This is a genomic window from Vibrio sp. ABH4_348 (assembly GCF_056159765.1).
In genome coordinates this window covers 1-458,567 of record NZ_JBSWVW010000002.1, presented here as the reverse complement: position 1 = coordinate 458,567, position 458,567 = coordinate 1, and the positions used below count along the sequence as shown (strand labels likewise).

458 protein-coding genes, 1 pseudogene and 1 riboswitch (1 of these 460 running past the window's edge) are annotated in these 458,567 nt (G+C 43.6%); of the genes and pseudogenes, 237 read left to right on the top strand and 222 right to left on the bottom strand.

Features of this window, described 5'->3' with window-relative positions; translation table 11 throughout:
- A protein-coding gene (locus tag ACXAFJ_RS15850; protein WP_475324758.1) for an MATE family efflux transporter crosses the window boundary here: on the bottom strand, positions 1-52 show its start. It extends 1,295 nt beyond the left edge of the window; 52 of the gene's 1,347 nt are visible here — the first part of the coding sequence; its start codon is at positions 50-52; its stop codon lies off the left edge, out of view.
- A 362-nt stretch (positions 53-414) separates the two neighbouring features.
- Between ACXAFJ_RS15850 and ACXAFJ_RS15845 the strand changes: the two genes are divergently transcribed.
- Positions 415-1,368, top strand: coding sequence for a GGDEF domain-containing protein (locus ACXAFJ_RS15845; protein ID WP_475324756.1), 954 nt, complete (start codon positions 415-417; stop codon positions 1,366-1,368).
- A gap of 54 nt (positions 1,369-1,422) precedes the next feature.
- Here ACXAFJ_RS15845 and ACXAFJ_RS15840 read toward each other — a convergent pair whose 3' ends face one another.
- The 6 genes from ACXAFJ_RS15840 to ACXAFJ_RS15815 form a co-directional block, all read right to left on the bottom strand.
- On the bottom strand, positions 1,423-2,325 hold the full coding sequence (locus tag ACXAFJ_RS15840) for a siderophore ABC transporter substrate-binding protein (protein ID WP_475324754.1): 903 nt from the start codon (positions 2,323-2,325) through the stop codon (positions 1,423-1,425).
- A gap of 9 nt (positions 2,326-2,334) precedes the next feature.
- Positions 2,335-4,287, bottom strand: a complete 1,953-nt coding sequence (locus ACXAFJ_RS15835) for a TonB-dependent receptor domain-containing protein (protein WP_475324753.1) — start codon at positions 4,285-4,287, stop codon at positions 2,335-2,337.
- Between the two features lie 207 nt (positions 4,288-4,494).
- A complete protein-coding gene (locus tag ACXAFJ_RS15830; RefSeq protein WP_475324751.1) occupies positions 4,495-5,850 on the bottom strand; it encodes a HAMP domain-containing sensor histidine kinase in 1,356 nt (451 codons plus the stop codon).
- Positions 5,847-6,596: a response regulator transcription factor gene (locus tag ACXAFJ_RS15825; RefSeq protein WP_475324749.1), complete on the bottom strand. Its 750-nt coding sequence runs from the start codon at positions 6,594-6,596 to the stop codon at positions 5,847-5,849. The genes ACXAFJ_RS15830 and ACXAFJ_RS15825 overlap by 4 nt, the downstream gene beginning before the upstream one ends.
- 145 nt (positions 6,597-6,741) lie before the next feature.
- The gene (locus tag ACXAFJ_RS15820; RefSeq protein ID WP_475324748.1) at positions 6,742-7,356 is read right to left on the bottom strand and encodes an HAD family hydrolase; all 615 of its coding nucleotides are present in this window, start codon (positions 7,354-7,356) and stop codon (positions 6,742-6,744) included.
- 65 nt (positions 7,357-7,421) lie between these two features.
- The gene (locus ACXAFJ_RS15815) at positions 7,422-7,781 is read right to left on the bottom strand and encodes a glutaredoxin family protein (protein ID WP_475324747.1); all 360 of its coding nucleotides are present in this window, start codon (positions 7,779-7,781) and stop codon (positions 7,422-7,424) included.
- A 261-nt stretch (positions 7,782-8,042) separates the two neighbouring features.
- On the opposite strand from ACXAFJ_RS15815, the gene ACXAFJ_RS15810 reads away from it, so the two are divergent.
- Entirely contained in the window at positions 8,043-8,462 is a 420-nt protein-coding gene (locus ACXAFJ_RS15810; protein ID WP_475324745.1) for a GNAT family N-acetyltransferase, read from the top strand.
- Between the two features lie 162 nt (positions 8,463-8,624).
- Positions 8,625-9,071: an IS200/IS605 family transposase gene (tnpA, locus tag ACXAFJ_RS15805; RefSeq protein WP_475322979.1), complete on the top strand. Its 447-nt coding sequence runs from the start codon at positions 8,625-8,627 to the stop codon at positions 9,069-9,071.
- Between the two features lie 92 nt (positions 9,072-9,163).
- Here the strand turns inward: tnpA (ACXAFJ_RS15805) and ACXAFJ_RS15800 are convergent, their stop codons facing one another.
- Entirely contained in the window at positions 9,164-10,861 is a 1,698-nt protein-coding gene (locus tag ACXAFJ_RS15800; protein ID WP_475324743.1) for a phospho-sugar mutase, read from the bottom strand.
- A gap of 547 nt (positions 10,862-11,408) precedes the next feature.
- On the opposite strand from ACXAFJ_RS15800, the gene coxB reads away from it, so the two are divergent.
- Genes coxB through ACXAFJ_RS15780 form a run of 4 tightly spaced genes read left to right on the top strand, consistent with a single transcriptional unit; the run spans position 11,409 to position 15,761 of the window.
- Positions 11,409-12,554, top strand: coding sequence for a cytochrome c oxidase subunit II (gene coxB / locus ACXAFJ_RS15795; protein WP_475325767.1), 1,146 nt, complete (start codon positions 11,409-11,411; stop codon positions 12,552-12,554).
- Positions 12,554-14,224, top strand: a complete 1,671-nt coding sequence (ctaD, locus tag ACXAFJ_RS15790; RefSeq protein ID WP_475324742.1) for a cytochrome c oxidase subunit I — start codon at positions 12,554-12,556, stop codon at positions 14,222-14,224. The genes coxB and ctaD overlap by 1 nt, the downstream gene beginning before the upstream one ends.
- Positions 14,221-14,883: a cytochrome c oxidase assembly protein gene (locus tag ACXAFJ_RS15785; protein WP_475324741.1), complete on the top strand. Its 663-nt coding sequence runs from the start codon at positions 14,221-14,223 to the stop codon at positions 14,881-14,883. The genes ctaD and ACXAFJ_RS15785 overlap by 4 nt, the downstream gene beginning before the upstream one ends.
- Positions 14,880-15,761: a cytochrome c oxidase subunit 3 gene (locus tag ACXAFJ_RS15780; RefSeq protein WP_475324739.1), complete on the top strand. Its 882-nt coding sequence runs from the start codon at positions 14,880-14,882 to the stop codon at positions 15,759-15,761. The genes ACXAFJ_RS15785 and ACXAFJ_RS15780 overlap by 4 nt, the downstream gene beginning before the upstream one ends.
- Positions 15,762-15,814: 53 nt before the next feature.
- Here ACXAFJ_RS15780 and ACXAFJ_RS15775 read toward each other — a convergent pair whose 3' ends face one another.
- Positions 15,815-16,036 (bottom strand): DUF2909 domain-containing protein, encoded by a 222-nt coding sequence (locus tag ACXAFJ_RS15775; RefSeq protein ID WP_475324738.1) that lies wholly within the window; start codon positions 16,034-16,036, stop codon positions 15,815-15,817.
- Between ACXAFJ_RS15775 and ACXAFJ_RS15770 the strand changes: the two genes are divergently transcribed.
- The 8 genes from ACXAFJ_RS15770 to ACXAFJ_RS15735 all read left to right on the top strand — a co-directional run bounded on the left by ACXAFJ_RS15770 (position 16,035) and on the right by ACXAFJ_RS15735 (position 22,645).
- The gene (locus ACXAFJ_RS15770) at positions 16,035-16,850 is read left to right on the top strand and encodes an SURF1 family protein (RefSeq protein WP_475324737.1); all 816 of its coding nucleotides are present in this window, start codon (positions 16,035-16,037) and stop codon (positions 16,848-16,850) included. The genes ACXAFJ_RS15775 and ACXAFJ_RS15770 overlap by 2 nt on opposite strands.
- A 37-nt stretch (positions 16,851-16,887) precedes the next feature.
- Positions 16,888-17,445, top strand: a complete 558-nt coding sequence (locus ACXAFJ_RS15765) for a hypothetical protein (RefSeq protein ID WP_475324736.1) — start codon at positions 16,888-16,890, stop codon at positions 17,443-17,445.
- 38 nt (positions 17,446-17,483) lie between these two features.
- Positions 17,484-18,518 carry a COX15/CtaA family protein gene (locus tag ACXAFJ_RS15760; protein WP_475324734.1) on the top strand — a complete coding sequence of 345 codons (1,035 nt, stop codon included), beginning with the start codon at positions 17,484-17,486 and terminating at the stop codon, positions 18,516-18,518.
- Positions 18,515-19,438: a heme o synthase gene (cyoE, locus tag ACXAFJ_RS15755; RefSeq protein ID WP_475324733.1), complete on the top strand. Its 924-nt coding sequence runs from the start codon at positions 18,515-18,517 to the stop codon at positions 19,436-19,438. Before ACXAFJ_RS15760 ends, cyoE (ACXAFJ_RS15755) begins: the two co-directional genes overlap by 4 nt.
- Before the next feature lie 165 nt (positions 19,439-19,603).
- Positions 19,604-20,380 carry a hypothetical protein gene (locus tag ACXAFJ_RS15750; RefSeq protein WP_475324732.1) on the top strand — a complete coding sequence of 259 codons (777 nt, stop codon included), beginning with the start codon at positions 19,604-19,606 and terminating at the stop codon, positions 20,378-20,380.
- 2 nt (positions 20,381-20,382) lie between these two features.
- Complete coding sequence (locus tag ACXAFJ_RS15745) at positions 20,383-21,114, top strand: SDR family NAD(P)-dependent oxidoreductase (RefSeq protein WP_475324730.1); 732 nt, start codon at positions 20,383-20,385, stop codon at positions 21,112-21,114.
- A 2-nt stretch (positions 21,115-21,116) separates the two neighbouring features.
- Positions 21,117-21,689 carry a hypothetical protein gene (locus ACXAFJ_RS15740; RefSeq protein WP_475324729.1) on the top strand — a complete coding sequence of 191 codons (573 nt, stop codon included), beginning with the start codon at positions 21,117-21,119 and terminating at the stop codon, positions 21,687-21,689.
- A gap of 8 nt (positions 21,690-21,697) precedes the next feature.
- Complete coding sequence (locus ACXAFJ_RS15735; RefSeq protein ID WP_475324728.1) at positions 21,698-22,645, top strand: helix-turn-helix transcriptional regulator; 948 nt, start codon at positions 21,698-21,700, stop codon at positions 22,643-22,645.
- Between the two features lie 69 nt (positions 22,646-22,714).
- Here the strand turns inward: ACXAFJ_RS15735 and ACXAFJ_RS15730 are convergent, their stop codons facing one another.
- Complete coding sequence (locus tag ACXAFJ_RS15730) at positions 22,715-23,770, bottom strand: alkene reductase (protein ID WP_475324726.1); 1,056 nt, start codon at positions 23,768-23,770, stop codon at positions 22,715-22,717.
- A gap of 126 nt (positions 23,771-23,896) precedes the next feature.
- Here ACXAFJ_RS15730 and ACXAFJ_RS15725 point away from each other — a divergent pair, with 126 nt between their 5' ends.
- The gene (locus tag ACXAFJ_RS15725) at positions 23,897-24,481 is read left to right on the top strand and encodes a TetR/AcrR family transcriptional regulator (RefSeq protein ID WP_475324725.1); all 585 of its coding nucleotides are present in this window, start codon (positions 23,897-23,899) and stop codon (positions 24,479-24,481) included.
- A gap of 57 nt (positions 24,482-24,538) precedes the next feature.
- Here ACXAFJ_RS15725 and ACXAFJ_RS15720 read toward each other — a convergent pair whose 3' ends face one another.
- Positions 24,539-26,590: a prolyl oligopeptidase family serine peptidase gene (locus tag ACXAFJ_RS15720; protein WP_475324724.1), complete on the bottom strand. Its 2,052-nt coding sequence runs from the start codon at positions 26,588-26,590 to the stop codon at positions 24,539-24,541.
- A 339-nt stretch (positions 26,591-26,929) separates the two neighbouring features.
- Here ACXAFJ_RS15720 and ACXAFJ_RS15715 point away from each other — a divergent pair, with 339 nt between their 5' ends.
- Positions 26,930-27,610: a DNA alkylation repair protein gene (locus ACXAFJ_RS15715; protein WP_475324722.1), complete on the top strand. Its 681-nt coding sequence runs from the start codon at positions 26,930-26,932 to the stop codon at positions 27,608-27,610.
- A gap of 416 nt (positions 27,611-28,026) precedes the next feature.
- Here ACXAFJ_RS15715 and ACXAFJ_RS15710 read toward each other — a convergent pair whose 3' ends face one another.
- Together ACXAFJ_RS15710 and ACXAFJ_RS15705 are read right to left on the bottom strand one after the other, a co-directional pair.
- Entirely contained in the window at positions 28,027-29,199 is a 1,173-nt protein-coding gene (locus ACXAFJ_RS15710; protein ID WP_475324721.1) for a DUF418 domain-containing protein, read from the bottom strand.
- Between the two features lie 131 nt (positions 29,200-29,330).
- The gene (locus ACXAFJ_RS15705; protein ID WP_475324720.1) at positions 29,331-30,242 is read right to left on the bottom strand and encodes a LysR family transcriptional regulator; all 912 of its coding nucleotides are present in this window, start codon (positions 30,240-30,242) and stop codon (positions 29,331-29,333) included.
- 146 nt (positions 30,243-30,388) lie between these two features.
- Between ACXAFJ_RS15705 and ACXAFJ_RS15700 the strand changes: the two genes are divergently transcribed.
- On the top strand, positions 30,389-31,033 hold the full coding sequence (locus ACXAFJ_RS15700) for an NAD(P)-dependent oxidoreductase (RefSeq protein WP_475324718.1): 645 nt from the start codon (positions 30,389-30,391) through the stop codon (positions 31,031-31,033).
- Between the two features lie 89 nt (positions 31,034-31,122).
- Here the strand turns inward: ACXAFJ_RS15700 and ACXAFJ_RS15695 are convergent, their stop codons facing one another.
- Complete coding sequence (locus ACXAFJ_RS15695; protein WP_475324717.1) at positions 31,123-31,803, bottom strand: hypothetical protein; 681 nt, start codon at positions 31,801-31,803, stop codon at positions 31,123-31,125.
- 461 nt (positions 31,804-32,264) lie between these two features.
- Between ACXAFJ_RS15695 and aroG the strand changes: the two genes are divergently transcribed.
- The 4 genes from aroG to ACXAFJ_RS15675 all read left to right on the top strand — a co-directional run bounded on the left by aroG (position 32,265) and on the right by ACXAFJ_RS15675 (position 37,275).
- On the top strand, positions 32,265-33,314 hold the full coding sequence (aroG, locus tag ACXAFJ_RS15690) for a 3-deoxy-7-phosphoheptulonate synthase AroG (RefSeq protein WP_475324715.1): 1,050 nt from the start codon (positions 32,265-32,267) through the stop codon (positions 33,312-33,314).
- 232 nt (positions 33,315-33,546) lie between these two features.
- A complete protein-coding gene (locus tag ACXAFJ_RS15685; protein ID WP_475324713.1) occupies positions 33,547-33,897 on the top strand; it encodes a helix-turn-helix domain-containing protein in 351 nt (116 codons plus the stop codon).
- Positions 33,898-34,221: 324 nt separating this feature from the next.
- Entirely contained in the window at positions 34,222-36,957 is a 2,736-nt protein-coding gene (locus ACXAFJ_RS15680; protein ID WP_475324712.1) for a polysaccharide lyase family 8 super-sandwich domain-containing protein, read from the top strand.
- A gap of 87 nt (positions 36,958-37,044) precedes the next feature.
- A complete protein-coding gene (locus ACXAFJ_RS15675; RefSeq protein ID WP_475324711.1) occupies positions 37,045-37,275 on the top strand; it encodes a DUF3820 family protein in 231 nt (76 codons plus the stop codon).
- Positions 37,276-37,294: 19 nt separating this feature from the next.
- Here ACXAFJ_RS15675 and ACXAFJ_RS15670 read toward each other — a convergent pair whose 3' ends face one another.
- On the bottom strand, positions 37,295-38,257 hold the full coding sequence (locus ACXAFJ_RS15670) for an integron integrase (protein ID WP_475324710.1): 963 nt from the start codon (positions 38,255-38,257) through the stop codon (positions 37,295-37,297).
- A 238-nt stretch (positions 38,258-38,495) separates the two neighbouring features.
- Between ACXAFJ_RS15670 and ACXAFJ_RS15665 the strand changes: the two genes are divergently transcribed.
- From ACXAFJ_RS15665 to ACXAFJ_RS15640, 6 genes are all read left to right on the top strand, one after another.
- Positions 38,496-38,888, top strand: coding sequence for a hypothetical protein (locus tag ACXAFJ_RS15665; RefSeq protein WP_475324708.1), 393 nt, complete (start codon positions 38,496-38,498; stop codon positions 38,886-38,888).
- 154 nt (positions 38,889-39,042) lie between these two features.
- Positions 39,043-39,603 carry an NADAR family protein gene (locus ACXAFJ_RS15660; RefSeq protein ID WP_475324707.1) on the top strand — a complete coding sequence of 187 codons (561 nt, stop codon included), beginning with the start codon at positions 39,043-39,045 and terminating at the stop codon, positions 39,601-39,603.
- 405 nt (positions 39,604-40,008) lie between these two features.
- Positions 40,009-40,371 (top strand): hypothetical protein, encoded by a 363-nt coding sequence (locus tag ACXAFJ_RS15655; RefSeq protein ID WP_475324706.1) that lies wholly within the window; start codon positions 40,009-40,011, stop codon positions 40,369-40,371.
- A 410-nt stretch (positions 40,372-40,781) separates the two neighbouring features.
- Positions 40,782-41,543, top strand: coding sequence for a DUF4145 domain-containing protein (locus ACXAFJ_RS15650; RefSeq protein WP_140299845.1), 762 nt, complete (start codon positions 40,782-40,784; stop codon positions 41,541-41,543).
- 442 nt (positions 41,544-41,985) lie between these two features.
- Positions 41,986-42,417: a hypothetical protein gene (locus ACXAFJ_RS15645; protein WP_475324704.1), complete on the top strand. Its 432-nt coding sequence runs from the start codon at positions 41,986-41,988 to the stop codon at positions 42,415-42,417.
- A 116-nt stretch (positions 42,418-42,533) separates the two neighbouring features.
- On the top strand, positions 42,534-42,806 hold the full coding sequence (locus ACXAFJ_RS15640; RefSeq protein ID WP_475324703.1) for a hypothetical protein: 273 nt from the start codon (positions 42,534-42,536) through the stop codon (positions 42,804-42,806).
- Positions 42,807-43,134: 328 nt separating this feature from the next.
- Here the strand turns inward: ACXAFJ_RS15640 and ACXAFJ_RS15635 are convergent, their stop codons facing one another.
- A complete protein-coding gene (locus ACXAFJ_RS15635) occupies positions 43,135-44,094 on the bottom strand; it encodes an IS30 family transposase (protein ID WP_475324701.1) in 960 nt (319 codons plus the stop codon).
- A gap of 211 nt (positions 44,095-44,305) precedes the next feature.
- Here ACXAFJ_RS15635 and ACXAFJ_RS15630 point away from each other — a divergent pair, with 211 nt between their 5' ends.
- From ACXAFJ_RS15630 to ACXAFJ_RS15545, 18 genes are all read left to right on the top strand, one after another.
- Entirely contained in the window at positions 44,306-44,608 is a 303-nt protein-coding gene (locus ACXAFJ_RS15630; RefSeq protein ID WP_475324700.1) for an immunity protein Tsi6 family protein, read from the top strand.
- Positions 44,609-44,732: 124 nt separating this feature from the next.
- Positions 44,733-45,113 (top strand): SMI1/KNR4 family protein, encoded by a 381-nt coding sequence (locus ACXAFJ_RS15625; protein ID WP_475324699.1) that lies wholly within the window; start codon positions 44,733-44,735, stop codon positions 45,111-45,113.
- Between the two features lie 168 nt (positions 45,114-45,281).
- Positions 45,282-45,539, top strand: a complete 258-nt coding sequence (locus tag ACXAFJ_RS15620; protein ID WP_005448240.1) for a type II toxin-antitoxin system Phd/YefM family antitoxin — start codon at positions 45,282-45,284, stop codon at positions 45,537-45,539.
- Entirely contained in the window at positions 45,527-45,829 is a 303-nt protein-coding gene (locus ACXAFJ_RS15615) for a type II toxin-antitoxin system RelE/ParE family toxin (RefSeq protein ID WP_025796191.1), read from the top strand. Before ACXAFJ_RS15620 ends, ACXAFJ_RS15615 begins: the two co-directional genes overlap by 13 nt.
- 129 nt (positions 45,830-45,958) lie before the next feature.
- Positions 45,959-46,471, top strand: coding sequence for a GNAT family N-acetyltransferase (locus ACXAFJ_RS15610; RefSeq protein WP_475324697.1), 513 nt, complete (start codon positions 45,959-45,961; stop codon positions 46,469-46,471).
- A gap of 191 nt (positions 46,472-46,662) precedes the next feature.
- On the top strand, positions 46,663-47,229 hold the full coding sequence (locus tag ACXAFJ_RS15605) for a hypothetical protein (protein ID WP_475324696.1): 567 nt from the start codon (positions 46,663-46,665) through the stop codon (positions 47,227-47,229).
- Positions 47,230-47,364: 135 nt separating this feature from the next.
- On the top strand, positions 47,365-47,952 hold the full coding sequence (locus ACXAFJ_RS15600) for a class I SAM-dependent methyltransferase (RefSeq protein WP_475324694.1): 588 nt from the start codon (positions 47,365-47,367) through the stop codon (positions 47,950-47,952).
- Positions 47,953-48,150: 198 nt separating this feature from the next.
- Positions 48,151-48,519 carry a VOC family protein gene (locus ACXAFJ_RS15595; RefSeq protein ID WP_475324693.1) on the top strand — a complete coding sequence of 123 codons (369 nt, stop codon included), beginning with the start codon at positions 48,151-48,153 and terminating at the stop codon, positions 48,517-48,519.
- A gap of 108 nt (positions 48,520-48,627) precedes the next feature.
- A complete protein-coding gene (locus ACXAFJ_RS15590; RefSeq protein WP_475324692.1) occupies positions 48,628-49,161 on the top strand; it encodes a GNAT family N-acetyltransferase in 534 nt (177 codons plus the stop codon).
- A gap of 82 nt (positions 49,162-49,243) precedes the next feature.
- Positions 49,244-49,582 carry a nucleotide pyrophosphohydrolase gene (locus ACXAFJ_RS15585; RefSeq protein ID WP_475324690.1) on the top strand — a complete coding sequence of 113 codons (339 nt, stop codon included), beginning with the start codon at positions 49,244-49,246 and terminating at the stop codon, positions 49,580-49,582.
- Between the two features lie 519 nt (positions 49,583-50,101).
- A complete protein-coding gene (locus ACXAFJ_RS15580) occupies positions 50,102-50,773 on the top strand; it encodes a penicillin-insensitive murein endopeptidase (protein WP_475324689.1) in 672 nt (223 codons plus the stop codon).
- A gap of 106 nt (positions 50,774-50,879) precedes the next feature.
- Entirely contained in the window at positions 50,880-51,119 is a 240-nt protein-coding gene (locus tag ACXAFJ_RS15575; RefSeq protein WP_475324688.1) for a hypothetical protein, read from the top strand.
- A gap of 232 nt (positions 51,120-51,351) precedes the next feature.
- The gene (locus ACXAFJ_RS15570; protein ID WP_475324686.1) at positions 51,352-51,786 is read left to right on the top strand and encodes a helix-turn-helix domain-containing protein; all 435 of its coding nucleotides are present in this window, start codon (positions 51,352-51,354) and stop codon (positions 51,784-51,786) included.
- Positions 51,787-51,859: 73 nt separating this feature from the next.
- The gene (locus ACXAFJ_RS15565) at positions 51,860-52,273 is read left to right on the top strand and encodes a VOC family protein (RefSeq protein ID WP_475324685.1); all 414 of its coding nucleotides are present in this window, start codon (positions 51,860-51,862) and stop codon (positions 52,271-52,273) included.
- 254 nt (positions 52,274-52,527) lie between these two features.
- Positions 52,528-53,241, top strand: a complete 714-nt coding sequence (locus tag ACXAFJ_RS15560) for a substrate-binding periplasmic protein (RefSeq protein ID WP_475325766.1) — start codon at positions 52,528-52,530, stop codon at positions 53,239-53,241.
- A gap of 112 nt (positions 53,242-53,353) precedes the next feature.
- Complete coding sequence (locus ACXAFJ_RS15555) at positions 53,354-53,830, top strand: hypothetical protein (RefSeq protein WP_475324683.1); 477 nt, start codon at positions 53,354-53,356, stop codon at positions 53,828-53,830.
- Complete coding sequence (locus tag ACXAFJ_RS15550; protein WP_475324682.1) at positions 53,820-54,110, top strand: transcriptional regulator; 291 nt, start codon at positions 53,820-53,822, stop codon at positions 54,108-54,110. The genes ACXAFJ_RS15555 and ACXAFJ_RS15550 overlap by 11 nt, the downstream gene beginning before the upstream one ends.
- Positions 54,111-54,314: 204 nt before the next feature.
- Complete coding sequence (locus ACXAFJ_RS15545) at positions 54,315-56,183, top strand: methyl-accepting chemotaxis protein (RefSeq protein WP_475324681.1); 1,869 nt, start codon at positions 54,315-54,317, stop codon at positions 56,181-56,183.
- A gap of 71 nt (positions 56,184-56,254) precedes the next feature.
- Here ACXAFJ_RS15545 and ACXAFJ_RS15540 read toward each other — a convergent pair whose 3' ends face one another.
- From ACXAFJ_RS15540 to ACXAFJ_RS15530, 3 genes are all read right to left on the bottom strand, one after another.
- Positions 56,255-56,893, bottom strand: a complete 639-nt coding sequence (locus ACXAFJ_RS15540; RefSeq protein ID WP_475324679.1) for a YdcF family protein — start codon at positions 56,891-56,893, stop codon at positions 56,255-56,257.
- Positions 56,894-57,015: 122 nt separating this feature from the next.
- The gene (locus tag ACXAFJ_RS15535; protein WP_475325764.1) at positions 57,016-57,486 is read right to left on the bottom strand and encodes a Dps family protein; all 471 of its coding nucleotides are present in this window, start codon (positions 57,484-57,486) and stop codon (positions 57,016-57,018) included.
- A gap of 127 nt (positions 57,487-57,613) precedes the next feature.
- Positions 57,614-58,525 (bottom strand): LysR family transcriptional regulator, encoded by a 912-nt coding sequence (locus ACXAFJ_RS15530; protein ID WP_475324678.1) that lies wholly within the window; start codon positions 58,523-58,525, stop codon positions 57,614-57,616.
- Positions 58,526-58,634: 109 nt separating this feature from the next.
- On the opposite strand from ACXAFJ_RS15530, the gene ACXAFJ_RS15525 reads away from it, so the two are divergent.
- From ACXAFJ_RS15525 to ACXAFJ_RS15510, 4 genes are all read left to right on the top strand, one after another.
- The gene (locus tag ACXAFJ_RS15525) at positions 58,635-59,123 is read left to right on the top strand and encodes an N-acetyltransferase family protein (RefSeq protein WP_475324677.1); all 489 of its coding nucleotides are present in this window, start codon (positions 58,635-58,637) and stop codon (positions 59,121-59,123) included.
- 16 nt (positions 59,124-59,139) lie between these two features.
- On the top strand, positions 59,140-59,874 hold the full coding sequence (locus ACXAFJ_RS15520; RefSeq protein WP_475324676.1) for a carbon-nitrogen hydrolase family protein: 735 nt from the start codon (positions 59,140-59,142) through the stop codon (positions 59,872-59,874).
- A gap of 103 nt (positions 59,875-59,977) precedes the next feature.
- Positions 59,978-60,496 carry a GrpB family protein gene (locus ACXAFJ_RS15515; protein WP_475324674.1) on the top strand — a complete coding sequence of 173 codons (519 nt, stop codon included), beginning with the start codon at positions 59,978-59,980 and terminating at the stop codon, positions 60,494-60,496.
- A gap of 85 nt (positions 60,497-60,581) precedes the next feature.
- Positions 60,582-61,085, top strand: coding sequence for a hypothetical protein (locus ACXAFJ_RS15510; protein WP_475324673.1), 504 nt, complete (start codon positions 60,582-60,584; stop codon positions 61,083-61,085).
- Here the strand turns inward: ACXAFJ_RS15510 and ACXAFJ_RS15505 are convergent.
- The 3 genes from ACXAFJ_RS15505 to ACXAFJ_RS15495 form a co-directional block, all read right to left on the bottom strand.
- On the bottom strand, positions 61,069-62,031 hold the full coding sequence (locus ACXAFJ_RS15505; RefSeq protein ID WP_475324672.1) for a DMT family transporter: 963 nt from the start codon (positions 62,029-62,031) through the stop codon (positions 61,069-61,071). The genes ACXAFJ_RS15510 and ACXAFJ_RS15505 overlap by 17 nt on opposite strands.
- Before the next feature lie 190 nt (positions 62,032-62,221).
- A complete protein-coding gene (locus ACXAFJ_RS15500; RefSeq protein ID WP_475324670.1) occupies positions 62,222-62,554 on the bottom strand; it encodes a hypothetical protein in 333 nt (110 codons plus the stop codon).
- Positions 62,555-62,834: 280 nt separating this feature from the next.
- Entirely contained in the window at positions 62,835-64,334 is a 1,500-nt protein-coding gene (locus tag ACXAFJ_RS15495; protein WP_475324669.1) for a PTS transporter subunit EIIC, read from the bottom strand.
- Positions 64,335-65,013: 679 nt separating this feature from the next.
- On the opposite strand from ACXAFJ_RS15495, the gene ACXAFJ_RS15490 reads away from it, so the two are divergent.
- From ACXAFJ_RS15490 to ACXAFJ_RS15470, 5 genes are all read left to right on the top strand, one after another.
- On the top strand, positions 65,014-66,180 hold the full coding sequence (locus tag ACXAFJ_RS15490; protein WP_475324668.1) for a GGDEF domain-containing protein: 1,167 nt from the start codon (positions 65,014-65,016) through the stop codon (positions 66,178-66,180).
- Between the two features lie 35 nt (positions 66,181-66,215).
- The gene (locus tag ACXAFJ_RS15485; protein WP_475324666.1) at positions 66,216-66,581 is read left to right on the top strand and encodes an MmcQ/YjbR family DNA-binding protein; all 366 of its coding nucleotides are present in this window, start codon (positions 66,216-66,218) and stop codon (positions 66,579-66,581) included.
- A gap of 66 nt (positions 66,582-66,647) precedes the next feature.
- Positions 66,648-67,028: a nuclear transport factor 2 family protein gene (locus tag ACXAFJ_RS15480; protein WP_475324665.1), complete on the top strand. Its 381-nt coding sequence runs from the start codon at positions 66,648-66,650 to the stop codon at positions 67,026-67,028.
- A 38-nt stretch (positions 67,029-67,066) separates the two neighbouring features.
- Positions 67,067-67,537, top strand: coding sequence for a DM13 domain-containing protein (locus ACXAFJ_RS15475; RefSeq protein WP_475324664.1), 471 nt, complete (start codon positions 67,067-67,069; stop codon positions 67,535-67,537).
- A gap of 151 nt (positions 67,538-67,688) precedes the next feature.
- Complete coding sequence (locus tag ACXAFJ_RS15470; RefSeq protein ID WP_475324663.1) at positions 67,689-68,543, top strand: AraC family transcriptional regulator; 855 nt, start codon at positions 67,689-67,691, stop codon at positions 68,541-68,543.
- Positions 68,544-68,599: 56 nt separating this feature from the next.
- On the opposite strand, the gene ACXAFJ_RS15465 is transcribed toward ACXAFJ_RS15470, so the two are convergent.
- Together ACXAFJ_RS15465 and ACXAFJ_RS15460 are read right to left on the bottom strand one after the other, a co-directional pair.
- Positions 68,600-69,049, bottom strand: coding sequence for a DUF411 domain-containing protein (locus ACXAFJ_RS15465; protein WP_475324661.1), 450 nt, complete (start codon positions 69,047-69,049; stop codon positions 68,600-68,602).
- On the bottom strand, positions 69,046-69,639 hold the full coding sequence (locus ACXAFJ_RS15460; protein ID WP_475324660.1) for a hypothetical protein: 594 nt from the start codon (positions 69,637-69,639) through the stop codon (positions 69,046-69,048). The genes ACXAFJ_RS15465 and ACXAFJ_RS15460 overlap by 4 nt, the downstream gene beginning before the upstream one ends.
- Before the next feature lie 761 nt (positions 69,640-70,400).
- On the opposite strand from ACXAFJ_RS15460, the gene ACXAFJ_RS15455 reads away from it, so the two are divergent.
- Both ACXAFJ_RS15455 and ACXAFJ_RS15450 read left to right on the top strand, forming a co-directional pair.
- Positions 70,401-70,727 carry a DOPA 4,5-dioxygenase family protein gene (locus ACXAFJ_RS15455; protein ID WP_475324659.1) on the top strand — a complete coding sequence of 109 codons (327 nt, stop codon included), beginning with the start codon at positions 70,401-70,403 and terminating at the stop codon, positions 70,725-70,727.
- 121 nt (positions 70,728-70,848) lie between these two features.
- Positions 70,849-71,754 carry an alpha/beta fold hydrolase gene (locus tag ACXAFJ_RS15450; RefSeq protein ID WP_475324657.1) on the top strand — a complete coding sequence of 302 codons (906 nt, stop codon included), beginning with the start codon at positions 70,849-70,851 and terminating at the stop codon, positions 71,752-71,754.
- 56 nt (positions 71,755-71,810) lie between these two features.
- Here ACXAFJ_RS15450 and ACXAFJ_RS15445 read toward each other — a convergent pair whose 3' ends face one another.
- From ACXAFJ_RS15445 to ACXAFJ_RS15405, 9 genes are all read right to left on the bottom strand, one after another.
- Positions 71,811-72,380, bottom strand: coding sequence for an outer membrane beta-barrel protein (locus ACXAFJ_RS15445; RefSeq protein ID WP_475325763.1), 570 nt, complete (start codon positions 72,378-72,380; stop codon positions 71,811-71,813).
- Between the two features lie 242 nt (positions 72,381-72,622).
- A complete protein-coding gene (locus ACXAFJ_RS15440) occupies positions 72,623-73,237 on the bottom strand; it encodes an outer membrane beta-barrel protein (RefSeq protein ID WP_475324656.1) in 615 nt (204 codons plus the stop codon).
- A gap of 165 nt (positions 73,238-73,402) precedes the next feature.
- On the bottom strand, positions 73,403-74,983 hold the full coding sequence (locus ACXAFJ_RS15435; RefSeq protein WP_475324655.1) for a methyl-accepting chemotaxis protein: 1,581 nt from the start codon (positions 74,981-74,983) through the stop codon (positions 73,403-73,405).
- A 244-nt stretch (positions 74,984-75,227) separates the two neighbouring features.
- Positions 75,228-76,199, bottom strand: a complete 972-nt coding sequence (locus tag ACXAFJ_RS15430; RefSeq protein WP_475325762.1) for a FecCD family ABC transporter permease — start codon at positions 76,197-76,199, stop codon at positions 75,228-75,230.
- 38 nt (positions 76,200-76,237) lie between these two features.
- Positions 76,238-77,188, bottom strand: coding sequence for an ABC transporter substrate-binding protein (locus ACXAFJ_RS15425; RefSeq protein WP_475324653.1), 951 nt, complete (start codon positions 77,186-77,188; stop codon positions 76,238-76,240).
- 37 nt (positions 77,189-77,225) lie between these two features.
- Positions 77,226-77,990, bottom strand: a complete 765-nt coding sequence (locus ACXAFJ_RS15420) for an ABC transporter ATP-binding protein (protein ID WP_475324652.1) — start codon at positions 77,988-77,990, stop codon at positions 77,226-77,228.
- 195 nt (positions 77,991-78,185) lie between these two features.
- Positions 78,186-78,659: an HPP family protein gene (locus ACXAFJ_RS15415; protein WP_475324650.1), complete on the bottom strand. Its 474-nt coding sequence runs from the start codon at positions 78,657-78,659 to the stop codon at positions 78,186-78,188.
- Positions 78,660-78,822: 163 nt separating this feature from the next.
- A complete protein-coding gene (locus ACXAFJ_RS15410; protein ID WP_475324649.1) occupies positions 78,823-81,498 on the bottom strand; it encodes a glycoside hydrolase family 2 protein in 2,676 nt (891 codons plus the stop codon).
- A 16-nt stretch (positions 81,499-81,514) separates the two neighbouring features.
- Complete coding sequence (locus ACXAFJ_RS15405) at positions 81,515-84,829, bottom strand: DUF5107 domain-containing protein (RefSeq protein ID WP_475324647.1); 3,315 nt, start codon at positions 84,827-84,829, stop codon at positions 81,515-81,517.
- A 107-nt stretch (positions 84,830-84,936) separates the two neighbouring features.
- Here ACXAFJ_RS15405 and ACXAFJ_RS15400 point away from each other — a divergent pair, with 107 nt between their 5' ends.
- Complete coding sequence (locus ACXAFJ_RS15400) at positions 84,937-86,097, top strand: ROK family protein (RefSeq protein WP_475324646.1); 1,161 nt, start codon at positions 84,937-84,939, stop codon at positions 86,095-86,097.
- Between the two features lie 143 nt (positions 86,098-86,240).
- On the top strand, positions 86,241-86,792 hold the full coding sequence (locus ACXAFJ_RS15395; RefSeq protein WP_475324645.1) for a TetR/AcrR family transcriptional regulator: 552 nt from the start codon (positions 86,241-86,243) through the stop codon (positions 86,790-86,792).
- Positions 86,793-86,866: 74 nt separating this feature from the next.
- Here ACXAFJ_RS15395 and ACXAFJ_RS15390 read toward each other — a convergent pair whose 3' ends face one another.
- On the bottom strand, positions 86,867-87,244 hold the full coding sequence (locus ACXAFJ_RS15390) for a DoxX family protein (protein WP_475324643.1): 378 nt from the start codon (positions 87,242-87,244) through the stop codon (positions 86,867-86,869).
- 109 nt (positions 87,245-87,353) lie between these two features.
- Here ACXAFJ_RS15390 and ACXAFJ_RS15385 point away from each other — a divergent pair, with 109 nt between their 5' ends.
- The 3 genes from ACXAFJ_RS15385 (at position 87,354) to ACXAFJ_RS15375 (ending at position 90,112) form a co-directional block, all read left to right on the top strand.
- Positions 87,354-88,229: a LysR family transcriptional regulator gene (locus tag ACXAFJ_RS15385; RefSeq protein ID WP_475324642.1), complete on the top strand. Its 876-nt coding sequence runs from the start codon at positions 87,354-87,356 to the stop codon at positions 88,227-88,229.
- Positions 88,230-88,381: 152 nt separating this feature from the next.
- Positions 88,382-89,581 carry a zinc metallochaperone GTPase ZigA gene (gene zigA, locus ACXAFJ_RS15380; RefSeq protein ID WP_475325760.1) on the top strand — a complete coding sequence of 400 codons (1,200 nt, stop codon included), beginning with the start codon at positions 88,382-88,384 and terminating at the stop codon, positions 89,579-89,581.
- 120 nt (positions 89,582-89,701) lie between these two features.
- Positions 89,702-90,112, top strand: a complete 411-nt coding sequence (locus tag ACXAFJ_RS15375) for a TraR/DksA family transcriptional regulator (protein ID WP_475324640.1) — start codon at positions 89,702-89,704, stop codon at positions 90,110-90,112.
- 45 nt (positions 90,113-90,157) lie between these two features.
- Here ACXAFJ_RS15375 and ACXAFJ_RS15370 read toward each other — a convergent pair whose 3' ends face one another.
- Positions 90,158-91,504 carry a peptidoglycan DD-metalloendopeptidase family protein gene (locus tag ACXAFJ_RS15370; protein WP_475324639.1) on the bottom strand — a complete coding sequence of 449 codons (1,347 nt, stop codon included), beginning with the start codon at positions 91,502-91,504 and terminating at the stop codon, positions 90,158-90,160.
- A gap of 90 nt (positions 91,505-91,594) precedes the next feature.
- Here ACXAFJ_RS15370 and ACXAFJ_RS15365 point away from each other — a divergent pair, with 90 nt between their 5' ends.
- On the top strand, positions 91,595-92,464 hold the full coding sequence (locus ACXAFJ_RS15365; protein WP_475324637.1) for an aspartoacylase: 870 nt from the start codon (positions 91,595-91,597) through the stop codon (positions 92,462-92,464).
- A 71-nt stretch (positions 92,465-92,535) separates the two neighbouring features.
- Here ACXAFJ_RS15365 and ACXAFJ_RS15360 read toward each other — a convergent pair whose 3' ends face one another.
- The 4 genes from ACXAFJ_RS15360 to ACXAFJ_RS15345 all read right to left on the bottom strand — a co-directional run bounded on the left by ACXAFJ_RS15360 (position 92,536) and on the right by ACXAFJ_RS15345 (position 97,806).
- Entirely contained in the window at positions 92,536-93,534 is a 999-nt protein-coding gene (locus tag ACXAFJ_RS15360) for a CobW family GTP-binding protein (protein ID WP_475324636.1), read from the bottom strand.
- 141 nt (positions 93,535-93,675) lie between these two features.
- A complete protein-coding gene (locus ACXAFJ_RS15355) occupies positions 93,676-95,010 on the bottom strand; it encodes a dihydroorotase (protein WP_475324634.1) in 1,335 nt (444 codons plus the stop codon).
- A gap of 257 nt (positions 95,011-95,267) precedes the next feature.
- The gene (locus ACXAFJ_RS15350) at positions 95,268-96,947 is read right to left on the bottom strand and encodes an amidohydrolase (protein WP_475324633.1); all 1,680 of its coding nucleotides are present in this window, start codon (positions 96,945-96,947) and stop codon (positions 95,268-95,270) included.
- Positions 96,948-97,278: 331 nt separating this feature from the next.
- Positions 97,279-97,806, bottom strand: coding sequence for a methylated-DNA--[protein]-cysteine S-methyltransferase (locus tag ACXAFJ_RS15345; RefSeq protein ID WP_475324631.1), 528 nt, complete (start codon positions 97,804-97,806; stop codon positions 97,279-97,281).
- 310 nt (positions 97,807-98,116) lie between these two features.
- On the opposite strand from ACXAFJ_RS15345, the gene ACXAFJ_RS15340 reads away from it, so the two are divergent.
- The 7 genes from ACXAFJ_RS15340 (at position 98,117) to ACXAFJ_RS15310 (ending at position 106,611) form a co-directional block, all read left to right on the top strand.
- A complete protein-coding gene (locus tag ACXAFJ_RS15340; RefSeq protein WP_475324630.1) occupies positions 98,117-98,839 on the top strand; it encodes an ABC transporter ATP-binding protein in 723 nt (240 codons plus the stop codon).
- Complete coding sequence (locus tag ACXAFJ_RS15335; RefSeq protein ID WP_475324628.1) at positions 98,839-101,379, top strand: ABC transporter permease; 2,541 nt, start codon at positions 98,839-98,841, stop codon at positions 101,377-101,379. The genes ACXAFJ_RS15340 and ACXAFJ_RS15335 overlap by 1 nt, the downstream gene beginning before the upstream one ends.
- 137 nt (positions 101,380-101,516) lie before the next feature.
- Complete coding sequence (locus ACXAFJ_RS15330; protein ID WP_475324627.1) at positions 101,517-102,728, top strand: type 1 glutamine amidotransferase domain-containing protein; 1,212 nt, start codon at positions 101,517-101,519, stop codon at positions 102,726-102,728.
- A gap of 434 nt (positions 102,729-103,162) precedes the next feature.
- On the top strand, positions 103,163-103,846 hold the full coding sequence (locus ACXAFJ_RS15325; protein ID WP_475324625.1) for a response regulator transcription factor: 684 nt from the start codon (positions 103,163-103,165) through the stop codon (positions 103,844-103,846).
- Complete coding sequence (locus tag ACXAFJ_RS15320; RefSeq protein ID WP_475324624.1) at positions 103,839-105,149, top strand: sensor histidine kinase; 1,311 nt, start codon at positions 103,839-103,841, stop codon at positions 105,147-105,149. The genes ACXAFJ_RS15325 and ACXAFJ_RS15320 overlap by 8 nt, the downstream gene beginning before the upstream one ends.
- Positions 105,150-105,170: 21 nt before the next feature.
- Positions 105,171-105,431, top strand: coding sequence for a hypothetical protein (locus tag ACXAFJ_RS15315; protein WP_475324623.1), 261 nt, complete (start codon positions 105,171-105,173; stop codon positions 105,429-105,431).
- 373 nt (positions 105,432-105,804) lie between these two features.
- Complete coding sequence (locus ACXAFJ_RS15310; protein WP_475324621.1) at positions 105,805-106,611, top strand: siderophore-interacting protein; 807 nt, start codon at positions 105,805-105,807, stop codon at positions 106,609-106,611.
- A gap of 101 nt (positions 106,612-106,712) precedes the next feature.
- Here the strand turns inward: ACXAFJ_RS15310 and ACXAFJ_RS15305 are convergent, their stop codons facing one another.
- The 9 genes from ACXAFJ_RS15305 to cyoA form a co-directional block, all read right to left on the bottom strand.
- Entirely contained in the window at positions 106,713-106,862 is a 150-nt protein-coding gene (locus ACXAFJ_RS15305) for a hypothetical protein (protein ID WP_475324620.1), read from the bottom strand.
- 130 nt (positions 106,863-106,992) lie between these two features.
- Positions 106,993-107,514: a hypothetical protein gene (locus ACXAFJ_RS15300; protein ID WP_475324619.1), complete on the bottom strand. Its 522-nt coding sequence runs from the start codon at positions 107,512-107,514 to the stop codon at positions 106,993-106,995.
- A gap of 31 nt (positions 107,515-107,545) precedes the next feature.
- A complete protein-coding gene (locus ACXAFJ_RS15295; protein WP_475324617.1) occupies positions 107,546-108,058 on the bottom strand; it encodes a copper chaperone PCu(A)C in 513 nt (170 codons plus the stop codon).
- Positions 108,055-108,687, bottom strand: a complete 633-nt coding sequence (locus ACXAFJ_RS15290; RefSeq protein WP_475324616.1) for an SCO family protein — start codon at positions 108,685-108,687, stop codon at positions 108,055-108,057. The genes ACXAFJ_RS15295 and ACXAFJ_RS15290 overlap by 4 nt, the downstream gene beginning before the upstream one ends.
- Positions 108,684-109,601: a heme o synthase gene (cyoE, locus tag ACXAFJ_RS15285; RefSeq protein WP_475324615.1), complete on the bottom strand. Its 918-nt coding sequence runs from the start codon at positions 109,599-109,601 to the stop codon at positions 108,684-108,686. Before cyoE (ACXAFJ_RS15285) ends, ACXAFJ_RS15290 begins: the two co-directional genes overlap by 4 nt.
- Before the next feature lie 12 nt (positions 109,602-109,613).
- Positions 109,614-109,946, bottom strand: coding sequence for a cytochrome o ubiquinol oxidase subunit IV (gene cyoD / locus ACXAFJ_RS15280; protein WP_475324613.1), 333 nt, complete (start codon positions 109,944-109,946; stop codon positions 109,614-109,616).
- On the bottom strand, positions 109,946-110,554 hold the full coding sequence (cyoC, locus tag ACXAFJ_RS15275) for a cytochrome o ubiquinol oxidase subunit III (protein WP_475324612.1): 609 nt from the start codon (positions 110,552-110,554) through the stop codon (positions 109,946-109,948). The genes cyoD and cyoC overlap by 1 nt, the downstream gene beginning before the upstream one ends.
- Positions 110,555-110,570: 16 nt before the next feature.
- Entirely contained in the window at positions 110,571-112,631 is a 2,061-nt protein-coding gene (cyoB, locus tag ACXAFJ_RS15270) for a cytochrome o ubiquinol oxidase subunit I (protein ID WP_475324611.1), read from the bottom strand.
- Positions 112,621-113,505 carry a ubiquinol oxidase subunit II gene (gene cyoA / locus ACXAFJ_RS15265; RefSeq protein WP_475324609.1) on the bottom strand — a complete coding sequence of 295 codons (885 nt, stop codon included), beginning with the start codon at positions 113,503-113,505 and terminating at the stop codon, positions 112,621-112,623. Before cyoA ends, cyoB begins: the two co-directional genes overlap by 11 nt.
- A gap of 868 nt (positions 113,506-114,373) precedes the next feature.
- Here cyoA and ACXAFJ_RS15260 point away from each other — a divergent pair.
- From ACXAFJ_RS15260 to ACXAFJ_RS15245, 4 genes are all read left to right on the top strand, one after another.
- Complete coding sequence (locus tag ACXAFJ_RS15260; protein ID WP_475324608.1) at positions 114,374-116,119, top strand: ATP-binding protein; 1,746 nt, start codon at positions 114,374-114,376, stop codon at positions 116,117-116,119.
- Between the two features lie 28 nt (positions 116,120-116,147).
- Positions 116,148-117,509 (top strand): sigma-54-dependent transcriptional regulator, encoded by a 1,362-nt coding sequence (locus ACXAFJ_RS15255; protein WP_475324606.1) that lies wholly within the window; start codon positions 116,148-116,150, stop codon positions 117,507-117,509.
- Between the two features lie 304 nt (positions 117,510-117,813).
- Positions 117,814-119,256, top strand: a complete 1,443-nt coding sequence (locus ACXAFJ_RS15250) for an SLC13 family permease (RefSeq protein ID WP_475324605.1) — start codon at positions 117,814-117,816, stop codon at positions 119,254-119,256.
- A gap of 149 nt (positions 119,257-119,405) precedes the next feature.
- Positions 119,406-121,106 (top strand): NAD-dependent malic enzyme, encoded by a 1,701-nt coding sequence (locus tag ACXAFJ_RS15245; RefSeq protein ID WP_475325759.1) that lies wholly within the window; start codon positions 119,406-119,408, stop codon positions 121,104-121,106.
- Positions 121,107-121,199: 93 nt separating this feature from the next.
- Here ACXAFJ_RS15245 and ACXAFJ_RS15240 read toward each other — a convergent pair whose 3' ends face one another.
- Entirely contained in the window at positions 121,200-122,396 is a 1,197-nt protein-coding gene (locus ACXAFJ_RS15240) for a CobW family GTP-binding protein (protein ID WP_475324604.1), read from the bottom strand.
- Between the two features lie 223 nt (positions 122,397-122,619).
- Here ACXAFJ_RS15240 and ACXAFJ_RS15235 point away from each other — a divergent pair, with 223 nt between their 5' ends.
- Together ACXAFJ_RS15235 and ACXAFJ_RS15230 are read left to right on the top strand one after the other, a co-directional pair.
- On the top strand, positions 122,620-122,958 hold the full coding sequence (locus tag ACXAFJ_RS15235) for a zinc ribbon domain-containing protein (RefSeq protein WP_475324602.1): 339 nt from the start codon (positions 122,620-122,622) through the stop codon (positions 122,956-122,958).
- 192 nt (positions 122,959-123,150) lie between these two features.
- Complete coding sequence (locus ACXAFJ_RS15230) at positions 123,151-123,786, top strand: DsbA family protein (protein WP_475324601.1); 636 nt, start codon at positions 123,151-123,153, stop codon at positions 123,784-123,786.
- Here ACXAFJ_RS15230 and ACXAFJ_RS15225 read toward each other — a convergent pair.
- On the bottom strand, positions 123,783-124,676 hold the full coding sequence (locus ACXAFJ_RS15225; protein WP_475324600.1) for a helix-turn-helix domain-containing protein: 894 nt from the start codon (positions 124,674-124,676) through the stop codon (positions 123,783-123,785). The two genes, ACXAFJ_RS15230 and ACXAFJ_RS15225, sit on opposite strands and share 4 nt — an antisense overlap.
- Positions 124,677-124,853: 177 nt before the next feature.
- On the opposite strand from ACXAFJ_RS15225, the gene ACXAFJ_RS15220 reads away from it, so the two are divergent.
- Complete coding sequence (locus ACXAFJ_RS15220) at positions 124,854-125,438, top strand: NAD(P)H-dependent oxidoreductase (RefSeq protein WP_475324599.1); 585 nt, start codon at positions 124,854-124,856, stop codon at positions 125,436-125,438.
- Between the two features lie 55 nt (positions 125,439-125,493).
- Here the strand turns inward: ACXAFJ_RS15220 and ACXAFJ_RS15215 are convergent, their stop codons facing one another.
- The gene (locus tag ACXAFJ_RS15215) at positions 125,494-125,814 is read right to left on the bottom strand and encodes a hypothetical protein (protein WP_475324597.1); all 321 of its coding nucleotides are present in this window, start codon (positions 125,812-125,814) and stop codon (positions 125,494-125,496) included.
- Between the two features lie 422 nt (positions 125,815-126,236).
- Between ACXAFJ_RS15215 and ACXAFJ_RS15210 the strand changes: the two genes are divergently transcribed.
- The 6 genes from ACXAFJ_RS15210 to ACXAFJ_RS15185 all read left to right on the top strand — a co-directional run bounded on the left by ACXAFJ_RS15210 (position 126,237) and on the right by ACXAFJ_RS15185 (position 130,411).
- Positions 126,237-126,644 (top strand): GFA family protein, encoded by a 408-nt coding sequence (locus ACXAFJ_RS15210; protein ID WP_475324596.1) that lies wholly within the window; start codon positions 126,237-126,239, stop codon positions 126,642-126,644.
- 67 nt (positions 126,645-126,711) lie between these two features.
- On the top strand, positions 126,712-127,590 hold the full coding sequence (locus tag ACXAFJ_RS15205) for a helix-turn-helix transcriptional regulator (RefSeq protein ID WP_475324595.1): 879 nt from the start codon (positions 126,712-126,714) through the stop codon (positions 127,588-127,590).
- A 60-nt stretch (positions 127,591-127,650) separates the two neighbouring features.
- Positions 127,651-128,208, top strand: coding sequence for a YbhB/YbcL family Raf kinase inhibitor-like protein (locus tag ACXAFJ_RS15200; RefSeq protein WP_475324593.1), 558 nt, complete (start codon positions 127,651-127,653; stop codon positions 128,206-128,208).
- Positions 128,209-128,322: 114 nt separating this feature from the next.
- Complete coding sequence (locus ACXAFJ_RS15195) at positions 128,323-128,703, top strand: NUDIX hydrolase (RefSeq protein WP_475324592.1); 381 nt, start codon at positions 128,323-128,325, stop codon at positions 128,701-128,703.
- 44 nt (positions 128,704-128,747) lie between these two features.
- Positions 128,748-129,650, top strand: coding sequence for an alpha/beta hydrolase (locus ACXAFJ_RS15190; protein WP_475324591.1), 903 nt, complete (start codon positions 128,748-128,750; stop codon positions 129,648-129,650).
- 170 nt (positions 129,651-129,820) lie between these two features.
- Entirely contained in the window at positions 129,821-130,411 is a 591-nt protein-coding gene (locus tag ACXAFJ_RS15185) for a hypothetical protein (RefSeq protein ID WP_475324589.1), read from the top strand.
- A gap of 60 nt (positions 130,412-130,471) precedes the next feature.
- Here ACXAFJ_RS15185 and ACXAFJ_RS15180 read toward each other — a convergent pair whose 3' ends face one another.
- Entirely contained in the window at positions 130,472-131,029 is a 558-nt protein-coding gene (locus ACXAFJ_RS15180) for a helix-turn-helix domain-containing protein (RefSeq protein ID WP_475324588.1), read from the bottom strand.
- A 146-nt stretch (positions 131,030-131,175) separates the two neighbouring features.
- On the opposite strand from ACXAFJ_RS15180, the gene ACXAFJ_RS15175 reads away from it, so the two are divergent.
- The 4 genes from ACXAFJ_RS15175 to ACXAFJ_RS15160 all read left to right on the top strand — a co-directional run bounded on the left by ACXAFJ_RS15175 (position 131,176) and on the right by ACXAFJ_RS15160 (position 134,023).
- Entirely contained in the window at positions 131,176-131,913 is a 738-nt protein-coding gene (locus tag ACXAFJ_RS15175; RefSeq protein WP_475324586.1) for an SDR family NAD(P)-dependent oxidoreductase, read from the top strand.
- 131 nt (positions 131,914-132,044) lie between these two features.
- The gene (locus ACXAFJ_RS15170) at positions 132,045-132,350 is read left to right on the top strand and encodes a GNAT family N-acetyltransferase (RefSeq protein ID WP_475324585.1); all 306 of its coding nucleotides are present in this window, start codon (positions 132,045-132,047) and stop codon (positions 132,348-132,350) included.
- A 233-nt stretch (positions 132,351-132,583) separates the two neighbouring features.
- Positions 132,584-133,171, top strand: coding sequence for a flavodoxin family protein (locus ACXAFJ_RS15165; protein ID WP_475324583.1), 588 nt, complete (start codon positions 132,584-132,586; stop codon positions 133,169-133,171).
- A gap of 15 nt (positions 133,172-133,186) precedes the next feature.
- Positions 133,187-134,023: an arylamine N-acetyltransferase family protein gene (locus ACXAFJ_RS15160; RefSeq protein WP_475324582.1), complete on the top strand. Its 837-nt coding sequence runs from the start codon at positions 133,187-133,189 to the stop codon at positions 134,021-134,023.
- Between the two features lie 5 nt (positions 134,024-134,028).
- Here ACXAFJ_RS15160 and ACXAFJ_RS15155 read toward each other — a convergent pair whose 3' ends face one another.
- A complete protein-coding gene (locus tag ACXAFJ_RS15155) occupies positions 134,029-134,796 on the bottom strand; it encodes a PilZ domain-containing protein (protein WP_475324581.1) in 768 nt (255 codons plus the stop codon).
- A 173-nt stretch (positions 134,797-134,969) separates the two neighbouring features.
- Here ACXAFJ_RS15155 and ACXAFJ_RS15150 point away from each other — a divergent pair, with 173 nt between their 5' ends.
- From ACXAFJ_RS15150 to ribB, 3 genes are all read left to right on the top strand, one after another.
- Positions 134,970-135,128 (top strand): hypothetical protein, encoded by a 159-nt coding sequence (locus ACXAFJ_RS15150; RefSeq protein ID WP_475324580.1) that lies wholly within the window; start codon positions 134,970-134,972, stop codon positions 135,126-135,128.
- A 63-nt stretch (positions 135,129-135,191) separates the two neighbouring features.
- Positions 135,192-135,653 carry a hypothetical protein gene (locus ACXAFJ_RS15145; protein WP_475324578.1) on the top strand — a complete coding sequence of 154 codons (462 nt, stop codon included), beginning with the start codon at positions 135,192-135,194 and terminating at the stop codon, positions 135,651-135,653.
- Positions 135,654-135,756: 103 nt separating this feature from the next.
- A riboswitch (FMN riboswitch) is annotated at positions 135,757-135,935 on the top strand.
- A 97-nt stretch (positions 135,936-136,032) separates the two neighbouring features.
- A complete protein-coding gene (gene ribB, locus ACXAFJ_RS15140) occupies positions 136,033-136,686 on the top strand; it encodes a 3,4-dihydroxy-2-butanone-4-phosphate synthase (protein ID WP_475324577.1) in 654 nt (217 codons plus the stop codon).
- Between the two features lie 139 nt (positions 136,687-136,825).
- Here the strand turns inward: ribB and ACXAFJ_RS15135 are convergent, their stop codons facing one another.
- Entirely contained in the window at positions 136,826-137,389 is a 564-nt protein-coding gene (locus tag ACXAFJ_RS15135; protein WP_475324576.1) for a hypothetical protein, read from the bottom strand.
- Positions 137,390-137,529: 140 nt separating this feature from the next.
- Between ACXAFJ_RS15135 and ACXAFJ_RS15130 the strand changes: the two genes are divergently transcribed.
- The 5 genes from ACXAFJ_RS15130 (at position 137,530) to ACXAFJ_RS15110 (ending at position 142,388) form a co-directional block, all read left to right on the top strand.
- Positions 137,530-138,777, top strand: coding sequence for a sensor histidine kinase (locus ACXAFJ_RS15130; protein ID WP_475324574.1), 1,248 nt, complete (start codon positions 137,530-137,532; stop codon positions 138,775-138,777).
- A 26-nt stretch (positions 138,778-138,803) separates the two neighbouring features.
- Complete coding sequence (locus tag ACXAFJ_RS15125) at positions 138,804-139,436, top strand: response regulator transcription factor (protein WP_475324573.1); 633 nt, start codon at positions 138,804-138,806, stop codon at positions 139,434-139,436.
- Between the two features lie 317 nt (positions 139,437-139,753).
- The gene (locus tag ACXAFJ_RS15120) at positions 139,754-140,539 is read left to right on the top strand and encodes an SDR family NAD(P)-dependent oxidoreductase (protein WP_475324572.1); all 786 of its coding nucleotides are present in this window, start codon (positions 139,754-139,756) and stop codon (positions 140,537-140,539) included.
- Between the two features lie 40 nt (positions 140,540-140,579).
- The gene (locus ACXAFJ_RS15115) at positions 140,580-141,578 is read left to right on the top strand and encodes an AraC family transcriptional regulator (RefSeq protein ID WP_475324570.1); all 999 of its coding nucleotides are present in this window, start codon (positions 140,580-140,582) and stop codon (positions 141,576-141,578) included.
- 402 nt (positions 141,579-141,980) lie between these two features.
- Positions 141,981-142,388 (top strand): GNAT family N-acetyltransferase, encoded by a 408-nt coding sequence (locus ACXAFJ_RS15110; RefSeq protein WP_475324569.1) that lies wholly within the window; start codon positions 141,981-141,983, stop codon positions 142,386-142,388.
- Positions 142,389-142,537: 149 nt separating this feature from the next.
- Here ACXAFJ_RS15110 and ACXAFJ_RS15105 read toward each other — a convergent pair whose 3' ends face one another.
- Entirely contained in the window at positions 142,538-143,233 is a 696-nt protein-coding gene (locus ACXAFJ_RS15105; protein WP_475324567.1) for a pirin family protein, read from the bottom strand.
- A 39-nt stretch (positions 143,234-143,272) separates the two neighbouring features.
- Positions 143,273-143,716 (bottom strand): DoxX family protein, encoded by a 444-nt coding sequence (locus ACXAFJ_RS15100; protein WP_475324566.1) that lies wholly within the window; start codon positions 143,714-143,716, stop codon positions 143,273-143,275.
- A gap of 284 nt (positions 143,717-144,000) precedes the next feature.
- Between ACXAFJ_RS15100 and ACXAFJ_RS15095 the strand changes: the two genes are divergently transcribed.
- Positions 144,001-144,639 (top strand): helix-turn-helix domain-containing protein, encoded by a 639-nt coding sequence (locus ACXAFJ_RS15095; RefSeq protein WP_475324565.1) that lies wholly within the window; start codon positions 144,001-144,003, stop codon positions 144,637-144,639.
- On the opposite strand, the gene ACXAFJ_RS15090 is transcribed toward ACXAFJ_RS15095, so the two are convergent.
- The 4 genes from ACXAFJ_RS15090 to ACXAFJ_RS15075 form a co-directional block, all read right to left on the bottom strand.
- Entirely contained in the window at positions 144,636-145,031 is a 396-nt protein-coding gene (locus tag ACXAFJ_RS15090) for a VOC family protein (RefSeq protein WP_475324563.1), read from the bottom strand. The genes ACXAFJ_RS15095 and ACXAFJ_RS15090 overlap by 4 nt on opposite strands.
- A 389-nt stretch (positions 145,032-145,420) precedes the next feature.
- Positions 145,421-146,362, bottom strand: a complete 942-nt coding sequence (locus ACXAFJ_RS15085) for a GGDEF domain-containing protein (protein WP_475324562.1) — start codon at positions 146,360-146,362, stop codon at positions 145,421-145,423.
- 174 nt (positions 146,363-146,536) lie between these two features.
- Positions 146,537-147,439 carry an RNA polymerase sigma factor gene (locus ACXAFJ_RS15080; protein WP_475324561.1) on the bottom strand — a complete coding sequence of 301 codons (903 nt, stop codon included), beginning with the start codon at positions 147,437-147,439 and terminating at the stop codon, positions 146,537-146,539.
- A gap of 132 nt (positions 147,440-147,571) precedes the next feature.
- Positions 147,572-148,048 (bottom strand): YybH family protein, encoded by a 477-nt coding sequence (locus ACXAFJ_RS15075; RefSeq protein ID WP_475324559.1) that lies wholly within the window; start codon positions 148,046-148,048, stop codon positions 147,572-147,574.
- Between the two features lie 224 nt (positions 148,049-148,272).
- Between ACXAFJ_RS15075 and ACXAFJ_RS15070 the strand changes: the two genes are divergently transcribed.
- Genes ACXAFJ_RS15070 through ACXAFJ_RS15060 form a run of 3 tightly spaced genes read left to right on the top strand, consistent with a single transcriptional unit; the run spans position 148,273 to position 150,850 of the window.
- Entirely contained in the window at positions 148,273-148,725 is a 453-nt protein-coding gene (locus ACXAFJ_RS15070) for a GNAT family N-acetyltransferase (protein ID WP_475324558.1), read from the top strand.
- Positions 148,726-148,746: 21 nt separating this feature from the next.
- Positions 148,747-149,433, top strand: a complete 687-nt coding sequence (locus tag ACXAFJ_RS15065; protein ID WP_475324557.1) for a response regulator transcription factor — start codon at positions 148,747-148,749, stop codon at positions 149,431-149,433.
- Entirely contained in the window at positions 149,423-150,850 is a 1,428-nt protein-coding gene (locus ACXAFJ_RS15060; protein WP_475324555.1) for a sensor histidine kinase, read from the top strand. Before ACXAFJ_RS15065 ends, ACXAFJ_RS15060 begins: the two co-directional genes overlap by 11 nt.
- On the opposite strand, the gene ACXAFJ_RS15055 is transcribed toward ACXAFJ_RS15060, so the two are convergent.
- Together ACXAFJ_RS15055 and ACXAFJ_RS15050 are read right to left on the bottom strand one after the other, a co-directional pair.
- Entirely contained in the window at positions 150,784-152,004 is a 1,221-nt protein-coding gene (locus tag ACXAFJ_RS15055) for an alpha/beta hydrolase (protein ID WP_475324554.1), read from the bottom strand. The two genes, ACXAFJ_RS15060 and ACXAFJ_RS15055, sit on opposite strands and share 67 nt — an antisense overlap.
- 163 nt (positions 152,005-152,167) lie before the next feature.
- Positions 152,168-152,911 carry an SDR family NAD(P)-dependent oxidoreductase gene (locus ACXAFJ_RS15050; RefSeq protein WP_475324552.1) on the bottom strand — a complete coding sequence of 248 codons (744 nt, stop codon included), beginning with the start codon at positions 152,909-152,911 and terminating at the stop codon, positions 152,168-152,170.
- 106 nt (positions 152,912-153,017) lie between these two features.
- Here ACXAFJ_RS15050 and ACXAFJ_RS15045 point away from each other — a divergent pair, with 106 nt between their 5' ends.
- A complete protein-coding gene (locus ACXAFJ_RS15045; RefSeq protein WP_475324551.1) occupies positions 153,018-153,440 on the top strand; it encodes a hypothetical protein in 423 nt (140 codons plus the stop codon).
- Positions 153,441-153,456: 16 nt separating this feature from the next.
- Here ACXAFJ_RS15045 and ACXAFJ_RS15040 read toward each other — a convergent pair whose 3' ends face one another.
- Positions 153,457-155,292 carry a diguanylate cyclase gene (locus tag ACXAFJ_RS15040; RefSeq protein WP_475324549.1) on the bottom strand — a complete coding sequence of 612 codons (1,836 nt, stop codon included), beginning with the start codon at positions 155,290-155,292 and terminating at the stop codon, positions 153,457-153,459.
- A gap of 135 nt (positions 155,293-155,427) precedes the next feature.
- Here ACXAFJ_RS15040 and ACXAFJ_RS15035 point away from each other — a divergent pair, with 135 nt between their 5' ends.
- Positions 155,428-157,167, top strand: a complete 1,740-nt coding sequence (locus ACXAFJ_RS15035; RefSeq protein WP_475324548.1) for an FAD-binding protein — start codon at positions 155,428-155,430, stop codon at positions 157,165-157,167.
- Positions 157,168-157,228: 61 nt separating this feature from the next.
- Here ACXAFJ_RS15035 and ACXAFJ_RS15030 read toward each other — a convergent pair whose 3' ends face one another.
- Together ACXAFJ_RS15030 and ACXAFJ_RS15025 are read right to left on the bottom strand one after the other, a co-directional pair.
- Positions 157,229-158,947 carry an ABC-F family ATP-binding cassette domain-containing protein gene (locus ACXAFJ_RS15030; RefSeq protein WP_475324546.1) on the bottom strand — a complete coding sequence of 573 codons (1,719 nt, stop codon included), beginning with the start codon at positions 158,945-158,947 and terminating at the stop codon, positions 157,229-157,231.
- Between the two features lie 439 nt (positions 158,948-159,386).
- A complete protein-coding gene (locus ACXAFJ_RS15025) occupies positions 159,387-160,013 on the bottom strand; it encodes a LysE family translocator (RefSeq protein WP_475324545.1) in 627 nt (208 codons plus the stop codon).
- A gap of 175 nt (positions 160,014-160,188) precedes the next feature.
- On the opposite strand from ACXAFJ_RS15025, the gene ACXAFJ_RS15020 reads away from it, so the two are divergent.
- From ACXAFJ_RS15020 to ACXAFJ_RS15010, 3 genes are all read left to right on the top strand, one after another.
- Complete coding sequence (locus ACXAFJ_RS15020; RefSeq protein ID WP_475324543.1) at positions 160,189-161,091, top strand: LysR family transcriptional regulator; 903 nt, start codon at positions 160,189-160,191, stop codon at positions 161,089-161,091.
- Between the two features lie 77 nt (positions 161,092-161,168).
- Positions 161,169-162,098: a DUF7916 family protein gene (locus ACXAFJ_RS15015; protein WP_475324541.1), complete on the top strand. Its 930-nt coding sequence runs from the start codon at positions 161,169-161,171 to the stop codon at positions 162,096-162,098.
- A gap of 19 nt (positions 162,099-162,117) precedes the next feature.
- Positions 162,118-162,405 (top strand): TfoX/Sxy family DNA transformation protein, encoded by a 288-nt coding sequence (locus tag ACXAFJ_RS15010; protein WP_475324539.1) that lies wholly within the window; start codon positions 162,118-162,120, stop codon positions 162,403-162,405.
- A 73-nt stretch (positions 162,406-162,478) separates the two neighbouring features.
- Here ACXAFJ_RS15010 and ACXAFJ_RS15005 read toward each other — a convergent pair whose 3' ends face one another.
- From ACXAFJ_RS15005 to ACXAFJ_RS14990, 4 genes are all read right to left on the bottom strand, one after another.
- On the bottom strand, positions 162,479-163,510 hold the full coding sequence (locus ACXAFJ_RS15005; protein WP_475324537.1) for a methionine synthase: 1,032 nt from the start codon (positions 163,508-163,510) through the stop codon (positions 162,479-162,481).
- 307 nt (positions 163,511-163,817) lie between these two features.
- Entirely contained in the window at positions 163,818-164,804 is a 987-nt protein-coding gene (locus ACXAFJ_RS15000; RefSeq protein WP_475324536.1) for a DUF1852 domain-containing protein, read from the bottom strand.
- A gap of 335 nt (positions 164,805-165,139) precedes the next feature.
- The gene (locus ACXAFJ_RS14995) at positions 165,140-165,721 is read right to left on the bottom strand and encodes a hypothetical protein (protein ID WP_475324535.1); all 582 of its coding nucleotides are present in this window, start codon (positions 165,719-165,721) and stop codon (positions 165,140-165,142) included.
- A gap of 271 nt (positions 165,722-165,992) precedes the next feature.
- Positions 165,993-166,892 carry a DMT family transporter gene (locus ACXAFJ_RS14990; RefSeq protein WP_475324533.1) on the bottom strand — a complete coding sequence of 300 codons (900 nt, stop codon included), beginning with the start codon at positions 166,890-166,892 and terminating at the stop codon, positions 165,993-165,995.
- 90 nt (positions 166,893-166,982) lie between these two features.
- On the opposite strand from ACXAFJ_RS14990, the gene ACXAFJ_RS14985 reads away from it, so the two are divergent.
- The 4 genes from ACXAFJ_RS14985 (at position 166,983) to ACXAFJ_RS14970 (ending at position 168,964) form a co-directional block, all read left to right on the top strand.
- Positions 166,983-167,528 carry a 2-thiouracil desulfurase family protein gene (locus tag ACXAFJ_RS14985; protein ID WP_475324532.1) on the top strand — a complete coding sequence of 182 codons (546 nt, stop codon included), beginning with the start codon at positions 166,983-166,985 and terminating at the stop codon, positions 167,526-167,528.
- 40 nt (positions 167,529-167,568) lie between these two features.
- Positions 167,569-167,985, top strand: a complete 417-nt coding sequence (locus ACXAFJ_RS14980) for a VOC family protein (protein WP_475324531.1) — start codon at positions 167,569-167,571, stop codon at positions 167,983-167,985.
- 226 nt (positions 167,986-168,211) lie between these two features.
- Complete coding sequence (locus ACXAFJ_RS14975) at positions 168,212-168,637, top strand: VOC family protein (protein ID WP_475324529.1); 426 nt, start codon at positions 168,212-168,214, stop codon at positions 168,635-168,637.
- Between the two features lie 90 nt (positions 168,638-168,727).
- The gene (locus ACXAFJ_RS14970) at positions 168,728-168,964 is read left to right on the top strand and encodes a DUF1059 domain-containing protein (protein ID WP_475324528.1); all 237 of its coding nucleotides are present in this window, start codon (positions 168,728-168,730) and stop codon (positions 168,962-168,964) included.
- Between the two features lie 26 nt (positions 168,965-168,990).
- Here ACXAFJ_RS14970 and ACXAFJ_RS14965 read toward each other — a convergent pair whose 3' ends face one another.
- A complete protein-coding gene (locus ACXAFJ_RS14965; protein WP_475324527.1) occupies positions 168,991-169,797 on the bottom strand; it encodes an EAL domain-containing protein in 807 nt (268 codons plus the stop codon).
- A 216-nt stretch (positions 169,798-170,013) separates the two neighbouring features.
- On the opposite strand from ACXAFJ_RS14965, the gene ACXAFJ_RS14960 reads away from it, so the two are divergent.
- Positions 170,014-170,847 (top strand): pyridoxamine 5'-phosphate oxidase family protein, encoded by an 834-nt coding sequence (locus tag ACXAFJ_RS14960; protein ID WP_475324525.1) that lies wholly within the window; start codon positions 170,014-170,016, stop codon positions 170,845-170,847.
- A gap of 15 nt (positions 170,848-170,862) precedes the next feature.
- Here ACXAFJ_RS14960 and ACXAFJ_RS14955 read toward each other — a convergent pair whose 3' ends face one another.
- Positions 170,863-171,765 (bottom strand): LysR family transcriptional regulator, encoded by a 903-nt coding sequence (locus tag ACXAFJ_RS14955; RefSeq protein WP_475324523.1) that lies wholly within the window; start codon positions 171,763-171,765, stop codon positions 170,863-170,865.
- Positions 171,766-171,876: 111 nt separating this feature from the next.
- On the opposite strand from ACXAFJ_RS14955, the gene ACXAFJ_RS14950 reads away from it, so the two are divergent.
- The 4 genes from ACXAFJ_RS14950 to ACXAFJ_RS14935 all read left to right on the top strand — a co-directional run bounded on the left by ACXAFJ_RS14950 (position 171,877) and on the right by ACXAFJ_RS14935 (position 176,021).
- Positions 171,877-172,617, top strand: coding sequence for an NAD(P)-dependent oxidoreductase (locus ACXAFJ_RS14950; RefSeq protein WP_475324522.1), 741 nt, complete (start codon positions 171,877-171,879; stop codon positions 172,615-172,617).
- 314 nt (positions 172,618-172,931) lie between these two features.
- Positions 172,932-174,386 (top strand): DUF3360 family protein, encoded by a 1,455-nt coding sequence (locus tag ACXAFJ_RS14945; protein WP_475324520.1) that lies wholly within the window; start codon positions 172,932-172,934, stop codon positions 174,384-174,386.
- 156 nt (positions 174,387-174,542) lie between these two features.
- A complete protein-coding gene (locus ACXAFJ_RS14940; protein WP_475324519.1) occupies positions 174,543-175,361 on the top strand; it encodes an arylamine N-acetyltransferase family protein in 819 nt (272 codons plus the stop codon).
- A 69-nt stretch (positions 175,362-175,430) separates the two neighbouring features.
- The gene (locus tag ACXAFJ_RS14935) at positions 175,431-176,021 is read left to right on the top strand and encodes a Crp/Fnr family transcriptional regulator (RefSeq protein ID WP_475324518.1); all 591 of its coding nucleotides are present in this window, start codon (positions 175,431-175,433) and stop codon (positions 176,019-176,021) included.
- A gap of 4 nt (positions 176,022-176,025) precedes the next feature.
- On the opposite strand, the gene ACXAFJ_RS14930 is transcribed toward ACXAFJ_RS14935, so the two are convergent.
- Entirely contained in the window at positions 176,026-176,442 is a 417-nt protein-coding gene (locus ACXAFJ_RS14930) for an MAPEG family protein (RefSeq protein WP_475324516.1), read from the bottom strand.
- Positions 176,443-176,567: 125 nt separating this feature from the next.
- Positions 176,568-177,803 carry an MFS transporter gene (locus tag ACXAFJ_RS14925; protein WP_475324514.1) on the bottom strand — a complete coding sequence of 412 codons (1,236 nt, stop codon included), beginning with the start codon at positions 177,801-177,803 and terminating at the stop codon, positions 176,568-176,570.
- Positions 177,804-177,918: 115 nt separating this feature from the next.
- On the opposite strand from ACXAFJ_RS14925, the gene ACXAFJ_RS14920 reads away from it, so the two are divergent.
- The gene (locus ACXAFJ_RS14920) at positions 177,919-178,710 is read left to right on the top strand and encodes a helix-turn-helix domain-containing protein (protein ID WP_475324513.1); all 792 of its coding nucleotides are present in this window, start codon (positions 177,919-177,921) and stop codon (positions 178,708-178,710) included.
- Positions 178,711-178,712: 2 nt separating this feature from the next.
- Here ACXAFJ_RS14920 and ACXAFJ_RS14915 read toward each other — a convergent pair whose 3' ends face one another.
- The 3 genes from ACXAFJ_RS14915 to ACXAFJ_RS14905 form a co-directional block, all read right to left on the bottom strand.
- On the bottom strand, positions 178,713-179,291 hold the full coding sequence (locus tag ACXAFJ_RS14915) for an FMN-dependent NADH-azoreductase (protein ID WP_475324511.1): 579 nt from the start codon (positions 179,289-179,291) through the stop codon (positions 178,713-178,715).
- A gap of 130 nt (positions 179,292-179,421) precedes the next feature.
- Entirely contained in the window at positions 179,422-180,597 is a 1,176-nt protein-coding gene (locus ACXAFJ_RS14910) for a GGDEF domain-containing protein (RefSeq protein ID WP_475324510.1), read from the bottom strand.
- 153 nt (positions 180,598-180,750) lie between these two features.
- Positions 180,751-181,425, bottom strand: a complete 675-nt coding sequence (locus tag ACXAFJ_RS14905) for an EAL domain-containing protein (RefSeq protein ID WP_475324509.1) — start codon at positions 181,423-181,425, stop codon at positions 180,751-180,753.
- A gap of 410 nt (positions 181,426-181,835) precedes the next feature.
- Here ACXAFJ_RS14905 and ACXAFJ_RS14900 point away from each other — a divergent pair, with 410 nt between their 5' ends.
- Complete coding sequence (locus ACXAFJ_RS14900; protein WP_475324507.1) at positions 181,836-182,705, top strand: hypothetical protein; 870 nt, start codon at positions 181,836-181,838, stop codon at positions 182,703-182,705.
- A 52-nt stretch (positions 182,706-182,757) separates the two neighbouring features.
- Here the strand turns inward: ACXAFJ_RS14900 and ACXAFJ_RS14895 are convergent, their stop codons facing one another.
- On the bottom strand, positions 182,758-183,339 hold the full coding sequence (locus ACXAFJ_RS14895) for an ATP-dependent Clp protease proteolytic subunit (protein ID WP_475324505.1): 582 nt from the start codon (positions 183,337-183,339) through the stop codon (positions 182,758-182,760).
- A gap of 153 nt (positions 183,340-183,492) precedes the next feature.
- Here ACXAFJ_RS14895 and ACXAFJ_RS14890 point away from each other — a divergent pair, with 153 nt between their 5' ends.
- Positions 183,493-184,068 (top strand): DUF6151 family protein, encoded by a 576-nt coding sequence (locus tag ACXAFJ_RS14890; protein ID WP_475324504.1) that lies wholly within the window; start codon positions 183,493-183,495, stop codon positions 184,066-184,068.
- Between the two features lie 18 nt (positions 184,069-184,086).
- On the opposite strand, the gene ACXAFJ_RS14885 is transcribed toward ACXAFJ_RS14890, so the two are convergent.
- The 3 genes from ACXAFJ_RS14885 to ACXAFJ_RS14875 form a co-directional block, all read right to left on the bottom strand.
- Positions 184,087-184,770, bottom strand: coding sequence for an SDR family oxidoreductase (locus ACXAFJ_RS14885; RefSeq protein ID WP_475324503.1), 684 nt, complete (start codon positions 184,768-184,770; stop codon positions 184,087-184,089).
- 57 nt (positions 184,771-184,827) lie between these two features.
- Positions 184,828-185,112 (bottom strand): putative quinol monooxygenase, encoded by a 285-nt coding sequence (locus ACXAFJ_RS14880; RefSeq protein WP_475324501.1) that lies wholly within the window; start codon positions 185,110-185,112, stop codon positions 184,828-184,830.
- A 190-nt stretch (positions 185,113-185,302) separates the two neighbouring features.
- Positions 185,303-185,506: a hypothetical protein gene (locus tag ACXAFJ_RS14875; RefSeq protein WP_475324500.1), complete on the bottom strand. Its 204-nt coding sequence runs from the start codon at positions 185,504-185,506 to the stop codon at positions 185,303-185,305.
- Between the two features lie 288 nt (positions 185,507-185,794).
- Between ACXAFJ_RS14875 and ACXAFJ_RS14870 the strand changes: the two genes are divergently transcribed.
- From ACXAFJ_RS14870 to ACXAFJ_RS14860, 3 genes are all read left to right on the top strand, one after another.
- Positions 185,795-187,159, top strand: a complete 1,365-nt coding sequence (locus ACXAFJ_RS14870) for an AlkA N-terminal domain-containing protein (RefSeq protein ID WP_475324499.1) — start codon at positions 185,795-185,797, stop codon at positions 187,157-187,159.
- On the top strand, positions 187,156-187,647 hold the full coding sequence (locus ACXAFJ_RS14865; protein ID WP_475324497.1) for a methylated-DNA--[protein]-cysteine S-methyltransferase: 492 nt from the start codon (positions 187,156-187,158) through the stop codon (positions 187,645-187,647). Before ACXAFJ_RS14870 ends, ACXAFJ_RS14865 begins: the two co-directional genes overlap by 4 nt.
- A 242-nt stretch (positions 187,648-187,889) precedes the next feature.
- Positions 187,890-188,264: a hypothetical protein gene (locus tag ACXAFJ_RS14860; RefSeq protein WP_475324496.1), complete on the top strand. Its 375-nt coding sequence runs from the start codon at positions 187,890-187,892 to the stop codon at positions 188,262-188,264.
- On the opposite strand, the gene nhaD is transcribed toward ACXAFJ_RS14860, so the two are convergent.
- Positions 188,259-189,695, bottom strand: coding sequence for a sodium:proton antiporter NhaD (gene nhaD, locus ACXAFJ_RS14855; RefSeq protein ID WP_475324494.1), 1,437 nt, complete (start codon positions 189,693-189,695; stop codon positions 188,259-188,261). The two genes, ACXAFJ_RS14860 and nhaD, sit on opposite strands and share 6 nt — an antisense overlap.
- 266 nt (positions 189,696-189,961) lie before the next feature.
- On the opposite strand from nhaD, the gene ACXAFJ_RS14850 reads away from it, so the two are divergent.
- Positions 189,962-190,270, top strand: a complete 309-nt coding sequence (locus ACXAFJ_RS14850; protein ID WP_475324493.1) for a DUF2834 domain-containing protein — start codon at positions 189,962-189,964, stop codon at positions 190,268-190,270.
- A gap of 46 nt (positions 190,271-190,316) precedes the next feature.
- On the opposite strand, the gene ACXAFJ_RS14845 is transcribed toward ACXAFJ_RS14850, so the two are convergent.
- A complete protein-coding gene (locus tag ACXAFJ_RS14845) occupies positions 190,317-190,877 on the bottom strand; it encodes a fasciclin domain-containing protein (protein ID WP_475324491.1) in 561 nt (186 codons plus the stop codon).
- A gap of 242 nt (positions 190,878-191,119) precedes the next feature.
- Here ACXAFJ_RS14845 and ACXAFJ_RS14840 point away from each other — a divergent pair, with 242 nt between their 5' ends.
- The gene (locus ACXAFJ_RS14840; RefSeq protein ID WP_475324490.1) at positions 191,120-191,425 is read left to right on the top strand and encodes a DUF6482 family protein; all 306 of its coding nucleotides are present in this window, start codon (positions 191,120-191,122) and stop codon (positions 191,423-191,425) included.
- A gap of 16 nt (positions 191,426-191,441) precedes the next feature.
- Here ACXAFJ_RS14840 and ACXAFJ_RS14835 read toward each other — a convergent pair whose 3' ends face one another.
- The 4 genes from ACXAFJ_RS14835 to ACXAFJ_RS14820 all read right to left on the bottom strand — a co-directional run bounded on the left by ACXAFJ_RS14835 (position 191,442) and on the right by ACXAFJ_RS14820 (position 194,249).
- A complete protein-coding gene (locus ACXAFJ_RS14835) occupies positions 191,442-192,095 on the bottom strand; it encodes a glutathione S-transferase family protein (RefSeq protein WP_475324489.1) in 654 nt (217 codons plus the stop codon).
- A 239-nt stretch (positions 192,096-192,334) separates the two neighbouring features.
- Positions 192,335-192,964: a LysE family translocator gene (locus ACXAFJ_RS14830; protein WP_475324487.1), complete on the bottom strand. Its 630-nt coding sequence runs from the start codon at positions 192,962-192,964 to the stop codon at positions 192,335-192,337.
- A gap of 119 nt (positions 192,965-193,083) precedes the next feature.
- A complete protein-coding gene (locus ACXAFJ_RS14825) occupies positions 193,084-193,884 on the bottom strand; it encodes an alpha/beta fold hydrolase (protein ID WP_475324486.1) in 801 nt (266 codons plus the stop codon).
- A 68-nt stretch (positions 193,885-193,952) separates the two neighbouring features.
- Complete coding sequence (locus ACXAFJ_RS14820; RefSeq protein ID WP_475324485.1) at positions 193,953-194,249, bottom strand: hypothetical protein; 297 nt, start codon at positions 194,247-194,249, stop codon at positions 193,953-193,955.
- A gap of 89 nt (positions 194,250-194,338) precedes the next feature.
- On the opposite strand from ACXAFJ_RS14820, the gene ACXAFJ_RS14815 reads away from it, so the two are divergent.
- Positions 194,339-195,424, top strand: coding sequence for an endonuclease/exonuclease/phosphatase family protein (locus ACXAFJ_RS14815; RefSeq protein ID WP_475324483.1), 1,086 nt, complete (start codon positions 194,339-194,341; stop codon positions 195,422-195,424).
- On the opposite strand, the gene ACXAFJ_RS14810 is transcribed toward ACXAFJ_RS14815, so the two are convergent.
- The gene (locus ACXAFJ_RS14810; protein WP_475324482.1) at positions 195,421-196,512 is read right to left on the bottom strand and encodes a serine hydrolase domain-containing protein; all 1,092 of its coding nucleotides are present in this window, start codon (positions 196,510-196,512) and stop codon (positions 195,421-195,423) included. The genes ACXAFJ_RS14815 and ACXAFJ_RS14810 overlap by 4 nt on opposite strands.
- Positions 196,513-196,722: 210 nt before the next feature.
- On the opposite strand from ACXAFJ_RS14810, the gene ACXAFJ_RS14805 reads away from it, so the two are divergent.
- Complete coding sequence (locus ACXAFJ_RS14805; RefSeq protein WP_475324481.1) at positions 196,723-196,944, top strand: hypothetical protein; 222 nt, start codon at positions 196,723-196,725, stop codon at positions 196,942-196,944.
- Positions 196,945-196,948: 4 nt separating this feature from the next.
- Here the strand turns inward: ACXAFJ_RS14805 and ACXAFJ_RS14800 are convergent, their stop codons facing one another.
- From ACXAFJ_RS14800 to ACXAFJ_RS14790, 3 genes are all read right to left on the bottom strand, one after another.
- The gene (locus tag ACXAFJ_RS14800) at positions 196,949-197,968 is read right to left on the bottom strand and encodes a S41 family peptidase (protein ID WP_475324479.1); all 1,020 of its coding nucleotides are present in this window, start codon (positions 197,966-197,968) and stop codon (positions 196,949-196,951) included.
- A gap of 4 nt (positions 197,969-197,972) precedes the next feature.
- Positions 197,973-198,347 carry a GFA family protein gene (locus tag ACXAFJ_RS14795; protein ID WP_475324478.1) on the bottom strand — a complete coding sequence of 125 codons (375 nt, stop codon included), beginning with the start codon at positions 198,345-198,347 and terminating at the stop codon, positions 197,973-197,975.
- Positions 198,348-198,426: 79 nt separating this feature from the next.
- Positions 198,427-199,344: a LysR family transcriptional regulator gene (locus ACXAFJ_RS14790; protein ID WP_475324477.1), complete on the bottom strand. Its 918-nt coding sequence runs from the start codon at positions 199,342-199,344 to the stop codon at positions 198,427-198,429.
- A 158-nt stretch (positions 199,345-199,502) separates the two neighbouring features.
- Between ACXAFJ_RS14790 and ACXAFJ_RS14785 the strand changes: the two genes are divergently transcribed.
- Together ACXAFJ_RS14785 and ACXAFJ_RS14780 are read left to right on the top strand one after the other, a co-directional pair.
- A complete protein-coding gene (locus ACXAFJ_RS14785; protein ID WP_475324476.1) occupies positions 199,503-200,444 on the top strand; it encodes an NADP-dependent oxidoreductase in 942 nt (313 codons plus the stop codon).
- Positions 200,445-200,640: 196 nt separating this feature from the next.
- Positions 200,641-201,873: an alpha/beta hydrolase family protein gene (locus ACXAFJ_RS14780; protein ID WP_475324474.1), complete on the top strand. Its 1,233-nt coding sequence runs from the start codon at positions 200,641-200,643 to the stop codon at positions 201,871-201,873.
- A gap of 27 nt (positions 201,874-201,900) precedes the next feature.
- On the opposite strand, the gene ACXAFJ_RS14775 is transcribed toward ACXAFJ_RS14780, so the two are convergent.
- The 4 genes from ACXAFJ_RS14775 to ACXAFJ_RS14760 form a co-directional block, all read right to left on the bottom strand.
- Positions 201,901-202,701, bottom strand: coding sequence for a hypothetical protein (locus ACXAFJ_RS14775; protein WP_475324473.1), 801 nt, complete (start codon positions 202,699-202,701; stop codon positions 201,901-201,903).
- Between the two features lie 36 nt (positions 202,702-202,737).
- The gene (locus tag ACXAFJ_RS14770) at positions 202,738-204,297 is read right to left on the bottom strand and encodes a methyltransferase regulatory domain-containing protein (RefSeq protein ID WP_475324472.1); all 1,560 of its coding nucleotides are present in this window, start codon (positions 204,295-204,297) and stop codon (positions 202,738-202,740) included.
- 74 nt (positions 204,298-204,371) lie between these two features.
- Positions 204,372-209,405, bottom strand: a complete 5,034-nt coding sequence (locus tag ACXAFJ_RS14765; protein WP_475324470.1) for a beta strand repeat-containing protein — start codon at positions 209,403-209,405, stop codon at positions 204,372-204,374.
- A 111-nt stretch (positions 209,406-209,516) separates the two neighbouring features.
- The gene (locus ACXAFJ_RS14760) at positions 209,517-210,032 is read right to left on the bottom strand and encodes an invasion associated locus B family protein (RefSeq protein ID WP_475324469.1); all 516 of its coding nucleotides are present in this window, start codon (positions 210,030-210,032) and stop codon (positions 209,517-209,519) included.
- Positions 210,033-210,476: 444 nt separating this feature from the next.
- Between ACXAFJ_RS14760 and ACXAFJ_RS14755 the strand changes: the two genes are divergently transcribed.
- Positions 210,477-210,902: a hypothetical protein gene (locus tag ACXAFJ_RS14755; RefSeq protein WP_475325758.1), complete on the top strand. Its 426-nt coding sequence runs from the start codon at positions 210,477-210,479 to the stop codon at positions 210,900-210,902.
- A gap of 87 nt (positions 210,903-210,989) precedes the next feature.
- On the opposite strand, the gene ACXAFJ_RS14750 is transcribed toward ACXAFJ_RS14755, so the two are convergent.
- From ACXAFJ_RS14750 to lldD, 8 genes are all read right to left on the bottom strand, one after another.
- Positions 210,990-211,457: an ASCH domain-containing protein gene (locus ACXAFJ_RS14750; protein WP_475324468.1), complete on the bottom strand. Its 468-nt coding sequence runs from the start codon at positions 211,455-211,457 to the stop codon at positions 210,990-210,992.
- Between the two features lie 73 nt (positions 211,458-211,530).
- The gene (locus ACXAFJ_RS14745) at positions 211,531-212,331 is read right to left on the bottom strand and encodes a Cof-type HAD-IIB family hydrolase (protein ID WP_475324466.1); all 801 of its coding nucleotides are present in this window, start codon (positions 212,329-212,331) and stop codon (positions 211,531-211,533) included.
- A 34-nt stretch (positions 212,332-212,365) separates the two neighbouring features.
- A complete protein-coding gene (locus tag ACXAFJ_RS14740) occupies positions 212,366-213,202 on the bottom strand; it encodes a PhzF family phenazine biosynthesis protein (RefSeq protein WP_475325756.1) in 837 nt (278 codons plus the stop codon).
- A 120-nt stretch (positions 213,203-213,322) separates the two neighbouring features.
- Positions 213,323-213,478 (bottom strand): DUF3012 domain-containing protein, encoded by a 156-nt coding sequence (locus tag ACXAFJ_RS14735; protein ID WP_475324465.1) that lies wholly within the window; start codon positions 213,476-213,478, stop codon positions 213,323-213,325.
- Positions 213,479-213,516: 38 nt separating this feature from the next.
- The gene (locus ACXAFJ_RS14730; RefSeq protein WP_475324463.1) at positions 213,517-214,140 is read right to left on the bottom strand and encodes an esterase/lipase family protein; all 624 of its coding nucleotides are present in this window, start codon (positions 214,138-214,140) and stop codon (positions 213,517-213,519) included.
- 46 nt (positions 214,141-214,186) lie between these two features.
- Positions 214,187-214,831, bottom strand: a complete 645-nt coding sequence (locus ACXAFJ_RS14725; protein WP_475324461.1) for an HD domain-containing protein — start codon at positions 214,829-214,831, stop codon at positions 214,187-214,189.
- An 81-nt stretch (positions 214,832-214,912) separates the two neighbouring features.
- Positions 214,913-215,773 carry an SDR family oxidoreductase gene (locus ACXAFJ_RS14720; protein WP_475324460.1) on the bottom strand — a complete coding sequence of 287 codons (861 nt, stop codon included), beginning with the start codon at positions 215,771-215,773 and terminating at the stop codon, positions 214,913-214,915.
- A gap of 93 nt (positions 215,774-215,866) precedes the next feature.
- Entirely contained in the window at positions 215,867-217,000 is a 1,134-nt protein-coding gene (lldD, locus tag ACXAFJ_RS14715) for an FMN-dependent L-lactate dehydrogenase LldD (protein ID WP_475324459.1), read from the bottom strand.
- 275 nt (positions 217,001-217,275) lie between these two features.
- On the opposite strand from lldD, the gene ACXAFJ_RS14710 reads away from it, so the two are divergent.
- The 5 genes from ACXAFJ_RS14710 to ACXAFJ_RS14690 all read left to right on the top strand — a co-directional run bounded on the left by ACXAFJ_RS14710 (position 217,276) and on the right by ACXAFJ_RS14690 (position 223,543).
- Positions 217,276-217,878 (top strand): Crp/Fnr family transcriptional regulator, encoded by a 603-nt coding sequence (locus ACXAFJ_RS14710; RefSeq protein WP_475324457.1) that lies wholly within the window; start codon positions 217,276-217,278, stop codon positions 217,876-217,878.
- A 99-nt stretch (positions 217,879-217,977) separates the two neighbouring features.
- Positions 217,978-218,718 carry an SDR family oxidoreductase gene (locus ACXAFJ_RS14705; protein ID WP_475324456.1) on the top strand — a complete coding sequence of 247 codons (741 nt, stop codon included), beginning with the start codon at positions 217,978-217,980 and terminating at the stop codon, positions 218,716-218,718.
- Positions 218,719-218,863: 145 nt separating this feature from the next.
- Positions 218,864-221,074 (top strand): hypothetical protein, encoded by a 2,211-nt coding sequence (locus tag ACXAFJ_RS14700; protein WP_475324455.1) that lies wholly within the window; start codon positions 218,864-218,866, stop codon positions 221,072-221,074.
- A gap of 37 nt (positions 221,075-221,111) precedes the next feature.
- Complete coding sequence (locus tag ACXAFJ_RS14695; protein WP_475324453.1) at positions 221,112-222,173, top strand: hypothetical protein; 1,062 nt, start codon at positions 221,112-221,114, stop codon at positions 222,171-222,173.
- 161 nt (positions 222,174-222,334) lie between these two features.
- Positions 222,335-223,543, top strand: a complete 1,209-nt coding sequence (locus tag ACXAFJ_RS14690) for a M20/M25/M40 family metallo-hydrolase (protein WP_475324452.1) — start codon at positions 222,335-222,337, stop codon at positions 223,541-223,543.
- 92 nt (positions 223,544-223,635) lie between these two features.
- Here the strand turns inward: ACXAFJ_RS14690 and ACXAFJ_RS14685 are convergent, their stop codons facing one another.
- The 8 genes from ACXAFJ_RS14685 to ACXAFJ_RS14650 form a co-directional block, all read right to left on the bottom strand.
- On the bottom strand, positions 223,636-223,914 hold the full coding sequence (locus ACXAFJ_RS14685; RefSeq protein ID WP_475324451.1) for a YciI family protein: 279 nt from the start codon (positions 223,912-223,914) through the stop codon (positions 223,636-223,638).
- 75 nt (positions 223,915-223,989) lie between these two features.
- Complete coding sequence (locus tag ACXAFJ_RS14680) at positions 223,990-224,340, bottom strand: putative quinol monooxygenase (RefSeq protein ID WP_475324449.1); 351 nt, start codon at positions 224,338-224,340, stop codon at positions 223,990-223,992.
- A gap of 58 nt (positions 224,341-224,398) precedes the next feature.
- Positions 224,399-225,589 (bottom strand): DEAD/DEAH box helicase, encoded by a 1,191-nt coding sequence (locus ACXAFJ_RS14675; RefSeq protein ID WP_475324448.1) that lies wholly within the window; start codon positions 225,587-225,589, stop codon positions 224,399-224,401.
- Positions 225,590-225,698: 109 nt separating this feature from the next.
- On the bottom strand, positions 225,699-226,928 hold the full coding sequence (locus ACXAFJ_RS14670) for an MFS transporter (protein ID WP_475324447.1): 1,230 nt from the start codon (positions 226,926-226,928) through the stop codon (positions 225,699-225,701).
- A complete protein-coding gene (locus ACXAFJ_RS14665) occupies positions 226,929-227,678 on the bottom strand; it encodes an ABC transporter ATP-binding protein (RefSeq protein WP_475324445.1) in 750 nt (249 codons plus the stop codon).
- Positions 227,672-228,721: a FecCD family ABC transporter permease gene (locus ACXAFJ_RS14660; RefSeq protein WP_475324444.1), complete on the bottom strand. Its 1,050-nt coding sequence runs from the start codon at positions 228,719-228,721 to the stop codon at positions 227,672-227,674. Before ACXAFJ_RS14660 ends, ACXAFJ_RS14665 begins: the two co-directional genes overlap by 7 nt.
- A complete protein-coding gene (locus ACXAFJ_RS14655; RefSeq protein ID WP_475324443.1) occupies positions 228,714-229,832 on the bottom strand; it encodes an ABC transporter substrate-binding protein in 1,119 nt (372 codons plus the stop codon). The genes ACXAFJ_RS14660 and ACXAFJ_RS14655 overlap by 8 nt, the downstream gene beginning before the upstream one ends.
- 244 nt (positions 229,833-230,076) lie before the next feature.
- Entirely contained in the window at positions 230,077-230,454 is a 378-nt protein-coding gene (locus ACXAFJ_RS14650; RefSeq protein ID WP_475324441.1) for a nuclear transport factor 2 family protein, read from the bottom strand.
- 253 nt (positions 230,455-230,707) lie between these two features.
- On the opposite strand from ACXAFJ_RS14650, the gene ACXAFJ_RS14645 reads away from it, so the two are divergent.
- The 3 genes from ACXAFJ_RS14645 to ACXAFJ_RS14635 all read left to right on the top strand — a co-directional run bounded on the left by ACXAFJ_RS14645 (position 230,708) and on the right by ACXAFJ_RS14635 (position 233,442).
- Complete coding sequence (locus ACXAFJ_RS14645; protein ID WP_475324440.1) at positions 230,708-232,324, top strand: ATP-binding protein; 1,617 nt, start codon at positions 230,708-230,710, stop codon at positions 232,322-232,324.
- On the top strand, positions 232,321-233,025 hold the full coding sequence (locus ACXAFJ_RS14640; protein ID WP_475324439.1) for a response regulator: 705 nt from the start codon (positions 232,321-232,323) through the stop codon (positions 233,023-233,025). The genes ACXAFJ_RS14645 and ACXAFJ_RS14640 overlap by 4 nt, the downstream gene beginning before the upstream one ends.
- A 225-nt stretch (positions 233,026-233,250) precedes the next feature.
- On the top strand, positions 233,251-233,442 hold the full coding sequence (locus ACXAFJ_RS14635; protein ID WP_475324437.1) for a hypothetical protein: 192 nt from the start codon (positions 233,251-233,253) through the stop codon (positions 233,440-233,442).
- A 25-nt stretch (positions 233,443-233,467) separates the two neighbouring features.
- On the opposite strand, the gene ACXAFJ_RS14630 is transcribed toward ACXAFJ_RS14635, so the two are convergent.
- The 4 genes from ACXAFJ_RS14630 to ACXAFJ_RS14615 all read right to left on the bottom strand — a co-directional run bounded on the left by ACXAFJ_RS14630 (position 233,468) and on the right by ACXAFJ_RS14615 (position 237,141).
- The gene (locus ACXAFJ_RS14630; RefSeq protein ID WP_475324436.1) at positions 233,468-234,160 is read right to left on the bottom strand and encodes a LytR/AlgR family response regulator transcription factor; all 693 of its coding nucleotides are present in this window, start codon (positions 234,158-234,160) and stop codon (positions 233,468-233,470) included.
- A gap of 1 nt (position 234,161) precedes the next feature.
- Complete coding sequence (locus tag ACXAFJ_RS14625) at positions 234,162-235,211, bottom strand: sensor histidine kinase (protein WP_475324435.1); 1,050 nt, start codon at positions 235,209-235,211, stop codon at positions 234,162-234,164.
- Positions 235,212-235,216: 5 nt separating this feature from the next.
- Positions 235,217-235,864, bottom strand: coding sequence for a hypothetical protein (locus tag ACXAFJ_RS14620; protein ID WP_475324433.1), 648 nt, complete (start codon positions 235,862-235,864; stop codon positions 235,217-235,219).
- A gap of 380 nt (positions 235,865-236,244) precedes the next feature.
- Positions 236,245-237,141, bottom strand: a complete 897-nt coding sequence (locus ACXAFJ_RS14615) for a response regulator (RefSeq protein ID WP_475324432.1) — start codon at positions 237,139-237,141, stop codon at positions 236,245-236,247.
- 89 nt (positions 237,142-237,230) lie between these two features.
- Here ACXAFJ_RS14615 and ACXAFJ_RS14610 point away from each other — a divergent pair, with 89 nt between their 5' ends.
- Positions 237,231-238,031, top strand: a complete 801-nt coding sequence (locus ACXAFJ_RS14610) for a chromosome partitioning protein ParA (protein WP_475324431.1) — start codon at positions 237,231-237,233, stop codon at positions 238,029-238,031.
- Positions 238,032-238,124: 93 nt separating this feature from the next.
- Positions 238,125-238,679, top strand: a complete 555-nt coding sequence (locus ACXAFJ_RS14605) for a GNAT family N-acetyltransferase (RefSeq protein WP_475324429.1) — start codon at positions 238,125-238,127, stop codon at positions 238,677-238,679.
- Here ACXAFJ_RS14605 and ACXAFJ_RS14600 read toward each other — a convergent pair.
- The 19 genes from ACXAFJ_RS14600 to ACXAFJ_RS14510 all read right to left on the bottom strand — a co-directional run bounded on the left by ACXAFJ_RS14600 (position 238,676) and on the right by ACXAFJ_RS14510 (position 254,206).
- A complete protein-coding gene (locus ACXAFJ_RS14600; protein ID WP_475324428.1) occupies positions 238,676-238,894 on the bottom strand; it encodes a DUF6500 family protein in 219 nt (72 codons plus the stop codon). The genes ACXAFJ_RS14605 and ACXAFJ_RS14600 overlap by 4 nt on opposite strands.
- A gap of 120 nt (positions 238,895-239,014) precedes the next feature.
- Positions 239,015-239,293: a hypothetical protein gene (locus ACXAFJ_RS14595; protein WP_475324426.1), complete on the bottom strand. Its 279-nt coding sequence runs from the start codon at positions 239,291-239,293 to the stop codon at positions 239,015-239,017.
- Positions 239,294-239,789: 496 nt separating this feature from the next.
- Positions 239,790-240,719: a class A beta-lactamase, subclass A2 gene (gene bla / locus ACXAFJ_RS14590; RefSeq protein WP_475324425.1), complete on the bottom strand. Its 930-nt coding sequence runs from the start codon at positions 240,717-240,719 to the stop codon at positions 239,790-239,792.
- Positions 240,720-240,868: 149 nt separating this feature from the next.
- Positions 240,869-241,288, bottom strand: a complete 420-nt coding sequence (locus tag ACXAFJ_RS14585) for a hypothetical protein (RefSeq protein ID WP_475324424.1) — start codon at positions 241,286-241,288, stop codon at positions 240,869-240,871.
- A 232-nt stretch (positions 241,289-241,520) separates the two neighbouring features.
- A complete protein-coding gene (gene fhuB, locus ACXAFJ_RS14580; protein WP_475324423.1) occupies positions 241,521-243,500 on the bottom strand; it encodes a Fe(3+)-hydroxamate ABC transporter permease FhuB in 1,980 nt (659 codons plus the stop codon).
- On the bottom strand, positions 243,501-244,412 hold the full coding sequence (locus ACXAFJ_RS14575; RefSeq protein WP_475324422.1) for an ABC transporter substrate-binding protein: 912 nt from the start codon (positions 244,410-244,412) through the stop codon (positions 243,501-243,503). It abuts the gene before it with no gap.
- Complete coding sequence (locus ACXAFJ_RS14570) at positions 244,406-245,173, bottom strand: ABC transporter ATP-binding protein (protein ID WP_475324421.1); 768 nt, start codon at positions 245,171-245,173, stop codon at positions 244,406-244,408. Before ACXAFJ_RS14570 ends, ACXAFJ_RS14575 begins: the two co-directional genes overlap by 7 nt.
- Positions 245,174-245,184: 11 nt before the next feature.
- The gene (locus tag ACXAFJ_RS14565; RefSeq protein WP_475324419.1) at positions 245,185-245,898 is read right to left on the bottom strand and encodes a siderophore ferric iron reductase; all 714 of its coding nucleotides are present in this window, start codon (positions 245,896-245,898) and stop codon (positions 245,185-245,187) included.
- 78 nt (positions 245,899-245,976) lie between these two features.
- Positions 245,977-248,151, bottom strand: a complete 2,175-nt coding sequence (locus ACXAFJ_RS14560; RefSeq protein ID WP_475324418.1) for a TonB-dependent siderophore receptor — start codon at positions 248,149-248,151, stop codon at positions 245,977-245,979.
- Positions 248,152-248,375: 224 nt separating this feature from the next.
- Positions 248,376-249,308, bottom strand: a complete 933-nt coding sequence (locus tag ACXAFJ_RS14555; protein ID WP_475324416.1) for a GyrI-like domain-containing protein — start codon at positions 249,306-249,308, stop codon at positions 248,376-248,378.
- A gap of 59 nt (positions 249,309-249,367) precedes the next feature.
- The gene (locus tag ACXAFJ_RS14550) at positions 249,368-249,982 is read right to left on the bottom strand and encodes a LysE family translocator (RefSeq protein ID WP_475324415.1); all 615 of its coding nucleotides are present in this window, start codon (positions 249,980-249,982) and stop codon (positions 249,368-249,370) included.
- A gap of 47 nt (positions 249,983-250,029) precedes the next feature.
- The gene (locus ACXAFJ_RS14545; RefSeq protein WP_475324414.1) at positions 250,030-250,182 is read right to left on the bottom strand and encodes a hypothetical protein; all 153 of its coding nucleotides are present in this window, start codon (positions 250,180-250,182) and stop codon (positions 250,030-250,032) included.
- Between the two features lie 694 nt (positions 250,183-250,876).
- Complete coding sequence (locus ACXAFJ_RS14540) at positions 250,877-251,470, bottom strand: Crp/Fnr family transcriptional regulator (protein ID WP_475324412.1); 594 nt, start codon at positions 251,468-251,470, stop codon at positions 250,877-250,879.
- 81 nt (positions 251,471-251,551) lie between these two features.
- The gene (locus ACXAFJ_RS14535) at positions 251,552-251,935 is read right to left on the bottom strand and encodes a hypothetical protein (protein WP_475324411.1); all 384 of its coding nucleotides are present in this window, start codon (positions 251,933-251,935) and stop codon (positions 251,552-251,554) included.
- Positions 251,936-251,976: 41 nt separating this feature from the next.
- Positions 251,977-252,384 carry a GFA family protein gene (locus ACXAFJ_RS14530; protein WP_475324410.1) on the bottom strand — a complete coding sequence of 136 codons (408 nt, stop codon included), beginning with the start codon at positions 252,382-252,384 and terminating at the stop codon, positions 251,977-251,979.
- A 92-nt stretch (positions 252,385-252,476) separates the two neighbouring features.
- Positions 252,477-252,848 carry a nuclear transport factor 2 family protein gene (locus tag ACXAFJ_RS14525; protein ID WP_475324408.1) on the bottom strand — a complete coding sequence of 124 codons (372 nt, stop codon included), beginning with the start codon at positions 252,846-252,848 and terminating at the stop codon, positions 252,477-252,479.
- 16 nt (positions 252,849-252,864) lie between these two features.
- Complete coding sequence (locus ACXAFJ_RS14520) at positions 252,865-253,443, bottom strand: pyridoxine/pyridoxamine 5'-phosphate oxidase (protein WP_475324407.1); 579 nt, start codon at positions 253,441-253,443, stop codon at positions 252,865-252,867.
- Positions 253,444-253,669: 226 nt separating this feature from the next.
- A complete protein-coding gene (locus ACXAFJ_RS14515) occupies positions 253,670-253,912 on the bottom strand; it encodes a hypothetical protein (RefSeq protein WP_475324406.1) in 243 nt (80 codons plus the stop codon).
- A 120-nt stretch (positions 253,913-254,032) separates the two neighbouring features.
- Complete coding sequence (locus ACXAFJ_RS14510) at positions 254,033-254,206, bottom strand: hypothetical protein (protein ID WP_475324404.1); 174 nt, start codon at positions 254,204-254,206, stop codon at positions 254,033-254,035.
- Between the two features lie 390 nt (positions 254,207-254,596).
- Here ACXAFJ_RS14510 and ACXAFJ_RS14505 point away from each other — a divergent pair, with 390 nt between their 5' ends.
- The 3 genes and pseudogenes from ACXAFJ_RS14505 to ACXAFJ_RS14495 all read left to right on the top strand — a co-directional run bounded on the left by ACXAFJ_RS14505 (position 254,597) and on the right by ACXAFJ_RS14495 (position 256,462).
- Entirely contained in the window at positions 254,597-254,881 is a 285-nt protein-coding gene (locus ACXAFJ_RS14505) for a type II toxin-antitoxin system TacA family antitoxin (protein ID WP_475324403.1), read from the top strand.
- On the top strand, positions 254,878-255,177 hold the full coding sequence (locus tag ACXAFJ_RS14500) for a type II toxin-antitoxin system RelE/ParE family toxin (RefSeq protein WP_475324402.1): 300 nt from the start codon (positions 254,878-254,880) through the stop codon (positions 255,175-255,177). The genes ACXAFJ_RS14505 and ACXAFJ_RS14500 overlap by 4 nt, the downstream gene beginning before the upstream one ends.
- Positions 255,178-255,495: 318 nt before the next feature.
- A pseudogene (locus ACXAFJ_RS14495) lies at positions 255,496-256,462 on the top strand (IS110 family RNA-guided transposase).
- Positions 256,463-256,489: 27 nt separating this feature from the next.
- Here ACXAFJ_RS14495 and ACXAFJ_RS14490 read toward each other — a convergent pair.
- The 3 genes from ACXAFJ_RS14490 to ACXAFJ_RS14480 all read right to left on the bottom strand — a co-directional run bounded on the left by ACXAFJ_RS14490 (position 256,490) and on the right by ACXAFJ_RS14480 (position 258,277).
- Positions 256,490-256,981: a hypothetical protein gene (locus ACXAFJ_RS14490; protein WP_475324400.1), complete on the bottom strand. Its 492-nt coding sequence runs from the start codon at positions 256,979-256,981 to the stop codon at positions 256,490-256,492.
- A 74-nt stretch (positions 256,982-257,055) separates the two neighbouring features.
- A complete protein-coding gene (locus tag ACXAFJ_RS14485) occupies positions 257,056-257,895 on the bottom strand; it encodes a DUF397 domain-containing protein (RefSeq protein WP_475324399.1) in 840 nt (279 codons plus the stop codon).
- 82 nt (positions 257,896-257,977) lie between these two features.
- Positions 257,978-258,277 carry a DUF7957 family protein gene (locus ACXAFJ_RS14480; RefSeq protein ID WP_475324398.1) on the bottom strand — a complete coding sequence of 100 codons (300 nt, stop codon included), beginning with the start codon at positions 258,275-258,277 and terminating at the stop codon, positions 257,978-257,980.
- A 604-nt stretch (positions 258,278-258,881) separates the two neighbouring features.
- Between ACXAFJ_RS14480 and tnpA (ACXAFJ_RS14475) the strand changes: the two genes are divergently transcribed.
- Entirely contained in the window at positions 258,882-259,319 is a 438-nt protein-coding gene (tnpA, locus tag ACXAFJ_RS14475) for an IS200/IS605 family transposase (RefSeq protein WP_475324396.1), read from the top strand.
- A gap of 356 nt (positions 259,320-259,675) precedes the next feature.
- On the opposite strand, the gene ACXAFJ_RS14470 is transcribed toward tnpA (ACXAFJ_RS14475), so the two are convergent.
- Together ACXAFJ_RS14470 and ACXAFJ_RS14465 are read right to left on the bottom strand one after the other, a co-directional pair.
- Positions 259,676-259,897, bottom strand: coding sequence for a hypothetical protein (locus ACXAFJ_RS14470; protein ID WP_475324395.1), 222 nt, complete (start codon positions 259,895-259,897; stop codon positions 259,676-259,678).
- Between the two features lie 1,052 nt (positions 259,898-260,949).
- Positions 260,950-261,855 carry a methyl-accepting chemotaxis protein gene (locus ACXAFJ_RS14465; RefSeq protein WP_475324393.1) on the bottom strand — a complete coding sequence of 302 codons (906 nt, stop codon included), beginning with the start codon at positions 261,853-261,855 and terminating at the stop codon, positions 260,950-260,952.
- A 284-nt stretch (positions 261,856-262,139) separates the two neighbouring features.
- Here ACXAFJ_RS14465 and ACXAFJ_RS14460 point away from each other — a divergent pair, with 284 nt between their 5' ends.
- Both ACXAFJ_RS14460 and ACXAFJ_RS14455 read left to right on the top strand, forming a co-directional pair.
- Positions 262,140-262,559, top strand: coding sequence for a BLUF domain-containing protein (locus ACXAFJ_RS14460; protein ID WP_475324392.1), 420 nt, complete (start codon positions 262,140-262,142; stop codon positions 262,557-262,559).
- On the top strand, positions 262,556-263,380 hold the full coding sequence (locus ACXAFJ_RS14455) for a GGDEF domain-containing protein (protein WP_475324390.1): 825 nt from the start codon (positions 262,556-262,558) through the stop codon (positions 263,378-263,380). The genes ACXAFJ_RS14460 and ACXAFJ_RS14455 overlap by 4 nt, the downstream gene beginning before the upstream one ends.
- A 10-nt stretch (positions 263,381-263,390) precedes the next feature.
- Here ACXAFJ_RS14455 and ACXAFJ_RS14450 read toward each other — a convergent pair whose 3' ends face one another.
- From ACXAFJ_RS14450 to ACXAFJ_RS14425, 6 genes are all read right to left on the bottom strand, one after another.
- Complete coding sequence (locus ACXAFJ_RS14450; RefSeq protein ID WP_475324389.1) at positions 263,391-264,389, bottom strand: LacI family DNA-binding transcriptional regulator; 999 nt, start codon at positions 264,387-264,389, stop codon at positions 263,391-263,393.
- 125 nt (positions 264,390-264,514) lie between these two features.
- Positions 264,515-266,212 (bottom strand): glycoside hydrolase family 9 protein, encoded by a 1,698-nt coding sequence (locus tag ACXAFJ_RS14445; RefSeq protein WP_475324387.1) that lies wholly within the window; start codon positions 266,210-266,212, stop codon positions 264,515-264,517.
- Positions 266,213-266,321: 109 nt separating this feature from the next.
- Positions 266,322-268,223 (bottom strand): dipeptide ABC transporter ATP-binding protein, encoded by a 1,902-nt coding sequence (locus tag ACXAFJ_RS14440; RefSeq protein ID WP_475324386.1) that lies wholly within the window; start codon positions 268,221-268,223, stop codon positions 266,322-266,324.
- On the bottom strand, positions 268,216-269,175 hold the full coding sequence (locus tag ACXAFJ_RS14435) for an ABC transporter permease (protein WP_475324384.1): 960 nt from the start codon (positions 269,173-269,175) through the stop codon (positions 268,216-268,218). Before ACXAFJ_RS14435 ends, ACXAFJ_RS14440 begins: the two co-directional genes overlap by 8 nt.
- Positions 269,172-270,155, bottom strand: coding sequence for an ABC transporter permease (locus tag ACXAFJ_RS14430; protein WP_475324383.1), 984 nt, complete (start codon positions 270,153-270,155; stop codon positions 269,172-269,174). Before ACXAFJ_RS14430 ends, ACXAFJ_RS14435 begins: the two co-directional genes overlap by 4 nt.
- A 93-nt stretch (positions 270,156-270,248) precedes the next feature.
- On the bottom strand, positions 270,249-271,916 hold the full coding sequence (locus tag ACXAFJ_RS14425; RefSeq protein ID WP_475324381.1) for an ABC transporter substrate-binding protein: 1,668 nt from the start codon (positions 271,914-271,916) through the stop codon (positions 270,249-270,251).
- Positions 271,917-272,427: 511 nt separating this feature from the next.
- Between ACXAFJ_RS14425 and ACXAFJ_RS14420 the strand changes: the two genes are divergently transcribed.
- Positions 272,428-273,735: a hypothetical protein gene (locus ACXAFJ_RS14420; protein WP_475324380.1), complete on the top strand. Its 1,308-nt coding sequence runs from the start codon at positions 272,428-272,430 to the stop codon at positions 273,733-273,735.
- A 33-nt stretch (positions 273,736-273,768) separates the two neighbouring features.
- Here ACXAFJ_RS14420 and ACXAFJ_RS14415 read toward each other — a convergent pair.
- Both ACXAFJ_RS14415 and ACXAFJ_RS14410 read right to left on the bottom strand, forming a co-directional pair.
- A protein-coding gene (locus ACXAFJ_RS14415) for an IS3 family transposase (RefSeq protein ID WP_475321218.1) occupies positions 273,769-274,973 on the bottom strand; the annotation gives its coding sequence in 2 pieces (ribosomal slippage) (positions 273,769-274,586 and positions 274,586-274,973; 1,206 coding nt in all).
- Positions 274,974-275,190: 217 nt separating this feature from the next.
- Complete coding sequence (locus ACXAFJ_RS14410; protein WP_475324379.1) at positions 275,191-275,700, bottom strand: hypothetical protein; 510 nt, start codon at positions 275,698-275,700, stop codon at positions 275,191-275,193.
- Positions 275,701-275,885: 185 nt separating this feature from the next.
- Between ACXAFJ_RS14410 and ACXAFJ_RS14405 the strand changes: the two genes are divergently transcribed.
- Positions 275,886-276,359 carry a hypothetical protein gene (locus tag ACXAFJ_RS14405; RefSeq protein WP_475324378.1) on the top strand — a complete coding sequence of 158 codons (474 nt, stop codon included), beginning with the start codon at positions 275,886-275,888 and terminating at the stop codon, positions 276,357-276,359.
- Between the two features lie 59 nt (positions 276,360-276,418).
- On the opposite strand, the gene ACXAFJ_RS14400 is transcribed toward ACXAFJ_RS14405, so the two are convergent.
- Complete coding sequence (locus tag ACXAFJ_RS14400) at positions 276,419-276,904, bottom strand: GNAT family N-acetyltransferase (protein WP_475324376.1); 486 nt, start codon at positions 276,902-276,904, stop codon at positions 276,419-276,421.
- Positions 276,905-277,053: 149 nt separating this feature from the next.
- Positions 277,054-278,253, bottom strand: a complete 1,200-nt coding sequence (locus ACXAFJ_RS14395; RefSeq protein WP_475324375.1) for an EAL and HDOD domain-containing protein — start codon at positions 278,251-278,253, stop codon at positions 277,054-277,056.
- 405 nt (positions 278,254-278,658) lie between these two features.
- On the opposite strand from ACXAFJ_RS14395, the gene ACXAFJ_RS14390 reads away from it, so the two are divergent.
- The 4 genes from ACXAFJ_RS14390 (at position 278,659) to ACXAFJ_RS14375 (ending at position 282,895) form a co-directional block, all read left to right on the top strand.
- Positions 278,659-279,645, top strand: coding sequence for a helix-turn-helix domain-containing protein (locus ACXAFJ_RS14390; protein WP_475324374.1), 987 nt, complete (start codon positions 278,659-278,661; stop codon positions 279,643-279,645).
- Positions 279,646-279,883: 238 nt separating this feature from the next.
- Complete coding sequence (locus tag ACXAFJ_RS14385; RefSeq protein ID WP_475324372.1) at positions 279,884-281,029, top strand: hypothetical protein; 1,146 nt, start codon at positions 279,884-279,886, stop codon at positions 281,027-281,029.
- A 64-nt stretch (positions 281,030-281,093) separates the two neighbouring features.
- Entirely contained in the window at positions 281,094-282,545 is a 1,452-nt protein-coding gene (locus ACXAFJ_RS14380; protein WP_475324371.1) for a hypothetical protein, read from the top strand.
- 2 nt (positions 282,546-282,547) lie between these two features.
- A complete protein-coding gene (locus ACXAFJ_RS14375; protein WP_475324369.1) occupies positions 282,548-282,895 on the top strand; it encodes a hypothetical protein in 348 nt (115 codons plus the stop codon).
- 38 nt (positions 282,896-282,933) lie between these two features.
- On the opposite strand, the gene ACXAFJ_RS14370 is transcribed toward ACXAFJ_RS14375, so the two are convergent.
- Positions 282,934-283,596, bottom strand: a complete 663-nt coding sequence (locus ACXAFJ_RS14370; RefSeq protein WP_475324368.1) for a response regulator — start codon at positions 283,594-283,596, stop codon at positions 282,934-282,936.
- A complete protein-coding gene (locus ACXAFJ_RS14365; protein ID WP_475324366.1) occupies positions 283,593-285,134 on the bottom strand; it encodes an ATP-binding protein in 1,542 nt (513 codons plus the stop codon). Before ACXAFJ_RS14365 ends, ACXAFJ_RS14370 begins: the two co-directional genes overlap by 4 nt.
- Positions 285,135-285,505: 371 nt before the next feature.
- On the opposite strand from ACXAFJ_RS14365, the gene ACXAFJ_RS14360 reads away from it, so the two are divergent.
- The 3 genes from ACXAFJ_RS14360 to rnb all read left to right on the top strand — a co-directional run bounded on the left by ACXAFJ_RS14360 (position 285,506) and on the right by rnb (position 289,749).
- Positions 285,506-286,912, top strand: coding sequence for a DASS family sodium-coupled anion symporter (locus ACXAFJ_RS14360; RefSeq protein ID WP_475324365.1), 1,407 nt, complete (start codon positions 285,506-285,508; stop codon positions 286,910-286,912).
- A 311-nt stretch (positions 286,913-287,223) separates the two neighbouring features.
- Entirely contained in the window at positions 287,224-287,625 is a 402-nt protein-coding gene (locus ACXAFJ_RS14355) for a phosphate-starvation-inducible protein PsiE (protein WP_475324364.1), read from the top strand.
- Between the two features lie 114 nt (positions 287,626-287,739).
- Positions 287,740-289,749: an exoribonuclease II gene (gene rnb, locus ACXAFJ_RS14350; protein WP_475324362.1), complete on the top strand. Its 2,010-nt coding sequence runs from the start codon at positions 287,740-287,742 to the stop codon at positions 289,747-289,749.
- A 128-nt stretch (positions 289,750-289,877) separates the two neighbouring features.
- Here rnb and ACXAFJ_RS14345 read toward each other — a convergent pair whose 3' ends face one another.
- The gene (locus ACXAFJ_RS14345) at positions 289,878-290,255 is read right to left on the bottom strand and encodes a DUF3024 domain-containing protein (protein WP_475324361.1); all 378 of its coding nucleotides are present in this window, start codon (positions 290,253-290,255) and stop codon (positions 289,878-289,880) included.
- A gap of 170 nt (positions 290,256-290,425) precedes the next feature.
- Here ACXAFJ_RS14345 and ACXAFJ_RS14340 point away from each other — a divergent pair, with 170 nt between their 5' ends.
- Positions 290,426-291,235, top strand: a complete 810-nt coding sequence (locus tag ACXAFJ_RS14340; RefSeq protein ID WP_475325754.1) for a phosphate ABC transporter substrate-binding protein — start codon at positions 290,426-290,428, stop codon at positions 291,233-291,235.
- A gap of 75 nt (positions 291,236-291,310) precedes the next feature.
- Here ACXAFJ_RS14340 and ACXAFJ_RS14335 read toward each other — a convergent pair whose 3' ends face one another.
- Positions 291,311-291,988: a MaoC family dehydratase gene (locus ACXAFJ_RS14335; RefSeq protein WP_475324359.1), complete on the bottom strand. Its 678-nt coding sequence runs from the start codon at positions 291,986-291,988 to the stop codon at positions 291,311-291,313.
- Positions 291,989-292,553: 565 nt separating this feature from the next.
- Here ACXAFJ_RS14335 and ACXAFJ_RS14330 point away from each other — a divergent pair.
- The 7 genes from ACXAFJ_RS14330 (at position 292,554) to ACXAFJ_RS14300 (ending at position 299,419) form a co-directional block, all read left to right on the top strand.
- On the top strand, positions 292,554-293,699 hold the full coding sequence (locus tag ACXAFJ_RS14330; RefSeq protein WP_475324358.1) for an HDOD domain-containing protein: 1,146 nt from the start codon (positions 292,554-292,556) through the stop codon (positions 293,697-293,699).
- 14 nt (positions 293,700-293,713) lie between these two features.
- Entirely contained in the window at positions 293,714-294,079 is a 366-nt protein-coding gene (locus ACXAFJ_RS14325) for a response regulator (protein ID WP_475324357.1), read from the top strand.
- Positions 294,076-294,666 (top strand): chemotaxis protein CheC, encoded by a 591-nt coding sequence (locus ACXAFJ_RS14320; protein WP_475324355.1) that lies wholly within the window; start codon positions 294,076-294,078, stop codon positions 294,664-294,666. Before ACXAFJ_RS14325 ends, ACXAFJ_RS14320 begins: the two co-directional genes overlap by 4 nt.
- A 4-nt stretch (positions 294,667-294,670) precedes the next feature.
- Positions 294,671-295,966, top strand: coding sequence for a sensor histidine kinase (locus ACXAFJ_RS14315; protein ID WP_475324353.1), 1,296 nt, complete (start codon positions 294,671-294,673; stop codon positions 295,964-295,966).
- Positions 295,967-296,071: 105 nt separating this feature from the next.
- Positions 296,072-297,685 (top strand): EAL domain-containing response regulator, encoded by a 1,614-nt coding sequence (locus tag ACXAFJ_RS14310; RefSeq protein ID WP_475324351.1) that lies wholly within the window; start codon positions 296,072-296,074, stop codon positions 297,683-297,685.
- Positions 297,686-297,698: 13 nt separating this feature from the next.
- Entirely contained in the window at positions 297,699-299,048 is a 1,350-nt protein-coding gene (gene nosR / locus ACXAFJ_RS14305; RefSeq protein WP_475324349.1) for a response regulator c-di-GMP phosphodiesterase, NosR family, read from the top strand.
- A gap of 8 nt (positions 299,049-299,056) precedes the next feature.
- Positions 299,057-299,419, top strand: coding sequence for a hypothetical protein (locus ACXAFJ_RS14300; RefSeq protein ID WP_475324348.1), 363 nt, complete (start codon positions 299,057-299,059; stop codon positions 299,417-299,419).
- Here the strand turns inward: ACXAFJ_RS14300 and ACXAFJ_RS14295 are convergent.
- From ACXAFJ_RS14295 to ACXAFJ_RS14275, 5 genes are all read right to left on the bottom strand, one after another.
- Positions 299,394-301,052: a sensor histidine kinase gene (locus tag ACXAFJ_RS14295; protein WP_475324346.1), complete on the bottom strand. Its 1,659-nt coding sequence runs from the start codon at positions 301,050-301,052 to the stop codon at positions 299,394-299,396. The genes ACXAFJ_RS14300 and ACXAFJ_RS14295 overlap by 26 nt on opposite strands.
- A 7-nt stretch (positions 301,053-301,059) precedes the next feature.
- Positions 301,060-301,890, bottom strand: a complete 831-nt coding sequence (locus ACXAFJ_RS14290) for a phosphate/phosphite/phosphonate ABC transporter substrate-binding protein (RefSeq protein WP_475324345.1) — start codon at positions 301,888-301,890, stop codon at positions 301,060-301,062.
- 182 nt (positions 301,891-302,072) lie between these two features.
- Entirely contained in the window at positions 302,073-302,864 is a 792-nt protein-coding gene (locus ACXAFJ_RS14285; protein ID WP_475324343.1) for a heme ABC transporter ATP-binding protein, read from the bottom strand.
- Positions 302,861-303,895 (bottom strand): FecCD family ABC transporter permease, encoded by a 1,035-nt coding sequence (locus tag ACXAFJ_RS14280; RefSeq protein ID WP_475324342.1) that lies wholly within the window; start codon positions 303,893-303,895, stop codon positions 302,861-302,863. Before ACXAFJ_RS14280 ends, ACXAFJ_RS14285 begins: the two co-directional genes overlap by 4 nt.
- Before the next feature lie 7 nt (positions 303,896-303,902).
- Positions 303,903-304,751 carry a heme/hemin ABC transporter substrate-binding protein gene (locus ACXAFJ_RS14275; RefSeq protein ID WP_475324341.1) on the bottom strand — a complete coding sequence of 283 codons (849 nt, stop codon included), beginning with the start codon at positions 304,749-304,751 and terminating at the stop codon, positions 303,903-303,905.
- A gap of 329 nt (positions 304,752-305,080) precedes the next feature.
- Here ACXAFJ_RS14275 and hutX point away from each other — a divergent pair, with 329 nt between their 5' ends.
- The gene (gene hutX / locus ACXAFJ_RS14270) at positions 305,081-305,596 is read left to right on the top strand and encodes a heme utilization cystosolic carrier protein HutX (RefSeq protein WP_475324339.1); all 516 of its coding nucleotides are present in this window, start codon (positions 305,081-305,083) and stop codon (positions 305,594-305,596) included.
- Positions 305,597-306,130 carry a heme utilization protein HutZ gene (gene hutZ, locus ACXAFJ_RS14265; protein WP_475324338.1) on the top strand — a complete coding sequence of 178 codons (534 nt, stop codon included), beginning with the start codon at positions 305,597-305,599 and terminating at the stop codon, positions 306,128-306,130.
- On the opposite strand, the gene ACXAFJ_RS14260 is transcribed toward hutZ, so the two are convergent.
- From ACXAFJ_RS14260 to ACXAFJ_RS14250, 3 genes are all read right to left on the bottom strand, one after another.
- Positions 306,127-306,378, bottom strand: coding sequence for a hypothetical protein (locus ACXAFJ_RS14260; protein ID WP_475324336.1), 252 nt, complete (start codon positions 306,376-306,378; stop codon positions 306,127-306,129). The genes hutZ and ACXAFJ_RS14260 overlap by 4 nt on opposite strands.
- A gap of 72 nt (positions 306,379-306,450) precedes the next feature.
- Complete coding sequence (locus ACXAFJ_RS14255; RefSeq protein WP_475324334.1) at positions 306,451-306,933, bottom strand: acyl-CoA thioesterase; 483 nt, start codon at positions 306,931-306,933, stop codon at positions 306,451-306,453.
- A gap of 114 nt (positions 306,934-307,047) precedes the next feature.
- Entirely contained in the window at positions 307,048-308,484 is a 1,437-nt protein-coding gene (locus ACXAFJ_RS14250) for a glyceraldehyde-3-phosphate dehydrogenase (RefSeq protein ID WP_475324333.1), read from the bottom strand.
- 688 nt (positions 308,485-309,172) lie between these two features.
- On the opposite strand from ACXAFJ_RS14250, the gene ACXAFJ_RS14245 reads away from it, so the two are divergent.
- On the top strand, positions 309,173-311,806 hold the full coding sequence (locus ACXAFJ_RS14245) for an ATP-binding protein (protein WP_475324331.1): 2,634 nt from the start codon (positions 309,173-309,175) through the stop codon (positions 311,804-311,806).
- A gap of 60 nt (positions 311,807-311,866) precedes the next feature.
- Here ACXAFJ_RS14245 and ACXAFJ_RS14240 read toward each other — a convergent pair whose 3' ends face one another.
- From ACXAFJ_RS14240 to ACXAFJ_RS14225, 4 genes are all read right to left on the bottom strand, one after another.
- The gene (locus tag ACXAFJ_RS14240; protein ID WP_475324330.1) at positions 311,867-312,328 is read right to left on the bottom strand and encodes a dCMP deaminase family protein; all 462 of its coding nucleotides are present in this window, start codon (positions 312,326-312,328) and stop codon (positions 311,867-311,869) included.
- A gap of 289 nt (positions 312,329-312,617) precedes the next feature.
- Positions 312,618-313,883, bottom strand: a complete 1,266-nt coding sequence (yjeH, locus tag ACXAFJ_RS14235; RefSeq protein ID WP_475324328.1) for an L-methionine/branched-chain amino acid transporter — start codon at positions 313,881-313,883, stop codon at positions 312,618-312,620.
- A 12-nt stretch (positions 313,884-313,895) separates the two neighbouring features.
- On the bottom strand, positions 313,896-314,444 hold the full coding sequence (locus ACXAFJ_RS14230) for a GNAT family N-acetyltransferase (protein ID WP_475324327.1): 549 nt from the start codon (positions 314,442-314,444) through the stop codon (positions 313,896-313,898).
- A gap of 275 nt (positions 314,445-314,719) precedes the next feature.
- Complete coding sequence (locus ACXAFJ_RS14225; protein ID WP_475324325.1) at positions 314,720-315,469, bottom strand: substrate-binding periplasmic protein; 750 nt, start codon at positions 315,467-315,469, stop codon at positions 314,720-314,722.
- A 638-nt stretch (positions 315,470-316,107) separates the two neighbouring features.
- On the opposite strand from ACXAFJ_RS14225, the gene ACXAFJ_RS14220 reads away from it, so the two are divergent.
- From ACXAFJ_RS14220 to ACXAFJ_RS14195, 6 genes are all read left to right on the top strand, one after another.
- A complete protein-coding gene (locus ACXAFJ_RS14220) occupies positions 316,108-316,563 on the top strand; it encodes an Lrp/AsnC family transcriptional regulator (RefSeq protein ID WP_475324324.1) in 456 nt (151 codons plus the stop codon).
- 12 nt (positions 316,564-316,575) lie between these two features.
- The gene (locus ACXAFJ_RS14215; RefSeq protein WP_475324323.1) at positions 316,576-317,511 is read left to right on the top strand and encodes a LysR family transcriptional regulator; all 936 of its coding nucleotides are present in this window, start codon (positions 316,576-316,578) and stop codon (positions 317,509-317,511) included.
- Positions 317,512-317,573: 62 nt separating this feature from the next.
- On the top strand, positions 317,574-318,188 hold the full coding sequence (locus ACXAFJ_RS14210; protein ID WP_475324321.1) for a LysE family translocator: 615 nt from the start codon (positions 317,574-317,576) through the stop codon (positions 318,186-318,188).
- Positions 318,189-318,224: 36 nt separating this feature from the next.
- Complete coding sequence (locus ACXAFJ_RS14205) at positions 318,225-319,205, top strand: Gfo/Idh/MocA family protein (RefSeq protein WP_475324320.1); 981 nt, start codon at positions 318,225-318,227, stop codon at positions 319,203-319,205.
- A 29-nt stretch (positions 319,206-319,234) separates the two neighbouring features.
- Positions 319,235-319,633 carry an OsmC family protein gene (locus ACXAFJ_RS14200; protein WP_475324319.1) on the top strand — a complete coding sequence of 133 codons (399 nt, stop codon included), beginning with the start codon at positions 319,235-319,237 and terminating at the stop codon, positions 319,631-319,633.
- Positions 319,634-319,779: 146 nt separating this feature from the next.
- Positions 319,780-320,553, top strand: coding sequence for a sulfite exporter TauE/SafE family protein (locus ACXAFJ_RS14195; RefSeq protein WP_475324317.1), 774 nt, complete (start codon positions 319,780-319,782; stop codon positions 320,551-320,553).
- A gap of 189 nt (positions 320,554-320,742) precedes the next feature.
- Here ACXAFJ_RS14195 and ACXAFJ_RS14190 read toward each other — a convergent pair whose 3' ends face one another.
- On the bottom strand, positions 320,743-322,872 hold the full coding sequence (locus ACXAFJ_RS14190) for a TonB-dependent siderophore receptor (protein WP_475324316.1): 2,130 nt from the start codon (positions 322,870-322,872) through the stop codon (positions 320,743-320,745).
- 189 nt (positions 322,873-323,061) lie between these two features.
- Here ACXAFJ_RS14190 and ACXAFJ_RS14185 point away from each other — a divergent pair, with 189 nt between their 5' ends.
- Positions 323,062-323,919, top strand: coding sequence for an AraC family transcriptional regulator (locus ACXAFJ_RS14185; RefSeq protein ID WP_475324314.1), 858 nt, complete (start codon positions 323,062-323,064; stop codon positions 323,917-323,919).
- A 76-nt stretch (positions 323,920-323,995) separates the two neighbouring features.
- Here the strand turns inward: ACXAFJ_RS14185 and ACXAFJ_RS14180 are convergent, their stop codons facing one another.
- The 5 genes from ACXAFJ_RS14180 to ACXAFJ_RS14160 all read right to left on the bottom strand — a co-directional run bounded on the left by ACXAFJ_RS14180 (position 323,996) and on the right by ACXAFJ_RS14160 (position 328,165).
- A complete protein-coding gene (locus tag ACXAFJ_RS14180) occupies positions 323,996-324,970 on the bottom strand; it encodes a TAXI family TRAP transporter solute-binding subunit (RefSeq protein ID WP_475324313.1) in 975 nt (324 codons plus the stop codon).
- Between the two features lie 36 nt (positions 324,971-325,006).
- Positions 325,007-325,891, bottom strand: coding sequence for a beta-keto acid cleavage family enzyme (locus tag ACXAFJ_RS14175; protein WP_475324312.1), 885 nt, complete (start codon positions 325,889-325,891; stop codon positions 325,007-325,009).
- Positions 325,881-327,221, bottom strand: a complete 1,341-nt coding sequence (locus ACXAFJ_RS14170) for an aspartate aminotransferase family protein (protein WP_475324310.1) — start codon at positions 327,219-327,221, stop codon at positions 325,881-325,883. The genes ACXAFJ_RS14175 and ACXAFJ_RS14170 overlap by 11 nt, the downstream gene beginning before the upstream one ends.
- A gap of 158 nt (positions 327,222-327,379) precedes the next feature.
- Positions 327,380-327,592 carry a hypothetical protein gene (locus tag ACXAFJ_RS14165; protein ID WP_475324309.1) on the bottom strand — a complete coding sequence of 71 codons (213 nt, stop codon included), beginning with the start codon at positions 327,590-327,592 and terminating at the stop codon, positions 327,380-327,382.
- Positions 327,593-327,742: 150 nt separating this feature from the next.
- On the bottom strand, positions 327,743-328,165 hold the full coding sequence (locus ACXAFJ_RS14160) for a gamma-glutamylcyclotransferase family protein (protein WP_475324307.1): 423 nt from the start codon (positions 328,163-328,165) through the stop codon (positions 327,743-327,745).
- Between the two features lie 197 nt (positions 328,166-328,362).
- On the opposite strand from ACXAFJ_RS14160, the gene ACXAFJ_RS14155 reads away from it, so the two are divergent.
- Complete coding sequence (locus ACXAFJ_RS14155) at positions 328,363-328,881, top strand: retropepsin-like aspartic protease family protein (RefSeq protein ID WP_475324306.1); 519 nt, start codon at positions 328,363-328,365, stop codon at positions 328,879-328,881.
- A gap of 39 nt (positions 328,882-328,920) precedes the next feature.
- Here ACXAFJ_RS14155 and yegD read toward each other — a convergent pair whose 3' ends face one another.
- Positions 328,921-330,273 (bottom strand): molecular chaperone, encoded by a 1,353-nt coding sequence (gene yegD / locus ACXAFJ_RS14150; RefSeq protein ID WP_475324305.1) that lies wholly within the window; start codon positions 330,271-330,273, stop codon positions 328,921-328,923.
- A 139-nt stretch (positions 330,274-330,412) separates the two neighbouring features.
- Positions 330,413-331,006, bottom strand: a complete 594-nt coding sequence (locus tag ACXAFJ_RS14145; RefSeq protein ID WP_475324304.1) for an EF-hand domain-containing protein — start codon at positions 331,004-331,006, stop codon at positions 330,413-330,415.
- A gap of 205 nt (positions 331,007-331,211) precedes the next feature.
- Between ACXAFJ_RS14145 and ACXAFJ_RS14140 the strand changes: the two genes are divergently transcribed.
- Positions 331,212-332,840 (top strand): methyl-accepting chemotaxis protein, encoded by a 1,629-nt coding sequence (locus ACXAFJ_RS14140; RefSeq protein ID WP_475324302.1) that lies wholly within the window; start codon positions 331,212-331,214, stop codon positions 332,838-332,840.
- A 101-nt stretch (positions 332,841-332,941) separates the two neighbouring features.
- Here ACXAFJ_RS14140 and ACXAFJ_RS14135 read toward each other — a convergent pair whose 3' ends face one another.
- The 3 genes from ACXAFJ_RS14135 to ACXAFJ_RS14125 all read right to left on the bottom strand — a co-directional run bounded on the left by ACXAFJ_RS14135 (position 332,942) and on the right by ACXAFJ_RS14125 (position 335,787).
- The gene (locus ACXAFJ_RS14135; protein ID WP_475324301.1) at positions 332,942-333,778 is read right to left on the bottom strand and encodes an MBL fold metallo-hydrolase; all 837 of its coding nucleotides are present in this window, start codon (positions 333,776-333,778) and stop codon (positions 332,942-332,944) included.
- Between the two features lie 160 nt (positions 333,779-333,938).
- The gene (locus ACXAFJ_RS14130) at positions 333,939-334,553 is read right to left on the bottom strand and encodes a TetR/AcrR family transcriptional regulator (protein ID WP_475324299.1); all 615 of its coding nucleotides are present in this window, start codon (positions 334,551-334,553) and stop codon (positions 333,939-333,941) included.
- Positions 334,554-334,641: 88 nt separating this feature from the next.
- A complete protein-coding gene (locus tag ACXAFJ_RS14125; protein ID WP_475324298.1) occupies positions 334,642-335,787 on the bottom strand; it encodes a GGDEF domain-containing protein in 1,146 nt (381 codons plus the stop codon).
- Positions 335,788-336,002: 215 nt separating this feature from the next.
- On the opposite strand from ACXAFJ_RS14125, the gene ACXAFJ_RS14120 reads away from it, so the two are divergent.
- Positions 336,003-336,359, top strand: coding sequence for a YibL family ribosome-associated protein (locus ACXAFJ_RS14120; RefSeq protein WP_475324296.1), 357 nt, complete (start codon positions 336,003-336,005; stop codon positions 336,357-336,359).
- 115 nt (positions 336,360-336,474) lie between these two features.
- Here the strand turns inward: ACXAFJ_RS14120 and ACXAFJ_RS14115 are convergent, their stop codons facing one another.
- Positions 336,475-337,107, bottom strand: a complete 633-nt coding sequence (locus ACXAFJ_RS14115; RefSeq protein WP_475324295.1) for a LysE family translocator — start codon at positions 337,105-337,107, stop codon at positions 336,475-336,477.
- 388 nt (positions 337,108-337,495) lie between these two features.
- Here ACXAFJ_RS14115 and ACXAFJ_RS14110 point away from each other — a divergent pair, with 388 nt between their 5' ends.
- Together ACXAFJ_RS14110 and ACXAFJ_RS14105 are read left to right on the top strand one after the other, a co-directional pair.
- A complete protein-coding gene (locus tag ACXAFJ_RS14110) occupies positions 337,496-338,113 on the top strand; it encodes an NAD(P)H-dependent oxidoreductase (protein ID WP_475324294.1) in 618 nt (205 codons plus the stop codon).
- A complete protein-coding gene (locus ACXAFJ_RS14105) occupies positions 338,110-340,026 on the top strand; it encodes a monovalent cation:proton antiporter-2 (CPA2) family protein (RefSeq protein ID WP_475324292.1) in 1,917 nt (638 codons plus the stop codon). The genes ACXAFJ_RS14110 and ACXAFJ_RS14105 overlap by 4 nt, the downstream gene beginning before the upstream one ends.
- Positions 340,027-340,070: 44 nt before the next feature.
- Here ACXAFJ_RS14105 and ACXAFJ_RS14100 read toward each other — a convergent pair whose 3' ends face one another.
- Positions 340,071-340,310: a hypothetical protein gene (locus tag ACXAFJ_RS14100; protein WP_475324291.1), complete on the bottom strand. Its 240-nt coding sequence runs from the start codon at positions 340,308-340,310 to the stop codon at positions 340,071-340,073.
- 290 nt (positions 340,311-340,600) lie between these two features.
- Here ACXAFJ_RS14100 and ACXAFJ_RS14095 point away from each other — a divergent pair, with 290 nt between their 5' ends.
- Entirely contained in the window at positions 340,601-341,977 is a 1,377-nt protein-coding gene (locus ACXAFJ_RS14095; protein ID WP_475324290.1) for a GH1 family beta-glucosidase, read from the top strand.
- A 56-nt stretch (positions 341,978-342,033) separates the two neighbouring features.
- On the opposite strand, the gene ACXAFJ_RS14090 is transcribed toward ACXAFJ_RS14095, so the two are convergent.
- Positions 342,034-342,696, bottom strand: coding sequence for a hypothetical protein (locus tag ACXAFJ_RS14090; RefSeq protein ID WP_475324288.1), 663 nt, complete (start codon positions 342,694-342,696; stop codon positions 342,034-342,036).
- 163 nt (positions 342,697-342,859) lie between these two features.
- The gene (locus ACXAFJ_RS14085; protein WP_475324287.1) at positions 342,860-343,210 is read right to left on the bottom strand and encodes a MerR family transcriptional regulator; all 351 of its coding nucleotides are present in this window, start codon (positions 343,208-343,210) and stop codon (positions 342,860-342,862) included.
- Positions 343,211-343,289: 79 nt separating this feature from the next.
- Here ACXAFJ_RS14085 and ACXAFJ_RS14080 point away from each other — a divergent pair, with 79 nt between their 5' ends.
- The 3 genes from ACXAFJ_RS14080 to ACXAFJ_RS14070 all read left to right on the top strand — a co-directional run bounded on the left by ACXAFJ_RS14080 (position 343,290) and on the right by ACXAFJ_RS14070 (position 349,984).
- Entirely contained in the window at positions 343,290-344,138 is an 849-nt protein-coding gene (locus ACXAFJ_RS14080) for an aminotransferase class IV (protein ID WP_475324286.1), read from the top strand.
- 265 nt (positions 344,139-344,403) lie between these two features.
- Positions 344,404-348,795 (top strand): PAS domain S-box protein, encoded by a 4,392-nt coding sequence (locus tag ACXAFJ_RS14075; RefSeq protein WP_475324284.1) that lies wholly within the window; start codon positions 344,404-344,406, stop codon positions 348,793-348,795.
- A 28-nt stretch (positions 348,796-348,823) separates the two neighbouring features.
- On the top strand, positions 348,824-349,984 hold the full coding sequence (locus ACXAFJ_RS14070; protein ID WP_475324283.1) for a response regulator: 1,161 nt from the start codon (positions 348,824-348,826) through the stop codon (positions 349,982-349,984).
- A 13-nt stretch (positions 349,985-349,997) separates the two neighbouring features.
- Here the strand turns inward: ACXAFJ_RS14070 and ACXAFJ_RS14065 are convergent, their stop codons facing one another.
- A complete protein-coding gene (locus ACXAFJ_RS14065; protein WP_475324281.1) occupies positions 349,998-350,843 on the bottom strand; it encodes an AraC family transcriptional regulator in 846 nt (281 codons plus the stop codon).
- Positions 350,844-350,964: 121 nt separating this feature from the next.
- On the opposite strand from ACXAFJ_RS14065, the gene fabF reads away from it, so the two are divergent.
- On the top strand, positions 350,965-352,200 hold the full coding sequence (gene fabF / locus ACXAFJ_RS14060; RefSeq protein WP_475324280.1) for a beta-ketoacyl-ACP synthase II: 1,236 nt from the start codon (positions 350,965-350,967) through the stop codon (positions 352,198-352,200).
- On the opposite strand, the gene ACXAFJ_RS14055 is transcribed toward fabF, so the two are convergent.
- Positions 352,197-353,651 (bottom strand): FAD-binding domain-containing protein, encoded by a 1,455-nt coding sequence (locus ACXAFJ_RS14055; RefSeq protein ID WP_475324278.1) that lies wholly within the window; start codon positions 353,649-353,651, stop codon positions 352,197-352,199. The two genes, fabF and ACXAFJ_RS14055, sit on opposite strands and share 4 nt — an antisense overlap.
- Before the next feature lie 32 nt (positions 353,652-353,683).
- Complete coding sequence (locus ACXAFJ_RS14050) at positions 353,684-353,911, bottom strand: TIGR03643 family protein (protein WP_475325752.1); 228 nt, start codon at positions 353,909-353,911, stop codon at positions 353,684-353,686.
- 175 nt (positions 353,912-354,086) lie between these two features.
- On the opposite strand from ACXAFJ_RS14050, the gene ACXAFJ_RS14045 reads away from it, so the two are divergent.
- Positions 354,087-355,436 (top strand): DASH family cryptochrome, encoded by a 1,350-nt coding sequence (locus ACXAFJ_RS14045; RefSeq protein ID WP_475324277.1) that lies wholly within the window; start codon positions 354,087-354,089, stop codon positions 355,434-355,436.
- A gap of 62 nt (positions 355,437-355,498) precedes the next feature.
- Entirely contained in the window at positions 355,499-355,654 is a 156-nt protein-coding gene (locus ACXAFJ_RS14040) for a DUF2256 domain-containing protein (RefSeq protein WP_475324275.1), read from the top strand.
- Positions 355,655-355,697: 43 nt separating this feature from the next.
- Here ACXAFJ_RS14040 and ACXAFJ_RS14035 read toward each other — a convergent pair whose 3' ends face one another.
- Together ACXAFJ_RS14035 and ACXAFJ_RS14030 are read right to left on the bottom strand one after the other, a co-directional pair.
- Positions 355,698-355,955: a hypothetical protein gene (locus ACXAFJ_RS14035; protein ID WP_475324274.1), complete on the bottom strand. Its 258-nt coding sequence runs from the start codon at positions 355,953-355,955 to the stop codon at positions 355,698-355,700.
- Entirely contained in the window at positions 355,939-356,406 is a 468-nt protein-coding gene (locus tag ACXAFJ_RS14030) for a GFA family protein (RefSeq protein ID WP_475324272.1), read from the bottom strand. The genes ACXAFJ_RS14035 and ACXAFJ_RS14030 overlap by 17 nt, the downstream gene beginning before the upstream one ends.
- A 283-nt stretch (positions 356,407-356,689) precedes the next feature.
- Here ACXAFJ_RS14030 and ACXAFJ_RS14025 point away from each other — a divergent pair, with 283 nt between their 5' ends.
- On the top strand, positions 356,690-357,415 hold the full coding sequence (locus ACXAFJ_RS14025) for a TrmH family RNA methyltransferase (RefSeq protein WP_475324271.1): 726 nt from the start codon (positions 356,690-356,692) through the stop codon (positions 357,413-357,415).
- Positions 357,416-357,442: 27 nt separating this feature from the next.
- On the opposite strand, the gene ACXAFJ_RS14020 is transcribed toward ACXAFJ_RS14025, so the two are convergent.
- The 6 genes from ACXAFJ_RS14020 to ACXAFJ_RS13995 form a co-directional block, all read right to left on the bottom strand.
- A complete protein-coding gene (locus ACXAFJ_RS14020) occupies positions 357,443-358,018 on the bottom strand; it encodes an O-methyltransferase (protein ID WP_475324270.1) in 576 nt (191 codons plus the stop codon).
- Between the two features lie 241 nt (positions 358,019-358,259).
- Positions 358,260-359,480 carry an alanine racemase gene (alr, locus tag ACXAFJ_RS14015; RefSeq protein WP_475324268.1) on the bottom strand — a complete coding sequence of 407 codons (1,221 nt, stop codon included), beginning with the start codon at positions 359,478-359,480 and terminating at the stop codon, positions 358,260-358,262.
- Between the two features lie 31 nt (positions 359,481-359,511).
- Entirely contained in the window at positions 359,512-361,143 is a 1,632-nt protein-coding gene (locus ACXAFJ_RS14010; RefSeq protein ID WP_475324267.1) for a methyl-accepting chemotaxis protein, read from the bottom strand.
- 260 nt (positions 361,144-361,403) lie between these two features.
- Positions 361,404-361,931, bottom strand: coding sequence for a thioesterase family protein (locus tag ACXAFJ_RS14005; RefSeq protein ID WP_475324265.1), 528 nt, complete (start codon positions 361,929-361,931; stop codon positions 361,404-361,406).
- Between the two features lie 125 nt (positions 361,932-362,056).
- A complete protein-coding gene (locus ACXAFJ_RS14000; RefSeq protein WP_475324264.1) occupies positions 362,057-363,076 on the bottom strand; it encodes a DUF3179 domain-containing (seleno)protein in 1,020 nt (339 codons plus the stop codon).
- A gap of 304 nt (positions 363,077-363,380) precedes the next feature.
- Positions 363,381-364,259, bottom strand: a complete 879-nt coding sequence (locus ACXAFJ_RS13995) for a LysR family transcriptional regulator (RefSeq protein ID WP_475324262.1) — start codon at positions 364,257-364,259, stop codon at positions 363,381-363,383.
- A 447-nt stretch (positions 364,260-364,706) separates the two neighbouring features.
- On the opposite strand from ACXAFJ_RS13995, the gene ACXAFJ_RS13990 reads away from it, so the two are divergent.
- The 10 genes from ACXAFJ_RS13990 (at position 364,707) to ACXAFJ_RS13945 (ending at position 378,854) form a co-directional block, all read left to right on the top strand.
- Positions 364,707-365,243: a shikimate kinase gene (locus tag ACXAFJ_RS13990; protein WP_475324261.1), complete on the top strand. Its 537-nt coding sequence runs from the start codon at positions 364,707-364,709 to the stop codon at positions 365,241-365,243.
- A gap of 239 nt (positions 365,244-365,482) precedes the next feature.
- The gene (locus tag ACXAFJ_RS13985; protein ID WP_475324259.1) at positions 365,483-366,463 is read left to right on the top strand and encodes an ABC transporter substrate-binding protein; all 981 of its coding nucleotides are present in this window, start codon (positions 365,483-365,485) and stop codon (positions 366,461-366,463) included.
- A 9-nt stretch (positions 366,464-366,472) separates the two neighbouring features.
- Positions 366,473-367,753 carry a diguanylate cyclase domain-containing protein gene (locus ACXAFJ_RS13980; RefSeq protein ID WP_475324257.1) on the top strand — a complete coding sequence of 427 codons (1,281 nt, stop codon included), beginning with the start codon at positions 366,473-366,475 and terminating at the stop codon, positions 367,751-367,753.
- 35 nt (positions 367,754-367,788) lie between these two features.
- On the top strand, positions 367,789-368,286 hold the full coding sequence (locus tag ACXAFJ_RS13975) for an STAS domain-containing protein (protein WP_475324256.1): 498 nt from the start codon (positions 367,789-367,791) through the stop codon (positions 368,284-368,286).
- Positions 368,287-368,709: an ATP-binding protein gene (locus tag ACXAFJ_RS13970; protein ID WP_475324254.1), complete on the top strand. Its 423-nt coding sequence runs from the start codon at positions 368,287-368,289 to the stop codon at positions 368,707-368,709. It abuts the gene before it with no gap.
- 48 nt (positions 368,710-368,757) lie between these two features.
- On the top strand, positions 368,758-370,371 hold the full coding sequence (locus ACXAFJ_RS13965; RefSeq protein WP_475324253.1) for a putative bifunctional diguanylate cyclase/phosphodiesterase: 1,614 nt from the start codon (positions 368,758-368,760) through the stop codon (positions 370,369-370,371).
- Positions 370,371-371,657, top strand: a complete 1,287-nt coding sequence (locus tag ACXAFJ_RS13960) for a sensor domain-containing diguanylate cyclase (RefSeq protein WP_475324252.1) — start codon at positions 370,371-370,373, stop codon at positions 371,655-371,657. Before ACXAFJ_RS13965 ends, ACXAFJ_RS13960 begins: the two co-directional genes overlap by 1 nt.
- An 11-nt stretch (positions 371,658-371,668) precedes the next feature.
- Positions 371,669-372,874: an EAL domain-containing response regulator gene (locus tag ACXAFJ_RS13955; RefSeq protein ID WP_475324250.1), complete on the top strand. Its 1,206-nt coding sequence runs from the start codon at positions 371,669-371,671 to the stop codon at positions 372,872-372,874.
- Positions 372,874-377,670, top strand: a complete 4,797-nt coding sequence (locus tag ACXAFJ_RS13950; RefSeq protein WP_475324249.1) for a PAS domain S-box protein — start codon at positions 372,874-372,876, stop codon at positions 377,668-377,670. Before ACXAFJ_RS13955 ends, ACXAFJ_RS13950 begins: the two co-directional genes overlap by 1 nt.
- 32 nt (positions 377,671-377,702) lie before the next feature.
- Positions 377,703-378,854, top strand: coding sequence for a response regulator (locus tag ACXAFJ_RS13945; protein WP_475324247.1), 1,152 nt, complete (start codon positions 377,703-377,705; stop codon positions 378,852-378,854).
- 49 nt (positions 378,855-378,903) lie between these two features.
- Here the strand turns inward: ACXAFJ_RS13945 and ACXAFJ_RS13940 are convergent, their stop codons facing one another.
- The 7 genes from ACXAFJ_RS13940 to ACXAFJ_RS13910 all read right to left on the bottom strand — a co-directional run bounded on the left by ACXAFJ_RS13940 (position 378,904) and on the right by ACXAFJ_RS13910 (position 386,782).
- A complete protein-coding gene (locus ACXAFJ_RS13940; protein ID WP_475324246.1) occupies positions 378,904-379,677 on the bottom strand; it encodes an alpha/beta fold hydrolase in 774 nt (257 codons plus the stop codon).
- A 4-nt stretch (positions 379,678-379,681) separates the two neighbouring features.
- Positions 379,682-379,831 (bottom strand): hypothetical protein, encoded by a 150-nt coding sequence (locus ACXAFJ_RS13935; RefSeq protein ID WP_475324245.1) that lies wholly within the window; start codon positions 379,829-379,831, stop codon positions 379,682-379,684.
- 386 nt (positions 379,832-380,217) lie between these two features.
- A complete protein-coding gene (gene gnd / locus ACXAFJ_RS13930) occupies positions 380,218-381,666 on the bottom strand; it encodes a decarboxylating NADP(+)-dependent phosphogluconate dehydrogenase (protein WP_475324244.1) in 1,449 nt (482 codons plus the stop codon).
- A 41-nt stretch (positions 381,667-381,707) separates the two neighbouring features.
- Positions 381,708-382,424 carry a 6-phosphogluconolactonase gene (gene pgl / locus ACXAFJ_RS13925; RefSeq protein ID WP_475324242.1) on the bottom strand — a complete coding sequence of 239 codons (717 nt, stop codon included), beginning with the start codon at positions 382,422-382,424 and terminating at the stop codon, positions 381,708-381,710.
- On the bottom strand, positions 382,421-383,923 hold the full coding sequence (gene zwf, locus ACXAFJ_RS13920; RefSeq protein ID WP_475324241.1) for a glucose-6-phosphate dehydrogenase: 1,503 nt from the start codon (positions 383,921-383,923) through the stop codon (positions 382,421-382,423). Before zwf ends, pgl begins: the two co-directional genes overlap by 4 nt.
- An 838-nt stretch (positions 383,924-384,761) precedes the next feature.
- The gene (locus ACXAFJ_RS13915) at positions 384,762-385,682 is read right to left on the bottom strand and encodes a pseudouridine-5'-phosphate glycosidase (RefSeq protein ID WP_475324239.1); all 921 of its coding nucleotides are present in this window, start codon (positions 385,680-385,682) and stop codon (positions 384,762-384,764) included.
- Positions 385,679-386,782, bottom strand: coding sequence for a PfkB family carbohydrate kinase (locus tag ACXAFJ_RS13910; protein WP_475324238.1), 1,104 nt, complete (start codon positions 386,780-386,782; stop codon positions 385,679-385,681). Before ACXAFJ_RS13910 ends, ACXAFJ_RS13915 begins: the two co-directional genes overlap by 4 nt.
- 336 nt (positions 386,783-387,118) lie before the next feature.
- On the opposite strand from ACXAFJ_RS13910, the gene ACXAFJ_RS13905 reads away from it, so the two are divergent.
- Complete coding sequence (locus tag ACXAFJ_RS13905) at positions 387,119-387,829, top strand: polysaccharide deacetylase family protein (protein ID WP_475324236.1); 711 nt, start codon at positions 387,119-387,121, stop codon at positions 387,827-387,829.
- 7 nt (positions 387,830-387,836) lie between these two features.
- On the opposite strand, the gene ACXAFJ_RS13900 is transcribed toward ACXAFJ_RS13905, so the two are convergent.
- Positions 387,837-388,178 (bottom strand): winged helix-turn-helix transcriptional regulator, encoded by a 342-nt coding sequence (locus ACXAFJ_RS13900; RefSeq protein WP_475324235.1) that lies wholly within the window; start codon positions 388,176-388,178, stop codon positions 387,837-387,839.
- An 89-nt stretch (positions 388,179-388,267) separates the two neighbouring features.
- On the opposite strand from ACXAFJ_RS13900, the gene ACXAFJ_RS13895 reads away from it, so the two are divergent.
- Positions 388,268-388,555: a YciI family protein gene (locus ACXAFJ_RS13895; protein WP_475324234.1), complete on the top strand. Its 288-nt coding sequence runs from the start codon at positions 388,268-388,270 to the stop codon at positions 388,553-388,555.
- A gap of 45 nt (positions 388,556-388,600) precedes the next feature.
- Here the strand turns inward: ACXAFJ_RS13895 and ACXAFJ_RS13890 are convergent, their stop codons facing one another.
- Positions 388,601-388,840 carry an RNA recognition motif domain-containing protein gene (locus tag ACXAFJ_RS13890; protein WP_475324232.1) on the bottom strand — a complete coding sequence of 80 codons (240 nt, stop codon included), beginning with the start codon at positions 388,838-388,840 and terminating at the stop codon, positions 388,601-388,603.
- Between the two features lie 174 nt (positions 388,841-389,014).
- Here ACXAFJ_RS13890 and ACXAFJ_RS13885 point away from each other — a divergent pair, with 174 nt between their 5' ends.
- Together ACXAFJ_RS13885 and ACXAFJ_RS13880 are read left to right on the top strand one after the other, a co-directional pair.
- Positions 389,015-389,746: a siderophore ferric iron reductase gene (locus tag ACXAFJ_RS13885; RefSeq protein WP_475324231.1), complete on the top strand. Its 732-nt coding sequence runs from the start codon at positions 389,015-389,017 to the stop codon at positions 389,744-389,746.
- A gap of 12 nt (positions 389,747-389,758) precedes the next feature.
- Entirely contained in the window at positions 389,759-390,250 is a 492-nt protein-coding gene (locus ACXAFJ_RS13880; RefSeq protein ID WP_475324230.1) for an N-acetyltransferase family protein, read from the top strand.
- A gap of 65 nt (positions 390,251-390,315) precedes the next feature.
- On the opposite strand, the gene ACXAFJ_RS13875 is transcribed toward ACXAFJ_RS13880, so the two are convergent.
- The 5 genes from ACXAFJ_RS13875 to ACXAFJ_RS13855 all read right to left on the bottom strand — a co-directional run bounded on the left by ACXAFJ_RS13875 (position 390,316) and on the right by ACXAFJ_RS13855 (position 397,982).
- Complete coding sequence (locus ACXAFJ_RS13875) at positions 390,316-391,686, bottom strand: NtaA/DmoA family FMN-dependent monooxygenase (protein ID WP_475324228.1); 1,371 nt, start codon at positions 391,684-391,686, stop codon at positions 390,316-390,318.
- Positions 391,687-391,788: 102 nt separating this feature from the next.
- Positions 391,789-393,723 carry a putative bifunctional diguanylate cyclase/phosphodiesterase gene (locus ACXAFJ_RS13870; protein WP_475324227.1) on the bottom strand — a complete coding sequence of 645 codons (1,935 nt, stop codon included), beginning with the start codon at positions 393,721-393,723 and terminating at the stop codon, positions 391,789-391,791.
- Between the two features lie 185 nt (positions 393,724-393,908).
- Positions 393,909-396,794 carry an HD domain-containing phosphohydrolase gene (locus ACXAFJ_RS13865; RefSeq protein WP_475324225.1) on the bottom strand — a complete coding sequence of 962 codons (2,886 nt, stop codon included), beginning with the start codon at positions 396,792-396,794 and terminating at the stop codon, positions 393,909-393,911.
- Between the two features lie 138 nt (positions 396,795-396,932).
- Positions 396,933-397,535: a hypothetical protein gene (locus tag ACXAFJ_RS13860; protein ID WP_475324224.1), complete on the bottom strand. Its 603-nt coding sequence runs from the start codon at positions 397,533-397,535 to the stop codon at positions 396,933-396,935.
- 150 nt (positions 397,536-397,685) lie between these two features.
- Positions 397,686-397,982, bottom strand: coding sequence for a DUF406 family protein (locus ACXAFJ_RS13855; RefSeq protein WP_475324223.1), 297 nt, complete (start codon positions 397,980-397,982; stop codon positions 397,686-397,688).
- Between the two features lie 586 nt (positions 397,983-398,568).
- Here ACXAFJ_RS13855 and ACXAFJ_RS13850 point away from each other — a divergent pair.
- The 4 genes from ACXAFJ_RS13850 (at position 398,569) to ACXAFJ_RS13835 (ending at position 402,343) form a co-directional block, all read left to right on the top strand.
- Positions 398,569-399,030: a TetR/AcrR family transcriptional regulator gene (locus ACXAFJ_RS13850; RefSeq protein WP_475324221.1), complete on the top strand. Its 462-nt coding sequence runs from the start codon at positions 398,569-398,571 to the stop codon at positions 399,028-399,030.
- 237 nt (positions 399,031-399,267) lie between these two features.
- On the top strand, positions 399,268-400,272 hold the full coding sequence (locus tag ACXAFJ_RS13845; protein ID WP_475324220.1) for a response regulator: 1,005 nt from the start codon (positions 399,268-399,270) through the stop codon (positions 400,270-400,272).
- Positions 400,272-400,730, top strand: coding sequence for a PAS domain-containing protein (locus ACXAFJ_RS13840; RefSeq protein ID WP_475324219.1), 459 nt, complete (start codon positions 400,272-400,274; stop codon positions 400,728-400,730). The genes ACXAFJ_RS13845 and ACXAFJ_RS13840 overlap by 1 nt, the downstream gene beginning before the upstream one ends.
- Positions 400,731-400,801: 71 nt before the next feature.
- On the top strand, positions 400,802-402,343 hold the full coding sequence (locus tag ACXAFJ_RS13835) for an NAD(P)H-hydrate dehydratase (protein ID WP_475324217.1): 1,542 nt from the start codon (positions 400,802-400,804) through the stop codon (positions 402,341-402,343).
- A gap of 103 nt (positions 402,344-402,446) precedes the next feature.
- Here the strand turns inward: ACXAFJ_RS13835 and ACXAFJ_RS13830 are convergent, their stop codons facing one another.
- Together ACXAFJ_RS13830 and ACXAFJ_RS13825 are read right to left on the bottom strand one after the other, a co-directional pair.
- Positions 402,447-403,535, bottom strand: a complete 1,089-nt coding sequence (locus ACXAFJ_RS13830; RefSeq protein ID WP_475324216.1) for a TRAP transporter substrate-binding protein — start codon at positions 403,533-403,535, stop codon at positions 402,447-402,449.
- A 149-nt stretch (positions 403,536-403,684) separates the two neighbouring features.
- Positions 403,685-405,106, bottom strand: coding sequence for an aminotransferase-like domain-containing protein (locus ACXAFJ_RS13825; RefSeq protein WP_475324214.1), 1,422 nt, complete (start codon positions 405,104-405,106; stop codon positions 403,685-403,687).
- A gap of 97 nt (positions 405,107-405,203) precedes the next feature.
- Between ACXAFJ_RS13825 and ACXAFJ_RS13820 the strand changes: the two genes are divergently transcribed.
- Positions 405,204-406,106, top strand: a complete 903-nt coding sequence (locus ACXAFJ_RS13820) for an EamA family transporter (protein ID WP_475324213.1) — start codon at positions 405,204-405,206, stop codon at positions 406,104-406,106.
- A gap of 95 nt (positions 406,107-406,201) precedes the next feature.
- Here the strand turns inward: ACXAFJ_RS13820 and ACXAFJ_RS13815 are convergent, their stop codons facing one another.
- Positions 406,202-407,200: a 2-hydroxyacid dehydrogenase gene (locus tag ACXAFJ_RS13815; protein ID WP_475324211.1), complete on the bottom strand. Its 999-nt coding sequence runs from the start codon at positions 407,198-407,200 to the stop codon at positions 406,202-406,204.
- 63 nt (positions 407,201-407,263) lie between these two features.
- Here ACXAFJ_RS13815 and ACXAFJ_RS13810 point away from each other — a divergent pair, with 63 nt between their 5' ends.
- A complete protein-coding gene (locus ACXAFJ_RS13810; protein WP_475324210.1) occupies positions 407,264-407,926 on the top strand; it encodes an SOS response-associated peptidase in 663 nt (220 codons plus the stop codon).
- Between the two features lie 36 nt (positions 407,927-407,962).
- Here ACXAFJ_RS13810 and manA read toward each other — a convergent pair whose 3' ends face one another.
- Entirely contained in the window at positions 407,963-409,168 is a 1,206-nt protein-coding gene (gene manA, locus ACXAFJ_RS13805; RefSeq protein WP_475324208.1) for a mannose-6-phosphate isomerase, class I, read from the bottom strand.
- A 51-nt stretch (positions 409,169-409,219) separates the two neighbouring features.
- Here manA and ACXAFJ_RS13800 point away from each other — a divergent pair, with 51 nt between their 5' ends.
- From ACXAFJ_RS13800 to ACXAFJ_RS13790, 3 genes are all read left to right on the top strand, one after another.
- Complete coding sequence (locus ACXAFJ_RS13800; RefSeq protein WP_475324207.1) at positions 409,220-409,702, top strand: GNAT family N-acetyltransferase; 483 nt, start codon at positions 409,220-409,222, stop codon at positions 409,700-409,702.
- A gap of 268 nt (positions 409,703-409,970) precedes the next feature.
- On the top strand, positions 409,971-411,605 hold the full coding sequence (locus ACXAFJ_RS13795) for a methyl-accepting chemotaxis protein (RefSeq protein WP_475324205.1): 1,635 nt from the start codon (positions 409,971-409,973) through the stop codon (positions 411,603-411,605).
- A gap of 106 nt (positions 411,606-411,711) precedes the next feature.
- Complete coding sequence (locus tag ACXAFJ_RS13790; RefSeq protein WP_475324204.1) at positions 411,712-412,260, top strand: NUDIX hydrolase; 549 nt, start codon at positions 411,712-411,714, stop codon at positions 412,258-412,260.
- A gap of 68 nt (positions 412,261-412,328) precedes the next feature.
- Here ACXAFJ_RS13790 and ACXAFJ_RS13785 read toward each other — a convergent pair whose 3' ends face one another.
- The gene (locus ACXAFJ_RS13785; RefSeq protein WP_475324203.1) at positions 412,329-412,649 is read right to left on the bottom strand and encodes a heavy metal-binding domain-containing protein; all 321 of its coding nucleotides are present in this window, start codon (positions 412,647-412,649) and stop codon (positions 412,329-412,331) included.
- Between the two features lie 318 nt (positions 412,650-412,967).
- On the opposite strand from ACXAFJ_RS13785, the gene ACXAFJ_RS13780 reads away from it, so the two are divergent.
- The 4 genes from ACXAFJ_RS13780 (at position 412,968) to ACXAFJ_RS13765 (ending at position 418,602) form a co-directional block, all read left to right on the top strand.
- Positions 412,968-414,785, top strand: a complete 1,818-nt coding sequence (locus ACXAFJ_RS13780; RefSeq protein WP_475324201.1) for an extracellular solute-binding protein — start codon at positions 412,968-412,970, stop codon at positions 414,783-414,785.
- A 76-nt stretch (positions 414,786-414,861) separates the two neighbouring features.
- Positions 414,862-415,956 carry a microcin C ABC transporter permease YejB gene (locus ACXAFJ_RS13775; protein ID WP_475324200.1) on the top strand — a complete coding sequence of 365 codons (1,095 nt, stop codon included), beginning with the start codon at positions 414,862-414,864 and terminating at the stop codon, positions 415,954-415,956.
- A gap of 16 nt (positions 415,957-415,972) precedes the next feature.
- Complete coding sequence (locus ACXAFJ_RS13770) at positions 415,973-417,013, top strand: ABC transporter permease (protein ID WP_475324199.1); 1,041 nt, start codon at positions 415,973-415,975, stop codon at positions 417,011-417,013.
- Positions 417,010-418,602 (top strand): ABC transporter ATP-binding protein, encoded by a 1,593-nt coding sequence (locus ACXAFJ_RS13765; RefSeq protein ID WP_475324197.1) that lies wholly within the window; start codon positions 417,010-417,012, stop codon positions 418,600-418,602. The genes ACXAFJ_RS13770 and ACXAFJ_RS13765 overlap by 4 nt, the downstream gene beginning before the upstream one ends.
- 28 nt (positions 418,603-418,630) lie before the next feature.
- On the opposite strand, the gene ACXAFJ_RS13760 is transcribed toward ACXAFJ_RS13765, so the two are convergent.
- The 4 genes from ACXAFJ_RS13760 to ACXAFJ_RS13745 form a co-directional block, all read right to left on the bottom strand.
- On the bottom strand, positions 418,631-419,965 hold the full coding sequence (locus ACXAFJ_RS13760) for a GGDEF domain-containing protein (RefSeq protein WP_475324196.1): 1,335 nt from the start codon (positions 419,963-419,965) through the stop codon (positions 418,631-418,633).
- Positions 419,966-420,199: 234 nt separating this feature from the next.
- Entirely contained in the window at positions 420,200-421,975 is a 1,776-nt protein-coding gene (locus ACXAFJ_RS13755) for an EAL domain-containing protein (protein WP_475324194.1), read from the bottom strand.
- A 180-nt stretch (positions 421,976-422,155) separates the two neighbouring features.
- Positions 422,156-422,563, bottom strand: a complete 408-nt coding sequence (locus ACXAFJ_RS13750; protein ID WP_475324193.1) for a PPC domain-containing DNA-binding protein — start codon at positions 422,561-422,563, stop codon at positions 422,156-422,158.
- Positions 422,564-422,585: 22 nt separating this feature from the next.
- A complete protein-coding gene (locus ACXAFJ_RS13745) occupies positions 422,586-423,176 on the bottom strand; it encodes a TetR/AcrR family transcriptional regulator (protein WP_475324191.1) in 591 nt (196 codons plus the stop codon).
- A gap of 81 nt (positions 423,177-423,257) precedes the next feature.
- Here ACXAFJ_RS13745 and ACXAFJ_RS13740 point away from each other — a divergent pair, with 81 nt between their 5' ends.
- From ACXAFJ_RS13740 to vctC, 5 genes are all read left to right on the top strand, one after another.
- A complete protein-coding gene (locus ACXAFJ_RS13740; protein WP_475324190.1) occupies positions 423,258-423,869 on the top strand; it encodes a glutathione S-transferase in 612 nt (203 codons plus the stop codon).
- Positions 423,870-424,067: 198 nt separating this feature from the next.
- Complete coding sequence (locus ACXAFJ_RS13735) at positions 424,068-424,991, top strand: siderophore ABC transporter substrate-binding protein (protein ID WP_475324188.1); 924 nt, start codon at positions 424,068-424,070, stop codon at positions 424,989-424,991.
- A 64-nt stretch (positions 424,992-425,055) separates the two neighbouring features.
- On the top strand, positions 425,056-425,991 hold the full coding sequence (locus ACXAFJ_RS13730; RefSeq protein WP_475324187.1) for an ABC transporter permease: 936 nt from the start codon (positions 425,056-425,058) through the stop codon (positions 425,989-425,991).
- The gene (locus ACXAFJ_RS13725; RefSeq protein ID WP_475324185.1) at positions 425,984-426,934 is read left to right on the top strand and encodes an iron chelate uptake ABC transporter family permease subunit; all 951 of its coding nucleotides are present in this window, start codon (positions 425,984-425,986) and stop codon (positions 426,932-426,934) included. Before ACXAFJ_RS13730 ends, ACXAFJ_RS13725 begins: the two co-directional genes overlap by 8 nt.
- A gap of 2 nt (positions 426,935-426,936) precedes the next feature.
- Positions 426,937-427,692 (top strand): iron chelate ABC transporter ATP-binding protein VctC, encoded by a 756-nt coding sequence (gene vctC, locus ACXAFJ_RS13720; RefSeq protein WP_475324184.1) that lies wholly within the window; start codon positions 426,937-426,939, stop codon positions 427,690-427,692.
- A gap of 49 nt (positions 427,693-427,741) precedes the next feature.
- Here the strand turns inward: vctC and cueR are convergent, their stop codons facing one another.
- The gene (gene cueR / locus ACXAFJ_RS13715) at positions 427,742-428,134 is read right to left on the bottom strand and encodes a Cu(I)-responsive transcriptional regulator (RefSeq protein WP_475324183.1); all 393 of its coding nucleotides are present in this window, start codon (positions 428,132-428,134) and stop codon (positions 427,742-427,744) included.
- A gap of 287 nt (positions 428,135-428,421) precedes the next feature.
- On the opposite strand from cueR, the gene ACXAFJ_RS13710 reads away from it, so the two are divergent.
- The 5 genes from ACXAFJ_RS13710 to ACXAFJ_RS13690 all read left to right on the top strand — a co-directional run bounded on the left by ACXAFJ_RS13710 (position 428,422) and on the right by ACXAFJ_RS13690 (position 436,172).
- Positions 428,422-429,618 (top strand): acetate kinase, encoded by a 1,197-nt coding sequence (locus ACXAFJ_RS13710; RefSeq protein ID WP_475325751.1) that lies wholly within the window; start codon positions 428,422-428,424, stop codon positions 429,616-429,618.
- 295 nt (positions 429,619-429,913) lie between these two features.
- Complete coding sequence (gene fabG / locus ACXAFJ_RS13705; protein WP_475324181.1) at positions 429,914-430,648, top strand: 3-oxoacyl-[acyl-carrier-protein] reductase; 735 nt, start codon at positions 429,914-429,916, stop codon at positions 430,646-430,648.
- Between the two features lie 245 nt (positions 430,649-430,893).
- A complete protein-coding gene (locus ACXAFJ_RS13700) occupies positions 430,894-431,871 on the top strand; it encodes an L-threonylcarbamoyladenylate synthase (RefSeq protein ID WP_475324180.1) in 978 nt (325 codons plus the stop codon).
- 301 nt (positions 431,872-432,172) lie between these two features.
- Positions 432,173-433,699 carry a methyl-accepting chemotaxis protein gene (locus ACXAFJ_RS13695; RefSeq protein WP_475324179.1) on the top strand — a complete coding sequence of 509 codons (1,527 nt, stop codon included), beginning with the start codon at positions 432,173-432,175 and terminating at the stop codon, positions 433,697-433,699.
- 160 nt (positions 433,700-433,859) lie between these two features.
- Positions 433,860-436,172, top strand: a complete 2,313-nt coding sequence (locus ACXAFJ_RS13690) for a methyl-accepting chemotaxis protein (protein ID WP_475324178.1) — start codon at positions 433,860-433,862, stop codon at positions 436,170-436,172.
- A gap of 132 nt (positions 436,173-436,304) precedes the next feature.
- On the opposite strand, the gene ACXAFJ_RS13685 is transcribed toward ACXAFJ_RS13690, so the two are convergent.
- The gene (locus ACXAFJ_RS13685; protein WP_475324176.1) at positions 436,305-436,529 is read right to left on the bottom strand and encodes a hypothetical protein; all 225 of its coding nucleotides are present in this window, start codon (positions 436,527-436,529) and stop codon (positions 436,305-436,307) included.
- A gap of 77 nt (positions 436,530-436,606) precedes the next feature.
- The gene (locus tag ACXAFJ_RS13680) at positions 436,607-438,025 is read right to left on the bottom strand and encodes an aminotransferase-like domain-containing protein (RefSeq protein ID WP_475324175.1); all 1,419 of its coding nucleotides are present in this window, start codon (positions 438,023-438,025) and stop codon (positions 436,607-436,609) included.
- Between the two features lie 212 nt (positions 438,026-438,237).
- Here ACXAFJ_RS13680 and ACXAFJ_RS13675 point away from each other — a divergent pair, with 212 nt between their 5' ends.
- Entirely contained in the window at positions 438,238-438,582 is a 345-nt protein-coding gene (locus ACXAFJ_RS13675; RefSeq protein ID WP_475324174.1) for a HopJ type III effector protein, read from the top strand.
- A gap of 55 nt (positions 438,583-438,637) precedes the next feature.
- Here ACXAFJ_RS13675 and ACXAFJ_RS13670 read toward each other — a convergent pair whose 3' ends face one another.
- A complete protein-coding gene (locus tag ACXAFJ_RS13670; RefSeq protein WP_475324173.1) occupies positions 438,638-438,808 on the bottom strand; it encodes a DUF1289 domain-containing protein in 171 nt (56 codons plus the stop codon).
- Between the two features lie 146 nt (positions 438,809-438,954).
- Between ACXAFJ_RS13670 and ACXAFJ_RS13665 the strand changes: the two genes are divergently transcribed.
- From ACXAFJ_RS13665 to phaC, 5 genes are all read left to right on the top strand, one after another.
- A complete protein-coding gene (locus ACXAFJ_RS13665; protein WP_475324171.1) occupies positions 438,955-439,563 on the top strand; it encodes an acyl carrier protein phosphodiesterase in 609 nt (202 codons plus the stop codon).
- A 696-nt stretch (positions 439,564-440,259) separates the two neighbouring features.
- On the top strand, positions 440,260-441,000 hold the full coding sequence (locus ACXAFJ_RS13660; protein ID WP_475324170.1) for an SDR family oxidoreductase: 741 nt from the start codon (positions 440,260-440,262) through the stop codon (positions 440,998-441,000).
- A 10-nt stretch (positions 441,001-441,010) separates the two neighbouring features.
- On the top strand, positions 441,011-442,219 hold the full coding sequence (locus ACXAFJ_RS13655; protein WP_475324169.1) for an acetyl-CoA C-acetyltransferase: 1,209 nt from the start codon (positions 441,011-441,013) through the stop codon (positions 442,217-442,219).
- A 33-nt stretch (positions 442,220-442,252) separates the two neighbouring features.
- Entirely contained in the window at positions 442,253-442,600 is a 348-nt protein-coding gene (locus ACXAFJ_RS13650) for a phasin family protein (protein ID WP_475324167.1), read from the top strand.
- A 62-nt stretch (positions 442,601-442,662) separates the two neighbouring features.
- Positions 442,663-444,474, top strand: coding sequence for a class I poly(R)-hydroxyalkanoic acid synthase (gene phaC, locus ACXAFJ_RS13645; RefSeq protein WP_475324166.1), 1,812 nt, complete (start codon positions 442,663-442,665; stop codon positions 444,472-444,474).
- 114 nt (positions 444,475-444,588) lie between these two features.
- Here the strand turns inward: phaC and ACXAFJ_RS13640 are convergent, their stop codons facing one another.
- The 4 genes from ACXAFJ_RS13640 to ACXAFJ_RS13625 form a co-directional block, all read right to left on the bottom strand.
- On the bottom strand, positions 444,589-444,972 hold the full coding sequence (locus tag ACXAFJ_RS13640) for a rhodanese-like domain-containing protein (RefSeq protein WP_475324165.1): 384 nt from the start codon (positions 444,970-444,972) through the stop codon (positions 444,589-444,591).
- A gap of 97 nt (positions 444,973-445,069) precedes the next feature.
- Positions 445,070-445,390: a hypothetical protein gene (locus ACXAFJ_RS13635; protein ID WP_475324164.1), complete on the bottom strand. Its 321-nt coding sequence runs from the start codon at positions 445,388-445,390 to the stop codon at positions 445,070-445,072.
- Between the two features lie 32 nt (positions 445,391-445,422).
- Positions 445,423-446,343: a hypothetical protein gene (locus tag ACXAFJ_RS13630; RefSeq protein WP_475324162.1), complete on the bottom strand. Its 921-nt coding sequence runs from the start codon at positions 446,341-446,343 to the stop codon at positions 445,423-445,425.
- A 147-nt stretch (positions 446,344-446,490) separates the two neighbouring features.
- Entirely contained in the window at positions 446,491-447,147 is a 657-nt protein-coding gene (locus ACXAFJ_RS13625) for a LysE family translocator (protein ID WP_475324161.1), read from the bottom strand.
- 108 nt (positions 447,148-447,255) lie between these two features.
- Between ACXAFJ_RS13625 and ACXAFJ_RS13620 the strand changes: the two genes are divergently transcribed.
- The 3 genes from ACXAFJ_RS13620 (at position 447,256) to ACXAFJ_RS13610 (ending at position 448,628) form a co-directional block, all read left to right on the top strand.
- Positions 447,256-447,864 carry a LysE family translocator gene (locus tag ACXAFJ_RS13620; RefSeq protein WP_475324160.1) on the top strand — a complete coding sequence of 203 codons (609 nt, stop codon included), beginning with the start codon at positions 447,256-447,258 and terminating at the stop codon, positions 447,862-447,864.
- Positions 447,865-448,311 carry a GNAT family N-acetyltransferase gene (locus ACXAFJ_RS13615; protein ID WP_475324158.1) on the top strand — a complete coding sequence of 149 codons (447 nt, stop codon included), beginning with the start codon at positions 447,865-447,867 and terminating at the stop codon, positions 448,309-448,311.
- Between the two features lie 101 nt (positions 448,312-448,412).
- Entirely contained in the window at positions 448,413-448,628 is a 216-nt protein-coding gene (locus ACXAFJ_RS13610) for a hypothetical protein (protein ID WP_475324157.1), read from the top strand.
- A 15-nt stretch (positions 448,629-448,643) separates the two neighbouring features.
- Here the strand turns inward: ACXAFJ_RS13610 and ACXAFJ_RS13605 are convergent, their stop codons facing one another.
- On the bottom strand, positions 448,644-449,456 hold the full coding sequence (locus ACXAFJ_RS13605; protein ID WP_475324155.1) for an alpha/beta fold hydrolase: 813 nt from the start codon (positions 449,454-449,456) through the stop codon (positions 448,644-448,646).
- Positions 449,457-449,635: 179 nt separating this feature from the next.
- On the opposite strand from ACXAFJ_RS13605, the gene ACXAFJ_RS13600 reads away from it, so the two are divergent.
- From ACXAFJ_RS13600 to ACXAFJ_RS13560, 9 genes are all read left to right on the top strand, one after another.
- Positions 449,636-450,847: a winged helix-turn-helix domain-containing protein gene (locus ACXAFJ_RS13600; RefSeq protein WP_475324154.1), complete on the top strand. Its 1,212-nt coding sequence runs from the start codon at positions 449,636-449,638 to the stop codon at positions 450,845-450,847.
- Positions 450,848-451,117: 270 nt separating this feature from the next.
- Positions 451,118-451,930: a hypothetical protein gene (locus ACXAFJ_RS13595; RefSeq protein ID WP_475324152.1), complete on the top strand. Its 813-nt coding sequence runs from the start codon at positions 451,118-451,120 to the stop codon at positions 451,928-451,930.
- 120 nt (positions 451,931-452,050) lie between these two features.
- Positions 452,051-452,941, top strand: a complete 891-nt coding sequence (gene yhfZ, locus ACXAFJ_RS13590) for a GntR family transcriptional regulator YhfZ (RefSeq protein ID WP_475324151.1) — start codon at positions 452,051-452,053, stop codon at positions 452,939-452,941.
- A gap of 32 nt (positions 452,942-452,973) precedes the next feature.
- Positions 452,974-453,342: a PRD domain-containing protein gene (locus ACXAFJ_RS13585; protein WP_475324150.1), complete on the top strand. Its 369-nt coding sequence runs from the start codon at positions 452,974-452,976 to the stop codon at positions 453,340-453,342.
- A gap of 11 nt (positions 453,343-453,353) precedes the next feature.
- Positions 453,354-454,235, top strand: a complete 882-nt coding sequence (locus tag ACXAFJ_RS13580; protein ID WP_475324148.1) for a phosphotriesterase family protein — start codon at positions 453,354-453,356, stop codon at positions 454,233-454,235.
- Between the two features lie 7 nt (positions 454,236-454,242).
- The gene (locus tag ACXAFJ_RS13575; RefSeq protein ID WP_475324147.1) at positions 454,243-454,611 is read left to right on the top strand and encodes a DUF2620 domain-containing protein; all 369 of its coding nucleotides are present in this window, start codon (positions 454,243-454,245) and stop codon (positions 454,609-454,611) included.
- A gap of 18 nt (positions 454,612-454,629) precedes the next feature.
- The gene (locus ACXAFJ_RS13570) at positions 454,630-455,931 is read left to right on the top strand and encodes a YhfT family protein (protein WP_475324146.1); all 1,302 of its coding nucleotides are present in this window, start codon (positions 454,630-454,632) and stop codon (positions 455,929-455,931) included.
- Positions 455,932-455,993: 62 nt separating this feature from the next.
- A complete protein-coding gene (locus ACXAFJ_RS13565) occupies positions 455,994-457,169 on the top strand; it encodes an alanine racemase (RefSeq protein WP_475324144.1) in 1,176 nt (391 codons plus the stop codon).
- Between the two features lies 1 nt (position 457,170).
- Positions 457,171-458,397 carry a phosphopentomutase gene (locus ACXAFJ_RS13560; protein ID WP_475324143.1) on the top strand — a complete coding sequence of 409 codons (1,227 nt, stop codon included), beginning with the start codon at positions 457,171-457,173 and terminating at the stop codon, positions 458,395-458,397.
- Positions 458,398-458,567 lie beyond the last annotated feature (170 nt).

Here is a 458,567-nt window from a genome sequence, read left to right as displayed (position 1 = left end):
GTTGTTTGGCCAGTGATGATTCACTGGAACTAGATATCGTTGTATCTGTCATGCAAATTGCTCGATAGGCGTTACGCCGTTTGTTTGGGAAGAATCCTGTTCATAACCATGTCGTAGACTCTATGAACAGATAGCACAAAAAACCATCTAGTGTAGATTCACTCTAGCTGAAGAAATCAACATGGATTTGAGTGAAGGGGGTTGTGCGTAAACTCAATATTGGGTCGATTATCATTATTTCAAGCGGTCACCAGTTTACTAAGCGAATTCGTAGTGGATACGGCTTCAATTTGACTGAAATTCTATTACTAGCAGGCAATATTTCAGACTGGCACTTGATAAAACCTCTTCTAAAATTAGAGGGTAAATGTGTCTCCCTGATGAATTTATCACAATATCTGGCTAGAGGTTTCAATGAAAGAACCGAAGTTTCCTGAGAACGAATCTTCACGACTAGCAAGTCTAAAGTCATTGCACATACTGGATACTGAGCCAGAAGAACGGTTTGACCGAATAACTCGTTTGGCAAAGCGGCTATTTGATGTACCCATCGCATTAGTCAGTTTAGTTGACGAAAATCGCCAGTGGTTCAAATCGTGTTACGGGTTGTCGGTACGCGAAACACCAAGGAACATATCGTTTTGTGGCCACGCCATATTGGATGACAAACCCTTTATAATTGAGGATGCCGAAGCAGATGAAAGATTCGCAGATAATCCGCTGGTGCTTGATGAGCCTCATATACGTTTTTACGGCGGCATTCCGTTGACCTATAGCGATGGCACTCGGCTGGGTACTCTGTGCATTATAGACAAACGGCCGCGCAAGTTAGATGAAGAGCAACTGGCCGACTTTATCGATCTCGCGAAAATGGCAGAAAGGGAGCTGTCGTCGACCTATGATGCTTCTCTCGATGAACTGACCCAAATCTCCAACCGTCGAGGGTTTGTCACCTTGGCCAATAAATCTTTGCATTACTGTCGTTTTGGCCACTTCCCTTATTCTGTTGCCTTCATGGACTTGAATGGCTTTAAAGCGATCAACGATACCTATGGGCATATCGAGGGCGACATGGCACTGCAAACCTTCGCTGAGCTATTGAGAAGCAGCTTTCGCGATTCTGACGTATTTGCCCGGATTGGTGGCGACGAGTTTGTTGTCTTTATGTCTGGTGCATCAGCCAAAGTTGGTGAAATTGCCATCAAGCGCTTCCGAGATGTCGTGAACAAATATAACCATTCAAGTGGCAAGCCCTACGAGCTGGCTTTCAGCTGCGGTTTGGTGTCTGAGCCACCTAACTCTGAGAAGAACATTGACCAACTGTTAGCTGAAGCTGACAAACAGATGTACAAGAGCAAAGGGAACTAATTTTATGAAAAGAGCCGCTTATAGCGGCTCTTAGTTTGAGACGGACAAAGGCTACTAATTTAGTACTTTCGCTACGTCATCGAGCATAATGTGTGTAGCGCGAATACCACTAGCCGAGATGTACCATGCTGGCGTTGTAAGAAAAGAAATCTTCTTGTTTTTAAACGCGTTAGTATTATTTATCAGGTCGTTGTCAAAGTCAGCAGCATTATTGTCTTTACCAATACCTATGGCTTTATCTCTATCTAAAACCAATAGGTAGTCTGGATTTACATCTGAGATGTACTCAAAGCTAATAGCGTTGCCGTGGCGAGTAACCGTGCTGCCTTTACTTGCATCAGTAAATCCAAGCTCTCTATAGATAGCGCTATAACGACTTTTTTCACCGAAAACAGTTAGGTTTCCACCACTTGTCATGACTGTCAGCGCTTTTGCGTTTGTCGATTGAGCAAGGTGTTTTATTGAATCCAGTCGAGTTTGTACCTTGGCGATTTCAGCTTCAACTTCATCCTGTTTAGAAAAAATCTTGCCTATCATTCGCCACCCTTTCTGAGTCGTATTCCAGAAATCTAAACTGTCGGCCATAAACACAACCGTAGGAGCAATCTTTTGTAGTTCTTTATATACAGGTGACGTACGGTTACTCGCAATGATCAAGTCAGGTTTTAGGTTAAAGATTGTTTCGTAGTCTGGCTCAAACAAAGAGCCCACTGCCGCGTACTTATCTTCCTGAAATTTGCTCAAATAATCAGGCATTGGCGCCTTGACGACTCCAATAGGCTCAATGTTCAGCTCTTCAAGAATATCCAACGTATCCATGCCCAATACGATGACACGTTGAGGGTTAACTGGAACAGTACTTTTTCCAAGTGCGTGTTCCACTTCAATGGTTTTGGCTGACACAGAAGTGGCTAGCAAACAGAGAACCGTGAGGGCTCTGGAGATTAGTTTTTTCATTGTCTTTCCTTAGAATTGGTAATTTACGTCAAAGCGGAAGTCACGGCCTGGGTTGTCAAAACCTTGAGCTACGGTTTCGTATCCCTTGTAACTTGAGTAAGTCGCATGGTCTCTATAGTGCTCGTCAAAGATGTTTTTGACAGCAAAGCCCAAAGAAACGTTTTGGTGATCTTCTGGTATCCAGCGAACACTAGCATCATGAATGTTGTAGCTTGGTTTGGTAGGGAAGAAGCTGTCAGCGGAAGCCAATTCAAGCTTTTCAACAAAGGTACTGTGCCAAGCTAGGGTTAGCGTTTCACCAAGTAAGTAGTTAACGTCAAATGTCCACTTATTGCCCGTTGAAGTGCCTAGTTCAAAGTTACCGTCATTTAATGGTTTGTCATCCAGCTCTGGAGTGGAATTGGTGTAGCCCAATAGAACTGATAAAACTTCATCTTGATAGCCGAACTTGGCAGAGAATCCGGAATTTTTGTATTCATCACGATTTGCGTAGGTCTTTTTTCCGCCAATACGTTCTTGAAGAACAACATCATCTATCTTGTTGCTAAAGGCAACTAGCTCTGAAATGAAGCCCGAATTATAGTACTCAACACCGAACTCAATATTAGTTGCTTTTTCTTCTTTACGAGCTTTGTCGTGCACCGCATGGTCAAGTAAGAATGTTTCCATGATTTTCTGTCCACGCAGTGCTTGGGCGTAGCTAGCATAAACCGTTAAACCATCTATTGGCTTAAGTTGAAGCAGGGCGTTTGGACTAAACCCATTTGCATCGAACTCGATTTCTGTTTTATCGAGATTAGCTTTGGTATTTAACGTATAGGAGTCATAACGACCACCAACAGAGACGAAAACGCTATCCAAGACCTGCCAATCGACTTGAGTGAAAAGGCCATAAACGCTTGCATCTTCCTCAAAAGAAGATGCAGACTCCACGCTCAGTAACTTTGAATTATCTAAGCGGAAATCCAAACCATAGTCCAATTTAAAACTATCTCTTTTGTTTGTTAGCGTTAGATTCCCACCTACTGTTTCTACCGTGGCAGTGGTAGAAACGTTCCATCTAGGATTGTTTTTGTGCTTTAAGTCTTGAATGTTGTAGTAAAGGGTTGAGTCTGCAGAAAATGCGTCACTGACAGACAATTCGTGATTGAGTGTAAAGGTTTGGCGAAGTGTTTCCTGGTTCAAACTTGGGTTACTATCGCCAGAAACAAAGTTAGGCTTGTTTAAGTTTTCACCATAGTCTTTTCTTTGTTCGGCGCTTACAGATACCAAATTTGAGTCAGTAAGTTGTGCGGATAGCTTTACAAGGCCATTGGAGTTGTCTGTCGCTGTTTCTTGTTGTTCTACATCGTTACCGCTTGTCAGGTTATCTGTCTTAGTTTTACCAATTGAGGTTAATATGCCAAAGCTATCGTCAAGTAGACCAAATGCGGTTGCTGATGTTCTAAAACCATTGTTATTGGTTTGATAGGAATTTTTAACAAGTGCACCGAATTCTTTGTCACCTTCTAGAAGATCAAATGCATCTTTAGTTTCAAATTCTACAGAGCCACCCAATGCCCCAGGGCCTTGAGTTGCTCTACCGGCGCCCGGTTGTACTTCAACACTTTTGATTAGCTCTGGTTCTACAAATATTCTGCCTTGGTGGTGGAAGAGTGTTCCTGCTTGATTCGCTCCATCGATGGAAATGTTTAGCATTCCATCTTCTAATCCACGAATATAGATTTTTTGAGTTATTCCATCAGAGCCTCCAACGGTTACGTCGCTGGTGGAACGAAAGATATCGTTTAGGTCTTGCGCTTGAATCTGCGACAGGTGCTCCTCATCGATTTGAATTACACCGTTTACAGCAGTACCGTAGACTTGAACAACTTCGTCGCTTTCTTGAGCTAATGTATTGGCCGAAAATCCAGCCAAAGTGATCGCAATCGCCAGTTGGCTTAGTTTGTGATCAAATTTCATGAGTATCACCCATTCCTTAATGAGAATTATTTTCGATAAGGATTTTCGTGATTTGGTGAGCTGAGTAAACGAAATTTACAATTGGTACACTCGTGATAGTGGATAGGTTGAATAGCTTGAACTTTGGAGTGCAATATCTGAATACAGACAAAAAACCACTTTCGGCAAGAAAGTGGTTTTTTTAATCAAATAGTGGAAACATTGCAGCTAGGTTAAAGGCAGGGATATTACGAACTCCAAACCGCTATCTTTCTGATTAGTTTTGTCTCGCCAATTTCGCGCATAAATAGTGCCATTGACAGCATCAACATGCTGTTTCGCTAACGCTAAGCCCACGCCAAATCCTTTGCGTCCATCAATTTGGTTATCTGCTTTAAAGAAGGGTTTAAATATTTCATTGGTAAGCTCGTCTTCAAGACCTGGGCCAGTATCTCTGATGAACATTGAAACATTATGCTTAGTCAGTTTCACTTGGACATAAAGATTACCGTGGCCTAGCGAATATCTGAGTCCGTTGCGCAGTATGTTTTCAAATACTTGAGAAAGAGCGCGCTGGCTGGAGTTGGTTAGCAATGCCTCCTCTGGAAGTTCCGTGTGAATTTTCACGTTTGGGTACTCAAACTGAGCATCTTCCACTATAGTCTCAACCAGTTCAATCAGGTCGAAATCCTCTCCAACTAGTTTGGGTTGTTCGTTTTCCAACCAAGCCAGAGTCAGGGTATCTTCAGCCATTTGACGAACTTGTTTGATCTCTTGCTTAATTCTCTGGTTCATTTCAGAAACGTCTATTTGCTTTTCAATACAATCGCTGGCCAACTCAATTCGAGTGATTGGAGTACGTATCTCATGAGACATTTCTGCAATCAGCCTACGATTGTGACCAACTACTTCACCTGTTCTCGAGGCCATTCTGTCAAACGTTTGGGCAACTTGCCCAAGCTCGTTATTGCCAAGGTTTAGGGTATCGCTAATTCGTACGCCATAATTGCCGTTTTCTACTTGTTTGGCGGCGTAATGAAAAATGTTTAGCGGGCGCATTATGTATCGGTAAACATAAACACTAAGCGCTAGGAAGGCTGCAAATGGAATGATTACTCGAAACAACCAAAACGCATGAGACATATAGGTTCCAGGCAGCATTCGTCTAGGCAGTCGAATTAGAAAATGGTAGTTCTGATTCTCAAGCGGGACTTCCATGACAGGGTCAACGTGAAACTCCAAATGCAATTTCCATTCAACACTGCGGCCAATCCAAAAGTCTTCTGAAAATCTCGGTTCAATAGGGTTTCCTGCAACACTTTTAAACTCATTTTTAACTAGGGAAGCCCAAGTATTTTCGCGTTTTGAAAGCTCATCGATCCAGATATCGAGCTCATCTGTTTTTCCTTGATCTAGTAAAGTCTGAGCATACTTTCCCCATGAAACGATTTCATCTTGATCCTTTTGAGCGATGAAGCTCATTTTTTCATTAGAGAGAATTGCGGCACTGTGCAATAACGAAAAGAAGATCACGCCGCCGAGTCCAACCACGACAAACAGGCGCCAAAAAATAGTTTTTTTCATTTCACCAGATACCCTTTGCCATGAACGGTCTGAATTCGGTCCATTTCCATTCCAGCATTCGTTAACAATTTGCGTACCCGACTAAGGTGCATGTCTAAACTACGATCGTATTGACTGAATTCTTTCTCTAACACAGCTTGGTAAAGGTATGGTTTGCTTTGTACTACGCCATGATCAGCAACCAGAGTCCACAAAAGCTTAAATTGAATCGGTGTTAATCCGACGGATTGACTCTGGCCGTTATTCGTCACAATTACTTGGTTTTCGATTTTGTTCAGCTCGAGCTCTAAATATGATATTGAGCGGCTTTGGCTACCGTTGTTCACTGGCAGTTGTTTAACTCGCCTCAACACCGCCTCAATGCGCAGACTCAATTCAGTAAAGTGGCAAGGCTTGGAAATGTAGTCATCAGCACCATATTTTAAACCGCGGATTCTGTGCTCTTCTGCACCATACGCAGTCAGCATTATCACTGGGACATTGGAATCTTTGCGAATGTAGTTTAATAGCTCGAAACCTGATACTTGAGGAAGGTCAACATCCAGAACAACAAGGTCAAAGCTTTGATGTTGAATAGTTTTGAGTGCTTCTTGGCCGGAAAACTCACTAGTTATTTCGTATCCCTGTGAGCTCAGTAACTTTGACACTTGATCGTTCAGAGCGACATCATCTTCAACTAACAACAGGTGAGCACTAGATTCCGGTTTTTCAACTTCTTTGTGCAATCCCGCGCAAATAGCGTTCATTTCACACCCCAATTAATGATAACTACTATCATTATCAATAATTGGTTGCGCGACTGCAATAAAGGAAAAGCTTGTCTGAAAGGGTAAAAGTCTTGGCCAATAAGGTTTAGGTGCCGTGATTACGGATAAATGACAATTAAATCATTTATTTAGATTGTCGCGTTACAATGCGATTGAGTTCACTTAAAGTGGAAACAGTGATCGAAGCCTGGGGTGCAAATTCTTCGCTTAAGCCATTATTGGTGACTAAACACGAAGGACTGCCAGCGTTGGTGGCGGTATGAAGGTCATAAACATAATCGCCGACGTAAAGCAGTTGTTCCGGTAACAATTGCCAGCGCTGCATCAACAGATTCAGGGCTTCTGGATCTGGCTTGGGTTTACAGTCTTCTCTGCTTATCAAAACTTCGGTGCGAATGTGATGCTGTTTCAGCTTTTGATCACTCGCTTCACGGCAATTCCTTGTCACGATTGCGGTATGAAGGCCGTACTCATTAATAGTCGCGAGAAGGCTCGGCGTTCCAGGTAACAATTTGCATTGCTTAGCGTCCGATAACTCATGATCCAAAATGATTGCATGAGCGTGGTGACGGAGTGCTTCAGTAGGCAGTGAATCCGCGAACTCTAATACGTCGATGCCCTTGGGACATTGCATTTGTTCACGCAGCGCGCTGAAGTTAAGGTTGGATGAAACTAACGTGTTGTCTAAATCAAACACGATAGCTTTGATTTTATGCCATTCGAGAGGAATTGGTTTCATGGTGGTTGTATTTGCCGTATATCTAATAAAGCATTTAAACTCATGTATACGGCAAAATAGCTTATTTAGGCGAACTCTTTTTCTAAATACGCGACAATGTCAGAAGATTCGTATAACCATTCGGTGCGATCGTCATGTTCTATGCGTAAACACGGTACTTTTACTCGACCGCCACCTGAGAGTAGTTCAGAGCGGTGTGCTGGATTGTTCTTGGCATCTCGCAAGTCGATTTTTACCGATTGTCTTTTCATCGCTCGGCGCACTTTTACGCAAAATGGACAGGCCTCAAACTGGTACAAAGCCATGCTTTTGGCTTTTTCGTCAACGGCCGATTGGTGAGCTGGAGCTCGAACCATTCCTTTAGGGGAAAGCAAAGTGTCTAACAATAAAATGATGCGGCCCAAAACCCAACGTACAAATTTCATCTATAGTTCCTTAGTATTAGAAAGCCAATATTACCTCGCTGTAAGGCGAAAAAAAAGTGTCACAGAAGTGTGGTAAGCATGATTTTGTGACGGCAGATTAGTGGTGATCAGCGTTTTGTTTAAGCTAGCCAATGGGTTGCGAATCATACAGAGAACTTTGATCGCTAAATCAAAAGTACAACAAAAGTTTTAGAAGTGTTTGCTTTCTCAATCTCGATACGGCTTAGATAGATGTTGTGTGCTTCACAATGAGGAGAACCTATGGAGTATGTCATTGTTAATGAGGTGTCTGAGGCGCTCAGAACAACCATAAAAGATGGGCTATGGTCGTTTAATGAACCCCACTTTCCCCGTGAAGATATTGAACCTTTAGCGTGTTACGTTTTGGATGAAAATGATGAGGTGTGCGCAGGTTTGATAGGAGAAACCTTCACCGATACATTGTTTATCGAGTTTCTTTGGGTTCGGGAAGAATTAAGAGGTGAAAAACTCGCCACCAATATCTTGGCCAAAGCAGAATTAGAAGCATTAGATCGAGGTGTCGCACGAGCGTATTTGGATACCTATAACTTTCAAGCTCGCGAGTTTTACCTAAAACACGGGTTTGAGGAAGTCGGTCGTTATCGAGGCTTCCCAACCGTTGATGTCGACAAGATATTTATGCAAAAGCAGCTTAAGTAATCAAAACTCCAATTAAAAAAGAGCGGACATCCGCTCTTTTTGTTTTCTAATCTTAAACCACCTTCTTTAGAAGGTGGTGATCGTTCCTTTGGGCTATGCCCGAAGAACGCTCATGTTCAAGATGTCCTCGTTTGTAACCAGCAAATTAAGGAAATAAAGAACATGAGCAGATATGAATCCGCTTCACACGTTTATTACAGGTGCCAGTACCACATAGTCTGGACACCCAAATACCGCCTGAAAATCTTGAAAGGAAATTTAGGTAAAGAGCTTTACCGCAGTATCTACATCTACAGCAACATGAAGAACTGTAAGGTTGTAGAGTTGAATGTTCAAGTAGACCATGTACACCTTGTCGTGAGATTGCCACCTAGTTTAAGTGTTTCGACATATATGGGCTTTGTAAAAGGACGAACCGCGATTCGCATGTTTAACAAATTTCCGTATTTAAGAAAGAAGAAATTATGGGGTAACAAATTCTGGCAAAGAGGCTACTTCGTTGATTCGGTAGGGATGAACGAGGAAATTATACGCAGGTATGTCCGGCACCAAGATCGTGTTGGAAAGGAAGAAGAAGAGCGTCAAATGCGTTTAGGGTTAGAAAACTAACAGTGAGCCCCCTTTTAGGGGGCCTTTCAAAGCCACCTGCTATGCAGGTGGATTTTTACATTTTTTGGTTGCGCATTAACGTCTTGAGTTAATTACAGAGAAGCTTGATGTGCTTCAATGAGTGAACTCATCGCTAGATTTGCTGCTTGTTCGGCTTCTAAGTAGGTTTGCTCAGCGTTAAATGGTGAACATACTTCGTAGTAGCATTTTAGTTTTGGCTCTGTACCAGATGGACGAACGATAACACGAGCGCCACCCTCCAGACCGTAAATCAGCACATCGCTGCTTGGCAAGTCAATGCTCTCTTCGCGACCATCGGCAAACACACGCTTACCCAGCTTCAAATCTTCTACCACTTCAATCGCTAGGCCAGCGATATCTTTTGGCGGCTCAGCACGCAATTTATCACCCACGGCCGGAGTATTTGGTGCAAGCGCGATACTGCGTTGGCTATTGATGACCATACCGTGCTGGCGATAAATCTCCTCAAGCTGATCCCACAAGGTTTTACCTGCGCGATGCAGTTTGTCAGCGAGTTGAGCAAAGGTAACCAGTGCTGACAACCCGTCTTTATCCCAAACTGTTGTTCCTACGGTGTAGCCAAGCGCTTCTTCATAAGCAAACAAGAATGGCTTGTCGCTGGTTTGCTTTTCCATGGCAACGTTAGTCAGCCATTTGAAGCCGGTCAGCGTTTTGATGTATTGAGCGCCCGCGGCTACCGCGACTTTCTCAAGTAGGCTTGAAGAAACAATCGTATTTAGCACTAGCGATGACGGATTGGTCTGCAATAGGTAGTGACCCAGCAATGTCCCCACTTGGTCGCCTGTTAACATTTGGTATTCACCATCAGCTCTGCGAGCAGATACCGCTAGGCGGTCGGCGTCAGGGTCGTTGGCAAAAGCAACATGAGCACCTACCTTTTTCGCAAGGTTGGTAACCATATCCATCGCACCCGGTTCTTCAGGGTTCGGGAAGTTAACCGTTGGGAATGTTCCATCTGGATTGCGTTGCTCGGCAACCGAATGGATAGCGCTAAAGCCTTGATCGCTTAACAGGGTTTCTGCCATGTTGGCACCGACGCCGTGCATAGCGGTATAGGCAAGTACTAACTCTGATGGAGATTCGGATTTTTCGAGTAATGGAGAAGCATTTACGGCATCGCGATAGTCTTGGTAGTACTGCTCTCCCAGCCAAACAAGTAGGTGCTGCTGTTCAGCAGCAGACAGCTCCAACATGTCAATGTCTTGCTGCGCGGCGATATCGATTTCAGTGGCAATACCAGAGTCGTGTGGCGGAATGATTTGCGCGCCATTTTCCCAATAGACTTTGAATCCGTTGTATTCAGGTGGGTTGTGGCTAGCGGTTACCACTACTGCGGCGGCAGCGTTCAGGTGTTTCACACCAAAGGCCACGATTGGTGTCGCTGCCACATCGTGTGTTAGGTAAACCTTAATGCCTTGGGCACATAGCACGGCTGCCGTGTCGTGAGCGAACGCTTTTGAATCAGGTCGGCCATCGTAACCAATGACTACACCGCGCTCTTTGGCGTTTGAAACCTTTTTTACTAGGTAACGACCTAAGCCAGTGGCAGTTTCCTGAATGACCAATCGGTTCATGCGGTTGGGACCTGCGCCAACTTTGCCACGCAAACCTGCGGTACCAAATTCCAAGCGACTACTGAAGCGATCTTCCAATTCCGCTGTATTGTTGCTGTCGATCAGAGATTGCAGCTCATCACGAGTTTTCACATCAGGGTCTTTAGCCAACCACAGACTCATTTTTTCGTTCATATCGATAACCTTATGTTTCGGATAGCCTGATTTTAGGTGATCTACATCTAGTTTTACGAGAGCGCAATCGCTAAAACCAGTCATTATATTGTAACTGACGTCACGAAAGACGGGTGGAATCTAAGAGGTGAGCAAGAGTCAAATAATGAGTGAAAAACAATAAAGTATTGATTTATATAAGTTTTAAAAGGAATTTGCGTGGAATAATTCGTGCCACATGGATTTTCTTGTTCATGTTTGTTGATTTCTTGAACAATTGAATTTCCTTGCCTAGTCTCATTTACATAATGATAACAAAATTAACAAAAATTCATCAACGCATGGAAGCGGTACAGTCACGGACATGACTGATTGATGCTAAGTCATCTTTGTCTCTCTCGATAGTCAATTACTCCACCAGTATCGAGATGTGGCTAACACACGACAGCCTTTGCGATTTTTGAATTGGTCGATGGCCCAACAACTTCGGATTTTTATTTCTCACGGCCAGTTTTGGTACTAGAAGGAAAGATCGGTAAGGAGACGTTGCTTGAAAACAACCTACTCAATGTCAATAAAGCTCGCGGGTGCGATTTTGCTGCCAACACTAGCCTTTTTTAGTCACAGCGCTGCCGCCAGCAACTTTAACATGACCCAAGGCGTGACCAAGATCAGCGAAGAAGTGTATGACCTTCACATGCTGATTTTCTACATTTGTTGCGGTATTGCTGCTGTGGTATTCGGGGCCATGTTTTACTCCATCTATCATCACAGAAAGTCCAAAGGAGCGGTCGCGGCTCATTTTCATGAAAGCACCAAAGTTGAAGTTATCTGGACGGTTATTCCGATTATTATCTTGGTCTTGATGGCGATTCCAGCGACCAAAACCTTAATCGCTATGGAGGACACGTCTCAGTCTGACCTCACCATAAAAATCACTGGTTCCCAATGGAAGTGGCATTACAGCTACTTCAATGAAGAGGTCGAATTTTTTAGCTTGTTAGCGACCTCTCAAAAGCAAATCGACGGTATCGAGGCGAAAAACGCCGAGTATTTGTTGGAAGTGGACAATCCTCTCGTTCTACCTATCAATCGCAAAGTTCGGTTTTTAATGACGTCAGATGACGTCATTCACTCGTGGTGGGTACCGGATTTCGCGGTAAAGAAAGATACCATTCCCGGCTTCATTAACGAAGCTTGGACCAGAATTGACAAACCCGGCGTCTATCGCGGGCAGTGCGCCGAGTTGTGTGGCCGAGCCCACGGCTTTATGCCGATCGTGGTGCATGCGATGGAAGAGCAAGAATACGATCAGTGGTTGGCGAATAAAAAGCTAGAACTTGCCGCCGCCAAACAAGCGGCACAGGATGCCCTAAGCTCAAGCATGACCATGGAACAAGCCATGGAGTTAGGTGAGCAAAAATACCTTGAGCGCTGCTCGGTGTGTCATCAGGCGAATGGTGAAGGTCTACCGGGTGCATTCCCAGCAATTAAAGGTGCAGCCATTGCCAAAGGTCCGATAGCCGATCACATAGAGGTGTTGGTGATTGGTCGAGCCGGGACTGCAATGCAAGCATTTGATACTCAGCTAAGCGAACAAGAAATCGCTGCCATTATTACTTACCAGCGCAATGCGTGGGGCAATGACACGGGAGACTTGGTACAGGCCTCAGACGTGAATGCGTGGAAATCATCCGGTCAAGAGGATAAATAATGAAGCCTTCAGCAACCGAAAATACGATTAAATCTTCTCCTGCGACCGACGCTGAACTAATGGGCCAAAAGAGCACATTGGCGGGTGATATTGAACACGATCATCACGATGACCATCACCAGCCTACGGGTTGGACCCGCTGGGTCTATTCCACTAACCACAAAGACATAGGCACGCTCTATCTCTGGTTTAGTTTCATCATGTTTTTAACCGGCGGCGCGATGGCAATGATCATTCGTGCCGAATTGTTCCAGCCCGGATTGCAACTGGTCGACCCTGATTTCTTCAATCAAATGACAACCGTTCATGGATTGATCATGGTATTTGGCGCGGTGATGCCAGCGTTTACCGGTTTAGCTAACTGGATGATACCTATGATGATAGGAGCGCCCGATATGGCGCTGCCAAGAATGAACAACTTGAGTTTTTGGATTCTCCCGTTTGCCTTTTTGATCTTAATTGCGTCCTTGTTTACCGAGGGTGGCGGGCCAAACTTTGGCTGGACTTTCTACGCGCCACTTTCAACCACGTACGGGCCTGACAGTACTGCGCTATTTGTTTTCTCTGTTCATATTATGGGTATCAGCTCCATCATGGGGGCGATTAACGTCATCGTAACCATAGTGAACATGCGAGCTCCGGGCATGGGGTGGTTTAAGCTTCCAATGTTTGTTTGGACTTGGTTGATTACCGCATTTTTGTTGATTGCCGTGATGCCCGTGTTGGCAGGAGCGGTAACCATGATCCTGACTGACAAATACTTTGGCACCAGCTTTTTTGATGCAGCCGGTGGCGGCGACCCTGTGTTATTCCAGCACATTTTTTGGTTCTTCGGTCATCCAGAAGTCTACATTATGATTTTGCCGTCATTTGGCATCATTTCGGCCATTGTCCCAGCGTTCAGTGGCAAAAAACTGTTCGGCTATCACTCCATGGTTTACGCGACTTGCAGTATTGCACTGTTGTCTTTTTTGGTCTGGGCACACCACATGTTTACCACGGGTATGCCAGTATTTGCTGAACTGTTTTTCATGTATTGCACCATGTTAATCGCGGTGCCAACCGGGGTAAAAGTGTTCAACTGGGTTGCGACCATGTGGCGCGGTGCGATGACATTTGAAACTCCCATGTTGTTTGCCATCGCCTTTATTGTGTTGTTTACCATTGGTGGCTTCTCAGGATTGATGTTGGCGATTGTGCCCGCTGATTTTCAGTATCACGATACCTATTTTGTGGTCGCGCACTTCCACTATGTGTTGGTGTCTGGCGCCGTATTCTCGATTATGGCGGCGGCTTATTATTGGTTACCCAAATGGACCGGACACATGTATGACCACAAACTTAGTCTGTGGCATTTCTGGTGCTCAGTTATCTCGGTCAATATCTTATTCTTTCCAATGCACTTTTTGGGCTTGGCGGGCATGCCGCGCCGAATTCCCGATTACGCCATCCAGTTTGCCGACGTAAATCAAATTGTTTCTATTGGTGGTTTTGCCTTTGGTTTGTCGCAGTTGATCTTCTTGTGGCTAGTGATCAAGTGCATTAAAGGCGGCGAGCCTGCGGTTGCAAAACCTTGGGAGCGAGCCGAAGGCTTAGAGTGGACCGTTCCGTCACCCGCTCCGCATCACACATTCTCCACCCCTCCTAAGATTGAAGAGGATGTGCGATGAAAGATGTGGTCAAAGAACTTAAGCACGCTAATGCAGCGTTAACACTAAAGCTGGCTCTGGCAACCGTTGCCATGTTTGGTTTTGGTTATGCTTTGGTTCCTTTGTACGACGTGATGTGTGATGTATTGGGTATTAATGGTAAACCCGATAGTACAGCAGCGATTCAGCCTAGCTCTATGGTTCCGGACACGTCCCGCACTGTTCGCGTCGAATTTATGGCACACATGAATCAAGGCTTGGCGTGGGAGTTTGAGCCTAAACAGGTGTTTATGGATGTGCACCCCGGACAAGTCATTCAAACCGCTTATGTGGCTAAAAACTTGTCGGCTGAGACGGTTGTCGGACAAGCAGTGCCATCAGTTTCTCCGGGGCTTGGCGCTAAACATTTTAATAAAATTGAGTGTTTTTGCTTCAATCAACAGCCGCTGGACTCTCAACAAACTGCCGAACTTCCACTGATTTTTTACATCGAACCCGAATTGCCGGATTCGATTCATACAGTGACCTTGTCTTACACCTTGTATGACATAACCGAAACCGCTTCTACGTTGGATCTGCTATCCACACGCAAAGCCGCGCGCGATGCGGCGGCCACCCAACGCCAAGTTCAAATCCAAGGCTCGAGTGCTAGCGATAGCCAAATCGAGGTGATGCAATGAAAGACAAGCAAAGTTATTACGTACCTGCAGAAAGCATTTGGCCGATTGTCGGAGCGATTGCTCTTTTTCTGTTGGCATTAGGGGCGGGGCTAACCGTACAAACCATGTCGTCAGGGGGCGATGCCAGCACATTTAGCAAAATCATTTTGCTGTTTGGCTTTTTGACCTTGTTGTATATGTTCGCTGGCTGGTATTCCAATGTGATCACCGAATCCATGTCTGGTCACTATTCAGAGCAGATTGCCCGTTCATTTCGACAGGGAATGAGCTGGTTTATCTTTTCAGAAGTCATGTTCTTCGGCGCGTTTTTTGGCGCGTTGTTTTACGCCAGAGTGTTGTCGGTGCCTTGGCTCGGAGGAGCCGGAAACAATGAAATGACGGGCGAAGTCTTATGGCCGACGTTTGAGGCGATGTGGCCATTGCTCACTACCCCGGGCGGTGATACCACCCAAGCCATGAGTTGGAAAGGGATTCCACTGCTAAATACCGTCTTGCTTCTAACGTCTTCAATCACCTTGCATTTGGCCCATACCAGCCTTGAAAAAGGCAAACGCATGGCGCTAATTGTCTGGTTAGAGCTAACCATAGTATTGGCCGGATTTTTTATTTACTACCAAGGGGTGGAGTACGCTCATGCCTACCAAGACCTTGGACTCACTCTACAGTCAGGTATTTACGGCAATACTTTCTTCTTACTGACAGGCTTTCACGGTCTGCACGTGTGTTTAGGGACCATTTTCTTGGTAGTTCTGCTGTTTCGAATCGCCAAAGATCACTTCACGCCCAAAGACCATTTCGCTTTTCAAGCGGGCAGTTGGTACTGGCATTTTGTTGATGTGGTTTGGCTGTGTTTGTTTGTCTTCGTTTACGTGTTGTAAGGGGAAATCAGTGCTTGGGTCAATCAAATCATTAATTCAAGCAATCAATTGGATTAGTAGGGACGACCATTGGGCTCTATCACACCAGTAAGCAGCGCAACAATAAGTAACACCACCGCCAAAGTGGAAAGTACAACTCGGCGTCCTAGATAGTGGCTCATGGGCGTGTCTTGGTCTTCATCTGGGCCTTTGACCATTTGAATCATGGCTCGGGCGAGGTTGAAAATGACAAAAAGTAATATCAACACAATCAGCAGTTTAAAGAAAAATACCATGGCGGCTCCGAGCGTAATCAATTGGAAAGTAGGTTTGGCATTGCTAGTAACTGTGGTTGTGTTTTTGTCATTGGTCAAATTGGGTTTGTGGCAAATGTCGCGAGGTGAGTTTAAGCAAAATTTGGAACAGCAGCTTATCGCGAATGCACAAAGACCCGCGGTATTGCTGAAAGATTTTGTTCGCGATGCGAGTTTGTTGAACGAAGAAAACGCAGATTTAGATTTGGCAATTAACCAGAGAAAGGACTTGCATGGAGCAGTATTGACGGGAATGAAGGTCCGTTCCAATTGGCGGTTTGATCTAGACAAACGTGTGCTTCTAGATAACCAAACCTACAACGGCAAGGTCGGCTACTTGGCGCTGCAGTTGGCTTATACGCCTTGGGGTAATTATTTGGTTGAGCTGGGGTTTGTCGAAGCGGGATTGGATAGGAATCAGTTGCCGCAAGTCACTTGGCTGGAAGGTGACATTGAGCTGGTAGGTCGGTTTTATCAACGTTCGCCCAACCCGCTCAGTTCGGAGTTGGGACTAGAAACCCATGTTGGTCAGCAAGATTTGGTAAGCGAGTTCAAGCCAGTGAGTCGCATACAAAACCTAAATTGGCAGCAGTTAGGTGAGGTTTGGCAAATCGAACTAGAACAAGTGGTGCTTCAACCGCAGCAAAAGGGCTGGCCATTGCCTCAGCCTTGGAAGCCTTTGCCTATGTCGTCGACTAAGCATTATGGCTACGCATTTCAGTGGTTTTCGATGGCGACTGTGTTTGCGTTGTTGTCAATGTGGGTTGGTTGGCGAGCACTCAGAAGAAACAAATAGCGGCTTCAGAGAAGTCTACAAAAACAGGGGAAAGACGATGCAGATGACCAGTACTCAACCATCGGTATGGCGTGGAAGAGCAGTTTTTCTTCTGTTGCTGGCGTTTTTTATTATTCCCTTTATCGCCGCAAAGCTCATTTTGAGCAATCACTGGTATCAAGCGGGTGTAACCAACCACGGTTTATTGATCGAACCTCGGCTTACGCTCACTGATATACAAATGAAGCAAGTTGAAACCAAACCCACTTGGCAATTGGTGTATGTGATTCCACAAAAATGCACTGAGCTTTGCTCTGAACAATTGCAGCTTTTGCATTCCACTCATAAAGCTTTGGGCAAGTATCAAGACAAAGTAAAACCCGCAGTTTGGGCAGATTCCGCATTTAGTGTGCCGTCATCACACGCAACGCATTTTGCAACATTGTCAGCAAGCGCAAAACAAGCGTTGAGTGAAGGGGACTTTGTCATCGTTGATCCACTAGGGCAGTTAGTGATGCGCTTCCCGACCGTATCCTCGCAACCGGAGCTGAGTTTGATGATGAAAGGACTGCTGGGGGATTTCAGAAAACTATTAAAACTGTCCAGAGTGGGCTAGCTGAAAATTTATTTTTCTGTGAAAACAGGGGAGGCAGTATGCTGTTATTGCGACTGGTTAGAATGAGTTTGGTACTGACTGTAGCGGTCATTATTCTCGGTGCTTTCACACGCTTAGAGCATGCCGGTTTGGGCTGCCCCGATTGGCCGGGCTGTTATGGATCGTGGACAGTGCCAACGGAACCTCATCAAGTCGCGTTAGCGGAAGCACTCTACCCTGAGCTAACCATAGTCGCAGACAAAGCGTGGCTGGAAATGATCCACCGCTATTTTGCGGGTGGGTTGGGTTTACTGGTGTTTGCTATCAGCACTGTGACTCTCGCTCGTCATAAGCAGTGGTCAGGACTGGCCGTTGCATTGAGTAGCCTAGTGATATTTCAGGCCATGCTGGGTATGTGGACGGTCACGATGAAGCTGATGCCACTGGTGGTGATGGGACATTTGCTTGGCGGTTTTACACTGTTTAGCCTGCTTTGCCTCTTTTATTGGCGGATGCAAGATAGCCGAGGCCTCACCACACATCGCGCTCTAGAGGCCGATTTCAAGGTGCCTTTAAAACTGAGAATTTTAGTTTGCGTAAGTTTTGTAGCAGTGGTGATTCAAATTGCTTTGGGTGGCTGGACCTCATCCAATTACGCTGCGCTGATGTGTACGGAATTGCCAGTATGTGAAGGAGAATGGCAAGGGCATTTGGCCTTCAAAGAAGCCTTTACCTTGATCCAGCCTGCGCGAGAAACCTACGAGTTTGGAACCTTAGATTACGGACCGAGAATGACGATACACGTTGTTCATAGGTTTGGCGCTTTAGTTGTATTCTGGTGTGTACTGGCGACGTGCTATCAACTGATAAAAACGCCTCATCGCCAACTGCACAATATTGCTTACCTAGCATTAGGGCTACTTTGCCTTCAGATCGCTTTGGGAATTAGCAACGTCTTATATAGTTTGCCTCTAGTTATTGCCATTTTACACAACGTCGTTGCCAGCTTTTTATTAGTGACATGCCTGCGAGCCTTGATGCTTGTTGGAGTGAAAGTACCCGAATGGACTTGGGTGAGGAGAGAATCGGTATGAGTAAGATGTCGTTTTTATCTGCGGTTATCTCTGCGGAACGCCAATCAAAAAACGTCACTTGGACGGCAGTTCTGTCGGCGTATTTTAAGTTGACCAAACCAAAAGTCGTCGCCCTTATGCTGCTAACGGCATTGGTTGGTATGCGATTGGCCGTGCCTAGTGGAATGTCGGTTCAAGTCGTCATCTGTGGGCTACTGGGTATCGGGTTGATGGCTGGTGGTGCGGCGGCGTTCAATCATTTAATCGACCGCCGAATCGATGCCATCATGTTTCGTACCCAAGACCGTCCACTACCTCAAGGCACACTCAGCGCAACCAAGGTGGCTTCATTTGCTCTGACGTTGAGCGTGGCAGGGTTTATCGTGTTGTTTCTGTGGGTTAACGAGTTAACCGCCTGGCTAACATTCGCGAGTTTGGTTGGGTACGCCTTGGTTTACACATTGTATTTAAAGCGAGCGACGCCGCAAAACATTGTCATTGCCGGACTTGCTGGCGCTATGCCGCCCCTTTTGGGTTGGACATCAATTACCGGTGAAATGCATCCATTCGCTTGGTTGTTGGTGATGATTATATTCATCTGGACACCTCCGCATTTTTGGGCGCTGGCTATTCATCGCAAAGACGAATACGCCAAGGCGTCCATTCCCATGTTGCCGGTGACACATGGTGTCGAGTTCACCAAAACTGCCATTTATCTCTACACTTGGTTGCTTGCTATTGTCTGTTTACTACCTGTCGTCGTTGGAATGAGTGGGCTGTTTTATCTCGCGGTGTCGACGGTACTGAGTGCATTGTTTGTTTATCAAGCTTGGACTCTGAAATATGGCCAAGGTAAGCCGATGAAAGTGTTTGCGTTTTCCATTTTACATCTAACATTGCTGTTTATCGCAATGTTGGTCGATCATTTGTGGTTTGGGTGATCGATTCTAGTATTGGTCAGTAAAAACGCTATCTCCTTCTATTTGGGGTGATGTCAATCGACCTCGCCGCTAAGACGCTTAAATGCAAGGTTGGCGCAAATATTCAATTCATAGTTAACGCGTATCGCTAATCTATTCTCAACAAATCGAGAATAGGGTCAGCAAATGCGAATTCAAAATACTACTTCCAATCACGCCACACCGCATGGCAAGCCGGAGCCTGGCAATCGTGTTAATAAAGAAACTAATGCATTAGTTTTTGACCGCAAAATGGCCAATAACCGCGCTACATTCACCATGAAAATGCGCTTTGAGAAAGGCGAGAAAACGGCGGTAAAGGCCATTCGAGAGTGGTTCTGCATCGGTGACCAGCCCATCTCCACTGAAACATTAGAGTGGAGTGCTGAAAACGGCATTGAACGTGTCTCAATGCATAATCTCAGCTTGCAAGAACGAGGTGAGCTTCGTCATAACAACCAAGCCGGTGAGTTTGAGTTATGCAGCCCAAAAACCCAAATGGTCGCGAAGGTAAAAAATTCAACTTTTAAAACCTCACCCGCCACTTTGCTCAGTCTACCTTTGGAAGTCGCGAAGCATTGGCAACAACTGCAACGCGGTGAAAAAATCATTTTTGATTATTCCGTACTGAAAGTGCAAGCGCACACTCCGGTGTCGATTCAAGCGAAAAAAGAAAACGGCATGCTGGTGGTGCAGCTAACACCTTTGTCGTGGTTTTGGCGTTTAGTCTTTGGGTCAACGTATATGTATTTTGACCAAGACAAACCAGTACTTAGAAAGATTGATGGTCTGATTGAACCTAGAGATAAAAAGCCCAACGGACGTTATTTAGAGTATCTAGCAGTAATTGAATTTGAGAATGCCATTGATTTAAGTGAGTTTACTGATGCGTCATCTAATGCCGCGGTTAAAGGAGTAGCGTAACAATGAAAACAGTTTTAATTACCGGCGGCACTCGTGGAGTAGGTGCGGAATTGGTCAAACAGTATCTGGCGCGTGGATTCAAGGTCATCGCGACTGGTAGTTCAGTTGAATCGGTGAACAGAGCTCGCAATGAGAGAAGTGATGTGGAGTGGTGTGTCTGTAATCTTTCGTCAGAAACAAGTATTAACCAATTCTGTGAATCACTTGATGAAGTGGCACTTGATATTGTTATTCATAATGCAGGTATCCAGCAATTACGTAACTACTTTGATGGCTCACTTGAAAAGGCCGAAACCGTGATAAGTAGCCAGGAAGAAACCATGGTCAACCTGACTGCGCCCATCATTATGACCGAAAAGCTTATGAATAATGTGCTGCGAGCAAAAGGGACATGTGTCTATGTCACCTCCGGGTTAGCGATTGCCCCTAAACAAAGCTCTCCGGTTTACTGCGCGAACAAAGCAGGTTTACGTGGATATACCAAGTCTTTACGGGCTCAAGTCAAACTCAGCCAACAACCGATTAAGATTTGCGAGGCCATTTTACCGCTGGTGGATACCGACATGACACGCGGGCGAGGCAAAGGAAAAATCAGTGCTGAAGACGCGGCAAAACAAATCATTAGCGGTACGGATAAAGCCAAACCAGAGATTCAGGTTGGTATGACTAAGGTACTGATGAACGTTAGGAAGTTATTCCCTAACCTGGCTGAAAGCATGATGTTAAAGGCGTAATGATGGCAGATAAACGAGAAAAAAAACCTACGATGGCTCGCCGAATTATGGCTTGGGTCGGAGAAAATGGCGCAAAACCGAAGGCGCTACCGATACTGGGAGGTTTGTCTATTGGAGACTTTTTCGTACCGGCCTTACCAACTCAAACGTCAGTTATTTTACTTGCCTGGCTGCAACCCCAACGGGCGGTTCTGATTGCATTAACATTTGCCCTAGCTGCTGCGATTGGGGCAAGCATATTGGCGGGTATAGCGTTTAGCATCGATGGCTATTTACTGGCGGCAATACCAGAAGAAGGTTCCGAGTTGTACGCTCATTGGCAACGTCTGCAAAATTGGATTGGTCAATATGGTCTTTGGACATTGTTAGCCATGTCTATGTTTCCAACGCCGCCAAGGTTATTGATCATATTAAGTTTGTTGACCGGAATGGTGTGGTTTCATATTGTGGCCACCGTATTTGTTGGTAAATTGGTATGGTTTGGACTGGTAGTGACACTGGTTACTAAAGCGCCCGACCTACTACTTTCTTTACCTTGGATTGGCCGAAAATTGCAACCGATATTGAGCCGATAGGAGACCACTTGGATAAGTTTGCACCAACTCTTTCTACCGAAGCGGTACCATTTGCTAGCCGAGCAATGATGGATATTCTGGTGTCGGGGTTGAAAATTCACCAACTTAGTCATGCTGGCGTGTCCTTTAGCCCAAATATGGCGAAAGTACCGCTATCGACAAAGCGCGAGTTCTTAACTCAAGTTGCCGAACAACATGGCATTGAAGTTATTCCCAAACTTGGTCGCGGCGCGGCACTTCACTTAAAAGAACCGGTTGGCCGAGCACTGATAAGCTCAAATTCGACCGTGGCTAAGTTGTGTTCGCGATGGCAGCGTCTCGAGCGTTATGTGCATGCAAATCACTTTACCGAGATAGAGCTAGGCGAGCAGCATATTGTCGTTCGTCATCTATCGCGAACCGGTGAATCACCGTCACTACTGGAAGACTTGGCCGTTTTGGGTTTGATGTGTGCGTTGATCGCTCAATTGAATGTCTCCGATGTTGAGCTCTATATCGGAGCTAATTTTGAGCATCTTGTTTATCAATACACTGGCAATCAAGTGAATCAATCAGCTCTAACCGAGGCAAGCGAGTGGAAAATAAGCTGGCAAGCCATTAACCAACCGGGTGATACACCTGAGCAGCAACTTGATTCGTCGATGTCATGGGAGATGAAAACTCGGCAATCGATAGAGGCCATTGGTTTGCTCGATTGTAGTTTAGAAAATGTCGCTAGCAGTCAGTTTGTCTCAACCAGAACACTGCAACGAAATTTGGCGTCCGAGGGCATCAAGTTCGCCCATTTAGTACAGGAAAGCCGAGTCAATCAAGCTTCGAAGTTGATACTGGAAAACTCGTCCTGCTTGGCTGAAGTTGGATTTCTGTGCGGATTTAGTGATCAAGCCCACTTCACTCGAGTGTTTACGCAGTGGAATGGCATGTCACCCAAAGTGTACCAGTCAGTGGGTGGCTGATTTTTGATCTGATTGACAAAAAAGCGCCGTGACATGTCACGGCGCTTCAACGTTATGAATAATATAATGTTAGACCAATTCTTGTAGCAGGCCTTCGTGGTACTCGACTAGCGGTTCGCCTGCTTTTACTCTGGCGATGTAATCCGGGTTGGCAATAAACGGGCGCCCGATTGCCAGCAAGTCAAATCGATTGGATTCGATTGCATTCGAACCTGTTTCTGCTGTATACGAACCGACGCCCATTAACGTGTTTTGGTATCGAGCACGAACGTAATCGGTCACGTTACCACCGAGGTATTCGAAGCTCATGCTGTCGTCGAAAATCCCAATGTGTAAGTAGGCTAGGTTACGTTTGTCCAACTCAGGAACAAAGTAGTCGAATACCTCGCGGTCTCTGTTGTTTGGCGACATGTTGAAGTAGGCGGCAGGAGAGATTCGAATAGCCGTTCGGTCAGCGCCAATTCTTCCGATGACTGCATCGACGACTTCAAGCGGGAAACGGGCCAAATTCTCTGGTATTTCTCCGTACTGGTCTTGACGTTTGTTGGTGTCAAAATGCAGGAACTGGTCCAGCAGATAGCCATTGGCTCCGTGAATTTCAACACCGTCAAATCCAGCTTCTACCGCGTTTTCAGCCGCTTTCGCAAAGTCTTCAACGAGTTGCGAAATTTCATCTGTGCTCGCGGCTTTCGGCGTCACGTATTCAAGATGTCGCATTCTAGGTACTGAACCATCAAGTCGCTGTGCCGAAGGTGCGAGCGCATCGCCACCACCAAAGAATTCAGGGTGCGCCACTCGGCCAGTGTGCCAAAGTTGCAAGAAGATTTTACCGCCTTTTTGATGCACGGCGTCAGTGACTTTACGCCAGCCTTGAATTTGCTCAGCCGAGTAGATTCCCGGTGTATTCGGGTAACCCTGGCCATCTGGGCGAATAATCGTGGCTTCAGTGATGATAAGCCCAGTCTCAGCGCGTCTGGCGTAATAATCCACCATAGCTTGAGTTGGCACTAAATCGTCGCTGGCCATGCAGCGAGTTAATGGCGCCATAGCTACACGGTTTTGTAGGGTGAGGGTGTCGTTTAGCTTAAATGGCTGGAACAGCACATCAGTCTGTGAATCACTCATTGGAAATCTCTCTTATTTGAACGTTTATTCAAGATAGGGTTTCTTGAACGATCATTCAAGTACTTTTTTGAATGATGATTCAAATTAGATTATTATTCGATCCATCTACATGTGGTGGAGTGCGTTATGAGAAGTGCAGAATTTGATAGAGAAGCCGTACTGCGAAATGCCATCGAGGCGTTCGTAGAAAAAGGCTACGCAAAAACCAGCATGCAAGATTTGAAAAAAGCGACTGGCCTGCATCCGGGTTCGATTTATTGTGCGTTTGAAAACAAACAAGGCCTGATGTTGGCAGCAATCGCCCAATATGACCAAGACAAAACCGACGAATTCATTCGCGTTACCGCTAATGCTCCCAGTGCTATGGCGTCACTTTGGAGTTATTTGGAAAGCATTGTTGACGAGATATCTCATTGTGAAAGTGGCCCTCACCGCGCTTGCATGACACAAAAAGCGGTGACAGAGCTAATCAATGAACCTGAGATAGAAACCGCGTTGCGCAGTAGCTTGGCAAAGTGGCAAAACGGTTTACAGCAGCTGTTTGTAGACGCGCTAGAATGTGGCGAGATTTCGGATGAGCGAAGCCCGGAGCTTCGAACGAAAAGCCTTGTGATGGGCATTTTTGGATTGCGAAATTACGCTCAACTCTATTCTGATTCAGCGATAACTTTACAACTTGCCAAACAGCTGTTTGATGACGTTCGTCGTTAAGCCGCAGAAAAGATTTGAAAACAGCGCCAAATTGGCGCTGTTTTTTGTTTACTTGTCTTATTTCAATTTCGGCTGGATACCGAAGTGATAAAAGCAAAACGCGTAGATATCCGCATTGAGATCCAACACTTTGGACATCGGCATCCCCGCGCCATGGCCCGCATTCGTGTCTATGCGAATTAACACGGGATTGTCACCTTGATGCTTAGCTTGCAACTCGGAAATGAACTTGTAGGAGTGCGCTGGCACTACTCTGTCATCGTGGTCAGCGGTGGTTACCAATGTGGCTGGGTAGTCCACTCCGTCTTTGACATTGTGGACTGGCGAATAACCAAGTAGGTATTCGAACATCTCTTGGTTGTCGGCAGAGGTTCCGTAATCGTACGCCCAGCCTTCACCTGAGGTGAAAGTGTGGTAACGAAGCATGTCTAATACGCCGACAGCAGGCAGTGCCACTTTAAATAAGTCTGGACGCTGGGTCATGCACGCACCCACCAACAAGCCACCGTTTGAACCGCCTTGAATCGCGAGCATAGAAGAGGATGTGTAACCCGACTCAATTAAATACTCTGCGGCCGAAATAAAATCATCGAACACATTTTGCTTTTGCAACTGAGTACCGGCGATGTGCCACTCTTTACCATATTCACCACCGCCTCGAAGGTTGGCGACCGCGTAAACACCGCCCATTTCCAGCCATGTGGCGACCGATGCACTGAATGTTGGTTCTAGGCTGACATTAAATCCACCATAACCGTAAAGGATGGTTGGGTTTTGACCGTTGAGTTCAATCCCTTTGCGATAGCAAATGGTCATTGGCACCTTAGTTCCGTCTTTCGAGCGATAAAACACCTGCTTTGATTCAAGTAAATCGGTGTTAATCTGACACTGAGATGCGCGATAGAGAGTGTATTCACCGGTTTCTAAATGGTATCGGTAGGCCGTGCTGTCTTGCACTCGGTTAGTGAAATTGAAATACAGCTCCGTCTCTTTTGCCTTGCCGCTAAACCCGTATACACAGCCAAGTCCAGGCAATTCAATATCTCTTATTAAATTGCCCTGATAATCAAATTGCTTCACTTGTGTATTAACGTCAACAAGGTATGAAGCAAATAGGTAACCACCACCGGTAGAAACGCTCAATTGCTCTTTTTGCTCAGCGATAACATCTTGCCAATTCTCGTCTTGTGGTTGGGTAGCTGACACTTTAACCAGACGATTAAGAGGTGCGTCGAGGTTGGTGTGAATTAGCAACTCGCCATCGCGATGATCCACCACATAGCTATCAGCATGGTTTTTTGTGGTCACGGTGACAAGCACCGATGAGGGATTAGATAGATCCTTTACAAACAGCTGGTTGCCTGATGTTGATTGCGCGCCTGATACCACCAAAAACGCGTCATCTTCGGTTGTATAACCTCCAACATAACGGAATTTTTGTGATTCATCGCCGCCAAATACTAACTGGTCTTCAGATTGTGCGGTTCCCAATTTATGGAAATACAGCTTGTGCTGTTCGGTTCGGGCAGACAGTTCGCTCCCCTCTGGTTTGTCATAACTGGAGTAGTAAAAGCCTTCATCTTTGAACCAGGATAAATTAGAGAATTTGATGTCAACTAATTCAGGTTCGAGCTGCTGTTTTGTCTCAGCATCAATGATGTAGACCGTGCGCCAGTCGCTGCCACCAATCGACACTGAATACGCCACGTATTTGTCATTTTTAGAAAAGCTGATACCACCTAATGATGACGTGCCATCTTCGCTGAAGGTGTTGGGGTCTAGAAAAACTTCTTCCTGGCCTTCAGCGTTTCTGCGGTAGATAACCGACTGGTTTTGAATACCGTCGTTGCGGTAAAAGTAGGTGTAGTTACCGTGTTTGGAAGGCGCCGATTCTTTTTGGTAGTTATTCGCTTGTTCTAGCTTGCTACGAATATCATCTCGAAAGGAGATGGCATTGAGATGAGAAAAAGTTAGCGAGTTTTGGCGAGTCACCCAATCTGCGGTTTCTGCATTTCTGTCGTCCTCCAGCCAACGATAGGGATCTGCGATTTTGTGGCCAAAGTAGTCATCAATCACGTCATCTTTACGTGTTTCTGGGTATGTAAGCACGGAGTCTTCCTTATGAATCTGTTAGATTTATTCATGCATTATGCCAGTAATTAGGGCGTGTTGACCTTTCGAGCTGATTTTTGCAGCCGTTTGTGGATTCTTTATACAAGGCAGAGGCTTTGATGTGTAGTTATTCTACTCGAAATGCCGATAACGCTGTAGAAAGGAGCCACAAACGCTGCCCGTAGGGTTCGGCTAAAAGCGTTTTACTCTTTGTTGAGAGGTGTTTTGCTTAGAATGACTAGGCTAAAAACCTCTCGCCGCGATTAAAACGCTTTTATCTCGAACAAAATTTAACTGCGAAAGGTCAACACGCCCTAGAGAGTATAGAGAGTCAATATGTCCCAAGTCAGTGCAATTGTTGAGCAAGTAAACCACGAGCTTTCGTCTATGAAGTTATCGAGAGCACCGGCTGAACTTAGAACGGGTGACATTAGGAAATTGTCGTCCAAGATTTATCGACAACTCGATGATAAATCCATCGATTCGGTTTTATTGGTTTGCGAACAGTTGTTGTCACAAAAAGAGTGGGCACTGGGTGTGATTGCGTATGACTGGGCCTATCGAGTGCGCAACCAGTACCGAGAAGACACCTACTCGATCTTTGAATCTTGGTTGTTTAACTACGTAGGCGGCTGGGGAGATTGCGATGATTTCTGTACTCATGCATTTGGTGCGCTATTTGTTACCTATCCCACTCTATTCGCTAAGGCCAACGCTTGGCTAACTCACGATCATTTTCCCGTTAGGCGAGCGGCGGCAGTGAGCTTGATTTATCCGATCAATAAAGGGTTTGCAGACAAATTTGAGGTGTTTAACATCGCAGATTCTTTGCTTCAAGATGAACACGATTTGGTTCGCAAGGGCTACGGTTGGATGCTCAAAGTGTATTCTCAGTCTGAGCCTGAAAAGGTAGTACGTTATCTGCGCCAAAATCACAAAACTATGCCTAGAGTGGCATTTCGCTACGCCCTAGAAAAGTTACCGCAAGCACAGAAACAGCAATTAATGGCTCTTTAGCGCCTCGGTAATTAATCTGAAATCCGTACTATACTTCTGATTGCGTTCACATTTTCGTTTATAAAGTGAGCAGTTGTCGCATTTTTGCTACTCAAACTATAACTAACTCTTTTGTCATTAACGTAAAAGCGATAGAGTTGATGGTGAAGAGTGTTGTTAACTTATTGATAGTTAATGCTAAATAGGACAGCGTCTTGAAAAGAGATGAGAAAGAAGAGCCAAAGCACGATGAAGATAAAGTTAACCCCGGCTTTATGATCGCAGTTGTCAATTTCTTCATCGCTCTACTAGTTTGGATAGTCTTTTTTGACTGAGGCCATGCCTCAGTCATTGAAGAAATATGACTAAATTAGTCAGCTAGCTTAATGTATATCGAACCTAAAGTTCTTTGCATTTTGACTCGTCACGAACACCATCTATCTGCCAAATGCAATTCGCCTCAATAGCGGCTCTAGCGGCCCTTTTCCAAAGACTTTTGCGTACATTCCAATCATGATCGACGATACCAAATAGACCATAAATGCCACTAGCACGAGTTGTGGGTAGCTCAATTGGTTAAACCATCCCATTCCATATTCAGCAAAGCAAAATCCTGCGAGCACCCCCTGCAGTACATAACAAGACAGTGTATTGCGACTGGCAAGTCGAATTATATTTGGAAACGAGAGTCTAGTATCCAGCTTAACGATCAGATACAAATAGCTGGCAGTGAGTAAAGGCGCGGTTAGTAGAATGACCACCAATCCACTTAAGGTAACTAAACCGCTTGGCTCAAACTGTCCGTAATTGTTGGTCCAGGCGAAAAATAGCGACCCCAAAATACCAAGAACGGAATATGGCATGCACTTTTTCGCGAGTGCCTTGTATCCTGTACTTTCTTTGGTAAACCACGGGCTTTTTGCACTTGCTAGGCCGAGCAAAAATGCGCTGAGGACCAAAGGCGCTTGAAGCAAAACTAACAAGCCAAAGGTTGGTAGCCAAGAATCGAATCGAAACATCATGCCATCCGTGTAGGTGCCGCCTAATCTTGCATCTTGGCTCATCAGTGTTTCTTCACCCGCAATGACCACCAGTACCAGCAATGTAAATAGCGTCGCGAATATACTCCACTTGGCATAGCGAATCAGGTTTTCAACACTGCAGTCTTTAAAGCCCCAAAGGATTAATGCAACCAACCCATACAGCACCAAAATATCACCGTGAAACACCAATAAGGCGTGAAGAACGCCAAGCGATACTAACCCGACAATACGGTGAAAATAAGACGGTTTAGGGTCGAGTCCTTTTGCTTTCATCGACTCGAATTGGGTAAACACACTCCAGCCAAAGGCGAACGAAAATAACAAAAAGAACTTCATCATGAACAAGGATTCAAACACCAGTTTTAGCCCAAGCCCAAATGTTGTTTCAGGTGGTGTGTGATAAAGCGATTCGGTCATACCCATAATCGGTACATTGACCAAGCAAATACCTAGTAGGGCAAAAGTACGAATGTTGTCGATATGGTGGTTGCGTTTGCTATTTGTAAGCGTTTGACTTTGACCCGCAAGGGTTTGGCTTAAATCGGACATGATGGCAAAACTCGTCATTGGTGGTATTCCAATGTAAACCAGCCCAATTCTGCCTATGTATCTGGAATTGCGCTTTGGTTTTTTAACCCAGTGCCTTATCTACCCAAAGTGGACTAGAGCGCCAAGTGAACAAGAAACTGAATCTGAAATCATCTATCCCAATAGGGATTATCTTCACCATAAAACTCGACGGCGAATTCTAAAAACGCACGCACTTTGGCAGGCAAATATTGCCTCTCAGGGAAAACAGCGAAAAAAACGTGATCTGGTATTTGGTATTGAGGAAGCAACCGAATGAGTTGCCCGCTTTTTTCATATTCACCTGCAATAAAAGTTGGTAATCGACCAACGCCAACACCTTCTAATACTGCGGAAAGAATCGCTTCGCTATTGTTAACCCGATAGTTTCCCGCGACCTCAACTGTGCACTTTTCTTTTTGATGCTCGAATGTCCAGATATTGCCATCTTGAGAGTAGCTAAACAGCACACAATTGTGCTGGATAAGATCACTGGGTGCTTGTGGGTAGGAGGTATTGGCTAAATAGTCTGGTGTTGCGTAGATGGCTTGGCGCAATGGGGCAAGCTTACGCGCTATAAGACTCGAGTCGGGTAGAGCGGCTGCGCTGCTTCTTATCGCGATATCAATGCCCTCTGAAACTAAATCAACCTGCCTGTCGTCCATTAACAATTCAACATCGAGTTTGGGAAAGCGTTTTAAAAGCTTGGGAATCAGTGGTGCCACATGAAGTCTGCCAAAAGACATAGGACTACACACCTTGAGTTTTCCGCTGGGTTCACCTTGTAGCTCAGTTACGGCATCTTCTGCTTCGCAAGCGGCTTTTAAGGCGATTTTGGCGTGGTCAAAATATCGTTCCCCAGCTTCTGTGAGGCTGAGTTTTCGAGTTGTTCTGTGCAGAAGGCGAACGCCAAGGTCGTCCTCTAGCTGATTGATTCTCTTACTGATTGCCGATTTAGATACGCCTAAATTACGAGCCGCCAATGAAAATCCACCGCTCTCGACGACCGCGACAAAGATAGGTATTGCGCCAATTCCTTTCATGTTTATCTCTGTGTTGAGTTTTTCTCAACAATTATTCCACGATTAGCATTATTATCAATCAAAAAGAAACCTTATAGAGTAACTGCCATACAGATATCGACTCAAAGAGAGTCCGATTTGAACTTAGTACTCAAGGAGAAATAGACATGAACATCACTGTATTTGGAGCTGCAGGCAACGTAGGGCGTAGAGTTGTGTCAGAAGCAATCAATCGAGGCCATGAAGTGAATGCGGTTATTCGTCGTCCCGAGCAGAAACATCAATTACCGAAACAGGCAAATGTCGTTGTTGCTGATGCGACTGACTCACAACAAGTCAAATCACTTTCTGAAGGACAAGATGTCGTGATAAACGCGACTCGCCCACCTTCAGAAAATGGCGCGAAAGCCGTGAAGGGTCTAACCGAATCTCTATTGGCAGGTATTCGCGAAAGTCAGGTGCGTTTGTTAGTTGTAGGGGGAGCCGCAACTCTTAAAGTACCAAACGGAGGCGGTCGAACGGTTATGGAGGATGCACAGTATTTACCTGTGTCGGCTCGACATGTCGCGGTTGCGAGTGCTGCCCAGCAGAAGACCATCGCTGAAGAGAAGCAGATAGATTGGGTGTATCTTAGCCCGGCAGCTAGCTTAGTAGCGGGTGAACGAACAGGCCAATATAGAGTAGGCACCGATGATCTTGTGGTTGATAAATTTGGTATCTCAAAAATCTCAATTGAAGATCTAGCGGTCGCACTCATTGATGAAGCAGAAACCCCTAAGCACCACAGACAACGTTTCACGGTAGCGTATTAAATACCTAGATAAATTGATGTTAGGTCTGCTCTTGCTGAGCTCGGGACAGACCTAAGGCTTCTTCGCAGAATTCAAACTTGATTTAAACTTCACTCAAACATGGAAGCGTTGATACTGGCAATTGGGTAGTCATTGGCTTTGGCGTTGCTCACTTCCAAATACCGCATTTTGCCATTCGGATCTTGCGGAGCGGGTAAGATGCCGCTAAAGGCAGTCATTTTTTCTGCGTTAGCATCGATTGTAAACTCAAGTGCATCCATAAAAAATGCCATACCAATGGAGCCCGGGCCGACTTCTACCGTTATGGCGGTCTCAGTTTGCTGTTTTATTGAAAACTTAAATGGAGCCAGTTTCTTTGCTTTTAGAACTGGGCCAAGGCACTTTATGGATTTCCCACTCTGTAATGCAGACATATGCGCTTTGGCAAATTCGGGAAAAAGTTCAGGCAGGCATAGCGGCAGTTCGCCTCGTTTGTTAACCCAAAGCTCTTTCCCAGCCGTGTCGTAGGCGATGACTTGTTCGTCGTTGATGAGCAGACTTCCCTTCTGGGAGGCATGCCCCTCATAGACAATAAGCTCAATCGCGTTGGTCGACCAGCGAACATCTGCTTGATAGAGAATTCGGTCATTCTCTAACACCCGATATTGTTTGCCCGATGAGTTGTTTCCCGTTAATAGAGTGTCAGATTGAATTAAGACACTTGCACTTGCCGAAAAGGCAAAGCCGCTTGCCATCAAAAAGGCAGTAACCGAACGCGTTATGTTAGTCATAACCAAACCCTAGTGTTGTGTTGATACTACCCAATCTAGGGTATGGGCCGAGCGGGGTATTGAATATACACGCCAACTCCCTATCGAGTTGTTCCATGACTTGTACGATTCAAGTGAATGAGTGAAAAATAGTCAATAGTGTGTTTTTTAAAGACTTAGTACTAATATGCGCTTGTTTGTATCAAGTGTACAAAAGTGTGTTCTTAACTGTAGGTTGTACATATCTATAGTACTGTTTTATCTGGATAAAAATGAGTGTAAAAAAATAATTACACATAGGTGTGAATTAAAAATATGAAAATATTTGCCAAATTAAAATAATAATGCTTGCAACCATCTTTGTGAGGCGATAACTTAACCAGCATAGCGAGCAACACTATTTAGCTCAATGCCCATGAAAGCCTGAAGGCTGATGATAAGTGCATCAGGGAAAGATGCGATAAATTAGGAAGTTATAAGCGATGTTTCAAACCGATGATGTAAGAATTAACCAAGTCAAAGAGTTATTGCCGCCAGTAGCTGTTTTAGAGAAGTTTCCTGCCACAGAAAGAGCGTCAAGTACTACGTTTGAATCTCGTGAAGCCATTTCTAATATATTGAATAATAAGGACGATCGACTACTCGTTATCATTGGTCCATGCTCTATTCACGATCCGAGAGCGGCGCTTGAGTATGGTGAAAAACTGAAAGTTTTACGTGAGCAACACAAAGGCGAATTGGAAGTTGTGATGCGCGTTTACTTTGAGAAGCCGCGTACCACTGTTGGTTGGAAAGGGCTAATCAACGACCCTTACCTAGACGACAGCTTCAAAATTAACGATGGCCTAAGAATGGGCCGTAAGCTGCTGCTCGACTTAACGGATATGGGCATGCCCACGGCGAGTGAATTCCTAGACATGATCACGCCTCAATACGTCGCTGATTTAATTAGCTGGGGCGCAATTGGCGCGCGTACTACCGAATCTCAGGTACACCGTGAGTTAGCTTCGGGTTTGTCTTGCCCTGTTGGTTTCAAAAATGGTACTGACGGCAACATCAAAATAGCGTCTGATGCGATACGCTCGGCCAGCTCTTCTCACCATTTCTTGTCAGTGACTAAATATGGTCACTCTGCAATTGTAGAAACAGCAGGTAACCCAGATTGCCACATCATTCTACGTGGCGGCAAAGAGCCAAACTACAGCAAAGAGCATGTTTCGGCGATCAAAGATGAGCTAGAAAACTCAGGTTTGCCTAAGAAAGTGATGATTGACTTTAGCCACGCAAACAGCAGCAAACAGTTTAAACGCCAAATGGTAGTGGCAGAAGACGTTGCTAGCCAAATCGCCCACGGTGAAGATGCGGTATTTGGTGTAATGATCGAATCTCATTTGGTTGAAGGTCGCCAAGATTTGGTTGCCGGCAAAACACCAAGCTACGGTCAGTCAATTACTGATGCGTGTATCGGTTGGGCTGATACTGAAAAAGTATTAGAGCAACTTGCCAATGCGGTGAAAGCCCGCCGTCAGTAGTCGCAACTGAAGACTACGCCTAGCTTACTAATTGTTGTTGAAGGACGCCTTGGGCGTCCTTTTTTGTTTTCGTCTTTTTTGTTTCTGAGAAATCTCAATCAGCCTTGACTCTGGGTTTACAAATTGATGACAAAGTTCTTTGGGCTTCTTTGCACACTGATTCCATTCAATTCTCATCACATCGTTTAAAACAATAAGTCAGCCGACTTTTCTGGCTCTAGGAAACCGAACCATGGACTTTACTCAACAAGATCAAGATGCGCTTTATCAAACATGGATGTCGCAAAAAGCCAAACTTCGCATTACCCAAATGGAATTCGCCAAAAAATTAGGATTAACACAGGTCGAGTTTTCGCAACGCGTGCGTGGCAAACAGCCATTAGATAGCCAGTTTGTACAAACATTTTGTAACCAGCTCGGGTTAGACCCAACTCAAATCATTCCCAGTTTAAAACCTCACAACCAATGGCTAGGTGAATGCGTAAAGCTCACCACAAGGCTGACTATTGATGGCACGATAGAAAGAGCCTACATCGAAGGTAACGATGTGGTAGTAGAGTATTCACATCAGATAACTCAGTGAGCAAATCTAAAGAAACCCAAACAGAATGATCACAATGCAAGAACAATTTTTGATCAATTGTTCGGGTTTTGAACAAACTCACATTGTAACTGGAGTATGAAAAACAGAGATTTTGACTATCAGATCTATCTCACTTTTTAGACATTTAGTGAGTAGAAACTCAGTAACTGGTCTTTATTGCATCAAATTGGATTGATATTCTCAATTAAATGAAATGGCATTCTAAAAATAGAGATCTCATATGCCATTTCAGAGTATTCCTCTGCAGTGCCCGACCCTACAGGGCTAGAGGATAGGCAATCCAATAAAAATACAGGCCGAAATATGAACTCTTTACCTCTAAAACGAAGTGCGTTTGCAGTGGCAAGTGCTTTATTCGTGGGCACTTTTGCTGCTCACTCACCAACTGTTATTGCAGCCGATGTTGCTGCTAATGTGAGCAGTTACAATACTTCTTCTGCGTCATTGTCAGAAGTCGACCAGCTAGCGCTTCAGCTATCTCAAGACAACTTAGATAAGTTCCGCCGTTCCGCTCAGGCTGATAACCTAACCTTGCTGCAAAAAGCACTGCCATTTGCGCAAGATATTCAAGCAAATGGCAGCTGGGCAGACATCAATTACGCAGATACCCAAGCGTTTGGATGGTCTCCTGCCGATCATTTAGTTCGTATGCGCTGGATGGCGATGGCCTTCGCCGATGCCAATGCGCAAACCCAAACCAGTGCCGATTACCAGTTATTAAAAACCTCTGTGCAAAACGCGGTGCAATACTGGATAGACAGAAAACCTACCAGTACCAACTGGTGGTGGCGTGATATTGGCCCTCAGTTGCACTTTGGCCCAGTTGGTTTGGCAATGCGCCAACATTTATCAACCTCTCAACTCAACTACATTGGCAGCTTGATGCCACAAGAGTTCGACCCTAAAAAGGACACTGGCGCCAACTTAACAGACAAGGCACTAAGTATTGCAACGGGAGCGCTGATTTCCGGCGATGAGACCAAACTGAAGTTTGCGATTGATGCCGTCAAGCAAACGGCGCTCACCACAGATGGTGACGGTCTGCAAAAAGACCATTCTTATCTGATTCACGGACCGCAGCTTTACAGTGGAACCTATGGCCAAGTGCAGTTAAGTACCGTGCTTAAGCTGGCGTATCTAACACGCAACATGTCGTATGCGTTTAATCAAACTCAACTAAACGCGATAGCTGAGCACGTGTTGGACGGCGACCAATGGATGACCCGTGGTGGTGTTATGGACCACCATACTATGGGCCGCGGTATCGCCCGTGTTCAAGATGATGTTATCGATAATACAGCCAAACTGGAGCAGCTTGATCAGTTAAGAGAACTCGTTCCGGCTCGAGCGAGTGAGATTGCTTTATTCCGCGCCCATTTAACCGGGGGCAAAGCTGGAATTAATGGCTTTAAGCACTTCTGGCGTAGTGACTACTCGGCTAGCCAACGCCCTGACTTTTTATTCACAGTAAAAATGGCTTCGAACCGTGTTACAACGCAAGAAACCAGCAAAAAAGAAAACCTATTGGGTTACTGGCTCACACACGGCAGTACCACACTGATGCTTGATGGTGATGAATACCGCAACATTTATCCAGTTTGGGATTGGCGTTTTATTCCGGGTGTAACCGCACCAGAATGGCAAGGTATGAGTGCTCCATGGGGTGTGCGTGAACACAACCAACCTTTTGTTGGCGGTGTGTCTGACGGCCAATCTGGTGTCACTGCAATGGATTTCCGTGCTCGTGGAACACGTGCCAAAAAAGCGTGGTTCCATTTTGATAACGAAGTCGTCGCACTCGGTGCTGATATCTCATCCAGCAGTAATCAACCTGTTACAACAACGGTGAACCAAGCACTACTCGACGGCTCTGTTGAAGTTCAAGGCTCGGGAATTTTACCATTGGGAAGCCGCAGTATTGCCAAAACTCAGGCAGGTGGTGCGGGCTGGGTTCATCATGACAACGTCGGTTATGTTTTCCCGCAAGATTGGCAGGGTGTGCTGAGCAACCAAAGCCAAACGGGCAATTGGTTTAAGATCAACAACACCAAATCTGAGTACAAAACACCGGTTAGCAAAGACGTATTTAACTTGCGAATTGACCACGGCTTAAAGCCGCAAAACGCGAGCTACCAATACGTTATGTATCCGGGTAAAACAGCTCAGGAGACCTCCAACTACTCAGCCAATCTACCACTGAAGGTGCTAGCGAATACTGCGACCGTTCAGGCGGTGCATCACAGGCTAGAGAACAAGGTTGGCGTGGTATTCCATCAAGCGGGTTCTGTGACTTTATCTAACGGCAAGCAGCTTTCGGCTTCTAAGCCTTCAGTGGTTCTACTCGACCAATCGCAAGCCGTGGATGTGCTAAGTGTATCTACACCGAGTTTAGCTGGTGGCACACTGGAAGTTTGTTTGGGCGATGGCAATGGGTACGGGCAAAAGCAAAGTATTTCTATGCCAAGTGGGGCTGAACAGGGCAAAGGTGTAACAGTTGAGTTTAACGGTGTGTATTCACAATGTAACTTTACCGCCCCAACCGCCAAAACAGTTATCAACCCGACGGATGACTCCTTTATTCGTGGTGGTAGCTATAAGTCATCGATTTATGGAAACTGGGGTAGCCTAGCGGTTAAGCAAACAGCTAATGAAACTTGGACTCGTCATTCCTATCTTCGTTGGGATCTTGACCAACTTAATGCAACTCAAGTTCGCAAGGCTACTGTTCGTTTACATGTCTCTATCTTCAAAGATGCACCTTCTGCTCAACTTGCTTTCCATAAAGCCGGCGACGCGTGGCACGAAGGTGATATGAAGTGGTGGTTCCCGGGTACCAATATGGGCTGGCGAATGGGCACCGCGACGGTAAATCAATCTGGCCAGTGGGTAGAGTTTGATGTGACTAGCTTTGTAAATGCTGAGCTTTCTGGTGACAAGTTGATGTCGATTGGTTTGAAATCAGAGACAAACAACGCTTGGATTTCAATTACTAGTAGCGAAGCGAGTACTAACAAACCTGAACTGGTTGTACAATACTAAGCTTAGATACTGAATGAAGCCCCGGCCTTGGCTGGGGCTTTTTATTTCCTGTAAACTACTCTCATAAATCTACCGTCTGGAAGTGCCGTGCTAAAAAAAGAAAACGTCCTTAAACTTGCTCGTATGAAAATGCCGTTTGGAAAATACGCAGGGAGAGTGCTTATTGATTTGCCCGAAGAATACCTTTTATGGTTTGACAAAAAGGGCTTTCCCAAAGGTGAACTGGGTGACCTGCTCAAGTTATGTCTGGCGCTTAAAATTGAAGGGCTAGATAGTGTGGTCAAACCGATGAAACTGCCCGAAAACCGCTACTACTGATTAACATAGACATCGATTTTTATACGATTCGCGATAGTGGACTAGTCACCCCACTGGCACCTCGTTCAAGAACATGAGTATAAATTTGTGTCGTTTTTACGTCTTGATGGCCAAGCTGCTCTTGCACGGTTCGAATATCTGCTCCTGCTTCTAGTAAATGAGTCGCAAAGCTATGTCTTAATGTATGACAGGTAACAGGCTTACCAATGTTGGCAAGCTTGGCTGCGCGTTTCACTTCCCTCTGTAAACTTTTTTCATTGATATGATGTCTCCTCAATTGATTTGACTCTGGGTCAATCCCCAAACTTCTAGCAGGAAACAAGTAGTGCCAGCCGAACTCCAGAGCAGCTTTTGGGAACTTCCTCCGCCAAGCAGGTTTTAGCCAAACTCCAGCGTAGTTGGGGTGGCGAATATCAACCTGATATTGTTCTTGGGTAGTTTGGGTTTGAAGTTTTAACTCTTGGACAAGTTCGGGTGCCAATGTAACCACTCTGTTCTTGTTCCCTTTACCTTGCCAAACTCGAACCGCTAGGTAATCGTAATCAATATCTTGTACACGCAATCGAACACATTCCATAACGCGTAAACCTGAGCCGTACATCAGCTTTACGGGTAGGGCAAAGCTGGGATTAATGTGCTTTAGCAAGCTGCTAATTTCTTCTGGTGAGAGCACAACCGGTAGTTTTCTATGTCGTTTGGCATAGCGGTATTCAAGCTCAAAATCTGATTGTTTTAGATACTCCACGTACAGATAGCGCAAAGCATTAAGTGCGACAGCCTGAGTACCGGCAGCGACGTTTTTTTGTAGAACTAATGAATTTAAGAAGGCTTCGACATCAGATTTACCGAGGTCTTTGGGGTGTTTCATTTGATGAAACCGGATGAATTGAGCAATCCAATGCAAATAGGTTTTGATGGTGCGCTTGGCGTAATGCTTAAGCATCATGTGTTCTTTAACACTTAACAAAAATAGACTTTTCATAGCTTCTCAAGCACTGTTTTTATATACAGTTGATTAAAAATCAACCAATGTCCACTTTGTTTTTAAATGTGTAACGTTTTTGCGACTGCGCTCTTACGTGAATGAATGATAACTTTATGTATTACATGGCCTTATATGCTAGTCTGAGGGAAATATCCACAAGCCAAAAATGATGCCTGTGGACGGATTATATGGACATTTTGTCTTTGAATAATTGTTAAGTTTATAAGGAAGGATCATGTTTGAAATCGCTCTGATTGCTTTACAAGAAGCAATCCAAAACTTAAAAGATAGGAGTCAACGTAAACAAACTCTATCGGATGAGCAAGAGAAGCAAAAAGAAGTAGCTTTTACGGCTGTAATGACCGCAATTGTTGCTACCAAGGCATACTTAAGAGACTTGAAAGATGACGAGAGTTTATCGTCTAGGCAGAAAGAGTTGGAACTTTCAGACCTTTGGCTAGCTGCGTCAGAGGCAATTCGTAAAATTGACAGGCAGCTGTTTAAAAGCTCTCAAGTCAAAGCTCTTGCATGGGCTGATAGAGGCGAGTGGGCCAAGGCTCAATCAAATGCATCGACAGTTAAACTTGATGACTTATTGGCACAAGTTAACCACCTGCGCGACCAATAAACTTAACAAACTGTTCAAGAGGGATTCGCAACGCGTGGCATTTTCACTATGCGTTGGTTTTAGTGTTTAGGGTGGCATGCGGCGACTTCGGTATTGCGTCGCTCACCCCTTAACAGGGCGTTAAGCACACTTCCACATCAGGAATTAGAAGAAATTGAAAATAAGAACAAGAGAAGAGCTTGTCGAATTTGTAAACCATGGAAATAAGGTAAAATATGTCTTTTTCTGGGGGAATCAAAAGGAAGTTGGTCGAGTAACGAAAAACTGCTTTAGCCAATGGTATGACTCAAAATTCGAAGAAGACGGCAACGAATTTATCACTGCCGAACATTATATGATGTATCACAAGGCAAAGTTGTTTGGTGATAATAATGCGTGCGAGAAAATTCTTTCTGCAAACAACCCTGGAGAAGCCAAGGCAATCGGTCGAGAAGTTATTGGTTTTAAGCAAGATTTATGGGATCAAAAAAGATTTGAAATTGTTGTAAAAGCCAACTTTGCAAAGTTCTCCCAAAATCCAGAGTTAAAGGAATTTCTTGTAAATACAGGAAAACGGGTATTAGTCGAAGCAAGTCCAGTAGACAAAATATGGGGTATTGGATTGGCTGAAGACAATCCAGCATCGGAAAATCCCAATACGTGGAAAGGCCTTAATCTTTTAGGCTTTGCGCTAATGGAAGTTAGAGACCAATTGTTAAATCAGTCTGGTGCTTAACAAAAACATGTTGGCGACGCAAAACAGTCTGGCGGTTTTGGTTTAAAAATTCAGTGTGTGCTGCGGCTTAATCGTGGCGCACCAAATGTAAGTGTTATACCCCATTTTTTAGTTAGTGCTTTTTGTGTTTGTATTTGTTAAAAGTTCCTCGCCCTTTTTAGCTCGTTGCCAATCCTCTTTTCGCGTAGTTTTAGGTTTCGAGCGGTTCAGCAAATATCATCACTAATCATTGAGTTAATCACATGATTTGTACATCTTGGTGGGGCGGACAAGCCGCTTTAGGTTGCGAGCAGAAGTCTAACAAGCACATGTTGGCGACGCAAAACAGTCTGGCGGTTTTGGTGTAAAAGTTCAGTGTGTGCTGCAGCTAAGTCGTGGCGCACCAAATGTAAGTGTTAGGTATACATGGAATTTCTGCATAAATTTGCATGTTTTGATTGTCGAGTGGCATTCAAAAGGCGTGCGACTGAAGAGTCAAATACGGGTACTGCTTGGCAAACTGAATCAGAACTTGAGCATAATTGCCCTAATTGTGGTCGCAAGATGGCTTTTTTAGGTCGTAATTTTCGTGCACCAAAACAATCGAGTAAAAATAAGTGGCAATCGGCGATGTTGCTTTGGGAAGCTGGCTTTAGGTATTGTGGCAGTGGCTATCATTCAGATCCTGTTCTCCCTGAAAGCAAAGTTGAAACAATTGATTTCATTAAAAATAATCCTAACCACACTCAAAGAATAGCTAGTAGTAACTGTTGGGAAACGTATACCTAACAAATTACTCAAAAGGACGTAAAACGCTTGGCTTGCGCTCCTTCGTCGCTAATTTTAGCCAAGCATTTTACGCCCATTAGTAAGGCGTTATACCCCATTTTTTAGTTAGTGCTTTTTGTGTTTGTATTTGTTGCAAGTTCGTCGCCTTTTTTAGCTCGTTGCCAATCCACTATTCGCGTAGTTTTAGGTTTCGAGCAGTCCAGCAAAAATCACCGCTAATCATTGAGTTAATCCTGTGTTTTGGGCATCTTGGTGGGGCGGACAAGCCGCTTTGAATTGTGAGCCGAGGTCTAACAAAAACATGTTGGCGACGCAAAACAGTCCCGCGGTTTTGGTTTAAAATTCCAGTGTGTGCTGTGGCTTGGTCGTGGCGCACCAAATGTAAGTGTTAAGTTTATGGAGACAAAGAATTGGAACAGGGTATTTTATATTCACAAGAGCAAATTCCCGCATTTGTGTGTCCAACATGTAACCAGGGTGACATGAGTCCGCTAGGTGAACCCAATATACGTCAAATTTCAGATGTTAGAACTGGTGGAGATACAAGGGCAATTTTACGGTCAGACTTACAGTGTAAAAATCAGGAGTGTGCAGACGCTGGAGTTCTGGTGATGTCAGGTGAGGTCTACTTCGATGAGGAATGTGGATATGAAATGTTATTTACACCAACCTTTATAAATCCAGCTCCCAATTTCTTTCCATTGGACTCAAAGTACCCGTACAAGATTAGAATGTTGTTGGAAATGGTGTTTTCACTTTTCTGGGTAGAGCAAGCATCATGTGGCAATAAGTTAAGAGTCGCTGTCGAAGAATTGTTGACTCAGCTAGGTATCGAACAGCATAGAACCAAAAATGGTGTGGACGTTCTTAGCAGCAAAGGATATCCAAAACCTATTCCATTACAAGAGCGCTTAGATAAATGTAAAAAGCTTGGAAAAGTCGAGTGTAAATGTATTAGAGCACTTGAGGCGATTAAATGGTTAGGTAATGAGTCCAGCCATAGTCCAGATGGTGTCTTTCAACATACAACTTACCAAGCAATCATGGTATTTGGCGCAGTATTACAACAAATTTATCTAGGTGTAGCTTTACCTAAGGATCTGGATTTTAACGTAAATAATATCAACTTTTTCTATAACCCTAATGAGCAAGAAGCAAGACCGAAAAAGTAAACTTAACAATCTGTTTAAGAGTGATTCGCAACGCGTGGCATTTTTACTATGCGTTAGGTTTGATGGTTAAGATGGTATGCGGGAACATCGGTATTGCGTTGCTCACACCTTAACAGGGCGTTATACCCCATTTTTTAGTTAGCGCTTTTTGGTTTCGTATTCATCGAAAGTTCCTCGCCTCCTTTGGGCTCGTTGCCAATCTACCTTTCGCGTAGTTTTAGGTTTCGAGCGCATCAGCAAAAATCATCACTAATTATTGAGTTAATAGCATGTTTTGGGCATCTTGGTGGGGCGGACAAGCCGCTTTGGATTGTGAGCCGGGGTCTAACAAAAACATGTTGGCGACGCAAAACAGTTCGGCGGTTTTGGTTTGAAATTCGGCGTGTGCTGCGGCTTAGTCGTGGCGCACCAAATGTAAGTGTTAGCAGCCAAGGAGACTTTGATGGTCATAAGACAAATTAAAGCGTACAAAATAGTCTCTATTTTGTCATTAATGGCGGGTATCGCCGCACTTCAAAAAATATACATCAATGAAACTCTTTTGATAGCTGGTTTTGCGTCTGGTGTCCTTGGTACATTTTTACTCGGGAGTGCTGCGATTGTGACGGTAATTCGATTTGTAAGAGAGTTTGTAAAGGTCAAAGGGCTCACAATTTTACATCGCTTTATAGGTCTGGCTTTGTCGATATCGCCAATAATATTGTGGTACGTGTGTAATGCTAAGTTTGTTCTTATTCCTGCGTTCAATGCAGAGCAACTATCGGACTTCTTTATTCCATCTGCTCTATCTGCGATTAATGGTGGAGTAGGCATTTATCTTTTCTTCGTAGTAGTTGATGTAAACAAAAAGCTCCTCGCGAAAGGGATTAGCTAACAAAACCATGTTGGTGACGCAAAACAGTCTGTCGATTTTGGTTTGAAGTTTAGTGTGTGCTGCGGCTTGGTCGTGGCGCACCAAATGTAAGTGTTATACGCGTTAAGAGTACGAAAATGACCTCGATAGAAAAGCAAATCCTAGAAAACTTGTTTGATGCACTGGATCGGTTGTTTGATGGAGATTGCAAGGTAATAGATTTGCACGCTCTAATTTATGCGTCTTCCGCGGCCATGGAAAACAATCCACCTCCATTATCATTACAACCTTATGAGGAACAACTTAAAGCTATAATACGTAGCGGTAAACCAGAAGAAGTTGCGCGTGAAGAATCACTTATAGTAACTAACGACCTACGTGACAAATTGAATGAGTTGCTGCCAATCTAGCATTGCGCATAACAAAGCCATGAAAAGCGGACACAAAACAGCTGGCTTGTGCTCGTTCCTCGCAAATTTAGCCAGCTAATTGTGCCGTTTATGGCAAGTGTTATACCCCATTTTCTAGTTAGTGTTTTTGGGCTTTGTAATTGTTGAAAGTTCTTCGCCTTCTTTGGCTCGTTGCCAATCTACCTTTCGTGTAGTATTGGTTTCGAGCGGTTCAGCAAAAATCATCACTAATCATTGAGTTAATCGCATGTTTTGGGCATCTTGGTGGGGCGGACAAGCCGCTTTGAGTTGTGAGCCAAGGCCTGATATCAAGTTTGAAGTGCAACATTTATCTGTAGTAACCAACAAAGCATTCCTCTGGTGTTTTAAAGCCTAGCCGTTTCCTAGGACGTGTGTTCAATCGCTTAGCAATGGCATTGCATTTAGCCTGTGTTAACGACGCCATTGATGTGCCTTTAGGGAGATACTGACGTATTAATCCATTGGTATTTTCATTCGTCCCTCGCTCCCATGAGTGGTGAGGAGTGGCAAAGTAGAAGCGTGTTTCGGTCGCTTCTTCAATTTCTTTGTATTGATTAAACTCAGTACCGTTATCAGCTGTAATAGAAGTAAATAGTCCATCAAATTTGCTCATAATTTTAATGGTTCTCCGGTTGAGAGATTCGGTGGTTCTATTATTCAGTTGGCCTATCAGGGTATAACCAGTTTTCCGCTCAACCAGAGTGACAATACAATGTTTAGAGCCAGCACCCATGACCGTATCGATTTCCCAGTGACCACGTGTTTTTCGGATTTCAACGGAAGCCGGCCGTTCGGATATGTGGCGTTTTGAAGCAACACGACCACGGCTGTCGTAGGCCCCGTAACGCTTCCGACGTTTCTTATTCGATTGCCTGAGGTGTTGCCATAACTGGCCTCCATTAGCTTTATCTCTCCAGACATACTGGTAAATAGATTCGTGACTTATCGTTAATTTACCGGTGGTTTTGAGATGGCCGACAATCTGCTCAGGGCTCCAGTCTTTAACCAGCAACTGCTTAACTTGATTGAATTGCTCTGGTGTGATGCGTTTGTTTCGCCTTGAACAACTTCTTCGCCGAATGGACCGACTCTGGGCTTTGCTAGGCCGATAGGCTTTATCAATTTTGCATGAGTTACGAATGATTTCTCGGGAGATCGTGCTCCGATGTCTTCCGAGGGCATGAGCAATTTGAGCTTGGTTATAACCTTGCTTTCTGAGCATAGAAAGCATATACCTTTCATTCTCAGTGAGCTGTTTGTATTTCATGTATTTTTTCTTCTTGGCGGGAGGAAAACACAAGAATTATGACAGCTCACTGTTTTAAATTTTAGTGTTGCACTTAGTATATGAATCCAAGCCATATAACAAGCACATATTGGCGACGCAAAACAGTCTGGTGGTTTTGGTTTAAAAGTTCAGTGTGTACTGTGGCTAAGTCGTGGCGCACCAAATGCAAGTGTTATGAGTCTCTAGAGAAATGAGTCAAGAAGAAATAAAAGTGGAAATTTGCCAGTTCGCTTTAGAAGTGTGTAAGAACAATCGCAAAACAATGCTTCCCTTAATATATGAGTCAATTGAAAACCAATTGAATTGGCTAATTTCTTATTTCAACGGTGAGTCTAGCGACAGGCAAAAGTTGTTTGAATTAACTTTTGGACATTTTGCTGTTCGTGAAATTGATCCCAGAGAAGTAGAGGTCATTGCAGCACTTAACAGTGCATTTTATGTTGCCGATAGAACGCGACGAGGACTTAAACTGGATTTAAAAGTTTTGGCATAGATTCATAACAAAGCAAATTAAAAAGGGCGGACAAAAATCAGTTGGCTTTGTTCGTGCTTCAAAGATTATAGCCAACTAATTTTTGCCGTTTATTTTCGGCGTTATACCTCATTAGAGAATTACGATGTTATTAAACGTTGAGATAGTCGAATTAGAACGAGAGCTGAACACTCTTGTTCCTGAGGATGTGAAGACTCAGTATCGTCAATCTAATGGTTTGCTTGGACCTACAGGTTGTAACTTATTGTATAGGTACAAATCAGGTGACAACGGTGACATCATACATGTGAATAGAGTATTGAAATCTGAAAGCTGGTTTCCTGCCTCGTTGATATCAATAGTTATCTATGGAGACGATGGCTGCGGCAACTTAGTGTGCTTTGATAACTCAAAAAACAAGGCGTTTCTTTGGAATCCTCAAGATGGTGAAGTGACCCAAGAAGAACGGAATACAGTTAAAGAGTTGTGGGATCTCATCATTGAATGGTACGAAAGTGAGGTATAACTAAAACATGTTGGCGACGCAAAACAGTCTGACGGTTTTGGTTTAAAAATTCAGTGTGTGCTGCGGCTATATCGGGGCGCACCAAATGTAAGTGTTAGCCGTCTTGGAGCTTGCTATACCCAAAGTGATAGAATAGTATCACTTTAGTATTCCTTTGGAGCAGCTATCATGAAGGTAGAACTAGTTACATCACTCAAACGTCAAGCAACTAAGATCCTCGCTGATCTCCACGACACCAAAGAGCCAGTGTTAATTACTGAGCATGGTAAGCCATCCGCTTATCTCGTTGATGTTGATGACTACGAGTTTATGCAAAATCGTTTAGCTATTCTTGAGGGTATTGCACGAGGAGAGCGTGCACTAGCTGACGGTAAAGTGGTAAGCCATGACGAAGCTAAAGACAAAATGTCAAAATGGCTGAAGTAATCTGGACTGAACCAGCGTTATCTGACCTCAACGACATTGCTGAATATATCGCACTAGAAAATATCGTAGCTGCAAAGCAGTTAGTGCAAACGATCTTCTCCAAAGTCGAACGCCTACAAACTTTCCCAGAGTCAGGTCGTATTCCACCCGAACTAGAACATCTAAGTTATCGTGAAGTTGTCGTTAATCCATGTCGTGTTTTCTATAAACAAGACGGTGACAAAGTGTTTATTCTGTTTGTTATGCGTGCAGAGAGAGATTTACGTAAGTTCCTGTTGAGTAAGCAGTAACCTTTTGGGAATGAGCGGCTAACAAACGTTAAAAATGACTCCTAACACTTGGCATCTTTAGCGCTAAATTTGAGCGCAGTGTTTATGGTGACTAACCTTGGTTAGGTGTTAGCACATAAGGAGAAGGCTTTGAATTTAGAAAGAAAATTTGAATGTTCAAGTTTTGTATTTACTCCAATAGAAATCGCTGATGCAGTGTATCTATTAAGCGCAGTGAGCTCTAATTTATTTCCTGCGTCCCTTCCACTAGCAAATATTAAAACTCTAACTCAAGCTGAGAGTTGGTGTTCAAATTGTGTGTCAGAATGGAATATGGGCAAATGTTATGTTTGGAGTTGTCGTCGGTTGCACAACTCCCATGTTATTGGTCAGGTCACATTACTTCCTCAAGAGAATCGTTTGGCTTTAGCTTATTGGGTTAATCCGGAATTCTGGGGTCAGGGTTTAGCGACGCAAATGTGCGAAGCTTTGGTATCACATGTACGTAGTTCGGGTTATCAAGGTAGTATTTGGGCAGGTGTTCATTCCTGGAATAGTAGGAGCTCTTCGGTACTAAAGAAACTCGGTTTTAAACAAACAGTTTCTAATAGTGAAAATACAGAGGAGTACAGCTTGGATATTGTGTACCAAAAAACAAGTTAACAGTGATTCAGCACGCGTAGTATTTCTGCTATGCGTAGGCAGTATGTAAACAGTCTTTTTTATTTTGTGTACTCTATTTTCTGGTAAGAATTAGTCATCAAAATGATGCATGGGGCGTTAGTTGGTCGTCTTTAATACCAGACATAATAGTCATTAGCTTTTTAATTATTGAACTTAATAAGGTAAGTAATATGTTTCGAAACATTCGTTCTTATGTTTCCGGGAAGTTGGTATTAGTTCTGTTTGTTGCGGCCAATGCGATATATGCGACGATGCTGATTTACAGTATCCCCAAATTGATGCAGTACACAGATGGGTTGCCATTATTTGATATGTCACCATTTGGTTATAGTTATCAAGATGCATTGACACTACTCTCTGCATTGGGTGAAGAGGGGCGCAGCGTTTATGTGTCGCTTCAATTGGTATTAGATCTATTTTATCCGTTTCTATTTGCACTTTGTTACTCGGCCATGCTCCTTTGGTTGAGCCGTATAGGGAATCTCACTAGCCGTTTTTGGCTGTATCTATCGGTCGTTCCAGTGTTAGTTTGTCTATTTGACTATGCAGAGAACGTTGGAGTTTGGTATATGTTGACTGAATATCCGGCTGTTTCAAAAAATCTGGTAATGATGAGTAGTGTATTCACGTTGGCAAAAAGCATGTTAACGATGATTTACTTTACTGGGCTAATTTCTGCCGTTTGCGTCGCTGTCTTTTACAAATTTTTTGGACGAAACAAACGTCTCGTGAGTTAATCGATAGCCACAATAGACGTTTAACATATGGCGCTTTGTGATTTTGGCGACCAGTCTAAATTCTATGTGGTTGATAGCAAGTTCTCGAATCTTAGTCGTTAGATCTGACATGTATTAGTACGCAAGGAGCAATCCGTGAAACCAGAGAACAATCTTGATGACTTATCGAATGGTTGGGAAGAGGTTGCACAAGAATTCATTTCTGCACGTTCTTCTATTGGAACGTCTACTATTGGTGGTTGGAGTAACTCACTCAATTCAGATCAAGCTCTGTTAGATGTTGGTTGCGGTTTTGGCGAACCATATACGCAAAGCATTTTAGATAAGGGTGTCAGTGTATTTGCAATCGACGCATCAGAAACATTGATACAAGAGTATATAAAAAGGTTCCCGGCAGCACACGCAAGGTGTGAATCCGCCGAAATGTCCCCATTCTTTGGCAGAAAATTTGATGCAATTTTGTCTGTTGGCCTAATTTTTTTGTTGCCTGAGCCTGCTCAGGTCTTAGTTCTACAAAAAATGGCAAGAGCGTTAGAAGAAGGGGGAAGCCTTTTATTCAGCGCTCCATATCAAACTGTTAGTTGGGATGATTTACTAACAGGAAAGAAGTCTCTGTCTTTAGGACGGGAGAAATACGTAGAGATTCTCAGCGAACATGGCTTGAGCCTGGTTGACGAGTATACCGATGAAGGGAAGAACCATTACTACAGCTTTAACAAGTAAAGGGTTAGTAGCGTGTAATACAATGAAGTTCTGATGTATTTGGGTTGTACATCGCGCAGTTAATATAAATGTCATTCTCCGCAAATAAGTTACTGCGTCGTGAAGTTATTACCAATGACAGTACTACTTCCTATTTCACTTTGAACGTGTTTTACGTTAGCGTTGGTGTGCAATTATTCGTAAAGGATTAAAAAATAAATGGCAAACCTGAATACAGTAGAAATAAAATCTTTTGTTCCTGCTAAAGACTTCGATGTTTCAAAGCGCTTCTATCAGTTGATTGGCTTTGAGCTTGCCTCTGAATTTGATGGTGTCGCGTATTTTAAGTCTGGCTCTTGTTCATTTTTGCTCCAAGATTTTTACGAGCCTATTCACAGCGAAAATTTCATGATGCATTTGTTAGTCGAAGATGCGCGGGATTGGTACGGGCATATAAGCAAACTCAATCTAGAAGATGCATACGGCTCAAATGTTACTGACTTGGTAGAGCAGCCATGGGGCATGCTTGAATTTTGTATGACAGACCCGTCCGGTGTTCTGTGGCGTATTGCTGAGAACCTAAAGTGAGCTAAGTGGTTCCATTTTTATCTCTTCCTAATGTACATCGATGATTCAAATGGTTATCGATTCAGATGCGAAGATTTTTTCCAAGGTACCTGAGTATTTTCACAAGCTATGAAAGTAGATATTAGACCTGCAAGGTTAGATGAGCTGGAATTGATTCACTCATTGATTATTTCAAATGATGAGTGGACTAAATTTAACGGTCCCTACTTCCCATATTCTCACCCATCATTAGAGCAGTTTAAGCAATCTTTGTTCCCAAGGTTACTAGAAGGTTCAGATCTTCAAATTATTACTGCTGATGACGTTCCTGTGGGGACGGTGAACTGCTATTGGGAATGCGAAGAAACTCGTTGGCTAGAAGCCGGTGTAATTATTTACAACGCTCAGTATTGGGGTAAAGGGATTGCGGCAGCGGCCTTGCCTCTATGGTTATCTTTCTTGTTCAAAAGCAAAGTAATTGAGAGGGTAGGGTTAACCACCTGGTCTGGCAATCCGCGCATGATGGCATTGGCGTTGAAATTGGGTTTTCAACAAGAGGCGAGACTGCGAAAGGTGCGTTATTACCAAGGTGAGTATTTTGATTCGGTTAAATATGGCGTGCTCAGAACCGAGTGGTTAGAGCATAATGAAGGCTGTACTTAAGCCGTTTATAATTGCTGGGTCTACATCTTTACACCTTATCAGCACTATCACAAAAACATACAGATAAAAGCACGGAGTTGTAATGAGTAAAATCGTCTACGTTGCAGGCAGCTTTAAGCATCTGGATAAGATGCAAAAGATACGTAAATCATTGCTCAATGTTGGTATTGAAACGACGATTTCCGAACCACTTCAAGCCAATGGGATTGATGGGTGCTTACAACGGATTCGGCAAGCGGACATTATCTATATTTTAAATTTTGATGGTTATGTGGGCAAAAGTGTTGCACTAGATATTGGTTATGCACTTGGACTTGATAAACCCGTCTACGCGTTAGAATCCATTTCCGATCCTGACATTTCTCACTTATTCGCAGGTATTGCTTCGCCAGACGAATTTATGGCCGAGCTAAAACAGTGATAGATGGCTAGCACGCAGATTCTGTTGACGCGTAATGTTTGGCATTAAAGCTCAACCAGAAGTCAATGTTAATAGCATTTCACCCAATCTTTTAGTCAGATTTCAATAAAGCACATAAATATCAGCTAAAGGTTCCAACAATTAGAGTAACCACCAAGTTTTTGCCCCACAAGATTGGATCTATCTACGTAAACTTGTCTTCATTTGTTATATAAGACGAGATTGCAATGATTAAACTAATTTATTCGATCTGTATTCACCTATTTTTTCTGATGCTGATTTATTCGGGAAGTTTTGAGGGGATGATTAGTACCCTCATCTTAATATATGTATTTCCCTGGACATTTTCTGGCAGTGTTGGAGGCATCTTTGCGATATTAGCTCATAAAAAATACCGTAATTCATGGCTAACTTTTGGGGCATTTTTGATTCCTAGTGTTTTAACTCTTGGTGGCCTGTTTCTCACTGCGGTGCGCATGATGGAGACTGTGAGCTTTATATGATGAGAGATAACAAACGATGAAACTGTTCTTGTTAACGCTATTTTTCACAATGCTCCCTAAGCTTGTTTCAGCCAGCACTTGTTATGGTACGACTTCCAATGGACGTTTAGAAAGTGGTGTTCAATTACCAGCGGCGGGTGACAATTTTGTCGGATACAGCACTTTAGCACGTTGGGCTGGAAGGACTTATGTGCATTCTTCTGTTAGAGATATTGTGCTGGAAGCCTACGATCAGCTCTTGATTACTCATCCTAAAAAGGTCTTCAAATATGCAGAAACAGGGTTTGAGGACGGTGGCAAGTTCAGTCCACATAAAACCCATCGCAATGGACTGTCAGTAGATTTCATGACTCCTATGGTGAATTCACGAGGGGAGTCTGTTCATTTGCCCACCCACCCCTTTAATAAGTTCGGTTATAACATCGAGTTTGACCAAAAAGATGAGTTTGATGGATTAAAGATCGACTACGATGGAATGGCGGCACATATTGTCGAGTTGCACAAAGCTTCGGTAAAGCAAGGCCATAACATCTGGCGAGTAATTTTTGACCCCAAATTACAACCACCATTATTTAACACAGCTTATGGGCCATACCTCAAAAAGCATATTAAATTTTCAAAGCGACGCTCTTGGGTCAGACATGATGAGCACTACCACATAGATTTCATTGTGCCATGTAAACCATAAACTTGATTTACCTGAATTGCTCTGGTTATATGCATCTCTACACATTTTACTGTCAACGGTTTTTATGCGCCGCTTCTTCTTTAAGTCACTAAAGCGAACACTTTTTGTGTTGTTACTGACAATAATTAAATCTACCCGTCAACGCATGGGTTTGTTTGGCGTGCTTATCATGGTGCTGGCAGCATTCTTGTTTTTGTCATTCATTACAACCTTGTTGTTTTATCTGGTAGTGATTGGCGTTATCGCATTGCTGACGTTGCAATTTAAGAAATCAACGATGTCTAAGCTGCGACGACGTTTTCAACGCTACAAAGGCGCTATTATTCAAAAGGCAGATCGTATTTAAGAGTGGAATTTCATCCTGTCTGACTTGTTAGTTTGGCCTGTATTGCTGATAGCACTTGGTCCGTTTGGTTAGATTTACACCATTTAATTTAGAGGGCCAACACACTTTTCCTGTGTTAGCCCTATTACTTTTTGCTCAACTTTCTATTTCTTGCTTATAGTGTCAGTTATTGCAGTGCCATAACTGTACTCCATTCAAAAATGCTCGTTGTGTAGACGAAAGGAACTCGTTTATGACTATCAGTAAAACTAGGCGGCTATGTACCGCGAGAGAATACATTGCTGACCATTGTTTTGAGTCTTTAAGTCTTATGGATGCAGCGGGCACCTCGTTTATGTCTTCTTTTCACTTTCTACGCGAGTTCAAGGCGAACTATGGTGAAACGCCGAATGAGTTTTTGATCAGGCTGAGAATTGAAAAAGCCAAGCAAATGCTGATCACTGAAAACTATAGTGTGTCTGAAGTGTGTGAACGGGTCGGTTATGCAAGTCTTGGCAGTTTTTCATCTTTGTTTACTAAGCACGTTGGTATGCCACCGACGGCTTATCGACGAGTGTTATGGAATTTATCAACTGAGCCTTTTCGGTACCCATTGCAAGCGATTCCGGCTTGTTACGCACGTTTCTTTGTAACGAAACCAATAAAGTTAACGCGGCCAAGCTATTGAGCAAGATTGGAGAAATCAAATCCATCGTCTGCTTGTACACTAACTGTCGACAACTACTCAAAGGAAATGACATATGATTACATCCATTGCACACGCTACGGTTTACGTTTTAGATCAAGATGAAGCCTTAGATTTTTACACCAATAAGCTTGGATTTGAAGTTGGCGAAGACATGACAGTTGAAGGCGGGTTTCGTTGGCTTACGGTAAACCCTAAATCCCAGTCGCAGATACAATTGGTATTGGCCGAGCCAAAAGAAGGCCCTATGTTTACCCAAGATGCTGCCATGAAAATTCGTGGCCTTATTGAAGAGGGGGCATTTGGTGCGGGTGTGTTTGAAACTGACGATTGCCACCAAACCTATAATGATCTTTTGGCCAAAGGAGTCGAATTTATTCAGCCTCCCACAGAAGAGCTATACGGAATAGAGGCAATGGCAAAAGATAACTCCGGAAACTGGTTCAGTCTCGTTCAGAAAGCAAAGTAAACCCTCCAGCTTGTGGTCGATTGGCCACAAGCTTTTCTATTCCTTTTGAAAACCCGTTCGTCGGACAAACTCATTTGCTTCTGCACCAACTCAAGTTAGCTTCTCGGTCTAAACTAAAGTAAGCCTTAGGTTTGGGTTGGTTGGGAATGAGACGCGAATATTTAGCCAAAAAGTTCAGGTGGTTCACGCTTTTTGTTTTACTGGGATGGTTGGTATCGTACTCGAAGTATGCCTATACCAATACTACTGAAGTGATGATTCTTACCGATGATGCTTATCCTCCATATAGCTTCTCCAAAGAAGGTAAGGCGGTTGGAATTTACCCAGATATTATAGCGCTTGCCGATGAACTTATGCCTGAATACCAGATTGTATTGGAGCCTGTTCCTTGGAAGCGTGGGCTAAGGTTGTTAGAAACCGGACGAGCATTCGGGTTACTTCCCCCTTATTTCTATGAGCAAGGTCGGCCGTACATAGCGCCCTATTCGGTGCCTATTTTGAATGAAGAAGTCGTCGTTTTTTGTCATAACGATGTATTTTCCTCTGAAAGCTTCACCGAGTGGCCTAGAGACTTTTATGACTTGAAGTTTGGGCTTAATGATGGATTCAGTATTGGTGGACGAGAGTTTTGGAAAGCCGTCGACCGAGGCGATATAAAAGTTGAACTGGCAAGTGGCAACCGCAATAACCTCGCCAAACTGCAAGCCAATCGTATCGATTGTTATCTCAATGATAAAATTTCCGTGCAATGGGAATACGCGCGTATGAAGCGCGAAGAAAAGCTAGATAAGGCTCAGTTTTCTGTTGTGCTTGAGGTAAGCCGCGAACAAGGTTACGTAGGCTTCACCAATCAAAACCTTTCAGAATACCCCTACAAAAACGCCTTCATTGAATCCTTCAACACAGCCATTCGCTCACTTCAACAATCCGGGAAGGTCGATAAAGTGGTGGCAGGATACATCGAATAGTCGCGTACTAAGTATGTTCACATTATTACTTTCCACTGTGGAAAATAAATGCTTGCCATATTGGAAAATAAAGGTTACTTTATAACTTTCCAGTATGGCAAGTGAGGAAGGTATGAATAATCACAACCTTAACAAAAGTGAGGCGCAACAAGCGCTTTCCAATATCAGTAACAACCGCAACACCACTATGCGTAATTTGAAAACACCGAGTTGGTTGGCTTGGATGATGTCGATATGTGCAGGATTTGCTGCCTACTCTTCGACACTTGTCGATAAGTCTTCAATGTGGACTTTATTATCAGTCCTTAGCGCAGGCTTATTGATTTTGGGAGCGAGCTTTTATTTTTTCTGGATCCGTCAGAAAGGCTACAAGCTGTCTAGATCTATGGTTAGCACAAAAAGAAAACTCAATAACGTGTTAGCTGCATTGGTGGTGGCTGCTGCAATCCTAGTATCAAAACAGGTTGTCACCCAAGGTTTTACTTTTGTGTCGTGGGGAATTGGTATTCTTATGTTTGCAATTACCTTTTACGCGCTATCTAACTATGTGAATGGTGAGCGTTTAGAGGAACATAAAAATGACCACTAGCCAATTCGACAATTTGATTCACGCCCCAAATCGGCTGCAGCTATGCGCCATGTTGGAACCGGCAGAAGAAATAGAATTTTCAGTCGTGAAAGCACAATTGGGTGTTAGTGACTCTGTGGTATCCAAGCAAATTCGCCAGCTTGAGGAGGCGGGCTACGTGCAATCGGTAAAAAGAACATCTTTGGGAAGATCACGCACATGGGTTGGGCTTACATCAACTGGACGTAAGGCTTACCGAGCCCATGTTGCTGCTCTGAAAGAGATAGTGGGCAACCTCTGAGTCATCGTTTTTACGATTAACAGTTTTTCGTATTCAACAACTTAAGTTTGCTCTCATACATTTGGCATAAATTGCGCTGGGAATTTTGGTTCTTATTGGTGATTTTTCATTGAGATAAACAACAAATAATTTGGGTTCCAGACTGGATAAACTCGCAAATGCTAACTATAGATTTATAGATGTGTTTATCAATAAGGCCTAATGATGAAATTTAGCCATAAGATTGTTGCAGCGTCGGCGTTGTTACTTTTGGTCACGGTTTCGCTGCTGACCGCTAGGCAGTACTTTAACATGCGTTCAGAATTGCGAACTCAAGTGGGCGCGAGTGTTGAGGAAATTGTAAGTGGGGTGCGAAATACGGTTGCCTCTGAAATCAATGGACGGAAATCGATAGCAGCCTATGCGACGAGTCTACTTGAGCTTAATTTAGATAGGGCGGCGGTTGAAGCTGTCATTAGCCAACCTGTTGTTAAAGAAACGTTTTTATTGGCGGGTCTTGGATTTGAAAGTGATGGTTCTAATGTCAACAATGACCCAAGTTGGAACCCGGGTGACAGTTGGGATCCAAGAAAGCGTCCTTGGTATATTGATGCTAAACAAGCGGGTGAACAAATCATTACTGCGCCTTATGCTGACTCGGCCACCAATGAAATTTTAGTTTCCATTGCGAATCCAGTGACTAGCAATGGGAAGTTTGTCGGCGCCATTTTTTATGACGTAAGTCTTGCCGGCCTGGCGGAGCTGGTTAACCAAGTTCAATTGTTTGATGCTGGTTATGTGTTTATTGTTGCCGGTGACGGTACCACTATCGCACACCCAGACGCAGCTCTAAACGGCAAGCCGATGTCAGAGTTTTTGGCCAATACTCAAATTTCTGAAGAGCCGCAAAACATCGAATTAGAAGGTTTGGTGTATACCGTCGACTTTGCCAAGGTTCCCGGTGAAGATTGGTATGTCGGTGTTATTTTGGATGAGCGTATCGCCTACGCTGCGATTGAAGATATCCGAAATAGCTCACTTATCTACACCACATTTGCGTTGATCATCAGTATCGCTGTGTTGCTATTCCTAATCAAAACGCTGATGAAACCACTTGATAGCTTGAATGCTGCGATTAATGATGTGGCTTCCGGTGAAGGGGATTTAACCAAACGCTTGGATACCAAAAGTGATCCTGAGTTTGCGCAACTGGCGGTGGGGTTCAATCAGTTTACTGAGAAGCTACAGCAACTGATCAGTCAATCCAAAGCCATCGGTGGTGAGATACTGAGAAGTTCAGAAGCAACCTCAGCAGGGTTGGATGAATCGGCAACCGCGTTGCAAAGTCAGTTACATGAACTAGAGCAATTGGCAACTGCGATGCATGAAATGGCGGTGACGTCTAATGATGTTGCATCGAATGCTCAAGGCGCGGCGACCGCGGCTAAAGAAGCCGATGAAGCCACTCACGACGGAACTCAAGTAGTGACGAGTACCACTCAATCCATTGATGAGCTCTCTTCTCGTATCGACGATGCAGTAGTGGAAGTTCGAGCCTTGGAAGAAGCCACAGCGAACATCGAAACTATTCTGAAAGTAATTAATGACATTGCTGACCAAACCAACTTGCTCGCGCTCAACGCGGCGATAGAAGCCGCTCGGGCAGGAGATTCTGGCCGTGGCTTTGCAGTGGTGGCCGATGAAGTTCGAACATTGGCACAGCGCACGCAGGAATCGACGACTGAAATCCGTAGTATGATTGAGCAGTTACAAGCAGGAGCAAGCTCGGTTGCGAGTGCAATGGATCAAAGTAAAGAGACAGCGGAAGGCGTAGTAACCCATGCTCAAAAAGCCAATGATGCACTTGAACGTATTCGAGACGCTATCGTTCGAATTAGCGACATGAATGTGCAAATCGCTTCGGCGGCAGAAGAGCAAAGTTTGGTGGCCGAAGAGATCAACAACAATACGTTGAAGATTAAAGATCTCTCAGTGCAAGTTTCGGATTTGGCGAACAACGCAAACATATCGATGCAAGCACAAACTGAGAATATCCGCGACCAAGACGCTGTGCTGAACAAGTTTATTGTTTAAGTTACATCGATATCGAGTATCAACGGCCAGCCTTATGCTGGCCGTTTTAATTTGGGTTTAAACTTATTTTTTTAGTTCGTCAGTCCTGCCTGCGAAAGTGCCACGTATGCTTCATTAACATGTTCGGGAATCGGCTGTTCGATTTGAAAGCCTTTTTCTGGATAATCTCTGACTCGCTCGAAATCGGCAATGGTGGCATGGATGACGTGATCGAGCGGCATGTCTTCAGTAGGGTATTCGTTTAGCGGAATAGGGGGTGACGTGACCACCACATTTTCAACGGGAGTTGGCCACTGTTTTAGAAACGTCGCGTAAGCTCTTCTCTCCATAAATGGCTTTTGAACCAAGATGAAACTCTGGAAATTGAATCCAGCACTTTTCATGGCTTGGTAGCCCAGCGTAACATTTTCGCCCGAATTGGTAGCCTGTGTTTCTAAAATGAGTGCAGATTCTGGCACACCTTCATCGATTAGTATGTCGGCAAAGGTTTCAGCTTCCGATTTTTCAAATGCACCTTCTGTGAATCTGCCTTCGCCACCTGAAATAAGAACACGTTTGGCAAGGCCTTGTTGGTACAACTTGGCAGCGTAATCGGCAACTCGAAGATCGTTACTGCACATGATAAACAGGCAATCGGCGGGTTTGAGCTCATGTCCCATCAAATGGAAATCCCAAAGTGTTTGTAAGTGTTGATATAGGTGCTTTGCCATGATGAATCCGCAGTAAAAAAGCCCCAAGTAGCCAATACTTGAGGCAGGTTTCGAGACATTTATGGGTACATGTTATATCAGGAGTTTTGTTGGATATAACCCAGTAAAGTCAGATATTGCGACTATTCAGTCATTGCACGTAGCATCCAAGCCGTTTTTTCGTGTTCACGCATACGGTCAGAAACAAGGGCGGCTGAAGATTCGTCGTCAGCATCCTGTGCCGTTTTTAACACTTGCCTTGCAGTGCGAACCACTTGCTCATGGCTTTGGGTAAGGATTTCAACCATTTCTGTCGCGCTTGGTACACCTTCCACTTCTTCGATTGAGCTTAGCTCCGCGAATGCACGATAGGTTCCAGGAGCCGCGACACCTAGTGTGCGAATGCGTTCGGCAATTTCATCAACGGCAAGAGCAAGCGCGTTGTAATGTTCTTCAAACATCACGTGTAGCTCTCTAAATTGCTTACCGGTGACATTCCAATGGAAATTATGTGTTTGCAAGTAAAGTGTGTAAGAGTCAGCAAGCAAGCGCTTTAGACCTTCTGCAATTTCAATACGGTTTGTTTCTGAAATACCAATGTTGATTGTCATAATTTGCTCCAGTTGTTTCGTGCTGTATTCGTTTGATGTAGTAAGAATAGAACAAAGTTATGATAGGTTATAATGGTTGGTTCTTATTATTTCGATAGGTAAAAACTATTTTAAAGTGTCTGACATGACATTATTGCTTGTCGAGAGATTCAAACAGTTTGAACTGCTCAATCAACCAGTTGGTTTTTGGATCTTGTCTTCTGGTGCGATGCCAAAACCAGGTTAGCTCATAATCTGGTACCTCAAATGGAATGTCAGATAACTGCACTGGAATGGTCTTACTCATATGGTTGGCAAGACGAGTCGGTACTGCTAATAGATTGAGTGTACCGGGTAGTAAATAGGGTCCCGTCAACACGTTGGCACATTTGACCGCGATGCTTCGTTGTTTACGAGTTTTGGCAAGTACCATATCAATAATGCCTCGCGACTCGCCATACGGCACGACCAATACATGCGGATAAGCCAAATAAGAATCCAAATCAAATTCACCTTGGTGCGGATGGTTGGCGCATCGAACAATTCGGTAATCATCTTTAAACCAAGAGTATTGGATTAAGCTTTCGGCGTAATGTGGCTGGTGGCTAAATGTACAAATAAAGTCGACATCGAGCGACTGTAAGGCTTCTTCTGGTAGGGAATCTGGCTGACGGACAAACTCCAAACTGACGTGAGGGAAATGATGGTTTAAATAGACAACGAATTCTTTTAGGCACCAGTTGGTGTAGTCAGTTGTCGCTATTTTGAAGTGATTGGGTTCGGTCGGATCAAAAGGATGAGCAGACGAAAAGCCGGACTCCAGCTGCGCCAACGACGGCAAAACAAAATCAGAGATTCGGATGGCGTATTCTGTTGGCTGCATCTTATTATCGATTCTTACAAACAGTTCATCATCTAAACGTTCTCTGAGTCTTTGAATTGCATGACTACATGCAGACTGACTCATCTTTAACTCTTGAGCCGTTCTGGTAACCGATCGATGTTTAAAAAGGGTTTTAAAGACAACGAGTAGATTTAGGTCCAACTGATGGAGCTCTTTCATATGCATGATTTTAATTTATCAATTCATTACTATGCATTATCAACATGTAGCTAGGTTTTGTACACTGTGATTCAAATGTTGCGGAAACCAAAAAGGATCAGGAGAACCAATGTCTATTACTATTCGACCAGCTCAAGTAGATGATTCCCAAACGATTTTAGATTTTATTCAGGGCTTGGCTGATTATGAAAAAGCCAGTGAGTGTGTCCTCGCAACCGTTTCTGATATTGAAAAATGCTTATTTTCAGAAGGTGCAACCGCACACGGTTTGATTTGCGAGCAAGACGGTAAACCGGTTGGCTTTTCAGTTTATTTCTTTAACTACTCAACCTGGCTTGGCAAAAATGGATTGTATCTAGAAGATTTGTTTGTTGATCCAAGCGCGCGCGGCCTAGGAGCTGGCAAAGTATTGCTGCAGCATTTAGCCCGTATAGCAGTGGCAAAAGATTGCGGACGTTTTGAATGGATGTGTTTAGATTGGAATCAACCTGCCATCGATTTTTACGAAAGCTTGGGAGCGGAAATGCAACCTGAGTGGAAGTTGTTCCGCTTAACGGGCGATAAGCTTCTCGCATTTGCAGAACAGAACAAGATTTAAGTTGAGTGACTTGATTATGACTAGGTATGCAGTAGCTCAAATGGCGTCGGAGCGTGGCAATGTTGACAACAATATAGCCAATCATATCCGGTTTATTGAAAAGGCTGCAGAGCTAAATATTGACTACATAGTGTTTCCTGAACTTTCGTTAACAGGATACGAGCTGGATTTGGCAAAAGAGTTGGCTTTTGTTGAGAGTGATAGCCGGTTAGCACCCCTTATCGATGCCTGTGTACGAACCGGTGTTGCTGTTGGTGTTGGATTACCTTTGAAAGGTGAAAATGCACCTTATATTGGCCTCGCTATCATAGATAAATCAGGGCTAGTTACTCACTACAAAAAAATGCATTTGCATGATGGTGAAGAGGCTTATGTCTCTAGCGGAGAAAGTTACTCTATTATGAGTCAATTTAGCCTACCGGTCGCCAACGCAATTTGTGCTGATACTATCAATCCTCAACATGCGATAGGGTGCGCTGATTTGGCTGCACAACTTTATATTGCAGGCGTTTTAGTTACCCCAGGAGGGTACGATAAAGATGCCTCAATTTGGGCGAAAAGCTCCCAAGATAATCAGCTCGTCGTGATGGTTGCCAATTACAATCAGCCAAGTGGTGGTCTTGAAGCCGCGGGTAAAAGCGCAGTTTGGGTAAATGGAGAGCTTTTAGCTCAAGCGAGCACCACTGACGATTGTATTGTTGTGGCTGAAAATAGAGGGCACTTTTGGTCTGCATCGGTTAGCGTTATTTAGCTTAGTAAGCCAACCAGTAGGCAAGTAGGCGTATCATAGTGCCAATCTATATCAGATTAAGATAAACTCTCTTAGCATCTATTTAAGCTGCTAAGAGAGATTCATGGAAATCCTGAAATATCAAAAAATCAAAGCCGAATTTAAGCCATGGAGCCCCGTTTATTTAGAGGTGGCGGAGCATCTTGCAAATCTGATTCAAACTGATCAGATAGAGGTACTGCATTTTGGATCAACGTCCGCCAAGATAGGTGGAAAGGGAATTATTGATTTGTCGATTTTGTATCCCACTGGCTTTTTGGATGTCGCAGTGCAACGCTTGGTAGAGCTGGGCTTTCAGGATGAAAATAGTGACAATCCGTTCCCCCCAGAACGTCCGCGCAAAGACGGTTCGGTTTTATACAAAGGTTCGAGATATCAGATACATGCTCATGTCATCGAGAAGGGCTCTCAGACACATCAGGAGCAAATAGCGTATAAAGAATTTATGCTAGCGAATCCGCAAGCAAGAGCTGACTATGAGGCATCCAAAAAACACATCTTGGAGCAAGGCGTCACCGATCAGGCAAGTTACGGAGAGCTCAAATCGCCATTTGTGAAAGGGGTTCTGCAGCAGTTTCGCTAACACAATCGCATTATGGTCAAAAGCAGCTTTTGAGGGATTGTTGCATTGGGGACAATGTAGACAAAGACTATCCCGGAGACATCATGTGTTATATGCACAGGAATACAGTAAAAATCAGAAAATTATACGATTGTCTGCCTTTGCTATTTTGTATGGGATAGTCATTTACGTTTGTGAACGTTTTTTCTTACCTCAACTACGGTTGTTAATTGAGCATCCTAACTGTGTTACTTGGTTCGGTGTTAGCGGTACTAAGTTTGTGTGGCATCTTGTTTTTATCGGTATACCGGGTCTGATACTTTTACCGACTTTGTTCGCCATGCCTATTGGTATCAAAGCACTAAAAGAGAAGCAGTTTCCACCATCTTCGATGAAGGTTTATCGACGCACCCGGATACGCACCGGATGGACCGCAAAAATCCAGGCTATCACGTTGACATTGATGCCACTCATTGTACTGGGATTAATGTTATTGCTTTTACCATTCGTCAATGAATTGAGCTCACAAATGCCGGTCGAGCTTCCTCCATGTGAAGGGATAGATAGTTTAATTAAACACAGTGCCCAATCAGCTAGTTCGGTGAGCTAGCAAGTTCGGAATGCAAAGTTTTTGGTCGGGATAGTCTTCGAATACCTAGAACCACTCCAACAATCAAGAGCGTCGCAGCGGTTGCCTCTGACCATGTTGGAAAACGGCCATCCGCAATAAATCCGTAGCTAAGTCCAGATAGTGTTTCAAAGACGATTATTTGCCCTACCAGTGCGACTGGGAGAATACGCGACGCTTGATTCCACCATAATGTGGCAAGCCAAGAAACAACAACACCTAGGAAAATACAGGACAATACAACGGGTGCAGTCATTGCCTTATCAAGTTTTTGCATGGCTATTTCTCCGTTACTCCACCACCAGGCTGCAAGCCCGACGACACTCATGGCTAAGCAGCCAACGCCAATGGCTCCTGACCAAACATGATTGGATATATTTGGGTTATTTTTCAAAAACAGTGCATTGGACACGCCATACCATGTCCAGAGTACTAAACACAAAACCGCCAAACCTAAACCAAAGAACAGATCTTGCAGACTTGCGCTGTTTTCACTCTCTAACAACTTACCGATCTTTAAGGTAGCAATGCCAGACACAATCAAAATGATTGGAACAAGCAGCTGTGAATAGGATGTCGTTTTCTCTTTTGCATTCCCAACTAATGACATAGTAATGGGCAGCGCGCCGACAATGAGAGCGGCTGGCGTGATCCCACTAAAGCTAATGGAGGAGGTGAGCAACCAATAGTAGCCTAGATTGCCGGCAAAGGCGTACCAACATGCCCAGCCCCATTGTCTGGGTGTTAGGCTTAGAAATCGATGTCTATGTGGGACAATAATGACTAACGAAACAATGCCATAACTTAGATAACGTCCAAGTGCAATGAGGGCAGGGTCGACATCGCTGAAGTAGTAGGGAACTAAAAAGGCAGTTCCCCAAAGGCAATTGACGAGGATGGCAAGGAAAATGGCAGTAGAAATAGGCACGTATTTGTCTTTATTGCTAACTTGTTGGTGCCACTATCCTACGGCTTAAACTGAGTTTTTGATAGCCGGGAGTTTGTCTAAGCAGTCTGTGATTCAACTTATCTTTTTGTAATTAATGTGGTTTTTACCAAAGTGCATTTTGACGATACGCTTTATTAATGATTTTCATGATGACGGTTTTCGACTCAGCTTATTGTAGTGCGTGGATATACAAAGCATTTGCCGTCAACACTGCCCAAATGCTAAAAAACACTGCCCAACATTTTCCTATTGTTCCTCGAATACTGGCTTTAAAGGGTGGAGAGGCTTTAAATACGCAGATTGAAGAAAACATGGCAAACGCAGGAAATAAGCTGATCTTTAGCCAAACTAATGTCTCAGCGTTAAAAAATGGGCGCATTGACTCTAGTGTAAAGAGAATGAGGTAACTTCCGACAATCTGCATTGCCAGTGCTTGCCACAGTGGTAATTCACCACTTGTCCAAGATTGCCAAAAAGACTTGGGTATAGTTGCAGTGTTCATGCAGTTACTCCTGGTGTAAATAGGTCTAACGATTAATTCGCTTAGCAATAAGGATTTACCATAGGGTCAGTTCGCTCTGAGTTTAATCTCCCGAACTGAAATTAAGTAATTCAATGAATTCATTATCTTACCTTCTAAATCTATGTAAGTTTCTGTTGTCTAGCTTATAAATGGGTTGCAGCGCACTCCAAAAGAATGCGCTGCGATCTCAGGGTTCCGTGACTAAGGGAGCCCGGAGAAAGGTGACCGCCGGGGGAACAGCAGTCGTTTGGGTTTCGTGTTATGCAGGGGCAAGTGACGGTTCATTTTGCTCCAGCAAGTTTGCGACAAATTGGGCTTTGGCACCTAGGATAACTTGTAGTCCTGTGTTACCTACTTTAACCACGCCCATTGCGCCGAGGTCTTTAATCGCTTTCTCGTCGACTAGCGACATATCACGAACTTCTAGACGAAGGCGAGTGATACATGCGCCAATTGAAGTTAGGTTACCGCGTCCACCAACGTGAACTAGGATTTCTTTTGCTAACTCTTCATCGCTTAGTGTGATTTGTGTGGTTTCTTCCTCACGGCCAACCGTTTGATAGTTGAACTTGCGAATGACCACTCGGAATACGGTGTAGTAAATTGCCGCGTTGATCGGACCCCAGATAAATAGATTGACCCAGTTAGTGTCAAAGCCTTTCAGACCAGGCATTACACCGTATAGCACAAAGTCGATGATACCTGCCGAGAAGGTTTTACCCATTTGCATATCTAATGCATAAGATACGCTGTACGACACACCAGCCATGAACGCGTTGAATACATAAAGAACAGGAGCAACGAATACGAAGGCGAATTCAACTGGCTCAGTAATACCAGTAACAAAAGCGGTTAGTGCAGCTGAACCTAGCAAGCCCGCGGCGATCTTTTTGTTTTTGGTATGTGCTTCTTGATACATGGCCAAACATGCTGCAGGGAAAGCAAACATGTAGATAGCGAAGTTACCGGAAATAAACGCGCCTGCATTTTTGTAGCCACCGCCTTCAAAAGTATGGACTCCGTCAGCAAACATGCGCCACCAAATATTAAATGCACCGTTAACAACTTCGCCATTTTGCGCCGTGTATTCGAAGAAGTTGAACCAGTATGGGCTGTAGAATAAGTGGTGAAGGCCAACAGGAATCAGCGCTCGCTCCATAAAGCCGTAGAAGAATGTTGAGACATACATATTGCCGTCAGCAAGGCTAGTAGAGATTGAGCTAAGACCTGATTGAATTGGGCCCCAAACGTAAGGAAGGCCTAAGCCGATAACAAAAGCTGCAGCACAGGTGGCGATAGGTACAAAGCGTTTACCAGCAAAGAACCCTAGGAATTCTGGAAGCTTTATATTATGGAATCTGTTGTACATATATGCGGCAACAAAACCCATAATAATACCGCCAAGAGGACCCATGTTTAAGGTTGGGATACCCATAACAGTGCCATGATGGAGGTTAGTTGCAACAGTTTCCGGAGTTATACCTTGGGAGACGCCAATTGTTTGATAAAGAACCAGAAGGCCTGCTATTGAGGCAAGACCTGCCGCCCCTGAATCTTTAGTTAAACCTACTGCAACACCCACAGCAAATAGTACCGGCAAATTACCAAAGATGATGCCACCTGCTTGTTCCATTAATGTCCAACCAATGGCGTTACCTATACCCAGTAACAAACCAGCGGCAGGAAGCAGAGCGATAGGCAGCATAATGGCTTTACCTATAACCTGCGCCTTACTCATCACGTTTTGTAGTGCACTCATAAGAGACTCTCTATTTTTAAAAGGATTAGTCAAAGTGGTCCTCGTTCCAAATCTAAAATCTGGATTGAGGAGCTAATAGAGAGATTAATAAATTAACGAGGGTTCAAGGTTACAAAAAGCTTCGTGTTTGTAACCGTATCCCATGCTTTGTAAGTGGCTGATTACAAAAATTATTACAGGTTGATTTTTGGGCAGTTGATGAGGTCGCTCATTTGATTTTGGTCAAATATAAGGCGAACTAGATGTTTAGGTTTTCAAAATTTAATTAGGAAATATGAACTTTGTAAGCAGGCGCAAATAAATAAAAATCATCCACTTTAACGCTTAGTAACTTTGGGATTTGATCTATTAAACACTTTTGCTATCAGTAATACCAAGATGTGCAACAAAACGAATTCAGACGTGTAAAATGTTGAGATAGTGTCAATAGTTTGAGACATGCTAAATTTCATGGAGAGATTATCTTGAATGTTGCTAAAGACGCACTGGAAGCGGCTGAAGACTGGGCGGTTGAGCACCATGAAATACCTATCAGGAGATGGGGTGGCTTGGCGATGAACATCCAGCGAACTTTTTTAACCCTAGTAGTTTCGCCAAGACAGACTGGATTAATAAACAGCTAATTAATGGTGCTCAATTAGCCGAGCCGAAATACTTTAAACTGTAAACGATTGAACGAATGACATTAGATATACCCACTTTATATGCTGTAAGCGTACTCACCAATGTGCTGAGTACCTTCGCTGTTATTGCAGTAGCGGCACGTCAATCTATCCCCGGCCTTAAACATTTAGCTTGGGCGTTAGTGTCTAGCAGTGGTTTTTATCTTGTACTTGGAGTACGTGGCACCATAATACCAGAGCTTATCGCAGTCAGTGTCGGCAATGGTTTGGGTGCCTTGTCACTGGCTTTTGTGCTGCGTGCAGTGCTGCGAGCCTCTGGCAGGCAAATGCACATGCTTATATACATCACACCAGTGATAGCAACATTTTTAGTCAGTATTGCCTTTGTCGACGATAGAAGTTCTCGGCTCATATTATCTTCTATAGTTTCGGTCTATCAATTGGCACTGGTACTTTGGACCTTAGGTAAAGCAAATAACATCGTTGGACGTGGTAAAGTCATAATGACGGTAGCGATGGCGGTAAATCTTTTTGTCTTAGCCTATCGTGCTGTTAGCTTGCACTTTGGTATTCATGGCGTCGCCGCGTTTCAAAGTAACGATGTTCTCAACACCTTATTTTATCTTTCGATATATCTCTGCAGCATCTTCACCTTTATGGGCTTTTTATTGATTACGGCTGAACAATTGGCCGAGAACAATCGACAGGTTGCGTTAAAAGATCAGCTTACGGGCTTGTATAACCGCCGAGGCATCTTTGAAAAGTTAGAATGCCTTTTTGAGCAGGAAGATATTAGAGAGTCGAACACCAGTGTGCTGGTAGTCGATGTCGATCACTTCAAACGAGTTAATGATACTCATGGTCACCTGGTGGGCGATACGGTGATCTGCCATGTGGCAAATACCATCAAAGCATCAGTCCCTGAGGCGAGTATCGTCGGACGAATGGGGGGCGAAGAGTTTTTGGTTGTGTTACCTAACACGGTGAGGCATCGAGCAACATTGGTAGCAGAGCATTTGCGAACGCAAGTACAAAACAACCCTAAACTTTCCTACGGTAAAGAAATTCCCTTAACCATAAGTATTGGTTTACATACCTTGTCGCGCTTACCCCGTTTCCAAAGCTTGGATTCGTTGGTGGCAGAGGCAGATAATGCGCTGTTTCGGGCGAAGGAAAATGGGCGTAACCGGGTGGAAGAATCGGCGCCGGCATGGGCGGCCTAACTATGCGTTGCTTCAAATTCGAACATGGATGAACGATGACTTACGAAGAGTTTAACCAAATTTGCCAGAGTTTACCCCAGACTACTTATGTAATGCAGTGGGGAGAGTCCCATGTGTGGAAGGTCGCCGGCAAAGTGTTTGCAGTTGGCGGTTGGGGGCCAGACAAGCAGCCTGCTTTTACCTTCAAAACATCTGAACAAAATTTTGTTTTTCTGAGTGAATCTGAAGGTTTCAGACCTGCGCCGTATTTTGCCAACCGTGGGATGAAGTGGATTCAAGCGTATACGGACAAGCCAAGCGATGATGATGACATCAAGTACTACTTGCAAGAGTCACATCGACTTGTTGCGATGGGTCTAAGCGGTGTAAAGCGCAAATCTTTAGGACTTTATCAAGACTGAATTCAACCCTTGCAGTTGAAACCCGGTATTATTGCCGGGTTTTTGTTTTTAGAGAACGCTAAAGTGATGAAAAATCAAAAAGACTATTCTGATATTGAGTTGGTTACTATTGAAGTCGTAGACCGCCAACTATTTGCTTACAACAACCGAGATATTGAGGCCTTTGCGGCGACTTATCATGAAAATGTTGAAATTTATACTGCTGAAGGTGGACTACAATACACAGGACGAGATGAACTCTATCGACGATATGGGGAAAAATTTGCCAATCTCACCTGGCTACATGCGTCTTCATTGACGCGCATAGTACAAGGCAACTATTTGGTAGATCACGAGTTAGCGCAATCGTCTTCTCGAAGCGATCACTCGGTTGAAAATAGCCTGACTGTGATCGCGGCTTATGAGGTAAAAGACGGCCTCATCACTAAAGTGACCTTTATGCGTTAGTACAGGTGCCTACTAGGAGTAATTAACAAGGATTGTTTATGAAAAAAATACTCGTGGTTTTGTTTATCATTGCGACGTCTGGACTCGCTGGATTTGCTGTGGGTGTATATATGACACCAATACTTATAGCACCTGATTCACCAAGTGAATCTGAATTGGCTGACAGAGCCGAAACCGCCACTTATACCGCGCAGTTTGATCGCAATCGCAAAGACAGTGATGGTTTGCATTGGGGGGAGGGCACAGTGTCGATATCAAATGAGTCCATTTCATTGCAAGGCAAGCTTGCACCGGGCCCAGATTACAAGCTGTACTTGTCACCCCAATTCATCGAAACCGAAAGTGAGTTTTTGGCGACAAAAGAACAAATGGTGCAAGTTGCCGACATCAAAACGTTCGAGAACTTTCTTGTCGATGTACCCAACGATATTGATCTCGCTAACTACAATACAGTCATTGTTTGGTGTGAAACGTTTGAGCAGTTTATAACTTCTGGGCAGTATCAGTGAGCCTCGCATCTTGAGGTCACTTTGGCTTTGGCAGTATTTAACTTTTTGCAAAGCGTAACAGAGCACGAATGGAAAATCATATTCGACGACCGATTGCTAAAGTCACCTAAGTGAATCAGTGTGTTGTGAGCAAAGCAAAAAGGAACAGATGTTGAACGCCGATCTATTTAGCCGACTGGAAAAGGTCAAACACTTTATCGAAACTCATCTTGATGAAGATCTAGACTGCGATGCGTTGGCAGCCATGGCATTCTACTCCAAGTTCCATTTCCATCGATTGTTTCTAACCCATGCAGGAGAAGGCGTGTATGCGTTTCGAAAACGCTTGTTGTTAGAACGTGCGGTTCGGCAGCTTCAATACGGTAGTCAAGCCATTACTGAGATTGCTTTTAACTCTGGCTATGACAATCAAGCGTCTTTCAATAAGGCGTTTAAAAAGCAGTTTGGTTTTACGCCAAGTCAGGTTAGGAAGCAACTGGTTCACATCCGTTCAGAACAACTAGTTTTGGTTGAAAATCGAGGTGTGACTATGAAACCAGAAATCAAAATCCTAGAAAGCCGTCGTCTAATTTCTGCCAGAGGTACCGGCAGTTATTCCGATGCGGCGAGCGAAGCTTGGGGAAAAGTGATGAAGTTTGCTTACTCAAATCGGCTGATGAAACCGCAAGTGAGCATGTACGGTATTTCCTATGACGACCCAAGTATCACCGAGCCAAATCGTATACGCTATGACGCTGGGGTTGATATTGATGCAACCATCGAAGGCGAGAATACAGATACTCTCAAGTATTTGGATATTGCTGCAGGAAAATACGCCATGTTTCTTCACAAAGGCAGTTACGATGACTTAGGTAAAACCTACCAGTCGATCTTCCAGAAATGGCTGCCGGATAGCGGTGAGCAACTCAGAGATTTGCCCTGCTTTGAACGATACCTTAACCGCGACCCGCGAAGAACCAAGCCGGAAAATCTCAAAACAGAAATTTACGTTCCGCTCCAGTCTTGAGCATATATCTTTAGAAAAAATGGTGGAGTGCCACACTCCACCATCTCAAACATGCCCTAGTATTCGTTGAAAATGGACAGTCCATCTTTAGAAAAAGCAATAACCTTAAAGTTTTCGTATTTCTCTCCAGGTCTTGCCATACCCGGAGATTTGGCCGGCATACCGGGAGCCGCTATTCCAGAAGTATTGGGCTTCTCATCTAATAAGCGACGGATATCGGCAACGGGAACGTGACCTTCAATGAGATACCCATCGATGATTGCACTGTGGCAAGATTGCATCTGTACTGGCATGTTGTGTGCCTTTTTAATCTCCGTCCAATCTTGTTGATGGTGGACATTAATTTCAAAACCTTCTTGTTTCAAAATCTCAGCCCACTCAGTGCAACAACCGCAACTTGGTGACTTGTATAGATCTACAACGGTTGCGGCAAAAGCGCTGCTAGAAAAGGACGCCAATAAGACAATGGCCAGTATTTTAAGTCGTGTCGTGTCAAAAAGTTTCATGGTGTTTCCTCTAAATTCTTTTTCGTTAATTGTAGTTTTAGGTTTTTAACTTGAAGTGTTTGTTGATGCTTGCTTTCTAAAACCGTCGCGAACGAACCATAAGCGGGTATCGAGATGAGCGAGTGTTTTTTCGGAGATAGCTCTGCGACATCTATGTTCACTTGATTGAGCGTGGTATTTTGAACGACTAGCTGATAACGCTTAGATGGGGATAGGTCATACAGTATCAGCTCACTAGGAGAGTCACTGTTAATTACCCATTCAATCAACTCTAATTCACCTAGATACTGCAGATATTCACCCGCTAGACGTTTGTCCTGTTCACTCATTTGCTCGCCCAACAAGCGCATGGTTGGCTCTTGTTCGAAGGCATTAGCAATATCTTGTTGGGTCGCTTGACGAATATTGCCACCCACATTGCCAGCGCCATTGGCAAATTCGCCGTGACAGGCATCGCAACCGTATCCACCTGCATTGAGATAAACGTTTTTGGCCTCTTCGAGTCGCTGGTTTTCAATATCAAATGACTCAGCGTACACGGGTAGCTGGGCACACCCGAAGAGCAGAGTGCAAATAGCCGTATTTTTCATAAATCTAATACCCTAAAAGGATGACAAACTACGTAAGTGGGTACTTACCTAATGAATATGCCTTGAATGGCAGTGTTTCGGATATCAGATAATGGGAGGTCTAAGGTTAGGCTGGTATATTTGATTGGCGTAGACCGGATCTTGCCAAGTTAAGACAATAGTTTGCGAGCGGGTATAACCAAGTACAAATCGGCTGGTGAGATAAACTGAACTAGGGGACGTCGAACACGCGTTACATACGGTACTGCAGTCTTCACAGGTGTGGGTGTCAATAGTTGAATAGGAGTTGGCGGTACAGACATTTTCTTGAGCACAATGCTGAGTTTGCGTATTGCTTGTAGCTCGGTGACTAGCGTGTGTGTTTTCCAAAGTTTGGTTGGTTACATTTGCAGGCTGGACAAGCGTAGCGACAAGAAACAGTAGAGATAGTAACGTCAACAAAACACGAGTGTCTAAGGACACGGTCTTAGTGTTAGTTCTTGTGTAATGTGACGCTTGAGATTTCAACGCTAAATAAACTCAGTTAACAAAGCCACGAATGTTCTAAGGTTAAACCTTTCCCATGGGGCAAGGTCAATGCTTTCAGACATAGAGGCACCAATTCCTCAGTGAGTTTTGACTGCAATCAAATATTAAAGTCAGGTTCAACAAAACTGACTAAGTTGCTTGGTGATCTTGTATTGGCATTATGTGACCTAACGGCGATACTAGCGCTCATCAACTATTCACAAAGCTTAATTTGCTAATGAAGGACAATGACCATGTACCATGCACACGTGTACTTCCCGCTAAATCAAATGGATAAAGCCAAAGCGCTCAGAGAGAAAATTCAGACCGAACGAAAGGATGTGCTTAGGGCATTTGACCTAGTTCCGCATTTGGTTGGCCCACATAAGATGCCAATGTTCGAGGTACACTTTGCCAATGACGACAGCGGATTTATTGATTGGCTGGATACACAAAGAGACGGATTTAGCGTATTAATTCACCCCGTAAGCGATGAACACTTGGCTGATCACACGACCCGTGCAATGTGGTTGGGTAGAGAGCTGGGCGTGATTGAAGATGTACTGAAAGACTTAAGCTGAACTGTGTTAACGCTTTAATGTTGAGTTGATCTAGCTTCTTGAAAATAAAATGAACTTTGCGGCTTAGGTTGCCACTAATTGGTTCTTAAATGTCCTTTCATATTAGTTTCAAGGTGTTGCAATGTTCAAAATCCGGATTGCCTTATTAACATCACTGTCGCTTATCGGTTCAGTAAGCGTCTCAGCTTCAACACACACAATTGAACGGCAAGATGGCTCGTCATTAACCTATTATTTGACCAAGTCGTCGCCAAATCAAACTGATACTTTGCTAGTTATCATGCAAGGCTCTGACTGCAATAGCGTTGCTCACAGTTCGTCAATCAAAGATGAATTTTCTCAGGTAATCCCCGGTGCTGACCTACTGACGGTGGAGAAATACGGACTTAGTCAAGAGATTAGCTGGAATCCCAATGGCGACAGTCCAGATTGTCCGGCCGTCTATGTCGAAAAAGATTCGCCAAGTCAGCGAGCTGCCGATTATCAGCAAGTGCTAGAGAGCCTCGACAGTCAGTACGAGGACATTGTTGTATTAGGAGGCAGTGAAGGTGCATTGGTCGCTGCTATGGTGGCGTCCCAAGTTTCATCAGTTGACACTTTGGTGTCGTTGAATTCAGGTGGTCGCTTTTTTGTTGATGACGTTCTCTTCAACATGGAGAAGACCATGCCACCAGAGGCTTTTACAGAAGCCAAAAATGGTTTCTTAGGGTTTCAACAAGCGGTGGTAAACGCGGACTTTATGGATATCAATATGAGTGGTCACGGGTTTGCTTGGTGGAAAGACATGTTCACGCTAGATCAAACCAACATTCTTAGCGGCGTGAGTGCAGAAACGTTCATTCTGCAGTCTGAGTTAGATATTAACGTGTCGCCAGAACTCGCAGCAAAGCAAGCGGAAAAGCTAATGCAATCTAGGTCGAATGTATTATTCTCAAAACTTAACGGTCTCGATCATTCCTTTAAAGACCCACAAGGTGAAAGCCAAAAACAAGCAGTTATTGAGCAAATTCGAGAGTTACTGGACTAGAGCTGTATCTCCACTCTCCAAGTACAACTTTTAGAAAGTGGAGCTAGAGTCTTAACCTACCATTTGTAACGGAGCCCAACAGAGAGAGCTGAGTGGTCAACATCGGTGTTATCAATCTTTTTGGCTAAGGTGGCCAACTTGTATCCAATCGTTAGATCTAAATGCTTAAACTGATACCCAGTCTCAACCCCCAAATTGTAAGCACCTCTTGAGGTATTTCCGATAGTGGTGCTTGAGTTCTTTTTGTTATCGTAAAATAAACGATAACTGCCGTAACCGATACGACCTGAAATAAAAAATCCGTTGTCTGCTAAGTGAAAGGTTGGTTTAAAGTTTAAAGAAATAGAGTTCCACTCGTTTTTACTATCAAAGGTAGCACCAGATTCTGTCCATTCTCCAAGTTCTTGGTATTCTATTTCTGTTCCCAAAGAAAAATCTTGTGATAAGTAGAACTGATAACCTGTGTTTATTGCAAAACCAGTAGATAAGTCTCGTTTTTCATGGCCACTGGTCAATGAAATTTTATATTTATTATTCGGTAGTATCTCTATTCCTGAATAAAAATATGAATCTGGTAGTTCCGACTTCGAGTCTTGAGCTAACAGAGTTACAGGTGTGAACATCATAAAAAACACTAGCCACCTAAACATAAAGTTTCCTCTTTGTTATTCAAATTAGTAGTAAAGAACTAGTAATTTGCAGGATATTTATGTGGAAAGGCAGCCAAAATAGTAGTTTGTTTTTTATATGCGATGAGATTTATAGGTAACGATGTAAACTCTGAAAACAAGATTCTCAAAACCTGAACTTAAAAAGCTACCTTATTGATTTAAAACAATATGCAACCTTGCTTTAGATATCTTTAACATCAAAACTTATACCTTAAACCCACAGAAATATGGTCTAGGTCGATATCTCCCTGGTCAAAATCTTCGAGCAACGTCGACCATGTATAGCCTAGGTAGATATCCAGAAGATCAAACTGGTAACCGGTTTCCAAACCCAATGTTAATGAAGGCTCAGCAGTGTAGTCCATGTATCTCATCCCGTTATCCGTTTGATCTACGTTGACTGTGTGATTACTAAATCCGGCCAGTCCTGCTATATAAGCGTCAGTATTGGGTATGTGGAAAGCGGGCTTTACCGCGGCGACACCTGCTACCCACTGATTCTCAAGGCTACTATTGTTTTTGTTTGTCCCGATTGAACCCAGATACTGGAACTCAATTTCTGTCGTTAAAGAAAATGAACGTGAAAAGTACTGCTGATATCCAAGGTTGATTGCCCAACCTGTACTTAGGTCTCGGCTACCGCTACCAGTATGGTGACTGTAGGAGTAGCTACTTTGAGGAACTAACTCGAAACCAATATACAAGTTTGACTCTGGGATTGTCTCATCCAGGTCTTGTTGTGCTATGGCTGCCGATGAAAGTAATAAACCGACAATGGGAATCCATGAATACACTCTATTAGTGAAAGACATAACTAACCTATTAATAAGAAAAATTCACTTATTAATCTAACTTATTGATTTAATTTTGTTTGTAAGCGTTTGTTATTGTTTTGTACGGGTGGGAAATGTTTAACGAGGAAAGGAGCAACACGCTACTAACACAGCAGGTTGCTCCTTACAGAGGTCATAAAGTGTTTAAAACCTGAGCGTTTTAAGCGGCTTAATTGTCTGCTCTGTCTGTTTGACCACGCCAGCAACATTGCTGAGTAGGTCTAATCCGCTTTGCTGGGTTTTCTCCGACTCTTGGCTTATTGTCTCCAAACTTTCTGCCATCTCTGTTGAGACAATGTCTTGCTGCTCAGTGGCGGTTGCGATTTCTGTGTTTTTGAGGTTGATGGACTCCGCCTCGTCGACGATTGATTTAAATTGCATCTGCGCATTTCTTACTTTTTCTAACGCCTGCTCTGAAGTTTGATTGTTGTTGTCAATGGTGTTGGCGGCGTGACGAATGTCGTTGGAAAGCTGCTCCAGTAGCTGGTGGATGTTTTGAGTTGCTCCTTGGCTGCGACTGGCGAGTTGTCTTACTTCATCAGCGACTACGGCAAAGCCTCGTCCTTGCTCGCCCGCACGGGCAGCTTCAATAGCGGCATTTAGCGCGAGTAAATTGGTTTGTTCGGCGATTTCAGTAATGGTATCCGTGATGCCTTTGATTTGTTCACTTTGCGTAGCAAGGGCTTGGATGTTGTCGGTGGTCTGGGATAACTCTTCTCTGAATTCAGTTAAGGTCTGCAAAGCGTCGGTTATCGCAATGTCATTGCGCTCAATGGTACTGGTTAACTGATCAGAAGAGGCGGACGTGGCCTTCACATTAATAGATACGTCAGCAATTGTCGCCGACATTTCATGCATACCGGTGGCAACTTGTGTGGTGTGCGCGTTTTGCTGTTCCATATGACCAAGTACCGCGTTACTGCTGTCAGAAAGTACTTTTGACATGGCTAAACATTCGTTCATGGCATCGGTAGATTGCATGAAGATGGCCTTGTATCTCGCTTGCACCATTTTTAGAGATGACGAGAGTTGGATCATTTCTCGGTTACCAGTTAGTTCTATGGCATGAGTAAAGTCACCTGCGGCCAACAATTCGTTGTGTTTGACGATGTTTTGCAAAGGAGAAAAAAGACTTTTGAAGTTAAACATCAAGAGCAGACTTTGTGCAATTAGACTCGCTCCGGCAAACCCTTTTAGCCAGTTTTCTCCCAATATGATGATGGCGATAGCGAACGCTGCCATAAAGAAGTGTAAAACGGCATTGACCAAGCGGGTTGAAAGTCTTTGTATGACAGGGTCTTTTGGTAGCCGCTTGACCTTGCCGGTGTCGATTTTTTGGTAGAGCTTTTCAGCTTGATTAATTTGTTCGCGCGTTGGAACACTGCGCACCGACTGATAACCTTCAACTTTTCCATCTATGGTAATCGGCGTTACAAAGGCATTAACCCAGTAATAATCTCCATTTTTACAACGATTTTTGACGATACCCCGCCATGGGTGACCCGCTTGAATGGTTTCCCATAGATCTTGAAACGCGAGTTTGGGCATATCAGGATGACGAATCAAATTGTGATTGGCACCGACTAGTTCGTCTCTTTGATAACCGGAAATATCAATAAAAGCCTGATTTACATAGGTTATACGCCCTTTTAAATCAGTCATGGACACCAGGTCGTGTTTAGGATCAAATTGGCGTTCCACACGCGTCACTGGAGGTGTAGTCATAGCAAGCTCCAAAAAATACAATTCACAGATAAACAGTGAGTTAAATTGAGTAATCTAACGCCAGTTTAGAGGGGCAGAAACGTGCTTGATTTGATAAGAATCAATAGGGGCAAATACTTGTGGCCTGATTAGTATTAAGTTTTTCTTTCAGTACAACATGCTGTTATTGAAAGAAAAACCTAATAAATGACTAATCAAAAATGAGACAAGATATTGTCGGTTAAAGAAGGAAGAGAACGGAAATTTACTTTTTCCAAACTAAATAAAGAACGAACAATCCACCGAGAGCGGCGGTAACAATTCCCACGGGTAACTCTTGTGGTGCCAATAAGGAGCGGCTCAATACGTCACCTCCGCTCATTAACACCGCCCCCCACAGGGCAACTAGAGGTATCACGCGTTTGTGGGTCATTCCGGAAAAGGGGCGGACTAAGTGAGGCACCATTAACCCAATGAACCCGATAACACCGGTTAAGGCGACGATTGAAGCTGTACAAAATGCACTAACGATAAAAATTTCGCTGCGAAGTCGATGTACATTGATGCCAAGAGAATGAATGGTTTGGTCGCCTACCAACAAGGTATCTAATGCTCGATAGCGTTTGAACGCCAAGACGACCACGCACATTACACCAATTAAGGCAAACGCGAGATTATCCCAGCGTGCCAAACCTAATCCGCCCATGGTCCAGAATAGTATCGAGCTTGCTGCCCGTTGATCTCCAGAAAAAATCAGGAAACTGGTGACGGCGCCAAATAGAAAAGAGATAGCGAGGCCACAGAGTACCAAATTGTCGTTGCCACGTTTTTTCTGCATTGAAAATAGAATGATCACCGCAGTGGCAGACACTATGCCTCCGGCAAATGCCGCAATGGGTAGTGTCCAAATTCCAAGCGCATCACCAAGTCTAGTGATAACGAGTACTGCACCAGCTGAAGCGCCAGAGGATAATCCAAATAGGAAAGGGTCAGCTAGATCATTGCGCGTGGCGGTTTGCAGAAGTGCACCCACCATGGCCAGACCGGCGCCAGCCAGTATGGCTAAAAATGCCCTGGGCAAGCGCAAGTCCACCAAAATTCGGCTAGTCATCGACATATCGTCATTGCCCATTTCGGCGAAACCTTGCAAGACTTCGGACATCGACAAGGATATCGAGCCAAATCGCAAGCTCATCACAAATACAACTGACAAGGCCAGTGCACCGAGTAGCCACATGACCTTATAGCCGCTGATTTTCGCTGACCGCAACTCCATTAGTTTTTGAAGAAGCCGTGTGCGAGTTTTTCAACCGCTTCGATGTTTGCAGGACCCGGCGTTAATTCTTCATAACGTAGTTTTACGTAGCTAGCGTTTTTCACCGCATCGGTGTATTGCATTAGCGGGTGATCTTCTAGGAAACGACGTAATGCGTCAGCGCCACCGCCTGATTGGTAATCAAGCAGAATGATTACTTCTGGGTTTGCCTTAGCGACCGTTTCCCACGAGGTGCGCGCCCAGCTAAACTCCATATCGCCTGCGATGTTGTCACCGCCCGCTTCTTGAATCATGGCGTTTAACATGGCGTATTTACCAGAGGTAAATGGTTTGTCTTCACCAGAATCATACAGGAACACACGAGGTGCTTTTGCTCCCGCTTCTGGCTTAGGCAGCGCAGCCATTTTTTCTTTCCACTCTGTGACTAGCGCGTTTGCTTTGTCCTGCTTATCGAAAATCACACCCAGTTTCTGAATGTCTCCGTACAGTAGCTCCATTGAAGCAGGTTTTTTCTCTTTTGCAGTGTGTACACAACTTTCAGTAAGGATAAGTGTGTTCACGCCGTAAGGCTTTAACGTTGCTGGCGTTACTTCACCACCAACTTTCATACCGTAGTTCCAACCCGCGAAGAAAAAATCAGGTTTAGCAACAAGCAGGTTTTCTAATGTGGCGTATTTTGGTGCCAGTTCAGGAATCGAACCTAGCTTAGTTTTGAACTCAGGCGACATCTTGTACCAACCAGTAATGCCCGTTACCCCGACCATGTCTTCTTGAAGGCCTAGAGCAAACGCCATTTCTGCCATGTTGATGTCGTGAACTACAACGCGACTTGGACGCTCATTAAAGGTTAGTGGCACACCACAGTTATCTACAGTAACTGGGTACTGTGTGGCTGCAGCATTAGCCGCAAAAGCAGGTACTAGTAGCGATAAAGCTAAAGTCCATTTCATGGTTGGATTCCTGTTGTTATTTTTACGATGAAGGTGACTAACTGGCTGCCTCAAAATGATGAATAGAGGCGCCTTGCTTGGGATGGTCGAACGTTAACACGCTCAAACCAAAAATAGGGGTAATATACTGATCATTGAGCACTTCTTGCGGCGTACCACAACGAATCATGGTTCTGTCAGACATCAGGACAACTTTATCCGCAAAAGGTGAGACCAATGGTAGATCATGCAATACCGCGATTGAGGCGATCTTTTTACTTTTGATCAGTTCCAAAATCTCGATGCGTGCTAATGGATCAAGGTGATTTGTAGGCTCATCTAGAAGCAACAATTTTGGTTGCTGCGCAAATGCTCTGGCGATATGAGCGCGTTGTTGTTCGCCACCAGAGAGTGAGCCCATATTGCGGCTAATCTTGGCAGTTAAGTCGACATCGGCTATTGCTGCTGCAACAATCTGATTGTGCTCTTTTTCACTGTATGAAAACGTATGTGGCACGCGTCCTAGGCTGACGTACTCTTTGACCGTTAACCTGTGATCAACGTGATCGTTTTGCGCAACCACCGCAATCAGTTTGGCTTTGTCGGTTGGGTTTAGCGAATGAACGGGTTGCCCGTCGATGAGCAGAGAGCCAGCAGTCGATTGGTACTCGCCAGTGATCGCTTTTAGCAGACTCGATTTACCACTGCCATTTGGTCCAATAACCGCAACACACTCTTCACTGCTTACATCAAAAGAAGCGTTATTGAGTGCTTGCCATCCATGTGTGGCTTTTGCGGCGAGATTGTCCAATTGCAGCAGCATATTCGGTCGTTTTACGATTAAATCATCGTCCTAATTAGTTCGGCGTGGGAGTATACCAGAAAAGCGACTATCTATCGCATCCCACCCTGAATGATTAGTAAGTTATTGAGACACCATTATTGTTTAAATTGTCACTGCTTATCACATGAAATAATTACATGTTGAAAGTGAATCCATTTCATATTCGCCCCGCTACTATTTTGGACCTTTTTCTTCGCTCAAAATCTTTACGACGACGTACTTGTAGGTAAGCGCGACCGCAACGATAAGACACGCTCCGAGCAACACGGGACTCACTAGAAACATCCAACTTTGGCTGGTTGTCATAACCAAAATTGGATTGGCACCAGCGGGTGGGTGGGTCGTGTTGGTCAGCAGCATAGCGGCAATGGCTATCCCGGAAGCGAGCGCCAATGTTAATGCGTTCACGTCGGTGAATTCGACAAACAGCACTCCAACAGTTGCAGTGAGCAGATGGCCAACAATCACATTTCTGGGTTGTGCCAAAGGGCTACTGGGCAAGGCAAATACTAATACGGCGGTTGCACCCAATGGCGCCATGATTACCGTGATACCTGTAAACTCCTGTTCTAGAAAAGCCAATAATCCGATGCCTAAAGCACCGCCAAAACCAGCAAGTAAGCTAGTGACTAAAGTTTTTTTATTCATGTCAATCCTCTTTGAAAGCATACCGATCTGTCTACTTGATTTGTTATGGTAGACAGATCGGTATACATGTCAACAAGGATCATTAAAAAGCGCATCCTGAGATGCGCTTTGGTTGGTTATCAAACCCTGTGAAATTAAAGGTAAAGTTGTCAGTTTGTTAGTATTATTGCTCAGTTTCACCGCACTCGGTTTGCTGTATTTCTACTCCGCGTAACTTGAGTCGTAAATAGTCATTTTGTGCCAGTCGCTGAGTGATTTCCGATTGGAACAGCTTGGACACAGCTTGATCGTTTTGCTCATTAATTAAATGCGCAGTGTGCTCAGCGGCGAGTTCAGGGATTCCACTTTCTACCGATGTAAGCGTTAGCTCCGCAGGCAATAATGAATGAGGGCCTTCGAACGCTGGTCGTGCGTAGACGCGGATTGGAGCGGCCTTCTGCGTGGCTCGAATCAAGACGGGCGCAGTGCCCCATTCAACCGCTCTTGGATTGGCAAAGTTTTCTGAGTCTCCCACTAAGTGCGCCTCCCCGGTAACAGTAAAGTGAATTTGGTTGCGAGCCAAACGCTTAACGGTGCCTTGCTCATCTACCACACTGGCAATAATGGTGAGAGTATCAGAGCCATCGGCGACAAGCGCTTGGCTATGGGGCGCCACTTCCAGTTTAAGACGAGTCGGGCGCAATGAAGAGTACTTCTTCTCTTGGCACACCACTTCGCCGTTAACTAAACCTTCTACCAACAAATACGCGTCTTCGTGCTTGTCTTCACGATGCATGGTTTTTAGGTCCATATAGTCATAGACGTTTTTGAAGACGGCGGGTTTAAAGCGAATTCCGGGTTGGTCGTTTTTCACAGCGATCGTGCCGAGTGGTTTACCAAAGAGCGTAGCTCGAACGGCATCAACGTTGGCGTAGATTGTAATATCTGGACCAGAAAACGGGGTGAGTTCATGAAGAATCTCAATGTGATAACCGCTTTCCGCGTTGTACAAATCCACCTTCGGGTCACGCTGTGCGCAGAACATGCCGTAGCTGTATTTGGGTTGTCTAAATGCGTCCATAATACCGCCCCAAAACTGGTCAGGGTGGTAGCCACGATCGTGGTCAAAGCAATGCCACAGGGTGCCGCCAACATGCTGCGCGGGTGTCTTGTTGAGCACATCAAGATTGGTGGTGTACATATGCTCAGGTGAGCCTGAGCCTACGGCATAGTGATTGGCTTGTACTATCTGAGGCTGTTCGCCCCATGACCTATGTACTCGACTGCTCGAGTTTTGTGCATTCCAATCGTCACAGTTGTCACCCCACTCTCGAGTGAAACTGCTCTTATCGGGGAATTGATCAAAAATCAGCCTTCCATCGGGTTGCTCACCGCCTTTCATTTGATTGGGGTGGGCATAGATGATGTCGGAGTACTGGTGATCCTCGATGTAGCTGTCCGCCGGCACGTTTGGACAGGTATAAGGATGCTCTTCATGACATACGTCGTATATGCGAATAGTATGTTCCGTTGGTAAATAGGTTTCGTTAAGCGCAGGTTCATAACTCATGACGCTAGGATGGTTTCTGTCGCGACGAATCAGATTTCGTATGTTTGCGATGTGTTGTTCGGCAAACTCTGGAGAGTCGTGCCAGAACTGCCAGCCGATGGTTGGCACAAGCAGAAGAATACCTAGTTCATCACAGGCATCCATAAATGCAGGGTCTTGTGGGTAATGAGCGGTGCGAACCACACGAGAGCCGGAATTTCTGATCAGCTGAGCATCGCGATAGTGCATGTTGTTTGTCATCGCCATACCCACATAAGCGTGGAATTGGTGACGATTCACACCCAATAAAGGCTCACCAAAGGGTTCTCCGTTTAGATACAAGCCTTCTGCGCCTCTCATTTCAATTGAACGAATGCCGATTCTTATTTTGATCGAATCAACAACTTGGTCCTCCTGATCACGAACTTCCAGCTTCAACCAGTACAAGTTTGGTTGATCGGGATGCCACAGTCGTGGTGAGGTGACCGAGTGTTGCAGTTCAATGTGTTGGTCAGTTTTCGCCAAAATAAAATTTAGTTGATTGGTTGACGAAGCTTGCTCGCCATCCATCGTTAGTAATTCACTGCGCACGGTGATGTTATGGTCACTTTGTGTCGTATTGTTCACATGAACCTTGACCATGACCTCCGCAGAGTGCTGGCTAACATTCTGGCTGTAAACGTAAACGCCACCGCCCGCAACATGATCCACCGCTTGGCTATTGGTGATGTATAGATTCGGAGTGGTGTATAGCCATACGTCGCGATAGATGCCACCAACGTACGCCGAATCGACCTCAGCATGCGGTTTACCCGGTGGGTAAGTAGGATCATCACTGTTATCCGCTAGTACCGCGATAAGGTTGCGGCCACCAACATTTAGATACTCAGTGACGTCAATAACAAAGCCAGTAAACCCTTCACGATTGATTTTGACCAACGCGCCGTTTATCCAAACTTTGGATTTGCCTTGGACCGCTTCAAAATTAATAAATACTTTTTGGTCTGAGAAGGTTTCGGGTACGTCGAAGTGCTTTCGATACCAGACTTCGCCCAGGTAAGCGACGGTGCCGCTTGCATCTTCAGGTAAGTACTCAATGGCATGTGGCGTGCACACGAGCTGCCACTCACTGTCTTCAATCTCTGGTTTGTGGGCGTCGGCAAAAGAACCTTTAAAAAAGCGCCATCCAGTACCAAAGTTAAAAACTTGACGAGGGCTTGCTGGCTCAGGGTAGAAGCCGGCAATGGAGAATCGTTGTTGCGGTTTTTCCGGATCACAGGTGAAAAAACTGGTCAAAGATTGGGTTGTCATGAATATTCCTTAAAAATTAACCTAAGACGGCAGGCGATAAAAAAGATGATTTGCTTACTATGGGCTGAGTCAGAATTCCTGAGTGGATAATCTCCTCGAGTAAATAAACCGCGTGATAACTCGGTTCTAACGAGCGCAACTGCTTAGCTTTTTGTTGCCAACGAGGGTCGCCTAATCCAGCGAGTGCCAGACATTCGAGGTAGAGCTCGTGGCACTGAGTTGCTCGATGTTCATCTTGATGAAAGCTAACCAACTGAGGCAAAGACACTGCAAAAAAGTCGCTTTGTTCAGGTTGTGATGCCAAGTTCTGCGCCCAGTTGTGCATATCTTCGAATAGCTGATTGGCTTTGGCTGGATTGCCCAGCGCTCGCCATGCCAGCGCTTGATAAAACAAATAGTCGACAGGTTGGTCGTTATAGTAGCGCGCGTGTGATAGCGAACCATCACCTTCAGTCGCGAGTTGCAAATGGCGCTGTGATTCCGCGGTTTTGCCAAGGTGTGCAAAGCAAATCGCCAGCAGAAGATGAACATCGTTGTCGGTTTGGCCTATCAGTCGCCCTTCCGCCAAGTTGTCGGGATAGACCAACGCGCTCTCAAATTGGACGATGGCTTGGTCAATTCGGTTTTTTTTGAATGCAACTAAAGCAACTCGGACTTTGCTGTTGATGTACTGCTTGGTGACGACGCCTTCGCCCCCTTCCCAAGGATGAAACTGGCGCGTATCAAAAATCGTCAGAGCGTGGTCAGTGGCTTGATTTTGATTGGCGAGAATCAGATATTCTGCCATTAAATCATCGCGTTGTTCGACTAAATCCAATCGCGATTGCAGTCGATTAAATCGGACCGCTACTGATTCTTGTTGAGCTTTGGCGAGCTGATCGCTTTCCATCAATAGTCGGGCGTTGTTATCGTCCAGCTCTAGGGCTCGTTCCATACAAAATTTGGCTTGATCTGGAGCAGACAAATGATTGTGATGAGCAATGGCCAGTACTCGCCAAGCGGGACTGTAATCTGGTGTGCGTGAGGTGACCGATTGCCACAACTGAACGGCAGGCGAAATGTTTTTGTGATGGTAATAGAAGCAACCAAGCAAATAATCACAAAAATCATACCCAGAGAGTTTGTGTAAAACGGCCACTTCGCTGTTGGTATTGGCAAATCGCACGTGTTTGGCAAAGTTTTGCTGCGCTTGCGCAACCCAATATTCTGGAGTGTCACTGATGGCAGCTTGATACAAATCGACAAATGGGTGACGTGTCGAGGTGTGATCAATTAAGTATTGAAGCAAGCTAGGGCGTTTCAACTCGTATAGCCAGGCGCATAAAAAGGCAATGGTATCGTTTTTCTGACCGAGAAGAGACGCTAAATCTGTGTTCGGCGAACCGATAAACGCAGATAAAAAGTGCAGTTGGTAGTGCAATGGGTGGGATTTGAGCATCAAATCAGCCCATGCCCTGGCTTTTTCTAATTGCTTGGTTTCAATTAACGCCAACATGTTGAGCGCAATGCCGTCATAATGACGACCGTTGAACGACAACCCCATTTGTGCGTGCTCAAGCGCTTGCTCGGCATCTTGATTAATCAATGCTAGCTTGGCTAACCCAAACCAAGCAGAATCTCGACAATTTCCACTCCACGTCGCTTTAAAATAGTGCGCTTCGGCTAGAGGGTAGTGCTCATTGGCCAAAGCAATGTGCCCTTTTAACAAACTGGCTTTGCCACATTGAGGGTTTTTATTCCATTGATGTGCCCGTTGCAGCGCAGCGTCCAAATGTAGGTCGGCACTGTGGTAATCCGTTGTGTTGTAATCAAGCTGCGCCAATGCCAAGCGGCACAAGTAGTGATTCTCATCGAGCTCGATGCCGCGTTGGTAGTAAACTCTTGGACTCACGTTGGCGTGTTTGTATTGTTCCAAATGCTGTCCGATAAAATAGGCTTGATCGGGTGAATCTAAGAGGTGCGCTTCTTCTGGGGCTTCAGCGGGATCGGGGAGCGGCACTTCTTTGCTTTGCGCTTCGGCATAGCTCAGCATAGGCAAATTGTTTTTGTCTACAATATCCACTTCAAACAAAGCGCTATCAAACTCCGCTAGGCTGTGTTGCCACACTTCACTTGGTGACAATGAAATTGGACTCGAAAAAACAACAGCGCCGCTTTGTTTCAGTTCAAGTGTTCCCTCAATGCTTCTCACCGCATACACGGCCAGATTCAAGCCTTGTTCGCCCCGCTCTGCTTTGAGCGCAAGTGACGTGCTGGCGTTATGAACCGTACCAAGAGTGTGGTATGGCATGAAATTTTGGCGAAACTGCTTTTCTTCTCCCGAATCAATCCAGGTAAAGTCCGGTTGGTTGTCTGTGAACACACCTGTCATTAATTCGACGTAGGGGCCATCTTGATCGGTTAGTTGTTTGTCCCATGCTTGGCCAAACTCACCGTGTCCCCAGGTCCATTGTTTTTTGCCCGGTGCAATATGGTGATTGGCAACATGCAATAGGCCACCTTGCTCCTCGTGGCAATACGCGCCAACAAAATCATAGTGTGAATTGACCGCCATATAAGAGGTGGGCACCGGTACATTTTTGTAACGCGCAATATCCACGCCTGCAGAGTAATCCACTTTGTAATAGGTGCCGTTGGCAATGGGAAAGGCACTCACATCGCGCTTGCCGTGATCATAAACGGCAGTCACATCTGGTGGGAATATGCTTTGATGCCCATCGCCTGCTTTGACTGCAGGATTGGCCCACCATAGAAAATGTCTGGGCGTGTTGTTGCCGTTATAAATTTTGCCATTAATCTCTAGAAGTGCAGCATCAGGGTACAGGGTAAAACCCGTTGTGACTTGCAAGCCACGCATAGCCTCTACTTCGCCAACCCAAACGGTTTTGGCTCCTGAGTCGTGAGATTGAATATTCACATCAACAGGCTTTAAGGTGGTCGGACGATGGTGTTGTGGCCAGTTAAACTCGATACCACCAGAGATCCATGGACCAATCAAACCCACTAACGCCGGTTTAACGACTCGGTTGTAGTAGACAAAATCTCGCTGTTTAACCTTGTCGTAGGCTCGGTGCACTCGTCCACCAAGCTCTGGAAGGATAAGGATTTTTAAATAATCGTTTTCTAACCAGATACCCTGATAAGAGACCTCGACCTTTTCTCCGGTAAAGGTGTCTCGAACCCCATAGGGGTAAACAGACCCAGAAGAGCCTTGGTAAACGCGTTTTTCCAAAAAAAGTGGACTCGTGTCATCGTCGCCCAGTTGGTACGTCGGAAAAGACACGGTTTCTTTGGTCACTGTGACAGCGCTCGACGTGCGTTGCGTCAACATATTCATTTAACCTTGTTTAATACGTAACTCGATTTTGTCCATTTTATTCGCTCTGTTTTGGCTTTAATCTCGGTGACGTCGCGGTCAATTGTTAGATGAGTTAAGTAATGGATGTTTTGGGGCTAAATAACCAACGTGTGGCGATGCATAACCGCAGTTTAGCGATGCAGTATTTTTTTCAGAACAAGCAGATGACCAAGTCAGACTTATCGAAAAAATTGCAGCTCACCCTGCCAGCCACCAGTCAAATAATGGCGCATTTAAATAGCCATGGTTGGATAGAGAAATCTGACATCAAACGTCAGGGGAGAGGACGAAGTGATGGCGTGTTTCGACTCAATCGACAAAGAGGTTCAACGATTGCGATGTGCATTAGTCCAACCTTGATCGAATCGGTCAGATTAGATGCCGCGTTGGACGTGGTAGCTTCTTATAACGCGACCGTGATTGCGCCGAATAATGCAGATGAGTTTATTGATTGCATTGTTGCGCAAGTGAAAGCGCACCGCCAACAATCTGGTATGCAAAAGTTCCAACTGTCGATAGCGGTTCATGGACAAGTTGATGCCGATACGGGGGTGTCTTTACATATGCCTCAAGCCAGCTTCAAAAGTCGTATTGAGCTTAAGTATCTGCTGGAGCAGCGGCTAGAGTTACCTGTGTTAGTCGATAATGATTGTGTGATGCTGGCGTTGGCGGAGTTGTGGTTAGGAGAGCAAAAGCAAGATTTTATGTTGCTCAACGTGGACTACGGTGTTGGCGCGGCTTTGTTGCTGGATAAGCGGGTGTATAAAGGTGCCAGATTTGCAGCAGGGCAAATCGGCCACACGACAGTTGAAATGAATGGCAAACCTTGCGGTTGCGGTCGTCTTGGGTGTTTGGAAAAGTACACCGCAACCTCTTCATTAGAGCAAGATTGGATGGCGGACAACCTCAATACCACGGATTTATATTCTGCGGTTAAAATCAACGACAGTCGAGCCCTCGATATTGTGCGTCAGGGCGCACGTTACACTGCACTGGCACTTTGCAATTGTCTGAGTGTGATGGATCTAGACAAGGTTGTGGTGTACGGCAAAGTGCGCGAGCTGGGAGAAGCATGGTCTGCTACCGTTCGAAGTGAGGTCAATCAAATGCCGTTTCCAAGTGATGACCCCAAAGACAAAATCGACATATCGTTTGGACGTTTATCCAGAGAGCAGCAGGTCACGGGTATCGCCTATAGTTATGTCGAAAAGGAGCTTCAAAAAATTAAACAAGAGGTATAGCGGGCTGTTCGTCTAATCGGGCGAGTCGAGATATCCAGATTCAACATTATGTTTCCAGTTGAGCATTAGGGTTGTGTTAGACAGATTTGTCTACCCATGTCAAACTAGTGAAGAACTAATATATGCCCAGTAAGGAAAAAAACATGAGCGTTAAGAGACAGCTTCTGGTTGATACGGCGCTTGAACTTTTTTATCGGCAAGGTATCAATGCAGTTGGAATTAACGAGGTGCTGCAAACCTCTGGGGTGGCAAAGCGCACGCTTTATAATCACTTTGAAAGCAAAGAAGCTTTAGTCATCGCAGCTTTGCAGCAACGACACCAAGTGTTTATAACATGGCTCGAATCTGTATTGGAAAAGGCAACCACCGACCGCCAAATCATAGAGAGCTTGTTTGATGGCTTGGCCGATTGGTTTGAAGGACGTTCAACTCAGCTAGGTCCGTTTCGAGGTTGTTTTTTCATTAATACTAGAGCGGAATTTGCCGATGGCCAAAGCGCAATCGCGCAGTTTTGCCAATCACACAAACAAGAAGTCGCAGACCTGATCAGTGCAAAGTCGTCTTCAAAAAATCAGACGTTGATTAATGCAATGGTTTTGCTCAAAGAAGGAGCGATTGTTTCAACTGCGATGAGCGGAAACGGCGAAAAAACGTGTGCGCAGAGTAAAACAGTGTTGTTAGAGCTCTGCCAGTAAGAACTTTGTGAATGAGTATCCTGTAAAGAAGCTAAAGAGTGGGGCTTTCTAGCTTAGCCCCACACCAGTAACCTCTATGATTGAACCGCCTGGTTTGCTAACCATTTGGCATCCGGTCGGCTACGATACGCCAAGTAAGCTGCCAGCAACAAAAAGATGAGTGCTGGTATGAATGACGGGACCGCGTACACGATGTGGAAGTATATGGCCCCCGTCATTATCGGCGTGAGTGCCAGCGCGGCAAACGCTCGGTAGCCTTTGATAAAAAGCAAAATACCTGCGATGAGCTCGGCGACACCAATCAAATACCCAAACCAAATTGGCAAACCCATGGCCTCAAAGCTTTTGTGCAGTTCTGGTACCCCTGCTAACTTTGCACCACCTGCGATGATCATCGGTAACGCCAACAAAACGATTGGCAACCAATAGCCTAATGTTCTCAATATCTTCATGATTTCCCTTGTTTGTAGCCATTTCGAATTTCTTGAAGTCAGACTTTACCTATGAATGGGTATAAATAATAATTATTGAAATTAATCAAATTGATAAATATTTGTAATCATGGCGTCGTTAGAACAATACAAAATGTTAGTCACTGTGGCGGAGAAGAAGTCGATAAGGCTGGCTGCTGACGCATTGCACAAAACGCAACCCGCAGTGACTAATGCAATGAAAAAACTGGAAAATGAATTTGGATTTGCTTTGTTTGATCGCTCTGGTTATCGGATTCAGGTGTCCGAGTCTGGCGAAAGAATTGTTGAGTTAGCAAAACAGTTGCTAGACCAAGCCGCAGGTATAAAACACGTCGCAAGCGTATTGCAAAATGGAGAAGAATCGATCATCCGAGTGGCAATCGAAGCGTCTTACAACCTGGAGCGTATGGTTGAGCCGCTTCAAATGCTCCAGCAAGCGCACCCCAACTGCCAGATCAGTTTACAGCAAGAGTATTTATCCGGTGCAATTTCTAAATTGATGGCGAATGAAGTGGATCTTGCCATTAGTCCAATCGTCGCAAACCTTTTCGCAGTAGGTAAAGTGGAATCTAAACTCTTGTACCAAGGTGGTTTTGTTAATGTAGCAAGTCCTGGGTTTGTCGCAGGCGTTGGGTCTTTGTCCTCGATTGCTGATCTTAGTAACCAATATCAAATACTGGTTAGCGATTCAGGTCAGTTAACTCAGGGTACCAATATTGGCGTGCAAGAAGGACAACGGACTTGGCGAGTGAATAGCTTCGAGAGCAAAAAATTACTCATTGAACAGGGGCTGGGTTGGGGAACTTTACCTAAACACAAAGTAGAAAAGGCGTTGGAATTAGGACAGCTGGTGGCTTTGCAAATCGAAGACTTTCCGGTAGCAGAACAACTTGAATACCATGTTATTAAGACCAAGCACGCCATGCTGGGACCTGTTGCCAGCAAACTCTGGGAACAGCTATAACCAGAATTACAGAACCCAAATAAGAGAGGGGTGCGTTTAGTTTCGTCTTAGCTAATTCGTTAACAATTTTTCGCTAAACAAATTACAATGCTCAGCTACACTAACTGTTACGTTATAACATACTAACGTGTAGAAGCATTATGAGCATCAATATAAATACAAAAAAATTGCCAGTTACCGTCCTTTCAGGGTTTTTAGGAGCTGGGAAAACTACGGTGTTAAGTCATATCTTAAACAACCGTGAAGATCGAAAAGTCGCCGTTATTGTTAACGACATGAGTGAAATCAACATAGACGCGGCGATTGTCCAAAATGAAGTTTCTCTCAATCGAAGTGAAGAAAAACTGGTAGAAATGAGCAACGGCTGTATTTGCTGTACGTTGCGAGAAGATTTGCTGGATGAGGTCACTAAGCTAGCCAACGAAGGCAGATTTGATTACTTAGTCATCGAGTCAACTGGTATTTCAGAGCCGCTGCCAGTTGCCGAGACGTTTACCTTTGCAGATGAAAGTGGTGTCTCGCTGTCTGATATCGCTAGGCTCGATACCATGGTGACTGTGGTCGATGCCGTTAATTTTCTAAAAGACTATGATGAGGCCAAAGATCTTCAGGACACGGGTGAATCACTCGGTGAGGAAGATGAGCGCAGTGTTTCCGATTTGCTAATAGACCAAGTTGAGTTTGCCGACGTAATCTTGATCAGTAAAACTGATTTGGCGACAAGTGACGATATTGAGCGTTTGACAGCAATATTGAAAACGTTGAATACAGGGGCTCAAGTAATTCCAATTGCCGAAGGCAAAGTCAATCTTGAAAACATACTGGATACGCGTCTTTTTGATTTTGAAAAAGCGCAGCAATCACCAGGATGGTTGAAAGAGATGCGAGGAGAGCACGTACCGGAAACAGAAGAATACGGTATATCCAGTTTCAATTATCTCGCTCGCCGTCCATTCCATCCGGCTAAGTTTTTTGAGTTTCTTCACAATACCTCCCAATTCGGAAAGTTAATCCGTTCAAAAGGCTATTTTTGGCTGTCGACTCGACCAGATTTTGTTGGACATTGGAGCCAAGCTGGCGGTATCGCCCGGCATGGTGTCGCGGGTATGTTCTGGCAAGCTGTGCCCAAAGAACAGTGGCCGACTGACTCAACGTACCTAGAGTCCATTGAAAGGCAGTGGTGTGAGCCATATGGCGATAGACGTCAGGAATTAGTATTCATTGGCCAAGGGCTGGACCAAGTCAGACTGACACAAGCATTAGATGAATGTTTGTTGAGTGAAGAAGAGGCTAGTCGAGGAACGGAATATTGGCGTTCACTTGACGATCCATTTCCAGACTGGGGTCAATAACTCGCTTTGTTGATGTTAAAAGTTGGTGCGTTGAACTTCAAAAGCCGGTTCATCGTACCAAGTCCTTTAACAGAGTTTTGATACAGCCTTCTTTGACCGAAGGTGAGTTGGAGGTTTGAAATGATTACCGAAATAGAACAAGCGATGATCGACGCGCCTGAAGAGGATTACATGAATCAGGCACAGTTAGATTTCTTTCAGCAACGCTTGGAAGACTTGTATGACACCACGTGTGAGCGGATTGAAGAAGCACGTAAGGTGATGGAAAACCCGATTGAGCTTAATGATGAGCAAGATCGTGCCTCGTTTGAAGAGCAGAGTGCGCTTTCAATTCGTATTGTTGAAAGAGAGCAGAAACTATTGCCTAAGATTCGAGAATCTCTATCCAGAATCAAGGCTGGAACCTATGGGTACTGTTTAGAGTCTGAGGAGCCGATTGGGGTGGCCCGCTTGCTGGCTCGCCCTACAGCGGAATACTGTGCTGAGGTGAAAGCACTAAAAGAAATGAAAGAGCTGCAGTACCGAGAGTGAAAACTCTCGGTTTCTTTAGATTACAGCTCTTGGACCATGCAGATGCTAAGTTTTATCCTCTGAGGTGTTTGTTTTCGTTTGATTTGATGCATTCATTTCCAGTGCGACCTTTTCATCAAATTCTGAAATCCGAGCCGTAAGCGCTTGCTTGTCTTGTTTGGAAATAGACTTAGCGAGTGGAATTTTTACTTTCAGTGGGTCGACCGGTTTATTTCGTACCAAAACCTCAAAATGCAAATGCGGGCCTGTCAAACGCCCGGTCGCTCCGGCCAGCGCGATCTTTTGTCCTCGTTTCACGCGCTGCCCCTTTTTCACCAAGCTTTTGTGTAGGTGAAGATAGCGGGTTTTATAGACACCATTGTGCTCAATAACAATGTACTTGCCAGCGTAACGATGTGTTTTAACCGCGGTCACACGCCCGTCACCGGTGGAATAAATTGGCGCGCCTACAGGGGTCGCGAAGTCAGTTCCATTGTGAGGTCTTATTCGACCAGTCACTGGGTGTTTACGACGAGGATTAAAATGTGAAGTAACCCGTCGGTACTTTTCGTCGATTGGATAACGATTGAAAGCTTGTTCTAAACTCTCGCCGTCTCTGTCATAAAATCGTCCGTCGGGCGCTAAAAAGGCTTCCACATCTCTTCCTCGAAGTGACAACGAAATACCTCGAATTTCACTGTTGCCGGTTAGATGTGTCCCAAGGTACTGTTGGTTGATCAATACTGAAAACTCATCGCCTGCGCGTAAGTGCTTCGAGAAGTTCACTTTGGCACTTAGCAGCTGAGTAATGTTTCCAATTTGATTAGATGACAGCCCAAGCTTATGGGCAGAATGAGAGAAGCTTCCGTCAATGGTTCCGGTAAAAACTCGCTCTTCCCATCTGCCATCTTGTTCTTCAAATCGGTAGGAAAAGCCTTCATCTGCCTCCTTACGGTAAATGGATCGTTCCACCAAACTTTCGTGAAAGACGAGCTCTTGTAACTCATGATTGATAAAAGCGAATTCCAGATGATCTCCAGGTTTAATCATATCGAGTTTGAGGTGGTTTTCGTCAGACTCCATGATTTGATGCAAAATACGATAAGGAATCTGTTTGTCAGAGAATATTTTGCTCAACGTGTCACCGACTTTGACAACATAATCGGTTTTTTTTATTTCGGCTTGATGTTCAACAACCGTATCAAGCTCAGCGACCTTTTGATCTTCAGAATCTGATGCGCTTTGCTCTAGAGTATTGGTAAAAGTTGGTTTTTCTTTTTCAGAGTGATCAGGTATTTCGACTGAAACGCGTTTGGTGTTAGGTTCTTGCGCTTCATTGTTTACAGGCAACAAAAAGGCAATCGTTAAAGTAATGATGGCGGTGAGTGTTAAAACGCGTTTTTGATACTTCATTAATTTAAAGCTATAGCACTGAATAGTTATGTTATAACATAACAAAATATTGCAAATCGTTATGATAAAAATAATGGAATATTGATGGCTATGGACAAAATTGACAAGGTTCTAATTGTTGCTGGCACACATGGAAATGAGCTAACTGGTATTTACCTGAATCACCTGATCAACGAAGGCATTTACAATGCGGATCGTGCTTCATTTGACACACGAGCAATCTTAGCAAATCAAGCGGCCATAGATGCCAGAGTGCGGTTCGTTGATCAAGATTTAAACCGAAGTTTTGCAGTAGACCCAAGTGATGAAAGTAAAGCAACAAAAGAATACAAACTTGCGGAGGACTTAAAACAGAAGTATGGCAGTACACCTAACCAGCTAGTGATTGATATGCACAACACCACCAGCAACATGGGTGCGACCCTTATCCTAGTTTCACGCTCGCCTTATTATGAAAAAATGGGTGCTTTTGTTAAACAGCACATGCCTGAAGCAAATATCTTATTTGAAGATGAAAAAAGTTGGCAAGAGCACCCTTATCTTTGCACCATGAGTGAATACGGAGTGATGCTCGAAATTGGATCACACGCGCATGGTGTATTAACCCACGAAACTCTTGATTTGATGAAGCGCCTTATGACTCTAGTATTAGACTATGTCGATATGGTAAACCAAGGTAATTCGTTCGGCACCGATTCATACAGCGCTTATTTGCTAACGTCAGAGGTACCTTTTCCGATGGACGATAAAGGAATGCGATCAGCCCTTGTTCACCCAGACCTCTGCGATCGAGATTATTTACCGCTTTCCAAAGGCGATCCGATGTTTTTAACGCTTTCAGGTGAAACCATTAGTTGGCAAAGTGAAAAAACAGTGTACCCGCATTTCATCAATGAAAGTGCTTACAGTGCCGCGAATATGGCGATGGCTTTAGCTGAAAAAATTGAAGTGAAAGTTTAGTTTCTTGTTCTTATAAAAAATTTGGCTAGCTGAAAAGCTAGCCAAATTTGAAGGTTTTTTATATCTACTCTTTATTGCAGACAAGCAAGGAAACGCTGCTCTAGACTTTCTTCCACAGTGGGTGCGATGAGTTCTATGCGACTTTCGATTGCATCGTCAAGTTCTGCCACTGTCATACCATCTGCGGTGTAGTTAAACCCGTAAATACCATCATCAGTAATGAAGACAGCCTTTAAACGTTCAGGTCGCAACGTAATCAACACGTCAAATAAACGCTGTCTGTCGAAAATTTTGTTTGGAGCAAATCGCCATCCCACACTTTGATAACCCTCGCCTTGATTGGTCGCTTTGAGGTAACCAGATTCTGGAATCTCCAATTCAGAGGCCAAGGGCCTAGTCTCATGGTCATGAGGATGGTGATGGTAGTTCCTGGAGTTAGCCCGTGTCTCGCCATTTAGTTCATTGGTATCGAACTGACCGTCTTGAGCGAATATAATTCGAGCGTCGGGTCCGTTAATTTTTTGGGTATAGTCGCGCAGTGTTTGACGTTCATCGTCGCCATACAAATCAATTTTGTTTCCTATAATGGTATCGGCAATGGCGATTTGTTGGTTAAACGTTGGGTGATCTGTGTAATTGCGATCAGACAATTTACGAGGATCAACCAAAGTTAACGTCTTTTGCAGGACCAAAACACCCTTGTAATTATCCGACTTAAGAATTTCTAGAACCTCGCGAGGGTGACCGAGACCAGTCGGTTCGATGAGTAAGCGATCTGGTTTTGCTTCCTGCAGCAACTGATTAAGGGCAATTTGCATTGGTAAACCAGCGGCGCAGCACATGCAGCCACCGGGAACTTCGCGAATAAAGACTTCTTGTTCATCAGTTTGGCCGCTAACCAGCGCGCCATCTACACCAATTTCGCCAAATTCATTGACCAACACTGCCCAGCGCTCGTTATCTGGTTTGTGCTTCATCAGGTTCAAAATTGCGGACGTTTTACCAACACCGAGAAACCCGGTGATAATATTGGTCGGCACTGAACGCACAACTTTTTCTATTTTAAACAATTGCTTATCCTATGCTCTTCCTGTGTGGTTGTCACAATCGCAGTAAGTATCCATTTGCCCAAGCTTTTCTTCAGGCTCAAGCACTTTTTCTACGGTAACTTCTGCTGATTAAATCACTCTGTGACGAGAGATTGACTGATCTTAGCGTTTGAATGCCAGACGCATTGCCGCTTTTTCGTTCTCAATAATCGAGCCGTCAGTAAAGACGAGTTGCCCATTCACCCAGGTACTGTGAATCTCGGAGGTAAATTCATGGCCGTCAAACGGAGTCCAGTTACAGTGGTACAAGGTGTTATCGTGTTTTACCGGTGTTGAGCTATCGCGATCAACGAGTACTAAATCGGCGTAGTAACCTTCTCGAATATACCCTCTATCTTCAATAGCGTATCGGATAGCTGGGTTATGAGACACCTTTTCGACTACTTGTGGAAGCGTTAATGTTCCATTATTAACATGGTCAATCAGAGTCAATAAGGCATGTTGAACTAGCGGCAGGCCAGCAGGTGCCTGCGGGTAGGCGACTTGCTTTTCTTCCCAAGTATGCGGTGCGTGGTCGGTTGCAATAATGTCAATTTGACCCGTTTGTAATGCATTTAGCAGTGCCTCGCGGTCGCTAGGGTATTTCACGGCAGGGTTACATTTGATCAAGTTGCCCTTGGCTGCATAGTCTTCGTTTGTGAACCACAAATGATGAACACAAGCTTCTGCGGTAATGTTTTTGCCCTTTATTGGCCCTTTTTCGAATAAATCCAGTTCCTTTGCGGTGGTAATGTGCAAAACATGAAGGTTCGAGCCGTATTTTTTGGCAAGGTTAACCGCGTATGAAGATGAGGCGTAGCAGGCTTCGGCGTCGCGCAACACCGGGTGGTCTTCAATAGTGAACTCTTCTTTTTGTTCAGCTAATTTACGCTTGTTTTCTGCTAACACTTCACCGCTTTCACAGTGTGTCACAATGAGCGTGGGTGCATCACGGAAAATAGCGTCCAGCGCTTCTGGGTGTTCAACCAAAAGGTCACCAGTTGATGCACCCATGAATACTTTCACACCACAGTGTTTACGGGGGTCTAGCTTTTTGATTTCATCCAAGTTGTCTTCGGTTGCACCTAGGTAGAAGGAGTAGTTCCCCAAAGAAGAGGCCGCCGCGATATCAAACTTCTTTTCTAACGCTTCGATAGTGGTCGTGGCTGGACTGACATTAGGCATTTCCATAAAGCTCGTAATACCGCCTGCAACGGCAGCTCTAGACTCCGATGCGATGTTACCTTTATGGGTGAGGCCGGGTTCGCGAAAGTGGACTTGGTCGTCAATCATGCCCGGTAATAGATACTTACCTTTGGCATCAATCACAGTGTCATTCAATGTAGGCTCAATACTTGGCGCGATCTTGTCAATTCGTTGATCAACAATTCTTAAATCACCACTTGTGATTGTCCCATCGGTAACAATTTGGGCATTTTTAATTAGCGTAGATGACATTGGATGTACTTCTCTCCGAACTCAGCGTAAAAACAAAACATGTTAGTTAGCCAGACAAGATTTGAATCAAGAGAGCCAACTAAGCAGATAAATTGTTATGTTATAACATAACAATTTATCTCTACAACTTTATCATTTGTTCGTTGTTCTCCATTCAGTTTCTATGTCGTTCAAGTGTCTATGATAACTGTCTGATAGTCATAACAATGTTTGTAAAACCCGATGAAAAGGCTTTTTTAAAGACAGAACTGTATTTTTCATTTATCAGCGGAATCAAAGACAATTTCACCCAAAAACATGGTCATTAAGACTTGCGTATTTTTAATCTCGGACGGTAGAAGTTTGGTGATGTCATTGTCTAGAATTGCAAAATCGGCAGCTTTTCCAACGTCAATCGACCCTACTAAATGGTCTAGCCCTAAGCTTTTAGCTGGGTTGATTGTATAAGCGTCTATCGCTTCGTAGATATTTGGTAACCCCGATTCATCCATAATCAGACTGTTGGCAATGCCTACGAGTGGGTTTATATCGTGTACATTCCAGTCGCTGCTTAGAGAAATGTTTGCACCTGAGTCGTGCATTTCTCGAATGTTCATCATTGCTTTGGCGCGTCTTGCACCCAAAAATGCTTTGGCCCAACTGTGATCCTGATTTGCAACGTAATCAGAGCCAACCTGAAAGTCAGCGGTAACATTGAGTTGAGCAAAGCGAGTGACATCAGAACGATCAACCAATTCAACATGGGTCAGGGTGTATTGCCGTGTGCTGGATGCTTGGCGCATTAATGCAATTGCATCAAGTGATTCTTTTACCGCTCCATCGCCGATTGCATGAATGTGCGCCCCATAGCCAATGTCGTCTAGGGCTTGTAACCAAGAAGCCAGTTGGTCTGGAGGGATGTAGTTAATACCGCGAGGATCATTGACTAGGTAAGAGTCTAAGTAAGGGGCTAGAGTCTTTGCTGTGCCGTTAATAAAAATACCATCGCTGTACATTTTTACCTGATTGATAATAAGGGTTTGCGAAAGGTCATCTGAATAAAAACTGGCAAGATACTTTAACTGATCCTGTATATCATCATTTGGGTAAATCCATGGTCGTAGAGAAACTCGAACTATGAGTTCATCGTTTTGCTGCGCTTTCTTCCAAGTGTCTAACCAGCCACGTTTCCAATACAGTCTGCCATCTCCAATTGTGGTTATACCGTGAGCGCTTGCTTCTTCGATGCCATTAAGTAGTCCTTGGTAGCTTTGTTCGGATTTGTCTTGAATGGCATTCCAAGCCATCTCCATGACGATATCGCCTGCATTATCTAGCAGTATTCCAGCCAGTTCTCCGTTGTCTTCATCTATTAAAATTCGGCCTCCCTGCGGTGACGTCGAATCTACGGTAATACCAGCGATCTCGAGAGCAACGGAATTCACCCACATTGAGTGGGAAGTTTGCTCCATAAAAATAACGGGCTGCCTTGGAAATATCTGGTCGATCACTTCCAATGGTGTAACGGAGTTATCGTTACTGTAGATGGCATCAAGGGAAAAACCATAACCGATGATCCAACTATTTTCAGAAGTAGAATTCCTACAGGATCTAAGCAGTGCTATTTGGTCGTTTAGCGAGCCTTGCGGGTCGAGCTCACAATCGCCACCAATTTCAGAGGCCGCTTCAAATACGTGGTTATGATTATCGACAAAACCGGGCAAGATAAAGGCTTCATCAAGGTCGATAACTTCAGTATCACGACCAATCTGAGTCTCTAAGTCTTGAATCAACCCAATTGCAGTGATTTTCCCATTGTAGATTGCAATTGAATCTGCGTTATCGTGACCGTATATGATTGCATTAGTTAGAATCGTTTCCGCTTTGTTTTGAGCAATCACACAGCTGCTAACTAGAAGAGTACAAACAATGGCGAGGTGTTTTAAACGCGCATACATAAACACGATTCCCGAAATGTTTCCTGAAACGAGTTTAGCAGTTTCGGTGAGGCTTAAGTGGCCCACCAACTCAACCGCTTTAATTCCCGGATTCGATAGCGCCAGATAAAGATTTAGCTATTCTCTCGACAATGAAGTATTGCTCTCAAAATGTCATGTTCTCTCCATCTTTGATGCCCAGCGAGTTTTCGATTTCAGCGCTTGACGTTCTAATAGCTTGGTATCCTAACTCTTCAGCCTATCCGACCGAATGAGCATTTCAGATACTACAAATTAATTGAGATTTGTCTTGATGATGTAGCTGTTTGAAGTCCACATTTAATTTTTTTCTTCATTGTAAGAATTGAGTTTTGTCCTGACGCTGGTGGATAACATCAGCTAGGGACTGTGAGGTTTTTTCTTGTTTTAAATTGACGCCTTCGTGCTGTAGTAACCACTTCTTTCGCTCAGTGCCTCCGGCATAGCCAGTAAGTTTTCCACTAGCACCAATGACACGATGGCAAGGTAGGATCAGTGTGACAGGGTTTCTGCCATTTGCGCCCCCAACAGCACGAACTGCTTTTGGGTTGTTTAAACGATTAGCAATATCCATGTACGAAACGGTTGTTCCATAAGCAACCTGTTTAAGCAATTGCCAGACTTTTTTCTGAAACTCAGTTCCCCTGATATCCAGTGGTAAAGAAAATTGCGTTAGCTCTCCTGCAAAGTAACCTTTTAATTGAGCCTGACATTCTCTGGTTAAATCATTTGTTTTCACATCCGAAGTTTGTGTGCCACAGAATATCAACTGTGTAATGCCTATCTCAGAGGCTTTGAACTCGATAAGCCCCAATGGACTTTCCATATAATCGTTATACATCTTAAATTGAGGGTTGAGTTAGGTGATGTCGCTAATTTCGCAGATAACGCTGGTGATTAGCCAACAATATAAAATCACAAGTGGCATAAGAAAATCTTATAGTGTTAGTGCATGTTTAGGCGTTTCCCGAAACGTTGTTCGTAATATAAAAGAGGCTTTATGTAGCGTTCCAACTCACCGCTTTTAGATACTAGTAATTTAGATTATGAAGGACATCATGACTCGCGAAATGTCTGTGAAGTTACTGTTTCACAATCACTTCACAAGCCATAAGAGAGGATAAGTGCATATTCAATAGTAGGAGCCCAGCATGTCCTCTGATATTGCACTTAAACTCAATAATCTTTCTCACGGTTTTCGCCTGCCAGATGGCGAGCATATTCAGCTTTTCAAAAACCTTAATGTCCAACTCTTAAGTGGTTCGAGTTATTCCATTGTCGGTCAGTCTGGTTGCGGCAAAACCACACTGTTATCGCTGATGGCGGGGCTCGAACTGCCGGAAAGTGGTGAGGTAAAATACTTCGATAAACAGGCCGCTGTGGCAGTAGCGGAATCAAATCAGTACATTCGTCAAAATAGTGGCTTTGTGTTCCAACAATTCCATTTATTGCATGACTTTAATGTACTAAATAATGTTGCCTTACCGCTCAAGCTGAGAAGTTTGCCTGATGCTGAAAACATCGCGAAAGAATGGCTAGCGAAAGTTGGCCTAGAAAAACGGGTACATCAACCTATCAAGCAGTTGAGTGGTGGCGAACAGCAACGTGTCGCTATTGCTAGAGCTTGTGTTACCCAGCCTAAAATCCTATTTGCCGACGAGCCTACCGGCAATCTAGACCCGAGTATGAGTGAACATGTTTTTGAACTCTTGCTTGAGTCGGCAAAATTAGCCAACTCCACCTTGATTATGGTGACTCATGACCGCTCATTAGCGGAAAAAACGGATTATCGTTTAAGCCTTGAGAATCAATCATTGCATCTATCGGCGAACCAGCTGCTAGCAGAACCATTGCGTGTTGTGGGGGAAGAGTGATGAATTTACTCCAATTATCTGTTGGTGAAGCCAAGCAACAATTGATGAGTCGGCAAGGGGTCTTAGTTTGGTTTTCGCTGCTTTTTGTCAGCTTTTATTTAATTTTGGCCACCATGTTCGGCAGCTCTATTCAGAGTTACTTGACCAAAAATGTCGAAGAGATGTTAGGTGCGGACGCGGTCATTGATGGTTATCAGCCTCTGCCCATTGAGTCGGTAGTTTCACTTTCTAACATGGTGAGTGGAGTTAGTGAAAGTGAGATTTTTGCTTTGACCTTCACCCATCGAGACAAGTGGCAAGAAGCGACGCTTAAAGTCGTGGATGAGCAGTACCCAATTCATGGAGAGATTCAAATTGCCTCTCAGTTAGGAGGAGAAGATCAGTCTTTGTCTCAAGGACCTGCCCGAGGGGAGATATGGTTGGATGAACGCTTACTTGTATCATTGGGAATGAACGTTGGTGAAGAACTAATCCTTGGCTCTGAAACCTTATTGGTGTCTGGCATTTTACTTTTTGAACCTGACCGTTTGTTTGAAGGTCACAGTGTCGAAATGCGGGCGATGGTGAATCGCCGATCTATTGTTGAGCTTCCTCGCCCGGCGACCACACGCTACCGCTACCTGATGGGTGGCAATGACAGTGAGATAGAAATAGTTGAGCAGAATCCATCACTCTGGCAGGGAGCCAATCTGCTAACTCGTAAAGGCGGTCAGCACCCGCTAGCAGGGCTATACATTCGGGTTGAGAACTTTATTGGTCTTAGCAGCGTAATTTTGTTTTTGCTGGGGTCAATCGCTAGTCATTTTAGCTTGAAACCTATGCTCCAAAGTCAAAAGCAACGGATGGCAGTCATGCTGAGCTGCGGAATGACACAAATGCAGAGTGTGCGATTGGCGCTGTATCAATTCCTGGTCAGTTGTGCATTTGTTTTAGCACTCGCGTTCACCTTGTCTTCCTTGGCTGAAGGAACCTTGATGAAGTATTCACAAGGTCTGTTTCCTAACCTTCAATCACAATGGCGCTTACGTGATATTGGGCTAGCAGTCAGCTTGTGTGTGGTATTGTACCTTTCGCAGATGCTGAGCTTTTGGTACCAGTTGGCAAGAGTCAATGTGTCTCAACTTTTGGGTAAGTCCACTCAGTCAAAAGGAGCGAAGGCAATAGGCGCAGCGATACCAGCAATTGGTTTGTCGTGTCTAGTGTGGTTTTATACTGACAATACCTTGCTGACCAGTATCTTGGCGATAAGCTTATTGGTTGGTGCAATTTGTCTGCTTCTAGTAAGTGGTAGCGTATTTTTAATCGCACAAAAATTGGTGCCTAAGCGGTTTGTTCTAGCGGATTTTGCGCTATTTCTCACCAGTTCAAGGATTTGGGTAAAGCTGCCTCAAGTACTTGGGATGGGGATTGCGTTGTTGTTATTTCAGCTGAGTTGGTTTGTAAGCAATGACTTAAACAACGCCGTGGAAAAGGCGACGTCTAGAGTGAATGGCGATTTGTTTGTCAGTCAGGCAACCGTTGACCATGTTGAAGCGCTTCAAGCTTGGACGAATGAAACCAATTCAGAATTGTTGCGTGTTAGACCATTCCAATACGTTTCATTTCTTTCGGTGAATGATGTTGAACTGAGTGAACATGTCACCCAGACCAGTGACAGCTTTTCAGGGGTTCAAAAACCGTTGAGATTGTCTTGGCAGAATGACCTTCCCACCAATAACCAACTTACCGCTGGGAGTTGGTCAGCGGAGAGAGACAGTGAAAATCGATACCAAATTTCGGTGGAATCTGAAATCGCAACTGACCTAAACCTTAATGTGGGTGATGTGTTGAAATTCAGCGTGATTGGCAATCAGTTAGGGTCGGCGCAGCCACAGAACACGTCGACAACAGCTCACAGCAAAGCAGAAATTGAACTTTTGGTAGCAGCAACGCACGATGTTACAGCCGGAGATAGCCCAATTACTTTCTGGTTTCAGCTGATGTTGCCATCGGGTGATAGCAAACCTGACTTTGTGACAAATGAAATGGCGATGGGCAGCTTGAATTTGTCTGAACAAGGGTGGACAGGTCTTACTGAATTCTGGCAACAACACCCGACGTTAAAAATGGTGTCGTTGGCGGAAGTCACAGAGAGAAACCAAAACCTATCTACTTTAATTAGCGTAACCATTCAAGGGTTTGCGTTGTGTGTGTTGGTGATGTCTTGCTTAGTGATGTTGTCTTCAACTTGGTACAACGCGATAGAGGACAAAAAGCGCAGTGGCCTGATGCAAAGCTTTGGGCTATCTCAATCTAAGTTACTGATCATATGCGGCTATGAATGGGCGGTTAAGGCATTAGTAGTGGTTGGAGGTAGCTTCCTTGCGGTGCAAATCGCAGCTGAGCTAACTTACAAACAGCTGTTCAATATGAATTACCAACTGGACGTTATGTTTGCTTCGACACTGTTTGTGGGCTGTATTTCAGTCATCACCCTTATGGGCTTGGTCTTCCAACGCAATACTCTAAGAGTAAAAATCAGGGAGCTATTTGTTAGTTAATTTCAACGGCCTCCTCATCCACACCCCTATGCGAATTATTCGGTAGGGGTGTTTTTGTTTAGTTTCTTTCACGTTCGTTTCACACCTCAAATGAGATAGTCACCCCACTTAAAACACGCCCTTAATAAGGAACGAGTATGAAATTCAGCCATCAATTTTTTTCCCATAACAAGTTAAGTCATTTTGCGTTGAATAGCGTTATTGAAAAGTTGTCACCAAAAAAAATAGCACCAAAAAAACTCGCGCTTAAATCCTTGTTGATTGCAGGTGCAGCAGTACTTTCAATGGATGCTTTTGCAGAAGAGCAAAAAAGAATCCTAATGGTAGTAAGTAGCTACGGTGAACGAAGTGAACAAGGCGAGCTAATCCGACCTGGATATGAGATGTCTGAGCTTGCTCGCGCTTATCAAGTGTTTGATGAAAGTGGGCTTGAAATCGACATTGCCAGCCCTAGAGGCGGGCTGGCGATAGAAGAAGACTACGACAAACAATCTGAAGATGTACAAGCCTTTATTCAAGATGATGCGGCGATGGAAAAAGTCGCTAACACCTTCAAGTTAAGCGCTGTATCGGCTGCCGTTTATGACGCGATTTATATCGTTGGCGGCAAAGGCCCAATGTACGATTTAATTCAAGACCCAGTGTTACAAACCTTGGTTAAAGACATCTATCAAAACAACGGCATCGTTGGTGCCGTCTGTCATGGCCCTGCTGGTTTAGTGAATGTGAAACTCGATAATGATGAATATCTGGTATCGGGGAAACGAGTGAACAGCTTTACCAACCAAGAGGAAACCATTTTTGAATCGAAATGGCGCGCTAATTTCCCCTTTCTTCTAGAAGACCAGCTTAAGAAAAACGGGGCGGTATTTGAGTCGTCGCCGTTTATGTTGGAACACGTCACCGTTGACCAACGTCTTGTCACCGGGCAAAACCCAACTTCAACTTATGGCACGGCGGTAGCTATGGTGGAACAACTCGGTTTGGCTACTCCACAGACAGAGTTAACCAAGATGGAGCAAACGTTTCGATTGGTTAAAAACGCAATTGAACAACCGGAACAAGCGGCATCTCTACTGGATGAAAAAGCACATGCCTTTGACACTAAGTTGGTAACCTTTTGGGGGTTCTTCCAAATTCAAAATGCTAAAGACCAAAATGAGCTAGCCAATGGTGTGGCGTTAACTGAATTAGGCCGACCTTTCTTTACCCGTCCTGTTGTAGATTTTGCTCTAGCAGAAGCATGGGTGAAGCTTGGGAACAAAGATAAAGCGGCGGCATTGTTGAAGTCTTTGCTAGAGGATGAAAAATTTGGCACCAAGTCATCTGAGCTACTAGCCAGTTTATAAACTCGCTATCAAACATTTGGTTCCCACTATCGCGTTCACAGATATCTAGTTCTTGGGTAAGTAAGGGCGTTGAGGCATATACCCAAATAACTTCAAGATAAGAGTTTCAGCGAGAGTTAACTGACATTGAGACAAGGCGTCGATTTGAAGATATAGTTGCCCTACATCAAGAATCGATAACGCAGTATTAAGGTCAGTTAAACTCGCCCTCGGGAGCTCATATTCCGTCCCATTTCTTCGTCAAAGAACTTGGAAAGGACTCGTCATTCCACTGCGTTCTTTTTCTTGAACTGAAACAGAATATGAAGCTCTGAATCCTTCATCTTGAAGTCATTTGGGTATAACACGGAACCTTTGTTCTTCACCAGAAAAACAGATTAGAAAGAAGATGGGGCGTTAGTTTCATCCAATAACAAGTACAAGGAGTGAGTGTGGTGAATCTTTCCATTCTCTTAGTCGAAGATAACCTAGAAATTTGCCGTAATGTTGACGACTATTTTGCCGCAAAAAATGTCACCATTGATTTTGCTTATGACGGTGTCGAAGCCGTCAAACTCGGACTTGAACAGTACTACGATTTGGTGATTCTTGACGGTATGCTGCCTAAACTTGATGGCTTGGAAGTCTGCAAGCTCCTAAGACAAAAAGCGTCGCGTCATATACCCATTATCATGTTAACGGCGCGAGATAGTCTGCAAGATAAACTTGATGGCTTTGAACACGGTGCCGATGACTATTTAACTAAACCATTTGCCATGGAAGAGCTGTATGCGCGAGCATTGGTTCTGGCTAAACGGCATCAAGTAGGCCAGTCGTTTGAATTGCAGGCCGGACCAATTTCTGTGAATACCCAATCTCAGACGGTAATGAGAGAAGGGAAAGCGGTCCAGCTAAACCCAATCCCCTATCAGATTTTACAAGCCATTGTGGAGTCTCATCCTCGACCCTTAAGCCGCTCAGAGTTGACCAAGCGTATTTGGGGAGACGAACCAACGGATTCTGATGCGCTTCGGTCTCATGTTTACCAGCTTCGTAAAGCCATTGATAAACCATTTTCTTACCCGGTTATCAAAACGATTCATGGTATTGGATTTGGTTTGGAGGTCTCCAATGAGTGACAACTTAGCGATAGGTGAAAGGCCGACTAAACCACAGAATAAGCGTTATAGAAGTATTCAGATTCGAATCGGTTTGACCTTCGGGTTTATGATGCTGCTTACGGCATTTCTGTTTGGCAGCATCAGTTTTATCTATGCGTACACGGTGGAAGATGAAATGTTCTATCGGGCCATCAAAGATGAAATAGCCAATATAGAAAATCTGCGAGAGCGCGGTCAGGATATTAGCGCGAATCGAAACGGTTATATGACTCTCTATTCGAGCGTAAATGACCTACCTGAAGCGTTACAACAGATACTTGCCGAAGAGCCTAATCGAAACGAGTTTTATGAGCCTAGCGGGCGAGCTTACCACTGGATGACACTGACCACAGGTGAGTATCTTGTAGCTGATGTTACCGACAGGCTCGTGGTTCGAAATTCGAAAGGAAATGTCGGGGTGTTTTTGCTGGTCATGTTTGGCGTTGTTTTGGTGGCCCTGATCAGCCTAATAGCTTTCTTAATGTCCAAGTGGATGACCAAGCCACTCAATCGACTGGTTGAAGATATAAGCGGTGTGCCTAACGTTATGCCACCAGCAGGTTTTTCAGGTAAATATCAACAAAACGAGATTGGAAGATTGGCGAGTGTATTCGACCTTTCATTGCAACGAATTAATGGCTTCATCAAGCGTGAGCGGAGCTTTACCCGTGATGTCAGCCATGAGGTAAGAACGCCTACAACGGTAATTTCAGGTGCTTGCGAGTTGATGAAAAGAACTGAGTTATCAACAGAGCAATCTGAATTGCTCGGCAGAATCGAATTATCACATCAGCAGCTAACTCAAACTCTCGAAGCTCTATTGGAGTTAGCGCGAGAGAAAAAACAAGACACAGTTGAAAGCTATGCCGTTATCGAGCTGGTGGAAGATTGCATTATCCTGCATCACCAAAAAATTGCAGACAAAGCGATCGAGATAGAGTTGGAAATACCAACGGATTTGCATTGTCAGCTGCCCAAAGGTGCACTAAAAGTGCTGCTATCGAATTTGGTTTCCAACGCGTTTAATCACACCCAATCTGGCATTATCACATTCTCGACCGAACAAGAGGGCAATGAGTTGTGGTTATCAGTGAAAGATAATGGTGATGGGATTGACCAAGATATTCTCGATACCGTTTTGGAAGCCGGAGTAAAATCCAGCCAGAGTAAGGGGATGGGACAGGGACTTTCCATTGTGAAACGACTCTGTGAGCACTTAGAGACCCAATATCAGCTAAACAGCGACAGTAAAGGCACTGAGTTCAAAATTCAGTTGCGTTAACTAATATCGGAGACAGTTTCAATGAACATAATGGGCAAGATAGACGGTTATAGCTGGCGAATGACTAAAAAAGCAAACCAGTTATCCCTTGAAATTGCGGACGATTTTTCCATTGAGCCAGAGGACCTGCCCTTAGTTGGCTTTGGTTGCGCGGGTTGGGTCTATGAACGCTCTGAGATTGATTTGACTGAAAAGGAATTTGTGGAGCTAGCTTTTGAGCATTTCAAACAAGGCAAGCTTAAATATCTACCCACGGTAACTTGTGCCTGTAGTGATTTGTGAACTTTAGAACAGAGGTTAGGGCATGTTGACCTTTCGAGCTGATTTTTGCAGCAGTTTGTGGGTTCTTTATACAAGGCAGAGGCTTTGATGTGTAGTTATTCTACTCGATAAGCCGATAACGCCGTAGAAAGGAGCCACAACCGCTGCCCGTAGGGTTCGGCTAAAAGCGTTTTACTCTTTGTTGAGAGGTGTTTTGCTTAGAATGACTAGGCTACAAACCTCTCGCCGCGATTAAAACGCTTTTATCTCGAACAAAATTTAACCTCGAAAGGTCAACACGCCCTAGTTACTAAAAATCATTCTCATTGCAACGAAAGCGAAATGCCTTTATCTTAACTCTATGATTACAATAGATTATCCACATGAAGTATAAGTGGATTTAACTTCGCGAGTTGTCAAAAACATGAATACCCCAGTGCCAAAACCCATGACGGTTGTCTCTAACCACGTTCTGACCGATAACATGAATCGCATCGTATTACGCGGTGAGGACGTTGCCGATTTCCCAGAAAATGTTGAAAGCGGTTATATAAAGCTTTTGTTCAACGAACAAGGCGGAACGGACATCTCTTCTGTGCCTGAAGGAGAGCGTCCAATCATGCGCACTTACTCGATTCGTTCAATAAATCGGGAAAGCAATGAGATAACAGTCGATTTTGCTCTGCACCAAACCTCAGATCCTAAGTCAGGCTATGGCTCTCGTTGGGCAACTAGTGCTAAAGCGGGTGATGCAGTAAGTATCTTTGGTCCTGGTCGTTTATTACCAATTCCCGAAGATAAATCTTGGTATTTGTTTGCTGTTGATATGACGTCCCTTCCTGCGGCATCAGCAAAGCTTGAGTTATTGCCACGTGATGCGGCTGGCGAAGCCTTTATCGAAGTGACTTCAGAAGCTGACATTCAAGATATTGATGCGCCAAAAGGCATTAAGCTTAACTGGTTTGTGCGATCTGCAGATTCATCATTGGCAGAGAAAGTGACTCAAGTGGAATGGCGTAATGATGATGTGTACGCATGGTGTGCATGTGAGTTCAATGACATGCGCGCGATACGCCGTTTTCTGAGAAATGAAAAGGAACTCGCCAAAGACGACTTATACATCAGCAGTTATTGGAAAGAAGGTGTCACCGAGGAAGGGCACAAGGTTGCCAAAATGGCTGACTTAAAAGAGAACGACTAGTTCTTCCCGTTAGTATGGAAAATTAAAACGCATTGCAAATAACGCAATGCGTTCTTTTACTGAGTTATATTTGATTGCTCGTCTGATCATTTCAGCTTTGCTTAAACTAGATTGCCAACCAGAAAAGCAAAGATGCCTCCTGCAACAAAGCTTCGGGTGTGAAAATGTTCTTTACCTGCCTGCGCATATTGTTCTGCTAGTTGTTGATGATAGCTCTTGATCGCAATTTCTGTGATGTAGTGGCTTTGCATAATCTGTTTCCTTACTCTTGTTAATGTAGGGTTAGCTTAAAACCTTAACTTAAGTTTAGGTCAACAGACTTTTTGCAGTTTTTCCGGATTTTAGGGCAATAAAGTTTTAATTAGATATAAAAAAACCAGCTTACTGCTGGTTCATTTGATAGCGCGTGGTCACAAGGCAAACCGCGGGTTTTTGGTCGGTGAGAAACGCTTGCTTACCGGGAATACGCTTTGCAGTTAACACCATGGTGTCTGAATTTAGCTTGCCTTGAAAGTCCCATTTACTGAACGCTTCATGACGTGCGTCAGCACAATTCGTTTGTAGAAGGTAGCTTTCAGTGACGGTTGCTTGGCACTGGCCTCGTTTGTTTTCCACCCCGTGAAAAGTCATGTGACTCGCACGATCTCGATAGTCGGTAACGGCAATAGAAGTAAACAATTGGGCTTCATCTATTCTACTGGCTTGTTCTAACATACGGTGCGGGTTGAGCTTCAAGCTTTTTGAAGCAAGCTCTGTTAGCAGTTCTTCGCACGGGACAGAGTACTTACTGGCAATGCTATCCATAGAGGTAGTTTGGCGCTGGGTCTCTTCGGCAACGGAAGGCATTGCTGCTGAAAGCAATCCCCAGGAAGCAAGAATAGAGATGATTGCTTGTTTATTCATGAAAGGCTCCGACGAGTTGAGATGGCAAAAGTTAGTGATGAGGTTTCATCTCAACGACAACAAATTCGACGTTATGGATAGTACCATTCTCTTCGGTCAAACTAACGGTAATGGTCTCACCATCAACCAATCGATTGGTTAGGTTAGTGAACATCAGGTGATAGCTATCCGGCTCAAAATCAAATCTCCCGTTCGCAGGTACCACCACTTTCTCCATCTTACGCATCGCCATTCGGCTTTCGCGTAGAAACATTCTATGGAATTCAGTGTGCTTTGCTGATTCGGTAGATACCGAAGTGAACACGATAGGCTCGTCCGACTCATTTATTAGAGTGAGATAGCCGGAACTCACCTTGATACCGGGAATTGTGGCTTGTGCACGGGCGTTTAACACTGAGAGATTTTCAGATAGAGCTATTACTTCGCCTTTACCAGCGAAATCGGGTTCAGCATTGACGTAAAAAGTCACGTAAAAATGGCGCAGGATAAATCCTAGCGCCATTACGAAAACTAACCCTAAACCGAACGTCAAATGACGGTTCATGAGTTTTCCTTCATTAGATGTGCATACTTGGCAATGGTACGCTCAATTTGAGCCGCAAGCTCGGTTGGTGTTGTGCTGTGGCTCATTGAATCAATCAAATCACCATCTGGCGCAATTATGTAGAAGCGAGAGACGTGGTCTACCGTGTAGTCCAGTACCGATTCTTCCATATCCACCAAATCGTAGTAAACGCCATAGTTGGCAGTCAGCTGATCGATTTCTTCTTTAGTACCTGTCAGGCCAAGAATACGCGGGTCAAAGTACTGGGCAAAGGCATGTAAAGACTCTACATCGTCACGACTAGGGTCGACACTGATAAAGAAGCCTTGTACGTCATTGCCGACGCTTTCTGGCAACATCTTAAACGCGGCAGACATTACGCCAACCGAAGAAGGGCAAACTTCCGAACAGTTTAAGAATCCGAAGTAAAGTACTGCAACTTGGCCTTGGTAATCTTCTAGATTGATATCACCCAGAGCACTGTTGAGTTGGAAGTTTCCACCCAACTCATCAAACTGCTTTGGACGTTCGCCAATAGGCACTGTTGTGTTTTCAACATACAGCGCGATGACAATACCAATCATCAAAGCCCCGAGAATCAGGGCTATTTTTACTGGGTTTTTGGTCATGACAACCACTCAGCAACGGATTGAACTAAGATCAACGCATGTTCGGCTTGTGACAAAGGCATGTGTGTGAAATCAACAGAAATCAGTACACAGAACAGCATGATACAGACGATTGAAAGTAGCATAAGCTGTTTGCCCCATTGCTCAGTGGGCATTTTTTCAAAGCCGACTTTAGCAATGTACAACCAATACAAGCTGACTAATCCCATGCCCAATGCAAACCAACTGCCAGCGTAACCGTGGTAGCTGAGTGCCCAACAGGCAACAGCAAAGGCAACGATATAGCCGATGATATGAGAACGCGCTTTCGCAACGCCTTCTTGGATTGGCAACACAGGAATGTTAGCGGCTTTGTAATCTTCGAATCGGTAGATTGCAATCGCGTACGAGTGCGGGATCTGCCAAATACAGAATGTCACAAACAAGATTGCTCCGCCGATATCCAGTTGATGGGTTACCGCAAAGTAACCGATCACTGGAGGACAAGCGCCAGACAAGCCGCCGATCAACGTACCGTGGACTGATTGACGCTTGTAGTACAGGCTGTAGAAACCGACATATACCACAAAACCAAGCACACCAAAGGCAAAAGCTACCAAAGACGTAAAGAAGTACAGAGTAGCGAAACCCGCCAAACCAAGTGCAAACGCAAATAGCAACGCGTGAGAAACGGGAACCAGTTTCTGAACCAGTTCTCGATTACAGGTACGCTGCATTACGGCATCGATGTCCTTATCAATGAAATTGTTAAAGACACAACCAGATGCCACGATGAGCGATGTGCCGGCGCAGACCGCTAAAAATAGCAGCCAATCAATCTGGCCCTGAGAGGCCAGAAAGAATCCACCAGCCGCGGCAACTAAGTTGCCACGAATGATGCCCGGTTTGGTGAGTCGTAAATAGTGCTTGAACATGATGACTTCCGGTTAGTGTCCCATGAGCATGTTGTGGTTTAGGTGTTGCATAATCCACAAAGAGCCAACAAGAACGATGGCCACAATGACCACAGTAAACACCGCTGTGATTATGTTCCAAGCTTGCTCAGAGGAGGTGTTCATATGTAAGAAGAACACCAACTGAACCAAGATCTGCGCAACGGCACAGATTAGGATAACCACAACTTTGGCTGTTGGAGAGCCGATGTCTGCCATTACCATGGCAAATGGAATCATCGTCAAAACAACAGAGTAGATAAGACCCAGAACGTATTCTTTTACGCTGCCGTGAGCTTGACCGCCGTGAGTATGTTCAGAAGACATTACATTACCCCCATCAAGTAAACGACACTAAATACACAGATCCAGATGATATCTAGGAAGTGCCAGAACAAGCTAAGTAGTGCTAGACGCGTTTTGTTTGCGGTAGTGAAACCATCGCGCTTGAAGTGGACGAACAACAGTAACATCCAAATCATGCCTGCGAATACGTGCAAACCGTGCGTTGCAACTAGTGCGTAGAATGAAGACCAGTATGCGCTTGAATCAAACGTCGCACCGGCTTGGCTGAAGTGATAGAACTCGTAGAGTTCCATGATCAAGAAGCCAAGGCCCAGAGCAAAAGTGATCCACAGCCACTTCAACATGCCCTTCATGTCTTTGTTGTGCTCTTTCAGCATAGCCATGCCGAAAGTAAAACTACTTAGTAGTAGCAAGGCGGTACCGCCTGCTACAAACCAAAGGTTAAACAATTCGCTAGGCTCGATTAAGCCTGCAAAGCTGTTTGAGTACACCGCAAAGACGGCAAATAGAGTACCGAATAACAAACAGTCGCTTAGGATGTAGACCCAAAAGCCAAAGATGTCGTCACCGGCGGTATCATGATGATCGTGATCATCATGATGGTCATTAACGTGAGTATTTGTGCTCATTATTACTCCTCAATCCTCATACCGTTTGTGCAGAGCCGTTAGACTCGGTTTGAGAGTTGAAATGCGGGTGATCTTGTTTAACGCGCTCAAGATGAGGGCCTTCAATCGCTTCGACTTCATCGATCTGTACGTAGTAGTCTTTATTGCGCTCGAAGCTATAGGCAATCCAAGATACAACCATACCTAGGAAACCAACAATCACCATCCACCAGATGTGCCATACGAAGGCAAAACCGAATACAAGAGAGAATGCACTGATAACTACACCTGCCCAAGTATTTTTAGGCATGTGAATCTTCTTGTAGCGCTCAGGTTTTTGGTAAGCGATACCGTGCTCTTTGTTGTACTGGTGCTCATCGCGATCGTGGATCTTAGGTAGCGTCGCAAAGTTGTAGAACGCTGGTGGTGAAGACGTAGCCCACTCAAGAGTACGGCCGTTCCACGGGTCACCAGTTGTGTCCATGTTGTCTTTGCGGTCGCGAATACTGATGAAGATCTGCCAAACTTGCGCAGCCACACCAAGCGCGATAATGCCAACACCTACCGCAGCAATCCACAGCAGTGGAGCCCACTCAGGGTTGTCGATAGTCGCTAGACGACGAGTCATACCGTTGAAGCCAAGTACGTATACTGGCATGAAGGCAACAAAGAAGCCGACAGTCCAAAGTACACAAGAGATCTTGCCCCATTTTTCGTTAAGCTTGAAACCCGTCGCTTTCGGGAACCAGTAAGTGAAACCTGCGAAGTAACCGAATAGTGCACCACCGATGATTACGTTGTGGAAGTGCGCAATTACAAACAAACTGTTGTGAAGAACAAAGTTTGCTGCTGGTACCGCTAGCATTACCCCTGTCATACCACCAATTGTGAAGGTGATAAGGAAGGCACAGGTCCACCACATACTAGCTGTGAACTCAACACGGCCTTTGTACATGGTAAATAGCCAGTTGAATATCTTAACCCCGGTGGGTATCGATATGATCATGGTGGCTATACCGAAGAAGGCGTTAACGCTGGCCCCGGCTCCCATGGTGAAGAAGTGGTGTAGCCATACGATGAACGACAGAACCATGATGGTCGCGGTAGCCCATACAAAAGACGTGTAACCAAACAAACGCTTACGAGAGAAGGTCGATACAACTTCTGAGAAGATACCAAATGCTGGCAAGATCAGAATGTATACTTCAGGGTGTCCCCATGCCCAAATCAGGTTCACGTACATCATGACGTTGCCGCCCATGTCGTTTGTGAAGAAGTGGGTACCAACATAACGGTCTAGCGTTAGAAGCGTAAGCGTTACAGTTAGGATAGGGAAAGCAACAACGATTAGCGCGTTTGCACATAGAGAAGTCCATGTGAAGATAGGCATTTGCATTAGCTTCATGCCTGGTGCGCGCATACGCAGGATGGTCACAACAAAGTTAACACCCGTTAACAAGGTACCGATACCTGATATCTGCAATGCCCAAAGCCAATAATCGACCCCGACCCAGGGACTGTATTGCATTCCTGAAAGTGGCGGATAAGCCAACCATCCCGTTGCCGCAAATTCACCGATGAACAGTGATGCGTTGATTAGGAGAGCACCTACAACGAATAGCCAGAAACTCAATGAGTTTAGGAATGGGAATGCTACGTCACGAGCACCAATTTGTAGAGGAACGATAACGTTCATCAAGCCGACTACAAATGGCATCGCTACGAAGAAGATCATGATAACGCCGTGTGCGGTAAAGATCTGGTCGTAGTGCTCAGGAGGAAGATACCCTGCGTCTATCGTATCCAGCGCTTGCTGGGAACGCATAAGAACGGCATCTGAGAAGCCGCGGAACATCATGACCAAAGCCACGATGATGTACATGATACCTATTTTCTTATGGTCAACAGACGTAAACCACTCGTTCCATAGATACGCCCATTTTTTCTGGTAGGTAATGAAACCCACTAATGCCAGACCGCCAAGAATGGCAGCAATCATTACTGGCAAAATAACCGGATCGTAATACGGGATTACGTCCCAATTCAGTTTACCGAAAATTGGATCCGGCTCGGCATGAACATCGCCTTTATAAGCCATTTTGGACTCCTGAATGTTTCTCAATAATGTCTTTGAATTTCAACGGATCAACAGTCGAGTAGTACGTCACCGGGTGCGGCGCGCGAATTTGTTCTTTCTCGTTATCCACCAAAACTTGGTAGCTCGCATCGTTAAGAACCTGCTCTGAGTTCTTCACTTTGTCGATCCATTGTTCGAATTCTACGTCGTCAACAACATGCGCTTTAAAGTGCATGTTTGAGAAGCCAAAACCACTATAGTTTGCTGATAAACCACGGTAGATACCTTCTTCAGCCGCGATCATATTCAAGCGGTTTTCCATACCAGCCATCGCGTAGATCTGGCTACCTAGCTGAGGAATAAAGAAAGAGTTCATCGTAGTGTCGGATGTAACTAGGAATTCAACTGGACGGTCAACAGGGAAAGCCAGTTCATTTACCGTCGCAACTTGCTGCTCAGGATAGATAAACAACCATTTCCAGTTCATCGCAACAACTTGAACCGTTAAAGGCTCTTTGTCGGATTTAAGTTCCTGTCTCGGGTCTAGGGAGAAAGAGGTTACATAAGTGACATAACCTAGAGCCAAGATGATCAGACATGGAACAGCCCAAACGATGACTTCAATCTTCGTTGAGTGCTCCCAGTTGGGTTTGTACTCAGCTTTAGTGTTTGACTGGCGATACTTGTAAGGAAAGTACACGCACATAAACAACACTGGTACGATGATAATTGCCATCAGCAGAACGGAAATGATGATCAATTCCTTCTGTGCTTCGCCGATTGGGCCTTTAGGGTCGAACAGCACCATGTCGGTACTAAACACTAAGCCAATCATTGCGAGGACAGCGACTGTAAGCAATATCAATGTAACCTTAACGTTACATCCTATTTTCATTGTTCCTCCCCGGAAACTTTAGAGTCTTACATAAATCAAGATACAAAGTTAAAAAGCATTTTAGATATTTTTTAATCTGCTTTTCACCCGCTAACAGTTGTCTGAAATTCACTGTATTTAACATTTTTGCAATATAATCATTACATTATGATAAATGCTGATAACATCCTGTGTCACAAGGGAATAATCAAAAAACATTTACTCTTTTAGCTTCGGTGCGAATTAAAAAGGTCATGGCCTTAATAAGCAAGTATTTTAGCGAATTAATTCCCCAAAATTTAATCTAGGTTTTTGTCGGTTTGTTTCCAAATTTTTCTGACTTGCTACTACCTCTGTGACGAAATGAACTGGCTATCTACTAAATTGTTGATTAAAAAGAATTAATGCCTTGTTCATTTTGGTCCAACGCAAACATAATCCCCTGCTTTAGTTGTGGATAAAATTATTGCCACGATTATATTGTGGTTATTTCACCTGTCTGTAATCGAATGTTAAATAACCATGTTTTTTTTGTGGTATATATCTGTTTGGTTTTTGCATTTTATTAGTGTAGTTGCATCCACAAATATAACCATAAAATCGTGGTGGTTATATTTCGGTTAAAAACTAACGCTTACAAAAATAATGCACTTTATTGCTTATCTGGTTAACTTTAAATAACCGTTACTCTGATGTACGCAAAATTCCATAATAAAGTTCAACCTTATTTTAGAAGATGGGATGTTAAAAAAGGTTTAACTTATTGAATTTTTAGAAGAGTTGACTTGGTGTAAAGGCGGTGGTGTTTTAACAAATCGTGGCGAAGTACTTTGTCTCCATGAGGTGGTTACGGCATACTAGCCGCAATGTCGACCAACATTGATTTCATATGAAAGAAATTGGTTTCTCAAGAATCGTTCTGCTATATCTTACCACCTTAATTGTTATCTCAGCGGTGAGTGCAGCTTGGTACCAGCGAGTTTTATACAGCGAGCAGCACAATCAAATTGCTGAGGAAGCACAAAGCGTTAGCGGATACTTCAACAATCAGCTAGAGCGTTACCACCACATCCCTCAGCTGTTGAACAGCCATTATCAGATTCGCAATGCATTACAAAATACCAGGGAAATCAATGCGCTGAACTTACTCTTGCTTGATATCGCAAAGACAAGTGGTGCGAGTGAGGTGTACGTGTTAAATCGTCAAGGTGATGTCGTCGCGGCAAGTAATTTTCAAAGTAAAACAAGCTTTGTTGGTGGCAACTATGCGTTTAGGCCGTATTTTTACCAAGCAATGCAGGGCGAACACACTAAATACTATGCCTTGGGGTTACGCTCTGGCGAGCGTGGTGTGTTTTTTTCATCACCGATAATAGTCAATGACGACATCATTGGCGTTGCCGCAGTGAAGGTAAACATAAGTAAGTTTGAACAAGACTCAGAATGGCTTTCCGGGGCGACCAGTACCAAGTTTATGGTGTTTGGTCCCGATGACATCATTTTTATGTCCAGCTTTCCTTACTGGCGTCTCAAACAACTAAGAATGGTGAACCAAGTCTCATGGGATGAGATCCAAAAAAGCCAACGTTATTTGAATTTGGAACGCAGTACTTTGAAAGAGTCTAAGCGCATAGATTGGTTTAGCGAATTGCCGGTTTGGCGGATCCAAACTAATGATCAATCACTTGGATCATTTCTGTATGGCGAAGCAAGTTTGCCTTTGCTTGATTTAGAGTTAGTCATGCTTGCGGATACCGATGCGTTGTTGTATCAACAATTCACTATGTTGGGTTGGGTAGTGTGCGGCTACTCAGCGCTTTTTTGGGTTTCGTTGTTTCTTTATCGCAGAGTCACAGGTTATCGCCAGTTGTTGTACACGCGAAATGCGTTGGAAAAAGAAGTCATCGCTAGAACCAGCGAGCTGGAATCGGCGCACCAAGCCTTATTGCAATCAGCTAAACTCGCCACCATTGGCCAGATGTCAGCATCCGTAAATCATGAGATTAACCAGCCATTGAGTGCCATCAATGCTTATCTGGCGAGCTGTCGTCGACTCATCTACAAAGAAGAGTTTGATAGTGCGGTCGCAACACTTAACACGGTTGAATCTATGGTTGAGCGGGTTCATAAAATAGTGGGCCAGCTGAAACAGTTTAGTCGCACCAATACGGATTCACTGTCTTGGTGTAAGTGGTCAGATTGTATCAACGGCGCCATGGTGGTCGTCGGGCCGCAAATCAACCAGCACAAGGTGCAAGTTTCGGTGCAGCCCTTTTCTGGTTTGGTGTGGGGCGAGCAACTCAAGTTAGAACAAGTGTTGGTGAATTTGCTATCGAATGCAGTAGATGCAATGCAACATCAGGCGAATAAGCGTATCGACATTAGCTTTGAATCAGAGGTCGACATAGTGAACATCCACGTGGCAGACAGCGGCACAGGGATCAGCGGCCAAACTATCGATACTATCTTCGAGCCTTTTTTCACCACTAAATCTGAGAATGGTCTTGGTTTGGGGCTCTCGGTTTCGCGAAGTATCTTAGAGTCATTTGGTGGCACACTACTTGCCTGCAACAACGCCAATGGAAAAGGGGCCACGTTTACCCTTAGACTAAAGAAGCAGCCAATTCACCAATAGGCGCAACCTTTTACTAACGGACTTCCAAATGAGTGCAACAACAACTAATACGGTGTGGATCATCGACGATGAGTTCATCATTCGAGATTCATTGAGCCAATTACTTACTATCGAAGGATACGCCGTCACCGCATTTGAATCAGCAGAGCAAGCGGTCAAGCAGCTCAATAGAGATTTCTCGGGTGTGATCATCACTGACATTAACATGCCAAAGATGTCTGGGGATCAGCTGTTAACAGAAGTTCAAACCATTGATATGGATATTCCGGTCATCATGCTCACGGGCTATGCAGACGTGAAGCTGGCAGTCACCATGCTACACCGTGGTGCGTATGACTTTTTTGAAAAACCAATCAATGAACAATTGTTAGATAGCGTGTCTCGCGCCGCAGAAAAGCGACGTCTGATTTTGGAAAATCGCGTCTTGAAATCCACTCTGAAATCGACCAAAAAAGGTGGTACTCGGATTCTGGGAGAAACAGACGAGATGCAAGCCATGTTGTCTTTACTTACCACCGTGGCGGATACACCAGCTGATGTGTTGATTCACGGTGAGACCGGTTCAGGCAAAGAGTTGGTTGCTCGTTACTTGCACGAAAATGGCTCGCGCAGCAATGGGAACTTTGTGGCGATTAACTGTGGTGCGGTGCCGGAAAACCTGATTGAAAGCGAGTTGTTTGGTAGCCGTAAAGGGGCGTTTACTGGCGCGACCGAAAATCGAGTAGGTAAACTCGAGTTTGCGAATAAAGGCACGATATTTCTTGATGAAATTGAGTCAATGCCGATGTCTATGCAAGTCAAGTTGCTGAGAGTACTGGAAGAGCGCCGTGTAACACCAGTTGGTGCTAATAAGTCGGTTGATATCGATGTTCGATTTGTCGCTGCGACCAAGGTGGATTTACTCGAGCTGTCGGACCAAGGTACATTTCGAAGCGATCTTTATTACCGACTGAATTTAGTCACGGTTAAGGTACCCCCTTTGCGGGCTCGTAAAGCTGATATTCCTTTGCTTTTTAAGCATTTTACGACAATAGCCGCCGCCCGTTTTCACAAGCAATACGTGCCATTAACCAGTGAAGAAAGCAAAGCGCTAATTGACTACCAGTGGCCGGGCAATGTTCGAGAGCTAAGAAATGCCGCAGAGCGTCGCGTGTTGCTTGAACAGCCTTTTACTACATCTTCAAGTAATGATTCCGAACCTATGCCTCACGACTTATCGCTGAGCGAAAAGGTGGCATTTTACGAATGCTCGCTAATTGAAGAGGCGTTGAGCCAAACCTCTGGCTCGGTAAAAGATACCCTTGCGATTTTAAAACTACCGAGAAAGACCTTTTACGACAAAATTGCCAAGTATCAAATTGAACGAACCGAATACATTAAAGGTGAATAACGTGTCTCAATTGGAGCGGTGTTCTCCAATAAAGTGTTCTCCAATAAAGTGCTCACCAGTAACGTGTCGTCTCTTCGTTTAGTTTTGTGTGGAATTGGTGACAACACGACTTTGTTTTGTGTGTGGAAAGCCACACAAATACTCTGAGGGTAAATAGATTGTATATTTAAGTTATTGAAAATAAAATGAAATAACTTTATTACAAATTGGCAACGCATTTGCAATCTCCTTGGCACGCTTAACGTGAATAAGCGAGTCAATCACGGCCTTGCGCCAGTGAAACAAAAAAGGATGAAAGCAAAGTATGAGTCAAAACAATAAAAAAGTACCCTGGTTAACCCTATGCCTTGGCCCTTTGGTCATGTTGCTAACCCTACTAATTGATCCGCCTTCTGAGGGATTATCTGTTGAAGCATGGCGCACCGCTGGCCTTGCGTTCTGGATGGCAAGTTGGTGGATCTCCGAAGCGGTGCCAATTCCCGCCGCATCACTACTACCACTATTTGTTGCACCCGTTGCTGGTATTGCCAGCATCAAATCCGTTGCTGCACCATACGCACACCCGTTGATTTTCCTATTCTTGGGCGGCTTCTTGATTTCAATTGCAATGGAAAGATGGAACCTGCACAAGCGAATTGCGCTAAAAACCATGTTGATGGCCGGCAGCAAACCAAGCATTCAAGTATTGGGCATCATGTTGGTGACGGCGTTTCTTTCCATGTGGATGTCAAACACAGCAACAGCCGTGATGATGCTACCTATTGCCTTGTCTGTGGTTAAGATCGTGACCGACCGCGAACCAAACAATGAGATGTTTGGTAAAGCCATGCTTCTTTCTATTGCCTATGCAGCAAGTATTGGTGGTATCGCGACCCTTATCGGTACGCCGCCAAATGCGTTGATGGCTGCGTACCTCTCCGATAGCTATGGCATCGAAATTGGCTTTGGCCAGTGGATGATGATGGGCTTGCCTCTATCGCTAATCATGCTGGCTGTTGCTTGGGTATGGTTGACCAAAATCAGCTACAAAGTTGACCAAGCCGGTGAAGTGAGTGCAAAAGACGTCTTTAAAGAGCAGTTAGACAAACTCGGTGCGATGTCAGCGGGTGAGAAGAAAGTACTGGCTATTTTCTTGTTTGCGGCAATCGGCTGGATCTTGCGTCCTTACATCGCGAAATGGACGGGTGTTGGTATCTCAGATACAGGTATCGCGATGGCTGCAGCGATTCTACTGTTTGCTATTCCTGTTAAATCTGGTGACAACGAACGTGTACTTGATTGGGAAAGTGCTCAAAAAGTGCCATGGGGTATTCTGATCCTATTTGGTGGTGGTTTGACTCTTGCGGCCAAAATTAAGTCTTCTGGTCTGGCCGAATTCATTGCCTTACAAATCCAAGGTGCAGACAGTGTGTCACTGATCGTTGGTATCTTGATAGTAACCGCGCTAATCACTTTCCTAACCGAAATCACCAGCAATACAGCAACGGCTGCTGGTTTCTTGCCACTGCTAGGTCCTGTTGCCGAATCCATTACTGGAACACCACTAGTTTGGGTTATTCCCGCCGCTATTGCAGCAAGTTGTGCATTTATGATGCCAGTTGCCACGCCACCAAATGCCATTGTGTTTGGTTCTGGACGATTGCAAATGAGCGACATGATGAGGGCAGGTTTTGTGCTCAATATCGTTGCTATTGCGTTGATAACGCTAGCAAGTGTTACCTTACTGCCACTTGTTTTTGGTAGCTAAAACCACACTTTCCCCCAAGTGTTTTAATTGCCAATTAGTAAGGCACTTAACGGTGTCTTACGCCAATCAACCCATTTGATTGGTTCTTTTAACGGGGGCGTGCGTTGTTGTTCGCCGCCCCCGTCTTTTTACTTTAAGTACCCAATATCATTATGAGTTACAAACGTCCGCTATACATCCCTTTCGCAGGCCCAGCTTTGCTGGAAACGTCACTGCTAAACAAAGGTAGTGCATTCTCTGAACAGGAGCGCAAAGAATTCAATTTAACTGGCTTGTTGCCGAATACGATTGAATCAATCGAGTCTCAATCTGCTCGTGCCTACCAACAGCTATGCTCGTTTAGCACTGATTTAGACAAGCACATTTATCTGCGTAATATTCAAGATACCAACGAAACCTTGTTTCACCGATTGGTCGACAATCACCTTGAAGAGATCATGCCGCTAATTTACACCCCAACCGTTGGCGCGGCGTGTGAGCAGTTCTCTAACATTTACCGACGTAAACGCGGTTTGTTTGTTTCTTACCCTGAACGTCACATGATTGACGACATGCTGCAAAACGCCACGAAACGCAACGTAAAGGTCATCGTGGTGACCGATGGTGAACGCATTTTAGGCCTTGGTGACCAAGGCATTGGCGGCATGGGAATTCCAATCGGAAAGCTAGCGCTTTACACCTCGTGTGGCGGTATTAGTCCGGCGCATTGTTTGCCAGTGGTACTTGATGTGGGTACCAACAATCGCAACCTGTTGGCTGATCCTATGTACATGGGGTGGCGTCATCCGCGCATTTCTGATGAAGAATATCGCGAATTTGTTGATGACTTCATTCAAGCGGTGAAACGCCGTTGGCCGGAAGTGTTACTGCAGTTTGAAGACTTTGCCCAAAACAATGCGACACCGCTTTTAGAGCGCTATCGCGATGAGTTGTGCTGTTTTAACGATGATATTCAGGGCACGGCTGCTGTTTCAGTTGGCACACTCATGGCAGCATGTCGCAAAAAGGGCGAGAAATTGTCTGAGCAAGTGGTTACTTTCTTGGGCGCAGGGTCGGCGGGTTGTGGCATCGCCAAGCAAATTGCTAAACAAATGCAGCGCGAAGGGTTATCTGAGCAAGAAGCCAAGTCTCGAATTTTTATGGTCGATCGCTATGGATTACTGACCGACGACATGACCAACCTGCCAGATTTTCAGCAATCATTAGTGCAACCCGCTTCTTTGCGAAGCCAATGGCAGTCAGACAATGGTTTATGTCTTGAAACCGTGATTGAAAACAGCGGTGCGACAGTGTTAATTGGTGTGAGTGGTCAACCGGGTTTGTTTACGCAAAACATCATCACCAAATTGGCGAGTAATAGCGAAAACCCGATTGTTCTTCCTTTGTCGAATCCGACATCAAAAGTAGAAGCGACACCAGCGGATATCTTGTCATGGAGTAATGGAAAAGCGATCGTTGCAACAGGCAGTCCATTTGAGCCAGTCACCCTTAATTTGGAAGATGGCACCAAATTAAGCCGCGAAGTATCGCAGTGTAATAATAGCTACATTTTCCCGGGCATTGGTTTGGGTGTACTCGCCGTGAAGGCTAAACGTATCAGTGATTCGATGCTAATGGCATCGAGCGAAGCACTGGCCAGCGCAGCCGACAATTGTTCGCTTAAATCGGGTGAAATTTTACCACCACTGAAAGACATTCAGTCGATTAGTCGCCACATCGCCTTTGCCGTTGCCAAGCAAGCAATGGAGGAAGGTCTTGCTCTACCAATTTCCGATGAAGCGCTCAATCAGAAGATTGAGTCGACATTTTGGAAACCAGAATACCGACAGTACCGCCGCACGTCTTTTTAATAGTCTTCTAGCAAGGTCAAAAGATTCAAATAAAAAGAGAGGCAACATGGTTGCCTCTCTTTTGTTGTTGCTTAAAGGAATGTACGTAAGTATTTAAATTTTGGCGATTTTCTTTGGCCACGGGTCGGCAAACTCTTCGCCGTTTTGCCACGCTTCGATTTCCTCATCGGTTAAGAAGCAGCGATTCAGGGTCTCGACAAAGGCTTTGGCTTCGTCTTCTTGACCAATCACCGTCAATCGGCAGCGTCTGTCGCCAAAACGACTGTCAACTTCATCGATTCGTTGCTGAATGATCGCTTTTTGTTCGTCGGTAAAGTTTTGCGAACTGTCATCTAGAATTGGCTCTCGCCAAAATCCAACAACCTCTAGGCCAATATTGCCGTTCGCTTGGTTCCAAAGCAGGGAAACATCGTCTCTAGATGGCATCCAAAAGAAGCCTTTGCTGCGAAACACACCATGGGTGAGATGGCTTTGACAGGCTTGAAACAGTCGAGTTGGATGGAACGGACGGTCATCATTGATGACTTCAGCCACAATGCGTTGGTCTTTTTTACCGGAAAGAGTCAAAGGCTTGTTGACCTGATCTTTGAGCTCTTTGGAAAGCTTATCGACAAGGTGGAAATTGTATCTTTGCCCAGACCGCATTTGCTCTAGCGATACTTTACCCCAAGCACAGCCAACAATGGAGGCGTATGGATTGATCGGGTGAATCGCTTGGCCGATGGTCTGCGCGATTTGCGGGTCAATTTTGTCAGTTTTTGTCAGGATAACTTGGTTAGAGAATAGAATTTGCTCTACCAATAAATTTTCAATCCCGCGAGTGTTCTTTTCTAGGTTGTTTTGCCAGTTTGGAACCAGATCTCGCCCGAGGTCGAAATCATCTCGTAGCCATGTGGCATCCACTAAGGTCACGATACTCTGTAGCTCAAAACGAGTTTGCTTCTTAAAGAATTTCACGAGAGGAAGTGGGTGAGTACTGCCGGAGGTTTCGATAATAATCCAAGCGGGCGGTTTGTCTTTGCACAGGGCTTTTAGAGACTTTTCGAGTTTTTTGATCCCCATTGGGCTAGAAATGCTATCACCACTAATGGTGATGAAGTTACCCATGCTCTCGTTGACAACATCAGTATTGACGACCAACACGCCGTCTACGTCGAGTTCACTCATGTCATTGACAATAACGGCTGGCACTTCATCTTTGTTATGGGACATAGCAAGGATATTACGCAGGATAGTAGTTTTTCCTGAACCGAGAAATCCGTTAAGAATGGTGATCGGGACTGCAGACATGGTGTTCCTATGGCGTTTCAATTCGAGTAGTCGCTAAAGATAAACCAATCCGCCTCGCAAATACATGTTAATTCAGAGTAATGGCTGATTTCTGTCTCGGACGCAGATTGTGAATTTGGTTAAATTAAATGGCTAAGGCGATTTTGGCCGCTCTGATACCAATAATACTTGAATTTTTTTGCTGAGCTAGCGAGCAGCATGCAACAAACCTACAGGAGTCAAGATGTCGAACATTTGGGAATGCCTCGGTTGCGGACATTCAAATGGACAAAACGATGAGAGCTGCTCTCGTTGCAGATCTCCAGGAAAGAATCTGGCTAATAAACAATATGCGAGTCACCTAATGGGAACACAAACCTCTTATCAATACTGTTGCATTAAATGTCAATCAGAGAATTATGAAGTTGGTGAATTACGGGCAACAGCTGGATTCTGGAGCACTTACTTTAACTACAACAAAAATAGATTCTATTTCCTTTCGTGCGCGAGCTGCGGATATACAGAGTTCTACAATAGAGGACTGGATTCTGGACAGAAGTTGTTTGATTTGTTGACGGGTTAGCGGTGAGCTAGGAGCTGTAAATGTTACTAGTAATTGCCTAGCTATATAAATTCGATTTATGAGATTGGCACTGGTATCCAGCAAAAGTGACAGCGTGGCAATAAATTCACCAAAAGATTCCCAAAACCAGTAACCTACGCTTTTACTAAGTTATAGTAACGATCCTAATACCACCATAGTGAAGGAGAACTCGTGCGGCTTATTTATGTAATGGACCCAATGTGTGCATGGTGCTATGCGTTCCAGCCTGAATTTGAAGACTTTCTTTCTAACCAGACTTTAACGATGAATGTCGATTGGATAATGGGCGGGCTTGCCCCCGACAATGATACGCCAATGGATGATGAGTTAAGACAAACTATTTCGTCCTATTGGCACACAATTGAAGGCCGTACTAGAGTTTCATTTAATCACGACTACTGGCAGCGCAACACTCCGTATCGCTCGACTTATCAAGCATGCCGCGCGGTGATTTCTGCAGAGAAGATAAAAACTGGTTCATCATCCGCAATGGTCAAGCAGATTCAAAATGCTTACTACAATCAAGCGCAAAACCCGTCCCTTGATGAGACGTTAGTTGATTGCGCTAGTTCAATCGGGATTGACCAGCAAGCGTTTAGTGCCACGCTTCAATCGGAAGAAACTGAACAAAATTTGCAGCAACATTTAAGTATTGCCTATCAATTGAAAGTTACAGGCTTCCCTGCTTTGTTTGCAGTCGATGACAACAACCGTGCCTATGCATTGGCCCTTGGATTTTGTACTCATGTAGAACTAGAGCAACGTATGCAAGCGGTTAAGAACTCAATCGGGAATACTGCAAACTAACGACGTTCTTTTAGCGAATATTGGCTCGGTGGTACTCCATAAAAGCGTTTAAAGTCACGGCTAAACTGGGACGCGCTTTCATAACCAACTTTGTGAGCACTGATTTGCGCTGAATCTCCGATGTAGCTTATGTAGTGTTTGGCTTGATTTAGTCGTACCTTTTTAAGGTATTGCAAAGGAGAGTCGGTAATGATCTGCTTAAAGGAGCGATGAAATGCGGAGACACTCATATTTGCCACGTTAGCCATCTCTTCAACCGTAATTTTGTCAGCGTGGTTCTGGTGAATGAATTCAATGGCACTGGCGATTTTTGTCTGTTTGCTGTCTTCCTGAACAAAATCGTACAGCATTGGCCCAATCTCAGAGCAGATAACTTCTAAATATAACTGGTCCAGCAGGCCATCAATCACTAGCTCGCTAGTTATAGGATCTGACAAGTTTTGTAATATTTTTCCGACGATAAATTTTGTCTTATCGGTTCGAGTGATACTCGCCATTCCTTTGCTTGTTTCCACAGTATGGAAATAATCTGGTTTGTGTTTGGTAATGACATCACAAACCTTCCGAACACGGTCGAACTCTAAACTTATGTATATTCCGCGTAAAGGGTCAGTGTTGGATGCAACTACTTCACATTCAATAGGATAGGAAGTCGTTAATACCAGCAGTTTTTCCGGATCGTTATCTAGCGATAAGGTATTGATTCTGCCACGCTTAAATCCTGAGAGGAGCAAGACAATGCCGGGCGTATACATAACCGGCTGCGCTTGGTGCGGTTCGTGAGAATAAAACAGTTCAATGCTGGAATTAAGAGTGGCGCTATAGCCATTTGTCCCCTTACCGATACTCGACTGATGCAAAAAATCAAATAGCTCAATATTGTCTGACATATTGTTGGCTCACCACGTATTTACTCTCCGAAACTAGATTAAGTGTTTGTTTAACTTATTCAAACAGAGAAAACAAAAATTGATAGGAATTGGCAAACATTAGGCAGGTTCCTTCATTCGTTTCCAGTGTTGTTCGTTCTAATTTAGAAAAGTGCTTTAGAACAATGAGGAAGAAACATGAAAAACATTTTAGTGATCAACGCTCATCAAAAATGGCCCGGCTTTGCTGAAGGAAATCTCAACCAACATTTTGCAGACATTGCCATTCAGCAACTGCAAGACATGGGTTATCAAGTCAAAACGACAACGATAGAAAACGGCTATCAAATCGATGAAGAGATCGAAAAACATATTTGGTCTGACGGGATTGTCATTCAATCCCCTGTGTATTGGATGAGCGTACCTTGGATGTTTAAAAAATATGTCGATGAAATTCTGACTTACGCAATTGGCGACAAACTCGTTTATCACGATGGACGAGTGAGTGATGATCCGACTAAAAAGTACGGTACTGGTGCAGTGCGGTTTGGTCGAAAGATTATGCTTTCATTGACGTTAAACGCCCCGAGTTATGCTTTTGAAAAAGATGAGTTCTTTAACGGACTTTCTGCTGAAGACCTGCTTCAACCCATCAACAAAGCGTATGAGTTTTGTGGGTTTGAATCACTTCCCACGTATGCCGCGTTTGACGTAATTAAAAATCCAGATTTGGAGCAAGATTTCGCTAAATACAAGAATCATTTGAGAACCTTGTTCTCTTAAATATTTGGGCACTCGGGGTTTTACTAAGCCCCGAGTGAAATTGCTAGTTTCTGGACTAGTTAATTTTGGTCAAGAAAGTCATGTTTACAGTAGATTCGTCGTAAACATCAATGAGCTTCAAAGCATCGGGGTTTGATAACCACTGATGACAATACTCTTCTACTTTGGCTTGTGTACTGCCAATTGCTACATCAGCGTATAGACCATCAGGACCTTTGAGTAGACAGTGCATATAGAGTTCTTCTTGATTTGATAAAAAGCGCTGCTCTAGTTTTTCAACCAACTCCAACAGTGTTTTTTCTTCAACCCCATGTTTGAGTTTAAAAGTGGCAAACTCCATGCCTGAAAAATTGGCAAAGTTACTTTTTAGTATCATTTTATTTTCCCTGTTTATTGGTTTTTCGATTAAGAACAAACACTTCATCGACAGGGAGCAATATAAAAAGGTGCTGCTGACAGCGTTATGTCAGCAATGGATTCCAATTTTAATTTTTGAATGAAATTAGAGAAGTTCATGGAGTTCGGAAAAGCCGCAAGAGCCATCCGAGAGGCAAAAGTGACAGCAAATGATCTAATAAGTCAGCTGGATTAGTTCAACATATCGTGCAGGATTCTTTACGTCCTGCACTTTCGCCCGCCCATTCACTATACATTCAAACCGAGTAATACATTAATTTGTTTCTCCCCTTCTGAAGGCAATCACATTCGTTTGATAAATTGTGTTAACAATCGCGACACACAGGGATGATTACGATAAGTTTGCCCGTAAGCTCATTTTAGAATTTTTAAAGGGTTCGAATGTACAAAGGAAGTTGTTCTTGTGGGTCTATCCAGTTTTCTTTAGCTGGTGGCATTTCAGATATTATTCATTGTCACTGCTCGTTATGTCGTAAGGCCACAGGCAGCGCTTACGCAACTAATGGCTTTATCAACTCAAAAGACCTTAAGCTGGTAGACAGAGATGGGTCTTTGACTTTCTATGAAAGCAGTGAAGGCAAACGTAAGTATTTTTGCAAAAATTGTGGCGCGCCTATTTACAGCTCGAATGCAAAATCACCTGATAAATACCGTTTACGAGTTGGTTCGCTTGATAGCGATATTTTGGAACGGCCAATTTCACACAACTTTGTCACTTCAAAAGCCAACTGGGAAGATTTGGACGCTGAACTCCCAAGATACGAAGCTCATGAGCCAGGCAGAGCTTAGCCTGAGATATTGAGACCCTCCAGCAATCAAAAAGCCCAGTGTACAAAAGCGAATACGGTGAAAACAGATGCAGCAATTGTTAGCCTTTTTAGATAAGCAGCATGATATTTCGGTTGGCTACTCAGAATATTCTGCTTATCAGTTACAGCACTTGTTGAATGTGCCCGTCGCTAAACCATTGCTCATTGTTATTCTTCAAGGTGAAAAAGTCTTAGGTGACGAAATGCAACTGACTCAAGGGCAGTTTGTGTTTCTCTCGAATAGACCTGCTATTGAAATGCGTAACATCCCCAATCAAGGCAGATACAGAGCCTTACTTATCGTATTTGAACCAGACGAGTTTTCGCATTTGCAATTACCCAAACGCAGTCAAGTTACTCCTAGTTCAGGTGAACAAATTGTCACGGGTGAAGTTTCTAAAGCGATAGAGTTGTGTTTGGCTCAATATTTACAGTGGGCACAGGTTGCACCTGTTGAACTGGTTACATCAAGACGCAGAGAAATACTCAGCTTGTTAGTAAAAGTGGGTTATGAATCTGTCGTCGATTTGTGTTCATCCAGTTCATTATCACTACGCTTACATGATTGGATGGCGAGTAGGCTTGATAGTGTGGGAAATCCTTTTGAAATTTCCGCAGAGCAAACTGCCCAAGCTTTTCATATGAGTTCGTCAACGATGCGCAGAAAGCTGTCGAGTGAAGGTGAAAATTATCAAACGATAAAGGAGAGGGTACAGTTAGGCTATGCGCTGCACTTACTGCAAACTACTGATAATCAAGTAGGCTGGATAGCAGAACAATGCGGATACCAGTCTCCTTCTCGTTTTACTGAACGTTTTAAAAACCAATTTGGGTTAACTCCCTCGGCACTAAGACACACCAGAATACGCCAAACGGGAATTCGACCAACACGAATGAGCGAAAAAGGCGAATCACTGCTCAGTTAGCTACTAATTCGGCAATTCAATAAACCGTATTCTTTTCACTCCAAACACAAGGAGTGAATCATGAAAAACACATCAACACTATTCGCAATCGTCTCTACTTTGGCATTTGGTGCTGTCTCTCAATCTGCTTTGGCCTTTTCTCTTAACAGTACAGACATTAATGCTGGTGAGAGCATGAGCAGTAAACACGAATTTAATGGATTTGGTTGTACTGGCGATGACCTCTCGCCTCAGTTGTCTTGGGATAACGCTCCTGAAGGCACTGAAGCTTTCGCAATTACTGCCTATGATCCAGACGCACCAACAGGCAGTGGTTGGTGGCATTGGCAGGTCATAAACATTCCCGCTTCAGTTACTGAGTTAGCAACCGGTGCAGGAAGTGCAGATTCCAAACTTTTACCCGCAATCAGCCAGACAATTCGCAATGATTATGGCACTTACGCATTTGGCGGTGCTTGCCCACCAGAAGGACATGGTGTCCACCGTTACCAATTTACCGTCCATGCGCTAAAACAGAAATTGGCATTACCGGATTCTCCTTCGGCTGCCTTAACGGGTTACATGATCAACGCTAATTCGTTAGCGACTGCCACTCTAGAAGCGTTGTACGAAAGGTAGAAATTGACCAGAATTTTGAAAAATGGGGCGAATGCCCCTTTTTTATCTAAAGACAATAACTTACCGAGTATTTCATGTTTATATCTAGCGGTTTTAATAAGGGTTAGTAAAAACATGAAAAAACTAGTTAGCGTGGCTTGGCTATACATTCAGAACGGCAAAGTCTTGTGTGTTCGTTCAAAAGGAAAAGAGAAGTTTTTCATTCCGGGTGGAAAGTTGGAACCAGACGAATCTCATATTAAGGCACTAAGCCGTGAAATATTTGAAGAGCTTACGATTAGGCTAAAAGAAGAGACCGTCAGCCATTTGATGACCATTGAAGACGTCGCTTTTGGTCTAGATAACACTATGCTGGAAATGCACTGCTATACCGCCGAGTTTACTGGCGGGATAACCATGAGCTCTGAAATAGAAGAGTTGTGCTGGGTAGACAGAACGAATCTGCACTTGTGCGCGCCAGCTGCACAAAGTCTTATCCGAAATTGTAACCTTTGATGCAGAAATTGAGTATTCACTTCATCATAATATTCAGAGTCATAATGGATGAAAAACCAATGGAAATCAGCAAAGAAGCCGCTGACATCAAGTTAGCACTTCAGAAAGACAAAGCGATTCAATTGGAGGATTTGCAACAAGATCGACTTGATTGGGAAGCTTATGCCAGAACATTACCTTTATGCGACGATGCGTCACATCGTTCTATTCAGTTAAATAACTTGGATTGTATTTGGGTGGCACCAAGTAAACAGACATCCAATCAAGCCATTTTTCATATCCACGGTGGTGGATTTATAAGTGGTAGTCCTATCACTCATCTTGAATTTGCCTATCGAATCGCAGCAACCACAGGCAGGCCGGTGTTACTGGCCCGCTATACACTTTCCCCAGAAGCAAAATACCCTAAAGCGATATTTGATTGTATTGGAGTGTTTAAGGAAGCGAGTGTCTTGTTTGATTATGACTGGGTCGTAACCGCTGATTCCGCTGGCGCAAATTTGGCCGTTGCTATGCTGTTGTTTGACGACGTTTTGCGTGATTCGATTAAAGCGTTTGTTGGCTTTTCTGGAATGTATGATTTGTCACTGTCGAGCCAGCGGCTTAAGGAGTTGGATGTCGTCGATCCTTTTGTCTCGATGGCATCTTTAATTCAGTGCCGTGACCTATACATTGAATCAAGCCAGATTTCATTACCTACGGCGAGTCCAGTCAAAGCCAAGCTAACTGATTTTCCACCGACACTTCTATTAGTCAGCAATGATGAAGTGTTACTGGATGATAGTGAACGTTTTTTTGACAAGCTCTGTGAAGAACAGCGTGTTAGCAATCCTCATCGATTAAGTATCTATGAAAACATGTGGCATGTATGGCCCATGGCAGGCGACTTTTTAGAGTCACGACAAGCGTTGGATGAAGTGAAAAATTTTCTCAATACACATATTTAAAGGCTTTAAGTGATAGTAATATCAAAATAAATAATTTTTAGTTAGAACTGGGTCGAGAAGTGTCATTCTTTATCCAACTAACTGATTGTAATCATAGTTTCTTAACACTTAATCGATAACTATTGATTTTTTAGTAAGACAATCAATGTGAAATTTAGGGTAAGAAATTTATGAAAAAGGGAATTTTGGCTTCAATTATCGCGGGTGCTTTATTGGTGGGTTGTGGCGGCGCGCCAGAGCAACCAAAGCAGATTGCGTCTGTTAATCATCCAGCAACCGGAATAATTGCACCGGGACAGATTGGTAAACTCAGTCGTTCAGTAATGACTGACTTCAATAAACTGACTCAAAGTAGCAGTGTGAGCTATAGCGATGACCTAAGCACTGTTACCACGTATTTCTATAAGGGTGATCAAAACCTTCAAGATTACTTTGAGACCAGTAAGCTCATCATGGTCGACCAATACAGTTTAGATCGTGCACTGGTTGATGGAGCGTCAGAAGTGGTGGTCAATGGTACTCCTTTATCAGGGCAAACAATAAGAGCGTACGATTTAGAAAAAGTGAGGGGAAAGCCTGAGTTAGCGTTCGCCGAGTTGCACAGTATTTCCGTGTATGAGTATGAAGACTATTTAATTAAAGTAAGAAATACGACGACAGCATTGATTGGCGGAGACATGACGGCTAAAACGCTGGAAATGAATGCTGAAACGGAGCAAGCTCTGCTACAAGCTTTACTGACAAACGGGATTCCACAATAAGCCTAGTAGTCACATAGTTATAATCAAAGCAGATAGGCGCTTGTCTCTCTGCTTACTTGATTAACGGACCACAAAAAACAATCCTTTAGGTAGCTCATTACTCATGGCTTCAAACCGGTGCGGCGTACCGGCATTAAACCGAGTAAGTACCTGCGGCTTGATCGGCACTTTTTTATTCGCGACATACAAACTGAGCTTTCCTGAATCTAGCCACAAATGTTTGACGGAGCCTTTGCTATTTGCAGCAAAGGCAGTTTTGCCCGCGTGTTTAAAATAGAATTGATACACTTCCGTTTCGATATGGCCAGTTTGTGTACTCAGCAAATGACAGACAAACGCGCTATCTGACTTGCTGCAGATATTTTCTTCAGATGCTTCAAAAAACTCGACTTTCAGATTCTGCTCCGGTGGTTGAACTAACGTCGCGACATCTATGTTCATTGCCTTAGCAAGCTTTGCCAATACCAAAATTGTTGGCATTGTTTGGCCAGATTCAATTTGTGCAATCATAGAACGACTCACTCCCGAGCGGTTCGCCATTGACTGTAAACTTTCACCATGAGCAGCTCGATAACTTCTCAGAAAGTTACCAATAAAACTGAAATCAAAGTCGTCCATCTTTTGTCTTCCTGCAGTTCATGATTTTTCCTCGTCCTATCATAAAGCAGTTTTTGTCCGTTATAACGGAATATTTCTATTTTATGCTCACTTTGAGTTAGCTAGATTGTTAACGTAATTGGACACTTAACCGATAGGATCATGTTATGGAAAGTAAAGTTGTCGCAATTACAGGTGGAAATTCAGGAATTGGCTTAGCGATTGCTAACCAATATTTACAGATGGGCTATCAGGTCGCCGTATTGGCAAGGCGAAAGCCACAATCTCATTGGCTGATGGAACATGGTGCGAACGTTTTATATAGCCAAGGTGATGTTTCGAAATCGTCGGATATCGACACCTTTTATCGTGAAATAAAAAATCATTGGGGTCGTTTAGATATTGTGATTGCCAATGCGGGAATTGCTCGGGCACGGGCCATCGAAGAAGAAACCGATGAATCACTAACTGAGTGCTTTGACATCAATATAAAAGGTGTGTTTTTTACCGTACAAAAGGCATTGCCGCTTTTGCGTGATGGCGCTGCAATTACGCTTGTGTCGTCTATTCAAGCCAATAAAGGTAGTGGCGTCTGGGCAAGCTATGGTGCCAGCAAAGCCGCTGTTCGTTCCTTGGCTCGTTCTTTCGCTGAGGCACTAGGCCAAAGAGGGATCCGAGTAAATTGCCTGTCACCCGGAGTCACCAAAACCCCTATTTTTGATACTTTTGGTATTGAGTCAGACGTACTTGATGAGACGCTAGCTCAAGTAGCACAAGCGACACCTTTACAAAGACTGGGAGAGGTCGACGATATTGCTAGGGCGGCGATTTACCTTAACTCCGAAGCCGCATCTTTTGTAACTGGTGCTGATTTGCAAGTCGATGGCGGGCTTGCGCAAATCTGAGATCGTACCGCGCCCTAGTTGGGGCGTGGTTTACTCTATCCAAACAAGTTATTTTTATTGACAAAATTGTTCTACATCGTTAGAGAGGTATGGCAAGAATTAGTTAATGGTCACTAGTATAGGGTATTGATTTGAAAGTTATTTGTAGTCGAGAAGGTGAAGTACTCGTAAAAGCGAGAGAAATCCGACATCAAGTATTCGTAACAGAGCAGAAGATACCGAAAGAGCTTGACTTGGATGGTTTAGACAGCGATTCATACCATTTTGTGGTCATGGATAAAGAACAAGCGATTGGAGCGGCACGTTTGTATCTCCAGTCAGATCATTATGGGGTATTAGCACGAGTTGCGGTGGTTGAATCTCATCGAGGTTCTGGTGTGTCACGGATATTGTTAGAAAGTGCAATTCAACAGTCAAAACAACTTGGATTAACTTAATTAGAGATTCACGCTCACGAGTATCTACGAGCGTACTATGAAAAATTCGGCTTTCAGTATCAGCGAGATGTCGAGGTGGTAGGCGAGCATCAGTTAGTTGAAATGATTCTCGAGTTAATCCCCGAAACTCAGGTTTAAATAAACTCCTTAAAAATGTTGTTGACCTCAACTCTGGTTGAGGTTTTAGCCTTGTCTTGTTTGAAATAAGCAGTCATAAGCAAGGAAAACAATTTATGAATAAAGTTGGGGTGGTTTACTTTACGCAATCTGGCATTACAGGTCAGTTGGCAGAAGCGGTTATACAAGGTGTTCAAAGCTTTGGAAGTGATTGTTTTCACTATGAGATTCAAGGGAAAGACATTGTAGAAGGGCGTTTTGTAAACCCTGAGGTGTTCGAGAAACTACAAGAATGCGATGCCATTGTCTTTGGAAGCCCCACTTATATGGGCAATGTCTCGGCGCAGTTTAAAGCCTTTGCGGACGCGAGCTCTAATGGGTTTTCTGAGCAAGATTGGTCAAACAAAGTGGCGGCAGGATTTACCTGTGGTGGCTCGGTTAATGGTGATCAAACATCGACGCTGCAATGTTTTAGCACGTTGGCGAGTCAGCACGGAATGATTTGGGCCAACTTAGACAAACCAAGTGGCTATAACAATGAGTTGCTAAATCGCTTGGGCAGCCAAATCGGTGTAGTTGCACAGGGAGAAAATGGTATTGCTCATCCAACAGATGTTGCCACAGCAAGATACTTGGGTACGCGAGTTGCTAAAATCGCAAGCCTGCTTCATCCCGTTAAGCCCTGCTGTAGCGCGGCAGCCTAGCTCAGGAGGTTTAGCATGCTTTCTCAAATTCAAATTGGTCAATATCTAGACCGCTTGTCTCTCAGCACGGTAGCGACAGACAAAATGGAATTGCTTTCTCAGTTGCAATTGGCTCACTTGCGTTCAGTTCCGTTTGAAAATCTCGATATTAGCTTGGGGAACTCGATCAATCTTGAGCCAACAGACATCTTCAACAAGCTTATCACCAAACGCAGAGGCGGGTTTTGTTATGAGCTCAACTTCCTGTTCTATCAGCTTCTCGTCAGTTTTGGATTCAAAGTCGAAATGATTTCGGCGGTAGTGTATGGGGATAAAGACTTTGGCCCAGAGTTTGACCACTTACTACTTTTAGTCAGCATTGAAGACAATTATTTTATTGCTGATGTTGGGTTTGGAGATTCGTTTCTGACACCGGTTGGACTTGATGGTCAGGTTGTGGACGACGGTCGGGCTAGCTATAAGGTTGTTAACAACAGTGGTGAGTTGACACTTTATAAACAAGAGTTTGAAAGTGGTACAGAGCAACTCGAGTCTAGCAATTCTTGGCAACCTCAATATCGGTTTACGCTTGAATTTCGTAAGTTGAGTGATTTCGAAGGCATGTGCCGTTATCAACAAGAGTCTGCAGATTCTCATTTTACCCAAAAGACAATTTGCACCATTTTGACCACAGATGGGCGCAAAACGTTGTCCAATAATCGCTTAATCGTCACGGCTAATGGTGAAAAATACGAAGAGGTAATTCGTAGTCTAGAAGCTTATTTGAGCTTATTAAACGAGGTGTTTTCAATAACACTCGACGCTAATAACGCCAAATTGTCGGACAAATTCAATTGGTTTCAAGATGAATGACAGCTCTACTTACCAATAGAAAAGGTTTGAGTGACTCTGCAAAACTCTAATCTGTCGTGAAGCTTGGCAACATGTTGTTGGGCTTCATCATCAAATAGCACGCCGAAATTCCAAAACAGCTTTGATTGCTTTCGATTACGGATACTAGCAGTCAGAGTTTGACAATTGTTGTTGTCAAATCCGTCTTTGATAATCAATTCAATATCTTGGTGGACTTTGTAATCACACAGGTGTCGGTCAACCTGAATCAAGCATCCTTTGGCTGAAATATCTTTGATGGTACAAGGGCATTGCTTTCCGTTGGGATCCAGCTCGCCGTCTATAGCGATTCTCAGTCGGGCCTCTTCACGTAACCCACCTGCAATTTGAGTGGAAGAAGGGACAGAAACTAAAAACATCGACACGTCACCAGTATTGATCACGTACTCTATTTTGGATTTAAAATAGATTTTCTCGCCTTCTCCAACGGAAGAAATGACGCATGCGGTGATGGTGTAACCTCTTTGAAAGAACACTGCCAAGTCGCTTTGTGAGACAGATGGAATCTCAAATAACAGCAAGTGCTTGGAGTGTACTCCTATGTATTTAGAGCGGCATTTCAGTGACTTACCAATGGGGGTAGATACCTGAAAAGCCACCTCACTAAGTGGCATCACATGAGTAAACGCTTCTTCACCATAGCGAACTTGATTGTCTTGCTCTGTTGCGCTTTTGGTTGCTTGGTTATCACTAGAATTATTTTGCGTCTCGCTGGTGGCGGTAGTTTGTGACATAGAGCCTAGCCCTGATAAATTCTTGATGGTTTATTAAAGAGTCAACTATTAAGGTATATGCCAATAAATGCATTTCGGCAAATCTATAGCGAGCGTTGGACGAGCAAACACGATTCTGATCTGGGGAACGGTATGACTGACTTAAGTTTTTCTTTTCAACAACATGGAACAGAGTGCTGGATTTATCGGCATGGGAAAAAGTTACTGTGTTACGGGGAAAATCAGCAACCACGGCTCTTGATAAATTGGTGGATCAAAACGAAGAACAACAGCAACAGCTGATGGCGCGATTAACGGGCAATTATAAGCGTGGCAATGAAAAGACTCGCTGAAATTCGGTAATCATTGACACTAGTTTTTAACCATTATGCTAGCTTGACCAATAAGCACATAAGATGACAGAAATATTAGACCCCTATAAAGCACGATATATTCATTATTTAGACACCTTGATAAACGGCGGCTGGAAAGTAAAAGTTTATGGAATTTCGCCGACGGATAGTGATGATTTCTCCAAATCGATTCTTCAGTTAAAAGAAAAAGTCTTGACCCAGTTACCTGATTCAGAACTTGGTTCAGAAATTTATGGTGTCGGCTTTGCCATCATTCATCACGGAGTAATGCGCAATTGGTTCTTAATTGACTGGTGGCAATACCAAGATATTTTGTGCCATAAGCTGTTTTCTTCGCCACTGAATAAGCCTCAAAATATAACCCAAGAAGTCGATATTCCCGCGTTTGCGTGTGTGCATGAGCTGCGGGTTATCAATGCAGAATCTCAAGCATGGTGTAAGTTAGCACTCAATGGTTCAAGTGACGTTGACGGTTATATAAACGCAGTAGCAGAGTTTGATTAGAACCGACTTTGATGGTTTTATCGCCGCTTAGCTAAGTTCACCCATTCATCGCTTTTGTTGTATACAGGTTTGCGATACCTTTGTGTTACTTGCCTTTAGGTGAGTATATTCTCAGGGCGGGGTGAAATTCCCCACCGGCGGTAAATTTTTGTTGTGTATAGAGGTTGTCTAACATCTCTTGAAACCGACAAAAAAAGCCCGCGAGCGCTCGATTCGTCGAGGTCAGCAGATCTGGTGAGACTCCAGAGCCGACGGTTATAGTCCGGATGGGAGAGAATCGCAGACCACTAGTTTTCCACTTTCGGAAGCTGGTGCATTTCTGCGTACATTTTATTCCACATACAGCCCTGATTCTGGTGTTTTTACAAAGGAGTAAACCATGAATCAGACTTCTATTCTTGCCGAGTACGGCAACGCAATTCAACGTGTAACAACTGCTATTGAAGCGCTAAAACGCGGCCAAGGTGTCATGCTTTTAGACGACGAAAGTCGTGAAAATGAAGGTGACATGATCTTTTCAGCAGATCATTTAACCACTCAACAAATGGCGCTTATGATTCGCGACGGCAGCGGTATAGTGTGTCTTTGTCTATCTAAAGAGAAAGCCAGCCAGCTGGAACTGCCTCCAATGGTCGAGGACAATCAAAGTGCAAATCAAACTGCCTTTACAGTCTCAATTGAAGCGAAAGAAGGAGTTACAACAGGGGTTTCCGCTGCTGACCGAGTGACCACGGTAAAAACGGCAGTGGCATCAAACTCAAAGCCAACTGATCTCGCTCGGCCTGGGCATGTATTCCCGTTGATTGCCCAAGACCAAGGTGTACTCGCTCGGCGTGGACATACGGAAGGCACCATCGATCTTATGAAGTTGGCGGGCTTGTCTCCATATGGCCTCTTATGTGAGTTAACCAATCCAGACGGTACTATGGCCAAAACCCCTCAAGTTGTTGAGTTTGCCAAGCGGCACGACATGCCTGTACTGACGATTGAAGATATCGTGGAATATCTGCAACAGCACAAAGCCGCGGCTTAGTAGATGTGGTGGCAATCGCCGCTCACTAGTCGCAATCAAATAAAAAAGCCCCGTAACTCATTTGAGTGGCGGGGCTTTTTTATTGGTCATTAAGAATGACTTATAACTAACGTTGTTTTTGTTATTGAAGTTGCTTTTTTTATTGGAGTTGCTTGGCGTATGCTTCTTTTTCTAGCGGTGCGTCTTGGTAACCGAAACGTCGCATCTCGATGAAATAGCGTTCTATGAAGTTATCAAACCCCAATTGTTCAACTTGAGCCACATGCACCAGTTCGTGAGACAGTAAGGACTCAAGTCCTTCGAATTTGGGCTTTATGATGATTGAACGACCTAAAGCCATTCCCCAGAATTCTGGTGAGTCGAACCCCATCTCAAGCAGAATAGAACGCAGTGGCTCCGTTTCTGGAATCTCCATCAACTGCTCACTATAGACAACTCGCACATGCTTGGGTTGCTGTACACCCATTTGTTTGGCAATTTCGACTTCTCTTTGATTTAGAGGTCGGCCTTTTTCCAACAATCGACTTTCTTCTTTATTCGCCCAGTCGACAGCTTGATGTACGAAGGAATCTATCCACGTTTGCTCTGCTTGAGTGAGCTGGTATGGGTAGCTGTCTGTTTCTGTCGATGAGGTCGAAGTAAAAGAAACTAAACCAAGAATGAGGACTGCAATGCTCGCATAGATTTTGTTGCGCATTTTCATAATTGTTAAGATCCTGTTATATTGAGCGAATTGTAAACGATTGACTTTTTGACACTTTTTAGCCTTTCTATATGCCTTGACGCCTAGTCCCTCAAGACAAGTAAAGTATGTCGAACCTCGGTTTGAGCTGATAGTGTCAAATGTCACGATCTTTTATTGATGGTTGTATGTCTTCAATGTCACTGGCTCAGGAAGAGCACGGTTTTTACAAGAGTTATATTCATGATCGGGTTGAACAACTTATCTGGCTTATTGCCTTATCGACGTGTTACTTCTACTGGGTTACAGGTAACAGCGAGATAACGACAAGTTTTACGATCCTTAACCAACTTGTGTTTTTTGCCGCATCAGCACTATTTTTGTTTCTGCAAACAAAAATCAATATGTTGAGTGGTTCTCAGCTTAATACAGCGCAGCCTTATGCGGTTGCCATCAATATTCTATTTCTGCTACTAGCGCATTTCTTTTGCTATTACATGTTTGGTTTGGCTTTTTTGTGCCTTATTTCTATCAACTTCAGATTGTTTTCTCGTCGCTGGGTTTGGATTTATTCACTATTACTGCCAATGCTTTCCGGCTTTTATGATGTCTATTTAAAAGAGATTCCATTTTACGCAGACACCAAGTTTCTCTTTACAGCCTTGAACTTACTGATGCTAACCCTTTGTGAAAAAGCGTATACGGAAAGAAAGACTCAAGCTAAAGCAAATCGATTGATTAAGGAGCTTCAGGCAACACGTTTGATGTTAGAACAATCAGCAAAGAGAAATGAGCGACTTAGAATATCGAGAGACCTACACGATTCAGCGGGCCACTATTTAACCTCGATGAACATGCAACTTGAGTTAGCGCTTTTATCTAAAGGTGATGATGCTGAAGAAAGTATCAAAACGGCTAAGAATTTAGGCGGATTGCTCTATAAGGAACTTAGAAAAAGCGTTCAAGAGTACCGCACATTTAATAGTCAGGATCTTGAAGAGTCTATCGCAGAGCTGACGAAAACTATTTCTGGATTGGCAGTTGAAACCAAGTTGGACCTGAAGAAAAGTCAAATGTCGAACAAGCATGCTGAAGTGGTGTTTCGATGTATTCAAGAATGCTTAACCAATACGATAAGACACAGTAATGCCTCGTCGGTATCTTTGCTGTTAAGTAGCGCGAACGACAGTATTGAGCTGATTTATCGAGATAATGGCTCCAATAGCTCGAAACTGGTCTTGGGTAACGGCTTAAATGGACTAATGGAGCGAGTTGAAGACATTGGTGGACAACTGAAACTCGAGCTTTGTGAGTCGGGATTTGAGCTGCGCGCTGTCTTTAAACACGACTCTCTGGCTTCAGAACAATTTGGCGCTAACTCTAGCCCTGAAGTAAACGAATTTGCATGACCTAACGATTCCGGGTAATGAAACACATGATTAAAACCATAATTATCGATGACCACGTATTGTTTATGGAGGGAATAGCAGCCCTTCTTGGTCACAGCGAAGAAATCCAAGTCGTCGAGAAGATCAGTGATAGCGGTACCGCAATTGAGGTGCTCAAACAAACCGAACACGACATCATTTTATTGGATTACCAAATGCCGATGTTAAATGGGTTGGAGCTGTTGGAGAAAATCGCTAGTAATGGAATCGGGTCCAAGGTTCTCATGCTGTCTACATTTGATAGCCATGAGCTGGTAAAAAGCTGTATGCAAAGTGGCGCACTGGGTTACTTGAGAAAAGACATCGATTATCCAACTTTAATTCAAGCAATTAAGACGGTTTATGATAAAGAACCGTTTATTCAGCCTTTCTTCGCCAGTGCTATTGAATCAGAAGTCTCTACATCTTTGCCTTCAGGCTCTTCAAAAGTAGAGCTAACCGCTGGTGAGCAACAGGTATTGAAACTCATAGCGGCAGGATTTTCTAATCTAGAGATTTCGGAGATGCTGTTTAAATCGAGTGGAAGAATCAGGAACATTGTTAGTTCGTTGCTGACTAAAATGGATGTTCGTGATCGAACCCAAGCCGCCATTAAAGGCTTGCAAACTGGGTTACTCTAGCCATTCAGTGTTTTATCTTTGCATCCGCTAATGCCTTGATGCAGAAGTTCTAAACAGAGCGAGATCGGTTTTTTCCTAGCTAATGATAAGTTCGTAGTTTAATAATAGTTTGTGATGCTTCTGGTGTGCGAGATAATCCAGGCGTAAAAGCAACCAATAACACTAGAGCAAAATTTGGCGCGATCTGATAGTCATGTGGCGCGTTTGGACAGTGTTTGGCGTGATTCGATAATCTAGAATAGTCTCTGTTGAAAACGAAAATGAAACGAAAACCTAAACGTGAAAACGTTACTACGCACTTGATATAGGAGATTACGATGTCAGAACTGAATCGCGCTTTGATTACTGGAGCTTCTGGTGGGATCGGATATGAATTAGCAAAAATTCATGCCGAACGTGGTAAAGACCTTGTCTTAGTCGCTCGTTCTGAAGACAAGCTAGTTGAATTAAAACAACAGCTTGAAGCATCACATAACATCCATGTTGATGTATTAGCCGTTGATTTAACGGATTCAAATGCTCCTCAGCAGGTTTTTGATTATACCCAAAGTAAACAATTTCAAATTGACATCTTAATTAACAACGCCGGTTTTGGCGGTCACGGTAAGTTCCACGAGCAATCGTTGGAATCTCAAATGGCTATGATGCAATTAAACATGAACGCATTGACGTCTCTTAGTCATCTGTATTTGAAACCCATGGTTGAGCGAAAGAAAGGAAAAATCCTCAACGTTTCGTCTACCGCTTCCTTTATGCCCGGTCCTTTACAAGCTGTCTATTACGCGACTAAGGCTTACGTGACCTCTTTTTCTCAGGCGTTGGCTGAAGAAGTCAGACAAGATGGAGTGAGTGTTACGGCGCTATGCCCAGGAGCTGTGGCAACGGGCTTTGTCGAAGCAGGAAACTTGGATGGCGTTGATATTTGGAAAAATGCTAAATCAGCCCGTTCAGTTGCTGAGGTAGGCTACCAAGGTATGATGAAAAATGAACTAGTGACCTTTAACGAGAAGCCGCTGCAGTTTCTGTTGAATTGGGTAGTACCACTGTTGCCAAGGAAAACGGTGTTAAAACTATCACGCGGCACGATGGAAAAAGCCAGTTAAGGACATTAACCAGCTAACTTGAACGGAGTATATGGAAACCATGCCGACAGCACGTAAATTTGCTCTCACCAAAATGTGGACCATGCTTTTTGAAAATTTGGGGGTGGATGCTCGGCAAGCGCTCTCCATTGCTCACTTACCACAAGATCTATTGTTGCGAAAAGACAGTAGCTTAACGAGTGAGCAGTTTTATAAGCTATGGGATGCTGTCGAGCAATTGTCTGGCCATCCGACAATGCCTTTATTGATGGCAGAGAATATGTCGACAGAGTGTTTTGATGCTCCAATTTTTGCTTGTATGTGCAGCGAGAATTTATTTCAAGCGGCCAGAAGATTGGCCAAATACAAACCACTTATTGGACCAATTCATCTGGCTATTGAAGAGTCGCATGATGAGGTGTGCTTTGAGATACAAAATCTAGATCGTCAGTTTCAACCTGCGAAGGTGTTTGCGATTGGAGAGTTAGTTTTTTATACGCAGTTACTCAGAATGTCGACGAGAAAACACTTAAGCCCAACAAAAACCGAACTGCCGTTTAAGTTGGCTCACTCAGCAGATTACCAGAACTATTTTGCATGCGAGACCGTTGTCAGTGATCGAATCGCTATCAGTTTTAATAAAGCTGATGCGTTAACGCCTTTTGTGACTTCTGACAATGAAATGTGGACGCTGTTTGAGGGTAATTTGGAACAGCGCCTTCACAAATTGACATCCGATGCTTCCACATCTGAACGAGTGAAAGCCGTGTTAATCGAAGGAATAGCTGGGGGTGTGACAAGTATTGAACAAGTCTCCGAGCGTCTTGCCATGAGTAAAAGGACGTTGCAGCGCAAACTAGCGCTCGATTCCGCCAGTTTTCAGTCTGTATTACAAGAGACAAGAAGTGAGTTGTCCACCCATTATTTGTTAAAGACAGATTTGTCTTTGGGCGAAATTTCGTTTCTATTAGGGTTCCAAGAGCCTAACTCATTTATCCGTGCCCACAATAAGTGGCATGGAATGAGTCCAAATCAATATCGTCATACCCACACGCACTAATTACAGAGTGTAAGTCTTGGCTCGATAAAATTGGTAACCAGTTTCTGTGCTTAAATTACCCAACACACAATGCTCCGAACTATGTTGATTGGTCAAAGTAGGCTCTTGGAACTTGGTTACCGTTCGCGTCTTGCCCAACTTTTGGAATAGTTGTTTTAGTGTAGTCTTCATAATCAATCTAAATCAGTTATTGAGAGAATTGATTATGTTGGTTTCATGGTGTGGTCACTTCGCCAGTCACCGAAGTATGGTGTGACTTATTGTTAAATAACAACTTTAACAATTAAACTGCGACTTATCGGATCAATGGGTTTATTGTACTGGCTCAAATTCAACACTTGTCATTTTCAATGGTATCGGGTGGTTAACCTTCGGTAACCTTGACATCACTTTAGGTGGAATATGGATGTAGAGCTTAAAATTAACGCTCCGGTTTCTAAAGAGCAGTTTGTCGCAGTCCTTAATAGCTCTGGACTTGGAAGAGAAGACTTAGTCAATGATGATGTGTTTATTCAAGGGATTTTAGACAACACTAATTTGATTGTTTCAGCTTGGGATGGAGAGAAGTTAGTTGGTATTGCTCGTTCAATTACCGACTTTCATTGTGCTTGCTACTTGTCGGAGTTAGCAATCGATTCGGAATATCAAAAACTCGGTCTTGGTAAGAAGCTACAACAAGCAACCAGAAATGAACTAGGCCCCAAATGTAAGCTTATTCTTCTGGCTACTGAAGGCTCAAATAGTTATTACCAAGCCGCTAGGTTTAAGCATAATCCACGTTGTTGGACGCTAGAGAGTGAAGACAACTAGGTCAAAGAGTATTTGAGGTATTTTCTAATCCCTGTTGGTAGCAAAGGAATTGTGCCTTAAGCCGTTAAAATTAAACTTAAGGCATAACGTTTTATTTGCTCTCTGGTGTAACTGTAAAAAGACTCGCGTAATTCAAGAGCACTTTCAACTTACGGCAGTTCAAATACCAAAGCTTTCGAAACAGAAGCAGAGGTATTGGAAAGAGTTACTTTACTTTGGTTCTCTACTTTTGCACCGTCTCCTGAATCCAAATGGGTCCCATCTAGTTCAAGGTTTCCTTCAAACTGATGTACGTAAACATTGCGCCCTTGTTGATAGTCAAAGTTTACCGTCTGTCCCGGTTCCAAGATAAGCTGATAAAGCTTTGCGTCTTGTTTAATCTGCAGCGTACCATCTTCTCCGGTTGGCGAGACAACTAGAGTCAGGCCCGATTCTGTTCCAAAATCTTTTTGTTGGTACCCTGGTTTCTTACCAAATTCGTTGGGTTGAATCCAGATTTGCAGGAACTTAAGCGCTTCGGTGTCAGAACCATTGTATTCACTGTGATAGATCCCACTGCCAGCCGACATCAACTGAAACTCACCAGCAGGAAGGGTTTGTACATTCCCTTCACTATCTTTGTGTTCAATTTTTCCTGAAAGAACGTAGCTGATGATCTCCATATCACGGTGACCATGTGTATCAAAACCTGCGCTTGGCGCGACGTAGTCGTCGTTGATGACCCGAAGGGCAGAGAAGCCCATTTGTGCAGGGTCGTAATAGCTGCCGAATGAAAAAGTATGTTTGCTGTCTAGCCAACCAAAGCTAGCTTTACCACGTTCGTTTGCTGAGCGTACGGTGATCATAATGGTTCTCCTTCAATTTAAAAGCGTTAGTTGGCGTTGTTAGGCTAGTTGCTTGTTTAGCGTATTGTCGGCTGAAAATCTTCCAGCACCTGAAATGACAAGTGCGACACTAGCTGCAAGTAAGGCAAGTCCAAATTCATAGCCGTTGTTAGACATGAACAAACCATTTTCAAAATGCACGGCAAAAATCGCCACAATCATAGTGAAAGCAAGTACAGCCGCCGCTGGGCGCGTTAGCAGTCCTAACAGAATGAATAATCCGCCAAAAAACTCTCCGCTCCCGGCTAGAAATGCCATGGCTACTCCCGGTTCCAAACCGATTGATGCCATCCATTGACCGGTTCCTTGCAAGCCATAACCGCCAAACCAACCAAACAACTTCTGAGCGCCATGTGCCATAAATATAATTCCTACGGGAACGCGTAGGGCTAGTGGCGCAAAGTTTGAATCTGATTGTGTAATTTTTTGAAGTAACGTTTTCATTAGGATGTCCTCACGTCTTAATCTATTCACCAATGTTCATTTTGGTTGAGGGGTAATCCCTCTTTGTTGAATAAAGTTTATGAAAGGTTACTAGCGGAAAAAATCAAAACGTTTTGCATCTTATGTTCAAATAATTTGAATTATTGAAGCTAAAGCTAGTTTGTAAGGGGATTAGCAAAGATTTAGACGTTGAACATTGATATAGTTAATAGGGTGAGAAATCTACTTGAGATGTTTATGTGTCTCGAGATTAGCCCAGCTCCAAGGGATTTGAGGAAGTATCGTTGAGTTTGTGCAAAGTTATTGATGTTTGGAATTATCATTGTGAAGCCGATGCAATGGAAACCATTTTACCGGATGGTTGCCGAGACTTGATCCTTGTCTATCCACTCGACGACAAGCCGTTTTGCTATTGGTCTGATTTGGCAACCAAAACCGAGAATGCCAAATTGAACAAAGGGTCACGATTGATAGGTTTCAGGATGAAGCCAGGAACCATTATTTCATCTGAAAGCGTATCTGTGTTCGAAGACTATTTTGATTCTCCAGAGTTACTTTTAAATGAACTGGAACTCACCTGTCAAACGCACACTAATTTGGACGAAGTGCTAACGGGGATTCAGCTTGGGGAAGTGGTTTCTAACAAGATTGGAGTGAATTTAGGCGTTAGCAAGCGTACAGTGGAACGCATGGTCAAAAGTCAGACTAAGCAACCACTAAGTTATTGGGTTCGGTTACATCGAGTTCGAAAAGCTGCAAGCCTACTTTTAACAAGTAAGCCAGCAGCACAAGTGGCATATGAATTGGGATTTTCCGATCAATCCCATCTATGCCGAGAATTTTCCCGTTGGTTTAGCGTGAGCCCTTTGCAGTTTGTTCAACGACCGGACTTAGTTAGCCAACTTAAACAACCGTCATTTTAATCTGATTCTACCATCTGTACTGGTGTACAAATTTCCACTAAAAAACCGTTGTTATCTTCTACATAGGCGGTTATTTGTCCCCAAGGCATTGCCTCTGGCGGCTGAATCGGCTTGGCTCCGTTTGTTACAGCTCGTTCGAATTGTTTTTCCACAGTATCGGTTTCAAATGCTATTTCAAACGAAGGTGGGTGAGAGGTTGCGGTAGAAACAGACTTTCCTAACGATTTCATGAGTTCGATGGAAGAAAATGCAAGCTTTGTTTCTCCAGTTTTTAACTCTCCGTAATCACTGGATTCGTGAATAAATCCAATATCTAGGCCAAAAGCCTGTTGGTAAAAACTGATAGTCTGTTTAACGTCTGTCACGTACAGGATGGTATAGCCCAGCTTCATTGTGCTCTCCTAAAAATTGAACCACTGTTTAATTAGTGACAAGTTTAGATGGGTAACAAAAAGTGCTATTGGATCTGAGCGACATGGGTGTGCGGTCGGTCAAACAGCTTATACCCAAGTTACTCCAAGATGTGAGTTTCAGCGAGAGTTAACTGGCCTTCAGACAAGGCATCGATTTGAAGCTCTAGTCATTCTACAGCGAGAATCGATAACGCAGTATAAAGGTCAGTTAAACTCGCCCTTGGGAGCTCATATTCTGACTCTTTTCTTCGTCATAGAACTTGGAAAGGACTCGTCATTCCACTGATTTCTCTTCCTTGAACTGAACCAGAATATGTAGCTCTGAATCCTGCATCTTGAAGTCACTTGGGTATAATTGAAGATAAACCTCACAAAGCGTTTGCGATTGGCGACTCAAGGGGTTCTTGGTAGGTTTGAACCTGGTTTCGCCCAGACAGTTTGGCGCGGTACATGGCCTTATCGGCTCGAGACAAGATAGTTTTAATGTCTTCGTCAGCGTTTACCACTTCAGTGACTCCAAGACTGACGGTGACTTTAATCTCGCCGGAAGAGCTCTGGAATGGCTTCCTTTCCAGTTGACGTCGCATGGCTTCAGCAACTTCAACTGTTCGGGTTAGGTTGGTTTCTCGAACAATAATCGCAAATTCTTCGCCGCCAATTCTTCCCATAACACACTGATGGTTGAGTGAAGATTTTAATGTGTGGACCACATGTTGTATCACTTCATCGCCGGTGGAATGTCCGTAGGTATCGTTGACCCGTTTGAAATGGTCAATATCCAGCATGATCAAACTAAATGGATTATTGAGGCTGATATGTTGCGTAAGCGTCGACCTTAATGATTTGGCAAATGCACGTCGGTTGTATACTCCGGTAAGTTCATCGATCTCTGAAAGGCGTTTCAGTTTGAACTCTAGTTGTTGCTGCCTTGTAATATTGCGTGCTAACCACAGAACTGTTCGTTTACCCTTGTGATCTAACGGAAGGGGTTTGATCGTTCCTTCAAACCAAATGGTTTCTTTCTGCCAAAAGTCGTCCAGCGAGTCTGAAACTTCACCGTCAGACAATTTGTATTTAAATACCTGAGTTTGCTGAGTGTCTAAAGTGGTTTGAATATAGTTCAAGAACAATTTTGATAAATGTGGGGGCGATACAGCGTCAATTGTTTTTCCAACATAACTTTTACAATCTACTCGAGCTGAACATTCCTCGCCGCCATAAACATCGACGTAGGTGCCATCTTCATCGAAAATGAAGACATGATCGGGAATTGCATTCAATACGGAATGGTATTGTTGTTGCCTATCCATAATCTTGATGACACCTTAAAAGGTAGTTAACTCATGTTATGTTAAAACATTGTTTGTAAACTTCTATGTTCTATTGAAAAACACGTTAGTAAAACATGAACAAGGGTTTACTAATGAACATTAAATCTTCAAAAGTCTTTTCCCGACCCTATTTAACAAAATTTGTTTCCAATATTACATTTGTTTCATATCTTCGTTGTATGTGTATTTTTGTTTGGCTTGATGAACGACACTAGTTAGCAATAAGTTTAAAGTTGATGGTGTTTCGAAGGCTTGAATACTTCGCTGTGAAAATATCGATTTGAGCGCGGTTTGCGTGTTTTGTAGCTGTTGTTCTACCTCATGGAAGTCAATCTGCGTGTGTTTAGCAAACCGATATTGATTGGGAGTTACGCAACCACGTTTACAAGTGCCAGTTAATTTTTTGTCACAATAACAGGCCGCATTTTCGTTGACTAAACCACAGCTCTTGTGAGTAAAAGCCAAAACCTCGGATCTTGCTCTTTGCAGTTGCTTACGATAACTGGAAGAGGAAGTCTCAAGAATTTCACTGGCTTCATTGTGTTCTAACTCGAGAATTTCACCCAATACATATGCCAAACGCGCTTTGGGTTTTAAACACAACAACATGGCCATGGTGCAGGAAATACGAAGCTCATTGAGCATAATTTGATAGTCTGGTCCAGTTTGTAGCTCTCTCGAAGGGGCTTGCAAATCAGATTCAAGATCGGATTGGAATTCTTCGAATGTTAAACCGAGCTCCGATTTTTTAATCCTTTGATTTGAGATTAAATAGTTAGAAGCTAATCGATAGACCCAAGTTTTGAACTGACTTTCAAACCGAAACGAACCAAGGTTGGTCATGATTCGAATTAGGATTTCTTGAGACGCATCTTCAGCTAATTGATGATCAACTGTCATGCGCAGAGATAAGTTAAACACCTGTGTTTTAACTGAATCTAAAACCAGAGAGAGGGATTGTGAATTGCCTTCAATGGCTTTCCTGATATGTTGGTTTAACTTTTCTGTTTCACTAGCTGTGTCGTGATCTATCGTCTCTTTCTGTTTAGAATCCATGCTATTGCCCCGCAGTTTTTATAATTGTTTTTGGCTTGCTTTTGTAAATATCGGGAATTGCGTAAGTACTGACAGGAATAACAATACCAGTTTTGAAGCGCAATCCCGATTTTAGTGAGTGATTAATTCGACTTATTTTCCAGTGTGTGGGTTATCCATCACAATCAACCAACGACCGTCGTCCTGCAGTCTTAATGTCGCAACCGACAAACCTTCGTCTTTGATAGTTTCACCTGTGGGTAATGTTGCTTCCATCGTCCAGTAGGCAACATGAGTCGCGATGTCGCCGACAATCGTTACTTCATGTCCTTTTGGGTATTCAAATTTTGGCTTAATTGCAAAAGCTTGCTCAAAGCTCTCTTTGATTTCCGAGTGGTCGGTGACCCAAATATTCGGCTCAAACGCCACGGCTGCACGATCTTCATAACTGGCCATGATAGCTTCGATATTAGAGTTGTTAAAAGCAGAGGTCATTGTTTTTACTGCATTTAGAACGTTTTGTTGATGCTGGCTCATATTCATTTCCTTATCTGTAAGTGAAGACGCAAAAGTTGTGGCCGATAGAGTTAGGCCTGTCATAACTAGAAGTGTTTTGAACTTTACTTTCATTGCAATTTTCCTAATCAGTAACACCAAATTTGCGTTACATAGAGTTAGACGCGTGGCGTTCATAAGGTGTGACAAAGTTTTTGATCTTATTGTCACGCTTTGTCACCTGAAGTAGGTAGAGCCCAGCTAGTGAGTGTGGTGTTATCGATACAAAGATTGCTCATTCTGTATACGGTGAGAATGATTTTCTCGCGAACCAAAAGCTATCAAAGGGAATTAAAACAGTGGAAATCAGGCTGGCTATCGACAATGACTATCAAGCTATTTTGGCTCTCTACAAAGAGTTACATCAAGAAGATAAGGATATAGAACCGGAGTTTGGTTCGAACATTTTCAAACAAATTCAGCGCTCAGATTGGTTGCAGTTGTTTGTTGCGCAGCAAGACCACGAGTTACTAGCGACCTGTTATCTAAACATTATTCCCAACTTAACCCGTGCAGGGAGTCCTTATGGTGTGATCGAGAATGTAGTGACAACTCGTCGGGCTAGAGGAATGGGGTTGGGTAAAGAAGTTGTAACTTCAGCGCTTGATTATGCTTGGCAACAGGGCTGCTACAAAGTGATGTTGATGACAGGGTCCCATGAGCCCGCCACTCATAGATTTTATAAACGTTGCGGTTTTGTTGATGGTGAGAAGACAGCTTATCTCGCTAAACCCAACGTAGTGAACAAATAATTTGTATATGGAGTTAAGGCTGTGCCGAGTGTGCTAATCGTTGAAGATGAACGAGATATTGCTGGAATTTTATTTGATCACTTTGAATCAATGGGTTGGGTTCCTGATTATGCGAGTAATGGTGTTCAAGCAGTTAACTTTGCTCAGAAAAATGATTACGACCTAATCGTTCTTGACGTAATGCTTCCAAAGATGAATGGCATGCAAGTATGTGACACTTTGCGTCAGTCAGGTGTATGTATTCCCATTTTAATGCTCACCGCGATAGGTGATAGAACCAATGTGATTAAGGGATTAAAGGTTGGCGCGGATGATTATGTCTCCAAACCCTTTGATTTAGATGTGTTACAAGCCAGATGCGATGCACTGATCAGAAGAAACAACCGCAGTATGGCTGGCGAAACCGTTCAATACTCGGACATTGTCGTGAATCTAAAGACTCGTGAAGCTAAGCGGCAGGATGTAACTCTTAACCTCAATCCTACAACATTTTCTTTGCTCGTGGTTCTCTGTCGACATGCGCCCAACCCTGTGAGTCGAAGGGAGCTAGCTCTGGAACTATGGCCTGACGGTAGCCTAAATGAGGGTGCATTGCGAAGCCATATTTATCAATTGCGCTCGCAAGTCGACTCTCCATTCAGTGGTGACTTGATAAAAACGGTGCCGAAACTAGGTTATCAGCTTTTGGAGGCGTGTAATGAACACTAATGCTGATACAGACAGCTTGAGATTGAGTAGTCGAACACTAGAAAGCCAGTTAAGTCGGTGGTTTGTTGTGTTGATGATCGTTTTTTCAGTTTTAGTGTCAATTTTGGTGCTGACAACCGTTCATCTCACAGAGGATCACTTGGCTGAGCAACAACTCACAATTGATGCCACATTAGCAGTAAATCAAATACGAGCGGGTAAAACAGGAATTCTATCCATTAATCCAGTGACTATTGCATACACATCCGAAGATTTAATACCCCAACCCTATCGTAGTCTTCTCGAAAATAAAGCCAGTTATTTAGGGGAGATAGGTTCAGTACTCGATCCACAAACTCATCGTGTTTGGAAACAACGAGTGAATGTTGGTGACGAGTGGTACGACTTAGTTTTATTGTCTGAAGCGGATAGCAAAGAGTTTAGCCATGATGATTTTGTGGTTCTTGCTTTTGGAATCATGGCCATTCTGCTTCTTACCGTAGTGTTTTTGTGGCGAATATACGTGTCGATTACCAGTTCATTGACCAAACCGCTTCACGATTTAACAAAACAGCTTCATCAGCAGGAAGATGATTTTGATAAACGAGGTTCGTCTGCAAAAATTACATTGTCGACCCAAGCGGTTGCTGAATTTACAGTGTTAACTGAACGACTCAATCAGTATCAAATTCGACTTCAAAAAGAAGCAAAACGAGAAGAAACTTTTGCTCGTTACGCAAGTCATGAATTGCGGACTCCTCTAACCATCATGTTTGGTGCCAACAGGCTTCTACAAAGAACAGAACTTGATAAGTTCCAAAATAAACAGATAGCTAGAATCGAACGGTCTGCGCAGCAGATGAAGCAAATAGTGGAAACGTTGTTAGCTTTAGTAAAGATGGAAAGGGAATCTGAAAACGGATTAAGAGAAAGCGCTTCAAATACCCCAGTGCGTCGCTCTACTTATTGTATTTCAAGAATAGAAATCCAAACCATTCTCGACTGGTTGGGGTGTGATAGTGCAAATAGTCCTGTAGAGATTGATATTGTTCAGCCGTTTCAATCATCCGTCAATGTTGAAGGCATGCAAATGATACTGCGTAATTTATTAGAAAATGCGCTTAAAGCCAGTGATGGTGCAACAGTTTATGTTTCAGTAAGTAAGTCCATGATCGAAGTAGTCGATCAAGGTAGTGATACATTGCTGACTGGAGAAGACAAAAGCGTTAAAACTCAAGACGGTTTTGGCTTGGGATTACAGATTGTAGAGAGTATATGCAGCAAGTATGGATTGCAGTTTGAGTTAGAACTCGCTAAACCTCCGCGCAGAGGAGGTTTAGCGAGGATAATTTCAACTAAAGATGGTGAGGCTTACATCAGCCATTTGGAAAAGAAGTCGACCATGTGTTTTTCAGCTTCTTCACCATCTGGGCAGTGACCCTCTTCTCCATAGTAGGCTATCTCGCTTTGTGTCGAGAGGTTGGCGGTAAACTGCATTTCTTTGGGTTCGACCACCATGTCGTCTTTGGTGTTTATTACCAATAAAGGCGTGTCGAACTCATGTTGGGTATACCCTCGTGAGCTTAACGCAAGAGGAATGGAGTAATCGCCATATGAATCGAGGTCTTCGATGTCTTTGACACCAATACGATAGCCATAAGACATGGCAGACATTCTGGGGGCATAGTGGAAGACTTCTGGCTCAAGCAAAACATTATTAACTACAGCGCAACGTGCAACGATGGCTTTTAAATCAGGATTTTGAATGGCGAAATGCATAAGAGGTACTCCACCTCCCGAAGAAGATAAGGCTCCAACTTTGTTCTTATCTAACCTTGAGTCGGTTTGGACGTAATTGTAGGCGGCGGTATGAGCCATGGCTTCATGCCCAATTTTGATAAAGCTCGAGCGATTTAGTCCGGCTCCGGGGATATCGAAGGTGATAACAGCAAACCCTTGCTCAATGTAACGTTCGATATCCGGTCGGTGTTCGGTAAGGATCTTATCGACACCACCTGTCATTAAGACCACTGGCGGGGTGTATGGAGTGATTGGAAGGTGAAGCAAGCCAGTGATGGAGTCTCCGGATTCACTGGGCATAGATACAAGCTCTACGTTCAGTTTGGGGTTAAGTTGCTCGGCTTTTAGGTAGGCATCCACTGATTGTTTAATCGCTTTGTGTTCGGCGTCGGAAAGATAATTTGGATACGCGGCAATTAAGAATAACGCGGAAACTTCTCGAAAATCTCGATAACTTTGCGCCGTTTTAAGTTTGCGTTCCGCTTCTTGAGAGAACTCGACAGTCCAACCGCCCGAACCAGAAACGTTGGGGTAATCGCGAAGTTCTTTTTGGTTGTCTATTTTGGCCAAGACTTCTCTGACAGTGCTTTTTTCAACGCCGAGTCGCTCCCAGTCGTTGATACGAACTTCGCGGAACCATTGAGCTTGGTCTTGTTCGAGTGCGGATTCTCCTCTGAAATCTTGATGATTGCCAAGGTTCGAGGGTGCGCGTACTCCTAAACATGCAGACAACAAGGTGGAGAAAAGCAAAACACTGCAAACTGCAGTGAAAGGTCGGTGACGGTCTAACATTTTAGCGTTCCTATTTTGTTAATAAGTCAGCCAGTACGCTAATCGAAAATAGGTGAAAAAAATGTCAACAACCGCTTCATAGACAGAGCAAAGAAACGGTGATTTATGGATTAATAACTTTGAAAGCTCGTAGCTTTAAAAATGAGTAACTTTGAAAATAGGTTTAGCCAATGTGTTTGCTATTGAGCACAATTTTGTCGATGGAGCACTTTCTGTCTTGTTCCAGTGCAAATTGAATGGCATTAAACACGTTACGAGCTGTCATTGCTCTTGAGTCAGCAGCATTGCGCTGTTCATTCCAGTCAGCTTCGATAAGAGGAGAGGGATTGTCGAAATTGTTTGGGTAAATAGCGATCACTCGGATGTCTTGCGGCGCGAGTCGAACTCTTAGACGATCCGCAAATGTAGACTGAGCAGCTTTTGCGGCACTAAATGCGTCATTGCTGGTCGGGTGACCGTCATTGGGTAAGCCGGCCGTGCTGTTAATAAAAACAACGTCGGCATTTACAGCACCGAGTAGAAACGGCAATAAATGTTTGGTTACCAACATGCTACCCGTTGCCGTTGAGTCGACAGCTTGAATGATTTCTTCATCAGAGCTGTCGAAAAATGCTTGATAGGGCCAGTAAGACGCATTGTGAATAAGAAGCTCGATGGTTTGTTGGTTTTGTTCAAGTTGCTTAGCAAGGTTGGAAATGTCCGCGGGTTCACTGAGGTCCAGCTGAAAGCACTGAATTTTGATATCACGGGATACTTGCTTAACGACCTCTGCCGTCTGCTGAGCTTTTTCGAGAGTTCTAGCAGTCAGGATAAGGTTTGCGTTGGATTTGGCGAATTGAATCGCCAGTGTCTGACCGAAGTCTGGGCTTGCACCTGTGATAAGTACAGTTTTATTAGTGTAATCCATGAAGATTGCCTCTGTTAGTTATGAAATTGGGGTAAGCCTAATTCCTAAACTGCGGTTGAGGTAAAGCGCTAATTACAAAATAATTTTTATTAAAAGGAGAAATTCCATGCGGTTATGTGTTCTCAGTTTATTGGTCTTGTTAGCTGGGTGCGGCTCGGTAGGCCCAATGCAAGATATTCGAGGTCCGATTGATACCCCTGTTTTTGATTCAATTGCGCTTGATATTGTCGATGAGCCAAATGGCCGTGTTCTTCACAAAGAGTATGTGGCTATGTATCGCGATGGGACCATTGTTCAATGGGGAACGTTTGTACTTACACAAAAAGGCGTGTTTTTGCTGAAATGGAATATCAATAGCTTTAACTACTCTAAACTTTTTGCGCTAGATATAGCGCAAATCGCCACAGTAAAACTAAGTAGTATCCCTTTGAATCAGCTAGAAATTGTGACAAAAACAGGTGAGGCGACCAGCTTTGCACTGCAAGGTGCGACATCGGTACAAAGTCAAATATTGAAACTGAAACGATGATTCTTGGCAGTGCGAATTAGCTAGCCGTCTCTGCCTCTATAGTAGAATCCGAGGAGCTGGGTAATTGCCATAAGGTGGTTCGATTGCGACCACCTCTCTTGGATTGATACATTGCCATGTCAGCGCGATTTAACATAGAACTCAAATCAACGGACTGCGTTGTACAGTAGCACCCAACACTGATGGTCGTATTACGGTCAATCCCTATGGCTTGAATGTTAAGTTTAGCGACTTGTGTTCTCAAAAGCTCACAATGCTGAATTGCGTGAGATTCACTTTCCGCTTCAAATAGAATGGCAAATTCTTCTCCCCCCATTCGAGCGAGTAAATCACTTTCTTTGGTGTATTTATTCAAGCTGTGTGCAACCGCATTGAGCACGTAGTCACCGCCTTCGTGCCCAAACTTGTCGTTGATGAGTTTGAATTTGTCGATATCAACTAAAATCGTCGCAAGCACTTTTTTATGCTCGAGAACAGAACGAATTTTATGTCGCGCCATTTCTTCAAATGCACGTCGGTTGTGCAGGCCAGTCAAGCTGTCGGTTCTCGCTTCTCTCTCAGCCGCAGCACGAGCCAGTTCTAGCTCTTTGGTTTTTTCTTTGACTTGCTTTTCTAGGTTTTCGGAGAAGTTTTCAAGGTGCTGTACGTGGGCGTCTCGGGCTTGATCCCGTTCTTTTCGTATATCGAGTACTTTTAGGCCCATGCTAAATGCCAATAGGCACATTTCTATCACGCCCCCAATTGCCCCAGTGTATAGAGTCAACGGTTTGTGTTCAACCAACCCAACTTGTCGCAAACCAAACTGAATTAAAATGGAAAACCCATAGATAAACCAAGCTATTGTGAACAGTTTCGCTTTAATGCTCTTGCGAATGCAAAGATATAAGGCCAGAAAAGGTACAGTCAACAAAATAGGGCCCGTTAGCATCATAAAGACACCTGCCGCCTCAGCGTATCCGAGTAACCCCAATATAACGGTAGTCGGCCCAAATGAAATCAACAATAGGTAGGTTTTGTCAGCAAAGGGAGCATGGGTTTTGAGTTTCAAAAAATCTCTAACAAAGGTCAAAGCGGCAAAATAGTAAATCCCACCCCAAAATGTTGCATTACCCACAGGAGCACCAGAAGCTTGAAACAAGAATGACCAATGTGCATCTAGGTTGAGCAATAGCATGCAGGAAGTAAATGTTAATGCAGAGTAGCTTAAGAAGCTGCGTTCTTTGACCGCAAAAAATATCATGAGCGCGAGAAATGAAAATATCAAAAACGCGGTATACGCACCGCCATATAGAAAGGTTTCTACCGTTTCATAACGAACAAAATCACGGGGTGTCCAAATTGCAAACTGGCTGAACAAGCCTCCAAACGTTGCTTGGATACGAGCATAAACAAAGACATTTTCTGTGTGTTCAACTTGAATTTGAAATGCAGGCCCTGGGTTTGGAAAAGGGCGTTCCCAATAAGGTGACTCACGATGGTAATGTTGACTAGTTAGTATCTTTTGTTGTGCTTCGTCAACGATAAAGATATCGATTTTGTACGGTCCCGGGTCGGTATGTTCCAGAATATAGTGAGATTGATTTTTGGAAGAGTTCGTCACTGAAAACCTCATCCAGACTGGATGAGTCAATACACCTCTAGAAACATCAGCTTGATGCGAAGTCCATTTCGAATGGTCGAACGCAAGTACATTTTCGATTTCGTAGTCGCCGTCTAAATCATGAAGTGTTTGATAGCTTAAGTCAGTGTTGGTGTTAGTCGCGAGGTCAATAGTGACGAGCTCTTGGGCTGAGCTTAGCCAAGACCATAACATCAAAACGGCAGTTAAGAGCGCCATTTTACAAATATGCATCCACTACTTCCTTGTAACACTTTGTATTGCTTGTAAAAAATCACTAGCCTTGTCTTGTTTTTAAGATTATGCAGTATCTTACTAACAAATCGTTTGCAATTATGACCTGTGCAGCCAGAGATAAAAAGGAAAAATATGAGATTAGTTCCAGATGAATTGGGATTTTACCATCCCGAAAATACGGAAGATGTTGTTGAGTTAATGAATTTTGCCGTGAAAAATAACAAGCAAGTTCGAACTTGTGGCGCCGCGCATAGTCAGAGCTGGGCAATTTATACTGATCCAGAAACGGATTCTCGCAACGTCACCAATCAAGAGCGTCCACCTGCTAATACCAATCAAATAAACGTGATTCTCAATCGTATGATGAGTTTTGAAATTGTTGATTTAGATAAAGGGTTGGTTAGAGCGGGGGCAGGGATCCACCTTGGATATGATCCTAGTGATGTGACAAGAACTTCGACCAAAGAAAACAGTTTGCTTCATCAGCTATGGGAGGTTGGGTTAACGGTATCGGAACTAGGTGGAATTATTCACCAAACTCTTGGTGGATTTATTTCTACGGGTTCTGCTGGGGGCTCGCTGAAGTACTCGTTCCAAGACAATATTCACGCTATGACTTTTGTAAACGGCAAAGGTGAAGTTGTAACGGTGAGCAGGGACGATCCTGACCAAGACATGTTTGAAGCTTCAATGGTCGCAATGGGGTTGTTTGGTATCCTAGTATCAGTCGACCTAGTGTGCGAACCTAGGTATAACATTGTTGGCCAAGAAGCGATCGTCTCTTATCAAGAGTGTCAGTTTGATTTTTTCGGCGAATCAAAAGAAAAACAATCACTTGAAGAGTTCATGCGCCAGATTGACTACGGTCGTGTGAATTGGTGGCCACAACCTGGAACAGAACGACTTATCCCGTGGCAAGCGCAAAGATTGCCCTGCATTGCAGGCTTCACTCCGTCACCTTATCAAGAGTTTACAAATTTTCCGCAAGTTGCTGAACCCATTATCAACGTGATCTACATGATTTTGGGCAATTATGAACAACCAGAGCGAATTCAAGGCTTGATAAAGGAAGCGTGTATAGATCTAAATGCGGCACTTGATGGGATTATTGGTAGGCATCTGGAAGAGCTAAACAAAAAACTACACCTCACTAAGATTATTGAGCTTCTTATTGCTGGTTTTTATGTAAAAGTGGAACAAATTGTTAAAGAAAATCAAGATAACATCCGTGACAATTTACCAGATATTTTGAGAACAGTGGTTGGTGCCTTCCAAGGTCTGGACAGTGAGAAGCTTGGAATGAACAAAGGTACCCCGCAAGTGTTCCAAGACCATGCTCCTTGGGGATTACCAATGGACAACCAAGCATCTGATTCATTGCTCGATATCGAGTTCTCCGAGCTTTGGTTTCCAATTGGCCGTACTAACGAAGTTGTGCAGATTTTAAGAGACTATTTTGAAGCACCAGGTTCCGACCAAGAAAAGCTGAAACGCACAGGTTTGTTTACCATTGAAGTTTACATGGCAAAAGCTTGCAAAGGCTGGATGGCAATGGGGCATACTGACGGTAACGATGAATGGGCAGAAGGCGCGTTCCGCTTTGAACCCTTGTGGTTTGTTGAGTTCTTGGAAGACCCTCAAAAGAAATTCTACCCGCAGTTCTGGAATCTATTCCGAGAGAAGAATATTCCGTTCCGTCTGCACTGGGGTAAGATGCTTCCAGACGTGACTAAAGGCGATCCGCTTGGTTGGGTAGAGTTTTTCAGAAACCAATATCCAAAGTGGGATGATTTCTTAAAAGTTCGCCAGCAGATGGATCCAAAGCAAGTGTTTGTGAGTCATTACTGGCGTAGCCAATTGGGAATTTCCTAGTCCCAAAAACCTCAAAAAAAGACAGGTCGCTAACATAGCGACCCGTCTTTACATGCCTTCTTTAACTATTTAATTGTATCGAAAGTTGGTCTATTTCAGCCTGCCACTCAGCTTGAAGCTTAGGCTTCTGAAATTTGGGTTTGCGAGCTAAGTCGTCAACCAATTTTTGTTCCAGTTCCAACAATCGTTCCAAAATCACATCTTCATTACTCAAACAGACCTCATTGGTAGAGTTCGCATCATTTCTTAAAGATAACGTCTCTCGCTCATCGTTAGATAACGTTCCAGAAAGACTTTGGTAGATAAAATCTAAGTCATGGTGCTCGCTAATTGCCTGATCGTGAATTAACCAAAAGCGATTACAGCTTTTTTCAATTAAGTCTCTATCATGGCTAACGATCATTGCCGCACCTTCAAATTGCTGAAGTGTTTCTGCAAGCTCTTCTTTGCCTTCTAGATCTAAGTGGTTGGTGGGTTCATCCAAAAAAAGAAGATGATAACGCGCGAGTGTTAGACCAATAAAGGTCAGTCTAGCCCGTTCACCACCACTCAGGCTTTCGACAAGCTGCGAGTGTCGAGAATACTCAAAACCTGCTGAAATTAACGCTAACTTACGCGTATCATTGTCGACTTGCGCAAAGTTGGTCAAAGCTTCATCTAAGGTTTGGTTATCCTTGACCATACTGAGCGATTGATCGTAATACCCTAGTTGGCATTTGGGGTGAAAAAAGCTTGTGCACTCGCGGTTAAAATCATGGAACAGCAATTTCAACAAGGTGGACTTGCCTGAACCGTTGGCTCCAAGAATGGCAACACGGTCGCCACTTTTTACGCGCATATTGTCGAACGTATAAAGACTTGGCGCGTCAGGCGCTGGTTTGACGTCTAGTTGATCTACTTCGATGACCCGATTGGCACTCATCGCAGAACCTGACAGTTTCAGCTTCCAGGGTGTACCAGTTGTTAACTCTGTTTGTTGCGATTCCAGCTTTTCTTTACGCGCTTGCATGGTTTTCGCTTTTCGAGCCAGATCTTCGTTATCGTAAACCTTGCCCCATACGGCTAAGCGTTTGGCGCTTTTTGCAATTCGGTCAATTTCTTTTTGCTCAGATTGATGCCTTTCCAAGTCGGTTTGATCACGTTCAAATAGTGCCTGACGAGCTAGGCTGCAGGGGAGCGCGAAGTTATGAACCGTTTTATCGCGCATGATCCAAGTATGACTGGTGACTCGGTCTAACAAACGTTGGTCATGTGAGACCAGTAAATAGGAACCACGCCATTGCTTGAGGAAGTTCTCAAGCCACAACAACGATGGCAAGTCTAAGTGGTTGCTTGGCTCATCAAGCATAAGTAGATCGGGTTCGCTAATGATTGCGCGGGCCAATAGCAAACGCATGTGTTGACCACCACTTAAAGCGGAGATAGGTAACTCTTGATCTGCAAGACTAAACCCCAATTCACTGAGAAGCGATTGTGCTCGCCAAATCTCCGTTGATTCAACTTTGTCTGATAGTGCATCTACTAATGAAAGTTGCTCTAAGGCTTCAGGTAGCTGCTGTTCGACATACGCAATATTGCAATGACGTGCCTTCGTCACCGAGCCAGAGTGCAAATCGGTTTGGCCGCTAAGCGTTTTAAGCAGTGTACTTTTGCCACAACCATTGTGGCCAATAAGACCAATCCGGTCGCCTTTTTGGATCGTTAAGCAAAGATCTTCGAACAGTGGGGTAGAAGCAGAGTGGTAAACAGAAAGTGATTGTGTAGTTAAAAATGTACTCATAATAAACTCAAGAATTTGTGGCGTAACAACGCCTTGTCTAGCTAGTTGCTGACAATAATCTTGAGCTCGAGTGAAGAACTCTATCGATATGTTAAAATTGAACGGTTTAACTAGTACTACTGATTGGAGCAATAGGCTCGAAGCTTTTTAGCTCGAAAGTAATTCAGTCGTTCAATTTGTTCATTCAATTCGTAAGGTTTCGCTCAAGCTGAGATTATCGCAGCGCGATTTCACAGATTCCTGAGCGAGTCTCTATACCAAAAGTGAGTGTGTGATTAACACGACACAAAGACATAGCGACCTCCTTTCTTAAGTTATTGATCAATGGCGCAGAGGATAAAGCGATCGATGCGATTTTTCAATACGTTAAGCGAGTACGATGCAAAAACAAAAAATGCCCCAAAGGGCATTTTTGAATTTATCAGTATCAGTGAGGTGATTACCTTTGTTTCATAAAAGCTACGGCGAGCCCTGAGGTAATAAATGTTGCGCCTGCGCCAATATTAAGGCCGTTGACAAAGCGTGGCCGATTTTGAAGCCAACCTGATAGCTGTGACGCAAAAACGCCCATTAGAGCAAAACCGATTGCGGTGAGCAGTGCAAACCATACACCGTAACCAATCATTTGAACGGTAACCGATCCCAGTTCAGGGTTTACAAATTGGGGAACGAAGGCGAGTACAAACATACCCGGTTTTGGGTTCAATGCTGCAGATAAGAACCCGGTCGTGAAAATAGTTTTAAGCGGTTGGCGCTTTGCGGGCTCTAATGTAAACAGGCTCTTAGAACGAAGCACTTTGATACCGAGCCAAATAAGGTATCCCGCACCAACAGTTTTAACAATGTAAAAAGCGAGTTCAGAAGTTTGAATTAACAAAGTTAAACCAAAGGTAGCCGCCATGACATGAAATAGAATTCCAGCACCAGATGAAAAACCAGAAACAATGGCAGCACTTCGTCCTTGGCTCAATCCACGTCCAATGGCCAACAAGTTGTCTGGTCCAGGTGAGATGACAAGTAGTAAACAAGCAAGGGAATAGGTTGCAAATACGTCGATGGGGAACATCCTTAATCTCCATGTTCTAGGTGAGTCTACCCATATATAATCAGGGCATTTTCCAAAAACTCAATCCTTAATTTTAATTTAAGCCGTAATGTTACTAGAACATTTCAGTTTCTGTTTTGCTTCCTAACTATATCTTTGCTTCAATAATTCAAAATATTTGAAGTGGGGCTGATTTATGCATCAACATTTGACCTTAGATGCGTTTAGAGCTTTAGATGCGATCGACAAAAAAGGCAGTTTTGCGGCCGCTGCCGAATCGCTGTACAAAGTGCCGTCTGCACTGACCTACACCATTAAAAAACTAGAACAAGATATGGGTGTTGAGCTGTTTGATCGCAGCAAACAACGCGCAAAGCTCACTCCTGCTGGAAAATTGGTGTTGGACCAAGGGCGAGAAATTTTAATGGCGACCAATCGACTAGCAGACTCAATCAAGCAACTAGAATCCGGCTGGGAAAGTGAAATAAGAATTGCACGTGACACAATTATTCCAAGAAAACCTTTGTTCGATAAAGTGAATGAATTTGGAACGCTAGAAAACAATGTTGATGTCACCCTGAGTGTCGAAGCTTTAGGTGGTGGCTGGGATGCGCTTCATAGTAAACGTGCAGATATTGTGATTGGTGCGTCGGGCGAGCTGCCAAAAGGCTTGTTCAAGACCCATAAAATTGGAGATGTTGAGTTTGTTTTTGTTGTAGCAGCTAACCATCCTTTAGCCAAAGTTGAACATATCATTGAAACAGAAGACCTCAGTGATTTTCCCTCTATTGTAGTTTCTGATACCTCACAATTATTACCAGTGAGGGATAGCGGTTTGTTTAGTAGCAAGCGTGTGATTCGGGTGAATACTATGGAATCAAAAATTGATGCTCAAGTACTTGGACTGGGAGTAGGATTTGTCCCCATGCATCTAGCTAAGCCGTATCTGGATTCTGGGAAGTTGGTGAATAAAGATTGTTCTATTCCTCGTCCTGCTCAGCCTTCTTACATCGCCTGGAGAAAAGGACAAGATGGCAAAGCATTCAATTGGTTTGTGGAACATTTATGTCAGGTGAATTGGCAATTAGATGTTTCTTAAATAATAAGTAGATCAAAGATTTACTTAGCCTCCCCTTGCATACTAGCGACGATGATGTAAATCCAAGAGTGACAACAATGGTCAAACGATATTTAGATTGCAGCGCTTCAGATATTTCTCAGCTTAAAGGAAAACAACTACTCGACTCCTTAAGGATGTGTGAGGGGAGAGTGGTAGTTAGCGAAACCATCGCCACCTTGCAACCGATGCTAGTTACTGTGACTAACGCCGAGTTGGCTGCCAGTCAAGGAGCCGACTTGCTTTTGTTGAATTTATTTGATGCTAAAAAGCCTCAGATAGCAGGGATGCCAAAAGAGTCAGAACCAGAACAATTGTTATCCCAGCTTAGTAAATTTACCGGCCGAGCCATTGGCGTCAACCTCGAAGCTGTAGACCCAAATTTTGACCAACAACACGATGAGTTTTGGCAAGTGTCTTCTGGACGCAGAGCAACAGGAAGCAATGCAAAATTACTTTATCAGATGGGTGCACGCTTCATCACAGTGACAGGCAATCCAGGTAATGGGGTCAGTAACGCGGCTATTTCCCACAGTTTATCCGATATTCGCGCTGAAACGGGTGATGATATGGTCCTTATCGCTGGGAAAATGCATGCTGCGGGCGTACTCCGTTCCGGTAGTCAACGAATTATCACCAAAGATGACGTCACCGAGTTTGTAGAAAGTGGTGCGAATATCATCCTCATCCCCGCTCCGGGCACTATTCAGGGGATTTCCGTTGAATACGCCACTGAGTTAGTCGACCATGCCCATGACCTCGGTGCTTTGGTGATGTCGGCGATTGGTACCTCACAAGAAGGCGCAACTCCGGAGACTATTCGTCAAATAGCATTGATGAGCAAAATGGCGGGTGTTGATTTACACCACATTGGCGATACTGGTGCGGCAATGGGGATCGCAACTCCTGAGAATATTCGCGAGTACAGCATTGCTATTCGCGGCGTTAGGCACACCTACGCTCGAATGGCACGCTCGGTTCTGCGTTAACTTACAAGTAGATTTAGCTGTGTTGTTTGATTACCAAGTCAAACCTAAACGAATCCGAGACCTTAATAGTCTCGGTGCAAAGAGTGAAGAAATGCTAGCAAGTGTCGGTATCGATTCTGTAGAGCAGTTTTTTCTCTACGATCCTTTTGATATCTATGTTCGTTTTGTAAACCAGCATAAACCTAACATGAATTTTCTGTATGCCTTGATAGGCGCACATCAAAATGTGTCTTGGTTAGAGGTGAAAAAAGAACAGAGAGAATCTATTTTGTATCGATTGGATGATTTGGGTTTGGCGCCAAGATAATTGCTGTGAAATTGAGACATTGTAAATGAAAAACATCTGCTATCTCGTAATAGCAGATGTTCTATCAGTGAAATCAGCGTTTGCCGAGTTCTTGGCGAACTATTTCAGTGCCTTTACTAAGCGCTTCGAGTTTTGCTCTTGCAAGTGAACGCGATAAAGGTGCCATACCGCAATTGGTAGACGGGTAAAGCTTGTCAGCATCGACATATTTAAGCGCTTCTCTTAGTGTGGCAGCGACTTCTTCCGGTGATTCCACTTCTTGAGTGGCAACGTCAATAGCGCCAACCATCACCTTTTTACCTCGAATCATTTCCAAAACTTCGAACGGAACTCTGCCGTTGTGGCACTCAAGTGAAATGATATCGATGCTAGACTTTTGAATCGCTGGAAATGTCTTTTCGTAATGACGCCACTCGGCTCCCAGTGTCTTTTTCCAGTCGGTATTGGCCTTAATACCATAGCCGTAGCAAATATGAACGGCGGTTTCGCACTTCAAACCTTCAACGGCTTTTTCTAACGCTTCAATTCCCCACTCAGTGACTTCATCTAAGAACACGTTAAATGCCGGTTCATCAAATTGAATGATGTCTACCCCTGCTGCTTCAAGCTCCTTGGCTTCTTGGTTTAGCGCTTTTGCAAACTCAAAAGCTAACGCTTTGCGATCTTGATAGTAATCGTCATAAAGCGTGTCAACCATTGTCATTGGACCGGGAAGTGCCCATTTTATTGGCTTATCGGTTTGAGAGCGCAAAAATTTGGCGTCTTCCACAAATACGGGTTTTTGGCGAGATACGGGGCCAACGACTCCCGGTACACTAGCATCGTATCGGTTGCGAATTCGCACCGTTTTTTTGTTTTCCCAGTCAACACCGCTTAAGTTTTCGATGAAAGTGGTCACAAAGTGTTGGCGAGTTTGCTCACCGTCACTAACAATATCAATACCAGAGAGCTGTTGCTCTTGCAGCGAGACTCGCAGTGCGTCTTGTTTACCATCGATAAGTGCTTGGCCTTCAAGTTTCCATGGTGACCAAAGTACTTCTGGCTCAGCTAACCAAGTTGGCTTAGGTAAGCTACCGGCGGTTGAAGTGGGCAATAAGGTCTTCATATTTTTAAAATTTCCTATTCTGTCTGACTTTCACTTTGGTTTATGCGTTTTTAGGGCGTGTTGACCTTTCGAGCTGATTTTTGCAGCAGTTTGTGGGTGCTTTATACAAGGCAGAGGCTTTGATGCGTAGTTGCTCTACTCGATAAGCTGATAACGCAGTAGAAAGTGACCACAATTGCTGCCCGAAGGGTACGTCCAAAAGCGTTTCACTCTTTGTTGAGAGGTGTTTTGCGTAGAATAACTAGGCTACAAACCTCTCGCCGCGATTGAAACGCTTTTGCTGCGTACAAAATTTAACCGCGAAAGGTCAACACGCCCTCGTAGTTGTTTGTTGCATAAACTGTTTCAGAGCCGTTTGATGAGGCTTTATAAAGTGGCTCTCAGCAAACTTTCCTTGTTCTTTCGCTAGACGACTTCGTTCTTCTCGGTCATAAACAATTTGGGTAAGTGAGTGGTCAGCGTTTTTTAAATTTGGCTTGTAAACCCTCCCTGCCACAGAATTGGCGTTGTATATCTCTGGGCGATAAATTTTCTGGAATGTTTCCATCGTACTTATCGTGCTAATCAACTCTAAATTGCTGTAATCATTTAATAAGTCGCCAAAGAAATAGAAAGCAAATGGCGCAGCACTGTTCGGTGGCATGAAATAGCGCACTTCTAAGCCCATCTTTCTGAAGTATTGCTCTGTCAAAGATGACTCATTAGGTTGGTATTCAAAGCCCAAAACTGGATGTTGATTATCAGTGCGGTAGTAGGTTTTGTTGTCAGAAACACTGAGACAAATCACAGGTAGCTTTTTGAAGTTGTTTTTGTAGGTATCTGAGCTGACAAAGTGCTTGAACAGTTGCCCGTGTAATTCACCAAAGTCAGATGGCACACTAAATTTCGTTTGGTCTTTGTTGTGATTCAGAAGAACAACACTGAAGTCGTAATCACGTACGTAAGAAGAAAAATTGTTGCCGACAATACCTTCAAAATGTTGGTTAGTTTGCTTGTCAAAGACACTGGTTTTTAGAATTTCTATCGATGGAAAAGCTTCTTGGCTATCGCCAAGTTTGATGTCAACAGAAACGATTTCGAGCTTAACGTTATAACGGTCACCAGTAGGGTTGTCCCAATGAGCCAATGCATTAAATCGACTGTCTACCATTTTTAAAGCATTTTGAAGGTTGGCTTGGCGATGCTCGCCTCTAGCTAAGTTTGCAAAATTTGTCGTTACGCGTGTATTTTCAGCGGGTTGATAATTTTCATCAAATTCAATGCTTTTGATAGCGAAGTTAAAATCATTACTCATAATTTTTGGTATCCAACTTTTAGTTTGAATTAGCCATCTGAACGTCACTAGTTGTGTTCGTTGCAAATTAGGTTCGTATTAACAAAACGTTTTTGATCTAGTTCGGTTATTTGGTTTTGTTATGGTTCTGATGGTTTTTATACCGAGAATGGAATATGAAGAAAAATGCTTTTGGTTCACATTGAACATGAAGAATCTTCATGTATAAGAAATGACTGAACGCAGGAAAATAGGATTGGTGAAGGACGAAGGGGATAGTGAACAAATGTTGGGTATGAAAACGACAAAGAAAAACTGGGCTTTGATAGCCCAGTTTTGAATCGTAAGGTATTGTTTTATTTAGCAGGGCAATGGAATTCGCCTTTCCAATCCCACTTGCGGTTCCATTTTTGCGGCGCCGAAAGGTTCAAAGAATCCTGAGCAGGGTTAACGCCTTTAGACCATTGTCTTGCTTGGTAAACATGACCCATATAAACAACTCGATCGTTCGAAGAATAAGGTACAGATTCGACCCAAACATCTGGTACGTCGTTGTTTTGTGTCAGCAATCGCCAAGTTGAGCTAGTCCCCGGTTTGGCTCTAGTCCACCATTTGGCCTCGTAAACTTTACCCTCGAATTGAACTTGCTGACCGCCATTGTATGCACCACTTTTCCATGCAGGGATACCCTCAAGAATCTGAGGATCTGGCTGTAAACAAGTGTTTGCAGGTTGAGATTCAAAGTAAACCCAACCTTCATTACCACAAGACCAAAGGCGTCCAGAATTCGCATCAAACATTGTCTTACCCAAATCTTGAGTAAAACGACACTCTCCACCGCCAGGTTTACCCTTTGTGAGCTCGAAGTTAGGAGCGGCATTAATGCCTGAAGAGAGTACAAGCCCAGAAATTAGCGCTGACATTGCAATTGATTTCATTATTAAGTGACCTTGGTTCATATTTTGATGGCGTGGATATTATTCTGTCTCCAAAGTGAGAACAAGGGCGATTCATCATTGAGATTCTTGAGTATTAAAAATGAGACAAAACTGCAACACATACAGTTCGGCTGCCTACGAAGATAAGGGTTTGGGAGTGAAAAATGCGAGTCTAGTTGGGCTGTATAGCCCAACTATGAAGAGATGCTTAAACAGAACAGATCGTTAGATTACCGACAACATGATGCGGCTTAGGTGCGATATATATCAACTAGTTCGTTGACTTACCCAAGAGCCATTTGAAGCCAAATACGTTGATCAGTGCTCCGGTAACAATCAACAAACCGCCCAGATAGGTCCACATGGTGGGGATTTCATTGAAGATCACAGCGCCTAAGATCGCAGAAAATACGATTTGTACATAGGAATAGGCTGACGCTTTACCTGCAGATTGAGTTTGCATGGCTTTGGTTAGCCCATATTGACCGACCTGCGTAAACACACCCACCAAAATCAGTAAACAACCCAACCATAAGTCTGGCATCACAAAATCATCGCCCATCATGAACAAAGAAACCGGGACTGCAATCATTGGAAAATAGAAAATAATGACCGAAGGATCTTCGCTTTTACTCAATTTGCGAACGATGACATAAGCAACAGAGCTGCCCAAAGCACCCAATAAGCCCATCGCAATACTAAACAAAGGTAAATGACTAGGTTGTGCCGAAGTTAGGGTTGGCTGAATCATCGCGACCAATCCTAGTAGGCTAAGAAGGATACAAATTGCTGTTGCTTTGCTGATGTTTTCCTTTAGGAGAAACACCGCTAGAAGTGCTGTGAAAACTGGGTGAACGTATTGGAGAATAGTGGCTTCTGCCATGGGCAGAGAGGTGACCGAATAATACACACACATCAGCGCTGCAGTGCCAATAGCCCCTCTAGCAAATAGCAGTGGCTTATTGTTACCCCATAGCGATATTCCTTTGCGCTTGACGTCCAAATAGCTAATCACCACAGAAACCACTGCGCGTGCTGCGACAATTTCAAATAGGGGAATGCCATGTTGACTGACGTATTTCACGCAAGCGGCCATTAACGCAAACCCTAAAGCTGAAAGAAGCGCGAAACGAACACCAACGGGTAATGATGAAGCCAAATTGTTAGACATGACGGGGATACAAGCGAGCAAAACTCAATGGTATCACATTGATTCAAATACGTTGTCTTGTATTCCAACAGGGAGAGAAAATTATTCTACATGTCAGATACTGTCGTGTTAGGCTTCAGCCTTTGGGACGTTATTGGTTGTATCCCTATGGAAAAAGTTCTTCTCAGCTCATGTCTTATGGGCAATAAAGTTCGTTACAACGCTAGTGCTTTGTCTATTGCTAAAGATGATATGGATTGGTTGAAAAACCATACGGCAATTCATCACTTTTGCCCCGAAGTTCAAGCTGGCATGCCAACCCCACGGCCTCCTGCAGAAATCATAGCCGGCAATGGTCTTAGTGTTTTAAAAAGCAATGCAGCGGTAAAGGGAGATAACGGGGTCGATGTAACCGACTTATTTGTCTTGGGTGCGAATAAAACTCTGGAGTTTTGTCAAAGACATGGCATTCGGTTTGCGATTATGGCCGAGTCTAGCCCATCTTGCGGAAGTTCCTCAATCTATGATGGTAGCTTTGGTGGCGTCAAAAAAGAAGGACAAGGAGTCACGGTTGCCTTGCTCGAAAAGAACGGAATTAAGGTGTTTAGCCAACATAATCTGTCTGAGTTGCGTTTGTTGATAAATGATAGTCAATAACCATAAAGTGAATGAAACAACATTTGTGTGAGGGACTTTCATGAAGCAGTCAATCGTTCATGTCGCTTTAGTCGTGAGAGATTACGATGAGGCACTAGATTTTTATGTGAACAAACTGAAGTTTGAGCTAATCGAAGATACCTACCAAGCTGAACAAGACAAACGTTGGGTGGTGGTTTCACCTCCGGGTTCGAACGGTGTGAGCTTATTGTTAGCCAAAGCGTCCAAGCCCGAGCAGATCGATTTCATTGGTAATCAGTCAGGCGGCAGAGTTTTTTTGTTTCTGAATACCGATGATTTCTGGCGGGATTATGATCGAATGCGCTGCGAAGGTATCGAATTTGTACGACCTCCCTCTGAACAAGATTACGGTACGGTAGCGGTCTTTAAAGATCTCTATGGCAACTTGTGGGACTTATTGCAGTTAAACTCAGACCATCCGATGTATGGGCGTTAGTTGTAGCTATAACCAAACTTTCAATAGCATCAAAACAATTTCTGACGTGATAGTTGCATTTCTGCATTTCTGCATTTCTGCACTTCTGCACTTCTGCATTTCAGAATTGAGGTAGTGCTAATGTTTTTGTCGGAGTGAAATAGGCTATAACAATCTTAACAAAAACCAATTTTCTTCTTGATGCGATGATCGAGAGCTAATTGTGCCCAATATGGAAGGAATGCCAATGAAAACACAGAGAATGATGGTTAACTTAATCAGCGACGATTTGGCTGCATCCAAATCCTTCTATCAAGAATTGTTTGGGTTTGAGGTTAAATCCGAAAGCGACTGGTTTGTCCAATTGGTAAGTGATTCCTGCTCAATTGAATTGGGTCTCATCGTTACTGGTCATGAAATCATTCCAAAAAATGTTAGTACTCAAGGAGCTGGTTTTTATCTTACCTTTGTAGTCCAGGATGTTCGAGTGACTCAAGAGGCCGTCAAATCCGGTGGGTATGAAATTATTCAGCAACCTGAATTGACTCCCTATGGTCAGCTCAGGATGCTGCTACGCTCCCCAGAAGGCTGTGTTATCGACGTATCGAGTCCTTTCGGTGATGCGCCAAACAAAAGGTTAGACGGGAGTTTTAATTCAGATTCTAATAACTGAATTGTTTTTTACTTCCGCTAACAGTTAGACAGTCCTGAATAAGTAGGCTGTAATTAAGCGAATCGAATGTGATATTGGGGATAGATAACGATGAAAACCATGACATGTAAGCAACTCGGCGGTGCGTGCGATTTAGCTTTCTCGGCAGAGACATTTGAAGATTTGGTTGAGCAAAGCAAACAACACGGTATGGAAATGTTTCAGCAACAAGATGTCACCCACTTAGCAGCCATGGCCGAAGTTCAACGTCTCATGCAAGACCCCAAAGCAATGCAAGCGTGGTACGAAAGCAAGAAACTAGAATTTGATAACCTGCCTAGCGACTAAAGCTTTTGGGTCTACTTTCTTTTTATTTATGAACCCATAGGACGCGGCTTATCGAAAAAGAAGCCTTGAGCCAGGTCGATGCCTATTTGCTGAGCGAGAGTTAGTTGAAGCTCAGTTTCTATGCCTTCGGCAAGAATTTTACCTCCGAATGCATGAACCGATCTTACAACGCGTTCTATTTCTAAAATGATTTGATCAGACTCTCCTAAGCGGCTAATCGTTGAAATACAAAGTTTGGTCACTTCTGGTTTTACGATATCTATGGTTTGCAAATCGAAAAAACCACACCCCACGTCATCTAGCCAAAACTCGTATCCATATGCTCTGTAGTCATCCATTTTGGCTTTTACTTCGTCCCATTCATCAACAGGTAGATGCTCGGTCAACTCGAGTTTGAGTAAGGATGGATTCGGGTAAGTTTTTAGCAATTGCTCAATACTCGAATCGAAAAGGAAGAATGGGGTGATGTTAAGCGTCAAAATAGGGTCTTTGTCGGTTAACTGGGTCAATTCGTTATGTTTAGTGAGGTGTGTTTGCAGCGCCGCTTTTTCTAGCTCTGCTTCGCGACCAAGTGCCAACGCTGTACCAAACAGCTTATCGGCAAAGTGCAATTTTGTCTCTAAAGGTCCGCGGATTAGAGCTTCATAACCAAAAAGCTGCTGTCTTTGGATGTCTCTAACGGACTGCCAAAATGGAACCAGTTGATTGTTCTTCAAGACTGAATCGAATTCTTGCTGCGAACTAGACTGTATAGAGGATATAGAACAATGTTGGGCAGATTGTACTTCACCAGTTGCATCGACAGAATCAAAAGGTTGTTTTTTAGAATTCACCTAACTTACCTATTTTTGGAACAAATTTTAAAAAGAAGTTTTAAGGTATCACCAAAGCGCCACTATAAAGCGGTTCTTAGTATGTTAATAGTCAATATTGATGTTTGACTTGTTCAATGAAACTGAATTAGAAGTTCGAGTGGTTAAGAGTGACATAACTTCTGTGCTTGAGTTATCGTTTTACTCACCATTAGAACTGCTTCGTACAAATCCGAGATGGAAAAACAAACTCTTAGAGAACTTATAGGTAAACGAGTTTTAGGCGTGCTAGGTACGTATACGGACGGCGCCGATAAAATGGACGTCTACATATGTGGCGTTGAAATACCAGACGAGACAAGTTTGAAGTTAAGCTTCCCCAAAGGCCATTCTCTTAAGGGCGGTCAACTGGTGACGTTGCATTTGGATAATCGCACCGGTGTTTCCGAGTACGATGCAGAGCTATCGGTTTATCGTCTGTCCTACAAGGCAGAGGTAAAGAGTATAGATAGTGATTTTACCGTTACCTTGGGGGCACTTGAATATCAGGTCTACTACGGAATATCAGCAGTTAAAAGCTATCAATCAGAAGATTATCAGTTCCCTCGTGATGATAGACCGACAATCTCTTTACCCAAGTCACCATTGACTCAGGTTCCAGCTATCGATGACGAGGAGCATGACAACAAAATTGGGGTGTTACTGACCTACGCAAATCGACAACCTCATACTACCGTGATGGCTTTTTTATCATCGGTGGATGATGACATCTTCTTCATTACCTTTCCAAGTACGTTTAAAGGGCAAGTACTGCAAAAAGACAATCGCTGTTATTTTGCCATTGACGGTAGAGCAACATTTACCTTTGAGCAGGCAATCGAGTGGAACTACAGCATCATTCGTGGCTCAGTGTTTCAGGTTCCCAAAGACACTGAGCTGTTTGGCCAAATTAGAGAACTGTTCATTACGAAAAATCCTTGGGAAATGGGATTCTTTAGCCATCCCGACATCGAAATGTACCATCTAAAAGCTGAACATGTTGTTTGTCCTAAAATGGCCGATTTTGAATAGTCTTGGAGATGTCTGTTAGCTGTTTGGCGACAGCTCTTGAACGCACTCGACGATGACATTGAACACTTCACGCATCCGTTTGGAAGTATGCAGTTCCCGATGACATACCACCCAAGCGTCGAGTTCGATAGGCGACTGTAACTGAGGAAATGCCGGTTTAAGCATGGGGTAGCTGCCGGCGATGTGGTCTGGTAGAAACCCTAGCCCTAATCCCAATCTCATCATTTCCACCTGAGACGCTTGGTTGTCAGTCAGCACAAAAAAGTTTTCTTCTGTCAGCCGCCAACCTCGTTGATTTAAGTACTGAATCATTCTCGGGTAATCTTCGACACCAATGATTTTTAGCTCTTCACAAGGTATTTCATCATCTGCGCTTAAGGTTTCGAGGTAACTATGGTGTCCATACAGCCTGATGGTTTCGCTAAATAGTTTTTTCACGATGAGATCCGGTTGTTCAGGTCGCTTGTACCGGATGGCGATATCGGCTTCTCGCTGACCAAGATTTGATAGCTGGTTTGAGACACGAATTTTTAGTCGCACCTTGGGTGCAGTTTCGGCTAAACGTTTAACGATGTGGGGAGCAAGGTAATGTCCATCCATTTCGGTGACGGCCAAAACAACTTCACCTTCAGCTTCTTGCTCATGGCCCGCAGCGGTCATGGCAATCTGGCGAGCAGATCCATACATATCTTCAACGTGGTCCAACAACGCGAGACCGCTGTCAGTAAGCTTTATCCCGCCTACTACGCGATCAAAAAGTACGAGGTTGAGCTCCTCTTCTAAAGCCGATATCTGTCGACCGACGGTTGGTTGTGTGCTGTTGAGTTTTCTCGCTGCAGCGGAGAGCGAGCCTTCTTTGGCAACGAATAAAAATGTTCTGGCGTAATTCCAATCGAACGAAAGGGCGTTTAAGTCCATGACTATACATTTTTGTATGGAGGTTAAACGTATTATGCCAATACCAATACAAAAAAGTATAGATACAATTTGTCTATCTACCCGGTTACGCTATTTGAGAAGGAAAAGACAATGCGAGTTATGGTTTTAGGATCAACCGGTGCTACTGGCAAGCACGTGGTCAATCACCTGCTTGAACAGGGTCACTTAGTCACTACTTTAGTGCGAAATGGCCAAGGTGCCGCAGTTGACCCGAATTTGACAGAGTTGACAGGTACCGCGCTCGACATGAATTTTGTCGACTTAGTGAGTCAGATTAGTGACTGCGATGCCGTGGTCAGTTGCCTGGGCCATAATCTGTCCTTTAAAGGTGTTTATGGCGGACCACGGAATTGGCTACAACTCACAATTGAAAAATTGGTAAAAGCTATTGAGGAAATTCAGTCAACGTCAGACAAAAAAGTTAAATTGATTTTGATGGGCAGCAGCGGAGTCAGTGTTAATCAAGAGATCACTAGCCTTGCACAACGTTCAGTTGTATTTTTGCTTCGTCATTTGCTACCACCTCATAAAGACAATGAACTGGCAGCACAAACTTTGTTAAACGCGGATTCAAATATTGAATGGTCGATTGTTCGCCCTGACGGGTTAGTGAATGAGACAAAAATATCTTTATATCAGGTATTTGCATCGCCTATTCGCAGTGCAATATTCAATGCGGGACAAGTTAGCCGAATAAATGTCGCCGATTTTATGGTGCAACTTGCAACCGACGAAACGCTTTGGCAGCAATGGAAGGGGCAGTGCCCGGTACTGTATTCGGAGCAGAGCGTTAAAGAAACCGCATTGAATCAAAACGGTGAGGTGGCTTAGTGTTGCGGTTTTTGATTGCTTTTTGGTTTCTTGTATTGGTTATTAATTGTGATTTGGTTTTTAATTCTGAAAATATTTGTAATTATGGTTACAAATATATTAATAGCTGGGCTGGTTCCTTATGCTATTAATTTGGTATTTCTAGACCGAAGCGAAATAAATAAATACAATTTTTAAGTCATTGTATTTAAAAGAAATAAAAAATATAAATGATAGATATATTAAATTCTGATGATTTACATCAATAACTTGTAAGTCGCTATCTGAAAAATAGGCGCTAGATAAGATTCTGATTTTTCATTTTTGGAGTAAGAATGTCTAGCGATAACCAGACTGAGTATCAAAAGAACAGACGACCGGCGTCATCGTTCTCTAAGCGTCAAGAATACCTTGAACACGAACTGGAGATTTCGGATTTCAAACGCTGGCGTATGCATTTACCTTTCCGTGATTTTGGAGTAGAACTAGAAGATTGGGTTCCTGCCCTCGCAGCGACTATCGGTAAAGTGGTCATGGTTACCGCAATGGTTGCCGCATTTGCAGCGCAGTTTGGCCTGTCGCCGGAATTTGTCGCTGAAAACGTGCGTTTCGAACTTCTTATTGCAGGTCTCCTTTTTGCCATATTTTTCTCTGCAATGCTCAACCCTAGAACGAACCTAGCTGGTACCCATGGCCCAATGATTCCGCTTATTCCGTTAATTGCGGCAGCCGGTGGCCACCCACTAGCACTTGGCATCATGGTTGGTGTATTCGGAATGCTGCTCAGTGTCTCCAAAGGCGGCTCTAAACTGGTTAAATTGACTGGTGAAGGTGTTCGTGGTGGCTTGCTGATATATCTAGGTGCGGTTGGCTTGATTGGTCAGTTGGGCAAATTTGAATCTTGGTCAGCGGCAAGCGGTTTTGATTCAGTTTCCTTTGCCGTTATCGTTGTTACTATTGTTTTATACGCGTATTTGGCGAAAGTGGAAAAGCGCTGGTTAGCGATTCCTCTTTGTTCGTTGATTGCCGGTATCGTGGCTTATGTGATGGGCGTTCCGTTTGAGTTCACCACCGAGCCGGGTCTTCCAAATATGAGCCCATTCTACTGGTGGGGTGAAGATACGGGTTGGCAGTTAGGCTGGCCAGAGTTTGACCACTACATTGCCGTTATCCCATTTGCTATTTTGGCGGTTGCAATGTGGTCTCCAGACTTCTTAGGTCACCGCGTATTCCAAGAACTCAACTACCCGAAAAAAGCCAAAAGTGCATTGATGGATGTTGATGACACTATGACGGTCTGTTCTGTGCGCCAAATCGTCGGTGCAGGTTTAGGTGGTGGTAACCTAGCGTCTTCATGGGGTACATACATGATCCCGGCGGCGATTGCCAAACGCCCGATTCCAGGTGGTGCATTGTTAACCGGTTTAATGTGTATCTTTGCAGCGGTTCTTGGTTATCCAATGGATTTGGCAATGTGGGAACCAGTTCTTCGTGTTGCACTTCTGGTGGGAGTATTCCTGCCGCTACTTGAAGCCGGTATGCAGATGGTTCGTAACGCTAGAAACGCGCAAAGTGCAGGTATTTGTATGTTTGCTTGTGCCCTAGTTAACCCAGTGTTTGGTTGGGCAATTGCAATGCTGCTTGATAACTCAGGTCTGATTGGTGATGCAGAACGTTCAAAATCTCTATCTCGTATTGACCGCCTTGCTATTCCATTGGCTGCGGTAACAGTATGTGTTGGCGCTCTTGCTGTAGTTGGACAGCTACCAGGTATTCCAAAACTACTGTAGTTAAACGTTCCAATTGCTATGTTTTTGTATAAGCGCCTAGTGAGGCGCTTTTTTTGTGCGCACTAAACCTAGGTTAATTTGTCAGTTAGTCAAAGGCGCTAATCTGGTCTCAGTCAAACAAAACAACAGTGCTAACGAGATGAATGAGGAGACAGCATGAATGTACAAACCTTACAGTATCTGGCGAAAATTAATCTTCAGTTTGAAACTCCATCTGAAGAATTTTTAACCGCAATGCACCAAAATCACCTGGCAAATTTTCCCTTTAGCAGCGTTGCTGTGTTGCTGAAAAATGAAATCAAAATTGATTCGGAAAGTGTGTTCAACAAAATCGTGGTTAACCAAATGGGAGGCTACTGCTTTGAGCAAAACAAATTGGCCTATGATGTCCTCACCGACCTTGGCTTTGACGTCGAGCTTAAGCTAGCGCGTGTAGTTTACAATCAGAATGTGGATAATCCGCGTACCCATCGAATTTCCATAGTCACCCTTGGAAGCCAAAAGTACCTATTTGATGTTGGTTTTGGTTTTATGGGGCCGAGCTGCCCGGTAAAAATCGAACTGGGATTGGAACAACAATTCTCCGACGGCCGTTTTAGAATAACAGAGATTGACGCTGGCAAATTGGCTCTACAAGTGTGGAAAAAAGCGGGCTTTTTTACCATATATACCTTTGATAACAATGTGTATACTGAAGCAGATTGCAAGGTTGCTAACTACTTTTCACATACCTTTCCGCAGGCAGCCTTTGTCAATAACCTAGTCGTGAGTGTAAAAAAATCTGAGCTTACTTATTCATTGCGAAACAGTGAGATAAGAGCGATTTCAGCCGCCGACGAAGTTGTTCACCGCATTGATAGCGCTTCAAATTTGCACAAGTGGCTGACCAACGTGTTTAACCTGTCAGTTGATCAAGCGGTGTGTGAGTTTTTGTTCAATCGATTTTGTCAGCCAAGCCTAGATCACGCTGAATAAGGTTACAAACACTACGAGCAAGCTTAGAGTACCAAGTTGTTATGGACTTAGCTGTAAGGAGATAAGAGTGTGGAGAAAACTGAACTAGAGCGCGAGTTATTGCAACGGTTGGGTGTTGAGCTGCCATACCCTCTTAAGCATTACGGAGTGAATAGTGAGGTCAAGTTCATTGCTAAGGGTGAAAATCTCGTAAGACAAGGGGATTGCGCGCCGGATATTTTCTATCTAAAAACAGGTCTCGTTCGTTATTGCAGCGTGACGGAAGATGGCAAAGATTACACCCAAGCTTTAACTATTGCTCCTGCTGTCGTTGGCTCAACGCGAGCCATGGTCAAAAAGTTGCCGAGTCTAGTGTCTATTGAAGCTTTGCAAGACACGCTTTGTTTGAGTATAAACTGGAAAGATTTGTATCAAGGATTAGCAAGTCAGCCCGGCTTTTATCCGGCCTACATTCAGATTCTCGAAAACCTGTTCATCCAAAAAGAAGAACGAGAGAACGACTTGGTTAAACTGAGCGCTGAGCAGCGCTACTTAAATTTCATCCATAACAACCCTGACCTTTTGAAACAAGTGCCACTGCAGTACATCGCATCGTTTATCGGTATAACGCCTGTGGCACTAAGTCGGATTCGAGCTAAGTTAAAACTCGGTCAAGTTTAAGGATCTAGAAACCGTGTATCGCGAGGGCAATGAACAGGCCAAAGTTTGCCAAAAAGCCAATCATGAAAAAGTAACTTCTTGGGCTTGGGTTTGTCTCAGTCGCAATCGCGTAGTAAAGGGCCATGTGCGCGAGTCGGGCAATGGCGTAAACCCAAACAAATATGGCCAAGGTTGTTGGATTCATTCCCGCCCAAATTGAAATCAATGCCGGGACGATAAATACCACCACATTCTCTAGCGAGTTAAGGTGCGTTCTATGGCTACGAAAAACGAACGACTCGTGGCTCAGTTGAGCGTCTACGATACCCGGCACATATTGGCCTTGTTTGCGGTGCGCAGCAGATGCCACGATTCCCTGAACAAAGATCGTAAACAAAATAACCCAAATTCCCCACATGGCGACTGTGTATTGCTCAAACATAACAAAATCTCTCCTTTTAAGTTGCGAGCATTTTAGTTGTGCGCAATGTAAATGTAAAGTGGCTTGTTGCAACGTTGAACAATAAAACAACTGAATCTGTTTACGAGCTTTGTCTTAGTTAGATCTTAATGAGTTGATTTTGCGAAAGCTGATCTCGTATTTTGGCTTCTTAAAAGTAGCGTTCCTATGGTCAATAGCAATCCACAAATCACCCAACTCATATGCGGTGAAAAGCTCTCACTGATGTAACCAAATCCAATAGACGCTGCGACACCACCTGAGGTAAAGAACACAGAATCTAGTGATAGTGCTTTGGCGCGATTTTTATCCTCAACACTCTGATTTATCAGCAAAGAATGAGAAGTGTTACCTAACATAAAGACCAGAATAAATAAGAAATATACGAACCAGAATAGAGCCAAATGTTCGACGAAAGTAATTACAATAAGTGTGATGCCAGCGATGAGTCTTGTGACCCAAATAAGGCGCTCATGATCACCTTGAAATAGATTTGCAGCTCTTGTGGCTAGCCACGAGGAAAGTGCATCAGCGGCAAAAAATGTAAAAGAGACCAATCCAAAAATCATCAAACTTTCGGTTTGGGTTAAGTAATTGTCCACCAACAGCTGCCAGTTGTTTTCTACTACGCTCAACGTCAGCCCAAACAACAAAGTGATGGCAAACAGCCTTTTTAACCTAAGCTGCAAGGAAAACTCGAACCTTGATTCATCGTCTAGGGAATTAAGATTTTGAGCCTTGCATTGTGAGGTTTTGGTATTGCTCGGAATCAACAATATCGTTAGAGGTATCATCAGAAAGAAGCCCGTTTTAATGACTGACAAATGTGTCGAGTACGCCGATGTAACCAACGATAAGCTTGATAATTTGGGAAGCAAGCCTGCTGAGAGTGAGCCTAATGCTAGTCCAACAGTCTGCGAGATAGACAGGTAGGCCAGCGCTTGATGAGAATTCACATCCCCTTCTGATTTTTGCCAACACTCGTAAAACAAAGCATCTATTGTCCCTGAATACATCGCTCTGGCGGCGCCTAATATTATTGCTGCAAAAACAATAATATGGAATTCACTGAACATCATGAGGCAAAGGTAGCCAACAGTGTTGAGTGCGGCAGAAAGTAGATAAATTGCACGCCTATCCCATTTATCTGACAGCGCTCCCAAGGGCACTTCTAACAGTGCAGTGGTAGCAGCCCATACTCCCATAATCCAACCTATTTCTGAGAGTGACAAACCGCGCTCGGTAAACATCAACACCAATATGGGTAAAAGAATCCCGACCAAAAACCAATGCAAGAACTGTTGCGAGCCGAAGCGAATTAAAAGCAAAATTTGAGTTGTCATAGTATAAAAAGAATCATAATTTGATCGCTTTTATAATATTCGGCGACAATTGTTGCCATGAAATAATAGAAAGTATCGTTTAACGACCTTATGGGTGACGATTTATGAGGCTAAGATGGATCTAAATAGCAATGGTCTAGATATCAATTTGTTAAATATGATCAAGCGCGAGTTGAAGCAAAAAGGGCTGGATTATCAATATGTGGCGAATCAACTGAAGGTTTCGCAGGTTACAGTAAAAAGGTTACTTAATGGCCAACAATCTATCGCACTAGAGCGATTGCAGGCATTTGCTCAGCTAATTGAATTACCATTGTCTGAGTTGATCCGTCGGGCGGAAGAAGAAAATCAAAGCATCCCAACTTTTACCTCTCAGCAAGATGCACTTTTTTGTCACAAGCCTGCATTGTTTACACTGTGGACAGCACTTTCAGAAGGTAAAACACTTTGCAGAATTCAACGGGAGAACAAACTAGAGCAATCCACGCTTTACTTGATGTGTCGTGAACTAGAGACGGTTGACCTGATTTCTCTGGGCCACAATGACATGGTCAAACTTACAGTACCTACACATACAGCGTTTGCTGTTGGCGCGAATTTTCCTATCTACTTTGTCGACAATGTTTTGTTGGGTCTGCATCAAAGAGTCAGAAATCTTCAAGTTAACGATAGTGACGCGTTTTTGGTTGATCTCAAGCTGGAATTGACACAACAAGAGTTTGAAGACTTAGCAAAAGAGCTGGATGAAAAAATGTTTGAGTTGTTGGCAGAAACGCAGCGGAGAAGAAAAAAAATCACCCAGCCAATATTTGAGTACACGTTTGGACTGATGGGAGCAAAAGGGGCATTTCACGGTGAGCTACCAGATATACATAACTATGTAGCGGATATGCCCCAAAAAAATTAGGACTAGATTAGCTCAGCTAACTCGTCGAGAGCTTTGTTGCGGTTAGTCTGAGCAACGTCTTCTCCCATGTTTAGTGCTTCAGCGTAGACAAAATCAACACTAGTGATCCCATAAAAACCAAGAATGGTTTTTAAATATGGAGTGATAGTGTCACTTTGTTGATTTTGGTGAATGCCACCACGGGTTGTGACGACAATGACTTTACGGTCACCGATCAGGCCTTTAGGGCCATTTTCGGTGTATTGGAATGTCACACCAGCACGAGCCATGATATCGAAGTAGTTTTTCAGTTGAGTTGGTATGCTGAAGTTATACATTGGAGCACCAATGACAACTGTTTCCGCGGCTGAAAGCTCTTTAATGAGTTCATCCGATAGCTTTTGAATGTTAACCAAGTTATCCGACAGGTTTTCCAATGGGGAATTAATCGCAGTCATAACATCAGTGTTAAGTTGAGGAACTGGCGAGCTCGCTAGATCGCGGACTACCACTTCTTTGTCTTTGACTATTTGATTAATGATTTGATTCGATTGAGAATTGTCGCCCAAAATACTTGATTTGATTACGAGTACGTTTGCCATGCTATATCCTTGTTTGTTCAATACTGCTGAGTGCTTGAAAACAAGTTTATGCAGGGCTTACAGATAATTAAATTGGAACGTTTTGACCAGATAGTTCAAAATTTTTGAACCTAACCTTGTGGTTGTTTTTCTATGTTGTTCTCAAGGTTAATTCTTGTTCCGAAGTACCAATCACCACTTTGTTTCGTCCCTGCGACTTAGCTAGATACAAAGCTTGATCAGCAATCTTAATACTGGAATCTAGGTTTGTGATGCCTAGGTTGGGATTAACACCGATACTTGCGGAAATGGATATCTCACTTTCTTCGTGTCGTACTTTCAATTGCTCAAGCTCAGACCTAAACGTGTCTAGCTTGTTGAGGAAAACCGACAAATCTCGTTGTAAAAAGACAACCAAAAATTCCTCACCTCCGTAACGGCATAGGATGGCATCTTCATCAAATTCCGCTTTAAGTTTCTGCGCAAACTCGTAGAGCACCTCATCTCCCAAAGCATGTCCATACTGGTCATTCAGTCTTTTGAAATAGTCGATATCAATAAGGGCAACCAGCGCTTTATTGTTGTATTTGGCCAGTACTTTCGGTACTTCCTCATTTAAAAACCGTCTGTTTCTCAACCCAGTTAATGCATCGTGTGAAGCTTTGTGAGAGTGCCACTCTATTTGACTAAAAAAGAGTAAGCACAGAATCGCGCCCAAAGAAAAAAAGCACAACAAGCTCTGTACCGTGTAGAGAGCGGTCAAATGATATTTTGGTGAGCTACCATATAGATAAATCAAACCAGGCAGCATGACAGCGAAAGTAATAACAACAGAATTCGCTGCAAGGATCCGTTCGCCAGTGGATGTAGATCGGTTGTTTTTGTGGGTCTTCCAAATGATGATGAGCAGTGGGACGACTGCTAACACGTAAAGCTGAACTCTCCAGCCATACTCAGCGGGGTAGAGCTTAAGGAAAAGTACTTGGACTAGCCCAAATAGGCAGGCAGTCACCACTGCCGCAACACTTTGACTTTGCGAGACTTTGTAGCCATACCAAATTCGTAAAGCAAACAAGTAGTAGCATACGGTCAGCCAGTACAAGACATTATTACCAAACACGGCGAAGGTTAGGTTTAACCACTCCCGAGTGACAGAAATAGCAAATGCAGTTGCCATGGCAAAGAAATAACATGCAAACCAAGTAGCACTTCGTTTTTTCTGATCTATCCAACTTTTTCTAATGATATAGAGAAACAGACAGGCCACTAAACAACATGTAACGTTGTTTAGCACTAGTGAAAACTTGAGAATCCCTATTTCTGTCATGATGTGTCGCGAAAATTGATAACTTTCCGCATGTTAAACAGCAAGTGGTAATAGGTCAAAGTGCAAAATAGCCTAACCTATGTCGTATCGGTTTATCGACATCAGCAACGATGAGATTGTTGCGGTAAACGGGCTGATTAGGTAAATGGTTGTCTAACTGACCGCGCTTAGGTACAACTCGGGTTCATGGAAAAAATACCCTTGGAACCACAGGTCTTGGTCTGCAAATAGACTTTTCAAAAGCAAATACTGATGGTGGCTTTCGACGCCTTCAACAATCACCTTCATACCCATGTTCTGGAAGGTTAGGACTAGATGGGCAAGGGCCGAGGGTTTATCTAATAGCGATAGCAGCGATTTATCCAACTTTACGATGGCTAGATTCGGGATAGCCATTGCCATATCGAAATTGGCTCGAGCGATGCCAAAGTCATCCAATGCTAAGGTGAGCCCCAGTTCGGCGTAGCGCTTTAACGCTTTTCTTACATGATGTTGCGACGTGTCACAATGCTCAGAAATCTCGAGCATGAGTTTGATTTCGGGATGATCAAAATGGAAGCGCCGTATTAACGAATACGTTTCTTGGCTTAGCAACTGCTCCGGCCCCAAGTTGATCGCATGATGCACATCAGGGTCTGACGAGCGGGATACTATGGTGTTAAGAGCCTGATCTAAGATCTGAATCAAGTGTCCGCGGTTCTTAACCTTGTTAAGAAGCGCTAAAGTCTTATCCTCTGCACTTTGAGCAGAGCTTTCACGAAGTAAGTATTCAAAACCAATCAGGTTTTGTTGTATGTCTACAATCCTTTGTATCGCGAAACTGTACATGAATGACTCACTGCCCAAGTTTAAAATTTCTGCTCATCGAGCCGAACTTTTCGCTTCAAGTATCGCTGACGCTACCTCTAGTTGCGACCCAAATCACTAAATTCAACAGTAGATTCTATCTAATGCATGAATTTACAATTTGAATGGTAAACCTTAGTTTTGCGGTTAAAGGTAGTTATAAAGTTTGAGTTCTTGGTCGGTATTCAGTACAAACGAGCGTGACTCTTGGGCTAACAGCTTTGTAGTTAGAATGCGCTAACTGTCACTTTTCGATAACCTTAATAAGCTATTTTATTTCATTGTTTTAGAGATAGTTACTCCCTTTTAAATGATTATTTGGTCAATTAATTCGGAGAAAAATGTGATTCGAGACTATAACTTTAGTGTGATTGTTTTTTGGGTTGTCGATTATGAGTAAACATTGGTTGTGGTTAAACCTTTGGTTCACCAGTTTTGTTGGGATTAGTTTTGAGTTGCCAGTTGCGATCGAGCAAGTTGCATATGACAAATACATCGAGTCTTTAGCGGAAAGAGATCCAGTTAGAGTTCAAGACTTCTCAAATATGGCGTCTCCGAGAACGTCAGTAGAGCTTATTTTGTTGCAACAAGCATTTGCATTAGGTGGGATTGACGTTGAACTCAAGTTTGTTTTTGGTCCTGCCGCTGAGCGATTAAAAAGGATGGCCTTGCGGCAAGATGACGTATATATGCTGGCGAACACCGTTTGGGACTCAGCCATTTCTAAAGATTTAGATAAACTATGGGTGAGTACACCGTTTATCGATAAGGGTGAGTATATGGTTGGTTTTTATACCATCTCTCATCGAAGTGACTTGCTAGCGAGCGACTACCAGTTTCAAGCTAACTTATTGCGTGGCGTGAGCAGTTCACAATGGGTTAGCGATTGGAGAACACTACAGGCACTGCCACTTGCCCAATTGCATGATGTCGCGTTGTGGAAGAATATGAAAGATATGGTTTCTAAAGGGCGGGCTGATTTTCTTTTGGCTCCGTTTCAACCGACTGAGAACATGAGTTTTGGCAAAGACGATGTATTCCTACCTTTAAACAACGTCAAAGTTGGGTTGGAAGGCTCACGGCATTTTGTAATATCTAAACAAGCTCCGAGAGCAAAAGAGCTGCACACTGCGCTTAATCAAGGACTAAATATTCTTAAAAGTAACGGCACCATTAAAAGAGCCCTGACAGAATCTGGCTTTTTTAATTCTAGAGTCGAAGATTGGCAGCTAGTGACACCGAACGGCTTAGTTAAAGAATAAAAAAAACAGGCGCTTACTCAAGCGCCTGTTTTTTTAAATTGTGAGGGGAAAGCTATTGGTCAATTTCTTTATTGCTTGTCGCAATTTTCGCAACGATACCGTAGTCAACCGCTTCTTGAGCAGTTAACCAAAAATCACGGTCGATATCGAGCATCACTTGTTCCATCTCTTTTCCTGTCGCATCAGAAATGACTTTCGCAATACGAGTTTTCATCTTGGCAATTTCATCCATTTGTATCTTTATGTCTGAAGCACTGCCTCTACCACCGCCTGATGGTTGGTGGATCATATAACGAGTATTTGGTAGTGAGTAGCGATTGTTTTTTTCTGCCGCTAGGTAAATGTGCGTACCTGCACTAGCTACGTACCCTGAACCAATCATGACAACAGGTGAAGAGATAAACTTAATCATATCGTGAATTGAGTCGCCAGCCTCAACGTGACCACCTTGAGAATTGATGAGGACAGTGATTGGATCATGGTTAACGGCATCAAGATAAGCCAGTTTACGAACCACTTCTTCTGCTTTCTTCTGGTTAATCTCACCAAAGATAAATACTTTGCGATGTTCTAATAGCGGATCGATCTGATGTTGATTGGTGTCCGTTGTTTTTTCGCTAGACGAATCACTCATTGTAGAGTCTCCGAGTTGGATATTTTGAAATGACTTTGCGTTAATAGCAAAAATCCGTGATAACTTTGATTTGGATGTTATCAAAGATATGCAATACGGCGTTTATTCGCAAGTCAAGGTATTGAATTGTGGTATCAAAATGGAGAGCCAAGCATGACAGATTTAAAACTTAGCTGTAAGTGTGGTTGTGTGACAGGCGAGGTCAGGGATATCAAACCGGGCCTGGGAAACCGCGTGATCTGTTATTGCAAAGATTGTCAGAGCTTTGCCTCAGAGCTTGGTAAAGTGGATGTACTGCTCAATCAATCTGGTGGCACGAGTATTTATCAAGTTCCTCCTTCTCACGTACACCTAAAATCCGGTTTAGAACACCTGAAATGTCTTCGACTGACTCAAAAAGGTCTTTATCGTTGGTACTGTGGCCGATGCGAAACACCGGTAGCGAATACGTTAAGTGCAACCTTTCCATTGATTGGGGTGCTACCTTCGTTTGTCGCTGAGAAAGAAGAGCTAGACCGACTTGAAGCGCCGATATACGGCTCATATTGCGTGGATGATGCAACAGCGCCGATCCCTCACGATATGCTAGGTGAGGGAAGAAAGTGGCGAGTTTCGCTTTTCGTTGTGACGAGTTTTCTCAAATGGAAACTGTTGGGTAAGAGTCACCCTAACCCATTCTACCAAGAGAGTGGGTTGGCTTTGACTAAACCGAGAATTGTCAGACGTTGACGTTACCTTGGCATCGAGTTACCAAGGATGAATACTGCCATTCCAGTTGAAAAACTGACCAGAATTCTCTTGGGTTAATGACTCGATCAGTGCTTTTATTCCTATTGCAGATTCATCAACTGTGATTTCCGCATCTTGACCGCCCATATCAGTTTTAACCCAGCCAGGGTGTACTGGGCAGACAATAATTCCTTGGTCAGACAGCTCTAAAGCCATCACCTGAAGCGCTTTATTCAGTGCAGCTTTAGACGTTCGATATCCAATAAAACCCGGAGATTGTCGGGTAAGCGCACCCATCTGGCTAGAAATTGCTACAACCCGAGGGCGATGAGATTTTTGCAGGTTTTTTAGCAAGGCTCGAGTGATCTCCAACGGAGAAATGGTATTGATCGCCAGTGTGTTGAGCCAGTCTTGGGTATCCAAAGTCAAAAAATCTTGCTCATCCGCACCTTTAACGCCGGCATTGTTCACCAGCACGTCGACAGTTTGGCCATCTAATGCGGATTGCAGTTCGATGATTGACTTGCTGTCGGTGACCTCTAACTCTATAAGCTTGATGTTTTGATGATCCGCTAGCGACTGAAGTTGAGCAGAAGGTTTACCACGGTAGGTCGCGATTACGGAATAATTACTGGCTGAAAACTGTTTTACCAGTTCTAAACCTATGCCTCGTGACGCCCCTGTGATCAGTACAGTTTCCATCTAAAATTCCCAGTTTAATTATGTTTTCATTACGTTACGTTAATAATGATACGTGGATCAATTCCCAACCAGGTATTTTCCTTTTGGTGGTTCTGCAATCAATACCATAGCCTCCTGCATCTTGTCCTTCGGGTAGGCAGCAAGACTGGCTTGATGGCTTTCTTTCGAATCCCAAACTTCCCAAACTACGATGGTTTTTGGATTCTCAATATCCCTGTACACGTCGCAGCTAATGCAGCCATCGCTGCCGCGAATATAGGAAGCCACCTGATCAAGAAAATCATGAAGTGTTTGTTCTTGCTGTTCGGCGGCAACAAATTCATTTAGACGTACTACTGACATAGTTGATCCTAGTGCTAATGAAAAATTCTATAGGTGACGAGTCTAGAGTTTTTAGTTTCTGTTTTCTCAGCGAAAACGCACAAAGTTGAACGCCACTGACACAGACTGTCAGTGGATGACAATTTTTGAATTGAAACATAAAAAAAGCTCCAAGTCGTCTTGGAGCTCTGTGTTGTCCAGTTAGTTTCGTTTAGAGATTCATCAAGCTTTCAATACTCTCTTCAAGACTTAAGCCCGAATAGGTTTTGATTTGATTTCCATCTTTTGCGTTGATGGTAATACCGCTGATATCTGAGGTGTCATGTTGCTCAATAACGCCTAATGATTGTTCAACAGAGTTGCAAGTAAGCACGCGATTGTTGCTTAGCACAATAGTGCAAGTTTGTAGATTCATAGCCAACATCCAAATAATATTTATAGTAATCCGAGCGTAAACGTTTGCGCTCAACAGCATAAAATTAGCCCAAATAAAGTCCGGAACGCAAGGCAAATTGCGCTCATAAGCACACTTATTTTTCAACCGTAAGGTAACTGTAAGTTACATAAGAAGTTTATTAGAACTCGCTATATGAACTTTGTGTGTATTGTTATTGGTCACCATTGAGTTCCGAAAATGGCTAGTGTTCCTTGTGGCTTAAGTTAAAATTGTTGCTAAATCTTCGAAGGCTGCTGGACTACTGATATGAAAGTTAATTGCCCACATACTCTTGAGCAATACCAAAAAGCGCGGATTTCTCGAGACAGCCGGTTTGATGGCCAGTTCTTTATCGCTGTGAAAACGACCCGAATATTTTGTCGCCCTGTTTGTCCTGCGAATTTGCCCAAAGAACAGAACGTTGAGTACTACGAAAACAAAGTCAGTGCTTTACAGGCTGGGTACAGGCCATGTCTGCGTTGTCGACCGGATAGTGCTCCCAATTCATTCGCTTGGAGAGGAAGTGAGACCACATTTTCGCGTGCGGTTAGACTGATTGATAGCGGTGCGATGAATAACGAGAGTGTTAACCAACTAAGCGAAAGGTTGGGTATTTCTGATAGGTATTTGCGAAAGCTGTTTGATGATCATTTATCAATGTCACCAAAACACTATGCAAACTACCAACGTTTATTGTTTGCCAAACAACTCCTTCACCATAGCGACTTGCCAATAACACAAATTGCTTTTGCCAGCGGATTTCAAAGTGTACGCCGTTTTAATGATGCGTTTAAAAAACACCTAGCGCTTACTCCGAGTCAAGTTCGCAACAAAAAAGTGGGTGGCGAAAATCTGGTCTTACTCAGGTATCGAGGAAACTACGATTGGCAACATATGATGGATTTTTTGGCGTTACGCAGCATAAATGGTGTGGAAACGGTTGAAAACGGAATCTATCGTCGGATTTTGTCGGAACCTGATATGACAGGGTGGTTTGAACTCTTTTATCTCAAAGCTGGACAAATTGGGTTGCGCTTTGAATTGAAGCAGGTGGCACAGCTACAGAATTTAATTAGTCGAGTTCGGCGTTTGTTTGACATTGATGCGAACATTGAACAGATAGAACGTGATTTAAGCAAAGTTAATAAGGATTTGGTTAAACGCTCTGGCATTCGTCTACCGGGTGTATGGAATTCCTGGGAGGCAGGGGTAAGAGCGGTACTTGGACAACAAGTTTCCATTAAAGCGGCTATAACGCATCTAAATGGCTTGGTAGAAAACGTTAATCAGCAATATTCGCAAAGCTGTTGTTTTCCTTCTGCACAACAAGTGGCAAAAGCGGACCTAGACTTTCTAAGAATGCCCAAGAGCCGGATTGAGACCTTAAAACGATTGGCTGAATTTTGTAGCGAAAACCCCTCAGCTGATCCTCAACAATGGTTGGAGTTAAAGGGTATTGGTCCTTGGACGGTAAATTATGCCAAGCTCAGGTCTCAGTCTGATCCTACTTTGTTGCTAGAAGGGGACCTTGTGGTGAAAAAAGCTCGCAAACATTTTCCAGAATTAACGAGTGAAAACGTCGCCCCTTGGGGAAGTTACGCCACTTTTCACCTTTGGAGTCATGCACAATGAATACACTTTACTATTTTGATCAGTTTCAAACTCGACTGGGCACGGTTATCGTTCAAACGAGTGATTTAGGGTTAACAGGGGTTTGGTTTGAAACTCAAACGACGCAGCCCACCGATTTGGGTAAACACAACTCACAACATCCCCACATCATTAAGGCTAAACAACAGCTCCAGGAATATTTTTCAAAGCAAAGGACGAGTTTTGACCTGGATTTGGCTCCAGAAGGGACTGAATTCCAAAAGCAAGTTTGGTCCGAGCTTACTCGAATTCCATTTGGCGAAAGCCGAAGTTATGCAGATTTGGCGCTGGCGATTGGTAATCCTAAAGCGGTGAGAGCGGTTGGGCTTGCCAATGGGAAAAACCCGATATCTATCATTGTGCCTTGTCATCGCGTAATCGGAAAATCAGGACGTTTAACAGGGTATGCAGGAGGACTGGAGCGAAAACAAAAGTTATTAGAATTAGAGTGTATTCCTTTTAAAATCTAGCCTTGTTTATTGTCATTATGACTGTCATTTTTGAAAATTAACTTATCGAACACTTGTTAACAAACGGAAACATTGGAATTGGAATCTCATTTGGATGGAGAGTTTTCTTGCAATAACGGCCAAACTGAGACTTTGATCAACTTCTGGCATTAAGCTTGCTTACTTAGCGTACATAGATAATGTTAACCCCGTGTTACCATGAACCTAAGGACACGAAATATGTAGTTCAGTAAGGAGCAACCATGAAACTAAATGTACTTAAAAGAGCGGGATTTATTGCTACCGCGACTCTGTTGCTCCTAGGTTGCTTTGACGACTCATTGGATAAAATGATCAACAAAGAAACGTACGCGCACCAGGGGACCTACGTCAACGACTACGACAAAGCGTCGTTAGTTTTCTCAAACGGTGAAGTTATTGTGAAGACCGAAGCCGGTGGTACGGTGCGCTCGTACAAGGTAGACGGAGATAGCTTGTTTATACAAGTAAGAAATAGCTCCAAAGAAACCCGCGAAGACATCGTAATGCGTATTCACGGAGAGGGTGAACTGCTCACCTGTAGTGCGTGCGCTCAGTATCAACTTGCGCCAGTTTGGACGTTAAGTTCAGATCTATAAGGCGAATAAACCCACATTCATCAGTAAATGAGCGGCAATACTTACAAAATAGCCGATTAGAATGACCGGCATCCACTTCAGGTGACCAAAAAAGGTATATTTGCCATGAGCTGCGCCCATTAAGGCGACACCTGCAGCGGAACCAATCGACAATAAACTGCCTCCTACACCTGCCGTCAATGTTACCAACAGCCAATTCCCTAATTCCATTTCAGGTTGCATGGTAAGGACGGCAAACATTACCGGGATGTTATCAACAATTGCGGACAAAATACCGACCATAACGTTAGCCCATACAGGGTTCCACTCGGTATACATAACGTGTGAGATTGCGTTTAGGTAGCCAAATAGACTTAGGCCACCAACACACATCACAACACCGTAAAAGAACAGCAAGGTGTCCCACTCGGCGTGTGAGATTCGTTTGAATACATCAAACGGAACCACAGAGCCAAGGCGTTTTAAGGCGTAGTCGTCACGATTTTGAATCGCGAGGTGCGCCTTCTTACACAGCGATTTTCTCAACGTTCTTCTGAGGAAATAAGCAAAAAACTGTAAGTAAGCGAGTCCCATCATCATGCCAATAACTGGCGGGAAGTGTAAAACGGCGTGGAAAGCCACTGCGGTTGAGATGGTGAGCAAAAACAAGGCAACAATGCGTTTAGCTCCGCGTTTCATCTCTACGTGCTGATGCAACACTTTTGGTTTGTCAGATGGAATAAAAAACGACATGATTAATGCCGGAACCAAATAGTTGAGCGACGACGGTAAAAACAACGGTAAGAACTGGCTGAAGGTAACATTTCCTGACTGCCAAACCATTAAAGTTGTTATGTCGCCGAAGGGACTGAACGCGCCACCTGCGTTTGCGGCAACCACGATATTCACACACGCTAAGTTGATAAATTTAGGGTGATCACCCGCAACCTTCATAACGACGGCGCACATGAGTAACGCGGTGGTCAAGTTGTCTGCAATTGGGCTAATAAAGAAACTCAGAATACCGGTTAGCCAAAATAAAGTCCGATAATCAAATCCTTTGCCTGTCATCCAAGCTTGCAATGCATCAAATAACCCGCGTTCTTCCATGGCACTTATGTATGTCATTGCGACTAAGAGAAATAGCAACAGCTCTGCATATTCTAGCAAGTTGTGCTCAAGTGCTGCCTTCGCAAGGTCAATTTGGCCGGATTGCTGAAATACAAACCCTATCATCGCCCATATCAAACCAGCCGCGAGTAAGACAGGCTTTGATTTTTTAAGTTGCAGATACTCTTCTAACACCACCACCACATAAGCAGCGACAAAAATAACGACAGCAATGTAACCGTAAATGGAATGCACCATGTTGGAAGTGGTTTGTGATGAGTCTGAAGCGAACGACAGAGATGGAAGACACAGTAGAAGTAAGAAGGCACTGAATTTAAACATATTTACTCGCTAACTTTGATTACATCCTAATGGTAGAAAACAAATTTGCTTGTATTGAAATATTTTGGAGTTTATTGATCTCGCTAACAAACTCGTTCTAGGCTAATCGAATTAAAAATGCAGAACATGCGACGTTTGATTACCAAGCTACGCCTCTTGTTGAAGGTAAACTGTGCGCTCGTTTACAAATTGAGCACTTTGTTTCGCTTTGTAACAGCTAAAAGTATACGGTTGTGTTTACTTTTTATATGAATGGAATCAGATAGATGAAAAGACTGTACTATAGCCTAGCAGTATTGGGTTTTTTGGGTCCCTATATTGCACTGTGGCCTTGGCTAGTGGCAAACGGATTAGACATCCCCTTGCTGATCAATGATGCGATGGAAAATCCAGTTGGTGCAATGGCTTGGGCGGATGTCGTAGTGGCAGCAATCGCCTTAATTGTTTTTGTTGTTGTAGATGGGAAGCGTAAAGGAATTAAAAAGTTGTGGCTGCCTATAGCTGGTACGTTTGTCGCTGGAGTTTCGTTAGGCCTGCCACTTTATTTGGCTTTAAGAGAATCACACACGTCATAATGAATAAAGCCCAGTGCACGCACTGGGCTTATTTAGACCCGTGGGGTTACATATCTGTTCCCATGTCGGCGTCACCAGAACCAGTCGAGCCAGGGATTATGACACTGTCAATAACATGAATTACGCCGTTAGATGCATCAACGTCTGTGGCGACCACGTTAGCGTTGTCGATCATTACGCCACCATTGGCCAGTGTGAATTCAACAAATTGTCCTTGCACTGTTTTTGCGCCTTTCAAGCCAACTACGTCTGATGCCATGCGTTCACCAGGGATCACATGATATGTGAGGACAGCAATTAGTTTGTCGCGATTCTCTGGCTTCAACAAGCTCTCTACTGTGCCCGCTGGTAGCTTTGCAAATGCCTCGTCTGTCGGAGCAAATACCGTAAATGGACCGTCGCCTTTGAGCGTTTCAACTAAGCCCGCTGCTTTAACCGCAGCTACCAAGGTATTGAATGAGCCGTTGCTGGCTGCAATATCAACGATATCCGGTCCCATTTCTTTCATGCTGTCCTTTTTCATACCATGCTCATGTGCATAGGTTGATGGAATAAAGGCAAGACCGATAAGTGCTACGAGTGAGCCAGTAATTACTTTCTTAAACATGTTGAATCCTTCCGATTGTGTAGACCGAATACGCCAAAATTTCGGTTGGTTTGTGAACAATGGTTGTTACGCCGACACGATCGTTTTGATCAGGAAAAATCAAACTTTTTTGCTCGAGTGACAGGGAATTCGTCTTAAGGTTTTGTTTATTAATAACAAAAATAGAAGAAAAAAATCTAGCGTCAATTTGAACACTAACAACTTCGAAGGCGTATTAAGAAATGGACAAATGGATGACAACTATGAAAAAAGCACTCTCTACACTTGAAAAGTACTTCTCAATTGATTTGTTGGTGATTCACTCGCTTGACCTATGCTTGTATCAAGCATCTGTAGAAGTAGATGGTCAGGAAATGATTGTGACAAACTCTGACGGCTCGCTATTGCGTACTCATTCTCTGCTTGAAATGCAAAAACTCACCAACAAACTAAACTATCAAAGAGCAGTCATGCGCCAACAAAGTGCGTACGATGAAATGGTAGGAGGCCCTGAAAAGAGCAGCCCAAATACATTAGAGATACCGCTCGTAGACAACAAACTGTACTAATCAAGAGGGTTCAAAATTAAAAGGTTTCGCGTCCCGCTAACTCAGAAAAGTCACACATTATCCGGTTTTGATAGGCTGGCCTGTTGCATAGCTCTTGATACCAACGCTCAACATTGTCCGGAAGCTCGATATTGAGCCCTTGTTCGGTCAATCTATATAGGGCGGCGCCAGCAGGTATATCTGCAAGAGTAATATTCTCACCACACAAATAGCGGCGGCCATCAATTTGTTGGTCGAGAAGAGATAAGCAGCGATTGACTGCAGTAATGGCATTGTCAATTCCAACCCAATCGCGCTTTGGTTCAGGAGTGCGGTAAAAGCTCCAAAATTTTTCCATAAACGCTGGTTGAAACGTCAGGTGTGACCAATCCATCCAACGGTCAATGATAGATCGCTGATAGATATCTTGTTTCCACCACAGGCTTTTGGAATCAAACTTAGCGGCCAAAAAGCGCAAAATTGCATGTGACTCCCAAACGGTTTGCTTATCCTCAACCCAGAGGGGGACTTTACCCATCGGGTTTAATGTTAGAAAGTTCGCCTCATCAAGACCACCAAATCGGCCGCCCAACTCGGTATGTTGGTAATTAAGCTCTAATTCATCTAGCAACCATTGTATTTTTTGAACGTTGAATGAAGTACTTCGACCGTATAAGTGTGCAACCGCCATATTTGTACTCTAGGTTAAGTTTGACGTTACGATAACGATAAATACGCCGGATTAGGTTGGGCTCAATCAGAAACCAAGAAATTGATACAAAAATGACAAAAAAAGCGAGCTCGGCCAAGCTCGCTTTCAACAGGAATATCCATTTTAGGAAAAATCTTTGACGTCGATGTCTTTCAATACGTCCTTGTTGCTTATATAGAGTTCCTAAACTGGATATAGTTCCAACTATTTTTGAATTTTTATCGACTGCTCATTGCTATAGCAATACCAGAACCAATAAATGTACCGCCCACCAAGCGGTTAAAGATTTTGACAAAGCTAGCCTTCTGAAACCAACCTACAAGTTGATGTCCAAATACCGCGTATGCCATGAAGCATAAAAACGATGAAAGACACGACATTAGGCTCAATACCACCGTTTGTAACACCATGTTTTGCGTAGTGTCGATAAATTGGGGAAATACCGCAGTAAAGAAGACTATTGCCTTGGGGTTGCCAGCGGTGATAAGTGCTCCTTGCCAGAATAAACGCCACACCGACTCATGCGTCGACGCGTTGCTACTATCATCACCTTCGACTTGCTGAGGAGTGGCTTTAATAAATTTCCAGCCCAAGTAAATCAAGTAAGCCGCACCAGCCCACTTAATAATGGCAAACACTAATTCTGATGCCATTAGTATTGCACCTAAGCCGACAAACGAAATTGTTGCCTGTATTAAAGTGACAACCGTGTTGCCCATTGCGGTAGATAAGCTGCGTTTAGCGCCATATTTCATACCATGAGTAAGGCCGAGCAACATGGTTGGACCGGGAATAATTGACACTAAAAAGACAGTAATGGCAAATGCGGAGATAATAGTGAACGTCACGGAATGATCCTTATATACGGCTTAGCCAACTTTTATATAGTTACATTGCTCAGAGGTCAACAAATGAAAGCGATTTGAAAGCCCGAACAATGAGGAAATGGAGCACATCAAATAGCTGCCTAATCTGTTTGAGATGCCGCGACAGGCGTGACTTTTTCGCAGACCTCAACAAAAAAAGAGGTGAGAGTTACCAATAGGTCATGAGGATGAGATTCAAGAATACCATGCTCTGCACTAAGAATTTCCTGACTATCCGCATCAATTATATTTGCCAAGGCGAGCATTTCTTGTCGTGAAAAAAGAAAATCGTCAGAACCGCGAATGAGCATGGTTTTACATCGAATCGCGTTGACATCATTATTGGGATAATTATTTGGGTTGGTATCGCACCACATCTGCTTAACTTGGTGAAACAAGGTAAAGAAATCAGGTTGCGGATTATCATTGTGATAACGTTCAATACTTGGCGCAAAGTGTTGCTTCCAATCGTCAATATTTAGGTTATTAAAAATCTCGCGAGCAGGGTCGGATTCTTGTAAACGCCAGTGCGAAGCAATCGCCGCTAGCTGTTTTACTTTTCCTTTAATCGCCATTCGATAACCCACAATCCCTCCATCACTAAATCCAATCCAGCAAGCTTCTTGTATGCTCAGTGATCTCAGCAGTGCTTCAACATCTCGTTGATATTGAAGATAAGACAAGTTGCCGTCTCCTAGTGTTGATTTACCATGGCCGCGTAAATCAAGATTAATGATTTGAAAGAAATGACAAAAATGGTTGGCAATGAAGTCCATATCCTGACAACTCCCAAGTCCACCGTGCACCAATATTAAGGTGGGTTTGTCGGAGTTGAGGTGGATTTGATAATGGATCTGAGCGCCTTCAAAAGCAAAATAGCGGCTGACTGGTTGGTAATTCATAATGACCTCTACAAAGTGAAGGTCATAATCTAACTCAATGTAATGACAGGAATTGTCAGGAGTCCCACTTAGCTATCTAGTTTGATGTGATACTTTTTGATGTACCAATAGCCCACTGGGATTTCGATAATCATATAAGTGAGAAAGGTGAACCAAAACCAATTAGTTTCTATGCCGAGCAGTGAGAATGGATAATTCAGACCCCAGTATTTGAATCCGACGACAGACAACGCAAAGGCAGTTGCGACCAAGTCAAACATGGAAAGCCTTTTAAAGCTATTACGTGCAACTTTGGGGTAGATCGAGATATACGCCACTAAAACAATGACTAAGTTTAAAACCAATACTGATATTTCGGCGCTCATAGTGTACTAATGAATGAATCTGAGTGGTGATAAACTGCCTGAGTTTTTAAGCGTTGGCAATGCCCATTAGGAATTTGGAGTGACACAACATGAAAAATTATCGCGTTGCGACCTTTAATCTGCGAAATTTTGCCTCGCCGTCACAGGTTTATTATGAGTCAAAGCAGTATGCAGATTGGCAGTTTCGAGACAAGAAACAGTGGATTGAACGTGTGTTAAAACACTCAGTCAACCCTGATGTGTTGGGGTTTCAAGAAGTATTTAATCCAAACGGTTTGGAGCGATTGTGTCAGCAAGTGATGGGGGAAGATGTTTCATTTACCACCGGAGGTGTGGTTCCGACCAAAGATGATTCAAGCAGTTATCGTAGGCCATGTGTCGCTTTCGCATCCTCAGCACCTTTCCTTACCGGTGAAGATGCGCCGAGAGCGATAGAAGACTTCCCAACGCAGGCAATATTGCCAGTTACCTTGTTTGGCGAACCCATCACTCAGTTTTCTCGCCATGTGTTACGCGTGGTGCTGGAGCTGGAAGACATCGGGAAAACCGTTTTCTATGTGGCTCATCTGAAATCTAAACGCCCCATGGTTGATGAGCTTGACGAAGAAAACATCGACTTTAAGGTACAAGCAAGATTGGTTTTAGAGGCGAATGCAGCGGGAAATGTGCTGTCGCTCCTACAAAGGGGAGCTGAGAGTACGGCTTTACGGTATTTAGTGTCCGAAGATCTTGAAAAAGGGTTACCGGTCGTGGTGCTCGGCGATCTGAACGATGGCTTAACCAGTGTTTCAACAAAAAACATTGCAGGCCAAACCCCCTATGCGGTCGGCAAAAAAGCCGATGGACGTGACTACACCTGGTGGCAAATGCACAATGAAGAAAAAGGCTTCATTTACGACCAACTGTTGTATTCGTCATTGGATTTAGTTCCTCACAAGTACCCAACACCCGGTTTGTATACTCATGAATTTCATGGTGATCATGAGTTGCTTGATCACATTCTGTTGTCCAATCACTTTAATAGTAAAAACCCAAGAGCGTTGGCTGAAGTGAAACGGTTGTTTATCTTGAATGACCACTTACAAGATTCAGAAAGCCAAGCCGATTTGCAATCTGACCACGGAATTTTGGTGGTACAGATTAGAGGGAAAGACTTCTATTTAGATAACGCTTAATTTCTTCTAGCAGAGGTTAGCGCTTCGAGCATGCCAAAGGTTAAGCCGTCGGGTACTCCACCTTTGAATTTTGCCAGCCCAGAGATATTGCTGAGGCATAAATAGCCACTTCGGTTTTCTGGATCCAGCAGCATTGAAGAGGTGAACCCTCCGGTTCCGCCATTGTGAAATAACAAATTTCGAGACGGTGATTTTGGAGATAAGTCGACATAGAGCCAGCCTAAGCCCATTTTGTCTTTTTTGTTTTCATGGGCAACTTGTTGTTGAAACTGACTGATTTTGTCAGCGGGATCTAGCGAAGCGGCGATAAACTTGACCATATCAATACAATTTGAAGTAACAGAGCCTGCGCCTTTCAAAGACGCTAAGTCCCAATTTTGTGTCGGTTTTCCTTTCCTATTGAGCCCTTGAACTAATTCACCCTTAAAGGCTTGGTAATCCGCTCCGCTTTGAGTCATTGCTAGCGGCTCAAAAATTTTTCGGGTAACTAGGTCTTCGAATGTCGTGCCGTACAATTTGCCGAGGGTATAGCCCAATAGCCCCACTCCGAGATTCGAATAGGCACAGGCAGGATTTTCTTTAGTTTTCAGCCGAGTAGCTAACGCATTAATCAAAGCTTGCTCATCAAACGATTGATAGGGGTTGTGTCTGTCTTTGAAAAGCGCTTTCCATACCAATCCATTGGGTAACGCTGGCAGACCGGATGTGTGAGTTGCCAATTGCCGAAACGTTATTGGTTTGGTTTCCTTTATTTTAAAGGGGAGCACCTCTTGAATCGGCTGTTCTAGATCGATTATGCCGCTCAAACAGGCTTCGGCTAAAAGTCGGCTAGTCATCACCTTGGTTATGGAGCCAATTTCGAAGCCAAAGGAATGGTTCTCAATGGCATCCAGCGCATTTGCGGTTTTGACGACACCATAGAAGCTTATGTCATCGTTGTTGATCTTTGCGAGAGCAAGTTGAGTTCCGGGATATAGTTTACTCGCCTGACTGTGGATGAGTTCAATTTCGTGCGAAGTGAATGAAGGGGGAGAGGTTAACTCAACCGATGACATCGATATACCTGTTTTATCAGAGTTTTTGTTCACATAACTGTACTCTGATATGCATCTAATTGGGGTGACGCTTTGTGACGTTTGGGTACTGTCTGAGACAGAGTGAAAAAGCTGCGGCCCAGCCCATTACCTTGTTAACTCAATCGAATGGTTGAATTGTGACCTTTAGGACGAACAGATCAACTTTTACACTCAGCCCCGATGCTAGCATCCAATTAGAAATTAAATTTGGAGCACGTCACCATGACTAAGAGTTTGTTATGCCCTATGTGTGATGAGTGGATTCCAGTTGTATCAATCACTCCTTACGAACAAAAACGAATTACCATATACACCGCAGTTTGCGAATGCTGCCATCAAGTGCTGTTTACTGCCGACGGTGTACGAGCCGAGCGCTTTACCTTGAATGGCGCGCTTAAAGCGGAGCACTACGATAGTCTTGAGGATAATCTCATTATTCTTTAGCTACCTATAAGTCTTGTACTTGCCAAGCTGGAAGCAATGTTTCATTGAGCCACTGTTGAGTGAGGTTGGTTGGAATATCAATTATGACATCTGGCACTATTCCAACATGATCGATTCCTTGACCGTTCGACCAGATTCGCTTCTGGCTTGGTATCGATAGGGTCCACGAGCTTTTGGGGATTTGGAAAGGTAGTGGGTCACCAAAATCTAATATTCCAGCCGAGCGAGTACCAAAGATACGTACTTTTGGTGAGCTGCGTAACGCGATTACTGTTTCTTCAGCAGTACTGGCGGTAGCCTGATCCATCAATACAAAAATTCTATCGAAATCTTGTGGTTGTGTATCGGGTTGGTACGTAAGGTCTGCTGGGACACTGTACGTCACTAGAGAGCCGGGATTTTTGCTCATATTATGAGTCAGCTTAGATAGAAACTTACTAATGGCCGGGAAAGGCAGTTGCTCAAGTTCAGCGAGTATCTTGCTGTATTGGTTAATGTTGTCTGTTGATGCTTTAACTTGCCATGTAGACGAGTAGCCACGGATGTTTAGCCATTCCAAAATAGGTAACATGGCAAAGAAACTGCCTCCGCCGTTACTTCGGAGGTCGATGACTAAGTTAGGCTTTGGGTTAGCGACACTGGACGCAATTAGCCGTTTTAATTGTTCCGTATATTGAAGCTCCAAACTCGCTATTCTAAGGACAGTAAACGCCTCATAAAACATGAGTCCAGTTGGGTGATTGATCCCTGATGTATTTTTTGAGTAGCTCGTTAATCTCAGATTATCTCGATAAAGGTGGAAGTGAGGGTCTTTCCAACTCTCAACAAAATCAACCAGAACCTGTTCGCAATTACGATCATCGGCTGCTTTTAAGTTAGGTTGGCTATTCTCTTCATCATGCGTGTAACCAGCATAATTTTCTCGTACTATGGTGTATGCACTTTCAATAAACTGGTCGCAGCTTTGAGCATCGACGTAGAAAGATATGAATACCCAAATGAGTGCTAACTTGGCTTTGAACATACCACTACAAACCTTTTTCTATGTCAGAAGTCCAATCTGGCTTTGATTCTTCGAATATATGCCGAACCGGCAAGCCAGAAACTGGAGTATCTAAAATACCGACTCGCAGTCTCAAGGTGTTTGGGGCATCTGTGTGTGCGCTGTAAAGTGGACTCGCACATTGTCTACAGTGCGCGCGCACCTTTTTAGGCGTTGACCGATATTCCTGAATAAACGCCTCTCCTTCAAACTTAGTTAGGTCTTGCCGAATTGGGCTAACAACTGCATAGGCTGTTCCATTGGCTTTTTGGCAGTCTTTACAATGGCAAACAACCAGTTCTTTGAGGTGTGCGCTGTAGGTCAGCTTCACCGCACCACATAAACACGAACCATGTAACATTTTACTTCCTTTCTGAGAACCACGAGTAAACCTAATTTATTCAGATGTTTAGTGCATTTGAAAGTATCAATTTGTAAAACTAAGTCTGCAGTAATTTTTGTGTTGATTCGAGCGTCTTCCATTGCCTGATTTCCTTAATCAGCCATTTGATTGCAGGGCTGTTATCTTTCCGTTTATGCCACGCTAAAGAAATAGGCGCAGGCTTTACTGACAAAGGGAGAGGAACCTCAACTAACTGATCTCGATGGATGGAGCTGCGAATCACGGTTTTGGGTAATGTCGCGATTAAATTAGATTGCAGTAACAAATCAATGGCAGATGAAAAGCTGTTTACCGTCATTGCTATTCGTCTTTTTTGCCCGAGCTCATTTAACGCACTGTCCACCGTACCTCTTGCATCACCAGATAACGATACAAAGAGGTGATCTGCTTGAGTGAAATGCTCCAGTGTTAAAATCTGGTTGCTGAGAGGGTGCGATTTTCTCATTGCACATGTGAAATGATTATCTAACAGAAACTCGCTGTGAATATGCGGGTGCTGGTCAGGAAAATAATCAAAAACCAAGTCGGTTTCTGCGGAGAGCAGCAATTGTTCGCCATTACCTTTAAAGGGAACGGCATGAATGTTTATAGCGTTTGCTCGATCTTCGATAACTTCTCTAATGTATGGCCAAAACACATGAGTAATTCCGTCAGTACACGCTACTCGAATGGTTGATGGCGTGTTGTTGGGATCAAATTCTGGTGTGAGCAGCTGTTGTTCTATTTGTTTGATTGGATTAGAAATTTGATTCCAAAGGTTGATTGCAAAAGGCGTTGGTTGGATACCTCGCCCTTGCTTTACGAACAGTGGATCTTGCCAATGGTGACGCATGCGGTTGATAGCTTTGGAAACGGATGGTTGTGTCATATTGAGTGTTTCCGCGGCGACAGACACCGAGCGCTCACGCATTACTGCATCAAAAATCACGATCAAATTTAAATCCAGTTTTGCCATGTGCGAGTCACACCTACAATTCATTCCCTAAAAGAATGTAGATTATATTGATTATGCATTTGAGGGAATAACAAAATTTTCGAATAATGATTTCCAAGTTAAAAACGCAAGCAAACAACTCAAGCAAACAACGCAAGCAAAGAATAAGGAATATCATTATGAAAGCAGCGTATATCAAAAACTACGGTGACCAATCTCAGCTAGTGGTTGGCGAACTACCAAAACCTCAAATTCAAGCGGGCCAAGTATTAGTGAAAACGGTGGCTTCTGGCGTTAACCCTGTTGATTATCATGTTCGCAACGGCTTGGTTAAAGACACAGGCATGCATCAGTTACCTCTCGTTTTAGGATGGGATGTAGCTGGTCTCGTGGAAGCCATTGGTGACAATGTGGAGCACATACAACCTGGTGACGCGGTTATGGCTTTTACCCCAATCAGCGAGCAAGGAACAAATTCTGAATACGTGGCCGTAGATGCAAGTTTGGTGGTTGGCAAACCTTCAGCAATGAGTTTTGTTGAGGCAGCGGGATTACCGTTGGCCGGGGTCACCGCTTTACAGGGTATAAATCAAGCTAATCTCGCGGCCGGTGACACTATCCTTATTCATGGAGCCGCCGGAGCAGTTGGGTCGTTTGCGGTACAAATTGCCAAAGCGAAGGGATTGAGAGTGGTTGCTACCGCCTCTAAATCAAAACACAATTACGTCAAAAGCTTCGGTGCAGATGAAGTATACAGCTACGACGATTCAAGATGGCAACAAGCCAATATTGCTAACGGTGCGCTTATGTCAGTGGATAATACTGATGTGTTAAAACGAACACTGAAAGCAACCAAAAACCAAGGATGGGTAATATCCACGTTCAGCGAAATTTCAGAGAAAGAGGCTGAGGAACATCAGGTGCACTTTGCTCGTATGTGGGTTCAGAATAGCGGCGAAGATCTCGCGGAACTTGTAAAACTGTATAAATCAGGTGATTTGGTCGTGCCAATTGATAGCATCTTCCCTCTAGAACAAGTTGTTCAAGCACATCAACGCAGTGAATCCCATCAAGCGGTCGGTAAAATTGTGTTGTCAGTTGACGCAACGTTCAAGTACTAAATGGCTTGGAAATTTAAGAGCGCAATCATGCGCTCTTAATCCGTTGCCTATCTTTTTATATCCACGATTTAATACGGGTGAATCCTATTTGTAGAAATTTGTAACCCACTGTTTTATATCAATATAAAAATGGACTTGATTCGATACAGTTTAAAAGCCTACTGGATTGAGCTAGGTAAACTATTGAGGTAAGAACATGAAATGGAAAATTCTAATAGGCTTTCTGGTCATTACGTTGGTTGCAGTGTTTTTGATTCTCCCTGAGCCTGAGCTTCCCGCTCCAACAGGGCGTTATACCGTTGGAGGAACGACCTTTGAATTGGCTGCAAAGCGCGATAATGATAATGAATTATGGATACAAGTTTCAGCTTGGTATCCCTCGTCGATAGACAACGCTACCAGACTATCTGCAGAAAAGAGCGACCAGCAAGGTGATAACCACCTTTATATGCCTTACATTTTTGATGAACTTGCTGTTGCGTTATCCGAACAACAGGGACTTCCGGTATTTCTATTTGAAGATATGCAGCGGTCAAATACGGTGGTAGATGCTGTTATTGCCGACGGCGCGTTTCCTGTACTAGTCTTCAATCATGGCTACGGTTCGTATCCAAAACAAAATATGACCCAGTTTGAGCAGCTCGCTAGCGAAGGTTACATTGTTCTCGCAATTGGTCACCCCGGTGATTCATTGGTAGTAAAACGACTGAATGGCGACATCATTAATCAAGTGCCCGAAGCCGTTATCCATGTTCTGAATGAAGAGGTCAAAGTGAACTTTTCTCAAGACCTCGAACAAATGGCGCAGGCGACAACAAGAGAGTCATGGCATCGCGCGTTATCTGACGTGCAAAAGAATCCGATCATGTATTCGGGTAATCAACGATTTAACAAGTGGGTTGCCAATACTCACGTTTTGCTCGACGCGTTAGACGACATCAATACTGGCAGCGTTGCTACTCCACTAGCAGGCCATTTAGACATCAACTCGGTCGGGATGTTTGGTCACTCTTTCGGTGGTGCAGTAGCGATTGCGGTTGCGAACAGCCGAACCGATATCAAAGCCGCCTTTAATTTAGATGGTCCCCAGTTCAACGCCAAACCTAATTTTACTCTAAGAACACCCTCTTGTTTTGCGTACGGAGACCAAAGTGACATTTTGCATCGCTCAGTCGATAGGTTGAACGACCAATTGGTAGCGGGCTCAGAATTAGCTTGCTCGGTGACATTCAAAGGGGCGGGTCACATGAATTTCAGCGATTTAACTTACAACCCTTATCTCACTTATATGGGCATCATTGGTGGTGGTGATGGTTATCAGATTGGGCAAGCGATCAACAAGGTTGTCAGTCAATTTTTTGATTCGCATGTTAAAGGTATTGAACAAGAGAGATTTGATAATTCTAAATTAATGAAAGTAAATATCTAGCGATAACTAGAACCACTTTTCAATCATTTACTTTGGAGGGTGGCATTCTGGAGCCATTCCGTGTAGTGTCGCCCAAACCAGATCCCAGCCACTAGAATGACTAGCATTTTCAATTGTTTTAACTGACACGCAATTACTCTGTATTTTGGTTTGAAATCGCTTTACAGTTGAACTCGGCACTACTTTATCATGACTACCAATGAAATGAATTTGCGGTAAGGTGGTCAGATTGTCCGAGAAATTTATCGGGTTTAGTGAATCTGACAGTGGGCTCACACCGTGATACTCCATAACGTGTTTATGATCGAGATTACCAGCGATAGTGCGCAATGAAGAAACATCCTCTCTGGTAGCCGCTAAAATAGCTGCTATTGCTCCACCACCAGAAAATCCAACTAAGTGAAATTGAACACCTTCAGTTTTGTTTGATATTTCATCTAATGCGTGATGATAGCTATTGACAACCTTTTGCGAAAATCTTGCTTTTGTCCAAAGTGAATTGTTGCATTGAGGTTTCAGAGACTCAGAGTAGTACTGACAAGGTCTTGCAAAGTAGATGACAGAGCTGCTTTTATCCAGTGCAGCCAATTTGAGACCGACAGGGTTAATTGGTGTGGGGTCAGGTGATACTGTTCTACGGTCAATCCATGCCAATCCGTCACCTTCAATGTAAACCACAATTTCATTAGGCTCAGGTCCAATTCGTTGAAAACTCGCTAGGGCCAAAGGTTGACTAGAAAGTATAGCGAATGTCATCTCTGATTGAGATGCGATTGACGATGCTGTTTGAAATCGTGAACCACTCATACTGCAGGCTTGAGTGGTCATGACTGCAACCAAAATGAATATATAACGGGTCAAACGTTAACTCTCCAGTAGTGCATTGATTCTAAAATGGTGCAGTAATCCATCTAGGTATTGTTCGACGAAAACCTTCAGGTCCGGATGCTCGTTTGAGATTGGTTGCCCGTTAAAGCTGAGGCTAATTTCGTTACTTCTTACCAGTAGTTCAACGGACGACTTCAGTTCACTTATCGTTCTTGAGCCATCGACTAACGGCAGTATTTTCCGTTGGTCGTCCGCAACGGTAACTACATCATGATATAAGTTGGGAACCAGATTGTTTGTTTTCGCAAACTCTCGCGTTGCCACACTGATACAAGGACGATTTGAAACTTGATCGGACACATTGACGTGTTGAGTTGAAATATTGACGATTCCCTTCAACAAGAAGTTAAGCAAATTCTGAGCTACTTCTGTTTTTAGCTCAGACTTATCAACTTTTTCAGTATATGAACTAACTCTCGCGGTTAACTGTTCTAGGTTAAGGCGTATTGGCAAAGCTTTAACTAGCTCAACCACGGCTAATGAAGCTGTTCTGCCTGATACGGTTGCGGTTTGTTCTCGATTACTAGGGTCTACCAAACAGACTTCATTTAAACCGGGTAGGCTACTTTCGTCAATTGGGTCTTTGAGTGCGTAAGTTAGAACAAAGTTTAAGCCATCAATTCGTTCAGGTGTTAAGTTTCGAACTGGTTCCTTTCCTTGTTTTACTAACAAAGACGAGCGAAAACGACGATTGTTTAAAAAATCTAAATACTGCTCTAGCTGCACCGTATCGGTAATAGCTTTAAGCGTATCGGATGCATGTTGTTTTTGATTACCAAGATACATGGCCGGTAACTCTACATCCGCTAAATAATCAAGTTTGTGAGAATGAGCTTTTTCAATAAATTGATGGAAATAGCATGGCTCGTTAAAAGATTCTAAGTGGTCATGTAGTAAATAGTTATCGTCGGCCTTTTGTAGCGTTTTTATTTCTGCCGTCATTAACTCTTTATATGCGCCAGCTCTAAACTGCATATTTTCAGAGACGAATTGTAGTATGTTACGTGCTTCTTTGACTTTGAAATTTGGATCGTCAAAGTCCTTAGTGTGGTAAAGCATCATATCTCGAACAGTTTTGACTGCGTTCCAACCAGGTAGTGTGTTGTAACTTACATATGCAATTCCAGATTCTGACAAATGGTGTTGGCAGACTTCCAAGATTCTCACTTGTACATCAGAAGGAACCCAAGAATAGACACCATGTACCAATATGTAGTCGAATTTCTTGTCGGCAAAGTCGTATTCTGTTATCGATGAAGCAATAAGCTCAACGTTTTTAAGTTGCATAGCGGTTGCACGATTGGCAGCCAGATCCACTTGCTTAGTAGACAAATCAATTCCGGTAAAAGTGGCATTGGGAAATTTTGCAGCAAGAGGCAATAGATTTCCGCCAGAAGCACAGCCTATTTCAAGTACTTTACAGTTTTCTATTTTCGGTGTTTCTAGAGAAAAAAGAGACGCAATAGCTGCTAGGCGTTCAGGAGAAGTTTGAGGATAGTTGTAACTTGGGTAAGGGGTTTCATCATAAGTTGTCATAGCCAATTCCATGTTGTAATGAAAAACCTCGGCGGTGACCCGCCGAGGTAAGTTACTGATAACTTATTTTGAGTCTAGAACTTAAATTTGGCCTCCAATGACAAAGAGTGTCCTGCATAGCCAGATTTGAGATCAGCGTCGTAGTTTAGACCTATTGACCACAAGCTAGTGTCGTATGCCAAGCCTAAGCCAATGTTTGTGCCAAACTGTTCTACTTCTGCACCTTCAACTCTAAAGGTAGAGCCACCACCAGTATATTTACCTGAAGCGGCTGCCTCATCACCAGAGAAGTCGTAAGACAATCCTAGTCTAGCAGAAGGAATAAAGTAGCCTTCTTCATCATCACCAAATCGACCATGGACTTTTGCACCTAAAGAGCCTACAAATGAATAGACGTCATCAGGGTTGGCGGCAATATTAAGGTTTCCAGCTCCGGTTTCTGTGTAGTCATCTGTATCAACTTGTGTATAGGCGATTCCCGCAGTAGGAGTAATGTATGAATCTTCTCCTATTTCCATTGGTAGCCCAGCACCTAACGCAAACATAAATTGGTTGGAATCGTAGCTAGCTTTTGCTTGACGATTAAGCCCGCCAAAATTAATGACACGAGATGAATCATTGTCGTTTCTAGCGAAACCTACTAGGCCTTCAACATAATAATCTTCTTCTGTGTGGTCAGCGTAGACAGTGAACTGATAGCTAGAGATATCTACTTGCGATTGGCCAGTACCCTTGCCGTCGACATCAGTATCTGAAATTGCGAAGGATACACCCACTCGCTTATTTTCTGAAACTGAGGTATCAAATCCGAACGCAATACCATAGGTATCTGCATCGAAGCCAGCATTAGTACCTTCGGTATCTTGAGATATCCAATTACCAAAAGGTTTGACCCAAGCAGCATTACTCATTCCTTCATCACCAGTAGCAATACCTGAAATACCGCCATATTGTTGATCAGCGCGTAGGTAAGCTAAACGATTAGAAGCGGCACTAAACACCTGTCCACCAGTACCGATCGCGGCTGTTGAACTTGCTCCTAGGGTGTCAGTTTGAATGGTTACTTGTTCAGCCGCTTTTTTCGCTTCAGTACCACCTGCATTTAATGCTGTGCTAAATGCGGTTAGTGCTTCTGTATCTCCGGACGCAAGTGCTTCGTTGGCTTCAGCAAGGGCTTCTGCCGTATCTTGCGAAATCCCTAGTTCTGATGCAGTAGAAGTCACTGATTTCGCAGCGGCTTCAACCTCTATGGCAGCACCATTTAGCTTAGCCGTATAATCGACTAAAGCAGTGTCTGATACGGTAATATGTCCAAGCTTAGTTGAGTCTCCATTAGCACTTGATAAAGTAATCGTGCCTGATTTAAAGGTAGTGGGTAGTTCTACAGTAACGCCATCTGCAGTTGTTAACGCAGTCGCATTAGTGAACACGGTCTCCCCGTCACTAACCCCTGTACCTAAAATTAGTTTTGAGCCAGCAGCCAATTCCAATGTGTCAGCAGTGTTACCATTCACATCAACTTGTACGATACCATCAATATCGAAAGTGGTTGTCGTAACTGCTTGGTTAAATATAGCTTTCTGATTTGCAGCGACTGCCACTTCAGTCACTTTTGTACCACCACCAATAGCACTAGTAAACGTAGCTCCTGCAGTATTTGTAACGGTAATGGTATTAGCACCATCAATAGCACCAGTAATAGTTTGAGCCGTGGCGCCACCATCAAATGTAATATTACCGCCAGCGATATTGAAAGAACCCGCGGTTGTGTTGCCAGCAAATGTTGCGTTGCTCGCACCAACTGTTACTGCTCCGGTAATAGAAGCTGTGCCATTCACATCTAGTGCTCCAGTACCTCCCACAGCACCAGCATGAGTTAAATTAGTAACAGTAGTTGCACCATTGAAAGTTAACGCGCCGGTAGCAGTAGAAGATACAGTTGTCGCTGTTAAGCCACCGGTAAATATGGCGTCACTATTACCTGATGCATTAAAGGTAGTAGATTTAACTGCCCCAGTGAAGGTTGCCGCGCCGCCAGTGGTATCAACTGTTACCTGTTTGAGCGAGTTGGTTGCACCTACTGTGCCAGAGACAAGCGTTACCGCTCCACCAGTTGCCCCAAAGACGAGAGTACCAACGCCATCCCCACCCGTAGTGTTATCAACAGCGCCAACGACTTTTTTACCAGCAGCCAAGGTAAGGTTACCATCGGCGCCAAAGTCTACTAATGCGGTAGTTACATCTTGCTTAGCGGTTATGGTCGCCGAGCCAGTAACATCTACTTTGGTCACAGCGTCGACGGCACCAGTGATCTCTGCAGTACCATTACCTGCGAATGTCAATGTTCTGGCATATACTGCACCACCAAAGCTCGATTTTGCACCCGATCCTGTATTGACTGTTACAGCCAACAGTTCATTATTGTCAGCACCAACAGCACCGCTGACCAATACTGTATCAGTTGTTGCTGTGGCAAAAGTAAGCGTACCGTGTCCGTCTGTATCATTTGAAACAGCACCTACGATTTTCTTGTTTGCAGCAATGTTGACTGTACCATCTGCACTAAACTCAAGGTCAGCGGTGGTTATGTCATCTGCAAGTGTAACGGTGGCCGCTGCTCCAACATCAAACTTGGTATCTGCTTCGACCGCGCCCCCAAAAGCAGCGGTACCGGTACCATTTACAGTAATAGTTTTGGAGTGAACGTTGCCACCAAATGCTGATGTAAAGCCGGCACCAGTATTTACTGTGGTAACTTTAAGTTCTTTATTTGTTGCGCCAAGGTTACCTGTTGCCAACGTCGCGTTAGCAGTAGCAGTTTCAAAGGTCACCGTACCTTGACCATCTGTATCTACGGAGACCGCACCCACTATGCCTTTGTTCGCGGCAAAGACTGCGGTACCGTCTGCACTAAACTCTAGGTTAGCAGTGGTTAAATTCCCGTCAAAATCAATTGTGCCTGCAGCACCTACGTCAAATTTGGTATCTGCATCAACGTCGCCATCAAACTTAGCCGTTCCGGTACCTAAAACGGTAATGGTATCTGCGTAGATTGCTCCACCAAAGGTAGAGGTTTGACCACCTGCAGTAGTAAGATTCAGAGCTTTTAGATCCAATGTTGCAGATCCGACACTACCACTAACCAGTGTCTTACTGGCTGTCGCTGTTGCGAATGTCAGTGTACCTTGGCCCGCTGAACTAGTCGTTACGTTACCAGTGATCGTTTTGTCTGCTGCTATTGTTACTAACCCGTCAGCAGTAAAGTTTAGAGCTGTATCAGCATCTACGTCTCCGCTAAATGCCGTAGTACCTACACCTCCAACATTAATGGTGTCAGAGAATACGTCACCAGCAAAAGTCGAAGTAATACCTGCGTTGGTCGTTACGTTGATCGCCTTCAAGTCGTTACCGCTAGTACCTATAGTAGAACTAGCCAAAGTGGTGTTAGTTGCCGTTGTGCCAAAAGTAATAGTACCTTGTCCCGTGCCTGTAGAAGTGACGGCACCAACTATCTTTTTATCTGCTGCTAAGGTAAGTGTTCCGTCAGCACCAAACTCAATAGGCGCAGCGATATCTGCTGAAGTGTTAACAGTAGCTGCGCCGGCAATAGCAAGTTTGGTCGCGGCGTCAATCGCACCGGATATTGCCGCTGTACCAGTACCATTTATTGTTAGTGTTTTGGCATAGACAGCGCCATCTATTGTGGATGTAACTCCTGCACCTGTGTTTACCGTAACTGCTTTCAGCTCGTTACCATCAGCACCAATTGCTCCATTGACAAGCGTAGTATTTGTCGTAGCTGTAGAAAAAACAAGAGAACCTTGACCATCTGTATCGGCTGAAACTGAGCCGATTATTTTCTTATTGGCGGCTAAAGTGACTGTGCCATCAGCACTAAACTCTAAGTCAGCAGTTGTTATATCTTCCGCTAAAGTAATAGTTGCCGCGGCACCTACATCAAATTTTGTATCTGCGTCTACCACACCATTGAATGCAGCGGTACCCGTACCCGTGATGGTGATTGTGTCTGCATAAACACCTCCACCAAGAGTAGAAGTTTTTCCCGCTCCGGTAATGACGTTAACTGCTTTTAGGTCAAGAGCGTTTGTTCCTATATCTCCGCTGACAATAGTTGTATCTGCGGTAGCTGCGGCGAAATCTAACGTACCTTGACCTGCACCACCTGTGGTTACAGAACCAACGATTTTCTTATCGGCAGCGATAGTAACCTTTGAGTCACCAGAAAAGTTAATTTTACCCGTGACATCCCCACTGAATGCTGTGATATCCGTATTGTCTACACCGGTAATATTGATATTAGTCGCGTTAACTGTGCCTCCAAAAGTAACAGTGTTTGCTGTACTGGTAACGTTAACGGTTGCTAGAGAATTTGTAGCACCTACATTTCCGCTCACCGCGGTGATTGCACCACCAGCTTGGTCTGCCACCGTTAGTATACCTTTACCGTCAGATCCTGAGGCGTTATCGATATTACCAGTAACTGCAGCTGTATTGTTAAGCGTTACAGTATCCCCAGCATTTTTTAGTGAAATCGTACCTGTACCTAGGTCAGCTGTTTCTTTAAGAGTAATTTTACTTACCGATGTACCATTGGTCGTTATATTGACAATGCCCGAGGTATTTGTAACGATTTTCCCCTCTACCGATAGGTTGACGGCATTAGTGTTCGCAGCATCTCCGTCCTGGCCTAATGTTAGGGTCAATGTTTTACCATCGGCAACATTTATTGAGCCATCAGCTGCGCCATCTGCATCAGCATTAAGCGTAATGGTTCCAGCCGCTCCACTATCTGAGTCAAAGACAAATAGTGTTGCTGTTCCATCGATATCAACAGTACCGGTTGTTTCACCAGTTGCACCATCGAAGGTCGTGTTTCCATTTGCATCTACTTCACCAAACACATTGTCAGCTGTGGCGTTCAAAGTAGTTGGTGAGGCTTCGGTAATGTCAGTTGCTGCGGCAGCACTACCACCAGCAATTGTTTCAACTGCACCGTATGCATTCCCGCTGACAGCCGCTGCTAACGCCAACAGAGACATGCTCGCGAGAGGCGTTTTTCTAAACGTTTTTTTGCTGAACTTTTTCATACTGTAAGACTCTCCTTACGTTGTCTTTATTGGTGCGCATACTCAGCAGTAGGCGAACCGTCCAGTGCAAATACACACCTCTCCCAAGTGCATAATTGCTAATTCAAAAATCTAAAGGTTTGAATAGGCTTTGGTGAAGCCAATTAATGAAGCTTCTAAGACTGTTGCTTCTTTGCTTCCCCATGCACGAAAGCCAACAAATAGTGACTGGCCTTTTTTAAACGTTTGAATTTGTTGGTCAGTCAGCTTAAGGCTTGCGTCACATCCTGACCGAGTGCATCGCAAGAACGGCAAATTCGTTTCAGGGCCTTTATCAACTTTAAAAACAAGGCCTGCAGGTAGGTCGACCCCTAAAGGAAGTTGTATTGTTAAGTGGGAATTGAGACTTTGAGATTCTTTCGTCGGCCTTTTAAGAACGTGAAGTGTTAATATCCGGTGCTGTTTAGTGTTGCCTTCCTCAGCTTTTGAGTTGGTTTGTAACATTAATTCTTGCGTGATTCTGCAGTCTTCTTTTTGTTCGTTACAAACCGTTTGCCAATATATTGAGTCTTTAGCGTGTGAGCCGTTTGAAAACCAAATTAGGGTTAACACACCAACCAAACTAAATAGTCTCAAGCCAAATTTCATTTTATCACCTGAATGTACTAGCCATACTTTTGATTATGATGTCGATATCAATGAATTAGATACGAGTAAAAGCGTAGTAGTCACATAGTTAGTTTGCACAGAGGAAATTGAAGATTTGGGGTTGTTTTGAACTAATGATCGAGGGAGAAGTCTGAATAACTTCTATCCCCAAGGTCAAGGATTAGTGATTAATGTTCTGTTTTACAATACGTTTATTTGAATAAAGCGGAGATTTAACTTGCTTGGAGTAATCTCTCATACAGATTTTGATGTTTGTTGTTTGTGTGATTTTGATCTCAAATATATTTTGAACCAATAACGCGTTTAGCAAGTGATTACATTCATTTAATAATTTCTTACTCTTACATCATTTCTGGCTTACCTAGAGTGGCATACACTTAGGGGAAACAATACTAAACATGGAGTAATACCATGCGTTACCAAATCAAAAATTTTTCTATAGCGGCTTTACTAGCCTTTGCTCTGGCGGGTTGTGAAGAAGCAAGTCAGGCGATAGATGATGCGCAAGCTGCGGCGAATCAAGCGGTAGATGGATTGCAATCTAAAATGGAATCACTGGATCTTGAATCGATCAATTTGGACCAGTTTGGTGAAGCGGCAGAAACTGCAACTGCTTTAGCGGCGTCAGTTCAAGAATTGGCAAATATGGAATTGTCTTCACCAGAAGCATTATTGGAAGTCTCTGACCGTATTTCCAATGCTTATAGCTGCTTGGTTGAGGCATCTTCTGCTGCGACTGCTGAAGGCATCATTGAGAAAATTACCGACTCAATCAATAATCCTGATTTAGTCTCTGCAATCGAAACGGCTGTTGAAAAAGCGGAAGACGCGCAGCAGTGTGTGATGTGATTTGCAAAAAAGACTAACCCACAAAAAGAAAAGCGCATGGTGAGTACCATGCGCTTTTTTAGTTAAAACCAGATTAGATAGAATTTGTTAAAGGGGGTACACCTTCTCGAATCGTTCCAGTACCAAGTTGGATTCTTGATTGAATTCCAAATTTAACTCTTTGGCGTATTTGGTAAAAAACGCCCAATGGGCATCGTACCACCACTGGTATGTTCCATCGCCTTCGCCCTCAGCTAGTGCAAATTCTTCAGTCACTTGATTAAAAGGACAAATTTCGACGTTGTTGGTTTTAATAATACAAACTGGTTTTTCATTCCAGTCCAAAACCACGGTGATTCTGCCTTCCACAGGTAGCGGTTCGTTTTCAGCAAACCACGCAGAATGAAGGCTACAGGTGGCGACTTTTTTACCTTGCATCACTAGCTCAGCACATGCATTGGCGTTGTATTCATCGGCGCAGAAGTACTCAGCTTCCACTTGTGGTATGGCTTCTCGTTCACGTTCTGAAAGAGTGGAAAGGTATTCTTGGTAAAAGGCGTCTTGTTCAGGTGTCATTGGTTCACTCGTTATTGTTTTCAATACCGTCGTTTGTGCTATTGGGTTAATACAAACTGAATTTCAAATCTGACTAGCTCAGAACCAAGGTTTTGATGGTTTGAGTTACTCCGTTTTCTTGGTTACTTGGCGCTTCGAAATTTGCTAATGCTTTGATGTCTGGATGAGCATTGGCCATCGCATAACTAAATTGCGTTTCGGCCAGCATTTCAACATCATTAAAATAGTCACCAAAGCTCATGCTTTGTTGTTTGTCAAAATCAAATACATTTTGGAGGTGTCGAATTGCCGTGCCTTTTGAGGCTTCAATGTGCATCAAATCGAGCCAAATCTTTGCGCTGACGACAACTTGATGTGTCTTGCCAAATTGCTCTGAAAGAGTCGGGTTAACGTGTTCTTCAGTGCCATTAAAGTTGAGAACTGCAACTTTGATGAAAGACTCTTCGACGTCGAGCAAATCATCGACGTGTTGCAGCTGATGATAGTAGTGACCGATCTCTTCTATCGCTTGTTCATCTTTGGTTTCGATGTAAGCGGACTTTTTGCCACATAACACGATGTGCGAATTAGGCAGTGTACGTGTCACTTCGATGATCTGATGAATTTCGTTAGTCGGGATTTCAGAACTATAAATTTCTTTACCCTTGTGCATCACTAAAGTGCCATTCTCAGCAATAAAGATCATCTCGTCTTTAATGGGTGCAAATACATCTATCAGACTGAAATATTGACGGCCTGATGCCGCGGCAAAAAGTACACCACGCTGTTTAAGCTCAGCAAATACCTCATAAAAGTCATTGGGTAGCTGTTTATTGTCGTTAAGCAGGGTGCCGTCCATGTCGGTGGCGATAAATCGAATGTCTGGTTTGTTCATTTTGAAGGTTCTACTCGGATGTTGTTTATCGTGCTTACGGCTCAATGATTATTTGGTCAATGGTCTGGGCATAACCTGAAACCAATACCTTTGAGATACTTCGGTATGAGCCTTCAATGACCGCACCAATTTCAGAGGCACATTTCATGGCCTTGCCTTGCTGGAACAAAAATCTATCGCCCAAATCCGGCCTATGTTTGACAAGATAACTCGCTAACGCACCACTGGCACTGCCCGTCGCGGATTCTTCATTAATATCGTAAAGCGGTGCAAAGTTACGACAGTTTGCCGTATAACCTGATTCTGAAAGCTCAAATATATGCAGCCCAACCACATTATGCTTTTTACTGAAGGCTTTAATAAGTGAAAAATCGGGCTTCACTTTATCTACTGTACCCAAAGGCAGTGCGACAATAACGTCGGCCAAACCGGTACTGACCACTTCAATAGGTAGCTTGGTGGAGACCAAAATCGACTCTTGAATGTTAAGTAAGGGCGCGATGTCGGCAAATTCAAAATATCCTGAGAACACTGGCAAAGCCTGTTCCATTGTAACTTTGCCGCATTCCTCTATGGTGACATTCAGTTTGCCAGCCTTGGTGATTTGAGAGTAACAGCCCGGCTGCAAAAGCCCTTGTTCGCGCAGAGTATGAAAAACCGATAGCGTCGCGTGGCCACAAAAATCGACTTCTTCCACTGGCGTAAAAAAGCGAACTTCAAAGTCGGCGTCGGCTAACGGATGGACAAACGCCGTTTCTGAATAACCGACTTGATTGGCGATGAATTGCATTTGCTCATCTGATAGATTTTTTGCGTTCAACACCACACCGGCTGGATTGCCACCCCGATTGTTGCAAACAAACGCGTTAATCCGATGGACGAGAACGGAAGTAAAAGTTGTGATAGCAATAAGCCTTTAATTTGCTTGTTTGGGTTAGGTATTGTAGCGATAAGCCATTACCTGAAGTAATGGCTTGACGTCAAAATTTGTTTAAAAAATACAGTGTTTGGCGAAGTCTTTGGCTTCATTGGCAGTCCAATCGCCTTTGGGTTTTTCTTTCATGTCGTCACACCAGGCTTCACTGCCCACTTCAGTACAGGCTGTAATAGACAAGGTTAACAATACAGCAGCGAATAAACGGTACATAACTCTTCCTTAGATAATGGTTTTTATAGTTTTATATCTCAGTCTGCTAAAGAGTCAAAGCGATCGTGTGTCAAAAAGTGGTCTATCTGATGAAGTGTTTTGCTGCTGTAAATAAGGCTAGTATGACTATTACGTAGCACGACGTGATCCGTCATACCTTCGATTTTGGTCTCTCGCACTGTAACAGTACCATCGCTTTCTTTACCTCTGCCCATTAACATAGGTCTAAAGCCGAGTGGAAGATTACCTGCAATACTGCCAAGCTTTTGTTCAAAACGCCAAGTGTTGTAGTGAGATTCTAAGCCGTATAGACGAGAGTTGCCGATAACGCCTCCCAAGCCCATTTGCTGAATTTTGGTCACAATTGAGGCGCCGCGCAGCGGTGAACCAATCGTGACGACGTGTGAGAGCTTTTTAATGTCAGGTTGGCGAGCGTCGAGATAGTGTTTACTCATTAACCCTCCAAGACTATGACCAATCAGGGCGTTAGCTTGAGACTTGTCTAAGGCTTCATCAATCTCTTCAAACAGCTGATTCTCATTGATATCAAGCGTGTTGTAACTCACCACCCGAGTTTGATAACCCAAACTCTTCAACTTTTGACTGAGTGGCTGCATAACCATGCCATGCATGTATAGTCCATGTAATATAACTAGATTCAAGCGGCTTACCTCTTACCTAGACAACTTGCTTATACCATAACACGATTTATACCGATGTCTTTGGGTGAGCTTCCATGGCGAGCTGTTTTAAGAACATCTGCATAAAGGCCTTACGTTTTTCGCCTTCAGTTCGTGCGCTTTGGGTATGCAGTGTGTCTACGATTTTAAACAACTTAATCCAGAAGTGGTCGATGGTGTATTGGTGGTCGTCTGGCTGGCGACGCTCACACAAAATATCTTCGATATCATACAGCTGACGTTCAAGTGCTGTGCCCACTTGGACTACGCGTGTCACACCAATCGCGCCAAGAGAATCGAGTCTATCCGCGTCTTGAACTACTTTGGCTTCTATCGTTTCAGCTGGAATGTTAGCACTAAAACTGTGTGCTACAATGGCATGATGGATTGCAGGTAACAGTTGGGAGTCATAACCAAGCGATGAAAGAAACTCAATTGCTTTATCAGCGGCGATTCTCGAACTGGTATGCCTTTGTGGATGATTTTTGGGGTGACTGAAGCAATCGTGCAAGTACGCCGCTGGAACCACAACGTCTAAATTGGCATTTTCGGCCTTGGCGATGACTTTCGCCATTTCAACGACCCGAGAAACGTGCAACGAATCATGTGCCGCATCGGTTTTCATTTCCTGACTTATGAAGACTTGCATCTGCTGTTCGTAATGCTTGTACATAACTTAGCTCTGGTTGAGTGTCTTAAGTCAGTTTAACCGCATTGTTTAAAAAACGTCTACAGCCTTCTAAGGAGAAGTCACTTAAAGGTTTTTTGCGACTTGCTGATAGTGCTGGATAAGCCGTTTGCAACCATAGGTTGGGGCAATCATATCTTGCGCACTGACAGTTAAGAAAAACTCCATCGGCCCAGTGAAGCGCTCTGGAAGGTGGCGGCAGCCCCATAACATCAGTTGCCTTACCCAATCTGGAACCTTAGTGATTTTTGCGGGTTTGTTTAATGCCTGAAAGGCTAGTTGGGTAATTTCTAAATGACTGAGTATGTCAGGCCCCCCCACGTTGATTTCAGTTTCGCAACTCTCGATGTGGCTGATGATAAATCGAGCCAAGTCATCGCCGTCAATTGGGTTGAGTTTCTGAGCTCCGTCGCCAAATAGAAAACCTCGGCCCGAGTGGGCGAGTTTCAGCGCTTCTTCCAGATCAGAGAAAAAGCCATTCGGGCGAACGACGCAAGGGCTCAAAGATGTACTGCTCAGGAGCCGCTGAGCAAACTTTTCTTTAGCTGCAAGTAGCCGAACTTGAGTAAAGCTTGGAGCGTTGAAAGCAGAGACGTATATGAACTTTGCGACGCCACTTTTTTCTGCTTGTTCAAGCAAATTAAGGTTGGCTTGGTAATCGACATCTTGATAGGTCAAACCATCTTTTTGCCGTGTGATCCCCACTGTCGAAATAATGAGATCAACATCTTGCATGCATGATGACAAGGTTTCTGGTTTGGTGACTTCCGCAACGATGATTTGCTCATCGTTTAGCCCCATTCTTTTCGCTTTGTCATGATTTCTTGCCAGAACGGCAAAGTTGGCCTTGTTCTCTAGTAAAACCTTAACCAAGTGCTGGCCCAAATAGCCAGTAGCGCCGGCAACCAATATCTTAGAGTTTGTCATAGCATGTACCTAGTATGGGGCAGATGCTATGACATTAACGCCATATGGAGTGCAACGCAATAAATATTGACCAATCGTCAATATGTGCCAATGTTATCGAACCAGCATGCTGCTGTTAAGACCGGACACCGAATTGGCGCCGCACAATATCATTGCGACTTGCATTTCTTTTTTGTACAGATCCAACAAGTTTTCGACACCCGCTTGGCCATGAGTCGCTAACGCATAAACAAATGAACGGCCCAACAAGGTTAGGTCTGCACCTAAAGACAACATACGCACCACGTCTAAGCCGTTGCGGATACCGGAATCGACTAGAATTTTGAGGTCACCTTTTACCGCGTCGGCAATAGCAGGAAGAGCACGAATTGTAGAAAGTACACCGTCTAATTGGCGACCTCCGTGATTTGAAACGACGATACCGTCTGCACCAAATTTGACGGCGTCTTTGGCATCTTCGGTATCCAAAATTCCTTTGATCACCATAGGGCCGTCCCAGAAATCACGAATCCATTCCAAGTCTTTCCAACTGATGGACGGGTCGAAGTTCGCGCCTAACCAACTGATGTAATCGGCCAAGTTAGTCGGTTCGCCGCGGTACTTTGAGATATTGCCTAAATCGTGTGGTTTGCCGAGCAATCCAACGTCGAGTGCCCACTGAGGATGGGTCATCGCTTGCATCACGCGGCGCACTGGCGCATTCGGGCCACTCATACCCGAGTGCATGTCACGGTAGCGCGCGCCGGGTACGGGCATATCAACGGTGAACACTAATGTAGTAACGCCAGCCGCTTTTGCTCGTTCTAGAACGTTTTTCATGAATCCGCGATCTTTCAGAACATACAGTTGAAACCACATTGGGCGTTGAATCGCAGGTGTTACTTCTTCAATAGGGCACACGGACACGGTAGACATGGTAAATGGAATGCCTTTGTTTTCAGCCGCTTTAGCCGCCTGTACTTCGCCTCGTCTTGCATACATACCCGTCAAACCGACCGGTGCAAGTGCGATTGGCAGATCAAGCTTTTCGCCAAAAATTTTGGTCCCTAAGTCTAAATCTGTCATGTTTTTGAGCACACGTTGGCGCAGCGCGATATCTGCTAAGTCTGAGGTGTTACGCTGCAGAGTATGCTCGCTGTACGAACCACCATCTAAGTAGTGGAACAAAAATGGAGGCAACTTTGACTTCGCCGCGCGGCGGTAATCGGTAGAGGCAGAAATGATCATAAGGGGTTCCAATATTTTATTACAGTAATATCATGGAGATACGCTTGTTCTTTGCGGTACCCTGTAAGTATTAGCCACGAAATAAAATCTCTTACAGGTTATTTGTCGACTTAGGAGTTCGTGCCGCTTAAAGACTAAAACGAACTGCTCATTTACTGCAATCTTGTTATCAATTTGTTAGAACTGTGAGCTTATCTATCTACTATTTGGCGATAAATAGAATCGATGAAATGAATTGTGTCTAAAAATGCCATAATAACTATAAGGACTTTATGATGGATTCTTTGAACCGCTTGTCTCTATATTTTAAAGAGCACTGCAATGTGACCGATTTGGAATTCGAGCAGCTAAGAAGCATTAGCTCTGTTGTTTGCTATCAAAAAAAGCAAGCTATTTTTCAACCTGGGGATTGTGTGTCTGAGTTAAGGTTTATTTCAGAGGGTATTGCCTGCCACTATTACATCAAGCCGGATGGTACGAGAAAAAACAAAGGTTTTCTGGAAACCGGCGATGTGGCCTCTAGCTTATCGTCAATGAAAACAGGGCAGCCAGCTCGATTTGGATGTGAGGCATTAACAGAGTTGACCGTATTGAGTATACCGGTGAAAAAATTTCAGCAGCTTGCGCAGCAAAACCCCAAATGGCTTCAAGTAAACTTGTTTTTGTTAACGAGGCTGGCGTTGAGAAAAGAAAGACGTGAAGCGGATTTACTCTTACAAACGCCGACCGAAAATTACCAGCAGTTTGTCGAGGAATACCCGCATTTAGTCGGGAAAATTGCCAACTATCACTTAGCGTCTTACCTTGGTATTTCCGAAGTGTCACTTTCTCGAATTCGGGCGAGATTGGGCATTCAAAACCCATATCACAAAGCGTAAGTCGCACGTAACGACAACACCAAATTAAAGGTTTTAACCGCTGTTAATGTATTACCAGAGATGGTGATTATCCTATCAATCTCAACTAAGGAGGTTGATATGAAAAAAAGAAATTTGACGGGAAAAACCATAGTAATTACCGGTGGCAGCTCTGGTATAGGGCTGGAATTGGCAAAACGCTTGGCAACGAAAAATACGGTAATAGCGGTAGGCCGCGATCCCCAAAAATTAGCGGGGATCGCTGAATTTGTCTCTGCGACATACGCGATGGATATTTCTGATCTTATCGAGCGAAAAGAGTTCTTTGATTGGCTGATAGAAAACTATCCCGCATTTGATACCTTGATAAACAATGCGGGTTGGACGAGTCTACATGCCATGGCAAACGTTCAATCTGATGTGCCTGATTATGCCTTAGAGCTTAAACACAATTTAGAAGCGCATATTGGCATGACATTAAATGCGCTCCCTTTGCTAAAAACACAACACCACAGTTCTATCATTAACGTGACCACTGGGCTGGTTTACAACCCAAAATCAATTATGCCTTTCTACTGCGCTGCGAAAGCAGGGTTACACAGCTTCACTAAGAGTCTTAGGGTTCAGCTTGCCAACTCAAACATTGAAGTGATCGAAGCAATGCCGCCGTTAGTTAATACTGAATTTCACAAGAACGGCCTACCTGAAACCGTTAAAGCACTGACAGCGGATAAAGCAGTCGAGAGTCTGGTTCAGGGATGGGAACGAGGACATCAAGAGATCCGCATTGGACTTTCGCGCATGGCCTATTTCTTAAGCCGATTTGCACCCAGCTTGGGGCTCAAGGTGGTGAATAAATAAGTCAACGCATGAGTATATAGAACATCGTACTAGTTTCCTTGCGAGATACATCACTTAGCTTCCAGAAAGTTTATAGATTTCTTGTGTTATTCTCATACCCAAATAATAAAAGTTATGAATAATTCTTGTACTAGGTGGTTAGGATATGGATAAAAGATTATTACTCACATCAATGTTTGCATTACTCGCTTCCGCTTGTGGTGGTGGGGGGGGCGGAGCTGATTCATCTGCAGCTTCCGGCTCGTCAAACATCTCCGGTATGGTGAATAAAGGAATTGTTGTCAACGCGGACGTGACATTATGTTCGAGTTTTAATTCAAATGGTTGTATTGAGAATTCTGGATTTGTTGGGGCAGGTATAACAGATGCGAATGGTAACTACTCGATTGACGGTGCACCTCAAAATATCCCGTTGTACGTTGTCGTATCTAAAAGAGATAACTCCACACTCATGACTTGTGATATTGAGCTTTGTACTAGTGCCAATAGTCCAATGCCTATTGCTCATGCGGACGTCGCCTTTGGCTCTACCTTTCCAGTTAAGGACGGATGGCAACTTACGTCTGTAATCCCTTCGGTTTCAGAAAGTAGTTCATCATTAAATGTGACTGCGGTAACTGACATAGCTGCAAAAACATCACTATCGCTTGCACAAGGACATGAGGTCGTATCGACCCAAATGATTGCAAATGCGGAGAAGGCAGTTCGTTCGGCTTTTGGGTTAAATACGGCGAAAAGTCTGTCTGAAATTCCGGTAGTAGATATTACTGATACCTCTTCAATTAACGGTGACACCGTTGATCAAGTTACTTTAGCTATGTCCATCCTATCTGCTTCACTGATGTCTAGCGACAGCTTTGATGCTAGTAGCATCGTAGAGTTCACCAACTCGGGGAAACTAACTGTAAAGCCTGCTAAGGTTCAGGAAATCCAGAATAAAGCCAAAGCATTGGTGGCAAGTGACAAAACAGATGCTGCATTGGCTCGTAGTAATACAGTTTTTGAGCATGTACCACCTGAGCAAGTCGATTTAGATTCAAGTGAAGAAGTTGTTAAAGCAAAGAATTTTGTAAAAAAGGTCCGCCGCTTTTACGACTCTGTTCGATTGAAGGAGAGTGATCTCAGAGAGGGAACTCATGCCTTCACAAAAGACGCAGAAAAAATCCTCAGCCTTAATAAGTCAAATGTTCAAGCAGTGCTACGAGACATTGAACGAGCCGCCAGAGCAATTCTATTGTATCAATTGGATTCAAACTCGGATCTTTCAGGTTTTAATGTAGAAAAGATTGAAGAAGGCGATGCTCTTAAGTTTACAGCAACGAAAACGTCTTCGTTACAGGATGGAGAAGTCATAACAACAGAAGTGGTTGCGAAAATCACTAATGACCTCAATGGCAATGGAAACCCAGATTGTTTTGGATCGGGTGAGTCATGTAATTTAGACTTGTCGGGTTCTGAAGTGATCGAACTGACCAGTGTTAAAAGTTCAATAAAAGAACTCAATGAAACATCTGTAATAGATCTTGTAGGAACTGGGGCAAGCACAATAGAAGATTTCCTTTTTAGAGAAGAAGAACAACCTATTCAAAATGGTATGTCGTCAACTGGTCTACTTTCTATCGGCGAAATATCGTTAGAACTATCTGACACAGAGATGACTATACACGCTAGAAATAATGAAGGAGAACTCAAGTTTGACGGAAATTTAAGTTTGACAATGAGTGACTTGAGAATAGATGTGGATGATGAGCAGCTTAATGTTAACTCTCAATTCAGTTCAAACAACACTATTGTCTCTACATTTGAAACAATGTTTATTGAAGTGGACGGGAAGTTTTCTAATGTCAATGACTACTCAGACTTTGAGTTTAAACTTTCGGTTGAAAACCCAAGAGGAGTTTCGCTGTCGGTAAATGAAAAAATTGATTATTTAGCTTATGAGAAAGTTGAAGTCGATACAGTTAGCTTTGAAACAGAAAATAAGTTCTTCAATGTAACGGCGGAATTAGAACTTTCTACCGACGCTATTAAAGCAGCTAATGAAAATGATTTTGCTTCTGTTTATCTTAAAATAGAACGAAGGTTATTTGATTCAGTAACTATAACAAGTACCGTAAAATATCTTGATGAGGAAATTATGGCGAAGACGTCAATTCCTACTGATTCGAGTATTAGAGAGTCCTCTAGTGTGGAGTTGTTTGACAACTCGGGTGTGCGAGTTTTATTAGAACGAGCAGAAGACAGCACTATTTCCGGAAAACTAGAGTCAAATAATACTCAAGTAGGCACTATTTCCGAACCGAATGGAATTCCTATTATTCGATATACCGATGGCTTCTTTGAATCGGTTCTATAATTGTTTAAGTTTGTTAAGGGGCTAAGCCCCTTTTTTTATGAAAAGAAAATTATCTATCTTAGCACTATTGCTTTTGGGAACTGAAATCCATGCCAATGAATTTTCCGTTTTCTCTAGGGCAACCGCTTTTGCATATGCAGAAAATAATGCAATTTATCATATATTCAAAGGAGGTAAGCAAGAGTTTGAAAATGCAAATTGGGCGTTTACATATAATCAAGTTTCCACTGGGTTAAACTACGGAAACTCTACAATAGAAGTTCTTTATCGTTACGATTGGTGGTTAACGTTTAGCGAAGATACGCTTAACTTATTTTCAGAAGCTTCTAATAAAGACAACATTCCTGTCGGAAAACTCTATGATCTTGCTTTGAAAACATCGCATTTTTCTGGGGCTGGAGTTAGGTTTTCTCATAAATTTGGTTTCGATTCTTTTGACTTAAAACCTTCATTATCATTGTTAAACGGTAACACTTTTATTGAAGGTGCCGGTAGTGGAACCGCAGCATTGAAAGGCCAATGCGCCAGTGACCCTACTTGCTATGTGGGAGAGGTACACCTAGAGCAACATTATACTAGGGACTATTTGTTAAAAAGGGCGATAGTCGAGCCTTATTCGAAGTATGGCTACAGCCTAGACATGGAACTGAGCTGGTTTTACAACGATCATATCGAAATAGCTTGGGAAGCCAGGGATTTGTATAGCCAAATTTTATGGAAAAATGCGCCTTACACTGAAATTACGGTCTCGGAACCAGACTTCTCTGCTGGAAAAGCGATCATGTCAGGGTTTGAAGGATATAGAGATTTTGTCCAAAAGCTGCCTTCAAAAAATACATTAGGTTTACATTGGCATATTGATTCTACACATCAAACTAAGGTTAAAGCATTTAGAATTTTGGAGCGGACTTTGTGGTCTGCTGAGTACGAATACTTAAGCGATCTTGGAAAATTAACAATCTCAGGATACCCGTCTCAAAAGGCAATAGGGTTAGAATTTCAATCTAAATGGGTTGAATTGGGTGTCAAAAGTGATAGTTTTGACTACAAAAAAGCCAACTTTCTAAAGCTCATTCTTGGAGTCAAAATACCATTTTAGTTTTGCCAGTTAGAGTTAATAGGTCTTAACTATGCTAAACATTGTTGAAATGCCAGCTTAACACGCTAGTATATTGTCACTTTTAAAGAAGAACTGATTGCTGATGTTATGCAATTGGTTCTTTTTGTTTTGTTTAGTCACAGAAGAGTTAATTACATAAAATGGAAAATAAAAACGCTTGGCAGCAAGTTATGCCAACAGAACAGTTTGAATTCATGAAGAAAGTTCTTGCTTCACCATCGCCAGTTGGTTTCGAAGCGGGTATGAGCTACGGTGTAATCAAGCCAGAATTTGAATCTTTCATGCCAGAAGGCTGGGCTGTACACCAATTTAAAGGCAACGCTGGTCTAGTATTTGACTCTCACCCAGGTCGCGATGACCTAGTAAGTGTAATGATTGTTGGTCATGCTGACAAAATCCGTATGCAAGTTCGTAAAATCGATAACGATGGCAAAGTATGGATCAATACAGACTCGTTTCTGCCAACAACATTGATTGGCCACGAAGTAAAAGTGTTCTGTCAAAAGCCGGGTGAACTTGGTCAATACAAAGTTATCGAAGGTTGTACTGTTGAGGCTTTGGGTGCAATTCACTTCTCAACACCTGCGCAGCGCACTGGTGAAAAGGGTATCAAGCCAGAGCAAATTTACCTAGAGCTACACACTCACGGTGAAGACCGCAAAGCACAAGTAGAAGCGCTTGGTTTGCGTCCGGGTGACCCAATTCTACTTGATCGTCCAATTAAGCGCGGTGTTTCTGAAGATACGTTCTACGGTGCTTACCTAGACAACGGCTTGGGCTGCTTCTCAGTAACTGAAGTTGCACGTATGTTGGCGGATGAAGGTCTAGACAACGTCCGTGTACTTTACACAATCGCCACTCATGAAGAAATTGGTCGTCTTGGTTCTATCCCTGTCGTTGGTGAGCTAAAGCCTGACGTATTGATTGCGACAGACGTAAACCACGATTACGAAGCAGCGCCGGGTATTGGGGCACGCAACATGAACCCGCTGAAAATGGGTGATGGCTTCACCATCGGCCGTGGTTCTGTAGTATCAGAGTTCTTAGTACAGTCACTTGAAAAAGTATGTGAAGAGCAGTCTATCCCTTACCAGCTTGATTTCTCAGGCCGCGATATGGGTACTGACGGTATGGCAGCAGTACTTGCAGGTGTAGACAGTGCAGCAATCACGATTGGTTACCCAATCCGCAACATGCACACTGCATCTGAATCAGCGCACACAGGTGACTTACTTGCGTCAATTCACGCTATCGCAGGTTTGATTCGTCAGTTCAATGAATTGAACGACGGAAAAGGCATCTCGCGCGATGACCTACGCAACGGTCACGTACGACTAGACCTTGCTTAATATCTCATCTCGATATTGCTTATAGTAAAAAGCGAGCCAAGATTTGGCTCGCTTTTATGTGTGTTTTCATCGACTGAAAATAATTAACTGCTCTAAATCGAAAATCGTTCAGCTTGGCGAGTAGGTTCAAAACTGGTGATTTGATAGTCTGCCAGCTCGTGCTTCCAAAATGGATCCTGTGCGAGGATTTTCTCAATCTCGCAGTAGGTTTCCGCTTTCGCTAGAATCACTCCACCATCTTTTTCGTGTTTAGGTCCAGACGCAAGGAAATGTCCGGAATCGTAGAACTTATCTAAAAACGCGTAATGTTCTTCTATATAAGGTAAAACTTGTTCTCGTGGAACAAGATACTTAAGCGTCACTACGAACATGATTACCTCAAAATCTCATGATTAGGTTTAGATAGACCGCAGCACAATCGGATGAATTTCAATCGATTAATTTTACTAGCTAAAAATTGGCGCGTCGTAATTTTCACCTTCATCGCTGTAAGCTGTCACTTTGGCGTCTTCAACCAATCCAGTCTCAGCAACCACTTGAGCTTCGAAAAAGTCTTGAATTTGTTTACGGTTACAATGAGCTTGAAGTGCCTCGGCACTTGACCAAATTTCGTTAAAACAAATCGAGTATTCACTGCGAGTTGCATTCGGGTGATCAATTTGTCGTGTAACCGTGTACTGCAAGCATCCTTCTTCGCGGTAGGTATCTGGTTCCAGTGCTTTGAGAACTTCAAACAATTCGGCTTCTTTGCCCGGCTTAGCTTTAAATTGAGCGAGTACATAAACTTTAGATGACATAAGTAACTAATCCTTAATTTGGTTCGTAACTGTCCCGGTAAGCACTAAAACACTGGTTTTAATCTTTTTGGCGCTTGTGTTTGGGTACGTAGTTGAGAATCGATATAGGTAGCGGCTTTCTAGGAGCAAAACCTTCAACTTCTCGTCGCTCAAGCAAATGACCTAATCGACTTTCTATCATACATAGATTTTTGAAATTGTCTTTGGAGACCAATGAAATCGCTTCACCTTTTGCATCAGCGCGTCCCGTTCGACCAATTCTATGAACATATTCGTCCGCCGGATAAGGCAAATCGTAATTCACTACACGCTCAAGGTTGTGGATATCGATACCCCTAGCTCCCACTCTGGTCGCAATCAGATACTGAATTTCACCTGATTTGAATTGCTCTAGTAAGGTTTGACGAATTTTTTGGCTGCGACCGCTGTGAAAGGCCTCAGCATGAATACCACGTTTTTCTAACTGAGACGCTAACTTAGCGGCACCGTGTTTGGTTTCGATAAAAATCAGTGCTTGTTGCCATTCAAGTGTCTTGATCAAGTGGCTTAGTAGCGCGGACTTCTGATCTTTGTCGACCGCTACCAACCACTGGTCAATATTGCTTTTGGATGCGCTGTGCTTAGCGATGACAATTTCTTTCGCATCATCAATCGCGGATTTTGCCAAGTCACGAACTGGGTTCGATAGGGTTGCAGAAAACAAGAGGTTCTGAACATTGTCCGGTAATCGAGCGATGATTTTATTGATGTCTTCAATAAAGCCCATGTCTAGCATGCGGTCAGCTTCATCGAGAACTAAAGTTTCCATCTCATCAAAGTGAATGGCACGTTGACCATAAAGGTCAATCAGACGTCCGGGCGTCGCGACGACTATATCTACTCCTTCGATGAGCTTTGCTTTTTGAGATTGAGAATCGACACCACCAAAAATAGCGACACTTTTAAGTTCAGTATTTTTTGCATACTGTTCTATTGAGAGGTTTACTTGTTCAGCAAGCTCGCGAGTCGGGGTCAAGATAAGCGCTCTGGCCCGTTTTTTCCGTTGTGTTTGACCATCTTGTAGGCGTTGTAATATCGGAAGCACAAAACTTGCTGTTTTCCCGGTTCCTGTGTGCGCCGCCGCAATTAGGTTGTCGCCATTGAGGGCAAGTGGAATTGCTTGGGTTTGAATTTTGGTCGGTTCTTTGTAACCGAGATCTTGTAGGGCGTTGGTTAAGGTTTGGCTCAACCCAAGTTTGGAAAACGACATATCACTACTCACAATATGAAAACATCAAGAACACAATTTGGCGCAGAGTCTAACACGCTAGCGCAATAATTATAGTGAACTGCGGAATAGAGAGATTTAGCTGGCCAGATTAGGATTGATAACTTTGTTGGTGGGATTGAAGACGCTGTCTCAACAGCCGATACAGCGCGAGAGCAAAAACAAGTGTCACTCCATATCCAATTGCGACTGCTAAATAGAGGTGCTCAAGACCAATAAAATACGCCCCCGTTGCCCCTAGAGTGACTCCCGTGACGTTACCAAGCTGTTGAGAGCGTTGCGCCATACCGATGGTACGTCCTTGCTCGTGCGCTTGCTTTGCCTTGGAGATCATAGTGAGTACAATCGGAGCAGTTCCTGCTAACAGTCCTCCCCAAATAAAGTAACCTGCCAGAAATATCCAGTAATCTCTAACCGAGCTAATCGATAGCGAGATAATTCCGCAGCTCACGATTACCCAAAGCAAGCGTTTCAACGATTGTTGCCAATTAAAATCACTAAACAGGTTGGCCCAAAAGCGTGCAAAACAGATAAACCCGACTGACCAAGCGCCATAAGCGAGCCCAATTTGCCAATATGGCACACTGAGAATTTGCTGCATGTAGTCACTGTAAACGGGAAGCACCTGCATTCGAGAAATCAAAAGCAGTGCCAATGTCAAAAACAAACCAGTGGTTAAGGTGCTCGCTATCGATGATGGAACAAAACCGCTAGACAAGTCTTCGCTTTGCTGGGGGGGATTGGTTGTATTCGATAGAGTTTGCTGGCTCTCTTTTGGCAAAAATACAATAGCCCAGCAAGCGCTGAATAAACAAACTAATGCAGTAAGGTAGTTGAGAGTCGCGAAACTGGTGAATTGGAAAATTGGTCCGCCCAACGTCGCGCCAACTAACGAACCTAAATTGGTGAAAGCCTGCAAGTAGGTAAACAGCTTTGCCTTGTCTTTGAATACGACACTGACCGCGCCATAAGCCTGAGCCGCGGCAATATAGCCTGCTCCAGCGCCTTGAATGAACCTCAGAGTTAGTACTGTCACCAAAGAGTCGCTCAATCCAATCAGTATTTGCGTAATGATAAGCACTGATATCGCGCGCACTAACATAGGTTTACGCCCGAACTTGTCGGCGAGTTTGCCCCACATGACACTGGTTAACGCGACACCCAACATAGGAAGTAGATATACCAAGACTAACGCCAGTGAATAGAACTCATTGCTATTAGTTAGCTCTCGCATGTAAAAGGGCCAGAAAGGACCAGTTAACTCAGTAGCAGAAATGGTCAGCAGTTGAACAAAAAACAGGTGATAAACGGCTTTAGGCATTTAGGCCATTCCTTCGACGTGTAGAAACTGGCCGGTTTCAATATCACCAGCAAGTCGACTTTTTACCTGGTAAACGTGCTCAATGAGCTGGGAGGTCAACACTTGGTGTGTGGGGCCATGAGCCGCCAGCCGACCTTGGTGCAGCACCATTACTTGGTCTGCGTATTGAAGTACATGATTGAGATCGTGCAGCACGACAAAAATTAGTAAGTTCTCTTTTCTTGCCAGATGTTGGATCAGATTAAGAACTTGAAACTGTCGATTCAAATCGAGCGCGCTGGTCGGTTCATCGAGTAATAAAATCTTTGGTGAGCGCACCAACGCCTGACCAAGACCGACAATTTGACGCTGTCCGCCACTCAACTCTGCCAAGCTAGAGGAGGCGAGAGATAAGATATCCAACTTAGTTAACGTATCATCGATGATCGCAAACTCTTGTTCTGACAAGCGCCATTTTGGTGAACGTTTAATGGCGAGAATCAGAGATTCATAGACAGTTAATGTCGGATTCACGTAGGTAAATTGCGGCGAGTAAACTAGATCGTCTATGGAGGCATTACCGTCAATCTCTATGCTCCCCGAGCCCGATATGTGCTTTACCATTCGTTTAAATAGCGTCGATTTACCCGTGCCGTTTGGGCCGATTAGCGCAACAACGTTGCTCGAAGTAAACGGTCCACACGTTATTTTAGAGAGGACCTGATTCTCTTTATAACCTGCGCCTACGTTTTGAAAACTAAGCTCTACCATAGTGACTTCTTACTGCGAATGATCAGAGAAATAAACACCGGCATGCCGATTAGCGAAGTGATAACCCCAATGGGGAATACCACGCCCGGTAATAATATTTTGCTCAGAACGGCAGATAACGAGAGGGTCAACGCGCCGACGAGCATGGCGCCGAGAAAGAAAAAACGCTGGTCTTCACCCAGAATCATGCGCGCAATGTGCGGGCCAACTAGCCCAATAAAGCCGATAGTGCCAACAAACGCTACCGGCAGTGCTGCGAGTAAACTTACACACAGTAAGGTACCAAGTCTGAGTTTGGCAACGTCGATACCAAAGCTTTGCGCTTTTTCGTCTCCCATTCGCATGGTGGTAAGTGCCCATGTGTTGCGGTAAAAATAAATGGGGACAACGGCTAGGGCAACGGCCACGATGGCTAAATTTTCCCACGTCGCCTTGGTTAAACTGCCCATAGTCCAAAACACGACGGCCGCTATTGCTTCGTCGGAAGAAAAAAACTGCAACAACGCGACCAGCGCGTTAAAGGTAAACACCAGCGCAATACCGAGCAATACAACGGTTTCAACACCGCCGCCTTTGCTACTACTGACTTTGTGAATCACAAATGACGCAAACATCGCCATTGCAAATGCATTTACTGGCACCAAATATTGACTGGGAATAGGTAAATTAAGATGCCCAATGGTAAACGCGAGTGCCGCACCAAAGCTTGCTGCGGCGGAAATTCCCAACGTGAATGGACCTGCGAGCGGGTTATTGAGCACGGTTTGCATTTGTGCACCGGCAGCGGCGAGCGAGGCTCCGACAACCACGGCCATTAGTGCGCTCGGTAATCGCAAATACCAAACTACGGCTTCGATCTGTGGGTTAACTCGTTCGGGTGCGAAAATGGCAATGGCCACTTCACCTATTGAATAGTTACCCGCACCAATAGACAAGTTGACTAATACCGATATCACAAGAGCCACAAACAGCCCACAGAGCCATAAGGTTTTGCGTTGAATTTGGGCGCAATATTGTAATCGCGCCAACGTCATATCAGTCATTTTTCAAACTTACCGCATAACCTGATTGGTATGCGAATGGCAAAAACTCTTGATAGAACTCAGCAAATGTTTGGTCTGGGTCTACGCCTTTCAGTTCATCACCGTGGAGCCAGTTAGCGATATGTTGCAACGCGATGAAGTCAAAAGAGCTCGTGTAGAAACCATGCCAGATAGCGTGGATATTTTTGTTAGAGACTGCGTCCGTGCCACGATAGCTAATTTTGTCAGTGTAGTAGTTCAGTTTATCTTTGGCTTCCGTTAGATTGGCGCCGTAACCGACAGGCACCCATTTTCCGTTAGGGACGTATGCGCTCCAATCTGCGGTAGTTAAGATGATGTGCTGTGGATTACTAGCAATGACTTGCTCTGGGTCGAGTTGTCCAAAAACGCCATCGATAAAATCGCTGCCGATGTGTTTACCACCCGCTTGTTCAACTAGTTTACCGAAATTTTCGTTGCCAAAAGTTAAACAGCAGTCTTCGCTGTAGCCGGCGATACGTTCAATAAAAACACTAGGTTTGTTATCGGATTGAACTAGTGCACTGAGCTGCGAAGCAACTTTATCAATTTGAGTCTGTCTGAACTCAACCAATTTTTGCGCGTTCGCAGTTTTACCAATCAAGTCACCTAGAATCTGATAGCTCTTAGCGATGTTAGTGTCAATATCGTGTCTGAAGTCGATGTAAACGACCTGAATCCCGAACTTTTCCAGTTTTGAGAGGACTTCTTGATGAGGCTGATTGCCTGCAGAAGTCACATTCACAACCAACACATCAGGGTTAAGCGTTACTACTTTTTCAATGTCATAGCTGTCAGAACCAAAGCGCCCTAAAGTTGGCAACTGCTCAAGTTTGTCGAAGTGTTCGATAAACTGTTGGTGGTTATATGGGTCAGACGCTTTCATATCGCCACGCCAACCAACAATTAGATCATCAGCGTTTTCGCCCGCAAGCGCAGAAACGATGTAAAACTGTCGGTCTTCGGTCAGGATCACTCGTTGAGCAGGTGCGTCTAACGTGATGGTTCTATCTAATACATCTTTGATTTCAAGTGCGTTAACTGAACTGGCAACAGCCAGAGAGAGCAGTGCAATAAGTCGTGAAGCAAACATAGGGCTACCAAATTGGTTAAAAAATGAGTGGCGATCCTATTTGATAACAATAACTATTACCAATAAATATATGTGACTAGATTCTTATTTTTACTTTCACGTTTTTTGCTTATGGGGTGGTAATGGTGATAAAGCTTCTTCGTTCCAAAAAAACTAAAGAGTGGGAAGATAGGCGTAATTTTAATGCGGTGAGGTCACCAGCCGAGAGTTAGGTGACCGAAGTTACATATCGAATTTAAATAGATTAATAGGTTTTACTTAACTCTTTACGCCATTCGGGTTGTTTGTCTTGAAACGCCCAATAGCTATCCATTTTGGCTATTTTGTTGTTTTCAAATTCAAAAAAGCTGGTGGCGTAAAAACTATCTTCACAGCTAGGGCTGGTGACATACACAACGCTGATCACTCGATTGGACGTAGTTTGTTCCAGCTCTCTGATTTCAAATGTCCAGTCATGCCCAAAAGCTTCGTTAACCGCGATAAACGCTTGCTTAGTCTCATAATATTCACGACTGGTTGGCCAATCGACAAACAAATTGTCAGTGAACAACGCTTCGCTCCCAGTGTAATCACCTTGGCTGAACTTATTCCAAAGTGTCCTAACCAGTTCAATTTGTGTCATGTTGAATCCCTCTTATGGTGTCAATCCATAGTAACCAAGCTTTAGTATTTCGATATTGTTTCAACACAAATTTGCGATGGAGTCAGTGTTCCCAAAGTGCCCAAATAGGCACCCAAAATCGATTCTAAGCTCGAAATTTCTCAACCAGTGACATTGGGAGACAAAACTGGACAATTCTAGAAAGTCTTTCGATAAAAAACTCAGTATAGTGTGACAATCAAAATGAAGCTGTCATGGACGATGGGAGTCGCAAGTGTTTTTCGTAAAAGTTCTAATCCAATTGGTCCTGATCCTTTTTCTCTGTTTGTTTCTTATTATTCGTTTTCTCTTGCCTAATATTGAACAAACGCTATTTAGTGACCAGTTCGCTCAGCTTATTTCCTATGACTCCGGTGGGACTATCGAACTTGTCTACCAAGAGTTTCTTCCTATGCCAACCGAAGAGTATCAGGCGCACCTTGTCGAATTACGTCAGCGGTTTGGTTTTGACGTGCAGATGGTTCCTAAGCAGGACATGTCGCCCTTGGCACAGGAAAAGTTAGATCAGTCAGGAGAATTTATTGATACCGAAAGCGTGTCGATTTATCGCCTTTTACCAGACGGAGAGCGAGTGCTCGGCTTTGTATACTTAGAGAAAGCGAGCCCTAACGTTATCTCTAACGCTCAGTGGCGCTCGCAGGGTGTGCTGTTCACTATTCAACGTATCTTGCGACAACTTCCTGAATCAGAATGGGGGGCAAAACTGTATCAACTCTCTCACTATTTTGACTTTAACTTGAGGTTAGTAGACATATCTTCAGTGTCGTTAGATGAGCGTCAAACACGCTACTTGTCGACAGGCAAAATTGCTTGGATTGAGCATGAAGATTCAGAGTTTTATGACACCTACTTCGATTATGCCTATTTGCGTGTGTCCCCAGATAGTAACAAAGTGATTAAAATCGGCTCTTATACTGAGAAATTTTTAGAAGCGGCTTATCCCATGTTGTATTCGATGTGGTTGTTGATTGCCGTGTTCTGTGTTCTGCCAGTGATTCTATGGCTATACCCAACTTGGAAATCGATTCGCAACTTAGACAAAGCTGCCGCACAGTTCGAGCACGGCGATTTTACCGCTCGAGCCAATGAAGTGTTCGGCAGTAACAGCAACAATTTTGTACGCGGTTTTAATCAAATGGCAAACCGCATCGAGTCCCTAATACTAATGAACAAGTCTTTGGTTAATTCGGTATCCCATGAGTTAAGAACACCTCTGTCTCGTATTGAGTTTGACTTAGAACTGGCGCGTTCAAGTCGATTAAAACCAGAGGAGCACGCAGCACTGGATCGCATCGAGAAGTCTTCACAAGACATCAATGACATGGTTGGTGAAATGCTAACCTACGCCAAATTTGAACGTGAGGTGCCAACAACTAGCTTCGTTCCGGTTAACATTTCTACGTGGTTGGATAAAGAGCAGCTAACTTGGCCGCCAAGTTCAGAGAAAATCAAAGTCATAGTTCAAAACTCAGACCCATCGGTCAGTTGGCATATCGATAAATATTACTTGGGCCGTGCGATCAGTAACCTAGTTTCCAATGCGATGAAATACGCGCAATCAACGGTGCAAATAACCATTTCCAAAACTGATGAAGGTCTCGCGATCTGTGTTGATGATGATGGTACAGGGGTTGATATCAGCTATAGAGAGCAAGTGTTTGAGCCGTTTTTCCGGTTGGATTCTAGCCGAAGCCGTGATTCTGGTGGCGCTGGTTTGGGGTTGGCAATTGTTAAACAAATCGTGGTCTGGCATAAAGGCGTGGTAAGAGTTGAAGACTCAAAGCTTGGTGGAGCTCGATTCAAAATATGTTTAAACAAGGAGGCGGCATGAGCGTAGGCGCTTCAATTTTGTTGGTAGAGGATGACTACGAATTGGCAAACTCCATTTGCGCGTATCTGAAATCTGAAAGCTTTAACGTAACTTTGGAGCGAGACGGACTTAATGCGGTTGAAACTATTGTTGAGCAGCAGCCAGACTTGGTTATCTTGGACCTAATGCTGCCTCATAAAGATGGACTGACGATTTGCCGTGAGGCGCGTCCGTATTATCAAGGTTACGTGTTAATGCTAACCGCCAAAGACGATGAAATCGACCAAATTGTCGGTTTAGAGGTAGGAGCAGATGACTATCTTTTAAAACCAATTAAGCCGCGACTGTTACTTGCAAAGATTAATGCGTTTTTGAGAAGAAAACCGGACGCGATTTTTGCTGAAAAACCCAGTGGTGATCTGCAATTTGGTGACTTGATAATCTCAGAGAAAGACCGAATTGCTATGCTGGATTCTGTTGAACTTGCATTGACTTCAGCTGAATTTGAACTGTTACTGTTACTGGCTCAACAAGCAGGTGAAGTTCTGTCTAGGGATGATATTGCAATGGCGCTGTCTGGCCAGCAACACGATGGGTTGGAGCGAACCATAGACAATAAAGTGAGTTCATTGAGAAGAAAAATAAACGATGACGCAAGAGCGCCGAGAAAAATAAAGACGATCCGCGGTAAGGGGTACGTTCTAATTCCTAGCGCCTTTTAAATATCGCACTAATGGAAAATCGCTGTTAAAACATGGGAGCTAATATGGAGATCTAAACCTGCTCAAAAGTGATTACACAAAATGCAATTTGACAAAGATCTCGATTCCATCCATGCCCCTCTTTTTCACGCCGTAAGAGAGTTGCTTATAGAAAAGCACTAACTCATTGAAACCAAGAAAACGCGTATTACGACATACTCTTATGCAGGCAGTGGGGTTTGTCATATGAGAACAACAAATTCAGGCGTCGATATTGGCTTTTTAAAAGGGTATTTATTAGAAGATCGCGATGCTCAGCTTAAAGGTAATGGTAAAAAGTTACGTGTGTTGTCATTGGCATCTTGTGATTTAGCGAATGCAGATTTAAGCTTGCCAGATTTGTTTGTTTCACAGGCTAAGGGCTTATGCCGACCTTAGCCTGAGCAATGCTTAAAGAAGTTACCTACAAGCCCCAAAGCTGTTTAAACGAACTGGCTTGTCGGCGAGACATTTCTATTTGCACTCCAGAGCTCGTTTGAATATCCAGAATGCCACCACTTCCAAGACTTATATCCGCGATATGATGAATGTTAACGATCCAACTGCGATTGGCTCTAAAAAAGGCATCATCTGGTAGTTTGTTTTCAAGTTGCGTTAAGTTTTTGTAGATACAAGGGGATTGGTTAACCAAATGAACTTTGCAGTAGTTACCTAGGGATTCAAACGCTTGTACATCCTTTAGTTTAATGAAATGGCATTTATTACCGTCTTTGACGAAAAAGTGGCTATCTAAATCAAGAGTTTTACTTATTGATGAACGGCACTTTTCTAAGGCAGTTTGTAGTCTTTGAATGGTTACGGGTTTAACCAAGTAGTCCAACGCATTGTATTCGAAAGACTTAAGAGCGAATTCATCGTAGGCAGTGACAAAAATGACTTGCGGACATACATCGAGTTGCTCTAGCAATTCAAAGCCATTGCCACCGGGCATATTAATATCAAGTAACAGCAGGTCTACATTTTCAGATTTAAGAGTATTCAAGGCTTGGTGAATATCTTCTGCCTCAAACAGATCACTCACACCTCCTATCTCCATCAATTGAGATTTGAGTTCTAGCCTTGCCAAACGGCTATCATCGACAATTAGTACATTCATTTTAGCTAGCCCTCTCAATAGGGAACATGAGCGTGGTAATAACGATCATATCATCACTGTTGATTTCTATGGATGCTCTTTGGCCGTATAAGAGCTTAAGCCGTTCTCTAATGTTACTAAGACCAATACCCAATGAAGGTTTGTTATTGTTGATAGTGTTTAGCGGATTACAGACAGTCACAATCACCATTGACGTGTCGTGGGTAATCGTCAGCAGTACTTTGTTTTTGTTTGAACTGGTATCAATGCCATGTTTGACGGCGTTTTCAATGATGAGCTGTAACATCATTCTAGGAACAAGAATTTGTTCATTAATCTGAATATCGAGCTTGTATTCAAATCGTTCACTTAGCCCTAAAGACACCAATTGCAGATAGCTTTCAACCATATTGATTTCCTCCGACAGCTTAACTTTATCGGTATCAATCGGTTTTAGGTTAAACCTGAGCAAATCAGCAAGCTGTGCTAATCCATCTCGTGCTTTGTTAGGGTCTTCCAGAATAAGCGCCCTTAGATCATTGATGGCGTTAAACAGAAAATGGGGGTTGAGTTGGTTGTTCAAGGTTTCGATTTGGCTCTTCAATAGTCTTTGTTTTGCATCTGTTAATTGACGAACTTTGATCACCGCAAAATAGAGGCTAGACCACAAGAAGCAGAAGAAAGTGACATTTGGAACGTTGCCAAACATGATTCGAATTGCAAAGTCGGCCGCTTGGTCTTCAGCTATTGGAAACGTTATTTCGAAGTGGGCCAGCAAAAAGACACAAACTGTTAAAACGAGTGATGAAACTAAGCCAATGGTAATACTAGAGACAACCAGATAAACAACCTGCTTAACATGCTGTTTAGGTGCAAAAAGTCGCTTAAAAATCAACCTAGACAAGTGCGTCAGTATGAAGGCCATTGTGAACAAAATGGCCGTGAAAAAAAGCTCTATGTAAATGACAAAGGGTTGCGTCAAAATCCAAATAGCAAACAATGTATAAACTAAAAACCAGCCCCCAATTTGTAGAGGCCAGTATTGAGTAAAGTAAGAGGTGTTGAACTTCATACTAGTTATTGAACATCTTTCTTCAGAGTTAGTGGAAAAGCATAACCTTGATTGAACACCCCTTGATATCCACCTTCTTTATAGCCGCCCGAATAATTGGCACCGATGATTTTCGACTCAAATGACAGTTGCTTCGCATCCATCACGACGTTCTCTAGCGGGATTCCATACGCTTCTTGAGCCGGGCTATTTAGAGAACCAAGGAGGTCATCCGCTAATACGGCAAGATTGAATTCCAAGGGGAGTACTGTGTCGCCACCAACGGCCAAATCGCCTTTCCAGATGCCTTCCATCTTCGCGATGTTCAATCTTTCTGTAGACAGAGGCTGCAAAGTGACTTCAACAGTTTTCTTTTTCTGATTAAAAGTACCGACCAGTACATCGTTGATGATTTCCCCAGAAAACGTCACATCTAAGGCCTCATCTTCGAACTTAACAAGACTACCATTCAGTTCGAAGTTAGATGGTTTTCTGCTAAACATCCCTTGAAGTGGGCTGTCTAGGGTAAGAGTATTGGATGATTCGTCAATATTGAGCCCAAGTACCAATGGAAATTGCTTGTCTAGTGGTAACAATCCACGCCACTTAACTTCTCCAGCCATTAGATTAATGCTAAAGGTTACGGCAATCAGTAATAGAATTTTTTTAAACATTATTTTTCCTCACTAAAATCTAATCGCAACATTAACTGGAACCAATAACTGAAGTGAATGAATTGTGGCTAACGGTCTAGATTCTATCTGAATGGTCGTAATGGTCCTAACCTTTATACCCAAGTGGCTTCAAGATGCAGGATTCAGCGCTACATATTCTGGTTCAGTTTAAGCATTGCTACCCAAAGGGCGAACGCATCGGATGGACAAGTCCTTTCCAAGTTCTCTGACGAAGAAATAAGCTTGTTAACTCTGGCTGAAACTCACATCTTAAGGTTACTTGGGAATAGTTAGGGCATATGCGGGCTAATTGCAGCATGTATTGCATCAAACATTACGGCAAACGTAGCAGCAAACAGTGCGTCAAATAATGCAGCAAACTAAAACCCCAAGATAGTCAGTTTGCCTTGGGCCAATCGATCAAGTTGACAGGCGATATCTAGACGTCGATTGACCGGAGTCTGATACAGGCTTTCCAGTTTGTCGAAGGTGGTTTCGACAAAGGTCAGTTTCTTTAACCGCAGGTTCTTGTGGCTATGATGATCTAAAAACGCTAAAGACGCTTTGGCCATTACTTGCTGACAGGTTTCCATCACGTACTTGCTTGGCTTCTTGAGCTTGACGACCTTCTGCAGATGGCCAACCGTGATGTCCTTGTTGGCTCGTGACAAAACACATGCGGCGTAGATGTCTAGTAAGACGACAGAGCGTAACCTCTGGGTTTCGGTATCTTCATAAATAGCCATAAAGCAGGGGAGTTTAGATTCATCGAAGCACTGTGCTTTGACAGCATGTGTTGCCAAGTCTTTGTCGACGACTCTTTTAAGTAACTCGTCTAGTTTACTTAGCTCTGGTAAAGCTAGCCCATCTGAGACCTCAGGAATGTCATCTAACAAGACCTCGCTCTGTTCAACACCTTGTACTAACGGCAATAGCTTTTCAAAAAGCTGTTCATCGTCGAATGGCTTATTAAGTACAAAGTTCGCGCCGGACTCAATCGCATCGTTAATCTGAGCCTCATCATCGACCGTGGTAATCATGCCTATTTGTGTAGATACGCCTTTGCGGCGAACGCGTTTGATAAGTTCAATACCGGATATTTCAGGCATGTTCCAATCGGTAAGCAAAATCTCAGGCTGCCATTCGTCAACCATCGATAAGGCTTCAATCGGGTTGTTGGTTTTCTTTATAGATAAATGACGATAGCCAAATTGCTCTAAAGAGCGTCGGACTATTTCTAACGTGGCCTTACTATCATCAACGACAAGTACTTTCACAATTTCGGTTTCTTGATTAATTTGTAATTAATGTAGTCCAAGATCTGAATTGCTGCCTACACTTAACAAGTTGTTTTGTTGGGGGAAATATGGACACTGAGAACCTTGTCTCTACTAAGTTATTGGAAATAATAGCATTTGATGTTGGCCTGCTGATTTTGGCAGGTTGGTTTGTAATCATGTGGCTGATTTTGACCGAGTTTCGAAAGTTCGCGGTTAAAGTCACCAAAGGCCACGGAAAAACAGACCATATGTTGTTAGAAGATTTTCATGATTCAATTAATTCTGCGCTTAATTTCAGCTCGGAAAATCGCAAAACTATTAACGCCTTGGCACGGGTACAAGAAAACCTTGAAAGCCAGTTATCGATCATTCAGGAGTCCGCAGCCGATAACTTGAGCCATGAAGACAAAGCAAAAATTGATGCATTGAACAACAAGTTAAAACAAGCACACCAATTGATTGAAAAGCTTGAGGGCGATCTAAGTACCAGTGTTAAACGTCTCAAAGCCACCAAAGAAAAACTCTATGCGCAATACGATAGTGCCGAAGCCCTCAAAAAAGAAAACCAAGAGCTGTCTGATAAGTTTGAACAGCTTGAAAACGAGTATATTCAGCTGTCTGACAACGGCAGACTGGGCGGAGACTCAGGAAATTTAGCTAACAACGAGCTTAAGAAAACGTTAGGCCAATACAAACGGAAAATGGACGAGCAGGATCAAGTGATCAAGCAGCTAATGGAACAGAATTCGTCTAGCGGAAATCAAGATATAAAATCGCTGGAGAAAAAGCTCGCTGCTGCAGAAAACAGCTTAAAAAATCTAGGGAAAGAAAAAGAGTTTGTTGAAGCCAAATATCTGGAATTGGCTAATAAGAACCAAGACAATTAAAATTGCTTCAAGTGGTTGATAAAAAAGCGGCTTAGGATTGATATTTATCGCCTTGCCCCCAATGTTTTAAGAAATCGCTATTTGGGAGTAAATATGACTTCTTTTTCTGATGTTTCTTTGTCAACTGAACGCTTTATCCTGAGACCCTTAATTCCAAATGACGCAGCATCGCTGTTTCAAATTTTCTCTGACGTTGATGTGATGCGTTACTGGAATACACCACCTTGGGCATCTATTGAGGTTGCCAGCCGTTTTATTGAAACATCTAAATACGAGCTTGAAGATAAAAGTTGTTTAACGCTCGCAATTGAAGATAAGTCAAACGGACAACTGGTAGGAAAATGCATGCTGTTTTCTTTTCATATTGGGTCTAAACGTGCAGAAATTGGCTTTGGAATTGCAAAGCAGTATTGGGGAGTTGGCGTTGTACCCGAAGTGGGCAATACATTGATCAAATTTGGCTTCCAAGAGCTGGGCTTGAGACGTATTGAAGCTGAAATCGACCCTGAAAATCGAGGGTCTGCATCAGTACTTAAAAAAATGGGCTTTAAAAAAGAAGGCTACTTAAGACAGCGCTGGGAGATAAATGGTCAGATTACTGACTCCGAGTTATACGGTTTATTGGCATCTGACTTGGTTCAGTCTTAGTGCCCAGCTTTAACCATATCGCGAATTTTTACTGCCTTTTCAAAGTGGTCTAATTGATGTTTTTGAATCCACCAAGTTGCTGCTTCCATCAGTAATTCCGGGTCATCATTTTTGTTGGCAAAGAATGCGTAAAAGGAGACACCCACGTTGTCGCCTTTTTGGTTAATCTTCTTTACGCAAACGTCGATTATTTTGGAACGGAGTGAATCACGCATAGCTTGTCTCAGTGAACTTTTTCATTAACAAAAGGGTGTTACACAGTAACGGTTTGTTGTGTATAGAACAAGTATTCCTTAGAGAGACGAGGCCTCGCTAGCGAGCTGTCCTAACTGAATTTATAAGCCGAGATAAAAAGCAAGCACTAAAGAAAACAGGCAAAATAACCACCGGAACACGTTTGAGTTTTGCTCCTGAGAATCACATAGTTTGATAAGCAGCATCGCGACGAGAACCATTTCACCGATAATCTGAATAGGAAATACAATCAAACCGTAAAAAATGCCGTATCCTGGAGCCAGCCCTGAGTTTTCACTATCCATTAGAGCACCGATAAATAGACAAAATGAAATGAATATTAGGTGGTTTAGTGTCAGTTGGGTTAAAACTCTGTTCATGTTCTGATACCCATTATTTGGTTACACTAAATATGCAAAAGGTTGAGCTTTGTTGTCGAAACTAGTGCAATTTGTTTCGAGGTCATTCTCGTTAATTTAAGAGATGTTCAAAGCCGTACACCATATTTTAGAAGCAGAACATATCGAGTCTGTGGATGGTTTCCAACAATGAATTTTTAAGGTTTATCTAGAGTGCTTGGTTAAGTAACGGCAGAAACTCAAGAATCAGAGTAGAGCAGGCTGAGAGAGAAAATTTGTGCCACCTGAAGGAGGATTTTTAGTGTGAACTCAGCTTTAGCACTTTCGGAAAATCCGGCGCCCGAGTTTGGCAAAGCCTAATGGCAATTACTCCCTCAATGTTTTGAATCATAAGTTGAGTTTTCGAGTGCTGCTCTGACTTCGGAGCGTGCGAAATTTCAGATATTTGCTCCAGCTTATATCCGAGACTTCGACGACCAATGTCGCCAAGAACCTCGGATATTGTAAATTCAATGAATTACTGAGATGTGTCTTGATGTGTTTTTTGGAAAAACTGCCAAGTTAATTTGGATATGTCTGAGATAATCTTGGTGTTGGTCGCGCTGCTTTCCATTGAATTGCTGACAAACACGCTCAAATAGTAATAGTCTCCATTAGGGAGAAAAACAATACCGATATCATTTTGTGCCCCAGTCAGCCCAACATTATTTTTGCCTGAATGCCCAGTTTTGTGAGCGATGGTAGTACCTTTTGGGAGCCCAGCTTTAATCGTGTTGCGGCCCGTTCTTGAGCGTTTCATGGTGTCCCAGAGAAACTTATGACTTTCAGCGGTTAGGATAAAGTCTCGGTTGGTATAGAATGAGCTGAGCGCTCGATTTGCGGCGTTGGCGGTTGTCCAATTTTGATATTGTCGATTCCAAACCTTTTGCATAGTCTCTTCATCGTGCACAATCGCAATGTCTGTAACACCATTTTGGTGGAAGAAGTCCTGTACATTGTTTGGTCCGCCTAACATCCTAAAAAGGACGTCACAGCCTACATTGTCACTCATGGCAACCGTGTACTCAATTATTTGAGCTAAAGATAACTCAGTACCATTTGGGTAGCGTTTTCGGATAGGACTCCACAGCCCATTGTCGAGATCGTCTGGCGTTATTTCAAACATATCGTCCAGCGACCATTTACCCTGATCAACTTGATGCAACACGGCTACGGCCAAATGATATTTGTAAACACTTTGCATCGGCAGAGGTGTATCCCCATTTACTGACACAATCTCTAACTCACTTTGCGTCCATATTGAGACCCCAACAGTTGCGTTTTTGTTTTCTAGGATTGATTCAATGTCAGATTGAAGAGTTTCAGGTTTTAGCATTTCGCCTTGGTTTGCAAAAGCTACCAGCGGAAAAATACTAAACAGAGCAACAGCAAATAACCTACATATCATGATGTTAACTTCTAATTGGTTGTCTAGTGGTAAACGTGACAAAAGGTGAGCTTAGACTATAAAGTCGACTTAAGCCGCAATTACAATATCAGACTTTACCTAGGATCGGGTAGTGATGGAATATGCTGTAGCTCGCAAGTTCTTACAGTCTAAGTGGAGCTTGTACTCTGCGATTGCCTAAGCTTGCCAGACTTTATTATCAGAAATAACCCGATTGATACTTCACCTATCTCAGTGAGCAAAAACATAATTTGAGTATCACTGAACGTTCCTGCGAGGTATGAACCTACGATTCTAAACACGATAAATGAAAAGAGGATAATGGTTGCCAGCACTGCTGGGTAAACCCATGTTTTGGTGAAATAGAACAATGCAGCAATGGAAACACCAATTCCGACCATCAAACTGCAGTAGATTAGAATAAAGGCGATTTTTCCATCAAAATCCACCGCATTTAGGCCTATTCTCGCCAATTTTTCATCGATATCCCAAAGCGCGTTAAAGCCTGAAACAACAAAATAACCTGACATGATGGTTACATACAACTTCCCGAAAAAATCTAACTTCATATAAAAGCTCAAACAGCTACTAATTGATCAAATTGATTTTTATAGTGCCATTATAAGCCGCTTTCGGCTAGTAAGATTTAGAATGACTTTGTAAGAAAAACTAATAACTTGACTTCGAATAGCAAGAGTCGATTTCGCGAAATTGAAAATAAAGACATAACAGCTCAAGACTATGAGCTGTTACATCTTGGAGCGGCTTACTAAGTTATAACTTGTGCCAACCTGAATATGGTTATCGACCGACCTTACTTCTCATAAGAAGAAGCAAAAAGTAGGTACCACCGATTATTGAAACCACAATACCCGCTGATACTTGTCCTGGATAGACCACATTCTGGCCTAGCCAATCTGAGAACATCATCAACGATGCGCCTGTGAAGCCGGCTATGACCATTTGGTCTTTGGCTCGCTTGGCTCCTAGCATCACCGCGACGTGCGGCGCGAGTAGTCCGATAAAGGATACCGGGCCCATGGTGGCCGTTACCGAAGCGCAGAGCATGGCAACCAATACAAGGAGTAACTTGAACCGTGAAGGTACATGGAGTCCTCGCGCTTGAGCGAATCCACGTCCACCTGAAATTAGTGTTAACCAGCGGTGAAGCGACAACGCCAACCCAGACAGCACAAGTGTGCAAACAAATAGAGTGATCGCCGAGTCTGCTTCTACTCGATACGTTGAGCCAGATAACCATGTGAGTAGTAGATAAGCAGTTTCATTACCTTGTGCGAGAATGAACTGAATAAGTGACTCAATAAGCGCCGTCAACGCAATACCAGTTAGTATCAGCATTCCCGGTGAATACTGATGTCGTCTCCCCAATAGAAGCAGTAGCGCTAATACTGCTAAACAGCCTGATAAAGCCAAGGAAAACTGCAGTTCAAACAAGGAAGTACCAAGTAACATCATACCAACCACAAGAAACAGACTGGCACCGGCCGATATGCCAAGAATGTCAGGACTGGCGAGTGGGTTGTAAATGATCCGCTGCAGTACAACACCAGCAACGGCTAACCCAAACCCGGCGCTAAACACCGTCATTATTCTCGGGTATTGTTGCCCCCAAACGAACTCAGTGGGTAACTGAATTGTCCATCCTGAAACGTGCCCAGTGTTGAAGACCAAGATACTCAAAATCAAGATCAGAAGAGTTGAAACAATCGCCACTGCCAAAGTGCTTGAACGAAATTTGATCGATGTGGCAGGCAGCGACAGACTTAATTGATCTTGAACCTTTAGTTTATTTCTAGCAAACCAGATTAAAACTGGAGCACCAATAAAAGCGGTGACGGTCCCGGAAGGTATCACACTGATTGAAATAGAATTGATCGCAACTGTGAGTGTATCAGTCGCCAACAGTAGACATGCACCCATTACCATGCTGGACCAAAGCTCGGCTTTTGGTGTTCTTGCACCTGCGTATCGAGCGATGTTCGGAGCTATGAGTCCGATAAAGCTGATAATACCTACTGTTGCTATGGCAGAAGATACCAACCACAGACCAAGAATGAGTAAACACGCAAAAGCTGGGATTAGGCTAAGCCCTCGAGCCGCGGCGTTTGTTTGTCCCAATCTCATTAACGCTAATATCCTGGGAGAAGCGAACAGGACTATCACAGCTAGTATGAGTTGTGGGTAAAGCCATTCAACTTGTTGCCACCCGTTTTGGGCAAGATCACCGGCGCCCCATATAAACAAGTCTTTCGCGTATTCATTGTTGAACAACGCAATTCCGGTAGCAATGGCGCCAAATAAGATGTTCACGGCCATACCAGCTAGAACAACTCGGAGCCCCGATAACTCTTTGAGCCCAACAATGGTGATCACCACGGCTAAACTCGTCATAGCGCCAATAAAGGGAATCAGGATTGAAGTGAATGCACTAGTAGGTGGTAGCCATACACCGGCGACAATCAAGGCTAGCCAAGCGCCAGAAGAAGTGCCCAGTGTGAGCGGTGATACTAGTGGATTTTGCGTCAGCTGTTGTAACAGACTGCCAACTAACCCCAAAACACCGCCCACCATCAAGGCAATCAGAACTCTGGGAAGGTGTGCCTCAGCAAACAGAATTTCCTCAAACTCGACAGGCGTAAAGTTAGATGCGAGCATCTGTAATAACACTGCCCATTGATGACCTAACGTTAACTCGCTGCCAATGTAGAAAGAGAGGGCGAGTAATGGCACCAAAAAGGCACTTAAGCGTATTGCTGCCATTTATTCACCCGAATTTGGAGCAAGCGCGACTAGGCTATTTGCCAAAGCTTCGGATACGTGAAGCAATGACATCGCACCGCCGTAATTCCATACTGGTTCTACCGAGTGCACATTGTTGTTTTTGACAAAGGGCATAGCATTCCACATTACGGATTTAGACAATTCGGCTTCTTGATTGAAAGGTTTGAAATACAGCGCCAGTCCATCTCCGATGCCATAGAGCTCTTTAACACGTTTCTGAGTAACGCCCCATTGTGTGCTCGGTTGAGGTAACGCCATTTCAAATCCAAGTAGATTGAGCGCTTCTTGCGTACTTGAATTATCGCCATAGAGGTAAATGGTGGTAGTACTAGCAAATCTGAAAGCCGCAACTTTAGGTTTGGTCTCGGGATAGAGTTTGTCCAACTTAGCTTTCATTGCATCAATTTTGGCGTACATCTCATCCACTTTTTGTTTGGCAACATCCGCCTTGGCTAGCGCGTGGCCGATTTGGTGAAAATGTTTGATCGAGCGTTCAACATTACCCGGTTCCTGCTTGTAAGTATGGTAATAAAGAACAGGAGCGATTTTTTCTAGGCGCTCAGTGAGGTCAACTTGGGGAGAGCCAATAATAATCACATCGGGTTTTAGCTGCTCAAGGCGCGCCATATTTGGTTCCATTCGCGTGCCTGAGTCTTCAACCGATTCTGGTACTTCCGGCTTTACCACCCATTGGTTGTACTCAGATATTTCAGGAATCGCGACAGGCGTAACGCCTAACTCTAAGACTTGCTCAGCGATATCCCAGTTAAGAGCGGCAACTCTAACCGGAACACTCGGTAGGGTTTGTTCTCCACGACTATCCTGAACCTTGATTTCGGCACTGACTTGAACAGTAAAAAACAATAGGGCGATCAGAGCATTTCTTAACATACGATGGCTACCTTGTGGTTGTGTATTGGGTGGTCGATAAGTGATACGGGGGTGTTGTAAAGCGCTGCTAAATTTTGCTCATCCAAAAGAAGTGAGTGTTTGCCCTGAAAGAGCACTCTTCCGTGTTTTAGAGCAATGACATGACTGGCATAACGCAGCGCCAAGTTGAGATCGTGAAGAATGACCACGACCCCTTTAGCGGATTCTTGGTTAAGTTTTTGAAGTAAGTTCATGACTTGATACTGATGCTGGACATCTAATGCAGATGTGGGTTCATCTAGAATCAAAAAATTGGACTGCTGGGCGAGCAACATGGCTATCCAAGCTCGCTGCTTTTCACCACCAGATAACTGGTCAGCGAGTTTATCCCCCATACTGTCTACATGCGTTTGCGTCATGGCATCATCGATGATTTGGTTATCGTCGCTGTTCCATTGACCAAAGACACCTCGCCAAGGGTAGCGGCCAAGCCGAACTAGCTCTCTTACGTTTAACCCGGCAACTTCAGGCAAATTTTGCGGTAGGTATGCCACCTCTTGTGCCAGTGATTTTGTTGAAAATGAGCGAATTGGTTGGTCATTGAGGTCAATGTAACCTTGTTCCGGTGCAAACTGTTTTGCCAGCAAATTCACTAAGGTGGATTTTCCTGAACCGTTATGACCCAAAACCACAGTGAAACCTTTGGGGTCAATGGTTAGACTGTCAATGTCTAGTATGGTTTTGTCATCTCTGATGACTTTGATTTGGCTAAGTTTATACATAAGATTTGCGATTAGTTTTTAAGTCTAGGGCAGTCTTCACATAAGGTGCCTTGGGTCGTTTTGAATACCAAACAACAGCTTTTTCTGACATATGAGATCATTGGGTTGTTACCTTCACTTCCTTTGTCTTGAATATTGGCGATTTGATCTAATGGCAGCTGAAATGCACTCAGCCACATGGCTGCATTTTGTCGAACGTCGTCCAAAGAAAGCGAAGGATCAAAAGATCTGAGCTTCATACAGCAATTAATAAGTGCATCAGCCAATAGGTGCATGACGAAACCGGGCCTACATCGGTATAGTTGGTCTAGTTGGATTCGGTAAAATTCAAACAATTCGCGTAACTGTTCGGCGGCTTTAGGTACAAGATCTCCAATTTCTCCGTGTTCATGAGACGCAGAAGCAAAACAAAAACCAGCAATGAAAGTGCCCATCTGGGACTGACCAAACTGGTGAAAATCAGGCAATGTTTTGAATCCATAGACACTGATAAAGGCAATGTATAGGGGCTGCCAAGTGGTTAGGTCCCAACATCGAGTGAGCCAATATGCATTGCCAGCTTCAGGATGTTCGTTCTTCAAACTAGTGTATAGCTGTTCGAAAAACGCTTCATTGCTGTGACCGAAACGCAGCATGGTATCATCGGGTTGATGTATCTTTCCTGTTAGGTAAGGTGACACTTGTTCACACGCGCTAAACAGGTGTTGGTGAAATGTATCTTGCACGCCAGATCATGGTCCTTCTTAAAAATAACGAAAGCAGTAGTTGTATGACATCCAGCTGCTTTCGTGTTTCGGTTAAAGTTAAAGCTCGAATTTGAAGTTCAACTCAACAGTTCTCTCTTGGCCATACCAGCAATGACTTTCGTTCCAACAGGTATAGGACTCAGAGTTGAATAGATTGTTGGCAACAAGATTGGCCGATGCACCTTGCAATGCTGAGCCAAATTGGCCTAGGTCGTAGCCCAGAGACATGTCTATTAGGGTGTACGCTTCGACTTTTCCTTTGTTGCGTTCGTTTGTGTCATTGAGAACAGCTTCACCGACGTAACGCACACCACCACCAACGCGCAAACCTTCTGCACTGCCGTCATTAACCAAGTAGTTCAACCAGAGGTTGGCCGCTTTTTCTGGTACAAAAACAGGTATCTGACCAACCTTGCTAATATCCCCATCCTTGGTAATTTCGGTATCCGTGTATGTGTAGTTAGCGATCACATTGAGGTTATCGCTGAGCATGGTGTTAGCTTCAAGTTCTAGACCTTGAGAGCGTATCTCGCCTAGTTGAGTATATGGGTCGGTTCCCGTGGCACGATATGCGACGTTTTCTTTGGTAATATGAAATAGCGCTGCGCTTGCCGTTGCATTTCCAGTAAAGGACTCATATTTAAGACCAGCTTCTATTTGTTTACCGATTTCAGGTTTTAAACTTTCTTGGTCTTTATTCGACGCGGCAATAGGTTGGAAGCTTGTTGCGAAATTTGTGAATGGAGAAATACCATTGTCGAATTTGTACAGTGCACCAACGCGGTAAGAAAAGTTATTGTGGCTAGTTGATGTGTTAATTTCGCCTTTGACTGGAGCTGGTAACACAACCCCTTGGTGTTTGTAGGTAGTATAATTGGATTCTAGTTTTGTTTTCACATGGTCATATCGGCCACCGGCTATGAATACCCAGTTTGTAAGCATCATTTGATCTTGGAAATAGACACCCAACTGATTCATTGAGACGTCTGCATTCGATATCGTGTCTGTAAAGAAGTTGCTTGGGTTTAGCGTGTTGTTATTTGGGTTATAAAGATTGATACTTGCAACATCACTAAATGGGGTATAACCAGCACTGCCTTTTAGTGTGCGGTAATCGACACCAAACAACAGATAGTGTTGCGAATTACCAATATCCATAAAACCGGCGAGTTGATTATCGACACTGATCCCCTTGGAATCTTCATCTGTACTGTAGGCTGTTCGAGTAAGGTTTCCGGATGTGGCATCAAATGCGCCACTAGCTGTCCCTGCCTGATAGAGCTCGGCGTCCATGTAACGGAAGTTTTGCAAAAAACTCCAATCGCTACTGAACTCGTGATTAAACTTATAGCCTGCCAACCAGAAATCGCGTTCCAAGGTGTTGTAGTTAACATCGCCGGCGAAGGTCGAACGGTCAATTTTCTTGCTTGGATCGGTTGCCGTAATACCCTCTAAAGGAATCGTGAGGTTATGGCCCAGAGCTGGGTCATTTTGGTAATAAAAGTTGAAATTGATGAAAGTACTGTCTGAGAGATACCAATCGAAGGAGGGGGCGAAAACGTAACGCTCTTCTTCTACATAATTAATTTGTGTGTCTGATTTTCTGCCTAATGCCACAATGCGATACGCAAAGCTATCGGATAACGCACCGGTAGTATCGATTGAGGTTTCCATTAGATTGTTGGTACCGGTTGCTACATTCAGTTTTGTACTTCGCTCTTGCTGTGGAGCTTTAGCAATGACATTAACCATACCACCCGGAGGCATAGTACCGTACAAAACCGAAGTCGGACCTTTAAAGATTTCTAACCTTTCAACAGCAGTAGGGTCAATTTGTGGCTGAACGTTCCATCCCGGTAAAATTGGTAGCATTAGGCCGTCATAGTAGTTGTCTGTTGAACCAAAACCGCGGATATTGACCCAGTTTTGCAGCACGACACCGCCACCTTTGTTCTCAGTGGATACTCCCGGTGCATATCGTAGTGCTTGCATTACAGATTTATTGCCACGTTGTTCAAGCTGTTCACTTTCGATAACGTTCAGCGTTTGTGGCGTTTCTATCGGTTCAAGTACCGTTTTGGTAGCGGTATTGCGATAGGTTTGACCAAACACCTGAATGGTTTCAGTTGCTTCTGTATCCGCAATTACCAACGGGGTGTAAGAAAAGGTCGCAGCAACCGCTAATGCAACAAGAGAGCAGCGCAGTGCAGGTTTGTGGGGTGTACGTTTCATTGATTCCTCAGCTATGTCCTTAAATCAGCCAAGTGTTCGCGCCAAGTTTTGAAAAGGTTTGCGAGTGGTCAAAATCGACCAGTTCTCCCACTAACGTCGGTGGTTTAACGCGCATTCTTTCTCTGCGAACACAAATGATAATGATTATCAGGCGTGAATCATATAGATTTCACTGAGGTGAAAATTAACAATTTGGTGCAACTCTCATTTAATTGAGTTCACTCTCAATAGTTTTTGATAATTGGGAACCAATATTCCATGTAAGAAGAGGCTGAGGTTGCGTTGAAGCGATGATCATACCGTTCAATCTCGTATCCATCGACACCTTGATAGCCGGAATCAGGCAACCAAAAAAGGATAAACCACTCGACCAAATCGCTAAGTTTTTCGATAGGTCCGTGCACGGGCAGTACTGCGTAGTCGTGTTTTGGAATAACGAGGGAACTGAGTTTACTTTTTACACTTTGGCCTATGGTTTCGGAATCTAACCCTGCCCAGTATTCGAGCCCATCTTCTCCCATAACACTATGAGTGACATCAATGACGCCCAGCTGCGGGGTTAAATATCGGACTTCTGGGTAGTTGGTATGAAGATCTTCCCAGATCTCGGGAACCTTTTGTTTGAAATCTGGTGTTTCCGCAAAGAGACCTTTAATAGGCTGTTTAACACCGTAAAGAGTTGAGGCTTCGCGATGCTCTATGCGGATTTGAAAGTAGTCGTTATCTGGCAGAAACTTCGGAGCGGATGCACTAGGTCGGACCAACGGAATCTTAATCCCCGTGCGATTCCCTTGTTGTCGATAAGCTCTAGGACTGAGCCCAAAGTGTTGTTTAAATGCGCGAGAAAAACTGATCTCCGAATTGAAGCCAAAGGCTAGCGCAATATCAACAATTCTATCTTGACTGATTAGCACCTGCTCAGCGGCGAGACTTAGCTTAATCTCTCGCACATATTGCGCCACGTTGAGCCCGGTTTTGGATTGAAATACCCGTTGTAACTGCCAGCGTGACCAGCAGCTTTGTTTTGACAAGTCTTCCAAAGTTAAAGGCTGGTCGACATTGCTATGGATATAGCTAAGTAGTTTCTCAATCCGATTGAGTGACGGGTCCAATAGGCTCAAAATAGTGTTCAATGACAGCAAACAGTATGCCGTCATCCTACCACAAACTACAGACTACTAAATAGTTGCTAAGACAAGCGGCGTGGTGCATTTGACTACTGACGGCTTAACAATAAGTTTGCACCAGACACTGCGAGAAAGCTGGCACAAACACGATTAAAACGTTTAATCATTTTTGGCTTAGTGAACCACTGCTTTAGATAGAGCCCGAATAAGGCATAGACCGATATTGCACCCATTTCCAATAACAAGAACACAGCGCCTAACACCAAAAATTGTTCATCAACATTTGCTGATACATCAACAAATTGTGGCAGGAACGCGGTAAAAATGAGTATCGCTTTAGGATTACCAGCAGCGAGCAAAAATTCTTGTTTAACTAAACTGAATCGATTTTGTGTATTACTAAGCTCAGTGACTGGATTTGACTCAGAGCACCACAAGTTAAAAGCAATCCACAATAGATAAGCAGCGCCTGCAATTTTAATCGTGAGGAACAGAGTCTCAGAAGCATAAAGAACCACAGCTAACCCGGACGCTGCCAACACAATCATTACAGAGAACGCGGCAATTCGACCCAGACCCGCAACGATTGCCGATTTAAAACCATAGCAACGTGCGTTATTCATTGACAATAGATTGTTTGGCCCTGGGGTAAGGTTTAGCGCAAAACATGCAGGTATAAACAATACCAATTTCCACAGTTCCATGTTTCCTCCAATTTTAGGCACTACTACTGCTGTAAGTTGCCTTCTGTTTACTGTTCTTGATGGGTACCTGAAACCAAACCGACTAAAAACTCAGACATTCTCTCTTTTTGATAATCTTCCATTGAGGTAAACAGTGCCGCTGCAGCGAGTAGGGTGATTGAAACGAAATAAAGTAGAAATTTCTTTAATGAAGCACTCACGTGAGTTCCCTATGAATTCAAACTGGCAAGAAGATTCACTCTAGAGTTATAAATGCCATATTTCAATAGGTTGCTACTTGTTTACTTATGCTACCTAAGTAGTGGAAGTAGCCCCAAAAGGAGACCAGAACAAGCTAGCAAAGATAATATCGAGCCCGAACGCACCAGGAACGTAACCGTAACTTCAGATCTATAGTCTGCAGCATACCCAGCTCCAGCGATGGGGAGCGCTCTACTAGCCCCTGTCACTGACGCAGCTGTTATTCCCAACCAAATAAGAAAAAAGCCGATAATGGAACCATAAGCCACCAGTATTCCGAAAAAAACAGGCAGATCAACCAGTGACCAGATAACCCCAAATATGGCCAGTGCCATTCCACATTGAACCGCCGTAGTGTGGCCAGACAGTGCCATTCGAGAATTTTTGACAACCGGTATTAGTGCTCCTTGTATCAGCCCAATTATAAATAAGCCAATTCCAGCAAAAATGAGGTGAGATCCAATTTGTGTGAGTTCTATCATACAGCCTCCCAACTATGCGTAAAGATAGAGGCAATAGGACTGTTCACATCCCCGTCCACATAAGGATTAAGCGATTCGTATTCATTTTGCTTGGTGCTACGGTTTAGCGTGATATTCATTGCTAATCTCCACAGTAAAAACACATGGTAGATAGCGAAATATCAAATTTCATTCACCTAGATTCATTTTTTAGTTTGCTCAAGGTTTGCGGTGCAACACCAAGATACGACGCGATATGATATGACTTAACCCGTTTAAATATATGAGGATATTCATCGATTAAGCGCTGATATCGTTGCGCCGCTGTTTCTGACATAAGTGAAAGTACGCGTTTGTATGTTGCAGAATAATAGGTGTTATGGATCCAGAGCCTAGTTAACGCAGACCATTTTTTGTCTTTAGACACAAAGTTATCTATCTGATTGAGCGACGCCACGTAAAACACCGAATCTTCCAGAACCTCAAAGCTAAGCATGGAGCCAGAATTCTCGTAAAAGCTAACACTGTCATCCATAAAATGGTTCAAGTCATGTTTACTTTTGCCGCGAAAATACAGTTGCCAGGTATGCTCTTTGCCATTGATATCGCTCAAGTAAGACCGCGCTAAACCACTTTTAATAAACCATATCTCGCTGAATACTTTACCAGCCTGATGGACGATAGTTCCCTTTTTGACGTGCTTTACCTCGAACAGTTTGCACGCTTCTGCCCATTCCTCATCACTAACAGGGATGTGATGCTCAATCATTTTTCGAAAATATTTCATAGAACTTAAAGCTGATAGTGTTGAAATGTAAGCATATCAACACTAAACAAATTTACTGATTATTGATAGCACGTGGAGCTGTCAATCTGGAAATCGGTTAGTGGTGTTCAAGCCCAAATCGACGTAAGCAATAATGTAGCCATACTCTTTGTTTGAGAGCTGGTTTGACTTAAACAATTGCGTTGCAATCTCGAACGTCCATTCTGTTCCTGCTGGTGGTTTAGGAATGGATAAATCTACTTCTAATAGAGATTTATTGATAACCCTGTGACCTTGATTTTCAGCTTTTCTTGCGCAGTAACTTAGAACATATTCAACCGCGTACTTGTCCACCGAAGGTTCGCCACTGTACTCTATCTTACAAGCTACAACCTTATCGCCTTGGGCCGTTATATACTCAAGCTCTCCGCGCGTAGTACAGGCAGACAACAAGCCCAAGCTTAGCAATGCAAATATGACTCTCAAATCAACTTACCCATGTTAATCACGCTTAAGCCGTTGCCTTTTTATTCAGGAAAACCTTCCAACTTGGCAACTTGTAATCCAGTTTTATGCCAGTTGGCTTGTTCTTTACAAAAAATCTGAGCATCAACCGCCTTTGATGGTTCTTCATTTAGAGAGCCAGCCGGGACAATCACGAATTTTTCACTTTGAGTCAAAAATGGCAAACTCGAACCACAATCCATACAAAATGCCTTAGAGAATGAACGTGTAGGGTGATCATAGCGTTTAACCTTGTTCTCCCCTTTAGTCCACTCGATGCTTGAAGGAGAAGTAAACAAATTCGAAGCATGAGCTGAACCAGTGAGCTTTCGGCACTGGTCGCAGTGACAAAAGAAGAACTTATCGAAGTTGTCTTTTAGTTTGAAGGTGACGCTTTCACAGCAACAGCCACCCGTAATTTCTGTATTCATTTGCAACCTCCATGTTGGTTAACTCTTTCTTAAACTCTTTTTTTACAGGTGTTTAGATATAGCAAATTAGGTATAACAATCTCGAGCAATGTTCATATAAGTTCAAACTTTGGACATGGCGTTCCCTGATGATATTTCATTTGCCAATTTTGACCAGTAAACGCCCAGATTGATGAACGTTTAGAAAACGCACTGACTTCACCCGACTCTGAAACCCATGCAGATTTGTATAGAAGTAACTGAACAGATGGCTCAAGAGCGATGCACTGGAATTCTTGAGAATGAATGTAACCACTTGACGGTTTTTCAGTTCGCATCATATCAAGGATAGAAGGGTAATCAAAACTCGATCCTGAGCGACCAACTTCCTTAAAAGTAGAATGAAGCAAGCGTTCCACTTCATCAACATTCTGCCTTATTTCATACTGATGTAAGGCAATTTCTTGCTCAATTAGTACTTCCATACAGTCTCCATTGTATCTATGGTTGAAGTAGCACCTTGTGCCATTGCCCATCGGTACTTTTGAAATGTTCACGCAGATGTAAGCGGCTTTCTTTAAATGTCAAAAACTCAATTGATAAAGGCTTTACTATGTAACCGCCCCAATTTTCTGGTTTCGGCAAGATATGACCTTTCATCCGTTCTTTTACATTATCAAATTTTGTTGTTAGTTCTGATTCTGAAGACAAAGGTTTACTCTGGTTAAAACTCATTGTCGTCAACTGAGCGTCCCTTGGACGCGTTTGCCAATACTTAATTGCTTCTTCTTCAGATATTTGCTCAGCCACGCCCACCGTGCGTATCTGAATCCCAATATGATCCCACCATAAAGCTATAGAAACTTTTGGGTTCCTACGAATATCGTTGCCTTTATTTGAATCAAGATATGTGCAAAATACCAAGCCAGATTTACTTACCGCTTTTAAATCGACAAAACGACTTTCAGGAAATCCGTCTTCATTTATTGTTGAAACGCACACTGCACTTTTTTGCTTGAGCGGTGTATTTAAAAGTGCCTGTTTCCATACGATATTAAATTTGTCTATTGGGTCTTCCATGTACAACATTTTCCTTTCAGATAAAACGCCAAGCTAAGCCACCACTTGATTTGAGCAGCTTTGTGCTCACGTCGCGTATAGCACAAAACGAGGGTAGTATTTAGGTATTGGGATAACGCAAAACTGTTACGTGGTTGCCTCGTAATTCATAATGTATTCGATCGCTTCTTGTTGAGATTCAAGGAGTATTTTGGGATTTTCAGCGCTCCAAAACGGAAGGTCCATTTCACTTAGAGCGGTGATATCCCCATGTAATAAATGGGCCAAGAAGCATATTTAGCTTCTTGAAAAAGCCTTGGTACTCATTTCTATATATAGCTTCCGCTTCCTCGACACTATCCGCGGTAATTATTGCTGCTTGCTCAACGAATCCCTGCGCTATTAACTCTTCTGACTCTTCTTTGTATCTGTTCGAATCAAGGTTTAGATACGTATATTCATCGTCTTTATTAAAAAATTTGAAATCCATCTCGTCACCTCGTTTTAGAGAAAATCACAAAACATGCCTTAAAACTCTAACCTAGAATCCGACAAATAGAGACTAGTCATACGTATTGTGCGAGTGAGACTAAACTATGGCGAAGCTCAATTAAATTATGGAAAAGACAATACGTTCATGGTCTTTCTCATCCTCTACTTTCAGTAAGACACCTTTGGAATTTGCTGCCTTTACCGCTTCAACTAATGCTTCTAGTTGTTCGCCATTCTCGTCAAACTTAGAGGCGATGCTTTTTGGCAGTACATTAACTAAAATCTTTATCAAACCACTAGACTGTTTTGCGTCGCAAACATGTTTTTTTTAGATCTCTCCACCAAATTGCCCAAGTAATTTGTTTAACTCAATGATTCATGGAGATTTTTTTGAACTGCTCGAAACTTAAAACTTCGCGAAAGGTGGATTGGCAAAGAGCTAAAGAAAGCGATGAACGTCCAACAAATTCAGAACCAAAAACACTAACTAGAAAATGGTATATAACCGCCAATTAAGGCATGAGGTACGCAATACGATGCTCCCGCAGACCACTTTACTCACTTAAATCAACGTATAGTAAAAATGCCACGCGTGCCGAATCACTCTTAATTGTTTAGCTATTTGCCCGTCTCAAAGCCTAGTGCTAACATTTGTACACACAAACTAGCAAAGGGATAAATCATGGACACTAGAATTCAATTTCGTGTTGATGAAGAAACAAAACGCCTAGCTCAACAAATGGCTGAGAGCCAAGGTCGCACTCTGAGTGACGCATGCCGTGAACTTACTGAGCAACTCGCTGAACAACAAAGAAAAACATTGTCTCACGATACATGGCTAACTGAACAAGTAAACCTAGCATTTGAGAAGTTTGACTCAGGAAACTCCGTTTTGGTTAAGCACCAAATTGCTAAATCTCGAATGGAAGAACGCAAAGCCAGAATCCGTAATCGAGGTAAGCAATGATTTTATGGGAAGAAGAGTCACTTGATGATCGTGAAAAAATCTTCGAGTTTCTTTATGACTTCAACCCTGATGCGGCAGAAAAAACTGACAACCTCATTGAAGTAAAAGTAGAACACTTGCTTGAACAGCCTTTAATTGGTGTACAACGAGATGGCATCCGTGGAAGATTACTCATTGTTCCTGAGATTTCGATGATTATCTCTTACTGGGTTGAGGGTGATATAATCCGAGTTATGCGTGTACTCCACCAGAAACAAAAATTCCCTACGGATCGATTGCTTCCTCTGGGGAACTAACGCCCAATTAAGGTGTGAAGCACGCACCACGACACTCAAGATAAACACCGTAAACACGAAACCCGACCCAAACCAAAATTGCCGAGCGTGCGGAATCACTCTTAAATGCTTGTATGGATAATAAGCACTCAAATCGGGTCAGGTGAAACCCAGACTTTAGCTGCAACTAAAATTCTTCTATCTGGTAGTTCGATTTAATGATGGCTCCTTTATCGAGAGACCGGTAACAAGTACGAACACCTGATAGAACTCCAAGCACCACACTAGAATAGTCTTCTGGGTCTCGAGCCCGCATTTGCAAGCAAGAGTTAGCTTGTTGTGAATACAAACACACTTCAAAACATTAATGTCGGCGTTGATACTGGCAAGTCACAACTAGACATTCATATCCGCCCTCTCGATATTTACTTTACTGTTCCAAACAACGAAAAAGTATCAATGAAGCGGTACGAACTATTGCCAAACATCGACCTAACCGCGTTGTCATCGAAGCCACAGGTCGGCTTGAGATGCCTTTTATATTCGCCTGTGATAAAGATAAGTTACCTTACGTCATTGCCAACCCATTGCATGTAAAAAGGTTCGCAGGAGCCATTGGACAAAGAGCTAAGAATGACCGCCTAGATGCCGCTCTCATTGCTCATTTTGGCGAAGCCATTCAACCTAAACAAACCAAATTAAAAAGTGAAAATACTCGATTAATGAGTAACTTAGTCACAAGGCGAAATCAACAGCTTTCCATGCAGACGATGAAAAGAAATCGACAACAAATCTTACCTCAGAGTTTAGCTTCTTCTATAAAACCAGTCTTGACCGTCCTTAAAAATCAAATCGTCAAAATAGAAGTAAAGATATCAAAACTCATCGATACCTGCCCTGAATATCAAGCTAAGAATGAGATACTACAGAGCATGCCAGGGATTGGAAAAATTGCATCCGCGTCTATCATCAGTAATGTTCCGGAACTCGGTTTCATCACCAATAAGCAAGCATCTTCTCTTATTGGTGTCGCTCCAATAACGAGAGAAAGTGGGCGCCTCAAAGGCAAACGGATGATACAAGGGGGACGCGCTCAAGTTCGTACAGTTTTATACATGGCAATGATGTCTGCCATCCAATGTAACCCCGTATTTAAGGCTACATATGAACGATTAGTTGCGGCAGGCATGCGGCAGGCAAACCGAAAAAAGTCGCAATCGTTGCCTGCATGAGAAAGATGGTGGTGATACTAAATTCAATGCTAAGGCACTTTGTTATGTGGGATAGCAATAGCGCTAAAAATTAGCGATTGACGCCATAGTCTCTTGTATGTTTATTTTTCCATGATTTTTTCAATTGTCAGGTAAAAAAGTTGAGTATTAGTTTTGTCTTCTGGCGATTCCGGCTCAATTTCATAAGGTAAACCACTCATAAACGCATTAAATCCTGGATATCGATTGTATTTTTCAAACAGCTGCGGTGTTTCTGAGAAATACTTTCCAATGGCATTTAACTTGTTCGATAGTGCATTTTTACCATCAGCAACATTTACTCTATTTCGATACTGGCTTAGTTTAGTTGCTGTTGCAGCCATTTCACTTGCAACATAATCATGCAAACGATTCATGTCACCAATCTCAATTAGTGTCTGGATATTTTTCAATGAATCCATCTTTTGAGATTCATTCTGAATCAATTGGACATATTTTTGGCTGTGATAATAGTTCATTAATTGATTATCCAGAGGCTCTTGATTCATATTAGCCAAACAATGCGAACTAATTAAACTGACACAAAAAACTCCATATTTTTGCATACTTGTCATAAAGTTACCCTATAAAAATAACGCCGCTAATCAGCCGCGCGGCTTTTTGCGTCGGCTGAATTAGCTTTGTTAGCTTATTTTGCAAACTCGTCAAATTCTCCCGCTTTAACGCCTTGTATAAAGGCATCCCATTCATCTGAAGTAAAATCCACAAATTCTGTTTTTGTATTTGTATTTGTAACTACAATCTTCCCTTCAAAAGCTGCCACACCTACACACGTTGGTTGATAATTAGCGGAAAAAGAGCTCTTTTTGAAATTTAAATCTTGTTTTTTCATTTGTCGTTCCTTTTTGTTTAGGTTTATTTTCAATGAATCAGGGCTACCCCTGATAGACAACAACTCTTTTCTTAATCTCTTGCGTTGCTCAAGCAAGAAGTTTGTCATGGAGATACAGCTATGTACTTGTTCATACGGAAACACCAGGATGTTAGAACCATCATATGTTTCGATAACACCCTCATTTTTTGATTCTTCTAAAGATTGCCAAATCAAATAGTGAGACAGTATTTCTTCATAATTAGTAGTATCTCTTTGATCTTTATAGTTGATGTTCTCTAAAAGAATAATTCTAATTTCTGAATTTAATGGGAGAAGAATTTTATTAACCGTAATGTCTCTAATTGTGCCTCTGGGGGCATTTGGAAGCAGTTTCTTTTCTGATTCTTCTGGGTAGGCTTCACTGCTCATTTTTTCATTGATATGCCTAGTAGAAACAAACCTCTCTGACAAAGGAAGATAAAATTTACTTAGTGCGTTATCTAACTCAGCTACCATCAAATCCAATATCTTTTCAGCTTCTGAAAGCCTTTTGTTCCGCACACTTTCCCAGCTACTCTTTACAAAATAAAAAGCGCCCGCAAGAAAAAAGCTCACTGCGGTTGTGTATCCTAGTTTCTCTAATATTTCGATCATGTCATTAAGCTAACGCCCGCTGCATGGGCAAAATTGGAGCGCAGCGGAAATTTTGTCCTGCATGGCTGCGCTTGTTAAGTGTTTACTTGGTGAATTTTGTCTCAATTACATCACCATTTTCTAAATTGACTTTGAGGTCGTAACCAGCGAACGACCCAGCATAAAGAGAACCATTTTTTACCCAAACATTAATTATGTAATCATGCTCCTGCTGTGTAGCTGGATTAACAACCCATAGCAATTTACCAAATGGTTCAAATGCCAATAGCTGGTTGGCGTATGGTTTTGGAGCATCTTCTTGAAGCAAAACAAGGAACACGCCTTCATAAGAAAACTCCCATCTTCTAGCTCCATCAGTATGTTTATACTCTGTTATTTCCATAGACACTTAACACTTACATTTGGTGCGCCACGACTTAGCCGCAGCGCACTCTGAATTTTTGAACCAAAACCGCGAGACTGTTTTGCGTCGCCAACATGTGCTTGTTAGACCTTGGCTCACAACTCAAAGCGGCTTGTCCACCTCACCAAGATGCCCAAAACATGCGCTTAACTCAATGATTAATTATGATATTTGCTGAACCGCTCGAAACCTAAAACTACGCGAAAGGTAGATTGGAAACGAGCCAAAGAAGGCAAGGGACGTTCAGCGAATACAGACACAAAAAGCACTAACTAAAAAATGGGGTATAACACTTACATTTGGTGCGCCCCGACTTAGCCGCAACACGCACTGAATTTTCAAACCAAAGCCGCCTGACTGTTTTGCGTCGCCAACATGTGCTTGTTAGACCTTGGTTCACAACTCAAAGCGGCTTGTCCACCTCACCAAGATGCCCAAAACATGCGCTTAACTCAATGATTAATTGTCAGCCCTAAACCACCGCCTTGGGCGGTGGTGATTTTTCTTTGGGGCTATTGCCCGAAGAAGTGCCCATGCTAGAAGTAAACCTCTTATTCACCACAAGTAAGAGGAAGCTAAAAACATGGGCGACTACAGAAGTTCATCACATGTATATTGGCGTTGCAAATACCACATAGTTTGGACGCCGAAGTACAGATTTAAGATCTTGAAAGGCAATGTTGGCAAGGAGCTTTACCGCTCTATCTACATTTTGTGCAATATGAAAGATTGTGAAGTCTTAGAGTTAAATGTTCAGCCAGATCATGTTCACCTGGTTGTGATAGTACCGCCAAAAGTTTCGATATCGACATTAATGGGGGTATTGAAAGGACGTTCAGCAATTCGATTGTTCAATAAATTTCCACATATAAGAAAAAAATTATGGGGAAATCATTTCTGGGCGAGAGGGTACTTTATTGACACTGTCGGTGTAAATGAAGAAATTATCAGGCGTTACGTAAGGCATCAAGACAAGAAAGACCAAGAATATGAGGCACAATTAGAGTTGAAGATAAACTAACCGCGCAGGAATGCCCCCTTCCAGGGGGCTGTAAACCAAAGCCGCCTTCTAAGAAGGCGGATTTTTACTATGATATTTGCTGAACCGCTCGAAACCTAAAACTACGCGAAAGGTAGATTGGAAACGAGCCAAAGAAGGCAAGGGACGTTCAGCGAATACAGACACAAAAAGCACTAACTAAAAAATGGGGTATAACACTTACATTTGGTGCGCCACGACCAAGCCGCAGCACACGCTAAATTTTTAAACCAAAACCGCCAGACTGTTTTGCGTCGCCAACATGTTTTAGTTATACGTTGACTCGCAACCCAAAGCGGCTTGTCCACCCAGCGGAGATATAGGGGTTGGAGTGTTTTTTAAGACTCAATCTTCATTTTTTTAAGTTTTCCAGTTAAATACATACCAGCTACTAAACAATACACGGCTAAGCCCCCTTCCATATATGGAGGAAACACTCCGATAGCAAAAACACCTAAATACTTTAAGGTTGCCATCAAGCCACAAAGTGGCGCTGCCATAAACAAGAGTTTCCGTTGTTTTTCTAATTTTCCTACTTTTTCCAGAGTCTCGTTATTCATTTACACGTCTCTATCAATTCAAACTAGGTATAACACTTACATTTGGCGCGCCACGACCAAGCCGCAACACATACTAAATTTTAAAACCAAAACCGCCAGACTGTTTTGCGTCGCCAACATGAATTAGTTATACGCTGGCTCACAACCTAAAGCGGTTTATCCGCCCCACCAAGATGCCCAAAACATTCGTTTAACTCAATGATTAGTGATGGTTTTTGCTGAACCGCTCGAAACCTAAAACTACGCGAAAGGTGGATTGGCAGTGAGCTAATGAGAGCGTTGAATTTACAACCAAAACCGATCCAAAAACATTAGACAAACAAATGGGCTATAATTATTTTGTTAAACGACAGCGTTGATCCGGGCTACCGGTATGCCTCGTAATCACCTGCCTGAAAGTAACAATCAGAGGCAATCCAGCTGTCGCTTTGAACAATTTGTTATGACATGACCAAAGTCACCAACACTTATGACTTTAATTCAACACCAGAAGAAACAACGTTTAAGACAAAAAGTCGAAGCCGAAGTATTGGGTATGGCTTCACCTTGAAGACCTTCAGGTGTTCCTATGAATCGCTCGCGTATTATTGGACGCCTGAAGCTCTTCAAGGCTAGCATGAAAAGACTCAATATTCGCCATTTTTGGCTCTTAGCTCAGAGCTATTTGGCAGCGTTCAATACATGACAGATTTCGTAGTTTCATCCACATTAGAGATTCGTCATGTCATAACAATTATTCAAAGACAAAATGTCCATATAATCCTTCCACAGGCATTGGTCTCGGCTTGTGGATACATAGGCGTAGAGTAACACTTAACTCATTGATAAAAAATATGAAAAGGCTAGGGTAGAGATATCAACTGTCTTATTTTAGACACACGTTTTAAAACAAAGTGGACATTGGTTAAATTTTTATCAGCATGTGCAAATATACAGTGCTTGAATGGGGGGATAATGAAGGTGTAGTAGATGACTTATGGCAAACATATTAGAAAGAACAAGAAGGGCACTTTGCCCTTCTTGAGGCAGGTAATTTTGCAGCTGCGGAATGCTTAGTGACGGGCTTCGAATTGCTCTAAAGAATTAACAATTTTGCCTGCCAATTCGTGGTTGTTACCAGATAGCTCAATCGAAGTTTTTGTGTCTTCTACAAGCTCTGTCATGCTTTGCTGTATGGCGTAAGAGTCTTCCAGCTGTGCATCAATACTAGTGATGACCGATTCAACCGACTGTTTGCTGTCTTGTGAAATAGCGATAAGTTCTTGCATGTCCGTCATGGTCTCGCCAGTTACATCGGAACTCAAAACTATGACTTCTTCCACTTCTTTCTGCTTTTCAAAGATTTGCTCTGAAACCTTAGAAATGGATGCCATTTCAACATCAATATTCTCAGCCGATTCATTAGCGGTATTGGCCAGCTTGCGTACTTCGTCTGCCACCACGGCAAAGCCACGGCCATATTCGCCTGCACGTGCTGCTTCAATAGCCGCGTTCAATGCAAGTAGGTTGGTTTGCGCTGCAATATCTTTGATTGAATCAACAAGCTGACTAACGTTTTTATTAATGCCTTCTAGCGATTCCAACAGCTCGCTGAACTGACAAATCTTCTCTTTAGACGATTCAATTTGTTCGGTTAGCGTGGTCAGTTTATCTATGGTTAACACCGCTGTTTCAGCGGTTTGGCTGGAGATTTTGTGGCTTTCACAAGACAGCGTTTTGATGTCTGAAGACTGTTGAATAAAGTGGTTGATACGCTCTTGGCTATCTTGGATAGACTCGTAACGGTTCTTAGATGCCTGATGAACGTTAGAGGCGTTACTGTGAATTTGCACTGCAAACCCGGCGGGGCTGTTGGTTTGAAATTCATTGAACTGGCGCTCAATTTGCTCTAATTGCTCTAATCTTGCTTTGTCGATTTCGACGGTATTTGCGTTCGATTTTTTAGAAAACAACTTCATGGTCACTTAACCTCTCGTAGTGACAAAGGGGTACATATCGTCGTTACATCCAATCTCGACAATATTGGGGTTCAATGCCCCTAGGTTTTTGGCGTTTTGTTAGTGTGCAATGTAACGGCCAAAAGTGTCCAGACTTTAATGGTTTATATTGGTTATTCAGCGTGGATCTCAGCCACAAAATTCTCGTTGTTGCGAATCGGCGCGACTAAGCTCAAATTGATGCAATTTATCGCGGTATTTGATACGCAAATTGTTTTGTATTGGCCTAGTGTTTAACAATAATAATGAAGAATTGGTTGGCTAACATGTACTGCATCGTTTACGAAAGCACAAGTACCACTCCGCACGTCGATACCGACATCAATAGTGTTTTGAATTCGAGTCGTCGCTTCAATCAACAAAACCAAGTGACAGGTATTCTGTTTTATTTTCGAAATCGGTTTTTTCAATATATCGAAGGCGAGAAGGACGTCATTGAATTTCTGTTTAACGAACGGATTAGTGTCGATACCAGGCACAATGAGATTCGCGTTCTGTGTCAAGGAGAGATAGAGCGTCGCCTTTACCCTGGCTGGGATATGAAATTCTGTTTTATGGACGATTTTGACGGCAACCTTAGCCAAGAGTTTGAACAAGTTTCAACTCAAAATGTGTCTAGTTTCATTCCATTGATGGAGGAGAGGATTACCTCGCTGAGCCTATGAATGCGCTGAACCGCAATTTGGATGGGTTTATTGAAGAGCACATCACTTCAATTAATGATTCTCCTAGTGGTGCAAATGATGGGTTGCAAAATGACGTGGACCTGAAGTTTTACCTTTGTGATCTGTGTTTCTTCTTCTTGGGAGGCAAAAAAACGGCCGACCTAGACACGCTTTACATCGCAAACTATGTCAGAAAGTATGGCGGCCAGTACACTCATATTCTCTACATTACGATTTCATTCTTAATTAAGTTGCTTGAATACCAAAAAACGTTTGATACTCATACCAATCGGGCGAATGAAGCCCGCTTGGTGATGATAATCACTTATATCATTCGTGCTCACATCGACATTGCCGCGAAAGACTATTTTAACGATAAGTTATCTGGGCTTTTCTCTCATAACTACCTTGCTCGTTTAGAGAGTGAATTACATATGAGTCTCAATCAGAGCCAAGCGGCGACGGTGGTGTTTTTTGATTTGGACAACTTTAAACAAATCAATGACAAGATGGGGCATACCTTCGGCAACATGGTGTTAAGACAGTTTTCAGAGGCTTTGTTAGAGTCGACTCGCCCTGAAGACATTTGTATTCGATATGGCGGAGACGAGTTTGTCGTGGTGTTTAAAACCAGTGGTGACAATGTCTATGCTGAATTGCTGCGTCAGTTAAAACGCAATCCCAGAGTTCGATCGTTAAATATTGAGTTCAGCAGCGGTCACTCTAAAGGTTTGATAAGAGAGCATACTCTATCTGAATTGATTGAGATGGCCGATCAATTGATGTATCGAGAAAAAGCGTTGAAAAAATGCAGTCGATGACACGTCAGCCTTAACTTAAAGTCGCAATCGAGTCTCTATCAATCAACTCAGGTTTTAGAACCACGTGATGTTCTGCCGATTCTTTAAACAACTCCACAAGCATATCTGCGGCGATATGGCCCATTTCAATGATGGGCTGGCGCACTGTGGTTAGGGCAGGGTACATGAGTCTGGCATGAAAGTTATCATCGTAACCAATTACGGAGATATCTTCCGGAATGCGAATATTGGCTTCTCTCAGTGCTTGATACGCACCGGCGGCCATTTCATCGTCTCCAGCACAAATTGCGGTAAATTGGGTGTTATTCGCGAGTAAAGATTTAGTGAGTTCATAGCCCGACGTATCGCTGTACTCTCCGTAAACCACATGGCAGTTGGACTTATCTAATTTGGCTTCTGCAACCGCATTCCAAAAACCCTCTAGACGCGCACGGCCATCGCGAAAGTGCTGCGGACCGGCAAGGTGTACAATGTGCTGATGACCACGATCAATGAGGTGTCTTGCCGCAAAATAACCGCCGAGTGTATTGTCTACTCGAACCGAGCTAGAGCTGACCGGAATATCTTCGCGACCAATCAATACAATGGGAATGTTATTTACGTTGAGTTGGTTTATCTCTTCAGCAGAAATATCGCTTTCAAGAAACAACACCAGCGCGTCACATCGTCGGTCGATTAATGATTCAACGGCTTTCAGCTCTTTGTCTTTTTGACCAAAGCCGCTGGCCACAATGAGGTCTTTTTCGATATTTTGAAAAACGTTCTGCACGCCTTTTAGTAGCTGTGCATAAAACGGGCTCGATAAATCAACCACCACCACGCCAATCATATCGGAGCGATTGCTTTTAAGGCTGCGTGCCACGTTGTTTGGCCGGTAACCCAGTTGTTCAATCGCGGCTTCCACCTTGGCGCGTGCTTTGGCAGACACACTGCCGTTACCCGCAACCACACGAGAAACGGTAGATTTTGAAACGCCTGCCAGCTGCGATACTTGTTTAATGGTTACCATTGGGCCAAATTTGTCTCATTTGATGTGCTAGAACCGAGCATCCTAGCAATATTATTGTGTATTTATTGAGTAATAGCCCTCAATAATGTGATGTTAAGCATGTCTAGCTTTCCGTTCATTGAAGCTTACTTGACTGCTATGGCGAGTAGCAGCCAGGCAACATGCGGAATCCATTGTTCGCTCCAACGCCACGAGTGCATTGGATCGTCCGTGGCGGCAAAATCAATACCGGATTCGTCTTTAAAACCTGAGGTGATACCGTTACACACGCCACCTCGAATGCTCTTATGGTCGGGGTCATAGGCGGCTGGGTTATTCCTTCCTTGCCCATCCATCATGCACATGTCCATGGGATTTAAGCCCAAGACCCAGTTGATCTGGGCGCAGGCATAGCTTTCAATCTCAGGCAGTGCTCTGCCTTTGGATTTGAAATGCTGATTTAGCATCGTGAAGGCACAGCTCAATGAAGCCAAACGAGCATTTTCACCTTGCCACCAGTAGCCAGATTCGTTGTGATGTGGATAGAAGAACGCCGGTTTTCGTTCGCCGTTGACATTTTGGTGATATTGGCGAGCGTAAAGGAATGGATTGTGAACCTGTTGGCCAATCTCAAGGTAGAACTCAGCTTGTTTTAGCAGCGCCAGTTCGGTTTTCTGCTGCTGTTCTAGGTTGGTCACGCCAATCTCAATTGCGCGTAATAGAGCGACAATTGGCAACCCTTCCTCTGCAGCATGGAAGTATGGACGGCTTTTGTCGTCAGCTCTTAGCCAGCCAGATAATGTTGAATCATCGCTAACTCTTGCGATTAGGCTTTCGAGACGCGTTTTTGCCGCCACTAAATACAAGTTGTCGTGAGTAATCGCATACAATTCAGTTGCGGCGAGTAGGGCACAATAGTCATCAATGATGTTTTCTTTGCCATCGTCCAAGTAATGCAAATTATGCTCTTCAAGGTGTTGGAATCCCTTCATAGCAGCCGCCAGATATTGCTCTGAACTGAACTCGCCACCTTGTTTGTGTGTGGAAGCGCGCGCTAATGCGGCAATCGCAATCCCACCACCTTGGCGATAACCGGCTTGCCAACGTTGATTTTTGTGTCCTTGTTGAGTTTGATAACTACAGATGTAGCGCATGCTCGGGTCGTGGCTCCAGTTATCAAATACGGTGGTGTAAAAGTAACCCGCCTCGTCTTGCATCCTTATTAAAAAATCCGCGCCGTACAGTGCTTCTTGCTGTATTTGATTACTTAGCTCATCACCAAAAGTGGCCTGACTGTCTAACGCGTGCAGTAGGTTCCACACCACCATTGGCGTTTGCTGTGGATTCATGAAGTTGGCATAAGATAGGTGGCTTAAGTACTTACTAACATCTCCCGACGCGTCGTACCATCCACCGCGGACATCGACACGTTCATTGCGAGTATCGCCGAAAAAGGGGATAGCCTCGTCCGTCTCTTGATAGATACCCGTGCAACGCTGGTTTTGAAAATAGCTAAGGAGTTCAGAAACCGTTTGTGATTGAATCAGGTTAACGCCAATGTTGAATGGCTCTGAGCAAACCGTGTCGTTCTCTGTTTCGGCTTCAATAACGTATTGGCCTTCTTGGTTTACTGTACTGAAGTCAATATGAGCAAATTGGCCCAGCTGCCAGTTGTCGATCGAATCGGATGTTTCGACCAATCCGTTGTGAATTTCAATATGCTGCCCGTTTTCTAACTTGAGGACGCGAAACGTTTTTGCCGAGGTACCCGTAAGCGTTTGTAACACCGCGGTTTTGGGCTGGTCTAAGTCATAACCTAAATGATTGATCAACAATTTGTTCATGGTAGTCAAAGAGCGAACTCTTCCTCAGTTAGCTTGGGAATGAAAGGGTGAAGTACTCGCTCAACGCTTCGAAAAACTTGCAAGGTTGAGCGAGTTGTTGTGAGAAGAATTAATCGGCGGTTTCCAACTGCTTCTCTTTGTTGATTGGAGCTTCAACGTCTAGTTTTGATTCGGAAACAAATGATGCAGATTCCACAGATTCAGCAACCAAAGGTTTCAGTGGTGTTGGCTCCTGAGATTCAAACTCGCGAATGAAGTGGTCAGGCTCCACCTCTACCACGCGCATCGCTTCATCATTTTTAAGTTTTTCTTGGAATCGACAGTTTTTCCAAAGCTCTCTTAATGGACTTTGCCCTTCTTTTAAACGCTCCGAAATTGGACGATCAGGATCAGGAATCGACTCCAATAGCAGTCTGGTATAAGGGTGGTGAGGGTTGGTCGTAACTTTGGTGCTGTCGCCCCATTCCACTATCGTGCCCGAATACAGTACCGCGGTTTCTTCGGCAAAATAGCGCGCGGTTGCAATATCATGGGTGATATACAAAAACGCAATATTGAGTTCATCTTTTAGTCGTTGCAGCAGGTTCAAAATACCCGTTCGCAGAGACACATCGAGCATTGATGTCGGCTCATCAGCAAGAATAATGTCTGGCTCAATTGCCAAAACTCGCGCTATTGCCACACGCTGCCTTTGTCCGCCACTTAGCTCGTGCGGGTAGCGATCAGCCATTTCTTCTGCCGGAGACAGGCCCACCAATTCGAGCAACTGGTAAATTCGTGCTTGGTTTTGTTGCTTAGTGCGTTCAGGGAAATGAATCTCCAGTGGGCGCAGTAAGTGGTAACCAATTGTCAGAGTCGGGTTTAACGATGAGAACGGGTCTTGGAAAATCATCTGTACCGCTTTTTGGTACTCACGCTTTTGCTTAGACGATTTGATGTTCCAAACGTTTTCGCCCTTGTACAAAATCTCTCCGTTAGTGGGTTGGTAAACCTTAGAGAGAATACGCGCACAAGTACTTTTACCACTGCCTGATTCGCCTACCAAGGCAAGGGCACGCCCGCGTCGTAGTTTGAATGAGACCTCGTTGAGCGCTTTGAACTTCTTGCTTTTAAACAAACCAGCACGTGTTTTGAATTGCTTGGTTACACCACTTAATTCAAGCACGGGCGTATCTTGACGCTCTTGGTCAGTAATAGTGCTCAGTGTTGAACCGCTGGCTTTGTTTAGTGACAAGAACGCACTGCCTAGCTTACGGGTGTAGTCGTGTTGCGGGTTAACCCAGATTTGGTCAGCCTTGGCAACTTCTAACAAAACACCTTCTTTCATCACACCAATGCGATCGGCAAACTCTGCCATCATGCTCAAATCATGGCTGATGAAGAGAACAGAAAAGCCAAATTGCTCTTTGAGCTCAAAAATCTTCTGAATGATGTCTCGTTGAACCACAACATCAAGAGCCGTAGTGGGCTCATCCATGATGATCAGCTTCGGCTCAAGTACTAGTGCTAACGCAATACCAATACGCTGGCGCATACCACCACTGAACTGATGCGGGAACTCGTGGATGCGCTCTGGGTCGATACCAACCAGTTCTAACAACTCTTTGGCGCGAGCCAATGCTTGTTTTTCAGTGACGTTTCGGTGCGCCAGAATCGCATCACAAATTTGTTCCGCTATTGAAATAACGGGATTGAGCGAGTCCATGGCACTTTGGAATACCATACTGGTCTGCGCCCAGCGATACGCATTGAGTTCATTTTGATTGAGCTTTAAAACGTCTTGCCCTTGGAACAAGATTTCGCCGCCACTGATTAAACCAGGCAAGGATGTCAATCGAGAGATGGCAAATGCGATAGTACTTTTACCACAGCCAGATTCCCCAGCCAGACCAAAAACTTCACCCGGAGCAATGGAAAAACTGACGTTTTTCACCGCCGCGACAATGTCCGTTTGACTTATATAGTGAATACAAAGGTCTTTGACTTCTAAAACAGGAGTTGAATTATTCATATGCTGCAATACCTCGCTGTTTCAAGAATGCGCGAACTTTTTTGCTGTTTTTCTTAGTAGAAAGTTGTGGGTTAGTGATTTGGTCAATCGAGAAGTTAATCAAAACCAAAGAAGCGCCGGTCCACATAATGGCTGCCGCTGGTGGCAGTAGTTCCCACCATGCGCCATAGCTGATGGCTTCGTTACTTTCTGCCCAGAACAGCATGGTGCCCCAAGTTACGGCACTTGGGTCACCGATACCGATAAACTCTAGGCCGGCTTCGGCCAAAATTGCCCAGATGGTGCCTATTACAAATCCACCCACAGTGAGTGAAAGTAGGTTAGGGAAAATCTGAATTAAGATGATGCGCAGTTTGCTTTCACCCATTAACTCAGCAGCAGTAATAAATTCTTTGGTTTTTATGGTCATGGTTTGGGCGCGAAGCACCCGAGCTGACCAAGCCCAGCCCGTGAAGGCGAATACCAAGCCAATGACAAACGGACTGGCCCCTCCATCAAAGAAACTGGCAAGTACGATGATCAGTGGCAGCCCGGGTATGACTAGCATGACGTTGGTGAAGAAACTCAATACTTCGTCTGTCTTGCCTCCCATGTAGCCTGCTGAAACGCCAATTAAGATAGCGATACTGACCGACAGAATACTGGCCACAAAACCGACGGTTAACGAGGTTCTTCCCCCGTACAAGAGTTGGCTATAGACATCTTTACCCATACGCGTCGTGCCTAAGTAGTGCTCGGCACTTGGTGGCTCGTGCATTCCGCCTGCTCGACGACCGGGATCATGAGGAGCTAATACTGGTGCCATAAGTGACGCTGTCACAACGGTGAGCAGCATGATAAGCCCAATCACACCTTTTTTGTCTAAGAAAAACACTCGCAAAGGAGCGGGTAGCCAAGTTAGTCTTGGTTTGCGATCGAGTTTAAGATCGTGTTTTAGTTGTTCAATACTCATTTTGCACCTGCATAGCGAAGACGAGGATCTAGAAGAACGTTGAGAAGATCCGAAATTAGGTTAGCAATCAGTACACATGACGTGACGAGCAATAACTGACTTTGAATAAACGAGTAGTCACGGGCTTCTATAGCGGCTAGCGAGAACTTACCGAGACCGGGGTAGTTGAAGACAACTTCAATGATGTAGGCACCACCCAGCATATAGCCAAACTGCAATGCCAAAGAAGTAATTTGAGGTAGCAGCGCGTTACGTGCAGCGTAGCGGTATTTAATGCGTCGTTCGCTCAACCCTTTGGCACGCGCCATCGTAATAAACTCTTGGTTAAGCAAGTTGATCATGGTGTTACGCATGCCTAAGTGCCAGTTACCAATACCAACAATGATGATGGTGGCAAGTGGCACGACGGCGTGGTAGCCGACGTTGGAGATGTACTCCCATGTCCAGCCGGGCACTAACATTGGGTCATGGGCGCGGCCTAGCGGGAACCATTCCAAATGGAAACACACCGAATAGAAAAGTAGCAGAGCAATAACTGGCTGCGAGAAAGCATAAAGCATCACGTTGAATGGTGTGAAAAACGCATCAAAAGGCTGGCCTTGGCCCCAAGCAGCGCGAATCCCCATGAACATACCAAAGCAAAAACAGATGGTAATCGCGATGCCCATAAGGAATAGCGTCCAACCCGCCGCGTAGAATAGTGTTTCACTTACCGGGGCTGGGAAGTTGGTGGTAGATACACCAAAATCGCCTTGGAATATTTTGCCTAAATAGCGTAGGTACTGGTCCCAAAGGGTACCGTCCATGCCATAGGCTTTTTTGATTAGCTCAAGAGACTCTTGGCTCATCTTACCTTGCAAGCTGACGAACAAATGCGTAGCGGGATCGCCGGGCATTAAACGTGGCAGCAAAAAGTTAAGTGTAATCGCGACCCAAAATGCACTCAGGTAAAACCCAAGTCTGGTCAAAATAAATTTCATAACGACAACTCCGTAGAAAGTTACGGTTTAATCAAATTGAAAGTTGTGGCGGCCCGAAGACCGCCAAACTAATTGGAACTCAATATCGTGGAGTTATTTCTTAGGTTTTAGGTTAAGCACGTGTGCCCAACGCTCTGGGTAACCACCGTGAACCATAGGTCTTAGGTAAGGATTTTCTGGTGTAACCCAACCTTCAAAGCGAGCGGTGCTGTATTGGTACCAACCTGGTGCTGCATAAAGCGTAATGATTGGTAGATTTTCAGCCACTAACTCGTGAACGCGTGCTAGGTGCTTCTTCTGCATCGCTTGGTCAGCAGTTTGGGTGAATTGGTCTAGCTTTTGTTTTACTTCTGGCAGTTCAAATCTATGTAGTGCTTGAAGTGTGACCGCGCCTTCTTTCATATCTGAAGGGTTGAAGTAGTCGTTGTACGTACCCCAAGGAACAGCATTGACGTGGTTCCACGCGTAATATACGTCCATGTCACCGCGTGGCACGGTCTCAAACCAAGCGTTCGCATCTGGTGTGTGCGGCATGGCATTTACGCCAATGTCTTTCATGTTCTCAGAGATCTGCATTGCGCCATTTACCCAGTCAGTCCAACCGCTAGGGACAGAGATCTTAAACTTAATTGGGTCGCCGTTTGGCATGTCGCGCCAGCCGTCACCGTCTTTATCGACAATGCCCGCATCATCTAGGATTTTCTTCGCTAGATCTGGGTTGTACTCCATCAGGTATTTGTACTGCTCTAGATTTTCTGAGTCGTACCAGCTCTTGTAGAGCTCCGAACTGCCGATTGGGTAGTGAACTTCTGCAGCAGCGCCTTGGGTGGCGAAATCACGCAGATCTTGGCGGTTAATCGCCACACTCATCGCACGACGGAATTCAAGGTTGTTAAATGGTGCTTTGGTGGTATTGAGCTGTAGATTGATGGTTCCTGCAGATGAGTACCAGAACTTAGTGTCTTTGCTCTTAGACGTGTATGCTTTGGTATTTAGGATACCTACACCCATCCAGTCAATGTCACCCACGGCACCAGCTGCTTGAGCTTGAGCATTACCAGAGTATTGTGGGAATTTTAGACAGTTAACTTGTGGCAAGTTAGGCTGCCAGTAGGCTTCGTTTTTACAAATGCGGATCAGGTTTGGTGAGAAGTGCGCAATGTTTGTGAACGGACCCGTTGCCACTGGATTTTCGTTACGGTGATTCACAGGATCTTTAATGTCTTTCCAGATGTGTTCTGGTAACGGATAAACTGAACCTAAGCCTAAGTATGCCAGTGCGTTGCCTTTTTCTAAGTCAATTTGAACGCGGTAATCGTCTAATTTTTTAACACCGATTACATTACCTTTGCCGGTTTCTGCATCGTACCAATGCAGGCCGCGAATATTGTACGTCGGGTGCTCTTTCTTAAGTTGCATGGTAAATACAACGTCGTCAGCATTGAAGTCTTCACCATCGGACCACTTCACACCTTTGCGTAGGTTGAATACCACGCTCTTGAGATCTTCGCCAATTTCATAGCTGGTGGCGAGAACTGGAATGGGGTTATCGGCGTTTGCGATGTTTGGAATCCACAACGGCTCATAGATAAAGTCTGTCGCAAAGAAGTGGCCGACTGCATCGTTGTACGGGTTGAAGTTTTTGACATGAGCGTCAACCAAGTTAACCACAAGCGACAAGTCGTGATCGTCTGCTTGCGCTGCTCCACCAAACATTAAGCCGCTTGCCACTAGGCAGCCAACTATCTTATTGAATTTCATTTCGTGCTCCTTGATAAAGTTAAGAACACCCAAGACTTCTTGCCGCACCCTAAACCCCACCGGTAGCCACAAGGATTCACGATTCTAATCAGTAATTTATCAGTTTGATTTCGTCGTGAAACTCGAATTGGGAACGTTCCCATTTTTAATTGGTGCCGAAAAAAAGATCAATCCATCTTCCAGATATTGAGATTTGGCTCAAAAAATAACCGCGTTCATAGCGTGTTTATTTGACCTGTTAGACAAAGCGAATTTGTCCGTTATCAGAGACAATTACTTGCAAAAAATAGCCAAGAAGGAGAACAGACAGAGCTAATTAGAGTGAACTGACTTCACGATTTGACTTCTCATATGACTAAAAACTCGACTTGTGGTTATGGGATAAGTAGCGTATGCGGCAACTTGGAGCTGAGCGCTCCAAACGCTTGCGCCTAGCGCTGAAAATTCGCTAAGCAAACAATAACAAGTGTGTTAGTCGCACATAGAAAGTAGCCAAAATAGGATAGACAGAGTGAAAAAGCAGATAGTCATGATGTTGGCTTTAGTTGCAGCATTCCCAACCGTTGCCAATACTTGTCAGTTGGCGCTCACAACTGATTTACCAGAACAGTTGATAGCCAAAGGCGCCGTATTTCAGGTCGATTTTGACCGTACGCCAGTTAGTGAATCACAGAGTATTTGTATCGACGACAAGGATTTGGTGTCTAAGCATAAGTTTGAAAGTGTCGAAGTGAGTGTCATGCTCCCTACGACTGAAATTCCAATTGAGCTGTACCGAGCGTCGATTCACAACCAAACCCGCTCTACGAAAATTAACGCAACCACGCATATCGCGACTATTTTGTGTCCGCGGTTTTGTGGGTTTTACGAATATGAAAAATTGCTTAACCACCCAGAAGTCCAAGCGGTTGCCAAGCTATATCAAGCAAAAATTGAAAATGACCCAAGTGCAACAGCCACAAGGGAAGGCAATTTTGCGGTATTGAGAGACATAATGCCGGCTGTGGAACACTTGGAGTTTAATGACAGAGCTGGTGCCGAACAGTTCCCAGCTATGGCGCCGGAAGATTTTGAGCATCATGTCGATCGATATTCAGGTGCTTGGAATCATTTTCATAGAGAGTCATTTTACATCAATAAGTTTTCTGAAGATTTTAGAGAAACCAACCGAGCCGATAAATCCTTCGCCCATTTAACGAACCAAGAGCGCAAACAACGAACCAAAGCAGTGGTAACACAGCTCAAAGACATTCTAAATTCCAATAAATCATGGTCCCAAACGGGAACTGCAATCGAGGATGCCAAACATATGGCATCCAAGATGGGTGATGACTATGTTCAGCATTTGGTGACACTGATGGATCAGTCATATCAAAAAGTCGATACTGAATATCAGGCATTTTTTACTGATTCCCACACGCCATTTAGTGAGCTAACGGACAAGTCTTTATCCTTTGAACAGGTACTGGCCTATTGGAGTCACTATGCTTACAACTATTCGAAAGACAAAAAAGAATTCAGCGCATTGTTTAGTGAGCATTATCGACGCAACGTGGTGAGCACCTTGATCAAAGATAAGCAGCGGGATCGTGCATTGAGCGGCTTAATGACCTTGTCTTATATTGCTGGTTCAATGAACACGCAACGCGGATTTCGTAAAACCATGCATGAATATGACAGTGTAAACGTGATAAAGACTGCTGGAAGATACAGCTTTAAAGATCGGTTTGAGAAAATTGACTTCGTTTACGAAAATGGAGCTTGGCGCTTGGATGATGTACTAAAAATATCCAGACCCGGTGAATCTCTGTCGAACTAGCTGTCCCGTCCTGATATAGGTTGACACTTTTGGTTAAAACGCTCGGTGAACTTCATCGGGCGTTTTGTAATTTAAAGCTGTATGTGGTCTCTGTTCATTATAGAGTTTTACCGACTCGGCAACCATTTTCTTTGCTTCATTCAAGTCATTCGGCTTACTCAGTAAGTACTCCATCTTTAAGATGCCGTTCACTCTTTCTGCTAGAGCGTTTTGATAACAATCATATCCATCTGTCATAGAGCACCTCACATGATATTTTCTGTGTAATGACTGATATTCCTCAGCGCAGTATTGAATACCTCTATCAGAGTGATGAATAAGCTCACCCTCGTAGCGTCGATTTTTCAAGGCCTTCAGGAACGCGCGCTTCACTGTTTGTGTCTTCATATTGTCATCGAGATGATACCCAACTATCTTCCTTGAGTAGGCATCGGTGATTAAACTGAGATAGGTATTTCCTGTTTGCGTTGCCAAGTAAGTAATATCAGCGACCCACAGCTGCTCCGGTTTCGTTGGAACCATGCCTTCTTTGATGCAGTTTGGATGGCAGTGAAACCGATGATGGCTGTTGGTTGTTCGATGATAAGCCCTACGATTGGGGACCAATAGACGGTGTTGTTTTAGCAAACAGAACAAATGGTCCCGTCCTACATCAATGTTATGTTGACTGAGTAAGTGTTTGAGCTTGCGAGTTCCCAAGCGAGGATGTTGAATCCGTTGCTCTTTGACGAACCCAATGACAGACTGCTCTTTCCGAATTCGCTGACGCTCTGACGTACAACGTTTATAAAATGCCTGCCGAGTAATGCCAATAAACTGACAAGCTTTCGTCACTGTGAGTCTTTTGAGCGTTTTTTCCTTAATAACTCGGCTTTGCGCTTCTTTGAGATTCGAACTCCAAAATCTCTATCCATGACTTTTACGACCGCTTCAAAGAAGTCCGCTTTCAGTTGAGTTTCCTCAAGTTGTTGTTCGAGTTCTTTTATTCGTTGTTCAGGAGTATGAGCAGAAGGAGAATCAGACATATCATTACCTACTGTGTTTGGTTTCTCTATTCCTTTAGACCAATTTAGACGACCGTGCTTACGAAGCCAAACCAAGACCGTGGACCGACCTTGGATTCCATATCGCTCTTGGGCTTGTATATAGGTCATTTCTCCTTTTTCTACTTGGTCAACAACCGCCAATTTAAAGGCAAGAGAATAATCTCGCTGGGTTCGTTTACTTGTTGATTTCATGACACTCTCCAATTTCATGTTGGGAATGTGTCAACCTTATTTAGGACGGTACAAGCCATCAAAAAAAGCCGCTCACTGAGCGGCTTTTTACACTGTAAACTCACTTAGCTAGTATACGCTGGTAGATATACAAATACTGGGCGCTTAGCGGGTTGTGTTTCAATGGCTATGCGGAAGACAAAAAATGACTAATAGCTACCTTTTAGTTACTACGTTTTTACTTTACATCACTTAGCGTAAACTCAGTTTGTTGGCCCAATTTTTTGGCACGTTGAATTTCATAAACATAGTCACTTTGAGAGATCAGTTCTACTTGGGGAAGAGTGTAATCTTTGCCGAGATCTCTAACGACAACTTGTCGAACATTGTTCACTCTATCTGTGTCAATTAAGTAAGTTCTCCCCGCCTCCAGTGTTACGTTCATTAACGCCTCATAATAGGTTGTGGTTGTTAAGGTATAGCCGCTGGAAGAAAAAGAACTCGAATCGGGCTCTTTTGACAAAACCAACGCAGTGTCTCCAGCTTTTACATAATGAACTTTCTGAAGTCTCGGCGTTTCGACGCCATTTGTCTCTGTTAGCCACAGATATGGTATCCACACTTCAGCTAATTGTTCATCCATTTGTTGTTGCTCGGTTTTTAGATGAAATGTTGGATTTGACGATGAGCAAGCAGTTAATACAACAGCGAGAAAAGTTGCGGTGACAAACATTGAATAGGTCTTCATATATGGCCCTAAAGTACTGAGAATTTAAATTTATCGATTATTTTGAGGTTGGTTTTAGCAATCAATACTGAAATATAAAAACTATCTATTAGCTCGCAGACTTACATATTGTGTAGAGAATAACCGATAGTTACATGTTAACTAGGTCGAGATTTGGTTTTCTATAACGCAAACAAGGGGTAAGTGTGATTAACAACAAAACGTTGATTTGTCTGGGTATGGTGTCTGTATTAGCCGGTTGTTCAGTGGGTTATGATGAACCTGAATCTGGACCAACAGCGACTATCGAATATCAAAATTCTGGTTCAAAATGGTTGAATATTGCTTATTATGAAGAGTCGTATCAGTGTAAAGGACGTAGGGTTTCTGGAGATATTCGGAAAGGAAATAGTGAAACTCATACAGTAAGGGCGAGTGGGCCACTTACACTTCAATATATTTACACTGAACATGCTTTGGACGAAAATAAGTGCTTAGTGAATCTTAGGTTCTCTCCCGAGAAAGATCATGCTTACAAGCTGATTGCAGGGGACGCAGCAAACTCTTGCAATTGGCAATTAACGGATGTTACGCGGCCAAGTAATCCTAGACCTATTGAGTTGCAAGAAATTGAATGGGTGACTGGCTATGATGAAGAATCACGTTTTTGTGTAGAGTAGTAAATAGTAAAACGATACAACGCTTCACAATGTGGAGTGTTGTATATCATATTGGATGACTAGCTGTCCGCCTCTGCAAATTGCTTTAACCTTTCCCCCTCAAATCGGAAGTATTCTTTCTCCTGGATGTGGGTTGCACCAATGGCTCGGTAAAATTCTCCAGCCTTGGGATTAGTCGTCTCTGCGGTCCAATCGAGGCGTAAGCAATCCCAGTTCACAGCTAGCTTGGCTAAGTGCTGCATAAGGCCAATGCCTACTCCTTGTCCTCTTGCCGCCGAAGCCACAAACAAATCTTTAATGAAGAGTTGGCCGGATAACCTTGGTGCTGGATACAAAACGGAATACGTTGCCAACCCCAACACGGTTTCATCATCATAAGCGGCGATGACCTTGACACCAGAATGTTCAGCAAACAATCGTTGCATCAAGTACTGATCGATTTCTTTATCACTCGCCACGTTAACACCAAAGTAATAACGCTCCATCTCTTTGAAAATACTCGACAGTTTTATGGCTTCGGACTGGTTGACGGTTTGAATTTGCATCATCGCCCCTTGATTAAACGACTGTATTGTAAAGACTCTACTAGAATATAAGACAGGCAGTGACTAGGCATGCAGTATTGTGTGATTGGGGCAGTTCAAAAAGTGAGAGACTGAACTAGCAGTTCAGTCTCGAGGGTTTATTGGCACAACTATCTGTGGCTCGATGAGTAAATCAGCGCTTGTTCGAAACAGTCATTAGAGTCCGAGTCTATGATGTCTAGGTCGTCATTCAGGTTGGACACTTCCACCCAATTTGCGTTTTCATAGGCAATGGCAAGGTCTAGGATCGAGCGCAACGTATTGTCTTGGCCAAGTAAGGCAAGCTCAACATCTTCTTCAAGCGGGATACTGCCAACAATGTTGTCAAACGTGGTATCAAATAGCGCGTCAAGCAGAGACAACAAGCCAACCAAAAATGCTTGTGATTGATTGACGGCTGTAGAGGTTTTTTGCGCTATTAATTCGCAAAAACGCGCTCGTTGAATAGAGAGTAAGTGTAAAGACTCTGACTTTTCTTCGCACACCGATGCAATGACCACCAATGATATTAGCTTCCTAAGCTTGTCTTCACCCAAGAAGGCAAATGCCTGCCCTAAAGATTCAATTTGGCTGACAATGTTTGCTGAATTCACATACCGCAATAGTTTGTAGGACAACGATACATCTGTAGCAAAGTGTTTTTCAATTGAACGGTAATTCAAAGGGCGCTGCGCGAGTTCTTGGCACAACTCGACGACCGCTCGTTGCGTGGGTGAAATCGTGGTGGTTTTCAGTACTTCCGGCTTACTGAAGAAGTAGCCTTGGAAATAGTGAAAGCCAAGGTCATGAGCGTGCATAAAGTCTTGATGGGTTTCAACTCGTTCGGCGAGAAATCGGATTTTACTGTCACTGAGTTTGTAGACAAAGTTGCCAACTTTTTCGAGAGGCAATCGTTGAATGTCAAACTTGATGATGTCGATGTAGGGCAAAAAATCGCGCCATTCCGGTGTCGGTATGAAATCGTCGAGCGCTATAGTGTAACCATCAGATTTTAACGAACGAATGGCGTTAAGCAACTTGGGTGTAGGCGGACAATCCTCTAGAACTTCGATGACTACTTTATCTGCAGGCAACAAGCCTGGTAATAAGTTGATCATGCTTTTATAGGGGAAATTTACAAAGCCTAATCGATTGTCCAAGATTGAATCTGAGTCGTGAAAAAACTGATCGGCAATCAATCGACTTGTCGCTTGGTCAGGATCGATATTAGGAAAAGCGTTGTTTTCGCCATCTCTAAACAATAATTCATAGCCAAAGATTTCTTTGTTGCGGTCAAGGATAGGTTGCCTTGCTACAAACGCAGAGCTCATAGTACGTCTTCCTCTAGATATTCATGCGGTTTATGGTTTTTTGTGCTTTTTGTAGGAGCGCATGAAAAAATTTGAAAAAGCTTATCAAAACGTTGTTTTAACCAGTATGCAAAAAACGAAAACTTATTATTAATTATATAAATAATGAGATGTTGCCCCAGAATGTGCCAGTGGATTCGTGCCTTTATTTTTTGTGGTCGTAACAATGGCACAAGAATCTTTGTGTAACTCAGACATTGAATAAATTGACAAATCTGAATGTTCACTCTCGGATTAGACATGAATATTCATTGGCGAAAGTGCCGTTGGAAGCCGGATAAGTTGAAGGTTAGCGAGTTTAGATTCACAAACTGAATGTCATTTAGTGGGTTCAACATTTTGAGATTGATAGCGACTTATTGAGCGATGAAGAGAAGCACTTTTAAACCGTCACCAGTTCTTAATGTACCTTTCGGTTTGCGTTCAATTTCTACACGTGATTTAAACGAGCTGACCAAATTTACCTCAGATTACAACCGAGGGTACACCCAGTTAACTCCCGGGGATGCGAGCTTTGAGTTTACAGATTACTTTTTCCAAGGCATTCGAGTTTTAAATGAGTCTCACACGACGGGGTGTTTTACGGAAGGTGTTCCAAGACCCGATACGCTGTCCATTGCTCTTGTCTCTTCTCCTAAAAGCCAAGGGAAAATTTTTGGTCAACATAATTTGTACGACAATTTTTTTCATATTTCGCGGCAGGCTTGGGAAGCAAATTTTTTGTCTGAAGTGAAGGGTATGACCGTCGTTTTTAATGTGGACGACTTTCATCGAAAACTATCTCAGCTCAAACACATAGACATGCCAATGAAGTGGCGAACCAGTGATGTGCGAGGGACGCACCCTGAATCCTTGAAACAGCTTCGCTCAACCTTGGCTACAGTATCTTCAAACTTATCAAATTCACCGTCTCTAGTCGGTCATCATATGGTGACAAAGTTATGGTCTGACCGATTATTTGATGCTGTATTGCAAAGCTTTATTCCCTCTCAAACCGGCGTAAAAGAGTCTAAAATTCAATTTCAAAAGACCCATGGCGTGCAAAAGGCATTAGATTACATCAGAGAAAATGCCCAGAATCTGCCCGCTATGCACGAGCTGTGCGCGGTTTCGGGTTTAAGTGAGCGCAATTTGCAATACGGCTTTAGAGATAGGATCGGGGTGTCTCCAATGCAATTTTCCAAGCTTTATCGACTCAATCAAGTAAAAAAAGAGCTCTCAATATGTGATGCTAAATTCACTCAAGTATCTCACGTTGCAATGCAGTGGGGCTTTTTTGAGCTTGGCCGCTTTTCTGGTGATTACAAAAAGTTGTTTGGCGAGCTGCCTTCACAAACCTTAAAAAAAGGATGACAATGTTGAAGCAGGGATTGTACGGTCTACAAACCCTAGTTACATCCTGTTTTTTTCACGCGCCCTGGCGAAATGTCTTGTGATCTCGATTCAGTATTTGGCGTTTTTGAATCAAAATCAAAGATTTGAGATAACTGTGACGCGCTCCCATAAGTTGTTTTGCCAACATTTAACAAATATGAAATCAAACCAATAATATAAAGCAGATTGCATACGATAAACGACGCTGGGTAAAACAATGAAGCTCTCCAACACTTTGATGACAGTAGGCGTATTTGTCTCAACGATCATCAGTGTTTCGGCACAGTCTAAAGTCATCTTCAGTGAAGATTTTGAACAGCAACCCGAATGGGTTGCTGGGCTATTTAGGGCGGTCGGGCAGAGACCACATGGAAACATAGCTCCGCCCAATTGGAGTGTGATTCGAACTGACCCCGCCTATGCTCCGTCAATGGGTGATGACGATCGCCATGAATCAATCGAAATTGGCGCTTTTCCTGGCAAAGCGCGGTCTGGACAAAAGTCTGTGGTGTTCTACCGCGACGCCAAATCCACTCCAAATTGGAAATGGTGGTCAGACGGAATTTTGGCAAAGCGTCTCGATCGAGAGTACCGACAAATCTACGCCTCGTTTTACATTAAATGGGCGCCAGATAGTGAGCACCCTAAATCCTTGTCCAAAATATTTCGAATTCTTCACTCTTGGGGCGAGGGTTACGAGATTTTTAGAGGCTTTCGAGATGGCTTTAATGGCCCGATTGCTGGCTGGAACTACGTGCATAACGATTATGGATTGAGAAACACAATCTGGATGCGCGGCTATCCACCTTGGGAACACTATTATTTTGACAGTGAACCGATCCGCAGTTTGCCACGAGAGATGTTGAGCGGCGACATGAGCCTTAATTTTGACAACAACATTCGTGATCTCAATAACGACCGAAAAGTCGACAATCCCAATACTAAATTGTATGGCATGTTGTCTGGAAAACTCATTCCAGAAGGCGGGGCTCACGGCATGATTCACCCCACAGAGTTTTTTGGCGACAGCAGTAAAACCGGTTGGCGCAAAATGGAATTCTTCGTAAAGATGAACTCAGCTCCCGGCGCAACCGATGGGATTTACGAGCAGTGGATTGATGGCCAATTGGTTTTTGCCAATTATCGCATTCCCTGGATGGGGCGAGATGCTAAAAAAATGGTGGGTTGGAACGCGGTTAAACTTGGCGGCAACGATTATATTGACAAAAGGATACCTGACTCTCGCCGTTATGAGGATTGGTATGCCATTGACGATCTGGTGGTTATGTCTGCTCATCCGATTACGCCTATGCCACCAAAGACGTTCCGAGTAAAACCTTTGCGGCCCCGAGTGAGGCAGTAATATGGTTCCTCAGTGCTTTTTGACCCATAGAAAGCTGCGGGGTAGAAGTCCAATTTGTTTGCTGGTGAGTGTATTGGTCGGTTTAGTTGGATGCAATACCAGCGAGTCAGAGGAAGAAAGTACGGCAGTTACTACTCAATCGGGCTGTAATCTCGTTGGTGGAACACTGAGAAACCAAGAACAGCAAACTCGAGTGCGCTATTTATCGCCAACGGTAACGAGTGGCGGCAGTTGTCTCAGCCAGACACAATCGAGACAATGTGAGAACGGGTCGCTTTCGAGCTGGTCTGGGGACTATCTGTATTCTTCATGCCAAACTGTCTCTGCAAACACCAGTTCATTTCCGCTTTGGCAAATGTCGCAATTGGAGTATTTGGGTGGTTTTCGCTTGTCATCCGCTCGATTTGGTGATTCTGACCACCCTAATTTGAATTATTCCCCGGCGGTGATCGCCTTTAACGCAGACAATCAGTCTTTGTTTATCGTTGGGCATGATTACGAGCAAGGCATTGCTGAGTTTGCCATCCCTTCCATAGTGAACAGCCGAAATCCGAGTGACTTTGTGGTGGGTGACACGGCTCTGCAAAACTTTGCTCCTTTCCACAAAACCGCACGCGTTGACACAGGAATTGAGCACTATTTTAAAGTGACCGGTATGCTGCAATTAAATGGCCAGCTTATCGTGAATTACATGAACTGGTATGACGCTGGTGGAGGAGAAACGGATACATCAGTTCGGTTTGTTGCGGCTAATGACCTTGCCACGACGCCGATTTATGGTCCATATCAATTGCAAGGTGCAGCGCACGCATCGGGCTGGATTACCGAGATACCAGCAGAATGGCAAGCCGAGCTAGGCGGAACCCATATCGCGGGCCACGCGCACGGCTCCATACACAGTCGTCTTTCTATGGGGCCTTCAGCATTTGTATGGTCTCCGGAAGCGAGCATGATGACCAAAACCCAAGGTGAAATCGAAACCACGGCTTTGCTGGATTTTCCGCTAACAAGGGCAAAATTCTTGCACGATACAAACTTATACCCAGATCTTGCTGTGAATACCGAAGCCATTCTCTATAACCACGACCGACAAAACCAGCTATGGACTTCTATTAGTGAAGCGGCATTTGGCATGATCATTCCGGGAACCAACACTTATCTCACCATAGGCAGTTCCGGTGGGCATGAATCGGGCATCGGATACAAAGCCACGCAAACTAACGGCAATGTGTGCGGTGGCCCTTGTAGTTTTGACCCTAGCGATAATTACGGTTACTACTGGTTGTGGCAAGTCACTGACCTGATCAAGGTGAAAAACGGGGAAATGCAACCCTGGGAAGTAAGGCCTTATGACTACGGCAAGTTTGACAGCTTAGGGTTTGATAACATCAAAGGCGGTGCGTATAACGCGCAAACGGGTGAACTATACATCGCCATCAAAAATGCAGACCGTCTGACCAATTATGCCCGTCCTCCGCTTTTCCTTGTCTATCAATTGCATCCACCGGGAGTTTAGCAATGAGAAAATTCCAATTAGTGTTAGTTTGTCTTAGCTCTGTTTATCTTTTGGCTTGTGGTGGTGAGGGTGGAGACTCAGCGAGTCCAAGTGCTGCGGTTGAAGTGGAAAGCTATCAACTGGATTGGGAAATGCCCGATACGCGTGTTGATGGCTCAGCGTTAATGGCTCAAGACGTGGCGGGTTATCGAGTCCGCTGGACCAATCAAACTACCGGCGCGACGGGAGAGATCGCAGTCGCGGGTACCGAAACGGGCTGGCAGTTTGATTTGCCTGTTGGTGAATACCAATTCGAAATAGCCAGTGAAGACAGCAACGGCAGGTTAAGTGAGTATGTCACCGCAAACTAGCAGGGCTGCAACCTGTTTACGTAACAACACTATTCAACTTACTCTGAGGGCGAGGGGCGACAATATAACCTTGTCGGTCTGCCAACTTTTCCATGGGCGAGAAAGGCGTTCAACAATCGACGTTCCACCAGTTTGTCTAAATAGCGTCTAGCGGTGCTTTTACTGACATTGAGTTGAAGAGCGACCTCGGCAGATGACAATTCTGTATGACCATGAGGGAACAGGGATAACAATTCCTTGGTTAAGAACTCATCAACGTGTTCTGAAGCTTTAGTATGCTGATTTAACACATCATCCAGTTGATGTTGTTGGAACTTACTGTGTTGGGTGAGCGCCAGTTTGTATTCTTTGAATCGCTTAATCGATTCGGTCAATCGTTGATAGTTTATGGGCTTAACCAAGTAGTCGAAAGCACCGCGAATCAATGCGGTATTGATGGTTCCGGCATCGTTGGCTGCGGTAACGATAATACTGCGAATGGGTTTGGCGTCCGCTAACCAATGAAGAACCAAATCAATGCCCAGTCCGTCTGGCAAAAAGTTGTCGACCAACGCGAGGTCAATGTCGACAAATTGAGTCATGTCCTTCGCTTGTTGAATGGTTGTGGCAATCCCGACCACTTCGCAGTTTTGAATGTTCCCGACGAAGTGAGCGTGCATCTCAGCCAATTGACAATCGTCTTCTACAATGAGGATCTTCATAGGTACGTCTCCTTGGGAACATAAAGGGTGAACGCGGTTTCTTTCTCATCCGAGTCCAGCTCCATATAGCCATCGCACGAATTTAAAATGGTTTGCACCAAATACAAACCAATCCCGCGTTCGGACGCGTTGCCTGCTGTGTTCAGCTTAGTGCTCATCCCAATTTCAGTGAGTTTACAAAGCTCGCGCGAGATTTTGGGGCCATTATTGGTCACTTGCAAACGCAGTTCATTTGGCAGTTCAGAGAGTTCAATCGAGATTTTTCGAGGCCGGAAGTCGGTTATCTCGGTAACCGCATCAAGACTGTTGTCCAGTAAATTGCCAACCATGGCGCACAATTGGACTGAGGAAAGTCTGCTTGGTAGCGGGAACCAATCGCTATCAATGCGCAACGTCATATCCGCTTTTAGTTCCTCTGCACGCTGTAATTTTGCCAGCAATAATGCCGATAGCTCAGGTTGATGTTTCAAAGGTTTGAGTAATTCGAGCTCTTTTTGCGACTGCTCTGAGAGCGCCAGTGTCATCTCAAGCGCTTTATCAGATTTGCCCATCTGCAGCAGGCCACCAATGGTGGAGAGCTTGTTGCGATGCTCGTGACGCGCAACGCGTAACCCATCAACATACTGGCTGACTTGGCTTAGTGTTTCCGAGAGCTTTTGCAGTTCGTGCTGTTTGCGTATGGTAAAAACCACACCGCTGTTTTCACCTTCCAAAGACACTTTAGTGATGACAAGATTCAGTCCATTGCTCTCTACCAACTTATCAGTAAAGTCAGGCTTTGTTAGCAGTTGCGGCAGTTGAGGAAAGGCAAGCTGGTTAGTTTGAATTGGTAACGCGATGTCATCTCCGAGCTGAAACATTTTCCTCGCCGAAGCGTTTATCAAATAGATGTTCTGTCGTTTATCGGTGGCAATGATGCCTTCATTCGCACCCGCTAACACGGCTTTGTGGGTATCTAGAGATTGTTTAAGTTGCCAAGGCTCTAAGTTTTGCATTTCCGACTTTACCGCATCAGTGATTCGCTTAACCAGCCAACTCGATAAAAACAGCAACACAGCACCGACGATTAGCAGCGATTGAATGCGTTCGAACGTCCAAATCGACAAGGTGTCCAGCAGGTAGCCCACTTTGATCATACCCACAACCCTATTGTCGATCACAATAGGAGCAATGTAGCGGACCGATGGACCCATTGACCCGACACTCGTCGACAGATAGCTTTCCCCCGATTCTAGTGCGGCTTGGATATCGCCACCGACAACCGGCAGACCAACTCGCTCAGAGATAGGGTGTGCCAATCGAATACCATTTTTGTCACTAACAGTGATGAAATCAGCATCCGACACCTGTTGAACGTTGGCAACCCAGTCTGCGATTTGCTCGGTGTTTTGCTGTTGGAAAAACGCTAACAACTCAGGTTGAATCGCTAATTGCTTGGCCTGTACTTCGGCGCGTTTGGCAATTTGTTGATTGAGAGTATGGTCGAGTTGGTAAGCACTGTAACCCCACCAAAAAAAGGCGCCACTCCCTAAAAGCAAAAACAACTTCCATCTCAGCAGCCGGGTAAAACTCTGAGGAATAAACGGAGTGATAAACATGGAAACTCGCCAAACGACAGAAAAGCCAAATCCAAGTTTAATGGAATTTGAATCAATGGCGAAGCGAAGCACTATGTAGCATGACGAGGGTCATACGAGTGAATTAAATGATTTTTATTGATTGGAATGGGCCTTATCTCATGCTCGTTTCAAGCGGAACTTATCCGTGATTACAACTTTAAAAAGACAAAGCTCAATAGTGAAATCAGTTTGATTTTAGACAGGTTTTACGCACAAAAAGCACGCGATTCTGGGTTCAGAGTAGAGCAAACCTCAGTGGTTTGTTTGCGATTTGAAACTAGGAGAGGCACATGTTTTCACCGACCAATTTAAAATTACTGTCCTTAGTTATCATTGGCGTCTTGATTTGGTTCAGCCCTATACCCGAAGGATTAGAGCCACAAGCATGGCAAATGATGACGATTTTTGTGGTTACCGTTCTGAGCTTAATATTGGCACCGTTACCCTTAGGTGCGATGGCCTTAGCGGGATTGGCAGCCGCGACCTTGCTTGACGTGTTACCAATTCGAACTGCGTTAACCGGTTTTGCCCACCCAACGATATGGATGATTGCGGCGGCCTTTTTTATATCTCGTGGATTTATTAGCACTGGGTTTGGGCGCCGAGTCGGTTACTGGTTTATTTCTAAGCTCGGTCATAATTCGCTAGGTTTGGCGTACGGTCTAGTACTGACGGATTTGCTGTTCGCACCGGCCACACCAAGCACTACGGCGCGTTGCGGTGGTATTATTTCGCCTTTGTTCCGCTCGGTCGCCAACGCGTATGATTCGGACCCTGCCAAAGGAACCGAAAACAAGATCGGTGCGTTCTTAGTACAGTGTATTTTCCAATGTAACGCGATTACGTGTGCCATGTTCTTAACGTCGATGGCGGGTAACCCACTGGCGGCAAATTTTGCTAAAGAGCAAGGCGTGGAGATCACTTGGGGCGGATGGGCATTAGCGGCGATTGTACCGGGAGCACTGTGTCTATTTTTAATTCCTCTAGTCATGTATGTGGTATTCCCGCCAGAGCTGAAAAGCACACCAGAAATGCGTCAAATCGCCAAAGATAAATTGGTAGAAATGGGTAAAATGACGCGCGATGAATGGATGGTATGTGCCACCTTTATCGGTATGGTGTCGTTGTGGGTACTTGGTCCAACGCTTGGCATTCATTCCACAGTTACCGCACTGCTTGGTTTAGTGTTCTTGCTGTTTACTCGCACAATTCAATGGGACGCCGTTCTCAATGAGAAAGAAGCTTGGCACACCATAGTGTGGTTTGCGGTATTGGTAATGATGGCGGCACAGCTAAACAAACTGGGTTTCATCGGTTGGTTTGGTGAGACAATCAGTGAATCGCTATCAGGCTTTGGCTGGTTGACGACCTTGGCAATCTTGCTGTTGGTTTACTATTACAGTCACTACTTTATGGCCAGTGCAATGGCGCACATCAGCGCGATGTACGCGGCGTTTCTTGCAATTGCCATTGCAGCCGGTGCGCCACCAATGCTAGCGGCCATCGTGTTGGGTATTTTTAGTAACTTATATATGGCGACCACGCACTATTCATCGGGACCCGCGCCTATTTTGTTTGGTGCGGGTTTCCACTCTCTACAAAGCTGGTGGAAAATTGGATTCGTGTTCTCACTGATAGTAATTCCAGTATTCATCTTTGCGGGTGGTGCTTGGTGGAAACTCCTAGGAATGTGGTAGTGCACGAATCCTTTTAGCCTGCGAATAGGACATTGTGTTTCCCAATACAGTTATCCTCGATAACCATACCCCAAGGCATGGCTAAGAATGCAACTGTTCCCGCTAGTGATTATTCACTAGTGGGCTTTTTGATTTTCCAATTCGTGCGCAAAAACAGACCGACATTCTAAGTCACTTGGGTATACAATTAATTTTTCTTTGTCGAATCGATAAAAACATTTAATTTCAATCGTTCGCGGATATGCCATATAGTCGCCTCATTGGTGAGTTTGCTCATTGTTGAAAGTCGCAAACACGTTTTTGGAGAACAGATGAATCAGATAAGGCGCACTGGACACAAAGCTCTGGTGCTAGTTGAAGATATAGGTCTTGCGGTTATCGCGATTTTAACCGTTGTTGCCATGGGGTATGAAGTTGTCGCCATGGTGCAAAAAATGCGAGTCACTTTGGCGGATTTGCTATTGCTTTTTATCTATCTAGAAGTGCTTGCCATGGTTGGGCTTTATCTGAAGTCGGGGCGCCTACCTGTCAGAATGCCTCTTTACATCGTGATTGTGGCGTTAGCGCGTTACATGATTCTAGATATGAAGAACTTAGACACCTATCGCATGTTGGGTTTGTCTGTTGCTATGTTGGTCATTGCTGTTTCCATTCTAGTCATTCGCTTCGGCCATAAAAAGTACCCCTATCGTGAATCAGATAAGGGCTTGTAGAACTCTTAATTTGAAAATGGGTTGCGAGAAATTGTCGCTGCATGACGGCTTTTTATAGCATTCCATTGATGCGGTGCTATAGTGTCGGCAATTGTCTGATTTTGATGAGTAACGATGTTTCAAGATAACCCACTACTTGCCCAATTAAAGCAACAGATTCAGGAAACCCTGCCAAAAAAAGAAGGCACAATCAAAGCCACTGAAAAGGGTTTTGGTTTTTTGGAAGTAGACAGTAAAACCAGCTACTTCATCCCGCCTCCTTATATGAAGAAGTGTTTACACGGTGACAAAGTCTCTGCCTTCATCCGTACCGAAAAAGATCGTGAAGTCGCTGAGCCCGACGAGCTTTTGGAGCAGTCGCTAACGCGTTTTATTGGCCGAGTGAAAATGTTCAAAGGTAACCTCAATGTGGTGCCAGATATTCCTCAGCTGAAAAAACTGTCTTTCAAAGCCAAAACTCGCAAAGGACTAAAACCCAACGAGTTGGCGGAAGGCGACTGGGTAGTGGCTCACTTAACGCGTCACCCATTAAAAGGGGATAACACGTTTTTTGTTGAAATCAGTGAAAAAATCACCGATGCCGATGACAAGATTGCACCTTGGTGGGTAACGCTCGCTCAAAACGATTTACCTAATTGTGAACCTGCCGGTTTAGTCGAAGGTGAAGAATGGCAAATCAAAGATGATGTTGATCTCAAACGCCGCGATCTAACTGATTTACCGTTTGTCACCATAGATGGCGCGTCAACCAAAGATATGGACGATGCATTACACGCGGTTCAGCACGACGATGGCAGCTTTACCTTATCCATCGCTATTGCTGATCCGACGTCCTATATCTTGCCTGAAGATGACATGGACAAAGTTGCTCGTGAGCGTGGCTTTACCATTTACCTGCCGGGTCGCAACATCCCAATGTTGCCAAGAGATTTGGCTGACGATCTATGTTCACTGATTCAAGATGAGCAAAGGCCGGCACTATGTTGTCAGGTTACCATCGCGAAAGATGGTGTGATCGGTGATGATATCGAATTTTTCGCAGCTCACATCCGTTCCCATGCTCGTCTGGTGTACGACCAGGTTTCGGATTGGCTTGAACAAGGTCAGTGTCCCGATTGGCAACCGAACGAAATTATTGCCACCGTGGTACGTGACCTCAATGCTATGAGTCAATCACGTGCAAAATGGCGAGAAGAAAATGCAGTGGTGTTCCCTGACCGACCAGATTATCGCTTTGAATTGAGCGAAGATAACGATGTAGTGGCTATTCACGCGGACAAACGTCGTACAGCCAATCGTTTAGTTGAAGAAGCCATGATTACCGCCAATATCTGTGCGGGTAGAGTGCTGCAATCTAGCCTTGCTCAAGGTGTGTTTAATACCCATGCAGGCATCAAAGCTGAAAAACTGAACGACGTGATGGAGATTGTCAATGCAGAAGCTGACACGCCTTTTGAAGCCGAGAAAATAGCGACATTAGAAGGCTTTGCCGAGTTAAGACGTTGGCTAGCAACTCGTGAAACCAGTTATCTTGATAACCGAATTCGTAAACATCAAGCGTACAGTGAAATTGGCAACCAAGCACTGCCGCATTTTGCTATGGGGCTAGATGTGTACGCTACCTGGACCTCACCGATCCGCAAATACGGTGACATGATCAACCATCGCTTGTTAAAAGCGCATATCTTAGGCAAAGAATCGGTTCAAACGGCAGATGACAGTGTGGGTGAAGAGTTGGCGCTGCATCGCAAGCACCATAAGTTTGCTGAACGACACGTTTCAGACTGGTTGTATGCTCGCACCTTGGAAAAAGAGGTCGCAAACCAGACGGTGTTCACCGCCGAAATCTTTGATATCAACCGTCCAGGTATGCGAGTTCGCTTGCTGGAAAATGGCGCCACAGCGTTTGTTCCTGGGGCGCTAATTATGGATAACCGCGAACGCATTGAACTTAATGGCGAGCAGGGTACGGTTAGCGTTGATAAAAACGTCGAGTTTAAATTAGGTGACACCCTTGAGGTGGTGCTTTCAGACGTTAACTTGGAAAATCGCAATTTGGTTGCGAAACCTACAAAGACGTTTGCCAATGAGCCGGAAACCTCGCAAGAGGATTCAACGAGTTAATCGATGCGATTGGTATAAACGAAAAAGCGGCTCAATAAAGCCGCTTTTTTACTATTCTATGTTTACGATGCCGTGTTTACTATGCCGCGCCTATTATTCCATGTCTGGAAGCATCTGTGACTCTTCGGTTACGAATCGCGATTCCAGAACATCGCTTTTGGGTCTTTACTCACTTCGCGCATAATGGCCGTCAAATCCTGGCTATTGGGAAGGTAAGGGTAGGGTTGCCAAGACTCTACCGATGATTTCTCGGAATTTGTCTCCGTTTCAGGGATACTTAATTGCCAAGTTTGTTGCTCCGCATCCCATTTGACTCTTGCCACTAAAGACTCGTAAAGGCAGTGATTTGAATCTAGCAAGAAGTGCTCTTTGTAAAAGCACACACCTTCTTGAAGCGATTCAAAACACGCTTTTCCCATTTCAGTCGGTAGGCTCTGGTTGCGTTGCGAACACACTTGCCTTGCTCGACTTTCTACCTGTTTTTGCAACAAGCTGACTAGTGCCATGTTTCATCCTTGTTGACAGAAACCAACATTAGTAGTGATCCGTAGAGTGTAGGTCTCTAAACCTTATTTGTATGTTCATGTGTTCACATTACTGTCATCTGACCGACATATTCTGTTACCGATTTATCACTATTAGTACGGAGTCCTTTATGTTTCGTGTCACTTTGGCACTGATGGCCATGTCATTTTCAGGCTTTTTTTCACTTTTTATTGCGAGCGCTCACGCGGATGAAGTTCATGTTGCGGGGTCAACTTCAGTTGCTCGTTTGATGGATGTATTAGCAGAACAATATAATCAAGAGCACCCCAAAGATTATGTCGCAGTGCAAGGTGTGGGGTCGACCGCGGGGGTGACATTGGTTAAAAAGCGAGTCGCCGACATCGGTATGAGCTCGCGCTATTTGACCGAGAGTGAACAAGACCAATCAATGTCTGTACATATTGCCGCATTTGATGGCTTGGCCGTTGTTGTTAACAATGCAAACCCAGTATCAAATGTGACGCGAGAGCAGTTATTCGATATCTACAAAGGCAAGTTAACCAATTGGAAGCAACTTGGTGGGCCAGATCTAAAAATAGCGGTCGTAACTCGTGAAGCATCTTCAGGATCGCGTTACAGCTTTGAAAGCTTGTTAGGGTTAACCAAAGTGGTGAATGAACGACTGGTCTCTGATATCAATCCCAATAACTTGGTGGTGAACAGTAACTCAATGGTGAAAACCATCGTTAACCACAATAAACAAGCGATAGGGTTTGTATCATATGGTTCCGTGGATAAGTCGGTGAAAGCAATCAATTTTGAAGGTGTTAAAGCAAGCAGTGAAACCATAGAGAATGGTCAATATGAACTGGCTCGCCCCTTTTTGATTTTCTATCTAACAGACAGCTTGTCTGAGTCTGCTGACAAATTTGTTCAGTTTTTAAAGTCGTCACAAGTAGATACTGTGATCACTGAGTATGGGTACACACCAGCTCAGTAGAGAATGGCCGAAAAACAAAGCCGCTTAGAAAAGCGGCTTTTATCTTGGATATGGATCGCTATGTTCGAGTTTGTGTTAGAAACGCAGACGAATAACAGACGAGACAATCGCAGCAGGGCGTTTTACCCCTTCAATTTCGATAGTGATCTCTCGTTCCACTTCTAGTCCTTTGCGAACTGGTGTGATTTTTGACAACACACTTTTGGCTCGAATTCGGTCTCCGGCTTTAACCGGATAAGGAAAACGAACCTGATTTAGACCGATATTGACAATCATTCTAGCCGTCGGAAAAAGTGGTTTGTCTGGGTCAACACTGTCAGTCAATTTAGGTAACAGCGCTAACGTTAAAAAGCCATGAGCAATAGTAGATTTAAAAGGGGACTCTTTTTTGGCTCTTTCTGGGTCGGTATGCAGCCATTGGCAATCTTCTGTAACATTACCAAATTCATTGATTCGTTGTTGGCTAACATCAATCCAGTCGCCAACGTGAATAACTTGTCCTATCTGTGGCTGTAACTCTTCCAACAGCTGCTGGGCCTTTTCCGGCAAGACGATTGGTTTTTCTGGCACCACGTCTTCATTAACGGCAGGACCTTGCAGTGCTCTAAAACGTGCGAACAAAGATTGGCTGTTTGCCTTATCTAGAATGCCGTCAATATAGCTGCGCATGGTCGGAGACATCCATTGCACAAAATCCGGGTGGTTTTTAAAACCACTTTCGACTCTGTGTCTGAACAAATCTACAACTTTCATAAACAACCTCAGTATTCTTCAGCAGAACAATTACTCAGATATCCCATCTGTAGCTATGGAGCTTGAGCTATCAACCCGATGCTCTTTCCTAACCCCTTAAAAACTCGCTAATTTTGAGCTACTTCACATTGGTGTGCAACAACTTTCTGGCGTACACCCGTTATCTGAAATGTTATTAATTCTTTATATACAATGCCTTATGAATAAAACACTATTTTATTGATGTTTACATTCTAGATTAAATACTTAAAGTATTTTGTGACTAACTGTGTCAGTTAGCGACCAAAACGGCAAAAACTTGAGTCAATTTACAACAATAGCCCGTTAAACTAACGAGAATTAAGCAATAGTCACACCAGAATTAGTACTTTCTTTCTGCGCATATCGTAAGGCAACACGTTTTGCATCACATTTCTATTTCAGTATCTCTTTTTCATGGCGTTAAAGTACGCTCGCATTTGCGTTATTTTTCCGTTCTAGTCTACGCTTATTACACACGGAGTTAGTAAACTTATGATTTATTTCATAGATATTTGTTGCATATTTTTTGGTGTAGAGGGGACAGATGCCTCAAACTGAGATCAAAGTTCTAGTCGTAGATGATGACGAGTTTATGCTCAAAGCTACGGGGCGATTACTCAGAAGGATAAGACCTGACTGGCAAATTTTCACGGTCAGTGATCCTAAGCAGTGGTTAGACAATGTCGAAGAAAACGATTATGAACCTGATTTAGTGCTAAGCGATTTCCTCATGCCAGAAATCAAAGGTGACGAGCTTTTACTTGAAGTTAAAACTAAGTTTCCTCAGACATTGCGGGCACTGATAACAGGTGATACCTCAAGTACGGTGCCTAATTATGCGAAGTCCTGTTCTCATTTTCTTATACCTAAACCGTTCACAGAATTAGATTTCACTTCTGTTCTAGAGAGTGTTGAACGATTAAAAAAAATGCCTTTTAGCGAAAGATGCCGTATTGAGCTAGCCGGAATAGAAGAACTTCCAGTATTGCCGAACATCGTGAAAAAACTAAGGCGTACGTTAGATGACTCTGATTCAACTGTTTTAGATGTAGCGGAACTAGTCAAGACGGAACCGGCATTGGTAGCAAAAATTATTCAGATGTCCAATTCCACGTATTTTGGTTTTGAATCGATAACATACTCATTAGAGATAGCTATTAATCGTTTGGGCGTCAAGGTCATCGAATCATTGGCCTTAGCTATGCTATCAAATCGGACCTATGAGAACATCAGCGAACTGAAACACGATGAAATCGTAAGTCGTTATCTAACGTATGCAAATTTAAGTGTTTCGTTTGCGGAACAACTAAACATTAAAGGCGAGCACCTTCAACGAATTTATCTTTCTTGTATGTTGAGTGTCCTTGGAGAGCTGACTCTTATGGAAATGGGGGCTTCGGAAGAAAACACCCATCATTTCATTTCACTGGAGCAAGGAAAAAGCGACGTGTTTATTGTTGCCAGCTACGTGCTGATATTGTGGGGTTATGACATGCTGGTTGCGGAAGCTGTTCTTGACATAAGTACTGACGAAATTGGAGAAGAATCTCTTTCCGAGGGAATAATAATACGTCTGTGTATTGGGTGGGTCGATGCTTTAGCAAAAGGTGACTTAGACAATTACAGTAACAAAATCGGCCCATTCTATTCAGAGCATTTAAAGGCAGCGTATGAAAATACGCTGCGGTAGAACGAGGATTTTCAATGACCTTATCTGTAGCTGTAGTTGACGATTCAAAGATGTCTCGCAAGACAGTCATCAATGCGCTTCCAGAAGCATGGTTAAATGACGTAAGCGAGGCAAAAAATGGAGAAGAAGCAATCGCTTTATTCATGAATGGAAAAGCAGATGTCATGTTTCTTGATCTTACCATGCCAGTAATGGACGGATTCCAAGTTCTGGAATTGTTAAATTCGCGAAAAGCGAGGAACTTTGTTTTTGTGATAAGCGCAGATATTCAACCCCATTCTCAGAAAAGGGTAATGGAGCTAGGCGCCACTCGTTTTTTACAAAAGCCACTTCAAAAAGACGAGCTTTCCTCTGTGTTAAGAGAGGTAGGTTTGATATGACCCCTAGTTTTAGCGAAGACCACGAAGATTATCTTCGAGAGTTCCTCAATATTTCAATGGGTAAAGCGGCAAGTAAGCTTGCATGCGTCTTAGACGACCCTGTGACTTTAACTGTTCCAGAAGTGACATTGGCTTCGTATACGGAGTTTTCCAGAATTCTAGATGAAACGAATAGATTCCATTACACGCAGCAGTCTTTTTTTGGTGAAATGAGTGGAGAAGTGCTAACTCTACTGCAAAAGGACGGAGCAGAGATCTTAACACGCGACATGTGGAAGTTGTTTGATGAGCAAAATACAGATAACGCATTAGTTCAGGAAACTTTGTTAGAGATCTCCAACATATTGTCCGGAGCTAGTCTCAAGGGACTGTGTGAGCAGCTTAATCTTAAAACAAAAATCCAGTCTCCAACGATGTTTTTCCCGGATAGAACAAATATCCCAGAAAATAAGTGGGAAAACTCTTTGTTACTAAAAGTCTCTTTTTTCATCGATTCGGCCAAATTTGAATCCAGAACGGTAGTTTGTTTTGCAAATAATGGACTAGTTCAGCTTCTAAATATCTTGGATGAGTTCTTAGAGGAGTAGTGCAATGAAATCCCGATTATTATTTTCAGACATCCTCAATCAACTCTCTTTTGCTCTATGTATAGTGAAAAAAAACTATCAAATAGTGATGGTAAATGAGAGTTTTACCAATCGAATGTTCGATGTTAAGGAGAAAATAGTCGGTCAAAACTTGATAGAGCTTTTCTCTTCTTCTGGTGATTTCTTAAAAAGAAAAATAGACACAGTTTTTATTATTGAATCTCCCACTTTTTCTTCATGGCAACAAAATCCCCATGTTTTACCAATCAAGACAGCACGACCTGTCTCTGGCCTTGAAGAGGAGATGTTTCAAGACCTCGAGTTTATCCCAGTTCACAGTGAAAATGGCCAGCTGGAACACGTATGTATCTGTATCTATGATTCAACCAACACTGCAACACAGACACTCGAATTAAAACGGTTATCAGAAGAACTAGCGTCTGAACACAGTGAACTAGAGCGGGCCTTAAAAAATTTAAAGTCTACCCAATCGCAACTTTTACAGTCTGAAAAGCTCGCATCCATAGGACAGTTATCAGCTGGTATTGCTCATGAGATTAATAACCCGATTGGTTTTATTACTTCTAATATGCAAACCCTTGATAATTATTTCGAAAAGTTCAAATCCGTAGTTTCTGACTACCAAAAATTAATTGAAGAATCTGAAAGTAAACGTTTGATTGAAAAGTCAAATGGGTTAAGTACACAATATCAAATTGAATTTCTCATCGAAGATGTTTCAGACCTAATATCAGAATCGCTGGAGGGTTCTGATCGAGTAATGAAGATAGTTCGAAATTTGAAAGAATTCTCGCATCTGGACAACTCTGGGTGGAAGAATTCCAATGTCATATCTGGTATGGAGTCGACAATAAAGATTATTAGCAATGAACTTAAATATAAAGCAAAACTTGTAAAGGAGTACGATGAGAGCATTCCGGAGATATATTGCCAGCCTATGCAATTAAATCAGGTTTTTCTAAATTTATTGGTTAATGCTAGCCAAGCAATAAAAGATGAGGGCACGATAACTATCCGCGTCGCTAAAAGAGACGAGTCAAACCTTGCTATTTCGATTGAAGACAACGGGGAAGGTATTCCTTCAAAATTGATAGAAAAGATATTCGATCCCTTTTTCACCACTAAACCTGTTGGTACCGGAACTGGTCTAGGTTTGTCAGTGTCCTATGGAATAATCAAAGAGCATAGTGGCGAAATTACCGTTGAAAGCGAATTGGGAAAAGGCACTAAATTTACAATAAGCCTACCTATGAAACTACAAGAGCATTTTGATGAGTAATAGCTTAAATATGAAAAATTTCCCTAGTTACTTCGAACTATGGACAATTTTTTCAAAAATAGCTGACAATCCAAATAACGGACAACTGATTAGTACTGGTAATTTATGTTGAAATTTGCGGAGATACTTGTTGTTGACGATGAGATCAGTATTACTAGAGCTCTCAAAAGAGAATTCAGGGGCTTGGTTTCTGCATGTTATTGTGCGAACAGTGTTGGGGAAGCGTTTGAGATTCTTGCTACGCATCGTGTAAACGTTGTTATTACAGATTATAGGATGCCTGGCGAAACTGGGGTTTCTTTCCTGATGGAATTGCAAAAAAAATACCCCGACATAGTAGCACTTATGATTTCCGGCCAGGCAGATATAAACGACGTGGCGAAAACAATTAATTCAGGAATGTTAAAAAAATATATTGCTAAGCCGTGGAACAAAACCGAACTTCACTCACAAATATCTGACCTATTGACAGAGCAAAAAAGGTCTGATGGCAGCGACTGGCTCACGGGCTTTGGTTGTTGGTCCGAATACAAAAAGTCGATACAGGGCCTTTATAAAGACAAAATTGACTTTGTAACAATGGTTGTAGATATCAATGGTATGGATCGCATCAACACCAATTATTCTTGCATTGAAGGTAATAATGTTCTCCAGCGATTTGCGTGTCAACTTGAAGGGATTACAGATGCGAAATGGTACAGACTCGAGAGCAAATTCTATAGTTTTTTGAGCATTGACTATGATTCGTACTTACGTCTACTTGCCGTTTCCGCAACTCTCAAACTAGGATTCTTATTCAATGATGAGGTAGTTAATGCCCGAGTGATTATAACTACCTCGCAAGAGCCAGAATCAAACGCAATATTTGGCACAAAACAATGGAAGGAAAATACGGTTCAAGTCATGGAAAACGTATTTCTAGATATAAACGCCACCAAAAAGGAGCCTATTGAAGATTTTCGTTTATTGTGTAACTTAGTAAAAGACATCGAAACACAGAACTTTCAGGCTTTTTTTCAACCTCAATTAGACCTAAATACAAACTCAATAGAAACTTGTGAGGCTCTGGTGAGAAGAAAAAATAGCCAAGGTGATTTTGATAGTCCAATATTGTTTTTGGCTGATATTGAAAGGTTCAAGCTACTTGATAAACTCACAGAACTAATGATTAGACAAGTTTTTTCATTGTTGAACTCGTTGATTGATATTGGACAACCAATTACAGTGAGTATCAATATTACAGCCAAGCAACTTGAGTCGGGATATATATATGACCTACTCAAAAAATACTCTAAAGACTTAGAAAATGTGATCGAATTATTGGAGTTAGAATTAGTAGAGACTGACAAAGTAGAAGATTTTGAATTGGCCGCCAAGCGAATAGAAGAAGTCAAGTCCTTGGGTGTCACTTTTGCTCTTGATGATTTCGGTACAGGCTTTTCAGGCTTCGAATCTCTACTTGAACTCCCTTTTGACGTGGTGAAGATAGACGGAAGGTTTATCAGTGCTATAGGGAAAAACGTCTCTGATGAAGTCATTCTTGGTTCAATAACGAGCAGCGCTAAATCGCTAAGAAAGCTGATAGTAGCCGAGTGGGTTGAGCAACCTAGTCAAATTGAGTTTCTAAAACAAAAAAAATGTGATCGTATACAAGGCTACATAGTAAGTCCGCCTTTAGAAAGGGAAGCGTTTGTTAACTTTTTAACTTGCCCAGAATAGGAGCAGTGGTTCAATGAATGAGCAAGATGCTAAAAGTGGTGTTTCTGGTGAAAACCAATCTTCCGAGCAAATTAACGACATAGAACAAGATAGCAAACTAAAACTAGTATTAGTTGATGATGAAAGTGATGTTCTTAAAGCCCTCACTAGGGTCCTTCGTTTTGATTATGAAATTGAATCATTTACGGAAGGCTCTATCGCATTAGATTATCTCCAGAGCCACGAAGCACAAATTATTATCTCAGACATGCGAATGCCATCAATGGACGGTGCTGAATTTTTATCCCGAGCCAGAGAGTTGAGACCCGATGCCATACGTTTTTTGCTCACGGGCTACAGTGACATGGAATCGACTATTCGTGCCGTTAATGAAGGGCGTATATATACATATTTGGCAAAGCCTTGGGACAATGATGCACTCAAAGAGACCCTTTCAAAAGCTTCTGAACTATACCTCCTGAAAAAGGAGAAAAAAGCGCTTACTAACGAGCTTGAAGCAAAAAATCGAGACCTTGAGTTACTAAACAATAGTCTTGAAGAGAAAGTAAAAGAGAGAACTTACTCTATACAAAAAATGAATAAGCATCTCCAAGCACTACTCAAAAATAGGAATCAGACTCTAAAAGACATAGTTTCTACCTTACTTGCAATAATTCAACATAGAACCGGTCTGCCCGCTGACCATACAGAGCGAATAGCTGAGATCAGTAAAGCAGTAGCAGTTAGATTGGAGTTGGGCAGTAAAGAAGTGACGCAGGTCTATTTAGCGGGACTAATACATGAAATTGGATTAATTGGGGATGTAGATTCACGGCACGATATCGTTACAAATGAAGAGGGTGAACAAGTGCTACGCACCCCGCCCTCTAATCCTCAGCTAGGTGCTCAAATCATTAGTCAAATAAAGCGGTTTCAACCATTGGTTTCCATAATAGAACATCAAGATGAAAACTTTGATGGCACCGGAAAGCCCGGACACCTGAAAAATGAAGACATTCCCATTGGTGCTAGAATCATCAGGGTTGTGAAAAACTACGATTATTTTGTCTCTTGTAGCTACAATCCATCGAGAATGAAACCGGCCAGTGCACTAAGCTATATCAGACAAAAGTCACGTGAACTGTACGATCCCAACGTAGTAAAAGCTTTTGAGAGTGTTGTCGACAAGGATCTCGCTGAGCTAGAAATAGATGCATGTATTAGTTTGGATGAAGTGAAACCTGGAATGACGTTAAAACAAGATCTTCATATGCCAAATGGGGCGATTATGCTAACCGCAGGGCATAGTCTTAACCACTCAGAAATTGAGAAGTTACGTGAGCTCGAAAAAGAGAGCAGTGTTCCAATCGCCATTTTTGTTTGAGGGTCACTTTGAAAGAATATGATGAAGAATTACTGGGCTTTAACCCAGAACATATCGCGAGTCTAGTTGGTGAAGAGGTCGTTCCTGAACTACTCAACGACTATTTAGGTATTCTCGAAAAAGTACTTAGTCTTGATGTAACTGAATCCCAGGTAGTTACAGAAGAAATTATTATGGCTCTTCACACGCTCAAATCATCCAGCCTAATGATTGGAGCACTTAGCATTGGGTATACGGTAAAAAGAGTTGAGCGACACTGCGGTGCAGTGGGGGCAGAAATCGACAAGCTTTGGCTGGGGCGGTTCAGTGTATTAGTCCGAGAACTTAATGAGTTAAAAAAGAACATTAAACTGTTTTTGCAAACTGTTTAGTTTGTTTTTCTTTACTGTCGGTAAGCAACCAGACAGTTGCAACCGCTCCTCCTTGTTTGTTGTTTCGAACTTGTATATCTCCGCCGTGATGACGAGCGATGTCATAGGCGTAGGTAAGACCGAGACCCATGCCTTCACCCACTTTTAATGTGGTGAAAAATGGATCAAAGATTTGTTTGCTATGTTCACTTACGATGCCAATACCAGAATCTTTTATTTGCACCAAGACGATATCATTCTGAGTTGATGCTGCGAGTTTAATATCGTGATGCGGAGTGTCAGTTTTATACTGACAGGCCTGAACTGCATTTTTCAGCAATTCAGAAAATAAAGTCACCAGCTCTGTTTCTATCCCCCATACTGATGCTTGTTGATTAATAGAAGGTAGTAGAGTGACTTTGATGTGTTTTGGAGGAGCAACAACATTGATGGCTTTGGCGATAACATCAAAGAGCTCAACTTTAACAAACTCATCGCGTGCCACTGTAGTGCGGCTGGAGTAGTGCTGTAGTGCACTGACCACTTTAATCACACGTTCAACCGCACCCTGTATATCTCGTAAACTGTCACTCAGATCTTCATTGACATAATCAAAATGGTTCGCTTTTTGCCAGTTAAGAAACTGACTGACTTCTGCATTATCTGGGTGGGTTTTCAAAATTTTATTCGTGCGTTCAACAAACTGGCGAAGGAGTTGTTCATACTCAACACAGCCTTGAACGTTACTTTTTACTGCCCCGATAGGGTTGTTGATTTCGTGCGCCACTCCTGCGGCCATGGTACCAATGGACGCCATCTTTTCTGATTCAACCAACTTATCTTGAGTGGTTTTTAGCTCGTTATTGGTTTGGGTTAAACGCTCATTGGTGGATTGTAAATCTTGAGTCCGTTGAAGGACCTTATCTTCCAACGATTCATTGGCATCAAGTAATTGCGTCTGGAAATAACGCGCCTGACTTTCTGAATACCTTAGGTTTTCAACCATATTTGCAAACGCTTGAGACACCACTGCCAATTCATCTTTACCTTCGCTATTGAGTTTGATTTCTCGCTCACCTTGAGCGATGGCATCTGCGGCGTTTTTTAACTCACTCAAGCGCTTAGTTAAGTATGCGCCCAAGAAGTAGGAAAAAAGTGCCACCAATAGCATTTCGCCAACGACAATAAAGGCGCTCCATTTTTTTGCCGCATCGATTTGAGCATTAAGACGACTCATGTCAAAGCCAATCCATACGTGGCCAAATACTACATCGGACTCGCTAATTGGCGCGTACACATCATAAACGCCGTCGAAAACGTTACTCGCTGATTTTTCTAGAATTTCTGGTTGAAAAACGCTAGGTAACTGACCTGAGTCAGACATGGTTTGCTCATTGCTGTCTAGCACCGATACGTACACCACATCGTTGTTGGTCATGAGCTCAGTGGTGAATGACTCAATGGTGGCAAGGTCAAATGACAAAACAGCATTTTTTACCGTGGATGAGAACAATTTTACGGTGGAATCGGCTCGTTGATCTAAGCCTTCATAGTTGGTGGTCTGTAGGTAGTTCAATGTTAGGCTCAATAATATGGCCAGCAACACTGCCTCAATACAGGCCACCCCTAAGATTGTTTTAAGCCGCAGTGACACAAGGTTCCTACTGTTCTAATAACTTATCAAGCAAGGTAATGTTCAACGAGCGAACATCGTCCCAATCCGAATTAACGGCTTGTTCAATTCCGGCGAAATTGATTCGTTTCAGCAGCGTTTTTCCTTGCTCAGACTGTTCTAAATTAACCAACGCCGTTTGCACAGAACGTGAAATGTCGCTGGGCAAATCCGGGTGTGTGGCAAATGCATGTGGCGTGTAGCCCGGTGTTTTCCACAATATCCGCAGTTGCTCTCTGACCTCTGGGTTGGTGTTGTTAAAGGTGCGCTCAATACCACCTCCCGCAAGTGCAAATCCCTTGGCAACATTGAGATAAACAGAATCGTGTGATGACACATAATTTGGGGCGAATGGGATTCCCTCGTTGGTCAAATAGGATCTAGGGATAACACTTGCAGCGAATGCGGCAGGTGAAGGGAAAGCGAGTTGGCTATTTATTAGTCCATCCAAGCTATCTAATTGTGAGTCAGCTTTGACGACAATGATTCCGTGGATCTTTTTGTCTTTTTGTTTGGCTATGGCGTTATAGCCTGGTTTTTGATGAAACACCGTGTAGTGATAAGGATTCATGTAAGCGATGTCGTATTCACCCGCCAGAACTCGCTTTTCAAACTCTGGAATATCTTTGGCAGTTCTAAATACAATTTCATGACCTGTTTGCTTGGATAACTCGGAAAGTAACGGCCCCCAATTCTTTGCCAATGTGATTGCTGACTGCTGAGGTACGATGCCAAATGTTAACTGTTTAGCTTGTAGTGTCAGTACCACACCCCAAAAGGTGATAAACAAGATTGCCAGCCTGCCTAACGTCTTTGCCATTATTGTTTCTCCGCGATGGTAGTTGTCTCTTAAGCTTAGAAGACACGCGGATGTTTTCCATCAAAGTGACTGAAAACGTAACAAAAAAGTCATTTATTTGCTCTAGGTAGGCTGTGAGCAAGACAAACAAAAATAAAAGGGAAACGTATGCAAATCCGTTTCCCTTAAAATTAGATTGGTTACTAAAGGGTATGTTGTGGATAGACCCAAGGGCACGCGAGCCTCGGATGTGTCTCAACATAGCCGTCAAATCGATACACTGACGATAGCAGCTCTTGATTAATGATCTGTTGAGGTAAACCTTGTGAATAAATTTCGCCGTCTCGAAGCACCACAATATTGTCAGAATATTGTGAAGCAAGATTCAAATCATGAAGTACGACGACCACGCAGCAATTGTGCTGTTTGGCCATGGTATGGGCTAATGCCAGCGTTTGGTGTTGGTGCGCCAAATCGAGAGCCGAGGTTGGTTCATCTAACATCAAGATTCGTCGTTCTTGTCCCTGATGAAGTTGGACTAGCACCCTAGCTAAGTGGACTCTCTGCTTTTCACCCCCAGATAGAGACAAGAAGTTTCTCGACCTCAGATGCCAGACGTCGCACTGGACCATGTAATCTTGAACTATTTGATCAAGCTCTGATTTGGCGAGGTTGAGCGGCAGTCCTCCCATTCTTGCCACTTCACTTGCTAAAAAAGGAAAGTTCAACGTGCTGCTTTGCGGCAACATCGCCAAATGCTTAGCCAACTCATGAGTTTTCCAGTGGGGAATGGGCGTGTTAAATAGACTGACTTGGTCCAGATAACCATATTCTCCCGCGAGGGCTTTGAGTAAGGTACTTTTCCCAGCGCCATTGGGACCAATTAGGCTAGTCAGCTCACCTGAATTGAATGAAACCGACACCGACTTGAGTATCGTTTTACTTTCAAACTCAATGGATACCGACTCTGCACAAAGCGCCACTTGACTAGTCATATCAGTTTTCCTCTTTGCTGGGCGAGCAAATATAAGAAGAAAGGTGCGCCAATCAACGCAGTTAGAATACCAACTGGTAATTCTGCTGGCGCAACCACTACTCGAGCTAAAATATCTGCAAATGTAAGGAGTGCCGCGCCTAGAATGGCTGAAAAAGGAATCACTATTCTATGATCAGGTCCGCACATTAATCTCACCAAATGCGGCACGACCAAGCCGATAAACCCGATCATCCCGGCAATACTGACCGTTACCCCAACTCCAATGGCAACGGCAATAATCAGATGTCGTTTTAGTTTCTGAACATTGACGCCTAAGTGTCTGGCTTCGGGCTCTCCTAAAAGAAGTGCATTTAACGCATCAGCTTGGCGATAGAAAAACACCACCAATATTACTAAGAATAGATAGGAGAGCGCGATACTATCCCAAGTTGCACCGCCAACAGAGCCCATAGTCCACAATGACAAACGACGCAGCATTTCATCATTGGCTAAGTAATTGAGGTAACCCATTGCAGCTCCGGTTAACGCACCAACCGCCACCCCTGCAAGCAACATAACCATGACAGATGTACCGTGACGGCTTGTCCCTAAGCGATAGACCAAAATAGTGGTCAGCGCGCCGCCGACAAACGCAAAAACCGGTAACGCTGTTAGCTTCATCAAAATAGGGTAACTGCTGACTAAGCCTTCAAAAACGACAATGGCTAGTCCTGCACCCAGAGCGGCTCCTGAGGAAACACCGATTATTCCCGGGTCAGCCAGCGGGTTGCGAAACAAGCCTTGAGTCACTGTGCCGCAGGTGGCCAGAATGGCTCCAATACTTAAGCAAAGTAAGGTTCTCGGCAGCCTAATTTCGTACAGAATCAAATGCTCATGCGCTGGGATTTCAACAGCTGCGCCGAGTAATCGACGCAGTTCACCGAATACATTGACACTGGCTTGCCCAAACGTGACAGAGCTAATCGCCAAAATGACAACGATTGAAATCAGAACGCTCAGAACCAGGGTCGAGTTGACTCGAGTTGTCATAAAAAGCCTATTGATAAAGGAGCTCGGCCAAACGTTCAGCTTCGTTTAAGCTGCTTAGGCCAAATCCGCCAACCAGTGCACCAGAATTGACGGTGTAAATCGCATTTTGCTTGCCAGCAGTTGTTGATGCGATGGCAGGGATCTTTTTGACGATAGCCTCTTTGGTGCCAAAGTCTTTTAAGTTTCTTGCACTCACAAAAATCACATCCGGATTCATTTCGATCAACGCTTCATTTGAAATGGGTTTGTAAGATTCGAAATGGGCGGCCGTTGGGTTGAGGCCACCAACTAGGTCAATAATGGCGTCAGGAGTTGTGTTATTTCCTGCAGTGACTGTTGGTCTTCCTTCGTGGGATATCACAAATAAAATGGTTGGCTGCTGCGTTGCTTTGGACGCGAGTTTTTTAATTTTTTTAGTCTGCTCGTTGATTCGGTTAGAAATTTGGTTGGCGACTTGGTCGTTTTTAAAGATTTGATTCAGTTTCGAGACGCTGTTTAGTAGTCCCTCAACACTGTACTCTTCATTAACCTTGGTGACAGTGACACCGGCTTGCTGCACGGTTTCAAGTGTTGAGTCAGGCCCCATTTCTTTTGACCCAATCAAATGGTTCGGCCCCATTGCTAATATGCCTTCTGCGGCAAGAGCTCGGTGGTAGCCCACTTTTGGAAGTGACTCAACGGCAGGAAAGCGACTGGTCACATCGACGGCGACAAGCGATTTTTTTTCCTCAAACGCGACGACCAGCTCAGTCACGGCGGCGCCTACACTGACTACTCGGTTTTCACTTGCTGCGTTGCTACCAAAACTTAATGTGGTTAGCGCGACAACGCCAACAGATAAGACCCATTTCAACATGTTTTGTTCATTCCTTAATAAAGCGAGCTAATTTTTCATAAACTGCGGACACTGTGTTGCGTTCGCCAAAAAAGGCACGATCTCTCTATTAATTGATATCGAGATTACGCACGAATTCTTGTTATATACCGTGCCAGATTCAAAAATCCGCAAGATATTATTGAAAAATATTATCATTTGCAAATGGCTTTATCAGCTATTATTATGCGTCGAAATAGACAACTGTATTGCAATATTAATAATTGCGATATTTTGTTCCATTAAAACAATTTTTAAATGTGCCTCTTCGGTGTGTACAAAAATCACAAGCAGTAATGAAGGAAAAGTAAATGTCAGATTTTGCAGTAAGAGTAGAAGATCTACTGATCAACTCCCCGATGTTAATGGCCAGCGAAATTGCCGAGCAGTTGGGCGCGTCAGAACAACAAGTTGTGGCAGCGTTTCCCCAAGAGATGGCACTGATGTTGGATGGAGAGCATGCCCAAACCCTACTTACTGCGCTGGCATCCTTTGGCACTGTAACCACGATTGTTCAACTGGCTGGTTCAGTATTCGAATTTAAAGGTGCCATACCCGAAGGCAAACTAGGACGTGGTTATTACAATTTGTTTGGTCAAGCGGATGAAATGCATGGCCATATTTTGCTATCCAACATTAAACATGTGGCGCTGGTCAGCAAGCCATTTAGAGGCAAAGAAAGCCACTATGTCGGTTTTTTTGATGCAGATGGCAGCAACATTTTTAAAGTATACTTAGGCCGTGACGACAAACATCAGTTGCTCGCTGATCAGGTCACCAAGTTTAAGGCGTTAGTTAGCGAGTTTCGTCAAAATAAGGAAAGTTAAATGGACAACGAAGTAAAAAAGGAACGGCTTCAAGGGCGTTTGGGACCAGAAATCAAAGAGTTTCGAGAGAAGTGCAAAACGCTGCAGCTGGCAACCATTGATAGCGAAGGTCGACCTAATGTGAGCTATGCGCCATTTGTCCAGAATGAAAATGGCTATTTCGTCCTAATTTCAGAAATCGCACGTCACGCTAGAAACTTACAAAGCAATCCGAATGTTTCAATCATGATGGTGGAAGACGAGAGCAACTGTAAGCAAATTTACGCGAGAACACGATTAACCTTTGATGCCCAAGCCAACATCATTGCCCGTGATTCAGAACTGTGGGCGGCTGTCATTGCACAACTGCGCGCTCGTTTTGGTGAAATCATTGATGGCTTGAGTCAGTTAGACGATTTCATCCTATTTAACTTAAAACCAGAGCAAGGCTTATTTGTGAAAGGTTTTGGTCAAGCCTATCGCGTGTCGGGTGAAAACATGGTGGACTTTGTGCATCTTGAGCAAGGGCATAGACCCGTTGCCAATGCCAGTTAGGGCTGAAGCTCTTTACTAGAAGGGGCGCAACCTAAATATTGCAGTAAAACATAGTGGCTCTCATGATTGAGGGCCACTTTTCTAAATAAATCTGCAAACGTATCGTCGCCGCCAAAACACTTGTTGATGTATTGGTTAATTTCTGTCGCAGAATACCCTTCTACATACATCGTTCTCACCCATTGATACTCAACGGATTTGCGATCGCTTAACGTCGGTTCAGCTAAAGTGATTGGCGTCTGTGACACGTGTGACTCGGGGTTGCAATTGATTGCGTTTGATTAAACCAAGTCAATGTTAAAAAACGATGACAGCTAATCTTACTTAAACAAATCAATGTGCATTTGCATCTCAGCGCCTATTTGCTTTCGCATATCGACAAGCTTCAATGCGGATTCTTGAAGTTTAATGTCTTTGTCGTTGGTGGGAGTCCAAGTTGGCACCTCTGTTGGCTTACCATTTTCATCTACCGCAACCATAATGACGATGCAATGTGTTGTCAGGGCGCTCTCCATGATTTTTGGGTCGCTAGCTTTAACATCGATTGCAATGTGCATGGACGACTTCCCGGTAAGGATTATCTTGCCAGTCACTTCTACTAGTTGGCCTACCAATATGGGCGCGACAAATCTTATTCCACCCGCATAAGCCGTAATGCAATATTTACCGCTCCAAGCAGCCGCGCAGGCGTAAGCCGCAAGGTCAATCCATTTCATAACCGCACCGCCGTGCACTTTACCACCAAAGTTGACATCACTGGGTTCTGCCAAAAAGCGCAGCGTCATTTCACGTTGTTGGCCCATAACACTCATCTCTTAATAACCTTACTTTCAGTTTAGATAATAAAAAGCCGCATGGAACAACTGCGGCTTATTTATTGGTTTATAGGTGGTTTGTTATGTCAATCTCATCGATCTCTATGCTTTTGGGTAAGTAGGGAAGCGAACATTGAGCATCTGTTCCATACAGTGAACCACTTGGCAGCTATACCCAAATTCATTGTCGTACCAAATGTACAGAACGCAGCGATTTCCCTCTGCAATCGTCGCGGCTCCGTCAACCACACCCGCAAATCGGGAGCCAACCAAATCCGATGAAACCACTTCGGTTGATTCTGTGTAATCCACTTGTCCTGATAGACTTGAGCACAGGGCTGTGTCTCTCAAGAAGGCATTGAGCGATTGTTTGTCGCACTCGTTGTCCAAGTTTAAGTTGGCAATGGCCATAGAGACGTTTGGCGTTGGAACACGAATAGCGTTACCCGTTAATTTCCCCGCCATTTCGGGGAGGGCTTTGGATACTGCTTTAGCCGCTCCTGTCGAAGTAAGAACCATATTGAGCGATGCGCTGCGCCCTCGGCGCTCTCCCGAATGGAAGTTGTCGATCAGATTTTGATCGTTTGTGTAAGAGTGTACGGTCTCGATGTGGCCAGAAGTAATGCCATACTTATCATTGATGGCTTTAAGCACAGGGGTGATGGCATTGGTGGTACAACTGGCTGCGGAGATAATGGTGTCGTCAGTTTCGATCACATCATGATTAACGCCAAATACCACATTTTTGATGTCGCCTTTGCCGGGCGCGGTCAATAGCACCTTGGCTGCACCTGACGCGCTTAAATGACGAGACAAGCCTTCGGAGTCACGCCACACCCCGGTATTGTCGACGACAAGCGCATTCTCAATACCGTACTCTGTGTAGTCCACGTCTTCGGGTTGATTAGCATAAATGATCTGAATGTAATTTCCATTGGCGATGATGGCTTGTCTTTCGTGGTCGACGACTATGCTGCCATTGAACTGACCGTGTACCGAATCTCTGCGCAGTAGACTCGCGCGTTTCTCTAGGTCGCCATCTCTACCGCCGCGAACCACAATGGCGCGAAGACGTAACGGGTAGCCGGAGCCTGACTTTTCCACCAATAAACGGGTCAGAAGGCGGCCAATACGTCCAAACCCGTACAAAACCACATCTCTAGGCTCGACGATTTGCTGTTGTGTTTGAGCTTCTACTAACGCGGTATGTAAGTAATCATTCAGTGCGACATCATCATCGTGATTGGCCCAATATCCCTGTGCAAGCAAACCAACATCAATTCGAGATGCACCAAGCGACATCTTGGCTAATAACTCCACTATTGGAGCCGTATGTTTAACTGTAATGGCCGGGCCTTGGTGGTGTTTTGATAAACGATGAGACTTAATGACATCGATTGTGGCAGCATTTATAAGCGTTTTGCCAAACATTAGGGTTTCGATACCGTGGTCGCGATAAAGTTGACCGATGATTGGTGAGATTCTTTCCGCAATCGATTGGCTGGTTTGCCATTCTTGTAAATGAGTTTCGGGGCTCATGTTAGACACTTTCCTTTCACGTAGTTTTGGGGTGCCCTTAATAATGTCAGTGCTAATGCACCGGTAGTTGAAGCGGCTGGGCTACCGCGAGCGGAATCATACGAAGTAAGGGCTTATTCTCCTAAGAAAAATAACTGGCCATCTAGCAGTGAGTTGACACAAATATGGTGGACACTTTTTTCGAGAGAACAGGGCTAATTGAGGGTGATTTCCCAAAATGCGACTGGTTATTTTGCGTAGTAAAATGCTTAACCTCGCATTGGTGAGTCCTTGGAGTGAAAATTGAATAAACATTAAGTGATTAAAATCACAATTATGTTTTAGGTTTGGTTGTTTTATGACCGCTAAAGGTGGTAGTTAACTTGGGACTTAAATATTGAGCCAGCCATTTCCGATTTGCATCGTTTAAAACCGCTGAGAGAATTAGTTTCCGCTTCGAAATTGGGAGATTGATCCCACATTATAAATCAAGCCAAAAACTGAAAATTATCGCAATTGAGACAATTGTGATGTATTTGTCATTAAGCCATACTGAATTTTCATAGGCTTAGGATTCGTCTTAAAACGGGCAAAAAATAAACCACTATTTTCGTGTTTTTATGAAAATGGTTGCTAATCGTAATGACTACTATTATTGCATTGAAAGCGTAATTGAGGGTCTGCGATGCTGGCACTTAGTAAACTATCGATGAAAACTCGGTTATTGGTACTTGGGCTATTACCCGTGTTGGTTATCATTGGTCTGTTCACCGTATTTGTCAGTGGACACTTAAAACAGATAAATAGCCAAAAAGCCTATCAGACCCAGCTAAATGTCGCGTTATACATGGCGCCTTATTCGCACCAGATATTCGAGGCATTAGCAAAAAACACTCGCTCTTTTGATGCGCGAACATCTATCGATATGGTACACACAACGGGCCAATCTATTATCGATACTCTCGAAAACCATACGCAGATTGAAAATCGTATTCCGTTGACAACCACGATGAGTCAAATGATCGAATTGGAAGGGCTGTTATCTTCGACTACTCCTTCTAGTGTCTATTCTGACTCTAGCCAAGTTGTTTCTTTACTGTCCAACATTCAAACCAACCTCAGACAATTAGGCGCTGGCAATCGTGACATTCAAATGCATACAGCAATGGATGCACTATACGACTTACAACTGCTGAATTTCTATCAAGAAGTTGAGGCATTTTCACTTTTACAGTTCAAGACCTTAGGTTCAGATTCTGACCAACTCAAACAGCGCATGTCTCAGGTTAAGGAACGTCAACAGATCTATCAAGAGAAGATAACGGCCGCTGCCTCAACCTACCAGCCCGTCGTTGACCTAAAAAAGGTTTTTAATAATCAGACTTTTACCAGGGCAGACAGGTTGCATGATCAATGGCGTAAGTGGCAAGTGACGGGCAATGGGCTATTTGAGGTTAATAGTTATCTGCAAGCCATGCAGCAGCGAAATCAATTACTAAGAAGTGTATTGAGCCAAACCGCGGATAGCTTGCTAAGTATCAGTGATGCTAGATTGACTGAGCTTAAACAACAACTTTGGTTGGCGTGTGGCGCTATACTCGGACTATTGGCTGCTATGGCCTCGTGGTTCTACGGGATTTTCCAGCGGATTTGCCAAAAATTATCAGAGACGTTGTCTGCACTGGAAAGCATTCGAGATGAGAAGGGAGTGGCGCTGACATCGCCCGACGGTAACGACGAATTTACTCAATTTTCTAACAACTTAAATCAGATCATTAAAAAGCAGGTAGAACATCAAAAGAAACTGCTTGATGCCAAAGAAGAAGCGATATCAGCCAATAAAGCCAAAAGTATGTTTTTGGCTAATATGTCTCACGAGATTCGCACGCCACTAAATGGCATCATTGGCATGACAGAAATTTTATCTGAAAGCCATTTAAATCAAAGCCAAAAGGATGTCTTGTCGGACATCGACGCGTCTTCGCATTCTTTGCTGCTGCTAATTAATGACATTCTGGATCTGTCAAAAATTGAATCGGGTAACCTAACCCTAACGCCATACGACATCGATTTAAGAGAAACCGTATTTGAGTCTATGAATATGGTGAATAGTCGTGCGATCAAGAACCACAATGAACTGACTGTGGAGATTTCTTCAAGTATGCCTTCCATGGTCTACGTGGACGAGTTCAGATTTAAGCAAGTATTGATGAACTTACTTAGCAACGCTGTCAAATTTACGCAGGATGGACGGATTGCGGTTGAGCTTGAATATATCAGCGCCCATGGCAGCAGCTGGTTGAACTGTTCGGTGACCGACACGGGGGTGGGGATCGCTAGACACAAGCTGGATCATATTTTTGAACCCTTCATTCAGGAAGACGGTAGCATTACTCGCGAGTTTGGTGGAACAGGTCTAGGTTTGACGATTTGCAAACAAATCATAGATTTAATGGATGGCGAGATTCATGTCGAAAGTACACGAGGCTTAGGCAGTTGCTTTAGTTTCAAAATCCCGTTGCAAGCTTCCGCGATGCAGCCTGTAAAACCGGATTTGCCTGGACACGCGCTTATCATTGCTAATTCAACACAGTATCTTGGTCTGATTGAGCAGGAGTGTAAAAAGCTCAAGCTAGGCTATACAGTCTACAGTCATACTCAAAAGGCTCTGCAACATGGGTCAAATGTCGATATCGTGTTCTACTGCAAAACCGATAAGTATTCGTCTAAGAAAGACCTACCTGAGGTGCAGCAAACCTTTGTGGGTGTGGAAATCGTAGCACTTCAACACCACCTGTACGTGTCGACTGAAATTGAGTCTTTGGTTTCTGCATCGTTATCGCTGCCCATTCTGGGTAACCGATTTGAGAGCACGGTACGCCGATTTTTTGCCAATCAGCCGAGTCAACGTGCCTATCATGAGCCAGAAGTTGATGTTCCTAGTTCTCAAGACGAGACGGACAAGCAGCACATTTTGATTGTCGAAGACAATCTAATGAATCAAAAGATCGCCAGCTTTCATCTGCGTAAAGCCGGTGTTGAGTACAAGATAGTGAGCAATGGTAAAGAAGCGGTGGATGCGGTGACATCTGGCAAGCAATACAGTGCAATATTAATGGACTGTATGATGCCGATAATGGATGGGTTAACTGCAACGCGACTGATTCGTGAATGGGAACGAAAAAATCAAAGGGACCACGTTCCAATCATCGCGTTGACTGCAAGCGTGTTAGAGAAAGACGTCAAAAACTGTTTTGACGCCGGTATGGATGCTTATTTACCTAAACCCTATAAGTCACATCAGCTGTTTGACACCTTCAATCAACTGCAAGTCGAGGTGTAAAAACATAGCGTTAGAAAGGGCGATTTAGGTATAGGGCCAAACTCGAAATCTGAAATCGATTTAGCCTCTAGCGTCAGTTTGGCGCAATTCGTCCAAGGCAAGCCAGTTAACGGATACCTTGGCTTGCTCAAACATGTCTTGGCTCACTTGAATTTTGTCTCCCCATCTAGACAAAAAATCGTCTGATTGCTCAGGGCAGTGGACTGTTGCTATTCCAGTTTGAATAATCTTAGCGGCGCAGTTGGGGCAGGGAAAGTGAGTGACCCAAATCTCACAACCGTCTAAATCCCTTTTGGCAAAGAGGATAGCGTTTTCTTCTGCATGCAGAGTCTTTAGGTATTTCATTTCGCGGTCATCAACATCAGCACTGTCAGAAATTCCATGAGGATAACCATTAAACCCAACAGAAACGATGCGGTTTTGCTTAGTGATCACTGCACCTACTTGAGTTGAAGGGTCTTTACTCCAAGAAGCGACTAATTCAGCCATTTGATAGAAGCGGCGTTCCCACTTGGTTGTCATCGTGTTGTCCTAAGTTTGATATCGTCGAAATCATACCTGATCAGAAGATAAAAAAAAGGCCAATCACAAAAGGGTGATTGGCCGTTATCTTTGTGAACAAAGAGGTTCACTAACAACGTCAGTTGGCTAGGTGACCCTCGGCTTAGAAGGGTCAATATCAGTAAAGCATGATGTGTGCCATGTTTTATATCGTTATATTTCCTATGGTTTGTGAAATACTGGAATAGAGGTCACGCATTTTGCGTCTATTCTTGATTGCAAAATGCAATGACCTTGCGTTTTGCAATTTCTATGAGCTTGTTACTTGGAATTCTTTTCTACCAAACCAGCGCTTCCAAGGCATAGAGAGCAAAGCAAAAATGATGATTGCGTATAAGGCTGCCCAACCTATAGATAGCAATACACCTAAACAAAGCACTATGGAGAGCACAGCGAGCAGTTTAGCCCAACCCGAGAGAAGCTTGTAAGCTGCAACCATCGCCAGCAAATAAATCACCACGAACACGCCATTGGCGAGAGCGAGGTAGTGTTCCACATCTATAGTGAACAACACACCAGCTAAACACGACACCCAAACGACAATGCATACTATTAAAGTGGCATTTAGTGGCACACCGCGTCTCGTGACATTGGCAACTGCGGATTGAGGTTTGTGCGTCCTTGCTTGCGACCAAATCATACGAGACAGACTTTGGGTATAGAGATTTAGACTGGCAAAACACGCGGCAAAACCAACGAGACTAATTCCCCAAGATAAACCTTCGCCAAACAACTGTGTTGTGAGCCACGGGATAGACTGGTTATCAAAGTAGGGGCTACCGTAGGCAGAAAAATGCAACACTATAGTTGAGCAAGCGTAGTAGGTTAGGCCCGCCAACAAACACCCAACAACTATTGCAATCGGAAAGTCTCTGGATGGGTTTTTGAACTCTTCTCCCATATGGGCAAAGGCTTCGATGCCTACAAAGCACCAGAACATAATGGCGAGTGAGGCTCCAATTGGCACTATGGCGTCAGAACTTAATTGCGGTAAGGGGATGGAAAGGGGCTCAAATCCTGCTTTCCACAACATGGCCACCACTAAAACGATAATGGCAAGCGCAATAAGCGTTTGCAGTCTACCTGAAGACTTTGCTCCCATAGCATTAACGCCGAGCAAAATTGCGATGGTTACGACTTGCGCCCAAATTAACGAGTCGGATAGTGGTGGGAGCAGTTGTTGCAAAAAACCTGCGGTTAAATTTATCGCGGCGGGAACACCAACTGGTAATACACTGAGAAACAGCCAAGCAACACTGCTTTCTAAACGTGAATTAAAAGCTTGTTTTACAAAATACGCAGTACCTCCAGCGTTTGGGTAACGTTTGCCGAGAATGGCAAAGGTGATGGCGATAGGGCAAATCGCCACAAACAATACTAACCAGGCCCATAATGAGAAAGTTTGACCGACACCCGCCGCAATGGCGGGTACCATAAACAAGCCTGTGCCCAACAGGGTGGTTGATAACTGCGCGATGCCAGAGATCAAACCAATTTCTTTTTTTAATTCAGCCATGAACTTTCCTACTTAAAACACTTTTTGCCAAAACAGAACTGGATCGGACTCATTGTTAAATGGTGCAGTTTCACCGACAAAGCCGTACTTGCGGTAAGCACCTTGTGCTTGAGTATTGCTTGCAAGGACCTCTAGCGTGAGTTTGCAAGCGCCTAAGCTCAAAGCAAACGCTTCGACTTGGCTCAATATTGACTGCGCAATTCCATGCCCTCGGTAGCCGTCCAAAACCACGACATCATGCAAGTTAACCACCGATGCTGCTTTAAACGTAGAGAACGTTTCAAATACATTGATGAGGCCTACCGGATTGTCGTCAATAAACGCAATAAAGCTATGAGCAAAAGGTCTAAGAGCCAATTGTTGTATCAATCGAGTGGTGACGTCAGGAGTAAGCTTCTTACCGCCACCAGCGGGAGCCAGTGCATATGCATCCATCAACAACAAAATGGCGCGTTGATGACTGGGATTAGAATAGTCTGCTTTGACGACCTGTACATTTTCGCATAAGGCAAGCTCAGAAGTCGAAGACTCAGAAACGGAAGATTGGGTGAATGTGCTCATAACGTTACTCCATGTTTTAACACTTGCCTGTCCAACAAAACCTTGAACAGTTCTGCAATTTAATGACTACAGATTACGTTCAAACCTGAGAGTAAGTCACTGCGCAATTCGTCACTCTTTGAGTGAAAAAGTGACTATAGTTTTTGAGTGTTTAGTCAAAATGACTACAGCCAGAGGGAATTTATTTGGTTGAGTAAATGCGAGTTAGTTTTCCTGCTGGAAAAACCCTCACTCATAACCGAAGGTTAAGTGAATGGAGTTTAGAATAAACGAATTCAATCCAGATACCGAGAGATCAAAGAATCAAAAATTCCTTTTTCTTCACTCTCAGCCAAGCATTCATCAAATTTGATCAGAAAGGGAATCATGTTAAGAGTTTTGGCAAATGCTAAGTGCTTCGTATCACTCTTAAAGGGTTTCGGTAAGATTGAAAAATCCTGCTCAGATAATCTTGAAGTTGCATTTACAATCCGACGAAGACCATATTGTCCGGGACCTATCAGGGCGACATCAATTCTCCCTTTCTTCACCATATCCAATCCGTCGGCCTGATTCGAAAATTCGTGTAAAGTAAAAACACCACGCGCTACGGCGTTGTCAAACTTGTCACCGTACGAGGTGCCTCTTGAAACCGCGACGGATTTGCCGGTTAAATCTGAAATGCTAGAGTAATCGAATTCGCTACCAGCTTTGACTACAATCATCAAGTCTCCAACAAATAGGGCACGTGAGTAGTCGTATCTCTTTAATCTTTCAGAGCTAACTGAAAAGCCAATAATGCCTCCTTCGCCTTTGTTCGCTTGTCGTACTAAACGCGCCCAGGGGCCGGTATTTACGACATAATTTACCTTCATGGTATCTAAACACCATCGTGTTATGTCCACAATAAAGCCTTTCGCTTCACCATCTTCTTCGTAATATTTTGGTCTTCCATCATGATCCGCTAATATTATGAGGTTATCTGACGCAAGTACCTGAAGAGAAATAACTAGTCCTAATGAAACGATGATGGTTTTGTAATCCATAGTGAAACCTTATCGATTATTGTGAGGCTGGTTGCTAATTGTTTGGGCTATCTTCCTTCTCTAGTATCGCTTCGACTTTTTTCTTGTTGCGGGCTCTGCCCAGTTTGCTTTGGCTTAAACTGACTAACTCGTCTTAAAGCGAGACAGCAAGAAAACCCGAGTGGGTATATGGAAATGCTCCTCAAAAGTCAGATTTCGCAAATCAAATACGTTTGAAGGGAGTTCTTATTTAATTATTATTAATAATGTCATTAGTGCAAGGTTAATGACCAATCGTTATATAAAGGTCATTTCTAGCTCCACATTGTCTATCTAATGCACCTCAGTTTTCTTCTTTCGTACCTCTTAAATTCGCTATTCGAGGTTTTTAGCCGTTGTTTGACACCTGCCAAGCGTGCTTCAACCAACATCGTTTTCGTGTGATTTTTTGGCCAAATCTTTCGGGAAGCATTTGTGGTCAATTTTTACAGCGTTATCAGCTCATCGAGTAAAGTGACTACATTTCAGGGCCTCTACCTTGTATTAGCAACCACAAAAAGCTGCAAAAATTATCTCGAAAGGCTAACACGGCCTAGTTAATCAATTGTCAACTAGGTTAAAATTCCGGTTTGAGCTGGGATGCAGTAAGAAAACAAACAATGGACAAATTTGACCAGCATTTAATTGCGATTCTAAAAAACGATGCGCGTACGCCAATCAGTGAGCTTTCTAGACAAATTAACTTGTCGCGAACCGCCGTGACTGCACGACTTAAGCGTTTGGAACAAAGTGGTGTAATTATGGGTTATCAGGTGTTGTTAAAGCCTGAGAAGCCAAAAGATGTGGCAGTGAGTGTGTATTTTGCACTCAAGTATGACACGTCAAACTCAGAGAGAAAATGCGATTTTTACGCTGAGCGAGTAAAACAGATTCCAGAAATTATTTGGAGTCATTCGATCAGTGGTGAGACCGATATGATGCTGTTCGCTGAAGCACCGTCCATGACACGAGTGGACGAGATTCGAGAAGAGCTGTCTCGAATTCCTGAAATTCGCCAAGTAGTGACGCACACAGTATTGCGAGAGCTATTTAACAACCGAAAAGACAACCAATAAAAACAATTGATTATGTTAGATAAAGTGAATTTGAACTTGCTGCGCTCTCTACACGTCCTTCTGGACGAGTGTCATGTATCGCGAGCGGCGGAACGTTTGCACATTACTCAATCAGCGATGAGCCGTCAGCTAGCACAATTGCGCGAACTGACAGGCGATGCCCTCTTGGTGAGAGATGGCAACGGGTTGATACCAACAGAAAAGGGAAAAGCGCTACAAAGTAAGTTGGCGATCCTGCTAAAAGATTTTGAGAGTTTGTTTGAAGACGCTACCTTCGAGCCATCAAGGCTAAAAACAGAATACGTTTTTTCATCTAGCGACTATGTCGCTCAGTACATACTCCCCTATGCAGTGAAAGATTTTAGTGAACAATCGCCGTTACTCAGTTTGAATTATCGACTTTGGCAACCTTCACATATTGATGGGCTCGGAGACAATGGCATCCATGCAGTAACAACGGTGTTACCTGAGCCTCCTGATAACTTGGATTACATCGCATTGGGCAGTGACAAGTCCGTATGTTTGATGGCAAACACTCATCCGCTCGTTGATAAAGACAATATGACCGTCAGCGATATATGCCGATACCCTCATTTGAAAGTGTCGGGAGGGGGCGATAAAGATAAAAGCGCTGACAAGGCACTGCGCAGAATTGGGGTGATTCGAAGAATTGCTTTGGCGGTACCGTTTTTCTCATCTGCACTTAAAGTACTGTCAGATTCAGACTACTTGATGTTGGTACCTGAACACATTGCCAAGAATCTTGCCGAAGACTACGGGCTGACTTATCGACCGCTTCCAGTAGAAACCCCATCTCACCAATATTGGATGCTCTGGCACCCTAGATATACGAATGATTCTGCACATCAATGGGTTAGAGATATTATTCTTAAGGCAATGCATACCTCCCCCTATTCGATAGGAATGATTTCAAGTAATCACGAATAGTTATTGATATTCTCAAAAATAATGACTAACGTATCCGTAATTTTTCATTGTGGGTACGTAACATGACGTTAACCATTTGGTTGTCCCTCTTTTCGATTTGCCTACTCGGAGCTATGTCTCCAGGACCAAGTTTGGCCATTGTGGTCAAGCATGCTTTGGCCGGTGGAAGACTGAATGGGTTAGTAACGGCTTGGAGTCACGCTCTGGGCATCGGGATTTATGCACTGATCACCATTTTGGGGCTGGCTGTATTGTTCCAACAATACCCTTTGGTCTTTAAATGCATCACTTATGCAGGTGCGGCTTACTTGGCATATCTGGGTGTTAGGGCGATCAGTTCTAAAGGTGGCATCGCCGCCAAATTGGAAGCGGGTGAGCCCGTTCCACTTTGGCAATCGGCCAGAGAAGGCTTCTTGATTTCGATTCTCAGTCCTAAAATCGTTTTATTCTTTTTGGCCTTGTTTAGTCAATTTGTGTCTATGTCTGATTCATTTACCTCAAAGCTATTGATCGTTGGTACACCACTGATTGTTGATGGGTTATGGTATACCTTAGTAACTTTGGTTCTGTTATCACCAAAGTTTATCGAGCATATTAAAGCCAAAGCAGTGTGGATAGACCGAGTTAGTGGGTTAGCGCTTATATTTCTGGCCCTGCGTGTTGTAATTACAGCTTAAACAGCAAACCAAATATAAAAAGAAAGGAAGTATAGAATGATTCGTTTAGCGACAATAGGATCTGGTTGGATTTGCGACCAGTTCATAGAAGCTGCCAAGCTCAGTGGTGAATTTGAACTAAAGGCGGTTTACTCAAGAACTGAGGAAAAAGCTAAAACTTACGCAGCAAAGCATTCAGCGGAACTTTATTTTACTGACGTTGACGTATTAGCGGAAAGTAACGAAATTGATGCAGTATACGTTGCCAGCCCTAATGTTCTGCACGCATCGCAAGCCAAACGATTGTTAGAATCTGGCAAACACGTGATTTGTGAAAAACCCATGGCAACCAGAAAGTCAGACGTTATTGAGCTTTTTGAAGTGGCAGAGCAAAACCGGGTTGTATTATTTGAAGCCTTTGTGAGCCCTTATTTGCCTAATTTTAAACTGCTTAAAGAGCGGATGGCAGAGATAGGCACACTTCATAAAGCTTATATTACCTATTGTCAGTACTCTTCCAAATACCCGGCGTTGCTTGCCGGTGAGCTGCCTAATATCTTCAACCCAGCTATGGGCACTGGTTCGATAATGGACATTGGCTACTACTGCGTGGGTGCCGCGGCTGAGTTGTTTGGTGAGCCTCTATCACTGCAGGCATCAGCCAATTTATTGCCAACGGGTGTCGATGGTAACGGTTCAGTCATCCTTAACTATGAAGGGTTTGATGTTGTGCTCACTCACGCCAAAACTCATGATTCATACCTTGCTAGTGAGTTCCAAGGCGAAGACGGCACCATTCAGGTCCCATTAATTTCCCTTGCGAGTGGTTTGGATTTTTATCCCAAAGGCCAGGAGAAACAAGATTGGTCAGTGGAACAGCATTTGAATCCAATGTATTACGAAGCGCTTGCGTTTGCTGAGCAGGTCAAAAATGGGACGATTGATGCAAATGACAAGACGAGAACCCTGATTATTGCTAGTCTCCTCGATGAAATTCGTCGTCAAACTGGGGTCAAGTTCCCATTTGATGCCGAGTAATAATCCTACTTGTTGTATTGGAGAATCGCATGCAAGCACAAGTCACATGGTCAAATGATTTTGTTTTTCAAGGTGAAACTACGTCTGGCCAAACCGTACAGATGGATGGCGACGGTGGTAAAACTGGTCCTAGCCCAATGGAAATGGTGTTAATGGCTGCTGGTGGATGTTCGTCGGTTGATGTGATAGATGGTTTGAAATCCGCCAATCAAAACGCTTCTGGGTGTGTCGCTAAGCTGACAACTGAGCGCAGGGAACAGGCTCCAAAACTGTTTACCGCGATTAATATTCACTTTGAGATAAGTGGTGAAGATTTGGACTCTAAAATAGTAGAGCAGGTGACGGCAGACTCATTGCAAAAATACTGCTCGGTTTGTTTAATGTTGGGTGAGGGCGTTAAGATGACTCACTCTTGGGCGATCGTCTGATTCCAAAACTAAGCGCTAAGCCGGGGAGAACCTCGGCTTTTTTGTATTTGTGCAAGCTTTCAATCTAATATCGACCAAGGTGGAATAGGAAATTCCTCCACTGAGTGCGATTCTCCCTCTACAGTAAAATAATCAACGAGTTATAAATGGACTTAGCGTTGTTGGCACTAGCCGGTGTGGTAAGTGGCATACTCAATTCAATTGCCGGTGGCGGCAGCTTCATTTCATTTCCAGCATTGATGTGGGCCGGTCTTCCTCCTGTGGTTGCCAACGCAACCAACACTTTCGCAGTGAGCGCTGGCTACGTGAGTGGCGCAATCGGATTTAAGGATACACTCAAACAAAGCTCTGAGAATTCCAAAACCTACATTGCTCTCAGTACTCTCGGCGGCATTATTGGTGCTTTTCTACTGGTTTATGTGCCCGCTGATGTATTTGAATCCTTGATTCCGTGGTTGTTACTGATCGCCACTTTGCTTTTTGCGTTCCCCAAACAGCTTACCCTGTGTTTTGACCGAATATTTGGCAGCAAAAACAATGAGCCTGGGCGTCCCAAATTATTTAGTATCTGGGGTAAGTTGGGTTTGGTTATTGTTAGTGCCTATGGGGGCTACTTCAACGCAGGTTTAGGCGTAATTGTGTTGGGTTATCTGGCAATTATTGGGCATCAGCACATCCACATAATGAATGGAATTAAGCTGTTGGTGTCTTCGGCAGTGGCGCTCATTGCGGTAGTGATATTTGCGACTATGGGGTACATCGACTGGGTTAAAGGTGGAGTCGTACTTATCGGGGCATTGATCGGTGGCTTTATTGCGGCGAAATATTCTCAGAAGCTCTCACTTAACTTAGTTAGAAACTTTGTACTTACATCTAGCGTGTTACTAACGGGATATTTCTTTTACGATGTTTACGCTTAGTGGTTTTGATAGCGGCTATTCTAGTTTGAATCAAAAAGGGAGGCGTTATAGCCTCCATTGCGGACAATTTAGGACCAGGTAATCCGCTAGCTCACCGTTATAAACTAAACCAAGGCTCAACAAGGCTTTGTAATTTTGGTGATAACGGGAGGGAAACCCTCCCATCCAATAAAGAACGTTGGAGCTTGGTTAGAACTTGTAGTTCAGACTCGCCATAAAGTTAACTGGTGGAGCGTACATGTTAAATGTTGTGGGACCCGCAACTCGGTTGTAGTATTTTTCATCTGTTAGGTTGTAAACATTCAGAGCGGAGCTGAGCTTATCGCTGATTTCGTAACGGATGGCAGCGCCATAAACTGTGACCGGGTTTTGGTTGTTATCAACACCGCGACCAACAAATTCAACTTCGCTGGTGTAAGTAGCACCAAAGCCAACGTGTAAGCCATCAACTAGGCTAGCTAAATGATAGTCCGACCACAGGTTGACAGTATCAGAAGGTATCATGCCCAATCTGGCATTTTCAGGCCCGAATACTTCATTGATATCGATATGGCTATATCCGAGCATTGCCATCCAGTTTTCAGTGATTTCACCCATTACCTCTAGTTCGAAACCATTGACCTCGACCTTACCGCCAGCAAGATTATTTCTCATTGCGTCTTGGTAAACTCGGTTTTCGTCGGTCAGTTGAAATACAGATACTCGGCTGTTTAGCATATCGCCGAACAAGCTCGACTTAAGCCCAACTTCGAACTGCTGCCCTTCTCTTGGGTCAAACATTTTGCCGTTAGAGTCAGTTTCTGTCTGAGGCTTGAATACTTCAGAATAGCTCAAGTAAGCGGTATGAGCGTGAGTGAGTTCAAACAATATACCCGCATAAGGGGTAAACGTAGCGTCTTCACTTTTTGAGTAATCAGTACCTGTCGCATTATCGATATCCGTTTTGTGCCAACTTAGACGAGCACCAGTAATAATGGTGAGGGGTTCAAATAGTCTCCAAGATCCTTTTGCATACAATCCAAATTCGCGAGATAGCGAATTGTCTGGTGTGCCTAAATCAGCGTTGGGCTTACTAATCGCACCCGGATTATGAGTGTATAGGTTACCATTTTGAAGAGGGTAATTTATTGGGTTTCCAAATCTATCGGCATCCCAGAGATCGGCACGTTCGCTATCGTAGTTTTTGAAATCAGCACCGGCAACGAACTCACTTACATTCCCAAAGAACTTAAAGGTTTGACTGTAATTCGTGTCCAATGAAAGGCTTTTGAAACCACCTTTTTGACCATAATAGGTCATAGTGATTGCACCATCATTTCCAACACGTGAGTTAGTAATCGCCTGCTCACTGTCGTAGTTATGATCAACGTAGCGGAAAGAGAACTGACCAACACCGCCATTTTCAAATCGGTGTTTAAGTGATGAACCAAAATCTAGGGTGTCCGACTCAAATAGGTCCCAGCTACTGCCAAGGAATGTTGATACATCTACATCAAGCAGCTCGCCATCAGCCCCCACAGGTAGGCCACTGTATGGCGTCAGTTCTTTCGTGTTATAAAGGAGGTAAGTAGAAAGCAGCGTATTTTCGGACAGATCTGCATCCACAACGGCATATAAATTGTTGTTTAAGTTGTCGTTATCTTTTACATGATTGCGGATTTGGCCGTTAGAAGCCACGACACGAGCTCTTACAGTGCCAGAGTCACTGAGAGAGCCAGAGATATCTCCTTCAACATAATGACGGTTCCAAGAACCATACTTTGCCGTAGCTGAACCTTGGAATTCTTCTGTCGGCTTTTTCAATACTATATTCACAATGCCACCAAGTTCACTGGTACTGTTAAACAGCCCAGAAGGACCTCGCATGATTTCGACTCGATCTACTGCGGCAAGTGAAGGTAAGTTTCCTTGAATACTACTCATTGGAGAAGGTAATCCGTTGACATTCAGTTCATCATATTCGTAACCACGTGAAAATATTGATGAACGACCGCTGTCATTTGATTGTGTGACTAAGGCAGGAGTGTTTTTTGCTAAGTCATCAAGTGCGACAAAATTTCTTTCTTCGATGTAATCATTGGTCAATACCGTTACTGACTGTGGGATGTCCCGTAAATCAGCGGGTGTCTTTGTACCAACTGTTGCTGAATCGACTGCATAACCTCCAGTTTCTTCTGATGAAGCCATGTCATACAGTGCATTGCCGTAAACTGTGATTTTTTCATCACTTTCTTGTGCGTTGATGGCGGTCGCAGTAAGCGCTGTACTGAGTGCAACTGCAAGCGTTGAAGGTTTGAGGGGAATACTTAGGTAACTCAAATCTGACTCCTACTACTAAAATGAGAACTATTTGCATTATCAAAAATCGTTGTGCACTATAGCAGCGGTGTTCAGGGACGTTTTCTGCGTTCTAACCAATTTTTTTTGCGAACTGGTCAGTTGAGGTTCTAATTGTTTATTCGAAATGGTAACTATCAAAATGCCGAAAAAACTATCTTTAGGAATTTTGTGGGTAAAGTCGATGACGTGACTCTTCCTTCAGGGGTGATTTACCACAATAAAGATATTGTTCGAACTAAGTCAGTGAGTTATGAAAGCCAACTAAGCCCAACAGTGATCATTGCGGTACCCTTAGAAGGACAATATGGACTGAATTATGGTGGTGGCTTTGATTTGCCAAATCCCAGTTATCGAAACAATTCCCAAATTGAAGCGCACTCCATAGTGCTTGACCAGACTTGTGACATTAAGGGTAGTGCTTTTGAAGGTGTACGGAATCGTAGTACTGTAATTATGCTTGACCATTCTTGGATAGATAAGCAGCTAGATGATGAGAATGGTCAAATTATAGATAGCTTTCTTAACAAGCACTTGAACACTCGATCTTGGCGGTTAGGCAGCTCTTTAGGTAATTTGGTTGAAACAATGAACTCTTATGAAGGCAACGGCCACTCTGATACCTTAATGAAAGAGGGAGTGTCTTTGGCATTATGGGAATCGTTAGTCGAAAACCTAGATAAACCTGAAAGTAAGCGACATCGCTCGGTTACGAATAAATCAGAACGGCTTAAGCTGTTACTTGATTCTGATTTGGCAGACAATATGCCGCTAACTGAAATTGCAGCTGAATTGAACATGAGTGTTTCATCTTTACAGCGAACGGCGAGTAAAGAGTTAGGAATCAGCATCGTGAAATACTTGCGGGTGAAAAACCTATCTAAAGCAAAATTTGCGATTGAAGAACAAGGTGCGTCGGTTTCTGAAGCTGCGTATATAGCGGGTTACGATCATTGTTCAAATTTTATTACCGCATTTAAACGTACTTTTGGTACCTCGCCAGGTCGTTCACTCTCTTCAAGAAACTAACTAATCATCCAAAATAAAACAGCGCCCCTAAGGGCGCTGTTTTTAAAGCTAATATTCAGCTAATTATGCAAATTACTTACTTCAGAAGGCCTGCTTCTTTGTAGTATTTAGCTGCACCTGGGTGAAGAGGAGCAGAAAGACCGTCAGAAATCATTTCTTCTTTCTTCAGGTTAGCGAATGCTGGGTGTAGTTTCTTAAACGTATCGAAGTTTTCGAATACTGACTTCACTACGTGGTAGATAACGTCTTCTGGAACGCTAGTTGAAGATACAAATGTTGCACCAACACCGAACGTAGCAGTATCTGCGTCGTTACCGTTGTACATACCGCCTGGTACTGTTGCTGTACGGTAGAAGCTGTTTGCATCGATGATACCGTCAACTTTTTCGCCAGCTACAGTTACGATTACGCTATCACAAGAAGTCGTTGCTTCTTTGATTGCACCTGATGGGTGACCTACAACGTAAACCATAGCGTCAATCTTGTTATCACAAAGTGCTTTAGACTGCTCAGCAGCTTTTAGCTCAGAAACAAGTTTGAAGTCATCGTTAGTCCAACCGTAAGCTTCCATTAGCACTTCCATTGTACCGCGCTGACCAGAGCCAGGGTTACCAATGTTTACGCGCTTGCCTTTTAGGTCTTCAAAAGTTTTGATTCCTGAGTCTGCACGAGCTACAACTGTGAACGGTTCTGGGTGAACAGAGAATACCGCACGAAGCTCTTTGAATGCACCTTGCTCTGCGAATTTGCTCGTACCATTGTAACCGTGGTACTGCCAATCAGACTGAGCGATACCCATATCTAGCTCACCAGCACGAATCGTGTTGATGTTGTAGATTGAACCACCAGTACTTTCAACTGAACAGCGAATGCCGTGCTCTGAACGGTTTTTGTTCACTAGGCGACAGATAGAACCACCCGTTGGGTAGTAAACACCAGTAACACCACCAGTACCGATAGTAACGAAAGTGTTAGCTTGCGCGCCAAAAGAGGTAAGAGCTAGCAAAGATGCTGTACCAGCAGCAGTGACCATTGATTTTAAATGTTTCATGATCCTTCCTTTGTTTTATTGTGACTATAGTTATTCCTATTGAAAACACGTCGGTTTAAGCTGCAATTGCTCCCTAAACTTAGTCGTTTCCAGCGGGCGTATGTTAAGTGATTGAAAAATTTCAAGCAATGACAGCACCTGAGATCTGTTATCGGACGCAAAGTTACCGTATTTGTCCTTGATATTATTTTCGAATCCTATTCTTACATCGCCACCCAACAATGCCGCCGTTGCTAAGCATTGAAATTCACGTTTCCCAAAAGCGCAAAGCGCCCATCGACAGGGAAGTTTATCCAGCCCGACCTTCAGAAACGGTATGATTTCATTAGGGTTAGACTCAAGATCTGTGTTGTGTCTTCCTAGAACAATCAGCAGGTGATGATTGTAGTTTGGTAGCCACCCCTCACTTACATAGTGATAGTAGGTTTCTAGCTCCTTCGCACTGTAAATAATATATTGTGACAAAATGTTGTGATCTGCGACCCAGTGAAAAAACTCGCTCGCGTTTTCAATCGAATCTTTATTGGGGATGAGTTCTCGCAGCGCAAAAGAAGCGGCTTCCGGTTTTAAGGCTTTGACCAGCGCCATTTGCTGTTCGGGTTGATACATACCGACTGCTTCGGTTGTCATTTGAACCAACAAGGTGTCACCAACGCGCTGCTTAACGGCTTGATAAGCTGCCTGGTTGTCAGATATTTCAAGAGAATGGCGACCACTTGAATCTCTGGCGTGCAAATGAATCATGGCTGCACCAGCTTTCTGGCACTGCTCAGCTTCAATTGCCAGCTGCTCTGGAGTAATAGGAAGTTTAGGATGGTGCTGTTGTGTTAAACGTGCACCATTTGGAGCAACGATAATACCTGGGTCTAAATCAGCATTCGTGTCAGCAAGGTATCCATTTTGTAAGAGCTTATCTAACATTTAGCACCTCATCCGTGACTTGTTGAATGGTCACGGTTAACAATTCGACAATGGTTTGCAATTCAAGTTCAGTCGAAATGTAGTGTGGCGCCAGTAATATGTGGCAGCCCGACTTACCATCAATGGTGCCGGACATTGGGTAAATCATTAAGCCGTTACGCATAGCTTTTTGCTTAAGTTGTTTATCTAGCTGTAATGAAGATGGAAAAGCTTGTTTGGTCAGTTTATCTTGAACTAATTCAATACCAACAAACAAACCGCGACCTCTTATATCACCCACATAGGGATTGTTATCCAAAGCGGTGTGAAGTAATTCATGCAGCACGATTCCTTTCGTTCGACATCGCTCAATCAGCTGATTAGCCTCAATAAAGTCAAGAGTTGCGACGGCGGCAGCACACGCAGCGGGGTGGGCCATAAAGGTATGCCCATGTTGGAAGAAACCGGAGCCAGAGTGTAATGCATCGTACACTTTGTCATTCACCATAACGGCACCAATTGGTTGATAGCCGGCTGCTAAGCCTTTGGCTAGGGTAACCATGTCAGGCACAATATCATCTTGTTCAAAAGCAAAAAAAGTTCCGGTTCGACCTACGCCGCACATAACTTCATCAAGAATGAGCAACACGTCATGTTTATCGCATATTTCTCGGATTCGCTTAAAGTAAATCGCATTTGCAGGTATGCACCCGGCGGTGGCGCCAACGATAGGTTCAGCAACAAAACCGGCAACGTTTTCTGCACCCAGCTCAATTATCTTTTGCTCTAACTCGTTAGCGGCACGTAGCGAATACGCCTCAATGGTTTCATCACTTTGTTTGAAGCGATACGGATAGAATGCCGTGATGTGATGACTTGGCATCAAAATGGGATCAAATGGAACTTTTCGCCATTGGTTTCCACCGACTGCCAACGCGCCAAGGGTATTGCCGTGATAGCTTTGCTTGCGCGCGATAAACAGAGATTTAGAGGTTTGCCCTCGTTCCCAGAAGTACTGTCTTGCCATTTTTAATGCAGACTCAACCGCTTCTGAGCCGCCAGAGACTAGATAAACATGATTGAAGTTCTCTGGTGCAAAGTCACATAGTTTAGATGCCAATGTTTCTGCTGCTGATGTGGTGAAAAAGCCACTGTGTGCGTAGGGAAGAGTAGTGAGTTGCTCTTGTATCGCAGCTTTAACACTTTGATTATTGTGTCCAATATTTGAAACTGCAGCTCCGCCACAGGCATCAATATATTGATTTTTATGTTGGTCGATAATGTAGATGCCATCTCCTGAGACAGCGTGTGTCGGGGTGACATGGCAATGGCGATGCAGAATGTTACTCATCGGATGTACTCTTATAACGGCTGGTTAAACTGACTATAAGATGGCTTCCGAACGAATAAGATTCGAGCAAAAATGCGTCACCATGACGCATTTTTTGGTGTGCTAGTGATTGGTGTTTCTTGCGCTGATAATTGTTATATATATTAGTAGCTTGCTGGCTATTTGTGTAACCAGCTCAATAGATTTGTTTGGGTGTCAATCGAAGGAGGATTTTGCAAATCTTTGGAGCAATCGTAACCAAGCTCTTGAGCCACTTTCACCAATCGCTGCCGCTCGATTTCTCGTTCGTCTATTTCACTCGATTGACGGTTTGGGTTTTGAATCTCCTCTGAAGTTGTTAACGACTGAGGGACAAAGGTAAAAAACTGCATATAAGGTCTCCAATTTCAAAAGAAAGTTGAAGCCAATTTAACGTTTGAAATTCAGGCGCTTTATGCGCCAGTAGTTATTATTTTAAGTTGCTAACGTATATTGATTATAACATCAATTAAGCAACTTGCTGAATATTGCGTGGTAAAAACTCACGCAGGTGAACGATTCTTGTAAAACTCTGCGTGATCGAGGGTATAGTCGCTAATCAGTTCTAGCCTGATATCTGCAGTATGAAGTTGATGCGGTGTTTTACCATAAACATAAGCATCAAAGGTTTCACCCGATTCCAGACAACGTACCTGAATGATGACACGGCGATATCCATCGGCTTCGGTCACGCGTTCAAGATCGTCAAGTACAGCAAGCGCATTGCTATCAACATCAAATACTTGGCCGTGGACCTTGTAACCTTGTCCAGCAGAGATAACCATCCAAGGAGCATGACGTTCTCCGACCAAATAAAGTGGATAACGTTCGCTGGTTTCAAACCCTTTTCTAAAACGCTTTCCGGCGTTTTTGTGAAAGTTAGGAAATCCTTCTTTTAGAGTGCCAAAAACAAATACCTTATCCATGGTCATCCTTTCAGTTATTAGAGTAATTTAGGTATAACTCTGCGTTAAGCCGAATTATAGACCCTATCACCAAGTTATCTTTTATTACAAGTTGTCCTTTAGTAATTGAATCCAAGAGCTGCAACAATTGATGGCTAGTGACGTATAGAAGTTCAATTGATATGGTTACGCCTGTGGCCAAGATTTTGGGAGAAGTGATGTCATACGAAAACTCAGGGGTTAAACGATTAGGTAAAGGTTTTTGGTTTGCCTTTTGGGCCATTGCTATGTTTCTGTTTTATCAGTATTTCGATGACAAGTTAGAACGTCAGTACAATCCCAACCAGACTATTCAAACTCAACAGGGTGCGCAGCCATCGATCGTATTGCGACAAAACCGTCAAGGTCACTACGTCATGACGGGCAAAATCAATGGTCAAGAGGTGATCTTTATGCTGGATACCGGTGCAACCTCTGTCGCGATCCCTGAGCAAGTGGCTGACCGACTTAACCTACCAAAAGGTCAACGCTATTTGGTGAGTACCGCCAACGGTACCACTCACGCTTACGATACTAATCTCGACTCTTTAGCGATGGGACCGATCGAGTTATACAACGTCGATGCGGCAATCACTCCGGGGTTACAAGGGGAGGGTATTTTGTTGGGTATGAGCGCACTACGCCAATTGGATTTTACCCAAACCCGCGATCAACTGGTGTTAACGCTTAGACCTTAAATCAAAATACCTTAAGCAAATAACTCTGACGAAATACCCTTAGGCAAATACCACTTGTGCCCAACGTGCCAGCCCGGCGGTGACTGAGCCGAAGTAGTTACCGCTTGCCAATGGAACATGGGGCACCGCCTGTTGAACCGCTTCACGCAGAACGTTTGACCGCGCCGAACCACCGGTAATATAGATAACATCAGGTGTGGTCTGCGCTTGGTTTATTGCTTCTTTTACTAGATTTACCATTTTGAGTTGCGGTTCCACTATCGCTTCTCTCATCTGTGATTCAGATACTTCGATGGACAAAGATTCGTTTTCGAGAACAATCGCGACTAATGCCTTCTGCTTGGAACTAAGCTGAATTTTCGCGTTTTCAGAGTGACTGACTAAACTGTGCCCCAGAGTACGTTGGTAGACCTCAAGTAGCCTTTCAAGTTTTTCTGGTTCAACTGCTTCTTGTTGTAATCGTTTGAGTTCTTTCAAATTATTCAATTGATAGAAGTCATTTTGCGCTTCAAGATTGTTAATGGCAATGGGATTCCAAAATTGGGTAACCGGCGCAGTTAACCCATTTTTGAGCGCGCTATTTAGTCCAAAAGGTGTCATTAAAGTTTTAAACGCGAGAGAAATATCCAAATCGTTACCACCAACTCTTTGCCCGCTGTGTGCTAGCAAACAGCCTTCACGGTTGAGTTTACCTTGCCATTTTGGTCCCATTTCGATTATTGAGCAGTCGGTAGTACCACCGCCTATATCAACTACGAGTACTTTTTTGTTTTCGCTTAAGGTTGATTCGTAATCCAATCCAGCGGCGACTGGTTCAAACTGAAACTCGACTTGTTTAAAGCCAGCACGGGTAGCCGCTCTCTGTAGAATATTTTGGGCCTGTGAGTTCGACAATTCACCGCCCCGACCATGAAAATTGATTGGTCTGCCTATCATGGCTTGAGTAATGTCTTGATTTAGTCGACTTTCTGCTTGAGACTTAATGCGGTACATCATTGAGCACACCAAATCTTCAAAAAACTGTAACTGTGTATCGTGTAGGCCGGTGGCCCCTAAAAAAGACTTTGGCGATTTGACGTAATACACCTCTCGCGGGTCATCGAGGTACAACTCCAGTGCTGCGCGACCAAAGACAAGGTCATCTCTATGTAAATCGACACCCTCATCTTGGTTTCTGGCAATTGCTCGACGTAAACACTGTTCACCTAATGAATCGAGGGGCTTTATTTGGCTGTGTCGAAACAAATGTTCAGCGATAGACTCGCGAGTAGGGGCCGCTACGGTTGACGGCAAATAAACATTGCTGCCTTCAAGCTCGATAAGCTCTGGTTGACCATTTAACATTGCGGCAACTGAGCAGTTTGCCGTGCCGTAATCAAAACCTATGAACATATTCAACCTCACCACCTGCGAAAAAAAGGTCGGAGATACTATCTAACTCTATGAACAAAAGCCATAAATTTTATTGAATGGCAAAAATCAAAGAAGGCAACCGGTTAGGTTGCCTTCGTTATTAACTTGATTGGAGTCGTTAACCTCTTCCTCTACCGCCGCCATTACCGCCGCCATTACCGCCGCCATTACCGCCGCCATTACCGCCGCCGTTACCGCCGCCGTTACCGCCGCCGTTACCGCCGCCGTTACCGCCACCGTTACCACCGCCGTTACCACTATTAGTGTTACCACCGCGACGATCAGACGCAGGAGCAGCAGGCTCGTCTTCATCGTCCCGGCCGAGTTGTAGCTCACCGGTACCATTACCTGGATTTGAGTACTTTGGATGAGCAGCCAACTCTTCCTCTGTCACCACACCATCGCGATCTCTATCAAATGATGCAAAAGCGCTTAAGTTGTTTGTTTGCCCAGACTCCTGTTCGCTGTTTTCCTCTCCATTTTCGCCTTCATCACTTTTAGCCGCTGATCTAAACGCGTCAAATTCATCAGGTGTAACCTCACCATCACCATTTGTATCCAACTCACCAAAGTCGGGCGGTGTTTTACTTCCCGGATTTACTTCTTCAATAACGTCATCTTCTCCAGTATCGTCGTCCACCTCTTGGCTAATAGCCGAAAGTGGCGCTACTGAAACCGTGAAACAAAACAATAAACAGAGTGATTTGTGCATGACTGTTTCCTCAAACGTTAAATTTGCTCTTGGATTAAGTGTAGCTTGTTATTGATAAAAAACTCACTCCAATAAAATGGCTAACGAATCAGCGTGAAAAAATTTAGATGAACTCAGTAAAAATTTGAGTTTTAGCCGTTGATTAAACCAAAATTCTAATCTTCTTCTACACTTGAGAAAGGTAATGGGCTAGGTATGGAATAAAATGGAAATAATAAGCAGATTGAGCGTATCCAAACGGCTGATGTTAATTCTGGGTGTTGTTATTGCTGTGATGACTTTCATAGCCGCTGATGTGGTGGTCATCCTAGAGCAAAACAAACAAGATGGGACCGTCATCAACGTTGCGGGTCGACAACGAATGTTGACCAAAAAGTTTGCCAGTGAAGTCATGCTGTCCGTTTATGAAGGGCACAAATCTCAGCATGCAGCTCTGAACTATGACAACACCATTAAACTGTATGAGATGTCGTTGGCGGCATTGAAAAACGGTGGTGGTTCGTTCAGTGATTTGCCGATGAAAAATGCCATCACGCTCGCTGATACCGAAGACCAAAAGTTCAAATCAATGTTGTTGGAAGTGGAATCGCTTTGGAACAAGCAAAAGGCTTTGGCATTTGCCATGCTGGACTTCAAAGAAAAACCACCAGAGCAGCAAGTCGATGAATTTATGTTGGCCAATCATCAAACCTTAGTTGCGATGCATAAAGCGGTGTTGTATTACGCGGGCGTCTCAGTGGAAAACATTACATCGCTAGAGAAGACAGTGGCATCGACATCGTTAGTCGGTATCATCGTTATCCTGATTTTCTCCATGTTCATTAAGCGCAGCATAGTCCAGCCTCTTGAATTCTTGGTCAAAACCAGCCAAAAAACTGGCGAAGGCGATTTGGAAGACGACCACGAAATCGACAAACTGGTCAACGACAGTGAAATTGGCGTGCTGGCTAGAAATATTCAGATGATGCGCCACTCTTTGAGTTCAGTGGTCAAAGGTTTAAAGACCAGTGCCGACACTATCGGTCAGTTGTCCGCGCAAGTGGGTGACCTCTCTAAAGAAGTGAACTCTACTCACGACGAAGAGCAGCAAAAATACCAAGCCATTATGCAAATTTCTGACAACTTGGTACATTCATTTGAGCGTGTAGCTTCTGTGGTAGAGCAGACCGTAAACTCGGCTCAGGAAAATCAAACCAATGCCGATAATGGTTTAACGACAGTCGACCAAAATCTGAAAGCGGTAGATAACGCGGCAAGTGAATCTCAAAAGGTTTCTGAAAACATTGAACAACTCAGCTCGGTCGCGCAGCAGGTTTACAACATTATAGATGTGATTCAAGGTATTGCTGAGCAAACCAATTTGCTTGCACTCAATGCTGCGATAGAAGCCGCGCGTGCTGGTGAACAAGGTCGCGGTTTTGCGGTGGTTGCCGATGAAGTAAGGACACTCGCGAGCCGAACCAATGAATCAACGGAAGAAATCAGTGGTCTATTGTCTAGCTTGACTGAACGGGTGGAAAGTGCAGTGAAATCGGCCGAATTACTGCAAAAAGAAGTTGAGGTAAGCCGAGAAAGAAGTAAAGAGACCGCCTCAAATATCGAGATGATTTCGGCGTCAGTCGGGACAACTGTTACCCAGCAAAACGAAGTGTCATCGTTAATCAATGAGCAAGTTACAGCAATTCAAGAACTCAGAGACGCTCAAGAGTTTCTATCACAAATGCTAGCCAATTCGAGTCAGAAAATTATGGACAGCTCGAAGATATCGAAAGACATGAGCCAAATGGCAGGTGGTATTAAATCCACATTAGATAAGTTTAGCCATGCCAATTAAGTCGTAAGTAGACTACAGAAAGAACCGGCCGCCTGCCGGTTCATTTTTGTCTAACATCCCGTTGGAATTAACTCCCATCACGTCGGTGAACTGATGCGGGTTTAATCGAATGTCAAAGTCATTCCGACACCCACTTCTTGGACGTTTTGAACCTGGGAAAGCTTAATTTTATACTCAAGGCTAGTACAGTGACTTGGGTGTATCTTATGAAACGTCTGGTTTTTAAAGTACTCTAGCGTTCCTTTTGCCTGATTTTCGGTGGGTTCCAAAAGGTGAAAGCCGCCAATCACATCCACTAACCTTTGGTCTTGGCAAACTGACTTAGCGTATTCGATAATATTGCAGATTCCAGCATGAGAGCATCCTGTTATGATGACCAAGCCTTCTTGTGCCTTGTATGCTAGGGCACTGTCATCTAGTACGGTGTCTGAGATCATCTTACCGTGACACTCACAGTGTCCTATTTCTTCGCGTCCTTCGAAGTCATTGTTTCTTGGTATCTCACCAAGGAATACAAGGTTTTCTGTTAACCATTGTGGTTCATTCGTGAGTCGCAATTCAAAACTTCGACCCGCTTGCTCTTTTGTGACAGGTGAACCTATGTCTTCACCATAGTAGTCCTTGTGGGCGAAGGCAGAAGTATGGGCGACCATCACAGGATCTTTATGTGGCAAACCGAATGTTTTTGCTTCTGCTAGTTTCTTGGTTAGATGCGGTATTCCCCCTGTGTGGTCATTGTGACCATGTGACAATACTAGGCAATCCAAATCCAATAGTGTTTCACCCAGTTTTTGAGCATTTTCGATGAAGACATCTGAGTATCCGGTGTCAAACAGGATTTTTTTGTCACCGTCGAGAATTAGGTATGACACCCCCGGTTCCGCCAAAAAATATCGGTCAATAATGGTGTTGTTATCTACTAGTACTTTTAATTCCATATACCACTTAAAAATGAAGTTTATTTATCTTTGAGAAAAGCGATTAGTGTTCACTAGAACAGTGACTTAGAGCATATGCTCCTAAATCTACCAAATCACGGCTTAGAATGCTTCATTTTTAGGGCTGCTTATTTGAAACGTGTACCGAGTCGATTGGAGCTTAAGGCTTTGCTTGATAACGCGCTAAGAACATTTGGCAAGTCTCTGAAACTAACTTGCTCTTCTTTTCTTCCGTTAAGCCGGGTTTTAGGTGCATCATTTGCGGATACATGACATTGCCTTTAATTACCGCGTGCAGCTGCTCTTTAGCAAAGTCCACGTCGATATTTACCAGCTTATTGTCAGCGACGGCAGCGTCAATCCAGCGAAAAAGCGCAGTTTGATGATTGGCAAATTTGGCCAGTTCTTCTTGCATTAGACTGGGTTCTTTGAACAAGTAGTCACAGGCGACACGAGCCAAATCGATGTATTGTTGAGAGGACAAAAAGTCGATTTCCTGTTTTAACAAGCTTTGTAATTGTGACTCTAGTGACGTTTGATTGCAGTAATCATAGTGGTTATCGACGAGCGCTCGGCGCCACAATTCACCTAGCAGGAAAATCACTAGATGTTCTTTAGATTCAAAGTGATTGTATATGGTACGTTTAGAGACACCCGCGTGCTTGGCCAGTTTATCCATACTGGTGCCCTGAACACCATTAAGAGCGAAAGCTTCAATCGCGGCTTCAATTATCGCGATGCGTTTTTTTTGTGTAAGGGTGAGTTTGTTTTCCACTGTGCAATATAAGTTGTCGTATCAAGCCTAGTCGTATTGTGCCAAAAACCTCAAGATGTGTCTTATTTTGAGCGTGAATTATCGGGTTTTATGCAGATTGAAGTTCGGTTACGCCCAAAATGGCAACCTGATTTCTCCCTTGGTATTTGGCTTGGTATAACGCTTGGTCCGCCAAGGATATTAAGTGCTTAATGTCATTTCCCGCTTGATTCGATAATCCAATGCTCACTGTGTAGTGAATTTGCTGATGTAGACTTTCCGTTGTTGAGTCTAGATCTAACGGTACAGGTTGTTTTTCGACGATCGCTCGAAATTGTTCGAGCTTATCGGCGAGCAAGGCTGTGTTGTGTTCTGGGCTGAGAATGATAAATTCTTCTCCGCCATAGCGACTGACTATTTCACCATTAGTAAAAGTCTGGTTTAGCAAGGTAGCAAAATGTACTAATACTTGGTCACCGTTCAAATGCCCGTATGTGTCATTGAGTCGCTTAAAATGATCTAAATCCAGTATCGCGACATTAAAAGACAGCTCACGGCCTCTAACTCGTTTTTCAGCTTCAGTAAAAAAGTAACGCCGGTTGAATAGATTGGTAAGTGGATCGCGAACCGAACGATCGTACTGGCATTCAACTTGGTACAAAAAGAACAAAGATAACACTGACGCGAGCGACAAAAACAGCACTAAGCTTTGCAGCGTGATAATTGAACTGGTGTGGTAAAACGGCTTGAGTTCAATGAAATACGACAAGTAGGGGATGTAATTCGCTAAACAATACACCAGAGTGTTGATTAGAAGTAGCCGTTCGCCAGCTAGATTAAATCGAGTGACTTTTATGCTTTCAATGAGGAGCAAAACGATAATCGGAGTGACAGAAAGTGGATACAAAATGGCACGTAAATTATAGTCCTCTGGTGTATAAATGTAGTTGTAGGCTTGAACTAGAGTGACCGAAACGAGTGTTACAGCGCAATACACAATCCATACTTTGGATGTTTTTAACCGATACCAAGATCTAATGGCAAAGTGATAGCACATCAGGGCAAAGACGTAAAAAGTGGTGTTAACGACAACAGCGATGCCTTCATGAATCCAATGTCGACTTACTGACATTGCGAAGCCAAGTCCGATAAAAAGGAAAAACGCGCTAAACCACGCACCAGATAGCGTTTGTCGATGGGTTCTTTCTCTACCTCGAATCAGAATAAAAACTGTGCAAGCAATTAAACTACACACTATATTATTCATAATGATAGAGAGCTTAATAAAGCTCAGCTCGTGCATGAAGATTGACTAGTCACTTTTGTCGTTTTGTTAACGGAATTATAGTCCGATAACGGCAATGGGACGTTATTATACGGGGAATTCTAGTAACCTTCAGCTTCAAATGTAGTGATAGCGTTAGCAAAGGCTGCTATACTCCAGCGCCTTTTATTTTGGAACCCACTGCCATGACTATTAAATCTGAAATTCAGCGACTCAAAAGTCGTCTCGATCGTTGTCAACACAAGCTGAATGCAGCACAAGCTCGTGGTGATTCCCCAATGATTACTCAGTTTACCGATGAGTTAGACAAGTTGAACAAAAAACTTCGTCAACTAGAAGGCAAGCAAAGTTACGATCTAAACAAAGAAAGAAAAGCACTACTTGATATGCCATTCTCGCGCGAAATCACCAAACAAGAGCAAGCGGATATGGGTAAGCTTAAAAAATCAGTGCGCGGTTTGGTCGTAGTTCACCCTCTTACCAAATTGGGTAAAGAGCTGAGACTAGAAGCTGTGACTGGATTCGCTCCTAAAAAATTCTAATTTTATCTGACGGCCGTCGATAAGATAAATAGCTCATCAGAGATAAAGAAGCCCCTATGCAATCATATTGCATAGGGGCTTGTTTTTCCTTAATTAAATTCTCGCGCAGATGTACTCAAACCGAGCTTTTGACGTGAAATAGGCTGGCTCCCATGCCAACAAAAAGACCACCGCTAATTCTGTGGAACCATTTTATCTTATTGGTATTGCTAAAGAATCCTTTGGCTTTAGTCGCCATGAATCCATAACTAAATAAAGATAAGAATGAAAACGCCATAAAGATCCCAGTCATTAACGAAAACTGAGGCATAATGGGCTGAGTTGTATCCAAGAACTGTGGAAACAAAGCGGCAAAAAAGATAATGGGTTTAGGGTTGGTTACTGCAACGAACAGTCCTTCGTGAAAATACTTCACGGTCGACTTTGGGGTTTTGAGCTCAGCGTTTATTTCGTCGGGCGATGATGGCGTGGTCAAAAATAACCGGATGCCTAGATAGATCAAATAACAGGCCCCCACTACTTTAACTGCAGTAAACAATGGGGCAGAAGCTAGCAGTATGGCACTCAGTCCGCTGATAGAAAGGGACGATAGGACAAGCAGCCCAATAATGTTTCCCAATGCCGAAGCGACCACATACTTTATGCCGTGCATGGCTCCGTTGTACATAGACAAAAACACGGCAGGGCCAGGGCTGATAATGTAGAAAAATGAAATCAGACAGTAGATTAGCAGAGTATCAATATTCACAACTCCTCCTTGAATTGGAAACGTACATTTCTGTAGCGCTAGATGCACCTAATAACGTTCTCACTTGATAACTCTAAATATAACGCCAGCCTAAGCTGTTTTCAATTGCTTCACTTCTTTGTCAAAGACCTAGAAATGACTTGTCATTACCTTGCTCTGCTGTTTTGGGGTCGAGATGCTTCAGAATATGTAGCTCTATATTCCATATCTTGAATTTACTTGGGGATATTGGTTCGAAACTTTCGATGTTCTCTATCAAAGTCGACGGTTTAAAGCTGTAGAGTCAATTGGTAAAACTAATAAAACAATAGAACCTATAAAAACGATTGTGCTAGAACTAATAGAGCCCCAGCTGGCTAATCGAAGTTAAAAAATATCAGGGAAAGATATGTCAGATAGAAAAGTACTGGTACTTTATGCGCACCCAGCGTCAGAACGCAGTGAAGTTAACTCAGTTTTGGTGAGTAAAATTGGCGAACTTCCATTTGTTACCTTGGTTGACCTATATGCCGAATACCCAAATTATCATATTGATATCGACAAGGAACAAAAACGACTGAAAGACCATGATGTCATAGTGTTCCAGTTTCCACTCTATTGGTACTCGACGCCTGCAATATTGAAAGAATGGCAAGATCTGGTTCTCGAATATGGCTTCGCCTATGGTCATGATGGTATTGAACTAAAGGGTAAGCATTTTCTCTGTGCCATTACTGCCGGTGGTAAAGAGGATGCCTACCGTTCGGAAGGTTACAACCATTTTACGATTAGAGAGTTGCTACAACCGCTTGAACAGATGGCAAATCTCACTGGAATGATATATCTGCCACCATTTGCTCTGTTTGGTGCAAGAACGGCGTTAGAGGAAGATCGAGTTGGACAGCATTCTGAAGACTATGTAAACGTTCTCGAAGCCCTAAATGATTCATCGGTCGACCTAAACAGCTATGTTGATTTACCTTTGATGCCAAAAAAGTCTGATGTATCGGGAGCATTTGAGTTATGACAGTTTATTTTCTGCAAGCTTTTATCTACTTGGTTGCGGCCGTTATCGCCGTACCTATTGCAAAGCGATTAGGTCTTGGCTCGGTTCTAGGCTATTTAATAGCAGGTGTCGTTATCGGGCCGATTATTGGATTGGTTGGTGATGAAACGGTCAAAATTCAGCACTTCGCGGAATTTGGTGTCGTCATGATGTTGTTCTTAGTAGGGCTAGAGCTAGAGCCTAAAATGCTGTGGAACATGAAGCACAAACTACTTGGTTTGGGCGGATTACAAGTTGGTCTAACTGCGGCGTCAGTGACGGCGATTTCGTTCAGTCTGGGATTAGACCTGCAACTTTCAATCGCGATAGGTTTAATATTCTCGCTGTCTTCTACTGCAATTGTTTTGCAAACGCTCAATGAAAAAGGATTAACCAAGTCAGAAGGCGGCAAAAACGCGTTCTCGGTTTTGCTTTTTCAAGACATTGCTGTCATCCCTATGTTGGCCTTTATTCCGTTACTCGCGATTCCTGAATTAATGGAAGCAGCGAAGAACCTGGAAACCAGCGCAGATCACCATGAAAACCTCAGTCTAGTAGCTGGATTGCCGGGCTGGGTTTACGGTTTAGTAATTACGGGTTCTATCATTGGCTTAGTTGTCGCGGGTCATTACCTTAGTCGTCCGCTATTTAAGTTTGTTGCGTCGTCAGGCCTGCGTGAAATATTTACCGCAACTGCATTGATGTTAGTGATGGGTATTGCTGCATTAATGGGATTGATTGGCTTATCTCCGGCCCTTGGCGCTTTCTTAGCTGGAGTTGTGCTGGCAAATAGTGAATTTAGGCATGAGCTTGAATCCAATATTGAGCCGTTTAAAGGTCTGTTGCTGGGGCTGTTTTTCATTACCGTAGGCGCGGGGATAGACTTTCAACTATTGATTGCCGAAGTTGATGTTATTCTTGCTGCCACGATTGGTGTAATTCTGCTAAAAGCTCTAATTTTATTTCTGCTAGCCCTTATCTTTCGAATCAAGGGAAGTGATAGGTGGTTGTTTACGCTCAGCTTGGCTCAGGCAGGTGAATTTGGCTTCGTTTTACTGAGTTTCTCAAGCCAGAACCATGTCCTCCCTCAAGCACTTTCCCAGACTTTGGCTATGGTCGTCGCTTTGTCTATGTTCCTGACTCCTGGTTTATTTATCTTTTTTGATAAGGTGATTTTGCCTCGATTTACCAGTAAATCGAATGACAGAGAACCCGATCAAATCGAAGAAACAGGTACAGTAATCGTTGCTGGTGCCGGTCGTTTTGGTCAGATTGTAAACCGACTATTAGTATTGAATGGCGTAAAAACCGTGGTGCTTGATCAAGATTCTTCTCAAGTAGATACATTAAGAAAATTCAAAGCCAAAGCGTATTTTGGCGATGCTTCTAAACCAGACTTGCTACATACGGCTGGCATTGAAGACGCATCAATGCTGGTTGTGGCAATCGACAACAGAGAGGTTGGAGTTGAGCTGGTGAAGTACGTGAAACATAGCTACCCCAAGGTGAAAGTCTTAGCTAGAGCCTTTGACCGTGGCCATGGTTACCAACTGCGTCAAGCCGGTGCGGATGTCATTGAATCAGAGACCTATCACTCAGCATTAGAACTCGGAGCTTCAGCGCTTCGAGAGTCCGGAGTTCATCCATTTACTGTTGAGCAGCAAAAGACCTCATTCTTACATGTTGAACGTGAGCAATCTGACAAGCTTTATCAGGGCTGGCTTGATGAATCTTCTGGCGATGAACGTTTTGATAATAACTATAGAAAGCTATTCAGTGAACTTGAAGAGCTATTAAAACAGCGTATTGCTAAGAGTCGATCTTCCGAAGAGTCACGATTTGAAAGGGGCTGGACGCCTCCTCCTAAGGGTTACGCTGACAAACTCGATGATTAGTTCTGAAGTAGATAGAGTCATTTCGAACGAGGTGGCTCAAATTTCTATCTTTGTCGATTGAGTTCAAATGAGTAAAACCCCCAAAGGGCGGAGTAGTGTCTGACTTTTCCTATATTTCCTTCTGACATTGCTTTACTCAGTTCAACTGTTAGTTCGGCAATAGCGTTTGAATTGGGATGAGAGGGGGCCTTGTTAGCGGGTGTGAATAGAAGATCAGTTGCATTGTCATCAAATACGGTATTTTGGTGTTGTGAACTCGAATCTGTATAGCGTTTGTCAATCATAAGCCCCTCCCAACGACTATCAGTAGAAAAAACGGTAAACCGAATTTTGTGGTCGACCAAATTGCAACTGAATGCATTTACATTTAAATGTAGCACATGTTAACTAAGTGTTAATTATGCGCTATGGTCGATGTTCACAAAGCCATTGCCTATGTCTTGCGGAGCGTCAGTTATGGTTCTAATGTATGAAAAATAGACAGAATTTACCAACTAGTTGGTTGGGATTTCGTTAGCCTGAAGTATTTACTACCAATAACTAACGTATTCTCGTCCAGAGGAGAGAAGTGGTAATGACACAAACAAATTCAAATGCATTGGGGCAAAAATATACCCTTCCTGAAGACTCTAAATTGAATCGTGACAATTTTGTATTTGGTGTTGCAACGTCAGCTTATCAAATAGAAGGAGGGGCGGCTTTAGGTGGTCGGACACCTTCGATTTGGGATACATTTTGTCGCCAGCCCGGAGCTGTAGATAACCAAGAAAATGGTGACGTTGCATGCGACCACTACCACCTGTGGAAACAAGACATTCAACTGATTAAAGAGCTGGGCGTTGATGCTTACCGGTTTTCCATGTCTTGGTCGCGAATTATACCAAGAGAAGGTGAAGTTAATCGGGAAGGCCTGCTGTTTTACAAAAACATTATAGATGAATGCCATAAAAATGGGCTAAAGGTCTTTGTCACACTCTACCATTGGGACCTACCTCAGTATTTGGAAGACAAAGGGGGCTGGCTCAATCGCGAAACTGCTTATAAATTTCAACATTATGCGTCTGTGGTAAGTGAATTTTTTGGCGATGACATCGACTCCTACGCGACGCTCAATGAACCATTTTGTGCCGCTTACATGGGCTATCGATATGGCATTCATGCACCAGGGATAAAAGGCGAGCAAAGCGGATTTTTGGCCTCTCACCATCTTATGTTGGCTCACGGCTTAGGCGTAAAAGCCATCAGAAAACACGTCTCTACTTCGGACGTTGGTTGCGTGTTTAACGCAACGCCGGCTTACCCTGATTCTGCTAAAGATAGACATGCCGCAAGTTACCACAACGCTGAGGACCACTTTTGGTTTATTGACCCAGCTTTGTTAGGTCGTTACCCACCAGAGGTTCTGAAAAACCTAAAATCCCACCAGCCAATGATATTGCAGGGTGATTTGGAGATCATTAATCAACCACTCGATTTTATGGGGCTCAATTTTTACACGCGCACAGTGGTTAAGTACGACGCCGAAGGTGATATCACGGATGTACCTCAACCCCAAGCCGAACATACATATATTGGCTGGGAAATCTTCCCACAGGCGCTGACCGACCTCTTGCTCAATCTAAAATCTCGTTATCCGAATTTGCCACCCATTTACATAACTGAAAATGGTGCTGCTGGTGAGGATGAAAAAGTAGGGGAGATAGTAGAAGACGAGCAGCGAGTTCGCTATTTCCAGCAACATTTAACCGCAGTTGATAATGCAATAGAGCAGGGTGTCGACATTCGCGGCTACTTTGCGTGGAGTTTGATGGACAACTTTGAATGGTCGTTTGGATATACTCAGCGTTTTGGCATTGTCCATGTGGATTTTGAAACCCAGAAACGCACGCTTAAACGCAGCGCGATTTGTTATCAAGAGTTCTTAAAAAAACGAAGTAAGTCAGGTAAGTAATCTGTGTTTCTAGAGAGTTAGCATTGAACGCTAACTCTCTGCTTGCCTATACATAACTAGTTAGTCAGTGACAACAAGTTGGATTTGAACTCATCGACACAATATTCAGCGGCCAGCTGTAGTTCAGTTTTGAGTAACTGAGCATCATTCGCTAGCAACTGATCGTAAGTTGGTGAACTTGCGGTTTCTTCTGGAAAACGTCGACATTCTCCTTCGGCAATTACACTTTGTGTTTGCGTGTCGACGAGGCGCAGATTGGCCGCGTATTGCACACTGTAGTTACTGTAGTTTGTAACGAAATGACCGAACTTCCAAACCGTGGTCTCAATATCTAACACCAAGTCACTCGCAGCATGAGTTTCTGAAATCTTACTGGTGCTAGTCGTGTCAATAGTTGGAAAACCATCCGATTTTATCGAGTAACCAAATTGGCCAGACAACGCATCTTTTAACTGGGTCTTAATATAATTGGCTGGGTCTTCTATTTGATGCTCTTGGACCAACTCGTTACCTGCAGAGACCATACCAAATACACCAATTACTCCCAACATTCCTTTGCCAGCGGTTTGAGCCATAAAGTCTGGCTTTTCTCGATTGGTGACGGATATTGACTGATAGTTCTTTTCGGTGAGTTGTTGGCTTGTTATTGGTAAATGTGTGGTGCTTGAACACCCAGCCATCAGACCAAAAAGCGGTAGAGCGAGTAAAATCTTTTTCACGTTAACGTCCTTATGCAGTGCAAATGTCTTTTGAGCAAATCTACATAACGAGCTGAAAAAAAGAATCAAAACACAGAAGCTTTCCGTGTGATAACGCAATTTAAGGTTTCGTTACAAAAGTACTAGTGACGCCGGTGGTAGGTCAGCTAACAAAATCCACGCCCTAGGTATTAATTTCCTTCCAAAATCGGTTGAGGACATCGCGACTCGCTTGTAGTTGCTCGATCTTCTCGTTCGTTTTGGCTATTTCAGTTTGCAAAACTAAACGTAATTCGTCACAGGGTTCGAATATCGGATGGTCGCCTCGAATACATGGAAGAAACTGCAAAATGGTATCAAGTGTCATGCCTGCCGAATTGAGCAGTTTGATCCGATTTATGATAAGCACATCGTTTTCTGTGTAATAGCGATAACCGGATGTATCTCGCCGAGGAGAGAGAAGCTTTTGCTCTTCGTAATATCTAAGCATTCTTATGCTAACGTCGGTTAATTGTGAAAGTTGCCCAATCTTCATTTTATCTCTTGACCCTAACAGTACTGTCAGACTTTATGCTAACTCTCCAACGCAAACGACGCAATTTGGAGCGCGCTAAATGAATGTTGAAAGTCACACACCGATGAAAGATTTATCTAACAATGGCTTAAAAAGATATTGGCTTAATGGAATTGAAGTAAACAATGATGTTTTGAACGAGAGGGCGTTTGCTGGATTTGCTCACTTTACCTCTTTTCAAGTAAGGCAAAGTAAAGTTAAGGGCTGGGATTTGCACCTAGAAAGACTACGGAGCGCATCACTAGAGTTGTTTGGAAAGGCCCTGTCCGATTCTACGATTACCGAGCAACTGCAAACAACACTGGAAAACTCAAATAAAAATATGTCAGTTTCAATTGTCGTTTTTCCACAAGGTGGGGAGTTTACAAAAGACAGCTTAAACAGCCGACTCCAGTTGTTGATAAAAACTGATGGACCTACGTCGGGTCCGACCGGCCCATTGTCGCTGAAGTCGTTTGAACATCAACGTCCTATGCCGCACGTCAAACATGTTGGTGAGGTTGGTAAAACGTTTTACCTCCACCAAGCGGTAAAACAAGGCTTTGATGATGCTGTTTTTGTAGATACTAACGACCGAATTAGTGAAGCAAGTATCTGGAACTTAGCATTTTGGGATGGAACAAATGTGATTTGGCCTAGGGCCAATATACTTAATGGCACTATGCAAAGCCTCGTCAAGCGCAAGCTGGATGAGTGTGGCGCACCTTATCAAATTCGAGATGTGTCAGTTTCTGATTTAGAAAGTTATGAGGGTGCCGTCGTCATGAACTCGTGGTCTCCAGCAATCGCGATCAGCAAAATTGACGATTGCTCTTTCTCGCGTTCAGACAAGCTTGAAGCACGCCTAAAGCGTGCCTATGAATCAGAACCTTACCTAACAATTGGCTAACGCAAATAAAAAAATTATTTTGAAGTTCGTGACGTTTCAATCAAAGCTCAAAACAGCTAATTAGATCCCACAAAATTCGGAAATAGTTGTAACGCATTGAATTAAAGCTGGTCTAGTTGTGTCCTTTCTATTGGCAATGTCAAACGAACTCAATTAAACGAGGTTGATGAAGATTCCACGCGTAATTGTGTGGCGCAGGAATCTTTTTTTCTCGTCGCTATTAGTCTATGTCTTATATGTGTAACTCGAAGCATATGTGATAAGAATGACGATATCCAAAAAGATTAAGTCTGTTTATTTGTACACCACATTTATTGTGTTGACGATGATATCCGCTATCTCATGGCAGGCAAATCAAACGCTAAAACAGAGCCAATATCGTCACATTGAGAATGAAGCTCAATTGCTGATGACGCTCATCGAAAGAAATCTATTTGAACGTGTGAATGATGTTCAAGCTTTTCCTTCTTCACTGGGAGAAATATCTGAAGAGCGCACCCTTGCGTATGCTGCCTCTAGCGTTCAGATGCAGAAAAACCTAAACAGCTTTGTTGAAAACTACAAAGTGTACCGACGGATCATTGTATTGGATAACTCTGGACGTATCTTGGCACACAGCACAAGAAACGCCAAAGGAAAGACGTTACAGACGTTGGCCATCACCGCTGATGAAGTTGCAAACAGTGAATGGTTTCAGGCGCTTATGGCTCATCAGGGGATTGGCCGCCAAAGGACTGGAGATACATTTGTAGTGGGACCTGAGCGAGGGTTAATCGATCAGCTCGATAAAAGTTACGATATGCTTTACGGACGAGTACTGTATGACATAGAAGGACGAACGGTCGGCGCGTGGGTAAATGTAGTCGATTTTTCTGTGGTTGAAGACCTAGTACAGCAAGAGCATCACAAACTCGCCGAGTCAGGGTGGCCGAACGCGTCAATTAACATTATAGATTCCACTGGTCACCTGATTAGCGCTTACGATCCGTTAGGGCAGGTGCAATCGACTTATAGTCGTGATTTTGATGTCCTTCAGCAGCAATATACGTTACCTCAAGAGTTGGTGACCTCTATGGTCGCAGGACTATCCGGAGCTGAAGTCTTTTTAAAGCGAGGTAAAGAGCTACTTGCTGGGTATGCTCATAGTCAACCCATACATGACTACCCTGGTATGGGCTGGTCGGTACTACTCAGTGTTCCCTCGCAATCTGCTTTTAAAGCCTCAGATTCGTTGATTCAACAAGTTGTATTTGTGTGTTTAATCGCCATTCTGATGACGCTGGTCGCGACCACTATTTTGTCCAAAACAATTATCACTCCTTTGTCGAGTCTTACTCGCGACATTTGGAAGATACTCGGAATCGATAAGCCTGATGATGTTCAGCAGTTGAGTGAGATTGATAGTATCGAGTTGGCTATCTCACGCACTGAAGACAAGATTAAAGGTTTAACTGAAGACAACCAGACCCTAGTTGAGCGCAGTCATTCTTTGAACTTGATGAAACGTGCGATGGACGCTCTCAATATTGGTGTAGCGATAAGCGATCCGAATCAAACTGACAATCCAATCGTTTATGTGAATCGCGCGTTTGAAAGGAACACGGGGTACTTTAGTGAAGAAATTGTCGGTAAGAATTGTCGGGTACTACAAGGACAAGATACAGAGCAAGCCGGACTTGATGTTATTCGGCTATCTATTCGAGACGGTAAGGCGTGTTCTGTAAAAGTACGCAATTACAAAAAAGATGGCGGTTTGTTTTACAACAACCTTCACCTCGCCCCAATCTATCAGGAGGATGGTTCAGTTTCCCACTACATCGGCGCTCAAATTGATATCACCGAAGATAAAAGACAGCTCGACAAACAGACGACCCAACTAGAAAACAAAATCCATGAAGTGTCGAAGCAGAGCAAAGAATCAGAGAGTCGTCTACGAGCCGTATTTGACACTGCACTAGATGGAACCGTAATAGTCAGTGATACCGGGCGTATTATTGATACCAACCGCTCGTTTGAAATCATTTTTGGGGTTCAGCGGAGTACTATAGTCGGTCGCAGTATTGATTGCGTTCTGCCAAGATATTTATTCACAGATCCGGAAACAGAAATTAACCCACTGATTGTTAGCGACCATTCATCCGTTGGGCAAATTCAGGAGTCATTAGGCATTCATCGCCTCGGCCGTCAGTTTCCCGTCGAAGTCTCGGTGGGTCGAATCAAGGTAGGAGACAACACTGCTTACGTTGGAATGGTCAGGGATATTACAGAACAGGTCGCCACAAGAGAACGAGAACAACTTTTCGAAAAAGAACGTGAAGAATTGCTTCGCGGAATTAAGTTGGCCTCTGATGCGGGTGGAGTGTGTAACTGGACCTTCGATTTAGCTTCAAATGAACTCACCTGGGACGATGGAATGTACGCTATGTACGACGTGCCTCCTGGTGAGGATGTGAACTACGAAACATGGCGCAGTCGAGTACATCCAGCCGATTTGGATGAAGCAGAAAAAAACCTAAACCAATCAATTGAAAACAAACAGAGTTTTCAGTCGGTATTTAGAATCCTCGTTAAGGAAAAATCTGAGTTGCGTTGGGTAAGGGCCGCCGCCGATGTAATCACGGATGAAGAGACTCACACGGTTAGAATGTACGGAACCAATATTGATATTACCGAGGAAAGGCTGACTCAAATTGAGCTAGAAAAAGAAAGTAAAGCCGCCAACCAGGCAAGCCAAGCAAAATCCAGGTTTTTAGCCACCATGAGTCACGAAATTCGCACGCCTATGAACGGTGTCGTAGGCTTGGTTGATCTCCTCAAAGATACCGCGTTATCGCCCGAACAGTTTCGCATGGTGTCAACGATTCGCGATTCCTCGTTCTCACTTCTCGAAATCATCAATGACATTTTGGACTTTTCCAAAATTGAAGCCGGGCAGATGGAGATCGAGCTGAGCGAGCACAATGTGTTAGATGTCATTGAAAATACCGTCGAGTCTCTAAGGATGACAGCACTCAACAAAGGGCTTTGTTTGTACATTGAACATGATTTCAATTGTCCCAAAGCTATGCTGGTGGATTCCGTCAAGATTCGACAGGTGCTAATGAATTTGCTCGGTAATGCCATTAAATTTACTGACTCTGAGTATCAACAGGGCAGTGTCATTGTTAAAACCGAATATGACTCCACAGATCTTTCTTTTACCTTCTCTGTAATTGACAACGGCATCGGGATGACCATCGAGCAAATGAGTCAGCTATTTTTACCGTTTACTCAAGCTGACTCGTCAACGACGCGAAAATTTGGTGGCACAGGGCTGGGTTTATCAATAACCAAGTCTTTGATCGAAATAATGCATGGTGCCATTGATATCGATAGTGAACCCGGGCAAGGCAGTCGTTTTAGCGTGAGAATTCCCGTCGATTTGACGCGAGAAGAAATACCGTATTATGACCTGGCTGATTTGCCGAAAGGAGTTGAGCTCAACATCATCGACGACGAACTGGCTCGTATTATAGAGCAAAGCCTGACTACGCTTGGTGTAAAAGTTTGGAATAAAGAAGAAAAGAATGGGGAAACGCAAAGTGATTCGATTTTAATTACCGATTGCGCCTCTGGCTTAGGCATGAGTGAAAGAAGCACACTTCATTTGGTAAGACATTACTCCGAAGATACCGACCAGTACAAAAACGAAAGTACAGTACTCGCTTATCCGTTAAGGCCCACTGAGTTGATTTCCAATCTATTGCAGTTGAGTGGAATGACGTTGGCTGAAGCTAATGTTGAACTGTTTGACAGCTCGATAGACACACAAGACATGTTATTCCCAGACGATGTAACCGTGCTGTGCGCCGAAGATCAACCCACCAATCAATTAGTGTTGTCAGGGCAACTCAAGCGGCTAGGTTTGAAATATGAGATGAAAGATAACGGGGTACAGGCGTATGAAGCGTGGAGATCAGGCAATTACCCTATCATTCTTACGGACTGCCACATGCCAGAAATGGATGGCTTTGAACTTACCAAAAAAATAAGAGAGTCAGAGGCGAGTATGAGTGCCGCCGAGACCATCATTATTGCTATCACGGCTAATGCAATATCCGGCGAAGCGGAAAATTGCAAACAACAGGGTATGAATGATTACATTCCAAAGCCTGTTGAACTAGATACGCTGAAATCAGTGTTGTTCCCTTGGCTTCAATCAATGTCGAAAACAAGTGAAAAATTATTGAATAATGACGAAAATCAGCCGCCAAAAAGCCTTGAATCAAAACAGACACTTGAACCTGCCAAAGACTGGCTTGAACTGGATACGTTACGTTCGATTGTAGGTATCGATGACGAAGAGCTGTTTAAAGATGTGCTGTCAGTATTTTGGGAAAGTATGCTCTCTGACATGTGTAAGCTTGAAACTGCTATTGAAAATCAAGACTGTGAACTGGTGAGAAAGTTAGCACACGGCATTAAAGGCTCCGCCGCATCCAGTGGCTTACCGAGATTCTCTCTGCTTTGGAAGGAGATTGAGATCAATCATCAAGATCTCAGGGTGGTTGAAGAGACGTTAACAGAGGCCAAAAGTGCGTTGCTTGAAGTGGAGCAAGAGTTAGAGAACATGGGTATTAAAACGGATATCGAGACGCGAACTCTGATTTCAGTCTAGGGTTGGTTGGCAAAAATAGGGAACGGTTATGTATCACTTTTCAAAACTGAGCGTTGTTGTCTATTACGACTCCAATGAAGTATTGGACATCATCGAACAGATCTTACAGCCACTATTCAGTAACTTATACAAAGTCAACGTTGCCGATGGGCAAGAATCGTTAATTAGTGTGGTCAAACAACAACATGAATCTGTTCTGCATATCTACGCCTTCGAATCTCCAAAGAAATCTCATGAACTGCGTCAACTATTTTTGAAACATAAGGCCGTTAAGCCCCTTCTAGAGCTACCACAAGAATCACTGATTTTGTGTGCCAAATCCGAGAGAAGCCAAGCGTTTGAATACTGCAAAAACAATGAATTTTACAACTACGAAACGATTAAACCTGTTTATGACGTAGGAAGGGTGAGACTTTCGGTTCAAAGAATTGCTGAGTATGTACTTTTGAAACTGGCGATTAAAAGCGTTGAGTTAGAAAAAACAGCTATGATTCAGGATATTGAATCTAGCCATGTCGAACTAGACCAAATCAAGGTTGAACTGGGGCTTCAAAAATCTCAAGCAGACATATTGTTAGACCAACTCTCTCCTACATTACGAGACAAGATTAAGTCAGTCTCCCGAGAACAATGGGATCAAGCATTTTCGAATATCGTCAGTGAGTTTGATGAAAAAACCAAACAAGCGGTTGATGGTATTCTTTCAGATGTCACCATTCAGCCCGAAATAGAAGCGATCAAAACGAGCAATGCTTCTGCGTTTAATCGGATCTCTAAAGCCATCGAGAAATCCAAGCCGCCTCTTAACAATACAAAACCGCTGGTTCTGATAGCCGACGATCAACCTGTGATGCTTAAGATTATTGCCTCAATTCTAGAGCCAAAAGGCTTTAAAGTGGAGAAAGCCAATAACGGTGCCGAGGCGTTGTTAAAAGCAAAGTTAATGGAGCCAAGAGTCATTCTACTGGATATTGATATGCCGGTAATGGATGGTTTTAGAACTTTAGATGCGCTGAAAAAGCTCGATCAAACGGAACAAATTCCAGTGATCATGCTGACCAGTCATTCAGACAAAAATATGTTCAAAGACTGTGTGACCTCCGGCGCACAAGACTACATTGTTAAACCGACTAATGCCGATACCTTATTGACTAAAATAAGCAATGCAATCGATATTGTGCACCCGTGACTTCAAGCCTAGTTTACTTTGAAAAAAACTTTCGGTACTCGCTAGGCGTTAGGCTGATGGCCTTTTTAAACACTCTACGCAGCGCATTCTCATCATTGTAACCGCAAGCACTGACAATCTGACCAAAGGTTAAGTTGGTGGTCTTTAGCAGCATTTGACAGCGTTCGATTCGCGAACGTTGAATGTACTTTTGCGGAGTCTGTCCTAAATAGTCTTGAAAGCGTCGAATTAAGGTGCGACTGCTCATTGCCATATGGCTGGCAAGTTCTTCAATAGTAAACGGCTTAGCTAGATTTTCGTGAATCCACTTTTCTGCTTGGTGGAGAGGATTCGAGGCGTCAACATCAATGGATTGATGATTGCTGCTCCCTTGAATTAAAAGGGTTCGAGCAAACTGCTCACCACAGATTTGGTCAAAAAACTGTTGGCAGTGTTGATACCAGTTAGAGGTGGACACCATTTTTTTTCGGCCAGAATTTTCCGTGTGTTTGATGGGCTCGATTAATCGATTGATCACGCTGTCATTGGTAACCAATGCTGAAAAATGTTCGGCCCTTTGGGATACCCACTGGTAAACGGATTTAAGCTGTGTAGATTCCTTGCTATCCAATTGCGGGTTGATGTGAAAAAACAAAGCCCCACTTTCCACACTACTTTCTAATTTAGCATTTGCGTTTAATATAACGCCATTGGAGCAGACAATAGGCTGCCCCAAAGGTGTTACTAACGAGACATCAAACGGTGTTAACTGAATACTTTTCTGTGCAGAGCGATTGATATTGGCAAACATATCGAGCGGCTGCATTACGGCGCTGGCAAGGCAGCCATCATACCCCACAACATTGATTTGATAGGCCATTCTCAATAGTTCCAATTTGTCCGATTTAGCTGGAAGTTTGGCAGATTTAGCTCAGGTCGACAACCAGTGCCAAAGCTAAACTGTCCATCTGATTAAGAAGTAGTGGATAGTTGGATTATTTATGAAAAAACGAATAGTTGTGACCGGTCTTGGCGTTGTTAGCCCAATTGGTAACGATGTACAAACCGCGTGGGAGAACTGCAAAAACGGTGTTTCTGGAATCACAGAAGTGACTCGCTTCGACGCGAGCGAACTCAAAACACGAATAGCCGGCGAAGTAAAAGGATTTGAGCTGCCTGACATCGTGCCGAAAAAAGACGCAAAAAAAATGGATATTTTTATCCAATATGCGATTGAGGCTACTCGTCAAGCGGTGCAAGACGCGGAGCTGGAAATCAACGATGGTAATGCCGAGCAAATTGGGGTCTCGCTAGGTATAGGAATTGGCGGGCAAACCACGATAGAGAGCAATACATTAATGGTTGAGGAACGCGGAGTAGGACGCCTCTCGCCATTTTTCATTCCTGCCATTTTGCCTAATATGGCTGCAGGGCAAATTTCTCTTATCTTTGGTACAAAAAACTACAATGCAGTGACGTTATCGGCTTGCGCATCCTCAACCCAAGCCATTGGTGACGCTATGCGAATTATAGAAAGAGGCGACGCAAAAGTGATGCTGGCTGGCGGTTCAGAAGGTTCTCTTACCAAGTTATGTATGGCTGGATTTGCGGCCATGAAAGCCATGACAACCAACAATGAAAACCCGGAAGGCGCCAGCCGACCTTATGATAAAAATCGCGATGGTTTTGTGTTCGCTGAAGGTTCAGCAATTCTTGTTTTAGAAGAGCTAGAACACGCACAAGAAAGAGGTGCTCACATTTATTGTGAACTCGCGGGTTATGGCTATAGCTCAGACTCGTTTCATATCTCTTCTCCTACCGTTGAGGGGCAAGCAAGGGCTCTAAAGATGGCGTTGAAAGATGCCAATATGGCGGCTGAAGAAATTGATTATGTCAACACACATGCGACTTCGACGCCTGCTGGCGATATCAATGAACTCGAGGCAGTGAAGTCAGTTTTAGGCGAACATGCAAACAAGGTATCAATCAGCAGTACCAAATCCATGACTGGACATTTGCTTGGCGCAGCTGGCGCGATAGAGACCTTGTTGACGATTAAAGCGATACAAGATGGTTTTGTACCGCCAACAATCAATATTGAAGAGCTAGATCCGGATTGCGATTTGGATGTCACCCCGAACGTGGGCAAAGCGCGCAAAATTTCAGGGGCGCTGAACAATAACTTTGGCTTTGGCGGCACCAATGCTTGCCTCGCACTTAAGGCATTTTCTAATTAATTTGCCCGCACATGTCGCGCAAGTATGCGCGACACTTCTGAGAGCACTTGTGGCTGCTTGCGGTATGCCCACAAACGTTCTCTCGCGGCTCGGCCGGATTCCTCAACGTCAACGATTGGGTTCGGGTAGTCTTTAGCCTGTGAAACCTTGTACATCAAAGATTCCATAGGGCTGATTTCCCATGGTGTATGAATAAACTCGTTCGGCAAGTTGCCAAGTTCTGGAACCCAGCGCCGGATAAAGTTTCCATCTGCGTCATGTTCTATGGAGTTTTTGATTGGGTTGTAAATCCTGATGGTGTTAATGCCTGTAACGCCAGCTTGCATTTGAAATTGGGCGTAATGAATACCGGGTTCGAAGTCGAGGAACAGCCGAGCCAAATGATGCACGCCGCAGCGCCAATCGATATTTAAGTGGTGACACAAAAAGCTCACCAACATGGAGCGCATTCGGAAGTTAATATAACCAGTTTTAATCAAACATCGCATACACGCATCAATGATGGGAATACCGGTAGTACCTTGCTTCCAAGCTTCAAGGTCTTTCTGACTTTCTGTGTGGTCGCGGTACTCATAGCCCAAATAACCTCGGTTTATTGGCCGGTGCTCAATGTCATGTTCACTTTCGAATTTTTGAATAAAATGACAGTGCCAATGAAAACGTGAAGACAAGGCACTTAACGCCCGCCGATATCCCTTCAGATGCCAGTTTTGCAGCAAAATTTGATAAACCTGCCTTATCGAGAGGTTGCCCCAAGCGAGGTAAGGTGAAAGGCGAGAGCAGCTTTCTTGGGCAAGTTGTGGCTTAGAGATGTGCTTTTGGTAGCTCTGACCACGTCCCTCGTAAAAAGAGGATAAGACTTGCCTTGCTGTCGTTTCTCCGCCTTTTTGAAAATTGGGTTCGTCATGTTGCCATGTTTCTGGGATGGAGGGGTGAAAGCCAGCAATAGGAATATTGACCAGTTGGGTGAGGTCAACTTCGACCATGGGTGCACGCATCACTTTTGACCAGTTTTTGTCCCAATTGTCTCGGTCTTTTGCTCCACGGATGACACCTGCATAGGGTGTTTCTTGCCAAATTACGTTGTTTCGCTGGCACCAAGCTTGAACTTGCTTGTCTCGTTCAAATGTCACACCAATACCGACTTCTTGGTGAGAATACAGTGCATGAATTGGATGTAATTGGGTAATATGGTCCAGCACATCTATCATGTCGCCAATGACGATCTCGATACGAGCGCCATGCTCCTGCAAGGTTTTGTTCATATCCTGCAGAGATTGCCAGACGAAACGCCAGTGCCTTTCATCATAGTGCGCGTCGTCCAGCAGCATAGGTTCGAAAACATAAAGTAGAGTGGTTGGTCTTCCTGTATCTATTGCGTCTGCCAGTGGCTGGTGGTCAGCCAATCTGAGATCGCGTTTAAACCAGACAAGGTTGATGGCTTGGGTCATCTTGAGCGATATTGCGTTTGTTTGTATTGGGTTTAGCAATAACCGCGACCAATGTCGAACGTCCGCAGCTTGAGATGTTTGGTTTTTCGACCTGCCACTCTAGCTCGCCAAACTTTAAAAGAGCCTGGCTTCAGTTGGGACCTCATAAAGTCAACTAACTGTGAATGATTGACCTGATAATTGTGAAAAATGGTATCGAAAGCAGTTCTATCTTCCCAAGCCATCTCGATGACGCGGGATTGCTCGTCTTGGCTTAGCAGGTTTAGCGGGTTGCGTTTTGTCACCACAATAACTCTTGGTATCTGTATTTTTACAAAGCCTTACGCGACTCATGTCGGTTACGATCACATCCAATCGAATTTACACTTGGGACAATTGAGCCAAATTTCACTTTCGCCCGTAAAAACTCTCAAATAACACAGTATTTTAGAAGTCATGTCCGCAGGTATTTATTGGTTCACGAACGATCTTAGGGTTGAAGACAATTTAGCGCTTCGTAGAGCCATCCAAACAGAAAACCACCTCTGCTGTATCTACATCATCGATGAAGCACAGTTGTCTCCTAACCGATATCAACTCACGCCTTTGGGGCGTCACCGGCAACGGTTTTTAATGCAATCTTTGGCTGAGTTGGAACAAGCTCTCATTGCACACGGGCAGCGATTGCAGGTTTTTGTTGGCAAAACGGAGCAGGTATTTAAGTCACTATTGAAAGACAAAAACATCGCACGAATTCATGCGAGTGAGAATGCTGGCTGGAATGAAAAGCAGATTATCGATTGGTTAGATCAGAGTGAACGTGTCCAGATAACTCTGTCGCACACCCACACCTTGTACGAGCCAGAAGATCTGCCTTTTGACATTTCTGACTTGCCGGAGACTTTTAGCAAATTCCGAAACAAGGTCGAAAAGAAAAAGTTGGCTCCCAAAGAGTTAATCGTCACTCCCCTTACTTGGCCTGAGCCCTACGACTCAGAAATTATAAAAGCCGCAGCGATGAAGAGTTGGCAAAAAAATACGTTCCCGGACATCGAAAATAGTCAGGCGTCAGAATCCGGCTTCACAGGCGGGTGGCTTGCAGCAGAGCGACACCTTGAGCGCTACTTGTCGAGTAAAGCCGCCTCTAGCTATAAGTTGACGCGAAATGCGCTAGACGATTGGCAATCGTCGACCAAGTTTTCTCCTTGGCTATCCAACGGCAGCCTTTCGGCTTCGCGTGTCATTAGGGAAATTGAGCACTATGAGAGAAAATACGGGGCCAACGATTCTACTTATTGGATCAAATTTGAGCTTTTGTGGCGTGAGTACTTCCAATGGTACAGCCACAAATATGGTCGTTCATTATTTAAGTTTTCGGGTATTAGTGAGCGAAAACCGCTGACATCCTTTTACTCACATCGATTCAAACAATGGTGTCATGGAGAAACCGCCTATCCCATAGTTAATGCCTGTATGAAACAGCTAAACGCCACTGGATATATGTCCAACCGAGGTAGACAATTGGCGGCAAGTTGCTTGATTCACGAATTGCAACTCGACTGGCGTTATGGTGCGGCCTACTTTGAGCAACAACTGGTGGACTATGATGTGGCAAGTAACTGGGGCAATTGGCAGTACTTGGCTGGGGTAGGGGCAGACCCTAGAGGAAGCCGTCAATTTAACCTAGAAAAACAGACCCAGCTCTATGACCCAGAAGGAGAGTTTATCGAGCGATGGGATGGCGTCAGCGATATGAGCAAATCTCAAGATGCGGTCGATTATGTCGATTGGCCCATTCGTGGGTAACATGGTTTAGGTAGCAAAGCTCGGGTAGCAAATCTAGAGTAGAAAGTCGTAAGTAGAAAGTCATGGTCCATAAAAAACTAAAACTTGAAACTAAAGTTTGTCTCACTTGCCAGAGACCGTTCTCATGGCGTAAAAAATGGGAAAAAAACTGGAATGAAGTTAAGTACTGCTCCAAGCGGTGCCGAGGTCAAAAACCTGCCAATGGTGCACTTAGGTGAAAGGTACCTTGTTGCTTTTTATCCAGCTATTTCATAACAGCATTTATGAGGGACCAGCACCACAGTGATGGCAGGTTTCCGGCACAAGGATTTTGCCAAATAGGCCAACACGAACACCATAGGCTTTACCGCAATTCGAACAGGCTAATGAGCTGAGCTTCACGTGCCCATATAAGATACTTCCAGTTAGACCAATCAGAAGAAATATCAGCCCTACTGGCATCAAAACCAGACCGAAGATTAAAACGGTTACGCAAGCAAGCGCGACTTTATAAACTATTCGTTTAGCTTGTAATCTCATCCGCTGCATTCTTTTTGTTATTTAGTTCGATAAGTGTCGGTTCGATGACAACGTTGGTTGGAAACCAAAGTTCTGCCCAACGTTCGCGTTTTACGTCTGCAGGCATAAGCCTTGGAGATACCCGTTTGCTTGCGCCCAAGGTTTGCTGGCCTTCAAATAGAGAGGCAACGACAGCACCGTAGGTAGCGCCTTTTGTTGTGTAGGTTACCGTTACAACTTGTTTACAGCTATCACATTGCAGGAAGTTGGCTTGTCGAGAACCTTGCTTTAGCTTGTTTAGTGGCTCAGCAGTCCGAATACTCAGAGCGCCGTTTGGGTGTGAAAGATAAGACAACTTATGATATTGACAAAATCGGCAATCGCATTCTCTGGGGGACATCGAAGCGATGTCGGAGGGAAGTGTCATCGTTAGCGTAACCTTGCCGCATGTACACTGAGCTGAATAATTCATACAACAGTTACCTCTTGCAGTCTGTGTCTGACGAGAATAAAGGCTCTGAAGAGTGAAAAAAATACTTGGTCACACACTGTCCACTAAATCCGCAAATTCCGCGTGTCAGCTCACGACAACTCCAAAAATAGCGACATATTCATCATTAAAAGTCTGATGTAGCATCGAGCTCGTCGAAGCCTTGTCTGAAGGTCAGTTAACTCTCGTTGAAGCTAGCATCTTGAGGTTACTCGGGTATATAATCGCCGCGCTTAACAGTTACCTTTGCTTGTGGACAAACTCAATGATCGCTAAAAACCAATTAAAATTAATACGAGCTCTTGGGCAAAAAAAACAGCGTAAAGCGCAGAATTTGTTTTTAGTTCAGGGTGAAAAAAACGTATTGGAGTTGGCTTCGAGTGATCTAACAACTCGCGCAATTTTTGCGACCAGTGAATTCTTGCAGCAGCATCGTCAGGCTCTAGACGGTTTTGAATGTACTCAAGCTAGTATGGACGAACTGACGAAAGTCAGTACGCTGGTCAGCAACAACGCCGCAATAGCCATTGTTGATATCCCTGAGTCGTCATTACCAGAACCGAAAGGCTGGGTAATTGCGCTGGATGGTGTATCTGATCCGGGTAACTTAGGAACGATAATTCGCGTAGCCGATTGGTATGGTATCAAACATATTGTTGCCAGCCATGATTGTGCGGATCCGTTTAGCCCTAAAACTGTCAGTGCGACCATGGGAAGCTTTGCGCGAGTGTCTGTGGTTCAAACAGATTTGCCGGAATTCCTAAAACAAGTCGAATTACCAATATACGGCGCGTTTCTTGATGGAACCAGTGTGCACTCGACTCAATTTGAGGATCAAGGCATCTTGCTAATGGGGAGTGAATCTCACGGTATTAGAGAGCAGGCAGAAACGTGTGTGACCGATAAGATTACCATTCCTGCTTTTGGCCAAGCCGAGTCACTGAATGTTGCCATGGCGACGGGAATTATTCTGGATAATATTCGCCGATAATGGGCCTGGACCCATTATCTTGAATGTTTAGCTTTCTCTGTAAACAAGGAGCTCGCCCTTTCCGACGGGTACAAGTGATGTAGACAGGTTATCCTGTCTTTCTACCCATTGAATAAAGCTTTCTAATTCGTGGGCATGTGATGTTGCATTGTCACACACCAATAGCCCCCCTGGTTTTAAAATTTCAAATAGGTTTGGTGCTAAATCGACATATTGAGTTCGGTCAGCATCGAGGAAGATGAAATCGACACTGTGGTCGAAATCTTCCAATACTTCTTCAGCATCTCCTTGAATGTGCTCGACGCGGCTCGATAAGTTCACTTTGTCGAGGTTGTCTTTCGCTTGCTGAATTTTTAAAGCGTCATGTTCGATAGTAAAAATACATCCTCTAGAGGGTAACGCATCGGCTAGCCAAATCGTTGAATAACCATTGGAAGTTCCAATTTCAAGCACATATTGTGCTTTGATTGCTTTAACCAGTACTGATAAAAACTCGCCAGTATCACGAGTGATGTTTAAGTACTTTTTTGATTTGTCAGTTTGTCGTGCATCGTTGATTTCTCCGAGTTGTTCCAGTTCTTCCAATACACGATCAAATTGCATACCGCCTCCGATAAAGTGAATGTATTGAGATAAGTCGAAGATTAACAGTCTAGGGTGTCCTAGCTACAACGTGGGGGCTCGGCTGTTATCATTAACAGACAAATTTGACTTAACTCTGTATTAAGCCGTTAATTTAACAGATCTGAAACAACTATGTATACAAGAGAATGCCAGCCCAGCATTCTCTTCTGTTCGGAGGTAGAAATCGCGACGGTAAAAGCCATCGTTGGGGGCTAACAGTTTACTGTAAGTAAATACGCGGATTTGCGAGTCCCCATAGCGTGTAAAGTTCAGGAAAGATCAGTTCTGAATGCTCTTCCATTTCACCAACCGTTACAGCTTGACCTGATTGTTGTCCAAACAACACCACTTCTTGTCCAGCAAGAACACCTTTGACTTGAGTAACGTCTACCATAGTGGTGTTCATCGAGGTTTTTCCAACCACTGGGGCGCGTTGACCATTAACCACCACCCAAGCGCGATTGCCCATTTTCCTCGGATAGCCATCGGAGTAACCAACCGGCAGGTTGGCCAACACGGAGTCTTTCTGAGTCACAAAGCTACTGTCGTATCCGACCGGCGTATTTTTTGGCACATTGTGCAATGACGCGACTCGGGTCTTAAAAGAGACGATGGATGGAAACTCTGGATTGGTGGGAAGATCCCCATAAATAACACCTCCGGGTCTTACCATGTCCAATTGTGATTCAGGAACATTAAGTGAAGCGTAGGAGTTGGCGACATGGAGCATCACATCGTCCCGTTTGATGGCTGAATTGGCAAATAGCCAATCAGTATTTTCAGTGAAAGAGTTCAGTTTCGCTTTGACTTCATCCGCATCGTAGTTGGGAAAGTGAGTCATGATACCGACAACCTTGATATCTGAGTTATCCGCTAGATTAAGTACCTCCTCTTTACCCTGTTGATTGGACATATCCAGACCATTTCGTGACATGCCACCGTCATTGAGGGCTAAGTGTACTTTAATGGGTTTACCAAGGTTGAGATCGCTGATCGCATTTGCCTGAGCCACACTGCCAACGAGTTCTTCGATGTCAAATTGAGTTGCCGCTTGAATTTCATGGATATTGGCGGAACGCACTCTGATAAGTTGGCCTGTGAAACCACTGTCACGAACTTGCTTGGCTTCGCCGTTACTCGCGACAGCAATACATTCCACACCCAGTTCTAACACGGCCGGCATCAGGCCCAAAATACCATTTCCGTAAGCGTCGGCTTTCATCACCATGCATACTTTAGTCCCCGCCTTTATCTGCTCGCTAAATTGATGAAAGTTGCTCTTAAATTGAGCCAAATTAACTTCGAGCCAAGCATTACTGCGCGTGGCTTGCGCGAGTGCTGGAATTTCTGAATTTAAATTCAATGGGGCGGCGTGAGTGGTTGCGATTCCCCAAATAACGGAAGATACGGCAATGGATAAAACGGCAATCTTTGTTTTCATAACATAACCCTATGGTGCGACTAACTTACCTTTAATTAAGCTTAAACTGGCCAGTGGATTTTTGGAGTTCTGCCGACATATTCGCGAGCTCTCTGCAGGTTGATGCCGTTTGTTGAGAACTATCAGATACTTCTGACGCAGAATGGTCGATGGCATCTATGTTGTTGAGCAGTTCTTCTGCCACCTTGTCTTGTTCCTTACAGGCAATCGCAATTTGTGCACCCATATCAGAAATGGTCGCAATGGCCTCTTCGATGGATGTCATTCGTTGTTGGGATTGCTCGCCTTGCTCAACACAATCTTCCATTTTTGTTCTCGATTGCTCAGTGGTCTCTTTTGCTTCGAGGGCGAGTGATTGTAACTTGGCTATGATATCTGTGATTTCACTGGTGGAATCTTGTGTACGGCCCGCTAATGTCCGTACCTCGTCTGCAACCACAGCAAACCCTCTTCCAGACTCACCAGCGCGCGCAGCTTCTATTGCCGCATTGAGCGCTAACAAATTAGTTTGATCAGCAATATCGCGAATTACGTCAACAATGACGTTGATCTGATTAGACTGTTGTTCAAGTTCCAGAACTTTGTCGCCCGCTTCTCCAATGGTGGTGGCGACGTCTTGAATAGAATTAACCATAGATTGAGTAGTGCGCGCACCCGTTTTGACTTGTTGGTTAGCATCTTCAACGCGCTCGGCACTGATATCTGTGTTGCTAGCCACTTCAGCAACGGTGGCTTTCATTTCAGTCATCGCAGATGCCACGTTGGTGACTTGCGCTTTTTGAGCCTGCGTTTCGCTTGCTGAGCGGTCAGACGCTTGGCTCATATTTTGAACTGACGTCCCGAGGTTATCGACCACGCCTGAAATGTTGGCAATGAGACCTTTAAGGTTTGATTGCATGGTGTCTGATGCGTCAGCTAACATACCAATTTCGTCACTACCAATCTTTGAACGGTCGATTGACTCAGATAGATCGCCTCGAGCAATTGCGTTGGATTGTTTAACAATTGCATTGAGCGGAACACTGATGAGTCGGGTGAGAAATGCAGTCATGACGAACATGAGAACGACAATAAGAATATTAGCCACCATTAACCAAGTGTTTAGCCCAGTCACCGCCGACAAGATCGTCGCCTTGTTGTCGTCCATTGCGCCTTTTAAGATACCGACTAGAATCCCAATATCTTTCTCAACACTTTGAAAATCCTCTAGCGACTGACCTAAAATTGGATAGGCACGCGCTTTGTCTAAGGCTAAAATCGCGTCGTTGAATTCATCCATGTTGGTTAGATAATTGTCCCAACGAACGGAAAGGCGTTTGAATGTTTCTTCTTCTTCACCCGGCCAAACGGTTTTTCCGTAGGCAGCAAGTTTTTCATTGATTTCTGCCCTCATGCCCTCATTGACCGCAACACTTTTTTTGATGTCGTCGATGTCACTCATAGCAAACACCGCAAACTGCGCTCGTCGCCAAAGCGACATTTGATCTCGAATTGCATCAACACTTTCGACTGCTGGTAGGGTATCGTCCGTAAAATTCAGTAATTCTCCCTTGATACGCTTCATTTCTAGCAACATAAATGCCCCGTAGGCAATATTGATTACCGCGATTGTTATGAAGGCGAACGCAATCTTTTTTCGTATCGATAGGTTCTTAAATTGCATAAATCCCAACCTCTTTGGTATTCATCACGATCACCAAGGGTCAAGAAACACGCTCAAAGAGCACGATCTACAACCTCGTCTAAGGAGAGAGTACCTTTAAGACGACAACTTTAGTGATTCATTACTCAATTAAGATAGAAGAGATATGGCAGTTCTGCGAGAAACCGCAGAGCAGTTTTACAAACGCCCTGATAACGATTTTGTAACTAGAGGCTTAACGGACGAAGACAGATTGGCTGGACAGGCTCGTGATGTTCTAATTAGCTTTGAGGCCACGGACGCTGACTTTCCGCGTCAATCCAAGCTTGTACCCAATCAGGTACCTCTTGTTTAAAATCATGGTCGCCAAATTTATCGAGCACTTCAGTAGCAGGCACTAATCCTTGTTTAGACACGGCGCAGACTTTCATCAGTGCAGAAGAGCAAATTTTTCCTTCGCGATGTGTTTCTTGTAAAAAGTAAAACCAGCGGCCATCGTGACACAGCATTTGAGTGGTCATAGTGAATTTGGCCATAAATGGAATACGGCGTCGATAGCGGATACTAGAACCACCCACTGCCACTCCCCATTTGTGTTGTTTCATTAAATCAATAAAACCTACGCGATGGCAGTAGTCCCAGCGTCCTAATTCCATATAGGTGAAATAACGCGCGTTGTTAAGTTCAAAAAACAAATCGATGTCGGTAATACCCGCTCGACATTCCATGATACTTGCTTGATGAAGGTCGATTTTTGAACGCCTTTTGGCTTTAAACATGGTGAGTGAAAACTTGAGGAGTGGGTACATTAAGCAAGCCTTATGTCTGTAAAACATAGATTTATTGGGTTGACTTTTCCCTATAGTAGCGAGCTCGTGAGTGTATTAGTAGTACCACTCAACGAGCTCGTGATGTTACGCATTAAGCCTATTACTTAGGTAGGATTTACTTTCGAATTCGGAAAGAACTCGGCCCAGATTATCCAATATGCACCAGCTTTGACCGTTTCCACTCGTTCCAGTTTTCCAACGTCAGACTCGCCGAAAAAATCGACTTTTGAAACGTCCGAATTATGCGGGTTGTAAAAGATACCCAGACTTTCGTAATCTTGGTCATAATTAACTACGATAGCTTGTCCACCGACTTCGACGTTGATTGGTTTTCGGAAGGATTGAACAAACTCTTCAGTGTAGACGACGTAGTCATCGTTAACGTTAAAGCCCCAAATCTTCTCTTTGGCTGGTAAACGTTTGTCATTGTATGAAACGGTGGGAAAGGTCGGGTCTTCATTTTTTGCTTGATAGTCAACGGCGTGATTGAAGATAAAATCCATGAGGGGATCGTAAATGGCCAAGAAAGGATTTTCCAAAAAAGTAGGTCGAATGTCGCTAGCGATATAGTCATTTATGAACACTTCACCGTTTGGATAAGCTTGCTTAAAGCGTTCAAATGGCATTCGAAAAGTCGGCCATTGTTGCATACTTGCTTCTCTCTGCTGAACCACATCCCGCTCTTTTTTGCCCCAAAGCTGTTGAATGGGTTCGTCACTATTTTTGTCCCACAATATGAGGTTGTTGTGAAGCTGAGTAATTGGGGCGAGATCAACGGCTTTCCCTTCAATATAAGGCGAAAATGCCATGCCTAGATTGGTTAAACCACAGTAGGTCATGACAACGTGGTTACCTTGCCATTCACCGTTTCCAGCGACATGTGGCCTTAACATATGTCGATCAGAGTGAGCCCTAGCATTCCCGTTGACCTCAAATACGATTACGCTTTCCTCTGGTGATAAATAGTGACTCGCTTCATCAATTGATACGAATTGGCCATCGTGCATTCTTTCTCGCATCATCAAGTGTGGATTTAACATGCCGCTAAACATGTTGAACATGATGATCGTTAAAGCGCCATAGAACAGTAATCCACTCGATGAAACAAGTTTGCTAAAACGCATGATTGACACGATGGTAATGCAACATAGTGTTGTATAAGTTAACGGCCATCGGTTGTACCAGACCCACATCGTAGTTGAACGTTCAGACTGTACTATCCATTGACTGATATCAGCGAGGTCCTTGAAAATAACAAAACTAATAATTAATGCGGCACACAAAGTGAGCCAGTAAATAACGGTTAAGGGTGAAGGGTATCGACTGGGCATAATCATTCTCCTTTATGAGTTAAAAATGACTATGATTTATCGAGTGTTTTATTTAAATACACGCTCGTGGAATGCACTGTTTTACTAAGTGGAACAATTACACTTTGTTTTCCAATTTGTGCACACCTTTGTGAAGATTTAAGCGAATTTCTTCGAGTAATGTTGAGATACGTTTTGGGATAAATCGTCGTGATGGGTACAAGCTATAAACGGGAAGCGTAAATGCTGTCTCACTCGGTGCAAACTCAACAAGTGTGCCATCCGCAAGATAATCCGCCACACAGAATTTTGGTAAACAGGTGATTGCCAAACCTGATTTTGCCAGCTCTGCCAGAACATTAACTGAATCTGAACGACAAAGTATATTCACCGGTTGCTCTGGCAATTTTTCATTCCAAAGATAATCGCTAGAGGTCAGTTGCCTTAATAGCGCAAACTTGTTTTCTGGTAAGTGTTGAGTCGTTTCTAAACTGGGCGCATGGTAAAATCCGATTTGTAAACTACCGACGGGATGTGCGATAAGCGATGAATCGGGCTGTTCACCAATAGCAATATGTAAATCGTAGCGGCAGTTGGCGTCGTTTGGTCGCCAATTTACGCTGCTACGAAGTTCAAGTGACAGTTCCGGGTACCGTTTACAAAATTCAGTGATATAAGTTCTGTTGATGTCAAAAAGTAAATCCGGTCCATAAATGACTAGTGTTCCAGCAAACCCATCGTTAAACGACGCAATCTCGTCGCGTGTTTTCTCTGCTTCCCAAAGTAAATCACAACTTCGTTGATAAAACCTTTGTCCTACATCGGTAAGCGTAACCTTACGAGTGGTCCGGTCCAAAAGCCGAGTACGTAGGTCGTTTTCCAAATTTCGGATTCTACGGCTTAAGGTCGATTTAGGAATGTCATAATGGTCAGCTGCTTTGGTGAAACTCTTCTGCTTAACTACCTCTACAAAGAGGGATACATCTTCCAAATTCATAGTAATTTCCTAATATGCGGAGCGCGAAAAAGCGTGATTCACTGTGTTTTAGTTTTTGTACTCTCGCTAGAGAGGGTACTTGCAGAATAGCGGTAGAGTTGTGTGGAATGATGCACAGTAGTTACTTCATATACCCGCGAAGAAACACCTCACCGGTTCGATTGCCAGTGCCTTTCTCAACAACAATTAATACATTACTCGAAAATACTGAAACAACAATCAAATTTAACTAATTGTTTAATAATAGAAATAGGGATAAGATTCGCGTCCCTAAATCAGGGATTTAACTTGGAGTCCAATGCCCCAGAATTAAGGTAACGGTAAAGGTCACGCTCAGCCAGTTAGCCCCATTCAACAGTTTGAAAAAACTCGTCATACGTAAACCATTTTCAATGAGTTGCAGTCCGTGTCGGTATGACTCCCAATGATGACTATCAGAGGGAAACAATGAAACGCATAAACATAATTGGTACTAGTGGTAGCGGTAAGTCTACCTTTGGGAAAAGCCTTGCAGAAAAGCTCGGTTGTCGATATCTCGAGATGGATGATATTTACTGGTTACCAGAGTGGCAACAACCCAGTGATACAGAATTTTTTACTAAGCTTCGCAAAGAGCTGGTCGGGGATTCTTGGGTTTTAGACGGAAACTACAACCGTACCGTTCCAATCAAATGGCAGGACGTTGATGTCGTCATTTGGCTCGACTACTCCTTTCTTCGCACTTTGACTCAGGTAGTACATCGCACCTTTAAGCGTTGTATTACACGGGAAGAACTTTGGAAAGGGACGGGCAATTTTGAAACCTTTTCAAAAGCACTGTTTTCTAAAGATTCTATTATCTTATGGATGATTACAAATCATGCAAAAAATAGAAAACGTTATGAAGCCGTAATGAAAAAAGCTGAGTTTCAACATATCCAGTTTGTTCGACTTAGAAGCCCGAAACACGCTAATGATTATCTCAAAGCTGTCAAACGAATCTAGCCCGGGAGTAATGGGGTAATCCCCTGATCATAACGGGTCTAAAAAGGTGCTCGTATTTCTCGATTTTTGGAATACGAGCGCGTTACGCATTAGCTAAATGACTCATATAAAAAATCAAACTTAGCCGTCACTTTATTTTGCGGAGTACACCAGTAAACAGGCTCACAAGTCTGATTACACGGACTACACTTAAACCGAACTGGTGAATAAAACAATAATCCCAAAATTGAAGGCTTAAAATGAAAACGTCCAAACGGTTTGGTGTTTTTACAATCCCCATAATGATGTTGTTTGTTTTTTTTCTTGGCGGATGTTTTGAACAAACAACAGACAACCCCAGCCTCACAAAAGTACGAGTTGCGGTCTCGCAAACACCACTGAGCAGCCCATTTTTCATCGCCGAACAGCAAGATTTTTTTAAAGGCCACGGTATTGATGTAGAAATTGTCCCCTGTAGAGGAGGGGTGAACTGCGCCAAGTTACTGCAGAAAGGTGACGTTGATTATGCAACCGCATCGGAGACGGTTGCGCTTTTTCATACTCACAAGTATGGCAACGTTAAGATTCTGAGCAATTTTGTTCGCAGTGCGCGAGACCTAAGACTGCTGGCTTTGTTGCAATCAGGTATTAAATCGATTAATGACTTAAGCGGTAAACGAGTTGGAATCGTGCAATCCAGCTCAAGCGAGTTTTATTTTGACCTAGTCTTGATAGCCAGTGCCATGCACAACATCGTTCTGGAACGCGTCTATCTTCAACCAGATCGAATGGTCGAGGCACTACATAATGGTGAAGTTGACGCCATTTCAGTGTGGGAGCCCTACGGTTACCAAGTCTACAAGTCAAGTAAGCACCCTGCGGTAGAGTTGGGATTTGAAGGTATTTATGAGCTCTATTTTAATGTTCTGAGGTTGACTGACTCAGACCTCACTCAACAACAGCATCTTGCCTTATTGAAAGGGTTAAGGGACGGCATAGATTGGATTACGGAAAATCCCTCCGCTAGTCAGAAAATCGTCTCATCAGTTTTAAATTTGACGGAGGAACAGCTTAAGTGGAACTGGGGAAATTACAATTTTCAACTTTCCAATGACTATTCGCTAACGGCTAACCTACAAATGCAAGCGAGATGGGCGTCGAGCCGAAATATACTTGAAGGCCCTCCAGTGGATGTGCGACCACTAGTTGAAGATGACTTTTTTTCGAAGTTGCAGGACTAAGGAAACCGTATGAAGCGCTCGCTGATATCAAAAATGATGTTGATGCTTGCTCTAAGTATTGCTGTTACCTGTGGGGTGATGTACGCCATCTATAGTCTCTATGTTCAGCACGAAAACGCCTCTTTGAACCAGAAAAAAATTAATGCAGTTCAAGCGGAACTCAATGCACTCCAAGGACAAATTAGGACGTTTTTTGACTACTATGATGAAGCGAGCTTGGAGAGTGTGTTCTTGCAACATCGCTCGCTCTCAAGCAAATTAAACGCACTCCCTTCTACCGTTCAAACCGAAAATAACAGCTTGCATAGTTTTAATACGCAAGTAGGCAACTTACTTGCTCGCGAACAACGTTTTTTAGTGGACCAAAAGCTCAGACCGTTTGCACTTAAAGATGTGCAGCAACGACATTTTTTACTCGGTGCTAGGTACAATGTTCTTATTCAGAATATGTCTGAAGTATTAACAACGCTCAATGCCAAGCAGTTAGCGTCAAAGAAGGAAAAGACGCTATCGGTTTTCAAATTGGTTGCAGGCACGCTGATTATGTTTTCTCTTGGACTTACCGCTACAGCATTGGTCACCCTCAGTTCATTTAGCAAAGGTTCGGTCAAATTTATAGAAGCGATGCAAAAGGTAAAGGAGCGAGACTTTGAACATCGAATAGATGTTGAAAAGCTCGACCATGAGTTGCAATCACTCTCTATTACCTTTAACTCAATGTGCGAAGAGCTCGAGCAAAGTGTTTATACCAAGGCCGAACTCCAACAAGAAGTGGACAAAAAAACACAACAGTTGATTCGGCTCTCTGAGCTCGACCCTTTGACGGGTTTGTTAAATCGGCGTGCATTTTATTTATCTTTGGAGTCCGTTGCGTGTCGCGATGACGACGACACAACTGGGCTGCTTTTGGTCTTTATTGACTTGGATGGTTTTAAAGCGATAAACGATCAATTTGGGCATCAAGCGGGAGATGCGGTTCTAATAGAAATCTCGGACCGTCTGAAAGAATTAAGTGAAGAACAAGACTTACTTTGTCGCTATGGCGGAGATGAATTTGTCTTTGCTAAACGCATCAAAGAGGGGCAATTTCAAGCTCACCAGATGGAAAAGAAAATCAAAGAAGTCATCACCAAACCTATTAATGCGGAATCCCAAGCCTTATTTGTCTCTGGCAGTGTGGGCTCAGCTTACTACTCCAGCCAAAAACACTCTATAAAAGACATCATTGCTCAGGCAGACAAAGCCATGTATCGCGATAAAAAAGCTAACAAGGCAAGAATTAAAAATTAACTTGTAGAAACGCATCCAGTGTGGAGTAAAAAGATATGCCTTTCTGGCATAAAAAGCCACCTGTATCTACACTCAAATGGGTTGTTGATGTCTTCGAAGTAAAAGGTCGTTCCATGGAAAAAGTCATGATAAGCAGAAAACAAATTTCTGTTGAGTCGCCAATGATTGCAAATGAAATTTTTGATTTTTGTGTCTATTGCAGCTTGTTCGGGAGTATTGACTCGGCTCGTATGGAGTCGATAACAGTCAAATTAACTAACATGATAGAGAATTCTGAATATGATTTTGTGATTCTCGACCTTGCCAATGTAGATGGTATTGATACCGCTGTGTCTCAACAGCTGGTCAAGCTTGCTGACACATTAGTTTTGGTTGGTGTAGTACCCATTTTTTGCGGTTTGAGAGGAATCATAGCGAGGACTATGGTTGATGTAGGTGTGGAACTTGGCAAGCACCAACTTACACGAGATATGAAAGCGGCAATCAGAATAGTGTTTGAGAAATCAGGATATGAACTAACCAAAGTTACCTAAGTGGATATTGAGCTCGACCGACAAAAGAACTTTGTTTTAAACGTTCATGACGAAAGTGATGTGTATAGGACGGCATCGTTTTGTAAAGATTTTGCAAGAGAAGTGGGGTTCGATGAATATCGCGGAGCCATGTTGTCTTGCAGTGTATCTGAGCTTTGCACAAACGCGGTTAAATACGCCAAGCAAGGGCAAGTTTCTATCCATTTTTGCAACCACACTAAAGACGTTGTGGTGACGGTTACCGACTCCGGCCCGGGAATAGCTAACTTTGAACTCGCTAAAACGGACGGATTTTCAACGTCATCTGAACCGAGTCTGGGGATGGGTCTCGGTGCCGTGATGCGATTTGCAGACCAGTTTGTTGTAAACCAAAACGATGGCTCTGGTTTGTCGATAACAATAAGAAAGAAACTTAACTATTGAGGGGCCTACTATGTCTAGAAGCCTTAAAAGCAGCGCGAGCTAGAACCCATGACAAACATCGAAACCCATGTCGATATCACAGAAGGCAATTTGCTAACGAGTGTGTTAGGAAAAATACAGGACGGTCTTATTGTAATTGGCCGGAATGAGCAAATCATGCTTGTTAACGATGTGGCGTTAGACTTCCTTGAGCAAAGCGTTGGCGAGACCAATTTTATTGACCAAGGGTACCAAACACTTTTCACCAACTTCCCCGTTGTGCAATCAATTGTTTCAGATCTGATTCAACGAACGAGTATTGAACAAATAGAAGACATTAACCAGGTAGTTGATGGGTTGCAGTTTCGTTTTAGTCAGTTAAATTACGGTCTGTTGGTTAACTTATCTCGCAGCCAGGCTACTAACGATTATCGTGCCCGAGACCCAGTTACCGGTTTAATGAATCGAGTTAACTTTGATGGTTTGAATCGAACGGCTGTCGACAGCGATGCCTTCCCTGTGTCTTTTTTATTGATAGATTTGGACGATTTTTCTGCCGTGAACAGCAGGTTTGGCCTTGAGCTTGCCGATCAAGTTTTAAAGCTGTTTGCCACTTTTGTCTCTACTCGCGTCCTCAAAGAGGCAATGTGCGCGCGATTTGGAGGCAATCAAATTATCGTGGTCGTTAATCGATGCAATGTTATTCAAGCGCAGGAGTGTGCGGAGGACTTGAGGCAGCGAATTGAGAGAAAAGTCTACCGGATAGGCAATTTTAACATTTCACTCACTGCGTCAATTGGGGTAACCGAGTGTTCGGAACCAGAGCACTATGTTTATGATGAGCAGGTTTCGAATTTAAACGCGGCTCTGTCGATTGCTAAAGCGAATGGTAAAAATCAAACACAAACCTTCGAAGCTTCAAATCAGAATTTTGGTTCTTATCGCAACAACTTGGAGTGGTTTGATCGCATTAAATATGGGATAGAACGCAACCGATTTGTTCTTTATCAGCAAAAAATAGCCTCGATACAGGCCAATCGCCCCGACTACAAAGAAATTCTTGTTAGATACCGAAGTACCCAAGGCAAGTTCGTATCTCCCGACCAATTTATTCCCGCTGCCGAGCGCAGTGGGCTAATGCCCGTACTCGATAGACATATTGTTAATTTAGCTTTCCAAGCGCTCAGCCTAGAAAGGAGTGCCAAGGCATCAATTAACTTGAGTGGAGAAACCATTTCTGAAAAAAACTTCATGGGCTTTTTGCAAAACGAAGTAAGAAGGTACAACGTTAGTCCTCAGAATATTATTTTTGAAATTACCGAAACCCTTGCCATTAAAAGCTTCAAAGAAACACAAGAATGGATAAAAAAGATAAGAGACATCGGTTTTCGGATAGCGTTGGACGACTTCGGTGTCGGCCATTCCAGTTTTTCTTACCTAAAAAACTTACCGGTCGATGTCATCAAAATAGATGGCTCATTTGTAAGAGAGGTTAATCAAGACCCATTGTGCCGAGACATCGTTGCGTCTATGTCCAAAATTGGAAAGTCAATGGGTGCTGAAGTTGTTGCTGAATACGTTGAAGACAAGCAAATCCTCAACACAATCAGAGAATTAGGGATCGATTACGCTCAAGGTTATTTCGTTGGTAAACCAGAACTATACTGGGAGATAAAGCAGTAGTGGCTATTCAAACCTTTGCTACCGAGAACCACCATGAAATGAAAGAGCTTTTGAACTCAATTGGAACGTGCATAGGCGTTTTTGAGTTTCAGACTGCTGACCGACGTTTTAATCTTATTAGCGCCAATCGTGAGTTCGAATCTGTTCTCGGAAAGAGTATTCCTAGCTGTATTGGTAACAGCCTAGAAATATTGTTTGAGCGCTACATACAGCAACCTTTTCGAGATGCACTCAACGATTGCCTTCAAAAAAATGAAGCAATTGAACGTGAGATCACAATTGAACAATACGGCGATTGCCGCTGGTGGCGTTTTATTATGTCACCTATTTCCACGACGATGGACTCGAACCCACGGATTATGGTTACTGGGATAGAGACTACTGAAAAAAAACGACTTGCAATCGAATTAGAGCGCAGTAAAGAAAGGTTCGAAGCCCTAGTGGAATCCGCTTATGACGGGATCATTAGTATCGACAGCGAGTTCAATATCTGTTTGATCAACTCAGCCGCGAGAGAGATATTTGAACTCGGTGATGAGAATGTTATTGGCCGGTCGATCCACACTCTTATGCCGGAGCGATATAGGGAAGCGCATCCCAAATATCTTAACGGGTTTAAACAATCCGAAATTAGGTCGAGGTCGATGCAATCGCGAACTACCGTCGTTGGTATGCGGAGCGATGGCTCTGAGTTTCCGATAGAAGTAACGATTTCTAAGATCAATGTGTCAGGAAACCTTGAGATGACGGCCGTATTTAGAGATATCTCAGAAAGACACCGATTAATGGAGGAGCTGTCAAAAGCCGCAACCAGTGATTCGTTGACAGGTCTCTCGAATCGACGAGCTTTGGGTCTAATAACAGCTCACGAGTTTGCGAGATGCGAACGATTTGGTGCCGACCTATCTATTGTGCTCATCGACTTAGACGATTTCAAAGTAGTGAATGATGAGTATGGTCACCCAGTGGGTGACCAAGTTTTAATTGAATTTTCAAATATATTGAAGGAAAACGTCCGTTCCTGTGACTATATTTTTAGGTGGGGAGGAGAAGAATTTTTAGTCATTCTTCCTGAAACCACGACAGATGGTGCTAAACGCTGGGCGGAGAAAGTTCGATTAACGGTCCAATCGCACGAGTTTGACAACCCCCTGAGTCGATTAAAGATAACGGCTTCTTTTGGAATTAGTTCGAATCAAACAGGAAACAACTTTGAGCAGATGTTCAGCGATGTTGACAATCGCCTCTACACCGCCAAGCGGAATGGCAAAAACCAAGTTGCTTAAGGATAAGTTCTATGTCCGAACCTAGCGAGCAAATTGTACACTCGATTTTGATCGTGGATGATAACGCTGTGGTTCGTCAGACACTGAAAATTTGCCTGCAAAGTTTGGGTGTTCAAAATCTCTATGAGGCTGAACATGGTGAACACGCTAAACAGTTGATCGAAGAACACGACTTCGCCGCGATCATCTGCGACCTAAATATGCCAGTCAGCGACGGTCTAGAGGTCTTGTTTTATCTAAATAGTATTCGATACAAAGGGCATGTGGTACTCATCAGCGGTGAAGAAAGAGAAATACTGATTTCAACGTTTGATCTAGCAGGTTTGTATCAGCTGAATATTTTGGGGTGTATAGAAAAACCAGTTTCTGCCGCCAGTCTAAATGAAATATTACTTGGTCCATTAAAAAGCCAGCCTCGAAAAAAATCTGAGAATCAAACCAATCGACGACTTATATTCCACAATGACTTACAACGACTTCTAGGCCAAGATTGCCTTGAGCCTTTCTTTCAACCGCAAATTTGCAACAAAACTGGCAAGGTGCACGGCATAGAAGTACTTGCGAGAATATTGGATGGCGATGTTGTGATCAGCCCTGATCAATTTATCCAAGTCGCGGAATCCGATGTCAACATGATAAAGACTCTGACTGAAAAATTGATTAAAAAAACGCTGGTCTATTTGTCGAAAGACTTGGATTTTTTCAAAAACTTTTACATCGCATTTAATATTTCTGCTTCGGTATTGGGCTCGCGCAACTTTCCATATTGGTTGGATAAAGTGGTAAAGCAGCACGGGTTTGACCCGCAAAAAATCGTTAGTGAGCTAACTGAAACCGCTGTTGTGGAGGACAACTTGCTTATCCACACGCAGTTGCTTCGCTTGAGAATGATGGGTTTTGTCGTTTCTATTGATGATTTTGGCACTGGCTATTCATCTTTATCTCAAATTCACGCACTGCCATTCAATGAGTTAAAAATTGACAAAAGCTTTGTAATGGATTGTTTAAACAATCGGAAATCACGAGCCGTATTAGAGCAAAGTATTAGACTGGCAAAAGCGCTAAATATTAGTGTGGTGGCCGAAGGCGTTGAGACCCAGGAGATTGCAAACCTTTTAACCAAGCTTGAGTGTGACTTTAACCAAGGCTTTTTGTATTCCAAGCCCTTACCTTATCAAGCTTTACTCGACTACCTTAACGAAAACAAGGTCGTGTAATGAAGCTGTCGACCAAACTTCCTTTATTGTTTCTCTTTGTCGCCTTGCTGATGCTCTTAGCGACGGTTTACGTTTCTTACTCTGGGAAAACAAACTTAAAATCGGCGACTACAGGAAGTATTGAACGAGAAGCAACGCTATTAATTCGATTGATAGAAAGAAACCTATTCGAACGATACCATGATGCTCAAGCGTTTAGAGGCTCACTTCCTCCCGTTGATTCGATTGATTTTTCATCTGTTGCCGCGAGTAAATATCAAACCGAAAAGTTAGACGGTTTTATTTCCAATTACAAAGTCTACCGCAAAATTCTCATCACCGACTTAGATGGCAACATCATCAATCAAAGCACCATTAATGCCAACGGTAAAGTACTAGAGAAGGTTCAACTAAGCCGCGAAGCACTAAACGCAAAAGAATGGTACCAAGCTGCCGCCAACGGTGTGGTTTTAGATCCAAAGGTTCCGGACAGTAGCTATGTAATTGGCCCAGAACGAGCGTTGATCGACGACAAGGCCAACAGCTATGACATGGTGTTTGCATCTTTAATCAGAGATGAGTTTGGCACACCATTAGGGCTTTGGATTAACATTGTCGATTTTGAAGTTGTCGAGAGTATTGTTGCAGAAACTTATGAGTTGTTGGCGGACCGAGGGTTTGTTAGCTCTGAACTTACCATTCTCGATAAGGATGGCTTGATCATTGTTGACTATGATCCAGTGGGTCAATCAGAGCCCATTTACGAGCGAGATTTTGAGGTGCTGGGCAATCTAAACCTCGCTCTCAATGGGGTTGAAGGCGCACGCTTGGCCATTGCTGGTCTTTCTGGGTCGAATATATCTCGGCATTTCAGAAAACAAGTGGACCAAGTGACAGGGTTTGCGCATTCCGACGGTGCTTACGACTATAAGGGGCTTGGTTGGTCAGCCCTAATTCGGGTCGAAGAAAAAGAGGCATTTAGTGCCGCCGATCAATTGTTTCAGTACTCGTTGCTGTTGGCCGCTTTTTCAGTGCTCGTGATTTTAGCCATTGCCTTCTACCTCGCTCGGTTCATTTCTAGACCAATCGAAATGTTGTCGGTTTCAATCCGAAAACTTGCTGATGGAGGGAAAGAAGTTGTTATTCCTAAGCTAGGTTCGAGCAAAGAGATTTCAGAGATATCAAATGAGTTGACACGATTGCGTGACATAGTTGTGGAACGGGAAAATTTGTCCAAGTTGACCGACGAACAACAGTTCAAACTCGACATTCAAAGTAAGGCGATCGACAGTACCGCAACCGGCATCATTGTGACAGATGAAACTAAAGCCGACTCGCCTATTGTTTTTACCAACCGAGCATTTGAACGCATGTCCGGTTATACCCAAGAAGAGGTCTTGGGGAAAAACTGTCGTTTTCTTCAAGGTGAAGATCGCGAACAACGCGACCTTGAAACGTTAAAAAATGCCATCGATAAGCGAATGTCTTGCTCTGTTGTGCTTAGAAACTACAGAAAAGACGGAACTCTGTTTTTCAATAACTTACGAATCGACCCCGTATTCTCGCAAGGGGGTACGCTAACTCAGTACATTGGGGTTTTGACGGATATCACTGAGCTGGTCAACAAAGAAAACGCCAGTAAAAGGGTATTGGAAGAGGAAATTCAAAATAGAACGCTGCAACTAAGTGAATCTGAAGGGCGTATGCGTACTGTGTTCGATACTGCCCTTGATGGCACGGCGATAATCGACCAACAAGGCAAAGTCGTCGATGCGAATCGAGTCTTGGAAAAAATATTTGGCTACAAGCGCGATGAACTCATTGGCAAAAACATTAATTGTTTGATGCCTAGCTATCAAGCTGAAAAGCACGACCAATATTTAACTAGCTATATGGAGTCCGGAGACAAAAAGTTAATTGGGACTCCGAGACAGTTAATAGGTCTACGCAAAGATAACCTCGAAATTCCAATCGAGGTTTCAGTCGGGGAGATGTGGGATAGTGGCAAACAGTACTTTGTCGGCATGGTCAAAGATGTATCCCATCAAAAAGAAAATGAAAAACGCGAAGCTAAATTACAACGAGAGCTGAAAGAGCGAGAAGTCATTTACCGGACCGCTTTTGATCAAGCTGCCGTTGGAATATGCCGACTTTCCAAGGAAACCGAATTTCTTGAGGTCAATGAACGATTGTGTGAACTTCTTGGCTTCTCGGATGCCGAGCTTATGCAGACCAACTTTTTGTCACACATACATGAAAGTGCAGAACACGCCGTGCAGTCTGAGTTCGCACGTATTTCAAATCTAGAGCACTCCAACTTTAGTTTGGACCTTGTGCTCAAAAATCGTCCCGAGAACTGGGTGTCAGTTTCCGCCTCTTCGGTGATGGACGAAGCGAGTGGTCAAGCCAAGTATTTTGTCGTCGCGGTACAAGACATAACCGCAAGTAAAAATGTAGAGATTGAGTTAAGAGAGGAACAAGTCGCCAATCAACAATTGATACTTGGCATGAAGATAGCTTCTGATGCAGCCAATATTTGTAATTGGGCGATTGATATAGACACAGGTAAGGTTACTTGGGATAGCAATATGTACGCCCTATATGGGATTCCGAGGGACCAAAAACTGTACTTAGAGGATTGGAAAAAACTGATCCATGTCGATGACTTATCTGAAGCCATGTTCGGTTTGGACAAAGCAATTTACGACAGAAGCTCGTTTGATGTGGAATACCGGATAATTAATCGAATGACTGGATTAATTCATTGGGTCAAGTCTTCCGGCGATGTCGCGCTGAACAATGAGACTGGAAGAAACGAAGTCTTTGGCGTACATATCGACATATCTGAGGTCAAAGAATCCCAAATTGCGTTGGAAAGGGAGTCTCGCTTGGCGAGACAAGCCAATGAGGCGAAATCTCGGTTTTTAGCGACCATGAGTCATGAAATTCGTACTCCGATGAATGGCGTGATCGGTATGATTGATTTGCTTCGAGATACCTCCTTAACCGACGACCAATTACAGATGGTTTCAACGATAAGAGATTCTTCGTTTTCCTTACTTACCATCATCAATGACATCTTAGACTTTTCCAAAATTGAAGCAGGAAAGTTGGAGTTAGAGGTCGTAGAAACCGACGTAATCGCACTTCTTGAAAGCACCGTCGACCTTATTTGGACAGATGCTTACAACAAAAACGTAGATGTTTACCTCTATGTTTCCAAAGACGTACCTGAACGAGTAAATCTTGATCCTGTGAGAACTAAGCAATTGGTACTCAATATTATTGGTAATGCGGTTAAATTCAGTAATCAGGGATCAAAGCGAGGTTGCGTCAAAATTCGTTTGGATTTTGAAAGTAGAAACTCTGAATTGAAGGTTTCCATTCAGGACAATGGGATCGGAATGACGAAAGAGCAGTTGTTTAAACTGTTCAAACCTTTCTCTCAAGCTGACAATACCACAACCAGAAGGTTTGGTGGGACTGGCCTTGGTTTAAGTATCACCAAATCTCTCATCGAGAAAATGAATGGCGATATTGATGTCCAAAGTACATTTGGGCAGGGAACTAAGTTTTTATTGACTATTCCAACACAAGTTATTCCATTCGAGCCGAGTGCGAAAAACTACAATTTTGATAACTGTATATTTGAGTTCAGTTTTGATGATATTGAGCTTCATAACCTAGTTAACTATACGCTTGCGAACCGAAATGCACTGCGCAATCACCCAGTCGAAAGCGAAGCACAGGTTATAGAAATTACCAATCGGATAGAAGACTTCGAGCAAGATACCGACAAAAAAGTGCTCTACTTATCTACTCACAATATTTCTGGAATAAATCAACTTAAAAGTAATATTCAAATATTACTTTGCCGCCCTTTTAAACTCCGAGAGTTTTTGTACAAACTAGCAATTTTGACTGGGCAAGAAAGTCCGGAAATTAATTGGAATGGCATATTAAAATCTAGCGAAAGCCAAGAAGCGAGTGAAAACGATAAAGCGCAAGCAGAGCAATTCACACTGTTATGTGCTGAAGACAATGAAACGAATCGACTGGTATTGTCTGAGCAGCTTAAGAAACTTGGTTACAAATTTGACATAGTGGAAGATGGTCAGCAGGCATTTGAACTTTGGCAGGAGAGAGACTTTGACCTGATTTTAACCGATTGCCATATGCCGGTGATGGACGGTTTTGAACTCACTAAGAATATTAGAGAACAAGAGCAAGATGTTGAGCGGAATAAAATACCGATTATCGCTATTACCGCTAATGCATTAGTCGGTGAGTCAGAAAACTGCATCGCTGCTGGTATGGACGATTATATAGCGAAACCGGTTGATTTTAAGAGGCTGAAATCGGTATTGAAAAAATACCTGAGCGGAGAAAAGAGCTGTCCGATACTTGATGAACATACCAAAGTCGACGAAGTAATAAACGATATTGCTGACTCTGAATACACCGACGATGGACTTGCCGTTTTAAGCTTAGAGCATTTGGCAGAAGTGATTGGAACCGAAGATAGAGATTTGTTTAAGACGGTTCTATCGCTATTTTGGGAAAGTATCGAGAGAGATACGCATCAAATTAATGCGGCGATCGAAATGCAAGATACGACCGAAATTAAGAATATCGCTCATGCTGCAAAAGGTTCATCACGTTCCAGTGGGGCGTTGGCGATGGGAGCTGTGATGGAGGAAATTGAAAAACATAGCTCAGATATCGAAATGCTTAGAAAATATACAAGTAAATCAGATTTAGCTTTAAAAGAACTAAAAGAGAAGCTTAGCTCTGAAGGCTTTATAGACGAAAATTAAGTCTTATTTTGGAGGGGATTTAGGTGAAATCGATGATCAATGTTCATACAAGGATATATGTTTTTCATAACTCTCCAGAGAACTACGATAATATAAAAAACATTGTTGAGCACAGTTTTTTAGATGTGCATTCAATTAACATTGATAAGGAACAAAGTGAATTTATAAAGTCGATCTCTGATGAGTATACGTGTTCAATTAATGTCTATCTGTTCGATAATCCCGAAGAGGCAGAAGCATTAATAAAGCTTTTTGAATCGCATGACTCTTTGTCAAAGTTCAATAAAAAACCGCAGTTTAATTTGCTGCTTTGTGAAAAAACCTTCAGAGAAAAAGCATACGAGCTATGTCTAAGTGATGTTTTTTATAGTTATGAGACCATCAAGCCAATCTATGACAACAATAAGCTTAAATTAGTTTTTAGAAGGTTGTCAGAAGAACTGCTTGAGAAAATCAAACTAGAAAATGAGAAGGAAAACAACAAGTCGTTGAGTGAGGAAACGGATTCTTTTTTGAAAGAATTAGAGCAATTGGGCGTGTCTATTACCCCGGAAAAAGAGCAACTAATAAAAAAAATCAACGCAGTGGCCACCCCAATGCAAGTACTCGCTAATTCCATTGAAGAAAGTGATTTGGTTGAAGCAGTAAATCGCTTGCTTGAATCAGCTGAACGGAATACTGGCACTCAACTAAAGAGTTTTAAAGCGCTAACAACACAATTGGGTGATTGCAGTCATCAGACTGATGCGGTGATTAGTGGCATCAGTAACACTCTGTCAAATATGCAATCGACTTATGCTCGACCGTCAGAATCCATATTGATAGCTGAAGATCAGAAGGTCATGCAACAAATCATAGTGTCTATTGTCGAGCCCAAAGGATATAAAGTGGAATTAGCGAGCAATGGTGCTGAGGCGCTCATGAAAGCCAAGGTGTCTTTTCCTAGCTTGATTCTTTTGGATCTTGATATGCCAATCATGGATGGTCTAAATGCTTTAAAGGCACTTAAAGGCATCGAGGAAACTAAAGGAATACCGGTCATTATGCTCACCAGTCATTCCGACAAAAATATAATACACAACTGTATCGCCGAAGGTGCGGTAGATTACGTAGTCAAGCCGACAAAAGCTACGACACTATTAGAAAAAATCAAAAAAGCGATTCAGCAAAGCGCCACACCTTAAGTACTTTTTTTATCTTAGGTAATTTAGGTCACGAGATGGCCGGCTCACCTTATTCAAGTTTTTGCGCAAACTCCGCTACAACTTGCGATAGCCCATGTGGATTGTCCCAAGCCATTGAATGGCCAGCATTTGGTATCGTAAACACTTCAATTCCCTGTTTCGATAGTTCTTGATGATCTGGGTCGGGCAGTGATTGGTCACCAAATACGAAGGCTCTAGGGACTTCAAGTGAGTAAAAAATCTCACGCCAACTCGGACTAACTCCTTCAACTAACGAAACGGCGGTTCGGTGAATCGCCAACGGGGAGCTGACAGACATTGAGGCCGCCCAGTGGCTGTTACCCGCACGCTTGGTCATTTGAACCAATTTGTGATGCCCCGATGTTACATACTCCTCCTCAGTGTAAGCGGCGATTTTTTTACTGAAAAAGCCTCCGCCAGAATCTAAGTTTGCTTCGGTTAGAATGATTCCAGACAACTTGTCCTGGATTTGTTTTGCCAAACTTAGTGCCACTGCTCCTCCCATGCTATGGGCGAACAGAAAAACTCTGTCAAAACCGAGATGGGTGATGAGCTGTTTTATGGAATTGGCGTGGCTTTCTATTTGATAGTCGTAATCTGCTGGTTTGTCGCTATAACCCGACCCAAGAAGATCAACAAGTATACGACGATGGCCACAAAGCTCGTCCATACTGACTATTTCTGGATAGTCATAACTCGCGGTACAGCCCAATCCGTGAATAAAGATAATGGGCATTTTCTCACCGGGTAAATCTAAATAGCGAAGTTTTGAGTTTAGGGTAGGGATGTCGAATTCTTTCACAGGCTTACTGAGCTTCTTCTTTTGTTTGATTTTTGGGGTTAGGGCTTTCTTTTGCTAATTCGTACACCAAAGCACCTGATATTAGTATGAAACAATAGACCATAATCTCTGGAACAAATGCCGTGTTTAATGCCATCTGGGCAATCTTGTCCACTTCTCCGCTCACAGTAAAAGGGTAAACCATCTTGAAGACGTACAAAATTACTAGTACTAAGACGTTAACACTGGCCAAATAAAGCAGTTTACGTGCTCTTTTGGAGACATTTAATTTGAGTTTATAGGGCAAATACAAATACAGCCAAATTGGAACTGTTACAGTCAGCAGAATCAATATAGCTAATGCGGTTGAAACCAAAAGATTGAGCATATGTATATGATGTATTTCGTTACCAGTGTTTCTAAGCCTACCTTAGCTGGTGGATACTGACCTATTTTAAATCAATTTGTTAGAGAGATTTCATGCACTTGAATAATTTTGCTTGAACTCAAGAAACAAAAAGGGCGCTAATAAGCGCCCTTTGATGTTTTAGACTGTGTAGATTACACGTCGTAAGTCGTTGATGCCGTATCGCCGCCTGTACCAGTCCAGTTAGTGTGGAAAAATTCACCACGTGGACGGTCAGTACGCTCGTAAGTGTGAGCACCGAAGTAGTCACGTTGAGCTTGAAGTAGGTTAGCTGGCAGACGAGCTGTTGTGTAACCGTCTAGGAAAGATAGTGCAGAAATCGTACATGGCATTGGGATACCAGACTCTAGAGATTTCGCTGCTACTTTACGCCATGCCGCTAGGCTGCCTTGTAGGATGTTTTTGAAGTACTCATCAGAACCTAGGAATGCGATGTCTGGGTTTGCTTCGTACGCGTCACGGATGTTGCCTAGGAATGCAGAGCGGATGATACAACCACCACGCCACATTAGCGCTACGTTACCGTAGTTTAGGTCCCAACCGTTCTCGTTAGATGCTTCGCGCATTAGCATGAAGCCTTGAGCGTAAGAAATGATCTTAGAAGCCAGTAGTGCTTGACGTAGTGCGTCAACCCACTCTTGCTTGTCGCCTTCAACAGGTGTGATTGTCTTGCCGAACAGAGATTCAGCTTCAACACGTTGATCTTTAAGAGCAGATAGGCAACGAGAGAATACAGACTCAGAGATAAGCGTTAGAGGAATACCTAGGTCTAGTGCGTTGATACCAGTCCATTTACCCGTACCTTTCTGGCCTGCAGTGTCTAGGATCTTCTCAACGAGTGGTTCACCGTCTTCATCTTTGTAGCCAAGGATGTCAGCAGTGATTTCTACTAGGTAGCTGTCTAGCTCAGTTTTGTTCCAGTCAGCAAATACAGCCTGCATTTCGTCAGCAGACATGCCAAGGCCGTCTTTCATGAACTGGTAAGCTTCAGTGATAAGCTGCATGTCACCGTATTCGATACCGTTGTGTACCATCTTAACGAAGTGGCCAGCACCGTCGTTACCAACCCAGTCACAACAAGGCTCACCCGCGTCAGTTTTGGCAGAAATGCCTTGGAAGATAGGCTTAACCGCTTCCCAAGCTTCAGCTGCGCCGCCTGGCATGATAGAAGGTCCAAAACGTGCACCTTCTTCACCACCAGATACACCAGTACCGATGAAGTGAATGCCTTTTTCACGGCAATGAACAACACGACGGTTAGTATCTGGGTAGTTAGTGTTACCACCGTCAATAATGATGTCGCCTTCGTCTAGCAAAGGAATTAGGTTGTCAATAAAGGTATCAACTACTGAACCTGCACGAACCATAAGCATGACTTTACGAGGTGTCTCTAGCTTCTCTACTAGCTCTTCAAGAGAGTATGCACCAACAATGTTAGTGCCTTTCGCTGGGCCTTCAAGAAACTCGTCTACTTTTGCCGCAGTACGGTTGTGTGCCACAACTTTGAAGCCGTGGTCGTTCATGTTTAGAATTAGGTTTTGACCCATTACCGCTAGGCCAACTACACCAATATCGCCTTTCATTTTTTGTTCTCCAATACTGTATTTAACTAAGCCAATCGCGATTAAGCGATTTTAGCGGCTGCGTCTGAATCTAAATACCACTCGGTTTCGCCTGCTAGTGATTTGATTTTGGCAGCAGGGTAAGGCAGAGCCTCAGCCGGAGTAGTGTGAATTTCGTTTACGATTTCAACTTTGCCCGCACCTAATACTAGGTAACTAACGCGTTTAGCCGCTTGCAAAACTTTAGCTGTTTTAGAAACGCGAATCTGTCCTGACTCTGGGTGCGAAGCCAGAACTGACAAGTTGTCATCGTTGTAATCGGTTTGACCCGGGAATAGCGATGCCGTGTGGCCATCCGCTCCAACACCTAGCAGAATCCAATCAAAAACAGGCACGCCATTTTCTGTTGGAATCACCGCCGCCATTTCGTCAGCGAATCGTTTCGCTTCCGCTTCTGGAACTTCTTCACCACGAATGCGATGAATGTTTGCTGCTGGGATGTCGATTTGGCTAAACAACAATGTATTGGCTTCGCCATAGTTACTTTCAGCATCTGTCGGCGCTACACAGCGTTCGTCTCCCCACCAGAAATGCAGGTTTTGCCATTGAATACTGGTGTTGTATGGAGCTTGGGCTAAAAGGGAAAACAGCTTCTTCGGCGTACTACCGCCAGACAGAGAGATGTGAACCGGTGTGCCAAGTTCGCTGTAGCTTTGTAGAGAGTCAGCTAGGTCAACGACAACCTTATCTGCGTTCTCAAAGATTTTCGCGTTAATCATAGTTCGCAATAGTCCGTGTCAGCTAAGTTTTTACAAGGGAATCGCCAGTCGCGACCATCGCGCTCTAGCAATTGATCCGCTTCTTTTGGTCCCCAAGTACCACATGCGTAACCAAACAACGCTTGCGGATCTTGTTTGAAATCTAGGATTGGTTGAACGTACTGCCAACACGCTTCAACGGCATCACTGCGCGCAAACAAAGTGGCGTCGCCGTTCAAGGCATCTAGCAACAGACGCTCGTAAGCGGTAAGCATTTGAACTTCTTCCAAAGACGCATAGTGGAAGTTCATTTTTACTTCCTTGGCGTGGAAACCAGCGCCGGGCTCTTTAAGACCAAAGCTCATCTGGATACCTTCATCCGGTTGGATGCGGATAACCAACTTGTTTTCAGGTGCATTCTGTCCAAATACTGGGTGAGGAGTGCGTTTGAAGTGAATAACAACTTCAGTAACACGAGTTGGTAGACGCTTACCCGTTCTTACATAGAAAGGTACGCCGTTCCAGCGCCAGTTATTGATGTAGGCTTTCAAACCAACGTAGGTTTCGGTACGTGAATCATCTGCTACACCCGGCTCTTCACGGTAACCCGGAAGGAATTGACCGCGCACGTCTGATGCCGTGTATTGACCTAGTACTAGGTTATTTCGCAAGTCGTGCTCTTCAAGGGGTTTCAAGCACTGAAGTACCTTAACCACTTCATCACGCATTGAGTCAGCATTAATCTGCGCTGGTGGCTCCATGCCCACTAGCGCAAGTACTTGCAACAGGTGGTTTTGGAACATATCTCGAACTGCGCCAGAGCCGTCGTAGTATCCGCCGCGTCCTTCGACACCTAAGAACTCAGCACCTGTGATTTCAACATAATCGATGAAGTTACGATTCCACAGTGGTTCAAACATCGCGTTTGAGAAGCGGAACACAAGTAAGTTCTGAACCGTTTCTTTACCAAGGTAGTGGTCAATGCGGTAAATTTGATGCTCTTGGAAATACTCGTGGATCTCTTTATCTAGCTTCTGGGCTGAATCGAGGTCGTATCCGAACGGCTTTTCGATAATGAGGCGCTTCCAACCATCGTCTTCTTTGTTAAGGCCATGCTCAGAGAGTGCAGCAGGGATAACACTGTAAAGACTTGGCGGAGTAGAAAGGTAGAAGAGCGTATTGCGTTGTTCAAACTGGTACTGGTCGGCGATTGCGTCCAAACGGGTTACCAGCTTGCTGTAATCTTGTGTATCTGAGGTGTTAATCGCTTGGTAATGAACGTGGTTCATAAACGCTTCTAACACAGCAGGTTCAGTTTGCTCAAGCTCCTGCATGCTTTTTACAAGTTTCTCTCGGTAGCTCTCATCACTGTATTCAGTGCGGCTCACGCCAAGAATGGCAAACGTTTTAGGTAATTGATCACTCGCGTACAAATGGTAAAGCGCGGGTATCAACTTGCGATACGTTAAGTCTCCCGAAGCACCAAAAATAACGATGCTGCTGTTTTCTGGTATGACCATCTTCTTTCCTTTAAGAACGAGGCATTAAGGGCAAATACAACAATGAACTGTTCGCTGTTCATCATGCATTGGCAAAACTATAACTGCTCTATGGCGAGTTTATGTTTCAATGAAGTTTACTTTAGTTGAGCCTTCTTTAACTTGCTGACTAAAAACCGTGTTATTGCTTTTTTGCAATGGCGGAAAAAGTCAGCTGTCGGGCCCGTTTATCGACATTTCGATAAGCTAGCGTGATTTACTCACAAGGCATAATTGCGATTGTCTATCAATTTGATAGGCAAAACCTCTGAATGCCAAAACTGAAGAAAACTTTCATTTCGGGGTCGTATTGTCCACAAGAATTTGACACACATCAACTATTCCTGACGTAATCGATTAAATAATTATCGAAAAATTGAATTGAAATTTAAATTAATTTATTAAAAACAATTAGATAGGTGGTATTTGTATTTAAAAAGAAAGTTAGTGCTCATTCTGTAAGCGAGTCATTTTAATGTCAGACTTTTGTATTGGATAAAAAACTCAAGCCAGCAAATAATCTTGTGGCAAACGATAAACTGCAAAATGCATCACTGCTGGCCCACATTAATGAGAATGAATATCATTTCTTTGAAATTTGAGAGGAAACCGTTTGCGAGGTGAATCAGAACAAAAAGTACCGCCGAAATACGTTGCAAAAATTACATCATTTTCGTCTAAGGCCTTACTAATTGTTATAAATTTTCAGCGATTTGGGAAGGAAAGGGTCAGAGGATTGCATAGTGAATAGTGGTTTTTTGCGAACTGGCGGACAAATGATCTGTCCGCCATATCTAATTTTGCCAATCGCGGCCAACTATTACATGCTGGCAGCAACCTTGGCGGCAAGCGCAGCGTTGTTGAGCACCAATTGAATATTAGAGGCCAAGCTATTTCCAGCCGTTTTTTCAGCAACTTTTGCCAATAAGAATGGGGTCGAATCCTTACCTTTAATACCTTGCTGTTCCATTTCGTCGACCGCGTTAGCTATGACTGCATCGATTTCGGCTTTGTTCATAGCAAATTCTTCAGGAATCGGGTTGGCAATGATGGCACCGCCCTGCAAGCCTAGTTGCCATTTAGTGTTTAATGCAGTCGCAATCTCTTGTGGTGTATCAAGTTGATAGTCGACACCAAACTCACTTTCACGAGTATAAAACGCTGGCAATACAGAGGTTTGGTAGCCAATCACAGGCACGCCGTGAGTTTCCAAGTATTCTAGAGTAAGGCCAATATCGAGTATGGATTTTGCTCCGGCGCAGACAACCGCTACATTAGTATTGGCAAGTTCCTGCAGGTCTGCCGAGACGTCATAGCTTGTTTCAGCACCGCGATGTACTCCACCGATTCCACCAGTCGCGAAAACCTTAACACCCGCCATTGCAGCTAAGATCATTGTCGATGCAACTGTGGTTGCTCCATCTTTTTTACCGGCAACAATGAAAGGGATATCACGTCGGCTAGTCTTAATGACATCTTGGCCCGCCTTACCAAGGTATTCGATTTCTGACTCAGTCATACCAACTTTTAGGCGACCTTTAAGAATTGAAATGGTCGCGGGTACAGCGCCGTTGTCTCTGACGGTTTGCTCCACTTTTAGTGCAGTTTCAACGTTTTGAGGGTAGGGCATTCCATGCGAAATGATGGTCGACTCGAGTGCGACCACTGGTTGACCGTTGTCGATCGCTTGCTTAACTTCGGGGGAAATATCTAGGTATTGATTTAAATCGAACTGGCTCATTGGGTTGTCTCCATCATTTTTACTACGGATGATTGGGAAAAATTAGGGTTAATTGTTGCGACATCGCTCAATGCGACGGCAGATGCTGCCAATGCAAACTGACCTGCCTCTTGGCCTTCGATATCGTTTAGATAGCAGTGCGCTAACGCCGCGATAAATGCGTCGCCGGCGCCATTAGTATTTATAACGTCGGCTTTTCGAGGCGTTAGATACGTTTGCTGATCGGCATTTTGGATTATGATTCCGTCTGCTCCGAGACTGAGATAGGTATTCGCTACCCCAAGTTCAGTTAGTGTTGCCGCTAATTGATGAGGCTCCGTATCTTCGTCGAAAGATGCATCTTGGATCTGACTTTGGATTAAAGCGACGGCTTCAATTTGGTTAGGTTTAATAGTGTGGATCTGTGCAAGGTAGGGCGCAAATTTAGTGGCCTTGGCTACCGAGACCGTATCAACAAAAATTGGTTTGTTACTGAACTGGCTAAATAGATATTCCAGCACTTCTTCTGATAAGTTGGCGTCTAACACTAGCACTTGGCATTGCCTAATCAGTCCTTCATGCTCCTTTATTTCACTGACTGTGAGACGGGAAAGAATCGACATGTCAGACACGGCCATTTGCATCTCGCCTTTGTCATCAACAACCGACAAATAGCTCGAGGTCTTGGCATCTTCTAGTTCTAGTACCTTACTTGTATTAACACCAGCTGCCGCGGTTTGCTCTAAAATTTGCAGCCCCTGATGATCTTTGCCAACCGCGCTAATTAGGTAAGTTTCATTACCCAATCTGGCGAGGTTTTCTGCGATGTTTCTTGCAACCCCACCTGGCGAGGTATGGATCTCTCCCGGTAGAGAATCGTTGCTATGAAATGAAGTGTGTGGTCGACCTAATATGTCCATGTTGCAACCGCCAATCACGACGGCGTAAGGGTTGTCAGCGAGCAAGTAGCCTTTGCCAAGGATGACGCCTTTGTTGATCATATTCATGATATGGCCAGCCACCGCAGAGCGACTAATGTCTAGCCGTTCTGCAAGTTCTTTCTGAGAGATAAGCGGGTCTAGTTTTAATAGTTCCCAAATTTGTTTTTCACGTTTTGTCATAGTCTTCCAAGCCAAATAAAACAAGAAAGCAAACTTATGTTTGTTTAACTAACATAAGTTAGATTACTCGCTTGTTGGCAAAAGGCAATAACAGTCGCACTGCATGTGTGTGCATTTGTGAGCGGGGTGGAAAAGTTCACAAATTTAATAGGCTAAAAACACGATAGTAAGGTTCTTTACTTTGATTTTGCGGAGCTTTGACAGTGTATTAGTGCTAACGAACTAGTCTTTGATTTTCCGCTACTGCTTCAAAGGCATATTTCACTGACGGCCACAAAACAGTGTGTATAGGTCCAACAAATTGAAGTGTTTTTACTTTTAACGAGAATTGGAATCATGGTAAAGAAGATCACCTATGGATTGGCAATCACCGCATTGTTAATAGTCGCTCTTTGGCTATTGAGTCGTTCTAAGGACTTTCAACTGTTTGGTGACATTGTCTCAAGAGTCGAAACAAAAGATAAAGTCGTCGCTTTGACCTTTGATGATGGTCCTTGGAATTCGCATGATACTAAGCAAGTTCTGGAAACACTTAAACGGCATGATGTTAAAGCGACGTTCTATCTGAATGGCAGTGGCATAGAATCCAACTTCCAAGCGACGCAAGACATAGTTAAAGGTGGACACGAAATCGGGAATCACGGTTATTCTCATGATCGACTCGTGTTTAAAAGTTTAGAAACGATAACACGTGAAATTGACTCTACCAGTGAGTTAATCCGCTCAGCTGGCTATCTAGGCGAACTCACATTTCGTCCGCCTTATGGCAAAAAATTATTTGTCTTGCCTTACTACTTAGATAAGCAAAACATGACGTCGATAACCTGGGATGTTGAACCAGAGAAAAATGCCGACGACATAAATAGTGCCGCGTCAATTGCACACCACGCCATTGTTAATACAAAACCGGGCTCGATTATCCTATTGCATCCGATGGGCAGTCAGAATGAAAAAACTAGACTGTCCATCGCAGCGATTATAGAAAATCTAAAACAACTGGGTTTTGAGTTCGTAACAGTCTCTGAATTGCTGGAACGGCAAACTTAATTGCTGACTAGAGTTCGTCAGCTTTTTCAAGTTCTTGTTCCCACAGTGATGCCCAATCACGTAACGGGTCCAGTGTTGCCATCAAATCTCGACCTAACTGGGTCAAGGTATACCCATCTTCCGATGTTTGAATCAGTCTCGCCTCATTTAGCTGCTTAATACGATTATTGAGCACAGATGGCGACATCGAGTCACATCGTTCCTGTAATGCCCTAAAACTTAGTGGTTTGGACTTAAGTTCCCACAAGATTCTCATATTCCACTTTTTACCGAGTAGGTCAAAGACCGCCATAATGGCGACGCCAGAGCTCGAGCCGCGAACGGCCTGTTTGGGTAGGGGTGTTTTCATATTTATTGCGCTACTAAAAAAGTAGCGATATAGTTTGCTACGGAATTAGTAGCAATTTATCTATTTAGACAAGAAAAAGCGAGGATTAGATGTTTTTAGTTGATATGAGTTTTGTAGATATGAATAAGGTGACGGAAAGTCTTACTACCGAACATAGACGTTATTTATCAAAGCAATATGAGGCTGGAGAACTGATGTTTGGTGGCAGAAAAGAGCCAAGGTCTGGCGGCATTTTGATATCAAAACACAGCAGCAAAAGCGATTTGATAGGATTACTGGACGCAGACCCTTTTGTGACGAGCGGCGCGGCAACCTATAGCATCACTGAGTTTGTACCCGTTATGTCGTCTGATGAGTATTCACATTTGCTAGCTTAAGCAATTAAATTAAAAGGGAGTCATTGAATACGACTCCCGATTAAATTAGTTTTTTGCGACCTTTACGCGAATCTTACTTTTGTCGACAACAGTATGATTTAAAGCTTGCAGCGCTGCTTTGGCTTCGTCGTCATTAGGCATTTCCAAAAACGCAAACCCCTTGGACAGACCTGTTTCTTGGTCTAATACTAGATTACATGTTGTAACCTGACCGTGCGCTGTGAAAAGAACACGAATGTCTTGCTCAGTCGTGGTTCTCGATAGATTGCGAACTAAAAGTTTCATAAATTTTGCCTAGAAAAAATAACGGCGAGATTGTCTCAGCAATTGTGTTGAGAACCAAGAGGAGTTTTCGTTTTTAGAACACCTTTAGAAGGTTTAATTGAGAATGATTAGCTTTTAATATTCTAGTTGTTAAGTTATCGTTCAGGGGATTGACGTTATCTGAGTTATTACATTTTGCCATCCGCAGCCCAAATTTTAATTAGAGAGACTCAAGCGCTCTCCAAGTCATTAAATGGCTTTATCGGTCACAACCATTCTATGTTGGTGAGCCAGTCACAGGATCAAGATCTGCACGCAAATCAGTTGTACCAATTCTGGAAGCAATCTTATCCAGAAGCGGGCACAGCATATTGGTTAACACGAAGCTGGTCGCTGATTGCCTGGCAAGGAATATACCTAGCACTGATTGCTACCTATCGAACTAAGCAACAAGTAAAGCTAAGCCAGTTAACACTATTGGGCGATCGCCAACTAGGAATGGCGAATGGCTACCTTGTTCAAGAGTCTATGGTTCAAAAGCATACCGATAACACGAACGTCGCAATAAAAGCCAACGGTCGAGAACTTAAATGTTTTATTGAGCGTTATTACAAGTGGTATTCGCAAACGCGCCGAATTCAGAAAGGCTTGGTTGACATGCTACTGGCAGACGCAGTCATTGCAATTATGGTTAAGTACCAAGAGCTGTTTATAACTAATGGAAACAACAACGTTGATTTGAGAAATTTTGACTTACCCTCTCACGCAAAGCACTGGCTTTTAGCGATGGAATTAAACCTCAAGCCCCTTGCCAATATCGAGTTTGACTCAAGACTCAAACGTTGGCGTTTTGTGAGAATATCCTGCTGTATGCACTTTAAGCGAGCAGACGGCAGTTTGTGCGCCAATTGCCCAAAGCTAAAATAACGAGTAGAAATATTGATTCGAAACGCAGACTCGGCAGATTTAATTCCACTTGCTGATTTGATTCACCGAGCTTGGAAAACGGACCTGATGGATTTACTCGGCGAAAGTGATCGAGAGGTTGTCAATGAGGATTGGTTTAAGCGCTTGTTGAAACAAGACATAAGCTGCCAGAATAGACTCGCATTGGTCGCTATAGAAAATGAGGTTATTCAAGGCTACGCGTGCGGCAGAATGAGAGAGGATGATAATCTCCGAGCGGAAGTGTTCGGTCTCTATGTTGATCCCATGTATCAAGGCCGTGGAGTAGGCAGTAAACTAATGGCGACGTTGCATCAACATTTTGCGCAACTAGGTTACCAAGAAAGCGTTATTTGTACTTTTCGAGGTGCGTCCAATAATGCGTTTTACCAACAAAAAGCCCCGGTTACTCATTTCAACCGAGATATCGTGATAAATGGTTCAACCTACTCAGGCATTGGTTACGTGTATTCGCTGCTAACCTAAACGAAAAATAGCGAGTAGATAACCACTCGCCTTTCGAATTGCTAGTTCTTGTAGCTGCGTTTGGGCTAGGGGTTTGTTGAAGAATGCAATACCGATTCATTAAGTTGGGCTCGCAGAGAGTTAGCCTGGTACTCGGTTCTTGCTAAACCCAGCTTTTGTAGCTTTGGTACTAGCTGGTCAAAAAAGAGATTGACCGACTTCATACTGCCATTGGGTACTGCGATAAAGCCATCACAAGCGCCTGCCTGATGTCGGTTGACGATGTCGTCGACAGCGTCATCCACGGTGCCTACCACACGCCAGTGTGCTGAACCGTTTACTTCCGGCCTTTGTAAAAACGCTTCAATACTTGGGTTTTCTCGTTCAATAAAAGACATCATAAGGTCAGCGTGAGTCTGACTGTAGGATTTAAACTCCGGGTTGTAAAAATCATTGGTAGTGAGTTTATGTTGTCTTGGCCATTGTCTTAAATCGGTACCCAATAGTTTTTGGATGTAATCGAATTTGCGCTCATCACTTTGGCCTTCTTGAGTTCGCAGATAAATGGCTTCTGCTTCCTCTCTAGTCTCAGCCAAATATAGGCTTAAGCCAGGTAGTACTTTGAGATCTGAGGCGTGCCTTGCGGCTAATTCTGTATTTGCTGATAACTCTTGCTTGAGCTTAATACCGGATTGGATATCTGGGTTGGCTGCAAAGGTAACATTGGCATGTTTCGCGGCAAATTTTTTACCTGGACCGCTTGCGCCCGCTTGGAAAAAGGCCGGATAACCGCTGGCGTGACAGGTGAGGTTTAAAGGGCCTTTGACAGTGAAATGCTCACCGCTATGAGAGATGGCTTGTATTTTGGCAGGGTCAGCGAATTGGTTCGACGCTTTATCTATGAGCAGTGCGTCGTGCGGGTAACTGTCCCACAGCTTTTTCACTACATTCACAAATTCTTCGGCTTTTTGATAACGGTCTTCAGAAGACGTTGCCGCTGTTTGTCCAAAATTGTCATGGCCACTTAAACCAGTAACTATGTTCCAGCCGGCTCTGCCATTCGATAGCCATTGCAAGCTCATTAGTTGTCTGGCTACGGTATAAGGAGAATCAAAGCTGGTAGACGCCGTGGCTACTAATCCAATATGGTTAGTATGGCTTGCGATCATTGAAAGCAACGTAAACGGATCGAAACCGTTAAAGCTTGGCTCATTGGCTGCCATTTGGGGCTCAAGAAATAAAACGTCGGGGCGAAAAACGAAGTCCAATTTTGCCTGCTCGGCCCTAAGAGCCAAGTCTAGATAGAGGTTGGGGTCTAGAAAGTTCTCAGCTTGGCTGTCCTCTCTTGTCCAGGCGTGTTTAGTTAACCAACTAGCGCCTAGGGCGAGACCGATTACTATGCGACGATTAGAGGTCGGTTTGGTGTCGTTTTGATTACATTCAGCGTTTGAAAGCAAATTATTGTCCAATTACAAAGGCGACATACAAGAATGCATGTCGCCATTCATCAAGGACGAGAATAATAGCGCATCAATGCGATTGATTAACATTAAGATTTATTAATTGAAGCTGTGCACGTCGGCAAACTCTTTTTCGTGAGTCAAATACGGTTCAATGTCCCGAGTTAAAAGGGGCTTAGAGTAAAGGTAGCCTTGAACAACTGAGCAGCCCATGTCATTTACTTCGATAAGCTCGTCGATAGTTTCCACCCCTTCAGCAATGACTTTTAGCTCAAGACTTTTGGCAAGATCAATGATGGCCTGAGTGATGATTTGTTTGTCTGGCAGCAATTGAACGTCGCTCACAAACGAACGATCGATTTTGAGTTTGTTAATTGGGAATCGACTCAAGTAGGCTAGGTTAGAATAACCAGTACCAAAATCATCAATACTTAAAGTGATGCCCAAACGTCGAACGCGACAAAAGGTATTAAACAGTTTTTCTTCATCTTTCATTAACAAAGATTCAGTGATTTCAAGCTCAAGTAATTCGCCAGGTACTTGGTAGTGCTCGAGTTTGTTTTTGATATCGTCAATAAAGTGATGTTGTTGGAATTGTAACCCTGATACGTTGACCGAAACTGGCACAGTGGTGTAGCCCGCTTTCAACCATTGTGAAATCTGGGATATGACGATGTCTAGGACCTGCATGCCAAGTTCGATGATCATTCCCGATTGCTCGGCAAATGGGATAAATTCGTTCGGGCCAACTTCGCCACTGTCTGGGTCTTTCCAGCGCACAAGCGCTTCCATTGAAACCAACTCGCCAGTGTCGCTATTAACCATAGGTTGGTAACGCACAATGAATTCATTCTGGTCCAGTGCACGCTTAAGGCGTTTTTCTAACGAAAGTTGGTGCATGGCTAAACCAGAGAAGGACTCAGAGAACAGCTTGTAGCCATGTTTGCCCGATTTTTTGGCTTGATACATGGCAATATCGGAGTTTTTCAGCAAGTCGACAACATTGGTTCCGTGCTTTGGAAAAAGACAGACACCTAAAGAAAGCGACAGTTCAAGTTCAAATTCGCCAAGTAATGTTGGTGCCGCGATTACTTCGATCAGTTGTTGGCACCAATTCGAGATAGATAATTCATCCATTTCTTGATCAACGACGATGACAAACTCATCGCCACTTAATCGGAATACTTCGCCGCGAGAGCCAACGTAACGAGAGAAGGATTCAGCAGCAACTTTTAGTACTTCATCACCAACGCGATGCCCCATCGAATCATTGATTAACTTGAAATTATCGAGGTCGGCAAAAGCTACGGCGAAAGGGTGGTTGTGCTTTATTTTTTCCTCGAGTCGCTGCTCAAGTGATAAACGATTCCTGAGTTTGGTTAACGCATCGTGATGGGCCAGGTAATCAAGTTGAATTTCGGCCTGCTTGCGAGTGCTAATGTCTTTTGCTGTACCCACGGTGCCGACTATTTTCCCATGACTAATCACGGGAACCTTGATTAGTTCAATCCAAGTTTTACTACCGTCTACTTTCGGTGCTAAAAACTCTTTATGCAGGGTTTTACCTGTCTCCATTACCCACTGATCATCTTTTTGATACTCCAACGCATCTTGCTCACGCGACAAATCAAAGTCCGTTTTGCCAATAATAGCGGCTTGGCTGGTATTAAAAGCGAGCTCAAATTGCTTGTTTATCGCGAGAAATTTACCAGTTTCGTCTTTAATCCAAGCGAGATCTGGCAAGCTGTCTAACAGAGCTTGATAGCGCTGCGAGATCTCTCGCCATTCAGTGGATTCTTGTTGCAAGTTGTTGGTGCTTTGCTCAAGTTCTTGAATCCGTTGTTGCAGCGATACAATGTGTTGGTCGATAAAGCGAAAGGCGATATGCAGAATAGCAAGAGCGGCAACCGTCACCATGAGTACTAAATATACAGGTGTGCTTGTTTCCACAATCGCATAAATAGCAGATAGCAAAGCGATAATAAGAGCTATGCCGGATACGCCGCGCATTGCTTTTGAGTGAGTAATTTTCAAATCGGCTCCAGAAAAATGACAGCAAAAGCCTAAATGAGAAACCGTTATAATTTTATTTGTCAGCTGGTTCTCTTTCTCGATGATCCGTTAATTCAGATTCTTTTACCGAGAGATATAACACGCACACTCTAACGTTAATGACTCAATTATAATTAAGTATGCAATGTATTTCACTAACAATTTTGTTAGAAAAGTGAGCGAATGTAGTTTTTGACGATTTTAATGTGCTCTTCGCTATCGACGAAATCAATTTGTGACGGCTCCAAAAAGCGTTCTGCATAAACGGCGTAAATATCGCGTTCTAAGAAAAGTAAATAGAGCTTGGGATCGACATGGCCCGTTGTCGCCATATTGGTCATGATATGAATACACTCAGACAGTTTTTTGGCTTTTTTGTAAGGTCTATCTGTTGATGTCAGTGCTTCAAATACATCTGCAATGGCCATTGCACGTGCCGGAATAGTCAACTCGTCTTCGTTTAAACCTCTTGGATATCCTTTTCCATCCACTCGCTCGTGATGGCCTCCGGCTATGTCTGGTGTGTTCTTAAGATGTTCTGGATAGGGTAGACGATTAAGCATATTGATGGTTTGGATGATGTGGTCATTGATGATGAATCGCTCTTCATCATTCAGTGTCCCCTTCTGGATCGATAGGTTGTACAGCTCCCCTCGGTTGTATTTTAGAGCCTTGGGTTGCAGAACAAACTCTTCTTGCCACATGGCTTTAGGGTTTTCGCTGCTATCCCATTGAACAAAATGTACCGGTTTGTCGGAAATCAATGGTTCCATCGTTGGCAATTCAACCGGATCAGACGCGCGTTCTTTTTCTACCCAAGAGACACCAAGTTGGTCATCCAAAGTCCGTCGCCATTGGTAACTTGCTATTTGTTGTAATCTTTGTTGGTCTTTATCCTCCATAAACTCACTACCGAGATTACATTGGGCGACAAATTCGAAGTCCTCGTCCAATTGACGCAGCTTATTCATCATATGGTTGTAGGAACAAGCTTCTTCTTCGCCTTCACTGACACGCTGCCAATGCTCTTTTTCTTCCGTCACTTTCAGTAATTCAAATCGCATGCGAATTTCGTGGATGCGATCGTAAATAGTCTCGAGCTTAGTCGCTTTATCAATGACATATTCAGGCGTGGTTACTTTGCCGCAGTCATGCAACCAAGAGGCGAGTTTTAACTCTTCCCATTCGAGTTCATTCATCGCGAATAATGGGTAATATTGATTGTCTGATTCTGCCGCCTCTGTGAGCAATTGAGTTAGAACCGGAACGCGCTGACAGTGGCTACCGGTATAGGGAGACTTGGTATCAATGGACGAGGCGATGAGCTCAATAAAGGCATTTAACATGTCTTTTTGTTGCTGCATTCTATCTATGTTTTCTTTTGCGATTTCGGCGAAGCTAAGCAGCTCTTTCAAAAATGCGTGTTTATCGCTTTGCTCTTTGGTGATTTCTCTCTCATAGCCCAGTAGCAAAATACCAACCAAGCGTTGTTCACGGTTAAGTAATGGGAATAGATAGACATCCGAGTTGTAAAGATAATCGAGGTGCTTAGAAAGCGCGTTATCGGTTCGATTCAAATGAACGATTTGACCTTTTTTGAGATCATCACTAAGCCAAGCGGTCTCTCGCAAAAACTGATTGATTTCAATTTTGAATGGGATAATGGCGTGATTCGCGGCGGTGATAAATTCTTGTTGTTCACCAGAATGCACGAACAACTTAATGGTCTCTGCCCTAGTCACTAAGTAGCTTTGATGGGTAATGGTTTTAGCCAGTACATTGAAATCTTGATTGCTGGTGGCCTCCCGTAGAAGACGAAGCAAGTCGTGCAGAGTGTGCTCCATCAGTTCCATGGAATCGGTTAAGTCCGATACCTCTTTCATCACTGTTTTGGGGTAGCGAGTTTTCTTAAAATCAAATCTGGCGATGTTTTCAGACAAGGCAACCAGATTTTTTAGCGGTGTAGCTAGTCGAATACCGACAAACCAAACCAGGGCAAACCCGAGGAATAAGGTCGTCGATACCACCCATATTTGTCGATCTCGCATTGCCAGCGCATCGGCAAAAACAGTGTCTTCCGAAATCGCTTCAAGCAACATCAGAGTAACGTTTTCACCGAGTTCAACTTTCGTTGAGCTCAATGCCCAAGTATTGCCATTGACTAGCGTCACGCTGTTTTTGGCTCCAGACGAGAGCTGGACTTCAATATTGGAGAAAATCGGATACTCGCTGAGGTCTTTAATTGTCTTGATGCTGTTTGATGCCTGCGAATCTTCCCAAATTCCAGCTTGGCCGATGATTCTTCCCTGAGCGTCGACAAGTGCAACTTTTGATTCTTCATGGGATTTCAACGATTCAATGGCATCACTAATAGAGTTAAGCGAGTAATCCGCACCCACAACAAACGAATAATCGTAGCTTCGTTTTGAAAAGGTGATTCCAAGTTCGTCCAAGCCGTAAAATTTGTACGGTTCGGTGAGATTCGCTCCTGTACTTTTTAATGCCAGTTGATACCAAGGCCGATTTCTAGGGTCGTACTGAGATACTTTTTCCGAGGTAACCGTTTCAAGTAACGACAAGTTACCCGAATAAAAGGTTTTACTTGATACGTGTCCTGGTTGGCTGCGTTGGATGACATATTGCGCTCCGCGAGGGGCGGAAAAGTACTTTTTCATCTGAGGTGAATTGACAGGCGCAATAAGGGTGAAGTTGCCGAACTTGTCGCCGACGTACACAGAAAGTACGCCTTGCTGGCTCTGGAAAAGTTCAGCAAAAGGTGCCAAGACAACATTGTCGGCAATGGTCTGAGAGTCGGGTTCAACGAAAGGTCGACTGACCATAAAGTCTAGTGCGGTCAAGACAGGAGAAACTTGTTGATAAAAGGTAGATTCAAGGGCTTGGCTGTTCTGTTCTTCAAGCTTCTGGAATGTCGAGTCAAGCATCGCCTGAGTGTGACTATAGCTGACATAAATAAGCGCAGCCCCCATCAATGCTGTGAGGACTAAAAACAGGGTAGTGATGTGAATACTGAGCGAATAATGCTTCTTTTTCATTTTGAGCCTATCGACAAATTACCTAATAAGTATTGGTCAATATCACTACTATGCAAAAAAACTCATTAAACTATCTGCAATATATTGATAATAATGTGAATAAAGATTTTACAGGGGTGTGCCTAGATAAAGGCTGTCCTATGGAGCGACGGCACCACCTAACTTTAGGTCACTTGGCCATTTTGTGATGCGATTACCACCCAAAAAGATGTTGCCATCTACCGTCATTGTGTCTGGAAATGTGGTGACACCAGATCCGCCAAGGTAAAGGTCACCTTCCACGACTAGGCCATTGGGCAGATCGGTCAATGGTGTTCTGATCACACTTAAGTCACCTTTAACCTTGAATCTTGGTGGTAGTTGCTCGAGCGGGGTATCGGTGAAATTGATAAAGCCACCAACCTCGATCCCAACGGGCCAACGCTTAACCTTAGAACCCAAAAAATTTGCATAGCCACGTATCTTGGTTCCACTGGGAACTTTATCCAAAAGACTATTGCTGGCATCGAGACTACCATTGACGACCAATTGTTGAGGGAGCTTTTTAATTGCTGTTTTAGAGATGTTCAGGTTGCCTTGAATTTCGGTTCCGTTGGCCAGTGACGTATAAGGCTTGTTGCGTAAATCTAGATTACCGTAGTTATCGAGATGATTAAGCATTCGATAGTAATCAAGCGGCTCTGCGTAACTAACAGGGCAAAGTAGTGCAAAAATGAGCACTGTTTTTATGATCCTATTCATACTGCATCACTTGTCGAAACCGTTTAGAGAGTATACAAAAAGTGGAAGCAAATGGCTTCCACTTTGTACCCACGTGACCTCAAGATAAAGGACTCAGAGCCTCGTGTCTTGAGGTTATTTGGGTATCTAGCATCGAGGGAAAAGGGAGAATTAGCGGTTGAGCGAGCGCGTTTTAAGTTCAAAAATCAATTTTTCCGCACTTACGTCAAACTGAAAACGAATGGTCGCCGATTGGCCATCATCAGCGTAGACGCATTCTTGTTTTACTTCAGCGTTAACCTGTTGTGCAGCATCCTGATATTGCGCGATCAAAGCGTCTAATGATTCACGATTCTCGCCGAATACAGAAACTTCAGAAACGTCATCACCTTCTTTGATGATAAAGCCTATTTCACCAGCACAACCACACGCTTCGCAGACTTGGTTTTCTTGGAGTTTGTCAGTCATCATAATTCCTTACCTAAATAAGGGTGATAGTAACGCCATCTGTTATTTGCCTCAATACTCAATGACAATAGTGAAGTGACTTCTAGATACACGACGCAGAGCTCTAAGTTGGGTATTTTACTTTTTACTATTGCAACTGATTCTATGAACTAGTACAGAATAACTATCCGCTTGAAAGTGAAAACTAATCTTTATTGGGCAGTATATATTTACTCTGATTATAAATTGACCAATAAAAAGCTATTTGTAACACATTGAAATAATTAAATAGTTTGTTTGTTGTGAGATTTGTCAAAAAAACAACCAACAGTATATTGTTCTGTAGATGAATACCTATTCGTGATGTTGATATCTCATGGTAATTGTTGGAACATCGTGCCGCTAATTTCAAAACTATAAATAAATTATTCGTTATTGCGGTAGACGCAAACGATTGGCTAGTCATATGTTCAGTTGGCGATACATAACGATGAGAGTTAGTACGCTTTGTTAAAGCGGAAGGGCTCGAACTCGCCCTGATAGATAAGCATGAGAAATTAGTGAGTGATATTAAATTCGCATCAACAATATATAAGTACACCAAATCATGCCAAAACGTAGTAAAGAAGACACGGTAGTGACGATCAACACCATAATGGATGCAGTAGTCGATCAGCTGTTGACCATTGGTTATGACCGCATGTCTTACACCACTTTAAGTAAGCAAACTGGAATTTCCAGAACAGGAATTAGTCATCATTTTCCCAAGAAATCGGATTTCACGGATGCTCTTGATGACCGAATCATCGAAATGTTTATCAAAGAACTCTCGCATCAGCCTGATGTGCAGTCTTTTAAAACCAGTTGGTTGCGTTCGTTAGAATTGCCTGAGTTTCAGTCGACATTGAAGTTGATTGTTCATCACATTGTTGCCGTTGAGAAAGCGCAAAAGTTCGCGCTTACCGCGCTAACGCGACTTTATGAATTGGTTACCGAAAAATTTGGTAAGGAAAGTCATAAAGAGTTGGAGTGGTTGCTTGGCTATTCTATTGTTAAGTTAACGCACTGAAAACTGGTTGACACTTGAGGCGTATCGACTAGATACGCCTCAAAATCCTCATCTCCATAACCTAAATATTCTCAACTCCGTTCCTCTTTAAACTCGTTGCAACACCATCACTTTGCTAGCAAAAAGTGCCTTTGTAGACTAAACGTTAATACAAGTCTTAGTTTTGCAGTATTCTGTACTCGTTATCTGATACACTAAAACATATTAGATAGTACTCATATACATCAAGGTGCTTAAATGTCCTTTCCAGTCCTCATTTGTGATGACTCTGCGCTAGCGCGCAAACAAATGGCACGTTCATTACCTGAATCTCTCGGTGCCGACATTACCTTCGCCGTTCATGGTTTAGATGCGTTAGAGCAATTGTCTAAACAAGAATTTAAATTAATGTTCTTAGACTTAACCATGCCTGAACTGGACGGTTTTGGTACGTTAGATGCGATTCAAGAACGCGGAATCAATATCAAAGTGGTCGTGGTTTCGGGAGACATCCAGCCTAAAGCCAAAGAAAGAGTCATGGCCTCGGGTGCCCTTGATTTTATCCAAAAGCCCATTGATCAAGACCATCTAAAGCGCGTTCTTAGAGAAGTCGTGCAATCAGAAGAACGTCCGACGACCATCACCAGAACCTCGGTTGAACTGCCGGTACTGAAGCGTCGTGACATCTATATGGAAGTTGCCAACGTCTCAATTGGTCAGGCTGCCGATGCCTTAGCGCGACACTTCGATGTGTTTGTTCACTTACCCTTACCTAACGTCAACATCCTTGAAGTGACTGAGCTACACATGGCGCTGCGTGACTTGGCCGATAATGACCAAGTCTCTGGCGTTTGTCAGGGCTTTAGCGGAGAAGGTATTGCTGGTGAGGCGTTGGTCCTACTCAGTGATTCCAGTGTTGCCGATTTAAAGAAACTGATGAAAGTGCCGGCGGAAAGTGAAGAACTCGAAGAGCTCGAACTCTTGATGGATGTGTCCAACATCTTGGTGGGGTCATTCTTAAATGGTTTGGGTAAACAGGCAGAGGTCAGATTCTTTCAGAGCTCGCCAGTTTTGTTAGGCCAACACATTTCAATCGACTCGGTGATTGAGACAACAACAGGTTCATTCAGTAAAACCATGACTTTTGAAGTCAGCTATAACATTGATGGTACTTCTATACGCTGTGATTTATTGTTTATGTTTGTTGATGAATCCTTACCTTTATTGGATAACAAACTGTCGTACTTGATGGAGGACTTTTAATGAATTCTGTAGGTTTACCCGCCGAGTTTGAACAGTTTCATTGGATGGTCGATATGGTGCAAAATGTCGATCTGGGGTTGATCGTCATTAACCGCGATTATGAAGTACAACTGTGGAACGGATTCATGACCCACCACAGTGGTAAACAGTCCCACGACGCCATTGGTCAATCACTATTTGATTTGTTTCCAGAGATTCCTAAAGATTGGTTCATCCTAAAAACCAAACCTGTCTATGACTTAGGCTGTCGCAGCTTTATTACTTGGCAACAAAGACCGTATCTATTTCGTTGCCGCAATGTTAGACCCATTACTCAGCAAGCCGACTTTATGTACCAAAACGTCACATTGAATCCAATGAGAACACCAACGGGCGAAATTAAGTCGCTGTTTATGTCTATTCAAGATGCCACTTCGGAAGCCTTGATTTCAAAAGGACATCATTCCACCGAAGTGTAGGCCCTAACTCGAATGAAATTTGGTCTTGAGATTACATGGCTATCAGCAAGTAAAGGTATTACAAAGAATTTATGGAGCCACTGACTCAAAACGCTTGGATACCCCTATATACCAGTGAACAAATCAGATTGGGTGAGGCGGAAGCCGCCAGCCAACTGGGCATAGAGATGTTTGAGTTGATGGAACGAGCGGGCTTGTCGGCGTTTCAATCACTTCAACGTCATTATCCTGATGTGAACAAACTGCTTGTGGTGTGTGGCTCAGGAAACAACGGTGGCGATGGTTATGTCTTGGCGCATCTAGCGCAACAGGCGGGTTACCAAGTTCAGGTATTCCACATAGGTGACGCGCAATCGGTAACGGGTGATACGGCCAAAGCGAGAAGCTCGTACCAGGGGATTGTTATTGAATTATATGACTCCGAAAGCCCTTGGAGCATGTTGATAGAAGAACTTGAACGCGCCGAATTGATTATCGATGCCATTTTGGGAACAGGGTTGAGTGGGCCAGTCCGTGAGTTGGCTCGACGCGCTATCGAAGATATCAACTGCGCTAATGCTCCAGTACTGTCGCTAGACTTGCCGTCCGGTTTAGCCAGTGACACAGGAGAAAGCTTAGTGGCGACCGTTATTGCTGATCGAAGTGTAAGTTTTGTTGGCTACAAACAGGGATGCTTTACTGGGCAAGCGAGGGACTTCTGTGGTTGTCTCGAACTGCAAGACTTGCAAATCGGTCAGGTATTTTATGAGTTAAACCCAGCCGCTTCTTTTGCTGGTGATGCAAATACAGTACTAGAAAGTCTGCCTAAGCGGCCAGCCTCGGGCCATAAAGGGAAAAATGGTAGAGCGTTAGTGGTTGGAGGCGACCGAGGGATGAGTGGCGCACTTTGCCTTGCGGTTGAGGCGGCATTGCGTTCTGGGGCTGGTTTAGTCGCGGCTCAAACCGACAATTCCTCAATCACTCCTACACTGGCTAGGTGTCCAGAAGCCATGGTAGCAAGTTGGGATGACATTAAAGATTTTATCAGCCGTTTAGAATGGGCAAAAGCGGTCGCAATTGGACCGGGCTTGGGGCTTGGATACGACTCACAGCGCTTGTTTGATCTGGTTTGTGAACACAGCATCGCCAAAGTATTTGACGCTGATGCATTAACTTTGCTGTCTTATGTACCCACTTATCGCGATGATTGGATCTTAACTCCGCACCCAGGTGAAGCTGCGCGTTTACTCGGTATGGCAGTTAGTGAAGTCGAAGCGGACCGCTTTTTTGCTGTGAGGGCGATTCAACGTCGTTACGGAGGTGTCGTGGTACTAAAAGGTGCGGGGACCTTGGTTTACGATGGCAAAGCCATGCGTGTGTGTACATTGGGCAATGCCGGTATGGCGGTTGGTGGAATGGGCGATGTGTTGACCGGAATTATAGTGAGTTTACTGGCGCAAGGTTTGTCGCTTTCCGATGCAGCCTGGACGGGGGTGGTTCTGCACAGCCAAGCGGCAGATGACAATACCGAGATATTTGGCCAGATTGGCTTAAGGGCAAGCGACGTTGCTCAGCAAGTTAGGCAGACCATTAATGCTTTACATAAACGTAAAACCCTAGGGGCTGGGTGTTAGCAGTTCTAGTTCCTTTGATTGCAACTGGCCTTACGACGGAATGCCACCGAAACAAGACAGGCTGCTGTGTTTCGGTGGGTTGTTAATGACGCCAAAATGAGGTTTATTCGGCTGTCGAGTCCAAATACGCTTTCAAAGAGATACTGGTCCATGCACGAGTCGTCGCGAGGTATCTCGCTTGCGAATCAAGAATTTTCTTTGCTAGCTCATCGTTGGCTGCCTGGCTTTCCAACAACTCTTGGTTGGATGCTTTAAGGGCTTCAATCACCTCCACTGGGAACTGGCGTACTTTCACATCAGGAAAATCTTGTGACATGCTCTGCCAGCTGTGGGCGTTGGCATGCAGAGATTCCGTATGCATGTCGTAAGCTATTAAGCGAAAAGCGGTTTCCAAAATTAGCTTGAGATCGTCCGGTAGCTCTTGCCATAGCTTTTTGTTAACCAGAAATTGGCTCTCAGAGCCTGGCTCGTGCCACGCTGTGTAGTAGTAAGGTGCCACTTTAGGGAAACCGAGACGCAAATCAAACGCCGGGCCAGCAAATTCTGCGGCATCAATAACACCGCGTTCCAGCGCAGTGTACATTTCACCTGGGGCGATATTAACAGGGCTTGCGCCAACGTTCGCGAGAATCTCCCCAGCAAAGCCCGGAATACGGATTTTTAGACCTTTTAGATCGTCCAGAGAGTTAATTTCTTTTTTAAACCAACCGCCCATTTGAATGTCAGAATTTCCACCCGGGAACGAAAGCAAATTGTACGGTTCATATACGGACTGCATTAGCTCCATACCACCACCGTGGTAGAACCAAGCGTATTGTTCGGTGGTCATCATGCCAAATGGCATTGATGAAAAATACAGTGTATTGGGTACTTTACCTTTCCAAAAATAGGAGCTGGAATGCCCTAAGTCGTATTGTCCCGAACGCACAAGGTCAAAGACGCCAAATGGTGATTTGTGTTTGTTGGCCGAATCCACGCGAATTTGCAGGCGGCCATTCGAAAGCTGCTCAGCAAGTTTGGCCATGTTGCGAGTCGCATCACCAAGAATTGGCGTGTTAGGCCCCCATGTTTCCGCCAATTTTAGTTTAAATATTTTTTGTTCTGACTCGCTTGCTTGAACCATGCCCAAAGTACATCCGAGTATAGATGTGGCTAGCAAGAGTTTGTTTAATAGCTTCATTGATACCTCCATGTGAAATCATGAACATATCGAGGTTTTTGTCGAACATCCACTAGACCTAAGTGGTATGCCCAAGTGACCTCAATACGCAGGGTTCAGAGCAACATATCAATGCCTTGTCTGATGACTAGTTAAGTCTCGCTGAACCCAGCATCTTTAGGTCATTTGGGTATATAGCTAATTTTTGAGATCATGGTGCTATCGATACAACGGTTGAACAAGTCGCAAAACGTACTTAAATGTTGTTCAACTTCCTGACTCCAGTTGAAGCCAAAGTTGATTCTTACGCAATCATTGTATAGCTCACGCGTGCTAAACATTGAACCAACTCTAACCGCAACTCGCGCTTCTCTGCACAGCTCTGCTAGTTTATCTGAGAGTAGCCTTGGGTGCTGAATCCAAAGCACCATCCCGCCTTTAGGTTGAGATATACGGGTTCCTTTAGGTAGGCGTTCGGCAAGGTAGTTTAAGTATTGATTTTTATTGTGAGTGAGTTGCAGACGCTTTGTTTTTAACGCTCTAGCGTAATTTCCTGAGTCGATTAAATCAGCAACGGCTAACTGCGTATGAGCATTAACCCCCATAGAAGAAGTATGTGCTTTGGCAAGGTATTGCATTAAAAAGCGGCCCGGTTTACACCATCCAAGACGCAAGCTTGGCGATAACGTCTTTGAAATCGAACCACACCAGATAACATAGCCGTCATGGTCAAAGTAGCTGGTCGGCAAAGTTAAGTGTGTACTATGTCCAAGTTCTAGATAAACGTCGTCTTCGACAATCGGAGTTTGATAGGTTTTGGCTAGCTGGGCCAAGCGCTGTTTTTGTTGGTTAGAGAAGGTGAGGCTGGTCGGGTTAATAAAGCTGCTACTCAGCAAAACCGCATTTACCGTACCGGATGCCAAATTGCGTTCAAGCTGTTCCAAGTTCAAGCCATCTTGGTCACAAGGAATTTCTAGCGCTTTGAGTTGTAGTTGAGCGAGCAAATCGAGCAAACCAGAAAAACATGGCGAGGTGATGGCAACCACATCACCGGCTTGAGTGACGGTTTCCAATGCGGTTTTAACCGCCGAAATGCAACCGTGGGTGATAACGAGATCTTTTTCGTTAATCGGAAAATTTTGCTTGCTAAAGTGATGAGCTAACGCTCGACGCAGTGGTAACTCACCTTGTACATCTGGATAGCGATCAAAAGCCAAATGCAAGCGTTTAGCAGATCTCCGGAGTGACTTTTGTAACCAATCCGTCTCTTGTTCCGTAATTTCTGCCAGAGACGTTCCCAGTGGCCCTGCTAAGTTTTGCGAAGCAAAGAGTCGCGTTGGAATTTCAGTGACATTGGCGCTAAATGTTTGCGTGGTTGGGGTTTCAAGTTGAAGTGTTTGAGTGGTAACAAAAAAGCCGGATTGCGGTTTACTTTCAATAATGCCCAGTGACTCTAATTCATCATATCCGTTAACTGCCGTACTGACACTAACTTGATATTGGCGTGCAAGGTTTCTCAGTGAGGGTAGCTTGTCACCAGCCTTTAATTCTCCACGTTCAATTTTCTGGGTGATGTCTTCCACCAAATTTAGATATTTTGCCAAACTGTATTGCTCTAATTTCAATATTCTGTATCTGTACTGATTTTGTCTCACGCTAAATAATTTGTCTACTAGCAAACGGACACTTGGAGTACAAATTATGAAAGCAAAAGATGCGCTAATTCTCTATAGCGTGATGGCGTTATGGGGCTTTAACTACATCATTATTCAGTTGGGTGTAAACAATACGGACCCTTGGGTATTGATAGCAGGACGATTTGTTTTCGCCGCATTTCCATTGGTGTTTTTTGTCAAAAAGCCCGATGTTCTTTGGGTTTACCTACTTGCTTACGGGTTTTTTTTTGGAACCGGAGTATGGGGTATGGCTACTGCCGCCATTGGAACTGGTATTGCAAGCGGCTTGGCCTCGGTTTTAATGAAACTTAACGTAATTTTCACCATTGCGGCAGGCATGTTCTTTTTCAAAGAACGATTAACACTGAGTCGATGGATTGGCGTATTAATCGGAGTGTGTGGCTTTACTATTTTGCTATTGAGTACCGAAGGACAGATCAATACCACTGGATTGGTTTATATTTTGATCTCAACGCTTTCTTGGGCACTGGTGGGCGTCATTGTTAAAAAGGCCAAAGCGAAAAGTGTGTTTGCATTTAGTGTATGGGGTATGGCATTTGCGCCGATTCCGCTGATTTGTATTGTGCTTGCGACCAATGGCACTAGCTATTTGATTGACCAAGTCGTTTCGTTAAACCAAAACGCATGGTTATCAATTTTGTTCCAAGCTTATCCAACCACAATACTGGGGTATTGGGTCTGGAACAAAATGTTGTCAAAATACCCAATTTCCATGGTGGCACCCGCTACTCTGTTGACGCCAGTGGTTAGTTGTATCTGCAGCTATTGGTTTTTCGGTGAGGTCTTTACTCAAATGCAGATTATCTCAAGCGTGTTATTTGTTATTGGCGTCGTGTTAATGACCGGAATGGTCACGATTCCGCTAACAAGACGGAAACGTTTAAAAGAAAAAGCGGCCGCGAGCTGAGTTGTAAAAATAAGAGGTCGAATTCGACCTCTTTTTGGATCTGAAACAGCAAAATTTCCCTTGCTGTAAACGTTCGCTCGAAAGCTCAGAACTTTCTAAACAATCAACTCATTACCGCTGCTTTGCTGGTCAACTAAAATCGAGTGAATGCTGTTGAGTGTTGTATCGGAAATGTTCCCCAAAGCTTCCTTGGTTAAAAATGCTTGATGCCCAGTAAACAGGACGTTGTGACATGCCGATAAGCGACGGAAAACGTCATCTACAATCACATCAGACGATTTGTCTTTGAAAAATAGCTCTTTTTCTTGCTCATAAACGTCCAATCCAAGTGCGCCAATACGACCTGATTTGAGAGCATCAATTGCTGCGACGGAATCAAGCAGTTCTCCACGGCTGGTGTTAATGATCATAACGCCATCTTTCATTTGCTCAAAAGCATCCGCATCAAGCAGATGGAAATTCTCCGGCGTCATAGGGCAATGGAGCGTGACAATGTCACTATTTTTAAATAACGTTGCTTTGTCCACATACTGACAGCCAAGGTCGATCGCGTCCTGACTCGGGTAGGGATCATGACACAGAATTTCCATACCAAGGCCCTGAAGGATACGAATCGTCGCCAAACCGATTTTGCCGGTACCAATCACACCTGCAGTTTTGCCATGGAAATTGAAGCCCACCAAACCATGTAATGCAAAGTTGGCATCGCGAGTGCGCTGATAGGCTTTGTGAAGTTTGCGGTTCAGCGTCATCATTAAACCCACGGTATGCTCTGCTACCGATTCTGGGGAATACGCAGGAACCCGAACGACTTGTAGACCAAGGGATTTTGCAGCGGCTAAATCCACTCGGTCGTAACCTGCGCAGCGCATTGCAACTAATTTAACACCGTGTTGAGCAAGCGCTTCTAACACAGGAGCGGAAAGGTCATCGTTAACAAAAGCACAAACGGCCTGACAACCAGCTGCAAGTTGGGCGGTCTTAGTGGTTAACTGGAAATCATGGAAGTGTAACTCTAAACTGTCGAAGTGATTGGATTGCTTGAACGACTGTTCGTCATATGGCATTGAGCTAAAAAAAGCGACGTGAATCATGGCTAAGCCCTTGTAATAAAATAACTGCTGACATTGAACCGCGTTTACAACTGAAAATAAACCATGAATGAGTTGTGGATACTAGGTTTCACTAGTGTGATAGACGTTTATGTGGGTATCGCGGCTAATGGGAAAGAGATAATGTGTGGACGACTGAATGTAATAGACAACCCTTTAGCTCAACAAGTATTTGAGCAATTAGGTTTGGAGCTCAAGCTCGAGTCCAATGCTGACTTGTGTCCAACCCAAGCAGTGAAAGGATTTACGCAGCGCGCTGGAACCGATTCAATCTCAGCGAACTATCAGCAACAATCCTTTTCTTGGGGTGTTAAACCCCATTGGGCGAAAAAGGTGATCATTAATGCGCAAAGTGAATCTGTCGACATTAAGCCTACGTTTAAACAAGGATTTTTCACCAATCGAGTCATTATTCCGTGTTCTGGTTGGTATGAATGGGCAACTCAAGGTGAAACTAAGACAAAATACTTGTTCCACAATGATAACCAACAACCACTGTACCTAGCGGCGATTGGACTTGATCAAGGCGACAAAGCGGTGATTCTGATGACGCAAGCTAATACGCAGTGCGCAGACTACCACCATAGAATGCCCTTAGTTCTAAATTCGGAACAAGTACCAATGTGGTTAAATCAATCCTACCAAGCGGCGTATCCTTTGTTAGATAGCCAGTATCACCAAGAATTGATGATCGAGGCTGCGTCTTAAAGATTAAGACAGCAAGCCTCGCAAATTAGCTACGGACTAACAGTAAGCTCTTGCCGCTCGACCCGAACTACTTACTACAAACTGCTGCACGTAGGCAGGAATATAAGCCGATTGGCCTTTTGACAAGGTCAAAGATTCACCAGATTCTGTCTCAAGGTTTAACTCACCATCGATCGCAAACCAAATTTCTGGTTGTCCACCTTGCACAGAGAAATTAACAGCGTTTTGTATAACGGCGAACTTAAAGTCGTTAACGGGTACTTCAAAAATACACTCGGGGTCTGTACCCTTGGGTTCGGTTAATAACTGTTCAAAAGGTTTTGGTTCAAAAGAAGTGCAAGCAATGAGTTCATTCACATCCATGTACTTGGGAGTTAAGCCTGCTCGCAACACGTTATCGGAGTTGGCCATAATTTCCAGGCCCGTTCCATGAATATAGGCATGTGGCGTATTGGCATCCAAAAACATGGCTTGGTTGGGTTCAAGTGTGATCACGTTGAGAAGAAGTGGTGAAAACAGCCCAATATCACCTGGATACTGATTGGCAAGACTCAGGATAATAGAGCCTAACTCTGTCTCTCGCTTTTCAGCTGCGACAGTAAGTAACTGCTCGACGGCTTGATCTCTTACATCGCCGTCTAGCTGTAATAGTTGTTCGAACAGGCTTTTTAGGTTGTCAGAGTTTGGTTGTTCAATAAACGCTTTAGTCACCGTTTGAATTTTGGGTACCGAATATTCATGTAAATTCTCAACAATTTCAGAAAAGCTGCGAAAGCCATTCATTGCTTGATACGGGGTCAAAGCGTAAACCAACTCTGGCTTATGATTGGGATCTTTGTAATTACGATTGCTTGCGGACCTTTCGATGCCAGCAGATTCTTCTTTTTCGAATCCTAATTCTGCTTGCGTCTTGTTCGGATGAACTTGAATTGATAGCGCTTTCTCAGCCGCGAGAACTTTAAACAAGTAGGGCAGTTCCCCAAACTGAGTGAATACACGTTTTGATAAATGGTGCTCAGGGTTGGCGCCAATGAGTTCAGAAAGTAATACAGATTGACCCTCTAAATGAGTACGTGAGCAGCCATTTGGGTGTGCTCCCATCCACAACTCGGCTTGTGGTTTGTTTTCGTTGTTGTCAAAGCCAAACAGGGTGGACATGGCGTCGGTACTTCCCCACGCATAGTCTTGTATAAGGTTATCTAATAGGAAAAAGCTCTGAGATTGAATTTGATTGTTGGACATGTAGGGTCTCGATAAATATATAATTATTATAAATTAAATAGAGAAAGCCACATGATAACACTCAGACCCTTAGATGCGAAAGTAAGCAATGATGTAATCAATCAGTTGAATAAATTATCAATTTCCGAGGCACAATTGCCTTATGTCGGAACCATAGAGCAAGTGAAGCAATGCATCACTGATTCTGTTTCGATGAACCTCATACTTGCGGAAGAACAAGTTGTAGGCGTTTTTTTGTTGGATGAGGGTTATTACCAAGACTATAAGTTTGCCAGTGACACGGACGTCGGTTTTAGGGCCTTTTTCATCGACCAACATCACCAAGGTCGTGGCTATGCGAAACAGGCATTGTTGCAATTACCTGAATACGTTAAAGCAAGATGTCCTCGTGCAGATTCACTGGTACTGACAGTTAATTGTAAAAATGAGATTGCCTATTCCCTATACCTCCGCTGCGGCTTTTTAGAAGCAAAAGAAAAATACCATGGCGGGCCTTTTGGACCACAACATATAATGCGTTTAGCCCTTCCTTAAAAATTAGTGCAAAAGTTTATTTCCTCCGTCATCTAAAAATCAGTTGGTTGAATTTAACGACTAATCAATAAGGATAATTTTCTTTGTTTTTATTAATAAGTTCACATTTATCAACGTTTTTATTGCTACGTTTAAAAGGCGAATCATTGAGTAGTGTCGGCTAATCACAAAGTTAACCTAAGAATTAACTTTCTCGGGCTTGGCTTGGTTCTGCAAGGCGTTACTAACAATAATCCAACGACTAGAACGTTGGCTGGGGAAGAAAATTATGATTATTCAAACACTTGGCTTGGCGTCAATACGCGGGCGAGCTTGGGCCATATTGATTCTATTTGCTGTCGGTTTAATTGGTAACACGATTCTTGGGGCCGTCAATACCCGAGATGCAATGCATGAAAACTATCAACGCGGTGTTAAAAACTTAGTCACCAGCGGGCTGAATATTGTCACACATTTCCACGGTAAGTTTTTAGCGGGCGAAATGACTGAAGATGAAGCCAAACAGCGCGCGATTGATGCAGTTCAAGGCATGAAGTATGACAACGGAAACTACGTATTTATGGCCGGCCCAGATGGAACTCAGTTTGCTGGTCTAGAAAGGTTGATTGGCAAAAATATAATGCCGGTCAAAGATGCGGAAGGGTTTGAATTTGTAAAAGAGCTCTACAAAGTTGCCAAACAGGGTGGTGGTTACGTTCACTACAAATGGAACACTTCCGATCCAAGCGTGTTTGAGCCTAAAACCAGTTACGCCACCCAGTTTCAACCCTGGGGCTGGATGATAGGTAGCGGTATTAATATGGAAGCTTTGGCCGCTGATATACAAAAAGCTGAACTTACTTTGGCTGGTAATACAGTTGTCATTTTGGGGCTTTTAGCCGTCATCGTAGCTTATTTCATCAAAACCATTACTTCTCCTTTGAAGAAGACCGTTACTGCAATGAAAGAGTTGTCGCAGGGCGAAGGGGATCTAACCCAACGATTAGAAGAGGTTGGAACCAGTGAGACTGTGTATTTGGCGCGTTACTTCAATCAGTTCTTAAGTTCTATCCAACAAATTATGTTGGGTATAAGCGACGCCGGTAATCAAGTGTCTTCGGCTTCAAACCAGTTGACCACCTCGGTACATGAGATCGACCGCAACTTGAACCAGCAGCAAAATGATGTCGACCAACTGGCAACGGCGATGACAGAGATGCTAGCGACTGTAGAGGAAGTAGCAGGGCGCACGGTAGAAGCCAACGACGCTAGTAAACAAGCCGCGACAGAAACTAGCGGCAGTCGCGCCATCATGCAGCAAAATGTGCAAGGTGCTGATGAGTTAGCTGCAGAGATTGAGCAAACCAGCGGAATTGTTGAGAAACTAGCCAGTGATGCCAGAAACGTCGATACCGTGTTAGAAGTAATACGTGGTGTGGCTGAGCAAACTAACTTGTTGGCACTTAATGCAGCAATCGAGGCAGCGCGAGCAGGCGAGCAGGGTCGCGGTTTTGCAGTCGTGGCAGATGAAGTTAGAACCTTATCCCAACGCACTCAAGAATCGACTTTAGAAATCCAAAACATCGTCGAGAAACTTCAGCTAGGCGCAGAAGAAGTGGTCAAAGTAATGGAGCGTAGTTCTGATAAGGCGACTAACGCGTCGACCTTATCGACCAATGCGGGTGAAGCGCTGGATCGAATCAATAACGAAGTGCAAACCATCGAGGAAATGAATCAACACATCGCGGCAGCCGCGGAAGAACAAACGGTAACGGTTAACGACATCAACCGCAATGTGGTCAGCATGCGAGATATGTCTGTGTCAGTTGCTGAAGAGTCAAGCCAAATGGCGAGCGCGAGTGTTGAGTTGACTAAGGTTTCTGAAGGGTTAATGACAACCATTAATCGATTTAAACTCGCTTAGTCATCCCAACTTTCTAGTTTCCCTTGTAAAGGCCAGTACTTGAGGTACTGGCCTTTTTTTATCGCTCTGGTTAAAATCGCCCCCTTTTTCCAACGGCGACTTAGTCATGATCTCTGCACCACACTTGCGCACTACCGTGCATCCCAAATTAGCCAATCTTGAGCAGCTTTCTAAAAGGCACCGTCAAGCCGCAAGAGCCATTGCCGTGCGTGGTGAAGACGTGTTGTTAGTTTTTACTGAACGCTATCAGGATTTTAGTTTTCCCGGTGGTGGCGTTGATGAAGGTGAAAACATTGAACAGGCACTTGTGCGAGAACTGCTAGAAGAAACGGGAGCTCAGCAAGTTACCGACTTAGCGCCTTACGGAATTTATGAAGAGTTCTGGCCTTGGTGGAAAGATGATGCTGACGTATTACATATGTTTTCGTATTACTACACCTGTTCGGTGATAGGAGAGTTGGGTGAGACTCAGTTAGAAGACTATGAAATCAAAAATGGTATGTCAGCACGTTGGGTTAACATTCATCAAGCCATTGCCCACAATGAAAACACGATAGCAACAAGCGAGAAAAAAGGGCTGAGCATCGAGCGCGAAACTTACGTGTTGAAATGTATTGCCAACGAAATACTCTCCGCTAACTATCAAGTCGCCTAGCACTGAGTTAATCGACGCAGAATGCAATAAATCTACCACCTCTCAGCATGAGAGGTGGTAGGAAAAAACTAATCTAGATTTACCGCTGTTCCACTCACTGAAACCATCAACATTCCATTGGTTTGTCCTAGAACTTCATAATCAATATCGATCCCGACAATAGCATCGGCGTGCAGGTCGCGTGCTTTTTGCTCAAGTTCATTAAAAGCAATTTCACGGGCGTTGGCCATTTCGCGCTCGTAAGTTCCGGAGCGGCCGCCAACTAAGTCTCGAATTCCGGCAAACATGTCCTTAAACAAGTTTGCGCCAAGAATAGCTTCACCTGTGATTACACCTTTGTATGCCGTAATGTTTCTGCCTTCGATATTTTGAGTGGTCGTTACAATCATTAACGTTTCCTTTTTAGTTAACCTGAACAGTATTCAAGAATCCGATTTCGCACAATATAGCGAAGTTGTACAACGTAATTGGCCTTATGTCGCGAGTTTCTTAACCAATAGAACATGCAGGTCAAAGAAATTTATCTATACTTTTACAAGTAGTTGATTTATTAGTGTAATGAAAGATTGTTTGCTTTTGATGAACACTTCTCACATTAGTTTGTTAAACGAGGGTGTTTTGAACAGCTAAATGGACTCTAAAAACAAAAAGCGCCGTATAACAAGTAGCTAAAAAAAGGCGCTACGAGAAAGTGTAAGGAGACAGGAATGGTAAAAAGGACAGGGCTAGGTTTTAGCCTAGCGTGTGTTTTAGCGAGTTTTTCTGCTACGGCAACCGTAATTGAAACCACTCGAATCGTTGGATTCGGAGAAGCTAAGTACGCTGAAGACTTTAAGCATTTTGATTACGTTAACCCAGATGCCCCTAAATTCGGTCATGTAACGTATTCTGCGACAGGCACATTCGACAGCTTCAACCGTTTTGCCTCGCGAGGAGATGCCGCTCAAGACACCGTTTCTATATACGACCCGTTGTTTGTTTCCCCGTCTGATGAGATTGACAGCTATTATCCGCTCATCGCTGAGCGCGCTCGTTACAAAGACGATTATTCCTGGATGGAAATCGACATCAACCCGAATGCTCGATTTCACGATGGCAAACCTATTACTGCGCACGATGTTGAATTTACCCACCAGAAGTTTTGGGACCAAGGGGTGTCGTTTTACAAAACGATTTACAAAGACGTCAAATCCGTTAAGGCGCTCAATGATAAAACCGTTCGAATTGAGTTAAACAAACCCGATAGAGAAGTCCTGTTGCGGTTTGCTAAAGGTACCGTCGTACTTCCTACCCATTACTGGCAAGACAAGGATTTTTCCGAACCACTGACCACGCCGCCGTTAGGGAGTAGCGCATACAAGATTACTGATTACAAAATGGGCCAGTCAGTAACTTACGAATTGGTGGAAGACTATTGGGCGAAAGATTTGCCGGTTAACGTCGGCAGAAACAATTTTAAGTCTTACAGCTACGATTACTATCGCGATCAGACAGTACAGCTCGAGGCATTTAAAGCCGGTGAGTTTGATGTGCGCATCGAGAATGTCGCCAAGTTCTGGGCTAATTCGTATACCGGCGTGAACTTTGATAAGGGCTATATCAAAAAAGAAGAGATTGGCCACGAAATGCCAGCGCGTATGCAGTCCTTCACCTTTAATGTTCAAAAAGACGTATTTAGTGACCCTCGTGTTCGAGAAGCCGTCAACTATGGGATGGACTTTGAATGGATGAACAAGAACTTGTTCTATAGCCAATATGCACGATTGCGTAGCCATTTCCAGAATACACCTTACGAAGCTAAAGGTTTACCGAGTCCTGAAGAGTTGGCAATTCTAGACCCATTTAAAGATCAATTGCCAGAGCGTGTGTTTACCGAGGAATTCCAGCCCAATGTGACCGATGGTTCTGGCCGTATCCGAGGTGAAATGCGTAAGGCAATCGCCATTTTGAAAGAGGCTGGGTGGGAGCTTAAAGATAAGGTGATGACCAATGTCGAAACGGGAGAGCCGTTAACGTTTGAGTTGCTTGCTTATCAACCGACGACTGAACGCATCGCTATTCCAATGCAAAAGAACTTAAAGCGCATGGGAATTGATATGAAAATTCGAATTATCGATTCAACACAGTTTTTGAAACGTATGCGTGACTTGGACTACGACATGGTCGCTCAGGGTTACTCGACGAATGTGTATCCTAGTCCGTCACTTCAACAGGTTTGGCATTCTGATTTCATCGACTCTACCTATAACCGAGCTGGCGTCAAAAACCCAGTGATTGATTCCTTGGTTGAGCAAATAGTCAAAAATCAGCAAAACCCAGAGCAACTGATTCATCTAGGTCGCGCATTAGACCGCGTGCTGCAATGGAACTTCTTTGTCGTGCCCAATTGGTTCTCAAATACGCACCGTGTTGCGACGTGGGATAAGTTTGAGCGTCCTGCGATTAAGCCTAAATACGGTTTAGGAACCGATACCTGGTGGGTGTCAGAAGAAAAAGCGGCAAAATTACCAGAAAAACGTCGATAACGCGTTAGCAGAGGGCGAGCTGAACAATCGCCCTCTACCATTTCGGACTCAACTCAATCGGCAGTAAAGGATTGATATGACTGCTTATATCCTGAGAAGACTGTTGCTGGTTATCCCTACGCTTTGGGCCATCATAACCATCAACTTTTTTATCATTCAGATCGCGCCAGGTGGGCCAGTAGAGCAAGCCATTGCTCAAGCTCAAGGTATGTCTTCCGGCATTATGGATCGCTTTACCGGTGGTGGGAGCGAGGTGTCATCGGATACTGAACTTCCGGATGATTCAAGCGCAACTGGCTACAAAGGTTCACGTGGAATGGACCCAGAAGTTGTGGCACAAATTCGACAGCAGTTTGGCTTTGATAAACCTTTGTTCGAGCGCTACACCGAAATGTTGGTTAACTACATGCAATTTGAGTTTGGAGAAAGCCTGTTTCGCGGTGGCAATGTCATCGACTTGATTGTTGATCGGCTTCCTGTATCTGTGTCTCTAGGCTTATGGAGCACGCTGATCATCTATTTTATTTCAATTCCCCTAGGTATCGTCAAAGCTATTCACCATGGATCGCGATTTGATATTTGGACTAGTGGTGTGGTGATTGTCGGTTATGCGATACCCGGATTTCTGTTTGCAATAATCCTGATCATTGTGTTCGCAAGTGGCAATTATCTAGATTGGTTTCCTTTGCGAGGGTTGGTCTCTTCAGATTTTGAAACCTTGAATTGGTGGCAGAAAATCGTCGACTATTTCTGGCATTTGACGCTCCCGATATTAGCGATGGTAATTGGTGGTTTTGCCACGCTGACTATGCTGACCAAAAACTCGTTTTTGGATGAAATAAACAAGCAATATGTGGTGACCGCGCGAGCTAAAGGATTAGATGAGCGTAGCATTTTGTACAAGCACGTATTTCGTAATGCCATGTTAATCATTATTGCCGGCTTTCCGGGCGCGTTTATCGCGATTTTCTTTACCGGTTCGATGCTAATTGAAGTCATGTTTTCTCTAGAGGGTATTGGCTTACTAGGGTTTGAATCTACTATTCAGCGTGATTATCCGGTTGTCTTTAGCTCTTTGTACATAATGACGCTGTTGGGACTAATTTTGAGCATTATTTCTGACCTAACCTATATGTGGGTTGACCCCCGAATTGATTTTGAGGCTCGCTGATATGGGATTGTTCGCTATGCGTGCCAAACATGTAAACCCACTGAACCAAGAGCGTTGGGCACGGTTTAAAGCAAATAAGCGTGGTTGGTGGTCGTTGTGGATCTTTTCAATTATTTTCTTATTAACTCTGTTCGCTGAATTGATAGCCAATGATAAGCCTTTGTGGGTCAAATACGATGGTGACTGGTATTTCCCAGTGGCAGTGGCTTATGCAGAAACGGAATTTGGTGGTGAATTTGAAACTGAAGCCGATTACACCGACCCCTACGTAATCGAATTGATTGAAGAAAAAGGCAGTTTAGTTTGGCCGCCGATTCGATTTAGTTACGATACGATTAACTACGATATGAGTGCTTCAGCACCTTCTCCGCCTGATGACGTCAATCTACTCGGAACTGACGACAAAGGACGTGACGTATTAGCTCGGATTATTTACGGATTTCGAATTAGCGTATTGTTTGGCTTTGTACTCACTGTCGTGTCGAGTGTCATTGGCGTCGCGGTAGGAGCGAGTCAAGGGTACTACGGTGGATGGCTAGATCTATTAGGGCAGCGATTTATTGAAGTTTGGTCAGGGATGCCAACACTGTTTTTGTTAATTATTTTGTCCAGTTTTATTGAGCCTAACTTTTGGTGGTTACTGGGAATCATGGTGTTGTTTAGCTGGATGGGTCTGGTTGGCGTGGTTAGAGCCGAATTTCTCAGATGTCGCAACTTTGATTATGTCAAAGCAGCTCATGCGCTAGGGGTGAATGATAGTCGAATCATGCTGCGCCATATGCTGCCGAACGCCATGGTAGCATCATTGACCATGATGCCCTTTATCCTCTCGGGCTCTGTGACGACATTGACATCACTGGACTTTCTCGGATTTGGATTACCTGTTGGGTCGCCTTCGTTAGGTGAGTTGCTGGCACAAGGCAAAGCCAATTTACAAGCACCTTGGCTAGGACTGTCCGCGTTTGTGGTTCTATCTTCGATGCTGACATTGTTAGTCTTTATCGGTGAAGCGGTTCGAGATGCTTTTGATCCGAACCAATATGGAGGTGCGCGATGAACACTCCTATTCTGTCGATCAATGATTTGTCTATTGGGTTTGGGCGCAAAGGTCAGGTTAGAACGGTCACTCAAGGTGTGTCACTAGAGATACACAAGGGTGAAACACTGGCACTAGTCGGTGAAAGTGGCTCGGGTAAATCGGTTACTGCAAATTCAATTTTACGTTTGCTGCCCAAAGGCTCTAGTCACTTCCTTGCTGGTAAGATTCAATTTGATGACACCAACCTAGTTAGCTGTTCAGAAAGAGTGATGCGCGGCGTTCGCGGTGGTCGAATAGGCATGATTTTCCAAGAGCCGATGGTTTCACTTAATCCATTGCATCGAATCGGAAAACAGCTGGTTGAAGTGGTATCAATACACCGTGGATTGCGACAAAACCGAGCCGAAGCATTAGCCCTAGAGTGGCTGGAAAAAGTGGGTATTCGTCACCCAGCACAAAAACTTAAATCCTATCCTCACGAGCTTTCAGGCGGCGAGCGACAGCGAGTGATGATAGCAATGGCGCTGATTAATGAGCCAGAACTCTTGATTGCCGATGAGCCCACCACAGCTTTGGATGTTTCAGTTCAAGCGCAGATACTCGATTTATTGAAGGATCTACAGCAAGAATTGGGTATGGCTATGCTGTTTATCACTCATGATCTCAGTATTGTTCGACGCATTGCTGACCGTGTTGCCGTAATGAAACAGGGTGAGCTGGTGGAAACCGGCGATACGGAACAGATTTTTACGCATCCCGAGCACGCGTATACTCGCCAGCTGATTGACTCAGACCCTAAAGGTTTACCAGTTGAGTTGTCTGAACACGTCGAGCCACTTCTTGAACTTGAAAACCTGAAAGTTTGGTTTCCAATTACAGGCGGCCTTTTTAAACGAACCGTAGGTTATGTTAAAGCGGTTACGGATATGAATTTTCAGCTTATGGCGGGCCAATCCATTGGTTTAGTCGGGGAAAGTGGTTCCGGTAAATCCACGACAGGTATGGCAGTACTTAGACTGGTCAATTCAGAAGGTGGAATTCGCTATCAAGGTAGCAGTATCCAAAGCCTAGACAGAAAAGCTATGCTGCCGTATCGCAGCAAGATGCAGGTTGTGTTTCAAGACCCGTTTTCTGCCCTTAACCCAAGAATGTCGGTGGCTCAAGTCATTGGCGAAGGGTTACGTGTCCATCAAACACTCGAAGAAGACCAGATTGACGAGCAAATTTGCTCCGTAATGCGAGAAGTTGAATTGGATCCCGAGACAAGGCATCGCTACCCCAATGAATTTTCGGGTGGTCAAAGACAACGAATTGCCATTGCTCGTGCGTTAATTCTAAAGCCAGAATTTATCTTGCTTGATGAGCCAACCTCGTCTCTGGATAGAACCGTGCAGTCACAAGTATTAGAGCTGCTAAAAGATTTACAACGACGTTATCAATTGACTTATTTGTTTATCAGTCACGACCTGAACGTCGTTAAATCATTGTGTCATCACACGATCGTTATGAAGCAAGGTGTTGTTGTGGAAAGCGGTGAAACTCAAAAGTTGTTCTCATCACCTGAGCACGAGTACACAAAAGAGTTGGTTAATTTGTCCGCATTGTAAGCTGCTGTGAATGTAATGGGTTTAACGATTAAGCCACATTGCGAAATGGCTGGTGGATTTGGTTTCTACCAGCCAATTTTGCTTGATAGAGCAAGCTGTCGGCGTTTTTGATTGCTTGCGGTACCGTTTGCAAAATAGGGACAACACCGCCAGAAATGGTGACCTTTGGTTGTTGAGTATATTGCTCAATGTCCTCACGTATGCGTTCACAGACCGATTTTGCAGTACTAGGGCAATCCGTTTTTACAATAACCAAAAATTCTTCACCACCGATTCGAAACGCATAGTCGGTAAATCGAATTCGGCTCTTTATAATGCTTGCGACACGCTTAATGACTTGGTCTCCCACATCATGCCCATATGTGTCATTCACTCTCTTGAAATGGTCGATGTCGAGCACACAGACATAGAATTGACCGTTACTTAAGCTTTGGTTGCTGACTTTGTTTAAATAGTGTCGGTTGTAGAGCCCCGAAAGTTCATCTAAGTAGGAGATTTCACTAAGCTGTTTCTTTTCCTGACGAATTTTGTAGACGTAGTAAGACCCGCCAATTGATAGAGCGACCAAAATCATAATGACGTAGAAATATTCCGGCACCAGTTCATTTTTATGTAGTCGTTGCAGAACTAACCATTCCTTTCCATAGATGTTGCCAATATTGCGATAAATAAAGACGTAATCATCGTCACTGACCATCCCGTGAGTCTTATCCGTTCTTTGCAGTTGCAGGAATGCGTTGGGGTAGTAGGCGGAGAAATTTGTACCTCTCTCAAGATCAGGGATACTTGTGGGCATCATCATGCCTTCCGCCGAGATGATGTAAGTATTATGATCCGATGTCTTGTTAAATGCGCCCAGATTTACTTCGACCACTAGATACCCTGTATCTTTCTGTTCTCTTTCAATAGGAATAAATTCAACAAACAATCCTCGGGTAGGCAGGTAGATCACTTCAAAGTGTTTAGGATGGCGTGATGAAATGGCGTCACGTTGAAAAAGAGTATCTATAAGTCCGGAGTATTTGTGGTTGTCGTCCAATGGGATGGTCAGAATTTCTATATTGGTCACAAGGGTTTGCTGATAGAGCAGATGACGAATTAAGTCGTTAAAAGTAGAAGGGTCAGATTCGTAATTTTTGGCTAACTGACTTTGCGCCAGTGCGCTGTAACTGGCTACGATTTCACGCCGTTGCTCGATTGACTCTGCGACCGTTTGCAATTGATTGGCAATGTCGTTTTGCTTTCGATCTTTTATCATATTCATTGGCGTGTTGATGGCCAGTATGACAATGATGGTGAGCAACAAACAACGCATCTCGATGTTATTGGAAGAACTCACAACTTTTGAGTAGTGCAGTAACATGTGGTGAATCAAAGGTTAATCTTGGAACCAGTGTAAAGGTGACATTGATTCCAGACCATAGGTCACGGATTAAGCTTTTATGACATTAGGTATCAGTTTGACCTTGCTCACGCTCGTTTTGTAAACAAAGACTAAACGCACCAAAACATAACGAGGTTTCTATTAATCGAGAAGGTGGAAATTAATCAAACTTATAGCGAAAGCTGGCTGATGTTGAACATCAACCAACCCAGATTAGACGTCCGTATATTGACTGGCGCTAGCCACAGAAAGTGGTTTTGAGAACCAATAGCCTTGTAGGTAAGACGCGCCCATACTAATAAAGCGCTTTTGCATATCGGCGCTTTCGATACCTTCAATGACTATGTCTACGTTGTGCTCTCTGCACAATTGAGTGACGAATCTAAGGTATTCGTAGGTAGCAGGGTTATTTAGGCACTTCCACGCCATACTTTTGTCGATTTTGATCTGTTGCAACGGTAAATCAAAGAAGCTGTGCAAAGAGCTATAGCCTGCACCGAAGTCATCCAGCGAGAGTAAGAAGCCGTATTCAGACAGCTTTTGCAACTGGTTGATGGCGCTCTGATTGCCATCGAGAATAATGGTTTCGGTTAACTCTAATACAATGCTCTTAGTTGGAATTGCCATCATATCGGCAATGCTTTTCACTTTGTCAGGGAACTGGCTATTAAGGAGCTGAAGCACTGACACGTTTACGTTTACACGCGCATTAGACTTGTTGTGTTTACGATAAACCTGAATAAATTCGCAGGCCTTGGTAAAAACCAAATAGCCTAAATCGACAATAAAACCTTTTTGCTCGGCAACAGAGATAAACTCATCTGGATAAATCTCGCCCCATTGTTTACTGCGCCAACGAACAAGAGCTTCAAAACTCGCGATCTTGTTGCTGCTTGCACATACTATGGGTTGAAATTTAACTGAAATCGCATCTTCATCGATGGCTTGACGCAGTCCACGCTCAATAAAAAAGAATCTGTCGACTTTTTGTTTGGTATCACCCGCGTAAAAACGCATGTCAGATGCCGCATGGCTATCTGCGAACTGACAAGTTTTTTCAGCGATTCGCAATAGCTCGTCTGAAGACAGGTTTTTATCGAAGTTTGGATAGATACCGAGCTTGATGTTTTTGCCATACAAAATGTCATTCTCAGCAACCGCTTTGCGATAACTGTGAACAATCTGCTCCCCAAGTGCAGAAAGCTCTCCCACAGAAGAGTGGCCTTGCAACAAGACGACAAAGTTGTCTGTGTGGACTCGATAAATGTCAATGAAATCGTCTGAGAAAGACTTGAGAGAACGGACAAAATAATGAACCAAATCCTGCAGCACATTTTGTCCGTAGAGATTCACGAAAGATTTAACACCGTCAATCTGGATGTAGACCAGAGAATAGTCAGAGGAGCCAGTATGAACTTGATTCTCGATATCACTATTGAGTTTGATTAGATTTGGCAAGCCGGAAAACGAATCCACATAAACGGCTTTGGCAATATCGCGTTCCTTCTGTCGTTTCTCAGTAATATTTACATGCCAACCCAAGAGTACATAGGTTGCGTTGTATTCAACGGTAACCGCGTTACCTTCAATCCAATCGTAACTGCCATCTTGTTTTCTCACGCGAAACTCATAAGTGAGCACCTTACCTTTCTGAGCAAAATGCTCTTTCACGCGAGAGGCCATCATGTCAACGTCTGATGGGTGAAGCAGAGACATCCAATTGTTCAAACGGCATTGAGAATTTTCGATACCAAACTTTTGGTAGAAATGCTGGTTGTGAAGGAAAACAGTATCTTCATCGACAAGATAAAAGAAGCCGTCATTCAAAAGGTCTGGCAACTGATCAAACTTGTCTTCAATTAACCCAAGAAGTTGGGCTCGGGATATCAAGTGAGGGGAAACTTTCGCTACTGAATCATCGCTGCGCTCGTCATTAACGACGAGAGACAAATGAGCAATAGGTAGCGTAAACGGCGTTTCTTGACTCATGTATTATCAATCAACCCTACTGACTAGTAGGTATTTCCTATAGTTATCTTTATATGTCGAATCTAACACGGACTCTAGCACTTTTACATTAAAGTCTTGTGACCGAGTACACTAAACGGTGGGATTATCGACAACTATCTAAACAAACATTGATTGAGTTCACTTTTGATGTGAAACGAGTTAATTATTGCGATCAATTTTTAGCTCTGTGAAGCCGGTATTGGCATCAAAAGAGCGTGTGAACTCATGGTTATGCATCTTGATTAATATTAGCTCGGCCGTTGTATCTATTATATTTTTTTCGAGTAAGTGGCCGCCTATAATTTGGCCGCTTTGGTCAGAAAAGCTGGCATGACAATGTATGTGGTTAGGCGTGAGAGTCGCTTGGCAGGAAACAATTTCATACGGCCTTTCTAGTGTTAATGTCGAGTTTGCACCGGCTAAACGTAAGTTTATCTGGCTGACACTTCCAACACACGATGCAATGTAACCAGCTTTGATTTCATGCTTTATTACTAGTTGCTGTAATGAGTGTTTTAAGTCGTCGCCCTGAATCAACCTGACTGCGATATGTTCTATAACTTCCATGAATTATTGTCTCAAATTTTGTTTACTGTTTGGGCTTTTCGTTTTCAATTAATGTGAACAGAGCTTGTAAGCTGTCGTCTAAATCTTGAAAACGTTTCGCTTTGCCTAGAACGCGTATTCCCTGCATATGAGTTAATGTCATAGAGGCGAGAGCATTTGCTGTTGGCTGCTCTCTAATTTCAGCTTTGTTTTGCGCAGTATTGAACGCTTGTTTCAACAGAGTAGAAATGGTTTCAAATAAGACGTTGCCTTGTTGGAAGACATAATTGTCGTTCGATGCGTGTTCTACTATGGCATTTTGAACAAAACAACCATGGGAACTGTCTCGTTGTTTCGCTGCAAACTTGTCTAAAAATGCTTTGATATCTTGCCAGCTGGCCTCTGGGCTGCGCAAAGCGTCGAGGCTTGGAAACGAAACTGAAGTTAAGTAGTTATCCAAGGCCAAGTAATAGAGTGCTTGTTTATCGCCGTATGTGTTGTACAAACTGAACCGGTTAATACCCAGTTCTTCAACCAGATCTGAAATAGAGGTATTGGCATATCCCTTACGCCAAAATAGCTCCATTGCGACTTGGAGTTTTTCTTGTTTGTCAAAATTTGCTTTTCTTGCCATGAAATTCTTGACTGCTCGTTTAGTTATTGCGTATTTTAATCTGAACGATCGTTCAGTAAAAGTGTAAAGTGAGTATCTAGAATGAAATTACATCAAACTTCGGCAACGCCTAGTTGCAAACGCGTGACGATTTTCGCGAAAGAGTTAGGTCTAACACTCGATAGTGTCGAATTAGACGTGAGAGCGGGTGATAACCTGTCCAGTGAATTCCTATCCAAGGCACCAAATGGTCGTGTTCCTTTGCTGGAACTCGATGATGGCAATTATGTATCGGAATCTGTCGCCATTTGTCGCTACTTAGATGAAGTGACAGACAATGACTTGTACTTATTCGGCCGTACTGCCTTGCAAAAAGCGCAAGTTGAAATGTGGCATCGCATTGTTGAGCTGCAAGGGTTGTTTGTTGCGTTTCAAGCGTTTCGTAATATCTCTGGCGTTTACAAAGACCGCGAGAACTGTGTTGAGGACTGGGGTTTGGAATCAAAGAGTAGGGTAGAACAGTTTTTGCCAGTACTGGAATCTCGCCTAGCAAACTCGCCATATGTTGCGGGAGATAATTACAGTATTGCCGATATTAGCGCAGCGATTTTCATTATTGTGTGTAAAAACGCGTTGCAATTGGACGTTCTGTCAAACAATCCGAATATTAAAAAGTGGTTTGAAGGCGTAACTGCCAGAGCAGCCTTTAATTAGTTTTATATCAATTGCTAAAAGTGACTATATGTAGTTAAAAACCTGCAACTAGCAGGTTTTTTCTTCTATCTAACCTCGAACCCATTAAAACTTGCTCACCTATCTCTATGATATCAAAGTAATAACCTAACAAATCGGGTGACATCTCTTTAATTGTAAATGATAATGACGCGCATTTTTATTTTGGAGAAGGTTACTATGAAGTCGTCAGTTGCGTTCATTTCAGGCTTATCACTAGCCGCTAGTACTATTGCGTTTACGGTAAATGCAGACCAAGTTGAAATTGAACATTCTTTGGGTAAAACGCTTGTTGAAAGCAACCCTCAACGTGTTGTGGTTTTAGGAGTTGGTCCGCTAGACATTTTGGATAGCCTTGGGGTAGACCCAGTCGCGGTGACTAAAGTAAGTCAGCTACCAGAGTACCTACATAAATACAAAGCTGATCAATACATTGCTGCAGGTAGCTTGTTTGAACCAGATTTCGAAAAAATCTTTACTAGTAAACCTGATTTGATTGTCGCCGGACCTCGTAGTGCGTCGCATTACAAAGAGCTTACTGAGATTGCACCGACTATTGTCGTAGGTGCAGGCCGCAACCAAAGTTACTGGGATGCCACTCAGGAACAATGGCGAAAGCTAGGGCGTGTATTTGAGCAGCAAGATTTTGTAGAGCGCAAAATCTCTGAATTAGACGCTGAATTCAAAGCGATCAGAGATTACAACCAAAGCAACAAAGTTGACGCTTTAACCGTGATGAGTTCTGGTGGCAACGTCACTACATTTGGTGCGCAATCTCGATTCTCTGTTATTTACAAAGATTTCGGATTTAAAGAAACGGTGGAAGGCATTAAACCTTCTCGTCATGGTGATGCGATTTCTTATGAATTTATTCAGCAATCTAACCCATCTACTCTGCTGATCCTCGATCGTGATGCGATTGCAAACCCGGGTACTAGCGACGTTAAGACTGCGTTTGACAACGATCTTGTCCACGCAACAAAAGCACATAAGCAAAACAGCGTGGCATATTTGGATGCCAAAGCTTGGTACTTGACCATTTCTGGTATTACCGCGACCGAAACCATGGTCGAAGATGTAAAAGGTGCTTTGAACCTTAAATAAGTCTTAAGTTAAACCAACTTCCTCGCCAACGTTATCGTTGGCGAGTGTTCAACTGGGGTTTACGTTGAAAAAACTGATGTTTGTGCTGGTTTGCGTGAGTTTTGGTTCCTTATTTATAGGTGTTGGGAATCTGTCACTTAGCCAACTGATTGCGGCTGACTCGCAAGCTTGGAATCTGCTTGTCACTAGCCGTATTCCAAGATTGTTATCCATCATTCTTGCTGGTGCAGGTCTAAGTATCGCTGGACTGATTATGCAGCAAATTAGTCAAAATCGATTTGCTGCACCCTCCACGGCTGGCACCGTCGAATGCGCCATGTTTGGTTATGTACTGAGCTTGGTGGTTTTTGGTCACACTCAATCACTTTGGCTCATTTTTGCTTGTGCCATTGCGGGTACTTTCCTGTTTGTGACTTTTATTCACCGACTGCAATTTAAAAACGCCATATTAGTGCCTCTGATTGGCATTGTGTTTGGTAATGTAGTTGAATCCATGGCGACTTTTATTGCCTACAAATATGAGGCTGTTCAGAGCCTTACCTCATGGACGGTCGCCAATTTTTCCAACATTTTGAAAGGTGATTACGAGCTTCTCTATATCGCCTTTCCAATCTCTGTCTTGAGTTATTTATTTGCTACCCGAATTTCTACCGCGGGAATGGGAAAAGACTTTGCGACCAACTTGGGCGTTAACTACACCCAAGTGGTCATGCTCGGCGTCGCGTTAGTGTCCGTTATGACAGCCACTGTGGTCATGATTGTTGGGCAGTTGCCTTTCCTTGGACTTATCGTACCCAACCTAGTGACTTACTTTTGCGGAGATAACCTTAAGAGAAATATTCCGTTGACCGCCGTCTACGGTGCGTTGATGGTACTAGTGTGTGATTTGCTCAGCCGTGTTGTGATCTATCCGTATGAGTTGCCAGTGTCTATGACGATCAGTGTCGTTGGTGGCTTGGTGTTTATTGGCTTGATTCTGAAAGGTAATAAACATGCGTGATACACATAAACTGATGATACTAGCCGCGATCAGTCTCGTGTTTGCTTTTTTGTTCATTGGGATAGGCTTAAATGCTGATAACTATGAATACTTTCTATCAAGACGAGTTCCCAAAGTTGTCGCTATGGTTCTAGCGGGTATTGCGATTGGTCAGGCTGCTATGGTGTTTCAAACCATCACAGCCAATCGAATTTTAACGCCGAGTATCATGGGATTTGATTCGCTCTACTTACTAACTCAAGTCTTAGTGGTGTTCATATTTGGTGGCTTGAGTAGTTTTGCGATTAATGCCTATTGGAACTTCACGCTATCCACTGCCGTGATGCTTCTGTTTTCCTTTGTGCTGTTCGTTTTTTACTTCAGAAAGCAAGGCCGCAATATTATGACCTTATTGCTGCTTGGCGTGATATTGGGACAACTGTTTTACAACGCAGCAACACTCCTGATTGTAATGTTAGATCCTAATGAATTCAGCACAGTCCAAGATAAGATGTTTGCCAGTTTTAATAACATCAATGTTGATTTGGTTTACTTATGCAGTCCGGTGCTTTTGGTGTGCTGTTATTTGCTGTATCGATTAAATCGTATCTTAGATGTGTTTTGGTTAGACAAAGACAACGCTACCAGTCTTGGGGTTGATGTGGAACGCATTTCGCTCTATGTAATGTTGCTCAGTTCAGTATTGATAGCCATTTCAACCGCACTGATTGGCCCAATCATGTTTTTTGGCCTGTTGGTTACTAACCTGACACGGGAGTGGTTAAGGACATACCAGCATAAATTTTTGTTGATTGGCGTGTCATTGTTATCTATCGCGACCTTGTTAGTTGGCCAGTGGATCGTTGAAAACCTATTTCAATTTTCTACCACACTCAGTGTCATCATCAATTTTGCTGGTGGCTTGTATTTCTTGTGGATGTTGATGAAAAACCGGATTACCTAAAAATGATTGAAATTAAAAGTCTAACCAAACGCTTTGGTAATCAACTTGTGGTTGATAATGCCGATTCTCAGTTCGAGAAGGGTAAGGTGACTTCGATAATTGGCCCTAATGGTGCTGGCAAAAGTACATTACTTTCGATGGCTAGCCGTCTTGTAAAACGCGATCACGGCGAAGTGTATATTGATTGCAAGGAAATTGGTGAGTGGGACACTAAGGCGTTGGCAAAACGACTAGCGGTGCTACGTCAAGCTAATGTCATTTCGATGCGCTTCACGGTCCGAGAGATGGTCGCTTTTGGTCGCTTCCCTTATTCACAAGGCAATCACAGTGACGAAGATGAAAGGAAGATTGATCAGGCGATCGAATATCTGGATCTGGTTGCGATTCAACATCGTTTTCTCGATGAGTTAAGTGGTGGGCAAAGACAGCTAGCTTTCATTGCCATGGTGTTGGCTCAAGATACCGACTATGTCTTTCTCGACGAACCGCTTAATAACCTAGACATTAAGCACTCCTTACAAATCATGCGCAACATCCAGCGCATGGCGAGAGAAATGAATAAAGCGGTTGTCATTGTGATTCACGACATCAATTTTGCGGCCAGTTATTCGGATATCATCATTGCGCTGAAAAAAGGTAAAGTCGTCGTGCAAGGCAGCGTGGAGCAAGTCATTGACGAAGCGATACTTGAATCTATCTACGAAACGCCTTTTACAGTACTGGAAATGGGTGACAAACGATTGTGTACCTATTACTAAGTTTGACTAATAGCCTAGTGTGAATACTTCTGAAGAGTGGCGTTAACCGTCACTCTTCTTTGGTTAGCTCATCCATTATTGGACAATGGCTGCTTGAGTCTCCGGGACAAGCTGCAATCCAATCAGACAAATGCTTTTCAATTTGCTGTAGCTCTACTATCCGTTGTCTTACTTCTGCTTGTTTCGCTATCGCTTTTTGTTTGACCTCTCGGCTTTGAAACTCAGAGTTCTGCCACAAGTCGACTAATTCTTTACATTCCGCCAACGAAAACCCAGCATTTTTAGCACGTGCTATCACTCGCAATGCCTGAATGTGTTTTTCACCATATTGGCGATACCCAGCGTCGGTGCGAGACGGAGCTGGAATCATATTTTTGTCTTCATATAATCGAATCGACTTACTCGACAGCCCGGTTAGTTTAGCAACTTGCCCTATGTTCATTGTCAAACCTCAATTCTTTGTTGTTCGACAACTTAGCATGACTAAATCCAATGCAAAACTAAGAGTACAGGTATATCAGTGGATTTCGAATATTTCACGACGAATTTTGGTTAAGACGGGTATCTTTCAGGCCGTGAAATAAATAGGTAGTTGCTTGAGATCAACAAACATTGGATTAACTGATTAGATAGCTAAAAAATTGTTGAATGCATAAACTATTTTTTAATAATGGTTGTTAGTTGAGTCTCTTAACCCCATAAAGGGAAGTTCATATGCCACAACCGTCTATCTCGCAACCTCTTGTTCTTGTTATTAACTCTGGAAGTTCATCACTGAAATTTGCTGTGGTTGAGCCAGAATCCGGCAACTCAATTATCACCGGCTTAGGGGAGTGTTTTGGATTACCCCAAGCTAGTTTCACCTACAAACTCGATGGTGAAAAAATCCAAGTCTCTTTGAATGGTGATTCCGATCCTCACTTGCAAACCGTTGAAAAAATCGTTGAATTGGTGAAAGAAAACGGCTGGCAAACGGCATTGGTCGCTGTGGGACATCGCGTTGTACACGGTGGAGAAAAGTTCACTGAAACCGTCAAGTTAGACTCTGAGATTGTTGAGCAAATTGCGGAATTGTCGAGTTTGGCACCGTTGCACAACCCTGCAGGCGTAAAAGGTATCAAAGCTGCGATGAGCGCCTTTGCTGAGCTACCACAGTTCGCTGTCTTTGATACCGCGTTCCACCAAAGCATGCCGGAAAAAGCATTTAGAGAGGCGGTTCCTCAAGCTCTATATCAAGAAATGGGCATTAGACGTTACGGATTCCATGGAACTAGTCACTATTTTGTCAGTCGCGAGTCCGCTAAGTTGCTCAATCAAGATGTTGAATCACTTAAGCAGATTACCGTTCACCTTGGCAATGGCGCGTCAATATGTGCGGTCAAGGAAGGTAAGTCAGTTGATACTTCGATGGGCTTCACACCACTCGCTGGCTTGATGATGGGGACTCGAAGCGGTGACTTGGATCCCGGGATTATCGAGTTCTTGTTTGACAAGGGTTGGTCTAAATATGACATCTTTACGACATTAAATAAGAAGTCCGGCATTCTGGGTGTGTTTGGGCCGTCTTCTGATGCTAGAGATCTATTGCAAGGTGTTGAGGAGGGTGACAAGAATGCTCAACTCGCGGTCGATATTTTCTGTTACCGTATAGCAAAATACATTGCCAGCTATTTGGTGTCTCTAGGTGGCCTAGATGCAATCGTATTTACCGGTGGCATCGGAGAAAATGCCGCACCGATTCGCAGTCAAATTATTCGTGAGTTGTCTGCACTAGGATTTGTTGAAAATGAGCAATGCAATCTAGATGCCCGCTTCGGTCAAAGTGGCGTGATTGGTCAATCTGAACTGCTCAACGCAAAATTAGTTGTGGTGCCAACAGATGAAGAGCTGGTTATTGCGAGACAATCTTTAGCCTTGTCTCAATAAAGCTTTAAACTTGATATTCTGGAGCCGGCGTTTGCTGGCTCTTGTTGTTTCTATCGAGAGCAAAAGCCCGAACTCTGATAGACAACAAACATTCACAAACTTGTCTCACAAGCCCGTTTAAAGTGTCTTACGCTTGTTATGGCCATTTTTCAAAAACTGCTGTTGAAGAAAAATGAAGCAAGCTTGAGAAATGGGTGTCAGTGGTCGAGCGCGAAAGTGAGCCAATAACGCGGATGGCTACGTTTTTACTTTTTGAATTTAATAATATTTGAAGCCAAGAATTAAGGGTAACATCATGTTTAATCAGAAAATATGTATTGTGACAGGAGCCGCTCAAGGGATCGGCAAGGCCATAACACAACGTTTCGCGGAACAAAATGCTCAGGCGGTTTATGCGCTCGATATGAATTCAGAAACGCTCAAGAACGCTTTTGAGGGTACTGACAATGTTATTCCTGTTGTCGTCGATATGTGTGACAGACAAGCAGTTGCCGAGCTGATTACAAGAATAAGCAAGGACTACGGGCGAGTTGATGTGCTTGTTAACAATGCTGGAATCACGCGAGATGCTCTGCTTGAAAGAATGACAGAGCAAGAATGGGATGCAGTAATCGATGTTAACTTAAAAGGTGTGTTTAACATTACGCAAGCTGTAGCCCCGATAATGGTCGAGAATGGTAAGGGATCTATTGTAACTATGTCCTCTGTTGTTGGTACTGATGGCAATATCGGACAAACCAATTATGCGGCGACCAAAGGTGGTGTGATTGCCATGACAAAAAGTTGGGCCAAAGAATTATCACGCAAGGGGGCACAAGTAAGAGCAAACTGTGTTGCGCCAGGCTTTATCGAAACTCCTATGACTCAAGACCTGCCTGAAAAAGTACTGGATATGATGAAAGCCAAAACTCCACTAGGCAGAATGGGAACGCCAGAAGACATAACCAATGCGGTAGAGTTTTTAGCCAGTGACAAATCCAGTTTCATCACGGGCCAAGTCTTAAAAGTCGACGGTGGTTTGGTGTTGTAAAAACCAGTACTTCCAACCCAAGTGCTTCAACGGTACTTGGGTTTACCTATCATACTGTTTATCCCAATTTATACTTGAGTTTTGATATCGACGTTAAAACGCCATTTGTGGCCTTTTTCCCGTCATTTACTATTGACTTGTGATGTAAAAAGAATAAAGTCTAGCGCTTAATTTTGGCAGTGAGTCCAATGCTTGTTTGACTCATGCCAGATTCAAATTTGCGTTACCAATAAGAGATACCGTCAATGTCACCACTCACCACTCAGCGTTTGTCTGCTGATAATCCAGAACACGTCAAAATAGCTGGAGATCTGCTGAAAGCAGGGGAGTTGGTTGCCATTCCAACAGAGACGGTTTACGGGCTTGCTGCTGATGCCTCCAATCCGGAAGCGGTAAAAAAGATTTTTGCTGCTAAAAATCGGCCGGCAGATCACCCGCTCATTGTGCACATACCAACCGTTGATCATCTGTCACGTTGGGCGAGTACCATCCCTAGTTGGGTATCACCATTAGCTGATGAGTTTTGGCCCGGACCGCTGACAATGATATTTGACAAGTGTGAGCATGCTTCTGATGTGGTAACCGGTGGATTATCTTCGGTTGGGGTGCGTATCCCAAGCCATCCAGTTTTGTTGGAGCTACTTAAAGAATTTGATATTGCGGTTGCCGCGCCTTCGGCGAATCCCTATCAAAAGCTAAGCCCAACCACAGCGGAGCAAGTGCTGGCTGGTTTAGATGGTAAGATTGCCGCAGTTCTTGATGGCGGTTCCTGCAGCGTTGGTACCGAGTCTACCATATTGAAAGTACTTGAAGACCGCGCTGAAGTACTGCGTTGTGGACCACTATCTGCAGGACAATTGCAGCCATTTTTGGATGTGCCGGTTAAAACCTTAGTGTCTCATGAACAAGCGGTTTCAGGTAACAAAAAGGTACACTATCAACCCAATGCCAAGGTGATGTTGGTATCAACTGAAAAGTTGAAATCGGACTTAAACAACTTGCCTGATGGTGTGGGTTTGTTGACTTACAGCGATTCCTTCATAGTCGATAACCCAGCCACTCATATCAACTTACCAAGTCAGCATCAGGGTTATCGACAAGGTTTGTATAACGCACTGCATCGATTAGATTCAGGTTCTGTTAGGCAAATCTGGGTCGAACAACCTCCAAATGATCCAAGCTGGCTCGACATGATTGACCGACTGAGTAGAGCTTCCGCTTAACTTGTTTTTCGATTATCCGATGGTAATCAAGTGAGATTAAACCAAACCTTGGCTGTTTTGGTTTAATGACGTCTTCTGGTTACGCGGGTTTTATGGTGGCTGGGAGGTCACTGTTCCTTTTAGAGCTAACTCGTCTAATCACACCAGCCCGTCAATCTAGAAACTCAAATCGTATGTCTTCGGTTTATTTGTTTCGAACCCAACTTCGTTATATCCAGAATTCTATAGCCCGTGATTTAACGCAATAACAACTATACTAATTTTATCAATTTCATAAAATTTTCACTAAGGTCTAACAATTATGGCAAAGCGAAATCAAAGCATCATCGATGAAGAAGTGATCTTTAGTGAAGAACTGGTCTCGACAACGGATAAACGCGGAGTGATCACCTACGCCAATCAAGCCTTTGTCAATGTATCTGGCTACAGCCAAGAAGAACTTATTCGTAAAAACCACAATTTAGTGCGTCATCCCGACATGCCAAAAGCGGCATTCAAAGACTTATGGGATAACATCAGTAAAGGTAAATCTTGGCGCGGGGCCGTAAAAAACCGGTGTAAAGACGGACGCTATTATTGGGTAGACGCCTTTGTTACTCCAATCGTTCAGGGTAATGATATTGTCGGATTCCAGTCCGTAAGAAAACCATTAGACCAAGAAACAAAACGCAAAGCGGAACACTTATACAGAAAAGTTAATCGCGGCAAGTCTCCAGTTTCAATTTGGAGCAAGTTTAATCTACGTGTTCTTTGTTACTTGGTGATTTCTATAGCGCTAGCCATCGCGAGCTCGAGTGCGTGGTGGTTGAGTTTAGTTCTCGTTGTATTGCCTGTCGGTGTTTTCTGGGCAGAACTACGGCAAGCCATCGTTTCATCCGACAGCTTACGTAGAGATTACGATAGTGTATCTCGTTTAGTGTACAGCGGCGCAGCACCCTTTAGCGTTGCCAACTTCCACTTAAAAATCGCGGATGGAAAAATTCATACCATACTCAAGCGGGTCAGCGATCAAGCTGCGCAGCTTCAGTCCAATGTAGAAGTGCTACAAAACGCCGCCGATCAGACGCAAAAAGGCGTCCAACAAGAAAATCAGTCTATTAAGAATGTGTTGGATTCGCTAGAACACATGACGAACTCGGTTGACTCGGTCAATGAGCACGCGAACCATACCGGAGAGCAGGTAACCCAAGCCGCACACCTGTGTGAAGCAACGGTGGCGAGAATCGATCAAACCAAACAATCGATAGATGCTTTGCATGAGCAAATAGACAATTCACGGCAAAGTTCCAATGAGCTGTCAAAAGAAGCTAACGGTATTGTTAGCACTATGACGGAGATTTCTGGTATCGCAGAGCAAACCAATCTGCTTGCACTAAACGCAGCGATAGAAGCGGCGCGTGCGGGTGAGTACGGTAGAGGATTTGCGGTAGTTGCTGATGAAGTAAGAAACTTATCATCGAGAACCAACACTGCCGCAGAGAACATACAGCAATCCCTTCAAGGTATGTTAGCAACACTAAAACAATGGGAACATACTATGAGTAAGCAGGCGGAAACGGCAGAAAACTCTGTTTCTGATGCGGCTTTATCTCAACAAAGCATTCAAGAAGTTCTGTCCCTTATCGATGAAGTCAAGCAATCTGCACGGTCTATCTGTACAGCGACGGAAGAACAAGCAAATCAATCTCAGTCGGTTCGGGAACAGCTCGAAACCGTGGCAAATTTGTCTCAGAGCAACGAAGATCGCGCGGATGTGGTTCTCGAACAATCTACCGACATCGCGACCAAGTCTGAATCATTAGCGGCACTCAGTACCACATTCCGCTGATGTAGACAGATAAGCCGAACATTGAATTACGCATAATAATGAGACCAATATCACAAAGTTTTTAATTGCGTCTACACTCATATGTATAACGACAAGTGTTTTGGAACGACTGTCTTTCCAAATAAATACTGAAAATTAAAGAGACACTTAAGGAAGCCTGATGAAAATTGCCAATAAAATTGTAATCGTTTGCATTGGTTTGAGTGCGATTGCGACCGTTGCTACTGGCACTAGCGCAATGCTGCAATCCATCACACTATCCGAAGAAGCGATCGAACGCCGTGCGATTAGCCAGCTGATCTCAGTGAAGGAAGTCAAAAAGAAAGAGGTTGAAGGCTATCTAGATCATATTCGCAAGCAAGTTGTTACACTATCTGATGACAACGGAACCAAAGATGCGATGAACTACTTTTCTCAAGCCTTTGGTAGCTATGACGTAGCGGGAGTCAAAAATGATGATATTGATGTGCTGCAAAGCTATTACAAAAACGAATTTGGTAATAAGTACAAACAGTTGAACCTCGGCAAAGGTGCCAATGAAGGTAGCCTATTTTCAAGTTTGTCACCTATAGGTAAAGCGTTACAGGCACGATACATTGCGGTCAATGACAACGAATTAGGAAGTAAACACCTATTAGACTTTGATTCACTCAACAATTACTACGATGTTGTCCATGGGACTTATCACCCGAGTTTGAGAAAATTTGTCGACGAATTTGGTTACTACGATTTGTTTCTCGTTGATCCAAGCGGCAATGTGGTTTATTCCGTGTTTAAAGAACTCGACTACGCTACTAACTTAAAAGATGGGTCTTATCGTAACACCGGTTTGGCAAAAGCGTTTAATGGTGCGATGAAAGCCCAGAAAGACGACTACTACGTCGAAGACTTTAGCCCATATCTTCCTTCCTACGAGGCGGCTGCTTCTTTTATTTCTTCACCAATCGTCAGCAATGAGTCAATTGTCGGCGTGTTAATTTTCCAAATGCCGGTTAGCCGCATCAACAGCATGATGATGTTTGAAGGAGAACCAACCCAAGCCGGGATGGGCGAAACAGGAGAAGCTTATTTAGTGGGGACGGATGGGCTAATGCGCAACCAATCCCGTTTCATGGAGGACAGCAAAGATTCTTATCTATCTGCATTGAAAGAAAATGGAGTAAGTCAAAACATCATTCAGCTGCTGAACAATACCGATTCAACGGTTGGGACACTGCCTGTTCAATCTGAAGTGATAGACCGGGCCAAAACAACTCAATCTGGATCTATGAAATCCAAAAATTATCTGGGTCGCGAAGTATTAACGGCGTTTGGACGGATAGAAGTGTTGGGCCTTAACTGGGTCATAGTCGCTGATATGGAAAGCCATGAGGCGTTAATCGATGTGAAAAGACTCGAAAATAAAATGTTGCTGGTAATTAGCATAGTTATCGGGCTAGTCGTGGTACTTGCCGGGTTGCTTTCGTTTCTTCTCGCGCGAAGTGTTTCTAAACCAATCCAAGCTGCAGTTGATAAAGTTACCGCGATTACTGCTCAACAAGATGTTTCAGGCCGTCTAGATATTAAATCTAAAGATGAACTTGGTGATCTTGCCAATGCTTTTAATGGCTTGCTCGACCGCGTTCAAGAGCTACTAGTTCAAACATCCACAACGACCGAACAGTTAAATCAGAATTCAAATCTAATCCGTGGCAATGTCTCAGGAGTTAGAAGCTCGGTTGAAGACCAAGGTAAGAAGACTGAGCATGTTGCCATTTCTATCGGGCAGATGACGGATTCAATCAGTCAGGTGGCTAGTGCCGCCAACAATGCCGCCGAGCATGTCAAAGCAGCTAATCAAATTGGGCATGAAAGTTTGAATGTAGGCAGTGATCTGGGAGGGACAATTTCATCCTTGGATGAACAAATGCGGGTAGCCGTTGAAGCCATTGAACGGTTGAGAAATGAAAGCGATTCGATTGGTGAAGTTCTTGATGTGATTCAAGGTATCGCCGAACAGACCAATTTGCTTGCGTTGAACGCTGCTATTGAAGCAGCAAGAGCGGGGGAGCAAGGACGGGGATTTGCTGTGGTAGCTGATGAAGTTAGGTCACTAGCGGGCCGGACCCAAGATTCAACGGAAGAGATTCGCAGCAAAATTGAATCTTTGCAGAAAGAAACCAACTTCGTCTTTTCATCTATTGAGACGGCGAGTAACTCTCTAAATAATGGTGTCGAAGCGTGCAGCAAAAACACGGATATGCTTAATCGAATTGTGACGATGTTAGACGACATGAATCAAATGACGTTGCAGATTGCCGATTCCGCCGACCAACAGAGAGTTGTGACAACCGAAATTCAAGCTAGCGTTGAATCCATCGCAGAGGCAGGAAAGCAAGTTGATGTTGAGGTCAATGGCGTAGAGTCATCAATGAAAGAACTCACCAGTCAATCTGACAAATTGACGAGAAATATTGGTGAATTTAAATACTAGTATGCCGAAGTGACCTGAAGATACGGGATTTAGAGCTCCGTCTTTAAGTCATTTGGGTTTATCTAGTGGTTATGAGTAGGTCCAGTTGCTAACTGAAATTCATGATTGAAGCACTGGACCTGACAGGTGAAATCAAGATTTGTTGATAGCGTCTTCTTCAGCGATTTGTCGCCGAGCCACTCGGATTGACATGACCCAAATGGCAATAATTCCAAAAGGGATTAACGCCGCTGTCCATTCAACCCAATAAAGACCAGCGTATTGTTTGGCCAGTATTAAGTGGCTAAAGACCAAAAGTCCGGCAACAACTAGTGCACCGCCAATAAGATAGAGCTCTGTTTTGATTCTAGTTTTCATTTCAACCTACTGGATAAATTTTAACTAGTACAAACTACCGATGAACAGACTCGAAAACTAGAACAGATCAGGGGGCATTAACTAGAACAGTGCTTTTTGATCAATTTGCCGAGTGTTGCTAACGCGCTCAATCTGTCAGAGGTAAGTTCATGAGAAGTATTTAGTCGAATAGCATTGTTATGTTGTCTATCCACGGAAAACAAACTGCCTGGTGCAATTGCTATTTGGTGACTCAAACAATCTCGATACAACAGGTCGGCATTAATCTTATTACTAAGCTGAACCCAAACGAAATAGCCGCCAACGTGTTGCTGGAGCGAAAAGAGTTCGCGAGGGAACAACTCGATGATCGCTTTTGTGTGAAGATGCTTTCGCTCCGCCAATATCGTTCTAAGCTTTTTTAAGTGCAGCTCGTAGTTTTGGTAAGTCAGATAGTCTGCAATCCCCATTTGAGTTGGCATACTGCTAGATAGGGTCAACATGAGCTGGAGCTTTTGTATCGCCAAATGGTGTTTAGATGCGACTACCCAACCGACACGAAAACCAGGCGAAAGGCATTTTGAAAAAGAGCCACACAGTAAAGAAAGCGATTTTTTGTGTAGAAAAGCTCGCAACGGCTTGGGTTTTTGCTCGCCGTCATACAATTCACTGTATACATCATCTTCGACTAACGCGACGTCGTTGGTTTCGGCTATTTGTGCCAGCAACGATTTCTTCTCATCTGAAAGCGTCACGCCAGTTGGATTTTGCATATTAGGCATTAACCAAGCGACTTTTATGGGCAATTCCTGGCAAGCTTGTTGAAAGGCTGAAATGTCGATGCCTGTTTTTGGATCAGTCGGAATTTCCACCGCTTTCAGATTAAGTTTTTCAATAGCTTGCAGTGCTCCATAAAAAGTAGGACTTTCGATAGCCACTAAGTCACCTGGCTTCGTCAGTGCTGCTAGGCTGAGGTTTAGCGCTTCCATCGCCCCTGAAGTTATGACAATTTCATCCGGGTTTACATCAACCCCACAACGTTGATAGCGCTGTGAAATCATTCGGCGCAACGACTCGTTTCCTGGCGGCATGTGCAGTACAACTGACTTATCTGTAATCGTCTTACTGGCGTTGGCAAGGCTTTTGGCTAGGTCTCGGTGTGGAAATAATGATGGGTCAGGCAGGGCAGGTGCGAATTGCTCTAGCTTTGGGTCTTTTCCTTGTTGAATGAAGTCAAACAATTGATCGTTGATAGCAACTTTGTGTGATGAAAACTCGTTAAAAGCAGTGAGTTTTGGATCGAACTCTAGCTGTGAGTTAACAAAATAACCTGACTGCGGTTTCGACCGAACTAGGCCGTGGCTTTCCAACCATTGGTACGCTTGTAGTGTGGTCGTCAAACTGGTTTGATAACGTTTTGCACTGCTGCGAACCGAAGGGATTTTGTCGCCGCTTCGCCATACACCATTAAGTATTTGTTGCTCAATATCATGAGCAATTTTGTGAAATTTGGCCATTAAAACAGTTGGATAGTGGTTAACGTATAATAGTTTACACGTTTAATTTGTAGGGTTTTTGATTGGCGTGAGGTTTCTTGTGTCTACGCACAAAAATATCTACCAATCGTCTGTTTTAAATCGTTCCTATAGAGCGTGGTGGTTACTGCTAGCTTGATGCCTAATTTAGCGATATTCTTACCGCGTTTTATTTGGAATAGATAAGGTAAAAAATGGAATTAGCTGCATTTTTAGAACTCGTAAAAACTAGCCCAGACAAAGTGACGTTTGCGCAGACCATTTCGGTTATAGAAAGCCACTACGAGTTTAGCGAAACCGCTTTCCGCAACGGTGACTGCGAGAATGGCGCGGGGCAAAACAATGGCTCGTGCAAAATCTTTGCTTTTGCTCAACTCAATCAATTGGATGAACAAGCAACGTTATCACTGTTTGGAGACTACTATCGAGTTGATGTATTGGGAAATCCAGAAGGTGAAGATCACCAAAATATTCGTAACTTTATTCAACACGGCTGGTCAGGCATTTCTTTTCAGGGCAGTGCGTTAGCTCGCAAATAGTGTTAAGTATTTCAAATGAAAAGGCTGGTATAACCCAGCCTTTTGTTTGCTAGTTTTATAGACTTGATTCAGGGGTTTTAGCTTTCCGATGGGCCAGAGAATCCATAATCTTTCTTCTTTCCTTATCACTAAGGTGTTTCCAATTACGGATTTCATCCATTGTTCTAAAGCATCCCGGGCAACTCCCATCTACGTTCTTACAAGCTGATATACACGGACTGATCACACTACTTCTCTCTTATGGTTTTTGGCGCCGACCTTAACGACAGGAAAAGCAAAACGCAAGTCACTTGGTGGCCTACTTTGTAACTATCTTTGGACGCTAACTTAAACTATTCTCAATAGCATTAGAAAATCAGCCGTGAATGACTTATGAATTATCTCGCGCACTTGCATATTGCGGACAGAAGTAACTCAGATTTATGTGGCAATTTGCTAGGTGATTTTGTCAGAGGTAAGCCGGATGGGAAGTTCGAGCTTGACGTTGTTCGCGGTATCTATCTACATCGATTTGTTGATGGTTATACCGATCAACATCAACAAGTACTTTCACTCAAATCCGTTTTTCCCAAGCCGTTACGTCGGTTTGCACCTATTGCCCTCGACGTGTTTTGGGACCATGTGTTAGCCAGTCGATGGGACCAATTCGACGAAAGAGCCTTAGAACAGTTTAACCAACATGCTCTGACAACGTGTATTCAAAACGCAACAAATCAAATGCCATCTCGGTTTCATCATGTATTGGAGGCCATGGTGACAGGTAATTGGCTGGCCTCTTATATCCAGCTAGACAACTGCTTTTATGCGATAGAACGAATCGCCCAGAGAAGCGCTAAATTGAATCCACTCGCTGAATGCGTCACACACATTGACAACGAATACCAAGCGTTATCTGAGTGTTTTGCTGATCTTTATAAAGACGTTTTACTCAATAGCAAAATTAAACAAAATGAGTTGTTAAGTCACTGTTTTACAGACTAGCGCAACCTTCCTACCTCAAAATCTCATTGTGAAGTAACGAACTTAGAATTTTTGTTCGGGCAGCGCTGTAACCTTCAAATATTAATTGAGAAATTTGACAAATGTTCAAATGTCTCTCCTATTTGGAAAAAGTTAGGATGTGAAAATAACATTAGACTAAAGTCTAGTGTGTGAAATGGCCCATATTTAATAATACATTTATAAATAAATTGCCTATGCGTATGATATTTATTTAGATAATTAAAAATTCACAAAATATAAAATCAGACAGATATATTGATAATAAGATAACTGGAATTTCTTATTTGACTAAAGAACTAATCTTTGATGCCAATGAAACTTTAGCTTAATTAATTCTTCATGTGAGGTCACTGAGTAGAAAATTAATGTAACACTCAAATCACTCATTAACATTCACAAATCTCTTTATAAACATTTGCTTACCAAATGTAGGTGATTAAAAGGTTACTATAAGTGGCTGTTCTTCCGTGTGCGTACAAAGCGATAACATAGAATTAACATTACAACTTTGGTGTGAGCAATATCAAATATGCTTGTTTTGTTCCAAAAATAATTTGAATTGTAACAAAAGCCGATTAGTTTTTATTTACAGAAAGAGTCGAAATATATCGACCATGTTTTTTTAAATCTTTCCATCGGGAAAGAATATTTTTGCTGTCATGAACGGAGTCATAAATGAAAAAGGTCGCTTTGATCACTGGATCAAAAGGCGGAATAGGTTCTGCTATTTCCTCTCAGCTAGTTAACGATGGTTACCGAGTAATTGCTACATATTTTACCGGCAACCATGATTGTGCAAAAAACTGGTTTGACGAAAAAGGGTTTACCGAAGATCAAGTTCGATTATTTGAACTAGATGTAACGAATACCCAGGAGTGCGCAGACAAACTTGCCGCGCTTCTCCAAGAAGAAGGTACTGTTGACGTTATTATCAATAACGCCGGCATCACACGTGATGGTGTGTTCAAGAAGATGGTACCCGATGCATGGAAAGAGGTCATTGATACCAACCTAAACAGCATGTTCAACGTTACGCAACCTTTGTTCGCAGCAATGTGTGAAAAGGGAAATGGTCGCGTGGTGAACATCTCTTCAGTTAACGGTCTTAAAGGTCAGTTCGGCCAGACCAATTATGCTGCAGCAAAAGCAGGCATGATTGGTTTTTCTAAAGCATTGGCGTTTGAAGGTGCGAAATCTGGTGTGACGGTCAACGTTGTTGCTCCGGGGTACACGCTAACACCTATGGTCGAAGAAATGCGACCTGAAGTCCTAGATTCCATTAAAGAAACCATTCCAATGAAACGCCTTGCTCAACCAGAAGAAATTGCTAAAGCGGTCTCTTACTTGGTTAGCGATGCTGGAGCCTATGTCACAGGAGAAACTCTCTCTGTGAACGGCGGCTTGTACATGAACTAAGGAGTGAGTGATGGAAAAAGTTTATCTAGTTGCTGCTAAACGTACACCTATTGGTTCATTTGGTGGCTCTCTAAAAAATTCAAAGGCTGGTGAACTTGGCGCAGTTGCGATCAAAGCGGCGTTGGAACAGTCTGGTCTATCGCCTGAGAATGTTGACGAAGTGATCGTTGGCAATGTTATTTCATCTGGACAAGGAATGAACGTTGGCAGACAAGCCGCTATCTTTGCTGGTGTGCCAGAGCATGTACCGGCTTACACCGTGAACATGGTTTGCGGTAGCGGAATGAAAACGGTCATGGATGCGGTGAGTCATATTCGTGCTGGCGATGCTGGCGTTGTTGTGGCGGCAGGCGTTGAAGTAATGTCGCAAATTCCATTTGTGGTTCCAGCTTCAATTCGTGATGGCAACAAAATGGGCAACATGACACTCACCGATTTGATGATTAACGACGGCTTAACCGATGTCTTTAATGCGTATCACATGGGTGTTACGGCTGAAAATGTCGCAAAAGATGTGGGCATTGATAGAGCGGCGCAAGATGAATATGCACTCTCAAGCCAACAAAAAGCAGTTGCTGCGATAGAAGCCGGACGATTCAAAGATGAAATCGCGCCGGTACAAGTTAAGCAACGCCGTGAAACGGTGACATTCGACACTGATGAGTACCCTAAAGCGAATGCGACTTTAGAAGGTTTGCAAAAACTACGCACTGCATTTGATAAAGAAGGTTCAGTAACGGCTGGTAATGCTTCTGGAATCAATGATGGTGCTAGCGCGGTGATAGTTGCTAGCGAAGCGGCGGTTAAGCAATTTGGTTTAACACCATTGGTTGAAATTGTGGGTTACGCCCAGTCTGGTTTGGATCCCAAGCTTATGGGTCTTGGTCCTGTAAATGCCGTAACTCAAGCTCTGACAAAAGCCCAGATTACAGAATCTGATATCGATGTTTACGAGCTAAATGAAGCATTTGCCGCTCAAGCACTAGGTGTGATTCACCGTTTGGCGGAGCAACATCAAACCAGTCCAGATGCGATAAAAGCACGAGCCAACTTTAATGGTGGCGCAATTGCGCTAGGTCATCCGCTTGGAGCATCAGGAAACCGAATTTTGGTCACACTCGTTCACGAGTTGATGCGCCAAGGTAAAGAATATGGAGCAGCCTCCCTATGCGTGGGTGGTGGTATGGGTACTGCTGTCATTGTTAAGTCTGTCAACTAATTGAATTTTAAACGCTATTTAGGAGCATGAATCATGTACACGGATTTCTTCAAAACTTTTAACGACCAAACTGAAAAAACTCTAGAACCATATGTGAAGTTCAACAAGCTAGTTGCGAAAAACGTTGAAACGTTAACCGAGCTTCAGTTGAGTGCAGTGCGTACATACAGTGATATGGGTTTGGCTCAAATCAAAGCTGCAACTGATGTTCGCGACCCTAGCTCACTCACTTCTTTTAGCTCTCAACAAATGACTGTGATCTCTAAACTCGCTCAACAGATGATGGATGACAGCAACAAGCTACAATCTATAGCGAAAGAGTTTAAAGACGATTTTGAGAAGCTAGCTTCGGAAAACGTAAAAGCAGTGACACCTGCATAAAAAGTCCTACCTTATTAGCCGCTCACTTTGGGCGGCTTTTCCGAATTTAGGAGTGAAGAATTATGTTTCAGCACTTGTTTTCGGACTACCTTGTTAATCTCCAAGAAACCAATCACAAGTGGTGGGAAGAACTGGAAAAAAACAGGGCTGTCATGAACTCACCACTCAATAAAGCCATGCAAGAAGTCAATTTTGAAGACTCGGCAAAGTTGCTTGAGAGTGCGAGTAAACAACCTGCCTCTATGTTGAAAATGCAAAGCCAATGGTGGCAGCAACAACTTAACATTTGGCAAAATACTGTTTTAGCTGGCAACAAAGAATGTCTTGTAAAAGCTGAAAAAGGTGACAAACGTTTTTCTGATGATTCATGGAAAGAAGAAGCCTTTTATAGCTTTATAAAACAATCCTATTTGTTGTTTTGTCAGACCTATCTGCAAACAATCGACAACGCCGAAGGCTTAGACGAAAAGTCGAGAGAGCGTTTGTCGTTCTTTTCACGTCAGGCTTTAAATGCGGTATCGCCAAGTAATTTTATTAGTACTAATCCAGAGTTGCTTAAGCTAACGATCGAACAAAATGGTGAAAACCTACTTGCCGGTCTCGAGCAATTACGAGAAGACGTTGAGAGCAGCGCCGACATACTCAAGATTCGCATGACCAATAACAATGCGTTTCGTTTAGGTGATGATGTAGCCAATACGGTTGGTGACGTGGTCTACAAGAATGAATTGTTTGAGTTGATTCAATACAAGCCACTCACTGAAAAAGTGAACGCAACACCATTGCTGATTGTTCCGCCATTTATCAACAAATACTACATCTTAGACCTTCGTGAGAAAAACTCGATGGTTCGTTGGTTGATAGAGCAAGGTCATACCGTGTTTATGATGTCTTGGCGCAATCCAGGTGTAGAACAGCGAAATGTAGAGTTCGGTGATTATGTTACTGATGGCGTTGCAAAGGCAGTGACTGCTATTGAAGATATCACGGGTCAAGAGCAGATCAATGCTGCAGGTTACTGTATTGGCGGTACTGTACTGGCGGCAACCGTTGCATACTATGCTGCGAAACGCATGAAAAAACGCATCAAGAGCGCTTCATTCTTTACGACCTTGCTTGATTTTGAACAGCCGGGTGAAGTTGGCGCCTACATTAATGAAACCATCGTTAATGCCATTGTCGCGCAAAATGAAGCTCGCGGGTATATGGATGGTCGCTCGTTGAGTGTGACATTTAGCTTGTTGCGCGAAAATAGTCTGTACTGGAACTACTACGTCGACAATTATCTCAAAGGTCATAGTCCAGTAGATTTTGATTTGCTGTATTGGAACAGTGATAGCACCAATGTCTCGGCGGCAACCCATAACTTTATGCTGCAAGAACTGTATCTACAAAACAAGTTGGTTCAGGATAAAGGGGTCAAGATTGGTGGTGTTTGGATTGATTTAAACAAAATCAAAATACCGAGCTACTTTATCTCCACCAAAGAAGACCACATTGCATTGTGGCAAGGGACCTATCGCGGTGCATTGAACACGGGCGGTAACAAGACCTTCGTACTCGGTGAATCTGGCCATATTGCAGGTATTGTTAATCACCCAGCAAAAGGCAAGTACGGTTTTTGGACCAACGACAATTTGGACGACAGTGCAGATGAATGGTTGGGCAATGCAGAACACCATGAAGGGTCTTGGTGGACGCATTGGAATGAGTGGTTACTTGGCTTTAACCCTAAAGACCAAGTAGAGCCTTATTCTCAAGGTAATGAATCTCACCCAATCCTTGGCCCAGCGCCAGGTGATTATGTGAAACAAGTGTTACCGATAGAAGCCGTACCGCAACAGAAACCCGAGCCGGAAGAAGCTACGGCTTAGTTCGGTATTCTCTGGTTAAATAGACCATTCAATAAAGTCAGGCAAAGCCTGACTTTATTTTTGTGTTCTAAACCCGCTGAATATTAACTTCTACCCAGCACTCGAGCTAGACAACTAGTTGGGTTTTGCGGCCAACATTTCTTGCAAGCCACCAGCGTTGTGCACCTGACTAAACCCGTTTTCTAACAACCACGCTTGCGCTCTACCTGAACGAGCTCCAGATCGACAATAGACAACGATAGGTTGAGCTCTGTCTAGCGCATCACTAAGCTGAGCAATGTCTTGAACCGGTAAGTTAATTGCACCGTCGAGGTGTTTTTCTGAAAATTCTTGGAAAGTACGAACATCAACCAATACCGCCCCGTTTTCAACCCATTGCCAACCAATATCTGCACGGTCATTCGCCAGCGCCAAACGTGGAAGGAAGAGAATGAACGCAATTAGAGCAATCTCGATTGATAACCTGATGTTAGCTGGACTGAAGAATGCTTGTTTCAATTTGATTTCCTTTACAATGAAAGCCTTTTAAAATTATAGTCGCGTGGCGACCACAAATGACTAGGTCAACACGCCCCATAAGACATCACCAAATTTTTCATGAAATCACTTTTGCTATTTTTTCGACCGCTGACTGCGTTTTGGAAATGAGGTCCGTAGCAGTTTTGAAGCCTTTTGCTAGTTGACTGACATCGGCGCTCGCGGCATCAGTTGCATCTACTAGATCTTGCAATGCAGAGAGTGCTTCTTTTAATTGTGGAGTTCCCTCCTGTAAAGAGGCCAATGCCAATTGCTGTGCTTGGTCGTCCAATACGTCTCGTTGCTCCGCAAGTTGGTCGGCGATATCGTCATCTAAACAGACTTGGATCAAGTCATTTAGCTTGCGAATAGCAGCATCAAGTTCAACCAGTTGTGTCATCGCACATAATCCTTTTTTAATTGGAAACGAAGCTACTCAGATGTCGTTAAGCTTTGACGAAGAGACTTAGATTTCTCTACAGCTTCTCTTACCAGCGAAAGTTGTTGCTTTAACGAATGACTACTAAGTGCATTTTGTGAAGCTAAGTTAGTTAATTCTTGGTGGGCCTTGCGAATATTGTCGATGGCTTCTGAAGATGCTTTTATTGACTCATCGACGTTTAGCATCGCAGTGTAGACGTGATAAATTTTGTTTAAAGATTTACGTCTTTGATGATAATTCATCTTCTCAGAGCGTTTATTAAAATCTCTAATCAGCCCCGTCATTTCGGTGTGCTTGATTGTTTTTAGGCGTTTTGCAATCACACCTTGATTAAACTCATCCACAATCACATTTGATATTTCCTGTATGTGTGAGTTGGACTGAATCACGATATGTTTCAATGCTTTTTGCCGTTTGTATTCAGTAACACTATTTCCAATGGCTGCGAAGGTTTGGGCAATAGAAGCATTGGTTGCTTCACTTACTAAAACGTCATCTGTTTTCTTTAATGATTTATAGGATTGGTTTGCACCCTGCAGACCATCAAATAGCGCAATTGAAGCCGCATCAAGATCATATGCATTGCCGGCAGTCGCCAGTTTTCCAAGTGCATCTCCATATTGAGCAAGCGCTTGATTGGCTCTAAAAAGGGCAAGGTCTTTTTCTGAATCAGTTTTGAGTATTTTTTCTTGAATAGCGTCAAAGTTAGAAGTAGTGACTAGCTGATGCCGCTGCGCAAGCTTGACCAGTTCATTATCCACAGATGCTGAATTGAATTCTTGTATAACAGATTCCACTTCCACCGTCGCTTGCTTTGCTGCTTCTGAAAACGCTGAGACATCGTGCGGCGGTACGCTGGAACAGCCGGCCATCATGATAGAAAGTAGAATGAAAGAAAATGTACTTTTCACAGCGAACCTTTTTGATAGATTTACATATTGTTCCAGATTACAAAATAGATAAATCGTCTTGCAAAGCTTAACCACGCTAAACGCGACTAAGGTATTGTTTTTCCTAATTACTAGTCTATTTTTGGCAGTAAAGTAAGGGAACTGTATTTAGTTACTGGTTGAGCTCGTCAGTGCCAAACGAGCTGCCAAGAACAAAAAAACGCCACCGAGAAGCCCATCGACATGCTTGTTTTCAGTTAATGCGTTGCCCATTTTCGAGCCTAATAAAGCGAAGAAAAATGCGAGCCCGACGTTGATCAGTAGCGCGATTATGGTTAGTACGCTACCTAATACCAAAATTTGGTTGGTGTAAGGTAGGTGGTTTACCGTGAACTGTGGCAAAAATAGGCTAAAAAACATGAGTGCTTTTGGGTTCGCTAGATTATTTAACAAACCTTTAAAAACTAATGACCGTCTGTCTAAAGTATTGCAAGCAGTGGTTCGATCATTGCTCAGTTTGTTTTGTTTAATGGCTTTTAGCCAATGCCTAACACAAGTAATCCCTAACCAAGACAAATAGGTGATACCTAACCATTTAACCAAGGTCGCAATTAGTGGGATGGTTTGCATGAGCATTCCAAGCCCAAATGCAACCAGAGCTGTTTGAACCAATGCAGCTAATGCAATGCCAAGCGAAATATAGATGCCGTGGCGAGCGCCTTTGGTTGATGAATAGGTTGAAATTAAAAGTAAGTCGGGACCAGGAGAAATAACTAAAATGATACAGGCAGGAACAAATAGGATTAGGGTTGACCAGTCAAGCATTTGAAAACCTTCGCGGAAAACAAAATTCTACTCTTTACTACTATTTGTTGGCAAGATGTAAATTATCTGTTTAGATGCACGTTATACTTACAATTTACTTGTCTTGCCATGTCTCTCGAAAGTCTATTCGCCTTGTTTGGCGCAATGTTTGTCATTGGATTGATTCCCGGTCCAGGTGTATTTGCATTAACTAGCACTACGTTAAGCCGAGGGGTTAAGCACGCACTATTGATGATAATCGGTCTTACTTTGGCTGATTATGTGTTTATCATTCTCGCTGTGTTGGGTTTGAGCGCGGTCGCGAGCGCAATGGGTGAAGCTTTTATTCTCGTAAAGTACTTGTGTGCCGCTTATCTGATCTGGATGGGATGGAAAATGTGGCGTTCAAATCCCTCACAAGTTGCAGAAGATGCCAGTGTTCAAAAGCGAGCAGCATTACTTGGAGGGTTTGTCATTACCATGAGCAACCCTAAAGCGATTCTGTTTTATGTTGCCTTGTTTCCTGCATTTGTAGATGTCACCACAATAACGGTTCTCGAAATAGGATTGGTTATGCTGACAGCGACACTAGCTTTTGGAACGGTAAATCTGTCTTACGTTTGGGTTGCTTCAAAAGCCCGAAATTACGTGATGTCAAACAATAAGATGGCACTGGTTAATCGAATCTCAGCAGGCATCATGGCTCTTACCGGAACGACGATAGCGTTGAGAGATTAAATGATAGTTAGAAAAGCGACATTGAGTGATTTAGATACGTTGGTTCACTTCACGGCTCAAGAAGCCATTGAAGCGGAAAGTTTGCAAAAGATACCAGAAACATTGGAAATCGGAATCAAAACAGCCCTTCTAGACTCGAGTATTGCGATGTATTGGGTGTTACAGGATTCATCTAACAATGTGATTGGCAGCGTTTCTTCACTGAAAGAATGGAGTGATTGGAATGCTGGCTATTATTGGTGGATACAAAGTATGTACATTGTCCCTGAACAAAGGGGAAAAGGACTTATGCATTTACTCCTTAACGCGGTTAAAAAGCAGATGGTAAATGATGGTGGATTAGAGCTTCGACTTTATGTCCACAAAGACAATACCGCCGCCCAAAAGGCGTATCAAAAGTTTGGTTTTAACCAGTCTGACTATTTGATCATGCGCGACAACTCCTAAGCGATTCACCAAATAAAAACTTCCTTTGCTAAATTTTTATCGGTGAACTTTGTCAGTCGTCAGAAGTCCTACAAATGAATCAATGAAAACGGACGGCTTATATGCTCTACCAAAACTGGAAACAACTGACTTTTTTTGTAATCGGTATGGCTGTTATTGCGGGTTGCAGTGACAGAGGGTTGTATGAATCGGGCAAGTCAATGCGGGTAAAAGAGTGTGAGAGCATAGTGGTAAACGAAGAAAGACAAGCCTGCTTCGCTGAAGCGGAGCAGACTTATCATGAATACAAAACCAAAACGTCAGATACTGAATACTAATTGACTTAGTAAAACTTAGTGTTGTTCGGTAATTTCAGTAATGATTTCAGCGAGTTTTTTTGGTTGAGTCAACATGGGTAAATGACCGGATTGAACAGAGAAAACATCTTTGACGTTCCATTGGTTGGCGATTTTTAGTTGGCTTGCCAACGACACAATTTTATCTTTGTTGGCGAAGACATAATATTTATCGATTGATTGAATCAATTCGTCATTAGTGCTGATTTTACCTTCGCCAATTAAAGCAGGCTCATCCAAACCATTTTCTTCCAACCATCGTCTTTGCTGCTTAACCGCGTCTTGAGCAAAGACATCAGCAAATTTATCGGTGTCGACAACTTCCATTCGGTATCCTTCTTTGTTGTAGTGAAGACCTGCTGACATGTAACTGTCTCCATCTTTTTTACTTAAAATCTCAAACGGTGTGGTGCCGTGATTTGGCGCCAACGCCGTTACGTAGGTGATCGATTCGGGTAAGTTAGCTTGGCAAAAATCAAGTGCTTGGTTGACGATTGCCCCTCCCTGACTGTGTGCAACAAAGTGGTAGGGCTGTTCAAGTTTTGCCGCATAATCACATAGTGCCTGACTACTCGAGTCCAAAGTAATGCTCTTCGCATCAACTGTCGAATCCCGACCGGGTAAATTAATGGCGCTCGAATCAACATGATCCGGTAAGTTTTTAATCACAGCAGCCCATGAACTAGCATCGAAATGTGCACCATGTACAAATATTACGTGGTGCTTTTGCTCAGCGTTGGCCGAGGTACTGAATGCAAATGAGGCAGAAATTAGTGCTAAAGAAAGGCTAAGTTTATTGGTGGTTTTCATCGTGTTCTCCTATTGAAGTTCACGATTAGTTTTTAATCCTATGGTTCGTCTGGCAAAGCAAAAGATTAAAATTATTATCAAATTTAGTCAGAAAGTTCTCAAATAAATTCAAATACCAACACAAATGTCGTAATTGGGTCGTTATAATCAAAATTACTCTTAAGCCGTGAGTGGTTTTAATGCACTTTAATTTCGGAAAATATCGTTTTGATAATCAGCAGCTCATCTTAACTTTTGACCAAGACCAGATAGAGATGCGCCATAAGCTTAAACAACTTTTGCAATTGTTTTTGCTCAGCGAAGGTAAACCTCTAACTAAAGCAACTATCCTGCAATCAATTTGGCCGCAAGGTGAATACCGGGAACGTTCACTTTCCCAAAGTATTTTAGAGTTGAGAAAGCTTCTCGGAGATTCCGCGCAAGACCCGAAATTCATTCGCACGATTCCAGGGGAAGGGTATCAATGGATCATTGAGACTGAAAAAGTAGACATTCCCGAATCCGTCACTTCAGGTTTTATTTCTAAGAGGCTAATGTGGATTGCAATGGTTTGTCTGTTTTCGTTGATAGCAGTTCTTTCCGCGACCTTGTATTCCAATAATGTAAAGCAACGTTTTTCCTTTGATGACAGCAAACCTTTGAAAATAGCCATCAGCCCTTTTGTGAATTTAACTGCCGACAAAGGTCTGCAGTGGATTGAATACGGCCTTAGTGACATGCTGGCCGTTGATTTAGGTCAGTTTAAGCAGATAAGCACCCACAAGTTACAATCTTTATCTGAAAAAGAGGAAGTGTTCGACCATGGAGCCGATGTTTTGATTTCGGTCTCTGTGGATTGGGATGGAGAAAAATACCAGTTGAGTGCTCAAATGCAAGCGAGTGATGGTACGTCCAGCATAGTCAAATATACCGTTCAAGATCTTGCGTATGAGATGCCTAACATCGCATCTTTTATCCATAGAAAGTTAAGACCAAATACACAGCAATATGACTTGGACTTATATGATTTAGAAGTCGCCGCTATGCACGAATATGCCAAAGGCAAACACGCAAAAATGGTACATGGTTGCACCTTGGCACAGCATTACTTCGCAGCCTCAATGGTACTCGACCAACGACACAAATGGAGTCAGTTTCAGTATGCCACTTGTCTTTTAGAACTTAACCAATTTGAGGAGGCTGAAAAGCAGCTGATTTCTTTGTCCACAGAAGAAGCCTTGAGTCTTCGTTTAGCTTCGCAACTAGCTCTTACTGAACTCTATCTGGTTCAAGGGGCTATGGTCGAAGCAAAAGCAGTTTATGTTGAGTTGCCCCATTCGAAAATCCAGAGTTTGAATAGAGAAATTAATTTCCGTTACAACCGATTAACGAAGCTCATAGAGGCGAATTAAACGATAAATACACCCTAGGTAGCCTTAGCGATTTCGGCTTCAAATCACGAAATTCCAGTTAAAACGACATTTGTTTCTGTCGCAAATACCTTATTCATCCCAAAGCATTTATCTAGCTGGATTTAGTTTAGGTCGTATAAAGACGCGAGTGAAATAGTGGCCTATTTTTAACGGCTAACGTCTTGAATCTGTTGTTGCAAAAGACACGATTCATAATTGGCGGTTCAAATGGGTTGTGATGCCCCCAAACTCAATGGTCTAGGTAATTACATGGATTGTAATTTCAAAAATAACACGATGATTGTTAGTTTCGATCAGACAACGGCTAGTGATGACGAACAGTTAACAGCTGAATCTAACGTCGGTTTGGTGCAGCTGCTGCATTTATCTCTCGGTGGTATGTTGAGTAAAGAGCACGTACATTATCATGATGTACTTGGCACTCACTCTGTCTACTATGGCGCTTCAATTCCGCATTTAGACACCTTAAACGAAGCTGGTGATTCAACAAATATTGTCAATGTAGAGTCAGTATGGTCTATGTTTCAGCAACACGTTTACAAACATGGTTACCCTTCAAAGCTGTTAATCATTGGAATCAACTCTGCAGCGATGTTTGCGAGACGGTTTGCCAATGTGGTGAGTAATCGCTGTCCGAGGAATAGTGTAGAAATATTTGAAATAGCGTTAGATTCAGTGGGTAACCAATTGCTTTCAGGGGCAAAAGACGGACGAATATCAGATGCGGCACTTCTTTTTCATCAAAGCAGCTCATTGCCTAGCAAAGTGAAAAAAGCACTACACCTGATAACGCTCAGCGATAAGGGAAAAGAATTCCAGCCAACGTTAGTTAGTAAAGATGAGCGCATCGAGGAATTGCTGTTCACGAGTCTGAGAACCGCTTCTGGTACCGCAATCATCCCAGTACGAGAGCAAATGGAATATATCTCGAAATGGATTAAAGGTCATATGGGCTTATCTATTTTAAATTTGCAGCAGTTGCTTGCGGAACCCTCTGTCAACGAGGATTCCCAACACCTACCAACTATCACTCAAATGTCTGCCAGCGACCTGATTCAATGAAGACAAACTAAAAGCTAACTTTGAGTTATCTCACAAATGCATATCGTTGTGCTTTTCATCAATAAATGTGGTGTTAATATATCTTCAAAATAATGAAGATTAAAATAAAGCACTCAAGCAATGGATTTTATAAGCCGAGAAGGCTCCGCTGTCATTAACGTCGCTCGCTATTTATTGACGACCAAGGTTGGAGATAGAAGCAAAACCATAGATACACTCTCGAAGGAAATAGGTGTATCGATTGGATTTGTGCAAAAAGCAATGGCGACGCTAGAAGAACAATCTGCAGTACGGCTTTCTCGACAGGGGAGAAATGGCACGTTTATCGAGTTTTTGGATGAACCAAAACTGGTCAAGCTTGCCGGTATCGCGCACATGGTGGTAGCGATGCCATTGCCCTATATCAAGCATTACGAAGGCCTCGCGAGTGGAATCAAAAACCAACTGGCTGAGTTTCCTGTCTTCTTTGCCCACATGCGTGGTGCGAATGTCAGAGCCGAGTGTCTTAGTTCAGGGACTTATGATGTGGCGATAATGTCTAAATTAGCCGCGTCGCAAGTTGGCGACGGACTAGTAGAAGCCATCGGCTTAGGTGCGGGTTCTTATTCGGCACCACATGAACTCATTTATCGTGAAGGTGAATACGAGACCATTAAGCGAATTGGTGTAGACAGAACTTCTCCCGATCAGCGGGTTTTAACTGAACTGCTTTGCAAAGACTGGGATGTGGATCTGGTGGACATTCGCTATAACGAAGCGATTGAGCTTTTAGAATCCAGAGCGATAGATGCGACGGTGTGGCTTCCTGAAGCCGCCGATATGGATAAACATGGTTTTGCCACCATTTCACTAGAAAGATTTGAGCAATGTGCGGCAGCATCTGAAGCTGTATTGCTGGTAAACAAAGACCGCCAACACATAAAAAATGTCTTAATTAAGGCCATTAACATTGATGGCGTGAGAACACACCAGCAACAAGTTGTAAACGGAGAGATTCTACCGAGTTACTGAGTTCAGTTCAGGTAGACCCAAATGGGGGACCAATGGAAGAAAGATTATCAATGCTAAAAAGCGCTGGTGTGATCAGTGAACGAAGCTATCTTGCTTCACTTAAAGCATTAACGATTTTGCGTAAACGTTTTAATGTAAATGATGACAACGAACAGTTTCAAATGCTTGTCACCCATCTTGCTAGAGCGGCCGATCGCGTTCACAACAATGAGCAGGTTGAACAAGGGTTAGACCAAGAAATTTGGCAAGAAATTGTAGAAGATGACATTTACCCAGAACTACAGAAACTCAATCAAACGGTATTAGCGTGTTTTGATGTCACTGAAATCAGCGCGGAAGAAAATAGCTTTTTGATGAGTAACTTATTCTCGATTTACTACGCCACGCTTGAAGAAGCGTAGGAGCAACTACTATGAGCCATATTGATCCATCTGGTTACACCTACTGCCACGAGCATTTGCACATCGATTTGTCACCCCAAAAAGGAAACATCGATTGTAAACTTGACCAATTTGAGTTGGTTCAGCAAGAAATGCGTGAACTAAAAGAATTGGGAGTCGCAAACATTATTGAAGTGACCAATTCTTTTATGGGTCGAAATCCTCAATATATTGAAGAAATAATTCAAACCACGGGTATGAATGTTTTGATGTCGACCGGCCATTACATCGAAGGGTTCTTCCCGCCTGAAGTTGAAACTGAGAACGCACAACAACTAGCCAATCGAATGATTCAAGAGATCGAGGTTGGTTTTGAGGGAACAAATTTAAAAGCGTCTTTGATTGGCGAAATTGGCAGTAGTGAAGGCAAATTTACCGATCTAGAGAAAAAGGTGTTTGAAGCGGGCGTTATTGCTCATTTTGAAACAGGGCGTCCGATCTCAACGCACCAGTCTATGAGTACCATGGGTCGACAACAGGTCGAGTTTTTCAAAAAGTTCAATGTCAACTTAGAAAACGTCACCATAGGCCATTGCGACTTAAAAGATAATGTTGATGAAGTGATTTGGCTCGCCGATCAAGGTTGCTACGTTCAGTTCGACACCATAGGCAAACACAGTTATTTCCCAGACAGCAAACGAATCGACATGTTACTCGCACTTAAAGAACGAGGCTTGTTAGATCGCGTGATGCTGTCAATGGATATTACTCGCCGCTCACACCTCAAAGCGAACGGCGGCTTAGGTTTCAGTTTTCTTGTTACTGATTTCTTACCTCAGTTAAGAGCGGTAGGTTTTAGCGAGCAAGAAATAGACACCATGATGACACATAACCCCTACACATTATTTAAATAGGCATATTATGAAAAAAATAGCGATAGCTGGCCTACAGCGCGAACAAATCAAGGAGCAAATTGAAAACACCGCTCCTGGTGCGTTTGAAATTCACATCCTCAATGACATGGACGCGGCCATGAAGGTTAAATCAGGGGAGCTTGATTACTACATCGGTTGCTGTAACACCGGTGCTGGTGCCGCTCTGTCTATGGCCATTGCCATCATTGGCTTTGACAAAAGCTGTACCATCGCCAAACCATCAATCCGAGCAAAAGAAGATGAAGTGAAAGGCTTTATTGACGAAGGACGTGTGGCATTTGGTTTGTCCGTTGAACACGTTGAACACGCAGTTCCAATGCTTGCTCAATCGCTTGCAGAAGCAGTAGCAAGTTAATTGTTGAGGTAACGAATTATGGATTTTATGAACTTAGGTCTCGTTGCACTCTTGTGTGCAATGACAGCACTAATTGCCAATATGAGTGCGGCGGTATTCCACGACGGTATTCGCCCCATTTTGCCTCAGTTATTTGAAGGTAATATGACTCGACGAGACGCAGGATCAGTTGCATTCGGCTTGTCTATCGGCTTTGTAGCGTCAGTGGGTATTTCTTTCACACTTTCTACTGGGTTACTTAACCCTTGGCTACTTTTCTTGCCAACTGACATCTTAGGCGTACTTATTGGAAGTCGCATTCTTGCTGCACTTGCTGGCGCGGTATGGGGTATCCTAGTTGTCACGTCGCTAACCGCAGTCAACACGGTACTTACTGGTCTACCTATTGACGCATTAGGTGCTTTAGGTGAGCTAGGCACGCCAGTTATGTCTGCCTTTGCGTTGTTCCCACTATTGGCAATCTTGTACCAGTTCGGTTGGAAAGCGGGTGCAGTTGCCGCAGTCGTTGTACTTCTTTCACGTCTGCTAACCATCAAATTTACCGGCATCTACCCAGAATCTATTCAGATTTTTGTTGGTATGGTAATGCTGATTGCCATCGCCATTCGCAAAGACTTGTCAGACCGCGCCGCAGGTATTTCACCGCCAGATATGTCGGGTATGCACAGTATTTTTGACGAGCGCACTAAGCGTATTGTTAAGCACTTGCCGTTCTTAGCGGTAACGGGCGCATTAATCGCTGCAGTATCTAACGCTGGTATCTTTGCAGGCTCAGAAGTCTCTATTTATGCATTAGCTGATGCCTATGAGTTGACGGATGAAGCGGCTAAAGACTCTGCGCTTCAGCAGGTTGCGCTTAGTGAGTTTATGCGCGGCTTAGGTTTTGTTCCACTCATCGCTACTACCGCTCTAGCAACAGGTGTGTATGGCGTTGTCGGTATGACCTTTGTTTTCGTCGTCGGGTACTTAGCTCCAAATGTACCTGTCGCGGCAATATTGGGTGCTATTACTATTGTGGTTGAAGTCTTCTTACTACGTAGTGTTGGCCGCGTGCTAGAAAACTTCCCATCAATCCGCAATGCGTCAGACAATATTCGTAACTCAATGAATACATTGATGGAATTTGCACTACTCATCGGTGGTGTACTAGCAGTAATGAAAATGGGTTCCACAACCGGATTCACAGTATTCGCAATGTTGTACTTCTTGAATGAAGTTATGGGCCGTCCGGTTCTTAAGATTGCGGCACCAGCAGTTGCTGCGATTCTGACAGGTGTCATCCTGAATATCTTGTACGTACTGAACTTGTTCAGCATGTAATTTTAAAAGGTGTCGACCACCCCCTAGATTCACCGGTCGACACCGCTTTTTTGGAAGTCGTTATGTTTTTGAACGCATTACTCGAGCACAACTCAGCACTGGTCAATGCTGCATTTCAACTACATCAGACCGGTCAGTTGCTCCCTGATACTTATATTGTCGACCTCGACGCGTTTGATGAAAACGCACAACAATTAAAACAAGCTGCCGTTGAGTCTGACATCAAGCTTTATGCGATGACCAAGCAATTTGGACGCAATCCATTCTTGGCTAGACGCTTATTAGAAAAACACGATTTTGATGGCATTGTTTGCGTAGATTTTAAGGAAGCAAGGCTATTCCACCAGCACGGGATTCCTATTGCTCATATCGGTCACTTAGTTCAACCACCTCAAGCCATGATTCGCGAAGTGGTTGAAGAAATTCAGCCAGAAGTGATAACCGTAACCAGCATTAAGACTGCCAAAGAGATTGGTGAGGCCGCAACGCGTTTTGGTCGCACCCAAGCGGTTTTACTGAAATTCTATCGCGATGATGACATGTTGTATGTCAATCAAGAATCCGGATTCCCGCTCAATGATTTGGTTTCAGTTGTGACGGAAATTGAGCAAATTTCCGGTTTGACCATTGCAGGCGTCACGCACTTTCCTTGTTTCTTGATTGCTGGTGAAGAAGCCAAAACAACACCCAACGCCGAGACGCTTAAACTGGCGGTAAATGGACTAAAAGCAATGGGCTACAAGCCTTGGCATATTAACGTACCTTCACTTAACTGCGTGAAAACCATTCCACATATTGCTGACTTGGGTGGAACGCATGCCGAGCCGGGACATGCTCTAACAGGTACCACGCCATACAACGCGTTGATGGAAGCACAGCCGGAGAAAATTGCCTTAATTTATCTTTCGGAAGTGTCACACCAGTTTGAGCAACATTGTTATTGCTTTGGTGGAGGTTATTACCGAAGAGGTAACTTATCCCACGCTTTGGTTCAAACTCATGCTTTGGAACGCACACAAGAACAGGTCGCTGTGTTTAATGACGACCCTAGCTCTATTGACTACCACTTGCGTCTTGAGAAAAAACTGCCTGTTGGTTCACCGGTTATCATGGCATGTCGAACACAAGTTTTTGTGACTCGCAGTGATTTAGCCATTGTCGAAGGGATTCAAAGCGGCAAACCTGAATTAATTGGTCTTTATGATGCAGTTGGAACACAACTTAGTATGAGGTCGTGACATGGCGAGATTTATTGTTGTGGTGCTTGATGGCTTTGGTATTGGTGAAATGCCTGATGTACCAAGCGTTAGGCCTCAAGATATTGGTTCGCATACTGCAGCCAAATTACTTAATCATTTTCCCCTTAAATCTTTACCCGTTCTAGAAAAGCTTGGCCTGATTAATCTAGTTAGCAATACTCAGTCGGTAATGGTCAAAAATGACAACGCGAATACGGGTGTTGCTGAGCTAGCACATGAAGGTGGCGATACCTTTATGGGCCATCAGGAAATCATGGGTACTCGTCCGGAGAGCCCGTTAGTTAAGCCTTTTCAAGAATCAATTGACGATATTGAGACCGCGCTAAAAGAGAACCATATTGTGGTGCGCCGCCACACAGTACAAGGGCTGTCAGTGCTGGTGGTCGAAGAGTCTTTAGTAATAGGTGACAACTTAGAGGCGGACCTTGGGCAGGTTTACAACATGTGTGCGAATTTTGAGGCGATCGCCTTTGAACATGTGAAAACCATCGCCGATATTGTCCGTTCGGCGAATCCTGTCGGTCGAAACATCGCATTTGGCGGTCATATCGGGACGACAGAGCGAATTCTTTCGGCTCTTGAAGTCAAACCTGATCAATCGGGCAAACCAGCATACATAGGAACTAATACACCCGATACGGGGGTGTATGAAAACGGTTTTCAGGTAGTGCACTTAGGTTATGGCGTAAATCACCTGACCCAAATTCCGCATCTGCTAAACCAAGTTGATGTAAAAACCTATCTGTATGGAAAAGTGGCGGATATTGTTCGCAATGACGAAGGTGTGTCGTACAAATCATTGGTCGATACCGATACCTTATTTTCTCTGCTTCACAAAGACTTATCAGAACAAAAACATGGGTTCTTTTGCCTGAATGTTCAGGAAACCGATTTGTCTGGTCATCAGCAAGATCCCAAACGTTATTGGAACGTTTTAGAGCGTTCCGATTTGGGGCTAGGTCAAGTGGTGGAAATGCTTGAAGAAAATGATGTGCTGTTGGTCATGGCCGATCACGGTAACGATCCGTTTATTGGGCATACCAAACATACCAGAGAGCAAGTGCCATTAATGGTATTCAAACATGGATTAAATGGTGTTGAGATTGGCAGACGTGAAACTATGTCGGACGTCGGCGCCACGGTTGCCGACTTCTTCAATTCGGCCAAGCCAGAAAATGGCACATCTTTTTTGGATAAGCTCAGCTAACAAGATATATGCCCAAGTAACTTCAAGATGCAGAATTCAGAGCTACATATTCTGGTTCAGTTCAAGGAAGAGAACGCAGGGGAATGACGAGTCCTTTCCAAGTTCTTTGACGACGAAATGAGACAGAATATGAGCTCCCAAGGGCGAGTTTAACTAGGCTTCATACTGCG

Bases quoted from the DNA above. Each gene is read 5' to 3' on its own strand.
- zwf (WP_475324241.1), bottom strand. From the start codon at position 383,923: ATGGTCATACCAGAAAACAGCAGCATCGTTATTTTTGGTGCTTCGGGA.
- ACXAFJ_RS15410 (WP_475324649.1), bottom strand. From the start codon at position 81,498: ATGACAACCCAATCTTTGACCAGTTTTTTCACCTGTGATCCGGAAAAA.
- ACXAFJ_RS14155 (WP_475324306.1), top strand. From the start codon at position 328,363: ATGTCATACGAAAACTCAGGGGTTAAACGATTAGGTAAAGGTTTTTGG.
- ACXAFJ_RS15515 (WP_475324674.1), top strand. From the start codon at position 59,978: ATGGAAATCCTGAAATATCAAAAAATCAAAGCCGAATTTAAGCCATGG.
- ACXAFJ_RS15250 (WP_475324605.1), top strand. From the start codon at position 117,814: ATGAGTCAAAACAATAAAAAAGTACCCTGGTTAACCCTATGCCTTGGC.
- ACXAFJ_RS14960 (WP_475324525.1), top strand. From the start codon at position 170,014: ATGGAAAAACAAACTCTTAGAGAACTTATAGGTAAACGAGTTTTAGGC.
- ACXAFJ_RS15745 (WP_475324730.1), top strand. From the start codon at position 20,383: ATGAAAACAGTTTTAATTACCGGCGGCACTCGTGGAGTAGGTGCGGAA.
- ACXAFJ_RS13760 (WP_475324196.1), bottom strand. From the start codon at position 419,965: ATGTTACTGCACTACTCAAAAGTTGTGAGTTCTTCCAATAACATCGAG.
- ACXAFJ_RS15335 (WP_475324628.1), top strand. From the start codon at position 98,839: ATGAATTTACTCCAATTATCTGTTGGTGAAGCCAAGCAACAATTGATG.
- ACXAFJ_RS15155 (WP_475324581.1), bottom strand. From the start codon at position 134,796: ATGTCACAAACTACCGCCACCAGCGAGACGCAAAATAATTCTAGTGAT.
- ACXAFJ_RS14455 (WP_475324390.1), top strand. From the start codon at position 262,556: ATGAATGCGCTGAACCGCAATTTGGATGGGTTTATTGAAGAGCACATC.
- ACXAFJ_RS15775 (WP_475324738.1), bottom strand. From the start codon at position 16,036: ATGGTATTTTTCTTTAAACTGCTGATTGTGTTGATATTACTTTTTGTC.
- ACXAFJ_RS15815 (WP_475324747.1), bottom strand. From the start codon at position 7,781: ATGAAATTTGTACGTTGGGTTTTGGGCCGCATCATTTTATTGTTAGAC.
- ACXAFJ_RS14760 (WP_475324469.1), bottom strand. From the start codon at position 210,032: ATGAAATTTGGCTTGAGACTATTTAGTTTGGTTGGTGTGTTAACCCTA.
- ACXAFJ_RS14055 (WP_475324278.1), bottom strand. From the start codon at position 353,651: ATGACCCAAGCCATCAACCTTGTCTGGTTTAAACGCGATCTCAGATTG.
- ACXAFJ_RS13865 (WP_475324225.1), bottom strand. From the start codon at position 396,794: ATGAAAAAGAAGCATTATTCGCTCAGTATTCACATCACTACCCTGTTT.
- ACXAFJ_RS14765 (WP_475324470.1), bottom strand. From the start codon at position 209,405: ATGAAAAAGTTCAGCAAAAAAACGTTTAGAAAAACGCCTCTCGCGAGC.
- ACXAFJ_RS14680 (WP_475324449.1), bottom strand. From the start codon at position 224,340: ATGTCATCTAAAGTTTATGTACTCGCTCAATTTAAAGCTAAGCCGGGC.
- cyoE (WP_475324615.1), bottom strand. From the start codon at position 109,601: ATGTTCAAGCACTATTTACGACTCACCAAACCGGGCATCATTCGTGGC.
- ACXAFJ_RS13665 (WP_475324171.1), top strand. From the start codon at position 438,955: ATGAATTATCTCGCGCACTTGCATATTGCGGACAGAAGTAACTCAGAT.
- ACXAFJ_RS14145 (WP_475324304.1), bottom strand. From the start codon at position 331,006: ATGCACAAATCACTCTGTTTATTGTTTTGTTTCACGGTTTCAGTAGCG.
- nhaD (WP_475324494.1), bottom strand. From the start codon at position 189,695: ATGTTTAAATTCAGTGCCTTCTTACTTCTACTGTGTCTTCCATCTCTG.
- ACXAFJ_RS15290 (WP_475324616.1), bottom strand. From the start codon at position 108,687: ATGACCAAAAACCCAGTAAAAATAGCCCTGATTCTCGGGGCTTTGATG.
- ACXAFJ_RS14220 (WP_475324324.1), top strand. From the start codon at position 316,108: ATGGACAAATTTGACCAGCATTTAATTGCGATTCTAAAAAACGATGCG.
- ACXAFJ_RS15005 (WP_475324537.1), bottom strand. From the start codon at position 163,510: ATGAAGACCTTATTGCCCACTTCAACCGCCGGTAGCTTACCTAAGCCA.
- ACXAFJ_RS13565 (WP_475324144.1), top strand. From the start codon at position 455,994: ATGTTTTTGAACGCATTACTCGAGCACAACTCAGCACTGGTCAATGCT.
- ACXAFJ_RS15590 (WP_475324692.1), top strand. From the start codon at position 48,628: ATGAAAGTAGATATTAGACCTGCAAGGTTAGATGAGCTGGAATTGATT.
- ACXAFJ_RS14075 (WP_475324284.1), top strand. From the start codon at position 344,404: ATGACGATATCCAAAAAGATTAAGTCTGTTTATTTGTACACCACATTT.
- ACXAFJ_RS14035 (WP_475324274.1), bottom strand. From the start codon at position 355,955: ATGAGATTACAAGCTAAACGAATAGTTTATAAAGTCGCGCTTGCTTGC.
- ACXAFJ_RS15235 (WP_475324602.1), top strand. From the start codon at position 122,620: ATGTCGAACATTTGGGAATGCCTCGGTTGCGGACATTCAAATGGACAA.
- ACXAFJ_RS14775 (WP_475324473.1), bottom strand. From the start codon at position 202,701: ATGACCACTCAAGCCTGCAGTATGAGTGGTTCACGATTTCAAACAGCA.
- ACXAFJ_RS15540 (WP_475324679.1), bottom strand. From the start codon at position 56,893: ATGGCAAAGCACCTATATCAACACTTACAAACACTTTGGGATTTCCAT.
- ACXAFJ_RS15495 (WP_475324669.1), bottom strand. From the start codon at position 64,334: ATGAGTGCACTACAAAACGTGATGAGTAAGGCGCAGGTTATAGGTAAA.
- ACXAFJ_RS13750 (WP_475324193.1), bottom strand. From the start codon at position 422,563: ATGGAAGTTATAGAACATATCGCAGTCAGGTTGATTCAGGGCGACGAC.
- cyoB (WP_475324611.1), bottom strand. From the start codon at position 112,631: ATGGCTTATAAAGGCGATGTTCATGCCGAGCCGGATCCAATTTTCGGT.
- ACXAFJ_RS14555 (WP_475324416.1), bottom strand. From the start codon at position 249,308: ATGACGGCATACTGTTTGCTGTCATTGAACACTATTTTGAGCCTATTG.
- ACXAFJ_RS15640 (WP_475324703.1), top strand. From the start codon at position 42,534: ATGACCTCGATAGAAAAGCAAATCCTAGAAAACTTGTTTGATGCACTG.
- coxB (WP_475325767.1), top strand. From the start codon at position 11,409: ATGTCAATAAAGCTCGCGGGTGCGATTTTGCTGCCAACACTAGCCTTT.
- ACXAFJ_RS15210 (WP_475324596.1), top strand. From the start codon at position 126,237: ATGTACAAAGGAAGTTGTTCTTGTGGGTCTATCCAGTTTTCTTTAGCT.
- ACXAFJ_RS14540 (WP_475324412.1), bottom strand. From the start codon at position 251,470: ATGAAATATTTTCGAAAAATGATTGAGCATCACATCCCTGTTAGTGAT.
- ACXAFJ_RS13655 (WP_475324169.1), top strand. From the start codon at position 441,011: ATGGAAAAAGTTTATCTAGTTGCTGCTAAACGTACACCTATTGGTTCA.
- ACXAFJ_RS15240 (WP_475324604.1), bottom strand. From the start codon at position 122,396: ATGTCTGCAGTCCCGATCACCATTCTTAACGGATTTCTCGGTTCAGGA.
- ACXAFJ_RS15405 (WP_475324647.1), bottom strand. From the start codon at position 84,829: ATGTTGACGCAACGCACGTCGAGCGCTGTCACAGTGACCAAAGAAACC.
- ACXAFJ_RS14490 (WP_475324400.1), bottom strand. From the start codon at position 256,981: ATGACAAGTATGCAAAAATATGGAGTTTTTTGTGTCAGTTTAATTAGT.
- ACXAFJ_RS14925 (WP_475324514.1), bottom strand. From the start codon at position 177,803: ATGACAACTCAAATTTTGCTTTTAATTCGCTTCGGCTCGCAACAGTTC.
- ACXAFJ_RS14315 (WP_475324353.1), top strand. From the start codon at position 294,671: ATGAAATCCCGATTATTATTTTCAGACATCCTCAATCAACTCTCTTTT.
- ACXAFJ_RS14410 (WP_475324379.1), bottom strand. From the start codon at position 275,700: ATGAAGACCTATTCAATGTTTGTCACCGCAACTTTTCTCGCTGTTGTA.
- ACXAFJ_RS15685 (WP_475324713.1), top strand. From the start codon at position 33,547: ATGGACTTTACTCAACAAGATCAAGATGCGCTTTATCAAACATGGATG.
- ACXAFJ_RS14845 (WP_475324491.1), bottom strand. From the start codon at position 190,877: ATGTTTAAGAAAGTAATTACTGGCTCACTCGTAGCACTTATCGGTCTT.
- ACXAFJ_RS13815 (WP_475324211.1), bottom strand. From the start codon at position 407,200: ATGATTCACGTCGCTTTTTTTAGCTCAATGCCATATGACGAACAGTCG.
- ACXAFJ_RS13695 (WP_475324179.1), top strand. From the start codon at position 432,173: ATGGCAAAGCGAAATCAAAGCATCATCGATGAAGAAGTGATCTTTAGT.
- ACXAFJ_RS13585 (WP_475324150.1), top strand. From the start codon at position 452,974: ATGGAAGAAAGATTATCAATGCTAAAAAGCGCTGGTGTGATCAGTGAA.
- ACXAFJ_RS13860 (WP_475324224.1), bottom strand. From the start codon at position 397,535: ATGAATAGGATCATAAAAACAGTGCTCATTTTTGCACTACTTTGCCCT.
- ACXAFJ_RS13905 (WP_475324236.1), top strand. From the start codon at position 387,119: ATGGTAAAGAAGATCACCTATGGATTGGCAATCACCGCATTGTTAATA.
- ACXAFJ_RS14990 (WP_475324533.1), bottom strand. From the start codon at position 166,892: ATGTCTAACAATTTGGCTTCATCATTACCCGTTGGTGTTCGTTTCGCG.
- ACXAFJ_RS14635 (WP_475324437.1), top strand. From the start codon at position 233,251: ATGAGAACAACAAATTCAGGCGTCGATATTGGCTTTTTAAAAGGGTAT.
- ACXAFJ_RS15125 (WP_475324573.1), top strand. From the start codon at position 138,804: ATGATTAAAACCATAATTATCGATGACCACGTATTGTTTATGGAGGGA.
- ACXAFJ_RS14005 (WP_475324265.1), bottom strand. From the start codon at position 361,931: ATGTACCCACTCCTCAAGTTTTCACTCACCATGTTTAAAGCCAAAAGG.
- ACXAFJ_RS14770 (WP_475324472.1), bottom strand. From the start codon at position 204,297: ATGACAACTTATGATGAAACCCCTTACCCAAGTTACAACTATCCTCAA.
- ACXAFJ_RS15485 (WP_475324666.1), top strand. From the start codon at position 66,216: ATGACTTACGAAGAGTTTAACCAAATTTGCCAGAGTTTACCCCAGACT.
- ACXAFJ_RS15780 (WP_475324739.1), top strand. From the start codon at position 14,880: ATGAAAGACAAGCAAAGTTATTACGTACCTGCAGAAAGCATTTGGCCG.
- ACXAFJ_RS14720 (WP_475324460.1), bottom strand. From the start codon at position 215,773: ATGACAAACTCTAAGATATTGGTTGCCGGCGCTACTGGCTATTTGGGC.
- ACXAFJ_RS15350 (WP_475324633.1), bottom strand. From the start codon at position 96,947: ATGTATGCGCGTTTAAAACACCTCGCCATTGTTTGTACTCTTCTAGTT.
- ACXAFJ_RS13945 (WP_475324247.1), top strand. From the start codon at position 377,703: ATGATCAATGTTCATACAAGGATATATGTTTTTCATAACTCTCCAGAG.
- ACXAFJ_RS15455 (WP_475324659.1), top strand. From the start codon at position 70,401: ATGTACCATGCACACGTGTACTTCCCGCTAAATCAAATGGATAAAGCC.
- ACXAFJ_RS14785 (WP_475324476.1), top strand. From the start codon at position 199,503: ATGAAAGCAGCGTATATCAAAAACTACGGTGACCAATCTCAGCTAGTG.
- ACXAFJ_RS13635 (WP_475324164.1), bottom strand. From the start codon at position 445,390: ATGACACAACTGGTTGAACTTGATGCTGCTATTCGCAAGCTAAATGAC.
- ACXAFJ_RS13800 (WP_475324207.1), top strand. From the start codon at position 409,220: ATGATAACACTCAGACCCTTAGATGCGAAAGTAAGCAATGATGTAATC.
- fhuB (WP_475324423.1), bottom strand. From the start codon at position 243,500: ATGGCAGCAATACGCTTAAGTGCCTTTTTGGTGCCATTACTCGCCCTC.
- ACXAFJ_RS15195 (WP_475324592.1), top strand. From the start codon at position 128,323: ATGAAAAAACTAGTTAGCGTGGCTTGGCTATACATTCAGAACGGCAAA.
- ACXAFJ_RS15370 (WP_475324639.1), bottom strand. From the start codon at position 91,504: ATGAAGTATCAAAAACGCGTTTTAACACTCACCGCCATCATTACTTTA.
- ACXAFJ_RS13765 (WP_475324197.1), top strand. From the start codon at position 417,010: ATGAACACTCCTATTCTGTCGATCAATGATTTGTCTATTGGGTTTGGG.
- ACXAFJ_RS14660 (WP_475324444.1), bottom strand. From the start codon at position 228,721: ATGACTGATATGACGTTGGCGCGATTACAATATTGCGCCCAAATTCAA.
- ACXAFJ_RS15135 (WP_475324576.1), bottom strand. From the start codon at position 137,389: ATGAAAATGCGCAACAAAATCTATGCGAGCATTGCAGTCCTCATTCTT.
- ACXAFJ_RS14370 (WP_475324368.1), bottom strand. From the start codon at position 283,596: ATGAAGATCCTCATTGTAGAAGACGATTGTCAATTGGCTGAGATGCAC.
- ACXAFJ_RS14650 (WP_475324441.1), bottom strand. From the start codon at position 230,454: ATGACACAAATTGAACTGGTTAGGACACTTTGGAATAAGTTCAGCCAA.
- ACXAFJ_RS13770 (WP_475324199.1), top strand. From the start codon at position 415,973: ATGCGTGCCAAACATGTAAACCCACTGAACCAAGAGCGTTGGGCACGG.
- ACXAFJ_RS14820 (WP_475324485.1), bottom strand. From the start codon at position 194,249: ATGAGCGCCGAAATATCAGTATTGGTTTTAAACTTAGTCATTGTTTTA.
- ACXAFJ_RS15115 (WP_475324570.1), top strand. From the start codon at position 140,580: ATGCCGACAGCACGTAAATTTGCTCTCACCAAAATGTGGACCATGCTT.
- ACXAFJ_RS15840 (WP_475324754.1), bottom strand. From the start codon at position 2,325: ATGAAAAAACTAATCTCCAGAGCCCTCACGGTTCTCTGTTTGCTAGCC.
- lldD (WP_475324459.1), bottom strand. From the start codon at position 217,000: ATGATCATTTCTGCCTCTACCGATTACCGCCGCGCGGCGAAGTCAAAG.
- ACXAFJ_RS15750 (WP_475324732.1), top strand. From the start codon at position 19,604: ATGCGAATTCAAAATACTACTTCCAATCACGCCACACCGCATGGCAAG.
- ACXAFJ_RS15145 (WP_475324578.1), top strand. From the start codon at position 135,192: ATGACAGAAATATTAGACCCCTATAAAGCACGATATATTCATTATTTA.
- ACXAFJ_RS14945 (WP_475324520.1), top strand. From the start codon at position 172,932: ATGTCTAGCGATAACCAGACTGAGTATCAAAAGAACAGACGACCGGCG.
- ACXAFJ_RS14225 (WP_475324325.1), bottom strand. From the start codon at position 315,469: ATGGATTACAAAACCATCATCGTTTCATTAGGACTAGTTATTTCTCTT.
- ACXAFJ_RS14875 (WP_475324500.1), bottom strand. From the start codon at position 185,506: ATGAATCTACAAACTTGCACTATTGTGCTAAGCAACAATCGCGTGCTT.
- ACXAFJ_RS14970 (WP_475324528.1), top strand. From the start codon at position 168,728: ATGAAAACCATGACATGTAAGCAACTCGGCGGTGCGTGCGATTTAGCT.
- ACXAFJ_RS15315 (WP_475324623.1), top strand. From the start codon at position 105,171: ATGAACATAATGGGCAAGATAGACGGTTATAGCTGGCGAATGACTAAA.
- ACXAFJ_RS15395 (WP_475324645.1), top strand. From the start codon at position 86,241: ATGAGCGTTAAGAGACAGCTTCTGGTTGATACGGCGCTTGAACTTTTT.
- ACXAFJ_RS14910 (WP_475324510.1), bottom strand. From the start codon at position 180,597: ATGACAGAAATAGGGATTCTCAAGTTTTCACTAGTGCTAAACAACGTT.
- ACXAFJ_RS13600 (WP_475324154.1), top strand. From the start codon at position 449,636: ATGCACTTTAATTTCGGAAAATATCGTTTTGATAATCAGCAGCTCATC.
- ACXAFJ_RS15700 (WP_475324718.1), top strand. From the start codon at position 30,389: ATGAACATCACTGTATTTGGAGCTGCAGGCAACGTAGGGCGTAGAGTT.
- ACXAFJ_RS14210 (WP_475324321.1), top strand. From the start codon at position 317,574: ATGACGTTAACCATTTGGTTGTCCCTCTTTTCGATTTGCCTACTCGGA.
- ACXAFJ_RS15545 (WP_475324681.1), top strand. From the start codon at position 54,315: ATGAAATTTAGCCATAAGATTGTTGCAGCGTCGGCGTTGTTACTTTTG.
- ACXAFJ_RS14170 (WP_475324310.1), bottom strand. From the start codon at position 327,221: ATGAGTAACATTCTGCATCGCCATTGCCATGTCACCCCGACACACGCT.
- ACXAFJ_RS14390 (WP_475324374.1), top strand. From the start codon at position 278,659: ATGAAGAGAAGCACTTTTAAACCGTCACCAGTTCTTAATGTACCTTTC.
- ACXAFJ_RS15260 (WP_475324608.1), top strand. From the start codon at position 114,374: ATGAAAGAAATTGGTTTCTCAAGAATCGTTCTGCTATATCTTACCACC.
- ACXAFJ_RS14095 (WP_475324290.1), top strand. From the start codon at position 340,601: ATGACACAAACAAATTCAAATGCATTGGGGCAAAAATATACCCTTCCT.
- ACXAFJ_RS14250 (WP_475324333.1), bottom strand. From the start codon at position 308,484: ATGAGCCCCGAAACTCATTTACAAGAATGGCAAACCAGCCAATCGATT.
- ACXAFJ_RS14025 (WP_475324271.1), top strand. From the start codon at position 356,690: ATGATCGCTAAAAACCAATTAAAATTAATACGAGCTCTTGGGCAAAAA.
- ACXAFJ_RS14610 (WP_475324431.1), top strand. From the start codon at position 237,231: ATGGACACTGAGAACCTTGTCTCTACTAAGTTATTGGAAATAATAGCA.
- ACXAFJ_RS14485 (WP_475324399.1), bottom strand. From the start codon at position 257,895: ATGATCGAAATATTAGAGAAACTAGGATACACAACCGCAGTGAGCTTT.
- ACXAFJ_RS14805 (WP_475324481.1), top strand. From the start codon at position 196,723: ATGACTAAGAGTTTGTTATGCCCTATGTGTGATGAGTGGATTCCAGTT.
- ACXAFJ_RS15200 (WP_475324593.1), top strand. From the start codon at position 127,651: ATGAAAAACACATCAACACTATTCGCAATCGTCTCTACTTTGGCATTT.
- ACXAFJ_RS14010 (WP_475324267.1), bottom strand. From the start codon at position 361,143: ATGCAATTTAAGAACCTATCGATACGAAAAAAGATTGCGTTCGCCTTC.
- ACXAFJ_RS15595 (WP_475324693.1), top strand. From the start codon at position 48,151: ATGGCAAACCTGAATACAGTAGAAATAAAATCTTTTGTTCCTGCTAAA.
- ACXAFJ_RS14655 (WP_475324443.1), bottom strand. From the start codon at position 229,832: ATGTTTGCTTCACGACTTATTGCACTGCTCTCTCTGGCTGTTGCCAGT.
- ACXAFJ_RS15625 (WP_475324699.1), top strand. From the start codon at position 44,733: ATGTTATTAAACGTTGAGATAGTCGAATTAGAACGAGAGCTGAACACT.
- ACXAFJ_RS15740 (WP_475324729.1), top strand. From the start codon at position 21,117: ATGGCAGATAAACGAGAAAAAAAACCTACGATGGCTCGCCGAATTATG.
- hutZ (WP_475324338.1), top strand. From the start codon at position 305,597: ATGGACAACGAAGTAAAAAAGGAACGGCTTCAAGGGCGTTTGGGACCA.
- ACXAFJ_RS14530 (WP_475324410.1), bottom strand. From the start codon at position 252,384: ATGAATACAGAAATTACGGGTGGCTGTTGCTGTGAAAGCGTCACCTTC.
- ACXAFJ_RS13595 (WP_475324152.1), top strand. From the start codon at position 451,118: ATGGATTGTAATTTCAAAAATAACACGATGATTGTTAGTTTCGATCAG.
- ACXAFJ_RS14205 (WP_475324320.1), top strand. From the start codon at position 318,225: ATGATTCGTTTAGCGACAATAGGATCTGGTTGGATTTGCGACCAGTTC.
- ACXAFJ_RS13740 (WP_475324190.1), top strand. From the start codon at position 423,258: ATGAAATTACATCAAACTTCGGCAACGCCTAGTTGCAAACGCGTGACG.
- ACXAFJ_RS15085 (WP_475324562.1), bottom strand. From the start codon at position 146,362: ATGGATAGGCAACAACAATACCATTCCGTATTGAATGCAATTCCCGAT.
- ACXAFJ_RS14180 (WP_475324313.1), bottom strand. From the start codon at position 324,970: ATGAAACATTTAAAATCAATGGTCACTGCTGCTGGTACAGCATCTTTG.
- ACXAFJ_RS13615 (WP_475324158.1), top strand. From the start codon at position 447,865: ATGATAGTTAGAAAAGCGACATTGAGTGATTTAGATACGTTGGTTCAC.
- ACXAFJ_RS14525 (WP_475324408.1), bottom strand. From the start codon at position 252,848: ATGGAAGTACTAATTGAGCAAGAAATTGCCTTACATCAGTATGAAATA.
- ACXAFJ_RS13790 (WP_475324204.1), top strand. From the start codon at position 411,712: ATGATCTCTGCACCACACTTGCGCACTACCGTGCATCCCAAATTAGCC.
- ACXAFJ_RS15295 (WP_475324617.1), bottom strand. From the start codon at position 108,058: ATGAACCGTCATTTGACGTTCGGTTTAGGGTTAGTTTTCGTAATGGCG.
- ACXAFJ_RS15705 (WP_475324720.1), bottom strand. From the start codon at position 30,242: ATGAAAGGAATTGGCGCAATACCTATCTTTGTCGCGGTCGTCGAGAGC.
- ACXAFJ_RS14450 (WP_475324389.1), bottom strand. From the start codon at position 264,389: ATGGTAACCATTAAACAAGTATCGCAGCTGGCAGGCGTTTCAAAATCT.
- ACXAFJ_RS14930 (WP_475324516.1), bottom strand. From the start codon at position 176,442: ATGTTTGAGCAATACACAGTCGCCATGTGGGGAATTTGGGTTATTTTG.
- alr (WP_475324268.1), bottom strand. From the start codon at position 359,480: ATGAAAACAAAGATTGCCGTTTTATCCATTGCCGTATCTTCCGTTATT.
- ACXAFJ_RS13725 (WP_475324185.1), top strand. From the start codon at position 425,984: ATGCGTGATACACATAAACTGATGATACTAGCCGCGATCAGTCTCGTG.
- ACXAFJ_RS13975 (WP_475324256.1), top strand. From the start codon at position 367,789: ATGCCTTTCTGGCATAAAAAGCCACCTGTATCTACACTCAAATGGGTT.
- ACXAFJ_RS15355 (WP_475324634.1), bottom strand. From the start codon at position 95,010: ATGTCATCTACGCTAATTAAAAATGCCCAAATTGTTACCGATGGGACA.
- ACXAFJ_RS15215 (WP_475324597.1), bottom strand. From the start codon at position 125,814: ATGATACTAAAAAGTAACTTTGCCAATTTTTCAGGCATGGAGTTTGCC.
- ACXAFJ_RS14290 (WP_475324345.1), bottom strand. From the start codon at position 301,890: ATGGCAAAGACGTTAGGCAGGCTGGCAATCTTGTTTATCACCTTTTGG.
- ACXAFJ_RS14670 (WP_475324447.1), bottom strand. From the start codon at position 226,928: ATGCCTAAAGCCGTTTATCACCTGTTTTTTGTTCAACTGCTGACCATT.
- ACXAFJ_RS13575 (WP_475324147.1), top strand. From the start codon at position 454,243: ATGAAAAAAATAGCGATAGCTGGCCTACAGCGCGAACAAATCAAGGAG.
- ACXAFJ_RS15390 (WP_475324643.1), bottom strand. From the start codon at position 87,244: ATGAAGATATTGAGAACATTAGGCTATTGGTTGCCAATCGTTTTGTTG.
- ACXAFJ_RS14800 (WP_475324479.1), bottom strand. From the start codon at position 197,968: ATGTTCAAAGCCAAGTTAGCACTCATTTGGGTATTCATATCTTTCTAC.
- ACXAFJ_RS14995 (WP_475324535.1), bottom strand. From the start codon at position 165,721: ATGAAATCAATTGCAATGTCAGCGCTAATTTCTGGGCTTGTACTCTCT.
- ACXAFJ_RS14000 (WP_475324264.1), bottom strand. From the start codon at position 363,076: ATGCGTTTTAGCAAACTTGTTTCATCGAGTGGATTACTGTTCTATGGC.
- ACXAFJ_RS15430 (WP_475325762.1), bottom strand. From the start codon at position 76,199: ATGTGGCTACTCGGTGCACTGGCCTTGTCAGTTGTATTTGTGATGAGC.
- ACXAFJ_RS13580 (WP_475324148.1), top strand. From the start codon at position 453,354: ATGAGCCATATTGATCCATCTGGTTACACCTACTGCCACGAGCATTTG.
- ribB (WP_475324577.1), top strand. From the start codon at position 136,033: ATGAATCAGACTTCTATTCTTGCCGAGTACGGCAACGCAATTCAACGT.
- ACXAFJ_RS15060 (WP_475324555.1), top strand. From the start codon at position 149,423: ATGAACACTAATGCTGATACAGACAGCTTGAGATTGAGTAGTCGAACA.
- ACXAFJ_RS15045 (WP_475324551.1), top strand. From the start codon at position 153,018: ATGCGGTTATGTGTTCTCAGTTTATTGGTCTTGTTAGCTGGGTGCGGC.
- ACXAFJ_RS14375 (WP_475324369.1), top strand. From the start codon at position 282,548: ATGAGAAAATTCCAATTAGTGTTAGTTTGTCTTAGCTCTGTTTATCTT.
- ACXAFJ_RS14240 (WP_475324330.1), bottom strand. From the start codon at position 312,328: ATGACAACCAAGTGGGAACGCCGCTTCTATCAAATGGCTGAATTAGTC.
- ACXAFJ_RS14040 (WP_475324275.1), top strand. From the start codon at position 355,499: ATGGTCCATAAAAAACTAAAACTTGAAACTAAAGTTTGTCTCACTTGC.
- ACXAFJ_RS15550 (WP_475324682.1), top strand. From the start codon at position 53,820: ATGACCACTAGCCAATTCGACAATTTGATTCACGCCCCAAATCGGCTG.
- ACXAFJ_RS15225 (WP_475324600.1), bottom strand. From the start codon at position 124,676: ATGTCAGACAATATTGAGCTATTTGATTTTTTGCATCAGTCGAGTATC.
- ACXAFJ_RS15585 (WP_475324690.1), top strand. From the start codon at position 49,244: ATGAGTAAAATCGTCTACGTTGCAGGCAGCTTTAAGCATCTGGATAAG.
- ACXAFJ_RS14955 (WP_475324523.1), bottom strand. From the start codon at position 171,765: ATGGACTTAAACGCCCTTTCGTTCGATTGGAATTACGCCAGAACATTT.
- ACXAFJ_RS13620 (WP_475324160.1), top strand. From the start codon at position 447,256: ATGTCTCTCGAAAGTCTATTCGCCTTGTTTGGCGCAATGTTTGTCATT.
- ACXAFJ_RS15500 (WP_475324670.1), bottom strand. From the start codon at position 62,554: ATGAACACTGCAACTATACCCAAGTCTTTTTGGCAATCTTGGACAAGT.
- cyoC (WP_475324612.1), bottom strand. From the start codon at position 110,554: ATGAGCACAAATACTCACGTTAATGACCATCATGATGATCACGATCAT.
- ACXAFJ_RS15820 (WP_475324748.1), bottom strand. From the start codon at position 7,356: ATGAAACCAATTCCTCTCGAATGGCATAAAATCAAAGCTATCGTGTTT.
- ACXAFJ_RS15555 (WP_475324683.1), top strand. From the start codon at position 53,354: ATGAATAATCACAACCTTAACAAAAGTGAGGCGCAACAAGCGCTTTCC.
- ACXAFJ_RS14900 (WP_475324507.1), top strand. From the start codon at position 181,836: ATGAGTAAACATTGGTTGTGGTTAAACCTTTGGTTCACCAGTTTTGTT.
- ACXAFJ_RS14460 (WP_475324392.1), top strand. From the start codon at position 262,140: ATGAAGAATTGGTTGGCTAACATGTACTGCATCGTTTACGAAAGCACA.
- manA (WP_475324208.1), bottom strand. From the start codon at position 409,168: ATGTCCAACAATCAAATTCAATCTCAGAGCTTTTTCCTATTAGATAAC.
- ACXAFJ_RS14625 (WP_475324435.1), bottom strand. From the start codon at position 235,211: ATGAAGTTCAACACCTCTTACTTTACTCAATACTGGCCTCTACAAATT.
- ACXAFJ_RS14745 (WP_475324466.1), bottom strand. From the start codon at position 212,331: ATGAACAAACCAGACATTCGATTTATCGCCACCGACATGGACGGCACC.
- ACXAFJ_RS14255 (WP_475324334.1), bottom strand. From the start codon at position 306,933: ATGGGCCAACAACGTGAAATGACGCTGCGCTTTTTGGCAGAACCCAGT.
- cueR (WP_475324183.1), bottom strand. From the start codon at position 428,134: ATGAACATAGGGCAAGTTGCTAAACTAACCGGGCTGTCGAGTAAGTCG.
- ACXAFJ_RS13780 (WP_475324201.1), top strand. From the start codon at position 412,968: ATGGTAAAAAGGACAGGGCTAGGTTTTAGCCTAGCGTGTGTTTTAGCG.
- ACXAFJ_RS13650 (WP_475324167.1), top strand. From the start codon at position 442,253: ATGTACACGGATTTCTTCAAAACTTTTAACGACCAAACTGAAAAAACT.
- ACXAFJ_RS14840 (WP_475324490.1), top strand. From the start codon at position 191,120: ATGAAAAAAGCACTCTCTACACTTGAAAAGTACTTCTCAATTGATTTG.
- ACXAFJ_RS14280 (WP_475324342.1), bottom strand. From the start codon at position 303,895: ATGACAACTCGAGTCAACTCGACCCTGGTTCTGAGCGTTCTGATTTCA.
- ACXAFJ_RS15655 (WP_475324706.1), top strand. From the start codon at position 40,009: ATGGAATTTCTGCATAAATTTGCATGTTTTGATTGTCGAGTGGCATTC.
- ACXAFJ_RS15110 (WP_475324569.1), top strand. From the start codon at position 141,981: ATGGATGTAGAGCTTAAAATTAACGCTCCGGTTTCTAAAGAGCAGTTT.
- ACXAFJ_RS13560 (WP_475324143.1), top strand. From the start codon at position 457,171: ATGGCGAGATTTATTGTTGTGGTGCTTGATGGCTTTGGTATTGGTGAA.
- ACXAFJ_RS15525 (WP_475324677.1), top strand. From the start codon at position 58,635: ATGTCTATTACTATTCGACCAGCTCAAGTAGATGATTCCCAAACGATT.
- ACXAFJ_RS14070 (WP_475324283.1), top strand. From the start codon at position 348,824: ATGTATCACTTTTCAAAACTGAGCGTTGTTGTCTATTACGACTCCAAT.
- ACXAFJ_RS14700 (WP_475324455.1), top strand. From the start codon at position 218,864: ATGGATAAAAGATTATTACTCACATCAATGTTTGCATTACTCGCTTCC.
- ACXAFJ_RS15620 (WP_005448240.1), top strand. From the start codon at position 45,282: ATGAAGGTAGAACTAGTTACATCACTCAAACGTCAAGCAACTAAGATC.
- ACXAFJ_RS14345 (WP_475324361.1), bottom strand. From the start codon at position 290,255: ATGGCACTAGTCAGCTTGTTGCAAAAACAGGTAGAAAGTCGAGCAAGG.
- ACXAFJ_RS15020 (WP_475324543.1), top strand. From the start codon at position 160,189: ATGCATCAACATTTGACCTTAGATGCGTTTAGAGCTTTAGATGCGATC.
- ACXAFJ_RS13895 (WP_475324234.1), top strand. From the start codon at position 388,268: ATGTTTTTAGTTGATATGAGTTTTGTAGATATGAATAAGGTGACGGAA.
- ACXAFJ_RS14430 (WP_475324383.1), bottom strand. From the start codon at position 270,155: ATGAAATTTATTTTGACCAGACTTGGGTTTTACCTGAGTGCATTTTGG.
- ACXAFJ_RS13990 (WP_475324261.1), top strand. From the start codon at position 364,707: ATGAAACGCATAAACATAATTGGTACTAGTGGTAGCGGTAAGTCTACC.
- tnpA (WP_475324396.1), top strand. From the start codon at position 258,882: ATGGGCGACTACAGAAGTTCATCACATGTATATTGGCGTTGCAAATAC.
- ACXAFJ_RS13810 (WP_475324210.1), top strand. From the start codon at position 407,264: ATGAATGAGTTGTGGATACTAGGTTTCACTAGTGTGATAGACGTTTAT.
- ACXAFJ_RS15785 (WP_475324741.1), top strand. From the start codon at position 14,221: ATGAAAGATGTGGTCAAAGAACTTAAGCACGCTAATGCAGCGTTAACA.
- ACXAFJ_RS13685 (WP_475324176.1), bottom strand. From the start codon at position 436,529: ATGAAAACTAGAATCAAAACAGAGCTCTATCTTATTGGCGGTGCACTA.
- ACXAFJ_RS15165 (WP_475324583.1), top strand. From the start codon at position 132,584: ATGAATAAAGTTGGGGTGGTTTACTTTACGCAATCTGGCATTACAGGT.
- ACXAFJ_RS14140 (WP_475324302.1), top strand. From the start codon at position 331,212: ATGGAAATAATAAGCAGATTGAGCGTATCCAAACGGCTGATGTTAATT.
- ACXAFJ_RS15420 (WP_475324652.1), bottom strand. From the start codon at position 77,990: ATGCTGCTGCAATTGGACAATCTCGCCGCAAAAGCCACACATGGATGG.
- ACXAFJ_RS14100 (WP_475324291.1), bottom strand. From the start codon at position 340,310: ATGATTGACAAACGCTATACAGATTCGAGTTCACAACACCAAAATACC.
- ACXAFJ_RS15300 (WP_475324619.1), bottom strand. From the start codon at position 107,514: ATGAATAAACAAGCAATCATCTCTATTCTTGCTTCCTGGGGATTGCTT.
- ACXAFJ_RS14920 (WP_475324513.1), top strand. From the start codon at position 177,919: ATGGATCTAAATAGCAATGGTCTAGATATCAATTTGTTAAATATGATC.
- ACXAFJ_RS14815 (WP_475324483.1), top strand. From the start codon at position 194,339: ATGAAAAATTATCGCGTTGCGACCTTTAATCTGCGAAATTTTGCCTCG.
- ACXAFJ_RS14705 (WP_475324456.1), top strand. From the start codon at position 217,978: ATGAAAAAAAGAAATTTGACGGGAAAAACCATAGTAATTACCGGTGGC.
- ACXAFJ_RS13690 (WP_475324178.1), top strand. From the start codon at position 433,860: ATGAAAATTGCCAATAAAATTGTAATCGTTTGCATTGGTTTGAGTGCG.
- ACXAFJ_RS13850 (WP_475324221.1), top strand. From the start codon at position 398,569: ATGCCAAAACGTAGTAAAGAAGACACGGTAGTGACGATCAACACCATA.
- ACXAFJ_RS15490 (WP_475324668.1), top strand. From the start codon at position 65,014: ATGACATTAGATATACCCACTTTATATGCTGTAAGCGTACTCACCAAT.
- ACXAFJ_RS14895 (WP_475324505.1), bottom strand. From the start codon at position 183,339: ATGAGTGATTCGTCTAGCGAAAAAACAACGGACACCAATCAACATCAG.
- ACXAFJ_RS15330 (WP_475324627.1), top strand. From the start codon at position 101,517: ATGAAATTCAGCCATCAATTTTTTTCCCATAACAAGTTAAGTCATTTT.
- ACXAFJ_RS14330 (WP_475324358.1), top strand. From the start codon at position 292,554: ATGCCTCAAACTGAGATCAAAGTTCTAGTCGTAGATGATGACGAGTTT.
- ACXAFJ_RS14630 (WP_475324436.1), bottom strand. From the start codon at position 234,160: ATGAATGTACTAATTGTCGATGATAGCCGTTTGGCAAGGCTAGAACTC.
- ACXAFJ_RS14790 (WP_475324477.1), bottom strand. From the start codon at position 199,344: ATGGCAAAACTGGATTTAAATTTGATCGTGATTTTTGATGCAGTAATG.
- ACXAFJ_RS14110 (WP_475324294.1), top strand. From the start codon at position 337,496: ATGTCAGATAGAAAAGTACTGGTACTTTATGCGCACCCAGCGTCAGAA.
- ACXAFJ_RS15810 (WP_475324745.1), top strand. From the start codon at position 8,043: ATGGAGTATGTCATTGTTAATGAGGTGTCTGAGGCGCTCAGAACAACC.
- hutX (WP_475324339.1), top strand. From the start codon at position 305,081: ATGTCAGATTTTGCAGTAAGAGTAGAAGATCTACTGATCAACTCCCCG.
- ACXAFJ_RS15835 (WP_475324753.1), bottom strand. From the start codon at position 4,287: ATGAAATTTGATCACAAACTAAGCCAACTGGCGATTGCGATCACTTTG.
- ACXAFJ_RS15100 (WP_475324566.1), bottom strand. From the start codon at position 143,716: ATGAAAACGTTACTTCAAAAAATTACACAATCAGATTCAAACTTTGCG.
- ACXAFJ_RS15385 (WP_475324642.1), top strand. From the start codon at position 87,354: ATGGCGTCGTTAGAACAATACAAAATGTTAGTCACTGTGGCGGAGAAG.
- ACXAFJ_RS14505 (WP_475324403.1), top strand. From the start codon at position 254,597: ATGGACACTAGAATTCAATTTCGTGTTGATGAAGAAACAAAACGCCTA.
- ACXAFJ_RS15475 (WP_475324664.1), top strand. From the start codon at position 67,067: ATGAAAAAAATACTCGTGGTTTTGTTTATCATTGCGACGTCTGGACTC.
- phaC (WP_475324166.1), top strand. From the start codon at position 442,663: ATGTTTCAGCACTTGTTTTCGGACTACCTTGTTAATCTCCAAGAAACC.
- ACXAFJ_RS15445 (WP_475325763.1), bottom strand. From the start codon at position 72,380: ATGATGTTCACACCTGTAACTCTGTTAGCTCAAGACTCGAAGTCGGAA.
- ACXAFJ_RS15665 (WP_475324708.1), top strand. From the start codon at position 38,496: ATGTTTGAAATCGCTCTGATTGCTTTACAAGAAGCAATCCAAAACTTA.
- ACXAFJ_RS14585 (WP_475324424.1), bottom strand. From the start codon at position 241,288: ATGAAGTTAGATTTTTTCGGGAAGTTGTATGTAACCATCATGTCAGGT.
- ACXAFJ_RS15190 (WP_475324591.1), top strand. From the start codon at position 128,748: ATGGATGAAAAACCAATGGAAATCAGCAAAGAAGCCGCTGACATCAAG.
- ACXAFJ_RS14595 (WP_475324426.1), bottom strand. From the start codon at position 239,293: ATGAACAGAGTTTTAACCCAACTGACACTAAACCACCTAATATTCATT.
- ACXAFJ_RS14915 (WP_475324511.1), bottom strand. From the start codon at position 179,291: ATGGCAAACGTACTCGTAATCAAATCAAGTATTTTGGGCGACAATTCT.
- ACXAFJ_RS14285 (WP_475324343.1), bottom strand. From the start codon at position 302,864: ATGACTAGTCAAGTGGCGCTTTGTGCAGAGTCGGTATCCATTGAGTTT.
- ACXAFJ_RS14620 (WP_475324433.1), bottom strand. From the start codon at position 235,864: ATGTTTAAAAAAATTCTATTACTGATTGCCGTAACCTTTAGCATTAAT.
- cyoD (WP_475324613.1), bottom strand. From the start codon at position 109,946: ATGTCTTCTGAACATACTCACGGCGGTCAAGCTCACGGCAGCGTAAAA.
- ACXAFJ_RS13625 (WP_475324161.1), bottom strand. From the start codon at position 447,147: ATGCTTGACTGGTCAACCCTAATCCTATTTGTTCCTGCCTGTATCATT.
- ACXAFJ_RS14550 (WP_475324415.1), bottom strand. From the start codon at position 249,982: ATGGAACTGTGGAAATTGGTATTGTTTATACCTGCATGTTTTGCGCTA.
- ACXAFJ_RS15845 (WP_475324756.1), top strand. From the start codon at position 415: ATGAAAGAACCGAAGTTTCCTGAGAACGAATCTTCACGACTAGCAAGT.
- ACXAFJ_RS15570 (WP_475324686.1), top strand. From the start codon at position 51,352: ATGACTATCAGTAAAACTAGGCGGCTATGTACCGCGAGAGAATACATT.
- ACXAFJ_RS14335 (WP_475324359.1), bottom strand. From the start codon at position 291,988: ATGAAAGTTGTAGATTTGTTCAGACACAGAGTCGAAAGTGGTTTTAAA.
- ACXAFJ_RS13775 (WP_475324200.1), top strand. From the start codon at position 414,862: ATGACTGCTTATATCCTGAGAAGACTGTTGCTGGTTATCCCTACGCTT.
- ACXAFJ_RS15035 (WP_475324548.1), top strand. From the start codon at position 155,428: ATGAGATTAGTTCCAGATGAATTGGGATTTTACCATCCCGAAAATACG.
- ACXAFJ_RS13840 (WP_475324219.1), top strand. From the start codon at position 400,272: ATGAATTCTGTAGGTTTACCCGCCGAGTTTGAACAGTTTCATTGGATG.
- ACXAFJ_RS14685 (WP_475324451.1), bottom strand. From the start codon at position 223,914: ATGTTCGTAGTGACGCTTAAGTATCTTGTTCCACGAGAACAAGTTTTA.
- ACXAFJ_RS14890 (WP_475324504.1), top strand. From the start codon at position 183,493: ATGACAGATTTAAAACTTAGCTGTAAGTGTGGTTGTGTGACAGGCGAG.
- fabF (WP_475324280.1), top strand. From the start codon at position 350,965: ATGAAAAAACGAATAGTTGTGACCGGTCTTGGCGTTGTTAGCCCAATT.
- ACXAFJ_RS14065 (WP_475324281.1), bottom strand. From the start codon at position 350,843: ATGGCCTATCAAATCAATGTTGTGGGGTATGATGGCTGCCTTGCCAGC.
- ACXAFJ_RS14445 (WP_475324387.1), bottom strand. From the start codon at position 266,212: ATGAACAAATTGTTGATCAATCATTTAGGTTATGACTTAGACCAGCCC.
- ACXAFJ_RS13900 (WP_475324235.1), bottom strand. From the start codon at position 388,178: ATGAAAACACCCCTACCCAAACAGGCCGTTCGCGGCTCGAGCTCTGGC.
- yjeH (WP_475324328.1), bottom strand. From the start codon at position 313,883: ATGGCTGAATTAAAAAAAGAAATTGGTTTGATCTCTGGCATCGCGCAG.
- yegD (WP_475324305.1), bottom strand. From the start codon at position 330,273: ATGTTCATAGGTTTTGATTACGGCACGGCAAACTGCTCAGTTGCCGCA.
- ACXAFJ_RS13890 (WP_475324232.1), bottom strand. From the start codon at position 388,840: ATGAAACTTTTAGTTCGCAATCTATCGAGAACCACGACTGAGCAAGAC.
- ACXAFJ_RS14780 (WP_475324474.1), top strand. From the start codon at position 200,641: ATGAAATGGAAAATTCTAATAGGCTTTCTGGTCATTACGTTGGTTGCA.
- ACXAFJ_RS15305 (WP_475324620.1), bottom strand. From the start codon at position 106,862: ATGCAAAGCCACTACATCACAGAAATTGCGATCAAGAGCTATCATCAA.
- ACXAFJ_RS14870 (WP_475324499.1), top strand. From the start codon at position 185,795: ATGAAAGTTAATTGCCCACATACTCTTGAGCAATACCAAAAAGCGCGG.
- gnd (WP_475324244.1), bottom strand. From the start codon at position 381,666: ATGAAAGGCGATATTGGTGTAGTTGGCCTAGCGGTAATGGGTCAAAAC.
- ACXAFJ_RS14105 (WP_475324292.1), top strand. From the start codon at position 338,110: ATGACAGTTTATTTTCTGCAAGCTTTTATCTACTTGGTTGCGGCCGTT.
- ACXAFJ_RS14725 (WP_475324461.1), bottom strand. From the start codon at position 214,831: ATGTACAAGCATTACGAACAGCAGATGCAAGTCTTCATAAGTCAGGAA.
- ACXAFJ_RS15105 (WP_475324567.1), bottom strand. From the start codon at position 143,233: ATGATCACCGTACGCTCAGCAAACGAACGTGGTAAAGCTAGCTTTGGT.
- ACXAFJ_RS15055 (WP_475324554.1), bottom strand. From the start codon at position 152,004: ATGTTAGACCGTCACCGACCTTTCACTGCAGTTTGCAGTGTTTTGCTT.
- aroG (WP_475324715.1), top strand. From the start codon at position 32,265: ATGTTTCAAACCGATGATGTAAGAATTAACCAAGTCAAAGAGTTATTG.
- ACXAFJ_RS14425 (WP_475324381.1), bottom strand. From the start codon at position 271,916: ATGAAATTCAATAAGATAGTTGGCTGCCTAGTGGCAAGCGGCTTAATG.
- ACXAFJ_RS14085 (WP_475324287.1), bottom strand. From the start codon at position 343,210: ATGAAGATTGGGCAACTTTCACAATTAACCGACGTTAGCATAAGAATG.
- ACXAFJ_RS15175 (WP_475324586.1), top strand. From the start codon at position 131,176: ATGGAAAGTAAAGTTGTCGCAATTACAGGTGGAAATTCAGGAATTGGC.
- ACXAFJ_RS13985 (WP_475324259.1), top strand. From the start codon at position 365,483: ATGAAAACGTCCAAACGGTTTGGTGTTTTTACAATCCCCATAATGATG.
- ACXAFJ_RS15630 (WP_475324700.1), top strand. From the start codon at position 44,306: ATGAGTCAAGAAGAAATAAAAGTGGAAATTTGCCAGTTCGCTTTAGAA.
- ACXAFJ_RS14200 (WP_475324319.1), top strand. From the start codon at position 319,235: ATGCAAGCACAAGTCACATGGTCAAATGATTTTGTTTTTCAAGGTGAA.
- ACXAFJ_RS15015 (WP_475324541.1), top strand. From the start codon at position 161,169: ATGGTCAAACGATATTTAGATTGCAGCGCTTCAGATATTTCTCAGCTT.
- ACXAFJ_RS15670 (WP_475324710.1), bottom strand. From the start codon at position 38,257: ATGAAAAGTCTATTTTTGTTAAGTGTTAAAGAACACATGATGCTTAAG.
- cyoE (WP_475324733.1), top strand. From the start codon at position 18,515: ATGAGTAAGATGTCGTTTTTATCTGCGGTTATCTCTGCGGAACGCCAA.
- ACXAFJ_RS14385 (WP_475324372.1), top strand. From the start codon at position 279,884: ATGAAGCTCTCCAACACTTTGATGACAGTAGGCGTATTTGTCTCAACG.
- ACXAFJ_RS13795 (WP_475324205.1), top strand. From the start codon at position 409,971: ATGATTATTCAAACACTTGGCTTGGCGTCAATACGCGGGCGAGCTTGG.
- ACXAFJ_RS15520 (WP_475324676.1), top strand. From the start codon at position 59,140: ATGACTAGGTATGCAGTAGCTCAAATGGCGTCGGAGCGTGGCAATGTT.
- ACXAFJ_RS14325 (WP_475324357.1), top strand. From the start codon at position 293,714: ATGACCTTATCTGTAGCTGTAGTTGACGATTCAAAGATGTCTCGCAAG.
- ACXAFJ_RS15120 (WP_475324572.1), top strand. From the start codon at position 139,754: ATGTCAGAACTGAATCGCGCTTTGATTACTGGAGCTTCTGGTGGGATC.
- ACXAFJ_RS14080 (WP_475324286.1), top strand. From the start codon at position 343,290: ATGAATGTTGAAAGTCACACACCGATGAAAGATTTATCTAACAATGGC.
- ACXAFJ_RS13570 (WP_475324146.1), top strand. From the start codon at position 454,630: ATGGATTTTATGAACTTAGGTCTCGTTGCACTCTTGTGTGCAATGACA.
- ACXAFJ_RS13605 (WP_475324155.1), bottom strand. From the start codon at position 449,456: ATGAAAACCACCAATAAACTTAGCCTTTCTTTAGCACTAATTTCTGCC.
- ACXAFJ_RS14575 (WP_475324422.1), bottom strand. From the start codon at position 244,412: ATGTTAAGAAATGCTCTGATCGCCCTATTGTTTTTTACTGTTCAAGTC.
- ACXAFJ_RS13745 (WP_475324191.1), bottom strand. From the start codon at position 423,176: ATGGCAAGAAAAGCAAATTTTGACAAACAAGAAAAACTCCAAGTCGCA.
- ACXAFJ_RS14600 (WP_475324428.1), bottom strand. From the start codon at position 238,894: ATGCGTGATTCACTCCGTTCCAAAATAATCGACGTTTGCGTAAAGAAG.
- ACXAFJ_RS14175 (WP_475324312.1), bottom strand. From the start codon at position 325,891: ATGTTAGATAAGCTCTTACAAAATGGATACCTTGCTGACACGAATGCT.
- ACXAFJ_RS15400 (WP_475324646.1), top strand. From the start codon at position 84,937: ATGGATGTTTTGGGGCTAAATAACCAACGTGTGGCGATGCATAACCGC.
- ACXAFJ_RS14160 (WP_475324307.1), bottom strand. From the start codon at position 328,165: ATGGATAAGGTATTTGTTTTTGGCACTCTAAAAGAAGGATTTCCTAAC.
- ACXAFJ_RS14360 (WP_475324365.1), top strand. From the start codon at position 285,506: ATGTTTTCACCGACCAATTTAAAATTACTGTCCTTAGTTATCATTGGC.
- ACXAFJ_RS14215 (WP_475324323.1), top strand. From the start codon at position 316,576: ATGTTAGATAAAGTGAATTTGAACTTGCTGCGCTCTCTACACGTCCTT.
- nosR (WP_475324349.1), top strand. From the start codon at position 297,699: ATGAATGAGCAAGATGCTAAAAGTGGTGTTTCTGGTGAAAACCAATCT.
- ACXAFJ_RS13820 (WP_475324213.1), top strand. From the start codon at position 405,204: ATGAAAGCAAAAGATGCGCTAATTCTCTATAGCGTGATGGCGTTATGG.
- ACXAFJ_RS14165 (WP_475324309.1), bottom strand. From the start codon at position 327,592: ATGCAGTTTTTTACCTTTGTCCCTCAGTCGTTAACAACTTCAGAGGAG.
- ACXAFJ_RS14500 (WP_475324402.1), top strand. From the start codon at position 254,878: ATGATTTTATGGGAAGAAGAGTCACTTGATGATCGTGAAAAAATCTTC.
- ACXAFJ_RS13675 (WP_475324174.1), top strand. From the start codon at position 438,238: ATGGAATTAGCTGCATTTTTAGAACTCGTAAAAACTAGCCCAGACAAA.
- ACXAFJ_RS15025 (WP_475324545.1), bottom strand. From the start codon at position 160,013: ATGTTCCCCATCGACGTATTTGCAACCTATTCCCTTGCTTGTTTACTA.
- ACXAFJ_RS15710 (WP_475324721.1), bottom strand. From the start codon at position 29,199: ATGACGAGTTTTGCCATCATGTCCGATTTAAGCCAAACCCTTGCGGGT.
- ACXAFJ_RS14940 (WP_475324519.1), top strand. From the start codon at position 174,543: ATGAATGTACAAACCTTACAGTATCTGGCGAAAATTAATCTTCAGTTT.
- ACXAFJ_RS14320 (WP_475324355.1), top strand. From the start codon at position 294,076: ATGACCCCTAGTTTTAGCGAAGACCACGAAGATTATCTTCGAGAGTTC.
- ACXAFJ_RS13950 (WP_475324249.1), top strand. From the start codon at position 372,874: ATGAAGCTGTCGACCAAACTTCCTTTATTGTTTCTCTTTGTCGCCTTG.
- ACXAFJ_RS15465 (WP_475324661.1), bottom strand. From the start codon at position 69,049: ATGAAACTTTTTGACACGACACGACTTAAAATACTGGCCATTGTCTTA.
- ACXAFJ_RS14695 (WP_475324453.1), top strand. From the start codon at position 221,112: ATGAAAAGAAAATTATCTATCTTAGCACTATTGCTTTTGGGAACTGAA.
- ctaD (WP_475324742.1), top strand. From the start codon at position 12,554: ATGAAGCCTTCAGCAACCGAAAATACGATTAAATCTTCTCCTGCGACC.
- ACXAFJ_RS15220 (WP_475324599.1), top strand. From the start codon at position 124,854: ATGAAAAACATTTTAGTGATCAACGCTCATCAAAAATGGCCCGGCTTT.
- ACXAFJ_RS15530 (WP_475324678.1), bottom strand. From the start codon at position 58,525: ATGAAAGAGCTCCATCAGTTGGACCTAAATCTACTCGTTGTCTTTAAA.
- ACXAFJ_RS13915 (WP_475324239.1), bottom strand. From the start codon at position 385,682: ATGAGCCAGTTCGATTTAAATCAATACCTAGATATTTCCCCCGAAGTT.
- ACXAFJ_RS15340 (WP_475324630.1), top strand. From the start codon at position 98,117: ATGTCCTCTGATATTGCACTTAAACTCAATAATCTTTCTCACGGTTTT.
- ACXAFJ_RS15375 (WP_475324640.1), top strand. From the start codon at position 89,702: ATGATTACCGAAATAGAACAAGCGATGATCGACGCGCCTGAAGAGGAT.
- ACXAFJ_RS15185 (WP_475324589.1), top strand. From the start codon at position 129,821: ATGAAAAAGGGAATTTTGGCTTCAATTATCGCGGGTGCTTTATTGGTG.
- ACXAFJ_RS15635 (WP_475324701.1), bottom strand. From the start codon at position 44,094: ATGAAATACAAACAGCTCACTGAGAATGAAAGGTATATGCTTTCTATG.
- ACXAFJ_RS15090 (WP_475324563.1), bottom strand. From the start codon at position 145,031: ATGAAGCTGGGCTATACCATCCTGTACGTGACAGACGTTAAACAGACT.
- ACXAFJ_RS15080 (WP_475324561.1), bottom strand. From the start codon at position 147,439: ATGGATTCTAAACAGAAAGAGACGATAGATCACGACACAGCTAGTGAA.
- ACXAFJ_RS14560 (WP_475324418.1), bottom strand. From the start codon at position 248,151: ATGAAACGTACACCCCACAAACCTGCACTGCGCTGCTCTCTTGTTGCA.
- ACXAFJ_RS14465 (WP_475324393.1), bottom strand. From the start codon at position 261,855: ATGAAGTTGTTTTCTAAAAAATCGAACGCAAATACCGTCGAAATCGAC.
- ACXAFJ_RS15565 (WP_475324685.1), top strand. From the start codon at position 51,860: ATGATTACATCCATTGCACACGCTACGGTTTACGTTTTAGATCAAGAT.
- bla (WP_475324425.1), bottom strand. From the start codon at position 240,719: ATGATATGTAGGTTATTTGCTGTTGCTCTGTTTAGTATTTTTCCGCTG.
- ACXAFJ_RS15645 (WP_475324704.1), top strand. From the start codon at position 41,986: ATGGTCATAAGACAAATTAAAGCGTACAAAATAGTCTCTATTTTGTCA.
- ACXAFJ_RS13835 (WP_475324217.1), top strand. From the start codon at position 400,802: ATGGAGCCACTGACTCAAAACGCTTGGATACCCCTATATACCAGTGAA.
- ACXAFJ_RS15040 (WP_475324549.1), bottom strand. From the start codon at position 155,292: ATGCATATTTGTAAAATGGCGCTCTTAACTGCCGTTTTGATGTTATGG.
- vctC (WP_475324184.1), top strand. From the start codon at position 426,937: ATGATTGAAATTAAAAGTCTAACCAAACGCTTTGGTAATCAACTTGTG.
- ACXAFJ_RS14030 (WP_475324272.1), bottom strand. From the start codon at position 356,406: ATGAATTATTCAGCTCAGTGTACATGCGGCAAGGTTACGCTAACGATG.
- ACXAFJ_RS13680 (WP_475324175.1), bottom strand. From the start codon at position 438,025: ATGGCCAAATTTCACAAAATTGCTCATGATATTGAGCAACAAATACTT.
- ACXAFJ_RS15605 (WP_475324696.1), top strand. From the start codon at position 46,663: ATGTTTCGAAACATTCGTTCTTATGTTTCCGGGAAGTTGGTATTAGTT.
- ACXAFJ_RS15695 (WP_475324717.1), bottom strand. From the start codon at position 31,803: ATGACTAACATAACGCGTTCGGTTACTGCCTTTTTGATGGCAAGCGGC.
- ACXAFJ_RS15480 (WP_475324665.1), top strand. From the start codon at position 66,648: ATGAAAAATCAAAAAGACTATTCTGATATTGAGTTGGTTACTATTGAA.
- yhfZ (WP_475324151.1), top strand. From the start codon at position 452,051: ATGGATTTTATAAGCCGAGAAGGCTCCGCTGTCATTAACGTCGCTCGC.
- ACXAFJ_RS15825 (WP_475324749.1), bottom strand. From the start codon at position 6,596: ATGAACGCTATTTGCGCGGGATTGCACAAAGAAGTTGAAAAACCGGAA.
- ACXAFJ_RS15580 (WP_475324689.1), top strand. From the start codon at position 50,102: ATGAAACTGTTCTTGTTAACGCTATTTTTCACAATGCTCCCTAAGCTT.
- ACXAFJ_RS15460 (WP_475324660.1), bottom strand. From the start codon at position 69,639: ATGAAAAATACGGCTATTTGCACTCTGCTCTTCGGGTGTGCCCAGCTA.
- ACXAFJ_RS14245 (WP_475324331.1), top strand. From the start codon at position 309,173: ATGAAAACTCGGTTATTGGTACTTGGGCTATTACCCGTGTTGGTTATC.
- ACXAFJ_RS14605 (WP_475324429.1), top strand. From the start codon at position 238,125: ATGACTTCTTTTTCTGATGTTTCTTTGTCAACTGAACGCTTTATCCTG.
- ACXAFJ_RS14975 (WP_475324529.1), top strand. From the start codon at position 168,212: ATGAAAACACAGAGAATGATGGTTAACTTAATCAGCGACGATTTGGCT.
- ACXAFJ_RS15425 (WP_475324653.1), bottom strand. From the start codon at position 77,188: ATGAAATGGACTTTAGCTTTATCGCTACTAGTACCTGCTTTTGCGGCT.
- ACXAFJ_RS14515 (WP_475324406.1), bottom strand. From the start codon at position 253,912: ATGGATTTCAAATTTTTTAATAAAGACGATGAATATACGTATCTAAAC.
- ACXAFJ_RS13610 (WP_475324157.1), top strand. From the start codon at position 448,413: ATGCTCTACCAAAACTGGAAACAACTGACTTTTTTTGTAATCGGTATG.
- ACXAFJ_RS13735 (WP_475324188.1), top strand. From the start codon at position 424,068: ATGAAGTCGTCAGTTGCGTTCATTTCAGGCTTATCACTAGCCGCTAGT.
- pgl (WP_475324242.1), bottom strand. From the start codon at position 382,424: ATGATTAACGCGAAAATCTTTGAGAACGCAGATAAGGTTGTCGTTGAC.
- ACXAFJ_RS14980 (WP_475324531.1), top strand. From the start codon at position 167,569: ATGAAGCAGTCAATCGTTCATGTCGCTTTAGTCGTGAGAGATTACGAT.
- ACXAFJ_RS15345 (WP_475324631.1), bottom strand. From the start codon at position 97,806: ATGTATAACGATTATATGGAAAGTCCATTGGGGCTTATCGAGTTCAAA.
- ACXAFJ_RS14750 (WP_475324468.1), bottom strand. From the start codon at position 211,457: ATGACACCTGAACAAGACGCCTTTTACCAAGAATACCTTTCCACTCTT.
- ACXAFJ_RS13995 (WP_475324262.1), bottom strand. From the start codon at position 364,259: ATGAATTTGGAAGATGTATCCCTCTTTGTAGAGGTAGTTAAGCAGAAG.
- ACXAFJ_RS15770 (WP_475324737.1), top strand. From the start codon at position 16,035: ATGGCGGCTCCGAGCGTAATCAATTGGAAAGTAGGTTTGGCATTGCTA.
- ACXAFJ_RS14735 (WP_475324465.1), bottom strand. From the start codon at position 213,478: ATGTACCGTTTATTCGCTGCTGTATTGTTAACCTTGTCTATTACAGCC.
- ACXAFJ_RS14230 (WP_475324327.1), bottom strand. From the start codon at position 314,444: ATGAGCACATTCACCCAATCTTCCGTTTCTGAGTCTTCGACTTCTGAG.
- ACXAFJ_RS13830 (WP_475324216.1), bottom strand. From the start codon at position 403,535: ATGGAGGTATCAATGAAGCTATTAAACAAACTCTTGCTAGCCACATCT.
- ACXAFJ_RS15050 (WP_475324552.1), bottom strand. From the start codon at position 152,911: ATGGATTACACTAATAAAACTGTACTTATCACAGGTGCAAGCCCAGAC.
- ACXAFJ_RS15450 (WP_475324657.1), top strand. From the start codon at position 70,849: ATGTTCAAAATCCGGATTGCCTTATTAACATCACTGTCGCTTATCGGT.
- ACXAFJ_RS14400 (WP_475324376.1), bottom strand. From the start codon at position 276,904: ATGCAAATTCAAACCGTCAACCAGTCCGAAGCCATAAAACTGTCGAGT.
- ACXAFJ_RS14640 (WP_475324439.1), top strand. From the start codon at position 232,321: ATGAGCGTAGGCGCTTCAATTTTGTTGGTAGAGGATGACTACGAATTG.
- cyoA (WP_475324609.1), bottom strand. From the start codon at position 113,505: ATGAAAATAGGATGTAACGTTAAGGTTACATTGATATTGCTTACAGTC.
- fabG (WP_475324181.1), top strand. From the start codon at position 429,914: ATGTTTAATCAGAAAATATGTATTGTGACAGGAGCCGCTCAAGGGATC.
- ACXAFJ_RS14835 (WP_475324489.1), bottom strand. From the start codon at position 192,095: ATGGCGGTTGCACACTTATACGGTCGAAGTACTTCATTCAACGTTCAA.
- ACXAFJ_RS13980 (WP_475324257.1), top strand. From the start codon at position 366,473: ATGAAGCGCTCGCTGATATCAAAAATGATGTTGATGCTTGCTCTAAGT.
- ACXAFJ_RS13785 (WP_475324203.1), bottom strand. From the start codon at position 412,649: ATGATTGTAACGACCACTCAAAATATCGAAGGCAGAAACATTACGGCA.
- ACXAFJ_RS13660 (WP_475324170.1), top strand. From the start codon at position 440,260: ATGAAAAAGGTCGCTTTGATCACTGGATCAAAAGGCGGAATAGGTTCT.
- ACXAFJ_RS15075 (WP_475324559.1), bottom strand. From the start codon at position 148,048: ATGAAAGTAAAGTTCAAAACACTTCTAGTTATGACAGGCCTAACTCTA.
- ACXAFJ_RS15435 (WP_475324655.1), bottom strand. From the start codon at position 74,983: ATGACTACACCTCCAGTGACGCGTGTGGAACGCCAATTTGATCCTAAA.
- ACXAFJ_RS14120 (WP_475324296.1), top strand. From the start codon at position 336,003: ATGACTATTAAATCTGAAATTCAGCGACTCAAAAGTCGTCTCGATCGT.
- ACXAFJ_RS14045 (WP_475324277.1), top strand. From the start codon at position 354,087: ATGTCCGCAGGTATTTATTGGTTCACGAACGATCTTAGGGTTGAAGAC.
- ACXAFJ_RS14520 (WP_475324407.1), bottom strand. From the start codon at position 253,443: ATGGAAGACCCAATAGACAAATTTAATATCGTATGGAAACAGGCACTT.
- ACXAFJ_RS14885 (WP_475324503.1), bottom strand. From the start codon at position 184,770: ATGGAAACTGTACTGATCACAGGGGCGTCACGAGGCATAGGTTTAGAA.
- ACXAFJ_RS13955 (WP_475324250.1), top strand. From the start codon at position 371,669: ATGTCCGAACCTAGCGAGCAAATTGTACACTCGATTTTGATCGTGGAT.
- ACXAFJ_RS14795 (WP_475324478.1), bottom strand. From the start codon at position 198,347: ATGTTACATGGTTCGTGTTTATGTGGTGCGGTGAAGCTGACCTACAGC.
- ACXAFJ_RS14020 (WP_475324270.1), bottom strand. From the start codon at position 358,018: ATGCAATTTGATCGTGTATTGGAAGAACTGGAACAACTCGGAGAAATC.
- ACXAFJ_RS13700 (WP_475324180.1), top strand. From the start codon at position 430,894: ATGTCACCACTCACCACTCAGCGTTTGTCTGCTGATAATCCAGAACAC.
- ACXAFJ_RS14860 (WP_475324496.1), top strand. From the start codon at position 187,890: ATGAAACTAAATGTACTTAAAAGAGCGGGATTTATTGCTACCGCGACT.
- tnpA (WP_475322979.1), top strand. From the start codon at position 8,625: ATGAGCAGATATGAATCCGCTTCACACGTTTATTACAGGTGCCAGTAC.
- ACXAFJ_RS14275 (WP_475324341.1), bottom strand. From the start codon at position 304,751: ATGTTGAAATGGGTCTTATCTGTTGGCGTTGTCGCGCTAACCACATTA.
- ACXAFJ_RS14690 (WP_475324452.1), top strand. From the start codon at position 222,335: ATGGAAAATAAAAACGCTTGGCAGCAAGTTATGCCAACAGAACAGTTT.
- ACXAFJ_RS15000 (WP_475324536.1), bottom strand. From the start codon at position 164,804: ATGAGTAATGATTTTAACTTCGCTATCAAAAGCATTGAATTTGATGAA.
- ACXAFJ_RS14440 (WP_475324386.1), bottom strand. From the start codon at position 268,223: ATGAATAATTCAACTCCTGTTTTAGAAGTCAAAGACCTTTGTATTCAC.
- ACXAFJ_RS15680 (WP_475324712.1), top strand. From the start codon at position 34,222: ATGAACTCTTTACCTCTAAAACGAAGTGCGTTTGCAGTGGCAAGTGCT.
- rnb (WP_475324362.1), top strand. From the start codon at position 287,740: ATGTTTCAAGATAACCCACTACTTGCCCAATTAAAGCAACAGATTCAG.
- ACXAFJ_RS15830 (WP_475324751.1), bottom strand. From the start codon at position 5,850: ATGAAAAAAACTATTTTTTGGCGCCTGTTTGTCGTGGTTGGACTCGGC.
- ACXAFJ_RS14395 (WP_475324375.1), bottom strand. From the start codon at position 278,253: ATGAGCTCTGCGTTTGTAGCAAGGCAACCTATCCTTGACCGCAACAAA.
- ACXAFJ_RS13965 (WP_475324253.1), top strand. From the start codon at position 368,758: ATGACAAACATCGAAACCCATGTCGATATCACAGAAGGCAATTTGCTA.
- ACXAFJ_RS14310 (WP_475324351.1), top strand. From the start codon at position 296,072: ATGTTGAAATTTGCGGAGATACTTGTTGTTGACGATGAGATCAGTATT.
- ACXAFJ_RS15725 (WP_475324725.1), top strand. From the start codon at position 23,897: ATGAGAAGTGCAGAATTTGATAGAGAAGCCGTACTGCGAAATGCCATC.
- ACXAFJ_RS15180 (WP_475324588.1), bottom strand. From the start codon at position 131,029: ATGGACGACTTTGATTTCAGTTTTATTGGTAACTTTCTGAGAAGTTAT.
- ACXAFJ_RS15615 (WP_025796191.1), top strand. From the start codon at position 45,527: ATGGCTGAAGTAATCTGGACTGAACCAGCGTTATCTGACCTCAACGAC.
- ACXAFJ_RS15160 (WP_475324582.1), top strand. From the start codon at position 133,187: ATGCTTTCTCAAATTCAAATTGGTCAATATCTAGACCGCTTGTCTCTC.
- ACXAFJ_RS14880 (WP_475324501.1), bottom strand. From the start codon at position 185,112: ATGTCAGTAGTACGTCTAAATGAATTTGTTGCCGCCGAACAGCAAGAA.
- ACXAFJ_RS14195 (WP_475324317.1), top strand. From the start codon at position 319,780: ATGGACTTAGCGTTGTTGGCACTAGCCGGTGTGGTAAGTGGCATACTC.
- ACXAFJ_RS14135 (WP_475324301.1), bottom strand. From the start codon at position 333,778: ATGGAATTAAAAGTACTAGTAGATAACAACACCATTATTGACCGATAT.
- ACXAFJ_RS15320 (WP_475324624.1), top strand. From the start codon at position 103,839: ATGAGTGACAACTTAGCGATAGGTGAAAGGCCGACTAAACCACAGAAT.
- ACXAFJ_RS14355 (WP_475324364.1), top strand. From the start codon at position 287,224: ATGAATCAGATAAGGCGCACTGGACACAAAGCTCTGGTGCTAGTTGAA.
- ACXAFJ_RS15030 (WP_475324546.1), bottom strand. From the start codon at position 158,947: ATGAGTACATTTTTAACTACACAATCACTTTCTGTTTACCACTCTGCT.
- ACXAFJ_RS15365 (WP_475324637.1), top strand. From the start codon at position 91,595: ATGGACAAAATTGACAAGGTTCTAATTGTTGCTGGCACACATGGAAAT.
- ACXAFJ_RS15730 (WP_475324726.1), bottom strand. From the start codon at position 23,770: ATGAGTGATTCACAGACTGATGTGCTGTTCCAGCCATTTAAGCTAAAC.
- ACXAFJ_RS15760 (WP_475324734.1), top strand. From the start codon at position 17,484: ATGCTGTTATTGCGACTGGTTAGAATGAGTTTGGTACTGACTGTAGCG.
- ACXAFJ_RS14570 (WP_475324421.1), bottom strand. From the start codon at position 245,173: ATGTATAAACTTAGCCAAATCAAAGTCATCAGAGATGACAAAACCATA.
- ACXAFJ_RS13755 (WP_475324194.1), bottom strand. From the start codon at position 421,975: ATGAGTCAAGAAACGCCGTTTACGCTACCTATTGCTCATTTGTCTCTC.
- ACXAFJ_RS15255 (WP_475324606.1), top strand. From the start codon at position 116,148: ATGAGTGCAACAACAACTAATACGGTGTGGATCATCGACGATGAGTTC.
- ACXAFJ_RS14435 (WP_475324384.1), bottom strand. From the start codon at position 269,175: ATGAGTATTGAACAACTAAAACACGATCTTAAACTCGATCGCAAACCA.
- ACXAFJ_RS15765 (WP_475324736.1), top strand. From the start codon at position 16,888: ATGCAGATGACCAGTACTCAACCATCGGTATGGCGTGGAAGAGCAGTT.
- ACXAFJ_RS14665 (WP_475324445.1), bottom strand. From the start codon at position 227,678: ATGGTAGAGCTTAGTTTTCAAAACGTAGGCGCAGGTTATAAAGAGAAT.
- ACXAFJ_RS14480 (WP_475324398.1), bottom strand. From the start codon at position 258,277: ATGGAAATAACAGAGTATAAACATACTGATGGAGCTAGAAGATGGGAG.
- ACXAFJ_RS15800 (WP_475324743.1), bottom strand. From the start codon at position 10,861: ATGAACGAAAAAATGAGTCTGTGGTTGGCTAAAGACCCTGATGTGAAA.
- ACXAFJ_RS14950 (WP_475324522.1), top strand. From the start codon at position 171,877: ATGCGAGTTATGGTTTTAGGATCAACCGGTGCTACTGGCAAGCACGTG.
- ACXAFJ_RS14865 (WP_475324497.1), top strand. From the start codon at position 187,156: ATGAATACACTTTACTATTTTGATCAGTTTCAAACTCGACTGGGCACG.
- ACXAFJ_RS13855 (WP_475324223.1), bottom strand. From the start codon at position 397,982: ATGACTGACAAACTCCAAGAAAACCAAGTCTGCGAAGCGTGTGGTTGT.
- ACXAFJ_RS14985 (WP_475324532.1), top strand. From the start codon at position 166,983: ATGTCAGATACTGTCGTGTTAGGCTTCAGCCTTTGGGACGTTATTGGT.
- ACXAFJ_RS15560 (WP_475325766.1), top strand. From the start codon at position 52,528: ATGATTCTTACCGATGATGCTTATCCTCCATATAGCTTCTCCAAAGAA.
- ACXAFJ_RS15415 (WP_475324650.1), bottom strand. From the start codon at position 78,659: ATGAATAAAAAAACTTTAGTCACTAGCTTACTTGCTGGTTTTGGCGGT.
- ACXAFJ_RS13910 (WP_475324238.1), bottom strand. From the start codon at position 386,782: ATGACAAAACGTGAAAAACAAATTTGGGAACTATTAAAACTAGACCCG.
- ACXAFJ_RS14850 (WP_475324493.1), top strand. From the start codon at position 189,962: ATGAAAAGACTGTACTATAGCCTAGCAGTATTGGGTTTTTTGGGTCCC.
- ACXAFJ_RS15205 (WP_475324595.1), top strand. From the start codon at position 126,712: ATGCAGCAATTGTTAGCCTTTTTAGATAAGCAGCATGATATTTCGGTT.
- ACXAFJ_RS13845 (WP_475324220.1), top strand. From the start codon at position 399,268: ATGTCCTTTCCAGTCCTCATTTGTGATGACTCTGCGCTAGCGCGCAAA.
- ACXAFJ_RS14905 (WP_475324509.1), bottom strand. From the start codon at position 181,425: ATGTACAGTTTCGCGATACAAAGGATTGTAGACATACAACAAAACCTG.
- ACXAFJ_RS15715 (WP_475324722.1), top strand. From the start codon at position 26,930: ATGTCCCAAGTCAGTGCAATTGTTGAGCAAGTAAACCACGAGCTTTCG.
- ACXAFJ_RS14710 (WP_475324457.1), top strand. From the start codon at position 217,276: ATGGATTCTTTGAACCGCTTGTCTCTATATTTTAAAGAGCACTGCAAT.
- ACXAFJ_RS14675 (WP_475324448.1), bottom strand. From the start codon at position 225,589: ATGTCGTTTTCCAAACTTGGGTTGAGCCAAACCTTAACCAACGCCCTA.
- ACXAFJ_RS15130 (WP_475324574.1), top strand. From the start codon at position 137,530: ATGTCACGATCTTTTATTGATGGTTGTATGTCTTCAATGTCACTGGCT.
- ACXAFJ_RS14825 (WP_475324486.1), bottom strand. From the start codon at position 193,884: ATGAATTACCAACCAGTCAGCCGCTATTTTGCTTTTGAAGGCGCTCAG.
- ACXAFJ_RS15440 (WP_475324656.1), bottom strand. From the start codon at position 73,237: ATGTCTTTCACTAATAGAGTGTATTCATGGATTCCCATTGTCGGTTTA.
- ACXAFJ_RS14470 (WP_475324395.1), bottom strand. From the start codon at position 259,897: ATGAATAACGAGACTCTGGAAAAAGTAGGAAAATTAGAAAAACAACGG.